The sequence below is a fragment of the Amycolatopsis camponoti genome (genome assembly GCF_902497555.1).
Taxonomy (GTDB): domain Bacteria; phylum Actinomycetota; class Actinomycetes; order Mycobacteriales; family Pseudonocardiaceae; genus Amycolatopsis; species Amycolatopsis camponoti.
Genome location: NZ_CABVGP010000001.1, coordinates 3,006,385 through 3,458,534, shown reverse-complemented (window position 1 = coordinate 3,458,534; position 452,150 = coordinate 3,006,385). Strand labels below are relative to the sequence as shown.

Annotated in this window: 423 protein-coding genes, 1 other RNA gene and 8 pseudogenes (1 of these 432 running past the window's edge); 199 read left to right on the top strand and 233 right to left on the bottom strand. The window is 71.9% G+C overall.

Translation table 11 applies throughout. The features are described from left to right. Positions 1-106: 106 nt before the first annotated feature. A complete protein-coding gene (locus tag AA23TX_RS16380; protein WP_155543370.1) occupies positions 107-1,099 on the bottom strand; it encodes an IS481 family transposase in 993 nt (330 codons plus the stop codon). Positions 1,100-1,182: 83 nt separating this feature from the next. Here AA23TX_RS16380 and AA23TX_RS16375 point away from each other — a divergent pair, with 83 nt between their 5' ends. Both AA23TX_RS16375 and AA23TX_RS16370 read left to right on the top strand, forming a co-directional pair. Continuing rightward, positions 1,183-1,425: a hypothetical protein gene (locus AA23TX_RS16375; protein WP_155543369.1), complete on the top strand. Its 243-nt coding sequence runs from the start codon at positions 1,183-1,185 to the stop codon at positions 1,423-1,425. A 212-nt stretch (positions 1,426-1,637) separates the two neighbouring features. Continuing rightward, positions 1,638-3,110 (top strand): recombinase family protein, encoded by a 1,473-nt coding sequence (locus tag AA23TX_RS16370; RefSeq protein ID WP_230862522.1) that lies wholly within the window; start codon positions 1,638-1,640, stop codon positions 3,108-3,110. 240 nt (positions 3,111-3,350) lie between these two features. Here AA23TX_RS16370 and AA23TX_RS16365 read toward each other — a convergent pair whose 3' ends face one another. From AA23TX_RS16365 to AA23TX_RS16345, 5 genes and pseudogenes are all read right to left on the bottom strand, one after another. Continuing rightward, positions 3,351-4,046, bottom strand: a complete 696-nt coding sequence (locus tag AA23TX_RS16365) for an LbetaH domain-containing protein (RefSeq protein WP_155543368.1) — start codon at positions 4,044-4,046, stop codon at positions 3,351-3,353. Between the two features lie 17 nt (positions 4,047-4,063). Then, the gene (locus tag AA23TX_RS16360; protein WP_155543367.1) at positions 4,064-5,335 is read right to left on the bottom strand and encodes a hypothetical protein; all 1,272 of its coding nucleotides are present in this window, start codon (positions 5,333-5,335) and stop codon (positions 4,064-4,066) included. Positions 5,336-5,439: 104 nt separating this feature from the next. Then, positions 5,440-5,778 (bottom strand): annotated as a pseudogene (locus AA23TX_RS16355) (transposase); the annotation flags it as partial. Between the two features lie 11 nt (positions 5,779-5,789). After that, positions 5,790-6,592, bottom strand: a protein-coding gene (locus AA23TX_RS16350) for an IS5 family transposase (protein ID WP_155544481.1) whose coding sequence is annotated in 2 segments (ribosomal slippage) — positions 5,790-6,256 and positions 6,256-6,592 — 804 coding nt in all. Because the reading frame shifts where the segments join, the coding sequence is not laid out codon by codon here. Between the two features lie 54 nt (positions 6,593-6,646). Beyond that, positions 6,647-7,564 (bottom strand): annotated as a pseudogene (locus AA23TX_RS16345) (IS256 family transposase); the annotation flags it as partial. A 100-nt stretch (positions 7,565-7,664) separates the two neighbouring features. Here AA23TX_RS16345 and AA23TX_RS16340 point away from each other — a divergent pair. Both AA23TX_RS16340 and AA23TX_RS16335 read left to right on the top strand, forming a co-directional pair. After that, the gene (locus AA23TX_RS16340) at positions 7,665-8,213 is read left to right on the top strand and encodes a hypothetical protein (protein ID WP_155543366.1); all 549 of its coding nucleotides are present in this window, start codon (positions 7,665-7,667) and stop codon (positions 8,211-8,213) included. Positions 8,214-9,621: 1,408 nt separating this feature from the next. Further along, positions 9,622-9,897, top strand: a complete 276-nt coding sequence (locus AA23TX_RS16335; protein WP_155543365.1) for a hypothetical protein — start codon at positions 9,622-9,624, stop codon at positions 9,895-9,897. A 65-nt stretch (positions 9,898-9,962) separates the two neighbouring features. Here AA23TX_RS16335 and AA23TX_RS16330 read toward each other — a convergent pair whose 3' ends face one another. Together AA23TX_RS16330 and AA23TX_RS16325 are read right to left on the bottom strand one after the other, a co-directional pair. Then, positions 9,963-13,475 carry an SIR2 family protein gene (locus tag AA23TX_RS16330; RefSeq protein WP_155543364.1) on the bottom strand — a complete coding sequence of 1,171 codons (3,513 nt, stop codon included), beginning with the start codon at positions 13,473-13,475 and terminating at the stop codon, positions 9,963-9,965. Positions 13,476-14,366: 891 nt separating this feature from the next. Beyond that, positions 14,367-17,906: a DUF4365 domain-containing protein gene (locus tag AA23TX_RS16325; protein ID WP_155543363.1), complete on the bottom strand. Its 3,540-nt coding sequence runs from the start codon at positions 17,904-17,906 to the stop codon at positions 14,367-14,369. Positions 17,907-18,381: 475 nt separating this feature from the next. Here AA23TX_RS16325 and rnpB point away from each other — a divergent pair. From rnpB to AA23TX_RS51280, 5 genes and pseudogenes are all read left to right on the top strand, one after another. Continuing rightward, positions 18,382-18,781, top strand: an RNA gene (gene rnpB, locus AA23TX_RS16320) — RNase P RNA component class A. A gap of 65 nt (positions 18,782-18,846) precedes the next feature. Next, positions 18,847-19,233 (top strand): annotated as a pseudogene (locus tag AA23TX_RS16315) (SCO6745 family protein); the annotation flags it as partial. Between the two features lie 151 nt (positions 19,234-19,384). Beyond that, on the top strand, positions 19,385-19,642 hold the full coding sequence (locus AA23TX_RS16310) for a hypothetical protein (RefSeq protein WP_155543362.1): 258 nt from the start codon (positions 19,385-19,387) through the stop codon (positions 19,640-19,642). 273 nt (positions 19,643-19,915) lie between these two features. After that, positions 19,916-20,698, top strand: a pseudogene (locus tag AA23TX_RS16305) (ATP-binding protein); the annotation flags it as partial. Further along, a complete protein-coding gene (locus tag AA23TX_RS51280) occupies positions 20,605-21,420 on the top strand; it encodes a hypothetical protein (RefSeq protein ID WP_500676493.1) in 816 nt (271 codons plus the stop codon). The pseudogene AA23TX_RS16305 and the gene AA23TX_RS51280, both read left to right, overlap by 94 nt. Here the strand turns inward: AA23TX_RS51280 and AA23TX_RS16300 are convergent. Beyond that, positions 21,331-22,653 (bottom strand): hypothetical protein, encoded by a 1,323-nt coding sequence (locus tag AA23TX_RS16300; protein WP_155543361.1) that lies wholly within the window; start codon positions 22,651-22,653, stop codon positions 21,331-21,333. The two genes, AA23TX_RS51280 and AA23TX_RS16300, sit on opposite strands and share 90 nt — an antisense overlap. A 591-nt stretch (positions 22,654-23,244) precedes the next feature. Next, entirely contained in the window at positions 23,245-25,701 is a 2,457-nt protein-coding gene (locus tag AA23TX_RS16295) for a hypothetical protein (protein WP_155543360.1), read from the bottom strand. A gap of 278 nt (positions 25,702-25,979) precedes the next feature. Here AA23TX_RS16295 and AA23TX_RS49600 point away from each other — a divergent pair, with 278 nt between their 5' ends. The 3 genes from AA23TX_RS49600 to AA23TX_RS16280 all read left to right on the top strand — a co-directional run bounded on the left by AA23TX_RS49600 (position 25,980) and on the right by AA23TX_RS16280 (position 29,268). After that, a complete protein-coding gene (locus AA23TX_RS49600) occupies positions 25,980-26,849 on the top strand; it encodes an alpha/beta fold hydrolase (protein ID WP_230862521.1) in 870 nt (289 codons plus the stop codon). A 793-nt stretch (positions 26,850-27,642) separates the two neighbouring features. Further along, positions 27,643-27,843 carry a helix-turn-helix transcriptional regulator gene (locus AA23TX_RS16285; RefSeq protein ID WP_155543359.1) on the top strand — a complete coding sequence of 67 codons (201 nt, stop codon included), beginning with the start codon at positions 27,643-27,645 and terminating at the stop codon, positions 27,841-27,843. A 114-nt stretch (positions 27,844-27,957) separates the two neighbouring features. Continuing rightward, positions 27,958-29,268 carry a tyrosine-type recombinase/integrase gene (locus AA23TX_RS16280; RefSeq protein WP_230862520.1) on the top strand — a complete coding sequence of 437 codons (1,311 nt, stop codon included), beginning with the start codon at positions 27,958-27,960 and terminating at the stop codon, positions 29,266-29,268. 54 nt (positions 29,269-29,322) lie between these two features. Here AA23TX_RS16280 and AA23TX_RS16275 read toward each other — a convergent pair whose 3' ends face one another. Next, positions 29,323-29,901, bottom strand: coding sequence for a hypothetical protein (locus tag AA23TX_RS16275; RefSeq protein WP_196425451.1), 579 nt, complete (start codon positions 29,899-29,901; stop codon positions 29,323-29,325). A 242-nt stretch (positions 29,902-30,143) separates the two neighbouring features. Between AA23TX_RS16275 and AA23TX_RS16270 the strand changes: the two genes are divergently transcribed. From AA23TX_RS16270 to AA23TX_RS16260, 3 genes are all read left to right on the top strand, one after another. Continuing rightward, positions 30,144-30,719: a dihydrofolate reductase family protein gene (locus tag AA23TX_RS16270; protein ID WP_155543357.1), complete on the top strand. Its 576-nt coding sequence runs from the start codon at positions 30,144-30,146 to the stop codon at positions 30,717-30,719. 34 nt (positions 30,720-30,753) lie between these two features. Further along, positions 30,754-31,380: an alpha-ketoglutarate-dependent dioxygenase AlkB gene (locus AA23TX_RS16265; protein ID WP_155543356.1), complete on the top strand. Its 627-nt coding sequence runs from the start codon at positions 30,754-30,756 to the stop codon at positions 31,378-31,380. Between the two features lie 258 nt (positions 31,381-31,638). Beyond that, on the top strand, positions 31,639-32,595 hold the full coding sequence (locus AA23TX_RS16260; RefSeq protein ID WP_155543355.1) for a DUF1152 domain-containing protein: 957 nt from the start codon (positions 31,639-31,641) through the stop codon (positions 32,593-32,595). Between the two features lie 4 nt (positions 32,596-32,599). Here AA23TX_RS16260 and AA23TX_RS16255 read toward each other — a convergent pair whose 3' ends face one another. Together AA23TX_RS16255 and AA23TX_RS16250 are read right to left on the bottom strand one after the other, a co-directional pair. Then, complete coding sequence (locus AA23TX_RS16255) at positions 32,600-33,877, bottom strand: cytochrome P450 (protein ID WP_196425345.1); 1,278 nt, start codon at positions 33,875-33,877, stop codon at positions 32,600-32,602. Between the two features lie 53 nt (positions 33,878-33,930). Beyond that, positions 33,931-35,592 carry a peptide-N4-asparagine amidase gene (locus tag AA23TX_RS16250; protein ID WP_155543354.1) on the bottom strand — a complete coding sequence of 554 codons (1,662 nt, stop codon included), beginning with the start codon at positions 35,590-35,592 and terminating at the stop codon, positions 33,931-33,933. 111 nt (positions 35,593-35,703) lie between these two features. Here AA23TX_RS16250 and AA23TX_RS16245 point away from each other — a divergent pair, with 111 nt between their 5' ends. Continuing rightward, a complete protein-coding gene (locus AA23TX_RS16245; RefSeq protein ID WP_155543353.1) occupies positions 35,704-38,763 on the top strand; it encodes an ATP-binding protein in 3,060 nt (1,019 codons plus the stop codon). Between the two features lie 105 nt (positions 38,764-38,868). Beyond that, entirely contained in the window at positions 38,869-39,522 is a 654-nt protein-coding gene (locus AA23TX_RS16240; protein ID WP_338422504.1) for an 8-oxoguanine DNA glycosylase OGG fold protein, read from the top strand. Here the strand turns inward: AA23TX_RS16240 and AA23TX_RS16235 are convergent. From AA23TX_RS16235 to AA23TX_RS16225, 3 genes are read right to left on the bottom strand one after another with little or no spacing between them, the layout of a single operon-like run. Next, the gene (locus tag AA23TX_RS16235) at positions 39,507-40,352 is read right to left on the bottom strand and encodes an ABC transporter permease (protein ID WP_155543351.1); all 846 of its coding nucleotides are present in this window, start codon (positions 40,350-40,352) and stop codon (positions 39,507-39,509) included. The two genes, AA23TX_RS16240 and AA23TX_RS16235, sit on opposite strands and share 16 nt — an antisense overlap. Then, positions 40,349-41,326 (bottom strand): ATP-binding cassette domain-containing protein, encoded by a 978-nt coding sequence (locus AA23TX_RS16230; RefSeq protein WP_155543350.1) that lies wholly within the window; start codon positions 41,324-41,326, stop codon positions 40,349-40,351. The genes AA23TX_RS16235 and AA23TX_RS16230 overlap by 4 nt, the downstream gene beginning before the upstream one ends. An 11-nt stretch (positions 41,327-41,337) precedes the next feature. Continuing rightward, complete coding sequence (locus AA23TX_RS16225) at positions 41,338-41,877, bottom strand: NADPH-dependent FMN reductase (RefSeq protein WP_155543349.1); 540 nt, start codon at positions 41,875-41,877, stop codon at positions 41,338-41,340. 113 nt (positions 41,878-41,990) lie between these two features. Here AA23TX_RS16225 and AA23TX_RS16220 point away from each other — a divergent pair, with 113 nt between their 5' ends. Next, positions 41,991-42,986, top strand: a complete 996-nt coding sequence (locus AA23TX_RS16220) for a LacI family DNA-binding transcriptional regulator (protein ID WP_155543348.1) — start codon at positions 41,991-41,993, stop codon at positions 42,984-42,986. Between the two features lie 10 nt (positions 42,987-42,996). Here the strand turns inward: AA23TX_RS16220 and AA23TX_RS16215 are convergent, their stop codons facing one another. After that, positions 42,997-43,614, bottom strand: coding sequence for a hypothetical protein (locus AA23TX_RS16215; protein ID WP_155543347.1), 618 nt, complete (start codon positions 43,612-43,614; stop codon positions 42,997-42,999). 181 nt (positions 43,615-43,795) lie between these two features. On the opposite strand from AA23TX_RS16215, the gene AA23TX_RS16210 reads away from it, so the two are divergent. Next, positions 43,796-45,007, top strand: a complete 1,212-nt coding sequence (locus AA23TX_RS16210) for an MFS transporter (RefSeq protein WP_155543346.1) — start codon at positions 43,796-43,798, stop codon at positions 45,005-45,007. On the opposite strand, the gene AA23TX_RS16205 is transcribed toward AA23TX_RS16210, so the two are convergent. The 5 genes from AA23TX_RS16205 to AA23TX_RS16185 all read right to left on the bottom strand — a co-directional run bounded on the left by AA23TX_RS16205 (position 45,004) and on the right by AA23TX_RS16185 (position 51,066). Next, positions 45,004-45,414: a hypothetical protein gene (locus AA23TX_RS16205; RefSeq protein ID WP_155543345.1), complete on the bottom strand. Its 411-nt coding sequence runs from the start codon at positions 45,412-45,414 to the stop codon at positions 45,004-45,006. The two genes, AA23TX_RS16210 and AA23TX_RS16205, sit on opposite strands and share 4 nt — an antisense overlap. Continuing rightward, complete coding sequence (locus AA23TX_RS16200; RefSeq protein ID WP_155543344.1) at positions 45,411-45,644, bottom strand: hypothetical protein; 234 nt, start codon at positions 45,642-45,644, stop codon at positions 45,411-45,413. The genes AA23TX_RS16205 and AA23TX_RS16200 overlap by 4 nt, the downstream gene beginning before the upstream one ends. 240 nt (positions 45,645-45,884) lie before the next feature. Continuing rightward, positions 45,885-46,775, bottom strand: a complete 891-nt coding sequence (locus tag AA23TX_RS16195; protein ID WP_155543343.1) for an ROK family protein — start codon at positions 46,773-46,775, stop codon at positions 45,885-45,887. Continuing rightward, complete coding sequence (locus AA23TX_RS16190) at positions 46,772-49,639, bottom strand: glycoside hydrolase family 2 protein (protein ID WP_230862519.1); 2,868 nt, start codon at positions 49,637-49,639, stop codon at positions 46,772-46,774. The genes AA23TX_RS16195 and AA23TX_RS16190 overlap by 4 nt, the downstream gene beginning before the upstream one ends. Beyond that, positions 49,636-51,066 (bottom strand): APC family permease, encoded by a 1,431-nt coding sequence (locus AA23TX_RS16185; RefSeq protein ID WP_155543342.1) that lies wholly within the window; start codon positions 51,064-51,066, stop codon positions 49,636-49,638. Before AA23TX_RS16185 ends, AA23TX_RS16190 begins: the two co-directional genes overlap by 4 nt. Before the next feature lie 147 nt (positions 51,067-51,213). Here AA23TX_RS16185 and AA23TX_RS16180 point away from each other — a divergent pair, with 147 nt between their 5' ends. Then, a complete protein-coding gene (locus AA23TX_RS16180) occupies positions 51,214-52,386 on the top strand; it encodes an ROK family transcriptional regulator (RefSeq protein WP_196425449.1) in 1,173 nt (390 codons plus the stop codon). A 186-nt stretch (positions 52,387-52,572) separates the two neighbouring features. On the opposite strand, the gene AA23TX_RS16175 is transcribed toward AA23TX_RS16180, so the two are convergent. Continuing rightward, positions 52,573-52,803 (bottom strand): hypothetical protein, encoded by a 231-nt coding sequence (locus AA23TX_RS16175; RefSeq protein ID WP_155543340.1) that lies wholly within the window; start codon positions 52,801-52,803, stop codon positions 52,573-52,575. Between the two features lie 227 nt (positions 52,804-53,030). Between AA23TX_RS16175 and AA23TX_RS16170 the strand changes: the two genes are divergently transcribed. From AA23TX_RS16170 to AA23TX_RS16150, 5 genes are all read left to right on the top strand, one after another. Then, positions 53,031-53,312, top strand: coding sequence for a hypothetical protein (locus AA23TX_RS16170; RefSeq protein ID WP_155543339.1), 282 nt, complete (start codon positions 53,031-53,033; stop codon positions 53,310-53,312). A gap of 71 nt (positions 53,313-53,383) precedes the next feature. After that, complete coding sequence (locus AA23TX_RS16165; RefSeq protein ID WP_155543338.1) at positions 53,384-54,880, top strand: MFS transporter; 1,497 nt, start codon at positions 53,384-53,386, stop codon at positions 54,878-54,880. Between the two features lie 2 nt (positions 54,881-54,882). Beyond that, positions 54,883-55,464, top strand: coding sequence for a TetR/AcrR family transcriptional regulator (locus AA23TX_RS16160; protein ID WP_155543337.1), 582 nt, complete (start codon positions 54,883-54,885; stop codon positions 55,462-55,464). Between the two features lie 123 nt (positions 55,465-55,587). Continuing rightward, entirely contained in the window at positions 55,588-56,154 is a 567-nt protein-coding gene (locus AA23TX_RS16155; protein ID WP_155543336.1) for a snapalysin family zinc-dependent metalloprotease, read from the top strand. A gap of 69 nt (positions 56,155-56,223) precedes the next feature. Further along, positions 56,224-56,712, top strand: coding sequence for a DUF3592 domain-containing protein (locus tag AA23TX_RS16150; protein ID WP_155543335.1), 489 nt, complete (start codon positions 56,224-56,226; stop codon positions 56,710-56,712). Between the two features lie 209 nt (positions 56,713-56,921). Here the strand turns inward: AA23TX_RS16150 and AA23TX_RS16145 are convergent, their stop codons facing one another. The 3 genes from AA23TX_RS16145 to AA23TX_RS16135 are packed head-to-tail and all read right to left on the bottom strand — an operon-like array spanning position 56,922 to position 58,781. After that, positions 56,922-57,380 carry a dihydrofolate reductase gene (locus AA23TX_RS16145; RefSeq protein ID WP_155543334.1) on the bottom strand — a complete coding sequence of 153 codons (459 nt, stop codon included), beginning with the start codon at positions 57,378-57,380 and terminating at the stop codon, positions 56,922-56,924. Beyond that, positions 57,377-58,174 (bottom strand): thymidylate synthase, encoded by a 798-nt coding sequence (locus AA23TX_RS16140; protein ID WP_155543333.1) that lies wholly within the window; start codon positions 58,172-58,174, stop codon positions 57,377-57,379. The genes AA23TX_RS16145 and AA23TX_RS16140 overlap by 4 nt, the downstream gene beginning before the upstream one ends. A gap of 10 nt (positions 58,175-58,184) precedes the next feature. Continuing rightward, positions 58,185-58,781, bottom strand: coding sequence for a TetR/AcrR family transcriptional regulator (locus AA23TX_RS16135; protein ID WP_155543332.1), 597 nt, complete (start codon positions 58,779-58,781; stop codon positions 58,185-58,187). A 55-nt stretch (positions 58,782-58,836) separates the two neighbouring features. Between AA23TX_RS16135 and AA23TX_RS16130 the strand changes: the two genes are divergently transcribed. From AA23TX_RS16130 to AA23TX_RS16090, 10 genes are all read left to right on the top strand, one after another. Continuing rightward, positions 58,837-59,508, top strand: a complete 672-nt coding sequence (locus tag AA23TX_RS16130; RefSeq protein ID WP_155543331.1) for a class II aldolase/adducin family protein — start codon at positions 58,837-58,839, stop codon at positions 59,506-59,508. Further along, a complete protein-coding gene (locus AA23TX_RS16125) occupies positions 59,505-60,446 on the top strand; it encodes a carbohydrate kinase family protein (RefSeq protein ID WP_155543330.1) in 942 nt (313 codons plus the stop codon). Before AA23TX_RS16130 ends, AA23TX_RS16125 begins: the two co-directional genes overlap by 4 nt. A gap of 92 nt (positions 60,447-60,538) precedes the next feature. Further along, the gene (locus AA23TX_RS16120) at positions 60,539-61,546 is read left to right on the top strand and encodes an Lrp/AsnC family transcriptional regulator (protein ID WP_155543329.1); all 1,008 of its coding nucleotides are present in this window, start codon (positions 60,539-60,541) and stop codon (positions 61,544-61,546) included. Then, positions 61,543-62,430, top strand: a complete 888-nt coding sequence (locus tag AA23TX_RS16115) for a polysaccharide deacetylase family protein (protein ID WP_155543328.1) — start codon at positions 61,543-61,545, stop codon at positions 62,428-62,430. Before AA23TX_RS16120 ends, AA23TX_RS16115 begins: the two co-directional genes overlap by 4 nt. Beyond that, entirely contained in the window at positions 62,427-63,710 is a 1,284-nt protein-coding gene (locus AA23TX_RS16110) for an MFS transporter (protein WP_155543327.1), read from the top strand. Before AA23TX_RS16115 ends, AA23TX_RS16110 begins: the two co-directional genes overlap by 4 nt. Then, positions 63,710-64,489 (top strand): SDR family NAD(P)-dependent oxidoreductase, encoded by a 780-nt coding sequence (locus AA23TX_RS16105; protein WP_155543326.1) that lies wholly within the window; start codon positions 63,710-63,712, stop codon positions 64,487-64,489. The genes AA23TX_RS16110 and AA23TX_RS16105 overlap by 1 nt, the downstream gene beginning before the upstream one ends. Continuing rightward, positions 64,482-65,468 (top strand): ketopantoate reductase family protein, encoded by a 987-nt coding sequence (locus tag AA23TX_RS49595; protein WP_196425344.1) that lies wholly within the window; start codon positions 64,482-64,484, stop codon positions 65,466-65,468. Before AA23TX_RS16105 ends, AA23TX_RS49595 begins: the two co-directional genes overlap by 8 nt. After that, the gene (locus AA23TX_RS49590; protein WP_196425343.1) at positions 65,465-66,604 is read left to right on the top strand and encodes a M20 family metallopeptidase; all 1,140 of its coding nucleotides are present in this window, start codon (positions 65,465-65,467) and stop codon (positions 66,602-66,604) included. The genes AA23TX_RS49595 and AA23TX_RS49590 overlap by 4 nt, the downstream gene beginning before the upstream one ends. A gap of 82 nt (positions 66,605-66,686) precedes the next feature. Then, positions 66,687-67,118 carry a winged helix-turn-helix transcriptional regulator gene (locus tag AA23TX_RS16095; protein ID WP_155543325.1) on the top strand — a complete coding sequence of 144 codons (432 nt, stop codon included), beginning with the start codon at positions 66,687-66,689 and terminating at the stop codon, positions 67,116-67,118. Positions 67,119-67,120: 2 nt separating this feature from the next. Continuing rightward, positions 67,121-67,648, top strand: coding sequence for a pyridoxamine 5'-phosphate oxidase family protein (locus AA23TX_RS16090; protein ID WP_155543324.1), 528 nt, complete (start codon positions 67,121-67,123; stop codon positions 67,646-67,648). A gap of 20 nt (positions 67,649-67,668) precedes the next feature. Here the strand turns inward: AA23TX_RS16090 and AA23TX_RS16085 are convergent, their stop codons facing one another. Continuing rightward, positions 67,669-69,120, bottom strand: a complete 1,452-nt coding sequence (locus AA23TX_RS16085; protein WP_155543323.1) for an FAD-dependent oxidoreductase — start codon at positions 69,118-69,120, stop codon at positions 67,669-67,671. 1 nt (position 69,121) lies between these two features. Beyond that, the gene (locus tag AA23TX_RS16080; RefSeq protein ID WP_155543322.1) at positions 69,122-70,039 is read right to left on the bottom strand and encodes an AurF N-oxygenase family protein; all 918 of its coding nucleotides are present in this window, start codon (positions 70,037-70,039) and stop codon (positions 69,122-69,124) included. Between the two features lie 214 nt (positions 70,040-70,253). On the opposite strand from AA23TX_RS16080, the gene AA23TX_RS16075 reads away from it, so the two are divergent. Next, positions 70,254-71,873 carry an adenylate/guanylate cyclase domain-containing protein gene (locus tag AA23TX_RS16075; RefSeq protein ID WP_230862518.1) on the top strand — a complete coding sequence of 540 codons (1,620 nt, stop codon included), beginning with the start codon at positions 70,254-70,256 and terminating at the stop codon, positions 71,871-71,873. Between the two features lie 15 nt (positions 71,874-71,888). Here AA23TX_RS16075 and AA23TX_RS16070 read toward each other — a convergent pair whose 3' ends face one another. Continuing rightward, positions 71,889-72,926: a zinc-dependent alcohol dehydrogenase gene (locus tag AA23TX_RS16070; RefSeq protein WP_155543321.1), complete on the bottom strand. Its 1,038-nt coding sequence runs from the start codon at positions 72,924-72,926 to the stop codon at positions 71,889-71,891. Between the two features lie 92 nt (positions 72,927-73,018). On the opposite strand from AA23TX_RS16070, the gene AA23TX_RS16065 reads away from it, so the two are divergent. The 3 genes from AA23TX_RS16065 to AA23TX_RS16055 all read left to right on the top strand — a co-directional run bounded on the left by AA23TX_RS16065 (position 73,019) and on the right by AA23TX_RS16055 (position 77,327). After that, the gene (locus tag AA23TX_RS16065) at positions 73,019-73,618 is read left to right on the top strand and encodes a TetR/AcrR family transcriptional regulator (protein WP_155543320.1); all 600 of its coding nucleotides are present in this window, start codon (positions 73,019-73,021) and stop codon (positions 73,616-73,618) included. Next, complete coding sequence (locus AA23TX_RS16060) at positions 73,615-75,231, top strand: CocE/NonD family hydrolase (protein WP_155543319.1); 1,617 nt, start codon at positions 73,615-73,617, stop codon at positions 75,229-75,231. The genes AA23TX_RS16065 and AA23TX_RS16060 overlap by 4 nt, the downstream gene beginning before the upstream one ends. Before the next feature lie 158 nt (positions 75,232-75,389). Continuing rightward, entirely contained in the window at positions 75,390-77,327 is a 1,938-nt protein-coding gene (locus AA23TX_RS16055; RefSeq protein WP_230862517.1) for a DNA/RNA non-specific endonuclease, read from the top strand. Here AA23TX_RS16055 and AA23TX_RS16050 read toward each other — a convergent pair. The 3 genes from AA23TX_RS16050 to AA23TX_RS16040 form a co-directional block, all read right to left on the bottom strand. Next, the gene (locus tag AA23TX_RS16050) at positions 77,322-78,140 is read right to left on the bottom strand and encodes a DUF427 domain-containing protein (protein WP_230862516.1); all 819 of its coding nucleotides are present in this window, start codon (positions 78,138-78,140) and stop codon (positions 77,322-77,324) included. The genes AA23TX_RS16055 and AA23TX_RS16050 overlap by 6 nt on opposite strands. A 64-nt stretch (positions 78,141-78,204) precedes the next feature. After that, on the bottom strand, positions 78,205-78,438 hold the full coding sequence (locus AA23TX_RS16045) for an aromatic-ring hydroxylase C-terminal domain-containing protein (protein ID WP_338422497.1): 234 nt from the start codon (positions 78,436-78,438) through the stop codon (positions 78,205-78,207). 122 nt (positions 78,439-78,560) lie between these two features. Next, on the bottom strand, positions 78,561-79,214 hold the full coding sequence (locus tag AA23TX_RS16040) for a GntR family transcriptional regulator (RefSeq protein WP_155543316.1): 654 nt from the start codon (positions 79,212-79,214) through the stop codon (positions 78,561-78,563). A 22-nt stretch (positions 79,215-79,236) separates the two neighbouring features. Here AA23TX_RS16040 and AA23TX_RS16035 point away from each other — a divergent pair, with 22 nt between their 5' ends. After that, entirely contained in the window at positions 79,237-79,653 is a 417-nt protein-coding gene (locus AA23TX_RS16035; RefSeq protein ID WP_155543315.1) for a VOC family protein, read from the top strand. On the opposite strand, the gene AA23TX_RS16030 is transcribed toward AA23TX_RS16035, so the two are convergent. Then, positions 79,633-80,622, bottom strand: a complete 990-nt coding sequence (locus AA23TX_RS16030) for a TerC family protein (protein WP_155543314.1) — start codon at positions 80,620-80,622, stop codon at positions 79,633-79,635. The two genes, AA23TX_RS16035 and AA23TX_RS16030, sit on opposite strands and share 21 nt — an antisense overlap. Positions 80,623-80,700: 78 nt before the next feature. Then, positions 80,701-81,381, bottom strand: coding sequence for a TetR/AcrR family transcriptional regulator (locus AA23TX_RS16025; protein WP_155543313.1), 681 nt, complete (start codon positions 81,379-81,381; stop codon positions 80,701-80,703). Positions 81,382-81,476: 95 nt separating this feature from the next. Between AA23TX_RS16025 and AA23TX_RS16020 the strand changes: the two genes are divergently transcribed. From AA23TX_RS16020 to AA23TX_RS16010, 3 genes are all read left to right on the top strand, one after another. After that, positions 81,477-82,220: a sigma-70 family RNA polymerase sigma factor gene (locus AA23TX_RS16020; protein ID WP_155543312.1), complete on the top strand. Its 744-nt coding sequence runs from the start codon at positions 81,477-81,479 to the stop codon at positions 82,218-82,220. A gap of 163 nt (positions 82,221-82,383) precedes the next feature. Continuing rightward, positions 82,384-83,556, top strand: coding sequence for a GAF domain-containing protein (locus AA23TX_RS16015; protein WP_230862515.1), 1,173 nt, complete (start codon positions 82,384-82,386; stop codon positions 83,554-83,556). Positions 83,557-83,643: 87 nt separating this feature from the next. Continuing rightward, the gene (locus AA23TX_RS16010; RefSeq protein ID WP_155543311.1) at positions 83,644-85,458 is read left to right on the top strand and encodes a flavin-containing monooxygenase; all 1,815 of its coding nucleotides are present in this window, start codon (positions 83,644-83,646) and stop codon (positions 85,456-85,458) included. Here AA23TX_RS16010 and AA23TX_RS16005 read toward each other — a convergent pair. From AA23TX_RS16005 to AA23TX_RS15985, 5 genes are read right to left on the bottom strand one after another with little or no spacing between them, the layout of a single operon-like run. Further along, positions 85,455-86,492, bottom strand: coding sequence for an acyl-CoA dehydrogenase family protein (locus tag AA23TX_RS16005; protein ID WP_196425341.1), 1,038 nt, complete (start codon positions 86,490-86,492; stop codon positions 85,455-85,457). The two genes, AA23TX_RS16010 and AA23TX_RS16005, sit on opposite strands and share 4 nt — an antisense overlap. Continuing rightward, on the bottom strand, positions 86,489-87,424 hold the full coding sequence (locus AA23TX_RS16000) for an acyl-CoA dehydrogenase family protein (RefSeq protein WP_155543310.1): 936 nt from the start codon (positions 87,422-87,424) through the stop codon (positions 86,489-86,491). The genes AA23TX_RS16005 and AA23TX_RS16000 overlap by 4 nt, the downstream gene beginning before the upstream one ends. Next, positions 87,421-88,551, bottom strand: coding sequence for an acyl-CoA dehydrogenase family protein (locus tag AA23TX_RS15995; protein ID WP_155543309.1), 1,131 nt, complete (start codon positions 88,549-88,551; stop codon positions 87,421-87,423). The genes AA23TX_RS16000 and AA23TX_RS15995 overlap by 4 nt, the downstream gene beginning before the upstream one ends. Further along, positions 88,551-89,396, bottom strand: a complete 846-nt coding sequence (locus AA23TX_RS15990) for an enoyl-CoA hydratase (RefSeq protein WP_155543308.1) — start codon at positions 89,394-89,396, stop codon at positions 88,551-88,553. The genes AA23TX_RS15995 and AA23TX_RS15990 overlap by 1 nt, the downstream gene beginning before the upstream one ends. Further along, positions 89,393-90,925 (bottom strand): FadD3 family acyl-CoA ligase, encoded by a 1,533-nt coding sequence (locus tag AA23TX_RS15985; RefSeq protein ID WP_155543307.1) that lies wholly within the window; start codon positions 90,923-90,925, stop codon positions 89,393-89,395. Before AA23TX_RS15985 ends, AA23TX_RS15990 begins: the two co-directional genes overlap by 4 nt. Positions 90,926-91,007: 82 nt before the next feature. On the opposite strand from AA23TX_RS15985, the gene AA23TX_RS15980 reads away from it, so the two are divergent. Genes AA23TX_RS15980 through AA23TX_RS15970 form a run of 3 tightly spaced genes read left to right on the top strand, consistent with a single transcriptional unit; the run spans position 91,008 to position 94,083 of the window. Beyond that, a complete protein-coding gene (locus AA23TX_RS15980; protein ID WP_155543306.1) occupies positions 91,008-92,153 on the top strand; it encodes an acyl-CoA dehydrogenase family protein in 1,146 nt (381 codons plus the stop codon). Then, entirely contained in the window at positions 92,150-92,920 is a 771-nt protein-coding gene (locus AA23TX_RS15975) for an SDR family oxidoreductase (protein ID WP_155543305.1), read from the top strand. Before AA23TX_RS15980 ends, AA23TX_RS15975 begins: the two co-directional genes overlap by 4 nt. A gap of 8 nt (positions 92,921-92,928) precedes the next feature. Then, positions 92,929-94,083, top strand: a complete 1,155-nt coding sequence (locus AA23TX_RS15970) for an acetyl-CoA C-acetyltransferase (RefSeq protein WP_155543304.1) — start codon at positions 92,929-92,931, stop codon at positions 94,081-94,083. 54 nt (positions 94,084-94,137) lie between these two features. Here the strand turns inward: AA23TX_RS15970 and fgd are convergent, their stop codons facing one another. The 8 genes from fgd to AA23TX_RS15930 form a co-directional block, all read right to left on the bottom strand. After that, positions 94,138-95,142, bottom strand: coding sequence for a glucose-6-phosphate dehydrogenase (coenzyme-F420) (fgd, locus tag AA23TX_RS15965; RefSeq protein ID WP_155544474.1), 1,005 nt, complete (start codon positions 95,140-95,142; stop codon positions 94,138-94,140). Positions 95,143-95,148: 6 nt separating this feature from the next. Beyond that, positions 95,149-96,204 (bottom strand): NAD(P)H-dependent flavin oxidoreductase, encoded by a 1,056-nt coding sequence (locus tag AA23TX_RS15960; RefSeq protein ID WP_155543303.1) that lies wholly within the window; start codon positions 96,202-96,204, stop codon positions 95,149-95,151. Next, on the bottom strand, positions 96,201-96,932 hold the full coding sequence (locus AA23TX_RS15955; RefSeq protein WP_155543302.1) for a CoA-transferase subunit beta: 732 nt from the start codon (positions 96,930-96,932) through the stop codon (positions 96,201-96,203). The genes AA23TX_RS15960 and AA23TX_RS15955 overlap by 4 nt, the downstream gene beginning before the upstream one ends. Next, entirely contained in the window at positions 96,929-97,792 is an 864-nt protein-coding gene (locus AA23TX_RS15950) for a CoA transferase subunit A (protein ID WP_155543301.1), read from the bottom strand. Before AA23TX_RS15950 ends, AA23TX_RS15955 begins: the two co-directional genes overlap by 4 nt. Further along, positions 97,782-98,522, bottom strand: coding sequence for an enoyl-CoA hydratase family protein (locus AA23TX_RS15945; protein ID WP_155543300.1), 741 nt, complete (start codon positions 98,520-98,522; stop codon positions 97,782-97,784). The genes AA23TX_RS15950 and AA23TX_RS15945 overlap by 11 nt, the downstream gene beginning before the upstream one ends. Continuing rightward, positions 98,522-99,400, bottom strand: coding sequence for an SDR family oxidoreductase (locus tag AA23TX_RS15940; protein WP_155543299.1), 879 nt, complete (start codon positions 99,398-99,400; stop codon positions 98,522-98,524). Before AA23TX_RS15940 ends, AA23TX_RS15945 begins: the two co-directional genes overlap by 1 nt. Continuing rightward, the gene (locus AA23TX_RS15935) at positions 99,397-100,164 is read right to left on the bottom strand and encodes an SDR family oxidoreductase (RefSeq protein ID WP_155543298.1); all 768 of its coding nucleotides are present in this window, start codon (positions 100,162-100,164) and stop codon (positions 99,397-99,399) included. Before AA23TX_RS15935 ends, AA23TX_RS15940 begins: the two co-directional genes overlap by 4 nt. 245 nt (positions 100,165-100,409) lie before the next feature. Next, positions 100,410-100,814 carry a winged helix-turn-helix transcriptional regulator gene (locus AA23TX_RS15930; RefSeq protein WP_155543297.1) on the bottom strand — a complete coding sequence of 135 codons (405 nt, stop codon included), beginning with the start codon at positions 100,812-100,814 and terminating at the stop codon, positions 100,410-100,412. 118 nt (positions 100,815-100,932) lie between these two features. On the opposite strand from AA23TX_RS15930, the gene AA23TX_RS15925 reads away from it, so the two are divergent. Next, complete coding sequence (locus AA23TX_RS15925; protein WP_155543296.1) at positions 100,933-101,787, top strand: SDR family oxidoreductase; 855 nt, start codon at positions 100,933-100,935, stop codon at positions 101,785-101,787. 49 nt (positions 101,788-101,836) lie between these two features. Further along, the gene (locus tag AA23TX_RS15920) at positions 101,837-102,895 is read left to right on the top strand and encodes a hypothetical protein (protein ID WP_155543295.1); all 1,059 of its coding nucleotides are present in this window, start codon (positions 101,837-101,839) and stop codon (positions 102,893-102,895) included. 3 nt (positions 102,896-102,898) lie between these two features. Here AA23TX_RS15920 and AA23TX_RS15915 read toward each other — a convergent pair whose 3' ends face one another. Further along, entirely contained in the window at positions 102,899-104,032 is a 1,134-nt protein-coding gene (locus tag AA23TX_RS15915; RefSeq protein ID WP_230862514.1) for a PucR family transcriptional regulator, read from the bottom strand. A 103-nt stretch (positions 104,033-104,135) separates the two neighbouring features. On the opposite strand from AA23TX_RS15915, the gene AA23TX_RS15910 reads away from it, so the two are divergent. Beyond that, the gene (locus tag AA23TX_RS15910; RefSeq protein WP_155543294.1) at positions 104,136-104,801 is read left to right on the top strand and encodes a TetR/AcrR family transcriptional regulator; all 666 of its coding nucleotides are present in this window, start codon (positions 104,136-104,138) and stop codon (positions 104,799-104,801) included. Between the two features lie 136 nt (positions 104,802-104,937). Further along, positions 104,938-105,582: a cutinase family protein gene (locus AA23TX_RS15905; protein WP_155543293.1), complete on the top strand. Its 645-nt coding sequence runs from the start codon at positions 104,938-104,940 to the stop codon at positions 105,580-105,582. A gap of 59 nt (positions 105,583-105,641) precedes the next feature. Here AA23TX_RS15905 and AA23TX_RS15900 read toward each other — a convergent pair whose 3' ends face one another. The 7 genes from AA23TX_RS15900 to AA23TX_RS15870 all read right to left on the bottom strand — a co-directional run bounded on the left by AA23TX_RS15900 (position 105,642) and on the right by AA23TX_RS15870 (position 120,950). Beyond that, positions 105,642-106,856, bottom strand: a complete 1,215-nt coding sequence (locus tag AA23TX_RS15900) for a lipase family protein (protein WP_230862513.1) — start codon at positions 106,854-106,856, stop codon at positions 105,642-105,644. Between the two features lie 44 nt (positions 106,857-106,900). Continuing rightward, positions 106,901-107,869, bottom strand: coding sequence for an alpha/beta hydrolase (locus tag AA23TX_RS15895; protein ID WP_155543292.1), 969 nt, complete (start codon positions 107,867-107,869; stop codon positions 106,901-106,903). Between the two features lie 11 nt (positions 107,870-107,880). Then, positions 107,881-109,458 (bottom strand): acyl-CoA carboxylase subunit beta, encoded by a 1,578-nt coding sequence (locus AA23TX_RS15890; protein WP_155543291.1) that lies wholly within the window; start codon positions 109,456-109,458, stop codon positions 107,881-107,883. Continuing rightward, positions 109,458-115,745, bottom strand: coding sequence for a type I polyketide synthase (locus tag AA23TX_RS15885; protein WP_155543290.1), 6,288 nt, complete (start codon positions 115,743-115,745; stop codon positions 109,458-109,460). The genes AA23TX_RS15890 and AA23TX_RS15885 overlap by 1 nt, the downstream gene beginning before the upstream one ends. Further along, complete coding sequence (locus AA23TX_RS15880) at positions 115,742-117,469, bottom strand: fatty acyl-AMP ligase (RefSeq protein ID WP_155543289.1); 1,728 nt, start codon at positions 117,467-117,469, stop codon at positions 115,742-115,744. Before AA23TX_RS15880 ends, AA23TX_RS15885 begins: the two co-directional genes overlap by 4 nt. Before the next feature lie 92 nt (positions 117,470-117,561). Then, entirely contained in the window at positions 117,562-118,959 is a 1,398-nt protein-coding gene (locus AA23TX_RS15875; RefSeq protein WP_155543288.1) for an MFS transporter, read from the bottom strand. Beyond that, positions 118,956-120,950, bottom strand: coding sequence for an MMPL family transporter (locus AA23TX_RS15870; RefSeq protein ID WP_155543287.1), 1,995 nt, complete (start codon positions 120,948-120,950; stop codon positions 118,956-118,958). Before AA23TX_RS15870 ends, AA23TX_RS15875 begins: the two co-directional genes overlap by 4 nt. Before the next feature lie 258 nt (positions 120,951-121,208). Here AA23TX_RS15870 and AA23TX_RS15865 point away from each other — a divergent pair, with 258 nt between their 5' ends. The 6 genes from AA23TX_RS15865 (at position 121,209) to AA23TX_RS15840 (ending at position 128,370) form a co-directional block, all read left to right on the top strand. Continuing rightward, positions 121,209-122,444, top strand: a complete 1,236-nt coding sequence (locus tag AA23TX_RS15865) for a PucR family transcriptional regulator (protein ID WP_155543286.1) — start codon at positions 121,209-121,211, stop codon at positions 122,442-122,444. A gap of 65 nt (positions 122,445-122,509) precedes the next feature. Beyond that, a complete protein-coding gene (locus AA23TX_RS15860) occupies positions 122,510-123,544 on the top strand; it encodes an aldose epimerase family protein (RefSeq protein WP_155543285.1) in 1,035 nt (344 codons plus the stop codon). Between the two features lie 49 nt (positions 123,545-123,593). After that, positions 123,594-124,304, top strand: a complete 711-nt coding sequence (locus AA23TX_RS15855; RefSeq protein WP_155543284.1) for a transporter substrate-binding domain-containing protein — start codon at positions 123,594-123,596, stop codon at positions 124,302-124,304. Positions 124,305-124,453: 149 nt separating this feature from the next. Then, positions 124,454-126,037 (top strand): AMP-binding protein, encoded by a 1,584-nt coding sequence (locus AA23TX_RS15850; RefSeq protein WP_155543283.1) that lies wholly within the window; start codon positions 124,454-124,456, stop codon positions 126,035-126,037. 412 nt (positions 126,038-126,449) lie between these two features. Continuing rightward, positions 126,450-127,544 (top strand): J domain-containing protein, encoded by a 1,095-nt coding sequence (locus AA23TX_RS15845; RefSeq protein WP_155543282.1) that lies wholly within the window; start codon positions 126,450-126,452, stop codon positions 127,542-127,544. Positions 127,545-127,722: 178 nt separating this feature from the next. Further along, positions 127,723-128,370, top strand: a complete 648-nt coding sequence (locus AA23TX_RS15840; protein ID WP_155543281.1) for a LysE family translocator — start codon at positions 127,723-127,725, stop codon at positions 128,368-128,370. A 48-nt stretch (positions 128,371-128,418) separates the two neighbouring features. On the opposite strand, the gene AA23TX_RS15835 is transcribed toward AA23TX_RS15840, so the two are convergent. Next, positions 128,419-130,878 (bottom strand): M14 family zinc carboxypeptidase, encoded by a 2,460-nt coding sequence (locus AA23TX_RS15835; protein WP_155543280.1) that lies wholly within the window; start codon positions 130,876-130,878, stop codon positions 128,419-128,421. A 209-nt stretch (positions 130,879-131,087) separates the two neighbouring features. On the opposite strand from AA23TX_RS15835, the gene AA23TX_RS15830 reads away from it, so the two are divergent. Further along, positions 131,088-131,738 carry a DUF998 domain-containing protein gene (locus tag AA23TX_RS15830; RefSeq protein WP_155543279.1) on the top strand — a complete coding sequence of 217 codons (651 nt, stop codon included), beginning with the start codon at positions 131,088-131,090 and terminating at the stop codon, positions 131,736-131,738. On the opposite strand, the gene AA23TX_RS15825 is transcribed toward AA23TX_RS15830, so the two are convergent. After that, positions 131,726-132,589, bottom strand: coding sequence for a LysR family transcriptional regulator (locus AA23TX_RS15825; protein ID WP_155543278.1), 864 nt, complete (start codon positions 132,587-132,589; stop codon positions 131,726-131,728). The two genes, AA23TX_RS15830 and AA23TX_RS15825, sit on opposite strands and share 13 nt — an antisense overlap. A gap of 68 nt (positions 132,590-132,657) precedes the next feature. Between AA23TX_RS15825 and AA23TX_RS15820 the strand changes: the two genes are divergently transcribed. Then, positions 132,658-133,503, top strand: a complete 846-nt coding sequence (locus tag AA23TX_RS15820; protein WP_230862512.1) for an EamA family transporter — start codon at positions 132,658-132,660, stop codon at positions 133,501-133,503. Positions 133,504-133,570: 67 nt separating this feature from the next. Further along, positions 133,571-134,569 (top strand): hypothetical protein, encoded by a 999-nt coding sequence (locus AA23TX_RS15815; RefSeq protein ID WP_155543277.1) that lies wholly within the window; start codon positions 133,571-133,573, stop codon positions 134,567-134,569. Between the two features lie 4 nt (positions 134,570-134,573). Here the strand turns inward: AA23TX_RS15815 and AA23TX_RS15810 are convergent, their stop codons facing one another. After that, positions 134,574-135,137: an ester cyclase gene (locus AA23TX_RS15810; RefSeq protein ID WP_155543276.1), complete on the bottom strand. Its 564-nt coding sequence runs from the start codon at positions 135,135-135,137 to the stop codon at positions 134,574-134,576. A gap of 59 nt (positions 135,138-135,196) precedes the next feature. Here AA23TX_RS15810 and AA23TX_RS15805 point away from each other — a divergent pair, with 59 nt between their 5' ends. Both AA23TX_RS15805 and AA23TX_RS15800 read left to right on the top strand, forming a co-directional pair. Continuing rightward, positions 135,197-136,516, top strand: coding sequence for a cytochrome P450 (locus AA23TX_RS15805; protein WP_196425337.1), 1,320 nt, complete (start codon positions 135,197-135,199; stop codon positions 136,514-136,516). Further along, entirely contained in the window at positions 136,513-137,154 is a 642-nt protein-coding gene (locus AA23TX_RS15800; RefSeq protein ID WP_230862511.1) for a TetR/AcrR family transcriptional regulator C-terminal domain-containing protein, read from the top strand. Before AA23TX_RS15805 ends, AA23TX_RS15800 begins: the two co-directional genes overlap by 4 nt. 1 nt (position 137,155) lies before the next feature. Here the strand turns inward: AA23TX_RS15800 and AA23TX_RS15795 are convergent, their stop codons facing one another. The 9 genes from AA23TX_RS15795 to AA23TX_RS15755 all read right to left on the bottom strand — a co-directional run bounded on the left by AA23TX_RS15795 (position 137,156) and on the right by AA23TX_RS15755 (position 145,883). Further along, entirely contained in the window at positions 137,156-137,803 is a 648-nt protein-coding gene (locus tag AA23TX_RS15795; RefSeq protein ID WP_155543274.1) for a GTP pyrophosphokinase, read from the bottom strand. A gap of 368 nt (positions 137,804-138,171) precedes the next feature. Continuing rightward, positions 138,172-139,479 (bottom strand): hypothetical protein, encoded by a 1,308-nt coding sequence (locus AA23TX_RS50165; RefSeq protein ID WP_230862510.1) that lies wholly within the window; start codon positions 139,477-139,479, stop codon positions 138,172-138,174. Between the two features lie 141 nt (positions 139,480-139,620). After that, on the bottom strand, positions 139,621-140,496 hold the full coding sequence (locus tag AA23TX_RS15785) for an LLM class F420-dependent oxidoreductase (protein ID WP_155543273.1): 876 nt from the start codon (positions 140,494-140,496) through the stop codon (positions 139,621-139,623). A gap of 62 nt (positions 140,497-140,558) precedes the next feature. Next, positions 140,559-141,683: an adenosylhomocysteinase gene (locus tag AA23TX_RS15780; protein ID WP_155543272.1), complete on the bottom strand. Its 1,125-nt coding sequence runs from the start codon at positions 141,681-141,683 to the stop codon at positions 140,559-140,561. Positions 141,684-141,817: 134 nt separating this feature from the next. Then, positions 141,818-142,186 (bottom strand): immunity 8 family protein, encoded by a 369-nt coding sequence (locus AA23TX_RS15775; RefSeq protein ID WP_155543271.1) that lies wholly within the window; start codon positions 142,184-142,186, stop codon positions 141,818-141,820. Then, complete coding sequence (locus tag AA23TX_RS15770; RefSeq protein WP_155543270.1) at positions 142,183-143,451, bottom strand: alpha/beta hydrolase; 1,269 nt, start codon at positions 143,449-143,451, stop codon at positions 142,183-142,185. The genes AA23TX_RS15775 and AA23TX_RS15770 overlap by 4 nt, the downstream gene beginning before the upstream one ends. 40 nt (positions 143,452-143,491) lie before the next feature. Further along, the gene (locus AA23TX_RS15765) at positions 143,492-143,848 is read right to left on the bottom strand and encodes a YciI family protein (RefSeq protein ID WP_230862509.1); all 357 of its coding nucleotides are present in this window, start codon (positions 143,846-143,848) and stop codon (positions 143,492-143,494) included. A 71-nt stretch (positions 143,849-143,919) separates the two neighbouring features. Continuing rightward, complete coding sequence (locus AA23TX_RS15760; RefSeq protein ID WP_155543269.1) at positions 143,920-144,696, bottom strand: hypothetical protein; 777 nt, start codon at positions 144,694-144,696, stop codon at positions 143,920-143,922. Positions 144,697-144,887: 191 nt separating this feature from the next. After that, complete coding sequence (locus AA23TX_RS15755) at positions 144,888-145,883, bottom strand: glycoside hydrolase family 113 protein (protein ID WP_155543268.1); 996 nt, start codon at positions 145,881-145,883, stop codon at positions 144,888-144,890. Positions 145,884-145,944: 61 nt separating this feature from the next. Between AA23TX_RS15755 and AA23TX_RS15750 the strand changes: the two genes are divergently transcribed. Continuing rightward, positions 145,945-146,523: a TetR/AcrR family transcriptional regulator gene (locus tag AA23TX_RS15750; RefSeq protein WP_155543267.1), complete on the top strand. Its 579-nt coding sequence runs from the start codon at positions 145,945-145,947 to the stop codon at positions 146,521-146,523. Here the strand turns inward: AA23TX_RS15750 and AA23TX_RS15745 are convergent. Next, positions 146,499-147,278, bottom strand: coding sequence for a helix-turn-helix transcriptional regulator (locus AA23TX_RS15745; protein ID WP_155543266.1), 780 nt, complete (start codon positions 147,276-147,278; stop codon positions 146,499-146,501). The genes AA23TX_RS15750 and AA23TX_RS15745 overlap by 25 nt on opposite strands. Before the next feature lie 79 nt (positions 147,279-147,357). Here AA23TX_RS15745 and AA23TX_RS15740 point away from each other — a divergent pair, with 79 nt between their 5' ends. Both AA23TX_RS15740 and AA23TX_RS15735 read left to right on the top strand, forming a co-directional pair. Then, positions 147,358-148,428 (top strand): alcohol dehydrogenase catalytic domain-containing protein, encoded by a 1,071-nt coding sequence (locus AA23TX_RS15740; RefSeq protein WP_155543265.1) that lies wholly within the window; start codon positions 147,358-147,360, stop codon positions 148,426-148,428. Between the two features lie 13 nt (positions 148,429-148,441). After that, positions 148,442-149,374, top strand: coding sequence for a protein kinase family protein (locus AA23TX_RS15735; protein ID WP_155543264.1), 933 nt, complete (start codon positions 148,442-148,444; stop codon positions 149,372-149,374). Here AA23TX_RS15735 and AA23TX_RS15730 read toward each other — a convergent pair. Both AA23TX_RS15730 and AA23TX_RS15725 read right to left on the bottom strand, forming a co-directional pair. Further along, on the bottom strand, positions 149,326-150,492 hold the full coding sequence (locus AA23TX_RS15730; protein WP_155543263.1) for a lipase family protein: 1,167 nt from the start codon (positions 150,490-150,492) through the stop codon (positions 149,326-149,328). The genes AA23TX_RS15735 and AA23TX_RS15730 overlap by 49 nt on opposite strands. 27 nt (positions 150,493-150,519) lie before the next feature. After that, positions 150,520-152,070: a GMC oxidoreductase gene (locus AA23TX_RS15725; protein ID WP_155543262.1), complete on the bottom strand. Its 1,551-nt coding sequence runs from the start codon at positions 152,068-152,070 to the stop codon at positions 150,520-150,522. Positions 152,071-152,185: 115 nt separating this feature from the next. On the opposite strand from AA23TX_RS15725, the gene AA23TX_RS15720 reads away from it, so the two are divergent. After that, complete coding sequence (locus tag AA23TX_RS15720) at positions 152,186-152,803, top strand: TetR family transcriptional regulator (RefSeq protein ID WP_155543261.1); 618 nt, start codon at positions 152,186-152,188, stop codon at positions 152,801-152,803. A gap of 321 nt (positions 152,804-153,124) precedes the next feature. Here the strand turns inward: AA23TX_RS15720 and AA23TX_RS15715 are convergent, their stop codons facing one another. Next, the gene (locus AA23TX_RS15715; RefSeq protein WP_155543260.1) at positions 153,125-154,003 is read right to left on the bottom strand and encodes a LysR family transcriptional regulator; all 879 of its coding nucleotides are present in this window, start codon (positions 154,001-154,003) and stop codon (positions 153,125-153,127) included. Between the two features lie 127 nt (positions 154,004-154,130). On the opposite strand from AA23TX_RS15715, the gene AA23TX_RS15710 reads away from it, so the two are divergent. Continuing rightward, positions 154,131-155,009, top strand: a complete 879-nt coding sequence (locus tag AA23TX_RS15710) for a TIGR03620 family F420-dependent LLM class oxidoreductase (RefSeq protein WP_155543259.1) — start codon at positions 154,131-154,133, stop codon at positions 155,007-155,009. 123 nt (positions 155,010-155,132) lie between these two features. Next, complete coding sequence (locus tag AA23TX_RS15705) at positions 155,133-158,288, top strand: family 43 glycosylhydrolase (RefSeq protein ID WP_155543258.1); 3,156 nt, start codon at positions 155,133-155,135, stop codon at positions 158,286-158,288. Here AA23TX_RS15705 and AA23TX_RS15700 read toward each other — a convergent pair. Further along, the gene (locus AA23TX_RS15700; RefSeq protein WP_155543257.1) at positions 158,279-158,764 is read right to left on the bottom strand and encodes a pyridoxamine 5'-phosphate oxidase family protein; all 486 of its coding nucleotides are present in this window, start codon (positions 158,762-158,764) and stop codon (positions 158,279-158,281) included. The genes AA23TX_RS15705 and AA23TX_RS15700 overlap by 10 nt on opposite strands. Positions 158,765-158,890: 126 nt before the next feature. Between AA23TX_RS15700 and AA23TX_RS15695 the strand changes: the two genes are divergently transcribed. Then, positions 158,891-159,217, top strand: coding sequence for a hypothetical protein (locus tag AA23TX_RS15695; protein WP_155543256.1), 327 nt, complete (start codon positions 158,891-158,893; stop codon positions 159,215-159,217). Here the strand turns inward: AA23TX_RS15695 and AA23TX_RS15690 are convergent. The 5 genes from AA23TX_RS15690 to AA23TX_RS15670 all read right to left on the bottom strand — a co-directional run bounded on the left by AA23TX_RS15690 (position 159,183) and on the right by AA23TX_RS15670 (position 164,920). Then, entirely contained in the window at positions 159,183-160,340 is a 1,158-nt protein-coding gene (locus tag AA23TX_RS15690; RefSeq protein WP_230862508.1) for a hypothetical protein, read from the bottom strand. The two genes, AA23TX_RS15695 and AA23TX_RS15690, sit on opposite strands and share 35 nt — an antisense overlap. After that, entirely contained in the window at positions 160,327-162,498 is a 2,172-nt protein-coding gene (locus AA23TX_RS15685) for a xanthine dehydrogenase family protein molybdopterin-binding subunit (RefSeq protein WP_155543255.1), read from the bottom strand. The genes AA23TX_RS15690 and AA23TX_RS15685 overlap by 14 nt, the downstream gene beginning before the upstream one ends. Continuing rightward, positions 162,495-163,493, bottom strand: a complete 999-nt coding sequence (locus AA23TX_RS15680) for an FAD binding domain-containing protein (protein WP_155543254.1) — start codon at positions 163,491-163,493, stop codon at positions 162,495-162,497. Before AA23TX_RS15680 ends, AA23TX_RS15685 begins: the two co-directional genes overlap by 4 nt. Continuing rightward, the gene (locus tag AA23TX_RS15675; RefSeq protein WP_155543253.1) at positions 163,493-163,975 is read right to left on the bottom strand and encodes a (2Fe-2S)-binding protein; all 483 of its coding nucleotides are present in this window, start codon (positions 163,973-163,975) and stop codon (positions 163,493-163,495) included. Before AA23TX_RS15675 ends, AA23TX_RS15680 begins: the two co-directional genes overlap by 1 nt. A gap of 63 nt (positions 163,976-164,038) precedes the next feature. Continuing rightward, positions 164,039-164,920, bottom strand: a complete 882-nt coding sequence (locus AA23TX_RS15670) for an AraC family transcriptional regulator (protein WP_155543252.1) — start codon at positions 164,918-164,920, stop codon at positions 164,039-164,041. A gap of 91 nt (positions 164,921-165,011) precedes the next feature. Between AA23TX_RS15670 and AA23TX_RS15665 the strand changes: the two genes are divergently transcribed. Next, a complete protein-coding gene (locus AA23TX_RS15665; protein WP_155543251.1) occupies positions 165,012-165,485 on the top strand; it encodes a MarR family winged helix-turn-helix transcriptional regulator in 474 nt (157 codons plus the stop codon). 61 nt (positions 165,486-165,546) lie between these two features. Here the strand turns inward: AA23TX_RS15665 and AA23TX_RS15660 are convergent, their stop codons facing one another. Continuing rightward, complete coding sequence (locus AA23TX_RS15660) at positions 165,547-166,704, bottom strand: FAD-dependent monooxygenase (RefSeq protein WP_155543250.1); 1,158 nt, start codon at positions 166,702-166,704, stop codon at positions 165,547-165,549. Between the two features lie 81 nt (positions 166,705-166,785). On the opposite strand from AA23TX_RS15660, the gene AA23TX_RS15655 reads away from it, so the two are divergent. Both AA23TX_RS15655 and AA23TX_RS15650 read left to right on the top strand, forming a co-directional pair. Continuing rightward, positions 166,786-167,643, top strand: coding sequence for a helix-turn-helix domain-containing protein (locus AA23TX_RS15655; RefSeq protein ID WP_155543249.1), 858 nt, complete (start codon positions 166,786-166,788; stop codon positions 167,641-167,643). Next, the gene (locus AA23TX_RS15650; RefSeq protein WP_155543248.1) at positions 167,640-168,428 is read left to right on the top strand and encodes an SDR family NAD(P)-dependent oxidoreductase; all 789 of its coding nucleotides are present in this window, start codon (positions 167,640-167,642) and stop codon (positions 168,426-168,428) included. Before AA23TX_RS15655 ends, AA23TX_RS15650 begins: the two co-directional genes overlap by 4 nt. Here AA23TX_RS15650 and AA23TX_RS15645 read toward each other — a convergent pair. From AA23TX_RS15645 to AA23TX_RS15635, 3 genes are read right to left on the bottom strand one after another with little or no spacing between them, the layout of a single operon-like run. Beyond that, entirely contained in the window at positions 168,416-168,814 is a 399-nt protein-coding gene (locus tag AA23TX_RS15645) for a hypothetical protein (protein ID WP_155543247.1), read from the bottom strand. The genes AA23TX_RS15650 and AA23TX_RS15645 overlap by 13 nt on opposite strands. 57 nt (positions 168,815-168,871) lie before the next feature. Next, positions 168,872-169,351: a universal stress protein gene (locus AA23TX_RS15640; protein ID WP_155543246.1), complete on the bottom strand. Its 480-nt coding sequence runs from the start codon at positions 169,349-169,351 to the stop codon at positions 168,872-168,874. 11 nt (positions 169,352-169,362) lie between these two features. Next, complete coding sequence (locus AA23TX_RS15635; protein ID WP_155543245.1) at positions 169,363-170,922, bottom strand: MDR family MFS transporter; 1,560 nt, start codon at positions 170,920-170,922, stop codon at positions 169,363-169,365. 90 nt (positions 170,923-171,012) lie between these two features. On the opposite strand from AA23TX_RS15635, the gene AA23TX_RS15630 reads away from it, so the two are divergent. Next, complete coding sequence (locus AA23TX_RS15630; RefSeq protein ID WP_155543244.1) at positions 171,013-171,594, top strand: TetR/AcrR family transcriptional regulator; 582 nt, start codon at positions 171,013-171,015, stop codon at positions 171,592-171,594. A gap of 387 nt (positions 171,595-171,981) precedes the next feature. Here the strand turns inward: AA23TX_RS15630 and AA23TX_RS15625 are convergent, their stop codons facing one another. The 3 genes from AA23TX_RS15625 to AA23TX_RS15615 all read right to left on the bottom strand — a co-directional run bounded on the left by AA23TX_RS15625 (position 171,982) and on the right by AA23TX_RS15615 (position 175,396). Continuing rightward, on the bottom strand, positions 171,982-172,899 hold the full coding sequence (locus AA23TX_RS15625; protein WP_196425336.1) for an ABC transporter substrate-binding protein: 918 nt from the start codon (positions 172,897-172,899) through the stop codon (positions 171,982-171,984). Between the two features lie 74 nt (positions 172,900-172,973). Further along, a complete protein-coding gene (locus AA23TX_RS15620) occupies positions 172,974-174,263 on the bottom strand; it encodes an LLM class flavin-dependent oxidoreductase (protein WP_155543243.1) in 1,290 nt (429 codons plus the stop codon). Next, positions 174,260-175,396: an LLM class flavin-dependent oxidoreductase gene (locus AA23TX_RS15615; RefSeq protein WP_155543242.1), complete on the bottom strand. Its 1,137-nt coding sequence runs from the start codon at positions 175,394-175,396 to the stop codon at positions 174,260-174,262. The genes AA23TX_RS15620 and AA23TX_RS15615 overlap by 4 nt, the downstream gene beginning before the upstream one ends. 228 nt (positions 175,397-175,624) lie before the next feature. Between AA23TX_RS15615 and AA23TX_RS15610 the strand changes: the two genes are divergently transcribed. Both AA23TX_RS15610 and AA23TX_RS15605 read left to right on the top strand, forming a co-directional pair. Further along, positions 175,625-176,215: an RNA polymerase sigma factor gene (locus tag AA23TX_RS15610; protein WP_155543241.1), complete on the top strand. Its 591-nt coding sequence runs from the start codon at positions 175,625-175,627 to the stop codon at positions 176,213-176,215. Continuing rightward, complete coding sequence (locus AA23TX_RS15605) at positions 176,208-177,086, top strand: CU044_5270 family protein (RefSeq protein WP_155543240.1); 879 nt, start codon at positions 176,208-176,210, stop codon at positions 177,084-177,086. Before AA23TX_RS15610 ends, AA23TX_RS15605 begins: the two co-directional genes overlap by 8 nt. A 2-nt stretch (positions 177,087-177,088) precedes the next feature. On the opposite strand, the gene AA23TX_RS15600 is transcribed toward AA23TX_RS15605, so the two are convergent. Together AA23TX_RS15600 and AA23TX_RS15595 are read right to left on the bottom strand one after the other, a co-directional pair. Beyond that, the gene (locus tag AA23TX_RS15600; RefSeq protein ID WP_155543239.1) at positions 177,089-177,787 is read right to left on the bottom strand and encodes a nitroreductase; all 699 of its coding nucleotides are present in this window, start codon (positions 177,785-177,787) and stop codon (positions 177,089-177,091) included. Continuing rightward, the gene (locus AA23TX_RS15595; protein WP_155543238.1) at positions 177,784-178,293 is read right to left on the bottom strand and encodes a DUF4863 family protein; all 510 of its coding nucleotides are present in this window, start codon (positions 178,291-178,293) and stop codon (positions 177,784-177,786) included. Before AA23TX_RS15595 ends, AA23TX_RS15600 begins: the two co-directional genes overlap by 4 nt. Before the next feature lie 108 nt (positions 178,294-178,401). Here AA23TX_RS15595 and AA23TX_RS15590 point away from each other — a divergent pair, with 108 nt between their 5' ends. Both AA23TX_RS15590 and AA23TX_RS15585 read left to right on the top strand, forming a co-directional pair. Then, complete coding sequence (locus AA23TX_RS15590; RefSeq protein WP_155543237.1) at positions 178,402-179,028, top strand: TetR/AcrR family transcriptional regulator; 627 nt, start codon at positions 178,402-178,404, stop codon at positions 179,026-179,028. Between the two features lie 45 nt (positions 179,029-179,073). After that, positions 179,074-179,952, top strand: a complete 879-nt coding sequence (locus tag AA23TX_RS15585) for a S1 family peptidase (protein WP_230862507.1) — start codon at positions 179,074-179,076, stop codon at positions 179,950-179,952. A gap of 9 nt (positions 179,953-179,961) precedes the next feature. Here the strand turns inward: AA23TX_RS15585 and AA23TX_RS15580 are convergent, their stop codons facing one another. Next, complete coding sequence (locus AA23TX_RS15580) at positions 179,962-180,342, bottom strand: ATP-binding protein (RefSeq protein ID WP_155543236.1); 381 nt, start codon at positions 180,340-180,342, stop codon at positions 179,962-179,964. Between the two features lie 216 nt (positions 180,343-180,558). Here AA23TX_RS15580 and AA23TX_RS15575 point away from each other — a divergent pair, with 216 nt between their 5' ends. Continuing rightward, on the top strand, positions 180,559-180,798 hold the full coding sequence (locus tag AA23TX_RS15575) for a hypothetical protein (RefSeq protein ID WP_230862506.1): 240 nt from the start codon (positions 180,559-180,561) through the stop codon (positions 180,796-180,798). A 72-nt stretch (positions 180,799-180,870) separates the two neighbouring features. Further along, the gene (locus tag AA23TX_RS15570; protein WP_155543235.1) at positions 180,871-182,016 is read left to right on the top strand and encodes an NAD(P)/FAD-dependent oxidoreductase; all 1,146 of its coding nucleotides are present in this window, start codon (positions 180,871-180,873) and stop codon (positions 182,014-182,016) included. Positions 182,017-182,047: 31 nt separating this feature from the next. Here the strand turns inward: AA23TX_RS15570 and AA23TX_RS15565 are convergent, their stop codons facing one another. The 3 genes from AA23TX_RS15565 to AA23TX_RS15555 form a co-directional block, all read right to left on the bottom strand. Then, complete coding sequence (locus AA23TX_RS15565; RefSeq protein WP_155543234.1) at positions 182,048-185,716, bottom strand: CARDB domain-containing protein; 3,669 nt, start codon at positions 185,714-185,716, stop codon at positions 182,048-182,050. A 119-nt stretch (positions 185,717-185,835) separates the two neighbouring features. Further along, entirely contained in the window at positions 185,836-186,708 is an 873-nt protein-coding gene (locus tag AA23TX_RS15560; protein WP_155543233.1) for a TIGR03619 family F420-dependent LLM class oxidoreductase, read from the bottom strand. 42 nt (positions 186,709-186,750) lie between these two features. Continuing rightward, positions 186,751-187,620 (bottom strand): FkbM family methyltransferase, encoded by an 870-nt coding sequence (locus AA23TX_RS15555; protein ID WP_230862505.1) that lies wholly within the window; start codon positions 187,618-187,620, stop codon positions 186,751-186,753. A 9-nt stretch (positions 187,621-187,629) separates the two neighbouring features. On the opposite strand from AA23TX_RS15555, the gene AA23TX_RS15550 reads away from it, so the two are divergent. After that, entirely contained in the window at positions 187,630-188,076 is a 447-nt protein-coding gene (locus AA23TX_RS15550; protein WP_155543232.1) for a hypothetical protein, read from the top strand. Here the strand turns inward: AA23TX_RS15550 and AA23TX_RS15545 are convergent. Continuing rightward, positions 187,973-188,554: a hypothetical protein gene (locus AA23TX_RS15545; RefSeq protein ID WP_155543231.1), complete on the bottom strand. Its 582-nt coding sequence runs from the start codon at positions 188,552-188,554 to the stop codon at positions 187,973-187,975. The two genes, AA23TX_RS15550 and AA23TX_RS15545, sit on opposite strands and share 104 nt — an antisense overlap. A gap of 195 nt (positions 188,555-188,749) precedes the next feature. On the opposite strand from AA23TX_RS15545, the gene AA23TX_RS15540 reads away from it, so the two are divergent. Further along, the gene (locus tag AA23TX_RS15540) at positions 188,750-189,979 is read left to right on the top strand and encodes a sialidase family protein (RefSeq protein ID WP_155543230.1); all 1,230 of its coding nucleotides are present in this window, start codon (positions 188,750-188,752) and stop codon (positions 189,977-189,979) included. A gap of 5 nt (positions 189,980-189,984) precedes the next feature. Continuing rightward, positions 189,985-190,875, top strand: a complete 891-nt coding sequence (locus tag AA23TX_RS15535) for an isocitrate lyase/PEP mutase family protein (protein WP_155543229.1) — start codon at positions 189,985-189,987, stop codon at positions 190,873-190,875. 108 nt (positions 190,876-190,983) lie between these two features. Here the strand turns inward: AA23TX_RS15535 and AA23TX_RS15530 are convergent, their stop codons facing one another. Next, positions 190,984-192,255, bottom strand: coding sequence for an HNH endonuclease signature motif containing protein (locus tag AA23TX_RS15530; RefSeq protein WP_155543228.1), 1,272 nt, complete (start codon positions 192,253-192,255; stop codon positions 190,984-190,986). 174 nt (positions 192,256-192,429) lie between these two features. Between AA23TX_RS15530 and ligA the strand changes: the two genes are divergently transcribed. Both ligA and AA23TX_RS15520 read left to right on the top strand, forming a co-directional pair. Next, positions 192,430-194,421, top strand: a complete 1,992-nt coding sequence (gene ligA / locus AA23TX_RS15525) for an NAD-dependent DNA ligase LigA (RefSeq protein ID WP_155543227.1) — start codon at positions 192,430-192,432, stop codon at positions 194,419-194,421. A gap of 57 nt (positions 194,422-194,478) precedes the next feature. Further along, positions 194,479-194,871, top strand: coding sequence for a CesT family type III secretion system chaperone (locus AA23TX_RS15520; protein WP_155543226.1), 393 nt, complete (start codon positions 194,479-194,481; stop codon positions 194,869-194,871). A 3-nt stretch (positions 194,872-194,874) separates the two neighbouring features. Here the strand turns inward: AA23TX_RS15520 and AA23TX_RS49585 are convergent, their stop codons facing one another. Together AA23TX_RS49585 and AA23TX_RS15515 are read right to left on the bottom strand one after the other, a co-directional pair. Next, complete coding sequence (locus AA23TX_RS49585; RefSeq protein ID WP_196425335.1) at positions 194,875-195,015, bottom strand: hypothetical protein; 141 nt, start codon at positions 195,013-195,015, stop codon at positions 194,875-194,877. A gap of 41 nt (positions 195,016-195,056) precedes the next feature. Continuing rightward, positions 195,057-195,896: a phytanoyl-CoA dioxygenase family protein gene (locus AA23TX_RS15515; protein ID WP_155543225.1), complete on the bottom strand. Its 840-nt coding sequence runs from the start codon at positions 195,894-195,896 to the stop codon at positions 195,057-195,059. An 83-nt stretch (positions 195,897-195,979) separates the two neighbouring features. On the opposite strand from AA23TX_RS15515, the gene AA23TX_RS15510 reads away from it, so the two are divergent. Next, positions 195,980-196,951, top strand: coding sequence for a LacI family DNA-binding transcriptional regulator (locus tag AA23TX_RS15510; RefSeq protein WP_155543224.1), 972 nt, complete (start codon positions 195,980-195,982; stop codon positions 196,949-196,951). Here AA23TX_RS15510 and AA23TX_RS15505 read toward each other — a convergent pair. Further along, the gene (locus tag AA23TX_RS15505) at positions 196,901-197,398 is read right to left on the bottom strand and encodes a hypothetical protein (protein WP_155543223.1); all 498 of its coding nucleotides are present in this window, start codon (positions 197,396-197,398) and stop codon (positions 196,901-196,903) included. The genes AA23TX_RS15510 and AA23TX_RS15505 overlap by 51 nt on opposite strands. 132 nt (positions 197,399-197,530) lie before the next feature. On the opposite strand from AA23TX_RS15505, the gene AA23TX_RS15500 reads away from it, so the two are divergent. Both AA23TX_RS15500 and AA23TX_RS15495 read left to right on the top strand, forming a co-directional pair. Beyond that, entirely contained in the window at positions 197,531-198,712 is a 1,182-nt protein-coding gene (locus AA23TX_RS15500) for a sensor histidine kinase (RefSeq protein ID WP_155543222.1), read from the top strand. A 17-nt stretch (positions 198,713-198,729) separates the two neighbouring features. Next, positions 198,730-199,380: a response regulator gene (locus tag AA23TX_RS15495; RefSeq protein ID WP_196425334.1), complete on the top strand. Its 651-nt coding sequence runs from the start codon at positions 198,730-198,732 to the stop codon at positions 199,378-199,380. On the opposite strand, the gene AA23TX_RS15490 is transcribed toward AA23TX_RS15495, so the two are convergent. Then, entirely contained in the window at positions 199,261-199,821 is a 561-nt protein-coding gene (locus AA23TX_RS15490; RefSeq protein WP_196425333.1) for an RDD family protein, read from the bottom strand. The two genes, AA23TX_RS15495 and AA23TX_RS15490, sit on opposite strands and share 120 nt — an antisense overlap. A gap of 157 nt (positions 199,822-199,978) precedes the next feature. Between AA23TX_RS15490 and AA23TX_RS15485 the strand changes: the two genes are divergently transcribed. The 3 genes from AA23TX_RS15485 (at position 199,979) to AA23TX_RS15475 (ending at position 205,822) form a co-directional block, all read left to right on the top strand. After that, on the top strand, positions 199,979-201,649 hold the full coding sequence (locus AA23TX_RS15485; protein ID WP_155543220.1) for an alpha/beta fold hydrolase: 1,671 nt from the start codon (positions 199,979-199,981) through the stop codon (positions 201,647-201,649). 93 nt (positions 201,650-201,742) lie between these two features. After that, a complete protein-coding gene (locus AA23TX_RS15480) occupies positions 201,743-202,939 on the top strand; it encodes a metal-dependent hydrolase family protein (protein WP_155543219.1) in 1,197 nt (398 codons plus the stop codon). Positions 202,940-203,086: 147 nt separating this feature from the next. After that, a complete protein-coding gene (locus tag AA23TX_RS15475) occupies positions 203,087-205,822 on the top strand; it encodes a helix-turn-helix transcriptional regulator (RefSeq protein WP_196425332.1) in 2,736 nt (911 codons plus the stop codon). On the opposite strand, the gene AA23TX_RS15470 is transcribed toward AA23TX_RS15475, so the two are convergent. Further along, positions 205,805-206,620 carry an alpha/beta hydrolase gene (locus tag AA23TX_RS15470; protein ID WP_230862504.1) on the bottom strand — a complete coding sequence of 272 codons (816 nt, stop codon included), beginning with the start codon at positions 206,618-206,620 and terminating at the stop codon, positions 205,805-205,807. The two genes, AA23TX_RS15475 and AA23TX_RS15470, sit on opposite strands and share 18 nt — an antisense overlap. Before the next feature lie 50 nt (positions 206,621-206,670). Between AA23TX_RS15470 and AA23TX_RS15465 the strand changes: the two genes are divergently transcribed. Both AA23TX_RS15465 and AA23TX_RS15460 read left to right on the top strand, forming a co-directional pair. Further along, on the top strand, positions 206,671-207,276 hold the full coding sequence (locus tag AA23TX_RS15465; RefSeq protein WP_155543217.1) for an SGNH/GDSL hydrolase family protein: 606 nt from the start codon (positions 206,671-206,673) through the stop codon (positions 207,274-207,276). Between the two features lie 10 nt (positions 207,277-207,286). Further along, on the top strand, positions 207,287-207,709 hold the full coding sequence (locus tag AA23TX_RS15460) for a DUF6924 domain-containing protein (protein WP_155543216.1): 423 nt from the start codon (positions 207,287-207,289) through the stop codon (positions 207,707-207,709). Here the strand turns inward: AA23TX_RS15460 and AA23TX_RS15455 are convergent. The 3 genes from AA23TX_RS15455 to AA23TX_RS15445 form a co-directional block, all read right to left on the bottom strand. Further along, positions 207,703-208,839, bottom strand: coding sequence for an iron-containing alcohol dehydrogenase family protein (locus AA23TX_RS15455; RefSeq protein ID WP_155543215.1), 1,137 nt, complete (start codon positions 208,837-208,839; stop codon positions 207,703-207,705). The genes AA23TX_RS15460 and AA23TX_RS15455 overlap by 7 nt on opposite strands. Positions 208,840-208,903: 64 nt before the next feature. After that, the gene (locus AA23TX_RS15450; RefSeq protein ID WP_155543214.1) at positions 208,904-210,013 is read right to left on the bottom strand and encodes a mandelate racemase/muconate lactonizing enzyme family protein; all 1,110 of its coding nucleotides are present in this window, start codon (positions 210,011-210,013) and stop codon (positions 208,904-208,906) included. A gap of 187 nt (positions 210,014-210,200) precedes the next feature. Then, on the bottom strand, positions 210,201-210,338 hold the full coding sequence (locus tag AA23TX_RS15445; protein ID WP_196425330.1) for a hypothetical protein: 138 nt from the start codon (positions 210,336-210,338) through the stop codon (positions 210,201-210,203). Positions 210,339-210,531: 193 nt separating this feature from the next. On the opposite strand from AA23TX_RS15445, the gene AA23TX_RS15440 reads away from it, so the two are divergent. Next, positions 210,532-210,693: a hypothetical protein gene (locus AA23TX_RS15440; protein WP_155543212.1), complete on the top strand. Its 162-nt coding sequence runs from the start codon at positions 210,532-210,534 to the stop codon at positions 210,691-210,693. 69 nt (positions 210,694-210,762) lie between these two features. Further along, entirely contained in the window at positions 210,763-211,266 is a 504-nt protein-coding gene (locus AA23TX_RS15435; RefSeq protein ID WP_155543211.1) for a hypothetical protein, read from the top strand. Positions 211,267-211,274: 8 nt separating this feature from the next. Here the strand turns inward: AA23TX_RS15435 and AA23TX_RS15430 are convergent, their stop codons facing one another. The 3 genes from AA23TX_RS15430 to AA23TX_RS15420 form a co-directional block, all read right to left on the bottom strand. Next, a complete protein-coding gene (locus AA23TX_RS15430) occupies positions 211,275-211,568 on the bottom strand; it encodes a hypothetical protein (protein ID WP_155543210.1) in 294 nt (97 codons plus the stop codon). A gap of 84 nt (positions 211,569-211,652) precedes the next feature. After that, positions 211,653-212,129 carry a DinB family protein gene (locus tag AA23TX_RS15425; protein ID WP_196425329.1) on the bottom strand — a complete coding sequence of 159 codons (477 nt, stop codon included), beginning with the start codon at positions 212,127-212,129 and terminating at the stop codon, positions 211,653-211,655. Positions 212,130-212,149: 20 nt separating this feature from the next. Next, complete coding sequence (locus tag AA23TX_RS15420) at positions 212,150-212,752, bottom strand: SAM-dependent methyltransferase (RefSeq protein WP_155543208.1); 603 nt, start codon at positions 212,750-212,752, stop codon at positions 212,150-212,152. Positions 212,753-212,817: 65 nt separating this feature from the next. Here AA23TX_RS15420 and AA23TX_RS15415 point away from each other — a divergent pair, with 65 nt between their 5' ends. From AA23TX_RS15415 to AA23TX_RS15380, 8 genes and pseudogenes are all read left to right on the top strand, one after another. Then, on the top strand, positions 212,818-213,402 hold the full coding sequence (locus AA23TX_RS15415; protein ID WP_155543207.1) for a helix-turn-helix domain-containing protein: 585 nt from the start codon (positions 212,818-212,820) through the stop codon (positions 213,400-213,402). A gap of 89 nt (positions 213,403-213,491) precedes the next feature. After that, positions 213,492-214,325 carry a DUF4097 family beta strand repeat-containing protein gene (locus AA23TX_RS15410; protein WP_155543206.1) on the top strand — a complete coding sequence of 278 codons (834 nt, stop codon included), beginning with the start codon at positions 213,492-213,494 and terminating at the stop codon, positions 214,323-214,325. 118 nt (positions 214,326-214,443) lie between these two features. Next, positions 214,444-215,349, top strand: coding sequence for an ABC transporter ATP-binding protein (locus AA23TX_RS15405; protein ID WP_155543205.1), 906 nt, complete (start codon positions 214,444-214,446; stop codon positions 215,347-215,349). Continuing rightward, entirely contained in the window at positions 215,346-216,107 is a 762-nt protein-coding gene (locus tag AA23TX_RS15400) for an ABC transporter permease (RefSeq protein WP_155543204.1), read from the top strand. Before AA23TX_RS15405 ends, AA23TX_RS15400 begins: the two co-directional genes overlap by 4 nt. After that, complete coding sequence (locus AA23TX_RS15395; protein ID WP_155543203.1) at positions 216,107-217,153, top strand: hypothetical protein; 1,047 nt, start codon at positions 216,107-216,109, stop codon at positions 217,151-217,153. Before AA23TX_RS15400 ends, AA23TX_RS15395 begins: the two co-directional genes overlap by 1 nt. Continuing rightward, a complete protein-coding gene (locus tag AA23TX_RS15390) occupies positions 217,150-217,833 on the top strand; it encodes a response regulator transcription factor (RefSeq protein ID WP_155544462.1) in 684 nt (227 codons plus the stop codon). Before AA23TX_RS15395 ends, AA23TX_RS15390 begins: the two co-directional genes overlap by 4 nt. Further along, positions 217,830-219,266: a sensor histidine kinase gene (locus AA23TX_RS15385; protein ID WP_155543202.1), complete on the top strand. Its 1,437-nt coding sequence runs from the start codon at positions 217,830-217,832 to the stop codon at positions 219,264-219,266. Before AA23TX_RS15390 ends, AA23TX_RS15385 begins: the two co-directional genes overlap by 4 nt. A 125-nt stretch (positions 219,267-219,391) precedes the next feature. Beyond that, positions 219,392-220,392, top strand: a pseudogene (locus AA23TX_RS15380) (IS481 family transposase). Here the strand turns inward: AA23TX_RS15380 and AA23TX_RS15375 are convergent. Both AA23TX_RS15375 and AA23TX_RS15370 read right to left on the bottom strand, forming a co-directional pair. Then, entirely contained in the window at positions 220,389-222,296 is a 1,908-nt protein-coding gene (locus AA23TX_RS15375; protein ID WP_196425327.1) for a potassium transporter Kup, read from the bottom strand. The pseudogene AA23TX_RS15380 and the gene AA23TX_RS15375 overlap by 4 nt on opposite strands. A gap of 95 nt (positions 222,297-222,391) precedes the next feature. Next, positions 222,392-222,700, bottom strand: a complete 309-nt coding sequence (locus AA23TX_RS15370; RefSeq protein WP_155543200.1) for a helix-turn-helix transcriptional regulator — start codon at positions 222,698-222,700, stop codon at positions 222,392-222,394. A 186-nt stretch (positions 222,701-222,886) separates the two neighbouring features. Between AA23TX_RS15370 and AA23TX_RS15365 the strand changes: the two genes are divergently transcribed. Both AA23TX_RS15365 and AA23TX_RS15360 read left to right on the top strand, forming a co-directional pair. After that, positions 222,887-223,819: a TerC family protein gene (locus AA23TX_RS15365; RefSeq protein ID WP_155543199.1), complete on the top strand. Its 933-nt coding sequence runs from the start codon at positions 222,887-222,889 to the stop codon at positions 223,817-223,819. Further along, on the top strand, positions 223,816-224,193 hold the full coding sequence (locus AA23TX_RS15360) for a bacteriophage spanin2 family protein (RefSeq protein WP_155543198.1): 378 nt from the start codon (positions 223,816-223,818) through the stop codon (positions 224,191-224,193). The genes AA23TX_RS15365 and AA23TX_RS15360 overlap by 4 nt, the downstream gene beginning before the upstream one ends. A gap of 65 nt (positions 224,194-224,258) precedes the next feature. Here AA23TX_RS15360 and AA23TX_RS15355 read toward each other — a convergent pair whose 3' ends face one another. Beyond that, positions 224,259-225,701, bottom strand: a complete 1,443-nt coding sequence (locus AA23TX_RS15355; RefSeq protein ID WP_155543197.1) for an aromatic amino acid ammonia-lyase — start codon at positions 225,699-225,701, stop codon at positions 224,259-224,261. 90 nt (positions 225,702-225,791) lie between these two features. On the opposite strand from AA23TX_RS15355, the gene AA23TX_RS15350 reads away from it, so the two are divergent. Together AA23TX_RS15350 and AA23TX_RS15345 are read left to right on the top strand one after the other, a co-directional pair. Further along, the gene (locus AA23TX_RS15350; RefSeq protein ID WP_155543196.1) at positions 225,792-226,616 is read left to right on the top strand and encodes a MurR/RpiR family transcriptional regulator; all 825 of its coding nucleotides are present in this window, start codon (positions 225,792-225,794) and stop codon (positions 226,614-226,616) included. Continuing rightward, entirely contained in the window at positions 226,582-227,916 is a 1,335-nt protein-coding gene (locus AA23TX_RS15345; protein WP_155543195.1) for an MFS transporter, read from the top strand. Before AA23TX_RS15350 ends, AA23TX_RS15345 begins: the two co-directional genes overlap by 35 nt. Before the next feature lie 38 nt (positions 227,917-227,954). On the opposite strand, the gene AA23TX_RS15340 is transcribed toward AA23TX_RS15345, so the two are convergent. Then, positions 227,955-229,172 (bottom strand): oxygenase MpaB family protein, encoded by a 1,218-nt coding sequence (locus tag AA23TX_RS15340; RefSeq protein WP_155543194.1) that lies wholly within the window; start codon positions 229,170-229,172, stop codon positions 227,955-227,957. 136 nt (positions 229,173-229,308) lie between these two features. On the opposite strand from AA23TX_RS15340, the gene AA23TX_RS15335 reads away from it, so the two are divergent. Continuing rightward, the gene (locus AA23TX_RS15335) at positions 229,309-229,965 is read left to right on the top strand and encodes a TetR/AcrR family transcriptional regulator (RefSeq protein WP_230862503.1); all 657 of its coding nucleotides are present in this window, start codon (positions 229,309-229,311) and stop codon (positions 229,963-229,965) included. 28 nt (positions 229,966-229,993) lie between these two features. Further along, positions 229,994-231,100: an acyl-CoA dehydrogenase family protein gene (locus tag AA23TX_RS15330; RefSeq protein WP_155543193.1), complete on the top strand. Its 1,107-nt coding sequence runs from the start codon at positions 229,994-229,996 to the stop codon at positions 231,098-231,100. On the opposite strand, the gene AA23TX_RS15325 is transcribed toward AA23TX_RS15330, so the two are convergent. Then, positions 231,097-231,561, bottom strand: a complete 465-nt coding sequence (locus AA23TX_RS15325) for a MarR family winged helix-turn-helix transcriptional regulator (RefSeq protein WP_155543192.1) — start codon at positions 231,559-231,561, stop codon at positions 231,097-231,099. The two genes, AA23TX_RS15330 and AA23TX_RS15325, sit on opposite strands and share 4 nt — an antisense overlap. A gap of 67 nt (positions 231,562-231,628) precedes the next feature. On the opposite strand from AA23TX_RS15325, the gene AA23TX_RS15320 reads away from it, so the two are divergent. The 3 genes from AA23TX_RS15320 to AA23TX_RS15310 are packed head-to-tail and all read left to right on the top strand — an operon-like array spanning position 231,629 to position 234,358. After that, positions 231,629-232,666: an LLM class flavin-dependent oxidoreductase gene (locus tag AA23TX_RS15320; RefSeq protein ID WP_155543191.1), complete on the top strand. Its 1,038-nt coding sequence runs from the start codon at positions 231,629-231,631 to the stop codon at positions 232,664-232,666. Beyond that, positions 232,659-233,696: an LLM class flavin-dependent oxidoreductase gene (locus AA23TX_RS15315; RefSeq protein WP_155543190.1), complete on the top strand. Its 1,038-nt coding sequence runs from the start codon at positions 232,659-232,661 to the stop codon at positions 233,694-233,696. Before AA23TX_RS15320 ends, AA23TX_RS15315 begins: the two co-directional genes overlap by 8 nt. Then, positions 233,693-234,358 (top strand): NADPH-dependent F420 reductase, encoded by a 666-nt coding sequence (locus tag AA23TX_RS15310; protein ID WP_155543189.1) that lies wholly within the window; start codon positions 233,693-233,695, stop codon positions 234,356-234,358. Before AA23TX_RS15315 ends, AA23TX_RS15310 begins: the two co-directional genes overlap by 4 nt. Here the strand turns inward: AA23TX_RS15310 and AA23TX_RS15305 are convergent. Continuing rightward, entirely contained in the window at positions 234,341-235,753 is a 1,413-nt protein-coding gene (locus AA23TX_RS15305; RefSeq protein WP_155543188.1) for an MFS transporter, read from the bottom strand. The two genes, AA23TX_RS15310 and AA23TX_RS15305, sit on opposite strands and share 18 nt — an antisense overlap. Positions 235,754-235,846: 93 nt before the next feature. Here AA23TX_RS15305 and AA23TX_RS15300 point away from each other — a divergent pair, with 93 nt between their 5' ends. The 3 genes from AA23TX_RS15300 to AA23TX_RS15290 all read left to right on the top strand — a co-directional run bounded on the left by AA23TX_RS15300 (position 235,847) and on the right by AA23TX_RS15290 (position 237,736). Further along, positions 235,847-236,365, top strand: coding sequence for a winged helix-turn-helix transcriptional regulator (locus AA23TX_RS15300; protein ID WP_155543187.1), 519 nt, complete (start codon positions 235,847-235,849; stop codon positions 236,363-236,365). A gap of 67 nt (positions 236,366-236,432) precedes the next feature. Then, a complete protein-coding gene (locus AA23TX_RS15295) occupies positions 236,433-236,990 on the top strand; it encodes a TetR/AcrR family transcriptional regulator (protein ID WP_155543186.1) in 558 nt (185 codons plus the stop codon). Positions 236,991-237,001: 11 nt separating this feature from the next. Further along, positions 237,002-237,736: a cupin domain-containing protein gene (locus tag AA23TX_RS15290; protein WP_155543185.1), complete on the top strand. Its 735-nt coding sequence runs from the start codon at positions 237,002-237,004 to the stop codon at positions 237,734-237,736. A gap of 6 nt (positions 237,737-237,742) precedes the next feature. Here AA23TX_RS15290 and AA23TX_RS15285 read toward each other — a convergent pair whose 3' ends face one another. Together AA23TX_RS15285 and AA23TX_RS15280 are read right to left on the bottom strand one after the other, a co-directional pair. Continuing rightward, positions 237,743-238,219 (bottom strand): hypothetical protein, encoded by a 477-nt coding sequence (locus AA23TX_RS15285; protein ID WP_196425326.1) that lies wholly within the window; start codon positions 238,217-238,219, stop codon positions 237,743-237,745. A gap of 45 nt (positions 238,220-238,264) precedes the next feature. Next, positions 238,265-239,146 (bottom strand): SDR family oxidoreductase, encoded by an 882-nt coding sequence (locus AA23TX_RS15280; RefSeq protein ID WP_155543184.1) that lies wholly within the window; start codon positions 239,144-239,146, stop codon positions 238,265-238,267. A gap of 110 nt (positions 239,147-239,256) precedes the next feature. On the opposite strand from AA23TX_RS15280, the gene AA23TX_RS15275 reads away from it, so the two are divergent. Together AA23TX_RS15275 and AA23TX_RS15270 are read left to right on the top strand one after the other, a co-directional pair. Continuing rightward, positions 239,257-239,826: a TetR/AcrR family transcriptional regulator gene (locus tag AA23TX_RS15275; protein ID WP_155543183.1), complete on the top strand. Its 570-nt coding sequence runs from the start codon at positions 239,257-239,259 to the stop codon at positions 239,824-239,826. Next, entirely contained in the window at positions 239,823-240,590 is a 768-nt protein-coding gene (locus AA23TX_RS15270) for an SDR family NAD(P)-dependent oxidoreductase (RefSeq protein ID WP_155543182.1), read from the top strand. Before AA23TX_RS15275 ends, AA23TX_RS15270 begins: the two co-directional genes overlap by 4 nt. 104 nt (positions 240,591-240,694) lie before the next feature. Here AA23TX_RS15270 and AA23TX_RS15265 read toward each other — a convergent pair whose 3' ends face one another. Both AA23TX_RS15265 and AA23TX_RS15260 read right to left on the bottom strand, forming a co-directional pair. After that, positions 240,695-241,381 carry a QcrA and Rieske domain-containing protein gene (locus AA23TX_RS15265; protein WP_155543181.1) on the bottom strand — a complete coding sequence of 229 codons (687 nt, stop codon included), beginning with the start codon at positions 241,379-241,381 and terminating at the stop codon, positions 240,695-240,697. Continuing rightward, positions 241,378-241,959, bottom strand: coding sequence for an RNA polymerase sigma factor (locus tag AA23TX_RS15260; RefSeq protein ID WP_155543180.1), 582 nt, complete (start codon positions 241,957-241,959; stop codon positions 241,378-241,380). The genes AA23TX_RS15265 and AA23TX_RS15260 overlap by 4 nt, the downstream gene beginning before the upstream one ends. Positions 241,960-242,073: 114 nt before the next feature. Here AA23TX_RS15260 and AA23TX_RS15255 point away from each other — a divergent pair, with 114 nt between their 5' ends. Further along, a complete protein-coding gene (locus AA23TX_RS15255) occupies positions 242,074-243,342 on the top strand; it encodes a phosphatase PAP2 family protein (protein WP_155543179.1) in 1,269 nt (422 codons plus the stop codon). A 37-nt stretch (positions 243,343-243,379) separates the two neighbouring features. On the opposite strand, the gene AA23TX_RS15250 is transcribed toward AA23TX_RS15255, so the two are convergent. Then, positions 243,380-243,883 (bottom strand): MarR family winged helix-turn-helix transcriptional regulator, encoded by a 504-nt coding sequence (locus AA23TX_RS15250; RefSeq protein WP_155543178.1) that lies wholly within the window; start codon positions 243,881-243,883, stop codon positions 243,380-243,382. 62 nt (positions 243,884-243,945) lie between these two features. Here AA23TX_RS15250 and AA23TX_RS15245 point away from each other — a divergent pair, with 62 nt between their 5' ends. Both AA23TX_RS15245 and AA23TX_RS15240 read left to right on the top strand, forming a co-directional pair. Further along, entirely contained in the window at positions 243,946-244,371 is a 426-nt protein-coding gene (locus AA23TX_RS15245; protein WP_155543177.1) for a DUF6069 family protein, read from the top strand. A 10-nt stretch (positions 244,372-244,381) separates the two neighbouring features. Further along, a complete protein-coding gene (locus AA23TX_RS15240) occupies positions 244,382-244,984 on the top strand; it encodes a hypothetical protein (RefSeq protein ID WP_155543176.1) in 603 nt (200 codons plus the stop codon). 141 nt (positions 244,985-245,125) lie between these two features. Here AA23TX_RS15240 and AA23TX_RS15235 read toward each other — a convergent pair whose 3' ends face one another. After that, on the bottom strand, positions 245,126-246,238 hold the full coding sequence (locus AA23TX_RS15235; RefSeq protein ID WP_155543175.1) for an FAD-dependent oxidoreductase: 1,113 nt from the start codon (positions 246,236-246,238) through the stop codon (positions 245,126-245,128). Between the two features lie 63 nt (positions 246,239-246,301). Between AA23TX_RS15235 and AA23TX_RS15230 the strand changes: the two genes are divergently transcribed. Together AA23TX_RS15230 and AA23TX_RS15225 are read left to right on the top strand one after the other, a co-directional pair. After that, on the top strand, positions 246,302-246,979 hold the full coding sequence (locus AA23TX_RS15230) for a TetR/AcrR family transcriptional regulator (protein ID WP_155543174.1): 678 nt from the start codon (positions 246,302-246,304) through the stop codon (positions 246,977-246,979). A gap of 88 nt (positions 246,980-247,067) precedes the next feature. Continuing rightward, positions 247,068-248,717 (top strand): CotH kinase family protein, encoded by a 1,650-nt coding sequence (locus AA23TX_RS15225; protein ID WP_155543173.1) that lies wholly within the window; start codon positions 247,068-247,070, stop codon positions 248,715-248,717. A gap of 1 nt (position 248,718) precedes the next feature. Here the strand turns inward: AA23TX_RS15225 and AA23TX_RS15220 are convergent, their stop codons facing one another. Both AA23TX_RS15220 and AA23TX_RS15215 read right to left on the bottom strand, forming a co-directional pair. Continuing rightward, positions 248,719-249,591, bottom strand: coding sequence for a hypothetical protein (locus AA23TX_RS15220; RefSeq protein WP_155543172.1), 873 nt, complete (start codon positions 249,589-249,591; stop codon positions 248,719-248,721). A gap of 52 nt (positions 249,592-249,643) precedes the next feature. Further along, complete coding sequence (locus tag AA23TX_RS15215; protein WP_155543171.1) at positions 249,644-250,363, bottom strand: TetR family transcriptional regulator; 720 nt, start codon at positions 250,361-250,363, stop codon at positions 249,644-249,646. A gap of 93 nt (positions 250,364-250,456) precedes the next feature. Between AA23TX_RS15215 and AA23TX_RS15210 the strand changes: the two genes are divergently transcribed. From AA23TX_RS15210 to AA23TX_RS15200, 3 genes are all read left to right on the top strand, one after another. Next, positions 250,457-250,924, top strand: coding sequence for a glycogen operon protein GlgX (locus AA23TX_RS15210; protein ID WP_155543170.1), 468 nt, complete (start codon positions 250,457-250,459; stop codon positions 250,922-250,924). A gap of 81 nt (positions 250,925-251,005) precedes the next feature. Further along, positions 251,006-251,953, top strand: coding sequence for a GNAT family N-acetyltransferase (locus AA23TX_RS15205; protein WP_155543169.1), 948 nt, complete (start codon positions 251,006-251,008; stop codon positions 251,951-251,953). A gap of 209 nt (positions 251,954-252,162) precedes the next feature. Further along, a complete protein-coding gene (locus AA23TX_RS15200; RefSeq protein ID WP_196425325.1) occupies positions 252,163-252,855 on the top strand; it encodes a signal peptidase II in 693 nt (230 codons plus the stop codon). A gap of 10 nt (positions 252,856-252,865) precedes the next feature. Here the strand turns inward: AA23TX_RS15200 and AA23TX_RS15195 are convergent, their stop codons facing one another. Beyond that, positions 252,866-253,819: a sensor histidine kinase gene (locus AA23TX_RS15195; RefSeq protein WP_155543167.1), complete on the bottom strand. Its 954-nt coding sequence runs from the start codon at positions 253,817-253,819 to the stop codon at positions 252,866-252,868. A gap of 174 nt (positions 253,820-253,993) precedes the next feature. Further along, complete coding sequence (locus AA23TX_RS15190) at positions 253,994-254,578, bottom strand: TetR/AcrR family transcriptional regulator (protein ID WP_155543166.1); 585 nt, start codon at positions 254,576-254,578, stop codon at positions 253,994-253,996. A gap of 110 nt (positions 254,579-254,688) precedes the next feature. Between AA23TX_RS15190 and AA23TX_RS15185 the strand changes: the two genes are divergently transcribed. Continuing rightward, the gene (locus tag AA23TX_RS15185) at positions 254,689-255,957 is read left to right on the top strand and encodes an alpha/beta fold hydrolase (RefSeq protein WP_155543165.1); all 1,269 of its coding nucleotides are present in this window, start codon (positions 254,689-254,691) and stop codon (positions 255,955-255,957) included. Positions 255,958-255,968: 11 nt separating this feature from the next. Beyond that, positions 255,969-257,345, top strand: a complete 1,377-nt coding sequence (locus AA23TX_RS15180) for an MDR family MFS transporter (protein ID WP_155543164.1) — start codon at positions 255,969-255,971, stop codon at positions 257,343-257,345. A gap of 103 nt (positions 257,346-257,448) precedes the next feature. Here AA23TX_RS15180 and AA23TX_RS15175 read toward each other — a convergent pair whose 3' ends face one another. Then, a complete protein-coding gene (locus AA23TX_RS15175; RefSeq protein WP_196425324.1) occupies positions 257,449-257,904 on the bottom strand; it encodes a mycothiol transferase in 456 nt (151 codons plus the stop codon). 151 nt (positions 257,905-258,055) lie between these two features. On the opposite strand from AA23TX_RS15175, the gene AA23TX_RS15170 reads away from it, so the two are divergent. Together AA23TX_RS15170 and AA23TX_RS15165 are read left to right on the top strand one after the other, a co-directional pair. After that, on the top strand, positions 258,056-259,357 hold the full coding sequence (locus tag AA23TX_RS15170; protein WP_155543163.1) for a DUF1800 domain-containing protein: 1,302 nt from the start codon (positions 258,056-258,058) through the stop codon (positions 259,355-259,357). Further along, positions 259,354-260,562 carry a DUF1501 domain-containing protein gene (locus tag AA23TX_RS15165; RefSeq protein WP_155543162.1) on the top strand — a complete coding sequence of 403 codons (1,209 nt, stop codon included), beginning with the start codon at positions 259,354-259,356 and terminating at the stop codon, positions 260,560-260,562. Before AA23TX_RS15170 ends, AA23TX_RS15165 begins: the two co-directional genes overlap by 4 nt. A gap of 24 nt (positions 260,563-260,586) precedes the next feature. Here AA23TX_RS15165 and AA23TX_RS15160 read toward each other — a convergent pair whose 3' ends face one another. Genes AA23TX_RS15160 through AA23TX_RS15140 form a run of 5 tightly spaced genes read right to left on the bottom strand, consistent with a single transcriptional unit; the run spans position 260,587 to position 264,678 of the window. Beyond that, positions 260,587-261,918 carry a sensor histidine kinase gene (locus AA23TX_RS15160; protein WP_155543161.1) on the bottom strand — a complete coding sequence of 444 codons (1,332 nt, stop codon included), beginning with the start codon at positions 261,916-261,918 and terminating at the stop codon, positions 260,587-260,589. Further along, on the bottom strand, positions 261,915-262,595 hold the full coding sequence (locus tag AA23TX_RS15155) for a response regulator transcription factor (RefSeq protein WP_155543160.1): 681 nt from the start codon (positions 262,593-262,595) through the stop codon (positions 261,915-261,917). Before AA23TX_RS15155 ends, AA23TX_RS15160 begins: the two co-directional genes overlap by 4 nt. 9 nt (positions 262,596-262,604) lie before the next feature. Next, positions 262,605-263,225 (bottom strand): DUF5947 family protein, encoded by a 621-nt coding sequence (locus tag AA23TX_RS15150; RefSeq protein WP_155543159.1) that lies wholly within the window; start codon positions 263,223-263,225, stop codon positions 262,605-262,607. After that, on the bottom strand, positions 263,222-263,680 hold the full coding sequence (locus tag AA23TX_RS15145) for a NifU family protein (RefSeq protein ID WP_155543158.1): 459 nt from the start codon (positions 263,678-263,680) through the stop codon (positions 263,222-263,224). Before AA23TX_RS15145 ends, AA23TX_RS15150 begins: the two co-directional genes overlap by 4 nt. Continuing rightward, positions 263,677-264,678: an NADH-quinone oxidoreductase subunit B family protein gene (locus AA23TX_RS15140; protein ID WP_155543157.1), complete on the bottom strand. Its 1,002-nt coding sequence runs from the start codon at positions 264,676-264,678 to the stop codon at positions 263,677-263,679. Before AA23TX_RS15140 ends, AA23TX_RS15145 begins: the two co-directional genes overlap by 4 nt. 169 nt (positions 264,679-264,847) lie before the next feature. On the opposite strand from AA23TX_RS15140, the gene AA23TX_RS15135 reads away from it, so the two are divergent. Next, entirely contained in the window at positions 264,848-265,366 is a 519-nt protein-coding gene (locus AA23TX_RS15135; protein ID WP_230862502.1) for a helix-turn-helix domain-containing protein, read from the top strand. Here the strand turns inward: AA23TX_RS15135 and AA23TX_RS15130 are convergent. The 6 genes from AA23TX_RS15130 to AA23TX_RS15105 all read right to left on the bottom strand — a co-directional run bounded on the left by AA23TX_RS15130 (position 265,363) and on the right by AA23TX_RS15105 (position 270,290). Further along, a complete protein-coding gene (locus AA23TX_RS15130; protein ID WP_230862501.1) occupies positions 265,363-266,328 on the bottom strand; it encodes an MEDS domain-containing protein in 966 nt (321 codons plus the stop codon). The two genes, AA23TX_RS15135 and AA23TX_RS15130, sit on opposite strands and share 4 nt — an antisense overlap. 359 nt (positions 266,329-266,687) lie before the next feature. Continuing rightward, on the bottom strand, positions 266,688-267,149 hold the full coding sequence (locus AA23TX_RS15125; RefSeq protein WP_155543155.1) for a DUF6292 family protein: 462 nt from the start codon (positions 267,147-267,149) through the stop codon (positions 266,688-266,690). A 319-nt stretch (positions 267,150-267,468) separates the two neighbouring features. Further along, positions 267,469-268,137, bottom strand: coding sequence for a hypothetical protein (locus tag AA23TX_RS15120; protein WP_155543154.1), 669 nt, complete (start codon positions 268,135-268,137; stop codon positions 267,469-267,471). Positions 268,138-268,157: 20 nt separating this feature from the next. Beyond that, entirely contained in the window at positions 268,158-268,523 is a 366-nt protein-coding gene (locus tag AA23TX_RS15115) for a hypothetical protein (RefSeq protein ID WP_196425446.1), read from the bottom strand. Between the two features lie 31 nt (positions 268,524-268,554). After that, entirely contained in the window at positions 268,555-268,923 is a 369-nt protein-coding gene (locus tag AA23TX_RS15110; protein ID WP_155543153.1) for a roadblock/LC7 domain-containing protein, read from the bottom strand. 386 nt (positions 268,924-269,309) lie between these two features. After that, positions 269,310-270,290 (bottom strand): sigma-70 family RNA polymerase sigma factor, encoded by a 981-nt coding sequence (locus tag AA23TX_RS15105; protein ID WP_155543152.1) that lies wholly within the window; start codon positions 270,288-270,290, stop codon positions 269,310-269,312. A gap of 94 nt (positions 270,291-270,384) precedes the next feature. Here AA23TX_RS15105 and AA23TX_RS15100 point away from each other — a divergent pair, with 94 nt between their 5' ends. Then, positions 270,385-270,948 carry a dihydrofolate reductase family protein gene (locus AA23TX_RS15100; protein WP_155543151.1) on the top strand — a complete coding sequence of 188 codons (564 nt, stop codon included), beginning with the start codon at positions 270,385-270,387 and terminating at the stop codon, positions 270,946-270,948. A gap of 111 nt (positions 270,949-271,059) precedes the next feature. Next, positions 271,060-271,512, top strand: a complete 453-nt coding sequence (locus AA23TX_RS15095; protein ID WP_155543150.1) for a hypothetical protein — start codon at positions 271,060-271,062, stop codon at positions 271,510-271,512. Here the strand turns inward: AA23TX_RS15095 and AA23TX_RS15090 are convergent. From AA23TX_RS15090 to AA23TX_RS15080, 3 genes are read right to left on the bottom strand one after another with little or no spacing between them, the layout of a single operon-like run. Further along, on the bottom strand, positions 271,501-272,523 hold the full coding sequence (locus AA23TX_RS15090) for an alpha/beta hydrolase (protein WP_155543149.1): 1,023 nt from the start codon (positions 272,521-272,523) through the stop codon (positions 271,501-271,503). The two genes, AA23TX_RS15095 and AA23TX_RS15090, sit on opposite strands and share 12 nt — an antisense overlap. A gap of 14 nt (positions 272,524-272,537) precedes the next feature. After that, entirely contained in the window at positions 272,538-273,326 is a 789-nt protein-coding gene (locus AA23TX_RS15085; RefSeq protein WP_155543148.1) for an SDR family oxidoreductase, read from the bottom strand. Between the two features lie 27 nt (positions 273,327-273,353). Then, the gene (locus AA23TX_RS15080; RefSeq protein WP_155543147.1) at positions 273,354-273,716 is read right to left on the bottom strand and encodes a nuclear transport factor 2 family protein; all 363 of its coding nucleotides are present in this window, start codon (positions 273,714-273,716) and stop codon (positions 273,354-273,356) included. A 78-nt stretch (positions 273,717-273,794) separates the two neighbouring features. Between AA23TX_RS15080 and AA23TX_RS15075 the strand changes: the two genes are divergently transcribed. Then, positions 273,795-274,589 (top strand): MerR family transcriptional regulator, encoded by a 795-nt coding sequence (locus AA23TX_RS15075; protein WP_155543146.1) that lies wholly within the window; start codon positions 273,795-273,797, stop codon positions 274,587-274,589. 54 nt (positions 274,590-274,643) lie between these two features. Here AA23TX_RS15075 and AA23TX_RS15070 read toward each other — a convergent pair whose 3' ends face one another. The 4 genes from AA23TX_RS15070 to AA23TX_RS50725 form a co-directional block, all read right to left on the bottom strand. Next, a complete protein-coding gene (locus tag AA23TX_RS15070) occupies positions 274,644-275,120 on the bottom strand; it encodes a (2Fe-2S)-binding protein (protein WP_155543145.1) in 477 nt (158 codons plus the stop codon). 10 nt (positions 275,121-275,130) lie between these two features. Next, positions 275,131-277,410: a molybdopterin cofactor-binding domain-containing protein gene (locus AA23TX_RS15065; RefSeq protein WP_230862500.1), complete on the bottom strand. Its 2,280-nt coding sequence runs from the start codon at positions 277,408-277,410 to the stop codon at positions 275,131-275,133. A 203-nt stretch (positions 277,411-277,613) separates the two neighbouring features. Further along, positions 277,614-278,825: a PucR family transcriptional regulator gene (locus AA23TX_RS15060; RefSeq protein WP_155543143.1), complete on the bottom strand. Its 1,212-nt coding sequence runs from the start codon at positions 278,823-278,825 to the stop codon at positions 277,614-277,616. A gap of 62 nt (positions 278,826-278,887) precedes the next feature. Then, positions 278,888-282,871 (bottom strand): rhamnogalacturonan lyase family protein, encoded by a 3,984-nt coding sequence (locus AA23TX_RS50725; protein ID WP_155543142.1) that lies wholly within the window; start codon positions 282,869-282,871, stop codon positions 278,888-278,890. 255 nt (positions 282,872-283,126) lie between these two features. On the opposite strand from AA23TX_RS50725, the gene AA23TX_RS15050 reads away from it, so the two are divergent. Together AA23TX_RS15050 and AA23TX_RS15045 are read left to right on the top strand one after the other, a co-directional pair. Continuing rightward, on the top strand, positions 283,127-284,119 hold the full coding sequence (locus AA23TX_RS15050) for an SdiA-regulated/phytase-like domain-containing protein (protein ID WP_338422496.1): 993 nt from the start codon (positions 283,127-283,129) through the stop codon (positions 284,117-284,119). A gap of 146 nt (positions 284,120-284,265) precedes the next feature. Continuing rightward, positions 284,266-285,078, top strand: coding sequence for a SigB/SigF/SigG family RNA polymerase sigma factor (locus AA23TX_RS15045; protein WP_155543141.1), 813 nt, complete (start codon positions 284,266-284,268; stop codon positions 285,076-285,078). Here AA23TX_RS15045 and AA23TX_RS50720 read toward each other — a convergent pair. Then, a complete protein-coding gene (locus AA23TX_RS50720; protein ID WP_155543140.1) occupies positions 285,057-291,413 on the bottom strand; it encodes a type I polyketide synthase in 6,357 nt (2,118 codons plus the stop codon). The genes AA23TX_RS15045 and AA23TX_RS50720 overlap by 22 nt on opposite strands. Before the next feature lie 119 nt (positions 291,414-291,532). Here AA23TX_RS50720 and AA23TX_RS15035 point away from each other — a divergent pair, with 119 nt between their 5' ends. Both AA23TX_RS15035 and AA23TX_RS15030 read left to right on the top strand, forming a co-directional pair. Further along, the gene (locus AA23TX_RS15035; protein WP_230862499.1) at positions 291,533-295,117 is read left to right on the top strand and encodes a hypothetical protein; all 3,585 of its coding nucleotides are present in this window, start codon (positions 291,533-291,535) and stop codon (positions 295,115-295,117) included. Then, positions 295,117-295,857, top strand: coding sequence for a hypothetical protein (locus AA23TX_RS15030; protein WP_155543139.1), 741 nt, complete (start codon positions 295,117-295,119; stop codon positions 295,855-295,857). The genes AA23TX_RS15035 and AA23TX_RS15030 overlap by 1 nt, the downstream gene beginning before the upstream one ends. 11 nt (positions 295,858-295,868) lie before the next feature. Here AA23TX_RS15030 and AA23TX_RS15025 read toward each other — a convergent pair whose 3' ends face one another. From AA23TX_RS15025 to AA23TX_RS14925, 21 genes are read right to left on the bottom strand one after another with little or no spacing between them, the layout of a single operon-like run. Next, a complete protein-coding gene (locus AA23TX_RS15025) occupies positions 295,869-296,165 on the bottom strand; it encodes a hypothetical protein (protein ID WP_155543138.1) in 297 nt (98 codons plus the stop codon). After that, positions 296,158-298,227, bottom strand: coding sequence for an ATP-binding protein (locus AA23TX_RS15020; protein WP_155543137.1), 2,070 nt, complete (start codon positions 298,225-298,227; stop codon positions 296,158-296,160). Before AA23TX_RS15020 ends, AA23TX_RS15025 begins: the two co-directional genes overlap by 8 nt. Before the next feature lies 1 nt (position 298,228). Next, the gene (locus AA23TX_RS15015) at positions 298,229-299,893 is read right to left on the bottom strand and encodes a hypothetical protein (protein WP_155543136.1); all 1,665 of its coding nucleotides are present in this window, start codon (positions 299,891-299,893) and stop codon (positions 298,229-298,231) included. Further along, the gene (locus AA23TX_RS15010) at positions 299,890-300,399 is read right to left on the bottom strand and encodes a hypothetical protein (RefSeq protein WP_155543135.1); all 510 of its coding nucleotides are present in this window, start codon (positions 300,397-300,399) and stop codon (positions 299,890-299,892) included. The genes AA23TX_RS15015 and AA23TX_RS15010 overlap by 4 nt, the downstream gene beginning before the upstream one ends. Position 300,400: 1 nt before the next feature. Next, positions 300,401-301,528, bottom strand: coding sequence for a hypothetical protein (locus AA23TX_RS15005; protein WP_155543134.1), 1,128 nt, complete (start codon positions 301,526-301,528; stop codon positions 300,401-300,403). Continuing rightward, complete coding sequence (locus AA23TX_RS15000; RefSeq protein ID WP_155543133.1) at positions 301,525-303,525, bottom strand: hypothetical protein; 2,001 nt, start codon at positions 303,523-303,525, stop codon at positions 301,525-301,527. Before AA23TX_RS15000 ends, AA23TX_RS15005 begins: the two co-directional genes overlap by 4 nt. Then, entirely contained in the window at positions 303,522-304,754 is a 1,233-nt protein-coding gene (locus AA23TX_RS14995) for a hypothetical protein (protein ID WP_155543132.1), read from the bottom strand. Before AA23TX_RS14995 ends, AA23TX_RS15000 begins: the two co-directional genes overlap by 4 nt. 15 nt (positions 304,755-304,769) lie before the next feature. Further along, complete coding sequence (locus AA23TX_RS14990; RefSeq protein ID WP_155543131.1) at positions 304,770-306,689, bottom strand: phage tail protein; 1,920 nt, start codon at positions 306,687-306,689, stop codon at positions 304,770-304,772. Next, entirely contained in the window at positions 306,686-308,722 is a 2,037-nt protein-coding gene (locus tag AA23TX_RS14985; protein ID WP_155543130.1) for a putative baseplate assembly protein, read from the bottom strand. The genes AA23TX_RS14990 and AA23TX_RS14985 overlap by 4 nt, the downstream gene beginning before the upstream one ends. After that, positions 308,719-310,605: a putative baseplate assembly protein gene (locus tag AA23TX_RS14980; RefSeq protein WP_155543129.1), complete on the bottom strand. Its 1,887-nt coding sequence runs from the start codon at positions 310,603-310,605 to the stop codon at positions 308,719-308,721. Before AA23TX_RS14980 ends, AA23TX_RS14985 begins: the two co-directional genes overlap by 4 nt. Then, positions 310,602-311,015 (bottom strand): GPW/gp25 family protein, encoded by a 414-nt coding sequence (locus AA23TX_RS14975; RefSeq protein WP_155543128.1) that lies wholly within the window; start codon positions 311,013-311,015, stop codon positions 310,602-310,604. Before AA23TX_RS14975 ends, AA23TX_RS14980 begins: the two co-directional genes overlap by 4 nt. After that, positions 311,012-311,644, bottom strand: a complete 633-nt coding sequence (locus tag AA23TX_RS14970; protein ID WP_155543127.1) for a phage baseplate assembly protein V — start codon at positions 311,642-311,644, stop codon at positions 311,012-311,014. The genes AA23TX_RS14975 and AA23TX_RS14970 overlap by 4 nt, the downstream gene beginning before the upstream one ends. Continuing rightward, the gene (locus tag AA23TX_RS14965; protein ID WP_155543126.1) at positions 311,641-312,834 is read right to left on the bottom strand and encodes a phage late control D family protein; all 1,194 of its coding nucleotides are present in this window, start codon (positions 312,832-312,834) and stop codon (positions 311,641-311,643) included. Before AA23TX_RS14965 ends, AA23TX_RS14970 begins: the two co-directional genes overlap by 4 nt. A gap of 13 nt (positions 312,835-312,847) precedes the next feature. Further along, complete coding sequence (locus AA23TX_RS14960) at positions 312,848-313,516, bottom strand: CIS tube protein (protein WP_155543125.1); 669 nt, start codon at positions 313,514-313,516, stop codon at positions 312,848-312,850. After that, the gene (locus tag AA23TX_RS14955) at positions 313,513-313,695 is read right to left on the bottom strand and encodes a putative phage tail protein (RefSeq protein ID WP_155543124.1); all 183 of its coding nucleotides are present in this window, start codon (positions 313,693-313,695) and stop codon (positions 313,513-313,515) included. The genes AA23TX_RS14960 and AA23TX_RS14955 overlap by 4 nt, the downstream gene beginning before the upstream one ends. Positions 313,696-313,706: 11 nt before the next feature. After that, complete coding sequence (locus AA23TX_RS14950) at positions 313,707-314,207, bottom strand: phage tail protein (protein ID WP_196425323.1); 501 nt, start codon at positions 314,205-314,207, stop codon at positions 313,707-313,709. Next, positions 314,204-315,679 (bottom strand): phage tail sheath subtilisin-like domain-containing protein, encoded by a 1,476-nt coding sequence (locus AA23TX_RS14945; protein WP_155543123.1) that lies wholly within the window; start codon positions 315,677-315,679, stop codon positions 314,204-314,206. Before AA23TX_RS14945 ends, AA23TX_RS14950 begins: the two co-directional genes overlap by 4 nt. A gap of 10 nt (positions 315,680-315,689) precedes the next feature. Then, entirely contained in the window at positions 315,690-316,148 is a 459-nt protein-coding gene (locus AA23TX_RS14940; protein WP_155543122.1) for a phage tail protein, read from the bottom strand. 19 nt (positions 316,149-316,167) lie between these two features. Further along, complete coding sequence (locus AA23TX_RS14935) at positions 316,168-318,432, bottom strand: phage tail sheath C-terminal domain-containing protein (protein WP_155543121.1); 2,265 nt, start codon at positions 318,430-318,432, stop codon at positions 316,168-316,170. A 15-nt stretch (positions 318,433-318,447) separates the two neighbouring features. After that, on the bottom strand, positions 318,448-319,176 hold the full coding sequence (locus AA23TX_RS14930) for a carboxypeptidase regulatory-like domain-containing protein (RefSeq protein ID WP_155543120.1): 729 nt from the start codon (positions 319,174-319,176) through the stop codon (positions 318,448-318,450). Further along, positions 319,173-319,745, bottom strand: coding sequence for a Pvc16 family protein (locus AA23TX_RS14925; RefSeq protein ID WP_155543119.1), 573 nt, complete (start codon positions 319,743-319,745; stop codon positions 319,173-319,175). Before AA23TX_RS14925 ends, AA23TX_RS14930 begins: the two co-directional genes overlap by 4 nt. A 178-nt stretch (positions 319,746-319,923) precedes the next feature. Here AA23TX_RS14925 and AA23TX_RS14920 point away from each other — a divergent pair, with 178 nt between their 5' ends. Further along, positions 319,924-320,130: a hypothetical protein gene (locus AA23TX_RS14920; protein WP_155543118.1), complete on the top strand. Its 207-nt coding sequence runs from the start codon at positions 319,924-319,926 to the stop codon at positions 320,128-320,130. Positions 320,131-320,242: 112 nt separating this feature from the next. Next, on the top strand, positions 320,243-320,968 hold the full coding sequence (locus AA23TX_RS14915) for an AfsR/SARP family transcriptional regulator (RefSeq protein WP_196425322.1): 726 nt from the start codon (positions 320,243-320,245) through the stop codon (positions 320,966-320,968). A 142-nt stretch (positions 320,969-321,110) separates the two neighbouring features. Here AA23TX_RS14915 and fahA read toward each other — a convergent pair whose 3' ends face one another. The 5 genes from fahA to AA23TX_RS14890 all read right to left on the bottom strand — a co-directional run bounded on the left by fahA (position 321,111) and on the right by AA23TX_RS14890 (position 325,905). Then, complete coding sequence (fahA, locus tag AA23TX_RS14910) at positions 321,111-322,277, bottom strand: fumarylacetoacetase (RefSeq protein WP_155543117.1); 1,167 nt, start codon at positions 322,275-322,277, stop codon at positions 321,111-321,113. Continuing rightward, positions 322,274-323,074 (bottom strand): hypothetical protein, encoded by an 801-nt coding sequence (locus AA23TX_RS14905; protein ID WP_155543116.1) that lies wholly within the window; start codon positions 323,072-323,074, stop codon positions 322,274-322,276. The genes fahA and AA23TX_RS14905 overlap by 4 nt, the downstream gene beginning before the upstream one ends. Beyond that, positions 323,071-324,270 carry a homogentisate 1,2-dioxygenase gene (locus AA23TX_RS14900; protein WP_155543115.1) on the bottom strand — a complete coding sequence of 400 codons (1,200 nt, stop codon included), beginning with the start codon at positions 324,268-324,270 and terminating at the stop codon, positions 323,071-323,073. Before AA23TX_RS14900 ends, AA23TX_RS14905 begins: the two co-directional genes overlap by 4 nt. A gap of 99 nt (positions 324,271-324,369) precedes the next feature. After that, positions 324,370-324,891: a MarR family winged helix-turn-helix transcriptional regulator gene (locus AA23TX_RS14895; RefSeq protein ID WP_155543114.1), complete on the bottom strand. Its 522-nt coding sequence runs from the start codon at positions 324,889-324,891 to the stop codon at positions 324,370-324,372. A 261-nt stretch (positions 324,892-325,152) separates the two neighbouring features. Beyond that, positions 325,153-325,905 (bottom strand): IclR family transcriptional regulator, encoded by a 753-nt coding sequence (locus AA23TX_RS14890; RefSeq protein ID WP_155543113.1) that lies wholly within the window; start codon positions 325,903-325,905, stop codon positions 325,153-325,155. Positions 325,906-326,010: 105 nt separating this feature from the next. Here AA23TX_RS14890 and AA23TX_RS14885 point away from each other — a divergent pair, with 105 nt between their 5' ends. The 5 genes from AA23TX_RS14885 to AA23TX_RS14865 all read left to right on the top strand — a co-directional run bounded on the left by AA23TX_RS14885 (position 326,011) and on the right by AA23TX_RS14865 (position 332,426). Beyond that, the gene (locus AA23TX_RS14885) at positions 326,011-326,781 is read left to right on the top strand and encodes a CoA transferase subunit A (protein ID WP_155544453.1); all 771 of its coding nucleotides are present in this window, start codon (positions 326,011-326,013) and stop codon (positions 326,779-326,781) included. 1 nt (position 326,782) lies between these two features. Next, positions 326,783-327,415, top strand: a complete 633-nt coding sequence (locus tag AA23TX_RS14880) for a CoA transferase subunit B (RefSeq protein ID WP_155543112.1) — start codon at positions 326,783-326,785, stop codon at positions 327,413-327,415. A gap of 168 nt (positions 327,416-327,583) precedes the next feature. Further along, on the top strand, positions 327,584-330,394 hold the full coding sequence (locus AA23TX_RS14875) for an AbfB domain-containing protein (RefSeq protein ID WP_155543111.1): 2,811 nt from the start codon (positions 327,584-327,586) through the stop codon (positions 330,392-330,394). 89 nt (positions 330,395-330,483) lie between these two features. Further along, entirely contained in the window at positions 330,484-331,752 is a 1,269-nt protein-coding gene (locus AA23TX_RS14870; protein ID WP_196425321.1) for a hypothetical protein, read from the top strand. Further along, a complete protein-coding gene (locus tag AA23TX_RS14865) occupies positions 331,749-332,426 on the top strand; it encodes a hypothetical protein (protein WP_155543109.1) in 678 nt (225 codons plus the stop codon). The genes AA23TX_RS14870 and AA23TX_RS14865 overlap by 4 nt, the downstream gene beginning before the upstream one ends. 16 nt (positions 332,427-332,442) lie before the next feature. Here AA23TX_RS14865 and AA23TX_RS14860 read toward each other — a convergent pair whose 3' ends face one another. Further along, a complete protein-coding gene (locus AA23TX_RS14860; RefSeq protein WP_155543108.1) occupies positions 332,443-333,390 on the bottom strand; it encodes an NAD(+)/NADH kinase in 948 nt (315 codons plus the stop codon). A 122-nt stretch (positions 333,391-333,512) separates the two neighbouring features. Between AA23TX_RS14860 and AA23TX_RS14855 the strand changes: the two genes are divergently transcribed. Then, the gene (locus AA23TX_RS14855) at positions 333,513-333,920 is read left to right on the top strand and encodes a YdgH/BhsA/McbA family protein (protein WP_155543107.1); all 408 of its coding nucleotides are present in this window, start codon (positions 333,513-333,515) and stop codon (positions 333,918-333,920) included. Positions 333,921-333,928: 8 nt separating this feature from the next. On the opposite strand, the gene AA23TX_RS14850 is transcribed toward AA23TX_RS14855, so the two are convergent. The 4 genes from AA23TX_RS14850 to AA23TX_RS14840 form a co-directional block, all read right to left on the bottom strand. Beyond that, complete coding sequence (locus tag AA23TX_RS14850; RefSeq protein ID WP_230862498.1) at positions 333,929-334,846, bottom strand: ferredoxin family protein; 918 nt, start codon at positions 334,844-334,846, stop codon at positions 333,929-333,931. A gap of 159 nt (positions 334,847-335,005) precedes the next feature. Beyond that, on the bottom strand, positions 335,006-336,193 hold the full coding sequence (locus AA23TX_RS14845; protein ID WP_155543105.1) for a cupin domain-containing protein: 1,188 nt from the start codon (positions 336,191-336,193) through the stop codon (positions 335,006-335,008). 15 nt (positions 336,194-336,208) lie between these two features. Continuing rightward, complete coding sequence (locus tag AA23TX_RS50715) at positions 336,209-336,337, bottom strand: hypothetical protein (protein ID WP_277875388.1); 129 nt, start codon at positions 336,335-336,337, stop codon at positions 336,209-336,211. Positions 336,338-336,380: 43 nt separating this feature from the next. Then, positions 336,381-337,883, bottom strand: coding sequence for an FAD-dependent oxidoreductase (locus tag AA23TX_RS14840; RefSeq protein WP_155543104.1), 1,503 nt, complete (start codon positions 337,881-337,883; stop codon positions 336,381-336,383). An 85-nt stretch (positions 337,884-337,968) separates the two neighbouring features. Between AA23TX_RS14840 and AA23TX_RS14835 the strand changes: the two genes are divergently transcribed. The 4 genes from AA23TX_RS14835 (at position 337,969) to AA23TX_RS14820 (ending at position 341,448) form a co-directional block, all read left to right on the top strand. Further along, a complete protein-coding gene (locus AA23TX_RS14835) occupies positions 337,969-338,589 on the top strand; it encodes a TetR/AcrR family transcriptional regulator (protein ID WP_230862497.1) in 621 nt (206 codons plus the stop codon). Positions 338,590-338,619: 30 nt separating this feature from the next. Beyond that, a complete protein-coding gene (locus AA23TX_RS14830; protein WP_155543102.1) occupies positions 338,620-340,293 on the top strand; it encodes a phospholipid carrier-dependent glycosyltransferase in 1,674 nt (557 codons plus the stop codon). Positions 340,294-340,570: 277 nt separating this feature from the next. Next, on the top strand, positions 340,571-340,939 hold the full coding sequence (locus AA23TX_RS14825; protein ID WP_155543101.1) for a hypothetical protein: 369 nt from the start codon (positions 340,571-340,573) through the stop codon (positions 340,937-340,939). Beyond that, positions 340,936-341,448, top strand: a complete 513-nt coding sequence (locus AA23TX_RS14820; protein WP_230862496.1) for a roadblock/LC7 domain-containing protein — start codon at positions 340,936-340,938, stop codon at positions 341,446-341,448. The genes AA23TX_RS14825 and AA23TX_RS14820 overlap by 4 nt, the downstream gene beginning before the upstream one ends. A 61-nt stretch (positions 341,449-341,509) precedes the next feature. Here the strand turns inward: AA23TX_RS14820 and AA23TX_RS14815 are convergent. Beyond that, a pseudogene (locus tag AA23TX_RS14815) lies at positions 341,510-342,162 on the bottom strand (phosphatidylglycerol lysyltransferase domain-containing protein); the annotation flags it as partial. 14 nt (positions 342,163-342,176) lie between these two features. Here AA23TX_RS14815 and AA23TX_RS14810 point away from each other — a divergent pair. Next, positions 342,177-342,506 carry a hypothetical protein gene (locus AA23TX_RS14810; protein ID WP_155543100.1) on the top strand — a complete coding sequence of 110 codons (330 nt, stop codon included), beginning with the start codon at positions 342,177-342,179 and terminating at the stop codon, positions 342,504-342,506. On the opposite strand, the gene AA23TX_RS14805 is transcribed toward AA23TX_RS14810, so the two are convergent. Continuing rightward, on the bottom strand, positions 342,459-343,397 hold the full coding sequence (locus tag AA23TX_RS14805) for an SAM-dependent methyltransferase (protein ID WP_155543099.1): 939 nt from the start codon (positions 343,395-343,397) through the stop codon (positions 342,459-342,461). The two genes, AA23TX_RS14810 and AA23TX_RS14805, sit on opposite strands and share 48 nt — an antisense overlap. 48 nt (positions 343,398-343,445) lie before the next feature. Here AA23TX_RS14805 and AA23TX_RS14800 point away from each other — a divergent pair, with 48 nt between their 5' ends. Continuing rightward, entirely contained in the window at positions 343,446-343,991 is a 546-nt protein-coding gene (locus AA23TX_RS14800) for a TetR/AcrR family transcriptional regulator (RefSeq protein WP_155543098.1), read from the top strand. Positions 343,992-343,994: 3 nt separating this feature from the next. On the opposite strand, the gene AA23TX_RS14795 is transcribed toward AA23TX_RS14800, so the two are convergent. Then, on the bottom strand, positions 343,995-344,555 hold the full coding sequence (locus AA23TX_RS14795; RefSeq protein ID WP_155543097.1) for a TetR/AcrR family transcriptional regulator: 561 nt from the start codon (positions 344,553-344,555) through the stop codon (positions 343,995-343,997). A 37-nt stretch (positions 344,556-344,592) separates the two neighbouring features. Here AA23TX_RS14795 and AA23TX_RS14790 point away from each other — a divergent pair, with 37 nt between their 5' ends. Beyond that, positions 344,593-345,720, top strand: a complete 1,128-nt coding sequence (locus AA23TX_RS14790) for an epoxide hydrolase family protein (protein ID WP_155543096.1) — start codon at positions 344,593-344,595, stop codon at positions 345,718-345,720. 94 nt (positions 345,721-345,814) lie between these two features. Next, on the top strand, positions 345,815-346,750 hold the full coding sequence (locus AA23TX_RS14785) for an acyl-ACP desaturase (RefSeq protein ID WP_155543095.1): 936 nt from the start codon (positions 345,815-345,817) through the stop codon (positions 346,748-346,750). 7 nt (positions 346,751-346,757) lie between these two features. On the opposite strand, the gene AA23TX_RS14780 is transcribed toward AA23TX_RS14785, so the two are convergent. Then, a complete protein-coding gene (locus AA23TX_RS14780; protein WP_230862495.1) occupies positions 346,758-347,198 on the bottom strand; it encodes a MarR family winged helix-turn-helix transcriptional regulator in 441 nt (146 codons plus the stop codon). Positions 347,199-347,261: 63 nt separating this feature from the next. On the opposite strand from AA23TX_RS14780, the gene AA23TX_RS14775 reads away from it, so the two are divergent. The 6 genes from AA23TX_RS14775 to AA23TX_RS14750 all read left to right on the top strand — a co-directional run bounded on the left by AA23TX_RS14775 (position 347,262) and on the right by AA23TX_RS14750 (position 355,372). Beyond that, positions 347,262-347,990: an SDR family NAD(P)-dependent oxidoreductase gene (locus AA23TX_RS14775; RefSeq protein ID WP_155543094.1), complete on the top strand. Its 729-nt coding sequence runs from the start codon at positions 347,262-347,264 to the stop codon at positions 347,988-347,990. 134 nt (positions 347,991-348,124) lie between these two features. After that, positions 348,125-352,819, top strand: coding sequence for a DUF6531 domain-containing protein (locus AA23TX_RS14770; protein WP_155543093.1), 4,695 nt, complete (start codon positions 348,125-348,127; stop codon positions 352,817-352,819). Positions 352,820-352,883: 64 nt separating this feature from the next. Then, positions 352,884-353,054, top strand: coding sequence for a hypothetical protein (locus AA23TX_RS14765; protein WP_155543092.1), 171 nt, complete (start codon positions 352,884-352,886; stop codon positions 353,052-353,054). Between the two features lie 165 nt (positions 353,055-353,219). Further along, positions 353,220-353,969, top strand: coding sequence for an ATP-binding protein (locus AA23TX_RS14760; protein WP_155543091.1), 750 nt, complete (start codon positions 353,220-353,222; stop codon positions 353,967-353,969). Between the two features lie 159 nt (positions 353,970-354,128). Further along, complete coding sequence (locus AA23TX_RS14755) at positions 354,129-354,542, top strand: STAS domain-containing protein (RefSeq protein WP_230862494.1); 414 nt, start codon at positions 354,129-354,131, stop codon at positions 354,540-354,542. A 119-nt stretch (positions 354,543-354,661) separates the two neighbouring features. Further along, positions 354,662-355,372 carry a zf-HC2 domain-containing protein gene (locus AA23TX_RS14750; protein ID WP_230862493.1) on the top strand — a complete coding sequence of 237 codons (711 nt, stop codon included), beginning with the start codon at positions 354,662-354,664 and terminating at the stop codon, positions 355,370-355,372. A gap of 54 nt (positions 355,373-355,426) precedes the next feature. Here the strand turns inward: AA23TX_RS14750 and AA23TX_RS50135 are convergent. Further along, positions 355,427-355,561, bottom strand: a pseudogene (locus AA23TX_RS50135) (DUF5134 domain-containing protein); the annotation flags it as partial. A 25-nt stretch (positions 355,562-355,586) separates the two neighbouring features. Between AA23TX_RS50135 and AA23TX_RS14740 the strand changes: the two are divergent. Beyond that, positions 355,587-356,138, top strand: coding sequence for a winged helix-turn-helix domain-containing protein (locus AA23TX_RS14740; RefSeq protein ID WP_230862492.1), 552 nt, complete (start codon positions 355,587-355,589; stop codon positions 356,136-356,138). Positions 356,139-356,163: 25 nt separating this feature from the next. Here the strand turns inward: AA23TX_RS14740 and AA23TX_RS14735 are convergent, their stop codons facing one another. Continuing rightward, positions 356,164-356,334 carry a hypothetical protein gene (locus tag AA23TX_RS14735; protein ID WP_155543088.1) on the bottom strand — a complete coding sequence of 57 codons (171 nt, stop codon included), beginning with the start codon at positions 356,332-356,334 and terminating at the stop codon, positions 356,164-356,166. 62 nt (positions 356,335-356,396) lie between these two features. After that, positions 356,397-356,738 (bottom strand): VOC family protein, encoded by a 342-nt coding sequence (locus tag AA23TX_RS14730; protein ID WP_155543087.1) that lies wholly within the window; start codon positions 356,736-356,738, stop codon positions 356,397-356,399. 143 nt (positions 356,739-356,881) lie between these two features. Between AA23TX_RS14730 and rox the strand changes: the two genes are divergently transcribed. Next, positions 356,882-358,309, top strand: a complete 1,428-nt coding sequence (gene rox, locus AA23TX_RS14725; RefSeq protein WP_155543086.1) for a rifampin monooxygenase — start codon at positions 356,882-356,884, stop codon at positions 358,307-358,309. A 301-nt stretch (positions 358,310-358,610) separates the two neighbouring features. Here rox and AA23TX_RS14720 read toward each other — a convergent pair whose 3' ends face one another. From AA23TX_RS14720 to AA23TX_RS14710, 3 genes are read right to left on the bottom strand one after another with little or no spacing between them, the layout of a single operon-like run. Continuing rightward, the gene (locus tag AA23TX_RS14720) at positions 358,611-358,964 is read right to left on the bottom strand and encodes a DUF3253 domain-containing protein (RefSeq protein WP_155543085.1); all 354 of its coding nucleotides are present in this window, start codon (positions 358,962-358,964) and stop codon (positions 358,611-358,613) included. Between the two features lie 26 nt (positions 358,965-358,990). Further along, complete coding sequence (locus AA23TX_RS14715; protein ID WP_155543084.1) at positions 358,991-359,785, bottom strand: SDR family NAD(P)-dependent oxidoreductase; 795 nt, start codon at positions 359,783-359,785, stop codon at positions 358,991-358,993. 4 nt (positions 359,786-359,789) lie between these two features. Next, positions 359,790-360,590 (bottom strand): alpha/beta hydrolase, encoded by an 801-nt coding sequence (locus tag AA23TX_RS14710; protein WP_155543083.1) that lies wholly within the window; start codon positions 360,588-360,590, stop codon positions 359,790-359,792. 142 nt (positions 360,591-360,732) lie between these two features. On the opposite strand from AA23TX_RS14710, the gene AA23TX_RS14705 reads away from it, so the two are divergent. Both AA23TX_RS14705 and AA23TX_RS14700 read left to right on the top strand, forming a co-directional pair. Continuing rightward, positions 360,733-361,692, top strand: coding sequence for a LysR family transcriptional regulator (locus tag AA23TX_RS14705; RefSeq protein WP_155543082.1), 960 nt, complete (start codon positions 360,733-360,735; stop codon positions 361,690-361,692). Between the two features lie 100 nt (positions 361,693-361,792). Next, on the top strand, positions 361,793-363,847 hold the full coding sequence (locus AA23TX_RS14700) for a HelD family protein (protein WP_230862491.1): 2,055 nt from the start codon (positions 361,793-361,795) through the stop codon (positions 363,845-363,847). On the opposite strand, the gene AA23TX_RS14695 is transcribed toward AA23TX_RS14700, so the two are convergent. From AA23TX_RS14695 to AA23TX_RS14675, 5 genes are all read right to left on the bottom strand, one after another. After that, positions 363,801-364,718: a trypsin-like serine peptidase gene (locus AA23TX_RS14695; RefSeq protein ID WP_230862490.1), complete on the bottom strand. Its 918-nt coding sequence runs from the start codon at positions 364,716-364,718 to the stop codon at positions 363,801-363,803. The genes AA23TX_RS14700 and AA23TX_RS14695 overlap by 47 nt on opposite strands. Positions 364,719-364,749: 31 nt before the next feature. Further along, the gene (locus tag AA23TX_RS14690; protein WP_155543080.1) at positions 364,750-365,325 is read right to left on the bottom strand and encodes a LutC/YkgG family protein; all 576 of its coding nucleotides are present in this window, start codon (positions 365,323-365,325) and stop codon (positions 364,750-364,752) included. Further along, a complete protein-coding gene (locus tag AA23TX_RS14685) occupies positions 365,322-366,638 on the bottom strand; it encodes a lactate utilization protein B (protein WP_439328757.1) in 1,317 nt (438 codons plus the stop codon). The genes AA23TX_RS14690 and AA23TX_RS14685 overlap by 4 nt, the downstream gene beginning before the upstream one ends. Before the next feature lie 130 nt (positions 366,639-366,768). Further along, a complete protein-coding gene (locus tag AA23TX_RS14680) occupies positions 366,769-367,494 on the bottom strand; it encodes a (Fe-S)-binding protein (protein WP_155543079.1) in 726 nt (241 codons plus the stop codon). 83 nt (positions 367,495-367,577) lie between these two features. Then, the gene (locus AA23TX_RS14675; protein WP_155543078.1) at positions 367,578-368,102 is read right to left on the bottom strand and encodes a DUF6630 family protein; all 525 of its coding nucleotides are present in this window, start codon (positions 368,100-368,102) and stop codon (positions 367,578-367,580) included. A 214-nt stretch (positions 368,103-368,316) separates the two neighbouring features. Here AA23TX_RS14675 and AA23TX_RS14670 point away from each other — a divergent pair, with 214 nt between their 5' ends. Continuing rightward, positions 368,317-369,357 (top strand): glycoside hydrolase family 43 protein, encoded by a 1,041-nt coding sequence (locus AA23TX_RS14670; protein WP_155543077.1) that lies wholly within the window; start codon positions 368,317-368,319, stop codon positions 369,355-369,357. 271 nt (positions 369,358-369,628) lie between these two features. On the opposite strand, the gene AA23TX_RS14660 is transcribed toward AA23TX_RS14670, so the two are convergent. The 5 genes from AA23TX_RS14660 to AA23TX_RS14640 form a co-directional block, all read right to left on the bottom strand. After that, the gene (locus AA23TX_RS14660) at positions 369,629-370,828 is read right to left on the bottom strand and encodes an MFS transporter (protein ID WP_155543076.1); all 1,200 of its coding nucleotides are present in this window, start codon (positions 370,826-370,828) and stop codon (positions 369,629-369,631) included. A gap of 98 nt (positions 370,829-370,926) precedes the next feature. Continuing rightward, on the bottom strand, positions 370,927-371,325 hold the full coding sequence (locus AA23TX_RS14655; protein ID WP_155543075.1) for a DUF6294 family protein: 399 nt from the start codon (positions 371,323-371,325) through the stop codon (positions 370,927-370,929). 68 nt (positions 371,326-371,393) lie between these two features. Beyond that, on the bottom strand, positions 371,394-373,211 hold the full coding sequence (locus AA23TX_RS14650) for a RiPP maturation radical SAM C-methyltransferase (protein ID WP_155543074.1): 1,818 nt from the start codon (positions 373,209-373,211) through the stop codon (positions 371,394-371,396). A gap of 4 nt (positions 373,212-373,215) precedes the next feature. After that, positions 373,216-373,485 carry a hypothetical protein gene (locus tag AA23TX_RS14645; protein ID WP_155543073.1) on the bottom strand — a complete coding sequence of 90 codons (270 nt, stop codon included), beginning with the start codon at positions 373,483-373,485 and terminating at the stop codon, positions 373,216-373,218. After that, positions 373,460-376,288: an AfsR/SARP family transcriptional regulator gene (locus tag AA23TX_RS14640; protein ID WP_155543072.1), complete on the bottom strand. Its 2,829-nt coding sequence runs from the start codon at positions 376,286-376,288 to the stop codon at positions 373,460-373,462. The genes AA23TX_RS14645 and AA23TX_RS14640 overlap by 26 nt, the downstream gene beginning before the upstream one ends. 135 nt (positions 376,289-376,423) lie before the next feature. Between AA23TX_RS14640 and AA23TX_RS14635 the strand changes: the two genes are divergently transcribed. After that, positions 376,424-377,026: an RNA polymerase sigma factor gene (locus tag AA23TX_RS14635; RefSeq protein WP_155543071.1), complete on the top strand. Its 603-nt coding sequence runs from the start codon at positions 376,424-376,426 to the stop codon at positions 377,024-377,026. Between the two features lie 3 nt (positions 377,027-377,029). Here the strand turns inward: AA23TX_RS14635 and AA23TX_RS14630 are convergent, their stop codons facing one another. From AA23TX_RS14630 to AA23TX_RS14620, 3 genes are all read right to left on the bottom strand, one after another. Continuing rightward, positions 377,030-377,914, bottom strand: a complete 885-nt coding sequence (locus AA23TX_RS14630; protein ID WP_155543070.1) for a hypothetical protein — start codon at positions 377,912-377,914, stop codon at positions 377,030-377,032. A gap of 5 nt (positions 377,915-377,919) precedes the next feature. Further along, positions 377,920-378,525: a hypothetical protein gene (locus AA23TX_RS14625; protein ID WP_155543069.1), complete on the bottom strand. Its 606-nt coding sequence runs from the start codon at positions 378,523-378,525 to the stop codon at positions 377,920-377,922. A 64-nt stretch (positions 378,526-378,589) separates the two neighbouring features. Beyond that, entirely contained in the window at positions 378,590-379,762 is a 1,173-nt protein-coding gene (locus AA23TX_RS14620; protein ID WP_155543068.1) for an MFS transporter, read from the bottom strand. An 82-nt stretch (positions 379,763-379,844) separates the two neighbouring features. Between AA23TX_RS14620 and AA23TX_RS14615 the strand changes: the two genes are divergently transcribed. Then, on the top strand, positions 379,845-380,264 hold the full coding sequence (locus AA23TX_RS14615; protein ID WP_155543067.1) for a winged helix-turn-helix transcriptional regulator: 420 nt from the start codon (positions 379,845-379,847) through the stop codon (positions 380,262-380,264). On the opposite strand, the gene AA23TX_RS14610 is transcribed toward AA23TX_RS14615, so the two are convergent. The 7 genes from AA23TX_RS14610 to AA23TX_RS14580 all read right to left on the bottom strand — a co-directional run bounded on the left by AA23TX_RS14610 (position 380,226) and on the right by AA23TX_RS14580 (position 387,008). Next, positions 380,226-381,473, bottom strand: a complete 1,248-nt coding sequence (locus AA23TX_RS14610) for an alpha/beta fold hydrolase (protein WP_155543066.1) — start codon at positions 381,471-381,473, stop codon at positions 380,226-380,228. The genes AA23TX_RS14615 and AA23TX_RS14610 overlap by 39 nt on opposite strands. Next, entirely contained in the window at positions 381,470-381,718 is a 249-nt protein-coding gene (locus AA23TX_RS14605; RefSeq protein ID WP_155543065.1) for a hypothetical protein, read from the bottom strand. Before AA23TX_RS14605 ends, AA23TX_RS14610 begins: the two co-directional genes overlap by 4 nt. After that, on the bottom strand, positions 381,715-382,344 hold the full coding sequence (locus AA23TX_RS14600; protein ID WP_155543064.1) for a VOC family protein: 630 nt from the start codon (positions 382,342-382,344) through the stop codon (positions 381,715-381,717). The genes AA23TX_RS14605 and AA23TX_RS14600 overlap by 4 nt, the downstream gene beginning before the upstream one ends. 86 nt (positions 382,345-382,430) lie before the next feature. Next, positions 382,431-383,144, bottom strand: coding sequence for a TetR/AcrR family transcriptional regulator (locus AA23TX_RS14595; protein ID WP_155543063.1), 714 nt, complete (start codon positions 383,142-383,144; stop codon positions 382,431-382,433). Further along, entirely contained in the window at positions 383,141-383,893 is a 753-nt protein-coding gene (locus tag AA23TX_RS14590; protein WP_155543062.1) for a maleate cis-trans isomerase family protein, read from the bottom strand. The genes AA23TX_RS14595 and AA23TX_RS14590 overlap by 4 nt, the downstream gene beginning before the upstream one ends. Continuing rightward, complete coding sequence (locus AA23TX_RS14585; RefSeq protein ID WP_155543061.1) at positions 383,890-385,536, bottom strand: (2,3-dihydroxybenzoyl)adenylate synthase; 1,647 nt, start codon at positions 385,534-385,536, stop codon at positions 383,890-383,892. The genes AA23TX_RS14590 and AA23TX_RS14585 overlap by 4 nt, the downstream gene beginning before the upstream one ends. Further along, entirely contained in the window at positions 385,533-387,008 is a 1,476-nt protein-coding gene (locus tag AA23TX_RS14580; protein ID WP_155543060.1) for an FAD-dependent monooxygenase, read from the bottom strand. Before AA23TX_RS14580 ends, AA23TX_RS14585 begins: the two co-directional genes overlap by 4 nt. 139 nt (positions 387,009-387,147) lie before the next feature. Between AA23TX_RS14580 and AA23TX_RS14575 the strand changes: the two genes are divergently transcribed. Together AA23TX_RS14575 and AA23TX_RS14570 are read left to right on the top strand one after the other, a co-directional pair. After that, on the top strand, positions 387,148-389,244 hold the full coding sequence (locus tag AA23TX_RS14575) for a hydantoinase/oxoprolinase family protein (RefSeq protein WP_155543059.1): 2,097 nt from the start codon (positions 387,148-387,150) through the stop codon (positions 389,242-389,244). Beyond that, positions 389,241-391,547, top strand: coding sequence for a hydantoinase B/oxoprolinase family protein (locus AA23TX_RS14570; RefSeq protein WP_155543058.1), 2,307 nt, complete (start codon positions 389,241-389,243; stop codon positions 391,545-391,547). Before AA23TX_RS14575 ends, AA23TX_RS14570 begins: the two co-directional genes overlap by 4 nt. Before the next feature lie 24 nt (positions 391,548-391,571). Here AA23TX_RS14570 and AA23TX_RS14565 read toward each other — a convergent pair whose 3' ends face one another. Next, positions 391,572-392,252 (bottom strand): TetR/AcrR family transcriptional regulator, encoded by a 681-nt coding sequence (locus tag AA23TX_RS14565; protein WP_155543057.1) that lies wholly within the window; start codon positions 392,250-392,252, stop codon positions 391,572-391,574. A 96-nt stretch (positions 392,253-392,348) separates the two neighbouring features. Between AA23TX_RS14565 and AA23TX_RS14560 the strand changes: the two genes are divergently transcribed. Beyond that, complete coding sequence (locus tag AA23TX_RS14560; protein WP_155543056.1) at positions 392,349-393,263, top strand: SDR family oxidoreductase; 915 nt, start codon at positions 392,349-392,351, stop codon at positions 393,261-393,263. 4 nt (positions 393,264-393,267) lie between these two features. On the opposite strand, the gene AA23TX_RS14555 is transcribed toward AA23TX_RS14560, so the two are convergent. The 6 genes from AA23TX_RS14555 to AA23TX_RS14530 all read right to left on the bottom strand — a co-directional run bounded on the left by AA23TX_RS14555 (position 393,268) and on the right by AA23TX_RS14530 (position 398,263). Further along, positions 393,268-393,867 carry a TetR/AcrR family transcriptional regulator gene (locus AA23TX_RS14555; RefSeq protein WP_155543055.1) on the bottom strand — a complete coding sequence of 200 codons (600 nt, stop codon included), beginning with the start codon at positions 393,865-393,867 and terminating at the stop codon, positions 393,268-393,270. Between the two features lie 28 nt (positions 393,868-393,895). Further along, on the bottom strand, positions 393,896-394,930 hold the full coding sequence (locus AA23TX_RS14550) for a hypothetical protein (protein ID WP_155543054.1): 1,035 nt from the start codon (positions 394,928-394,930) through the stop codon (positions 393,896-393,898). Next, positions 394,927-396,366 (bottom strand): FAD-dependent oxidoreductase, encoded by a 1,440-nt coding sequence (locus tag AA23TX_RS14545; protein WP_155543053.1) that lies wholly within the window; start codon positions 396,364-396,366, stop codon positions 394,927-394,929. The genes AA23TX_RS14550 and AA23TX_RS14545 overlap by 4 nt, the downstream gene beginning before the upstream one ends. A gap of 93 nt (positions 396,367-396,459) precedes the next feature. Next, a complete protein-coding gene (locus tag AA23TX_RS49580) occupies positions 396,460-397,392 on the bottom strand; it encodes a GNAT family N-acetyltransferase (protein WP_196425320.1) in 933 nt (310 codons plus the stop codon). A gap of 5 nt (positions 397,393-397,397) precedes the next feature. Beyond that, positions 397,398-397,907 (bottom strand): hypothetical protein, encoded by a 510-nt coding sequence (locus AA23TX_RS14535; protein ID WP_155543052.1) that lies wholly within the window; start codon positions 397,905-397,907, stop codon positions 397,398-397,400. A gap of 140 nt (positions 397,908-398,047) precedes the next feature. Further along, on the bottom strand, positions 398,048-398,263 hold the full coding sequence (locus AA23TX_RS14530) for a hypothetical protein (protein WP_155543051.1): 216 nt from the start codon (positions 398,261-398,263) through the stop codon (positions 398,048-398,050). A gap of 384 nt (positions 398,264-398,647) precedes the next feature. Between AA23TX_RS14530 and AA23TX_RS14525 the strand changes: the two genes are divergently transcribed. The 4 genes from AA23TX_RS14525 to AA23TX_RS14510 all read left to right on the top strand — a co-directional run bounded on the left by AA23TX_RS14525 (position 398,648) and on the right by AA23TX_RS14510 (position 402,088). Next, a complete protein-coding gene (locus AA23TX_RS14525) occupies positions 398,648-399,064 on the top strand; it encodes a hypothetical protein (RefSeq protein ID WP_155543050.1) in 417 nt (138 codons plus the stop codon). Then, positions 399,057-400,181: a hypothetical protein gene (locus tag AA23TX_RS14520; RefSeq protein WP_155543049.1), complete on the top strand. Its 1,125-nt coding sequence runs from the start codon at positions 399,057-399,059 to the stop codon at positions 400,179-400,181. Before AA23TX_RS14525 ends, AA23TX_RS14520 begins: the two co-directional genes overlap by 8 nt. 61 nt (positions 400,182-400,242) lie before the next feature. Continuing rightward, positions 400,243-400,965 carry an SDR family NAD(P)-dependent oxidoreductase gene (locus AA23TX_RS14515; protein WP_155543048.1) on the top strand — a complete coding sequence of 241 codons (723 nt, stop codon included), beginning with the start codon at positions 400,243-400,245 and terminating at the stop codon, positions 400,963-400,965. A 136-nt stretch (positions 400,966-401,101) separates the two neighbouring features. Then, positions 401,102-402,088 (top strand): LuxR C-terminal-related transcriptional regulator, encoded by a 987-nt coding sequence (locus AA23TX_RS14510; protein ID WP_230862488.1) that lies wholly within the window; start codon positions 401,102-401,104, stop codon positions 402,086-402,088. 31 nt (positions 402,089-402,119) lie between these two features. Here AA23TX_RS14510 and AA23TX_RS14505 read toward each other — a convergent pair whose 3' ends face one another. The 3 genes from AA23TX_RS14505 to AA23TX_RS14495 all read right to left on the bottom strand — a co-directional run bounded on the left by AA23TX_RS14505 (position 402,120) and on the right by AA23TX_RS14495 (position 404,332). Further along, on the bottom strand, positions 402,120-402,917 hold the full coding sequence (locus AA23TX_RS14505) for an alpha/beta fold hydrolase (RefSeq protein WP_155543046.1): 798 nt from the start codon (positions 402,915-402,917) through the stop codon (positions 402,120-402,122). A 64-nt stretch (positions 402,918-402,981) separates the two neighbouring features. After that, positions 402,982-403,467 (bottom strand): hypothetical protein, encoded by a 486-nt coding sequence (locus AA23TX_RS14500; RefSeq protein ID WP_230862487.1) that lies wholly within the window; start codon positions 403,465-403,467, stop codon positions 402,982-402,984. Between the two features lie 124 nt (positions 403,468-403,591). Then, positions 403,592-404,332, bottom strand: coding sequence for an SDR family oxidoreductase (locus AA23TX_RS14495; RefSeq protein WP_155543045.1), 741 nt, complete (start codon positions 404,330-404,332; stop codon positions 403,592-403,594). Positions 404,333-404,672: 340 nt separating this feature from the next. Here AA23TX_RS14495 and AA23TX_RS14490 point away from each other — a divergent pair, with 340 nt between their 5' ends. Then, complete coding sequence (locus tag AA23TX_RS14490; RefSeq protein WP_155543044.1) at positions 404,673-405,410, top strand: hypothetical protein; 738 nt, start codon at positions 404,673-404,675, stop codon at positions 405,408-405,410. A 1-nt stretch (position 405,411) separates the two neighbouring features. Here the strand turns inward: AA23TX_RS14490 and AA23TX_RS14485 are convergent, their stop codons facing one another. From AA23TX_RS14485 to AA23TX_RS14470, 4 genes are all read right to left on the bottom strand, one after another. After that, positions 405,412-405,846, bottom strand: a complete 435-nt coding sequence (locus AA23TX_RS14485) for a nuclear transport factor 2 family protein (protein WP_155543043.1) — start codon at positions 405,844-405,846, stop codon at positions 405,412-405,414. Continuing rightward, the gene (locus tag AA23TX_RS14480) at positions 405,843-406,292 is read right to left on the bottom strand and encodes a cupin domain-containing protein (RefSeq protein WP_155543042.1); all 450 of its coding nucleotides are present in this window, start codon (positions 406,290-406,292) and stop codon (positions 405,843-405,845) included. Before AA23TX_RS14480 ends, AA23TX_RS14485 begins: the two co-directional genes overlap by 4 nt. Positions 406,293-406,306: 14 nt before the next feature. After that, positions 406,307-407,797, bottom strand: a complete 1,491-nt coding sequence (locus AA23TX_RS14475) for a flavin-containing monooxygenase (protein WP_155543041.1) — start codon at positions 407,795-407,797, stop codon at positions 406,307-406,309. A gap of 101 nt (positions 407,798-407,898) precedes the next feature. Next, positions 407,899-408,723, bottom strand: coding sequence for an IclR family transcriptional regulator (locus AA23TX_RS14470; protein WP_155543040.1), 825 nt, complete (start codon positions 408,721-408,723; stop codon positions 407,899-407,901). 21 nt (positions 408,724-408,744) lie between these two features. Here AA23TX_RS14470 and AA23TX_RS14465 point away from each other — a divergent pair, with 21 nt between their 5' ends. The 5 genes from AA23TX_RS14465 to AA23TX_RS14445 all read left to right on the top strand — a co-directional run bounded on the left by AA23TX_RS14465 (position 408,745) and on the right by AA23TX_RS14445 (position 412,786). Continuing rightward, positions 408,745-409,536 carry an SDR family oxidoreductase gene (locus AA23TX_RS14465; RefSeq protein WP_155543039.1) on the top strand — a complete coding sequence of 264 codons (792 nt, stop codon included), beginning with the start codon at positions 408,745-408,747 and terminating at the stop codon, positions 409,534-409,536. 14 nt (positions 409,537-409,550) lie between these two features. Further along, the gene (locus AA23TX_RS14460) at positions 409,551-410,057 is read left to right on the top strand and encodes a cupin domain-containing protein (RefSeq protein ID WP_155543038.1); all 507 of its coding nucleotides are present in this window, start codon (positions 409,551-409,553) and stop codon (positions 410,055-410,057) included. Next, positions 410,054-410,947, top strand: coding sequence for an alpha/beta fold hydrolase (locus tag AA23TX_RS14455; RefSeq protein ID WP_155543037.1), 894 nt, complete (start codon positions 410,054-410,056; stop codon positions 410,945-410,947). Before AA23TX_RS14460 ends, AA23TX_RS14455 begins: the two co-directional genes overlap by 4 nt. Continuing rightward, complete coding sequence (locus tag AA23TX_RS14450; RefSeq protein ID WP_155543036.1) at positions 410,947-411,876, top strand: DODA-type extradiol aromatic ring-opening family dioxygenase; 930 nt, start codon at positions 410,947-410,949, stop codon at positions 411,874-411,876. Before AA23TX_RS14455 ends, AA23TX_RS14450 begins: the two co-directional genes overlap by 1 nt. Before the next feature lie 127 nt (positions 411,877-412,003). Beyond that, on the top strand, positions 412,004-412,786 hold the full coding sequence (locus tag AA23TX_RS14445) for a glycoside hydrolase family protein (protein ID WP_155544448.1): 783 nt from the start codon (positions 412,004-412,006) through the stop codon (positions 412,784-412,786). On the opposite strand, the gene AA23TX_RS14440 is transcribed toward AA23TX_RS14445, so the two are convergent. Genes AA23TX_RS14440 through AA23TX_RS14430 form a run of 3 tightly spaced genes read right to left on the bottom strand, consistent with a single transcriptional unit; the run spans position 412,771 to position 414,773 of the window. Next, positions 412,771-413,199 (bottom strand): VOC family protein, encoded by a 429-nt coding sequence (locus AA23TX_RS14440; protein ID WP_155543035.1) that lies wholly within the window; start codon positions 413,197-413,199, stop codon positions 412,771-412,773. The two genes, AA23TX_RS14445 and AA23TX_RS14440, sit on opposite strands and share 16 nt — an antisense overlap. Next, positions 413,192-413,902, bottom strand: a complete 711-nt coding sequence (locus tag AA23TX_RS14435; protein WP_155543034.1) for an SDR family oxidoreductase — start codon at positions 413,900-413,902, stop codon at positions 413,192-413,194. Before AA23TX_RS14435 ends, AA23TX_RS14440 begins: the two co-directional genes overlap by 8 nt. A gap of 1 nt (position 413,903) precedes the next feature. Further along, the gene (locus tag AA23TX_RS14430) at positions 413,904-414,773 is read right to left on the bottom strand and encodes a DUF427 domain-containing protein (RefSeq protein WP_155543033.1); all 870 of its coding nucleotides are present in this window, start codon (positions 414,771-414,773) and stop codon (positions 413,904-413,906) included. Between the two features lie 93 nt (positions 414,774-414,866). On the opposite strand from AA23TX_RS14430, the gene AA23TX_RS14425 reads away from it, so the two are divergent. Both AA23TX_RS14425 and AA23TX_RS14420 read left to right on the top strand, forming a co-directional pair. Then, on the top strand, positions 414,867-415,367 hold the full coding sequence (locus tag AA23TX_RS14425; protein ID WP_155543032.1) for a CGNR zinc finger domain-containing protein: 501 nt from the start codon (positions 414,867-414,869) through the stop codon (positions 415,365-415,367). A gap of 14 nt (positions 415,368-415,381) precedes the next feature. Continuing rightward, a complete protein-coding gene (locus AA23TX_RS14420) occupies positions 415,382-417,058 on the top strand; it encodes an MOSC and FAD-binding oxidoreductase domain-containing protein (RefSeq protein ID WP_155543031.1) in 1,677 nt (558 codons plus the stop codon). Here the strand turns inward: AA23TX_RS14420 and AA23TX_RS14415 are convergent, their stop codons facing one another. Further along, a complete protein-coding gene (locus tag AA23TX_RS14415) occupies positions 417,059-417,628 on the bottom strand; it encodes a GNAT family N-acetyltransferase (protein ID WP_155543030.1) in 570 nt (189 codons plus the stop codon). It abuts the gene before it with no gap. Positions 417,629-417,683: 55 nt separating this feature from the next. Here AA23TX_RS14415 and AA23TX_RS14410 point away from each other — a divergent pair, with 55 nt between their 5' ends. Continuing rightward, a complete protein-coding gene (locus AA23TX_RS14410) occupies positions 417,684-418,073 on the top strand; it encodes a helix-turn-helix transcriptional regulator (protein ID WP_155543029.1) in 390 nt (129 codons plus the stop codon). A 50-nt stretch (positions 418,074-418,123) separates the two neighbouring features. Here AA23TX_RS14410 and AA23TX_RS14405 read toward each other — a convergent pair whose 3' ends face one another. Then, a complete protein-coding gene (locus tag AA23TX_RS14405; RefSeq protein ID WP_155544447.1) occupies positions 418,124-418,789 on the bottom strand; it encodes a nitroreductase in 666 nt (221 codons plus the stop codon). Between the two features lie 633 nt (positions 418,790-419,422). Between AA23TX_RS14405 and AA23TX_RS50130 the strand changes: the two genes are divergently transcribed. Next, positions 419,423-419,638 (top strand): hypothetical protein, encoded by a 216-nt coding sequence (locus AA23TX_RS50130; protein WP_230862486.1) that lies wholly within the window; start codon positions 419,423-419,425, stop codon positions 419,636-419,638. 3 nt (positions 419,639-419,641) lie between these two features. Here the strand turns inward: AA23TX_RS50130 and AA23TX_RS14395 are convergent, their stop codons facing one another. Then, positions 419,642-419,998 carry a DUF8817 family protein gene (locus AA23TX_RS14395; RefSeq protein WP_155543028.1) on the bottom strand — a complete coding sequence of 119 codons (357 nt, stop codon included), beginning with the start codon at positions 419,996-419,998 and terminating at the stop codon, positions 419,642-419,644. 63 nt (positions 419,999-420,061) lie between these two features. Between AA23TX_RS14395 and AA23TX_RS14390 the strand changes: the two are divergent. From AA23TX_RS14390 to AA23TX_RS14375, 4 genes and pseudogenes are all read left to right on the top strand, one after another. Beyond that, positions 420,062-421,335: pseudogene (locus AA23TX_RS14390) on the top strand (IS1634 family transposase). A 494-nt stretch (positions 421,336-421,829) separates the two neighbouring features. Then, positions 421,830-422,267 carry a helix-turn-helix domain-containing protein gene (locus AA23TX_RS14385; protein ID WP_155543027.1) on the top strand — a complete coding sequence of 146 codons (438 nt, stop codon included), beginning with the start codon at positions 421,830-421,832 and terminating at the stop codon, positions 422,265-422,267. Next, on the top strand, positions 422,264-422,770 hold the full coding sequence (locus AA23TX_RS14380) for a hypothetical protein (protein WP_155543026.1): 507 nt from the start codon (positions 422,264-422,266) through the stop codon (positions 422,768-422,770). The genes AA23TX_RS14385 and AA23TX_RS14380 overlap by 4 nt, the downstream gene beginning before the upstream one ends. A 113-nt stretch (positions 422,771-422,883) precedes the next feature. Further along, on the top strand, positions 422,884-423,933 hold the full coding sequence (locus AA23TX_RS14375; protein WP_155543025.1) for an MAB_1171c family putative transporter: 1,050 nt from the start codon (positions 422,884-422,886) through the stop codon (positions 423,931-423,933). On the opposite strand, the gene AA23TX_RS14370 is transcribed toward AA23TX_RS14375, so the two are convergent. From AA23TX_RS14370 to AA23TX_RS14355, 4 genes are all read right to left on the bottom strand, one after another. Further along, positions 423,934-424,890: a catechol 2,3-dioxygenase gene (locus AA23TX_RS14370; RefSeq protein WP_155543024.1), complete on the bottom strand. Its 957-nt coding sequence runs from the start codon at positions 424,888-424,890 to the stop codon at positions 423,934-423,936. Between the two features lie 10 nt (positions 424,891-424,900). Beyond that, a complete protein-coding gene (locus AA23TX_RS14365; protein ID WP_155543023.1) occupies positions 424,901-425,947 on the bottom strand; it encodes a 4-oxalomesaconate tautomerase in 1,047 nt (348 codons plus the stop codon). Further along, entirely contained in the window at positions 425,944-426,648 is a 705-nt protein-coding gene (locus AA23TX_RS14360; RefSeq protein WP_155543022.1) for a 4-carboxy-4-hydroxy-2-oxoadipate aldolase/oxaloacetate decarboxylase, read from the bottom strand. The genes AA23TX_RS14365 and AA23TX_RS14360 overlap by 4 nt, the downstream gene beginning before the upstream one ends. Before the next feature lie 347 nt (positions 426,649-426,995). Then, positions 426,996-427,673: a GntR family transcriptional regulator gene (locus AA23TX_RS14355; RefSeq protein ID WP_155543021.1), complete on the bottom strand. Its 678-nt coding sequence runs from the start codon at positions 427,671-427,673 to the stop codon at positions 426,996-426,998. Between the two features lie 93 nt (positions 427,674-427,766). Here AA23TX_RS14355 and AA23TX_RS14350 point away from each other — a divergent pair, with 93 nt between their 5' ends. Both AA23TX_RS14350 and AA23TX_RS14345 read left to right on the top strand, forming a co-directional pair. After that, on the top strand, positions 427,767-428,552 hold the full coding sequence (locus AA23TX_RS14350) for an NAD(P)-dependent oxidoreductase (protein ID WP_155543020.1): 786 nt from the start codon (positions 427,767-427,769) through the stop codon (positions 428,550-428,552). Between the two features lie 74 nt (positions 428,553-428,626). After that, a complete protein-coding gene (locus AA23TX_RS14345; RefSeq protein WP_155543019.1) occupies positions 428,627-429,940 on the top strand; it encodes an MFS transporter in 1,314 nt (437 codons plus the stop codon). A 6-nt stretch (positions 429,941-429,946) separates the two neighbouring features. Here AA23TX_RS14345 and AA23TX_RS14340 read toward each other — a convergent pair whose 3' ends face one another. Then, entirely contained in the window at positions 429,947-430,723 is a 777-nt protein-coding gene (locus AA23TX_RS14340) for a hypothetical protein (RefSeq protein WP_155543018.1), read from the bottom strand. A gap of 246 nt (positions 430,724-430,969) precedes the next feature. Between AA23TX_RS14340 and AA23TX_RS14335 the strand changes: the two genes are divergently transcribed. The 3 genes from AA23TX_RS14335 to AA23TX_RS14325 are packed head-to-tail and all read left to right on the top strand — an operon-like array spanning position 430,970 to position 434,284. Then, entirely contained in the window at positions 430,970-431,995 is a 1,026-nt protein-coding gene (locus tag AA23TX_RS14335) for an amidohydrolase family protein (RefSeq protein WP_155543017.1), read from the top strand. Then, positions 431,992-432,906, top strand: coding sequence for an amidohydrolase family protein (locus tag AA23TX_RS14330; protein WP_155543016.1), 915 nt, complete (start codon positions 431,992-431,994; stop codon positions 432,904-432,906). The genes AA23TX_RS14335 and AA23TX_RS14330 overlap by 4 nt, the downstream gene beginning before the upstream one ends. 19 nt (positions 432,907-432,925) lie before the next feature. Next, entirely contained in the window at positions 432,926-434,284 is a 1,359-nt protein-coding gene (locus tag AA23TX_RS14325) for an MFS transporter (protein WP_155543015.1), read from the top strand. Between the two features lie 6 nt (positions 434,285-434,290). On the opposite strand, the gene AA23TX_RS14320 is transcribed toward AA23TX_RS14325, so the two are convergent. The 4 genes from AA23TX_RS14320 to AA23TX_RS14305 are packed head-to-tail and all read right to left on the bottom strand — an operon-like array spanning position 434,291 to position 437,507. After that, entirely contained in the window at positions 434,291-435,079 is a 789-nt protein-coding gene (locus AA23TX_RS14320; protein ID WP_155543014.1) for an HTD2 family dehydratase, read from the bottom strand. A gap of 1 nt (position 435,080) precedes the next feature. Further along, complete coding sequence (locus AA23TX_RS14315; RefSeq protein WP_155543013.1) at positions 435,081-435,911, bottom strand: carboxymuconolactone decarboxylase family protein; 831 nt, start codon at positions 435,909-435,911, stop codon at positions 435,081-435,083. Continuing rightward, the gene (locus AA23TX_RS14310; RefSeq protein WP_155543012.1) at positions 435,911-437,143 is read right to left on the bottom strand and encodes an RNA polymerase sigma factor; all 1,233 of its coding nucleotides are present in this window, start codon (positions 437,141-437,143) and stop codon (positions 435,911-435,913) included. Before AA23TX_RS14310 ends, AA23TX_RS14315 begins: the two co-directional genes overlap by 1 nt. Then, positions 437,136-437,507 carry a YciI family protein gene (locus tag AA23TX_RS14305; protein ID WP_155543011.1) on the bottom strand — a complete coding sequence of 124 codons (372 nt, stop codon included), beginning with the start codon at positions 437,505-437,507 and terminating at the stop codon, positions 437,136-437,138. Before AA23TX_RS14305 ends, AA23TX_RS14310 begins: the two co-directional genes overlap by 8 nt. A 226-nt stretch (positions 437,508-437,733) precedes the next feature. Here AA23TX_RS14305 and AA23TX_RS14300 point away from each other — a divergent pair, with 226 nt between their 5' ends. The 9 genes from AA23TX_RS14300 (at position 437,734) to AA23TX_RS14260 (ending at position 448,560) form a co-directional block, all read left to right on the top strand. Then, positions 437,734-438,906 carry a carbohydrate-binding protein gene (locus tag AA23TX_RS14300; RefSeq protein ID WP_155543010.1) on the top strand — a complete coding sequence of 391 codons (1,173 nt, stop codon included), beginning with the start codon at positions 437,734-437,736 and terminating at the stop codon, positions 438,904-438,906. Positions 438,907-439,067: 161 nt separating this feature from the next. Continuing rightward, entirely contained in the window at positions 439,068-440,348 is a 1,281-nt protein-coding gene (locus tag AA23TX_RS14295) for an extracellular solute-binding protein (RefSeq protein ID WP_196425318.1), read from the top strand. A gap of 71 nt (positions 440,349-440,419) precedes the next feature. Continuing rightward, positions 440,420-441,361 (top strand): carbohydrate ABC transporter permease, encoded by a 942-nt coding sequence (locus AA23TX_RS14290; RefSeq protein WP_230862485.1) that lies wholly within the window; start codon positions 440,420-440,422, stop codon positions 441,359-441,361. Further along, entirely contained in the window at positions 441,358-442,176 is an 819-nt protein-coding gene (locus tag AA23TX_RS14285; protein WP_155543009.1) for a carbohydrate ABC transporter permease, read from the top strand. The genes AA23TX_RS14290 and AA23TX_RS14285 overlap by 4 nt, the downstream gene beginning before the upstream one ends. Continuing rightward, entirely contained in the window at positions 442,176-443,699 is a 1,524-nt protein-coding gene (locus AA23TX_RS14280) for a beta-N-acetylhexosaminidase (RefSeq protein ID WP_155543008.1), read from the top strand. Before AA23TX_RS14285 ends, AA23TX_RS14280 begins: the two co-directional genes overlap by 1 nt. Before the next feature lie 95 nt (positions 443,700-443,794). Then, the gene (locus AA23TX_RS14275) at positions 443,795-444,493 is read left to right on the top strand and encodes a GntR family transcriptional regulator (protein ID WP_155543007.1); all 699 of its coding nucleotides are present in this window, start codon (positions 443,795-443,797) and stop codon (positions 444,491-444,493) included. A 3-nt stretch (positions 444,494-444,496) separates the two neighbouring features. Further along, the gene (locus AA23TX_RS14270; protein WP_155543006.1) at positions 444,497-445,408 is read left to right on the top strand and encodes an aminoglycoside phosphotransferase family protein; all 912 of its coding nucleotides are present in this window, start codon (positions 444,497-444,499) and stop codon (positions 445,406-445,408) included. 274 nt (positions 445,409-445,682) lie between these two features. Then, positions 445,683-448,073 (top strand): DUF7617 domain-containing protein, encoded by a 2,391-nt coding sequence (locus AA23TX_RS14265; RefSeq protein ID WP_155543005.1) that lies wholly within the window; start codon positions 445,683-445,685, stop codon positions 448,071-448,073. A gap of 100 nt (positions 448,074-448,173) precedes the next feature. Further along, positions 448,174-448,560, top strand: coding sequence for an ester cyclase (locus AA23TX_RS14260; protein ID WP_155543004.1), 387 nt, complete (start codon positions 448,174-448,176; stop codon positions 448,558-448,560). Here AA23TX_RS14260 and AA23TX_RS14255 read toward each other — a convergent pair. The 4 genes in view from AA23TX_RS14255 to AA23TX_RS14240 are tightly spaced (at most 13 nt apart) and all read right to left on the bottom strand, a layout consistent with a single transcriptional unit that may run on beyond the window. Continuing rightward, complete coding sequence (locus AA23TX_RS14255) at positions 448,550-449,338, bottom strand: MHYT domain-containing protein (protein ID WP_155543003.1); 789 nt, start codon at positions 449,336-449,338, stop codon at positions 448,550-448,552. The genes AA23TX_RS14260 and AA23TX_RS14255 overlap by 11 nt on opposite strands. A gap of 13 nt (positions 449,339-449,351) precedes the next feature. Then, positions 449,352-449,744: a DUF742 domain-containing protein gene (locus AA23TX_RS14250; protein ID WP_155543002.1), complete on the bottom strand. Its 393-nt coding sequence runs from the start codon at positions 449,742-449,744 to the stop codon at positions 449,352-449,354. Further along, positions 449,741-450,250 carry a roadblock/LC7 domain-containing protein gene (locus tag AA23TX_RS14245; RefSeq protein ID WP_155543001.1) on the bottom strand — a complete coding sequence of 170 codons (510 nt, stop codon included), beginning with the start codon at positions 450,248-450,250 and terminating at the stop codon, positions 449,741-449,743. The genes AA23TX_RS14250 and AA23TX_RS14245 overlap by 4 nt, the downstream gene beginning before the upstream one ends. Continuing rightward, on the bottom strand, positions 450,247-452,150 hold the 3' portion of the coding sequence (locus AA23TX_RS14240) for an ATP-binding protein (RefSeq protein ID WP_230862484.1). 1,252 nt of this gene lie beyond the right edge of the window; 1,904 of the gene's 3,156 nt are visible here — the last part of the coding sequence; its start codon lies beyond the right edge, outside the window; it ends in the stop codon at positions 450,247-450,249. The genes AA23TX_RS14245 and AA23TX_RS14240 overlap by 4 nt, the downstream gene beginning before the upstream one ends.

Here is a 452,150-nt window from a genome sequence, read left to right as displayed (position 1 = left end):
GGGCGCGCAGGAGCCCACCGCCCTGGACGAGCTCGAGGCGTACGTCAACAGCCCGGCCGGTTTCAGCGACCTGCTCGATGGTGTCGGTCTCACCCGCGATCCCGACCTAGCTGTACTGACCCGTGAGGTTGGGGACGCGGGTGGCGGGTGGTTTGCCGCCGAGTGCGGTGTGGCCGCGGTGGTGATTGTAGGTGTGCAACCACCCCGGATAAGCGCCCCGTCGTTCACGTTCTGAGCGGTAGGGGCGTGCGTAGGCCCACTCCTCGAGCAAGGTGCGGTTGAACCGCTCGACCTTTCCGTTGGTCTGCGGCCGATAAGGACGGGTGCGTTTGTGGACGACGCCCGCCTCGCGCAGCGTGTCGCGCCAGAGATGAGACTTGTAGCAAAACCCGTTGTCTGTCAGCACCTTGGTGACAATGATACCGACGGACGTGAAGAACTTCTGTGCTCGTGTCCAGAACTCGGTCGCGGTTTCTTTGGTCTCGTCGGCCAGGATTTCGCTGTAGGCCAGCCGCGAATGGTCGTCCACGGCGTTGTGCAGGTAGCTGGATCCGACGTGGCTGTTGCCGTTGCGGTCGCGTCTTTTGCCTTCGGTGAGGGTGCGGTGGCGTTGCCCGGCTTGCCGCCCCACCGCCCGGTGGCCGCCTCCGTCGGGGATGTTGCCGAGTTTCTTGATGTCGACGTGGATCAGGTCACCGGGTGCGTCGTGCTCGTAGCGGCGTACCACCCGCCCGGTGGCGCGATCCAGATAAGTCAGGCGGGCCAGCCGGTAGCGAGACAGGACCCGGTGCACGGTGGCGGGGTTGAGACCGAGCAAGAACGCGATCCGGGCCGGCCCCCATCGGCGCAGTACCCGGACCTTGATGATTCGTCGTTCGGTGCGAGCGGAGGTTCGCGATGGGCTGTGGTGCGGACGTGAGGACCGGTCGGTCATGCCGGCAGCACCATCGGCGCGGTAGCGGTCGGCCCAGCGTTTCGCAGTGGTGACCGCGACCTGGAATCGCTCGGCGGCACGCCGCAGCGGCCATCCGTCGTCCACGACACATCGGGCCAGCCGCAATCTCCCGGCGGGGGTCAGGGGTGCGTTAGCGTGGGTCACGAGGGTCTCCTGGTAGCCGGGGTAGATGTCGCAATCCACACCGAACCCGGAGGCCCTCCCTTTTTACAAGATCATCCGATCACGTGTCACCTCGTACCCAACCTCCGTGGTCAGTACACCTAGCGCGCGCCTACGCCTCGATCGTCGCGCTCGTCGACGACCAGAAAGTCAGCCGGGTTGACCTGCAGGCGGCCGCCGACATGGACGGCTCCGCCACAAATGTCGTTGAGCGGCTGATGGCGCTGCAGGTGTTCGACACACACAGCGATGGCCTGTACAGCGTTGAGCTGCGCCTGCTGTCTGCCTGGCAGGCGTCGCTGACCTGACCGGTGACGCCTTCGGCCGATTCGGACACCCAGCAGCCCCGACCGTCTCGGTTGGGGCTGCTGGCTTCGCAACGTCAGGTGCGGAAATTCGGTGACTTGCCGGTAGAAAGTCCGCGATCTGAGTTAATCGCGGTCACCTTCAGGACCCTCCAGCTTGCTCGGCCATGTGCCGATAACATCCGCCTCGTCGCATACGTCGTTATACGGCCGACGTGCGCCCGATCCGCTGCGCCGAACGGGCGGACGAACTCGACCACGCCGTCATAAGACGTCAGCTTCGCCATCGGTCCAACGTGCATCCGCATCAACCACACCCGGCTCAGTTTCCTCCAGCGGACAACGCCGCGGACTTACTTGCGCAGTGGATGAGCCGAAAGAACCAGATCGGGACTACATCCACAGACGTCCAGGTGAACGGCATACGGTTCGCGTTCTACGGCCGCACGTCGACCACCCGCCATCAAGACCGCGTGTCGTCACAGGGCTGGCAACGCGACATGGCCGACGAGTTAGTCGCGGGCCACGGCCAGGTCGTCGCCGTCTACTTCGACGCCGGCACCTCACGCCGCGTCCTATGGCGCCAGCGACCGCAGGCTGCGCGGCTCATGACCGAGACCTCCAGCCCGGAGTCCGCGATCGATGCGATCGTGGTCGGCGAATACGAACGCGCCTCCACCGGCACCCAGTTCGCCACCCTCTACACCTGGTGCAACCGCCACGGTATTCAGCTCTGGCTCCCCGAGACAGGCGGGCCGGTCGATTTGAGCAACCGCGATCACCGGGCGCTGGTGTCGCTGCTGGCCACCCAGTCTCAGCGCGAAGTGCTCCGTGCTCGACATCGGGTACTGGCGGCGATGCATAACCAGGTCACCCAGCAAGGCCGCTACCTCGGCGGCCGACCACCCTACGGCTACCAGCTCGTCGACGCCGGTCCCCACCCCAACCCCGCCGACGCCCGCTGGGGCCGACGCCTCCAACGCCTCGCACCCGACCCCCGAACCGCACCCCACGTCGCCTGGATATTTCGGCAGCGTCTCGCCGGACACAGCGTCACCAGCATCGCCCGCGGCCTGAACGAACGGAGCGTGCCTTGCCCGTCGAGCGCCGACCGGGACCGCAATCGCCACCGAACCTGCGAGGCCTGGACCCTACGCACCGTCGCCGTCATCCTGGCGAACCCGCGATACACCGGCCGGCAGACCTGGAACCGCCGCGCCACCGACACCAGTGGCCCAGCGTCCCTACCTGCACTGTCTGCGAAGGCCGCACATCCTGCACTCGTCACCGAACAGAACTTCCTCGCCGCGCAGCAGATCCGAGCGGCGCGACCAACCCACGACGGCCGGACCCGTCGGTTCGCACTCGCCGGTTTGATTCACTGCGGCGTGTGCGGTCGGCGACTGGACTCGCACTGGAACCACGGGCGACCGACCTATCGCTGCCGCCACGGCCACACCAGCACCCAACGCGCGAACCAGCCGCGACCGAAGACGCTCTACATCCGTGAAGACCACCTCGTCGACGAGCTCAACATCCAACTTGGACATGAAGGCAACGACGGCCACGCCACGCGGGAGTTTGACCGACCACGACACAGACGTGTGGCGGCGGCGCTGCGCGACTCAGGAAAGATCATTGTCTACGACGGCACCGAATGGCGCCTGCAGAACATCGATTCGAGCTAAGCTAGGATCGTCCCAGCTTCAAGATCGCGTTTCGCGATCCGTGGGGTAATACTGTGTCCGAGACTTGAACCCCCATACGTGGGATATCTCCCGTGTTCGGGGAGATCATGCCAACACCATAGCTCAACGTGACACATCTCGTCCATTGCGCAGGTCTCGCTCGCTGATCTGCAGCAGCGTGCGACGTCGCCCGCTGGCACGAGTTCCGTGGCGGCACTGTCGGACGCGGATCTGCAACACTCAACGCCACTTCGCTGTCTCGACGTGCTGCCGCAATTTGAGGATCTCGCCGGGACCGTGGTAGCCGCGGACACTCGTATTGGGATAGACCCGGGCTCCGCGGCCAAGCAGTGTGCCAGGATTCAGCACGACATTGCATCCGGTTTGGACGTCATCGCCGAGGATGGCTCCCAACTTCGTCAGGCCGGTGTCGTAGACTACGCCGTCGATCTGCACTGTGAGCGTCTTCTGGTGCCTCAGAGCGGTGATGGACAGGTTACTCAACTTGGTACCGGCCCCGAGATTGACTCGGCTGCCCAGGATGCTGTCACCCAGGTAGGCGAAGTGCGGCGCCTTGGCTCCCGGCAGCATGACCGAATTCTTCATTTCCGACGCGTGGCCGAGGACGGCGCCGTCCAGCAAGATGCAGTTCTGCCGGACGTAGGCGCCGTGACGGATCACGGCACCCGGCCCGACATACGCCGGCCCGCAGAGGTAGGCACCAGGTTCGATCCGGGCTCCCGCGGCGACGAACACGGGTTCGGGACCGATCACCGCGCCCGCCATGACCTCACCCTCGATCACCTGCCGGCCGTCCAACCACGACGCCACGACATCGGGCAGACGCGGCAACAGCTCCCACGCGCGGTCGATGCCGCCGAACAGCCGGCCGGCAGTCAGGTGATCGAGAGCGAAGAAGGTACTCGGCTGCACCATCGGATCACCTTTCGGCTTCAGTGATCGACATTCGCGACCCAACACCGGAGGGCCCGCTCGACGGCACGTCCGACCAGGTCGACCATGGGCTCCTCGGGGTCACCATTCGACAGGTAGTGGACGAGTGCCGCGTTGAATGCGTTGTTCTTGCCCGGCACATCGCGCGACGGTGGCAATCCCGGTTCGACCGTCACAGGAGCAAGCAGGCAGCTGTCGACGACGACGAGGGAAGTGACGGATTGGGCGGTCACCTCGCCGCGCACCACCGTCACCCGCGGGAGCAGATTCGGCCGTTGCGCATAGGTCTTCAGCTTCTCCGCCGTCGATAGGCTCTCGTCCACCTCCTCGCCGGCCAGGGCCATCAACCGGTCCAGCTCAGGCGGTGTCGAGATGTAAACGTCGATCAGTTGCATGCTGAAGGCTTCCAGCAGGGCTTGGGCCGGCATGAGATGATCTTCAGGAAGGAACCGGCCGTGGTCGATGCAGACGATGAGATTCGGCGAAAGTCGTTGGAGGGAATCACAAAGTTCGTGATGCAGGCCGGTCCTGAAATAGCCCGAAATGTGCAGCACACCGCCTCGCCCGGCTTTCTTCTCCAGCTTGCTCAGCACCGGGCTCCAGTTGAACTCTTCGAGCGCACCCTTGTGTGTGAAAGTCGTGCGGAAGGTGGCGTCTTTTTGTTTGAGGTGCACCGAAATCCCTGATTGCTGCCCCGGATCACCGCTGCCGTAGTGGCCACGCTTGATCCACGGTTCCTGGCGCAACAGCCTCTTCAACTCGTGACTGAGGACGCCGAGTCCCCCGATCTTCGAGTACAGGTAGCTCTTCGTGCCGAAGTTCTCGTAGAGGTAGTGGCCGACATAACAGGCCGACCCACCCCACGAACAATGCACCCGATCGAGGTTGCTGTACTCCTTGTCTTCGAGCTTCGTCACCCCGACAGGCCGCACGAGCAGATCGAGATAGACCCCACCGAGGATGAAGTAGCCCCGCCGCCGGCGCAGCAACCGCCGGACAGTCTCGAACCGCCATTCGAGCCCCACCTGCCGGTGCCGCATGCCGGTCTTGACCCGCCAACTCGGGTAGAGACGATCAGCCTGCCGGCCCACCGCCCGTTCGAGCCAGTCCGGCCCGCTCTTGATCACCACCCTTCCGTACCGGAGAAGCGGTCCACGAAATAATCTCGCCAAGAGACCGACCACCACGACAGCCAAAGCCTTCGTGGTCAGTTCGATATAGAAGCTCTGCGAGGCCAGAGCATCGGCTATCACGTGCATCGGCTGCGCCACCCTTCAGCGGAACGTAGCGAACTGGAGGTAAGACCAAGAGTCGGACCGGGGAAAGATACTGTTACCGAGGCTCGGACGATCGTTACCATCGCGTACTTGCAGGACCAACGAGGGCTCGTGATGGTCCGGCGTTTGCGGGCGGTTCCGGTCGGGTCGAGGCTCAAGATCGCCAGGTAGACGCACTTGAGCGCGGCCTGCTCATTCGGGAAGTGCCCACGGGCCTTCACCGCGCGGCGGATGCGGGCGTTGACGCTCTCGATCGCATTGGTCGAGCAGATCACCCGCCCGATCTCCGGATCGAACGCCAGGAACGGCACAAACTCCGCCCACGCGTTGTCCCACAACCGCACGATCGCCGGATAGCGGGCGCCCCACTCCTGGGCGAACTCGGCGAACCGCTCCCGCGCGGTGGCCTCGGTCGCTGCGGTGTAGACCGGCTTGAGCGCCTTAGAGGTCAGTTCAGAATGAGTTTGCGGAGGCAGATGATCGAGCAGGCGAGGCTGAGGATGGCTTGATGCACGTCGGCTCGTCGTTCAGTGCGGATGCGCAGACGGCGGAAGTTTTTGAGCCAGGCGAAGGTGCGTTCCACAGGCCACCGGACTTTGCCCAGGCCTGAGCCGTGTTCGACGCCGCGGCGGGCGATGACCGGGGTGATCCCGCGGGCGCGGACCAGGCGGCGGTACTTGTCGTGGTCGTAGCCGCGATCGGCGTAGAGCCGGCGCGGCCGACGGCGTGGCTTGCCGACCAGGCCGCGGATCGGTGGGATGGCGTCGAGCAGCGGGATCAGCTGGGTGACGTCATTGCGGTGGCCGCCGGTGAGCGTGACCGCAAGTGGGGTGCCGTGGGCGTCGGTGATCAGGTGGTGTTTCGAGCCAAGCTTGCGGCGGTCGACCGGGCTGGGGCCAGTGTGGTCCCCCCTTTGAGGGCCCGCAGGTGCGTGGAGTCCACCAGCGCGGCCGAGAGGTCCAGTAGCCCGGCGGCACGTAGCTCGGCGAGCAGGCGTTCGTGCAGCTGCTGCCAGACGCCGGCCTCGTGCCATTCGGTCAGCCGCCGCCAGCAGGTGGCCCCGGAGGCGCCGAACAGCGCCGTCGGCAGGCGGTTCCAGCCGATACCGGTGCGGATCACGTACAGGATGCCTTCCAGTGCAGCGCGGTCGTCGGCGCGCTTGCGCCCCGGGTAGCGGAACCGCCGTGGATGTACCGGAAGCAGCGGCTCCAGCCGCTCCCACAGCTGGTCGGTCAGAACCTCCTCACGCATACCAACATCATCGAAAGCCCCGCATGCCAGGCAAAGACGACACGCCGACTCATTCTGAACTGACCTCTTAGCGATGGCATCCCAGTGCTGGCGCCCCGCGCAGCGGAAGCTGTCGCGCAGCAAGTGCACGACGCAGGTCTGGGTCATCGTCTGCTCCGAGACGGCGGTGATCGCGTCGGGCAGCCCGGTCAGCCCGCCGCAGACGACCATGAGCACGTCGGCCACGCCGCGGTTCTTCAACTCGGTGAGCACGTGCAGCCAGTACTTGGCGCCTTCGACGCCGTCGCCGGCCCATAGCCCGAGGATGTCGCGGCGGCCCTCGCAGGTCACGGCGAGGGCGACGTAGATGGGGCGGTTGGCGACCTGCCCGTCGCGGATCTTGACGTGGATTGCGTCGATGAAGATCACCGGATAGACCGGGTCCAGGGGCCGGTCCTGCCACTCGACCATGCCCTCCACCACCTTGTCGGTGATCGTGGAGATCGTCTGGCGGGACACCTCGGCGCCATAGACCTCGGCCAGGTGCGCGGAGATTTCCCCGGTCGTGAGGCCTCTCGCGGCCAGGGAGATCACCATCTCGTCCACGCCGCCCAGGCGTTTCTGCCGTTTGGCCACGATCTTCGGCTCGAAGCTGGCATCCCGGTCCCGCGGCACGTCGATCTCGACCGGGCCCACGTCGGTGAGCACGGTCTTGGCGCGGGTACCGTTGCGCGAGTTTCCGGTTCCGCGACCGGCCGGGTCGTGCTTGACGTAGCCGAGATGGTCGGTGATCTAGCCCTCGAGTGCCCACTCCAGCAGTCGTTTGGTCAGCTGCGCCAGCACCCCGCCCTCGCCGGTCAGCGCCAGCCCGCCGGCCTTCGCCCGGCTCACCAGCTGCGCGACGAGCTGCTCGTCTAGGTCGTCCAGGCCGTCGACGCCGGTCTCGGGCTTCGAGTCCTCAGCGTTCTCCACGCCGGACATCATGTCGGTCATCAGGTGCACTTCCATGATCGGGAGTTACACCGCTCGTTTTACAGTCCCGGATGATCTATCACACGTCACCCGAGTGCCGTTGCAGTACTAGGTTAGCCTGATGCCATCAGGTCAGGTTTCGATTTGGATCCCGCTGGGCGTAGCCGTACTGGGCATTGTCGGCGTGGTGATCGGCAACGTCGTGAACAACCGAAGTCAGAACAAACGTCTGCTGATCCAGGCGCTGGACGACGAGCGGAAAACTCTTCACGCCGACAAGATGCGGATCTTCGCCAGCTTCATCGAGGTGTTCCACGAGTGGGCCGAGGTACTTCACCACGCAGTCGACAAGTTGATCAGCGAGGATGAGCCGCCTTCATCGGACGTTGCCACCCAGCTCAAAGACCTGGGCGAACGCATCAGGCCGCGAGCGGCGCAACTTTACCTCGTCGCCTCGCGTGACCTGCGAGACAAATGCGACGGCATCATGTGGCTCTACCGCGACACAATCACCGATCTCTGCGCTGATGCGCCCTCGGTGACGTCGGTTGGCAAGGTGACCGCGGAGGATGTTCCACTCGACGCGTACTACGAGCTGCTCAACCATATGCGAGCCGAACTGTCGATCGATCCAAAGAACGCTGCGGCGCAGTGGGACAACTACGGCTGAGATCAGCCCAGCACGATCATCTGCCAGGACTTGGCAGGCTGCTGTCCACGTAGCAGCCAGCCGGAGACGGCCATCACCGCGATCGGGAGCGCATCAGGCTGCTGGGGTCGGCTACGATGGACGTTGGCGTGACGCCCTTGAGCACGGGTAGGGACAACAGCTCAGGTCCGCTCCTGGTCCTCGTCGACGCAAAATCAGCGGACCGTTGCGGCTCCCGTCGGCGGTGGTGTGCCGGGCCGGCCATGAAGGGGTCAGCCGTCGTGACTGCCCCGACCACTGCCGCGTTATTAGAGCCCACGGGCTCACTTATCCCATTCTCCGCGAGACGTCATGGCGCCAGTGGCTCCACCTGCTAGTCCACACAGTCCCACCTACTGGCCCCAACCCTTCCAGTAACTCGCCGCGACTGAACGCGCCATCGGCCACCGACAACGCCCGCGCAGTCCTCATCACTCAGCAACACGAACTCCGCCACCGAACCCCCAGGCTGTGGGCAACCGGGCCGCCCGCGCGCGACACGCACTCTGGGGCTGGCTCGGCCGCTACGGCTATCGAGCCAACCGCCTCGTCACCGCCCTCGGCGTCGTACTCGTTCTCGCCGCAGGCCTCGGCCTGCTCGCCAGCCACGTCACCACACACGTTCCGGCCACCACGCCGCCGAACGCGTCCCACCCGCCACCGCGAGCCCCTGCTCACCCGTCGAACTCATCGGCCTCAGCATCGACCGAGGTCTTTCCTCGGCGCGACTGGCCTACGCGCCCGCCTCGACATCGACACCGCCACCGGCAGGGGCCAGTCCTTCACCGTCATCCTTTGGACACTCCAAGCCCTCCTCTGGGCCCTGGCCACACTCACCATCGCCGCCTACACCGGCATCGTCCGCAAACCAACTTGACAGGCTCACCTGAGAAGCTCAGCAGCACGATCGCGAGTCGCCCATTGGGATAGCGGCGCCGCCAGCAGGAAGTTCGGCCGAAGCCGATCCAGGTCACTCAAACCCCCTCGTCAGGCAGCAACCGGATCGAAGCAAACGGAAGGCGGAGATCCTCGCGTGCAGCTTCCACAAACTGCTCAAAGGCCGCTGCGGCTGGTCGCCGTACCTCACTCCAATCGCTCACAGTCAGTCGACTGCTCTGCACCTCGTGAAAGATTCTTGTCACCTCGCGGTCCAGCGACAACGAGTTTTTGACGACACCCGTCGATCCATGTAGCCAAACAGCCGCGAGCGCATTGTCCCAGGTCTTATCCTGGCGGGCATTCTCCGTGGCCTCCGCAAGACGACTAGTGCCTGCGAAGGCGAGCTCGACCCCACGTCGACCCTCCAGCACGCGGGCGTGCGCGAGGACGACGTGCTCGTGCTGATCAACCGCAAGTCACTGGCCGACGGCTGATGGCCCTGCACCCCCGAATGCTGACCGATCTGCTCGACCTCGAGGTCGAGCACGCGCGGGCACGGCAGCGCTCTCGCGCCGGAGACCTCCACTGTTACCGTTTCAGCCTACTGATGACGCTGCGGCCAGCCTGGCATGCGCCACAACCTCGAGCTCATCAGCTCGAGCCCGCCGCCAGCAGCCTGTACCTCGAGGTGGCCGCCGCCGTCACGACGTTCATCCAGGCCGGCCGCTACTTCGATACGCGCTCCAAGCGCTACGCCGACTCCGGCGCCGCCCTACGTGCGAGTTGACTTGACGGGAGGACAGCGCCCGTTCAGGTAGTCCCGACTCCGCACTCGAAGCCAAGATCTCGGTATCACCACTCACCCGCAGACATGCAACCGAGTCTTAAGGCGGCGGCGATGACCGCGTTGATGTCTGACTCCTTCACTCTGCCCCGAAGGCGCCTCACGATCCGAGCCAGTGGTCTACATTCCCAGAAGGGCGGCTCAGTGTGCTTCATCAGGTGCGCAAGGAAGGCGCCAAGTTCATCGGGTGCCGAATCGAGGACATCACTGTCTAGTTTGCGAAGAATATGCGAATGGGCCTGGAGACCCGCCGGACTCGCAGTTGCCAGCCTGACAGCTTCCGGGACGAATCGGCCGAGGTACAACGTCCACACAGCTAGCGCTGACGCCTCCTTAACCGATAGCCGACGCGGAATGCTGACAATGCGCCCGCGCCAATATTGCTCTATCCAGCGTCCCCACTGGCTTTCCGCCGCATCGGCCGGAAGAACGGCGAGTTGCCAGGATACCTGGTCCATCCACTCGACGCTGAGCGCGACGTCGCCATTCGCGGTAAACCGGCGCGCAAATTCCAAGGCATCCGCTTCACTGAACAGGGAGATCGCTGCTGCGTGCACGCAAAGCTGGCGGGTAAGCTCGACACGCAAGAAGGAGGCGTTCGACGCCGTATTAAGGTATAGCTGCCGGAGCCCGGCATCGAGAAGCTGGTCGTTCCAGCGCCCCCATATAAGGAAGCCGTCCCAAACGCGCCGCGCTCGCGCCGGAGTCGACCAATCGAAAAGCTGCAACAGGTGCTGCTCACACCACACCCGGTCCGCATTGAAGAAGAAAAATAGTTGGCTACCCAACACGGTTTCGGCCATCGCTGAGCGAGAGTCATCGCCTGAGATCATGAGTTCCAGCTGTCGCTGTGTATCGGCATCTAGGCCGGACCAGCTGTCGCCCGCATCCCGCCACTCAGTCGAGATCGTTCTCGTCCAGAAGAGAGCGACGCGGCCCGCGTCGTTGTTGATTGCTTCAATCAACCAGTCCTCAACATCGACGTCGGCCGGTCGCGTCTCGATCGCCAACCAGAGCCTTTGGGCAAGACCCTTCGCAGCCGGGTATCGATGCCATTCGGTTGAGCTCGTCTCGCCCTGGCCACTATCGGAAAGCATGCGCGAGACGCTTTCGCTCACGCTCGCCAGATCTAATCCCGTCAGCAGTTGCAGGATCTTGTTCGCGTCATCGTCGGACACGAGAGCCGCCGACCAACCTGTGATCACAGCTCCGACGACCGATATTTCGGAGTCAGGGATACCACGCAAGATCGCGAAGCCATCCCCGGGAAACTCGCGAACAGTGTCCCTGATCAGAGCGAGCGCAGACTCCCATGTTGGGCCCTCGAAACGGAATCCGCCGTCATCAAGTCGTCTCAATTCTTCGATCACACTGGCAACGTCCACACCGATCTGAACATGAAGCTCCTCCGTTGTCATCGGCGGCACCGGGCGCACCCAGCCAGTGGTCATGCTCGAAACTAGGTCGGGGTGCTCGCGCACCTCGAAATCCGGGTACTGTTCCCGGATTGCACCCAAGGCTTCGACGGCCGCCTCCAGATCTGGGCGGTGCCGGTTAACCCAAGTCAGTATGTTAAACTGAGCGTAAGTGCGACTGCGGAGAGCCTCCGCGCCGTCGCCATCTCCCTCAGGCCCGGCCATGATGTCGTCGACAAGACCGTTCGCTTGCGCCTGTTCAGCGTCAGGCAGAGCAAGTGCAAGTAAACTAAACACCTCATGACGAAGATGGTGTACATAAACCCAGCTCTTTCCTCGAAGCCACTTGATCTTCTCAGTGCTGTCGAGGTCAGGTCTGTGGATAAACCCGTGCAAAGCAAGTCGATTGAGCAAGGGGGCGTCGGCATCTGCCCAGTCGACTAGGGTTGCGGCGCCAAGAGGATGACCAGCCTGAAGCAGCGACAAGAGGCTATCTCGCGCCGCATCAATAAGGCTGTCAATGGGTTCTCGACGCGCGTCCTGCGAGTGTGGCTCGATGGCTGACCTACCGAAAGATACAGGATCGAAGGAGTTGCTGGCTGACTCCGCTGTCGCCAATAACTGCCAGGCCCGGCGAAGGTGCCTCCCTACGATCGTCAAAGTTGCCGCGGCAAGACGGGACAGATTAGGTTGAAAGAGTTCGCTCCACGCTTGGTCGAGCCCGTGCGTCGATCCGCGCAATTCGATCGTGAAACGCATCTTTCCAGGTAGCCCGAACGACACTTGAGGCCGCGCGTAAGGTTCGGTCAACTGATCGAACAGCAGCAGTATGATGGTCTCGTCCTGTGGCCACCGCGACTTCGTCAGTGCGTATTCGAGCCAGTCAGGGCTTTCTGCCGACGCGTTCTCGATCAGTTGCACGAGCCACGGGGTGAGCCACGCAGGCCGCGGCGCTGGGGCCATGTGCAGGGCGTGCCCGATAGCCTCGCACAGAGTTGGCCCGAGCCGTCCATGTGACTCGCGCAGTACCGCGAATGCCGCCGTCGTAAGGCCCTCCTCGACGACGAAGTTCTGCGCGAACCAATAGGCCAACGAACGGCTGGTGTCGGTCGGCGGAACTGCTTCGTCGAATAGCTTCCGGAACTCCGGCTGGCGAGCTGTCCACTCCAGCCACTCCCGGCCTCGCGCCAGTTCGGTGAAGAGGCCAACCAGGTGAGTGTCGGCGACGACGGACTCGAGGTAGGACTCTTCCTCGGGGATCTGCGTAGGCGCCGCCGAAGTGAGTTCGGCGATTCGCCGACGGTGATCGAGCAGCCCCATCGACGCGCGCGTCGCCCATCCACCGATCGCCTCCGCCAGCGCGGCATGAGAGCCGTCGACAACGGGATACCCGACCGGACGAAGACCCAGCAAGCGCCAGTTCGGGGCATCTGGGTCATCTGTGAGGATGTAGCGCGCGGCGCCGGGCCCCAACGCACGCGCCAAGTACCGCATGACGACGTCGCTGTGGCTGTAGCCGACAAACAGCACCGTGTACGCGCCGAACATCCGCTCCAGGAACCGTGCCGCCCAGGCGTCTCGGAGGTACGCCCTTCCGAAGTCGACGTCTGTGACGACGAGTCGCCGAGGCTCCTGCCTCAGGTCTCCGTGCAGATACACGAGGCCGACGAAGTCATTACCCAAAGGCAGAGCCGGTCCCGAGTACTCATCGAAGACTGCCTCTCGACCGCGGAGCGCCGATGAAATATGCAGATCATAGTTGGTAGTCACGATGCGAATCTGCTGCGACGCGATCGCCAGCTCAGCGAGTGCCTCATGCAAGCGATTCGGTGACGATCCTAGCTTGTCGATGTGGGCGACGACCCGCTGATGGACATCAATATTCTGGTCTGATAGACGCCCCAAGAAGCCGTCCAGCTGCCGCCGGTCGTCCCCATCCGGCGCCGGTACCTCTGCTTCGGCGGCGATGACATTAGTAAGGCTTAGGAAATCTGGAAGACCTGACGGTTCGTCGAGCGAAGCGCCGGCGCCCACGAAGATCACCAACTCGCCCGACCTATGAGCGGTGATGAGTTCACTGGGGAAGTCGACGTCGCGGATCCACACGCCGACATTCTATCGTCGATCAAACCGGCCTCGGGAAAGCACTAGTCGCGGAAGGCCAACCCGTTGCAGGTCTATCGATACCGGTGGCGACCAGCTCGGTCGTCCCATCGAACAGCGCCGTTCGATGGCGGCGTGCGCCAAGCCTGAAAGCCCGTGAGCTGACTTGCCAGCCCACCGGGGACGCCGGACCAGACACGATCGGTTTAGCCGCCGGCCGGTGCACTCTTTGAGCGCACGTCCGCACGACGCGTGGAAATATACTACAACAACGCGCACCCGCCGAGAACGACAACGCACCTTGCGACCACCGCCAGCGGCCGACCGACGCGTGCCCGTGCGTTCCTGAACCTGGTCTATAAACATCGACGAGACGACCCCGACCATGCTGCCGACCGAGTTGATCAGCGATGCCCGGTGCGCCCAGCGCGCCGACCACTCCCGCTCAGCCGTCATTGTGGGCGTGGTGTCCCAGGTCGGGAACCAACTTTCCGTCGGGGCATCGCTACTGAACAGCGGCCAGAGCGAGGCGTCCCAGCCAGCGTCGCCCGCGGGGCGCTCGCCGTCGATGCAGTCGAGACGGCGTGGAGGAGGTGTCCGGCGTCTTCGGTGACGCCGAGGAAGCGGGAGTCGCCGCGAGTCGGTGCTCGCAATGCCCGGCACGACCGTTACCGTCGCCACCCATCCGCACGGCCGCTGATGAGGTCGCCATGCACGTGGTTAACCAGGATCCCGGGATGGCAGCCGGCCCAGCACGCCAGGCCTGCGAACGCATCTGGAAAACCTCGCCCACGAGCACATCGGTGACCGGTACACCTTGCCGCGACCGCAGCCCATCCTGGACAGCGCCCTGGCGGGCAAGGGGCTAGTGTCGCAGGTAGGGTCGGTCACCTACTATTGATGACGCTCGTTACGCTGCCGTCGAATAGTTTCGGCTGTAGCGCGGACGGCGTCGTGCAATATGTCTCGACTTGCCGCTTCGATGGCTAGGTGGTCGGCGATCGTGTCGGTGAGCAGGCGAAGGGCGTTGTTCAAGGCAGTGTCCGCCACATGGTCTGCGACGCCCATGCAGACGCTCACCAGCCACGCGACCAGCAGGTCGGGTTCGTGTGCGTGGACCTTCTCGAAAATGGGCAGGCAGTCGGTGAGTGCGCTGTCGTACTGGGACCAGAAGCCGCCGCGCTGCACGTAGGTAGCCGCTGCGCCGAGCGACCAGTTGTCGTCGCGGGCGATAGCGAAAAGTTCATCGGCGGTCAGGGTCAGGTCGACGACATGGGCACGGGCCAACGTCTGCACATCGGCGCGTAGGGTGTCCTCGATTAGTTCATCCTCGATCAGCACATGCACCAAGGCAAGAGTGCTGAATGCAGGTATGCCTTGCCCTGCGGCCAGTTCCCGGACCACAACATCGTCGCTCCACAGCGCCTTGCCTGTCTGCGCGGCCATTTCCAGCGGACTAACCCAGACCTCTCGATCGCCCAACCCGCCTCGGTCTGGGAAGACCTCGCGAGCCGGGGTGTCCACAGCGACGAGATCTCGGGCGGCTGCCTCGATGTCGTTGATCCGGCTGATGAAGTCGCTGGCCTGGTCTTGGGAAGCCTCGGTCAGCGTCAGTACGCCCTGGTCTGAGTCGAATCCCACCCAGGCCAGGCTGTCGGGATCGCGGCGCAGTTCGGCGCCGGTGACTTGGATGTCCTGTAGGACGTTGCGGGGGGCCACGACTTCGGCGAACGCGGCCCGCAAAGCGGGCCATCGGGCAGGAAGCAAAGTGGCTATGACCAGTGCGCTGGTCTCGACCACGACCGACTGGTTAAGCGCGGTCCTAGCGGCGGCAATCTCCCGGTCGAATTGACCAGAGTCCAAGGTCATCGCCACAATCGGCCCGCAGGCACGCTGGATCAGCGCTTGCGCGTACGGCCGGCTGCGGGATGCGGTCAGCAGCCCCAGGGGCAGCCGCCCCTGCCTGACCAGGCTAACCAGCAGCCGATCCTGCTCAGCGCGCGGCGCCAACTGGGCACGCATCATCTCGGCGAAGTTCAGCCCGTCAATGTTGATCGCACGGATCGGACCGTCGGGATACCGAGTGAGGTAGTCCTGAAGAGCGTCCTGGAATCTCTGCACACCGGCCTCGTCGAGATCGGGCAGAACCGGATGGCCATCCGGCGTGCGTCGACCACCCGCGTGCATCAATGTCGTTAGGATCTGCGCACCGATGTCCCCATCGTCGGGCCAACGGGTCAGGCTGTCCAAGGCGGTGCCGATGTCGGCTTCGGTGAACCCGAACGTTCCGTGCAGCCCCATCCACACGCCCAGCGCGCCGCCGTGGATGATCGGTGGATTGAGCTGCTGGAACCGTGCCCAGGCATCGTCGAGGCGACCTTGGTTGACGGTGGCGCCGATCAGCGCCCACTGGAGGTCGGCCTGCCCCGGGTGCTCTCCCAGTGCCGCTCGGCTATGCGTTTCGACGTTCACCCAGTCCGCGCGCATCGTGTAGAACCCGATCAACCCGCGACGCAGGGCCAGCCGCCGCTCGGCCGGAAGATCAGCACGAGACAAGAGTTGGGCAGCGAAGTCCGCAGCGGCGTGGTGTTGATCGCTGCGCAACAGCAGGTTCAGCCGCAACGCGTCCAACACGACCTCACCGAATCGGGCGATTCCCCGCGCGCACTCCTCCAGCGCTTGCTCATACTGGCCGTCGTTCTCCAACACCTCGACCAGCAACTCCACCGCGCCAGCTGACGTCGCAACATGTCGACGCAGCCGCGCCACCGCGGCGGGCACGTTGCCCCGGGCAGCCTCGCTGCGGCCTGCCAAGAGGTCCGCTGTGACCGGATCGATAACCCCTGACTCGCGCGCCTCGTCGAGCTCGGGAAACGGCCACGCCCCCAGCGCCGCAAGGCGGTAGAGACCGCGCAAGCGCAAGTCATGATGATCGACGACCGGCAGCGCGTCCCGCCACAGTCGAATCTGATCATCGCGCGGAAGATCGGGATCGGCGATCAGCGCGCGCAAGCCGGCGGCAATCGGCGTCTCATCGACCCTGCCGACGAACTCCGTCGCCTTGTCGCGTTGTCCCAGGGCGAGGGCCGCGATGGCACCGAGATATGCGACCCTGCCATCACTCGCCTCCTGCTCGCTGGCTAGTCCGTGCGGCGATGGCGTGGCAAGGTTGATCATGATCGAGTTCGCGCCGGTGAGCAGATGCTTGCGCAACAGCGCCGTCAACGCGTCTGCGCTGGAGCCAGACCAGCGGCGGCGTTGCTGCCAGGCAGTAGTCGCCAGGTCCTCGGCGCGGCGCAGGTCCTCCGCCGGTACAGCTGCCGAGCCGTCCGTCACGCGCCACAACAGCGCCTCAGCCATCCGTAGTTGCAGGCCGCTGTTGTCCGGGCCAGCCGCCAGGGCCTGCTCCGAGTAAGCAACGACTCCGCTGACGTCGCGGCGGTTGCGTGCGTCCTCGCAGAGGATCAGCAGGCACATCAGCTCGCTGGACAGCTCGTCCGGCAAGGCCGCTTGGAGGGCATCTGGAGCTGGGACCGAGCCAGCCTCGTCCAGCTGCCGCAGATGCCAGCGGACGGCCGCCAGGAGCACGGGCGGCCCCCCGGCAGCCTCGGCATGTTCCACCAGCTCGGCCGCCTTCGGCAGGTCTCCGGCTCCAGAGGTGAACACGGCGGCCAAGGCGTACAGTCGCCCTGCACCCGCATCGACCTGCTCAGCAGCCAGCGTGAAGGCCCGAGCCGCCAGGTCGGGGTGGCCGTGCTCCACCGAGTACCCACCCAGGATCGCTTCGAACTGGCCACCCCCGCGTTCCAACCAGCTCGGCCGGCTGGCCAGGATCGTCTCGACGGCCAACCGCGGTTCACTACGTCCGCGCGCCAACGCGACGGCCAGCCGCAAAGCTCCACGTGGCTCACTGGTTGCGACGTGACAGATGGCGTCCGCCGCCGACGGCGGTAGAAACGGCATTGTCTCGTCGAGCGGGTCTTCGGTTGCGCCCGCCGCCGCGTAGGCGATGGCGGTGATCGCGTCTTTGGCGTCGGGAGTGATCGTCTGATGGCGCGGAATGACGATCGTCCAGTCGTTCGGGGTGTAGTTGATCCGCTCCGCGGTCACGTGCTGCCAGTACAAGGTCTCCGTCTCCGGATCACAAAAGATGATCAAGACGGGGAGGGAGTGCCCCAGCCAGTAGTGCAGGTGCCGCTCGTTGCCCTTCGCGCGATACCGCCACCCCTCCGCGGCGGGCTCGAAGTAGGACTGCCCAGTCTTGATCTGAAGAGCCACCAGGCGCCCCGACGCCACGCCGCCGGTCTTCGGCTCCACGTGCGCGTCGATGCCGTAGTCGCGGATGGGTTGACCACGAAATACCCATCCCCACTTGGTGAACGCGATGCTTGTCAGGTCAACGCCCAACTGTTCGGTGTCCGAGCTGTCGGTCATGTCAACACCGCCGTCCGCCTTCCGCGCCTCCCATCAGGGAAGGCTATGCGAAACCCTCGACCTTTCCGCAGCACTGACCGTCCCGACAGGCCGATCAGTTTCAGACCCGGTCGGCCTGGAGTTCGCCGACTGGCGGGCGATCGACGTCGCATGCGTGGTGGTCGCAGTTGGCAGCGTGCCGGCGGTGTCGTGGCTGCGGGAGCGAAGCTGCTGCTGGACGATGGCGTCGTCTGCAGACCGACGTGCCACGGGCTGGGCTGGGCTGGGCTGGGCTGGGCTGGGCTGGGCTGGGCTGGGCTGGGCACGATCGTCGCGGCGGGCGCCGTCGCCCGCTGGCCCGACCTGCGTTACGACGCGACGCCCCGGCGCGACGGGCAATGGCTCAACGCGGTGGAGATGAGCCGCGGGCGGCGGAGAACCTGCTGACCGGCCCAGCCGGAGCGCCGGCGTACACACCGGCGCCGCGGTATTGGTCGGAGCTGTGCGGGGTCCGTATCCAGGTCGCAGACCGGCGAGAGTCCGGATTCCTCAGGGCAGGGTGGTTGCTAACGGCAACCCGGGGTGACCCGCGGGAAAGTGCCACAGAAAACAGACCGCCACGGCCCGCGTGCTTCACGAGGGCCGGGGTAAGGGTGAAACGGTGGTGTAAGAGACCACCAGCGTCCCGGGTGACCGGGGCGGCTGGGTAAACCCCACCCGGAGCAAGGCCAAGAGGGAGCGCGAGCTCCTGCGCAGGCGTTCGAGGACGGCCCGTCCGAGCCTGCGGGTAGGCCGCTGGAGCCTGCCGGCGACGGCAGGCCGAGATGGATGGCCGCCGCCCGGCGAGCCGCGAGGCGACCCGGGAACAGGATCCGGCTTACACGCCAGCTCGTCCGCCCACGCGCTGAAGGCACCCTCCAGCTTCCTTCTGGTGCCGTTACTCGTTAGTAGGGTCCCCGGCATGGCGGGTGACGAGAAGCGGTTCAAGTCGGCCTTCGATTCCCTTCACGCTCTGGCGTACTTCGCGCCCGAGGTGGACCAGGCGCTCACCGGCGTCGGGCTGCGGCCGGGTCGGATGCCGTACTTCGCGGGCCGCAGCGCCGCGATGGGCGCGGTCGGGCCCGAGGTCGTCGCCGCCACCTTCTACAACTTCAACCCCGAGGTCGTCGCCCGCGTGATCCCGCGCGCCTGGACCCTCGCGTCGCCCGAGCAGGTCCTCGAAGCCCGGCTCGACGGCGTCGACGGGGCGCTGACCCGGCTCCTCGGCGAAGGCAAGCTCAAGAGCGACCAGGTCGTCGAGGCCACCGAGCTCGCCCGGGAAGCCACCGCGGGGTGCACCACCGAAGGACCCTACAGCACACTTGGGAGACGAACCTGGATACGCCGCAGACGACACAACGCGAAGCTTCAAGCCTCATACAAACGGGGCGCCGCCTGTTCCAGCAGGCGACGCCCCACACGACAAATCCGCACGCCACTAACGAGCAGGAGAGTGCCGCATGTCCAAGACTAACGGCAGCAGACGACGCTGCCCAGACCGGGAGCCCCGCCACACCCTATGGTGGGCGCTAGTCAAGGTCCTGACCAGGGGAAAGCTCTACCGGCGCCTGATCTGGATCCTCCTGCTGGGTAGCGGCCTGGTAGGGGTTCTGGCCGCTTTAGCCACGGTCGTGCTCCTCGCGAGAGGAACCGACGTTGTCGCGATTGTCCACGACCTCGCCGCCGTCATGATCGGCTTGATGATCAACACCAAGTAGGTCCCGTCGGGCGCCTCCGAGGCTAGTACAGCCGTCGGAGGCGCCCGACACCGCTCCTGTGGCTGGGCGGCCGCAAGGGCGACAACGCCGGCGTCATGCGCCGGCTCGCCGGCGTGGTCATCGCGCTCGCCATCATCGGTCTCGCGGTCAGCGGCGCGGGCGTGAACGTGGGCCAGTGGATCGCCGGCCTGTTCACCGGCTGAGGGGCGGGCCCGCGTGCGCATCAGGACCCGATGACGAGGTTTACCGGGTCGACGCCGTGTGGCTCATCCCGCCGACCGGTTGCCGGCGGCGGTCGAGGTGTCGGCGCGGATCTACGTCCGGCGGCCCGAGGAGGTCGCCAGCGAGCTGCAGCGCCAGATGAACAAGGTGCGCTCGCAGGTCAAGCACTACACCGACGAGCACGAGCTGGAGCCGCCGCAGTCGCTGTCGCGCCAGGCCGGGCGCGTGCTGGAGATCGACGACGAGATGACGTCGGGCTTCACCGCGCTCGCCACCCGCGTCCGCTCGTGGTGGCGGCTGGCGGTGTCCGGCCCGACCGAGCGCGACGCGCTGCGCCTGGCCCAGCAGCTGCTCGACCTCTACAAGCCGAAGATCGCCATCGAGCACCCCGAGGCCCAGTACGCGATGGCCCGGGAGTTCATCCCGGGCGAGCCGCTGGCCTCGGCGGCGTACATGCGCCGCGGGTCGGTGGTCTGGGCGTCCTCGGCGGTCCCGACGGCGACCGCGGAGGTCGGCGACCGCCGCGGCATCCTGCTCGGCGAGACGTGCACCGCCACGCGGCGCCCGGTGGCCTGGGACCCGTGGATGGCCCAGGAGATCCGCGACGGCTCCGGCCTGACCGCGATGGTCGCCGGCCTGGGTGGTGGTAAGTCGTTCCTCGGCGGCGGCATCGTCTACAAGACGCTGCGCGCCGGCGCGAACTGGACGATCCTCGACCCGTCCGGCCCGCTGTCGCGGCTGTGCGACCTGCCGGAGCTGCGCCCGTACGCGCGGCCGATCAACCTGCTCAACGCCCAGCCCGGCATCCTGAACCCGTACCGGGTGGTCGCCGAACAGAAGGACGGCGTCCCGCGCGAGTACTGGACGGACGCGGAGTCCCTCGGCGTCGAGAGACTCAACCTGCTGGCCCGGCTGCCCCAGCGGTCGGCGCACGAGAAGCCGAAGGAAAGCAGTTCACCTTCGGCGACGGCGACGGCGCCGGCGGTGTGGAGCGCACCCGCGTCAATCCAGCGACTCGACAACAATTCAGCTGTGGCCCGCCCAACCGCCGCACGGCCAGGTGCCGTCAACGGAGGTTCAGTGGGCTGGCTTCCTGCCAGCGCACGTCCCGGTTCCCCGCGTACGGCCACACGTGGACCGAGACGGCCCACGGGGACCTCAAGGCAATCCTCCGCTACAGCACGGGACCGCCGGTCTCCCGCGACATCATCGGTGACCGGGCTTCGTGCGTTTTCGACGCACCGCTAACGAAGCCCGACTCGCACCTGGCGAAGATCTTCGGCTGGTACAACAACGAAGGGGGGCTACGCCGCCCGCACGGTCGAGCTCGTGGAGCTGATCGTTCGCTCCCCTACAAACCGAGTGGCCAGGCAAGATACCCCGACCTCAGGCACCCTCTGGTGAACATGTCCTGGTGGGCGCCCATCTCAGGTCCTTACGTAGCCAGTCGACCGGGCGTATTGGGTTCAGACCTTGCCGCCCCGGTAGAGATGGCTTCTGAGGTTGTCTGGGTTCGCCAGGACGTCGAGGAGGTACAGGTATCCGAGCAGACCTAGGTCATGCGGGATGGTGCCATCGTGGTGCGCGAGCAGCGCGTTCGTGCGGTCGACCCGGCCGGACCGGTTGCTGCCGTGCCCGTGGGTCGCGTCCCGCAGGACTTTTATGTAGTCAGCTGCCGCTACAGCGGCGTCGAGCCGTGCGACGGTGTTGTCCGTATGCGTCAGGGTGACCTCACCACTGCCGGGTTGATGCCCCATGAAGAATCCGTCTTGGACTTGCTTCAAGGCTGCTACTGCTCGGTCGGCGGCCGGCAGAAGCACTTCCGCTGCGTCGGCCGGCATTCCGGCGCGGAGGGTGTCAAGGGTCTTCTGCGCGAAGGGCAAGGAGCAGAGCTTCGACAGGTCTCGGCCAGTAACTCGCTCCAGCGTGTCCAGCACCGTGAACAGCAGCACGCGACGCGCGTTGATGTCCCGCCGCGCGATCTGGCTCGAGTTCACCCGGCGGAACAACTGCTCGACAGTCATCCGACAGTGCAGATGCTTGATCGGGCGGTATTCCCCGTTCTGGTCAGTGAACACGGCGGGGTCAGTGAGGACGCCGAACAGCTCGTTGAGACGGCTGCCCCACCAGTCGATCGCGGCGGTTCCGGCGTTCGCGGACAGCATCGGAACCGTAAACGGGTTCGGATCACCCTGCAACGAGAGGATGTGCAGGAGTTCGGCGGCGTTGCCGCGGGTTCCTGCCAGCGGCAGTCCGAGCGTGTAGGTAATCACACCGAGCTCCCTGTGCGCCGTGAACGCCCAGATCGAGGGAGCAAGCGCGGCCAACAGTGACCCCGCGTAGGCGTCGAGCAGAAAGATTCCGTCGGACAAACCACTTGAGCTGGCAAAGGCTGTCTTTCCTGCAGCATTGGCCGCCTGGACGTACTTTAGATTGCCGGCACGCAGCTGGGGGTCGTATTCCACGCGTAGCAACACAGTTGCCAATTGCGAACGATGCAGCAAGTCTCGTCCGCGACGCAGGACATGTACCCGTGCATCGGAGCTGATTTGACGCTGAAGCTCTCTGTGAACCCCGGCCACCAGATCCCCGAGGTCTGCTGCTGGGCAAACCTGGGTCTGTAGCTGCGACAGCCACAGGATGTCGACCGGGTCTTTGGTTTGCTCGGCTCGGTCGATCCGACGTTGCAGCTCGGTCGGTTCCAGCACGTGAGGTGCGCGGTCACTCGAACTCGCGGCGAGTCGTGCGATCAGCGTGCGGGTCTGGCCAGCATTGAGCGCGTGATCCATGATCATCAAGCTCGGTCGACGCTGCGTATGGCGTTCGGTTGTACGCACCCGCCACTCGTCGGAGGCTCCTATACGCGTGGCGTGCAATTCCGCATCTAACAGGAATTGCTTCAAATTGCTACCGCCTAGCCAGGCAGGAAGTGTCATCCGGGCCTCGGTAGGAACGTTCGCAGAGCCGACCATTCGACGAGTTTAGGCGGCTGCCCCTTGCTCATGCACGCGGATTACCCCGGAGGACACCACCTGCGAACTCGGGGGACGTCGCCTCCCGATCAGCCCGCAAGCTCGGCGCAGGCATCCGGACTTCGGACACACAAAATTCCTCCGTTCGGGATCGACTTCGAAGGACCTTTCCAGCGGGGACCCTCGGTCCCAGAAACCGTTGGTGGCACGGGAACAGACCAAGCCATCAGCGAGAGAACGGAGGTTCCGATGTCCATCAAGCCGCAAGAGAACACCGGCCAGGTCCCCACCCCAGCGCTCCACCGAGCCGGCCCAGGTCCCCGATTTCGTCGACGGTCTCGGCGAGGATCGCCAGCGGGGCGGGGCGGCATCAACTCCTGGACCTGGCTGTTCTACCTTGGCCGTCGGTTACTTTCCGCCTTCCTCATGGACTACGGCGTGGCTCCGCCCCAGGCCCGAGATAAACCTGACTTCTGGTGAACCCAACGCGCCCCAACCATCGAAGTCACGCACAATATCGCCGACCGAGACGATGGTGGCTGGAGTCCATGCCTCGGCGCTGGTGGCGAACAGGAGCCGGTCGGCGCGCAGCCACGCCGCCACACGACACTTTTTCTCCACCTCCAATCTGGCCCTTCGGCCGGTCAGGTCGCTACCGCTCTTGCACTCGGCCACGGTAAGGACATCTTCGGCGTACGCCACCAGGTCCACCTCGACCTGTGGTTTGTCCCCGTCGAGGAACGTGACTTCCTCGACGTCGACGAACGTTGAGCGCTGGTCCTTCCGCGTCGCCCGCAGATATGCCGATAGCAGGGCAGACACCTCACCGTGCTCGGCCAGAACGTGCCGACCCACCGGATGCAGGTCGTAGAACCACGTCGGTTCGTTCATGGGAAGCTTCCACGCGGACCGGTCAAGGTCGTTCAACGCGTCACAGCGGACGCACCGCCAGCGCTGGCCGAGTCGATCGATGGTCTGAAACTGCTTCTGCTGGCACGTCGAACACAGAACCACCATCCCGCGGCGCAGCACCCCGGAACGAAGAACGGCATCCACCCGGTCCCGCACCTCGGCCTCCTCGCAGCCGGCGACGCGCGTGCACATTCCGGCGAAGGTCAACACACCCTCCCTTGACGACAGTGACACGCCGTCCCCGTCCGGATACGCCACCTTGCTTGTCGAGCTGGTCGCCAACATGCCGCGGAGCGCCGGCAACAGAACACCACCGAACACGTCGACGTACTGCTCGCGCCCTCCGAGCATGTCCACTAGCAGTCCCGTGCGCAGACCAGCTTCACTCGGCCGCGCTACGAGATCACGTTCAGCCGCCTTTGCTGTGATCCACGTGACAAGGCTCGACTCGCGAAGTGCGACTCGGGCAAGGGTGTTTTCCGGCCGAGTCCCGCGCGTGACGAAGTCATTCCGCCGTGACTGGTAGGTCATGCCGTGGCGGCTGCTTCTTGCCCATGTGGACATAAAAGCCGGGCGGTTACCGAACAGCTCGTTGCTGTCCAAACCGCGTCGACGCACAGCGCGGCTGTCCTCCCAGTGCACGTCGACGTGCCACTGCAGATCCTCTTGAGCCGCCAAATCGGCACTCACGAGCACCGGAGCAGGAAGCGGTGCAGCCATTCGACGAGTACCGTCCTCCGCGACGGATACCGGCACGGTCACCTGGCTGTCCCACTGGTCTTCCACGGCCAGACTCACGGTCGGCTGCTGCCGCCACGGCAACTTTGGACTGAGGATCACATCGAGCCCCGGATCCTGCTGTCCAGGGATCTTGATCTGATTCGCCGCAACGACACGGTCGCGCGTGATCTCGAGTTCCTTTTCCGATCGCGAGATCGACGTGATCGCCAGGCGGTTGGAGTTTCGAGCGAGATCACGTGCGATCCGTGCAATGCGATGCCCGACGCGCCACGGTACGGCGCCGTCATCATCCAGCAGCGGAGACGGCACCCAGAACCCGGTGCCGAAGGTCAACTGCCAGAGGCGGGCTAGCGCCAAGTCCTCGGCGCTGTCGCCGACGACCAAAAGTCCGGTGCGGTGAATGTCAAAGCCGGTATGAATTTCGACGATGTGCGTCTTGGAGCGGGTGTGCGCGGTGGGCGTCGTCTTGGCGTCCATGCCGACCGCCACGCCGGGATGCCACATCAACTCGTCGGGCGCCGAGCAACTCGGGTCGTCGAGCAGCCAACCCGCCAACTGCTCGCGAACGTCATCGTCGAGCACCGGTTCTTCAGCATTGTGCTCTGGTGGCGCGGCCACACCAGCGTGATTTGCTACGGCAGCACCCAGCACACCTCCCCAGTTCGCGGGACAGGCAAGGACGGATGCATGCCACGTCTCCGACATGTCCACGACGTTCGGAAAATGGCCGGTCGGCTCGTTGCCCAAGTACTCGACGCTCTCGTGCCACGCACCTCCCCGGCGAGATGCATAGGGGGAGCACACGGAAGCGATCTGTTCACGTGCTGCGTGGTCGGCGGAGCTCGGCGCAGCTTCGTCCAGCGCCATACGGAGCATCCGCTCTCGTTCTTCCCCTGAGAGAGGTTCGTCGTCATCTCCAGTGATCGTGAACCAGCCTGGACGAAGATTTTCGATGTCGTTCACAGTTGGGCTGTAGGTCACGACGAAATCTGGGTCATATGCCTCGCATGCGCGCAGCAGTACGGCGTCGACCTGACCACCACGGTGCGGTACGACTGCGAAGCCAGCACCGCCCCAGGCCCTGTCCGCACGATACAGAGCGCGGCGCACCCAGTAGCTCCAATGCTGGCCGCCGTCGACGACGATAACGACTCGCGGAGGACGCAAGGTCGTACTTACCGAGGTGTACGACAGGATTTCGGTCGATGCCACTGCACGATTGAACCATGCGGCACCTGGTTCGAGCCGCTACCCAATCGGTGCGTCGTACTCTCCAAGTTGGACCACCCCGTTCGAAGCGTCACGGACCGCCATGCACCTTCGTCATTGCCGGATCGAACACCCGCGATGTCGGCGCGCACGAACATCTCGTCCTCGCCACACGTAGTCGTCCCAGCGCGTAACGGACCGCGGGTCCGCAGCCGTCCGTGCTGCGGACTCGACCGGACCAATGCGTTGCTCCGCGACACAGCTGCACTGACAATGCAGGCATGACCTACATCGCACTGCCGGACGGCCGGACTTTGCACATCGAGATCACTGGGCCACCTTCTGGGCTGCCGGTGATCTTCCACCACGGCACACCCGGATCCGTACGCCGGTTCACCGGTTTCCAGCATGCAGTGCACGAGCACGGCCTCCGCCTAGTGCGGTATTCGCGTGCCGGTTACGGCCAGTCCAGCAGATTGCCCGGCCGAGCGATCGCCGATGTCGCGCCGGACATCTCCGCAATCCTCGATCACATCGACGCACCACGTTGCCTCGTCGCGGGCCGATCCGGAGGCGGCCCGCACTGCCTGGCCACGGCCGCACTGTTGCCCGAGCGAGTTGCCGGCGCACTCGTGATTGCCGGGCTCGCCCCGTATGGCGGAGCCGATCTGGAATTTCTCGACGGAATGGGTGAACTGAACATTGAACTGTTCGGCCGAGCCTTACACGGCGAGCCCAAACTTCGCCCGGCGCTGGAATCCCATGCCCGCGGCCTTGGCGCCAACGACAGTGCAGCGATCATGCAGGAATGGCGCACCCTGCTCCCAGACGTTGACCGCGCAGTCCTAACCGGCGAGTACGCCGAGGACCTGGCCGCTAACTACGCCGAAGCGCTGCACCCAGGCGTCGATGGCTGGGTGGACGACGACCTTGCCTTCGTAAGCCCGTGGGGATTTTCCGTGACCGACATCGACGTACCCACCTTCATCTGGCACGGCACCGAAGACCTATTCGTCCCCTTCCAACACGGCGAATGGCTGGCCCGTCACATCCCGGGTGCCACAGCCCACCTTCTCGACGGCGAGGGCCACCTGTCTCTCGCCATCGGCGCCCTCGACATGATGCTGACCGAACTGGCCGAGGCCGAGTAATCAGGACAACGCGGTACCCTGTCGAACTCGCAACTTCAAGCTTAGGTGCGCCCGGCCGAACCGGACGTGCTCCTGACCGACGCGTACAGCAGCCAGAGCAGATCGACTTCACGTTCGTGTGTTTCGGCATTTCTCGGCGACGGCGACCCGTACAAGAGTGCCGGAGACGTCGGCCGATCACGAGCATGCGTTATACAGCGATCGCCGGATTGCCTGGCGATCGCCCGGCGACGGCAAGCTGAAGCAACGGCGTGGAGCCCGCCCCTCCGGAGTGGAACCGAAGCCCGCAACCTGCGGTAGCTCGCGTTTCACCAGGTCAAGAAAGGCATTGCACTTCCCTGACACAGAAGAGGTAACCGACATCGATAGCTCAGCACATCGCCTGAGCACGTAGGTCAGTGGCCCAGGCCATCGCCGCCGAGCGATGACCCCATGGTTGGTCGGGTAGCGATGAAACGGCGATGATTCCGGACCGAGGGGGTGACCGGCGTTGGACGGCGACGACTTCGAACCAGAGGCCGTACAACTTGGTGTCGTGGTGTCTCCCCACAGCGCCTAGCACGGAGTTGGTGGTCAAGACGCGCCGTCGAAGTCGACCTGGACGGGTACTTCCGCTCTGGCCGCTACGACGGTGTCGTGGACGATCCATGCATACCGACCAGGCCTTGGGGCGGACATGACGACTCCTTCGAACACCTCGCCACAATCAGACGAAACACACAGCCGTCCACGACCACCGACACTCCAGGACGTCGCCGGAAGTGGGCCTCGATCTGGTCGGCGGCGCACAGCGATGCCTGCGCGAATCCGCGTAGTGGAGCTGGAAGGGCTCTGGGGGCCGGAGGAACTGGGAGCGTTCCTCGGGATCCCGGAGAAGACGCTCAAGCACTGGCGGCTCACCGGGTACGGCCCGCCGTGGGCACGGCTTGGCAAGCACGTCCGCTACGACCCGGCAGGCGTCCGGGCCTGGCTGGCAAGCCTTGAAGCGGCCTGACAACCACAGGACATGAACAGCCTGGCTCCCCGGCAAAAGCCGTCCACGGGGGACACCAGGGCTATTTCCTGCCGCACCGAAGTGGTTCGGCTTGACGGTAGAAAGGAAAGCCGCGTGAAAGGACACGTGGAGGACCGATGGTGGCGCAAGAAGAAGGTGGACGGGAAGCTCGTCTACACCGACACTGGCCGACCGGTTCGAGAGAAGACGGATCTGTTCGGCAAGGGCGACCGCTACAAGGTCCGCTACTACGACCCTGATGGCAAGGAGAAGTCCAAGTCTTTTCCTGACAAGGAACTGACCCGCGCGAAAGCGTTCCTCACCAAGATGCAACACGACGTGCTCTCGAACGAGTACGTCGACCCGAAGGCCGGCGAGTTGCCGTTCCGCGCCTACACCCACGAGTGGCGCAAAGGCCAGTCGACGGACGCCTCGACTCGTCAGACGGTAACCAGCCACCTCGACAACGGCATCTTCCCGTTTCTCGGCGACAAGTCGCTACGAGCCGTCGAGAAGACGGAAACAATCCGTGACTGGCTCGACTGGATGGAGCGCCCGAGGAGTGAGGGTGGACGGGGGTTGGCCGCATCCTATCGAGCCGTCCTGTTCGACATGGTCTCGGCGATCCTGGAAGCCGCCTGGGTGGACCAGAGGATCCGCAGCAACCCGTGTAAGACGAAGAGCATCAAACGCCCCAAGCCGGAGCAGCGGAAGATAGTTCCTTGGAGGGAGTCTCAGGTATATCAGGTGAAGCTCGCCCTGCCCGCTCCGCAACAGGTGGTTGTGCCACTCGTGGCCGGCCTGGGACTGCGGCAGATGGAGATCTTCGGGTTCAGCCCGGACGACGTCGATCGGGGGGAGATGGTGGCGAACATCCAGCGCCAGATTCGCTGGATCGGCAACACGCCCGTGTTCGCTCCCCCGAAGGGCGGGAAGACCCGGCTGGTGCCGATCGGGGCCGGAGTCCTGGAAGAAATCGACGCGCACCTGGCCTCCTTCGAGCCTGTCACAGTCACCCTGCCCTGGCTCGAACCCGGAGGGCGTCCGGTTACCGCCCGGCTGCTGATCCGCAAGCCCGAAGGTCTTCAACGCCTCGGCGCTCGTGCTGCCAGCGGCATGATCAGCGGCCCCGAATACAACCTCGCCGTCTGGAAACCGGCCTTCGCTGCAGCCGGGCTCAACTACATCCCGCGACGAGACGGCATGCACGGCATGCGGCACTTCTACGCCTCGGTCGCCCTAGCCTCCGGAGTGTCGGTCAAGGAGCTGGCCGAGTACCTCGGTCACCACGACCCGGGCTACACGCTCCGGATCTATACGCACCTGGTCCCCTCGAGTCATCGCCGGGCGCGAGAGGCAGCCGACGAGATTTTCAAACCGCGCCGCACCGGGGCGGCGCGGCCTGAAAATCCCAAGACAGCCTAGTGACGGCCTGACGCCCTCAAAACCCACAAAACCGCAGGTCAGGCCCTATTTCGCCTACTTGTGCCAGAACTTGATCCCGCTCCACTCCACCGTGATCGGGCCCTTGCCGCTCGCCGTGCGGTAGCTGCCGAACTTGTCGTAGTAACTACCGCTGGGACTCGAGACCGAGTCCTTCTGCGAGCCGTTGATGTACACCTTGTGCGTGCTGCCGACCTGGTTGATCGTGTTCACCCGGACGCTCGTGCCCACGGTCGCGCCGGTGGCGATCGTCTCCCCGCCGTGGACGGCGTAGAGGCGGCCGCCTTTCTCCACCGCCAGCAGGAAGAACGGGCCGGCGCTGGAACCGTCCCGGAACGTCTGCTTCAGGCTGATCCGGGAGCCGCTCATGCTGGTGATCTTGAAGGAACCCTCGAACTGGTGGGTACCCCCGGTGTAGGTGGTGTAGCGGCGTTCCGCGCGCTGGTCACCGCTGCCGGTGGAGCAGGTCAGCTTGAAGGTGAGCCCGGAGATGTCGCCGCACCCCCGCTCCTGCTCCGAGTAGCCCGGCGAGTCCGAGATCCACGGGCCGGTCCCGACCTGGGCGTCGGCGACCGGGGTGAACACCGCGAGTCCCGTCACGACCGCCGCGAGCACTCCCGCTCCGCGAAGTCTGTGCACCGTCCAACCTCCTGTATCACTCGAGGCGGCGGTAGCCGGACACAGGTTCAGACCTCTTGTCCGGCGTGGGAGTGACTGTACGAGTCCGGACGGCCACGGACAAGACCCACCTCGATGCCGGGTGGTGCGTCGGAAGTTTTCCGCGTGGCGCTGTCGAATCCGGGTTCCGCCGTTCGACACACTGGTGAAAGCACGCAAGATCGACCTAGGAGCACCTCATGCGCACCCTGATCTCCACCTCGTTCGTCTCGCTCGACGGCGTCGTCGAAGCGCCCGGCGGAGAGCCGGGCTACCGCAACTCCGGCTGGACGTTCAAGGACATCGAGTTCGACCCCGCCGCCTACGCCATCAAGGGCAGCGAGCAGGAAGAGGCGACGGCCATGCTCATGGGCCGGGTCAGCTACGAGGTGTTCTCGCCGGTGTGGCCGGGCATGACGGCCGAGTTCCCGGGCTACAACGCGATGCCGAAGTACGTCGTGTCGACCACGTTGCAGGAGTCCGATCTGGTCACGAACTGGGGCGAGACGACCATCCTCCGCTCGCTGGACGACGTCGCCGCACTGAAGGAGACCGAGGGCGGGCCGATCATCGTCCACGGCAGTGCCGCGCTGAACCGCGCGCTCGCCGACGCCGGCCTGGTCGACCGCTACCACCTGCTGGTGTTCCCGGTCCTGCTCGGCGCGGGCAAGCGGCTGTTCGGCGAGACCGACAAGGACAAGCAGGCCCTGAAGCTCGTCGAGAGCGAGTCCTACGGCAACGGGATCCAGAAGCTCGTCTACGACGTCATTCACTAGAACAGGTGTTCGATCTTGGTGTAGACTGGGGACCATGAACCCGGGTCTCCAGTCTTCGCTGTTCGCCACCCAGGGCTCGATTTCGCTGCGCCCACTCGCGCCCGAGCGGACCGATCTCGGCTCGGGTGCGTGGGTCGACATCCAGCCGGGCTGGCTGGAGGGCGCCGACGAGCTGTTCGCGGCATTGGTCGAGGGTGTGCCGTGGCAGGTGGAGAAGCGGAAGATGTACGACCGCGTAGTCGCCGTGCCGCGGCTGCTGAGCTACTACCGCGAGAACGTGCCGCTCCCCCACCCCGCGCTGGTCGCGGCGCGGGACGCGCTGAGCAAGCACTACCTGCGGGAGCTGCGCGAGCCGTTCCGCACGGCGGGGTTGTGCTACTACCGCGACGGACGCGACAGCGTGGCGTGGCACGGCGACCGGATCGGCCGCGGAGCCCGCGAGGACACGATGATCGCGATCCTGTCGGTCGGCGCGGCGCGCACCCTGGCGTTGCGTCCGCGCGGAGGCGGCGGCAAGACGCTGGCTCGGCCGCTGGGGCACGGTGATCTGCTCGTGATGGGCGGGAGTTGCCAGCGGACTTGGGAGCATTCGGTTCCGAAGACGGCCAAGCCGGTCGGACCGCGGATCAGCGTGCAGTTCCGGCCGCGCGGGGTGAACTGAGCCGGCCGGGGGCCGGGGGCCGGGGGCCGGGGGCCGGGGGCCGGGGGCCGGGGGAGGTTAACTCCGGATGTGGCGTGATTGTGCGCGGAACTCACGTGATCACAGGCGGAACTCGCCGGGTTGGTGAGTTCCGGCCCCAGTCACGCGAGTTCCGGGCCTGGTCACGCCAGTTCCGGAGGTCACACCAGTCCCGATTCCGGTGATCGAACGGCGCGATCGGTCCATAAAGGACTTTCCGAACCCCCGTACCATGGCCGGGTGCACACCCTCGCCGAACCGCCGCTCTTCACCCGGCTTCAGTCCGCCCGCCGGGTCCTCGTCGCCGGTGCGGGCGGCGGCTTCGATGTCTACGCCGGACTCCCTCTCGCCGTGGCGCTCAAAGCTCAGGGCAAAGAAGTCCACCTGGCCAACCTCGCCTTCAGTGACCTGAACCGGCTCGACCTCGACGACTGGCTCTCCCCCGACGTCGCCACCGTGCGCCCCGGCAGCGCCGGCGATGATGCCTACTTCCCCGAACGGACTCTCGCTCGGTGGCTCGAAACCCAAGGCTGGCCGCCCGTGGTCCACGCCTTCCCCCGCACCGGGGCCCGACCGCTGCGCGCCGCCTACGAATACCTCGTGGCGCACCTGGCCGTCGACGCCGTCGTGCTCGTCGATGGTGGCACCGACATCCTCCTGCGCGGCGATGAAGCCGGGCTCGGTACGCCCGAAGAAGACATGGCCAGTCTCGCCGCCGTTGCCGCACTCCCCGACGTCGACCGGCTTGTCGTCAGTCTCGGCTTCGGCATCGATGCCTTCCACGGCGTCTGTCACGCCCACGTCCTCGAGAACCTCGCCGCTCTCGAGCGGGAAGGCGGTTACCTCGGTGCTCTGTCGATCCCGTCGGCCTCCGCCGAAGCACGGGCCTACCTGGACGCCGTCGCCCACGCGCAGCTCGCCACCCCGGATCGGCCGAGCATCGTGCAGGGCCAGATCGCCGCCGCGCTGCGGGGCGAGTTCGGGAACGCCCAGTTCACCGCGCGCACCGCCGGCAGCGAACTGTTCGTGAACCCGCTGATGGGCGTCTACTTCAGCGCCGACTTGGCCATCCTGGCCGCGAACGTCGGCTACCTCGCCGAACTGGCCGATACGGACACCGCCGTCGACGTCGCCCTCGCCATCGAAGCCCACCGCGACCGCGTCGAACGACGGCCGCGGCGGGTCATCCCGCACTGAAACCTCAGTCCACCAGGACCGGCAGCTCGTCCAGACCGTACACAATGGACACCTTGCGGAACGAAAGCTCCTCCGCCGGCACCGCGAGCCGCAGGTTCGGGAACCGGCGGACCAGCGCCGGGTACGCCGTGCGCAGCTCCATCCGGGCCAGCTCCGCGCCGATGCAGCGGTGGATCCCGTAGCTGAACGCCAGGTGCGACGTCGGCTCGCGGGTGGCGTCGAACTTCTCCATGTCCGCGCCCAGCTTCGCGTCGCGGTCCGCGGCAGACAGGGACACCAGCACGATGTCGCCCTCGGAGATCCGCTCGCCGCCGATCTCCATGTCCTCCTTGGCGAACCGCGGGAACGCCATCTGCACCACCGTCAGGTAGCGCAGCAGCTCCTCGACGAACCGGTGCACGGACTCGTCGTCGCCGCGGACCGCTTCGAACGCCTTCTCGTCGCGCAGCAGCACCAGCGCCCCGAGCGCGAGCATGCTGGCCGTCGTCTCCAGGCCGCCGGTCAGCACGCCGTCGGCGAGGCCGGCCAGCTCACGGTCGGAGATCTCGTCGCCGTGCTCCTTGATCAGCATGCCGAGCAGGCCGTCGCCGGGCTCTTCGCGCTGCTTCTTGACGATGTCGAGCAGGTAGGTCAGCGACTCCGACATCGCACCGAGCGACGCGCTCGCCCCGCCGAACAGGTCGAACCGCGCGGTGCCCAGCCGCTGGAAGTCCTCGCGGTCCTCGTAGGACACGCCGAGCAGCTCGCAGATGGTCAGCGACGGGATCGGCAGTGCGAACGCCCGCCACAGGTCGACCGGGCCCTCGGTCTTGGCCATCGCGTCGAGCTGCTCGGTGACGATCTCGTCGATCCGCGGGGTCAGCCGGTTGAGCCGGCGCATCGTGAACTCCGGCGTGAGCAGCTTGCGCAGCCGGGTGTGCACCGGCGGGTCCGCGAAGCCGAGCCCGCCCGGGTTCTGGTCCTCGGTGACCCCGGCGTTGCCCACCAGGTTGGTGAAGTCGGTCGAGAACTCCGTCACCTTGCCGAGCACGGCCTTCGCTTCGTCGTAACCCGTGACCAGCCAGGCGTTCATCCCGAACGGCAGGTCGAGCTTGCTGATCGGCGCCTCGGCCCGGATGGCGCCGATCTCGGCGACCGGGTCGAGGCCGTCGCGCCGGAGCGGCAGCAGCGCCGCGTCGGGCAGGAAGGACGACATCTTCTCGAGGTCGAAGCCCTTTTTCGACTGACGCGCGAGATACCGTCGCCCGACCCAGCCCAGGACCCGTGAGCGGAGACTCCCCATGGATCCGACAGTACCGCACTAGCCCGATCGGGTGAGGCACCGCGAGAGCTGTCTCACCTCCGCGGCGGGAGCTCCCGGTTCTCGGTGATCAGCCCGTGCTCGCTCGCGACGTAGTGGAAGTACGGCCGGCCGAGGTCGTCGGAACCGGCGAACGACGTGCGCGAACGGCCGTCGGCCTCGGTGTTGACGCCGTTGGTGCGGGCCAGCACGCCGGACGAGCTCAGCCACTCGCTCGACGCCCGGACCGGGCGCCAGCCCCGGCCGTCGCCGGTGAGGTCGGCCAGGGTCTGCGTCATCTCGGCCGCGCCGGCGATCCGCAGGTTCTGGTCGTCGGTGATGTTCGCGGTCGCGTCGGTCGTCAGCGGGTAGGACCACGTGTGCCGGGCGGCCGAGCGGACCCGTCCGTCCACAGTGGACGTCGACGTCTGCTGCCCCGCATCGCCCTGCACGACGTGCTGGGTGAAACCGCCGCCGGTGACGTCGTCGCTGTTGCGGTAGTCGCGGGTGCGCTCGACGCGGGTGTACACGCGGCCCGCGGACGTGTCGACGTAGCCCGCGGTGACGTCGTGGCGTTTCGCCGTGACCGTCACGTTCACGCCGTCCTGGATGTCCTTCACCGTTTCCTGCCGAGCCGGGGCCGCGGCGACGTCGTGCCGGGTGAGGGCGCCGGACGTGCGCGCGGCGTTTTTGTCGGTGTAGAGCAGTAGCGTCGGGACGACGGTGAATTCGCCGCCGATGTCCGGGAAGGAGAAGGAGAGGTCGTGCGTCCCGCCATCCACGAGCCTGCCCGCGAACGGCGTGATGTCGTAGGTCTCGGCCTGCAGGCTGAAGGTGTCGATCGCGACGATCGGCCGCCACAGCTGCGGCACGATCCCGCCGGAGTAGATGTGCGGGAAGGTGAACGCGCTGCCGGCGGGCGTCCCGTCGAGCGCGAAGTTCGCTTCGCGGTACGGGCCCTTGCCGCAGAGCCCGGCCGCCGGGTACTTCGCCGAGACGGCGTCCGGGACGTCGTCGAACCACTGCTCGTCACACGCGTGGCCTTCGAGCGTCACCTCGAGGTAGGCGCGGGTGATGTTGCGCGGCAGGTCCTTCGCGGTGAAGTGCACGGTGGGCGCCGAAGGCGTCGCGTCGACGTGGCCGAAACCGGCGACGTGGTCGGCGACGTCGGGCGCGGGATGCTTCCGGTCGGCCTGGTAGTAGGTGAGCGTCACGGTCTGGGCGTAGACGCCGGTGTAGATCGGCGAGTTGTAGTTCTCGATGCCGCCGTGGAACGGCTGCGGCGTGCGCAGCAGCGCGGCGTACGGCGTCAGGTTCTTGTCGAAGTGGTAGGTGATCGGCCGGTTGCCCTCACCGCTGGGCTCCTCCGTGGTCCCCCACCAGACCTCGGTCGCGCCGATCCGCAGGTCGCCGATGCGGTCGTACTGGCGGCCGCCGACGGTGACCGTCTGGTCCATCACGACCTTCGCCCACGGCCCGGCGCACGCCTTCGGCGGCGTGAGCGTGCCCTCGTAGAACTGCGGGGTGCCGTCGGCGGCGTTGGAGCGGAAGGCCTCGGCCAGCGTGACCGTGCAGTGCGGGGTATCGGGCCTCGTCACCGCGGGCGCCGCCGTCACGGGATTGTCGGTGTCGTGTTCGAGCACCGGATCGGCCGAGGCGACCGCCCCGGAAAGCACCCACGTCAGCACTACGGACAGGACGATCGTGAAGATCCGCACCCGGACTCCTCCCTGCGGCAGGCACACCGCTGCGGAGCCTAGTGCGGTAATCGTGCGACGAACGGTGGGAAAGCGTGAGAGGCTCGGCACCGGAATCGGGAGGAACCGGACATGACAGCCGCGCTCATCGGGCGGGCGCACCCCGCCGCCGCGCTGCGGGCCGAGCTCGACCGGGCCGTGGCGAGCCACGGCGGCCTGGTCCTGGTCACCGGCGAGGCCGGGATCGGGAAGACCACCCTCGTCACCGGGCTGGCCGACGACGCCCGCCGCCGCGGCGCCATGGTGCTCGCCGGCGCCTGCTGGGACTCCGACAGCGCGCCCGGGTACTGGCCGTGGGTCCAGGTGGTGCGCGCGCTGCGCCGTGAGCTGCCGGAAGAGGAGTGGGCGCGGCTGGACACGGCGACGCTGTCGGCGCTGCTCGGCGAAGCGGCGGGCTCGGACGGCTTCCGGCTGCACGACGCGGTCACGACGGCGCTGGCCGCGGCGGCGCACGACCGTCCGGTCGTCGTGGTGCTCGACGACCTGCACTGGGCCGACGCGGCGTCGCTGCGGCTGCTGGAGTTCGCCGCGCGGCACACGTGGTTCGAGCGGCTGCTGCTCGTCGGCGCGTACCGCGACGTCGAGGTCGAGGCACCCGGCCACCCGCTGCGCGAGCTCGTCCTGCCGCTGGTGGCGAAGGCGACCACGGTGACGCTGACCGGGCTCGCGCCGGACGAGGTGGCCGAGCTGATGAGCCGCACCGCCGGCACCGAGCCGGACCCCGCGTTGGCCGCCGAGGTGCACCTGCGGACGGGCGGAAACCCGTTCTTCGTCGAGCAGACCGCGCGCCTGTGGCACAGCGGCAGCCCGGTGTCGGCCGTCGCGCCCGGGGTCCGGGATGCCTTGCAGCGGCGGCTTTCCCTGCTGCCGGCGCCGGTCACGCGGTTGCTGACCGACGCCGCGGTGCTGGGCCGGGAGTTCCACCGCGGGATCCTCGCGGCGCTGACCGGGGTGCCGGTGCCGGAGATCGACCAGCTGCTGGCGCGTGCGGCCGCGGCGCGGCTGGTGACCGCCGTCGGCGACGGCCGGTTCGCCTTCGCCCACGACCTCGTGCGGGAGTCGCGGTACGCCGAGCTGGAGCCGGCCGAGGTCCGGCGAAGACACGCCGCGGTCGTCCGCGCGCTCGACGCGGCACCCGACCTGGTGCCGCTGGTGTTCGCGGCCGACCGCGCCCGCCACGCCTACCTCGCCGGCGACGAGGTCGAGGCCGAGCGCGCGGCCGAGCTGCTGGTGGCGGCGGCGCGGGACGCGAGTGCGCGGCTGGCGAACGACGAGTGCGCCGGCCACTACCGGCGGGCGCTCGAAAGGGCGGCCGAGCCGCGGCGGCGGGTCGTGATCGCGCTCGACCTCGGCATCACGCTGTGCCGCCGCGGCGAAGACGAAGAGGCGTGGCGCGTCTTCGAAGAGGCGGTCGCGCTGGTGCGTGAGCTCGACGACGACGCGCTGCTCGCGCGGGCCGCGCTCACGCTGTCCCGCGCCGCACCGACCGGGTCGCGCCTGGCCTTGACGTCGGACTTGCTGGTGGCGGCGCACGAACGGCTGGCGGGGAAGCCGGCGGAGCCGCTGTCGCTCGACCGCGTCACGCTCGAGCTGACCGCGCGAGCGGCGGTGCTGGCTCGCGACGGCGAAGACGACCAGGAGCTGTCGTTCACGCTCTGGGCGCGTCACGACCTGATCTGGGGCCCGGGCAGCGCGCGGGAGCGGGAGCGGCTGACCGACGAGCTGGCCGTGCTGGCGCGGCGGACGGGCGATCGCGAGAACGAGTTCTTCGCGGCGTCGCTGAAGTGGGTCGCGTTGCTGGAGCAGGGCGACCCGCGCTACCTCGACCAGTACCGGGTGCTCCGGGGGCTGACGGCCGGCAGCGGCCTTCCCGGCGCCGAGTTCGCGGCGCTGCTCGACGGCAGCATCGTCGGCGCGCTGCGCGGCCGCTTCGCCGAGGCGCACGCGGACCTGGACCGCGTCGAGGAGCTGTACGGCCGCGAGTTCGGGTACATGGTGGACCACGTGCGGTGGAGCTACCTGCTGCTGCAGGGCCGGTTCGACGACCTGGCCGCGCACACCGCGCGGGTGGCCGCCGGCGACCACCCGCACCCGGACCTGCTGGCGGCGCTGGCGGCGGTCCAGCGAGGGGACGCGACCCGCGAGGTGACCGGGCCGTTCTCCCGCGAGTTCGCCCCGATGTGGCTGCGCTACCAGGCCCAGGCGGCCGCGCTGACCGGCGACCGTGAGGCGTGCGAACGGCTCCTGGGCGAGCTGACGCCGTACTCCGGCGAGTGGCTGGTGGCGCTGTACGGCTGCGAGATCAGCGGGCCGGTGGACCTCTGGGCCGGCCTCCTCGAAGCCGCCCTCGGCCGGCACGATGCAGCCGTCTCGCGTTTGACGGCCGCGGCGGCCTCGGCGGACCGGATGCGCCTGCGCCCGTGGGCGGCGGAGGCTCGCGCCCGCCTCGCGTCCGCACTGGCGGCCCGGGGCGCCCCCGGCGACGCGCAACGGTCGGCCGCGGTGACGGCGGCGGTCCGAGCGGTGGCATCGGAGCTGGGCATGGCCCACCTGGCCGCCCCGCCGTCTGCTCCGGCGCCGGTCCCGTCCGACGAGTTCCGCCGGACCGACGAGGTGTGGACGCTGCGGTTCGCCGGACGCGAGGTCCGGGTGCCGGACGCGAAAGGCTTGCGGGACCTGCACATCCTGCTCGGCTCCCCCGGCGCCGAGATCCCCGCGGTCCGCCTGCTCGCACCGGAAGGCGGAGAGACCGTGGTCGCCGCGCGGCGCTTGGGCGGCGACCCGGTGCTCGACGAGGTGGCGAAGTCGGCCTACCGCCGCCGCCTCGACCACCTCGACGCGGAGATCGACGAAGCGACGACCCTCGGCAAAGACCGCCTGGCGGCGGACCTGGACCGCGAACGCGAGGCACTGCTGGCCGAGTTGCGCACGGCCGCCGGCCTGGGCGGCCGGACCCGCCGCCTCGGTGACGAGGCGGAGCGAGCCCGCAAGGCGGTGACGGCCCGCATCCGCGACACGCTGCGCAAGCTCGCGGAGTCGCACCCGGAGCTGGCCGGCCACCTCAACGCGACGGTGACGACCGGTTCGTCGTGCCGCTACGCCCCGGAACGGGAGGTCCGCTGGCGCCTGTGATCTCCCCGGCCACCCGCCGCGAGCTGAGACCGCGTGCGCCGTTCGGCTCGCGCTGGAGGCCGGCCGTAACGCCCACGCCCGGCGAGCGACCCCCTTGCCGTGACGATGACCGACCTGACTCCCCTGGCCCTCCCGGCGTGGGCGGTTCCCACGGCTCCCCGCCGGCAGGCGGTCGAGGAGCACTGCGTCTCCATCCGCGCCGCGTGGTGGCGTGAGGAGCTCGACCGGCGAGAGCTGCCGGGCGAGCGTCCGGCCGGGCCGTCCCTGACGCGCGCCGAGGTGTGGGCGCCGGCCGACGACGTGTTCACGCTGCTGTGGCGCACCCTGGCCTGGGGCTGTGGCTCCCACTTGCGGCAGAGCGCCCGCCGGCTGGACAGCATCGCCGAGGACGTCGATGCCGCCAGGGCGCTCCTGACCGAGGCCGCGACGGCCTCGCGGGTCGACCCGGCGCGCGCCTTCGCCCTGATGCGCCCCGGACGGCTGAACACGTTCCGGTTCTTCGGTCCGTCGTTCTTCACGAAGTTCCTGTACTTCGCCGGGGGCGGCGAGCCGGACCACCCGTGCCTCATCCTCGACCGGGTGGTCGCGACCGCGCTGCGCGAGCACTGCGGGTGGGAATCGCTCCACCGCATCGGGCCCTGGCCGGCGGTGACCTACGAGCGGTACTGCAGCCTGCTCGCCCGCTGGGCGCGCACCGGCGGCCACGCCGCCGACGAAATCGAGGTCACCCTCTTCACCCGCGGTCACTTGCGGTTGTAGAGCCGCATCGTCAACGTCCCGAACACCGCCACCAGCAACACCGACGCGCTCAACGTGATCAGCACGGCGGGCACGTCCCACACGCCCGCCATCATCGACCGCACGCCCGTCACCAGGTGCGAGATCGGGTTGATGTCCACGAACACCCGCAGCCACCCCGGCATCGTCTCCGGGCTCACGTAGATGTTCGACAGGAACGTCAGCGGGAAGATCACCATCATGCTGACCCCCATCACCGACTTCTCGCTGCGCAGCAGCAGCCCGAACATCGTCCACACCCACGAGAACGCGAACGAGAACACCAGCAGCAGCGCCACCCCCGCCGCGACGCCCGGGAAGCCGCCGCCCGGGCGGAAGCCCAGCACCAGGCCCACCAGCATGATCACCACCGACGCGATCAAGTACCGCAGCACGTCCCCCAGCAGGTAGCCGACCATCGCCGACGGGCGCCAGATCGGCAACGTCCGGAAGCGGTCGAACACGCCCTTCTCGATATCCGTGTTGACCGCGATCCCCGTGTACATCGTGATCATCACGACGCTGCTAGCGAGGATGCCCGGCAGGAAGAACTGCAGGTACTCCCCCGGCGAACCGGCCAGCGCGCCGCCGAAGAGGTACGTGAACATCAGCGTCATCATGATCGGGAACGCGGTCACGTCGAACAACTGCTCGGGCACGTGCTTGATCTTCAGCACGGCCCGCCAGCCGAAGGTGAACGACGTCGACAGCGCCCCCGGCCGCGGGGGCCGCCGGGCCGCGACGAGCACCGCCGCCAGGTCTTCGGCCTTGGGCGCGGCGAGTTCGGTTTCCTTGACCGCGGTGGCGCTCACGCTGCTTCCTCTCCGCTCGCGGTGTGGTCGGTCAGGGCCAGGAACACCTCGTCGAGGCTGGGCTGGCCGAGTGAGAACGTGTCGACGGTGATCCCCGCGGCCGCCAGCTCGGCCAGCGCGCGGGCGGACTGTTCCGCGGCCGCCGTGTCGCCGGCCGCGGCGGTGAGCCGCGCGGTCAGCGCCACCGGGTCGGGTTCACGCTGGACGGCGGCGTCGACCACCCGGGACAGCACGCCCTCGGCGGCCTCGCGCTGCGCCGCGTCGCGCAGCCGCAGGTGGATCGCGCCGGCGCCGACCGACGCCTTCAGCTCCCCCTGCGTGCCTTCGGCGATCACGCGGCCGTGGTCGATCACCGCGATCCGCGACGCCAGCTGGTCGGCTTCGTCGAGGTACTGCGTGGTCAGCAGCACGGTCGTTCCCTGCGCGACGATCGCGCGCACGATGTCCCAGACCTGGTTGCGGCTGCGGGGATCCAGCCCGGTCGTGGGCTCGTCGAGGAACAGCAGGTCCGGTGTGTTGAGGATGCTCGCGGTGATGTCGAGCCGCCGCCGCATGCCGCCGGAGTACTGCTTGACCTGCTTGCCGGCGGCTTCGGTGAGGCCGAACGCCGCCAGCAGCTGCGCGGCCCGGTCACGCGCCGCCGGGCGGCTGTGGCCGAGCAACCGGCCCAGCAGCACCAGGTTTTCGGCGCCGGTCAGGTCTTCGTCCACCGACGCGTACTGGCCGGTGAGGCTGACCCGGCCGCGGACGGCGTCGGCCTCGCGGACGACGTCGCGGCCGAACACGCGGGCCTCGCCGCCGTCCGGGCGGAGCAGGGTGGCGAGCATCCGGACGGTGGTGGTCTTGCCGGCACCGTTGGGGCCGAGTACGCCGTAGACGGTCCCGGCGGGCACCACGAGGTCGACGCCGTCGACGGCCCGGGTGTCACCGAAAACCTTGACGAGCCCGGAGGTTTCGATCGCGGGTGAGGTCATCTGCGGTCCTTTCACGCGCAGTAGGGGCGGGTCCGGCGGGCGTCGCGCAGCGCGAGCCCCCACCAGGTGAGTTCGTCGAGCAGGGCCGGCACGCGCTCGTCGTCGAACGACGGCGCGAGCAGGTCGAGGGCGACCGCGTCGCGCATCGTCACGGTGTGCAGCTCCAGGAAGACGTCCCGAAGCTGCGCGACGGCGTGACGGCCGCCGGCCCGGTACCCGTAGGAGACGAAGCCGACCGGCTTCGCGTGCCACTCGTCGTAGGCGAAGTCGATCGCCTGCTTGAGCGGCCCGGGAAAGCTGCGGTTGTACTCGGGCGTGACGACGACGTACGCCTCCGCCCGGCCGATGCGCTCCCGGAACCGGGTCAGCCCCGGCGTCGGCTCCGCCGGGTAGGCCGCCGGGAGGTCCGCCTCGGCGAGGTCGACGGGGTCGAGGTCGAGCCCCGTCCGCCGGCCCGCCGCGGCCGTGAACCACCGGCCGACACGCGCGCCGGCGCGGCCTTCGCGGGTGCTGCCGATCAGCACCACCACCCGCAGCGGTCCACCGTCCATTCCGGCCTCCTCACGCCTGCCGACCGGAAGGCGCGAGACGCGATGCCAGATCAGATCTGACTGAAACGTTTCATACGCGTGGTAGGCTCGCGCTTTCTCTGCGAGGGGGTGCTTTGGTCGGCATCAAGGACGTCGCCAAGCGGGCCGGCGTCTCGATCGGCACGGTGTCCAATGTGGTCAACCGGCCGCACGTGGTCGCGGTGGCCACCCGGAACCGCGTCCTGTCGGTGATCGAAGAGCTCGGCTACGTCCGCGACGAGTCGGCGCGGCAGCTGCGCGCCGGCCGCAGCCGGATCATGGGGCTGCTCGTGCTCGACCTCGGCAACCCGTTCTTCGTCGACGTCGCCCGCGGCGCCGAGCAGGCCGCTCACGCCGAGGGCCTCAACATCATCACCTGCAACAGCGGCCAGCGGTCCGACCTCGAAGCGTCCTACCTGGCGATGTTCGCCGAGCAGCGGGTCCGCGGCGTGCTGCTGAGCCCGGTCGGGACGTCCGGCGAGGCCCTGCGCGCGTTCCGCCGCAGCGGCACGCCGTACGTGTTCGTCGACCGCAAGGCGCCGACGTCGGAGGCGAGCTCGGTCGCGGTGGACGACATCGCGGGCGGCGCGCTCGCGGCCCGCCACCTCCTGGAGACCGGCCACCGGCGCATCGCGTTCGTCAACGGCCCCGCGATCCTCGCCCAGTGCCGCGACCGCGAGCAGGGCGTCCGCACGGCGCTGACGGATTCGGGAGCGGAGCTGACGGTCCTGGAGGCGATCGGCCTCGACGTCTCTTCCGGCCGCGACGCGGGTGCCCGCCTGCTGGGCACGAGCCCCCGGCCGACGGCGGTGTTCTGCGCGAACGACCTGCTGGCGCTGGGAGTCCTGCAGGCCATGGTCGGCGCGGGCGTCCGCATCCCGGAGGAGATGGCGATCGTGGGCTACGACGACATCGAGTTCGCGGGCGCGGCGGCGGTCCCGCTGACCTCGGTCCGCCAGCCGGCCCAGCGGCTCGGCCGCACGGCGGCCGAGCTCCTGCTGAACGAGACGGCGGACACGACGGCCGAGCACCAGGCGGTCGTGTTCACCCCGGAGCTGGTCGTCCGCGAGTCGACCCGCGTGCGTCGCTGACCCCGGCGGGTCAGGTCGTGGCGAACAGCCGGTAGTTCAGGACGATGTAGCCGGTGTGGTCGCTGGACGACTTGACGTCGTTGCAGCTGACCCAGCCCACTTTGCCCGCCGAGGTCCGCACGCAGAACTCGCTCCCGGCCGACAGCACGACCGGCCCGCCCGGAGCGGGCTTGTCGTTGGCCACCGCCTTGGGACACGCGACGACCGCAGTGTTCTCGCCGCCGTTGTAGTAGTACATCGCCGATCGGCTGACCATGAGTCCCGGGTCGGAGAAGTACAGGTCGAAGTCCCCGTTCGGGCCGCTCGTTTCCACGGCGCGCGCGTCCGGCGCGTCGATGTCGACCCCGGTGCCGGATTCGAGCCGCACCTGAGTGGACACTTCACTCGCCTGCGCCGCGCCGGTCGACGTGGGCGGCGGCGCGGTCCCGGGCTTCGTGGCCGTGACGGTCACCGTCCGGGGCGGCGCGTCGGCCACTCCCTGGTCGTTGCCGACCTTGTAGGCCGCGAAAAGGCCCCCGATCAACGCGGCGATGACCGTGGCCATGGCGGTGATCAGCGTGCCACGACGGGTGATGCGCGCTGCCTGGACCGTCGGATCGACCCGCTCGGTTTCACTTCGCCTGCGCAACTTGTTCCCTTCGGATCCGGACCGGCCGCGCCTGGCGACCGGGAAGCTCACCGGTGTGAGTCTCGGATTCGCGGCCCGGCGTTACGACGCCGCGAGCCGGCGACATCGGTCACCCCGGGGCGGTAAATCGTTTGGCTTGCTCACGACTTTTCGGCACACTGCCGATCATGGGGCGGCACGCGTGACGAACAGGTGGGTGCGGCTGCAGGCCGTCGCGGTGTCCGGTTCCTCCGCCGAAGGGCTGATGCTCGCCGCGCTCCCCTTGCTCGCCGTTTCCCTCACCACCGATCCGCGGGAGATCTCGCTCGTCGGCATCGCCGGGCAGGCGCCGTGGCTGCTGCTTTCCCTCTTCGCCGGCGTGCTGATCGACCGCGTGCGGCGCACCGCCGTGCTCGCCTGGGCCTACGCCGTCCAGGTCGGGGCCGCGCTGGTGCTCGCCGTCGTCGCGTCGGCCGGGCTGCTCAGCCTGCCCGTGCTGCTGATCGTCGCCTTCGTCGTCACCTCCGCGCAGGTGCTCGGGGACGGCGCCAGCGGGGCGCTCGTGCCCGAGCTCGTCGAGCCGGACCGGCTCGCCCACGCCAACGCGCGCCTCACCGTGATCGACCGGGGTGTCGTCCAGTTCGTCGTGCCGCCGCTGACCGGGTTCCTGATCGCCGTCGGCGCCGGGGCGCCCGCGTGGCTGGCCGCCGGCTGCGCGCTGGCCGCCCTCCTCATGGCGCGGCGCATCCCGTCCGAGTCGAGGACCATCGCGCGGACCCACCCGCTGCGCGACCTCTCAGCCGGGCTCACGCACCTGGTCCGGACGCCGCTGCTGCGGTCGATCACGATCAACGTCGCGCTCGGCTCGTTCGCCGCCAGCGCCGGCAACTCCATGTTCGTGCTGTACGCGACGCAGGTGCTGCACGTCGGTTCGGTCGGCTACGGCCTGCTGCTCGCCTGCCTGGCGGTCGGCTGGGTGGCGTCGTCGTTCGTGGTGCAGAAGATCGTCGACCGGTTCGGGTACTCGTGGTCGATGCGGGGAGCGCAGAGCCTCGGCGCGGTGGCGCCGCTCCTGCTGGCGGTGTTGCCGCCGTGGCCGCCGCTGATCGGCGTGGTGCTGGTCTTCCTGACGTCGACGGTGCTGGTCTGGAACGTCTGCTCGCAGTCCAGCCGCCAGCGCTTCACGCCGTCCCCGCTGCTGGGGCGAGTGCTGACCAGCCATCGGGCGCTGGCCTGGGGGTTGACGCCGCTGGGTGCGCTGACCGGCGGTTTGGTCGCGGCGCACTGGAGCCTGCGGGGCGTTTGGCTGGTGGTGGCGGCGATCCAGGCGGTGAGCGCGGTCCTGGTGTGGTTCCAGCTCTCCCCGGCGGCCTTCCGCCGCACCGAACTGGCGACGGCCGAGGCCGCGCGTTAGCGGATCGAGCTGTGTTTGGTTTTGACTCGCGCCACCTCGGCATTCGCTACGGTGCGATCGATTTCCTCGATCATCTTGTCGAGTTCCTGCTTGTAGCTGGCCGTGGTGTTGGGGTCCTCCTTCTGCTTCACCAACGTTTTCCTGGCCGCCTTGATCCGTGACTTCTCGGTCATGCGCTCGGCCCTGAACTTCAGCTCGAAGAAGACGGCCCCGGCGATCACCGACACCGTCGGCGCGGCGTACAAGATGATTTGGCCGTGGACGGTGTGCGTGCCGAAGGCCTGCGCGATCGTGACCATGATCGTTCCACCGCCCGCTCCGCCGATACCGGCTTGCAGGGGCTTGCCGGTCGGACCCACGAACGGCTCGGCGGGCTGCTTGCCCTGCCGACGAGATGGCTGCGTCACTCGCCACCTCCGGATTCCTTCTTGCCGTGGCGAGAGAGGTATTCAGCGGCGTAGATCCTTGCTTGCTCGGGTTCGTCCAGGTCGATTTCCGCGGGTTCACCGTCCCGGGATATCTTGATCTTCTTCCGCTTCCTTCGCCTTTGCCATTCGAGCCCTATCGAGGCCACCGCCTTGACGAGGCCGGACGCCGCAGCCGCGGTAACGAGCGAGATGATCAGATCCGCATCCACGACGACTCCCATTCCTTTTCACAACGCTCCTGGGAATCGCCATCTTGTGGTCGGTCGCAACCGCCGTATCGATCCTGTTAGCCGGTCGAGACCGCACAGTTATCCATTGACGAGGGACACCTGCCTGCCCATCTGCATCGGTCGACGCGGAGAAGGCCGGAGAGCGCGAACGCCCTCCGGCCTCCCGGACTGAAACCGGGTGGCGAACCGGGTCGGGGCACCGGCTCGCCACCCGGACGCCTAACCGCCCAGGGCCAGCGCCACCGCGCCCAGCAACGCCGCATCCTGGTCGAAGCGTGCCGACACCAGCTCCGGCGGGAACGGCACCGCGTGCGCCAACCGGTCCGCCAAAGCCGGCAACAGCACGTCCGCCGAGCGCACCAACCCCCCACCGACCGCGATGCGTTGCGGGTCCAGGGAAATCGCCAGGTTCGCCACGTGCATCGACAGCTCGTCGAGCGCCGCCGTCACCAGTTCCTTCGCCTCGACGTTCTCCTTGGCCAGCGCGAACAGCTCGCCCGCGGTGACCGGGCGGCCGAGCAACTCGCTCGCCCGGCCGCCCAGCCCACGCCCACCGACGGCTTCCTCAAGCGGCGCCGCTCCGCTTGCGAAACCCTCGGTGTCCTGCGGCGAGAGCAGGTTGTACCCGATCTCGCCCGCAGCTCCGTTGGCGCCGGTCAGCAACCGGCCGCCGACCAGCACCGCCGCCGCGATGCCGGTGCCCAGGGACAGGAACACCGCCGGGTCGGCCCCGGCCAGCGCTCCCCAGCGCCACTCCGCCAGGGCCGCCGCCTTCGCGTCCGTCCCGACCGAGATCGGCACGGCCGGGAACTCGGCGGCCACCAGCTCGGCCAGGTGCAGCTCTTCCCAGCCCGGCACGTTCGGTGCCAGCAGGATCCGGTCCGGCAGCACGATTCCCGGGCTGACGACACCGATCGCGGCCGGTGCTGCGCCCGACTCGGCCAGGAGCGCACGCGCCCCGGCGAGTGCCCGCACCACCACCTGCTCGGCCCCCGCCTGCGCGTCGGTGTCCAGCCGGCGGGTGGCCAGCAGGTTCCCGTCGTGGTCGGCGAGCCCCAGCGCCACCTTCGTGCCGCCGAAGTCGATCCCGAGAATCCGTTCCTCAGTCACTCCCTGAACCCCTCGATCTGCGGCGCGACGGCCGCGTCCCCGTGGTGGCCGTACCCGCCGGCCGCCCGCACCACGATCCGGCCGGTGTTGAAGCCGTCGACGCTGATCACCGGCACCGCGCCACGCAGGTCGGCCGCCTTGTAGGTGACGGTCAGCGTCTGCGACTGGCCCGGCCACAGCGTGATGTCGTTGTCGTCCCAGGTCGCGTTCGCGAGCTGGTTGTCACCCGGTCCCTCGTGCCCGTCCGGCGTGCCGCGGCGGACGTCGGCCCGCAGGAAGAACGCCGCCCCCGGTGTCTTCGACGTGTTGGTCACCGTCACCGTGGAGACGAGGTCGCCGCCGTTCGCGCGGGTCGAGGCGACGGCGCCGACCTGCGACTTGGGCAGGTTCTGCAGAGCCTGCAGGTTGCTGTACTGCGACAGCGTCGCCTGCGGGTTGCCCAGCGTCTTGCCCCAGTCGACGACGTCCTTCTGCGTCGAGAGCCAGTAGACGTTCCGGTCGACGACCTTCCCGCCCTGCTTCACCTGCAGCTCGACGAAGTAGACCTGCGCGGCCGCCGGCGCCTTCGTCTCGGCGGGCACCTTCGGCTTCAGGACGCCGGTCTTGACACCCTGCGAAGCGAGCGAGAGCCCGGAAGCCGTCTGGTCGTCGAGGACCTTGCCCGCGGTGTCGAGGACGCGAGCCTGCACCGAAAGCCCCGCCTGCGTCGTCGCCCCGAGGTTGTCCAGGGTCACGGAACCGTTGTCGTAGCCGTAGATCGCGTGCAGCGGCTTGTTCGCCTTCTCGGCGCCGAAGAACGCGCCCGCCTGGTCGCCGTCGTCGTTGTAGAGCGACCACAGCAGCGTCGGCCAGCCCTTGTTCAGCTGCCAGTAGACGACACCGGTCGACGGGTTGTTCTTGTCCGTCGAGTGGTGCAGGAACGCCTCGAACTGCGAGCGGGTGTTCTCGTAGTTCGCGATGTTCGCCAGGTCCACATAGGACTTCAGCGAGTTCCACTTCCCGTACCGCTGGGTGATCGACTGGTCCAGCGTGTACAGCGTGCCGAACGCGTAGCCGCCGTGGTCCGGCTCGAAGTTCGCGTGGTACTGGTTGTACGCCGGGTCCTGCCACAGCTTCGCCTGCTCGGTCGGCGAGAGGAACCGCTTGATCGAGTCGAGCGTCGGCACGGTGTGCCCGGCGCTCTGCTCGCTCGCGAAGCCCCAGGAGCCACCGGCGTTGGTGCGGCTGTCATCGGTAGCGTCGAAGTGCGAAGTGTCGTACCAGTAGGACGGCGGGACCCAGTCGTACGGGCCTTCCTTCTCCCCCGACTGCCCAAGCGTCGGCGTGCTCTTGTACTCCGCCGAGGCGATCACCGGGACCTGGAAGTCCTCCTGCTTGAACGCGGTCAGGACGGCGTTCTCCTGGTTGGCGAACGGCTCGTTGTCGCTCCAGCCGTAGTTGAACACGCTGGGGTGGTTGCGTTCGCGCTGCGCGATGCTGACCGACGAGTCGTGGATGATCCGCAGGTCCCGCTCGCCGAGCTGCTCGGCGGTGTCAGGCTGCCAGGCGTCACAGCACAGGAACCCGCCGATGACGAGCAGCCCGGCGCGGTCGGCCTGGTCGTAGAAGTCCTGCGGCATGTCGTGGCCTTCGAGGCGGACGCCGGACAGGCCCATGTTCTTGATCAGCGCGATCTGGTGGGCGGTGTCGGCCGAGTCGTAGCGCAGGAACAGGTCCGGCGCGAATCCGCCGCCGCGGAAGACGAAGTCCTTGCCGTTGATCGTGAACTGGCGCGCGCCCTCGGGCAGCGGCGCGGACTTCCCGACCAGGCGCGAGGTCACCGTGCGAATGCCGAAGGTGCTCTTGGACGACGTCGACAGCACGCCGTCCTGCGACACCGCGGTGGTCAGCGTGTACAGCGGCTGGTCACCCATCGAGTACGGCCACCAGACCTGCGGGTGGTTGATCTTCACGGGCGCGAACGTCACCGTCCGCTTGGTGTTCGCCGGGATCGTCACCCGCTGGTGGACGACGACCGGCGCGCCCGACGGCGCGGTGACCGTCGCGGCGACATCGCCGGTCTGCGGGTTCGCCGCGTCGTTGGTGACGTCGACCTTCACCGTCAGCTTCGAGCTGGACAGGTCGGGCGCGTTGTCCTGCACGACGTGCGCGTTGTCGCCGGTGAGCGCGTCGCCGACCTGCAGCGTCGGCGGGAACTGGATGCCGGTGTCGTTGTCCGGCGGGATCTGGCCCCAGTCGACCTGGTCGAGCGTGTACATCTTCAGCGGGTTGTTCGGGTAGACCTTGATCGCCAGGGTGTTCTTGCCCGGCTTCACCAGCTTCGAGACGTCGAAGGTGTGCCCGGCGAACGCGCCGCTCACGACGTCCTTCGACGCGACGAGCTTGCCGTTCACCCAGACGTCGCCCTCGCCGACGATGCCCGGGATGGTCAGCTTCGCGTGCTGGCCGTTCTTGAAGTCCGGGGTGAAGTCGGCGCGGTACCACCACGGGTCGGAGAACGGCTTCGTGACGACGGGGCCGAGCTTGTCGACGTACCCGAAGCATTTGCGCATGTTGTCGGAGTAGAAGACGTCGGGGCACTTGCCGTTCTGCACCAGGGCGTTGATCTCGGTGCCCGGCGCGCCCGCGTCGTCCGGCTTGACCGGCAACCAGCCGCGGGTGGCGTACCCGGGCGTGGAGACCTTGTCGCCGCCGTCCTTGACGTCGGCGGTGGTGAGCACCTGCCAGCCCTGCAGGCCGATCGTGCTGAGGCCGTGCGGTTTCGCCGCTTCGGCGTGGACGTCCTGCGCCGAGGCCGGCGGGGCCACGCTGAGCACCCCCGGCACCAGGAGCAGCGCGGCCAGCGCCGCGAGCTTCTTCGTCATGCCTGAGCCCCTTCGGTTTCGGTGGAGGCGAAGGCCTCCTTGATCTCCTTGGGTCCGAACGGCCACGTCTTCTCGGTCTTGGCGTAGACGAGGTAAGCGAGCGCGCCGACGGCGATCCAGCCCAGCGACAGCCCGATCGAGAGCCAGGTCGCGGAGACGTAGATGTAGACCCAGCCGACCAGCGCGACGATCGTCGGCACCGGGTAGAGCCACTGCCGGTAGGGCCGCCTGAGGTTCGGCTGGCGGCGGCGCAGCGTCACGATGGCCGCGACCTGGGCCAGCGACTGGATGATGACGAGGGTGGCGACGGCCGCGTTGATGACGTCGGTCAGCGTGAACAGCGAGCCGATGATGGTGATCGCGCCCATGGTGAGCACGCCGGCCGTCGGCAGGTTCAGCTTCGGGTGCAGCTTGCCGAACATCGACAGGAACACCTTGTCCCGCGCGGCTTCGAAGGGCACACGCGAGCCGCCGAGCAGGCCGGCGAACACCGAGCCGATGGCCGCGACGATGATGAAGACGGTGACGATCTTCGCCGTCACGGTGCCCCACGCCTGCTCCAGCACGGTCGAGGCGACCGAGGTGGCGGTCTTCAGCTCCTCCAGCGGAACCGAGCCGAGCACGCCGACCTGGAGCAGGAAGTAGAGACTCATGATGCCGACGATCGAGAAGAGGATCGACCGCGGGATCGTCCGGCCGGGCGAGCGGACCTCGCCGCCGAGGTAGGCCGTCGTGTTGTAGCCGAGGTAGTCGTAGATGGCGATGATCAGGCCGGCCCCGAGGCCGCCCCAGAACGTGCCTTCGCCGGCCGAGCTGAACGCGCCCGGCGTGAACGCGAACGCCTGCGCGCCGCTGAAGTGGGAGAACGCCGCGACGATCGTGGTGAGCACGGCGATGAGCATGACCACGAACAGGACCGTCGTGAGCTTGCCGATCTGGCCGATCTTGCGGAACAGCGCGGCGACGATGACGAGCGTGATGCCGACGCCGATGATCTTGCCCAGGGCCGTCGTGCCCGCGTCGTCGGTGACGCCGGGGATCAGGTAGCCGAGGTACTGGACGAGGCCGATGATGCCGGTGGACATGATCAGCGGGATGAACAGCACCGCGCTCCAGACGAACAGGAACGGCATCAGGCGTCCGGTGCGGTACTGGAAGGCTTCGCGCAGGTACAGGTAGGTGCCGCCGGCACCCGGCATCGCGGCGCCGAGCTCGGCCCAGATGAGCCCGTCGGCCAGCGCGACGATCGCCCCGATGATCCAGCCGAACATCGCCTGCGGGCCGCCCATGGTGGCGACCATCGCGGGAATCGTGACGAACGGGCCGATACCGCACATCTGGGTCATGTTGATCGCGGTGGCCTGCAGCGGACCGATCTTGCGCTCAAGGGCGGGTTGCGGCTCCCCTGAGCGAGTGGGTGAACTCACGGCGTGCCTCCGTCTAGTAGTTAGTAAAGTTTCTTAACATAGAACGTGCGGAGTCGAAAGAGTTCCGTGGATAAACTTGCGGCAACGCGGATCGGAGATGGGGACGTCGTGGGGCGAATCGGGCCGCAGGTGGGAACCCCGGCGACCATGCGGGCGCTGAACCAGCGCGTGGTGCTGGAGCGGCTGCGCGGACAGGGCGAAGCGACACGACCGCAGATCGCGGCCGCGACGGGGCTGTCGAAACCGACCGTGGGACAGGCGCTCCTCGATCTCGAGCAGCACGGACTGGTCCGGACCACTGGCCACAGCCTGGCCGGCCCGGGCCGCGCGGCGGTCGTCTACCGGGCCGCGCCGGACGCGGGGCACGTCGTCGGCGTCGACATCGGGCGGCGCGCGATCCGGATCGCCGTGGCCGACCTGGAGGGCAGCATCGTCGCGCGGCTCGACGAGCCCAACCGGTGCCGCTCCGCGAGCGCTTTGGTGCGCACCGTCAGCGAATCCGTCGAACGGGCGGTGACTTCGGCCGGGCTCACCCCCGGCGACGTCGTCTCGACGGTGGTCGGCACACCCGGCGTCCCCGACCCGGCGACCGGCACGGTCCACCGCGCGCCGAACCTGCCGGGCTGGGAGCGACGCGGGCTGCTGCACGAGCTGGTCGCGGCGTTGGCGACGGCGGGTTCGGACGTCGTGGTGGAGAACGACGCGAACCTGTGCGCGGTGGGCGAGCACGCCCTCGGGGCGGCGCTGGGCGTGGACGTGCTGGTGTGCCTGACGGTCGGCACGGGGATCGGCATGGGGCTGCTGGTGGAAGGCCGTCTGTTCCGCGGAGCCCACGGCGCGGCGGGCGAGATCGCGGACTTGCCGTTCGGGCCCGTCCCGCCGTCGGAGGCGGGCACGCGACGGCCGGGCCCGATGGAGACGGCGGCCGCGGGCCAGGCCGTGGTCGAGGCGGCTCGGTCGTCGGGCTTGCCGGCGCGGTCGGCGAAGGACGTGTTCCGGTTGGCCCGGAGCGGAGATTCGCGGGCGCTTCGGGTGGTTGCGGAGGAAGCGGAGAAGCTGGCTTACGTGGTCGCGGCGGTCACCGCGGTGCTCGACCCGCGGTTGATCGTGCTGGGCGGCGGGATCGGGGGCAACGCGGACTTGCTGGTGCCCCCGATGCGGCGGGCGTTGGCGGCGACGGTCCCGGTGGTACCGGAGATCGTCGCCGGGCAGCTGGGTGAGGACGCGGTACTGGCGGGGGCGATCGCCACGGCGCTGGGGACGGCTCGGGAGCTGGTGTTCGACCGCCGCGGCCTGCGGCGGGCCGCGGGTGGGGCTTAGGAGCGGTCACTCCGGAACCCTGCGCATCCCGCCCGCACAGCGAGCAAACGACCGGTCGCCCCGGCCGCTGATGGACTTGGATCCGCCGCGCGGTCGAGTCAGCACCAGGAGAACGACCGGTCGCCCCGATCGGTCCCCGCCGCCTCCAAGAGCCAGCCGCGACACCCGGCAAAGCCGACCCGCGAGCTAGTCCGACGGCCCCCGCAGCGTGAGCACCACCCGCAGCACGTGCTCGACCGCCGCCGGGAACAGTGCCGCCCTCAACTCCCCTCGCTCCGCCAAGTTCGCCGAAGCGAACTCCAGCACCCGCTCGGGCCCGCCCCGCCGCACCACGAGCGCCGCCAGGTCCTCGAGGTCCAGGTCCGGGTGGTCGAGGCGCGTCAAGGCGAACTCGATCATCAGCTCTTCCGACGTCATGTCCACCTCCTCCCTCCATCCTAAGCACCTCGGGCTAACACTTGATCGAACAGACTTCGAGCCCCGATGTGGTGATCTCCACGCCGGCCCGGGCCACCCACAGCAGGCGCCGATTGCGCCGTTCGACGGAGATTTCGGGCGATCGTGTACGGAACGCGAATACCCGGTAACCCGGACGAGCCGGTCAGTCATGATGCAGGACCACCCGGCGGCGGATCGGAGGCGACATGGCCCTGCACCGGCAACCCACGCGAGCCGGACTCCGGCGCCCGCGGCACGCCCACCCCGCCCGCTGGTGGCCGCCCGTTCTCGTGGCCGCCACCGTCGCCGCCGTGATCCCCGGGGACACCGTCGGGGGCCTGCTCGCGGGCACCGGCATCCTCGTGGCCCTGACCGCGGTCGCCGCGGCCCGGCGCGTGCTGGGCCACGCCTCCGTGCACGTCAACCTCATCCTCGCCGAGGAACTGGCGCTGTCCGGACGCGGGCCGGTCGTCCAGCCGGACAGCTGAGGCCACCCCTCTCCGTGCGATGACTCACTCCGGCCCACTTACTGTACCGTCCAGACGGTACAGTAAGTCGCATGACCACAAGTCAGCCGACCCGGGAAACGGCCGGGCCCCTCAGCCACCGCCACCGGTGGGCCGCGTTGAGCGTGCTGGTCGGCGCCGTGCTCCTGCTCGCGGTCGACGGCACGGTGCTCTACCTCGCCGTCCCCTCGCTCACCCGTGAGCTCGCGCCGACCGCGATCGAAATCCTCTGGATCGGCGACATCTACTCCCTCGCCCTGGCCGGCCTGCTCGTCACGGCCGGGAACCTCGCCGACCGCTTCGGCCGCAAGCGAGTACTGCTCATCGGCACCGCGGCGTTCGGGCTGGCGTCCGCGCTGGCCGCGTTCTCCCCCACCGCCGGAGTGCTCGTCCTCGCCCGGCTGCTGCTCGGGATCGCCGGCGCGACGATCATGCCGTCCACGCTGTCACTCATCCGCACCCTCTTCCCCGACCCGCGCGAGCGCACCCGCGCCATCGCGGTCTGGTCGGCCGGGTCCGGCGGCGGCATCGCGCTGGGCCCGCTCGTCGGCGGCGCGCTCCTCGAGCACTACTGGTGGGGCTCGGTGTTCCTGATCAACGTGCCGATCGTCGTCGTCTTCCTCGTCGCGGGCGCGTTCCTGCTGCCGGAGTCCCGCGACCCGGACCCGGGCCGCTTCGACGTGCTCTCGGCCGGCCTGTCGATGGCCGCGATCGTCCCGCTCGTCTACGCGGTCAAGCACGCCGTCGGTTCGGGGATCGACGCGCAGGTGGCCGTCGCGGCCGCCGTCGGCGTCGTCTCGGGTGTCCTGTTCGTCCGCCGCCAGCGACGGACGGCCGATCCGCTGATCGACGTCACCCTGTTCCGCAACGGCGCGTTCACCGGCGCGGTCCTGGCGAGCTTCATCGCGGTCTTCGCGTTGATGGGCCTGCTGTTCTTCTTCTCGCAGTACCTGCAGCTCGTCCGCGGCTTCTCACCGTTGCGGGCCGGGTTCGCGGAAATGCCGGCGACGCTCGCGTCGATCGTCGTCGTGGCCGCCGTCGGCGTGGTCGTCCGGCGGCTCGGCCAGGGACGCGCGGTCGCCGCCGCCCTCGCCGTCGCCGCGCTGGGTCTGGCCCTGGTCGCCGTCGCCGAGCCGCTCCCGCAGTACTGGTGGCTGGGCCTGACGCTCGTCCCGGTCGGGCTCGGGGTGGGACTCGCGCTGACGCTGACCGTCGACTCGGTGTTGTCGGCCGTCCCGCCGGACAAGGCCGGTTCGGCGTCGGCGATCTCCGAGACGGCGTACGAACTCGGTGCGGCGCTGGGCATCGCGATCCTGGGCTCCCTGGTCACCCTGGCCTACCGCGGTTTCCTGCCCGCCGGCCCGATCCCGGCCGAGGCGCGCGACTCCCTGGCGTCCGCGGCGAGGGTGCTCGCCCCGGAGTCGGAGCTCGCGCACACCGCCCGGGAGGCCTTCACCGGCGCGATGCAGGTGACGTCGCTCGCGGCCGCGGGCGTCACCGCCGTCGCCGCGGTGATCGCCTGGCGTACGATTCCGTCCGGAAAGGACTGAGCATGCCCCGAAAAGCCGGACGCAGCCCGGAAGAGACGCGCCGGGCGCTGCTCGACGCGGCCGGGACGGTCATCCGCACGCGGGGTGTCTCGGCGTCGCTCGACGACATCGCCAAGGCGGCCGGGGTGTCGAAAGGCGGGCTCCTGTACCACTTCCCCGCGAAGGACGCCCTGGTGCGCGCACTCGCCCAGGACATCCTGGACACCTTCCGCGCCGAGGTGCTGGCGGCGCTCGACCCGGAAGACACCCGCGCGGGCCGGCTGACCCGCGCCTACATCCGGGCATCGCTGGACACGTCGTACGACGAGGTCGCCGTGCGCGAAAACATCGCGTTGATCGCCCAGTTGATTTCGATCCCCGAAATCGCGGCACTCGCCCGCGCGGACGCCGAACGCTGGGACCGCGACCTCCACGACGACGGCCTCCCCGACCACGTGGTCACCCTGGTGGTCGCGGCGGCGGACGGGGCGAGCACGGCCCCGCTCTGGGGGGTCGGCCTCGCGGTGCCGGCCGCCCGCCGGCTCGAACAGCAGCTGCTCGACCTGACGTCCGACACCACGGACGGCCTGTCAACCCGTAAATAGTGTTGGGAAATCACCACTCGCACCGCCCTACGGAAGTCGGCTCCCGTGGACGCTAACACCAGGTAAATTTTCGACAGCGCGCGCAAATCCGGCAAATCCCCGTCCCCTACGAGGAGTCTTCCGATGTCGAGGAAGTTCGCCCTGGCCGGCGCTGTCGCGCTGGCCCTGGCCGTGACGCCGATCGCCGCGGGCACCGCGTCCGCCGCTCCGGCCGGCACCCAGCAGGAAGCGGCCGTCACCACGGTCTACTACAGCACCGCCAGCGCACCGTCGTTCCGCTCGGTGATCAACGCCGGTGCCGCCAACTGGAACCGCAGCGTGACCAACGTCAGACTGGTCGAGCGCAACTCCGGCGCGAGCCTGCGCTACACCGAGGGCAACGACCCCCGCGGGTCCTACGCCTCGACCAACGGGCACGGCAGCGGCACCATCTTCATCGACTACACCCAGGCCCGCCAGTACAACCCGACCCGCATCGCGGCACACGAGACCGGGCACGCCCTCGGGCTGCCCGACCACTACTCGGGCCCGTGCTCGGAACTGATGTCCGGCGGCGGCCCCGGCCCGTCCTGCACCAACGCGGTGCCGAACTCCGCCGAGCGCAGCCGGGTCAACTCGCTGTGGGCCAACGGCCTCGCGGCGACGAACCAGGCCGGCCAGCAGATCTACGAGACGATCTACGGCTACTGATCCGAAGCTGGGTGCGGCCCCGGGGACGAACTTTCCCCGGGGCCGCATCGCGTCGCCCATAATGGGAGCGTGAACGAGCCGGTGCGGGTCGCCTGGGTCCGGAAACCGCGCAGACGCCGGCCGCGCGAGCGCGGACTGCGCGGGCGGGCCGGGCTCTGGGTCACCGCCGCCGGGCTCGTGCTGGCGCTGGCCGTCGGGTGCGGGGCCTTCGCCGTGCAGCGCTACCAGGCCCACATGCGTGCTTCCGGGGTGGAGACGGTCGCGACCGTCAAGGAGGTCCTGGCGATCCGCGGCGGCTACAACCTGAGCGTCGGCTTCACCACCGCAACCGGCCGCGAGGTCAGCACCGAACTCGACGACTTCCCCCGGGATCCGCAGCCGGCGATCGGCGACCGGCTCGCCATCCGCTACGACCCCGACCGGCCGGACGTCACGCTGTGGGACGTCCGCGACCCGCCGGAGTTCGCCGGGGCCACGATCTTCCTGATCTGCCTGTCGGCGGTACTGGCGGCCGCGTCCGCGGTCTTCTTCGCCCTGACGCGGCGACGCCGACCCTGACCGGGACGAAATCGGGCGAGGGCTACGTGACGGTGGCCGTCGACCACACGCACGAACCGGCCGCGGTGGAGTTCCCCGGCGGGCGCTGCGAAGGAGTTCCACGACGCCCAGCCCATGACGGCTGGGTGATCGGCGGCGCTCGCGGTCCCGGTTCCCAGTTGACCTCCGGCGCCTTCCGCGTCAACCGGCGGATGGCGGAAAGCCGCGAACTAGCCCCAAGTCAGGAACCGGTAGTGCAGTCCGGTCGACGACTCCTGCCACTCCCCCGCGGAGTCCGGCGCCCGCCCGACCTCCGGCGCCCGGGTGTCGCCCTCGAAGGTCTCCCGGATCTCCGTCACCACGATCCGGTCCGCGAACGGCAGCGCCGCCCGGTACACCGCCGCCCCGCCGATCACCCAGCCGTCGCCGGACGCCGCGGCCAGCGCCGGTGCCAGGTCGGCGAACGTCTCGGCACCCTCCTGCGGCGCCGACGACAGCACGAGGTTGCGCCGGCCCGGCAGCGGGCGGAACCGCGGCGGCAGCGACTCCCACGTGCGGCGTCCCATGAGGACGGTCGCGCCCGACGTCAGCGTGCGGAAGTGTTTCAGGTCCTCCGGGAGGTGCCACGGCAGCGCGCCGTCGCGGCCGATGACGCCGTTCGCCGACTGCGCCCAGACCAGCCCGATCACACCGCCACCGGCGCTTTGATGCCGGGGTGCGGGTCGTAGCCGTCGAGCGCGATGTCGTCGTAGGTGTAGTCGAAGAGGCTGTCCGCCTGCTTGAGGCTCAGCGTGGGGAACGGCCGCGCGTCCCGGGCGAGCTGCTTGCGGACCTGCTCCTCGTGGTTGTCGTAGATGTGACAGTCGCCGCCGGTCCACACGAAGTCGCCGGGGCGCAGGCCGACCTGCTCGGCGATCATGTGCGTCAGCAGCGCGTAACTCGCGATGTTGAACGGCACGCCGAGGAACAGGTCCGCGCTGCGCTGGTACAGCTGACAGGACAGCTCGCCGTCGGCGACGTAGAACTGGAAGAACGCGTGGCACGGCGGCAGCGCCATCCGCGGGATGTCGGCGACGTTCCACGCCGAGACGATGATCCGCCGGGAGTCCGGGTTCTCGCGCAGCGTGCGCAGCACCTCGGCGATCTGGTCGACGTGCCCGCCGTCCGGGGTCGGCCACGACCGCCACTGGACGCCGTAGACCGGGCCGAGGTCGCCGTCCGGTGCCGCCCACTCGTCCCAGATCGTGACGCCGTTCTCCTGGAGCCACTCGACGTTGCCGTCGCCGCGCAGGAACCACAACAGCTCGTACGCGACCGAGCGGAAGTGCACCTTCTTGGTCGTGACCAGCGGGAACCCGTCGGCCAGGCGGTAGCGCAGCTGGTGCCCGAAGATCGACCGCGTGCCCGTGCCGGTCCGGTCCGCCTTGCGGGCGCCGGAGTCGAGAACATGACGGAGGAGGTCTTCGTACTGCGTGTCGGGCATGCCCGGGAGCCTAGACGAGCCGCTCCAGGTAGGCCCGGAGCATCGCCTTGAGCTGGTCGAGAAGTCCGGCGGCGCCCTCGGGGTCGGCGCGGAACGCCTCCTGGATGACGGCGTCGGCGGCGAGGAAGGCGGTGCGGCACGCCGTCGCGGCTTCCTCGTCGTCGCGGAGGACGCCCTGGGCGACGAGCACGCGGTGCACTCCGGTGGCCATCACGCGCTTGTGGGCGACGTCGGCTTCCCGCGTCGCCTCGGTGAGCCCGCGGCCCAGCCAGAGGGCCCGGAACCCGGGCTCGGCGCGGTAGAGCGCGGCGAACGCGTCGACGAGCAGGCCGACGGGATCGTCCCAGGTCTCCTTCGCCGCCTGATCCGCGAACGCCGTCATGAGGTCTTCCAGCCGGGCGAGGTAGCCGTCGGCCAGTGCCTCGGTGATGGCGTCGCGGTCCGGCAGGTACTGGTACAGCGTCCCGACGGAGACGCCGGCCGCGGCGGCGACCCGGGTCGTCGTCAGGGCCTCGACGCCCTCTTCGGCGAGCAGCCGGTCGGCGGCCTCGAGCACCCGCGCCAGCTTTTCGCGGGCCCGGGCCTGACGCGGTACGCGCCGCAGCATCGTTCGCTCCAAACCTGAACGTGACTTTGTTTCGCATTTATTCTAGCCTCGGGCGATGGCAGTGGGAAGTTCCGAACTCGACGACGCGCGGCGGGCGGTCGCCCGCGCCAGCAACGGCCTGGCCGGCGAGGGCCTGCTGATCGGCACGGCGGGCAACGTCAGCGTCCGGGCCGGCGAGCACGTGGCGGTGACCGCGACGGGGATCGTGCTGGGTGCGGCCACGCCGGACGACGTGACGGTCGTCGACCTCGACGGCACGGTCGTCGCCGGAGAGCTCACGCCGACGTCGGAACTCGAGCTGCACCTGGGGATCTACCGGCGCTACGACGTGGGCGCGGTCGTGCACACGCACTCGCCGCAGGCCACGGCGGTGTCGCTGGTGCTCGACGAGCTGCCCTGCGTGCACTACCAGCAGCTCGCGCTGGGCGGCTCGGTCCGGGTCGCGCCGTTCGCCGTGTTCGGGTCCGCGGAGCTGGCCGCCGGGACGCTCGCGGCGCTCGAGGGCAAGGCGGCGGCGCTGCTGGCCAACCACGGCGCGATCGCCCACGGGCCGACGCTCGACGCGGCGATGGACAACGCACTGCTGCTGGAGTGGGCGTGTGGCCTGTACGTCCGGGCGGCGGCGCTCGGCGCGCCGCGGGCACTGGACGAGTGGCAACAGGAAGCCGTCGTGACCGCGGCCGTGCGAACCGGGTACGGCCGGCCCCGGCGGATCGAGGACCGATGACGCAGACCGTCGTGACGCTGGGCGCGCATGTGTTCGACGTGCAGGTCCGGCCGGTCGAGACCATCCCGGAGGGCCAGGGCGCGGCGCTGGTGGAGCAGATCCGGTTCGGCCCGGCGGGGACGGCCGCGGGCACGGCGGTGACGCTGGCGAAGCTCGGTGCCTGGGTCCGGTCGGCCGGCGCGGTCGGCGACGATCCCATCGGTGACCTGCTGCTTTCGATGCTGGCGCAGTACGGCATCGACACGTCGCTGGTGCTTCGCCGATCGGGCGTGCAGACGTCGGCGTCGGTGCTCCCGATCCGCGCCGACGGCAGCCGGCCCGCGTTCCACGTGCCGGGCGCGAACCTGGGGTACGAGCCGTCGGAGGCTCCCGTCGCCGAAATCGCCCGCGCGACGCACCTGCACCTGGGCGGGCCGGAGCTGATGGGCGGTGCCGCGGCCGCGGCGATCCTGGTGCCGGCGCGGCTGTCCGGAGTCGTGACGTCGGCCGACCTGCTGGCACCCGGGGACCCGGGGGTGCTCGCCTGGCTCGATCCCGCTCTGTCCTCTTTGGACTACCTGCTGCCGAACGAAGAGCAGCTGCTGGGGTTGACGAGCGCGGTCTCGCCGGAGGACGGCGCCCGCGCGCTGCTGGAGCGCGGGGTCGGGTGCGTCGCGGTCACGCGGGGCGCGCGCGGGGCGTTGGTCGTCACCGCGGAGGAGACGATCGCGGTGCCGGCCTTCGCGGTCCCGGTCGTCGACACGACGGGCTGCGGCGACGCGTTTTCGGCGGGGTTCCTGCGAGGTGTCGGCCTGGGCCGCTCGCTGCGCGAGGCGGCCGTGCTGGGTTGCGCGGCGGCGGGCCTGGTCGCCCAGGGGCTGGGCAGCGACCACGGCGACTTCGACCTGGCGGCGGCCGACGCCTTCGCGGCTTCGACGCCGGTCCTCCCGACGCCCTGACCCCGCGCCCAGGGCGCGGCGATCCAGCGAGTGCAGTTTTCGTGCATCGCCACCCCTTGACTTGACGTTTTCCCGCATTCAAGATGCCTCTTGTGCAGAACGAAGGCAAAGCGGCCGAGCTGGACCGGCGGATCGTCGCCGCCCTCCAGCTCAACGGCCGGGCGTCCTGGGGCGCCGTCGCGCGCCACGTCGGCGCCAGCGAGTCCACCGTCCTCCGGCGCGCCGAAAAGCTCACCGAAAGCGGCCGGCTCCGGGTCATCGGTGTCGTCGACGTGCTCCGGTGCGGTCTCGGCGTGCCCGTCATCGCCCGCCTGAAGTGCCGCCCCGGCGCGGCCGGCACCGTCGCCGAAGCCCTCGCCGCCCGGCCCGACGTCCGGTACGCCACCGTGCTCGCCGGCAGCGCCGACTGCTCCGCCGAATTCGTCCTCCCCTCCTACGCCGACATCGCCGGCCTGCAGGAAAACGGCTTCCCCGCCGCCGAGGCCATCCGGGACGCCGAGACCTTCGCCGTCATGCGGACCTTCACCTCCAACCACGACTGGAACTCCGGCGAGCTGAGCCCCGAGGCCGCGAAAGAGCTGCGCGGCGGCGACGTCCGGCCGTTCGAGGAGCAGCACTGGGAGCGTCCGCCCGAACAGCTCGACGAACTCGACCTCGCGATCTGCGCCGCACTCGGCGAAGACGGGCGCCTGCCCTTCAAGGAAGTGTCCAAGCAGGTCGCCACCAGCGAGTCCACCGTGGCCCGCCGCGTCGACTCGCTCGTGCGCCGGGGCTGCCTGCGGTTCCGGACGCTCGCCGAGCCCGCGATGTTCGGCTATGCGCTGGAGTTCATGCTCTGGCTCTCGGTCGTCCCCGGCGAGCTGGACCGCGCGGGACAGCAGCTCGCCGCCCACCCCGGCACGAAGTACCTGAGCGCCACCACCGGCCGCTTCAACCTCGTCGGCCAGATCGTGCTGCGCCACTACGGGGAGCTCTACCGCCACACCACCGACGTCGTCGGCGCGCTGCCCGGGCTCCGGGAGGCCGACGTGACCCTGCAGGTTTCGACGCTCAAGCGCGCGTGGGCCCCGACGCCCGCCGCCAGCTTGGAGGACGCATGACGGAACAACCGTGGCAGTGGGACGAACAGACGTGGCGAGGGCACGTCGAGCACGTCCGCGCCGGACGCGCGCTGCGCCCGGCGTCGTGGCCCGGCGGTGCGAAGGTCGCCGTGGCCCTGTCCTTCGACTCCGACCACGAGACGCCCGCTCTGCGCGACGGCGACGTCCTGCCCGGCAAGATGGCGCAGGGCGAGTACGGCGCCCGCGTCGGCGTGCCGCGCATCCTGAAGCTGCTGCGCCAGCACAACGCTCCGGCGTCCTTCTTCATGCCCGCCGTGTCGGCCCTGCTGCACGACGGTGAAGTCAAGTCCTATGTGGACGCGGGACACGAAGTGGCCCTGCACGGCTGGATCCACGAACGCAACACCGCGCTCACCGAGACCGAGGAGCGCGACCTCGCCTTCCGTGCCGCCGACGTCCTGGAACGTCTGGCAGGCACCCGGCCGGTCGGGATCCGGACGCCGTCCTGGGACTTCTCCGCGCACACCCTCGCCATCACGCGCGAGCTGGGCCTGAAGTACGACTCGTCGCTGATGGCGGACGACGACTGCTACGAGATCCTCGAGCACGGCGAACCCACCGGCGTCGTCGAGCTGCCGGTCGAGTGGATCCGCGACGACGCGCCGTACTTCATGATGGACCGGTTCGCCTCGCTGCGGCCTTACACCCCGCCGCGCGGTGTGCTTTCGATCTGGCGCGACGAGTTCGACGCCGCCTACGCCGACGGCGGGATCTTCCAGCTCACCATGCACCCGCACATCATCGGCCACCGCTCGCGGATCGCGATCCTGGCCGAGCTCCTCGACCACATCTCCGGCCACGACGGCGTCTGGTTCGCCACGCACGCCCAGATCGTCGACCACGTCCTGCGGGAGCAACCATGACCACTGTGGACACCGTCGTCAGCCACCGCCTGACGGCCCGGCAACGCAAAGCGATCATCGCCGGCGCCGTCGGCAACACCGTCGAATGGGTCGACTGGGCCGTCTACGCCACGTTCGCCCCGGTCTTCGCCGGCCAGTTCTTCGCCGGTGGCAACCAAACCACGGCACTGCTGTCCACTTTGGCCGTCTTCGCCGTCGGGTTCGTCATGCGCCCGATCGGCGGCGCGGTGCTCGGTGCGTACGCCGACCGCAAGGGCCGCAAGAAGGGCCTCACGCTCACCATCTCGCTGATGGCCGGGGCGTCGATCGTCATCGCGCTGTGCCCGACGTACGCGGCGATCGGCGTGCTGGCCCCGATCGTGCTGCTGCTGGCCCGGCTCGTCCAGGGCTTCTCCGCGGGCGGCGAGTTCGGTTCGTCGTCGGCGTTCCTGATCGAATCGGCCGCGCCCGCACGGCGTGCGTTCGCCGGTTCCTGGCAGCAGGTTTCGGTCGGCCTGGGCTCGCTGCTGGCCGCGCTGATGGGCACGATCCTCAACTCGACGCTCTCCGACGCCGACCTGCGCGGCTGGGGCTGGCGGCTCGCGTTCGGCCTCGCCGGGCTGCTCGGCCTGGTCGGCCTGTGGCTGCGGGTCTCGGTGCAGGAGACCGAAGCGTTCACCAAGATCGCCGGGAAGCCGCGGCGCAACCCGGTGGTCGCGATGCTGCGCGACCACCCGAAAGCCGCGCTCCGCGTGGCGGGCGTGACCATCGCCGGGACGCTGATCTACTACGTGTGGGTCTCCTACATGCCGGCTTACGCGCACCTGTCCACCGGCATCCCGCTCAAGACGGCGCTGCTGGCGAACACCCTCGCCATGGTCGTGTTCATCGCGCTGCTCCCGTTCGGCGGGCTGCTGTCCGACCGGATCGGGCGCAAGGTGACGATGACGGCGTTCGCCGCCGGGTTCGTGGTGTTCGCCTGGCCCGCGTTCCACTTCCTGGGCAACAGCTTCTGGAGCGTGTTCGTCATCGAGCTGATCGGGCTGGTCCTGATCGTCGGGTATTCGGCGAACTGCGCGGTGATCATGGCCGAGCAGTTCCCGCCGGAGGTCCGCACCACCGGCATCGGCTTGCCGTACGCGCTCTCCGTGGCGATCTTCGGCGGTACCGCGCCGTACGTCACGACATGGCTGAACGCGAACCACCTCGGCAACCTCGTGTGGATATACGTCGCGGCGGCCGCGCTCATCGGCGTCGCGGTCTACCTCACCATGCCGGAGACCAAGGGCAAGGAGCTGTAGTGCGGACCGTGCTCGTCACCGGAGCCGGCGGCGGCATCGGCGCCGCGATCGCGCGGCGGTTCGCCGCCGCGGGCGACCGGCTGGTCCTGTCCGACCTCCGCGCGGCGGAACTGTCCACGGTGGCCGGTCAGCTGCCCACCGAGGTCGTCGAGCTGCCCGGGGACCTCGCCGACGCGGAGTACGCCGAAGGGCTGGTCGAGCGGGCCGGTCCGGTCGACGTCCTGGTCAACGCCGCCGGGATCTACCCCGCCACTCCCCTGCTCGACCTGACCGCGGCGATCTGGGACCGCGTGCAGGACGTCAACGTGCGGGCCGCGCTGCTCACGACGGTCGCCTTCGGACGCGCGCACGCCGAAGCCGGGACCGCCGGGGCGGTCGTCAACATCTCCTCGGGCGCGGCCACCCGGGCACGTCCCGGCGCCGCGCACTACGCGACGTCGAAGGCCGCACTGGAGATGGTCACCAAGGCCTGCGCGGTCGAGCTGGGCCCGCACGGCATCCGCGTGAACGCCGTGAGCCCGGGCTTCGTCACCGTCGACAGCGATGCGAACCCGGTCACCGAGGCCTACGCGGCGGCGGTGTCGGTGAACCCGCTCGGCCGGCGCGGTGAACCGCGCGAGATCGCCGACGCGGTGTTCTGGCTCGCCGGCCCCGAGGCCGGCTGGATCACCGGCGCCGTCCTGCGCGTCGACGGCGGGTCGACCGCGGGCGCGGCCGGGTTGCCGCTGCACTGGGCCGGGCGAACACCCGTGCAAGAAGGAGAGGAAACACATGTCTGACCTGCGCTCGTACACCGTGGTCGGGGGCGGCGCGATCGGCGGGACACTGGCGTTCCACCTCGCGCGGGCCGGGCACCCGGTGTCCATCGTGGACGCCGACCCGGCGCACGTGGCCGCGATCGCGGACCGCGGCCTCACGCTGCGCCGCCCCGACGGCGACGAAACCGTCGAGCTGCCCGCCTTCACCCCCGAAGCGGCCCCGCCGGTGTTCGGCCGGGTGCTGCTGGCCGTCAAGGCGCAGGCCACCGAGACGGTGCTGCCGTGGCTGACCCCGCGGCTCGCGCCGGACGGTTTCGTCGTCTCGCTGCAGAACGGGCTCAACGAAGCACTGATCGCGTCGCACGTCGGTCCGGAAAGGACGGTGGGAGCGTTCGTGAACCTGTTCGCCGACGTCGTCGAGCCCGGGGTCGTGCGCGACGGCGGGCTCGGCGCGCTGGTCGTCGGCGAGCCCGACGGACGGATCAGCGACCGCGTCGAGGAGGTCGTCGCGGACCTGCAGGCGTGGGGTCCGGCGAAGGCGACCGCCAACGTCGAAGGCTACCTGTGGGCGAAGCTCGGCTTCGGCGCGATGCTGACGACGACCGCGCTGGCCGACGCGCCCATGGCCGACCTGATCGACCGGCACCGGCCGCTGATGCACGCGCTCACCGCGGAGGTGTTCGCCGCGGCCGGCGACCGCGTCCTGGAGCCGTTCGACCGGTTCGACCCGGCGGCCTACCTGCCGGGCGCGCCCGGGCGCGAGGCGGCCACCGACCGCCTGGTCGCGTGGCTGCGGACCCAGCCCAAGGACCGCAGCGGCATCTGGCGCGACATCGCCGTCCGGCACCGCCCGGTCGAGGTCCACCACCACTACGCGCCCGTGCTCGCGGCGGCGGAGGTGCCCTTGCTGCGGGCGATGCTGACCCGGCTGCGCGATGTCGAGACCGGCGCCGCTCCGATGTCCGAAGACCACCTGACCGAACTGGAGCGAGCGCTGTGATCCGCGAACTGCACGAGTGGGTGCGCACGCACCGCGACGACCTCCTGGACGACGTCGCGACCTACGTCGGCATCGAGACACCCAGTGACGACAAGTCCGCCTTGGACCACGGACTGTCCTGGGTGGACGGCTGGCTGCGCGAACGCCTGGGTTCGCCGGGCACCGTCCGCGACGTCGACGGCGGGCCGTACGGCGACATCAAGGTCTACGACTTCCCCGGTGCCGGCGAGCCGGTGCTCCTGCTGTGCCACTACGACACGGTGTGGCCGCTCGGGACGCTCGCCGAGTGGCCGTTCACCGTGGACGGTGACCGCGCGACCGGGCCCGGGATCTTCGACATGAAGTCCGGCCTGGTGCACGCGGTGTGGGCGCTGCGCGCGCTCGACGCGGCCGGGCTGGCGCGCCCGGCCGTGCGGCTGGTCCTCAACGGCGACGAAGAGATCGGCAGCCCGGCGTCCCGCCCGGTGATCGAGGAAGCCGCCGCGGGCACTCGCGCGACGCTCGTGTTCGAGGCGAGCGCCGACGGCGCGGTCAAGACCGCGCGCAAGGGCGTCGGCCTGTTCCGGGTGCGCACGACGGGCGTCGAGGCGCACGCCGGGCTCGACCCGGCCAAGGGCGCGAGCGCGGTCGACGAGCTGGCGCGGGCGGTGCTCGCCCTGCACGGCCTGTCCGATCCGGACGCCGGCACCACGGTGAACGTCGGCGTGATCTCCGGCGGCACCCGGCAGAACGTGATCGCGGGCGCGGCGTCCGGCGAGATCGACGTCCGCGTGTCCAGCGCGGCCGAGGCGGCCCGCATCGACGCGGGCCTCGCCGCTTTGACGGCGCACGACTCCCGCGCGACGGTCGAGGTGACCGGCGGCTGGAACCGGCCGGTGATGGAGCGGTCGGACGCGATCGCGCGGCTCTACGAACTGGCCCGGGAGGAAGCGGCGGAACTGGGCGTCACGCTGCGGGAGTGTTCGGTCGGCGGCGCCAGCGACGGCAACTTCGTGGCGGCACTGGGCCACCCGGTCCTGGACGGCTTCGGCGCGGTCGGCGACGGCGCGCACGCCCGCCACGAGCACATCAGCGTCGAGGGGATGCTCGAACGGACGGCGCTGGCCGCCGCCGTCCTGCACCGGCTCGCCGGGTGACGGGTTTACCGCCGGTCGCCGCCGGGTAGTACTGCTCTCGTAACGCAACCAGTTGTTCAATGAGCGCAGTGAGGTGGGAGCAGTGCGGGACGCGCGGTCGGGGTGCCCGATCAACCTGTCGCTGGAAATCTTCGGCGACCGGTGGACGCTGCTCGTGCTGCGGGACGTCGTCTTCGGCGGGGCGCGGCACTTCCGCGAGCTGCTCGGCGGCGAAGAGCGGATTTCGTCGAACGTGCTCGCCGACCGGCTGGCGGTGCTCGTCGAGCACGGCCTGCTGACCCGGGCCGGCGATCCGTCGCACAAGCAGAAGGTCACCTACAGCCTGACCGAGCGCGCGATCGACCTGGTCCCGGTGCTCGTCCAGCTCAGCGCGTGGGGCGTCCGGCACCTGCCCGTGACCGACGAGTACGCCGCGCGCGCCGAGGTGCTCACCGCGGGCGGTCCCCCGCTGTGGGAAGCCTTCATGGACGAACTGCGCGAAACCCACCTCGGCACCGGCCGACGAACGGAGTGACCATGGAAACCCGGCTCGACGAACGGTTCAGCGACCCCGGCACGGAGGCCACCGGCTGGGCCGAGACGGTGAAAGCCCTGGAAGCGGCCCAGATCAGCTGGCTCACGACGGTGCGCGTCGACGGACGGCCGCACGTGACCCCGCTGGTCGCGATCTGGCTCGACGGCGCCCTGCACTTCGCGACCGGCGAAACCGAGCAGAAGTACCTCAACCTGACCGCGAACCCGAACGTCGTGCTGACCACGGGCCGCGACTCCTGGGACGACGCCCTGGACGTGACGGTCGAAGGCGTCGCCCGGCGCGTCACCGACCGGGCGAAGCTGGAGCGGCTCGCCGAAGCCTGGCTGGCCAAGTGGGACGGCAGCTGGGTCTACGAGGCGACGGACGAGGGTTTCCGGCAGGGCGGGCACGACGCGCTGGTCTTCGCGGTCGAGCCGGCGAAGGTGCTGGCTTTCGGCCGTCGCCGCTCGGCCACGGACACCTCCATGCTGTCCACTGTGGAGTTCACCCACACCAGCCACCGGCCCTGACCGAAGCGGATCAGGTCGGATCAGGCGCGGCGGAGCAGCCCGCGCCGCCGGGTCCGCAGCCGGCCGGCGACCGCGTCCTCCAGCAGGGCGCCGACCGTCTCGCGGGCGCACGCCTTGTTCGCGCCGATGCCGCCCGACGGGCCGCGCTTGATCCAGCCGGCCACGTAGGTGCCCGGCTCGACGCGGCCGGCCGTGTTCGGAACCGTCCCGGTGTCCTCGTCGAACGGCAGGCCCGACACCGGGACGCCGCGGAACCCGGCCGCCCGCACCACGCGGCCGGCAGTGATCTCGACGTCGCCGGTCACGCGGACGCCGCGGACCTCCGTGTCGCCGGTGAACGCGAGCGGGGCCGAGTGGAAGCGCAGGACGATCCGGCGCGCGCCGTCCGGCGGCGCCGTCGACCAGTCCACTTCTTCGCGCGGAACCCCGTGCAGCAGCGCGGCTTTCTCCCCCGGGACCGCGGCGTCGATCTCCGCCGCGACGCGCGGATCGTGCGCGTCGACGACGAGGTCGCCGCGCGCGGCGAGGGCCAGCAGCTCCGGCCGCGTGTAGGCGGCGTCCGCGGGGCCGCGGCGGGCCAGCAGCACGACCTCGCGCACCTTGCTCGACCGCAGCCGGGCGAGCGCGGCCGGCGCGATGGACGTGCCTTTCAGCGAATCCGGCGCGGCGGTGAGGATGCGGGCGATGTCCAGGGCGACGTTGCCGGTCCCCACCACGACCACCCGCTCGGCGGAGAGGTCGACGGCGTCCGGCCGCACGTCGGGGTGGCCGTTGTACCAGTTCACGACCGTGGCCGCGGCCAGGCTGCCGGGCAGGTCCTCACCGGGGACGTCCAGGCGGCGGGCCTCGGTGGCGCCGACCGCGTAGATGACCGCGTCGTGCCGTCCGGCCAGTTCGGGGCCGGCCTCGGTGCCCAGCCGCAACCGCAGGCGCGGGTGGTCGTGGAAGCGGGCGAACGTCTCGGCGATCTTCTTCGTCGACGGGTGGTCGGGCGCGACGCCGTAGCGGATCAGGCCGCCGGGCGTCGCCAGCCGGTCGATCAGCGTGACCCGGGAATTCGTGTGCAGCAACAGGTCTTCGACCGCGTACATGCCCGCCGGGCCGGTGCCGACGACCGCGACGTCCAAGGGCGCGAAGTCGCTCGGCAGGACGCGGCCGAACTCCGGTGGGGACCAGCGGTGGAAGTTCGGGGCGACGGTCGCTTCGGCAAGCACGTCGCGGCCTGCGTAGAACTCCGCGTTGATCTCCTCGTAGACCTTCAGCGGCCCGGTCAGGTCACCGGCCGGGAAGATCGCGTCGACCGGGCAGGCGTCGGCGCACGCGCCACAGTCGATGCAGGTCGCCGGGTCGACGTAGAGCATGTCGGTCGTCCCGAAATCCGGCTCGTCCGGCGTCGGGTGGATGCAGTTGACCGGGCACACCGTCACGCAGGACGCGTCGGCGCAGCAGGTCTGGGTGATCGCGAACGCCATGTCAGATCAGGTTGGCGCGCTTGTAGAACCACAGCGCCGGCTTGGTGAGCAGCCCGGCGGAGTGCAGGAACTCCATCAGCCCGGAGCAGCTCGAGCGCAGCATCGACTTGTGGTGCTCGTTGGCCTTCGCCTCGCGCCGGCCGCGCTTGCCGTCGAGCCCGGCGTTCTCGTAGACCTTGCCGTTGACCATGCTGCCGACGATGACGTAGGACGCGATCGCGACGACCAGCGCGTTGACCTGCCGCCGCACCCAGCCGGCGCCCTCGAGCCGCTGGCGGGTCTCCTCGCGCGCGAACTTCATGTGGCGCGACTCTTCGACGACGTGGATGTTGTTGATGGTGCGCACGAACGGGACGACGCGCTCGTCGCGCATCCAGTCGCGCTGCATCACGTCGAGGACCTCTTCGGCCACGAGGATCGCCGCGTAGGCCGCTTCACCGGTCGCGGTCGCCTTGAAGATCCGGCCGGCCTCGACGACGAACCGGCGTGGCCGGTACGCGGGCGCGCGCAGCTTCGCGGCGCCGCGGGCGAACATGATCGAGTGCCGGCATTCGTCGGCGATCTCCGTCAGCGCCCACTGGAAGGCGGGGTCGGTCGGGTCCTTCGCGTAGAAGTCCCGCAGGATCATCTGCTGCAGGATCATCTCGAACCAGATGCCGGTGCTGGCCACCGACGCCGCCTCCTGGCGGGTCAGCTCACGCTGCTGCTCCGGGGTCATCTCGGCCCAGTAGGACGTGCCGTAGAGCGTGCTCCACTCGGGGCTCGCGCCGTGGAAGCCCGTGTCCAGCGGCGTCTCCCAGTCGACCTCCTTGACGGGGTCGTAGGAGAGCTGCTCCGCCGAGTCCAGCAGCCGGCGCGCGGTGGTCTCGCGGTCCGAAAGCCCCGCAGTTCCCGCTTCGCGTTCGCTGATGCTGGTCATCGCCGACCTCCTCGACAGGTGTTACCCGAGTTCACTGTTACCAACCGTAACACATACTCGTTCCAGTGCACACCCGTCGGCTCGACGACCAGGATCAGGGCCGGGGACTCGTCACCGTCCCGCTTTGAACCACCCGCCTGCGTGAACCGGCTCGCCCACCGTCCGAGGTTCGGTGTACATTCGTTCACTCAATCGCGTCGAACGGCGGGAACCGGTGCATTCACGAAGCGACATCCCCACCCGGTCCGGGCCGTTCGGCTCCGGGCTGCTCGGGCCCCTCGACCAGGACGTCACCGTACTGCGGCGGCGCGTCCAGCGCCTGCTGACCGCCACCCTGATCAGCACGAACGTCATCGGCGCGCTGGTGGTCGTCGGGCTCGCGGCGCTGCTCATGCCCGCCCCGGGCATGTCCGGCGCCCTCGTGCGGGTCATGGCGGTCGCGGTGCCCGCCTACGTCGCGGCGGCGGTCGTCGTCGGCACCCTCTGGGGTACCCGCGGGGCGCTGCGGACCCTGCGCTGGGCCGCCGAAGGGCGCCACCCGACCGACGCCGAACGCGTCGCCAGCCTGCGCGTCCCCCTGCGTCTCACGCTCATGCAAGCGGTTCTGTGGGGCGTGGCGACGGTGGTGTTCGCCGCGCTGGCCGTGGTCGAGCAGCCCGCCGTCGCGCTGACCGTGTTCCTCGTCGTCGCGTTCGCGAGCGTCGTGGTGTGCGCGATCGCTTACCTCTTCGGCGAGTTCGCCCTGCGCCCGTATGCGGCCCGCGCCCTGGACGGGACCGCGCCCCCGCGCCCGCTCAGCGGCGGCGTCAACCTGCGGATGCTGTTGTTCTGGTGCCTGGGCACCGGGGTGCCGGTGGCCGGCCTGGTCGTCACGGCGGTGCTGGCCTGGGTGCGCGGCGACGTTTCGACGACGAAGCTCGCGGTGTCGGTGATCGCGCTCGGCCTGGTCGTGCTGTGTTTCGGCCTGCTGGTCACCGTGTTCACCGCCCGCGCGGTCGTCAACCCGATCACGTCGGTCCGCGACGCGCTGGGCCGCGTCCGGGCCGGCGACTTCGACGTGGCCATCCCGGTCTACGACGGCACCGAGCTGGGCCTGCTGCAGGCCGGGTTCAACGACATGACGGCCGGGCTGGCCGAGCGGGAACGGATGCGCGACCTGTTCGGCAGGCACGTCGGGCACGAGGTCGCCGTCGAGGCCATGCGCATGTCCGGGGACAGCACCGAGCTCGGCGGCACGGTGCGCACGGTGTCGGTGCTCTTCGTCGACCTGGTCGGCTCGACGGCGCTGGCCGCGAGCCGCCCGCCCGAGGAGGTGGTCGGCCTGCTCAACCGGTTCTTCGCGGTGGTGGTCGACGAGGTCGACCGGCACCACGGGCTGGTCAACAAGTTCGTCGGCGACGCCGCGCTGGCCGTCTTCGGGGCACCGGTGGCGCTCGCCGGCCACGCGACGTGCGCGCTGGCCGCCGGCCGCGCGATCGCCCGCCGGCTGGCGCTCGAGGTACCGGACGGCCCGGCCGGCATCGGCGTCGCGACCGGCGACGCGGTCGCGGGCAACGTCGGCGACCCGCGCCGGTTCGAGTACACGGTGATCGGCGACCCGGTCAACGAAGCCGCCCGGCTGACCGAGCTGGCGAAGAACGCCCCGGGCCGCCTGCTGGCGTCGTGGACGGCGGTCGAGGCCGCGGCGGCGGCGGAAGCGGACCGGTGGCGCGCGACCGAGGACGTCACCCTGCGCGGCCGCAGCCGCCCGACGACTCTGGCATCGCCCCGGCAGGAGGTCCGGGATGAGCCGGCTCCCGAGTCCCAGACGGTCGTGAGTGAGAAACAGGGTTAGAACCCTGTTTCTCACTCACGACCACGCCCAGCCAGCCGGCTGACGCCGCGGGTCCACGTGAACTTTCGGGCCCGGCCCCGGCACCCGCACCCCCGCCAGCACCGCACCCACCTCGTCGAGCCCGACCGTGGCGGCGACCAGCGGCCGTGGGTCGACCGCTGCGCCGGCGTACGCCGCGATCGTGTCGGCCAGGCCCGGAGACGCCGACAGGACTCCGACCGCCGTCACGTCCTTCAGCACCAGCGCGCGGGTGTCGAGCGTGCTCGGGCGGCCGGACAGTCCGATGTAGACGACCCGGCCGGCCGGTTCGACGAGGTCCACGGCCAGCGCGGGCAGGTCCGCGGCGCCGGTCGCGTCCACGACCGCGTCGAACGGCAGGTCCGGCAGGGTGGCGCGGGTCCAGACGTGCTCGAAGCCGAGGCCGCGCGCGAAGTCGCCTTCGCCCACACCCATGATGTGTACCTCGGCGCCCGCGGCCCGCAGGAACATCGCCGTCAGCAGCCCGATCGTGCCCGGGCCGAGCACGAGCGCCCGGTCGCCCGCACCCGCGCCGGCCGCTCGCGCCGCGCGCAACGCGTTGCCCCCTGGTTCGACGAGCGCGCCGAGCACGGCGTCGACCTCGTCGGGCAAGACGTGCAGCGACCACGCTGGGACGGCGAGCCGTTCGGCCAGCGCGCCGGGCCGTCCGCCGCGGATCCCGACTTCCTGGCGGTTCTCGCAGGTGTGCTGGTGGCCCCGCCGGCAGCGGCGGCAGGTCCGGTCGCCGAGCATCGTGTCGCCCATGACGCGCCGCCCGAGCCAGGCCGCGTCGACGCCGTCCCCCACGGCGGAAACCGTGCCCGCCCACTCGTGGCCCAGCCGCATCGGGTAGGCGGAGTGCCCCTGGTGCAGGTAGGCCATCTCGCCGGTGAAGAACTCGACGTCGGTGCCGCAGACCCCGGCCCGTTCGACGTCGACGACGACTTCGCCCGGTTCGGCGCGCGGGGCGGGGACCTCCTGGACGGCCCCTCGCCGGGGGCCGGTGAGCACGAAGGCCCGCATCGTCGAAGACATGGCTGCATGCTCGCACTCCCGCCGCGACCGAGCCGCCGGAGGCCGTTACCGAACACTTGCTATTTTCTTGACATCTGTCCATTATTGAGGGCATGCGGGCCGACTGGACGACCGAAGCCCCCGTCAAGGACCGGCGGGTGCGCCGATCGCGGGCCGCGTTGATGCGGGCCGCCGTCGACCTCGTGTCCGAACGGGACTCCGCCGGCGTCGCGGTCTCGGAGATCGCCGAGGCGGCCGACGTCAGCCGGCAGGTGCTCTACCAGCAGTTCGGCGACCGCGACTCGCTCCTGCTGGAAGCCGCGCTCGACCTCGTCCGCCGGGAGCTGATCGACGACCTCCCGGCCCCCGACGACGAACGGGCGTCGCTCCTCGCGCTGGCGCGGCACTTCGCCGCGCACCGGCGCTTCTACCGGGCCTTGCTGACCGGGGCCGCCGCGTTCGCGTTCACCGAGGCGATGACCGGCGTGTTCCTCCCGCTCAACCGGCGGCACCTCGGCCGCGCGTTCGGCGACGTCCTCGACCCGCGCGGGATCGAAGACCTGGCCACGTTCCTGACCGGCGGGGCCGGCGCCGTCGTCAACGCCTGGGTCGTCGACGGGCCGGATCCCCTCGACGCGAACGACTTCGCCGACCGGCTGATGCGGATCCGCTCGGTCATCACCTCGATGATCACGAAGGAGGCCGGCCGGTGATCAGCCGTCTCTTCGAGCGTCTGCTGAAGCTGCCCGCCCCGGCGACCCGGCGCCTGGTCGTCCAGCGCGACCTGCGGGTCCCGATGCCCGATGGCGCCGAGCTGCTCGCCGACCGGTGGGCGCCGCGTACGGGCGGGGACGGCCTGCCCACCGCGCTGCTGCGCAGTCCCTACGGCCGCAAGGGCGCGTTCGGCGCGCTCTTCGCCCGCCCGCTGGCGGAACGCGGCTTCCAGGTGCTGATCCAGAGCACCCGCGGCGGCTACGGTTCCGGCGGCGTCTTCGACCCGCTGCGGCAGGAGCGCGAAGACGGCCTCGCGACGCTCGACTGGGTCGTGCGGCAGCCGTGGTTCGGCGACGCGATGGTGCTCCTCGGCCCCAGCTACCTCGGCTTCGTCCAGTGGGCGGTCGCCGATCGCCTGCCACCGCAGGTCAAGGCGATGATCCCGCACGTCACCGAGTCCGGTCTGACGCTGGAGTTCCTGCGAGAGGACGGCTTTTCCCTCGAGACGCCGTTCGGCTGGGGCGTCCAGGTCGCCGTCCAGGAGCGCCGGTTCGGGCTGCTCCGGCAACGCGGCCAGGCGAGGAAGCTGGAGCGGGCACTGACCACGCTTCCGCTCGCCCAGGCCGACGTCGTCGCCATCGGCCACCGCTCGGACTACATCCAGGACATCCTGGCGCACACCGAAAACCACCCTCGCTGGGCGGCGATCGACCACCGGCCGCGCGTCGCCGACGTCACCGTGCCCGTGAGCTCGATCGGCGGCTGGTACGACATCTTCCTGCCCGGTCAGCTGCGCGACTTCCGGACGCTGCAGGACGCCGGACGGCATCCCCGGCTGACCGTCGGGCCGTGGACCCACGCCGGCCGGCCCGACCTGCTCGCCGGCGCGGGCCTCACCATCCGGGAGGCCGTCGAGTTCGGGCTCGCGCATTCCCGGGGCGAGGAGCCGCCGGAGCGCGCACCCGTCCGGCTGTTCGTCATGGGCGAGGAAGCCTGGCGCGACTTCGCGTCCTGGCCGCCGGAAGGCTATGCGCCCCAACGGTTCCACCTCCAGCCCGGCGGCGCGCTGGCGACCGAAGCGCCCACCGAGTCGGAGCCCGGCCGCTACCGCTACGACCCGGCGGACCCGACGCCCGCGGCCGGCGGCGTGCGGATGGCCCCGGACGCCGGCCGGGTCGACAACGCGGCCCTGGAAGCCCGCGCCGACGTCCTCACCCACACCACGGCCGTGCTCGACGACGACGTCGAAGTCATCGGCGACGTGACCGCGGAGATCTGGTTCCGCAGCAGCCTGCCGTTCGCCGACGTGTTCGTCCGGCTCTGCGACGTCGATCCCGCCGGTCGGTCGGTCAACATCTGCGACGGCCTCACCAGCCTGACCGGCGCCGACGAACTGGCCGCGGTGACCGTGCGGATGTGGCCGACGGCGCACCGGTTCCGGCGCGGGCACCGCATCCGCGTCCAGGTGTCGAGCGGCGCGTTCCCCCGCTTCGCCCGCAATCCCGGCACCGGCGAGTCCCACGCCACCGCGACGACGCTGCGCGCCGCGGACCAGGAGGTCCACCACGACCCGGCCCACGCGTCGGCGATCGTGCTCCCGGTGCGCTCCTGAGCCACGGGCGGTTATTTTCCCGATTTCCCGCTACACAGCGAAAACAACGCACGATGGCCTGAAAAACAATTTCCGGCGACACCCCGCGAATCCTGTAACGCGTTCCGGGAAAACCCGACTTACGCGATGTTTCCGGCCGCCGGGGAGGCATTGTGGACGTGCAGACGGACCGACAGTCCGAACAGGAGCGAGCCGCGGCCGCGCGCGCCGCCGAGCGGACCGGGGCCCGGCGGGCGAAGATCGCCTTGCTGCGCAAGCCCGGCGGCATCGCCGAGGCCGACGAGCCCAGCCGCGTCGCCACCCGGATCGACCGGCTCGGCCGCTACTACCCCGACGTGCGGCCGGTGAACCCGGCGGCCATCGCGGCCGGTGACCCGAAGGCGATGGCGGACGCCGGGGCGATCCTCGAACGGATCGTGCTCACCGACGACCTCCTCGGCGTGGGCTACCTCGAAGGCGGTGTCACGGCGTCGGCCGCGATCGGGCGGGTCAACATCCGCGACGGCCGCGGCCGGCTCACCGGCTACGGCACCGGGTCGATGATCTCCCCGGACCTGCTGCTCACCAACCACCACGTGCTGCCGGACGCCGCGACGGCCGGGTCGAGCGTCATCGAGTTCGACTACCAGGACGGCGTCGACGGCCTGCCCCGGCCGGTGCGCGCGTTCGGGCTCGACCCGGACCGCTTCTTCGTCGCCGACGAGACTCTCGACTTCGCGCTCGTCGCCGTGAAAGCGTCCGCGGACGAGCTGCGGCCGTTCGGGTTCAACCGGCTGATCGGCAGCGAGGGCAAGGCGATCGTCGGCGACTTCGTCACCATCATCCAGCACCCGCGCGGCGGCAAGAAGCAGGTGGCGCTGCGGGAAAACCGGATCGTCGACGTCCTGGAAAAGTTCCTGCACTACGAAACCGACACCGAACCGGGGTCCTCGGGCTCGCCGGTGTTCAACGACCAGTGGGAGGTCGTCGCGCTGCACCACGCCAGCGTCCCGGCCGAAGGACACGCGGAGTACGGCGGTTACCTCAACGAGGGGATCCGTGTCAGCCGGCTGCTGGAGTTCCTGCGCGGGCAGCGGTTCACCCCGGACCGGCAGGCCCTGCTCGACCGGCTCGCCACCCGGCCCGAGCGCGGCACACCAGCCCGGCCGGTCCCCGACGGCACCGCGCAGCCGCTCACTTTGACGCTGCCGGTCGACATCCGGCTGCGCGCCGAACCGCCCGCGGCGCCGGAGTCCATCCGGATCGACCCCGACTACTCGAACCGCGAGGGCTACGACCCCGACTTCCTGCCCGGGCACACCGTGCCGCTGCCCGGCCTGTCCGACGCGCTCGCCGCGCTGGCCGCGACCAACCGGCAGGCGGCGGCCGAACCGCGGTACGTCCTGCCCTACCACCACTTCAGCGTCGTCCTGAACAAGGTGCGGCGCCTGGCCTTCTTCACCGCCGTCAACATCGACGGCCGCACCAGCCAGCCGTTGCGGCGCGAGGCGGACCGGTGGTCGCTCGACCCGCGCGTCGACCCCGGCGAGCAGGTCGGCGAGGAGATCTACCGGGCCAACCCGCTCGACCGCGGGCACCTGGTCCGCCGCCTGGACCCGGCGTGGGGCGCGACGGCCGCGATCGCGCAGCTCGGCAACGACGACACGTTCCACTTCACGAACTGCTCACCGCAGCACGAGGACTTCAACCAGAACAAGACCACGTGGGCCGGGCTCGAGGACTACGTGCTGAACAACGCGGACAACCACGACCTGAAGGTGAGCGTGGTGACCGGCCCGGTGCTCGCCGAGGACGACGACCGGTACCGCGGCGTCCAGCTGCCGCGGCAGTTCTGGAAGGTCGTCGCGATGGTCAAGGCCGACGGCACGCTCTCGGCGACGGCGTACCTGCTGAGCCAGGAGGAGCTCATCCACGGCTTGGAGGTCGCGGGCGAGTTCGACTACGGCGCCTACCGCACGTACCAGGTCCCGGTGCGCCGGATCGCCGACCTCACCGGCCTGTCGTTCGGCGCGCTCACCGACGCCGATCCGTTGGAGCGCCTGGAATCGACCGGCGCGGTGCGGGAGATCGGGGACGTCGACGACCTGCTGCTATGACCACGGCGTCACCGGACGCGGCAGGCGCTCGCCGTCCAGGACGACGTCCACGCGTTCGGTGAGGAAGGCGATGTACCCGGCGACGTCCCGCGCGTCGGACAACGGCTCGTCGTAGGTCCAGGCGAGATCGCGGTGCGCGCCCACCGACCAGTAGCTCGCGTGGCCCTTGTAGGCGCAGGTGGTGCGCGTGTCCGACGGCGTGAGCAGGTCCATCCGGACGTCTTCGCGCGGCAGGTAGTAGCGGGTGGTGATGCCGGTTTCGAACAGCAGGCGGGGCGCGGCCGAGTCGGCCACGACGACGCCGTCCACCTCGATCCGCACCCGGCTGTCACTGCGCCGGACGTCGATGCGCGCGAACGGGTCCCGCGGGTGGCCGACGATCGGTTCGGCCTCCTCGAGCCACTCGTCGAAGGCCGCGAAGTCGAGGACGGCGTGCTGCGCCAGGTCGTCGTCGGCGGGCCGGAAGCCCGCGCCCGGCAGCGTCACGCCGTCGCTGTCGAGGGTCAGCGGCTCGCCCGGGCAGGTGTGCACGGCGAAGGCGGTCCGCGGGTCGAGGACCGGCGGGCCGCCTTCGGCGAGCTGGACCGGGTGTTCCGGTGCCGACGCGTCGTCCGACGGGGTCAGCGTCGCGCGGAGGTCCGGCAGGGGGAAGGCGTAGGACGGGACGACCCTCTTCGGTTCCCAGACCAGCACGGCCCGCCGCGAGTCGGCGAACGTCCGTCCACCCGCGACGGCGCGGACGCGCTTGGCCACCGGTTCGTACCGCAGTTCGGCCAGGTCACCGGTGAACCGCGCGCCCATGCGTGTCGCCATGGATCCCACGATCCGCGCCGGCGGGCGGTGCCGTCAACACCCGCCCGGGCCACCCGCGGTGGTCTTACCCGGCCGGGCCGAGCCAGGTCGTCATCGCCTCGCGAAGGTCGTTCTCGTCCAGCTCGCCGACCGAAGCCCACGCCAGATACCCGTCCGGCCGCACCAGCGCCGCCAGCCGCTGGTCCGGGAACGCCAGCGGCCGCGCCGTCTCCACACGGACGCGGCTCCCCCACTCCGCGGCCACCGTCGCCGCACCGCGCCCCGGGCCGCGAGCGGCGGCCGCTGGGCCGGGCCGCACCACCTCCGGCTGCGCTGGGCTGGCCGGGCTGGGCCGCACCACCGCCGGACCGGGCGGCGCCGGATCGCGAACAGCGCCGCGGCTCGCCGGTCGGGCCGGAGCCGCGCGGGGTTGGCCATCCGTCACCCCGGATTCCGCCCGGTGAGGATGTCGAACGCGTGCTGCCGGTGGGTAGCGAAGAGTTCCAGGGCCGCGTCCCGGTCGCCGGCCCGCAGGGCGTCGGCGAGCTGCCGGTGTTCGGCCGGGATGCCCGCCAGGTAGCCGTCCGTGTCGACGCCGATCCGGGTCAGCAGGAACAGGTGGACCTGCGAGCGGATCGCCTCCCACGCCTCGCCCAGGCGCCGGTGTCCCGCGGCCGCGTAGATCGCGTCGTGGAACGCGAGGTCGCAGCGCACCATCTCGTGCTCGTCCGCCGCCCGTTCCATGCTCGCCACGGCGGCGTCGACCGCGTCGAGGCCCGGTGCGCGGTCGATCACCAGCCCGACGGCGAGCTGCTCCAGCGCGGCCCGCAGGCTGTCCAGCTCGGCGACGTCCACTTCGGACAGTGACGTCACCGTGGTGCCCCGGTGCCATTCGCCGCGCACGAGCCCCTCGCGCTCCAGCTTGAGCAGCGCCTCCCGCACCGGCCCGCGGCTGACGCCCAGCGCTTCCGCCAGCTCCACCTCGCGCAGCTGGCTTCCCGGCGCGTACGTCCCGTCGAAGATCGCGTCGCGGATGCGGTCGGCCACCTCGTCGGCGAGCCCGCGCCGGCGTGCGGGAGCCACTTGAGCACTCATGTCCTAATGTTAACATTCAGACATGATCATCCCCCGCTTCCACCTCGCCATGCCGGTCGACGACCTGGCCGCTGCCCGCCGCTTCTACGGCGAAGTCCTCGGCCTCGCCCAGGGCCGCAGCGCCGGCACCTGGGTCGACTGGAACTTCCACGGCCACCAGTTCGTGACGCACCTGGCGCCCGGACGGCCCCAGCGCGTCCACAACCCCGTCGACGGCCACGACGTGCCGGTTCCGCACTTCGGCCTGATCCTCGAGGTCGACGAGTTCAAGGCGCTCGCCGAGCGGTTGCGGGCGGCCGGGACCGAGTTCGTGATCGAGCCGTACGTCCGCTTCGAGGGTCAGCCCGGCGAGCAGTGGACGATGTTCCTGCTCGACCCCGCCGGCAACGCGCTGGAGTTCAAGGCCTTCGCCGACGACTCACAGGTCTTCGCGGTCTGACGATCCCCGCAACGATCCCGGGTGCGCCTTCGCGGCCGGGTCGCGCCGGGTCTTGACCAGGCTGGCGACCGTCACGACGGCCAGGACGCCGATGATCACCGCGAGGCTCACCGGTGTGGCGATCTCCGGGACGCGGGCATCGATGTCGACGTGCGCCCAGTGCAGGATCAGCTTCACCCCGATGAACGCGAGGATGACCGCGAGCCCGGCGGAGAGGTACACGAGCCGGTCGAGCAGGCCCTTCACCAGGAAGTACAGGGCCCGCAGGCCGAGCAGCGCGAACGCGTTCGCGGCGAACACGACGTACGGCTCGTCGGTGACGCCGAAGACCGCCGGGATCGAGTCCAGGGCGAACAGCAGGTCGACGCCGCCGATCGCGACCAGGACCACCACCAGCGGCGTCACCATCCGGCGGCCGGAGACCCGGGTGAGCAGCCGGCCGCCGTCGTAGGCGTCGGACACCGGCAGCAGGCGGCGGGCCGTCCGGACCACGACGTTGTGCTCGATGTCGGGGTCGGCGTCGCGGTGCCGGAACAGCTGCACGCCGGTGTAGATCAGCAGCAGCCCGAAGAGCAGGAACATGAACGAGAACAGCGAGAGGAGCGTCGCGCCCACCAGGATGAAGATCGCCCGCATCACGAGCGCGAGGATGATCCCGAACGTGAGCACCTTGTGCTGGTGCTCCTCGGGAACGGCGAACGTCGTCATGATGATCACGAACACGAACAGGTTGTCGACCGACAGGCTCTTCTCGACGATGTAGCCGGCGAAGTACTCGGTGCCGAGCTCACCGCCGTGGGCCAGCGTCAGCCAGACGCCGAAGGCGACCGCGACCAGGATGTAGCCCACCGACCAGGCGACCGCCTCGCCGAACCCGACCCGGTGCGGCCGGAGCGCGGCGACGACGAGGTCGACCGCGAGCAGCGCCAGCACGACGCCGATGGTGACCACCCAGGTGCCGACGCCCATCCGCTCCCCCGCTCCCGTGCCTGCCGCGATCGTAGGGCGCGGGCCGCGAACGCGCACCAGGAGTCCACAGTGGACGGATCAGCCGAGGTGCGCCGCCGCCAGCTCGGTGTGCGGGTCGAGCTCGAGGCCGCCGGCGCGCAGGGTGTCGTCGACGATCCGCCAGACCCAGTGCGCCAGCAGCGCGGCCAGCTCGGCGCGGTCGACGCCGCGCGGATTCTCCAGCCAGCGCGAGGTGCTCGACTCCACCAGGCCGACCAGCCCGTAGGCGACCGCTTCGCAGACGCGGGTGTCCACTCCGAACAGTCCGAGGTAGTGCTCGAACACCACGGTCAGCTGCCGCGCGATCGCGGACTTGCCGTCGGCGAAGACGTCGCGGGTGCCCGACAGCGCGTGCTTGGTCAGGTAGCGGTAGAGAGCTCCGTGCTCGGCCAGCCAGCGGGTGTGCGCGCCGATCGCCGCGCGGATCAGCTCCATCGGCGTGCCGCTCGGGTTCCACAGCGGCGCGAACTCCGCGGTGACCAGCTCCGCGACCCGGACGGCGATCGCGTGCTGCAGGTCGGCGGCGCCGTCGAAGTGGCGGTACAGCCGCGTGCGGGCGACACCGGCTTCGTCGGCGATCTGCTCGGTGGACACCTCGGGTCCGTGCCGCGCGATCGCGCGCAGGCCCGCTTCGACGAACTCGCTGCGACGGCGGTCGCGCTGGCCGGCCCACCGCGCGGCCCGGCCGTCGGGCGGTCGCGGCGTGTCCGTCGATGTCATCGGCGGGATTCTAGTGGTGGAGTGTCGCGGCGGGCCGTGTGGCATACACTGCCGTACCGCTAACTTTGGGTGCCACCTGGCCACGGAGAGTGTCGATGAGCAACGCCGACGAGGAGCCGCCGGACGCGGTGCTGCTCGCCGCCCTCCGCGCCGGTGACCTCGACGCCGGCGGCGCACTGTTCCGCCGGCACGCCGAACCGCTGCGCCGCACCGCGGCGGCGTGGGCGAAGCAGCCCGCGGAGCGCGACGACCTGGTGGCCGAGACGTTCGTGCGGGTGCTCGCCGTCGTCCACGCCGGTGGCGGCCCGGCCGGCGACCTGCGGCCCTACCTCGTCGTGACGCTGCGGAACCTGGTGTCGCGGTGGAGCCGGCAGCGCAGCCGGGTCGACCTGTGCGAAACGGTCCCCGAGACGCCGTCGAGCGGCGCCGACGAGCTGGCCCTGCACCGGTCGAACGAGAAGCTCGTGTGGTCGGCGTACTGCACGCTGCCGGGCCGGTGGCGGACGGTGCTCTGGCGGACCGAGGCCGAGGGCGACACGCCGACGGAGGCCGCGCCGCTGCTGGGCTTGACGCCGAACAGCGTGTCGGCGCTGGCGATGCGGGCGCGGGAGGGGCTGCGCCAGGCGTACCTGCAGGTCCAGGTGCCCGATGCGGAGGAGCCGGTCTGCCGCGAACCACGCCGTCGCATGGGCGCGTGGGTCCGGGGAGCGCTGTCCCCGCGCCGCGCGAGCGTGGTGGCGGACCACATCGCGGGCTGCGGCTCGTGCCGGAGGGTGGCCACGGGCCTGGACGAGGCGAACCGCGAGCTACCGGGCTCCGCGGCCCGCCTCACCGGCTGACCCGCAGGCGGGATCGGCCGCCGTGTCGTCCGCCTGGGCACGCGTGTCGTCCGCCCAGGCACGCGAGTCGTCCGCCCGGGTACGCAGGTCCTCCCGAGGTTGCGTGAAGGTTGCCCTGCCCCCACTCCCCCGGGTTACCGTGAAGCCGGCCCAGGAGGTGGCGGTGGACGACGATGTCTGCGCGGTCCGGCCCGGCACCGATGTCGCCGGGCACGCCCGGCTGCTCGCCGGTATCCACGATGCCGTCCTGGCCGGGCGGGCACCCCGGACCGCTCCGCGGCGGCTGGTCGAACGCTCGTGGCGGCGGGTCGCCGCGCAGGGTGTCGATCCCGATCGCCCGCCCGCGCCCGATCCGGTCGGCGCCGCCGAGGTCGAACGGCGGCGGACCGGCTCCCGGCTCCGCGAAGTCCTCCCCGAACTCCGGGGCGCGCTGACGTCGGTGGCCGAAGACGCGCACCACCTGATGGTCGTCACCGACGCCGACGGCGTCGTCCTCTGGCGCGAAGGCGCGCGCGGGGTGCGCCACCGCGCCGACTCGCTCGGCTTCACCGAGGGTGCCACCTGGTCGGAGCCCGCCATCGGCAGCAACGCGATCGGGACGGCGCTGGCCGAGGCCGCCCCGGTGCAGATGTTCGCCGCCGAGCACTTCGTGCGCTCCCACCACTCGTGGGCCTGCACCGCCTACCCGGTGCACGACCCGCGGACCGGCGAGCTGCTGGGGATCGTCGACGTCAGCGGCCCGGCCGAGACCGTCCACCCGATGACCGTCGCCCTGGTCGGGACGTCGGTACGGCTGGCCGAGGCCGTCCTGCGCCAGCGGCACGAGATCCGGCTCGAGGCGTTGCGCCGGCTGTCCGGCCCCCTGTTGAGCACCACCGGCCTCGTCGTCGACGACCACGGCTGGGTCGCCGCCCAGCGCGGCGTCTCCGGGATCGACCGCGTCGCCGCACCCCGGCACGGCGTCCCCGTCGCGGTCCGCGGGGTCGGCGCGTGCGAGCCCGAGCCGGTGCCCGGCGGGTGGCTGCTGCGGCCGAGCCGCCGCGAAACCCTGCGGCTCACCCTCGAACTCGACCCGCCGCGCGCCACCGTCGAAGGCTCGGCCCGGTGGACGCACCCGCTGGGCCGGCGGCAGGCGGACCTGCTGCGGCTGATCGCGACCGCCGGCCCGGCCGGGGTGTCGGCGGCGCAGCTGTCGGAGACGCTCTACGGCGACCGCACGCACCTGGTGACCGTCCGCGCGGAGCTGTCGCGGCTGCGCAAGCTGGTCGGCGGCCTGCTGCTCGCCCGGCCGTACCGGATCGCACCCGGCGTCGAAGTCGTGCTGATGCAACCCTAGGGCAACCCTTTCGCGGACCCGGCCCGCCGGGGTTGGCTGCTCTGAACGCGCCGCCGACGAAGACGGTGCCCGACGGGAGGTCCGCTCATGACCCAGACCCTCGAACCGGCCGCGGCCGTCGGTGCCCGGCAGCGCGTCGAAGACTGGCTCGCCGGCTTCGAGGCCGCGCTCGCGGCCCGGGACGCCGACCGGGCCGCGGCCCTGTTCGCCACGACGTCGTTCTGGCGCGACCTCATCGCCTTCACCTGGAACCTCAAGACCGTCGAAAACCGTGACGGCGTCAAGGATCTCCTCCTGGGCACCATGGACACCGCCGATGCCCACGGCTTCCACGCCAGCGAGGAGCCGACCGAAGCGAACGGGATCGTCGAGGCGTGGATCGGGTTCGAGACGGCGGCCGGCCGCGGCCGCGGACACCTGCGGCTCAACGACGAAGGCGCGTTCACGTTCCTCACGACGCTCTACGAGCTGAAGGGCCACGAGGAGCCGCTCGGCACGACCCGGCCGAAGGGCGCGGAGCACGGCGTCAACCGCGAACGCGTCACGTGGTCCGAAGCACGGCAGGCGGAAGCGGACGAACTGGGCACGACGCGGCAGCCGTACGTCGTCGTCATCGGCGGCGGGCAGGGCGGGATCGCGCTCGGGGCCCGGCTGCGCCAGCTCGGCGTGGACCACGTCGTCGTCGACCGGTACGCGCGGCCCGGCGACCAGTGGCGCGGCCGGTACAAGTCGCTGTGCCTGCACGACCCCGTCTGGTACGACCACCTGCCCTACCTCGACTTCCCGCGCACCTGGCCGGTGTTCGCGCCGAAGGACAAGATCGCCGACTGGCTCGAGATGTACACGAAGGTCATGGAGGTGAACTACTGGTCGTCGACGACCTGCAAGAGCGCCTCCTACGACGATGAAGCGAAGGAATGGACGGTCGTCCTGGACCGCGACGGCGAAGAAGTCGTCCTCAAGCCGAAGCAGCTGGTATTGGCGACCGGCATGTCGGGCAAGCCGAACGTTCCTTCGTTGCCGGGACAGGATCTCTTTCGCGGCGAGCAGCACCACAGCTCGCAGCACCCCGGCCCGGACGCCTACCGCGGCAAGAAAGCCGTGATCGTCGGCTCCAACAACTCGGCGTTCGACATCTGCGGCGCGCTGTGGGAAGCCGGCGCCGACGTCACCATGATCCAGCGCAGCTCGACGCACATCGTCAGGTCGGACTCCCTGATGGACCTCGGGCTCGGCGACCTCTACTCGGAACGCGCGCTGGCCGCCGGGATGACGACGCAGAAGGCGGACCTGACGTTCGCGTCGCTCCCCTACCGGATCATGCACACCTTCCAGCAGCCGGTGTACGCGGCGATCAAGGAGCGCGACCAGGAGTTCTACGACCGGCTCGAAGGCGCGGGCTTCCGGCACGACTGGGGTGACGACGACTCCGGCCTCTTCATGAAGTACCTGCGCCGCGGCTCGGGCTACTACATCGACGTCGGCGCGGCGGACCTGGTGGCGAACGGCGACGTCAAGCTCGCCCACGGTCAGGTCACCGAGCTGACCGAGACGTCCGTGCGGCTCGACGACGGCACCGAGCTGGAGGCCGACCTCGTCGTCTACGCGACCGGGTACGGCTCGATGAACGGCTGGGCGGCGGACCTGATCAGCCAGGAGGTCGCGGACAAGGTCGGCAAGGTGTGGGGCCTGGGCTCGGACACGACGAAGGACCCCGGCCCGTGGGAGGGCGAGCAGCGGAACATGTGGAAGCCCACCCAGCAGGACGGGCTCTGGTTCCACGGCGGCAACCTGCACCAGTCACGGCACTACTCGCTCTACCTGGCCCTGCAGCTGAAGGCTCGCGCGGAGGGCATCCCGACGCCGGTCTACGGGCTGCAGGAGCGGCATCACCTGGTCTAGGACGACAGCGCGCTCGCGGGGTCGCCGAACAGGAGGGCGGTCCCGTGGGCGCGCTTGAAGTACAGGTGGGCGTCGTGCTCCCAGGTGATCGCGATGCCGCCGTGCAGCTGGATCATCTCCGCCGCCGCATGGGAAAACGCTTCGCCGCAAACGACTTTCGCGGTCGTCACGGCTTCGGCGTCGCCGTCCACTAGGGCCGCGTACAGCGCCGAGCGGGCCGCTTCGACGTGGACGTGCACGTCGGCCATCCGGTGCTTCAGCGCCTGGAACGACCCGATCGGCCGGCCGAACTGCTTGCGTTGCTTCGTGTACTCCACCGTCAGCTCCAGCGCGCGGGCCGCCGCGCCGACCTGTTCGGCGGCGACGGCGACCACCGCCGTGTCGCGCAGTTTCCGCAGGTCGAAGCCGGTGACGTCGAGGCGCCGCGCCGGGGTCGACGCGCACTCCACCACCGCCAGCCGGCGGGTCGGGTCCAGTGTGGTGACGCGCTCGCGGCGGACGCCGTCCAGCGGGACTTCGAACAAGCCGAGGCCGTCGTCCGTCCTGGCCACGGCCAGGAGGACGTCGGCGAGGTCGCCGTCGAGGACGTAGTGGGCCCGGCCGTCGAGGCCGGTGTCCGACGCGGTCAAGCCCGGTGACCAGGCTTCGTCGGACCAGGCCAGCGCCGCGAGGGTCGTGCCCGCGGCGATGCCCGGCAGCAGCCGTTCGCAGGCCTCGTCGTTTCCGCCGCGCAGCAACGCTTCTCCGCACAGCACAGCGGAGCCGAGCATCGGGGCGGGCGTGAGCGCGGCGCCGAGCTCCGCCAGGACCACGCACGCCTCGGCCAAGCCGGCGCCCGCGCCGCCGTAGTGCTCGGGGATCGTGAGGGCGGCGACGCCGATCTGCTCACACAGCGTCGACCAGAGCTTGTCGTCGTACCCGAGCGGCGACTCCATCGCCGCCCGCACCGCCTCCGGCCCCGACCGGCGGGTCAGCAGCGAGCGCACGGCGTCCCGCAGCGCCTGGGCTTCCTCGGTCTCCAGCGGATCGGTCATCGCAGACCGGCCAGGACGCGCTCACGGTGGAACGCCCCGGTTCCCCAGGCGCCGGCCAGGGCCCGCACCTTCGTCAGCCGCAGGCCGAGGTCGTGTTCGGCGGTGTAGCCGATGGCGCCGTGCACCTGCAGGGCCGTGCGCGCGGCGAGGTACGCGGCGTCGCCGGCCATGACCTTCGCCGCCGAGACGTCCCGGGTGAACGTCTCGCCGGCGACGGCCGCGCCGTAGAGCAGCGGCCGGGCGAGTTCGAGCTGCGTCACGACGTCGGCCAGCAGGTGCTTGACCGCCTGGTACTCGCCGATGGCGCGGCCGTACTGGCTGCGCTGCTTGGCGTAGGCGACCGAGGCGTCGAGGAGCCACTGGCCCGCCCCGAGCAGCTGGGCGGAGACGGCCAGGACACCCAGGTCGAACGCCGCCGGATCGGCCGCCGTGGTCCGGGTGGTCCCGGTGATCCGGAACAGCCGCCGGGCCGGGTCGACCGACCGCACGAGGTCGATCCCGACGTCGGAGACCTCCCCTTCGTCGAGGTCGAGCACCACCCCGGCGACGTCCGCGTCCAGGGCGAGCGGCACTTCGGGCGGCGCGACGACCGTGGCCAGGAGGTCGCCGCCGGCGAGCGCGGCCAGCCGGTCGCCGGTCAGCACCGCGGGGGCCACGGCGGCCGTCTCGACCAGCGGGCCGGGCACCGCGTGGTAGCCGAGTGCTTCGAAGGCGACGACCAGGTCGACCCTGGTGCCGCCGAGCCCGCCGTGGCCTTCGCCGACGAGCAACGCGGGGACACCGAGGTCGGCGAGGGCGCGCAGCAGTTTCAGGCCGCGCTCGGGCGAACCCGCGGCCCACGCCCGGGCGACCGCGGCGGTGTCCGCGCCGCCCAGCAGGTCGTGCAACGACGCGGAGAACTGGCGCTGCTCCGGCGACAGCTGGAACTTCATCGGCGCGGCTCCCTCGGCAGTTTCAGCAGCCGTTCGGCGATCGTGTTGCGCTGGATCTGGTCGGTACCGCCGTAGATCGGCCCGGCGAGGGAGAACAGGTAGCCGTCCACCCAGTCCCGGTTCGTCTCGGCGGCCGGGCCGAGCACGTCCAGGGCCGTCTCGTGGAGGTCGACGTCCAGGTGCGACCAGAACAGCTTGTTCACGCTGGACTCCGGGCCCAGCTCACCGCCGTCGGCGAGGCGGCTCACCGTGCCGTAGGTGTAGAGCTGGTAGGCGCGGGCACCGATCCAGGCTTCGGCGACCCGGTCCCGGGTGGACAGTGGCGAGTCCTGCGAACGCCACAGGTCCACGAGGCGGGCGGCCGCGGCGAGGAACCGGCCGGGGCTGCGCAGAGACAGTCCACGTTCGTTGTTGGCGGTCGTCATCGCGACGCGCCAGCCCTGCCCGACCTCGCCGATCACGTCTTCGTCGGGCACGAAGACGTCGTCGAAGAAGATCTCCGCGAAGCCGGGTTCGCCGTCCAGCTGCGGGATCGGCCGGACCGTCACGCCCTCGGCGCGCAGGTCGGCCATGAAGTACGTCAGCCCGTGGTGGCGTTGCGCTTCCGGGTCGGTCCGGAACAGCCCGAACGCGCGGTCGGCGAAGGACGCCCGCGAACTCCACGTCTTCTGCCCGGACAGCAGCCAGCCGCCGTCGGTCCGCGCCGCCGTGCTGCGCAACGCCGCGATGTCGCTGCCCGCCTCGGGTTCCGACCACGCCTGCGCCCACACCTGCTCGCCCGTCGCCATCGCGGGCAAGACCCGGTCACGCTGCTCCTGCGTGCCGTGGGCGAACAGCGTCGGCCCGAGCATGAAGATGCCGTTCTGGCTCACCCGGCCAGGCGCACCGGAGGCGTAGTACTCCTCCTCGAACAGCAGCCACTGCAGCATCGACGCGTCCCGGCCGTGGTACTCGCGTGGCCACGAAACGACCGACCACCGCGCTTCCGCGAGTTCGGCCTCCCACTCACGGTGCGCCTCGAACCCTTCGGCGGTGTCCATCGACGGCAGCGTCCGCACATGCGAAGCCAGCCATTCGCGCGCCTCGGCCCGGAAGGTCTCCGACACCTCGTCGATGTCGAGGTCCATCAGGACCCCTTGTTCGCGTCGCGCATGGACCGCGCGGACTGCCCGCCGAGCGAGTCTTCGGACGTCTCCGCGTTGTGGGCGTGCGCCAGGTGGTGGAGCCCGAACACGGAGTCCATTCCGGACCGCAGGCCCATCAGGTCTTCGGCCTGGTTGACGGCTTTCTTCGCCAGGGCAAGGCCGAACTGGGGCATCTCGCCGATCTTCTCCGCGAGTTCGAGGGTGTGCTGTTCCAGCTCCGCACGCGGGACGATCCGGGTGATCATCCCCCATTCCTTGGCCTGCTGGACGGTGAAGCGCTCGCCGGTGAACAGGACTTCCTTCGCCGCGCGAGGCCCGAGCACCCACGGGTGCGCGAAGTACTCGACGCCCGGAATGCCCATGCGTACCACCGGGTCGGCGAAGAACGCGTCGTCGGAGGCCACGATCAGGTCGCAGACCCACGCGAGCATCAGCCCGCCCGCGATGCAGGCACCCTGGACGCTCGCGATCATCGGCTTGGGGATCTCCCGCCACCGCCGGCACATGCCCAGGTAGACCTCGGACTCGCGGGCGAACCGCTGGTCGCCGCCGGCCCGGTCGGTGTGGTCCCACCACAGCACCGAACGCCGGTCGAACGTCTGGTCCACGTCCCGGCCGGGGGTGCCGATGTCGTGCCCGGCGGAGAAGTGCTTGCCCGCCCCCGCCAGCACGATCACCTTGACTTCGGCGTCGTTCACGGCGCGCGCGAAAGCGTCGTCGAGGGCGTAGGTCATCGCCGAGTTCTGGGCGTTGCGGTACTCGGGCCGGTTCATCGTGACCACGGCGACCGGCCCGCGGCGCTCGTAGCGGACGACGTCCTCGCTCATTTCGTCTCCTCACTGAGCAGCCGCTTCAGCACCTTGCCGGAAGCGTTGCGGGGCAGCGCGTCGAGGAACACGACGGACCGCGGGGTCTTGTAGTTGGCGAGCCGTTCGCGGCAGAAGGCGAGCACGTCGGCTTCGGTGAGGCCGGCGCCGACGACGAAGGCCCGGCCGACCTCGCCGAGCCGCTCGTCCGGGACGCCGGTCACGGCGACGTCGCGGACGCCGTCCAGTTCGGTGAGCGCGTGCTCGACCTCGGCCGGGTAGACGTTGAAGCCACCGCAGATGTACATGTCCTTGAGCCGGCCGGTGAGGGTGAGGTTCCCCGCGTCGTCCAGCTCGCCGACGTCGCCGGTGTGCAGCCAGCCGTCCTCGTCGACGGCTTTCGCGGTCGCTTCGGGGTCGTCGAGGTAACCGAGCATCACGTTCGGTCCCCGCAGGACCACTTCGCCCGGCGAGCCGTGGATCCCGACCTCGAACCCGGCGGTCGCGCGGCCGGACGTCTTCGCGACCAGCTCGGCGTCGTCGCCCGGGCGGCACATCGTCACGACCACGGCTTCGGTGAGACCGTACGCGGTGAGGACGACGTCGAAGCCCAGCTCGGAGCGCATGCGCCGGACCAGCGACGCCGGCACGTCGGCGGCGCCGGTGACCGCGAGCCGCAGGGAGGACAGGTCGCCGCGTCCGGACTCGTGCAGCAGGGACTGGAAGATCGTCGGCGCGCCCGGCAGCACCGAGATCCGCTCCTTCTCGATCAGGTCCAGCGCGGCACGCACGTCGAACACGGCCTGCGGCACGAGGGTCGCGCCGGTCAGCAGGCCGACGACGATCCCGGCCTTGTAGCCGAAGCTGTGGAAGAACGGGTTGATCACCAGGTACCGGTCGCCGGCGGTGACCCGGCCGCACTCCGCCCAGGCCGCGGCGACGCCGACGACCTGCCGGTGGGCCGACAGCACGCCCTTCGAGCGGCCGGTCGTGCCGGAGGTGAACAGGATGTCGCTCACGTCGTCCGGCTCGACCGCGTCCGCGCGCGCCTCGGCTTCCGCGAGGGGCACGCGCTCGGCGAGATCCAGGAACTCGTCCCAGCCGAGCGCGTCTCCGACCGGCCGGTGGGGCTGTTCCAGGGCGACCCGGACGACCGTGCCGAGGCCGGGCAGGTCCGCGCCGGTCGCGACGATCGCCGCGTGGCGGTCGGTGCCGAGGAAGTCGGCCGCGACGACCAGGGCTTTCGCCCGGCTGCGGACCAGCAGGTCCACGGTCTCGGCGGCGGTGAACCGGGTGTTGACCGGCACCAGGGTCGCGCCCGCGTAGAGCGCGCCCAGCGCCGTGAGCACCCAGTGGTGGGTGTTCGGGAGGATGATCGCGACGCGGTCGCCGGGCCGGAGACCGCGGGCGAGGAAGGCCCGCGCGACCGACTGAACACGTTCCAGAAGGTCGTCGAAACCGAGCCGGAGCGCCCCGTCGACCAGTGCCTCGGACGACCCGAACTTCGCGGCGGCATCGCGGACGACGGCCGGGATCGTGGTCTGACCCACCACACCCTCCTCTGGACCGGCAAACTAGAACGTGTTCTCATTAGCCTAGGTGCCGGACCGGCCCGGCAGCAAGGAGGCGTGCGTGGAACCGACGCGATTCCGCCGCGAGGTCGCGGGCTGGCTCGCGGACAACCTGACCGGCGAGTTCGCCGCGGTGCGCGGTCTCGGCGGGCCGGGACGCGAGCACGAGGCGTTCGACCTGCGCCTGGCCTGGGAACGCCACCTGGCCGCCGCGGGCTGGACGTGCGTCGGCTGGCCGGTCGAGCACGGCGGGCGCGGCTTGTCCCTCGACGAGCAGGTCGCCTTCCACGAGGAGTACGCGGCGTCCGGCGCGCCCGCGCGCGTCAACCACATCGGCGAGCAGCTGCTCGGCCCGACCCTCATCGCCTTCGGCTCGCCCGAACAGCGGAAACGGTTCCTGCCGAAGATCGTCGCCGTCGAGGAGCTGTGGTGCCAGGGCTACTCCGAGCCCGGCGCCGGCTCCGACCTCGCCGCCGTCTCGACGTCGGCTGTCCGGCGCGACGGCGACTGGGTGATCAACGGCCAGAAGATCTGGACGTCCCTGGCCCACGTAGCCGACTGGTGCTTTGTCGTGGCCCGCACCGAACCGGGGTCGCAGCGCCACCACGGCCTCTCCTACCTCCTGGTGCCGCTGCGCCAGGACGGCGTCACCGTGCGGCCGATCCAGCAGCTGACCGGCACGTCTGAGTTCAACGAAGTCTTCTTCGACGACGCCCGCACGTCGGCCGAGCTGGTCGTCGGCGAGCCCGGCGAGGGCTGGCGGATCGCGATGGCCACCCTCGGCTTCGAACGCGGCGTCTCGACGCTCGGCCAGCAGATCGGCTTCCGCCGCGAACTCGACGACATCGTCGCCGAAGCGAAGCGGCTCGGCACCTACGACGACCCGCTGCTGCGCACCGACCTCACCCGCGCCCGGATCGGCCTGCGGGTCCTGCGCGCGCACGCGCTGCGGACGCTCGGCCGCCCGGCCGGGCCGGAGGTCGCCGTCGGGAAGCTGCTGTGGGCGCAGTGGCACCGCGGGCTCGGTGAGCTGGCGATGCGCGCCCGCGGCGCCCGGTCCCTGACCGCGGACGGCGCCGAGCTGGACGACGCCCAGCGGCTCTACCTGTTCACCCGCGCCGACACCATCTACGGCGGGTCGGACGAGATCGAGCGGAACATCATCGCCGAGCGCGTGCTCGGCCTGCCGAGGGAGGCACGCCCGTGATCCCCCAGTACCCGACCGGCCACGACCTGCTGTCCGGGAAGGTCGTCGTGGTCACCGCCGCGGCCGGCACCGGTATCGGCTCGGCCGTGGCTCGCCGCTGCCTGGAAGAGGGCGCGAGCGTCGTCATCTCGGATTGGCACGAACGACGGCTCGGTGAGAAGGCGGCCGAGCTGGCCGAACTCGGCAAGGTGCACGCGATTCCCTGCGACGTCACGAAGGAAGAGCAGGTCCAGGCCCTCATCGACAGCGCGGTCGGCCACTTCGGACGCCTCGACGTCATGGTGAACAACGCCGGGCTGGGCGGCACGAAGTCCGTGCTGGACATGGCCGACGACGAGTGGTCCCGCGTTCTGGACATCACGCTCACCGGGACTTTCCGGTGCACGCGCGCGGCGCTGCGGCAGTTCGTCGCCCAGGGCGGCGGCGGGGCGATCGTCAACAACGCGTCGGTCATCGGCTGGCGCGCCCAAGCCGGGCAGGCGCACTACGCCGCCGCCAAGGCCGGCGTCATGGCGCTGACCCGGTGTTCGGCGCTGGACGCGGCCGGCCACGGCGTCCGGATCAACGCCGTCGCCCCGAGCCTGGCCATGCATCCCTTCCTGGCCAAGGTGACCAGCGACGAACTCCTCGAAGACCTCACCCGACGCGAGGCGTTCGGCCGCGCCGCCGAGCCGTGGGAGGTGGCCAACGTCATGGTCTTCCTCGCCAGCGACTACGCGAGCTACCTCACCGGCGAAGTCGTCTCCGTCTCCAGCCAGCACCCCTAGGAGCTCCCGTGCCCGAAGCCTTCCTCCTCGACGCGGTCCGCACCCCGGTCGGCCGGCGCGGCGGCGCGCTGTCCGGGTGGCACTCCGCCGACCTCGGCGCGCACGTCATCCGCGCGGTCGTCGAGCGCGCGGGCGTCGACCCGGACCTCGTCGACGACGTCATCCTCGGCTGCACGGACACCCTGGGCCCGCAGTCGGGCAACATCGCGCGGACGGCGTGGCTGGCCGCCGGGTTCCCGGACCACGTGCCCGGGGTGACGATCGACCGGCAGTGCGGGTCGAGCCAGCAGGCTGTCCACTTCGCCGCGCAGGCGGTCATGTCGGGGACGCAGGACCTGGTGCTGGCCGGCGGTGTGCAGAACATGAGCCGCATCCCGATCAGCGCGGCGATGCTCGCCGGGCGCGAGTACGGCTTCGACGATCCGTTTTCCGGCTCGAAGGGCTGGCAGGAGCGCTACGGCAGTGTCGATGTGTCGCAGTTCCGCAGCGCCGACATGATCGCTTCGCACTGGGACATCAGCCGGGAAGCGATGGAGGAGTACGCGTTCCGCAGCCACCAGCGGGCCCTCTCCGCCATCGACTCCGGGAGGTTCGACGCGGAAATCGCGCCGGTCGACGGCTTCGAGCAGGACGAAGGGCCACGCCGGGACACGTCGTTGGAGCGGATGCGCGGCCTGAAGCCGCTCGCCCCGGAGTCCCGTCTGACGGCGGCGGTGGCCAGCCAGATCTCCGACGGCGCGAGTGCGGCGCTGGTGGCGTCGGAGGCGTTCGTGAAGGAGCACAACCTGACGCCACGGGCCCGCATCCACCACTTGTCGGTCCGCGCGGCGGACCCGGTGTGGATGCTGACCGGCCCGATCCCGGCGACGTCCCACGCGCTCCGGAAGACCGGGCTCGCGATCGAGGACATCGACCTGTTCGAGGTCAACGAGGCGTTCGCGAGCGTGGTGCTGGCGTGGCTGGACGAAACGGGCGCGGACCCCTCGCGGGTGAACGTCAACGGCGGAGGCATCGCCCTCGGCCACCCCATCGGGGCGACCGGGACGAAGCTCCTCGCGACGCTCCTGCACGAGCTGGAGCGCCGCGAGGGGCGTTACGGGTTGCAGACGATGTGCGAAGGCGGCGGCACCGCCAACGTCACCATCATCGAACGCCTGTCGTGAGTGAGAAACAGTGTTCTAACGCTGTTTCTCACTCACGACCACTTGCGCCGATGCTCAGCCGAGGGCGCGCAGCTTCGGCAGCACGTCCTCGGAGAACTGGCTCAGGAAGCGCTCCTGGTCGTGGCCCGGGCCGTGGAAGACCAGGTGGTTCAACCCCGCGTCCAGGTACGGCTTGATCTGCGCCACGGCCTCGTCCGGGTCCGACGCCACGATCCAGCGCTTGGCGACCTGCTCGATCGGCAGCTCGTCGGCCAGCCGTTCCATCTCCTCGGCCGAGGTCACGCTGTGCTTCTGCTCCGCCGACAGCGACAGCGGCGCCCAGAACCGCGTGTTCTCCAGCGCCTTCTCGTGGTCGCGGTCGTACGACAGCTTGATCTCGATCGTCCGGTCGACGTCCTCGAGCGACTTCCCGGCCGCCTCGGCGCCTTCCTGGACCGCGGGCATCAGCTTCTCGGTGTAGAGGTCCATGCCCTTGCCGGACGTGCAGATGAACCCGTCGCCCGCGCGGCCCGCGTACTTGGCCACCACCGGGCCGCCCGCGGCGATGTACACCGGCACCGGCTGCTCCGGGCGGTCGTAGATCTTCGCGTCGACCAGCTCGTAGTAGTCGCCCTTGAAGTTCACGTTGTCGCTGGTCCACAGCTCGCGGATCAGCTTGATCGACTCACGCAGCCGCGCGAAGCGCTCCTTGAACTCCGGCCACTCGCGCCCCGAAACGGCGATCTCGTTCAGCGCCTCGCCCGACCCCACGCCGAGGATCACGCGGCCGTTCGACAGCAGCGACATCGTCGCGAACGCCTGCGCGATCACGGCCGGGTTGTACCGGAACGTCGGGGTCAGCACGCTCGTGCCGATCTGCACCCGCTTCGTCCGCTCGGCCACCGCCGGCATCCAGGCCAGCGCCCACGGCGCGTGGCCACCCTCGTGCCGCCACGGCAGGAAGTGGTCCGACACCCAGACCGAGTCGAGGCCGACCTCTTCGGCACGCACCGCGTACTCGACCAGGTCCCGCGGCCCGAACTGCTCCGCCGACGCCTTATAACCGACCTTGAGCGCCACGCTCACTCATCCTCCCGTTTGCCGGCCAAGACGGTGGAGAATCTCACCTGCCTCGGCCACTGTGCCCTCGACGATCCCGGCCACCGTGGGCAAGTCGTGGATCATGCCCACCACCTGTCCCGACGCTAGCACTCCGGCGTCCGTCCGGCCTTCGACCAGCCCCGCCCGCAACAGCATCGGGGTGTTGGCCGCCATGACCAGCTGACTCCAGGTCAGATCGTTGCCGTGCTTCATCGCAAGGCCTTCTTTGACCATGGCAACCGGGGACAGTCCGGTGATATTCCGGAAGCGCAGGGCGTTCCGCGCGGCCTGCGCGAGGCCGCGCAGGCGCCCGGTGCGTTCGAGCTTCTCGACGAGATCGGTGCGCAGGACCCGGTGCGGCATCCCGTCGACGCGCCGGGTGACGACCGTCCCGGTGAGACCCTGCTCGAGGTACACGCGCTTGACGTCGTCGGGGACCGTGCTCTCCTTGCTCAGCAGGAACCGGGTGCCCATCGCCACCCCGGCCGCGCCGTAGGCCAGCGCCGCCGCCAGGCCGCGGCCGTCGAAGAACCCGCCGGCGGCGACGACCGGGATGTCGACGACGTCCAGCACCGACGGCAGCAGCAGCGTGGTGGCCACTCCCCCGGTGTGCCCGCCGCCCTCACCGCCCTGGACGATGACGGCGTCGGCGCCCCACGCGGCGACCTTCTCGGCGTGCCGCGCGGCGCCGATCGACGGGATGACGACGATCCCGTGGTCCCGCAGCTTGGCGATCATCTCCTTGCGCGGCGCGAGCGCGAACGACGCCACCTTGACGCCCTCGCGGATCAGCAGGTCGACGCGGTCACCGGCGTCGGCCGCGTCGGCGCGGAGGTTGACCCCGAACGGCTTCTCCGTGCGCTTCTTGACTTCGGCGATCGCCGCTTCCAGCTCGCCGAAGGTCATCGTGGCCGACGCGAGGATGCCGAGCGCGCCCGCCTCGGCGGTCGCCGAGACGAGCCGCGGGCCGGCGACCCAGCCCATCCCGGTCTGCACGACCGGGTGCTCGACGCCGACGAGCCGGGTCAGCGCCGTCTTCACGCCGGGACTTCCTTGTCGCGCAAGCTCTTCGGGTCCACGACCTCGCGGATGAGCCGCAGCTCGTCGTCGGTCGGCTCGCGGCTGGTCCCGGCGCCGCCGAAGTCGATCTCGAACGTGGTCGCCGCCGCGACCTCGTCGGCGGTGACGCCGGGGTGCAGCGACACCGCCCGCATCGCGTGCTCGGGACCACCGAAGTCGAAGACGCCGAGGTTCGTGACCACGCGGTACACGTCGTGGAACTTCTCCGCCGACGGGCCCGCCTTGGCCGCGTTGTCGTAGCCCACGCCCGAAACGACGTCCACGGTGTCCACGAAAACTCGGGCGCTGTGCCGCGGCACCCAGTAGCTGGTGCGGTGGTTGACGGTGTTGCCCGGCGCGCCCCGCACGCCCAGGAGCTGCTTCTTCGGCCGCGCGTGGTCGCCGATGGCGGAGATGTTCTGGTTGCCGTACCGGTCGATCTGGTTGGCGCCCATGACGACGTGCCGGCGGCCGTGCGGCACGATCGTGTCGAGCATCTTCCGGAACGGCTGCCATCCCTCGACGACGCCGTCCGTGGTGACCAGGTAGGCCTCGCCGTCGGACATCAGCAGATCGGGTTCGAACGTCAGCCGCGCGAGCTTCGCGCCGAGCTGTGGCAGCAGGCCCATCGGGCTGACGACGATCTCGCCGTCGCCGCGGAACACCTCGGCCATCGCCACCACCGCGATCTCGGCCCGGGTCGCGCTCATGCCGCCTCCGCCTCGAACTTGTCCACTTCGGACAGATAGGTGCGTTCGTCGCCGGAGAGGAACCGGTCCACGAATCCCGGCCACGCGCCGGGATCCTTGGCACAGGCGGCGTAGTGACGCTGGAAGCGCTCGTCCCGGCCGTAGTCCGGCACGGCCGTGGTGAAGTGCGCGCCGCGCGGCGCCTCGACGACGCCGTCGACCGCGCCCCGGTTGAGCAGCAGCGACTGCACCGGCCCGCCCGCCATCAGCTCGGGCGTGTCGACGACCTTCTCCACCGACACGAACCGCTTTTCCGCGGCCAGGCAGAACAGGTCGTCGAAGTAGGGGTCCGGGCCGAGGTACTGGGCGTTGCCGCGGGCGTCGGCGCGGTTGAGGTGCACGAGCGCGACGTCGAGGTGCCGCGCCGGCACCGCGACCAGCTCCTCGCCGTCGGCGTACGGCGAGCGCACGGTGCGCAGGTCCGGGTTCGCGCGCATCACCTCCGAGCCGAGCCCCGCGCGCATCGGGAGGAACGGAAGCCGTTGCGCCGCGGCCGAAAGCGCCGCGCCGAACATGCCCTCGTCGTACTCGGTGACGGCGATCGCGCCGGTCTCGCGGGCGCGGCCGAACCACGGGTCGAACGGGATCGAGTCGAGCGTGACGAACCCGAACACGACGCGTTTCACCTTGCCGGCCGCGCAGAGCAGGCCGACGTCGGGGCCACCGTAGGAGACCACGGTCAGGTCCTTGACGGACGTGCGGAGGATCGCGCGGACCAGCGCCATCGGCTTGCGCCGGGAGCCCCAGCCGCCGATGCCGATCGTCATGCCGTCCCGCAGCTCCGCCGCGACCTCGTCGGCGGTCGTGCGCTTATCGGCCATTCAAGAACTCCTCGCGGGCTTCGTCGGACGCGCCGAGCAGGTTGAGCTCGAAGGTGAAGCCCTGCTCGAACCGGTAGCTGCGGTGCACCTGCTGGGTGTCGATGCCGTTCAGGGCCTCTTTCGCGGCCCGGATCACCCGCGGGTCCTTCTTCGCGATGTCGCGGGCGATGGCCAGCGCGGCGTCGTCCAGCTCCGCGCGCGGCACGACCTGGTAGACCGAGCCGTGGGTGTGCAGCTCGGCGGCAGTGATGGTGCGCGCTGTGAAGTAGAGGGTGCGCATGAGGTGCTGCGGAACCAGCCGGGCCAGGTGGGTCGCCGCACCGAGGGCGCCGCGTTCGACCTCCGGGACGCCGAAGGTGGCGTCGTCGGAGGCGATGACGACGTCGGCGTTGCCGGCCAGCCCGATGCCGCCGCCGAGGCAGAAGCCGTGCACCGCCGCGACGACCGGCACCGCGCAGTCGTAGACCGCGCCGAACGCCGCGTAACAGCCTTTGTTCGCCCCGACGAGCGCGTCGTACCCGGCGCTGCGCTGGATCTCCTTGATGTCGACGCCGGCGTTGAAGCCCCGGCCTTCCGCGCGGAGCACGACGACGTGGACGTCCGGGTCTTCGCCGGCCTTCTTCAGCGCGTCCGCGAGGTCGAACCAGCCGCGCACGGGCAGCGCGTTGACCGGCGGGAAGTCGACCGTGACGACCTCGACGTGGCCGTCGCGCTTGGTGAGGATGCCCATCAGCTCGCTCCGTAGACCGGTTCGGGCTCGGGCGCGCGCTCGAGCAGGTCCTTCACCACCGGGCCGAGTTCGGCCGGGTCCCAGCGGCCGCCCTTGTCCACGACCGGGCCGTGGCGCCACGCCTGGGCGAGCGACACCTTGCCGCCCTCGACTTCGAAGACGCGGCCGGTGACGTGCGCGGACTCCTCGCTGCCCAGCCAGACCACCAGCGGCGAGACGTTCTCCGGCGCCATCGCGTCGAACCCGTCGTCCGGACGCGCCATCGACGCGAACACCGCCTCCGTCATCCGGGTCCGCGCGGCCGGCGCGATCGCGTTCACCGTCACCCCGTAGCGCGCCAGCTCGGCCGCCGCCACGACGGTCAGTCCGGCGATACCCGCCTTCGCGGCCGAGTAGTTGCCCTGGCCGACACTGCCCAGCAACCCGGCGCCCGAACTGGTGTTGATCACCCGCGCGCTCGGGGTGTGCCCGGCTTTCGCCTCGGCCCGCCAGTGCTCGGCGGCGTGCCTCAGCGGGGCGAAGTGGCCTTTGAGGTGCACGCGGACGACCGCGTCCCACTCGTCCTCGCCGAGGTTGACCAGCATCCGGTCGCGGACGAATCCCGCGTTGTTGACCAGCACGTCCAAGCGGCCGAAGTGCGCCAGCGCGGTATCGATGAGGGTCTTCGCCCCCGCCCAGTCGGCGACGTCGGAGGTGTTCGCCACCGCTTGCCCGCCCAGCGCCTCGATCTCGGCGACGACCGCGGCGGTGGCGTCCGCGTCGACGTCGTTCACCACCACCGGCGCGCCCTCGGCGGCGAAGGCGAGCGCGTGGGCGCGCCCGATGCCGCGGCCGGCGCCGGTCACCACGACCACCCGGTCCTGGCACAACCTGCTCACGAATCCTCCTGGTGGTTGACGTCGGCCGCGGCGAGGAACGCCGGGACCTCACCCCCGCCGTGGACGCGCAGGGTGGCGCCGGAGACGTAGGAAGCGAGGCCGGAGGCGAGGAAAGCGGCGCAGGCGCCGACCTCCCTGGGCTCGGCGAGCCGCCCGAGCGGCACGGTCTTGCCGACGGCTTCGATGGCGGCCTCGCTGCCGTAGTGCAGGTGGGCCTGCTCGGTGCGCACCATGCCGACGTCCAGGGCGTTGACCCGCACCTTGGGCGCCCACTCGACGGCGAGGCTGGCGGTGAGGTTGTCGAGCCCGGCCTTGGCGGCCCCGTAGGCGGCGGTCCCGGGCGACGCGCGGGTGCCGCTGACACTGGAGATCATCACGATGGAGCCGCCGGTGTCCTGGCGCTGCATCACGGCGTTGGCGTGCTGCGAGACCAGCAGTGGCGCGAGCAGGTTCAGCTGGACGATCTTGTCGTGCAGCCGGGGCGAGGCGGTGGCGGCCGGAGAGTGGGGGGCACCGCCGGCGTTGTTGACGACGACGTCGAGGCGGCCGTGGTCGGCGACGATCCGCTGGACCAAGGTTTCGACCTGCGTCTCGTCCCGGACATCACAGACGTGGAACTCGGCGTCCGTCGGTGCTTCGTGGCGCGCGCAGACCACGACGTGGGCGCCCTGGGCGAGGAAGACGTCGGCGATGCCGCGGCCCACGCCGCGAACGCCGCCGGTCACCAGCACCACGGTGCCCGTCAGGCCGAGATCGGTCGTCACGTGTCCAAAACTAGAACACGTTCCAACTTTGGGCAAGGCGCGCCCGGCCGGGATCGATGAGCCCCGGACCGACCAGGGCCTGTATCGAAGTCGGTCAGAACCGTTCGGCAACCGCGGCCCGGCTCTCGAGTCCCCGACGGTCGTGAGTGAGAAACAGGGTTAGAACACTGTTTCTCACTCACGACCACGCCCCAGCAGTCCAAGCCGGACATCGACGCCGACTTCGATACACACCCTGGAACGCATTACGAATCGCGCTTCGCGGCGTCGTACTCCGCGTTGGCCGCCATCACCTCGGGCATCTGCCCCTCGACGTCCTCGATCAGTGCCAGCAGCAGTGCCGCCGTGCGGCGGCCGCGCGGGGTCAAGCTGTACTCCACCTTCGGCGGGATCGTCGGCTGGGCCTCGCGGTGCACGAAGCCGTCGCGCTCGAGGGCCTGCAGGGTCTGGGCGAGCATCTTCTCGCTCACGCCCGACACCCTGCGGCGCAACGCGTTGAAGCGGAGCGTGCCGTCGTGGAGGGCGGCCATCGCCAGGATCCCCCACCGGCCGGTGATGTGCTCGAGCGTCGCCCGGGACGTGCACGCCTGGGCGAACACGTCGAACAGCACCTGCCCGTGCTCGTCCAGCCATTCCGGCGCCTCGCTCATGCCCTCAACGGTACCTCGCCGGCGACGAAGACCCAGGTGAGGAAGCTCACCAAGAGTTTGCACTTTCGAAAAGTTAGTACAGTCTGAGGGTAAGCACATCGAGAGCGAGGAGCAGCAGATGATCGTGGTCACCGGTGCCACCGGCCAGCTCGGCCGCCTGGTCGTGGAAGGCCTCCTGGAGAAGGTCGCGCCCGCCGAGATCGTCGCGGCCGTGCGCGATCCGGCGAAGGCCGCCGAGTTCGCCACGCGTGGCGTGCAGGTTCGCCGCGCCGACTACGACGACCCGGCGAGCCTCGCCGCTGCGTTCGCGGGCGCCGACAAGGTGCTGCTGATCTCCAGCAGCACGCCGGGGCAGCGGCTGGCCCAGCACGAAGCCGTCATCGCGGCCGCGCGCGAGGCCGGGGCCGGCCACCTCGCCTACACGAGCGTCCTGGCCGCCGACACGACGAAGCTGTTCGTCGCCCCGGACCACAAGGCCACCGAGGAAGCCATCCGCGCCTCGGGCCTGCCGTTCACCTTCCTGCGCAACGGCTGGTACACCGAGAACTACGCGCAGACGATCGCCCAGGCGCTCGCGTCCGGGTCCTTCGCGGGCAGCGCCGGCGACGGCAAGCTGGGCGCGGTCCCGCGGGCCGACTTCGCGGCGGCCGCTGTCGAGGTCCTGACCGGCGAAGGCCACGAGGGCCGCGTGTACGAGCTGGCCGGCGACGAGCCGTTCGGCTACGCCGACCTCGCCGCGACCATCACGGCCGTGTCGGGCACCCCGGTCACCTACCAGGACCTGCCGGCCGAGCAGCACCGGCAGCTCCTCGTCGGCGCGGGCCTGCCCGAACCGGTCGCGGCCATGCTGGTCGACGCCGACCGCGGCATCGCCGAAGGCGAGCTGGCCTCGACGTCCGGCGACCTGAGCCGCCTCATCGGCCGCCCGACGACGTCGCTGACCGAAGCCGTCACCGCGCTGGTCAAGGGCTGAGCTGACGGCTCCGGGGACAACGTCCGCCGGGGTCCTTAGGCTGTGCCGGGTGGAGCCGCTGACCGCGATCACGATGATCGCCGCGAAGTACGGAATTTCCGGCCTGATCGGCGCCCTCACCGGCAACCAGGAGCTCGGCAGCCTGTCCGCCGAGCTGGTCGGCGCGCTCTCGGCGAGCGAGGACCGGCTCGCCGAGAAGCTCACCGGGATCGAGAGCCGCCTCGACGAGGTGTTGGAGCAGCGGTATGCGGCCGCGATCGGCGCCGGGCAGCGCACCCTGCTCGACGCCGGCGCGACCGTCGACCCGCGCGTGCGGGCCGACGAGCTGGTCCGCGCGCGCGACCTGTTCCGGGACGCGAGCGCCTCGGCCCGGTCCCCGCTGCAGATCGCGGTGGCCGAGCGGTACCTGGTGCTGTGCGCCATCGCCTTGGGCCGGACGGAGACGGGGCTGATCGCGTGGCGGCTGCTCGGCAGATCCGCGCTCGAAGCGCTGCTCGCCACGATGCCGCTGGTCGGCCCCGGGGTCTACGAGCGCGCCCGGGAGCGGCTCGCGAAGTCCGGCCGGGCGGGCTTCCGGTCGCGGCGCGAGGAGCGGGTCGACGAGCTGGCGGACGAGCTGCTCGACGCGGCGTCGGAGGTGTCGGACCTCGCTCTCGGGCTGCTCGCCGAAGCCCGCGACCTCGGCGAGGCCCTCGGCGCCGGCCGCGTCCCGGAGCCCGCCCTGGACTTCCTCGAACCCGAAGAGGCCGACTCCGGCGATCGCCTGGTCACCACCGGCCGGCTGGAGATCCGCCCGCCCGGGCCCGGACCGACGAGATTCGGGCCGCTGTCGGTGTCGTGGGACGCCGTGCCGTCCGCCCGGCCGGGCGTCCAGGACGTGACCGTGACGGTCCACACCGAACCGGCCTTGTCCGTGCCCCTCCACCTGACCCTGCTCGCGCCCGGCACACCGGACCCGGTCGACCCGGCCGGGTGGGGCACGCCGGACAGCCACACCCTGGGGGCCGGAGCGCCGGGAATCCGGCTCACGCGCCCGGTGGCCACCGGCGGACCGGCGGCCGCGTGCACGTTGAGCGTGAACGGCTTGCTGCTCTTCCGCTCGACCTGACGGTCACGCGCCCCGGGAGCGCAGGGCCGAAGCGCGCAACGCCGCCTGCATGGCGAAGCGCGCCTCCGGATCCTCCAGTCGTTCCCCGAACGCCTGCTTCAGCTGACGCACGCGGTACCGCACGGTCTGCGGGTGCACCGAAAGGTCCACCGCGATCTTCTCCGAGTTGCCGCCGTTCTCCAGCCACGACAGCAAAGTCTCGCCGAGCCGCCGGCGCGTGCGGTCCGGGAACCGCGTCAGCGGGGCCAGCTCCTGCCGGGCCACCTGGTCGGTGAGGGGCGAGTCGCAGAGCAGCCACAACGTCGTCAGGTGCGCCGCGCACCACGTCACCGGCGCGTCCGGCAGCGCACCGTCGCCCACCAGCCGCACCGTCGTCCGCGCCCAGCGCAGGGAATGCGCCGCGGCCGTAGGGGAAACCGGCGGGCCCACCGCGACCCGGACGCCGAGCGCGGCGAGGAACCTCGCGTCCACCGGGGCCGGCACGACCAGGTAAGGCTGCGACGACTCGAGGTCGGCCAGCACCTCGGGACCCCACGACGGCTCCACCGCCGACTCGAGCACGACGGCCGCCACCTCGCCGGGTACCGGCCAGCCGGCCGCCGCCGCGAGTTCGGCGAGGACCGCGTCCGTCACCGCCACCGGGCCGGTCACCAGCCGCACCAGGCGCCGCCGCAGGGCCTCGCGCGTGCCGTCGAGCTCCCCCTGTGCCTCGCGGTGCCCGCGGATCGACATCCGCGCCAGCTCGTCCGCGTACCCGAACAGCATTTCCGCCAGGCGCGCCATCACCGCCGACGACAGCCGGTGCCGGCGACCCAGGCGCATGATCCAGCGCCAGCCCGCACGCGTGCCGACCCGGTACGCCACCTGGAGGTCGTCCAGGCTGCGGCCTTCGTACGCCTCGCCCGCGCCGAGGCGGCGGCAGGTCTCGTACAGCCGGTCCCGGGGAGCCAGCGGATCCGCGACCAGATCGACGAAGAGGACCACCGCGCACTCGACGCCGTGGCGGGTCACGTTGCCGTGCCGGGCGTACACCGGGACCTCGCGCCACACCTCCCGCACGATCCAGTCCACCAGCGCCGGTATCGCCGGCCGCATGAGCGCGGCCAGTTCCGTGCGCCCGAACACCTCTTGCGTCACCGGGATTCGCTGCCGAGCACCGTCGCCGGACACCAGGTTCCCTCCACGGGGGCGGGTGAGCTTTACCGAGCGGTAAAGCAGCGAGACCGTACAGTACACCGCTATGAGCCGGCCGAGTTCCCCTGATCGATCCAGCACCCGCCGGAGCCCGGCCGCCCGGCCCACCGACGGCGAACTGCTCGACGCCGCCCGCGCGGTGTTCGCCGAACGCGGTTACGCGCAGGCGACCATGGGCCTGATCGCGGAACGCGCCGACTCCACGAAGCCGACGCTGTACGCGCATTTCGGCGACAAAGCGGCGCTTTTCCGCGCCACCGTGACGCGGGAGGTCGCCGCGGTGCGGAACTGGGTGCTCACCGCCTACGAAACGGCGGACACGAGCCCGCTCGAAGAACGCGTCCGGCTGGCCGTGATGGCCATGTTCAGCTACGCGAGCGCCCACCCGGCCGGCTTCCGGATGCTGTTCGACTCGGCCGTCGACGAGATGTCGAACGAGCGCCGCGCCCTCGCCGACACCGTCACCACGCACGTCGTCGACCGGATCCGGGAGCACCTGCGCGCTCACGGCCGCACGCCGGGGCCCGGCGCGGACCTGCTCGCCGCGATGATGGTCGGCCTGGTCGGCCGGGCCGCGATGCACGTCTCCCACTCCCCCGGCGTCGACCCGATCGCGGCGGGCGAGCTGGCCACCGGGTTCGTCATGGCCGCCCTGCGCGGTCTCGACCCCGCGCTGCTGGACCGGGTCGGCGCCGGGCCGTGCGCCACCTGAGTGTCCACATCGGACTGATTGTCACCGGCCGGACAATTCCGCTTCCCTGAACAAATCTCTTCTTGCCTTTGCCCGCTTTTCGGGAAAGCGTTTGCGGACATTCCGGTTTTCTCCGCACCCAGAGGTGAGATCAGCCATGAGCCGTCTGCTTTCCGCCGCCGTTACGGTCGGCCTCGCCGCCGTCGGATTCGCCGTCGCCACCGCACCGGCGGCGTCGGCCGCGCCCTGCACCGACATCGACGTGCCGGTCGCCCGCGGCACGTTCGAGCCCGGCACCCTCGGCCTCATCGTCGGCGACCCCGTCTACCAGGCGGTGCAGAACCAGCTGCGGCCGCGGTCGCTCAGCGGCTACCGCGTCGACTACCCGGCCGACCTCGGCGAGCCCGCGTCGGTGCAGAAGGGCAACACCGACCTGGTGAACCACGTGCGGGCGCAGGCCGCGGCCTGTCCGCAGCAGCGGTTCGTGCTGGTCGGCTACTCCCAGGGCGCCAACGTCGTCGACAACTCGCTCGGCGTCAGCAGCGACGGCGCGGTCGTCGGCGGCCCGATCGTCGCGACCATCCCGGCCGAGCTGGCCCCGCGGATCGCGGCGGTGCTGCTGTTCGGCAACCCGATCCGCGCGATCGGCCGGCAGGTGACCGGCCCGTACCAGAGCCGCACCAAGGACTACTGCGCCGACGGCGACCCGGTCTGCCAGCCCGGCGGCGCGAACTTCCTGGCCCACCTGAGCTACGGCGGGAACGCCGCCGACGCGGCCGCGTTCGCCGCGAGCAAGGTCTGACCCCGATCCGTGAACGGCACAACGAGGGACTTCCCCCGATGTGCCGTTCACGGGCTTCCTCAGCAGTTGGACGGCGCCTGCGCCCCGCTGAAGCGCTTGACGATCCACTGGTGCGCGTCCGCGTTCCCGGCCAGGATTCCCGTGGCGTGGTCGGAGATGTAGGTCTGCCACTGTTCGCGGACGCCGGCCGCGCAGTACGTCCGGTGCAGGGTCTCGGCCTGCGGGGTGTTGACGATCTCGTCGGTGCTCGCGTGGTACTGGAACACCGGCACCCGCGGCGGGTTCGCGCCCAGCTTGTTCTGCGCCAGCCGCGCCTGCCACTGCGGCGTGCTCAACGGGTTCGACGTCGTGTAGTCGCTGATCTTCTTGAAGGAGTAGTTCAGCAGGAGTTCCGCGACGCAGGCGTTCTTCTTCGCGTCACCGAGCTGCTGCCGTCCGGTGTCGTTGAGGAACGAATCCAGCTTCAGGTCCGGGTACGCGGCGTCGAGCCCGACCGCGGCGAACGCGAGGAACCCGAACCCGATGTACCCGTCGAGTCCCTTGGCGACCTCGGTCAGGTCGGCCGGCACGCCACCCGCGACGACGCCGACGACGTTCAGCTCGGGTGCGTACGAGGGCTGCTTCTCCCCCGCCCACATCGATCCGCCGCCGCCCTGCGAGTACCCCTGGAAGATCACCTTCGCCGACTTGGCCAGCCGCGCGGACGGCAGGTTCTGCGCCGCCCGCACCGAGTCGATGACGGCGGGACCCATGGACTGCCCGGTGATGTAGGTCGGCACGGTCGCCGGCGAGTAGCCCTCGTAGTCGGTCACCGCGACCGCGTACCCGCTGGACAGCGAGTCGTTGATGGCGGGCTGGTCGTAGAGCGTGCCCCGCTCCATCGCCTTGGACGCCGTGCACTTGAACGCCGGGCCCTGGGTGCCGACGGCGTACCCCACGATCGGAGCGGTGGCCGGGTCCTTGCCCTTCGGCACCAGGACGGTCCCGGTGACCGCGTCCGGCCGGCCCTGGGCGTTGGTCGAGAGGTACATGACCTGCCAGGCGTCGGCGTTGGCGGCGTTCAGCAGCGGCACCGCCGGCCGCCAGCGCAGGACGTCACCGGGCTTCCCGGCCGGCAGCGGCGACGGCGCCGTGTAGAACGAGTCGTCGAACGGGCCGGGCAGGATCGGCGCCGCCACCGCGCCGGCGGGCGGGCTCGCCGCCACGACGCCCAGCGCCGCCAGGCAGACGCCCAGGAGTGCGGACAGCACTCGTCGCAAGAGGACAGACTTCACCACAACCTCCATCGGGGGAAAAGCTCTATCATTCAAAGGAAGGCTCAGGCGGGGAGGCCGAGCGCGCCGGCCAGCACCGGCCACGAGTTGTGCAGGGCCCGCTGCCAGTACGGCCAGCTGTGCGTGCCCGGCCCGTAGTAGTCGACGGTCGCCGGGATGCCCGCCTGCTGCAGCTTGTCGGTGAAGCTGCGGGACGAGAGCAACGCCGACGGTTCCAGGATGTCGGACTGCCCGGGCGGGTCGAGCGGCCCGGTCTGCCCGTTGCCGCAGGAGAGGTAGAGCGCCATCCCGCGCAGGTCCTGGACGTGGTCGTACGGGTTGTGCGACGACCAGATCGGCTGCATCCCGAAGGAGTCGCCCCAGAGGTTCAGGTAGTTGAAGATCCCGGCGCGGGCCAGGATGCCGATGATCCAGACCGGGATCCCCGGGTAGAGCGTGTTCGGCACGCCGCTGTAGGACGCGGCCGCGGCGAACATCCCCTTGTGCTGGAAGGCGTACGCGAACGCGCCGTAGCCCCCGATCGACAGCCCGGCGATCGCCCGGCGCGTCCCGCCGTGGTACCCGCGTTCGACGATCTGGCGGACCTCCGCGGTGTGGAACGTGTCCCAGTCGGGCTTGCTCGACAGCCCGAAGTTCCACCACTTCGTGTACATCCCGGCCGGGCCGTCCGTCGGCATCACGACGAGCGCGTCCTTGTTCGCGGTGAACGCCTTCACGTCGGTGAACTGGTCCCACGACCGGTAGTCGACCGGCTCGCAGCAGCCGTGCAGCAGGAACAGCACCGGCCACGTCCGCGTCGGCTGCGACGCCCAGCCGGACGGCACGATCAGCCGGACCATCCCGGTGGTGCCCAGCGCCGGGGAGTCGATCTTCAGGTCGACGGTCCGGGCGTCGAGCCAGGTCTCCTGGACGACTTTGGCGCCGTCGTCGGCCACGACCGGGCTCGCCTGGGCGGCGGTCACGCCACTGGCCAGCAGGACCACGACGGCCAGCATCAGCAGGGTGGCTCTCATCGGAGTCTCCTTCACAGGGGGATGTTTCCGTGCTTCTTGGCCGGCAGGGTCTGGCGCTTGGTCCGCAGCGTCCGCAGGGCGCGCGCGACCTGCAGCCGGGTCTGCGACGGCGTCACGACCTCGTCGACGTAGCCGCGTTCGGCGGCCAGGTACGGGCCGGTGTGGCGCTTGCGGTACTCCTCGGTGAGCCGCCGGCGCGCCGCGGCCCGCCGCTCCGGCGGCAGCTCGGCCAGCTCACGCCGGTAGAGCACCTGCACCGCGCCCTCCGCGCCCATCACCGCGATCTCCGCGGTCGGCCAGGCCAGGCACACGTCGGCGCCGAGGTGCTTGGAGCCCATCACCGCGTAGCCACCGCCGTAGGCCTTGCGGACGACCACGGTCACCTTCGGCACGGTGGCCTCGGAGTAGGCGTAGATCAGCTTGGCGCCGCGGCGGATGATGCCGCCGCGCTCCTGGTCGCTGCCCGGCAGGTAGCCGGGGACGTCGGCCAGGGTCACCAGCGGGATCGAGAAGGCGTCGCAGAAGCGCACGAACCGCGCGGCCTTCTCCGACGCGTCGATGTCGAGGACGCCGGCCTGGTGGCGCGGCTGGTTGGCCACGATGCCGACCGTGCGGCCCTGCACTCGCCCGAACGCGCAGATCATGTTGGCGGCGAACGCGCTGTGCACCTCGGTGAAGTCGCCGTCGTCGACGAGCCGGAAGATCAGCTCGGCCATGTCGTAGGTCTGGTTCGGCGAGTCGGGCACGAGCCGGTCGAGCTCCAGATCGGCCGGGGTGACGACGGGGCTGGTGTCGTCGGCGTACTCCGGGGCGGGGTCGAGGTTGTTCGAGGGCAGGTACGCGAGCAGCGTCTGCACCCACTCGATGGCGTCCTGCTCGTCGGCGGCCCGGTGGTGGGCGTTGCCGGCGACCTCGCTCTGCACGGCCGCGCCGCCGAGTTCCTGCGCGGTGACCCGCTCGCCGGTGACGGCGTGCACGACGTCCGGGCCGGTGACGAACATGTGCGAGGTTTCGTCGACCATCACGGTGAAGTCGGTGATCGCCGGCGCGTAGACGGCGCCGCCGGCGCACGGGCCCATGATCATCGAGATCTGCGGGATCACCCCGGACGCGTGGGCGTTGCGCCGGCCGAGTTCGGCGTAGTAGGCCAGCGAGACGACGCCCTCCTGGATGCGCGCGCCGCCGGAGTCGTTGATCCCGACGACCGGGCAGCCGAGCGACATGGCCAGGTCCATCACCTTGAGGACCTTCTCGCCGGAGACCTCGCCCATGCTGCCGCCGAAGACGGTGAAGTCCTGCGAGAAGACGCAGATCTGCCGTCCGTCGACGGTCCCGTGCCCGGTGACGACGCCGTCGCCGTAGGGCCGGTTGGCGTCCATCCCGAACTCGCCGCACCGGTGCCGCGCGAGCTGGTCGAGCTCGACGAACGAACCGGGGTCGAGCAGCAGCCCGATCCGTTCCCGGGCGGTGAGCTTGCCCTTGGCGTGCTGCCGGTCGACGGCCCGCTTCTCGGCGATCCGGACGGCTTCGTCCTGGCGCGCCTCGAGGTCGGCGATCCGGAACGCCGTCGTCGGCGTGAGGTCGTCCATCACCGCACCCCCACTCCCAGTCGAGCCGCCAGCTCGGCGGCCAGCGCGGTCACGTGCGGCGGGTCGATCATCGAGACGTGGTCGCCCGGGACGCGGGCGACTTCGAGGCCGGGGCAGTACTCGTCCCAGCCCAGGGTGTCGTCCGTGCGCAGGTAGCGGGGGTCCAATGTGGTCGTCAGGGGGTGCGGATCCCGGGCGCGCAGCAGCAGCACTCGCCCGTCGTACCGCTCCGGGGCGTACCGCTCGGCCACCCGGGCGTCCACATAGGACTCGTACTGGTGCCGCAGGACGCCGGCGCCGAGGTCGGGGACCGTCTCGGCGAGACTGTCCATCACCCACCGGATCTGCGCGTGCTCGTCGAGCCCGGCCAGCGTGTCGCGCGGGATCGCGAACGGGACGCCGTACGTCCGCGACACGTGCTCGGCGAACCGGTCGAAGCGGTCCAGCAGCAGGTCGGCCGGCTTCCCGGGCGCCGGCAGCGGCAGGATCGTGTCGATCAGGAACACGAGGTCGACCGGCCCGTCCAACCGCCGCGCCGTCTCGTACGCCAGGCAGCCGCCGAACGACCAGCCGCCCAGGCGGTACGGCCCCTGCGGCTGGATCTCGCGGATCAGCTCGACGTAGCAGGCGGCCTTGGCCTCGACCGTGTCCTCGTCGTCGATCCGCTCGAACCCGTACACCGGCTGGCCTTCCGGCAGCAGCCGGACCAGCTCGCGGTACACGCTCGTCGGGCCGCCGGCCGGGTGGAACAGGAACACCGGCTCGCCGACGCCGTCGCGCAGCAGCCGCACCGGGCCACCGCCGTGACCTTCCAGTTCCGCGCGCAGCAGATCGGCGATCGCGGCGACGGTCGGTGTCGCGAACAGCCGTTCCACGGCGGGCACGGCACCCAGCTGCTCCGCGAACACCGCTCGCAGCCGCCTCGCGTGCCCGGGGTCGCCGCCCACGGCGAAGAAGTCGTCGTGGACGCCGGGTTCCGGGCCGCCCAGCTCGGCCCGCCAGTGCCGGGCGACCCACCGTTCGGCCGGATCGCGCGGCCCGGCCGTCACCGCTTCGGCTTTCGCCGTCCAGAAGCCGGCCTGCTCGGCGAGGTGGCCCGCCAGCTCGGCGAGGCTGGCGCCGCGCAGGAGCAGCGGGATCGGCAGGGGCAGGCCGAAGTCGCGTTCCACCGCGCCCCGCGCGCGCATCGCCGACAGCGAGTCGAGGCCGAGCCGGGTGAGCGGCACGTCCCGTTCGACCTCGGCGTAGCCCAGCAGTCCCGCGATGATCCCGGCCAGGTGGTCGGCTATCGCTTTTCTCGCGATCTCGGGTGATCGGGTCCGCACCGTGTCCAGTCCGTCCCAGGTGGACGGTCCGGTCCGCGGCGTGAACAGTCCGAAGAACGGCCGGTCGGCCAGCCGCGGGAACAGCTCCAGCACCGTTTCGGCGTCGACGCGGGCGACTCCGGTGGCCGCCCGGTCGCGCGCGAGGACGACGTCCAGGGCCGACAGCGCTTCCCCGGTGCCGAGCGGTTCGAGCACCGGGTTGCGCGACCCGGCCGCGGCGCCCACCTCGCCCCAGACGCCCCACCCGATCGTCGCCGCCGGGAGACCCTGGGCCCGGCGCCACGCGACGAGGGCGTCGGCCCACGCGTTCGCCGTGGCGTAGGCGGCCTGGCCGGGCGAGCCGAACAGCGCGGCCGCCGACGAGTACACGAGCCACCAGTCGAGGTCGTTCCCGGCGGTCGCCTCGTGCAGCCGCCAGGCGCCCTGCGCCTTCGGCCGCCAGACGGTGTCGAGCGCGCCGGTGTCCAGGCTGATCGCGGCGCCGTCGGCCAGGACTCCGGCGGCGTGCAGCACCCCGCGAAGCGGCACACCCCCGTCGACGGCCGCCGCGACCAGCGCCTCGGCCGTGCCGGGCCCGGCGATGTCGCCGGGCACGACGCGGACGTCGATCCCCAGGTCCGGCGCGGGGGCGGCGCGGCGGCTGTTCAGCACCACGCGCGTCGCACCGCGGTCGGCCAGCCACTTCGCCGCGACCAGGCCGAGGCCGCCGAGCCCGCCGGTGATGACGTAGGCGCCGTCACGGACCGGCTCGCGCACCGCGTCAGCCGGCTCGGGCCGGCCCAGCCGCCGCACGTGCCGGACGCCTTCGCGCCAGGCCACCTCGTCGTCCGGCCCGTCCGCGCGGACCTCGTCGCGCAGCTGGCCGACCCACAGGCGGGCCGGGTCCGGGCCGGCGTCGAAGTCGAGGACGCTCACCCGCAGTTCGGGGTGCTCGAAGGCCAGGACGCGGACGAGCCCGCGCAGCGCGGCCAGGTCGGGGTCGCCGCGCTCGCCGGGTTCGACGCTCTGCGCCCCGGCGGTGACCAGCCACAACCTCGGCGGCGCCGGCAGTTCGGCCAGCTCGGCGACGACCTCCGAAAGGGTGCCGACGCGGGCCGCGGCCCGCCCCGGATCCGGCGTGTCCTCGCCGCCGAGCAGGACGACGACCGCCGTCACGTCGCCTTCGCGGAGAAGGCCGGTGAGCGCGGCCCGGTCACCGAGCCGGGCGGTGCCGAGGTCGTCGTCCACTTCGGACAGCACGATCCAGTGCTCCGCTCGTTCCGGCGAGCCGGGCAGGTCCACCGGCTGCCAGGTGGCCTCGAACAGCAGCCGGTCCAGGGCCGCGTCGCGGAACCGGCGGCAGTAGACGTCGCGGAACTCCACCAGGACGACGTCGTCGGCGTCGACCAGCTGGACGCTGCCGAGCAGGCCGTCACCGGAGGGGTCCTTCGACGTGAGCGCGGCGTCCACGCGCACGCCGCGCCGCGGTTCGCCGGCGAGCACCACCTCGCCGATCGTGAGCGGCAGGTAGAGGGCGTCCGCGTCGCCGACGGCCGCGGCGAGCGCGTGCAGGCAGGCGTCGGCGAGGGCGGGGTGCAGCAGGTAGGCGGGGTGATCGGCGTCGGGCAGGGCGATCGACGCTGAGGCCCGCCCGCCGGCGGCGGTGACGCGACGCAGGCCGCGGAAGGCCGGGCCGTAGTCCTGGCCCAGGTCGGCCAGGACGCGGTACAGGTCGAGCGGTTCGCCGGTGACCTCGCCCAGAGGGGTCACCGGAGTGCCGTCGCTGTCGATCCTCGCGGTCGCGTGGCGGACCCACTCGCCGTTCGCGGATTTCGCGTGGACGCCGAACTCGGTGCCGGTGAGGCTGGTCGTCACCTCGGTGTGCTCGCCGAGGGTCAGGACTTCGCGGAGCTCGAGGTCGCGGATCCGCCCGGTGCGCGCGGCGGCCAGCGCCAGTTCGAGGAAGCCGGTGGCGGGGAACACCGGAGTCCCCCGCACGGTGTGGTCGGCGAGCCAGGGCAGTGCCTCGGTGCCGACGTCGCCGCGCCAGAGGTGGCCGTCCGGGTGTTCGATGTGGACACCCAGCAGCGGGTGCCCGCCGTGGGCGTGGGTCCGGCGCTTCGGCCAGAACCGCTCGTGGCGCCAGACGGGACCCGGCAGGTCGACCGGCGCGGTGCGGGGCCGGGCGTCCAGGGCACCGCGGTGGCCGCGGACGTGCAGCCGGGCGAGGCTGGTGAGGAACGCGGCCCGTTCGTCGATCCGGCGGCTCGCGGAGGGCAGGGCGTGTTCGCCGGTGGTCTGTTCGACGGCGGCGAGGGCGACGGGATGCGGGGACACTTCGACGAAGACGGTGTGCCCGTCGTCCGCGGCGGCGGTCAGCGCTTGGCTGAACCGCACCGGACGGCGCAGGTTCGCGGCCCAGTAGCCGACGTCGAAGGCCGGAGTCTCCCGGGGATCGTCGAGAACCGTGGTGTAGCAGGGTATTTCCGGCTTCCCGGGCCGGATGGTCCCGATCTCGCCGCGGAAGCGGTCGAGCACGGCGTCGACGGCGGCGGAGTGCCCGGCTCCGCCGACGGCGAGCCGCCGGGCGAGCCGTCCTTCGCGTTCGGCGTGCTCGACGAGGGCATCGACCTGGTCCGCGGCGCCGCTCACGGTGCACTGGGTGGGCGACGCGTAGACGGCGACGGTGACTTCGGGGAAGTCCGCCAGCTCGGCGGGCGACAGTTCGACGACGGCCATGGCGCCTTCACCGCTGCGGTCGAGTTCGGCGAGCAGCCGCGCCCGGGTGGCCATGACGCGCAGGCCATCGCGGACGTCGAGCGCCCCGGCGACGACGGCCGCGGCGACCTCGCCCATGGAGTGGCCGAGGACCGCGGCCGGCGTGACGCCGTGGGCGCGCCAGAGCGCGGCCAAGGCGAGCTGCATGCCGAAGAGGGCGAGCTGGGTGGTGGCGAGGTCGCCGGGTTCGCGCTCGAGAAGGTCCCGGAGGGAGGCGCCGGTTTCGGCGCGGAAGGCGGGATCGAGCGCCTCGACCTCGGCGCGGAAGGCGGGTTCGGAGCCCAGGAACCGACGTCCCATGCCGGACCACTGGGAGCCGTAGCCGGAGAAGACGAAGACCACCTCGGGCTCTCCCGTGGCCGGTCGTGAGTGAGAAACAGGGTTAGAACACTGTTTCTCACTCACGACAAGCCGCGGCAGACCACCCACCGACCCCTGCCCATACAGACCGCCGCCCGCGGCCAGCTCCCGCAACCCCGCCACCACCTCCTCACGGCTCTCCCCCACCACCGCGCCACGGACCGGCAGGTGCTCGCGCCGATGGGCGAGCGTCGACGCCACCGCCGCCAGCGGCACCGACGACCTCTCGACCCACTCCGCCAGCTCAGCCGCCCGCGCCCGCACCACCTCCGCCGACCGGGCCGACAGGGCGAACACCGATGGCCCTTCGACCCCGTCCACCCGCACCGGGAACGACGCCGCCGGCCACTCCTCGACCACGACGTGCGCGTTGGTCCCGCCGAAGCCGAACGCCGACACCCCGGCGCGCGCCGTCCCCGAGTAGCGGGGCCAATCCGTGCCCGACGTCACCACCCGCAGCCCGGTGAAGTCGATGTGCGGATTCGGTTCCCGGAAGTGCAGGCTCGGCGGCAGCCGCCGGTGCGTCATCGCCAGCACCACCTTGAGCAGCCCCGCGATGCCCGCCGCTCCTTCGAGGTGGCCCAGGTTGCTCTTCACCGACCCCAGCAGCAGCGGACGACCGGCCTCGCGCCCGAGCACCGCCGACAAGGCTCCCGCCTCCAGCGGATCACCCAGCGGCGTACCCGTCCCGTGCGCCTCGACGTAGTCCACAGAGGACGGATCGACGCCGGCCGCCGCGTAGGCCGAACGCAGCAGATCGGCCTGCGCCAGCGGGTTGGGTGCCGTCATGCCGTTGGACCGGCCGTCCGAGTTCACCGCGCTGCCGCGCAGGACCGCCAGCACCCGGTCACCCGCCCGGCGCGCCGCCCGCAGCGGCTTCAGCACGACCACCCCGCAGCCCTCGCCGCGCGCGATGCCGTCGGCGCCCGCGTCGAACGGCTTGCAGTGCCCGTCCGCGGCCAGCACCCCGGCGCGGTGGAAGCCCGCGGTGATGCCGGGCGACAGCAACACGTTCACCCCGGCGGCCAGCGCCAGCTCGCTCTCCCCGGACCGCAAGCTCTGCACCGCCTGGTGCACCGCGACCAGCGACGACGAGCACGCCGTGTCGAGCGTGAGACTCGGTCCGCGCAGGTCCAGCAGGTACGACAGCCGGTTGGCGGCGATGCTCGCGGCGGCGCCCGTGCCCGACCAGACGTCGACGCCGCCGACGTCGGTCATCGTCAGCGAGCTGTACTCGGTGGCCGACAGCCCGACGAAGACACCGGTCCGGCTGCCGCGCAACCCGGACGGCGGGATCCCGGCGTGCTCCAGTGCCGCCCACGCGACCTCCAGCAGGAGCCGCTGCTGCGGGTCCATCGCCGAGGCCTCGCGCGGGGTGATGCCGAAGAACTCCGCGTCGAACCCGGCGACGTCGTCGAGGAACCCGCCCCGCAGCGGCAACCCGGCGAGGTCCGACGCCGGCGCGAACGTCTCCCAGCGACCTTCGGGGACGTCGCCGATGCCGTCACCCCCGGCCTCGAGGAACCGCCAGAACGCCTCCGGCGAGTCGATCCCGCCCGGCAGCCGGCAGCCGAGGCCGACGACCGCGATCGGCTCGTCGACGGCGTCCGGGAGCAGCGCGACCGGCGATGATTCCCCTGTGGACAGATGGGCGGCCAGCGCGGAGATCGTCGGGTACTGCCAGACGAGCGTCACGTCCAGGGGCCGGCCGACGAACTGCCCGAGGTCGGCCGCGAGGGCCGTCGCGTCCCGTGAGGACAGTCCCGTCTCGTTCAGCGGCCGGTCGGGGTCGACCGGGCCGAGCCGGGCGAGCAGCCACGCGCGCACCGCGTCCGTCGTGGTCATCCGAGCCGCCGCCCGGCCAGCGCACCGTCCAGGTAGGACGCCCGGCTGTGCGCCCGGCTGATCTTGCCACTGGACGTCCGGGGCACCTCCCCGGGCGCCAGGACGACGACGTCGTGCAGGCGCAGGCCGTGCCCGGCCGACACCGCCGACCGCACCGCGGCCGTCACCTCGGCGACGTCGGCGTCGGAGTTCTTGGCGCGTTCCAGCGCGACGACCGCGGCTTCCCCGCCGTCGGTGCCGATCGCGAAGACGGCGGCCGAGTGCGGCCGGACGGCCGGGTGCTCCTCCACCGTCTGCTCGACGTCCTGCGGGTAGTGGTTGCGGCCGTCGACGACGACCAGGTCCTTCAGCCGGCCGGTGACGAACAGCTCGCCCTCGAACACCACGCCGAGGTCCCCGGTCGCCAGCCAGCCCTCGCCGGTCTCCGGGTCGAGCGGCGGCAGGCCGAAGGTCGCCGACGAGTCCCGGCCCCAGTAGCCGCGACCGACGTTCGGGCCGCTGACCCGGATCTCGCCGACCTCGCCGGGCTCGAGAGCTTCGCCGGTGCCGGGATCGGCGATCCGCACGCGCTGCCCGGCCGGGCGGCCGCACGAAACGAGGGTCGACCCGGACGCGGCCGGCACCGCGGTCCCGGCGGCGAGCCGGTCGCGGTCGAACGTGACCTGCCGGGCCGGTTTTCCGGCGTCGGACACGGAAACGAGCACGGTGGCCTCGGCCAGGCCGTAGGACGACCGGTGGACCTCCGGCCGCAGCCCGCATTCGGCGAAGGCGGCCTCGAACTTCGCGATCGTGGCCGGCAGCACCGGTTCGCTGCCGTTGATCAGCGAGACGACCCGGCTCAGGTCCAGGTAGCTCTTCTCGGCGTCGGACACCCGCGATGCGCAGTAGGCGTAGGCGAAGTTGGGCGCCGCGCTGATCGCACCCGGGCTGGCCGACAGCGCGCGCAGCCACCGCGACGGCCGCTCGAGGAACGCCAGCGGATCCATCAGCACCGACGCCATGCCGCCGACCATCGGCGCGCCGATGCCGAGGATCAGGCCCATGTCGTGGAAGAGCGGAAGCCAGCTGACCGTCGAGGTCGTCCGGCTCTCCACACCGTAGGCGGTGCACGCCTGGCGGGCGTTGGCCAGGACGTTGCGGTGGGTCAGCACGACCCCGGCGGGCGAGCGCGTGGAACCCGACGTGTACTGCAGGTACGCCACCGCGTCCGGATCCGGCGAAAGCCAGTCCCGCGGTTCGGCCGGCGTCAGCGCGTCGACGGCGACCACGGCCGGTGCGGCCGCACCGGCGAGAAAGGCGTGCACCGCGTCGAGGTCGCCGGTCGTCGTGAGCACGACGCGGGGGGCGCAGTCGGCGAGCGTCGCGACCAGCCGGCCCGCGTGCCCGGGCAGGCCGGGAGCGAACAGCGGCACGGCGACCAGCCCCGCGCGGATCGCGCCGAGGAACGCGACGACGTAGTCCACGGACTGCCCGGCGAGCACCGCCGCCCGGTCCCCCGCGACCGCGATCCCGCTCAGCCGCGCGGCGACCGCGCTGACCCGCTCGTCGAGCTCGCGCCAGGTGAGCGTGACCGCCCGGCCGTCCCCGCCGGCGCGGTGGTCCAGGTGGGTCACGGCGGCCTCGTCGCCGAGCACCCGGGCCCACCGGCCCAGGAGGGTCGCGAAGGACGCACGGTCGTCGATGGTTTCCCCGGTGACGGGAACCGGCTGGGAAATGGTTTCCATGGCTCCTCGCAGATAGCGTTTACCGGCGCAGTGAATAGCTGCTCCGGGACGGTTGTCAATCAAGGGAATTCCGATACTCACCGGCACACGGATTACGGCACCGCGCGTTTGTCACGCGGCGACGAGGTCGCGGCGGACGGGCCGCCCACCACGCGCACGGCCAGCAGCGCGCCGGCGAGCGTCAACCCGGCCGCGGTGAGGAGGCCGGCGGTGTACCCCGTGGCCAGCGCCACTCCCGCCGGCGCGCCCGCGTCGAGCCGGATCGCCCGGACCGCCGTCAGGACCGCGCCGATCAGCGCCACCCCCAGTGCGCTCGACAGCTCGCGCGACGCCGTGAGCAGCCCGGACGCCGTGCCGGACCGCCGTTCGGCCACGACGTCCAGCGCGTGCGACGTCAACGGCGTCGTGAACGCCGAACCGGCCCCGATCAGCACCAGCCCGGGCACCCGCGGGCCGATCGCCGGGAGGTGGTTCACGGCGGCGAGCGCGAGCAGGCCGCCGGCGACCACGGCGAGCCCGGCGCCGACCGTCCGATGTGGACCGAACCGGGCGACCGCCCACGGCACGGGCGGCGTCGCGGCCACCACGGCGACCGCGACCAGGGCCAGCGGCAACCCCGCCCGGACCGGGTCGAGACCGAGGAACTCCTGGTGCAGCAACGGCGTGAAGAAGACGATGCCCGAGATCCCCAGGCCCCACAGCACCTGCACGGCGAGCGAGCCGGCGAACACCCGGTTGCCGGTCAGGTCCGCCGGCACCAGCCGGTCACGCGCCCGGCGCTCCCGGAGCACGAACCCGGCGCCGAGCGCGAGGCCCGCGGCGAGCAGCGCGACCCCGGCCCGAGGGTTCTCACCGAGTTCGACGAGCGCCGCGGTGAGCAGGACCAGGCTGGCCGTCACGACGGTCATCGCCCCGATCGCCGGACGCGGTCCAGGCGGTTCGCGGCCGGCCGGCACCGTCCCCGGCAGCAGCACGAGCATCGCCGCCACGAACGGGAGGTTGACGAAGAAGATCCAGGCCCAGCCGAGGTATTCGCTCAGCAGCCCGCCGAGCGCCGGGCCCAGCGCCAGCGCGGCGGCCAGGCACGCGGTCCACACGGCGGCGCCGAGCGTCCGGCCCCGCGCGTCGAGGTTCGACCGCAGCAGGCTGAGCAGGCCGGGCACCAGGAACGCGGCCGCCGCGCCCTGCAGCACCCGGGCGGCGACGAGCAGGCTCGTCGCCCCGGCGAGCCCGCCGGCGGCCGCGCCGATCCCGAACGCGAGCAGCCCGGCCAGCAGCGCCGGGCGCCGGCCCCAGCGGTCGATCAGGGTGCCCGCCACCAGGAGCAGGCCGGCGAACGGGAGCATGTAGCCGAGGGCGACCCACTGCAGCGTCCCGAGGTCGAGCCCGAGATCGCGGGCGATCGAGGGCGCGCCGGCCGCGACGATGGTGTTGTCCAGGGTCGTGACGAAGGCGCCGAGCGCGATCAGCACCAGGGTCCGCCGGGTCATCGCGCGCTCCCCACCAGTTCGCGGGCGGCCGGGGCGCGCGAGCGCCGCGGGAACCACCAGTTGGCCTCGCCGAACCACGCCATCACCGCCGGGACCAGCACGCACCGGACGACCACCGCGTCGAAGAGCACCGCGACGGTCAGCCCGGTCCCGGCCTCCCGCACGACACGCGCGTCCACGAAGGCGAACGCCACGAACACCAGCGCCATGATCAGCGCGGCCGCGGTGATGGTCCGGCCGGTCGCCGCGACGCCCTCGACGACCGCGGCCCGCGTGTCACCGCGGCGGCGCCACGCCTCCTGGATGCGCGCGATGAGGAAGACCTCGTAGTCCATCGACAGGCCGAACAGGCCGGCGAACAGGAACACCGGCAGGTACGGCTCGATCGGCCCGCCGAAGGCGAACACGACCGCGCCGGTCGTCGCGGCCGCGGTCAGCAGGTTCATCACCGCCGCCGTCAGCGGGATCACCACGCTCCGGAACACCCAGGCCAGCAGCAGCACCGAGATGCCGACGACGCTGAAGAGGAACAGCGGGAGCCGCGCGGTGATGGCCGCGGAGAAGTCGGCTCGGGCCGCGACGAGCCCGCCGACGTGCGTGTCCGGGCCGCCGATCGTCGTGACCATCGCCCTCGTCCAGGTCAGCAGCTCGCCGGTGGCCGGGTCGCCGGGCGCGGTGCGCGGGGTGACGGTGAGGAGCCAGCCGCCGTGGGGCAGCGTCGCGGGCGGGCCGACGTCGGCGCGGGCGAGGAGCGCCTCGCGCAGCGTCCCCAGCGACGGGTCGCCGGTGCCCACCACCAGCAGCGGAGCGTCTGCGCCCGGGCCGAACCCGTCCCGGAGCAGTTCGGCGGCCGTCCGCGTGACGCTGCCGGGCGGGTCGAGCGCGGCGTCCGGCACGCCGAACCGCAGGCCGGTCATCGGCAGCGCGAGCACGGCCACGACCAGCACCGCGGCGAGCGTGTACGGACCCGGCCGCCCGGTCACCGACCGCGCGAGCCCGGCCCAGCGGCGGCCGCTCCCCTCCGCCGGGATCCGCATCCGCGCCGCCACCGGCCGCAGCAACGCGGGCAGCAGGGTCAGCGCGGCGGTCGCGGTGAGCAGCACGGAAACCGCGGCGGCGACGGCGATCCCGTCGAGGAACGGCAGACCGACGGTCAGCATCCCGGCCAGCGAGACGCAGACGGTGACCCCGGCGAAGACCACGCTGCGACCCGACGTCGCCGCCGCGACGGCCAGTGCCGCCGCGGTTTCCGCGCCTTCGCGGCGGCCCTGCCGGAAGCGGGTGAGCACGAACAGCGCGTAGTCGACGCCGACCCCGAGGCCCAGCAGCGCGGCGATCTCGGTGCTGATCTTCGGGACGGTCATGACGTGCGACAACAGCGTGACCGCGGCCAGCGCGCAGCCGACGGACACCGACGCCGTGACGACCGGGAGCAGGACGCACGCCGCCGAGCGAAACGTCACCAGCAGCACCAGGGCCGCGGCGAGCAGGCCGATCGCGGCGTTGCCCAGGTCGGGCGCGGCCGCCGTCATCGCGGCCAGCTCTCCGGTCGCGCCGGCGGTGAGGTCGCCGGCACCGCGGACGACGTCGGCGAAGGCGTCCGCGGTGCCCTGGCCGAGGTCGGCGGCCGGCGCGTCGAACCGGACGGGCAGGACCGCGGTCCGGTGGTCGGCCGACACCTGGCCCGGCGGCGGGCCCACGGCCACGACGTGCGGAATCGTCGCCAGCCGGGCGGCGAACGCGGCGAGCCGGGCGCGGCCGGTGCCGGTGTCGACCGGGCCGTCCGGCACGTGGACGACCACGCGTTCTTCGGCGCCGGTGCGGTGCAGCAGACGGGCCGCGGCGGTGCTGTCGGCGGCGGGCAGGTCCACCGTGTCGCGGAAGTCCGCGCCGGTGTGCAGGACGGCGGCGACGAGCCCCGCCAGCGCCGTCAGCCACAGTGCCGCGACCAGGCCGGACCAGCGGAAGCACCACGAAACGACGGCCGTCATCCCGTTCTCCTTCCGCACACCCCTGTTGATCACGCTAACAACGGAATGGGCCGCGAAGATACGGGCCGGGATCACAAATCGAATTCCGGAAACCCTTGCGGCCGTGAGTGTTCCGCCGCTTGTCGGACGCGTGACAAAGATGTGTGCGACCCTTGGCCCCGGCATGACAGAACCGGGTCCGGACGCAGGCCCGGCGGTTGCCAATCTCGTTTCCGTGTGAGTACATGACCCTTCGCGCCGAAGCGGAAAGGGGTGGCCATGACCCGGACGATCACCGTCCCGCACCCCCGCGGCACCGGCCGGGCGCAGCAGCTGTGGTGCTCGCTGCCCACCGAGCTCGCGCGGCGGTTCCGGGCGCACGCGGACCCCATCGCCCGGCGGATCCTCGAAGAGATCCAGCGGGCCGTGCCCGAGTACGCCAAGCCCCTCGAGGGCGAGTTCGGGAAGATGATCGTGCTGGCGATCGAGCAGGCCGTGCTCAGCTGCATAGACAGCATCGACACCGTACCGTCCACAGAGGACAACTGGCCGAAGCTGTTCCGGGAGGTGGGAAAGCGCGTTCACCACGACGGCGGCAGCCTGAACTCGCTCCAGGCCGCGTACCGCGCGGGCGGCCGCGCGGCGTGGCGATACGTCGCGGAGCTGGGCCAGGCGCACCGCTTCCCCGCTGCCGTGCTGTGCGTCGGCGCGGAGGCGATTTTCGCTTACGTGGAAGAGATTTCGTCGTACTCCGTCGAGGGGTACACCCTGGCGCAGGCGATGGCGACCGGCACGCTCGAACGCCGTCGCCGCCGGCTGCTCGAACTCCTCCTGGCCAGCCCGCCGTCGTCCCCGGCGACGATCGCGACGATGGCCGAGGCCGCGAAGTGGGCCATGCCGAAGTGGGTCACGGTCGTCGCGCTCGACCCGCGCAGCGACCAGCACCTGACCCCGGCTCCCCAGGTCGCCGACGACGTCCTGCTCGACCTCGAAGGCACCGAGCCCTGCCTGCTGACCCCGAACCCGGACCGCGACCTGCGCGGTCTCGAAGGTCGGCTGCCGGGGTGGCGCGCGGCCGTCGGCCCCCGGGTCCGGCCGGCCGACGCGGCGACGTCGGCACGGTGGGCGCGCCGCACGCTCGACCTGGTCCGCCGCGGCCTGGTCGGCGACGGCGCGGTGACGCACACGGCCGACCACCTGGCGACGCACTGGCTGCTGCTGGACCGGTTCCTGCTCGACGAGCTGTCGGCGAAGACCCTCGCACCGTTCGCGGGCCTGACGGTGAAGCAGCAGGTCCGGTTGGCGGACACGTTGCTGAGCTGGCTGGAGCACAACGGGAACACGCCGGACATCGCGCAGGCACTGGGCGTCCACCCGCAGACGGTGCGCTACCGCGTGAGCCAGCTGAGCGACCTCTTCGGCGACCGGCTGACGGATCCGGCGCAGCGCCTGGAGATCCAGATGACCCTCCGGGCGCACCAGTTGCTGGGCACGCCGCCGCCGGGCGAGCAGTGACCCTTGACCGCGCGGTGCGGCGTCCTCCATGCTGTTAGCGCTAACAGTGCTGGGGAGGCCCGTCGATGACGCTTACCGAACTCACGCGGGAGTTCTTCGGCCGCGCCGGCGACACCGACGTCCACCGGTACACGCTGTCCCGGCCCGACGGGCCCACGGTCCGCGTGCTCGACTACGGCGGCGTCATCCAGTCCGTGGAAGCCCCGGACCTGTCCGGGCGGCGGGCCGACGTCGTCCTGGGTCATCCGGACCTCGACGGGTACTTCGCGAACAACCAGCCGGGCGCCGCGCGGGTGTTCCTGGGCGCGGTGATCGGCCGGTTCGCCAACCGGATCGCCGGCGGCGCGTTCGCCCTCGACGGTGTCCTGCACCGGGTTCCGGTGAACGACGGGAAGAACAGCCTGCACGGCGGCCCGGCCGGGTTCGACACGCGGGTGTGGTCCGCGAGGCCGGTCCCCGGCGGCCTGCGGCTGACGCTGGTCAGCCCGGACGGCGACCAGGGCTACCCCGGCCGGCTCGCGGTCGAGGTGACGTACCGCCTCGACCCGCGGCTGCGCATCACCTACCGCGCGACCACGGACGCGCCGACGGTCGTCAACCTGACCAACCACACGTACTGGAACCTGGCCGGCGGCGGTGACGTGTACGACCACTCGCTGGCGATCGCCGCCGGCTCGTTCTGCCCCACCGACGAGAACCTGATCCCGGTGGGCGATCCGACGCCGGTCGAGGGCACGCCGTTCGACTTCCGCCGGGCGACGACGATCGGCGCCCGCCTCGGCGACCCGGACCCCCAGCTGGCGATCGGGCGCGGTTACGACCACAACTGGGTCCTCGACGACGGCGCGCCGTTCGCCGCCCGGGCCTGGGAGCCGACGTCCGGCCGGTTGCTCACGATGTGGACGACCGAACCGGGCCTGCAGTTCTATTCGGGCAACCACCTCGGCCGTCCCGGCGCGGGGTTCGCGCTGGAGGCCCAGCACTTCCCGGATTCGCCGAACCGGCCGGACTTCCCGAGCACGGTGCTCCGGCCGGGCGAGGTCTACCACCAGGAGACGGTCTTCGAGCTGACGACGGCGGACCGGCCGCCGGTGGCGTGAACGACATTCCCGCCTTTTCCGGCCGCTCTCGCCATTACCCTCGCCGGTCATGGGAGATCTTTCCGCCGACCTCGCGCCCACCGGTGTGCTGCGCGCCGCCGTCAACCTCGGGAACCCGGTGCTCGCCCACGGGACGCCCGACGCGCCCGGCGGTGTCACCGTCGACCTCGCGCGCGAGGTCGCGGCGCGGCTGGACGTGCCGGTGGAATTCGTCTGCTTCGACGCGGCCCGGAAGTCGTTCGAGGCGCTGACCTCGGACGCGGCGGACCTCTGCTTCCTGGCGATCGAGCCGGCGCGCGCGGCTTCGGTGGCCTTCACGGCGCCGTACGTCGTCATCGAGGGCGTGTACGTGGTCCCAGCGGATTCGCCGTTCCACGCTCCCGAGGACGTCGACCGGCCGGGCGTCCGGATCGGCGTCAAGGAGGGGTCGGCGTACGACCTCTACCTGACCCGGACGCTTTCCCGGGCGACGATCGTGCGCGGCTCGGACGGGGTGGCGGCGTTCGAGGCGCAGGGGCTGGAGGTGGCGGCCGGGATCCGGCAGCCGATGACCTCCTACGTCTCCTCGCACCCCGGGACACGGGTGATTTCCGAGCGGTTCATGCAGATCCAGCAGGCCGTCGGGACCACGCCGGCCCGGCGTCCCGAGACGGTCGCCTTCCTGCGCGAGCTGGTCGAGGAGCTGAAGGCGAACGGGTTCGTCGCCGACGCCCTGCGCCGCGCGAACCAGCCGGACGCCACGGTGGCGCCGCCCGCGTAGACCGTGGCGGCCGTCACTCTGCGCTTCCCCCGGTCGACGGAGTGATATCGCTTTCTCGTTGCCGCCGTCATCGGTGCGACATAGCGTCTTCTCGACGGTCGCAACGAGTGCTACGTTTCTCGTGGTCCAGGTCGATCCGAGGAGCTGCGATGAGGCTTACTCCCAGCGCTCACACCGACTCGTTCTGCCGCGACCGGCTGCCGCCCGCCGAGCAGTGGCCGCGGCTCGTCTTCGACCTGCCCGAGCTGGCCTACCCCGACCGCCTCAACGCCGCCACCGCCCTGCTCGACGGTGCCGTGGAGCGCTTCGGCGCCGATCGGCCCTGCCTGCGGTCCCTCGAGGACAGCTGGACCTACGGCGAGGTGCTCGCGCGGGCCAACCGGATCGCCCACGTCCTCACCGGCGAACTCGGCGTGGTGCCCGGAAATCGCGTGCTGCTGCGCGGCACCAACACGCCCTGGCTGGCGGCCTGCTGGCTGGGCGTGCTCAAGGCCGGCGCCGTCGCCGTCTCGACCATGCCGATGCTGCGCCGTCACGAGCTCGACAAGATCGCCGACCGGGCGCGGCCGGCCGTCGCCTTGTGCGACGAGCACCTGCTCGACGAGCTGCCACCCGGCCTGCCCGTCGTCTCCTACGGCGCCGAGCTCGCCGCACGCTGCGCCCGGCACCCGGCGACCTTCGACGACGTGCCGACCGCCGCCGACGACGTCGCGCTGCTCGCCTTCACCTCCGGCACCACCGGGACACCCAAGGCGACGATGCACTTCCACCGCGACCTGCTCGCCATCGCCGACACGTTCTCGAGGCACGTGCTGCGACCCACCGCGGACGACCTCTTCTGCGGCACCCCTCCCCTCGCGTTCACCTTCGGCCTCGGCGGCCTCCTCGTCTTCCCGCTGCACGCCGGCGCGTCCGTGCTCCTGCTGGAACGCGCCACCCCCCAGGAACTGGCCTCGATCGTCGCCGAGCGGTCGGTGACGGTGCTGTTCACGGCGCCGACCGCCTACCGCGCGATCCTCGGCTCCGGCGACGGCCCGCTGCTCAAGGGGGTGCGCCGCGCCGTCTCCGCCGGCGAAGCCCTGCCCGCCGCCGTGGCCGAGCAGTACCGCGACCTCGTCGGCCGCCCGCTCATCGACGGCATCGGCAGCACGGAGATGCTGCACGTCTTCATCTCCGCGGCCGACGACGCCGCCCGCCCCGGCACGACCGGCACCGTCGTCCCCGGCTTCCGCGCCGCCGTCCTGGACGTCGACGGCACGCCCGTGCGCGACGGCACGCCCGGGCTGCTTGCCGTGCAGGGCCCCACCGGCTGCCGTTACCTCGAAGATCCGCGGCAGGCCGACTACGTGCGCGACGGCTGGAACATCACCGGTGACACCTACGTCCGCGAACCCGACGACTATTTCCGGTTCGTGGCGCGCAGCGACGACATGATCGTCTCCTCCGGCTACAACATCGCGGCTCCCGAAGTCGAAGAAGTGCTGCTGAGCCACCCGGACGTCGACGAGTGCGCGGTGGTCGGCACGCCCGACCCGGACCGGGGCGCGGTCGTGACGGCCTTCGTCGTGCCGCGACCGGGAGCCACCCCGGGCCCAGCCCTCGCGCAGGCCTTGCAAGAGCACGCCAAAGCCGTTGCGGCGCCGTACAAGTACCCGCGCCGGGTGCGGTTCCTCGACGCATTGCCGCGCAACGCGAGCGGGAAGCTCCAGCGCTTCCTGCTGCGCGAGCGGTGACGGGGGTGACGGGCCCGCTGCCGAGGTGGGGTGGCGGTGGGCCCGTCACGTCTGGGGGATGCCGGGGACATGGCTCCATCCTAGCCACGGATTCGAACACGTGTTCGCGTCTCTTCGAGTGATTCCCGGCTACGAAAAGTCACCATCGCCCGGCTGATTCGCGCCGTGGCAACACTTCCGGGTGACACGAAGTCCTCAATGGACACTTGCGGACCACAGCAAACGCCCCGGAAACCCCCGTCCGGGGTCTCGTCACGCGCCGGCGGACCGGGCGCCGCCGTCGGCAGAAGTCCTGACCCCGCACTGACCTGCGCCGGAGGAGCATCACCCCGACGCGCCGCGGAGCCGGTGCGCGACCCGGAATCCCGGTCCCATAAAGTCTTCGCGCAGCCATCCGGAGGTGAACGCCCGCGTGCCCGAGGTCGACTACTACGAGGTGCTCGGCATCCGCCGGAACGCCACGGCGGCCGACGTCAAGACGGCCTACCGCCGGCTGGCGAAGACCATGCACCCCGACGGCGGCGGGACGGTCGGCACGTTCCGGCTGCTCCGCGAAGCGTACGAGGTCCTCGGCGACCCCGTCGCCCGCGCGCGGTACGACTCCGGCGGCGCGACGGTGGTCCCCGTCCCGGTCCGGCCGCGGCCCCGGCGGCGCTTCGGGGACGAGCCCGGGTTCGTCCCCGACCTGCCCGACCTGGACGCCGAAGACCTCGACTGGTGGCACTTCGCCGGGCAGGACACCCGGATGCGCCACGGCCGCCGTCGCGGACCCGGGCACACGCCGGTCGTCGCCGCGGTGGGCGGGATGGTGCTGGTGCTGCTGCCGCTGGTCACCGGGGTGGGGTTCAGCACGCCGGTGCTCATCGTCTGGCTGCTGCTGACCGCGAGCACCGCGCTGCTCGTCCAGCGCCTCGCGCGCGGCTACCTGCGGGCGAACAAGGCCCGCGAGGCGTACGCGGAGGAGTTCGGCGGCCGCACAGTGTTCGGCGCCCCCGGCACCGAGCGCGACGAACTCGCCGAACGCCTCACTGCCGACCTGCTCGAGACCTACCTGACCCGGCTGCCCGGCGCCCGCATCTTCCACGGGCTCGCGTGGCCGGGCTCGGTGTTCGCCGACGTCGACCACGCGGTGCTGTGCGGCAAGCGGCTGGTGCTGATCGAGTCGAAGCTGTGGCTGCCCGGCCACTACGAGACGGCCGAGGACGGCAGGCTGCTGCGCAACGGCCGCCCGTTCCGCGGCGGCGGCAGCAGGCTGGCGGAGAGCCTGGCCGCGTACCGTGATCTGCTGCCGGGCGTGGCGCTGCGCGGAGCGATGATCGTGTACCCGAGCCGCAGCGGCGACCTGACCACGGCCGACCCGGGCGACCTGCCGACGGCGCCGATGACGCCGGAGGAGTTCCTGCACGAGATCGGCGAGTGGCTCGCGGCCGATCCGTCCACAGTGGATCATTCAGCGCTGCGGACCATGCGGGACCAGGTCGTCGGCGGGGGCGGCCGGGCGGCTTGAGCCGCGTCGGCGGGCGGCGCAAGACGGGCCGCGCGTGCTGCCGCCCGAGGGGCCGGGTTGCGCGGTGGGAGGTCCGGCGCCGCATCGGGTGCGGTGCATGCCGCTCGCCGGGCCGGTCCGCGTCGCGGGAGCTGGTGCCGTCGGCCCGGGGGCAGGCCGGCGTGTCAGGCTGGGTCGTGTGAATCCTGCCGCCACGCTGGGTACCGTGCTGCTGGCCTACCTCCCGGCGGCCGTCTCGCCCGGTCCGAACTTCGTGCTCATCGCGCACACTGCCGCGGCCGGTACGCGGCGGGCCGCGGTGGCCGTCGCGCTCGGGGTGGTCGCCGCCGGTGGGGTGCTCGCCGCCGTTGCCGTGTTCGGGCTCGGCGGTGTCCTCGCCCGCGCGCCGTGGCTGGCCGCCGCCCTACGCGTCGTCTGCGGTGGCTATCTCGCCTGGCTCGGTGTGCGACTGTGGTGGCAGGCCCGCCGATCGAAGAGACCAGACCGAGGTGAGGAGTCCCCCTCCACCCGGGCCGCGGCGCTCGACGGCGATGCCGCACCGGGCCACTTCCGCCGAGGCGTGGTCAGCAACCTGACCAACCCGAAAGCCGCCGCGTTCTTCGGCAGCGTCCTCACCGCGACGCTCCCGCCGACCGAACCCACCGCCGTCAAAGCCGCGGCCGTCGCGCTGATCCTCGTGATCTCGACGGCCTGGCACCTGAGCGTCGCCCTGCTGTTCTCCGCTCCCGCGACCCAGCGCTGGTACGCCCACGCGAAACCCACCCTGAACCGCGTGGTCGGCTCGATCCTCGTCGTTCTGGGCGTCATCCTCGCCGTGACGCCGTGAAGGCCTCCCCGCCGCAGCGAGAAGGCCTCCACGAACGAACAGACGAACCTACCGGACCCCACCCGAAGCACGCTGCTTCTGCGCGTGCGCGGAGCGGGTGCAGACCTCACCGACGTCGACCGTCTGGCCGCGGTCGGCGTACACGTCCGCCACGCCGACGAGCTGGCCCTTCGGCGACGTGCAGGTCAGCTGGTAGGCCTCCTTCGGCCCGTACGTCGGCGGGATCGGCGACGCGAACGACACGTCCCCGCTCCAGTCGTCGACCGTGGCCGGGTCGGCCTGGTCGTAGTTGACCACCACGGCCTTGTAGTCGCCGGCCGGCGGGTCGAACAGCACGGCGTGCTCGGACGTCGTGCCGCCGTTCGCCGACGAGCTGACCAGGTTGCCCGCCGCGTCGTAGATGAACAGGTCCCAGTCGGTGGCGGTGCTGGCCCAGTTGATGTTCACGCTGAACTTCCCGTTGTCGACCTGGGGCAGGCCGTTCACGTGGAAGGTGAACGAGTCACCCGCCGGGTCGGCCGGGTAGTTCTGGTTGATCGGCGGCACCCCGGCCGGGTTGGTCACCGCGAAGCCCTGCTGCGCCGGGCCCTGCGGGTCGCGCCCGTAGCGGCCGGCCACGTACGGCCGGGTCGACGGGTTGACCGACCAGGCGAACCGCCCGCCGGTGGTCGTGAACTTCGAGTTCAGGTCGTCGGTGACGTAGATCGGCGGCTTGGTGGAGCCGTCGGCCTGGATCACCGGCGACGTCGGCGTCTGGAACGTCTTGTGCAGCTTGAGCTGGTAGCCCTTCGGCGCCGAACCGATCAGCGTCGAGTGCTGCTGCGGGTCGGCCGCGCTGCCCAGCTGGTCCAGGAACGCCTGCCGGTTGCCGCCCTTGCCCGCGCCGGCGGCCGGCGCGAGGCCTTCGTACTCCGCGACGACGCTGTCGGCGTAGGGGCCGTGGAAGCCGTTGCCGCCGACCTCGATGGTGAAGCCCCAGCCGCCGGTGGCCCAGTACGACCAGTCCTCGGTGGTGCCCGTGGTGTCGTACAGCGCCCAGCTCGGCTCACTGGTGTAGCCGTTGCGCGAGGCCATCTTGTCGCCGAGGGCCTTGTAGGCCGGCTCCTCCAGCGGCGGGCGGACGTCCGCCACGCCCGGCGGGCGCAGCACCAGCGCGGCGACGGTGTGCATCGTCATCAGGTTGGTCACCTGGCGCGAGGACACGATCGAACGCACGTTGCGCACTTCGGGCTCACTGAACGGCGCGGACCCGCGGAAGGTGTCGCCGCTCCAGGCGATCTCGGCGCCGTTGCCGCCCCAGAACCCGGCGTAGTTGCGGTTCGGGTCGGTGCCGCGCAGGCGGCCGGCCGGGTTGGCCTTGCAGACTCCGGTGGAGTACTGCGCCGGCGAGTCGTTGACGTTGCAGTTCTTGCGCTTCATCTCGTAGTCGAACCGGGTGAAGTCACCCTTCGGCTCGGCCTCGCGGGAGATCTCGAAGCCGTCCGGGTTGATGATCGGCACGACGATGTTGCGGGTCTTGCCGACGAGGCTGCGGATCGCCGGATCGTGCGCGTACCCGTTGATCAGCTCGTACGCCCACTCCATGACGTGCTCGCCCGCCGGCCACTCCCGGGCGTGGTGCACGCCCATGGTGAAGTTGACCGGCTTGCCGTCGGTGACGTTCTTGACGTCGGTCGCGATCTCGACCCCGACGACGTCGCGGCCTTCCCACGTCGACTCGGGCATGGTGAACGCCGAGACCAGGCCCGGGTTCTTGCGGGCCAGCTCCTTCAGCTCGTAGTTGTAGTCGTAGAGGTGCCGGTAGCTCGTGCGCCCGGACGGCAGCGCCGAAGCGGCCGTGGTCGCGGCGTACTGGCGGTCCGTCTTCGCGTCCTGCACGGACTTGGCCGAGAGGTCGGCTTCGATGACCTTCGACTTGAAGCCGTTGTTCTTGAGCGTCTGGCGGTCCGCGTCGTCGGCGAGGACGACCTCGACCCCGGTCGCGTCACCCTTCTCCGTGACGTCGAGGCCCAGGGCGGTCAGCTTGTTCTTGTCGGTGCGCGTCGGCGTCTCGACGCGGACCAGCTGCGCCTTCTGCACGGTCGTCGGCGTGCCCTGCGGGGTCAGCGCGAGGAAGTCGACGCCGAGCTGGGCCCGGTCCGCCGACCCGCCGTAGCGGCAGCCCTGGACGATGAGCTCCTGGTCCTTCTTCACGAAGCTTTCGGCGAGTTCGCGAGTGCGCAACGCGGCCGAAGCGGCGACCACGGCACCGGTCGCCTTGTCGAACACGGCGACGTCCCAGTCGCCTTCGGTGCCCGAGGCCGGCTTGAGCCGAGCCTGGACCAATCCGTCCACAGTGGACTTGAGCTCGCGGCGATCGGTGCCCGGCGTGCCCTTGGGCAGCGCCTTTGCGAAGCACGAGCGTGGTACCGACTTGTCGGCACGCAGGATGTTCTGGGCCGCGCCGGCGGTACCGGCCGGTAACGTGACGAACGCCGCCGCCAGCGCCACGACCGAAGCCGCCAGCACCAGTCTTCTTGGTGAATTCCCCACAGGCAAAGACCTCCTTGACCGAGGCCGGCACAGCACGGACGTACCGGTAGCGAGTGACCGTAATGGACGAAAACCGGCTACGGTAACCGCCGTAAGTCGTACAGCCCCCGCCCCGTTTTCACGCGAAGGTTCGCCCGAAAGAACCTTTACCGGGAGTTCAACGGCCGGTCGGCTACTGTCGGTTCATGGTCACGGTCCCTGCGCGACGAACGTCGCTCGCCGTCTCGCTGGGCGGCATCGCCGCCCTCGTGCTCGGTGCCGCGCTGGTGCTGCTGCTGCAGGTCATCCCGCCGACCGACGAGATCAGCGCGACCCGCCGCACGATCAGCGAGTACGGCCTGTCGGACCACAAGTGGGTGTTCGACCTCGCGGTGGTCCTGGTGGCGCTGGGCTCGGCGGCCGGGCTCGGCGTCCTGCACAGCCAGCGGCGGCTGCCCGTGCCCGCGGCCGTCCTGGGTGCACTGTGGACGGTCGGACTGCTGGTCATCGTCGCTTTCCCGAAGCCGGACTGGGCGACGGTCTCGCGCTCGGACTTCGGCGGCACGCTGCACCGGATCGCGAGCGTCGTGGCCTTCGTGGCCCTCCCCCTGGCGGTGCTGGTCGCGGCGCGCACGGCGTTCCCGGGCTCCCCCGGCCGCCGGTGGCTCGCCCGCGTGCTCGCGGTCGCGTCGCTGGCCTGGTTCGCGGTGATCCTGGGAGCCGTGGTGGTCGCCGCGGCCGACGGCGGCCGCTGGTGGACACTCATCCCGCTCGGCCTGGTCGAACGCGGGATGGCGCTGACCGAGCTGATCGCGCTGGCTGTGCTGCTCGCTCCGGCGCGAAGTCAGGCTCGGTAGAGCTCGGTCAGCAGGGCGGCGGCCAGGTGCGTCGCCGGGTGCGCGTCGCGGTGGCGCCAGATGAGCCGGACCGGGATGCGGCCGGCGTCGCGCAGCGGCCGGTAGCGGATGCCGTCGCGCCGGTACTGCGCAGCGGTCGCCTCGGGCGTGACGCCGACGCAGCGCCCGGTCGCGATGGCCGCCAGCCAGTCGTCGATGTCGTGGGTGTACTCCACCGCCGGTCGCGCGCCTTCGGGCCACAGGTCCGGGGACGTGGTGCCGGTGCGCCGGTCGACGACGAGCGTGCGGCCGCCCAGCTCGGCGAACGGGATCACGCGGCGCCGCGCCCACGGGTCGTCCGAGGCGAGGGCGACGCACCGGCGTTCGTGGCCGACGACCGTGTGGGCGTAGCGGCGGGTGTCGACGGCGGTGCGGACGACGGCCAGGTCGCAGCGCCCCTCGGCCAGGCCGCCGGTCGCCGTGTTGGTCCGCACCAGCTGGAGTTCGACGTCGGGGTGCCGGTCGTGCCAGCGCCGCTGGAACTCCGCGGTGTGCCGGCCCACCGCCGACCACGCGTGCCCGAGCCGGAGCCGGGTGTGGCCGGTCGTGACCTCGTGGACGAGCGTCCCGGCGTCGGCCAGCAGGACCCGCGCCCGGGCGAGGACGGTGACGCCGGCCGTGGTCGGCTCGACGGTCCGGCTCGTGCGGTGCAGCAGCCGGACGCCGAGGATCCGCTCGAGCGCGAGCAGCGTCCGTGACACCGTCGCCTGGGAGACACCGAGCTCGAGCGCGGCGTCGGTGAAGCTCCCGGCGTCCACCACCGCGACGAAGTGCCGCAGGTGGCGCAGCTCCAGAGCGGACTCGGCATCCATGCGCTCAGCGTATAGGTGGCGTGTCGGATGCATTTTGCGTATGCGTCAGCGCCCGTGATAGTCGGGGCATGACGAGCACGGGCGCGGGGCGCTGGCGCGGAGCGGCGCTGATGACGGGCAGCGGGCTGTCCAACCAGGTCGGGGCGTCGGTCGCGGCCCTGGCCTTCCCGCAGCTCGGGCCGGCCGGGGTCGTGGCCGTCCGCCAGTGGGTCGCGGCCGTGGTGCTGCTCGCGACCGCGCGGCCGCGGCTGCGCGGGTTCACCGCCGCCCAGTGGCGGCTGGTCCTGGCCCTGGCGCTGGTGTTCGGGACGATGAACCTCTCGCTCTACAGCGCCGTCGACCGCGTTGGCCTCGGACTGGCCGTCACGCTGGAGTTCCTCGGCCCGCTGGCCGTCGCCCTCGCCGGGTCACGACGGCGGGGCGACCTGCTGTGCGCGCTGGTCGCGGCGGCGGCCGTCGTGGTCCTGGTCCGGCCGCGGCCGAGCACCGACTACCTCGGCATCGGCCTGGCGCTGCTGGCCGCCGGGTGCTGGGCGGCCTACATCCTGCTCAACCGCGCGGTGGGCGCCCGCATCCCCGGCATCGCGGGCTCGGCGGCGGCCGCGGGCGCGTCCGGGCTGGCGTACGTGCCGGTCGGCGTCTGGGCGATGATCGCGCACCGGCCCGAGCCAGGCGCCGTCCTGGCCGCGGTGACCGCCGGTGTCCTGTCGTCGGCCGTGCCGATGCTGGCCGACCTGCTGACGCTGCGGCGGGTCCCGGCGTCGGTGTTCGGGACGGTGATGAGCGTGAACCCGGTCCTGGCGGCGCTGGTCGGCTGGGTGGTGCTCGGCCAGCGTCTCGACGTGCTTTCGTGGGTGGCGATCGGGGTGATCGTCGCGGTCAACGTCGCGGCGGTGACTGGGCCGAACGGGTAACGCGGCTCAACCCGCGGGCGTGGTGGGGCGTGAAGCCTGCGCTGACCGATTCCGAGGGGGAATTCGCATGTTCCGACGTGCTGCCGCGCTCACGTTCGCGGCACTCGCACTGGGCACCGCCGTCACCGCACCGGCCGCGACCGCGGCCGACGCGTGCACCTGGACGGCGCACAGCATCGCGGCGCCCGACGGCTACCTCGCCGCCGACGTCGACATCAGGGGGACCGACAGCCACGGCGGCTACTCCGGCACGGTCTCCGACCGGAGCGTCAACATGAGCCGGGTGGTGCTCTGGACCGGCGGCGAGCCCCGCATCCCGGACGCGCTCGCGAAGTTCGTCTACCCGAGTGTCGCCGACGAGAACTCCGCGGGAACGGTGCTGCTGGACGGTGGCTCGCCGTCCGCCGAATGGGGCGTCTACCTGTTCAGCGGCGGTCACCTGGGCCCGGGCACGCTCACGCGCCTGCCCGACCCGCCCGGCTACCGGCTCGAATCGGCCGTCGGGCTCAACGACCGGGGCGACGTCCTCGCGTCCGCCACCGATCTCAAGGACGGGCACCGGGTGAGCGTCCTCTGGTCGGTCCTGGCCGCGGGACCGCGCATCATCGACATCCCCGACCGGTTCGGGCTGGACCTCGACGACGACGGCACGGTGCTGCTCCGCGCCCCGGACAACCAGCTCGGCGGGCTCTGGCGGGCCGGCGTCGTCACCCCGCTGACCGGCGAAGACCGTCCCGTGCTGATCCGCCAGATCCGGAACGGCGTCGTGGTCGGCACGGCGATCGACTCGTGGCCGGCTTCGCGCGCCTTGGCGTGGCACGGCCCCGCCGACCCGCGTCCCCTCGAGCAGGGCGGGACGGCGGAAGCGACCAACAAGCACGGGCTGATCGCGGGCAGCCTGACCAACCTGATCGGACCGGCCGCGGTCTGGCAGGACACCCGGCTGCTGGGCCGGCTCCCGTTCCCCGACGGCGGCGACGCGGACGTGTTCGTCATCGGCGACGACGGCGTGATCTTCGGCAACACCAGCAACGCGCCGGCCGCCCTGCGGTGGACCTGCGACTGACGCGTCAGACGGGACGGAGGTCGGGCTCCGCGGTGTGCACCAGCCGCGGGTCCGGCTCCTCCCCCGCCATCGCGAAGAAGCCGCGTGCCACCCGCAGCAGCAGCGGCCAGTTCTTCGGGTTCTTCTTGTCCACCCCGCCGATCAGCTGCTTGAGCATCGAGAGCGTGTCGAAGTAGATGCGCTCGCACACCAGCTTCTCGTCGGCGTCAAACACGAAGTACGCCGCCATGCGGACGCGGAAGCGGGACCCGGTCGCCGGGATCGCGCCGAGCGGGCCGAGGTGCGTGCCCAGCAGCCAGAACTCGACGACGACCGCGTCGGCGCTGTGCCGCAGCGCGATCAGCTCGTGGTGCTGGTCGGGGAACGCGGTGCGGGTGTCCTGGTAGTAGCCGCGGACCGCACCGTCGCCGTCGTGGACGGTCATCGTCGCGATCACCTCGTAGTGCGGGTGCGGGAACGTCGAGAGCGTGGCGTCCCAGTCCTGAGCGACCTCGTCGCGGAAGTGGTCGAGCACCAGCTTCTGCCGCGCCGCCAGGACTTCCGGACCGGGGATGTCGAACTCGCTCATCGCGCTCCTTGAATCCACGACGTAGGTAATCGACGATAACCTACACTGTAGGCACGCCGATGGAAGGGGACGCCGTGCTCGAAGGAACCCTCGCCCGCGCCAAGCCGGTGATCAGGTGGGGGCTCGGCCACGCGCTCCCCCGGACCGTGCTGCGCCGCGAAGCCCGGCGCGGCGACCTCCAGGGGCGGATGGTCGTCGCCGCGGCCGGCGGGCGCGACCTGACCGGGCTGTTCGAGGAGATCCGCGCCGCCGGCCCGCTCGCCCGCACCCGCTTCGGCTGGATGACCACGACGCACGCCGCGGTCCGGGAGGTGCTCTCCAGCGACGACTTCCGCGTCGGCGTCATCGGCTCCGACGGCTCGCCGCTCGGGCGGCTGGTCGAGTGGTCGGCCGGCGAGCACCTGCACCCGGTGCGGCCGCCGTCGCTGCTCGCGGTCAACCCACCCGAGCACACGCGCTACCGCAAGCTGGTCACCGGCGTGTTCACCGCGCGCGCCGTCGAGCAGCTGCGCGGGCGGGTCCAGGAGATCGCCGACGGCCTGCTCGACGGCCTCGACCCCGGCCGGCCGCTCGACCTCGTCGAGTCCTATTGCGGCCTGCTTCCGGTGACCGTCATCAGCGAGATCCTCGGCGTGCCGCCGTCCGATCTCGGCAAGGTGCTGTCGCTGGGCGCGGCGGCCGCCCCCAGCCTCGACCTCGGCCTGGGCTGGCGCACGTTCCGCGACGTCGAGACGGCGCTGGGCGAGTTCGACGCCTGGCTCGGCGAGCACCTCGACCACCTGCGCCGGAACCCCGGCAAGGACCTGTTCAGCAAGCTCGTCGCGGCCCGGGACGACGGCGTCGGCCTCACCGAGACGGAGCTGAAGTCCACCGCGGGCCTGGTGCTGGCGGCCGGCTTCGAGACGACGGTCAACCTGCTCGGCAGCGGGATCGCCCTGCTCGCGGACGACCCCGGGCAGCTCGCCGTGCTGCGCGAGCGGCCGCAGCTGTGGGGCAACGCCGTCGAGGAGGTCCTGCGGTACGACCCGCCGGTGCTGCTGACCGGCCGGGTGGCGACGCGGGCCACCGAGGTCGCCGGGGTGCCCGTGCCGCGCGGGGCGCTGGTGACGACGGTGCTGGCCGGCGCGAACCGCGACCCGGCGGTGTTCGCCGATCCGGGCACCTTCGACGTCACGCGGGAGGGCGCGCGCGACCACGTGGCGTTCGGCGCGGGACGTCACCACTGCCTGGGCGCGTCGCTGGCGCGCATGGAGGGCGAGATCGGGTTGCGCACGATCTTCGACCGGTTCCCCGGCCTGCGCGTGCTGCCCGGGGGCCGGCGCCGGGAGACGCGCATCCTGCGCGGCTACGAAAGCCTGCCGGCGGTGCTCGCCCCGTGACGACCCGGCGGGGCCGTCCCCCCAGGGACGCGGACGTCTTGTCGCGCGCGCGGATCCTTCGCGAGGCGCTCGTGCTCATCGACGAAGAGGGCTTGGCCGCGGTCAGCATGCGGAAGCTCGCGCACCGGCTCGGCGTCGACCCGATGAGCCTGTACAACCACGTCGACGGCAAGGACGCCCTGCTCGACGGGGTCGCCGAGGTGCTGCTGGCCACGATCCCCTCGCCGGTCGCGGGAGCGGGCCTGCGGGAGACGATGTCCGCGCTGGCGCACGGGTTCCGGGCCGCGATGCTCGGCCATCCGCGCGCGGCGCCGCTCGTGCTGACCCGCCGGCTGGCGTCGATGACGGCGCTCGCCCCGGTGGAGGCCGTGCTCGGCCCGCTGCTCGCGGCGGGCTACCCGCCGGACCGCGCGGTGCACGGGCTGCGGGCGGTGCTGGCGTTCTTGATCGGGACGCTGATGCGGGAGGTCGACGTGGCGCCGACGTTCAGTGGTGCCGGCGACGAAGGCCGGCTCGCGGACCTCTCGGCGTCCGGACTGCCCGCCGTGGTCGCGGCGGCGCCGTACCTCGCGGTGTGCGACCACGAAGCGGAGTTCGAGTTCGGGCTGGGGATCCTGCTCGACGCGCTCGCGCCGTGACTCAGCGGATCCGCTCGTGCAGGGCGGCCATCCGGGCGTCGAGGTCGGCCGCCGTCCTGGCCGCGGCGGCCAGCTCGCCCGCGAAGTCGTCCGGGACGCTGTCGGCGTACTTGTACGAGAGCTTGTGCTCGACCGCGGCCCAGAAGTCCATGGCGATGGTGCGCAGCTGGACCTCGACCTTGACCTTCTCGACCCGGTCGGACAGGAACACCGGGATCCGGACGATCAGGTGCAGGCTGCGGTAGCCATTGGCCTTCGGCTTGGCGATGTAATCCTTGGTGCGCAACAGCTCGACGTCGTCCTGCGCGGTGAGCATGCGGGCAACCTGGTGGACGTCGGAGACGAACGGGCAGACGACCCGGATGCCGGCGATGTCGTCGAGGACGTGCGCGGCGGCGATCCAGTCGTCGCCGAGGCCGCGGCGGCGGACCTTCTCCTTGATCGCCTCCGGCCGCTTCACCCGGCTCGTGATGTGCTCGATCGGGTCGTGGCGGTGGACGAAGTCGAACTCCTCGCTGAGGATCCGCAGTTTCGTCATCAGCTCTTCGATGGCGAACTTGTACATCAGCAGGAAACGCGGGAGCTGCCCGGCGACGGCGAGCTCGTCGGCCGCCTCCCGCAGGTCCTCGGCCGCCGGATCGGTGGTCACTGAAGCCTCAAGCTGTCGTCGGACGTTTTCGAGCACCAGGTTACTGCGCTCCACCCGATCAACGACCACCGGCGGGCCGGAGTTCCCGCCGGTCACCGGATCGGGTCACCCGATCGGGCGGCAGGTCGACGAGGTCCCGGGGTTTCGGTGAGGCCGGACAGCTTGGCTCGGGCGCCGTCTGCGGTGGGGTCGCGGACCGGCCGGTTGCCGGGGGATGGGTGTGGCGGAGATGCCGCGGTCATCGAGGAGCCGTGGTCGCCGACGTGGGTCTCGCCGGAGCGGGGCTGGGTGCGGCACGGGATCCGGGTGGCGGGGACCCCTGGCGGAGGGTGTGCACCGGCCCGCCGCCGGTGCACACCCTCCTGGTCTTACTTGCCTTCCGTGGCGGACTCGGTGACGGATTCGGTGCTGGTTTCGGTGGTGCTGTCGGCGGTCGCGGTGCCGGTGCCGGCTGCCGCTGCTGCCTGATCGGCGACGCACTTCTCCGCCACCGCCGCCGCGGCTGCCTGCTCCGCTGCCTTGCCGGCGTTCTTGTTCTTGCCCTTGGCCTTCTGCTGGTCGTTGCCGTTCTGCTCGGCGGCCATGCCCTGCTGGTCCGCGGCGGCGCCGGCGGTGGCTTGGGTCACGCAGTCGAGGATGGCGGTGCAGTCCTGTGCGGAAACTTCGTTCTGCGCCGCGGCTTCACCCTGCGCCGCCATGCCCTGCTGGTCGGCCATGCCGTTCTCGTCGGCCATGCCGTTCTGCTTGGCTGCGCCATTTTGCTTGGCCATGCCGTTGCCGTTCGCCATACCGTTCTGGTCGGCCATGCCGTTGCCGTTCGCCATACCGTTCTGGTCGGCCATACCGTTCTCGTTGGCCATACCGTTCCCGTTGGCCATACCGTTCTGCTTGGCCTTGCCGTTGCCGTTCTCGTCGGCCGCGCCGTTCTCGGCGGCCATTCCGTTGGCGTCGGCGGCTCCGGCGGCCTGGGCCACGCACTGCTCGACCACGCCGCAGGCCTGAACAGCCGCGGCGTCCTGAGCGGCCGCGGCGTTCTCGTCGGCCGCGCCGTTCTTGGCGGCCTTGCCCTTCTGCTTGGCCTTGCCGTTGGCGGCCGCGCCCTGGTCGGCGGCTTCCTGCTGGTCGGCCATCCCGTTCCCGGCGGCCATCCCGTTCTCGTCGGCCGCGCCCTGCTGGTCGGCCATGCCGTTGCCGCTCGCCATGCCGTTCTCGCCGGCCGCGCCCTGCTGGGCGGCCATGCCGTTCTCGTCGGCCGCCGCCTTGCCGTTCTTGGCCTTGCCGTGGCCCTTGGCCATGCCGTTCTCGCCGGCCTGGGCGTCCTCTCCGGCCGCCGCGGCCTCTCCGGCGATCGCCGCGCACTGGGCCGCTACCTCGTTCGCCGCCACCGCTCCGCCGCAGCCGGCCGCCGCGCGGCGCTGCTGGATCTGGTCGACCACCGCCTGGCGGTTGGCTATCCGGGCCGCCGACTGGGCGTCCGGGGCCGCCTGCTGGCCCGCGATGAACGTGAGGTTGTTCTGCAGCGCCGTGTCCAGGCCGCCGCAGCTTTCCGTCGCCGCGTTGCTCGCCGGGCTGCTGAGGGCGATCGCCGTCGCCGTCGCCCCCGCGACTCCCAGCAGCGCCGCCAGCCCGATCGTGGCCTGTTTGCGGTGTCGTCCGGTACTGCGTCCGTGGGGCATCAGCCCCTCCTCTCGGGTCGCCACCTCACCCAGGCACACGGGGCGCCGCCGTGAATGGTTCACCGATCACCGGAAGGAAGTCACCGGAACGTCCACTGTGGACACACGATCGGGCTTCGACCAGCTGTCGAGCCGAAATTTTCAGCCGAGGTCGGCCAGCTGCGGTACGGCGGGAGCCATCCCTTCGATCCACGCGGCCGGCGAGCCCGTGGTCGGGGTGATGATCGCCGCCTGGATGCCGAGCTTCGCGTAGTCGGCCATGGCGCGCACGAAGTCGTCGCGGGTCTCCGGCGTCGGACGCGGGTTGTTGGCCAGGACCGTCTTGCGGATCGCGTCGTAGTCGCGGCCGACGTCGTCGCAGTGGCCGCGCAGCACGTCCAGCTTGTGCGCCACGTCTTCAGGCGACGACGCGAACAGGTTGCACGCGTCGCCGTACTGCGCGACGAGCCGCAGCGTCTTGCGCTCCCCGCCGCCGCCGATGAGCACCTTCGGCCGGCTGATCGGCTGGGGCGAGCAGAGCGTCTCGGCGAGCTGGTAGTGCTTGCCCTCGAACGGGCCGTTGTTCTCGGGGTCCCACATCTGCCCGCAGATGCGCAGCGTCTCCTCCAGCCGCTCGAACCGCTCGGCGATCGGCGGGAACGGCACGCCCATCCCCCGGTGCTCGCGCTCGTACCAGGCCGCGCCGATGCCGAGCGCGGCCCGGCCGCCCGAGACGACGTCGAGGGTGGTGACGATCTTCGCGAGCAGGCCGGGGTGCCGGTAGGTCACGCCGGTGACGAGCAGGCCGAGCTCGATCGTGGACGTGTGCGCGGCGAGGAAGCCGAGGGTGGTGTAGCCCTCCAGCATGTTCGACTCGGCGGGCAGGCCGGTCGGCTCGATCTGGAAGTAGTGGTCCATGAAGGACAGCCAGGTCGCCCCGGCCGCCTCCGCGGCGCTGCCCACCCGGGCGAGCTCACCGGCGATGGCGGTGGTCCCGCCGTCGATGTCGAAGATGGGGAGGTGGAAACCGAGCTCCATGAAAAGTTCTCCTGACGTGCGGTCGGCGTGCCCTCACGCTAGAGCCTGGAGCGCGCTCCAGGTCAAGTCAGCTCGGCCACCAGGTCCGTGGCGATCCGGTGCTCCACCGGCGCCGGGACCGGCTGGACCTCGGCCGCCAGCCCGCCCGCGGCCACCGCCGCCAGGCTGCGGACCTGCAGGGTCAGCCCCAGGTCCATGGCCTGGATCGAGTTGCCGTTCGCCGCGGTCAGGTTGAGCATCCGGCCTCGGTCGAGGACGACGATCTCCCGGCCGTCGGCCAGCACGTGCCCGACCCGGCGACCCGGCGCGCCGTACTCGACCGTGCGGACCGTCGCCGCCCGGAGCGCCGCCGCGTCGATCTCCCACGCGAAGTGCCCGACCCCGGCGATCACCGCGCCGTCGGGCAACGCCGCCAGCTCCGGTGCGCCGACGACGCCGGGAGCGCCGGTCGCCGTGAAGACCGACTGGGCGTCGGACAGGACGTCCGGGGCGGAACCGACGCGGTGACCGTCCAAAATGGCCTGGAGGGCGCGCATCGGGTCGGTGTCGCAGACGGCGACCCGGGCGCCGAGGCGCGAAAGCGTGTCCGCGACGCCTTTGCCGCACGGCCCGTAGCCGAGCACCGCCGCACGCATCCCCGGCACCATCAGGTTGGTGGCGTTGAGGAATCCCTGCACGACGCTCTGGCCGACGCCGAACTCGTTCTCCACCAGCAGCTTCAGCCGCGAGTCGTTGATCACGACGACCGGGTGGCGCACGGACGCCTCCCGCAGCCGCAGGCCGCCGGTGGTGGTCTCTTCGGTGCCGCCGAGGTAGCCCGCGGGCGTGCCGGAGGCCAGCAGTGAGAGCGTGAGGTCGGCGCCGTTGTCGAGCGTGAGGTCCGGCTCGCACTCGAGGACCGCGGCGACGTTCCGGGCGTGCTCGGCGTCGTCGTCGGCGCGCCGGGTGTGCACGACCACGCCGATGTCCCGCAGCGCGTCGGCGACGTCGTCGTGGGTGGTGCCGGGCGACCCGGTCAGCGTGACCTCGACGCCGGCGCCGGCCAGCAGGGTGACCAGGGCCGCGGTCTTGGGTTCGACGTGCAGGCACATCGCCAGCCGCCGCCCGGCGAGCACGGGCGCGACCTCCTCGACGGCGGCCGCGGTCAGCGGCATGTGCTTGAGCGCCCAGTGGGTACTGGCAGACATGACTATCCTTGCGGTTGACGAGAAAAGGGACCCGGAGCGGGGTTCGTCAACCGTAGAAGTCGCAGCGGTAGGAGTGGTCGCCGAAGATCGGCGCCACGAGTCCCCGACCGCTCATGCTGCCAAGCTACCGCACGTCAGGCGTGGTAGTCCTCGAACTCCCAGTGTCCGTACCGGCTCAGCTTCGTGGCGACCTCCGACCAGTCCCGGCCGGTGCACCTCGCGACGAGATCGTCGAAGTAGGCGACGAGCGCGGGCCAGTCGAAGCGGTCGACGATCACGAGGTGACGGCCCGGGAACGGCCCGTTCCGCGCCTGCTCCCGCAGCCAACCCGGGCTGCAGACCTCGAACTGGAACGACTCTTCGCCCTTCTCGCCCGCGGGCCCGGCGATCATCTCGACCAGGAACATGAACCGCTCCGGGTCTTCCGGGACGTACGACTCCGGTTCGATGTCCGGGGTCAGCAGCCAGCGGATCTCCGCGCGGGCCGGGCCGTTCGTCGTCATGCCCCCAGTGTGACGGCCAGGAAGTCCGCCACCTCGGCCGGCTCGCCGGCGCCGGTCGTCACCCGGACGCCCGCCGCGCGCAGGTGGTCCACGAGTTCGCCCGACTTGCGGCCGCCTTCGATCAGGAACGGCGGCGCGCCCGTGCCGGCGTACGTCAGGGGGCTCGCCTCGCGCAGCGTTGCCGGGTTCCGGCCCAACGCCAGCAGGATCGATGCCCTGGTCAGCGGGTCCAGGCCCGCGAAAGCGAACTCGGCGGGGGCGTCCAGGGCGGCCACCGCCTTGACCCCCGGCACCGCGGTCACCCCGAGCAGCGACGCCAGCGTGCCACCCGTTCCCGTGCCCACCGCCGTGACGCGCGCCGGGTCGACGTTCAGTGCCGCCGCGTTGGTCTCGAGGAAACGGACCGCGCACTTCGCATCCGCCAGCGGTGCCGGCCAGCGCGCCGCCGGTGCCAGGCGGTAGTCGATCGAGGCGACCGCGAACCCCCGCGCCGTCAAGGCGTTACGCAGGGGGACCAGCCGCGATCCGGCGAGCAGCGCGCCCGGGCCGGCCGGCTTGCGGTTGCCGAAGACGAGCCCGCCGCCGTGCAGGAAGAGTGCCACCGGGGCGGCGCGGGCGTCCGGGCGCGGGCGGGTGATGTCCATGACCAGGGGGATCCCGTCCGGACGGCAGTACTCGACCGTGCTGCCGTCGAGCAGCGTCGACGTCGTCTTGCCGGTGACGTTGTCGCCCGCCGCGACCGTTCCCGCCGCGCCGGTCGCGAGCACCAGCAGCAGCACGGGGAACAGCACGATCCACGCCGACACGCGCCGCGCGGTCGACGGCCGCGGGTGCGCCCGTCGTCGCGCGACGACCAGGAAGCCGAAGACGGCGATGACCTGCAGCGCGGCCGCGGCGTAGTCGGTGAAGCCGACGACGGTGTCCGCCGGCTGCCAGGGGTCGAGCCGCGTCAGCAGACCCAGCGGCCGGCTCGCCACCCACAACGCGAGGCTCGCGGCCGCGACGAACGCCCCGGCCCGGGCGGTCTTGCGGGTCGGCCAGCCGAGCACCGCGACGAAAGCCACGAACTCGACGGCGGCGAACAGGCCGAACAGCATCGCGTAGAACTGCCAGACCCGCCAGAGCGCGGCCAGCGACGCGGCCGGGATCAGGGCACCGCCGAGGGCGGCGAAAGCGGCCGTGACCAGTACCGGACCGCGTCGCAACGGCGGCGGAAAGGTCGCCGGCGGGCGGTACGCGCTGCGCTGCCCGTCGACGACCTTCATACCGCCAGTGTCACCCCGGCGCCGGGTCCGCCGCCACGGATCAGGCGAACCCGGCGAGCGGGCGCACCTCGATCGGGGCATGGATCGCGGCGGTGACCCGCCCGGCCCACCCGAGCGCGGCGTCGAGATCGGCGGCTTCGATCAAGTAGAAGCCGCCGAGGTGCTCCTTCCCCTCGGAGAAGGGCCCGTCGGTGGTCAGCAGCCCGTCGACGGCCTCGCGGACCACCCGCGCGGCGGCGGGCTCGTCCAGCCGGGCGCTGAAGACCCAGGACCCGGTCGCCTTGAGGTCCCGCTCGACGTCGCCGAGCCGCCGCTGCGTCTCCCGCATGGCCGCCTCGGACGGCGGTTCGCGGACCTCACCCTCGACGCCGTGCACCGACAGCAGGTAGTGCGCCATGACGCTCCTCCTCGCGGGGCGGGCGGGTCCCGCCGCTCGACCCTTGTACGAACGAGCCCGCCCCGGATCGACTACTTGCGCGCGGCCGTGTAGTTCCGGAACAGCAGGTAGGTGTCCAGGATGTCGGACGAAGCGCTCTGGACCGAGCGGTAGATCCCCCACTTGGGGCGCACGTAGTCGCCTTGGTCGGGGATGTTCACGCTCGACATGCTGCCCTGCGCGGCGACGGGCGCGCCCGAGCCGGTGCCGTTGCGGATGACACACGACGCCTTGCCCTTCGAGCCCGGCGTGAACGTCCACTCGATCGTGATCCACTTGTTCCGCAGCGGCGACAGGTCGGTGGCCGCGATGCTCGGCGAACCCGAGTTGGCGTACGCGCGGGCGTTGAGCATTTCCTTGCTGCCGCTGCGGGTCAGGTCGAGCGTCACCCAGGGGCCGCCGTTGGTGGACGGGGTCTTGGTCTGGAAGATGTGGGTGAACTTGCTGGTGCCGTGCAGGGTGCCCGGGATGTACATCTCGTAGGAGAGCGTCCAGGTCTCGCCGTCGTGCATCTTCAGCGTGGAACCACCCTGGACCATGCCCTTGGACTCGGTGCGCTGGCGGTCGCCGCCGCCGGTGGTGTCGCGGTCGTCCTTCCAGATGTTGAAGCGGTAGTGGTCGCCTTCGACCACCACGTACTTGCGGTCGGGGTGGTGGTTGCCGCGGTCGGCCTCGATGCCCTCGAAGGCCTTGAGGCCGTCGGTGGCGGGGTCGGGGTGCCACAGCGGAGCCGCTTGGGCGGGCAGCGCGGTGCACAGCATGATCGGGACGACCAGGGCGAGGGCCATCCTGCGGGAGAATTCCGGCATCGTCGGTGTGTCCTTCCTGACAACGTACGACAGGGGTGCACATCGGCCGGCGGAGGAGCCCCGAACGAGGCTTGGACATCCGATGTCTAGCGTCACGAAGTTAGAAGGACAGCGGCGTCTTTGTCAACGCCTGGCGAGTTGTCGGCACGCTTGGTCGACGATTCATCTGATGGATAAGCGGCCGACATGCCTCAGGCGTAGCACTCCGCCAGCGCGGTGAAAGCCGCCTTCGGTTCCCAGGGCACGCCTTCGTACGTCTCCCCCAAGCCCTCCTCCAGCACCTTCACCACACCCCAGCTCGCCATGTCCAGGTCCGCCCGCGGATCGGCGCGGTGGACCAGCCCGTAACACACGAACGTGCAAGCGAAAGCCGCGTCGACGCCCTCGGTCGTGAAGATCTCCAGCAGCTCGCGGAAGTACCGCGCCTGCTCCTCCTCGTCACGCACGTACGAACCGTCGAGCCGGACCGGGACCGCGCCCTCGTACTCCAGGATTTCGCCGCAGCGGGCGCCGAGGTCGGCCGCGCCGCGGTACGGCGTCACGCCGAACTCCGTGATCGCCACCGGCTTGCCCGACGCCACCAGCGTGCGGACGCCCTCGCGGTACCCGGGGGCGACTTCCTTCGAGCGGTGCGCGTCCACCGAGATGATGTCGAACGGCGCCCAGTCGACCCGCTCCAGCGGGATCGCCGCGTACGTCACGCGGCCGCCGAACCGCTCGCGCACCGCCGCCACCGCGCGGGCCAGGAACTCGTTCACCCGGTCCGGCAGCCCGGCGATGAGCTCACGGGACGCCAGCAACCCGGCCAGCCGTTCCTCGATGCCCTCCCCCGGCAGGAAACCGTGGTTGAACAGGCTCAGCTCGGCGCCGGTGACGACCACGATCTCCGCACCCGCCAGCCGCAATCGTTCGGCTCGCGACGCTCCGTCGGCCAGCATCGCGAGGATCTCCTCCGGGGTGCGGTCCCAGGGGAACGGCGAGAACCACACCTCCAGCCCGAGCGCGGCGGCCTCGCGGGCGGCGTGCTCGATCCGGTCCAGGTCGGTGCCGATCAGCCGGACCGCCGTGCAGTGCAGGTCGTCGCGGATGATCGTCAGTTCGCGGCGGACGAGGTCCGGGTCGAAGGGCCGGTTGAACCCCTCGCCACGCTCGATGCCGGTGTCGTAGCCGATGCCCTTGGCGCGCACGTTTCCTCCGGAAGTTTAGGGTACGGTCCGTACCGTACCCTAAAGTAGTAGACTGCGGCGCATGGACGGGAAGACCCGGCGCCGCGGCGCCGAGCTGGAGGACGCGATCCTGCGCGCCGCCGCGGACGAGCTGGCCGAGACCGGCTACCCCGGCCTGACCATGGAACGGGTCGCGCAGCGGGCCGGCACCAACAAGAACGCGATCTACCGCCGCTGGCCGAACCGTGCCGCGCTCGGTGTCGCCGCCTACCGCCACTTGGCCGAGGACACGCTCAAGCCACCCGACACCGGCGGCCTCCGCGAAGACGCGCTGACCCTGCTGCGGGCGATCAACTGCGGCCAGTCCTCCCCCGCCGCCCGGATCCTCCGCGGTCTCCTGACCGGCGTCGGCGACGAGCCGGAACTCCGGGAACAGCTCCACGAGCAGGCCGCCGAAGGCGCCGCGAAAACCTGGCTCACGATCGTCGATCGGGCCGTCGCACGCGGTGAAGCGCGTCCCGAAGCCCGAAATCCGCGCGTGGCCACCGTGGCGCTTGTGCTGCTCCGCAACGAAATTCTCACGCGCGGACTTACCACAGTGGACGACGACGTGCTCGTCGAGATCGTCGACGAGGTCTACTTGCCGCTGGTCGGCGCGTAGATCGTCAGCCGCAGCGCGGGGTCCTCGTTCGCCTGGAAGGTCGCGTAGTCGAACTCCTCCGGCGCGGGCCGGTACAACGTCTTCCGCCCGGGTCCGATCCGGCCGACGTCGTGGCGGTCCCACCACGGCGCGAAGTCCGGGCAGCCCTCGCGCAGCCGGGCCGCCAGCCCGGTGAACGCCGGGTCGCCGGCCCACAGGTCGTGCGCGGCGCGGAACTGCGCCACCGCGTGCTCGGCCTGCGCGGCCCAGCCGCCGCCGAACAGGCTCCGCGCCCGCTCGTCGAGCAGCAGGTACACCAGTACGTTCCGGTCCGCTTCGGCCAGCACGCCGAAGTCGGTGAACAGGGCGGCCGCCGCGGGGTTCCAGGCCAGCACGTCCCAGCGGCGGCCGGTGACGTAGGCGGGCTGGGCCAGGCCCTCGACGAGCCGCCGGGTGGCCTCGGGCACCCGCTCGCGGTGGAACGCCGTGCGGGCCGGGTTCCGCGCCAGGGCCCGCAGGTGCGCGCGTTCGGCGTCGTCGAGCCGCAGCGCGCTCGCGAGCGCTTCGACCGTCGCGGACGACGGGCTGACCGTGCGGCCCTGTTCGAGCCGGATGTACCAGTCGACGCCGATGCCGGCCAGCTCGGCGACCTCTTCGCGGCGCAGGCCCGGGGTGCGGCGGCGGCGCCGGTCGGGCAGCCCCAGCGCCACCGGGCTCAGCCGCTCGCGCCGGGACCGCAGGAACTCCCCCAGCCCGGCCCGGGTCGCGTCCGGCATGACGGCCTCCGTGGCACTCGGCAGTCCCAGGACAATACCAGGTCTGGCTACCCGTCCCGGTTTCTCCGACGATCACCGCATGAGAGCCGCAGTACTCGAAGAATTCGGCAAGCCGCTGTCCGTGCGCGAACTGCCCGACCCGGTGCTGGGCACCGGGGAAATCCTGGTCGACGTCGTCGCCGCGCCCGTGCTGCCCTACGCGGCGGAGGTGTTCCGCGGCGAGCGCGACTACTTGCTGACGCTGCCGGTCGTGCCCGGCGCCGGCGCGGTCGGGCGGGTGCGCGCGACCGGCCCGGACGCGACCCGCCTGGCCCCCGGCGACTGGGTGCTGTGCGACCCGGTCATCCGCTCCCGCGACGACGCGCTGACCCCGGACATCACCCTCCAGGGCCTGAGCGCCCGCGGTGAAGGCGGGCTCTTCCTGCAGCGCCACTTCGGCCACGGCGCCTACGCCGAGCAGGTCCTCCTCCCGACCGAGAACGCGATCCCGCTCGGGGCGATCGACCCGGGTGACGCGGGCCGCTGGACCGCGCTCGCCCTGTGCCTGGTGCCGTACGGCGGTCTGCTCGCCGCCGACCTGCGTCCCGGCGAGACCGTGCTGGTCAGCGGCGCCACCGGGAACTTCGGCAGCGCGGGTGTCGCGGTCGCGCTCGCCATGGGCGCGGCGTGCGTGGTGGCTCCGGGCCGCGACGAGGCGGCTTTGGCCGACCTGGAACGCCGGTTCGGCGCCCGCGTCCGGACCGTGCGGCTCACCGGCGACGACACCGCCCGCCTGCGCGCGGCGGCGCCCGGGCCGATCGACGTCGTCCTCGACCTGCTGCCGCCGTCGGCGAGCACCGGGCCCGTGCGCGCCGCGGCGATGGCGGTCCGCGAGCGCGGCCGGGTCGTGCTGATGGGCGGCGTCGGCATGCTCGGCGGCGACGACCTCGCCCTGCCCTACCCGTGGCTCATGCGCAACAGCGTCACGGTGCGCGGCCAGTGGCTGCATCCGCGGTCGGCGAACGCGAGCCTGATCGCGCTGGCCCGGGCCGGGTTGCTGGACCTCGGCGGGTTCGCCGTCACGGAGTTCGGTCTCGCCGACATCGCGGGCGCCCTCGACCACGCGGCGAGCGGCCGGACGCGGTTCGCCCTCACGGTGGTCCGTCCTTGAGTAGCTTCGAAGGATGACCCGGCTCGCCCGCCACGACAAGCTCACCGCCGCGCTGGCCGAGGCACCCGACGACGTCCTGGCCGGCGCGCGCCCGCTCGGCACCGGGATCGGCGGGTCGACCTGGCTGCTGACCGTGGCGGGCGAGCCGGTCTTCGTCAAACGGGTCGCGCTGACCGACGTCGAGCTGCGCCACGACGGCTCGACGGCCGACCTCTACGGGCTGCCGCCGTGGTCGCACTACGGGGTCGGCTCGGCGGGCGGCGGAGCCTGGCGCGAACTGGAAGCCCACCGGACGGCGACCGAATGGGTGCGCACCGGCGCGTGCGAGCACTTCCCGCTCCTGCACCACTGGCGGATCCTGCCCGGTCTGCCACGTCCCCGCACCGACATCGAGCGGGACGTCGCGTTCTGGCACGGCGATCCGGGCGTCCGGCGACGGCTCGAAGCCCTCGCCGGCGCCACCACCGACCTCGTGCTGTTCCTCGAACACCTGCCGCACGACCTCGCGCACTGGCTCACCGCCAATCCCGGCGGCCTGGCCCTCGCCCACCGCGACCTGCGCCACATCACGGATTTCCTGGCCGGCCGGGGCGTCCAGCACTTCGACGCGCACTTCGCGAACATCCTCACCGACGGCGACCGGCTCTACCTCACCGACTTCGGGCTGGCCGCGATGCCGGGCTTCGCGCTGTCGGCGGCCGAAGCGGAGTTCCTCGCCGACCACTCCGAGCACGACCGGGCTTACGTGCTGACCCGCCTGCTGAACTGGGCCGTCCGGCACCAGCTCGACGACACCGGCCTTCGCGGCTACACCTCCCTCGCGAAGGTCGTCAACGACTTCTACTTCGCCCTCCACACCGAGAGCCGCCTGACCCCGTACCCGAAGGACGAAATCGCTCAGCAGTCGGAACGCGCCGGCTTGCCCGCGAACCGGTCGCCCAGGTAGGTCACGACGTCGCCGGCGGAGAACGCCAGCGTCGTCACGTGCTCGCCGACGTAGGTGCCCCACGTGACGTCGACCCCGGCCGCGCAGTATTCGCGACGCAGCGTCTCGGCCTGCGACAGCGGGATGATCTCGTCGAGGCTGCCGTGGAACAGGAAGATCGGCGCCCGCGGCGGGCGGGTACCCAGCTCGTTCTCGGCCAGCCGAGCCTGCCACTTCGGGGTCGTCAGCGGGTTCGCCGTCGTGTAGTCGGCGATGTGCCCGAAGGCGTAGCCGAACACGGCCTCGACGCACGCGTCCTGCTGTGTCTCGTACAGCGTGCGCCCGCGGTCGTTGAGGTACGCGGGCAGGTCCAGCTCCGGATAGGCGGCGTCCAGGCCCAGGGCCGAGAGCAGCAGGAAGCCGAACCCGATCCCGCCGTCGAGGCTCTTCGCGACGACGTTCAGGTCCGCGGGCGTCCCCCCGGCCGTGATGCCCGCGACGTGCAGCTCCGGCGCGTACGACGGCGCCAGCTCGCCCGCCCACGCCGCTCCCCCGCCGCCTTGGGAGTAGCCGGAGAACGCGACCGGTCCGCCGGCGGCCAGGCCCGCGGCCGGCAGCCGGGTGGCCGCGCGGGCCGCGTCGATCACCGTGTGGCCCTCGGACCGGCCGACGACGTAGGTGTGCAGGCCGGGCGTGCCGAGGCCCTCGTAGTCGGTGATCGCGACGGCCCAGCCGCGGCTCAGCATCGCGTCGACGAACAGCGGCTTCTCGTAGTCCGGCTGGAACTTCGACGGCGCGCAGCGGTCGCCGATGCCGCGGGTGCCGCTGGCCACCGAGACGATCGGGCGCGGGCCGGCGCCGGTCCACGGCTTCGCCGGCACCAGGACGCGGCCCGACACCGCGATCGGTGTGTCCGTCGCGGACCGCGACCGGTACAGCACCAGGTAGCCCTGGGCACTGCCGGAATCCGGCAGTGGCCGCCACCAGACGACGTCGCCGTCGGCGCCGGCCGGCAGCGGGGTCGGCGGCGTGTAGAAGGCGTCGCCGTCCGGGCCGCGCGGTGGCTCGGCCGCGTTCGCCGGGCCGGCCGTCGTCAATACCAGGAGGATGGCCGGCAGGACCGTCCACAAGCGACGCATGAGAACTCCTCGTCGAGTCCGGCAGGGTCAGAAGGGGTCTTCGGCGATCAGGTGGTCCAAGGCCCGCTCGGCGATCGCGGCGATGGTCATCGACGGGTTGCAAGCGGCGGTCGTGCCGGGCATCAGGGCGCCGTCGAGCACGTAGAGGCCGCGGTGGCCGAGGACGCGGCCTTCGAGGTCGCAGACCGAGCCCATCGCGGCGCCGCCGAGCGGGTGCCAGGTGCTGGGCGCGACGGCCGTCGTGTCGAGCAGGATGCCGAGCGGGCCGGCGATGCGAGAGATGCGTTCGTGGATGCGCGCGCTCAGCTTCGCGTCGGCGTTCGACGGCCAGTGCAGGACGGCGTCGTCCTTCGCCGCGTCGTAGACGAAGCGGCCGCGGCCGGCGCTGATGCCGTACCCGACGAGCATCGTGGTCCGCAGGTCCGGCAGCGGCGGCAGCGACGCCTGGATGACGGTGTTCGCGATCGCCGGGTCGTCCCATTCCTTGCTGCCGTAGACGACCGGGCCGCCCTGGGGTGCGCCGAAGTCGTCGGCGAGGTTCGTCCAGGTGTAGATGCGGTCGCCGTTGGTGCCCCAGCCGGCGCCGAGCGCGTCGGGCAGGTCGGGGATGTCGCCCTTCGCTCCGGCGCGCATCAGCAGCCGGGTCGTGTTCGCCGTGCCGGCCGCCATGACGAGCGCCTTCGCCGTGAGGACCTTCTTCTCCAGCACGGTTCCGGTGGTGTCGATGCGGTCGACGCGGATCTCCCAGCGGCCGTCGGACGCGAGCGCGACGTCGGTGACGTGGTGCAGCGAGGCCACGGTGCAGCAGCCGGTGGCTTCGGCGGCCGCGAGGTAGGTGACGTCGACCGAGTGCTTGCCGCCGTTGTTCACCCCGAGCGCGCAGTCGCCGTTGGTGTAGGACGGTTTCATCTCGCCGTCGAGCTCGCGCAGGGCGTAGTCCCAGTCGATCGGCATCGGGATCTTCTCGACGGCGTAGCCCGCATTGCGCGCGTTGCGGGCGAAGACCCGGGACGCTTGGTACGTCCTGCTTTCGACGAGGGCGTCCGGCGCGGTCTCGATGCCGAGCATGGCGGCGACGCGCGGGTAGTACTCCGCGTCCAGCCGCGCGTAGTCGAGCTGCTCGGGGAAGCAGGCGTGGAAGAGCTCGGCCGTCGGCTGCAGCGTCATGCCCTGGTAGACCAGCGAGCCGCCGCCGACGCCGGCCGCGCACATCATGCTCATGCCCTGGCCGGTGACCTGTTCCAGCAGTCCGGTGTACCGCTCGAACGGCGGCAGCGACGGCAGGCCGGGCAGGGCCGGCGCGGAGCCGAGCCAGAAGATCCGCTTGTCGGGCGCGGTCGGGTGCGGGAACGTCTCGGCGTCCGGCCCGGTCGGCCAGCGACGGCCGCGTTCGAGGACCAGCACCGGCACGCCGGTCTGGGCGAGCCGCAACGCCGTGACCCCACCGCCGAACCCGGAGCCGATGACCACGACCCGGTGCTCCTCCCGCGTGGTCGGGACCCGGCCCGCACCGAGCGCGGCGACGCCGGCGACGGCGGCCGCGCCCCGCAGGACGGTACGGCGGTTCAGGCTGCGCATGGGCGGCTCCTTCGGCATCTTCTACGTCGACGGTGACTGTCGGTGAAGGTAGGACTGCGAACCGAGAGATGGAACGGATTGCCGGTCTCACTACTCGCGAGTAATATCCGCCACCATGCGTGCTGTCCGACCGTCCGCGGCAGTGCCCCGGCGCGTCGACGCCCGCCGCAACCGCGAGGCGATCCTGCGCGCGGCCGACGAAGCCTTCAGCGAAGACGCCGACGTGGCGCTGGACGACGTGGCCCGCCGGGCCGGCCTCGGCCGGGCGACGGTCTACCGGCACTTCCCCGACCGCACGGCGCTGGCCCTCGGCGTCGCGGCCCACCACCTGGCGGCGCTCAAGCTCCAGGTGCGCGGCCGGGAGCCGTTCCGCGAGCTGCTGCGGGTGGTGCTGGCGATGCAGGCCCGGCGACGCCCTCTCGTCCGGCTGTTCCGCGAACTGCCGGAGCGCAGCCAGCGCCAGTACAGCCACGCCCTGGTTTCCTTGCTGCGCCCGGCTTTCGAGGAGGCGCAACGGGAAGGCAGCGTGCGCGCGGACCTGGAGCCCGTGGACCTGGTGCTGCTCTTCGAGATGCACGAAGCGGCGCTGGTTTCGGGACTGACCGCGCGGGAACCGGCGGAACAGGCCGAGCGCCTGGTGCGGGTGTTCCTCGACGGCCTCGCTTGCTCCGAACGTGTGAACACGCTTTCCCGGAACGAAGATCCGCAGGTCGAACCACAGAAAAGTGATTGACCGCCGGAAAGCGTGGGTACTTCCGGGACACGGCACCGGAGCCCGGATCCCAGGTCTCCCCGCACCGGGCCGCACCCTCCGCCCGTGACCGGGTCCGCCCCCGGCACGGCACCGTCACGCACATTTCTCGTCCACCGGAGAACACCATGACCAACGACTCAGGAGCATGGCACGCCAAACTGCAGCGCGAACAGGAAGCCATCGAGCGGAAGCGGGCGCGACAGGCCTCGCGAACGCCGACCGGGGCAGCCGCCGCGCCCCGCTGATCCCACCGTCCACAAAGGATGCCGCGGTGCCCCGGTCGAGGCGCCGCGGCATTCGTCATTCCGGTGGGGTCAGCAGACCTTCCGCGTACTTGCGGAACGCCGCCACGAGCCGGTTGCGCTCGCCCGCGCGCGTCGCCACCGCCACCTGGCTCGGCTCGACACCGGTCAGCGGCACGGTCGTCAGGTCCGGGCGGAAGCCGGTGACGTTCCCCGGTGCCGCCGGGATGATCGCGACCGCCTGACCGCTCGCCACCAGCTCGATCTTGTCCTCGATCGCGTCGATGAGCGGGCCGCCGGGGGCCGGGCGGCCGTCCGGACGCGGGTCGACGCGCCAGAACGCGTCCCACTCCGGGTCGAGGGCGCGCGGCAGCGGCTCGTCGGCGATGTCGTCGAGCGTCACGGATTCCTTGCCCGCCAACCGGTGGTCGGCGGGTAGCAGGACCACGCGGGGCTCGTCGTAGAGGATGGTGACGTGCAGCCCCGCCGCTCGCAGCGGGAGCCGGACGACCGCCGCGTCGACGCGGTGCTCCAGCAGCGCCGCGCGGGCGTCGTCCCAGGCGAGGTGCTGGGCGCGGACGTCGGCGCCGGGGTGGTGGCGGCGCAGCTCGCGCAGCGCCGGCGTGACGATCAGGTTCCCGGTGTAGCCGACGGTGATCCGGCTGGGCCGCGCGACCGACCGCGCGTGGGCCACCGCGTGCGCCGCCGCCCGCAGCAGGTCCGCGGCGAGCGGGAGGAACGCCTCGCCGGCCTCGGTGAGCCGCGTGCCCTGCGGCGTGCGGTCCAGCAGGCGGGCACCGACCTGCTGCTCCAGCCGCACGATCTGCCGGCTCAGCGACGACTGCGTGAGATGCAGCTCAGCGGCGGCGCGGCCGAAGTGCCGGTGCTCGGCGACGACGGCGAAGCCGCGCACCAGGTGCAGATCGAGGTCGGCCATGGTCCCAGCGTAGCGCCATGAGCTGTGGTGATGCACAAACCGCGTCACGTCGTGCGAAACGTTCATTGGACCTGGCGCCCTCGGCGGCCGCACGGTGGAAGGACCACACCGTCTGAGAAGGAGTTCCATGGCGACCTTGGGGCCCGTCGGCGTCTACCTGCCGATTTCGTTCACCCGCACCCCGCCGGCCGAGGACCAGCGCGAGGCCGTGCGACGGCTGGAGCGCGCCGGGTACCGGACCGTCTGGACGAACGAGGTCGTCGGCGGCAAGGACGCCCTCGTCCAGCTGGCCGTGCTGCTGGCGGCGACCGAGCGGCTGACGTTCGGCACCGGCATCGCGAACATCTGGGCCCGCGAGCCGCAGACCCTGCACGCCGCGGCGGCCTTCCTCGCCGACGCGTACCCGGACCGGCTCGTGCTCGGCGTGGGTGTCGGTTACCCGCAGCAGGCCGAGGGCACCGGCCGGGACTTCGGGAGTCCTCTCGCGACGATGCGCGACTACGTGGCACGGATGGACGCGGAGACCTGGCCGCCGGCGCCGGTCGCCGGGTACCCGCGGATCCTCGGCGCGAACGGGCCGAAGATGCTCGCACTGGCGGGGGACATCGCCGACGGCGCGCTGCCGGCCAACCTGCCCCCGGCGTTCACCGCCGAGGCCCGGTCGGTGCTCGGCCCGGACAAGCTGCTCGTCGTCGGCCTGGCGGTGGTCCCCGACGCCGACGCCGATCGCGCGAAGGCGGCGGCGATCGAGAAGATCTCGGGGACGCTGAACCTCCCGCCGTTCTCGAAAGCCCTGCGCCGCTTGGGTTTCGCGCTGGACGACGTGGCCGGGATCGCCGACGCCGTCGTGGCCCACGGCGGGCACGACGCCATCGCGGCCAAGGTCCGCGAGCACCTCGCCGCGGGCGCGGACCACGTCCTGCTGATGCCCCCGACGACCGACGACTTCACCGCCGACGTCGCGGTGCTGGAGGGGCTCGCGCCGGCGTTCGACGGCCTCGGCTGACAGGCGCCGGCCCTCGGCCGGGCTCTTGACCAGTGGGCACGCGGACTTTACAGTCAGCGTGCCCCGCCTGATGTTAACGTTAACATCGCCTGGTCCCCGACGCGCTCCGAAGGATCGACAACGATGAAGTTGTTCTCCCCGCGCCGTTTCGGCGTCGTGCTGGCCGTCGTGGCCGCACTCGTCCCCTTCGGCACCGCCGGTGCCGGTGCCACTCCCCCGGCCAGTACCTCGCCTTCCGTACGAGATGCCGCGAGCACGCTGTCGGTGCCCGGCATCGACGACGTCCGCGGCAACCTGACCCTGCCGACGAGCGGCGCGGGCGGCGCGAGCGTCGCGTGGACGTCGTCCGCTCCGGCCGTCATCACCCCGACCGGCGAGGTCACCCGGCCGCCCACGGGCGCCCGGCCCGCGAAGGTCGTCCTGACCGCGAAGCTCAGCCTCGGCCACGAGAGCACCACGCGGAAGTTCACCGCCACGGTCGTCCCGAAGCCGGCCCCGCAACCCATGGCGGGCTACAGCTTCTTCTACTTCACCGGCGAAGGCACCTCCGACGGCGAGCAGATCTACTCGGCACTGAGCAAGGGCAACGACCCGCTGAACTGGACCGAGCTGAACAACGGCCGTCCGGTGCTCAAGTCCAGCCTCGGCGAGCTGGGCGTGCGCGACCCGTTCATCCTGCGCTCGCCCGACGGCGACAAGTTCTACCTGCTCGCCACCGACCTGCGGATCTACGCCGGCCGCGGCTGGGACGCCGCCCAGCGCTCCGGCAGCCGGTCGATCATGGTCTGGGAGTCCACCGACCTCGCGCACTGGTCGCGCCAGCGCAGCGTCCAGGTCTCACCTCCGACCGCGGGCAACACGTGGGCACCGGAAGCGTCCTGGGACGCCGAGCGCGGGACCTACGTCGTGTACTGGGCCTCGAAGCTGTACGCCGACAACGATCCGAACCACACCGGCGACAGCTACAACCGGATGATGTACGCGACCACGCGCGACTTCGTCACCTTCAGCCCGCCGCAGGTGTGGAACGACCCGGGCTACTCGGTGATCGACTCGACGGTCATCAAGGACCAGGACACCTACTACCGCTTCACCAAGGACGAGCGCAACAACACGTCCTCGACGCCGTGCAGCAAGTTCATCACCGAGGAGAAGTCCGCCGACCTGCTCGACCCGCACTACGGCTTCGTCGCCGACTGCATCGGCAAGGCGACGGCCACCAGCCCCGGGCTCTCCGCCGGCGAAGGGCCCACCGGGTTCAAGTCCAACACCGAGAACAAGTGGTACCTGTTCATCGACGAGTTCGGCGGCCGCGGTTACGTCCCCTTCGAGTCCACCGACCTGAACTCGGGCCGGTGGACGATGTCGGCGGGCGCACACCTGCCCGCGTCGCCGCGGCACGGCACCGTCCTGCCGGTCACGCAGGCGGAGATGGCCCGGCTGAGCGCTCCCCCGGCGCCGGTGCGGGCGGACGCGAACGGCCTCGTCGCGCACTGGCCGCTGGACGCGAAGTCGGGACAGGTCGCGACCGACACCACCGGCCACGGCTACGACGGCGCCCTCGCCGGTGACGTCTCCTGGGCCGACGGCTCGCTGACGTTCGGCGGCGGAGGTGGGCACGTCCAGCTGCCGAACAACCTGCTGACCGGGGCCGCCGCGGCGACCGTGTCCGCCGACGTCCTGGTCGACCCGGCGCAGCAGACGCCGTACTTCCTGTGGGGCCTGGGCAACACCGCGAAGGACGGGGCCGGCGACGGCTACCTGTTCACCACCGGCGGCACCGCGAGCGGCGGCCTGCGCGGCGCGATCGCGACCGGGAACTGGACGACCGAGCAGCAGGTGGCCTCGAGCGGCGGGCTGCCGCGCGGGGTCTGGAAGAACCTGACGCTGACCGTCGGCGACGGAGTGGCGGTGCTGTACCTCGACGGCGTCGAGGTGGGCCGCAACGCCAGCGCCACGATCAAGCCGTCGGACCTCGGCGGCGGCGTCACGGCGGCGAACTACCTCGGCCGCTCGATGTACGCGGGTGACAAGTACTTCCGCGGCAAGATGAAGGACGTGCGGCTCTTCGACCGGGCCCTCACGGGGCTCCAGGTGGCGGCGCTGCCGTCGAACAGCACGACGATCCGGTCGGTGGAGCTGGCTTCGCTGAAGACACCGGCCGTCATCGACACCGGCGCGTCGACCGTCGTGCTGCCGGTGAAGCCGGGAACCGACCTGCGGCGGCTGTCCCCGAAGTTCGGGCTGGCGCCGGGCGCCACGATCAAGCCGGACCCGCGGACGGTGGACCTGAGCCGGCCGCGGCCGTTCACGGTGACCGGCGCCGGCGGTGACCGTCGCGTGTGGACGGTCGAGGCGCACGAGACGCGCAGCCCGGTGCTGCCGGGCTACAACGCCGACCCGAACATCGTCGCGTTCGGCGACACGTACTACCTCTACCCGACGACCGACGGCTTCGACGGCTGGAGCGGCACGAAGTTCTCCGCGTGGTCGTCGAAGAACCTGGTGGACTGGACGAACGACGGCGTCATCCTCGACCTGGGCCCGGACGTGAGCTGGGCGGACAGGAACGCCTGGGCACCGACGATCGCGCAGCGCAACGGGAAGTACTACTTCTACTTCTGCGCCGAGGCCAAGATCGGCGTGGCGGTGAGCGACTCGCCGACCGGCCCGTTCGCCGACTCGGGCAAGCCGCTGATCGCGGCGAACCCGGACGGCGGCCAGGCGATCGACCCGGCGGTGTTCGTCGACTCCTCCGGGCAGCCGTACCTGTACTGGGGCAACGGCAACGCGTACGTGGTGCCGCTGAACGAGGACATGGTCTCGTTCGACCCGGCGAAGATCACTCGTTTGACCGGGCTGGACGATTTCCGCGAAGGCCTGTTCATGGCCGAGCGGAACGGCACGTACTACCTGAGCTGGTCGATCGACGACACCCGCAGCGAGGACTACCGCGTCGGTTACGCGACGGCGCCGTCGCCGACCGGGCCGTTCACCAACCACGGCCTGATCCTCGGCAAGGACGCCCACCTGGGCATCCTCGGCACCGGCCACAGCTCGATGCTGCAGGTGCCGGGCACGGACGACTGGTACCTGGCCTACCACCGCTTCGGCATCCCGGGCGGCGACGGCACCCACCGCGAGACGACCATCGACAAGCTGACCTTCCGGCGCGACGGCACGATCGTCCCGGTGACGCCGACATTGGAAAGCGTGCGGCCGGAGCGGATCCCACGGGTTTGGGTGAAAGAGTGCCGGGGGAAGGTCCGCTACAGCTGAACGCGGTGGTCCCGGGCTTCGCCGTGGCGGTCGCACGGCTGCCCGGGATCCCGCGGGCACAGGACCCACCGCTCCGCCGCGACCACCGAGTACATCCGGTAGGGCGACGCCCCGGTCACGTCTTCGAGGGTCAGTTCCGAAGCTCCGTCGCCGTCGCCGCGGGGATAGCTCGCCAAGGCGCGGTCCAGTGCCTCGCCCGACAGCTCCCGCGCCTCGCCCACCGCGTAGACGGCCCGCCCGTGGTACGGCGCGACCGTGGAGTCGAAGACGACCAGGCTGACCCGCGGGCGCTCGGCGAGGTTGCGCGAGTGGCGGGCACCGGTCTCGGAGACCCACACGAACGTGTGATCATCGGCCGCGGCGAAGTAGACCGGGCACGTCCAGGGACTGCCGTCGTCGTCGGTCGTGCCCAAGGTGAGGTAGGCGTTTTCAGAGATCAGGGCGCGGGCGTGGGCCACGAGGTCGTCGTCTGTCATCAGGCTCACAATTCTGCCACCCGGTCGACGAGATGGAGATCACCAGCGCGCGCGTTTGGCATGGATGAGGCGGGGTAACCGACCGCCGTCCAGGATCTTCAGCTTCTTCCGTGCAGGAGTCGTTTGATGACCAGCGTTCTCGAGAACGCCCGCCCCGTCCCCGCACCGCGCCGCCGACCGGTCGCGCCGGATGCGCTCGCCGAGCTGACCCGGCTGGCCGCGCTCGCGGAGCTCGCCCGGACCTCGTCGCCGTCGCTGATGCACCACGCGATCCTCGCCGGCACCGGCCCCGCGACGGTGGCCGCCGCGGCGAACGTCGACGTCGCCGAGGCCCACGTCCGGTGGCACGCGTGGGCGGAGACCGCGGTGGGCCTCGACGAGTACCTCCGCGTGCACGCCGCCTTCGCCGAAGCCCTCATCACCCGTCACGAAGCCTTCGAGGACGCCCAGTGAAGACCCAGGCCGTGGAGACCCCGGAGACGACTCTCGCCGACCTCGAAGCGCTCGGCGACGCCGCTGCCGAGCTGCTGCAGAAGATCACCGAGGAGCTCGCGACCGCCGCGTCACGGCTCTGAGCCAGCGCGGGCCGCCACCGCCGCCAGACCGCCACGTGCAGGATCACCGCGAGGCTGAGCGCGTTCAACGTCGTGTGGGTGGTCCACCCCGCGACCAGTGACTCCGGCACCCCGGCCCAGCGCGCGAGCAGCGGCAATCCGGCCGCCAGCACCGCGGTCAGCACCGCCACCAGCACCAGCACCAGGCTGCGGCCCGGCAGCGGGGTCAGCCGGATCGCCGGCCACGCCTCGAACAGCATCGCGACGACGAGCACCGACGCGATGGCCGCCCCCGAGACCGGCGCGAGCCGATCCGGCGGCGCCGGCGCGTACGTGATGGCAGCGCAGGCGAGGACCGCACTGTGCGCCATCGCCAGCCGGACCGCGCGGCGCCGGATCCGGGCGAACGGCCAGCCGCGCAACGCCACGTACCAGACCATCTGCCAGGCACCGAGCACCGCGAACCACGCGCCGTAGTCCTCGCCCGGCACCAGGCCGGTCCGGACGAGGCCGAGGTACACCGCCAGTCCCGCGACCCAGCACACCGCCAGGGCCGCGACGCCGGGCCAGTGCGTGCCGCGTCCCCGCAGTGGCCAACCCTCCCCGACCAGCGTCAGCTGGAGCATCAGCGTGAAGATGCCCGCGGCCAGGGGCACCGCCGCCGTCCCGGTGACGGCCCGGCCGAGCAGCGTCAGCGCCGCTCCCCCGGCCACGACGAGCGCCGTGTCGGACAGGCCGGACCAGCCGCCGCGCAGCAGGCTGCCCGGCCAGTCCTCCCACCAGAACGCGATCATCGCGACGATCGGCAGCGCGAACGTCACCGGCGGCCCGAGCACCTCCAGCGAGCGGGCCGGGCCGCCCGCGCCCACCGCGAGCAGCGCGGCCACCGGCAGGACGAACGCCAGCCCGACGAGCGCCCGGCGAGGCTGGTTGCGCCGGGCATCGGCCAAGGCCTCGGGCGTGAGCGCGTCCGGCTTGCCGACCGCCGGGCGATCGTCCGCGAGCTGCCTAGAGGACGTCATCGAGGCGGATCGGCAGCCGGTGGTGACGCTTCCCGGTCGCGTGGTGGACGGCGTTCGCCACGGCCGCCGCGACGCCGACCATCGCGACCTCGCCGAGCCCCTTCACCCCGACCGGGTTGAACAGCAGGTCCGGCTCGTCCACGAACCCGACGTCGATGCGGTGGACGTCGGCGTTGACCATGATCGGGTACTCCTCGAGCGTCGCGTTGAGGAAGCCGCCGAACCGGTCGTCGGCCAGGCTTTCCTCGCGCAGCGCGCCGCCGATGCCCCACACCACGCCGCCGCGCACCTGGCTCGCCGCGGTCACCGGGCTGGCCACCCGGCCGCAGTCGACGACGCTGACCACGCGCGGCACGCGGATCCGGCACGTCGTCGGCTCCACGCGGACCTCGACGAAGTGGGCGACCCAGCTGAACGTGCTGAACTCGGGGAACACCGGGCCGGAGATGGCCAGGTGCCCGGATTTCGCCTGGTCGAGCGCCTCGGGCGGCTGGCCGGGGCCGAGCGCGCCGGCCTCGGCCTCGACCGGGCGCCCGGCGCGCTCGACGGCCGCGGCGACGTCGACGTCACCGGTGCCGGCGGCGTTCAGGTGCTTGCGCAGCTCCCGCAGCCCGGAGTGGACGGCCGGCAGGGCGGACGCCGTCCCCCATGACCCCGCGGTGAGGTGCTGCGCCGCGAACCGGGTGTCGCCGACGCGCACTTCGACGTCGCGCACCGGGATACCGAGGTCCCTGGACACGAGCAGCGCGACCGCCGAACGGATGCCCTGGCCCATTTCGTGGCCGTCGACGCCGACGGTCACGCGCCCGTCCGCGCCGGCGGTCAGGTGCGCGACGGCGGGCACGATGCTGCCCGGGTAGGTGCCCGCGGCCACACCCCAGCCGATCAGCGACCCGTCGTCGGCGCGCATCGAGCGAGGCTCCGGGTTCCGGTCCGCCCAGCCGAACTCTTCGGCGCCGCGGCGGAGGCATTCGGCGAGGAACCGGGTGGAGAACGGCCGCCCGGTGACCGGGTCGGTCATCGTGTCGTTGGCCAGCCGCAGCGCGACCGGGTCCCGGCCGGTGGCGTACGCCAGCTCGTCGACGGCCGACTCGAAAGCGAAGGCCGCCGAGCTTTCGAACGGCGCCCGCATGTACCCCGGCGTCTGGACGTCGGTCTGCACGAGCCGGTGCCGGCCGCGGAACGCCGGGAAGCCGTAGAGCCGCGACGTGATCTCGGTGTGCATCGCCGGGAACAGGTCGTGCCGGGACGTCTGCTGGTCGACCTCGTGGACGGCGGCGAGGATCTTGCCGGACGCGTCCGCGCCGAGGCGGACGCGGTGGCGGGTGGCCGGGCGGAAGCTCCCGTTGTGGAACGTCTGGGTCCGGGCCAGCACGAGCTTGACCGGCCGGCCGAGCCGCCGCGCCACCAGGGCGAGCGGGCCGAGGTGGGGCTGCAGCGAGTTCTTCTGGCCGAAGCCGCCACCGACGTACGGCGAGCGCACCTCGATGTCCGCCGCGTCGATGCCCAGCTGTTCGGCGAGCCCGTGCCGGAGGGCGGCCGCGTTCTGGGTGCCTTCGTGCACGACGAGCGTGTCGCCCCGCCACTCGACGACGGCGCCGTTCAGCTCCATCGGCACGGCGTGCTGCGCCGCGTACTCGTAGGTGCTGTCGATCCGGACCGGGCTCGCGTCGACCGCCGCGTCGGCGTCGCCGACCTTGATGTCGGCCAGGAACGGCAGCGGAATCGCTTCTTCTTGGACGAGGGTGGTCGCGCCCTCCGCGTCGAGGTGGACCGCGAACGCCTCGGTGTCGTACTCGGCCGTGACGAGCTCGGCCGCCTCGGTCGCGGCGACCAGCGTCTCCGCGACGACGAGGGCGATCGGCTGGCCGCGGTAGGCGATGTGGTCGTCCAGCAGCGGCTGCAGGCTCTGGAAGGAGAACCCGCCGCCCATGATGAACCCGGCGCCGCGCAGCTCGTCGGCGTCGAAACGGGTGACGGCGAGCAGGACGCCCGGCACGGCCTCCGCCGCCGTGGTGTCCACATGGGACACCCGGCCGCGGCCGATGCGGGCCACGGCGAGGGTCGCGTAGGCGACGCCCTCGGGAACGCGGTCGGTCCCGTAGGCGGCTTTGCCGGTCACCTTTTCGTAGGCGTCCACACGGCGCGTGTCGGTCATCGTGCGGCCCTCTCCCCGGCCATGAGCACGGCGTCGGCGACGGTGCGGATGCCCAGCTCGACCCGGAATCCGTTGTGGGTGCCCGGCCGCGCGCCGGCGAACGCGACTTCCCCGGCGTGGCGGGCGGCTTCGGGCGTCAACGGTGCTCCCCGCAGGGTCCGTTCGGCGTCTTCGGCCCGCCACGGCCGGGTGGCGACGCCGCCGAGCGCGATCCGGCAGTCCCCGACCACGCCGTCCTCGACGGTCACCGCGACCGCGGCCGAGGCGAGCGCGAAGGCGTAGGACTCGCGGTCGCGGATCTTCAGGTAGGTGGAGCCGCGACCGGCGGGCGTCACGGGGACGCGGATGCGCAGGATCAGCTCACCGGGGTCGAGGGTGTGCTCGCGCGTCGGGTCGTCCCCCGGTTCGACGTGCAGCTCCGCCAGGGAAACCGTGCGCTCCCCGCGGGGCCCGACGACGTCGACGACCGCGTCGAAGGCGAGCAGCGCGATCGCCCAGTCGCCGGGGTAGGTCGCGATGCACGCGTCGCTCGTGCCGAGCAGCGCGTGGGTGCGGTCGTGGCCTTCTCTCGCGGCGCAGCCACTGCCGGGTTCGCGCTTGTTGCAGGGGAACTCCGGGCCGCCGCGGAAGTAGCCGCAGCGGGTGCGCTGCAACAGGTTCCCGCCGACGCTGGCCATGTTGCGCAGCTGCTGGGACGCGGCCCGCCAGAGCGACTCGGACAGGGCCGGGTACTCGTCGCGGACGACCGGATGGTCGGCGACGTCGGCCATCCGGGCGCCGGCGCCGAAGACCAGCTCGTCCGGGCGGGTCTCGATGGTGGCCAGCTCGGGCAGCCGGTGCACGTCGACGACGGCGGGCGGGGTCTCGATGCCGAGCTTCATGAGGTCGTAGAGCGTCGTGCCGCCGGCGAGGACCTTGGTGCCGGGCGCGGCGTCGCGGAGGGCGTCGACGGCGTCGGCGAGGGTGCCGGGCGCGACGTAGGCGAAGGAACGCATCAGCCCTCCTTTGCTTCGGCGGCCTGCCGGACGGCGGCGACGATGCCGGCGTAGGCGCCGCAGCGGCAGAGGTTGCCGCTCAGGTATTCGCGGATCTGGTCGTCGTCGGCCGTGTGGCCCTCGGCGATGCAGGCGAGACCGGACATGATCTGGCCGGGCGTGCAGTAGCCGCACTGCAGCGCGTCGTGGTCGACGAAGGCCTGCTGCAGCGGGTGCAGCGCGCCGCCGGGGCCGGCGACGCCCTCGATGGTGGTGACAGTCAGCCCGGCGGCCTGCACGGCGGGGGTCAGGCAGGAGACCACGCGCCGCCCATTGAGGTGCACGGTGCAGGCGCCGCAGTGGCCCTGGTCGCAGCCCTTCTTGGTGCCGGTGAGGCCGAGCCGTTCCCGCAGCACGTCGAGCAGCGACTCCCGCGGATCCAGCTCGAGCCGGACGGCCTCGCCGTTCACGGTCGCTTCGACGGTGGTTTCTGGAGTGGACACGCGGCGACGCTAACCCCGCGCGGGGTGGTGCCGCTTTCCCGTGGTTGCTGCCGGGGCCGTCGTTTATTGCTGGTGCCGCACCGTGGCCCGGTAGCCGGAAGGCGAGAGCCCGATCTGCGCCCGGAACGCCGAAGCGAACCGGGACGGCGTCGCGAATCCGCACGTCTGCGCGATTTCCGTGACCGAGAGTTCGCCGCGTTCCAGGTGCCGGCAGGCGCGTTCGACCCGCACGCGCGTCAGGAACCGGTACGGCGTCTGGCCGGTCGCCGTCTTGAAGACGCGCAGGAAGTGGAACGGGCTCAGCTCGGCCGCGGCCGCCATGTCCCCGAGGGTCAGCGGGAGGTGGTGGTTCTCCCGGATGAACTGCACCGCCCGCCGCGTCCGCAGCTCGTCGCGTCCGAGCGCTCGCGGTCTCGGCGCCTCGGCGTGGCGGGTCAGCAGGTGGACTGCCAGGAACGCGGCCGCCGACTCGGCGTAGAGCTCGTCGGCCCCGGCGAGGGCGGCGGCCTTGAGCGCGGTCAGGACGGAGGCGAGCACGGGGTCTTCGACGGCGAGCGCGTCCGGCAGGCCGAGCCGGGTGGCGTCGCGCCCCCAGAGGTCGAGGGCGGTGCGGTCGACCAGAGCACCGGGAAGGTGCACGTGCGTCGTCTGCAGTCGATCCGTTCCGCACCAGCGGATCCGCGTCGGATTCCCGGGCGCGGTCAGGCCGATCGAGCCGGGCCGGTAGTCCGCGCGCCGCCAGTGCGCGCCGTGCCGCGACTCGATCGTCGTGCTCCCCTGGCTGACCAAGACGATCGTCTGGTCGTCGACGGGCGGCAGGTCGAGCTCGGCTTCCTCGGCGTTGTCCAGCAGCCGCACGAGCACGGCGGACCAGCCGTTGTCCCGGCGGCTGCACAGCCGCAAGCGGGCAGCGGCCCCGGGATCGAAGGTCAACGCCTCGGACACGCGACTCCCCGGTGGACTCCGGCCGGATACCGACGTGTCGACACTAACAGGCGCTCTTCGGAGGGTTCGAATTTGAACTAAGCTGGGGACCATGGGCCGGTTGAGCACCGAGGAGCAGCGGGCGTGGACGGCGCTGCGCACGACGTACGCCCTGCTGCACCAGCGCATGGACCACCGGCTCAAGCGCGACGCGGGAGTGTCCCACCTGCAGTACGAGATCCTGGCGCGGCTGGCGGCGGCCCCGGAGCGGGAGCTGCGGATGACCGAGCTGGCCTGCGCGGTCGTCGGGTCCAAGAGCGGGGTGACGTACCAGATCGGCCAGCTGGAGCAGGCGGGCCTGGTCCGGCGGCGGACGTGCCCGAGCGACGTGCGGGCGGTGTACGCGGTCCTCACGGAGGAGGGCTCGGCCCGGCTGGACCGGGCGGCGCCGGGGCAGGTCGATCTGGTGCGGGAGTTGCTGGTGGATGTGTTGACGCCGGAGCAGTTGCGGGCGGTGGCCGACGGGCTGGGTGAGGCCAACCGCCGGATGCGGGATTCCGGGGACCACGGTGGCTCGCCCGGGTGATCCGCGGTGAGCAGCCCCCGTTTTCCACGCTACCGGAGAGCACCGACAGTCCCGGGCCGGTTCACGGCCGGAGAGCGTCGTAGCCGTAGATCCAGCCGTTGTCCCGCAACGGATCCCCCGCCGCGAACGCCGCGTCGCGCGACTCCTGCTCCGGGCCGTCCGGCAGGTGGTTCACGTGCGCGCGGGCGTGGCTCGCTTCCTGCAAGCGCGTCGTGCGGGGCTTTCGCAGCTTCTCGTAGCGCTGCAACGCCTCCTCGGGTCCGGTGGACGCCAAGCACCGGGCCAGTACCGCCGCGTCCTCCACCGACTGCGCCGCGCCCTGGCCGAAGAACGGGAACATCGGGTGCGCCGCGTCGCCGAGGAGCGTCACCGGGCCGTGGCTCCAGCGCTCGAGCGGGGCGCGGTCCAGCAGCGCCCAGCGTCCCGGCGTCCCGCCCGCGCGGATCAGGTCGAGCAGCCGCGCGTCCCACCCTTCGAACTCCGCCAGGAACTCCTCGACGGTCGCCGTCGCCGTCCAGGACTCGACCGAGAAGCCGCCCGCGGGCGCGAAAGCCACCAGGTTGACCAGCTTCCCGCCGGAGACCGGGTAGTGCACCAGGTGGTGGCCCGGCCCGATCCACAACGTCTGCGCGCGCCGCCGGGCTGCCGACGGCGCGAGAGCGGCCGGGACCAGCGACCGGAACGCGCAGATCCCCGAGTACACCGGCGCCGCCGACTCGACGAACGCCGCGCGCACCACCGAATGCACGCCGTCCGCACCGATGACGACGTCGGCTTCGGCGCGGGAGCCGTCGTCGAAACGCAGGGCCACGCGCGAGCCGACCTCGATCGACACGCAGCGCTTGCCGAGGCGGACCGTCCCGGCCGGCACCGCCGAGGCGAGCGCGGCGAGCAGGTCGGCCCGGTGGACGGTGTACGTGCGCTCGCCGTACAACGCCTGGCACGACTCGCGGAGGTCCTCGCTCGAAAGCACGGTCCCGTCCTGCCACCGGCGGAACTCCCAGCCGATGTCGAGAGGCACCGCTTCGGCGGGCAAGGCGTCCAGCTCACGCAGCAGCCGCGCCAGGTTCGGCGCGGCCACCAGCCCGGCACCCACCTCTCCGAGCTCCCGCGCCTGTTCGTACACAGTGGACCCGAGCCCGGCCCGGCCCAGGAAGGCGGCGGTGGCGAGACCGCCGATCCCGCCTCCGAGCACGGCGATTTCGGGTGCGCTGCGCATCCCGCGAGGATACGGCGGCCCTCGCGCTCCTGGGAGTGACAGGACCAGGCGCCGGCGACCGGCGCGACCTACAGTCGAGGCATGACCGACGAGCCGAACCTCCTGGGCGACCACCTGCGCGCCCGCCGTGAGCTGCTCACCCCCGCCCAAGCGGGCCTCCCGGTCGCCGGCGTGCGGCGGGTGCCGGGCCTGCGCCGGGAAGAGGTCGCGATGCTGGCCGGCATCAGCGCCGACTACTACCTGCGCCTCGAACAGGGCCGCGACCGCAACCCGTCGCGTTCGGTCCTCGAATCCCTGGCCCGCGTGCTGCAGCTCGACGACGACACCACGGCGTACCTCATCGGCCTCGCCGACCCGAAGCCCCGCCGCCCGCGCCGGCGTCGCAAGGAGACGGTCCCGCCGGGCATCGTCAAGTTCCTGGCGGCGCTGTCGCTGCCCGCGTTCGTCGAGGGCCGCTACCTCGACGTGCTCGCGGCCAACCCGCTCGCCGCGGCGATCTCGCCCCGGCTCGTGGCCGGCGCCAACCGGCTGCGGGACGTCTTCCTCGACCCGGCCGAGCAGGCGCTCTTCCCGGACTGGGAGCTCGCCACGCGCGGCCTGGTCGCCGGCTTCCGCCAGTCCGTGGGCACCGAGACCACCGACCCCCGGTTCATCGAGCTGGTCGGCGAGCTTTCGCTGGCCAGCCCCCGGTTCCGGGAGCTGTGGGCCCGCCACGACGTCGCGAACCGGCGGGGCGCGACCGTGCGGTTCGACCACCCGGTGGTCGGCGAACTGGTGCTGAACCGGGAAAAGCTCCTCGTCAGCGAGGCTCCGGGGCTCGTGCTCGCCGTCTACCACCCCGACCCCGGCACGGACGCCGCGGACAAGCTGGCTCTCCTGGGCTCCGCCGCGCTGCCTCCGGCCACCCGCACCACGACCGAACAGGACAACCACGCATGAGCAAGCTCGCCCTCGTCACCGGCGCCACGTCCGGTATCGGGCAGGCGTTCGCCGAACGCCTCGCCGCCGACGGCCACGACCTGGTGATCGTCGGCCGGCGCCAGGAGCGCCTCGACGAGTTCGCCGCCGCCCACACCGAAGTCAAGGTCCGCGTCGTGGCGGCCGACCTCTCCAGCGACGAAGGCATCGACGCCGTCGCGGAGATCGCCGCCACCGAGCCCCTCGACCTGCTGGTGAACAACGCGGGCGTCGCGCACTACATGCCGCTGGCCGACCTGCCCGCCGCCCAGGCCCGCGAACTGGTCAAGGTCAAGGTCCTCGCCCCGACGATGCTCGCCCGCGCGGCTGTCCCGGGCATGCGGGAACGCGGCCGGGGCACGATCGTCAACGTGGCCGGCATGATCGCGTTCAGTGGACCCGCGCCCCACGCCCAGATGCCGCGGCGCGCGGTCTACGCGGGCTCGCTCGCCCACCTGGTCACGCTGTCGCAGACGCTGAGCGCCGAGCTGGAAGGCACCGGCGTCCGCGTCCAGGTGGTGTGCCCCGGCGTGGTCGCGACGGAGTTCCACGAGCGCCAAGGCATGGACCTCAGCGCGATCCCGCGGATGAGCGCGGCCGACGTCGTGTCCGCTTCCCTGCGCGGCCTGGAGCTGGGCGAGGTCGTCTGCGCTCCCGGCGTCGAGGACACGGGTCTGCTGGACGCGGTGTTCCGGGCCGAGCTGGCCGCTTTCGGTGGCCAGAGCCCGGAACTCGCCGCGCGCTACCGGGGCGGTCAGATCTCGTAGGTGACCTCGGCGAGCCCGATGTTGTAGCTCTTGACCCGGATCTCCAGGAGCGACAACGTGTTCGCGGGCCAGTCCACCCGCCCGGTGGCCCCCTTGCCACAGCCCAGCGACTGCCACGGACGTTGCTGGTGCACGCTGGCCATCCGGCCGTCCACGCAGCCGCGCTGCTGCGTGCCCGCCTCCACGAACCAGGTGACCTCGAGGTACCCGCGCCACTGCGGCGGGCTGGTGAAGCTGCACGATTTCGACACCGCGCCCCACTTCCCCGGGAACCCCACCGCGTTGCCGCGGCAGAAGACGTCCGAGCGGGTCGACGCGGCGGCCGGGACCACCGCCGACACCAGCGCCAGCAGGACGGCGGCCAGCACTCCCCAAGATCGTTTCATGGTTCGAGGCTAGCGCCGGGGCGCGGTTTTCCCTGTCACTCGAACGGTTCTTTCTGCTCAGGGAACCACGAGCACCGGCCAGTGACCCGCCCTGATGAGCTTCGTCGCCACGGAGCCCGCGAAGCGGTGACCCGCCTTCTGGGACGCGCCCACCACGACCGTGTCCGCCTGGCAGCGGTCGGCCGTGTCGCGCAAGGCCGTGTACGGGTCGCCGTAGGTCTTGACCAGCGCCACCGGCACCCGCAGTTCCTCGGCCGCCTCCCGCATCTGGTCACGCAGCTCGGCGTACAGGTGCGTCGCCGTGTCATGTTCCAGGACCGTGGCCACCGCCGGCCGGAGCGGGGCCAGCGGTGCCGGGCAGGCCACGAAGACGACGATGAGCCGGCTGCTCTGGCGCCGGGCCATGCCGAACGCGAACGCCGCCGCCCGCATGGCCGTGTCCGTGCCGTCGATCCCGGCGAGGATGGCCTGCCCGGGGACTTCCCGGCGCGGGCCGAACCGCTCCACAGTGGACTCGTAGGCACCGGGGCCGCCCATCGTCGTCTCCCCTATCCCACGACCGCGGGCTCGTCCGCCTGCTCCACCACGTCGATGGTGGTGCGCAGGGTGATCGGCTTCAGGAACAGCGCCGCGATCACCCCGACGACGGCCACCGCCGCGGAGATCAGGAAGATGTGCGCGGTCGCGTCGCCGTAGACCGTGTGCACGACCGCTTGGACCTGCGGCGGGAGCGCCTTGAGGTTCAGCGCGCTGACCCCGCCGGTCGACGCCTGTCCCGCCGGGACGTGCAGCGCCGCGGCCAGGTCGGCCGAGACGCGGTTGGCGAGCACCGCCCCGAGCACCGAGACGCCGATCGTGCCGCCGAGCGACCGGAAGAACGTCACCGACGCGCTCGCCGAGCCGAGGTCGCGCAGCGGGACGTCGTTCTGCACCGCGAGCACGAGGTTCTGCATCGTCATGCCGACGCCGATGCCGACGACGGCCATCGCGACGCCGACGATCCACAGCGGTGTGGCGTGGTCGACCATGCCGAGCCCGAGGAAGCCGAGCACCAGGATCACGGCCCCGGAAACGATGTACGGCTTGATCTTCCCGGTGCGGCTGATCAGGCGGCCGGACACCGTCGAGGACACGAGCACGCCCGCCATCATCGGCATGGTCAGCAGGCCGGCTTCGGTCGGCGTGTAGCCGCGGCCGATCTGGAAGTACTGGCCGAGGAACACCGCGCCGCCGAACATCGCCATGCCCACCGCGAGGCTCGCGATGATGGCCAGCGCGGGCGTGCGCTGGACGACGATGTGCAGCGGCACCACGGGTTCGCGGACCTTCTTCTCCACCACCACCGCGACGGCGAGCAGCAAGATCCCGGCCGCGACCATGACGGCGGTCTGCCATGACAGCCAGTCGAACGTGTTGCCCACGAACGACACCCAGATCAGCAGGACGCTCACGCCGGCGGCGATGAGGCCGGCGCCGACGTAGTCGACGCGGACGTTCTCCCGGCGCACGGTCTCCAGCTTCAGCGTGCGCTGCAGCACGACGAACGCGAGGACCGCGATCGGCACGCCGACGAAGAAGCACCAGCGCCAGCCCAGCCACGGGACGTCGACGATCAGGCCACCCAGCAGCGGTCCGCCGACGGTCGCCACGGCCATGACGGCGCCGAGGTAGCCGTTGTACCGGCCGCGTTCCCGCGGCGGGATGATCGCGGCGATCACGACCTGGACGAGTGCCTGCAGGCCGCCGACGCCGATGCCCTGGAACGCCCGCGCGGCGATCAGCTGGCCGGTGTCCTGGCTGAAGCCGCTGATCATCGACCCGGCCACGAAGATCACGATCGCGACCTGGACCAGCGTCTTCTTGTTGAACAGGTCGGCGAGCTTGCCCCAGATCGGGGTGGTGGCCGTGGCGGCCAGCAGCGTCGCCGTGACGACCCAGGTGTACTGCGTCTGCGAGCCGTTCAGCGAGCCGATGATCAGCGGCAGCGACGTCGAGACGACGGTCGAGCTGATCATGGCCACGAACAGCGCGAGCAGCAGCCCGGACAGCGACTCGAGCACCTCGCGGTGCCGCATCGACCCGGACGAGCCGGTTGTTTCGGACTTCATGGGATCCCTTCGCACGTTCCGGACCATCATTGCTCACTGGGCAAACTTGCACAATGGGCAATTTACGCTCCGGTCGCTACGCTGGGTCGCATGGACACCCTCGACACGCTCCGCACCCGCAAGAAGGCGGCGACGCGGCAGTCGTTGCACGAGGCCGCGCTGCGCCTGGCGATGGAGCGCGGGCTGGACGGCGTGACGGTCGAGGACATCGCCGACGCGGTGGGCGTGTCCCGCCGGACGTTCTCGAACTACTTCACGAACAAGGAAGACGCGATCCTGCACGCCGACCGCGAACGGACGGGCGTGCTGGTGTCCCTGGTCTCCGGCCGGCCGGCCGGCGAGAGGCCGTGGCAGGCACTGCGGACGGCGAGCCGCGAGCTGTACCACGGCCGGGCGGTCCCGGACCGCGAGTGGGTGGCGCAGCTGCGGTTGCTGCGGCGGCACCCGTCCCTGCTGGCACAGCAGGCCGGCGACCAGATCACGTTGGAGCGCGACCTGGCCGCGGTGCTGGTCGCCCGCGGCCACGACCTCGACGAGCCGTTGGCCCGCCTCATGACGGCGACGTTCCTGGCGGCGGTGCGGACCGCGAGCGTGCTGTGGCTGGAGGATTCGGCGGAGCGGCCGCTGCCCGACCTCATCGACGAGTTGCTGGGCCGCGTCGACTTCCGCTGACCCGCCGGAGGCCGCGTAGGCGACGCCCGACCAGGAACGGCTCCCGCGCGCGGTCGCACTCAACGCCGCGCAGCCGACCTGCCTACGAGCGGATCGCCTTCGACGCCTCCGCAACCCGGGCCCCCGGACAGCTTTCGATCAACGGGCTCGCGCGCAACGGCCGGCGCACGAGCGCGGCGTTCATGTCCACGGCGCTCGCGCCCGGCTTGGCGATGGAGAACTGGACGATCCGGGACCGAGGAGGCGGGCGCGGTGCTCGTTCGCCCAGCTCATGCCAGGCACCGCGCAGCCGATCCTTCTTCGCCTAGTCCATCTGGGAGGCGCCAGGTATCCGGCTGGCGGCGTCGCGGCGGGGACGAGCCGGAACCCGCACCCGCCGCGACGGAATCACGCCAGGCCCTGCTGCGACAGCCAGTCCTTCGCCACGTCCGCGGCCTTCTCACCGTCCGAGTCGACCTTCTTGTTCAGGTCGCGCATCCCCTCCGTCGTGAGCTTCGCGCTCACCGCGTTGACCGCGGCCGCGAAGTCCGCACCGCGCTCGTCGAGCACCTTCTTCGTCACCGCCGGGACCACGTTCTCGGTCGGCACCATCGACAGGTCGTCCTTCAGCGCGACGTACTTCGGGTCACCGGCCAGCGGGCTCACCGAGTCGACCGGGATGACCGTGACCGCGCCGGAGTCGAGCTGCTGCACCCGCGGCCCGAGCTCCTGGACCGTCTGGAACGTCGCGTTCGTCAGCTTGTAGACGTCCGTGAATCCCTTGAAGCACGTCAGCCGCTTCTCGCACTCCGGGCCGCCGGCCAGGACGACCTTGTCGAGCTTCTTCAGGTCGCCGATGGTCGCGAGGCCCTTCGACTGCGCCAGGTCGGCCTTCACGATGTAGGTGTTCTTGTCTTCGGCCGCGGCGTAGTCCAGCAGCGAGACGCCGCTGGGCTCGAGCAGCTTCGCCAGCTGCTCGTGCTCGCCCTTGGCGTCCTTCACCGGGTCCGCGCCGAACCCGGCGGCGATCGCCGAGCCCTGGTACTCCGGGATGAACTGCAGCTCACCGGACTTCAGCGACGGGTAGATCAGCTCCCGCGAGCCCAGGTTCAGCTTGCGCGTCACCGGGTAGCCCTTCGCTTCCAGCGCCTGGGCGTAGATCTCGGCCAGGATCTGGCTGTCGGTGAAGTTGAAGGACGCGACGACGATCGGCGCCCCGCCCTTGCCCGCCGCGGCGGGCTTGTCGTCCCCGCCGCCGCACGCTGTCAGGCCCAGAGCGGCCACCGCCACCAGCGCGGCCACTCGGATGTTCCGGGTCCAGCCCACGTCCCACACTCCTCAGTCAAGATCGGACGAGCAGGACCCTAACCAGCCCCACCGACAAAAACCACATGCTGGGATCACGACGCGAGGTGCTCACGCAGCGTCGAGCCCGCGTATTCGGTGCGGTACCGGCCCTTGCGCTGCAGGATCGGCACCACGTGCTCGACGAACGCGGCCAGCTCGTAGGGCAGCGTCGATCCCATGATGGTGAACCCGTCGACCGCGCCGGCGTCCTGCCAGGTGAGCACGTGGTCGGCGAGCTGCTCGGGCGTGCCCACGAAGTGCACCTGCCCCGCTCCCCCGGTGATCCGGCCCGCGATCTCGCGCAACGGGGCGTCCGGACGCTCCCGCGCCGCCGCGGCGAGCTGCTGCAGCCGGGAAGACCCGCCCCCGGCCCGCAGCTCGGCGGGCAGCGGGGCGTCCGGGTCGAACGCGTCCGGGTCGAGACCGGCCGTGTACAGCGCGTTCTGCCAGCGGAACTCCGGGCTGGCCAGGTCTTCGAGCCGCTGTGCCCGTGCCTTTGCCTCGGCCTCGGTGCCGCCGAGGGTCACCATCAGCGCGGGCAGGACCCGCACCCGCGAGGGATCCCGGCCGGCCGCGACGACCTGGGCGTCCAGCTCGGCGCGGAACTTCACGGCGGCTTCGAGCGACGGCGGCCCGGAGAACACCAGCTCGGCGTACCGGGCGGCGAGCCCGATCCCGGCGGCCGACTGTCCCGCCTGGACGAGCACCGGGTGCCCCTGCGGCGACCGCGGGAACGGCAGCACGCCTTCGACGTCGTAGAACCTGCCGTGGAAGCGCGGCGCGTGCAGCTTGGCGCGGTCGGCCCAGACGCCGTTCTCACGGTCGCCGACGATCGCGTCGTCGTCCCAGCTGTCCCACGCCCGGGTGACGACATCGACGAACTCGTGGGCGCGCTCGTACCGGTCGGCGTGGTCGGGGTGGGCCTTGTCGCCGAAGTTGGCCGCGGCCAGCGGGGTGATGGTGGTGACGATGTTCCAGCCGGCCCGCCCGCCGCTGAGGTGGTCCAGCGTGGCGAACCGGCGGGCCAGCTCCCACGGCTTGTTGTAGGTCGTCGACCCCGTCCCGATCAGGCCGATCTTCTCGGTGACCGCGGCCAGCGCCGACAGCACCGAGATCGGGTCGAACTGGGTCTGCGGGAGGTGCGTCACGCGGTATTCGGCGATGGCGATGTTGTCGGCCAGGAAGATCGAGTCCATCAGGCCGCGCTCGGCGGTCCGCGCGATGTTCGCGTAGTACGGCAGCCCGAGCACCCCGCGGACGTCGTCGTCGACCACCCGCCACGCCGACTCGTGGTAGCCGTTCGGCCAGATGAAAGCGTTGAAGTGCAGGGAATCTGCGGTCACAGCGCGGCTCCTTCGATGGTGCCCGCCGCATCGGCGACGGTGCGCCCGTGGACGGCGGGACGGCCGCCGTACGGGTCCTGGTCGGTCCACAGCGTCGTCGGCGCGGCCGCGCGCACCACGGGCACGACCTCGGCGGCGAAGCGTTCGAGCATGGCGAGCTGCTGTTCGTGCGGGATCATCGTGGGCAGGCTGAAGGACTGCAGGTCGTGCCCGAACGCCTCGTGCCACCACAGGATCTTCTCGGCGATCTGCTGCGGGCTGCCGACCAGCACCGGCCCGCGCGCGATCGCGTCGTCGATGGTCGGGAACTCCATCGCGTTGCCCGGTGTGTGGTTGCCGGGCCGGTTGAAGAACTCGACGATCTTCTCGTACGTCGGCCCGAAGGCCTCCCGCGCCTCCTGCGTCGTGTCGGCCAGGTAGAGGAACCCCGCCCCGGCGCCGACGAAGGCGAAGCGCGGGTCGTGGCCGTGCTCCGCGTACTGCTTGCGGTAGTGCTCGATCAGCACGGTGTAGTTGTCGCGGGGCTGGATCGCGTTGGCCGAAAAGAGCGGATCGCCCCACCTGGCCGCCAGCTCGGCCGAGGTCAGCGTGGTCGCCGAGCCGTGCCAGACGCGGGGCGCGCCGGCGAACGGGCGCGGCAGGCTGGTCGCCTCGGCCAGCGGGCCGCGGAAGCGTCCCTCCCAGGTGACGTCCTCCTCGCGCCAGAGCCGCCGCAGCAGCTCGTACTTCTCGGCGAGCGCGTCCCACTGGTCGCCGTTCGCGATGCCGAACATCGGCAGCTGGCGCAGCTCGTTGCCCTTGCCGATCACCAGCTCCAGCCGGCCGCGCGAGAGCTGGTCGACCGTGGCGTAGTCCTCCGCCACCCGCAGCGGGTCGTGGACCGACAGGACCGCGACGCCGGTCTGGATCCGGACCCGGCTCGTCGTCGCGGCGATGGCGCCCAGCAGCACGGTCACGCCGCTGCTCAGGAAGTGGCCCGCGTGGCGTTCCCCGAGCGCGACGGCGTCGAACCCGAACTCCTCGGCGTAGCGCGCCGAGGTCAGGGCCTGCGCGAAGCGCTCATCGGTGCGGACCCGGCGACCCGTCACCGGGTTGGTCAGGTGGGGCAGGATGTCCAGGACCTGGAATCTCATCGGGTGGCTCCGTCCGGGCTCGCGAGGGTCCGTCCCTGGTCAACCGGATCATCGCGGAGCTATTCCCGGACATGGCGGCGTTCCACATGGTGAGCGCGGCGGCCGTCGGCTCACGTTCTCGAGAAACAGCGACCATCGTGACCTGGCTCACTTTCACCGCCCTCCCCGGAACCCGTTCCCGCAACGGTGAGAACAGCAGATGACACTCTGCGCAGCGAGAGGCGGGCGATGACCCCGGAAGACACCGAAGCCGACGGCGACGCGAGCGTGATCGCGCGGTCACGGCAGGAGCCGAGCCTGTTCGCGGTCATCTTCGACCGCCACGCCCGGCACATCCACCGCTATCTGGTCCGGCGGCTGGGCCCGACCGCGGCGGACGACGTCCTCGCGGACACCTTCCTCATCGCGTTCGGCAAGCGCGCGAAGTTCGACCTCACGCGGCCGGACGCCCGGCCCTGGCTCTACGGCATCGCCACCAACCTCGTCTCGCGCCGGTGGCGGGCCGAAGTGCGGGAGCTGAAGCTCCGCCTGGCCGTCGGGCCGCCCGCCGTGGACGACGGCCACGCCGACCGGGTCGCCGACCGGGTCAGTGCCCAGGCGCTGGGCGCGGACCTCGACCGGGCGCTGGCCGCCTTGCGTCCGCGCGAGCGGGACGTCCTGCTGCTCGTCGCCGCGGAAGGGCTGGGCTACCAGGAGGTCGCCGAAGCGCTGGGCATCCCCGTCGGCACCGTGAAATCGCGGCTCAACCGCGCCCGCACCCGCGTCCGCGCCGAGCTCGGCGCCCTCGACCTCGTGAAGGAGACCTTCAGCCATGGATGAGCTCGACCTGATCCGCGACCGCGCGGACACCATCGGCTTCGCGCCGGCGGAGCACCTCACCCCGGCCCGGGAGCGACTGCTGGCCGCGGCCCGCGGCGAACGGCCGCACCGGTCCCGGCGCCTGTTCTGGGCCGCCGGCGCCTCGATCGGCCTGGCCGCGGCGATCACCGCGGTCGTCGCGCTCGCGCCGGCCGATCGGGTGGGCATCGGCGCCGGCGTCGCGCACGCCGACCCGGTCAAGGTGCTGACCGAAGCGGCGAGCAGCGCCCTGAAGGAGCCGGCCAAGCCGCCGCGCCCGGATCAGTTCCTGTACGTGAAGACCGAATACGCCATTCCCCCTAACCGCGAGGTCTGGCTCTCGGTCGACGGCACCCGGGACAGCCTGATCGGCAACTCCAAGGAAGGTGGCTGCCGCAACGGCAAGGCGCCGATGTACGGCACGAACGACCCGCGCGCGGAAGGGACGCTCGAGGACTGCGTACCCGAGTCGGTCTACCGGACGGACCTGCCGACGACGGCCGACGCGATGCTGGCCTACCTCTACGGAAAGGAGGCCGATCGCGACGGCCGGGCCACCTACATCGGCAAGGCCGTCTACACCCTCGCCTACGAGCAGGTCCTCCAGCCGGCGTCCTACGCGGCGCTGTTCGAGGCGGCGGCGAAGGTGCCGGGCCTGACGGCCCTGGACCACGTCACCGACGGCGCCGGCCGCCCGGGCGTCGGGATCAGGTTTCCGGTGCCCCCGGGCTCCTCGCCGAAGGCGCAGCCGATCGTGCTGGTTTTCGACGCCACGACGTACCAGTTCCTGGGTACCGAGGACAGCGCCGTGATGGTGAAGACCTACGTCGACGAGGTGGGGCGGCGCCCCTGACGTCAGCCCGGGTCGTCGAGGGCACCGTGGAAGGTCGCGAACGCCGACACCGGCTCGCGGGTCGTGCGGTGACCGGCGATCGGGTGGCTTTCGTCGGCGTACCCGAGCGCGATCCCGCAGACGATCACGTGATCGGCCGGCACACCGAGGTGCCGGCGCAGGATCGGGTGGTAGTCGAGCAGCGACGCCTGCGCGCACGTGTGCAGGCCGGCTCCGCGCGCCGCCAGCATCAGCGCCTGCAGGAACAGGCCCGCGTCGACCAGCGCGCCCTGCAGGGGCAGCCGGCTGACCGTCACGACCATGCCGACCGGGGCGCCGAAGAAGTCGTAGTTGCGCCGGTGGTGCCCGGCGCGGCCGGCGGCGTCGCCGGGCTCGATGCCGAGCGCGTCGCGGTAGAGCCCTTCGCCGAACCGGCGGCGGCGCGAGCGGAACGGTTCGCGCCACTGGTCCGCGCCGGGCTGGTAGGCGAACTCCCCGGCCGAGCGGCGGCCCTCGTCGTGCGCGCCCAGCAGGTCCGCGCTCAGCGCCGCCTTCGCCGCGCCGGTGAGCACGTGCACCCGCCACGGCTGGCTGTTGGAGTTGCTGGCCGACCGCGCCGCCAGGTCCAGCAGCCGCTCCACCTCCGCGCGCGGCACCGGGTCCGGCCGGAACGCGCGGCAGCTGCGGCGGGTCAGCAGCGCCTCCTCGACGGTGGTGCTCACTCGGCCGGCGGCGTGATGTCGTAGGAGATGCGGCCCGCCGGCAGGAAGAAGAGGGCGATCAGGGCGCCGCCCTTGACCTCCGGGTAGTGGTGGCTCCCCGGACCCGGGGCGGTCCAGCCCGGGCCGCTCCAGCCGCGCGGGCCCCGCAGCTTCGCGCTCGCGTCGAGCGGCACCACCAGGTTGAGCTCGCCGTACGGGTGCTGGTGGTACTGCCCGCGGTAGGGCTCGACGCTGTCCATGTAGACGGCGGTGACACTGAACCAGTTCAGGACGTCCAGGGGGTCGGCGATCCGGCTGCGCCGGTACTTCGGGCCGTCCACCTCGATGTTCGCCGCCCAGCCGGCCCGGACGCCGTCGGTGATCATGCGCGCCAGGTCGTCGTAGAGCGGGCTGCCGGGTCCGTGGTGGTCGTTGAGCCAGGTTTCCAGCTCCCCGCCCGCGGTCCGGTTCTTGACGGCGTCGAGGAACGGGACGCTGCGGTCGATCAGCTGCTGGGCGGTGGTCATCGTGGGCTCCTCCCGATCGGGTGCCCCGAAGGTAAGCCGTCGTTTCGTTACAGTCAAGTATCGTAACTTAACAGACAGGGATCGTAACGAATCCGCTAGGCTCCTCCCATGGCTCGAGCAGGCGAAGAAGCGACGGCCCGGCCCGGGGGCCGTCCCCGCGACGCCGCTCTCGACGAGGCGATCATCCAGGCCACCCGGGAACGCCTCGTCCGCGACGGCTATTCGCTCATGACCATCGGTGACATCGCCTCGGACGCGAAGGTCAGCCGCCCGACGCTCTACCGGCGGTGGAGCACGAAGTTCGAGCTGGTCGTCGACGCGCTGGACTACGGCTTCCGCAAGCAGCGGGACATGTACGCCGTCGACCTGAGCAGCATGGCGCCGCGGGAGGCGCTCGTCGAAGCCGTCCGCCGGCTGGACCCGGCCTACTTCAACCCGGACGCCATGGTCCTCATGGGCAACTTCGCCGGCGAGGCGAACCGCACGCCGGAGCTGCTCGGGATCCTGCGCGAGCACGCGGTCGAACCGCGGGTCGCGCTGGTCGAGAACGTGCTGACCCGGCTGCAGGAAACCGGCGCGGTGCGGGACGGCGTCGACAAGCACACCATCGCGACGATGTGCTTCGGCAGCTACTTCGCCGCCTTCTACCGCGGCGAGAGCCGGGACGACATTCCCGAATCGGTCGTTTCGGTGCTGTGGCCCGCGATCGCGACGGCGTCGCGCAAGCGCGAGTAGGTCCCTCGCACAACCATTTCGGCCTCTCATCCGTGCATTAGGAGTGTGAGGACGATTTCGGATCGACGGCGCCGCTTCCGCGCGCGGGCCGTGGCCGTCGCGGTGCTGGTGGGGGCCGGTATCGCGTTCGCCAACGCCGCCATCGGCGCGCCTGCCGGGCCGGCGCTGGCCGCGGCGCTCGGCGGGCACAGCCTGCCCGACACCACCGCACTGGGCCGTGACCCGGCGCCACCGCCGCCGGCCCCGACGACGCCCAAGCCCGACCCGATCCTGCCCTTCAACGCGAAACTCACGTCGGCGGACATCCCGGTCCCGGGCGGCGGCGTGCGCGACGGCGCCTGCAGCGGCTCGCTGGTGGCGCCGCAGTGGGTCGTCACGGCCGGGCACTGCTTCCACGACCTCAAGGACGCCCGCATCGGCGGCCGGCCGCCGTACACGATGACTGTGACGGTCGGGCGGCTCAAGGACACCGACCCCGGCGGGCAGACGGCGGTGGTCGTCGACGTCCGCCAGTCGCCGGTCAACGACCTCGCGGTGGCGAAGCTCAGCGAGCCGGTGGAGGGCATCACCCCGGTGGAGCTGGCCTCGAAGCGCCCGTCGGTCGGCGAAGAGCTGCAGTTCGCCGGCTGGGGCTCGCACTCGGCGACCGTGCTCGGCCCGTCCGACCACCTCAAGCGCGGGCGGTTCCGGGTCTCGGGCATCGCCTCCTCGACCCTGGAGGCGCTGCCGATCGGCACGCGCACCGTGGACAACGGCCCCTGCCCGGAAGACTCGGGCGGCCCGTTCTTCGTCTCGGACGACAACGACCGCACCGGGCGCCTGGTGGCGATCGTCAACACCGGGCCGCCGTGCCCCCAGCCGGGCGCGGAGACGATCGCCCGGGTCGACGTGGTGGCGGACTGGATCCGCGAGCAGACCGGCTGACCGGCCGGTTCAGGAAGCGAGCGGGATCTCGGCCCACACGGTCTTGCCGCCGTCCCGGCGGTGGAAGAGGCCGCGCCGGTCGGAGCACGCGGCGACCAGGGTGAGCCCGGTCCCCGCCGGCGCGGCTTCGGGCAGCACCGGGTCGAACCAGGCGGACCCGCCGGCGTCCTCGACGCCGACCCACACCGAGGCGTCGGCCCGGATCAGCAGGGCCCGCAGGGGCCCGGCGGCGTGCCGGACGGCGTTCGTCGCCAGCTCCCCCGTGATCAGCACGACGTCCGCGGCCACCTCGGCCGGCACGTCGCCCGCGGCCAGCCGCTCCCGCACCCACGACCGCACCAGCCTGATCTGCGCCGGCTCCGCTTCGAACTCGAAACTTTCCCGTGTCATGTCTTCGGCACCCCCAGAACGGTTCCCCCGGGTCTGGGTGACCGGACCGGAGCACTCTCACACGTGGATTAGCACGAACGGACGCATCCGCTCGTCGTTCACCTGCCATTGACCGGGCGATTCCTGCCGTTCACCGCACCCGGGGGCGCTGGGCTGTTACAGATCACGGCCGGTGCGCGACACCACCGTCGAGCATCACAGGGAGAGCGGGGGTCGATGACGGGCGAACGACAGGTGCGGCTGCAGCTGGGCACCCGCGCGGTCTCGGTCCCCGCCGGGCACGGCCGCGAAGTACTGGAATACGCCGGGGTGACCGTCCTGCGCGTCGAAGACGGCGAAGCCGTCGAACAGGCGTGGGTCCCGGTCGGGACCTGCCCGAGCTTCGCCGACGACGAGGCGCTCATCGCCGCCTGGCACTCGGCCCTGCAGTGGACCCGGTCGCCGACCGGCGCGTGAGCTGAACCACAGCTGTCACAGCGCGCGGCCCCGCGGTGTCTCCATGCCGAACCCGGCATCGAAGGAGACACCATGACCGAGCCCACCGAAGTGGTCGTGATCGGCGGCGGATACGCCGGCGTCATGGCCGCCAACCGCCTGACCCGGCGCGACGACGTCGCCGTCACCCTGGTCAACCCGCGGCCGCGGTTCGTCGAGCGGATCCGCCTGCACCAGCTCGCCGCCGGTTCCGGCGACGCGGTCGTGGCCTACGGCGACGTCCTCGCCGAGCGCGTCCGGCTGGTCGTGGACAGCGTGACCGCGATCGACGCGACCGCGCGCGCCGTGACCCTGGCCGGCGGCCGCACGCTGGCCTACGACTACCTGATCTACGCCGTGGGCAGCACCGGCGCGACGGTGCCCGAATTCGCCTACCCCGTCACGACTTTCGAGGAGGCCCGGCAGCTGCGGCCGGTCCTCGACGCCGCGTCCGCGGTGACGGTCGTCGGAGCCGGTCCGGCCGGGATCGAGACCGCGGCCGAACTGGCGGAAGCGGGCCGCGCCGTGACGCTGGTCTGCGGCGGGGAGCTCGGGCCGTCCCTGCACCCGAGCGGCCGGCACGCGGTGGCCGCGCGGCTGGCGAAGCTGGGTGTGACCGTGCTCGTCGACGCGGTGGTGAGCGCGGTGACGCGCGATGCCGTGCGGCTCGCCGACGGCCGCGAGCTGCCGAGCCCGGTGACCGTCTGGACCGCCGGTTTCGGTGTGCCGGACCTGGCCGCGCGCAGCGGGTTGAGCACCGACGCCCTGGGCCGCCTGCGCACGGACGAGACGCTGACCAGCGTGGACGACGACCGCATCGTCGCGGCCGGTGACGCGGCGGCGCCGTCCGACCTGCCGTACCGGATGGGCTGCCAGTCGGCGATCCAGCTCGGCCCGCAGGCGGCCGAGACCGTGCTCAGCCGGCTCGCGGGCACGCGTCCCGCCCCGGCCGACGTCGGGTTCGCCGGACTGTGCCTGAGCCTCGGGCGCCGCGCCGGCATCTTCCAGTTCTCCCGCCGCGACGACACCGCGATCCGGCTCCGCATCAGCGGCCGGCCCGGGGCGAAGGTCAAGGAGCTCATCTGTGCGAGCATCGTCAGGCAGCTGGCGTACGAGGCCCGCAAGCCCGGGGCCCGGAAGTGGTGGGTCAAGGACCGCCGGCGCCAGGAATCACTGCGGAAGCACCTGGTCGACGCGTGAGGAAGGGGGGTGCCGCGGCACCCCCCTTCCGTCACTTCCCGCTACGCCGTCCCGACGCGACCACGGCCGGGATCGGGGCACCGTTGATCACGAACTGCGAGCCCGGTTCGATGACGACGTCACCCTTCGCCGAACCGGAGATCGTCACGTTCGTCAGCGTCGCACTGCCCCGGGCGCCGCTCATGGCGAGGATGCCCGCACCGTTGTCCGACCGGTCGATCTTGACGTTCGAGACCGCCGCGGTCACGACTCCGCCCCCGGTCTTGAACTGGATCCCGTCGTAGGTCGAGTCGTGGATCTCGGTGTCCCGCAGCGTCACCCCCGGGATGTCCTTGCCCTGCGCGAAGAACGTGATCGCGCCGAACTGCTGCTGCTCGCCCCAGAACACGCCGCCGCAACGGTAGAGGGCGTTGTTGGCGATCGTCGTCTGCCCGGAGAACGGCAGCGGGTCGTGGTCGGTCGCCAGCATGATGCCCGGGTAGTTCATCGTGTCGTAGACGAGGTTGTTCTCGATCCGGTTGCCGTACCCGCCGTAGACCGCGATCCCGTTGGCGCGCCAGGGAAGCTGGATCGTGTTGTTGGTGAACACGTTGTCGTGCCCGATGTCGGTGGAAGGGTCCTTCACGTACTGGTTGGCCCACACCGCGAGCGAGTCGTCCCCGGTGGTGCGGAAGGACGAGTTGAACACCCGCGAGTTGCGCGTGCCGTTGGTGAAGTTGATGCCGTCGGCGTAGGTGTCGCGGATCCGCATGCCGCTGAACTCCAGGCCGTCGGCCGGGCCCCACAGCTCGGGCTTGTTGCTGTAGTCGCGGCCGACCCACACGCCGACGTTCGCGTGCTCGATCCAGACGTTGGAGATCTTCGTTCCGGTGCCGAAGCGGCCGTTGAGCCCGACGCCGCCCTCGGCGTTGCCGTCGCCGCCGCGGATCCGGCCGGAGCCGAAGATCGCGAGGTCCGAGATCTGCGTGTTCTTGTCGATGTCGAACCCGAAGTTGCCTTCGTGCGGGTGGTTGATGGTGCCCGCGTCCTGTGGCTGGATCAGCGAGTACAGCTGCGAGCGCCACATCCCGGCGCCCTTGATCGTCACGTTGGAGATGCCGATCTGGTTGTACTGGCCGCCGCCGTTGGGCACGGTCGGGTCGTCGGTGAGGATCTTCGCCTCCTGCCGCCACTGGCCCTCGGGGACCCAGACGCAGGCGATCTTGCCGTTCTGGTCGTCGGTGACCGCGCGCTGGATCGCCGGTGCGTCGTCGACGCCGTCGTTCGGCACCGCACCGTACTCGGTGATCGACGTGCACTCGGCCGGCTTCGGCAGCGCGGGCGCCACCTGTTCCAGGTCGACCAGGTCGATGACGTAGTACGCCGCGTTGTCGCCGTTGTCCCGCTGCAGCTTGAACTTCGTGCCCGGCGGGTAGGACTGCGCCAGCAGGGCGTGCGACTCGTCGAACAGCCGCCGCGCGTCTCCGCCGGGCCGGTTGGTCAGGCCCTCGGGGTCGTCGGTGGTGCCGTAGAGCCAGCTGTGCGTCGAGGACAGCGTCAGCTTCTGCGCGAAGGTTCCGTTGACGTACAGGCTGAGCGTGTAGTCCTGCCCGCCGCCCGCGGCCGCGTCGGGCACCGAGTTGCGCACCACGATCGAGTTCGCCTGGTTGGTGGACGTGACCTCCACGTACTGGCCCTGGTTCGCCAGCCGGACGGACTGGCGGCCCGAGGACTCGGTCGCGAAGTTCGTGTGCCCGAACGTGCGCAGCGGGTCGGTCTGGAGCAGTTGTCCTTGGTACTGCGCCGATTCCGCCTCGTATTCGGTGTACGGCACCGCCGCGCCGCGGCCCACGACGATCGCCCGGGAGAGGTCGTTGTTGGACTCGTTGGTCTCGGCGACGGTGTTCGTCGAGTCCGCGGTCGCGGTGAGGGTCGCGCCGCCGGTGGTGGCGGTCCACGTGCCGGAGATCGCGGCGTTCGCCGTCGCTCCGGCGGCGATCGCGCCCGTGGCGCCGGTCAGCGTGGTGGCGCCGGCGGTCAGCCGGGTCACCGAGGCGCCCGCGCCGCTCGTGCCGCGGTTGTGCACCGCGACGGTGAACGACACCGCCGCGCCGGCCGCCGGGTTCGACGTGATACCGGTGACCTCGAGGTCCGGGCCCGGCGCCTGGGCGATCACGAGCGGGGTCGGTGCGGTGAACGTGTTGTTGGTGTCGTCCTGCTCGACGATCGTGTTCGCCGGGTCGACGGTGGCCGAGACGCTGTAGGTGCCCTGCGGCCGGGTGCCCGCGTTCACGGTCACCGTCGTGGACGCGCCGGCGGCGAGGGCGCCGACAGCCGCGTTGCCGACGACGGTGCCGCCCAGGCTGACGGTGGCGGTCGTCGCGCCCGCGGCCGCGGTGCCCGCGTTCTTGACCGTCGCCGAGACCGTGACCTGGCTCGTCTCCGTCGGGTTCGCCGGCGTCCACGTCGTGCCGGTGACGACGAGGTCCGGGTTCGGCGCCGGGGCCCCGAACACCTGGAACTCCGCGACCTGCCCGCCGGGCGCGCCGGAGTTGGCGGAGAACTGCAGCCGGACGTCGGCCGTGCGGCCGCCGACCGGGATGGTCACCGTGTTCTGGTTGCCCGCCGGGTCGAACCGGTAGTCGGCGCGGGCCTTGAGGGAGGTGAACGCCGTGGCGCCCTGGTCGCGGCCGAGGACCTCGAAGGTCTGCGTCCGCGCGCCCCAGGCCGTGTCGGGGTCGAGCTTGACGACGACCTGGTCGAGGTCGGCGTTCGCGCCGAGCTTGACGGTCAGCGTGCTCGACTGGCCCGAAGCTTCCCAGTACGTGCCGGTGTTGTTGTCGTTCGCGTTGGCGGCGACGAAGGAGAAGACGCTCGACGACGCCTCGATCGGCTTGCCCGCGGCGAGGTTCTGCCCGGCCTGCGTGCCTTGGCGCACGACGTGGCCGCTGTCGGCGGACTCGTGCCCGGCGGCGTCCCTGGCCCGGACGAAGTACTCGACGCGCGTACCGGCCGGCCGGGTCTCGGTGAAGGTGGTGGCGGTGACCGTGGTGACGGCCGTGCCGTCGCGGTAGACGGTGTAGCCGGTGACGCCGACGTCGTCGGTCGAGGCCGACCACGTCAGCTTGACCTGGCCGGCGGCGGGTTCGGTCAGCGCGAGGTTCGCCGGCGCGGTCGGCGGCTGCGTGTCCCCGGTGTCGAGCCCGTAGAGCTCGAACTCCGAGAGCTGCGCGGCGGGCCACTGCGAGTTGGCGGTGACGTTCAGGCGGACGTACCGGGTCGAGGCCGTCACCGGGATGGTGACGGTGTTGGCGTTCGGGGTGAAGACGTACCCGGCCGCCGCGACGAGGTCGGTGAACGTCGCGCCGTCGCTGCTGCCGCGCACGGCGAGGGTCTGGGTGCGGGCCTCCCAGCCGGTCGGCAGCTTCAGCACGATCCGCGAGAGGGACTTCGCCGAGCCGAGGTCGGCCTGGATCCACTGCGGGAAGGCGTTGTTCGCGGATTCCCAGTACGTGGCCTGGTTCCCGTCGACGGCGTTGGCGACGGGATAGCCGGGCAGCGCGCTGCTCGCCGACACCGTCCGGGTCAGGGGCACTTCCGCGGCTGCCGCCGCGGATGAAGCGGGTGGGCCGCTCGCGGCGGACGCGAGGGAGAGCCCGGCGACGGACAGCCCCACGGCGAGGAAACCGGCGACGAGCCGGGACAGGCGCGTACGAGTCATGGCGTCTTCTCTTCTTCGAGACGGCGGGGACGGGAGCCTGAGCCACCCGAGCATGCAACAAGTGAGCGCCGTCACGCAAGAACTTGACACCGATCAGAAAATTTACGACTCCTTCGCCGTCACTCGACTGGCCCAACCGGACGAACCAGGGCGAACCGCTCGGCGAACGCCGCCATCTCCTCTCGCCGACCGTCCGGGTCGGCGCTCGTGGGGCTCACGACGACGCGGGTGACGCCTTGCCCGGCGAGCGTCTCGGCGTCCTCTTCGGACATTCCGATCGACCCCCATCGCGTGTGCTGCAACGAGTCCGGGTCCCGGCCGGCTTCACCCGCGGCCGTCCGGGCGAGCGCGAACTGGCGGCGGCGCTCGTCCGGGGTGAGCAGGCCGCCGGGGAAGAAACCGTCCCCGCGCCGCCCGGCCCGCCGCGCCGCGGCCGCGCTCGACCCCCCGACGTGGATCGGCAGGACGCCGCCGACCGGCTTCGGGAAGCTGCAGACGGCGTCGAGGGTGAAGAACTCCCCCGAGTGGCTGACGCCGTCCGCGCCGCCGGCCCAGAGCAGCCGCAGGACGTCGATCGCCTCGTCGGCCCGGCGGCCGCGAGTGGCGAAGTCGACCCCGGTGGCCGCGGCCTCGCCGGGCAGCGCGCCGACACCGATGGTGAGCAGCCGCAGGCGGCCGCCGGAGAGCAGGTCCAGCGTCGCCAGCCGCTTGGCGAGCACGACCGGGTGGTGGTAGGGCAAAAGCAGGACGCCGGTGCCGAGCAGGATGCGCCGCGTGCGGGCGGCGGCGAAGGTCAGGCATTCGAGCGGATCACCGTAGGGCAGTGACGGGTCCAGCTCCATCGGCCCGATCTTCGCGCCGGGATGGAGTGCGACGTGCTCCGGCACGTACAGCGATTCGAAGCCGAGGTCCTCGGCGTCCTGCGCGAACCGCGTGAGCGTGTCCGGGTCGACACCGAAGTGGGGCGTGCTGTAGCTGATTCCGAATTTCACAACGGGCGACGGTAAACCGTGACGTCCGCGTCAAGGCAAGGGTCAGCGGCGCGCGAACACCATCCCGATGTCGGCCGCCTGCTGGACCGGGTCCTGCTCCGCCTCGACCGTGAACCCGCGCGTCGCGAAGACTTCGCGGACGCGGTCGCGGTTTTCGCTCCACCGTTCCACCTCGACGACCGCCTGCCGGACCAGGGGCCAATGCCGCTCTTCGATCCCGCGCAGCACCTCCAGCTCGGCGCCCTCGACGTCGACCTTGAGCAGGTCGATGCGGTCGATCCCCTCCTCGTCGAGCACCGGCGACAACGGCCGGACGCGGACGCGGTGCGTTTCGAGGGTGTTCAGCACCTTCAGCTGGCGGCTGACCAGCCCGCGCAGGATCGGCGCAGGCACGCGGCGGGCGGCCGGGCCCATGCCGCCCTGGCGGATCATCGCGACGATGCTGGCGGTGACCCGCTTCCGCTCGGCCTCGACGTTGCCCTCGTCCCGCCACGACGACGAGAAGATCGTCGCGCCCGGGAAGTAGGTGAAGTCGAGCTCGTCCTCGGCGGCCGCGAGCCCGAAGGGCAGCGCTTTCAGCCGTCCCGCGAAGAAGTCCCGGCCGTTGCTTTCCAGCTTCTCGTAGAGCGGGGGCAGCGGCTCGAAAGCGTAGATCCGCACGTCACCGCCGAGGCGCTCGTAGACCGTTGCGGAGAAGACGCCGACGTTGGCCCCGACGTCGAGGACGGTCGCGCCGGGGGCGAGCTCGACGCCGTGGGCGAAGTAGCCGCCGACCTCCTCGCGGAGGAACGACACTTCCCACGGGTTGATGCTGTGCAGGTCCATCGTCACGCGCAGAGGCTTATCAGGCTCGGCGCCGGTGATCCAGCCCCATTGGTAGGTCACCCGATCGTGGACGACGGCGTGGGCCACACTGGGAGCATGACCGCGACGCTGCTCATCACCCGCCAGCTCGAGGTGCACGACCACGTGCTGGCCCGCGGCTGGCGGCTCGACGGGGACACCGGCCCCGCCGACGTCAAGTTCCTCGACGACGCCACGGCGGGCTGGTCGTACCCGGCCAGCTTCGGCGGCGAGCGGACCAACACGGTCTCCGACGCCACCCCGGTCGTCCTGCAGTGCTACTTCACCTTCGGCGACGAGGGCGAGGTCGTGTTCGCGGTCGTCCCGGCGGGCAACCTGCGCGGCAGCGGGTGCCCGGACCACGACACGCGCGAGCGGCAGTTCCCGCTGACCGGCGACGGCCGCGTCGATCTCGTGACGCTCACGGCGATGCTCGACGAACTGGAGCCGCGGGCGCGGGCGCACGACGTCCACGCGCTGGTCGAGTGCCTGTACTTCGGGCCGTGCGCTGCCAACCGACCTTGAGCCGGCACTCCGTGCCCAGCGTGAAGGTCATGACGTACCGATGGCGGGACAGGAGGTCCGCGGCCGTCGCCTGCGGTCGCGGTCCACTCGCCCGTTCGAACAGCGCACCGCCGGACGGCCATTCGCCGAACCGTCCCGACAGATCGGCCGACCGCTCCACCCAGGATTCGCCGAGGTAGCCCGGTGAATTGCAGCCGGTCGTGCCGGGCGCCGGCCCGGGCACGAGATAGCTCACCCCGGGCACGGTCCCGGCGTCGACCTTGCCCGCCTCGGCCTCGGTGATCCGGTAGTACTCGACCGAGCTCCGGAGCACGCTGCCACCCTCGAGCCAGCCCAGGGCCCGGGCGGCGGCGTCGGCTTCGTCGATGCGCGTCAAGAAATCGCCATCGAAGCCCGCCAGCCGGCTGCAGATCATCCGGCAGGTGATCGTGCCGGGGTCCCGGGCCCCGAATTCGGTGACGTAATCGACTTCGCACACTTCACGCGTCCGCGGTTCGGCCCACTCGGCCCAGCGCAGCCGCGACGACGCGTCCGTCAGGGGCTTCGCCGCCCAGCGGTCGTTGATCTCCCGGTTCGCCCGGGCGGCCGCGTGCCCGGCCGGGCACCCAGCGTGGTCCTTGACGAACCCGCACCGGCCTCCTTAGGTTGTCAGACATAGGACGTCGGACATCCCATGTCCTACCTCAACGAGGAGGTCGAACCGGTGACGCGCAGGTTCAGCACGATCCTTCTGGCGGCGGCCACGACCGCGCTGTCGTTCGCCCCCGCGGCCACGGCCGGTCCGGCGCACGGGTGCGCGTCGTCGGTGGCCTTCACCTCCGGCACCGAGGGCTACGACACCTTCCGCATCCCCGCGGTCGTCCGGGCCGCGAACGGCGCGCTGGTCGCGTTCGCCGAAGGACGGCGTGACTCGGCCGGGGACTCCGGGGCCATCCAGACGGTGTCGCGCACGTCCCGCGACGGCGGCTGCACCTGGGGACCGCTGTCGGTGGTGGACACCAACGGCGACGCGACCGCCGGCAACCCGACGCCGGTGCTCGCGCGGGACGGCGAGCTCGTGCTGCTGACCGGCCACAACGGACTGGTGTCGGAGAAGCAGATCATGTCCGGGCAGGCGTCCGCGCAGGACACCCGCCGCGTCTTCGTGCTGCGCAGCCGCGACAACGGCCGCACCTGGTCCCCCGCCCGGGACATCACCGCCGACGCGAAGCTGCCGGGCTGGCGGTGGTACGCCACCGGCCCCGGGCACGCCACGCTGCTGCGGCACGGCCCGCACGCGGGCCGGATCGTGGTGCCCGCCAACCACTCCAGCTCCCCGCCGGCCGGCTCCCCCGACGTGGGCACCGAGGCGAAGTACTACGGCGGTCACGACCTCTACAGCGACGACGACGGCCGCACCTGGCACATCGGCTTCACCGACGACCGCACCGACGGCGTCGTCGCCGCGAACGAGACGTCGGCGACCGAGCTGCCCGACGGCACCCTCTACTTCTCCAGCCGCAACCAGGGGTCCGCCGCCGAGCACCGCGTCGACGGCTACAGCGTGGACGGCGGGAAGACGCTGGTCCGGCCGTACCGGGTGCAGCCGTCGCTGTCCGGGACGAAGGTCGAGGGCAGCGTGCTGCAGACGACGATCCCGTGGCTGATGCTGTACTCGGGCCCGGCCGACCCCGCCACGCGCACGGTGATGCAGCTGCGGCTGAGCACCGACCGCGGGCACACCTGGCACGCGGGCCGCACGCTGACCAGTGGGCCGGCGGCCTACTCCGACCTGGTGCAGGCCGACCCGGCCACGGTCGGGATCCTGTACGAGAGGGGCACGGCCGGCCCGTACGAGAAGATCGTGTTCGAGCGGGTGGGTTTGGCTCCGGGACAGCTCGGGAACGTCCCCGCGAGGAGGTGATCGACGTGGCCGATCTGCTGGGTCCGCGCGTCCCGGGGCCGGCGCGGCTGCGTGCGCTGCTGGCCGAAGGCATGGTCATCGCCCCGGGAGCGTACGACGCGCTGAGCGCCCGGCTGGTCGAGGCGGCCGGATTCCCAGCGGTGTACATGACCGGTTTCGGCACGACGGCGTCGCTGCTGGGCCGTCCCGACGTCGGCCTGCTGACGATGACGGAGATGGTCCAGGCGGCGAGCCGCATCCGGTCGGCGGTGGAGGTCCCGGTGATCGCCGACGCGGACACCGGCTACGGCAACGCGCTCAACGTGATCCGCACGGTCAAGGAGTACGAAGCGGCCGGCGTCGCGGCGATCCACCTGGAGGACCAGGTGGCCCCGAAGCGCTGTGGTCACCTCGAGGGCAAGCGCGTGGTCCCGGCCGCGACGATGGTCGACCGGGTCCGCGCCGCGGTCGCAGCCCGGTCCGACCCGGACTTCCTGCTGATCGCGCGCACGGACGCCCGCGCGGTGGAGGGTATCGACGCGGCGATCGACCGGGCGCGCCGCTACCGGGACGCTGGGGCGGACATGGTGTTCGTCGAGGCGTTGCAGTCCGAAGCCGAGATCGAGCGGGTGGCGTCGACGTTCGCCGACACGCCGTTGCTGTTCAACTGGGCCGAGGGCGGCAAGACCCCGCCGCTGGGGCGCGAGCGGTTGCGCGAGCTGGGGTTCCGGTTGGTGATCTGTCCGATCTCGACCCTGCTGGCGGCGACCGAGGCGATGCGGACGGTGCTGGGCCGGATCGCGCGCGACGGGACACCGGTCGAGGCCGTTCGCGAGCTGCCGGGGTTGACGGACTTCGCGGGGCTGGTCGGGTTGCCGGAGATCGAGGAGATCGGCGAGCAGTTCGGCGACGGGTGAGGTTGTTTGTCGGTGGGGTTTTGGCGGGTGCCGGGGGCACCGCTCGGCCGCTTCAGGGCGTGGGTGTAGGCCCGCAGCCGGTGGCTGCGGGCCTTTCCCATGTCGTGTTCAGGCTGCGAACGGTAAGGGTTGATGAAGGTTGTTGCGCCTGGGTTTTCGGCGTTTGTCCAGGAACACCGGTGGCAAGAACTCGGGTAGGCCGTCGGTGGCGATGCGGACCTGCCAACCGGAACGGTGCAGCAGCCGGTGGTGGTGGGCGCACATCAGGACCAGGTTGCCCAGCTCGGTCGGGCCACCATCAGCCCAATGCCGGATGTGGTGACCTTGGCAGTGCCGAGGTGGACGGTGACAACCCGGGAACGCGCAGCCGCGGTCGCGCATGTAGAGCGCGCGGCGGATTCCCGGCGGGACCAGGCGGCGCTGGCGGCCGAGGTCGAGAGGTTCGCTCTTCGCTCCCAGGACGGCGGGGATGAGCAGGCAGTCGCAGGCGTGGATCCGGGCCTCGGCCGCGGAGATCGTGCCAAGATCGCCGAGGGTGGCTCGACCGGTGCGAGCCTGGGGTCGGGTTCCGGTGTCGCCGAGGATCGCTTGGCCGAGGTTGGACTTCAAGTCCTCCAACGACACCGTGACCATCACGTGCGCTCGCTCCCCGGCCTGCATCGGCAACTCCGGACAGCTCAACGCCAAGTCGATCGCGTCGGAGAAGGCGTCGCCGTAACGTTCCTGCGGCGAACGCAAGTCCGCGCCTTCCTCACCGCTACGACGTTGCGCGAGAGAATCCAGCAAGGCACTGGCCCGGCTGCCGGTCTCGTCGTCGAAACGGCCCTGAAGCTCCCACGTCCCGGTTCTTTTGCGGCGCAAAGAAAGTTCGCGGCTCGGCATGGCCGGTTCCGTGGTGTCAGGTTCGGCGCCGTCGGGGTCGAGGTGGGCCAGGATCCGCGCACCCAACGCGGCGACCTGCTTGTGCCCAGCATCGGAGGCGAAGGACAGCAGATGCTGCTCAGCGTCGGCGCGGTGTTCGAGTGGGACTTGCGTCATCACCCCGACGATCGTGTCGATCATCGGGGTGCTCAACCGGCCAGCCAAAGCAGCAACCCCGGTGGCGGGAGCGACAGCGGGAACGCCGTCGAGAGTGCGACCGGAGGTGAGAGCCCGAGCACGCTTCACCACAGCCTCGGCCGCAGCCTTGGGCACATCGGCCAGATGCTCGAAAAGCCGCGCCACAGAACGATATCCGAACAGCTCCACAACCCCGCGCGACTCGATCTCCGCCAGCAGCGAACCGATCTCCGCCTCAGCGGACCGCACAACAGTGAGCAGAGCGGAGATACGGTCGGCCAAAGCCACCGCATCCGCACGCCACACCGCTTCGCTGTCCACAAACCAAGATTACCGACGGTCGCACACCTGTTCATCACTCGATCAGGTGGAACCCGCAGTCGGCAGGACCCGAGCGGCAGGCAACCGCCCCAGCCGAGCCGCCTCGGGGAAACCGCCCCGACGAGCGACCCCGACGCACCGAAACTGTCGGACCCGCCCGGTAATCTCCTCCCCGTGGAAGCTCGGGAGCGCATACAGGAACTGGCCGACCGCATCGTGGTCCTCCGCGACGCGTACTACCGGGGTTCGCCGTTGGTGGCGGACGCCGAGTACGACGCTGTCGAAGACGAACTACGGGCGCTCATCGAAGCCCACCCGGACTTGACCCCGGACCCGAACCCCCTCGACCAGGTGGGCGCTCCGGCGGTGCTGCACGCCCCGATCCGGCACTCGCGGCCCATGCTCTCTCTCGAGAAAGCCACGAAACCCGAGCAGGTCGAGGCCTTCTTCGCGCGCTTCCCGGGCCAGCCGGTCGTCGTCATGCCCAAACTGGACGGTCTGTCGCTCGCCGTCGTCTACGAAGACGGTCGGCTGCGGAGAGCCGTCACCCGGGGCGATGGAACCACCGGTGACGATGTCACCAGGCTGGTGAAAGCCCTCACCGACGGCATCCCGGACCGGGTGAACGCCCCCGGCCGGGTCGAGGTGCGGGGTGAGGCCGTCATGCTGCGCTCGACCTTCGCCGCCTACAACGCCGCGCACCCCGACAAGCCGCTGATCAACCCGCGCAACGCCGCCGCCGGCACGCTGCGGGCCAAGGATCCGGCCACCGTCGCCGAACGGCGGCTGCGGTTCTTCGCCTTCGACCTCGACACCGATCCCGACAACGCCGAAACCGACCTCGGCAGCGCCCTGAACACGCTCGGTTTCACCGCCGCCGACATGCGGCGGTGCGGCGACGCGGCGAAAGCGCAAGAAGTGATCGGCGAGATCGAACGGCAGCGCAACGACCTGGACTACGACCTCGACGGCGCCGTCCTGCGGCTCGCCGACCGCACCGCCTACGCCGCCGCCGGGACCCGGTCGAGCTCGCCGCGCGGGGCGCTCGCCTTCAAGTTCGCCGCCGAGGAGAAGACCACCGTCCTGGCCGACGTCGTCTGGGACGTCGGCAAGACCGGCAAGATCGCCCCCGTCGCCTGGCTGGAACCCGTGTTCGTCGGCGGCACCACCGTCACCCGCGCCACGCTGGCCAACCAGGAGGTGATCAAGGCCCGCGGCATCAAGATCGGCGACACCGTCCTGGTCCGCCGGGCCGGGGACGTCATCCCGTTCGTGGCCGGCGTGCTCGACGCGTCGAAACGCACCGGCGACGAGCGGGAGATCGTCCCGCCGAGCGAGTGCCCGTCGTGCGGGCAGCCGCTGACCGAGCAGGGCAACAGCCGGGAACTGTTCTGCACCAACGTCGCCTGTCCCGCCCAAACCGTGCGGCGGCTGATCCACTGGGCGTCGCGGGCCGCGGCGGACGTCGACGCCATCGGCGGCGTCTGGATCGAACGGCTGGCCGAATCCGGCGACCTCGAGCACCCCTCGGACTTCTACGCGCTGACCAAGGAACGGCTGCTGGAGTTCGACCGCATCGGCGAGGTCTCGGCCACGCGGATGATCGAGTCGATCGACGGGAGCCGGTCGGTCGGGCTGCGCCGGGCGCTGATCGGGCTCGCCATCCCGATGGCGTCCGAAGGCACCGCCGCCCGCCTGTGCCGGGCGGGCTTCGGCTCACTGGAAGACGTCGTCGCGGCGGGCGTCGACGGGCTCGTCGCCGTCGAGGACATCGGGCCGAAGGTCGCCGCGTCGCTGATCGAGCACCTCACGCGGCTGCGGCCCGAGCTGGAACGGCTGCGGGAGCGGGGCGTGTCCTTGGACGTCCGCGAGGAGGATCTCCCGCCGGTCGTCGCGGCCGGCGCTCCGCTGGCCGGCAAGACGGTCGTGGTCACCGGCTCGATCAGCGACCCGCGCTCGGGCGAGAAGGTCCCCCGGCCGACGTTCCAGCGGCTCTGCGAGAAGGCCGGCGCGACCATCGCGTCCTCGGTCTCGGCGAGCACGGACCTGCTCATCACCGGCGCCGACGTCGGCGCCGCCAAGCTCACCAAGGCGGAGAAGCACGGCGTGACCGTCGCCGACCAGAGTGAAATCTGGCCGCAGCTGATCGAAGCCGGAATCATCTGACGCGGGGGCTCGTGAGATGCTGCGACGCGCAGCAGGCCCGAGGGAGAGGCGGAGCGGGTGACCACCTGGACCGATGTGATCAACTTTGTCCGGACGCGGTACGAGGTCCTGGAGGACACCGACGGCTGGCTCCGGTTCCGCCTGGAGGGTCCGGACGGCCGGACGCAGCAGGTGACCGTGCACCACGTGGAGGAACTGCACGACGGCGCGTGGATCGAGATCTCGTCACCGGTCGGCTGGGCCGACAAGATCGACCTGCGGAGCCTGCTCGAGCTGGCCGGCTCGTCGGCTGTCGGCGGCGCGGCCGTGGTGGACGGCGTGGCGCTGCTGAAGCACACCGTGCCGCTGGAGGACCTCAGCATCGAGCACGAGTTCGAGCGCCCGCTCAAGGCGGTCGTCGCGCGGGCCGACTCGCTCGAGCACCAGCTGACCCAGTCGGACGAGTTCTAGCTCCTAAACGTGCATCGCGAGCCACAACGCCATCCAGGCGAGGCACGCGAGCGCGCCGCCGACCCCGAACGCCAGCAGCACTCGCCGCAGTCCCGCGACGACCCCGGCCCGGCCCGACATTTCGGTGATCCCTGCGTCAGTCATGCCGAAGTGTTGCCGCGCACCGGCCACGGCAAACATCGGGTTCAGGATTCACCCATCACCAGCCCCTCGATGGTGTGCTTCTGGGTGATCGGCTCCAGCGCGTCGACGATCGGGCAGTGCAGGTGGGCGCGCACGGACTCCGGCAGGGACGCCCAGAAGTCGTGCGTCACCGCGGTGTCGTGGCGTTCGTCGTTGCCCGCCCCCGGCGCGTCGAGGCCCAGCACCAGCACCGGCCGGGACTTCGCCGAGTGGTTCGCGGTACCGCGGTGGACGGTCAGCGCCGAGCGGATCGAGATGTCCCCCATCCGCGGGAACTTGCGCGCCGCCAGCGAGCGGTAGCGCGGGTAGGCCGAACGCGGCGGGAACATGCCGTGCTCGAACGCACTGCCGTCGTCCCAGTGGGTGCCGGGCGCGATCTCGAACGGGCCCATGTCCGGCTCGGTGTCGACGGCGGTGACGTTAACGGCGAGCGAGTTCAGCCTGCGGTGGCGGGCCGTCTCCTCGGGCATCGGGAAGTCGCGGTGCCACGGCTGGTCGACCGCGCCGGCGAGCGGGACGTCGAACCCGACCTCGACGATCCGGTACTCCGGCCCCAGCACGGCCTCGGCCACCGCGGTGATCCACGGGTGCCCGGCCAGGTCGGCGAACCCGCGCAGCTGCTCCGGGTGGATCTCGACGTAGTAGCGGTTCGGGCCGCGGCCGACGGCGCCGCCGGGCCGGGCGCGGGCCTCGGCGAACGCCGCGTCGATGTCTTCGCCGAGCCGGTGCACCCAGTCGCGCGGGAACGCGCCGGGCAGGCCGATGATGCCGTCCTCGTGCAGCCGGCCGGTCAGGGACTCGACTTCGGCGGCGGGCAGCGGTGTGGTCAGGTCAGTGGTCATTGGGCACCTCCGAGGGGTCACGACGGCGTGGCGACTTCAGTTTGCAACGTGGCATGCCACGTTGCAAGAGGTAGGCTGCCGACGTGAACCCGAAGTTGCGGGACGTGGCCGACCACGCCGGGGTGTCGGTGCGGACGGTGTCCAACGTGGTCAACGGCTTCCGCTACGTGGCCCCGGCGACCCGGGAACGGGTGCAGGCGAGCATCGACGCGCTGGGCTACCGGCCGAACATGGCCGCCCGGACGCTGCGGCGCGGCCGGACCGGGCTGGTGGCCCTGGTCGTCCCGGAGATCGACTCGCCGTACTTCGCCGAGCTCGCCGCGCGGACGGTCCGGATCGCCGGACGCCGCGGCCTGACCGTGCTCATCGACCAGACCGACGGCGACGCCGAACGGGAGAAGGAGCTGCTGCACGGCCGGCGCAGCCAGCTCGTCGACGGCGTCCTGTTCAGCCCGTGGGCCGTGGCCCCCGCGGAGCTGGCCGCCCGTACGGACACCGTCCCGCTGGTGCTGCTCGGCGAGCACGACGGCACGACCGGGGTCGACCACGTCGCGATCGACAACGTCGCCGCCGCGCGCGAGGCCACCGCGCACCTGCTGGCCACCGGCCGCCGCCGCGTCGCCGCGCTGGGCATCCAGCCGGAGTCCCTGAACGCGACCGCCCGCCAGCGCCTCGCCGGGTACCGCGAAGCGCTGGGAGACCTGCCCCGGCTGGAGGTCCCCGTCCAGCGCCTGCACCGGGCCGACGGCCACCGGGCGATGCTCGGGCTGCTCGACCGGGCCGAGCCACCCGACGCCGTCTTCTGCTTCACCGACGAACTCGCGCTGGGTGCCTTGCGCGCGGCCGCCGACCGCGGCCTGACCGTGCCGGACGAACTGGCACTGGTCGGGTTCGACGACATCGAAGACGGCCGGTTCAGCGTCCCGGCCTTGACGACGGTGTCGCCGGACAAGGACCGCATCGCCGAACTCGCCCTGGACTGCCTGGCCGCCGAACCGGGGCCCTCACGCTCGATCGTCGCCCCGCACCGGCTGGTGGTCCGGGGAACCAGCTGAGGCGTCGCGGTTCACCACGCGCAGGATGAGCCACTGGTCGAACCACGCGCCGGCCGTGGTCACAACCAGCATGACGAGGCCGAGGATCAGGTGCGTGTAGCTGTGCAGCGGCGCCGCGCTGTCGGTCAGCTTCGTCAGCCCGATCTGCAGTCCCAGCCGCAGCGCGAAGAGCACGGCGACGAGGACCAGGGCCTGCTTGCTGCGCCACACCGCGCGCAGGTACTTGCGCCGCCGGGACAGCAGCGTGAACCACAGCGTCAGGTGCACGGCCACGAGGACGAGCGGCAGGTACACGACCCACGAGTACCGGTCGCCGAACTGCAGGCTGAAGTCGTTGCTGGCCACCAGCAACCCGATGAGCACGAAGTACCAGCCCGGCAGGCCTTCGATCTTCCCGGTCCGGGTTCCGTTCTCCACTTCGGCCTCTCGCATCAGGAATCGGTTCATGCTCCGAGCCTTCCGGGAACCGCGGCGACGGCGATCAACCGGCGGTACGAGATTCCGCCGCCGTCTCGTACCCAGGTACGAACTCTCGCCGCGAGTGGAGCGTGGAGCCGCCGGGTGGGGCACCATCGGCAGATGACCTTCGCCAGCCACCCGGGCATTCCGTGGACCGGCCGCCGCGGCCCGCTGGTGGCCGAAGCGGTCGTCCTCGGCCTGCTGACGGTGCTCGACATGGTCTTCGCGTCCCGGGCCCTGCCCGGTCAGAGCGAGCTCACCACGGTCGTCGTCGAGTTCGCGCCGGGCCTCGGCCCGGTCGTCGCGCTGCTGGCCGTGCTGCGCCGCCGGTTCCCCGACCACATCGCGGGCCTGGCCACCGCCGTCTCCGGGCTTTCGCTGCTGGGCTCGGCGGTCGCGGCCGTGCTCGCGACGGCCGGAACGCGGCTCCCGCCGCAGCCCGGCGCGGCCGAAGCCCTCGCGATCGCGCTGGTGGTCGGGGCCTGCTGCCACCGGCTCCCGCCCCGCGCCGCCACGATCCAGGCGGTGCTCGGCGGCTGCGCGGCCACCCTCGCCCCGATCCTGCGCTACGGCACCGGCTCCCCCGCCGCGCTCTACGCCGCCGGGGCCGCGGTGGTCTGGGGCGGCGCGCTGGCCGGCGGGCTGGTCCTGCGCGACGCCGAGGTCCGCCACCGCGTGGACGTCCTCGAACTCCGGTCCGCCGAACGGCTCCGGCTCGCTCGCGAGCTGCACGACCTCGTCGCCCACCAGATCACCGGCATCGTCGTGCGCGTCCAGGCCGCGCACCGCGTCGCCGAGCGTTCCGGAGGCGACACCGCGACCTTCGCCGAGCTCGAAACCGCCGGTGCGACAGCGCTTTCCGCGATGCGCCGGCTCGTCGGCGCGCTGCGGACCGGCGACGAAGACCTCTTCGTGCCTCCCGCCGATCTGGCGACGGCCGTGGACCGGGCGGTCCCCGACGACGACCGGATCCAGCTCGACGTCAGCCCGGACCTCGCGACGCTGGCCGTCGCGCCGGAGGTCGTGACCACCGCGCACCGGCTGCTCACCGAGTCGCTCACGAACGTCCGCCGGCACGCGCCGGACGCCGTCGAGGTCCGGGTGCTCGTCCACCACGAACCCCGCGGCGAGTTGCGGGTCGAGGTGGTCAACGACGGTGCCGCCCGGCCCGCCCGGCGGGGTGGCTACGGCCTGCTCGGGATGGCGGAACGGGTCGCGGCGGTGGGCGGTACGGTGCACGCGGGACCGGCGGAGGGCCGGCGCTGGCGCGTCGTCGCGCGGCTGCCGCTCGAACCCGGCTGAGGCGAGGGGAGACCGGGGTGCCGACGCGAGTGCTGATCGCCGACGACCAGGCGATGGTCCGCGCGGGGTTCCGGCTGATCCTCGAAGGCGAGCCGGACATCGAGGTCGTCGGCGAGGCCGCCGACGGCGACCAGGCGGTGCGGCTGGCCCGCGAACTGCGCCCGGACGTCACGCTGATGGACATCCGGATGCCCGGCGTGGACGGGCTGCGCGCCACCGAACTGCTGGCCGGCGCGGGAGTCGCGGACCCACTGCACGTCGTGATGGTCACGACGTTCGGGCTGGACGAGAACGTGCACGCGGCCCTGCGCGCCGGCGCCTGCGGGTTCCTGCTCAAGGACGCCGGGCCGAACCTGCTGATCGAAGCCGTGCACGCGGCCGCCCACGGCGAGGCTCTCGTCTCCCCCGCGATCACCACGCGGCTCCTGGAGCACTACGCGCGCCGTGATTCCCGGACCGCGCCCGAGCCCGCGAGCCCGCTCACCCCCCGGGAAACGGACGTCGTGAAGGCCGTCGCCCGGGGTGAGACGAACGACGAGATCTGCCGCTCACTGGTGGTTTCGCTGCCGACGGTCAAGACCCACATCGGCGCGGTCAAGCGCAAGCTGAACGCCCGCAACCGCACCGAGATCGCCATCTGGGCCTGGGAAAGCGGCCTGATCCGCTGATCGCGGTACGCGCACGACGACCGTGCGCGCCACGACGTCGCCGAACCGCTGGCGGCGCCGCGTCACCAGCATCACGACGATGCCGACCAGTCCCCACACGAACCCGTCGACCAGCATCAGCAGCTGCCGGACCACGAACACCGACAGCGGCGGGTGCGCGCCGTCGAGCGTGACGACCCGCAGGCGCAACCAGCGCATCGCCGGCGTCTGCCCGCCGTGCCGGTAGGGCCACCACACGGTCACGAACAGCAGGCCGAGGAAGTCCAGCGCCAGCATCGTGTAGAGGACGACCTCCAGGAACGTCAGCAGCCCCGGGCCGTGCGGGTGGAACAGCCAGACCACCGCGATCGCCAGCAGCAGCATGGGCACGAAGACGAGCAGTTCGTCCAGCAGGAACTGCGCCACGCGGCGCCCGACGACACCGAGTCCCGGACGGGTCATGAGCCCATGATCCCGATCCCGGCGGCCGGGCGCGCGCTGAGCCGTCTCATACCCGGGGCCGAGCCGCGGGCGGCGACTTCGTCCTCCGGGCTGATCACCGGCGACCGCGGCCGGGCCAGGCTCGGGCGCACCCCACCTCGCGACGGAAGGACACCCGGTGCGCATCTCCCGGACAGGACTGGCGGCCGCGACGGCGGCCCTCTTCGCGGCCTCGGTGCCCGCCGCGGCCGCGGACCCGCTCACGCCGTACACGACGCAACAGCTCCAGTGGGGCGACTGCCCGTTCAAGCCGGCCGCCGACGACGCGCCCACGCAGTGCGCCCTCGTCACCGTCCCGCGCGACTGGGCCGATCCGGCCTCGGGCACCGACCTGCGGGTGTCGATCAGCCGCGCCGCCGCGACCGGCGAGCGACGCGGCGCGATCCTGCTCAACCCGGGCGGGCCGGGCGGCCAAGGCACGCCGCTGGCCGGGGCGTTCGCCACGCTCGAGCCGTCGGTGCACCAGCTCTACGACTTCGTGGGCATGGACCCGCGCGGCACCGGCCACGCGGGCACCGACGACCACGGCTTCCAGTGCCAGGTCCCGACCGGGCGCCTGCCGCAGGGCACCCTCGACGCCCGCGACCGCTCGGCGGCGAGCATCGCCGCGCACCAGCAGCTCCCGCGGGCCACCGCCGAGGCGTGCCAGAGCGACGCGGTCGCGCCCTTCGTCACCACCTGGCAGACGGCGCACGACATGGACCTGATCCGCACGCTGCTGGGCGACGAGAAGCTGAACTACCTCGGCTACTCCTACGGGACGTGGCTCGGCGCGAAGTACGCGTCGCTGTTCCCGGAGCACACCGGCAAGACCGTCCTCGACTCCAGCGTGAACTTCCAAGGCCGGCTGCAGGCCGACTTCGAGGCGTTCCCGGTGATCGACCAGCGGCAGTTCGACGACGTCTACGTGCCGTGGCTGGCCCGGAACTTCGCGGACCAACTGGGCGGCACGGCCGCGGAGGTCCAGGCGAAGTGGGAGCGCGTCCGCGCCTACTACGGCGGCCACGGCCTCTCCCCCGACACGTTCGACAGCATCTTCGTCGGCAACGGCAGCGAGATCCAGTGGCTGCTCGGCGCGCTGGTCTTCCTCCAGGGCGCGGCGGCGCTCGACGGGACGTCCGCCGCTCCCCCGGCCAAGCTGGCGGACGCGATGGACGCGGTGTCGCGCAAAGCGTTCGGCGTCCAGGCGGCGGCGCTGACGCCGGAGCGGGTGGCCGCCGCGACGCCCGACTACACGCCGCGTCCCGGCACCCGGTTCGCCGTCGCGTGCGGAGACCAGCCGACGCGGTCGGCGGCCTGGTACCGGGGGCTCAGCGACCGTCAGGGGCCGCGGTACCCGCTCTTCGGCTGGGCGTACGGACTCGGTGAGACCTGCGGCTTCTGGTCGGACGAGCCGCGGCACGAGCTGCCGGACCTCCCGGCGTCGGTGGCGGCGGACATCCTGGTGGTGCAGGGAGAATTCGACCCGCAGACGGGGTACGAGCAGGCGTCCGCGGCCGTGCGGTCGGCCGGGGTCCCGCTGGTGTCGGTGGACGACTCGCCGTTCCACGGCCAGTACGCGCTGGCGGGCAACCCGTGCGTCGACGGTCTCGTGAACGTGTTCCTCACCAAGAACTCCCGGCCCGGCAACACGACCTGCCCGGGCGTCCCGCTGATCGGCGAGGACGAGGTGTACCCGGTCGCCGGGCCGGTGCGGAGCGTGTCCCCGTCCGTCCGGACGCGACTGTCCGACGACGCGACGGCGTCGCGCGGCCGGATCCGCGACGAGGTCAGCGCGATGAACCGCTGACGCCACGCCCGGCCGGCTCGGCACCGATCTCCGTACCGCGCCTCCGTACTTGCCCCGACGTGCGGACCGCGGAACCGGGTGATCGTGGTCCGCATGACGAAACACCTTGTGGTGACCGAGCGGCGCAGGCTCACCGCCATCCGGGCGGCTCGGTTGTTCGACGGCGTGGGCTCGGCGTTCGTCGCCGACCCGCTGGTGGTGCTCGACGGCGCCACGATCCTGGGCGTCGAGTCCGGGGGAACCGCACCCGTCGGGGCCGAGGTCGTGGACCTCGCCGGGACGACGTTGCTGCCCGGCCTGGTCGACACGCACGTCCACCTCGCCTTCGACGCCAGTACCGATCCGGTCGCCCGGCTCGCCGCGCGGGACGACGAGCAGGCGGTCGCCGCGATGGCCGAAGCCGGGCGGGCGTCGCTGCGGGCCGGGGTCACGACGGTGCGGGACCTCGGGGACCGCGGCTACCTCTCCCTCGCCCTCAAGGACCGCGCGGACCAGCCGACGCTCGTCGCCGCCGGGCCGCCGATCACCAGTCCCGGCGGGCACTGCCACTTCCTCGGCGGGGTCGCGGACGCGAGCGAGGCCGGGGTGCGGGCGGCGGTGCGCGAGCACGTCGAGCGCGGGGCCGACGTCGTCAAGATCATGGCCAGCGGCGGGACGATGACGCCGGGCACGCGACAGGAATGCGCGCAGTTCGACCGGGACGTCCTGCGCGCCGCCGTCGACGAAGCACACCGGCACGGGCTGCCGGTCACCGCGCACGCCCACGGCACCTCGGCCATCGCCGACGCCCTCGCCGCCGGCGTGGACGGCATGGAACACGTGACGTTCTGGTCCGCCACCGGCGTCGACCACTCCGAGGAGCTGCTGCGCGCCGTCGTGGACCAGGGCGTCGCCGTCGGCGCCACGCTCGGCATGGTGCCGGTCGAGGGGCTGGTGCCACCCGAGGAGATCGTCCGGCGCATGCCCGGGGTCGTCGCGAACTACCGGCGCCTGCACGAGCTCGGCGCGCGGGTCGTCGCCGGCACCGACGCCGGGATCGCGCCCGTGAAGCCGCACGGCGTGCTGGCGTGGGCGCCGCCGATGCTGCGTCAGGTCGGCCTGTCGCCGGCCGACACGCTGCGGGCGATCACCTCGGTCGCGGCGGGTGTGTGCGGGCTGGCGCACCGCAAGGGCCGCGTGGCGCCGGGGTTCGACGCCGACCTGCTGGCCGTCGACGGCGATCCGCTGGCCGACCCGGGGGCGCTGCTCCGGGTCCGTGCGGTGTGCGCGCGAGGGCGGTGGATCGCGTGAAGAAGTTCCTGAAAGCCCTGGTCGCGGGCCTGGCGCGGGCCGCGTGGTTCCCGGCGCCGCTGTGGCCGGCCGGGCCGAAGTCCCGGTGGCCCGGCGAGCCGCGGTGAACCGGGCTCGATGAGCGCGAGCGCCGTATCGTTACCGCTCATGGAGCGGGGCTTCGTCGGCCGGACCGGCGAGCTGGACCTGCTGCGCGCCGGCCTCGAGGAAGCGCGGGCCGGGCGCGGCGGGCTGGTGCTCGTCGTCGGCGAGCCGGGCATCGGCAAGACCAGCCTGGCCCGCGAGCTGGCCCGCGACGCCGAGCGGGCGGGCGTCCCGGTCGGCTGGGGACGCGCGAGCGACGACGAGGGCAGCCCGCCCTACTGGGTCTTCCGGCAGCTCGTCCGCTCGTTGGACCGGCCGTTCCCGACCGGGGGCGCGGACGGCTCGGCCGAGGCGCGGTTCGCCGCCTTCGAAGCCTTCGCCGACGCGCTGCGCGAAGCGGCCGCACCACACGGCCTGCTCGCGGTGCTCGACGACCTGCAGTGGGCCGACGCGGCGTCGCTCGCCCTGCTCGTCCACCTGGCCCGTGACCTCGACCGGGCGCCGGTGCTGTTCGTGGTGACCTACCGCGACACCGAAGCGACCGGCCGGGCGGCCCTCACCGCGGCGCTGGCGGCGCTGGCCCGCGAGCCGGTCCTGACCCGGATCCGGCTGGCCGGGCTGACCGAGGCCGAGGTCGTCGAGCAGCTCGGCCTCGGGGGTGTCTCCTCCGAGGTCGCGACGCTCGTCAGCCGCCGGTCCGGGGGCAACCCGTTCTTCGTGAGCGAGCTGGCCCGGCTGGCCGGCACCGCCGGGGACGCGCTGCCGGACGGCGTCGTGGACACGGTCCGGGCGCGGCTGGCCAAGCTGGGCGAGCCGTGCCGCGCGCTCGTCGCGACCGCGGCCGTGCTCGGCCGCGACGTCGACCCCGCCGCGCTCGCCGACGTCCTGGACCGGGCGGCGGCCGACGTCCTGACCGACCTCGACGAGGCCGCGGAAGCCGGCATCGTGACCGCGCGGGGCTTCCGGCACGACCTGATCCGGGAGTCCGCGGCAGCCGGGTTGCCGACGGCGGCGCGGCTCACCGCGCACGCCCGGATGGCGGCGTGGCTCGAGCGGCGGGACCCGTCCCGGACGTCGAAGATCGCCCACCACTGGCTGGAGTCCCTGCCGGTCGGTGACTCCGCGCGCGCCGCGCTGTGGGCCGAGCGGGCCGCCGACCAGGCCTTGGCGCAGCTCGCCTGGGAACGGGCGGCCGAGCTCTACCGGCGCGCGCTCGACGCGGCGCCCGCTTCCGCCGACGACCGGGCGCGGCTGCGCCTGCGGGAGGGGATCGCCCACCTGCGCGGCGGCGAGATCGAGCGCGGCTCCCGCGTGCTGGAAGCCGCCGCCGACGCGGCTCGCGAAGCCGGGGACCCCGCCGTGCTCGGCGGGACGGCGCTGGCCATGGAAGGACTGTCGGACCCGTGGGGCAGCTTCAACGGCGCCAAGGTCGCGCGGGAGGCCCTGGCCGGGCTCCCGCCCGGGGACGATCCGCTGCGCGCCCGGCTGCTCGCCCTGCAGGCGGGCGAAGCCGGGTTCCTCGGCGGCGGCGAGGCCGAAACGGCGTCCGCCGAGGCACTGGCGATCGCCGAACGGCTCGGCGACCCGGACGTCCTCCGCTCGGCGTTGCGCGCCCGGCAGATGGTGCGCTCCTCGCCCGAGGGCGTGCACGAGCGGCTCTCCCTCGCCCACCGCATGATCGCCCTCGGTGAGGAGAGCGACGACGCGGATGTCCAGCTGTGGGGCCGGTTGTGGCGGGTCGACGCGCTGCTCATGCTCGGCGGGCTCGGGGAAGCCGAGCAGGAGCTCGGCGCCCTGCGCGTACTCGCCGAACGTCTCCGCCGCCCGCTCGCGCGGTGGCACCACCTGCGCAGCTCCGCCACGCTCGCCATCGCACGCGGGCAGTTCGACGACGCCGTCGAGACGGTTCGGCAGACCTTCGCGCTCGTCGCCGACCGGGCGCACATGTCGCTGCAGGGCGTGCCGATCACCGTGCTGGCGTCGATCGCCGGGCTCACCGGGCGGAGCGGCCTGGTGACGCCGGAGATGGAGCGCATCTTCGCCGAGAACGCCCCGCCGTTCGTCACGCTGCTGCACGCCGCGTGGCTGCTGCACGCCGGCGACCGGGACCGGGCGGGCGAGCTCTACCGCCGGGCTCGCGTGCCCGAGCCGGTGCCGGTGCCCGCGACGCTGCCCGTGGCCGCCGCCGCCGTGGAGCTGGGCGCGGAGTTCGGGCCGCCGGACGCCGTCGAGCGGGCGGCGGCGATCCTGCGGCCGCACGCCGGGCTGTTCGTGACCGGCGGCGCGGGCTCGATCCTCGTCACCGGTTCGGTCCGCCGCTACCTCGGGCTCGCGGCCGCGGCCGCCGGCCGGCTCGACGAAGCGGTCCGGGAGTTCAAGCTCGCCGTCGCGGCCAACGACGACGCCGGCACGCCGCCCTACGCCGCGCTGGCTCGCTTCGGGCTGGCCAAGGTGCTGGCGCGGCGCGCTCGTCCAGGGGACGTCGACGAAGCTCTCGCCCTCCTCGCCTCGGTTTCGGCCACGGCCGACCGGCTCGGGATGGCCCCGCTGCACCAGGAGGCCGGCGCCCTCGCCGTCGCACTGCGCGGGGACACCCCGGGCCCGCTGACCCGCCGCGAACGGGAAGTCGCCGCGCACGTCGCCGACGGCCTGACGAACAAGCAGATCGCCGCCCTGCTGCACATTTCCGAGCGGACGGCGGAAAGCCACGTGCAGCACATCCTCACCAAGCTCGGCTTCACCAACCGCGCCCAGGTCGCGACCTGGGTGACGGCCGCCGGGTCAGCTCGGCACCAGTGACAGCACGGCGTCGACGAGTGCGCGCCCTTCGAGCAGCACCGGGTCGTTGTGGTCGGCGCCGGGGACCTCGACCAGCCGCGCCGACGCCGCGGCGGCCACTTCTCGGCTCTGGGCCGGCGGGACGATGGAGTCGCGGCCGCCCAGGACCACCACCGTGGGGACGCGCAGGCGCGCGACCTCGTCCCGGACCGGGAACCGGTCGCGCAGCAGCAGCCGCACCGGCAGGAAGGGGTAGATTCCGGCGCCGACGGCGGCGAGGTCCGTGAACGGCGAGCGCAGGAGCAGCCCGGCCGGCGGGTGGTCGAGGGCCAGTTCGGCGACCACGGCGCAGCCGAGGCTTTCGCCGTGGAAAAGGAGCCGCTCCGGCGGCACGCGCCGGTCTTCGACGAGGTAGCGGTAGGCCGCGCGGACGTCGAGGGCCAGCCCGTCTTCGTCGGGGTCGCCCGCGTTACCGCCGTAGCCCCGGTAGTCGAACATCAGCACCGCGAGGCCGGCTTGCGCGAGCTTCGCGGCCAGTGGCGCGCGACCGGCCCGGTTGCCGCCGTTGCCGTTGGCCACGAGCACGGTCGCCTTCGGGGCCGATCCCGCGGGTCCGACGAACCACGCGCCCAGCTCCAGGCCGTCGGCGGTGCGCAATCGGACGTCCTCGGCGCCGGGCAGCACGGTGCCGGCGGCGGGCACCGGGGTGGTGTCCGGCTGGTAGATCAGGCGGCGCTGGAAGAGCCAGACGAGCGCGAGCACCAGCACGACGACCAGCACCAGCCCGAGCAGCACCCGCACGACCACGGTCCTAGTCAAGCGCACCCACCCCGGGAAACAACGGCGCCGCCCGGACGTTGTAGCTGTCGATGAGCATTCTCCGATTCTGCGTCCTCGGCGACTCCCTGGCGGCCGGCGTCGGCAGCACGCGCGCCGAAGACACCTTGGGGCAGCGCCTCACCCGGCAGCTGCGCGCGGCGGGCCACGCCGTGGACCTGCACGGCTACGGCGTGCCCGGCGCCCGGTCCGACGACCTCGAACGCCAGGTCGGCGTCGCCCTCCGCGACGGCGTGGACCTGGCGTTGATCGTGATCGGCGCGAACGACCTCGCGCGGCTGGTCCCCCCGGCGGTCGCCGCCGGGCAGCTGCACGACGCGGTGGCCCGGCTGGTCCGCGCCGGCGCGCGCGTCATCGTGGTCCCGGCGCCGGACCTGGGGATCGTCTCGCGGATACCGGGGGCGTACCGGGGCCTGGTTTCGGCGGCGAGTGGTCAGTACGCGCAGGCGCAGGCCGAGGCGACCATCCGGGCGGGCGGCGCGGTCGCGGCTCCCGGACCCCAGCTCTCCGCCCGCTTCGCCGCGGATCCCGCGCTGTTCTCGGCCGACCGGTTCCACCCGTCGTCCGCCGGGTACGGGGTGATCGCGGACGCGCTGGCACCCCACGTGCTGGCCGTGGCGGCCGATCTCGCCGCGTAACCTCGGGCGCATGACCGCGCTCCCGGCCAGTCCGGTTCTCGTCCGCACCTGGTTCGGCGACGACGGCGCCTGGGCCGCCCTGGCCGAGGAGGTCCGGACGCCGAGCGAAGACGGCTTCCTGGCCGACGTCACCCTGCTGGACGACCCGGCGTTCGCCGGCCTGGACGCGGAAGCGTTGCGGGAGAAGCAAACCGCCGGGCCGATCGTCTCCTTCCTCGCCGACGAGACGACCCTCACCGGCCCCGAGCACCCCGTGCTCGCCGTCCGGGTGCTCCCCCGCCGAGACGGCGACCAGCGCGACTTCGCGCCGTTCCGGGTGGTGCCCGCCGAGCTGTGGAGCGTGGAGAACAACCTCAACCTGGCGAACCTGGACTGGGCGGACTTCACCCGCTCGGCCGGCGTGGACGGCGTCTTCCGCGGCTTCGGTCAGTAGACCTCCCGCAGCAGCTCCACCACCTCGGCCTCCGACGGCAGCCGCGGCGCGTTCTTGGTGACGGCGTCCGCGACCGCGTCCGCCGCCAGCGCCGGGAGGTCGTCGCGGGTCACGCCGAGGTCGCGCAGCGGGCGCTTGATCTCGATCGCCCCGGAAATCTCCCGGACCGCCTCGATCGCCGCGCCCGGCCAGTCCGGCGAAAGCGGCAGGTTCAGGGCGCGGGCCGTCGCTTCGTACGCCGAAGCCACGGCCGGGGCGCTGAACGCCATCACCTCTTCCAGCACCGCCGCCAGCGCGACGCCGTGCGGGGTGCCCGTGTGCGCGGTCAGCGCGTGCCCGATCCCGTGGACCAGCCCGAGCCCGGACAACGTCAGCGCGTGCCCGGCCAGGTGCGCGCCGAGCATCAGCCCGGACCGCGCTTCCAGGTCCCCGCCGTCGCGGTAGGCCACCGGGAGCCAGCGCCCGACCAGGCTCACCGCCTGCGTCGCGTACGCCTCGGAAAACGGCGTCGACCCGCGCGAGGCCAGCGACTCGATGCCGTGGACCAGTGCGTCCAGACCGGTCGCGGCGGTGACGCGCGCGGGCAGGCCGAGGGTGAGCTCCGGGTCCAGGACGGCGATCCGCGGCTTCACCGACGAGTGTCCGATGTAGACCTTCCGGCGGGCGCACCGGTCCTCCGTGACGCCGAACCCGTTGGTCTCGGCGCCGGTGCCGGCGGTGGTGGGCACCGCGATCAGGGGCAGGCCGTCACCCGCGTCCCACAGCCGGTCCGCGTCCGCGGCGGCCGCGCCCGGGTTGCCGGCGAGCAGCGAGATGCCCTTCGCCGCGTCCAGGGCCGACCCGCCGCCGAGCGCCAGCACGGCCGCGACGCCGAACTCGCGCAGGCGGGCGGCCCCGCGGTCGAGCTCCGCCGTCGACGGGTTCGGGCCGACGTCCTCGTGGACGGCGTGCTCGATCCCGGCCGCGGCCAGGATCTTCTCGACGCGCCCGACGATCCCGGTGGCCCGCAGGCCGCGGTCGGTGACCACGAAGACCCGGGTGTGCCCCAGGGATGCGACGAATCCCGGCAGCTCGGCCAGGACGCCGGGACCGTATTCGGCGCGGCCGGTCGGTTCCACGGTCAGGCGCATGCGGTCTCCTTCGGACGGCCGGGACGGCGGCGAGACGACCGTACGCGGCCTCCGCCCCGGTGGGTCAGATCCGCCACCGGTCCACCGCCTCCTCGTCCAGTTCGATGCCCAGGCCGGGCCGCCGCGGGACCGCCAGCTCGCCGGCCGGGGTGATCATCACGGGTTCGGCGAGCATGAAGTCGCGGCGTTCGGGCGTCCAGCCCGGCGGGTCCCACGGGAACTCGAAGTACGGGCCGCCGCCGACGCCGGCCGCGACGTGCAGGTTGGCCAGCACGCCGATGCCGTTGGTCCAGCTGTGCGGGGTGAACGAGCGGTGCTTGAGCTGCGCGAGCTCGGCCAGCGTCCGGGCGCGGTGCATGCCGACCGCGAGCACGACGTCCATCTGGTAGACGTCGAGGACGTCGTCTTCGAGGTACCGCAGCAGTTCCGGCACCGAGTGGTGCATCTCCCCCGCCGCGATCCGCGTGCCGGGGTTCTCCGCCCGGAGCGTCTGGAAGCCGGCGAGATCGTGGTAGGGCAAGGGCTCCTCGACCCAGAAGACGTCCAGCTCGGCCAGCCGGCGCACCAGCTTCCGGGTCTTGGCCAGGTCGGACGCGGGGCTCGTGTCGCCCGCCATCCGCCAGGACTGGTTGAGGTCCACCATGATCTCGAAGCCGGGGCCGAGAGCGTCGCGGACGGCGGCCACCGCGGCGACGCCGTCCTCCACGCGGTCGCGGTCGATGCGGATCTTCATGGCACGGAAGCCGGCTTCGCGGGCCCGCAAGGCGGTCTCGACGCGCTCTTCGGGCGGCTTCAGCTCGGCCGAGGAGGCGTAGGCGGGCAGCTCGCGGACGGCGTTGCCGAACAGCGTCGCCACCGGCAGGCCGGCGACCTGGCCGATGATGTCCCACAGGGCGACCTCGAGGGGCCAGAAGCGGCCGCCGTGGAAGTTGGCCGTCTCGATGGCCTTGACGTGCCGGACGATGGCGAGGGGGTCCTCGCCGAGGAACAGGTGCTCGACCGCTTCGAAGCCGGCCATGGTGTCGCCGGAGCCGATGCCGGTGACGCCGTCGTCGGTGTGGACGCGCACGATGGTGGCATCGAAGTGGCGGCGCGGGTCCGGGTCCCAGGCCGCGCGCAGCGGCGGGTCCAGCGCGAGCCGCAGCCGGTCGAGGGTGATGGCGGTGATCTTCATCGGGCCACCACCGGCGTGCCGAGGGGCCCGATGAGCGCGGGGGACGCGAAGGTCATGGATGCTCCCGGTCGGTGGGTGGTGCGGGCGGGATCGACATTAGGAGCGCACGGAAACGGCGGGCAAGGGACGGCGCGACATTGCTCCGGCGCCCACCGCCCAGCTCCCCTGAACATTCCACGGTGGACGGTCAGCAGGTCGTGTGGGCTCCGCCGTCGACGTGCAGCGTCTGGTCGGTGAGCTTCCCGCGGAAGAACTCGGTCTCGGCGATGCAGCCCGGCGAGATCAGGGTGGCGGTGAGCCCCTTCGGGCCGACTTCCGAAGACACGACGCTCACCGGCCCGCTCGCGAAGCTGGAGGTGACCCTCCGCGCGCGCACGTCCCCCCGGCGGCGGGGACGGCTGCTACCCCGGCGGGAGGTTCCGTCGCTCCCCCGTGGACAGACTCCCCGCCGTGGCGGGCAGGTGTAGCCGCCGGGGTGACCGGGTACCTCTCCGCGCACACCCTCGGAGGGAGCTGACATGGGTATTCTCGTCGGACTGCTGGTGATCTGGGCCGTCCTCGCCGTCCTCGGCATCGTCATCAAGGGGCTCTTCTGGCTGATCATCGTCGGCGCGGTGCTGTTCGTCGCGACCGCCGTGATCGGCTTCGTCAAGCGAGAGTCCCTCGGCCGCGGGAAGTGACATCACGGTTGAACGCCGGAAACAGCCGTTCGATCTGCGGACGACCCGAAAGCGTGCTATTCGATCACTATGACCGAATCACCGAACTACCCGAACTATCCCGAATCCGCCGGTGCCGGCCAGCCGGCCGCCGTGACCGCTCGGCCCAGCACCGTCGAAGGCGCTTTCTGGGCGTTCATCGCCTCGACCGTCATCGGGCTCATCGGCGGATTGCTGATCTTCGGAAATCGTGACGCGATCACCGATGCGCTGCGCAATTCGAACAGACAAAACGGCGGCGGCCTCACCGAGACGCAGATCGACCAGGCCGTGAACATCGCGATGATCACCGCCGTCGTGATCGCCGTGGTCATCGCCGCGCTCTATCTGCTGTTCGCGTTCAAGCTGCGCGCCGGCCGGAACTGGGCGCGCATCGTGCTGACCGTGCTGACCGCCCTGCAGCTGATCTCCCTGCTGGTCGGGCAGAGCACGATCGTCGCGTACGTCGGCGTGCTCGCCGCCGCCGTCGGGGTGGTGCTTTCGTTCATGGCGCCGTCGAACGCGTACTTCGCGTCCACCAAGGCGATCCGCTAGGAACCGGATCAGCGGCCGTCCCACGGGCGGCCGGCCAGGAGGTTGGTCACCCACCGCAGCGCGGTCTCGCAGAGAGCACCCTCGGGGCCGCGCCGGTGGGCGACCACGTCGTCGTCGCACCAGAGCATCAACGCCGTCGCGCCGCCGGCGGTCGGGGTCAGCCCGACCACCCAGCGCCGGCCGCCGAGGGCGAGGACGCGCTCCGCGGTGTTCCACCGCCCGCGCGAGCCGGTCACCGTCCACGCCGGCATCCGGGCCAGCTCCGCGACCGTCCTGGCCCCCTCCTCGTTCCGGCCGTTCATCTCGCCACTGTCGCACGCCCGGACCGCCGGAGCCGGGACGTCGTGGCCGCGACCCGCTGGGAGAGCGCCGCACCCGGGCGTTCCCTACCGGCCCGTGGTGCCGTCGATCAGCTCGCGCAGGATGTCGGCGTGGCCGGCGTGGCGGCCGGTCTCCTCGATCATGTGCACCAGCGCCCAGCGCATCGACGGCGGCGAGCCGCCGGGGCGGGACACCGGCTCGGTCAGGTCGGTGCACGCGTCGATGACCGCGTTGGCCTCCTCGACCGCCGCGCGGTAGCCGGCCAGCAGCTCGGCGACCGTCTCCTCGGGACGCGGGCGGAACGTGCCGGGCCAGTCGGCCGTGCGCTCGCCGAGGAACGTGAAGCGCTCGACGTGGGTCAGGTGCCGCACCAGCCCCAGCAGTGACGTGCCCGACGGCACGCCCGCCGTCCGGACCTGCGGCTCGGGCACGCCCTCGGCCTTGGCGGCCACCGCGGCGCGCACCTGGTCGAGGAACGCGCGCAGCACGTCCTTCTCCCCCGGGCCGGTCCGCGGGGGCGGGGTGTCGCGTCTACGGGACATGGCGAGTCCTCCTCGGACGGTCATCGGCGGCGGATCAGCAGCAGGTGGTCGACGACGTCGGCGACCTGCCCGCCGGGTCCGGTGGCACGACGGGACAGGGCATCGGCGCGCTCGACCGTCCATCCGCCGGCGTCGAGTTCCAGCGACAGAGCCACTTCCCGCGCGGACGGGAACCGCGCGTCCTGGTCCCACGACCACGGCGCGACGGACCCGTGGTCGACGACCAGCAGCCGGCCGCCCGGGGACAGCGCTTCCGCGGCTTGACGCAGCACGCGGGCGCGCGGCAGGGCGAAGGGCGTGTGCAGGTAGTGCGCCGAGACGAGGTCGAAGCGGCCCGCGGGGAAAGTCGCACCCAGGTCGTGCCGCTCGGCGGTGACCCGGTCGCCGAGCCCCAGCTCCCGGGCCCGGGCGGCCAGGCGGCCGATCGCGACGCCGGAGATGTCGGCCGCGGTCACGTGCCAGCCGCGGCGGGCGAGCCACAGCGCGTCGCCGCCGGCGCCGCTCCCCAGGTCGAGCGCCGTGCCGGGGTCGAGATCGGTCACGACCTCGGTGAGCCTGACGTTCGCGCGGGGGTCGGCCGTCGGTGTCGCGTGGTGGGCGTCCCAGAACTCGGTGGTGGTCATGGGCCCACCGTGCCCCGGGCGTGCCGAGGTGGCACGGTTTCTTGCGGTTTCGGCAAGATGGCCGGGTGACCGACGACATCGAGGACGTCCTGCAGGCCGTCGGCCCCCGGCTGCGGACCCTGCGCCGCAACCGCGGGCTCACGCTGGCCGAGGTGGCCGGCACCACCGGGATCTCGGAGAGCACGCTGTCCCGGCTGGAAAGCGGGCAGCGGCGGGCCGGCCTGGAGCTGCTGCTGCCGCTGGCGCGCGCCTACCGCGTCCCGCTCGACGACCTCGTCGGCGCGCCCCGCACCGGCGACCCGCGCGTCCACCTCACCCCGCTCCACCGCCACGGCATGACGTTCGTGCCGCTGTCGCGCCGGCCGGGTGGCATGCAGGCGTACAAGATGATCATCCCGGGCAGCGACCGGCCGCTCGAGCCGGACCACCAGACCCACGACGGTCACGAGTGGCTCTACGTGCTCCACGGGCGCCTGCGGCTGGTCCTCGGCGAGCACGACCTGGTGCTGCCCGCCGGGGAGGCCGCGGAGTTCGACACGACGCTGCCGCACTGGCTCGGGAGCGCCGACGGGCAGGCCGTCGAGCTGCTGATCCTGTTCGGGCAGCACGGCGAACGCGCGCACCTGCGCGCCCGCGCCGCTCGTGGCTGAACGGGTGTCATCACGGTGTCAGCCCGGTGTCAGGTCACCCGGCGAAGGTGATCACCACACACCGCAGGACACACTCAAGGGGAACCCCGATGACCACCTTCACCACGCCGGAACCGATCACCGCCACGCTGACCACCGCCGGCGCCCGCGTGCGCATCGCCGCCGGCGACCGCCCGGACACCGTCGTGCGGGTCGAACCCGTCGACAGCGCGAACAAGTCGGACGTGAAGGTGGCCGAGCAGACCGAAGTCGCCTTCGCCGCCGGAGAACTGTCGATCAAGACGAACAAGCCCGGCGCCAAGAGCGGTTCGGTGGCCATCACGATCGAGCTGCCCGCCGGATCGGCGCTGGTGCTGGAGACGGCCTGGACGGACGTGCACGCCGACGGCCCGCTCGGCGCCTGCGAGCTGGACGTGGCGTCGGGGCGGGTGAACCTCGGCCACGTCGCCGCGCTGCGGGGCCGCCTGTCGGCCGGCAGCGAGGTCGCGATCGGACACGTCGCCGGGGCCGCCGAGCTCGACGGCGGCGCGGCCGGCGTCCGGATCGGCGAGGCCGGCGGTCCGCTGCGGTACCTGGGTTCGACCGGGCAGGTGTGGATCGGCCACGCCCGTTCCGACGTCGACCTCACCGGCTCCGGCGGCAGCTTCACCGTCGACCGCGCCGACGGCGGTGTCTTCGCCAAGGCCGCGAACTGCCCGATCCGGATCGGGCGCATGACCCGCGGCCGGGCGGACCTGGCCAACGCCGCCGGCGGCATCGAGGTCGGCATCGCCGAAGGCACCGCCGCGTCGGTGGACGCGGACAGCACGAAGGGCACGGTGCGCAACTCCCTGCCGGACAACGCGGGCGAGTCCACGGACCGGGTCACGGTCCACGCCCGCACGCGCCTCGGCGACATCGTCGTCCACCCCGCGGACGCCTGAGCCACGGGATCGATTTCCGGAGAGCGACGCGGCCGGAGCCACGTCCGGCGGCGGATTTCCCAGGGTTCTCCCAGAACCTCCCAGGAACCGGCCAGGCGGGCGGGCCAGGCTCGCCGCCATGACCACCATCGAAATCCGCGGCCTGACCAAGCGGTACGGCCCCGACACCGTCGTGGACGACCTGTCGTTCACCGTCGCACCCGGGCAGGTGACCGGGTTCCTCGGGCCGAACGGGGCCGGCAAGTCCACGACCATGAAGATGATCCTCGGCCTCGCCGCCCCGACCCGCGGGTCCGTCACGGTCGGCGGCCGCCGCTACCGCGACCTTCCCGTGCCGCTCACCGAGGTCGGCGCCCTGCTCGACGCGGGGGCCGTCCACGGTGGCCGGAAAGCCTACGATCACCTGCTGGCGCTCGCGGTGAGCAACGGGCTCCCGCGGCGCCGGGTCGGCGAGGTGCTCGCCCGGACCGGGCTGGAGGGCGTGGCCGGCAAGCGGGCGGGCGGGTTCTCCCTCGGCATGCGGCAGCGCCTCGGCATCGCGGCGGCGCTGCTCGGCGACCCGCGCGTGCTGATCTTCGACGAGCCGGTGAACGGGCTCGACCCCGAAGGCATCCGGTGGATCCGCGACTTCATGCGCTCCCTCGCCCGCGAAGGCCGGGCCGTGCTGGTGTCCAGCCACCTGATGAGCGAGATGGCGCAGACCGCCGACCACCTGGTCGTCATCGGGCGCGGGCGGCTCGTCGCCGACACCGCCGTGAGCGAGCTCGTGCGCGGCGAAGGCACCGTGCTCGTCCGCACGCCGGACGCCGGCTTCGCCCGGCTGCTCGTCACCGCCGGCGCCACCGTGCGCGAAGGCGTCGAGGCCTCGCTCGTCGTCTCCGGCCTGACGAGCGGGGAGATCGGCAAGCTCGCCGCCTACCACGGCGTCGCGCTCGCCGAGCTCACCCCGCAGCGCGTCTCGCTCGAAGACGCCTTCATGGAGCTGACCAAGGACAGCGTCGAGTACGAGGGAGCCTCCGCGTGACTTTCGCACACTCGGTCCACGCGGAGTGGATCAAGCTCCGCAGCCTGCGCTCGACCTGGTACACCCTGGTGTGCCTCTTCGGGGTCGGGCTCGGCATCACCGCCCTGGCCATGAACTCCGCCGCGAAGACGTACGCCGAGGACCCGCAAGCCTGGGACCCCACCAACCGCAGCCTGACGTCGTACATCGTGGCGCAGCTGATCATCGGCGTGCTGGGCATCCTGGTCGTCACGTCCGAGCACGCCACGGGGCTCATGCAGACGTCCCTGATCGCCACGCCCCGGCGGCACCGGCTGCTGGCGGCGAAGGTCGTGGTGGCCGTCGGAGTCGCCGTGGTGGCGGGTCAGGCCCTGATGTTCGGCGCCTTCTTCCTCGGCCAGACCGTGTTGGCGGCGCAGGACCTGCCGCACGCGCGGTTCGGCGATCCGGGTGTGCTTTCCGCCGTGACGGGCGGCGGGCTCTACCTCGCGGCGATCGCGCTGCTCGCGGCCGGGCTCGGCACGCTCATGCGGGCCACCGCGGGGGCGCTCGCCACGCTCGTCGGGATCGTCTTCCTGGTGCCCGCCCTCGCGGGTCTCTTCCCGTCGTGGCTGCGCGAGCTGTTCTTCTACTGGCCGACGCTCGGCGCGTCGGCGATCCTCAAGACGGTCCCCGACCCGGACTTCCCGCACCCCTGGCTGAACCTGGCCGGGATGTGCGCGGGCGTCGCGGTCGTGCTGGCCGTCGCGTTCGCGGTGTTCCGGCGCCGGGACGTCTGATGCGGGAGGTGGTCCGGGGCCTGGCCGCCGCCGTCGCCGCGCTGCTCGCGATGGCGGGGGTCGCGGCGGCCGGCCTGGCGCTGCTCGGTGCCGTCCGGTTCACCCCGGCGGTCGTGGCGCTCGCCGTGGGCGGGCCGGTGGACGTCGAAGCGGTTCCGTCCGGCGGGTTTCCGGTCGCCGTCCGGGGCGATCTGCACGCGATCCCGCTCGGGGTTTCCCTTGCGGGCGCGGTGGTTCTGGGGTGGCTGCTGCGCCGGCGTGACGGCGAGCTGCTCGTCCGCGGCGCGGTGGCCGTGCCGGCTTTCGCGGCCGGGGTGGCCGGGATCGCCGCACTGGCGAACGGAAAGCTGCCCGAAGCCACCACCGGCGGGCTGCGAGGCTGCGTCTCCGCCGGGCCGGGAATCCCGGTGCCCGGCCGGGTGGACGCCGGGTTCTCGGTCGCGGTCGGCCCCGCGGCCCTGGGTGCGGCGATCCTGGCCCTCGCCGTCGTCGGCGCGTGCTGGCTGGCGACGCGATTTCTTTCCGTGGCAACGGGTTTTCGGGTGCTGCGGTGGCCGCTGGCCGTACTCGTCGTCGGAGGTACAGCCGCCGCGGGGGCGTTCGGTGGCGCCGCGGCCGCCGGCGGGGTCCTGCTCGTCCTCCCCCAGCTGGTGACCGGGGCCGTGCTGCTGGGACTCGGGGTGCCGTGGACGGTGGCCCCCGCGCTCCCCTGTGTGCCGGATTTCGGGCACTTCACGCCCGGCCCCTGGGTGTCGGGCGCGCTCCTGCTGGTCTCCGTGCTCGTCCTCGTCGTCCGCCGCGGTGACCCGCTGCGCCGGGCGGCGGTCGTCGGCGCGGTGGCGGGTGGCGTGGCGGTCGTCATGACGCTGCTCTCGCGCGTTTCGGCCGACGTCTCGGTGGCCGCGTTCGGCTTCTCGGTGCCGGTCCTGGACGTGCGGCTCACCGCGAACCCGCTGCTCGCGCTCGCGGCCGGCGCGCTCGCCGGGTTCGCGGGCAGCCTGCTCGCCGGCGCGATCTCCGTATCCTCGCGGGCATGGAAGCGATGAGCGCCGAACGGCTGCTGGTGGTCGACGACGAAGCCACCGTCCGCGAGCTGCTGTCGGCCGCGCTCCGGTTCGCCGGGTTCCGGGTGACGTCCGCGGCGACGGCGGGAGAAGCCGTCGCCGCGGCCACCGAGGAGCCGCCCGACCTGGTGCTGCTGGACGTCATGCTGCCGGACATGGACGGCTTCGAGGTGGTCCGGCGGCTGCGCGAGCAGCACCGCCCGGTGCCCGTCCTGTTCCTCACCGCGCGGGACGGGCAGGCCGACAAGGTCACCGGCCTGTCCCTCGGCGCCGACGACTACGTCACGAAGCCGTTCGACCTGGCGGAGCTGATCGCGCGGATCCGCGCGATCCTCCGCCGGACCTCGGGGCACCCGGCCGACGTGCTGGCGGTGGGCACCCTCGCCCTCGACGCCGAAGGCCACCAGGTGACGCGGGCGGGGCGGCCCGTGCGCGTGTCCGCCACCGAGTTCCGGCTGCTGCGCTACCTGCTGGAGAACGCCGGCCGCGTGGTGTCGAAGGCGCAGATCCTCGACCGCGTGTGGCGCGACGACTTCGGCGGGGACGCCAGCATCGTCGACACCTACATCTCTTACCTGCGCCGGAAAGTGGACACCGAGGAGCCGAAGCTGATCCACACCGTGCACGGCGTCGGCTACGTGCTGCGGGAGCCCCGGCGGTGAGGCGGCTGTCGCTGCGCGCCCGGCTGCTCCTGCTCACCGCGGGTCTCCTGCTGGCCGGCTTGACCCTCGTCAGCACGCTGGTTTCCGGTCGGCTGGAGCGCTTCCAGCTCGACCGGCTCGACGGCCAGCTGCGGTCGATGACCGAGCTCATCTCGCGCGCCGCGGGCCCGCCGCCCGCCGAGAACCCCACGGTGCGGCCGGACCTCCTCGACCCCGCGCTCGGCCTGTTCGGCACGCCGTACGTCGTCTACCTCGACACCGGCGGCGCGGTGGTGGGCGGCCTGCACTCCTCGCGGGTGCCCGGCGCGGCACTGCCGCCGTCCGACGCGCTGCGCACGGTCCCCGCCGACGGGACGGCCGTCGACCTGGACGCCGCCGACGGGTCACAGCGCTGGCGTGCCGTCGCGCTCCGGGCCGTCCGCTGGGGCGGGACGGTGGTTTCGGCCGCGCCGCTCGCCGAAGCCGACGCCACGATCACCCAGCTGCGGGTGAGCAGCCTGGTCACCGGCGCCGGCCTGCTCGTCGTGCTGACCGCCGCCGGCTGGTTCGCGCTCGGCCGGGGCTTGCGGCCGCTGCGCCGGATCGAGCACACGGCGGCCGCCATCGCCGGCGGCGACCTCACCCGGCGCGTCCCCGGTCTCGCCTCGCCCGGCACGGAGATCGGGCACCTCGCGGCGTCGCTCAACACCATGCTCGGCCAGCTGGAGGAGGCGTTCGCCGACCGGGCGGCGTCCGAGGTGCGGATGCGCACGTTCGTGGCGGACGTCAGCCACGAGCTGCGGACGCCACTGTTCGGGATCAAGGGGTCGACGGAGCTCTACCGGATGGGGGCGCTGACCGGAGCGTCCGATGTGGACGACGCGATGCGCCGCATCGACCGCGAAGCCACCCGGCTCACCGCGCTCACCGAGGACCTGCTGCTGCTCGCCCAGCTCGACGACGCACCCGAGGACCAGCTCGACCGGGCCCCGATGGACCTGCGCACCCTCGCCGGCGACGCGCGCCACGACCTCCGGGCGCTGGATCCTTCCCGCGAGATTTCCCTGACCGGGCCGGGCGGAGCCGGACCACCGGGCCCGGCCCCGGTCGACGCGGACGAAGCCCGGCTGCGCCAGGTGGTCACGAACCTGGTGGGAAACGCGGCGGCGCACACCCCGCCGGGCACCCCCGTCCGCATCGGTGTGGGCACGGCCGACGGCCGCGCGGTGCTCGAGGTGGTGGACGACGGTCCGGGGATGACGGCCGAGCAGGCGGAGAAGGTGTTCAACCGCTTCTACCGCGCCGACCGGTCCCGGACCCGAACGGGCGGCGCGGACGCGGGCTTGGGGTTGTCGATCGCCCGGTCTTTGGCCCGGGCGCACGGCGGCGACGTCGAACTGGAGACTGCCCTCGGCGAAGGCGCCTGCTTCCGGCTGGCTTTGCCGCTGCTCTAGATGTGATGTCCAGGGACGTTGTCCCGAGTTGAGGTGACCAGCGGCGGCCTGTCGTGCTGACAGGTGAAGGCCTCCGGTTGTGAAGTGGAGCTGTCTAGGAACCGCTTCACCGACCGGAGGCCTTCGTGTCCCACCCTAACGCCACCCTGACCCCACGCACCCGGCTGCGCCTGGCCCGCCTGATCGTCGAGCAAGGCTGGACCTGCACCTCAGCAGCGAAGATGTTCATGGTCGCCGCCAAAACCGCCGCGAAATGGGCCGCCCGCTACCGAGCCGAAGGCGTGGCCGGCATGGCTGATCGCAGCTGCCGTCCCCGCCGCAGCCCGACCCGCACACCCGAGCACCTGGTGCGGGCGATCGTGCGGTTGCGGTGGCGCAAGCGGCTGGGCCCGGTCCAGATCGCCGGCCGGCTCGGCCTGCCCGCATCCACGGTGCACGCGGTGCTGGTGCGATGCCGGATCAACCGGCTCTCCCGCATCGACCGGGTCACCGGCGAGCCGCTGCGCCGCTGCGCCGCTGCGAACACGACCATCCCGGGTCGCTGATCCATGTCGATGTCACCAAGTTCGGCAACATCCCCGACGGCGGCGGCTGGCGCTACGTCGGACGCGCTCAAGGTGACCGCAACCGGGCCGCGACGCCGGGCAAGCCCCGCAACGCCTACCGCAACCCCAAGATCGGGACCGGGTTCGTGCACACGGTGCTCGACGACCATTCCCGCGTCGCCTACGCCGAGATCCACGCCGACGAAACCGCTGTTACCGCCACCGCAGTGCTGCGCCGGGCCGTGGCCTGGTTCGCTGCCCGCGGCGTCGCCGTCGAGCGGGTGCTCTCGGACAACGGGTCGGCCTACCGGTCTCATGCCTGGCGCGATACCTGCCTCGAGCTGGGGATCACTCCGAAACGGACTCGGCCTTACCGGCCGCAGACCAACGGCAAGATCGAACGGTTTCACCGCACGTTGGCCGAGGGCTGGGCCTATGCCCGTTTCTATCCGTCGGAAACCCTGCGGCGGGCCGCGTTACCGGGGTGGCTGCACTTCTACAATCATCATCGACCCCACAGCTCAACCGGCGGCAAGCCGCCGGTCACCCGGCTGACCAACCTCCCCGGACATCACATCTAGACGTCGACGTGGGAGCCCATGATCACCGTGCGGTCCCGGGGCAGGCCGAAGTACTCCGCCGCGTCCGCCGTGATGTACGACGTCGCGATGAACAGGCGCTTGCGCCAGGCCGCCATCGTCGGCTCGGGGCCGCGCTGGAGCTCGATCTTGGACAGGAAGTACGACGCCTCGTCCAGCCGCAGGCGGCCTTCGGTCTGCGCCGGGTCGAGCAGGGCCAGCGCGCCCGGGACGTCCGGGGTCTCCATGTAGCCGTACCGCGCGGTGACGAACACGATCCCGTCGTGGGCGTGCCCGAGGTCCGCGACGCTCACCCGCTCGTCGGCCGGCACCCGCGGTACCGGCTCGGTCTCCAGCGACAGGATCACGACCTGCTCGTGCCGGACGTGGTTGTGCTCGGCGTTCGCGCGCAGGGCCAGCGGGGCGGTCCGGCCGCCGCGGTTGAGGAACACCGCCGTGCCCGGGACCCGCTGCACCGGTGTTTCGTGCAGTCCCTCGATGAACTCCGGCAGCGGGCCCTCACGACGTTCGCGCTCGGCCGTGACGATCCGGCGGCCGCGCTGCCACGTCGTCATGATCGTGAACGCCGTGAGACCGATCAGCAGCGGCAGCCACGCGCCGTGCACGAGCTTGGTCAGGTTGGCCGCGACGAACAGCAGGTCCACGGTCAGCAGGACGGCCGCGCCGGCACCGAGCAGCCAGCCCGGCGTCCCCCACCGCGTCCGGGCGACGTAGAAGAACAGCAGCGTCGTGATGGTGATCGTGCCGGTCACCGCCATGCCGAACGCGAACGCCAGCGCCGTCGAGCTGCGGAACGCGAAGACCAGCGTCAGCACCGAAACCAGGAGCAGCCAGTTGATCCACGGAACGTAGATCTGGCCCCGCTCGGTCTCCGACGTGTGCGCGATCCGCAGCCGGGGCAGGTACCCGAGCTGGGCGGCCTGCGCGGCGACCGAGTACGCGCCGGTGATGACCGCCTGCGACGCGATCACCGTCGCCGCCGTCGCCAGCACCACCATCGGCAGCCGTCCCCAGCTCGGCACGAGCAGGAAGAACGGGCTGCTGACGTTCGCCGGGTCCTCGAGGATCAGGGCGCCCTGCCCGAGGTAGCTGAGCACGCAGGCGGGCAGGACCAGGAACAACCAGCCCCGGGTGATCGCGCGCCGGCCGAAGTGGCCCATGTCGGCGTACAGCGCTTCGGCGCCGGTGACCGACAGCACGATCGCCGCCAGCGCGAAGAACGCGATGCCGAAGTGCCCGGCCATGAACCCGATCGCGTACGTCGGCGAGAGCGCCTTCAGGATCTCCGGGTGCCCGGCGATCCCGGCGATCCCGCACGCGCCGACCACCCCGAACCACGCGATCATGACGGGCCCGAACGCCCGCCCGACCGCCGCGGTGCCGCGCCGCTGCACCAGGAACAGCCCGATGATGATCACGGCGGTGATCGGCACGATCCAGGCGTCGAGGTCGTCCGAGACGAGCTTGAGGCCCTCGACCGCGGACAGCACCGAGATCGCCGGGGTGATCATGCTGTCGCCGAAGAACAGGGCGGCGCCGAAGATGCCGAGCCCGGCCAGCACCAGCGCGGTCCGGCGCCCGCTCGGCTCGCGCACGCGCCGCAGCTGGGTGATGAGGGCCATGATGCCGCCCTCGCCGTCGTTGTCGGCGCGCATGGCCAGCAGCACGTAGGTGACGGTCACGATGATCATCACCGACCAGAAGATCAGCGACACCACGCCGAACACGTTGTCCGCGCTCACCGGGACCGGATGCGGGTCACTGGGGCTGAACACCGTCTGCAGCGTGTAGATCGGGCTGGTGCCGATGTCCCCGAACACGACGCCGAGCGCGCCGATCACCAGGCCCAGGCGGACGGTGTCCGTCGTGGTGGTCTTCCCGTTCACGTGCTCCTCCTCGGCGCCGGGCACGCCGGACCCTACTGGCCCGCTCCGGCCGGACGCCGGTTTTCGCGCCGGGGCGCGGAGGAGTCCACGCGAATTTACGGAATCTTTGCGCCGCTTCGCACGCAGGGACGCTCCGGGCCCAAAGCCTCCACCAGCTCCGCCACCCGGTGGTGCGCCTCCAGCGGGTGACGCAACCGGCTCTCCGGGTGGATCGTGTAGTGGTTGCGCCGCCCGACGCGCTCGCGTTCGACGTAGCCGTCCGCGATCAGGTCCGCGAGGATCAGCTGGACGCCACGCTCAGTGATGCCGACGCGCTCGGCGATGTCGTGCAGCTTGTGGTCCGGGTTCTCCGCCACGCACAGCAGAACGTGCGCGTGATTGCTCAGGAACGTCCACGTGGCCATCGTCGCAGCATAGCCGTCCACACTTGACAGACGAAGCACAGTTCGTCATTCTGGAGGAGACGGAGGGGAGTACCCGCTCGGTCCGGCATCGTCAATACGGCTGTCTCTGCGCAGACCCGGTGCCGGCGCCACCTTCTGGGTGGCCGGGAAGACCTCCGGTTCGCCATCGAACCGGAGGAGTGTGCCGTGACCGTCCCCATCTGGGCCTGGGCCGCCGTGCTGGGCGTCATCCTGCTGATGCTCGCGGTCGACCTGTTCGCCCACCGCAAGGCGCACGTCGTCGGCGTCCGCGAAGCGCTCACGTGGTCCGCTGTGTGGGTCGCGCTGGGCGTCGCGTTCGGCGCCGTGGTCTGGTGGGTCTGGGGCGCGGAGCTCGCCGGTCAGTACTTCGCCGGCTACGTGATCGAGAAATCCCTGGCCGTCGACAACGTCTTCGTGTTCGCGATCATCTTCGGCTACTTCGCCGTGCCTCGCGAACACCAGCACCGCATCCTGTTCTACGGCGTCATCGGCGCCCTGGTCTTCCGGGCGGTGTTCATCGCCGCCGGCTCGGCGCTGCTCGCGAGCTTCGCCTGGATCCTCTACGTGTTCGGCGCTTTCCTCGTCCTCACCGGCATCCGGATGGCGCTGCACCGCTCGGAGACGGTGGACTACGACCGGAACGTCGTCCTGCGCGTCTTCCGCAGGCTTGTCCCGTCGACGGATGTCCACCACGGCAAGAAGTTCCTCGTCCGCGAAGCGGGCCGCTGGGTGGCGACGCCGCTGCTGGCCGTGCTGGTGCTGATCGAGGTCACCGACGTCGTCTTCGCGGTCGACTCGATCCCCGCGATCTTCGCCGTGACCCAGGAACCGTTCCTGGTGTTCACGTCGAACGCGTTCGCCATCCTCGGCCTGCGCGCCCTGTACTTCCTGCTCGCCGACCTCATGCACCGGTTCGTCTACCTCAAGCTCGGCCTGGCGCTGGTCCTCGTCTGGGTCGGCGTGAAGATGCTGCTGCTGGAGATCTGGAAGATCCCCACGGCGCTTTCGCTGGGCGTGGTCGGCCTCATCCTCGCGACGGCGGTCGCCGCGAGCCTCCTCAAGACGCGCAACGTTCCGGTTGAAGGGAAAACCCGATGAAACGACTCGCGACAGCGGCCATCGCCGGCGGTCTCCTGCTGGCTCTCACGGGCTGCGGCGCGGCCTCCGAAACCGCCGGCCGCGTCGGCAATGCCGCCACGACGGTCAGCGTCTGCACCGACGCGGTCCGGATCGCCACCGCCACTCCCGATCTCGCCGACCCGCGAGCCGCGGCGGACCGCGCGCACGAGGCCGGCCGTGAGCTGACGGCCCTCGCGGAACGCGCCGCCGGCACGACCGCCGGCGAGGCGATCGGCTCCCTGGCGACCACGCTGCGCGAGACCACGGTCGACGACCTGGTCACCGGCCCGGCGGACTGGGTGCGGCGCAAGTCCGAGCAGGTCACCGCGCTGACCAAGGCGTGCGGCCTCTGAGCGAACCCGTGTCCGGAACGGCATCACGCGTGATCCGGCGGGCAGCACGCGTGACTGCCGGGGCATCAGAGCACGGCCAGCCGGTCCAGGAGCCGCTCGGCCTGTTTGATCTCCGCGCTGAGCGGGTGGTCCTCCGGGATGTGCGGAAGGCCGCCGTCGGCGAGGCGGAACGCTTCCCGCAGCGGCGTGTCCGGTAGCCGGACGCCGGACAACCGGAGCGCGCGGACCGCGGCGAGCAGCTCGCACGCCAGCACCGTCCGGTACGCCGCGGTGGCGGCGACCGTGCTGCGGACGGCGTGCGTCGAGAAGCTCGCGTGGTCCTCCAGCCCGCGGGAGATCACCGCGGTCCCGAGCGTGACCGGTGAGGCCGCGTGCCGCAGCGTGCCCAGCGCGTCGTGGGCGACGTACTCCAGGATCATGATCCCCGAGCTGCCCGCCGGCCCCTCGGCGAGGAACGGTGGCAGCCCGCTCAGGTCCGGCTCCACCAGGTCGCCCAGCCGCGCGGTGGACAGCTCCGCGACGTGGTGCAGCGCCGCGCGCAGCTGGTCGAACGCCAGCGCCACGTGCGCGGTCGAGAACTGGCCGTGGTGGTAGGCCTGCTCGGTCTCGACGTCGATCAGCGGGTTCTCCGCGGCGGCGTTGATGTCGATGGCCAGCACGCTTTCGACGGCCGCCACGGCGTCCAGTGCCGGGGCCTGGACCTGCGGGAACGCCCGTAGCCCGAACGGATCCTGCAGCCGCCGCCCTTCGGCGGCACCGGTCAGCAGGCGACGCATCTCGGCGGCGCAGTGGACGGCGCCCGGGTGCGGCCGCGCGGCGTGGACGCGCTCCGAGTACGCCTCGGCCGAGCCGCCGAGCGCGCAGAACGTCAGCGCCGTGACGACGTGGCTCGCCGCGAGCAGCCGGCTGAGGTCGTGCCAGGCCAGGACGGCCTCGCCCAGGGTGGCGGCGTTGCTGGAAATGAACGCGAGCGCGTCGCCCGGGCTGATCGCGACCGGGTCGAGGTCGCCCGCCGCCCACGGCAGCTCCCCCGCCAGGGTCAGGGCGATCTCGGCGAGCTGGGCGAGGTCGCCGGTGCCGATCGCGCCGCGCGAGTGGACGTGCGGGAGCGCGCCGACGCGCAACGCCGTCTGCAGCACCTCCAGCAGCCGCGGGTGCACGCCGCTCCCGCCGGCGGCCAGCTGGTTGAGGCGGATGGCCATCACCGCGCGCACGGCGTCGTCCGGCAGCGGGTCGCCGGTCCCGCCCGCGTGGCTGCGCAGCAGGCGCAGGCCGTGGTGGTCGGCCGACTCCGGGTCGACGACGGTGTGCCGGTTCGCGCCGACCCCGGTCGTGCGGCCGTAGACCGCGCGCTTGGCGCCCAGCTCGACGGCCAGCTGATAGCTCGACTCCGCCTTCTTCAGCGCGTCGGCCCCGAGCTCCGTCGACGCACTGCGCCGGGCCACGCGCACCACGTCGGCGCAGCGGAGGCCGGCCCCGCTGATCTCGATGCGGTTGGTGTCGGTCATCGCCACCTTCCCTAACAAGCGCTCTTGACAAGTTTTCATTCATTCCTAAGGTGACATGAAACTACTCATTCACACAAGGACGGAGACCCGGTGTCCCGGTCGCTGCACGAGCTGCTCACCGCCCACCGGCTGACCCCGGCGCAGCGGCGCATCGCCAGCTACCTCGCCGACCACGCGGCCGAGGCCGTGGCGCTCACCAGCGCCGAGCTCGCCGAGTACGCGCAGGTCAGCCAGCCGTCGGTCACCCGGTTCGTCGCGTTGCTCGGGTTCGACGGCTACGCCGGGTTCCGCCGCTACCTGCGGGAAGCGGCGGCCGAGCCCGAGCCGGAGTGCGGCGGCAACAAGTTCCAGGACGCGATCGACGCCGACGTCCGGAACCTCGGCGCCCTGCGGGCGCAGTTGGCCGACGACACCCGCCTGCGGACGCTCGCGGCGGGGCTCATGGAATCCGTCCCGCTCGTCGTGGCGGGCTACCGCGTCTCCGCGGCCCAAGCGGCCGCTTTCGCTTACCTGGCCACGAAGATCCACCCGGACGTCCGGCTGCTGACCGACTCCGGCAGCGTCTTCGGCGACTCCCTGCGCCACGCCCACCGGTGCGGCGCGCGGACGCTGGTCCTGGTCGCGCTCCCCCGTTACCCGCGGGAAAGCGCCGCCGCGCTCGAGCAGGCCCGCGCGCTGGGCCTGCGCACCCTCCTGATCACGGACCGGCCCGTCACGGCGCTGACCCCTCTCGCCGACGACGTGCTCAGCGCGGGCGTCGCGTCGGAGTTCGTGTTCGACTCCCACGCCGCGGTCGTCTCGCTGACCGTGGCGCTGGTCGAGGCGATGGCCGACGCGGCCGGCGCCACGGCCCGGCAACGACTGGAAGGCTTCGAAGACTATGCCGCAGAGCAAGACCTCTTCCTCCCCGAGTGAGGCGGTCACCGCTTTCGACGACGTCCCCCTCAACCGGTTCCACCTGCGCATCACGGCGCTGACGTTCTGCGCCAACTACTCCGACGGCTACGAGCTGGGCATCATCAGCATCGCCCTGCCGGTGATCGCGTCCTCGCTCGGGTTCGGCGCGGTGTGGGAGGGCCTGCTCGGCGCGTCGGCGCTGATCGGGATCTTCCTCGGCAGCGTGCTGGTCGGCTGGGCGGCGGACAAGATCGGCCGCCAGCGACTGTACACTGTGGACTTCCTGCTGATCGCCGTCGCGTCGGCCGCGGAGTTCTTCGTGCAGGATCCCGTGCAGCTGTTCATCCTGCGGCTCTTGATCGGGATCGGCATCGGCGCCGACTACGCACTGGGGCCGACCCTCGTCGCGGAGTTCGTCCCGCGCAAGTACCGCGGTGGGCTGCTGGCGTCGCTGACGGTGCTGTGGACCGTGGGCTACGTCGCGGCGTTCTTCCTCGGCAACTACCTGATCTCCCTGGGCGGCGATTCGTGGCGCTGGCTGCTGGCGACGAGCTGTCTCCCGGCGATCGCCGTGGTGCTGCTGCGCATCGGCGTCCCGGAGTCCCCGCGCTGGCTGCTGACGCAGGGCCGCCTCGACCAGGCCCGCGCGGTGGTGCGCCGGCTGCGCGGCGACGAAGCGTCGTTCGAGCAGCTGGTGGCCACCCACCGCCCGGAGCGGCGGGCGCGCTACCGCGAGCTGTTCGGCAAGCAGTACCGCCGCGCCACGGCGTTCGGCGCGATCTTCTACAACGCGCAGGTCATCCCGTACTTCGCAATCTACACGTTCCTGCCGCTGGTGCTGCTCAAGATCGGCATCGGCGAGGAGGACACGACCAGCGACGGCATCCTGAACCTGTTCCTGCTGCTGGGCAGCTTCGGCGGCCTGTGGCTGGTCGCGAAGATGACCCGCCGCGGCCTGACGATCTGGTCGTTCGTGGTGCTGATCGTGACGATGGCCCCGATGGCGGTCTGGCCGGACGCCCCGACGGCGCTGCTGTTCCCGCTGTTCCTGGTCTTCACGTTCACCATGTCGGCGGCGGTCAACCTCGACCAGGTGTACCCGCCGGAGCTGTTCCCGACGGACCTGCGCAGTTCGGGAGTGGGCCTGCTGAACGGGTTGAGCCGCGTGGGCTCGGCGATCGGCACGTTCCTGCTCCCGCTGGCCCTGGACGGGATCGGCTTCTCCCCGACGATGCTGATCCTGACACTGGTTCTGGTGGTGGGGCTGGTGGTGTCGGTGAAGTGGGCCCCGGAGACGAAGAACTCCATGCTGGACTGACGAACCCGGGGCCGCCCGGCCACGGCGGCCCCGGGCGGTCAGGACGGGCGGTTCGCGTCGGGGATCTCGATGCTGATCGGGTTCCCCTCGGACAGGAACAGCAGCGTCGCCTGGCGGATGATCTCGTCGAACGTCCAGTACGCCGCCGGGGCCAGCGGGAACGGGAGCAGGCCCTCGCGGACCGCGATGAACGGGCCCCAGGCCACGTCGAGCAGCGGGTCCCAGACCGGCTCGCGGGGGATGCGCAGCCAGTTCGCGATCCGGTCACCGAGCATGAACCGCGTGAGCGCGCCGAGGACGTGCGTGCTCAGCACGCCACCGTCCACAGAGGACCCCAGGTTGAGCAGGATCTCGGCCAGGGCGATGCCCTCGTCGGTCGGGGCGAGCACCGGGGTCAGGATCTGCTCGGCCTGGGCGTTCGCTTCGGTCCAGGACGCCGGGATGTACTCGTCCATGATGCCGAGCATGTGCGCGGTCAGCTGCCAGGAGTGCAGGAACCCGTCGGACTCCGCGCGCGGGATCGGCACCTCCCACGAGGTCAGCTTCCCCATCACGGTCGTCGGCAGGCTGTGCCACGTGACGAGCATGTCCCGCTGGCTGATCGGCGCCGTCTGGTCGGCGGTGCCCGTCCACCCCGGCGACCGTGGCAGGAGATGGCGCACCGCGGCGTGCACGAGCCGGGTCTTCACGCACGTCACGATCATCTCGCCGTCGGCGGCGAAGGCGTTGCGCGTCATGATGTCGTAGCCGAGCTTGGCGGTCTTGGTGATGCGGTCCTTCATGGCCGCGCCGCCCTTGGAGTAGTACACCGCGCGCGCCTCGTGCGGGATGACCGTGCTGATCATCCCGCTCGCCAGGCCGTACAGGATCCCGAGGTAGAGGCCGCGCTTCTCGGTGAACGCGAACGACTTGGCGAGCTTGCCCTGGTCGGTCCAGGACGGCAGCTGCCGCGCCCGCTCGACGAAGTCCCGCACGTCGGCGGGCAGGCCGTCGGGGAGGGCCTGGCCGTTCTTCTTCCACGTCCGCAGCAGCGCGTTCACCGCCGGCACGTCGCCGCGGTCGATGACCGACGCGAGCAGCGCGTCGGCCTCGGGATCCCACACCCACCGGGGATCCGCGCCGGCTCCGGTCCGGGCGACCGACGCCTCGGCCGGCCACGTCCACAGCGCCGGCGACGCCACGGTCGCCGCGCCCAGCACTCCCAGCGCCCCGCCGCGCTTCAACGCGAGCCGCCGGCTGACTTCGTCCTTGGCCATCGCTTCTCCTCCGGAGCCGAGATCGACAGTGATGCTCGAACATTCAGGTACAGTGATACGCGACTTGCCTCTCTGTATCAGAGCATGATGTGCTGACCCCCCACAAGCCCCCGAGTGGAAGGATCAGGAGGTGGTCGTGGAACAGCCGTTCATCGGTGCCCCGGGCGCGGAGTCGCTGCTGGAGCGCGCCTACATCGACGCCGTCGAACAGGTCGACGACGCCGACGACATCCGCGTCCGCGTGCTCGACGCGGCCTACGAGCAGTTCTGCCGGATGGGCATCCAGCGGTCCACGATGGAGGACGTCGCCAAGCGCGCGGGGCTCTCGCGCATCACGGTCTACCGGCGGTTCGCGACGAAGGACACGCTGGTCGAGCACGTCGTCCGCCGCGAGTACCGCCGCTACTTCGACCGGTTCCTGGTCGAGATCAAGCAAGCCGAGACGGTCGCCGACCGGGTCGTGCTCGGCTTCGTGAGCTCGCTGCGCGCCATCCGGGGCAACCCGCTGATCGGTGGGCTGATGGCCGCGGAACCGGGCTTGCTCGCGTCGTCCATGATCACCGACGACGGACGCACGCTGGCCACCGTGCGGGAGTTCGTCGCCGGCCAGCTCCGGCAGGAGCAGCACGCGGGGAACGTGCGCACCGAGCTGGACGCCGACGTCGTGGCCGAGCTGATGGTCCGGGTCTCCGGCTCGTTCCTGGCCATCCCCAGTCACGTCATCGACCTCGACGACGAGGAGCAGCTGGCCGCGCTGGCCCGGCGCTACCTCGTCCCCCTGCTCGAAGCCTGAGCTCGTACGCCTACCGCCGGGAGCACTCGTGAGCCTTTCCACCGAGCAACGCGACTTCGTCGCCGCCGTCGACGACTTCTGCCGCCGGGAGGTGGGCGACCGGACCACCCCGCACGACGACGCGCTGTACCGGAAGATGGCCGGCCTCGGCTGGCTCGGCCTCGCCGTCCCGCAGGAGTACGGCGGGGCGGGGCAGGGGATGCTGGACCTGGTGCTGTTCCTGGAGACGACGGCCTACCACCAGGCGCCCATCGGCGGGTTCGCCACGTCGGTGATCACCGCGGCGTCGTACGAGAAGTTCGCTTCGGAAGACCGCAAGCGCGAAGTGCTGGGCGACTTCCTCCGCGGTGAGGTGCTGGCCGTCTCGATGTCCGAGCCCGGCGCCGGCTCCGACGTCGGAGCGCTGACGTGCAAGGCGGTCCGCCACGACGACGGCTGGGTGATCGACGGGCAGAAGACGTGGTGCTCCAACGCGCACCTCGCCCGGCACATCCTGCTGGTCGCGCGCACGTCCGCCGACGGCGGCAAGCACGACGGCCTGACGATGTTCTCGGTGCCCGCCGGCCTCGACGGCTTGGCCGTGCACGGCATCGACACGATGGGCGGGCGCGAGGTGAACGACCTCTACTTCACCGGCTGCAGGCTGCCCGCGGACGCGGTGGTCGGCGAGGCCGGGCAGGGCTGGCGGCAGCTGATGGCGGGCCTGAACCTCGAGCGGATGATCCTGGCGGCGATCATGCTGGGCACCGCCCGTCGCGCGTTCGACGACACGGTGGCCTACGTCCGCGAGCGCCGGCAGTTCGGCCGACCGGTCGGGTCGTTCCAGGCCCTGCGGCACCGGATCGCCGACCACGCGACCGAGCTGGAGTGCACCCGCCTGCTGGTGCACGACGTCGCCGGGAAGATCGACGCCTCGGACGGGAAACCGTTGCCGCGCGAGGCATCCATGGCCAAGCTGAAGGCGACGGAGTTCGCGAAGGCCATGGCGCTGGACGGAATGCAGATGATGGGCGGCTACGGCTACGCGACCGAGTACGGCATGGAACGCCTCCTGCGGTCGACCGTCGTGTCCACGGTGTACGGAGGCACGAGCGAGATCCAGCGCGACATCATCGGCAAGACGTACGGCCTCTAGCCGAGCTTGGCCCGGAGCGCCGCCGCGACCTCGCCGGCCGCGGTGAGCTGCTCCGGGGTCAGCGCGTCCACGAACAGCTCGCGGACCGCTGTCAGGTGCGGGACCGTCGCGCCCCGGAAGGCCGCCGAACCTTCGGTGGTCAGCACCACCTCGGCTCCCCGGTTGTCCGTCCGGCACTCCTCCCGGCGGAGCAGTCCGCGCTTCTCCATGCGGCCGAGATGATGGGACAGGCGGCTGCGCTCCCAGCCGATGTCGTCGGCGAGCTGCGACGACCGCAGCCGCCGGCCGTCCGCCTCGCTGAGCGCGAGCAGCACCGCGTAGTCCCCCGGCGAGAGCGCGCACTCCGCCTGCAGCCGCGCGCCGAGCTCGGCGCGCAGAGCTTCGGCCGTCTCGATGAAGCCGCGCCAGACGCGCAGCTCCTCGGTGGTCGGCAGCACACGCCGCCGTGTCGTCCGGGTCACGCTACCTCCTAGTTGACACGTCAATCATATCGAGCGGATGATTGACGTGTCAATCAAAGGAGCCACGATGATCGAGCTGGGACTGAACTCGTTCGGCGAGGTCGCCACGGACGACGGCCGCGCGCTGAGCGACGCGGAGACCGTCCGGTTGCTGGTCGAGGAGGCACGGCTGGCCGAATCGGCGGGGCTGGACGTCTTCAGCGTCGGCGAGCACTACCGCGAGGGCCACAACGACAGCGCCACGCCCGTGCTGCTGGCGGCGATCGCGACGGCGACCGAGCACCTCAAGCTCGGCACCTCGGTGACCGTCCTGAGCACCCAGGACCCGGTGCGCCTCTACCACGAGTTCTCCACCCTGGACGCCGTCTCGGACGGCCGCGCCCAGCTGGTACTGGGCCGGGCCTCGGCGACGGAGTCGTTCCCGCTGTTCGGCTACGACCTCGCCGACTACGAGCGGCTCTTCGAGGAGAAGCTCGACCTGTTCATGCGGCTGCAGCGCGAGGAGAGCGTCACCTGGTCCGGCGGGACACGCGCGCCGCTGACCGGACAGACGCTGCACCCCCGGATGCGTCCGGGCGGGATCCCCACCTGGATCGGCGTCGGCGGCAGCCCGGATTCGGTGGTGCGGGCGGCCCGCTACGGGCTCCCGCTCATGCTGGCGATCATCGGCGGCCGCCCGCAGCGGTTCGCCGGCCACGTCGAGCTGTACCGGCGAGCGCTCGAGCAGTTCGGGCAGTCACCGCAGCCCGTCGGCCAGCACTCCCTCGGCCTGATCGCGGACACCGACGAGGAAGCCGTCGAGACCTGGTGGCGGTACTGGCACCCGGTCGTGACGCGGATCGCCGCCGAACGCGGCTTCTACGAACCGGATCGCCGCCGCTATCTGTCCGAAGTGGACACCGGAGCCCTGTTCGTCGGCTCCCCGGACACGGTCGCCCGCAAGATCGCGACCGTGGCGCGCGACCTGCACCTGAGCCGCTTCGACCTCAAGTACGACATCATGCACCTGCCGCGGGCCGCTCGGGCCCGGACGATCGAGCTGCTCGGCAGCGAGGTCGCGCCACGGGTGCGCGAACTGCTCGCGAAGGAGCCTTCCCGTGTCTGACGTGCAATTCGGCCTCGACACCTTCGGCGACGTCCCCGAGGACGACGCCGGCCGGCCGCTCTCCCACGCCGCCGCCATCCGGCAGGTGGTCGACGAAGCCGTCCTCGCCGACGAGATCGGGGTGGACGTGATCGCCCTCGGCGAGCACCACCGTCCCGAGTACTCCATCTCGACGCCCGAAACCGTGCTGGCCGGCATCGCCACCCGGACGTCGCGGATCCGGCTGTCCTCCGGCGTCACGGTGCTGAGCTCCGACGATCCCGTCCGCGTGTTCCAGCGCTTCGCGACGGTCGACGCCCTCTCCGGCGGCCGCGCCGAGGTCATCCTCGGCCGGGGCTCGTTCACCGAGTCGTTCCCGCTGTTCGGCTACGACCTGAGCGACTACGACGCGCTGTTCGAGGAGAAGCTCGACCTGTTCGTGCGGCTGCTCGACGAGAAACCCGTGAGCTGGCAGGGAAGACTGCGGCCGTCGCTGGAGGAAGCCGACGTCTACCCGAAGACCGAGTCCGGCCGGCTGACGACGTGGGTCGGCGTCGGCGGGTCACCCCAGTCGGTCATCCGGACCGCCCACCACGGCCTCCCGCTCATGCTGGCGATCATCGGCGGGCCGCCGCAGCGCTTCGCGCCCTACCTGGACCTGTACCGCAAGGCGGCCGCGCAGTTCGGCACCACCGCCCACCCGGTCGGCATGCACTCCCCCGGGTTCGTCGCCGACACCGACGAGGAGGCGCGCGAGGTGTTCTGGCCGCGCTACCGCGTGATCCGCGACCGGATCGGCGCGTTGCGCGGCTGGGCGCCGATCCGGCGCGAAGAGTACGACCGCGAGATCGAGCACGGTTCGCTCTACATCGGGTCCCCCGAGACCGTCGGCCGCAAGATCGCCGGCGCGGTCGCGGAGCTGGGCGTCGGCCGGTTCGACCTCATCTACAGTTCGGGATCGCAGCCGGCGAGCGCGCGCCTGCGCGCCGTCGAGCTGTACGGCACCAAGGTGATCCCGCTGGTGCGCGACATCCTTTCGGAGGCGAAATGATCATCGGCATCCTCGGCGCGGGCAAGGTCGGCACGGTCCTGGCCCGGCTCGCCCTCGCCGCCGGGCACGAGGTGCTCGTGGCCGGCTCGGGCGCGGCGGACAAGATCGCACTGACGGTCGACGTCCTCACGCCCGGCGCGATCGCGACGACCGCGCCGGACGCGGCGACGAAGGCGGACGTCGTGCTCCTCGCGCTGCCGCTGGGCAAGTACCGCACCGTCCCGGTGGAAGCGCTGGCCGGGAAGCTCGTCGTCGACGCGATGAACTACTGGTGGGAGGTCGACGGCGTCCGCGACGACCTGCTCGTGTCGACCAGCGAGACCGTTCAGTCCTTTTTGGACGGGTCACGCGTCGTGAAGGCGTTCAACCACATGGGCTACCACGACCTCGAAGACGAGGCCCGCCCCGCGGGGACACCGGGCCGCAAGGCGATCGCGGTCGCCGGCGACGACCCGGCCGACGTGGCGCGCGTGGCCGAGCTGGTCGACGCACTGGGCTTCGACCCGCTCCTCGCCGGTTCCCTGGCCGAGGGCGTCCGACTCGAACCGGGCGCCGAAGCCTTCGGCGCGAACGTCACCGCCGGCGAGCTGCGCGTCATGCTCGACCGGTTCCCCGAGTCGGAGCGAGGCCGGCTCGTCGCCCGGTCAGGAGCCGTTTCCTAGCGGGCGGATGTGCTCGACAGCGGCCCGGGTGACCGCCGCCGTGGCGCGCTTCGCCCGGACGGTCAATGCCGCGATCGCCGCCGCGCCCAGCAGCGATACCGCGATGCCGACGAGGACCGCGGTGTTCCAGCCCGCCGTCAGCGTCGCCGGCGTCGGCGTGCCGTGGACCGCCAGCACGCTGACCACGGTGACGCCGAGCGCCGCGCCGACGTAGCGGCTCGTGTTGTTGATGCCGCTGCCCATGCCGGCCCGGTGCGGAGGCACGCTCGCCACCGCTTCCCGCCCGAGCGACGCGTTCACCACGCCCGTCCCGAAGCCCGCGACCACCAGGCCCGGCAGCAGGGCCGCCGGCGCCGAGGCCGGGGTGACGAACGCGAGCGGGACCAGCCCCGCGGCCACCACGACGAAGCCGGCGCTCAGCCGCGCACCACCGGAGAGCGTGGCCGGGAGCCGGCGCGTCAGCAGTGCCGAAACCACGCTCGTCGCCGACCAGCCCAGCACCACGAGCGCCGCCGTCAGGGGGCTGACCGCGAGGCCGTTCTCGAGCATCGTGCCGAGGAACGCCATCAGCGCGGTCACCCCGGCACCCGCCACGAACGCACCCGCCGTCGCCGACACCAGCGCCGGGCGGCGGAAGAGTGCCAGGTCGAGCATCCCGCCGCCGGCGGAGTTCTGGTGGGCGAAGAACGCGGCGAGCAGCACGACCGCCGCCGCGACGAGGGTCAGTTCGAGGGGGCTCGTCCAGCCCTGCCTGCCTTCGGTCAGCGCGGCCAGCAGCGCCGCGAGTCCGCCGCCCAGCAGCAGCGCGCCGGGCAGGTCGACCGTCCGCGCCCGCGCCGAAACGGACTCCTCCAGCAGGACCCACCCGAGCACGGCCACCCCGAGCGACAGCACCGTGATCACGACGTAGAGCACGCGCCAGTCGTGGTTCAGGGCCGCGCCGGCCAACGGGCCGATCGCGATGCCCGCGCCGAGGCAGGCGCCCCACAGCCCGGTGGCGCGGGCGCGACCGGCGGCGTCCGGGAACGCGGGTCCGAGCACCGCGAGCCCGCACGCGATCAGCGCGGCGGAGCCGAGGCCTTCGACGACCCGGCCGCCGATGAACGTCAGCGGGCCGGGCGCGACCGCGCACAGCACGGACCCCACGGCCGTCACGAGGGCGCCGGCGACGAAGACGCGCCGACGGCCGAAGTCGTCGCCGACCGCGCCGGCCGGCAGGAGCGCGACGGCCAGGCCGAGGCTCATCGAGCTGAGGATCCACGACGTCGCGACCGCGCCGGCCCCGAGGCCGCCGGCCACGGCCGGGACGATCGAGAGCGGCGCGGTGAAGACGAAGAGAGCGAGCAGGGTCGCGCCGCCGGAAGCGACGAGTACGGCTCCGGTGCGGCTGGCCATGCGGACTCCATTGATTCGGTGACCGAACTCTTCCGCCGGAAGGCTAGCACGATTGGTTCGATGAACGAACTCTTTTGTGGCAGACTGGAACTCATGGCACTCCCCCGCGAATACACCAACCAGGCCTGCTCGATGGTCCGCGCCCTGGAGATCGTCGGAGAGCGCTGGACGCTGCTGATCGTCCGCGACGCCGTCTTCGGCGTCCGCCGCTTCAGCGACTTCGTCGAGCACCTCGGCATCCCGCGCGCGGTCCTGACCGAACGGCTGGAGTTCCTGATCGGCGAAGGCGTACTGGAACGCGTCCCGGGCCCCGGCAAGCGCAGCGAGTACGAGCTGACGACGAAGGGCCGCGGGCTCTGGCCGGTCATCCGGGCCCTGTCGGCCTGGGGCGACGAGCACTACGCGCCGGGCGGGCGGCGCCGCGTGTTCGTCCACGCGGGGTGCGAGGGCGAAGTCGCGCAGTCGGGCACCTGCCGGCACTGCGGCGAGGAGGTGACGCTCGCCGAGACAGTGATGACGCCCGGCCCGGGACTGACGCCGCCGTCCCCGGAAGACGGCCAGGTCAGCGCGGTCCTCGCGCGGCCGCGCCCCCTCCTCCAGCCCGTGCACTGAGTTCTCCCGCCGGGTTTCGAGGGCACGACCCTGGTTTCTGTACCTACTGGTATGTACAGTACTCGGCGTGAACACCAGGGACCAGCTCGTCGACAGCACCCGTGAGCTGTTGTGGGAACGCGGCTACGTGGGCACCAGCCCCAAGGCCATCCAGCAGCACGCCGGCGCCGGGCAAGGCAGCATGTACCACCACTTCTCCGGCAAGCGGGAGCTGGCCCTGGAGGCCGTGCGGCGCAGCGCGGACGAGCTGCTGGCCGCCGCCGAGGCCCAGCTGCGCACGCCCGGGACCGCCGTCGAGCGGATCACCGCGTACCTGCGTCGTGAGCGCGAAGTGCTCAAGGGCTGCCCCATCGGCCGGCTCACGCAGGACCCCGACATCGTCGCCGACCTGGAGCTGCGCGCGCCGGTCGACGAAACCTTGACGCGCCTGCGAGCCCGGCTGGCCGAGGTCCTGGACGAGGGCCGGGCCGCGGGTGAGCTGCCGGCCGGGCTGGACACCGCGGCGCTGGCGGCCACCGTCGTCGCCGTCCTGCAGGGCGGCTATGTGCTCGCTCGCGCCGCCGCCGCACCCGAACCGTTCGACCAGGCCGTTTCCGGCGTTCTCTCCCTGCTCACCGCTCTCTGAGGAGTCCTTTCGTGCACGTCCGTCCCGCTCCGCCGACCAGCACCGCCGCACCCGCTTCGGCGATCACCGGCAGCGCCTGGGTCACGTCGCTGGCCGTCCCCGACGGGCCGTCACGGACCCAGGTCGACCGCGTGCAGTTCGCGCCCGGCGCCCGTACGCGCTGGCACCGGCACCCGCTCGGCCAGGTCCTCGTCGTCACCGACGGAACCGGGTACGTGCAACGCCGCGGCGGCCCGGCCCAGCTGGTCCGGCCCGGCGACACGGTCCGCGTCGCCGCCGGCGAATGGCACTGGCACGGCGCGACCGACACGTCGCCGATGACGCACCTGGCCATCGAAGAGATCCCCGCCGACGGCACGCCCACGGAGATCGGCGACCCGGTGGCGGGCGCCGAACCCGCACCCGCCACCCCCGCGCCGGTGACCCGGACCCTGGTGCTGGAGCAACGGCTCCCGGCGCCCCGCCTGGTCGACCTGGTCGAGATCCGCCGCATCACGATCGCCCCCGGCCACGGCTCCGGCCTGCACGTCCACAATGGACCGGTGTTCGGCAGCGTCGAGGCCGGTTCGGCGGTGTACGAGATCGAGGGCGAACCGGCGTCGGTACTGCGGCCGGGCGACGTGTTCTACGAGCCGGAGGCGGCACGCATCGCCCGTTTCGACGCGCAGGACGACGGCGTCACGTTCATCGCCCACTTTCCCGTGGGACCGGGGGAAACCCCGCGCTTGGACCTGCTCGACAGCTAGGGCCGGTCATTCCACCGGGACGTGGTCACCGCCGGCCCGGGCGGCGGCGAGTGCGGGATGCGTGGACGCACGGGTCATGAAGCGCCCCCGCACGACCCGGACGTAGGCACCGTCGAGGGGAAAGACGAGCACGAACTCCGGCCCGTCGTTTCCGCGCAGGACGGCTCCCTTTCTCAGGTTGTCGAGGAACTCGATGATGTCGTGCTCGATCTCGTCGGCGAATTCCCGCTGCTCGTCCCGCGAGATGTCGTACAGGTCGGTGTCGATGGCGTAGGTGGCGCGCCTGCCGCCCACCGGATCCCGCGCCTCGAACTCCAACCCGAGCCACCGCCGCGGCTCGACGACCACGGTCGCCTGCCACGTCCTTCCGCCGAGCCGCCACGTCGACCCGGCGCCGGCCTCCTCGGCGACGACCGTCCACGTGGTGCTCGCCTCGAGTTCTCGGAGGAAGTCGAGGAGCCGCCGGCCCACTCCGGATGTCATGTACCCACCACTTCTCGCGGCAGCGCCGACGGAATCAGGCGAAGTCTAGGCGGGGGCCGCGAAGTAGTCGCCGTTCGCCAGGTCTTCCAGCAAGCCCGGGTGACCGGGCGTCCAGCCGAGCAGCTGCCGCGTCCCGGCACTCGAGACCGGCCCGTCGAAGCCGTGGACCCGGGCCATGAACGGGCTCGCGAAATGCGACGCGGCCTCCTCCGGCGTCAGGGAAACGGCGGGCAGGCCGAGCTTCCGGGCGACCGTCTCCGCGATGTCCTTGAACGTCACATTCTCGGCCACGCCGTGCAGCACGCTCCCGGCCGGAGCTTGCTCCAAGGCCAGCCGGAACAGGACTGCCGCGTCCCGGCGGTGGACCGCGGGCCAGCGGTTGCCGCCGTCACCGACGTACGCCGAGACGCCGGTCTTGCGCGCCGTGGCGATGAGCATCGGGATGAAGCCGTGGTCCCGCGGGCCGTGGACGGTCGGCGCCAGCCGGACCACCGTGCCGCCGGCGTCCAGGCACGCCCGCTCGCCCGGGATGCGGAAGCCGGCGATGCCGTGCGCGTCGGGCTCATCCCGTTCGGTGCTCTCCCGGCCGCCGGGCAGGACCAGCGTCCCCGACGTGCTGACGAACGGCTTGCCCGCCGCCCGGCCGAGCGCCTCGATCGCCGCCGTGTCGCGCCGCGTCAGGTCGTCCGGATCGGCGAAGTCGCCGCCGAACGCCATGTGCAGGACGCCGTCGGCCGCCTCGGCCCCGCGGCGCAGAACATCGAAGTCCTCCAGCGAACCGCGGAGTACGGCGGCTCCCCACGATTCCAGCCGCGCGGCCGCGGCCTCCGAGCGTGCGAGGCCGGTGACGGCGTGGCCGGCCGCGAGAAGCTCGGCGACGACGGTGGGACCGGTCTGGCCGGAACCCCCGGTGACGAAGACATGCATGCGAAGACTCCCGTCGAGACGACTTAGTGCCAGTCGCTGACACTACGCGTAGCGCCAGTTACTGGCGCAACGTGACGCCAGTCACTGGCGGAATGCGGTAGCCTCGGCTCGTGCCACGAAGCGGAGCAGAAGCGCGCCGCCGCCTCCAGCAGGCGGCCCTCGAGCTGTACGGGGAACGCGGGTTCGACCGGACCACCACCGCGGAGATCGCCGCGCGCGCCGGCCTCAACGAGCGCACCTACTTCCGGCACTTCGCGGACAAGCGCGAAGTGCTCTTCGACGGCGAAGCCGACCTGCGCGACACGATGACCGAGGCGGTGGCCGAAGCCCCCGACGGCCTGACGCCGTACGAGATCCTGCTGCGCGCGTTCCGGAAGGCCGCGCGGATCCTCGAAGCCAACCGCCCGTTCTCCGAGCCGCGGCTGGCGATCATCGCCGCGACCCCGGCGCTGCGCGAACGCGAACTGGCCAAGCACGCCTCGCTCACCGACGCGCTGGCGGAAGCGCTGCGGGAGCGGGGCATCCGAAGCGGGCCGGCGGGCCTGGCCGCGCAGACCGGCTGGGCGACCTTCCACCACGCGGCCCAGGCCTGGATCGACGACCCGGCGCAGAGCCTGGACATCCATCTCTCGCAAGCTTTCGACGAACTGCGGGCCCTGTCGACGGGAGGCGAGCGATGACCGGGCAAAGAGGCGTACTGGTCACGGGCGGCTCCCGCGGCATCGGCCGGGCCACTGCCGTCGCCTTCGCGGCGCGCGGCTACCGCGTGGCGGTCCACTACGCGACCCGGCGCGACGACGCCGAGACGACGCTGCGCGAGCTGGCGGGCTCCGGACACACCTGCGTCGCCGGCGACCTAGGCGACCCGGCCGCGGCACGCCAGGTCGTCGACGAAGCGATCGCGACGCTCGGCCGCGTCGACGTCCTGGTCAACAACGCCGCCCAGGCCCCGACGGAACAGACCCGCCACGCCGTGGCCGAGGTCGGCTACGACCAGTGGGTGGCGGTGTGGCGGCGCACGGTCGACGTCAACCTCCTCGGCGCCGCCAACGTCACGTGGGCGGTGGCCCGCCACCTGATCGAGGACGGCCGCCCGGGCAGCGTCGTCAACGTCGGCTCGCGCGGCGCGTTCCGCGGCGAACCCGAGCACCCGGCCTACGGCGCGAGCAAGGCCGCGCTGCACGCCTTCGGCCAGTCGATGGCGATCGCCCTGGCCCCGCACCGGATTTCCGTGACGTCGGTGGCGCCCGGGTTCGTCGCCACCGAACGCCAGGAAGCCAAGCTCGCCGGCCCGGGCGGCGAAGCGCTGCGGGACCAGAGCCCGTTCGGCCGGGTGGGCACCGCCGAGGACGTCGCCGCGGCGATCGTCCACCTGGCCTCACCGGAAGCGGCGTGGAGCTCCGGCGCGATCCTCGACGTCAACGGCGCCTCGCACCTGCGCTGAGCGGCGCGACCCGGTACCCGCCGAGGTACAGCTCCGGGTGGAGGTAGCCGCGCATCCGGCCGGTGCCGGTGACGGTGGTGCCCTGCCGGGAATGCGCGCGGGGGTCACGCTCCGGCCGGCGGGACCAGCACCTCGACCACTCCCCCGGCTTCGCGCACCACCAGGTGCGGCAGCGGCGGCGGCGTCACCGGCAGCTGGTGCGTCAGGACCACGCCGTCGACCGCGAACGCCGTCCGGTGGCACGGGCAGTTCAGCCGCCGCGCCGGGGCGTCCAGGTTCAGCCGGCAGCCCAGGTGCGTGCAGGTCGCCGAGACCGCGCTGACCTGCCCGCCCGAACGCCGGACGAACCCCGCCACGGCGCCGAAGTCGAACGGCAGCACCCCACCTTCGGGCAGGTCCTGGGCCGCCACGACGGCCCGCCACCGGCCGTTCTCGGGCCGCAGCGTCTCCTCCGGCGTGGGTGGTGGCGCGGCCGCCGTCTCACCTCCCGACGTCACCAGGTACTCGACGCCGGCGCCCGCCGCGGCCGCCACCGCCGCGGCCGAGGACACCTGGATGAACCGGCGGCGGGTGCCGCCGCGCCCGGGCGCCGGTTCCCCGAGCTCCTGGGCGAGCCGCCGGTGCAGCCCGGTGACGAACTCCTCGCTCGCCGCTCCGGCTCCCGGCCGGGCGGCACGCAGCAGCACCGCGGTCCGCAGCTCGGCTTCGTCACCGGGGCCGGCCTCGAACGGGCGCGGCCGGCGCCGGCGCAGGAGGTCCTTGACGTACCGGCGGACGCCTCGAGTGGTCACGTCTCCGTCCCTTCCGCGAGCTGGGCCGCCTGTCGCAACGCGCGGTGCTGCAGCACCTTCGCGTTGCCGACGGTGATGCCGAGCTCCGCCGCCGCTTCCTTGAGCGAGCACGCCTGCAGGAACCGCAGCCGCAGGATGCGGCCGTACCGTTCGGGCAGCTGACGGAGGATCGCCTCGGCGTGGGCCGGGGTCCGCGGGTCGATCGCGCCGGTTTCGAAGGCCGCGATGTCGCGCTCCTCGTCCAGGGCGGTGATCTCCCGGCCGAGCGTGCGCCGCCAGTGCCCGGCCAGCACCGTCCGTGCGGTGGCCAGCAGGTACGCCCGGACCTCGCCCACGCTCGCCGAGATGCGCAGCGGCCGCAGCGCCGTCAGGAAGACCTCCGTGGTGAGGTCCTCCGCGTCGGGCCGGTTGCCGACCTTCGAGAACATCAGCCGGTAGACGCGGTCGACGTTGTCGCGGTAGACCGCCTCCCAGTCCGGGTAGACGTCCGCGCCGACCGCGTGCAGCCGCGCGCGGGGCGCTTCGCCCGCGTCGTCCCCTTCGGCGCGTCTGCGCCGGAACCGCTGTGCCACCGGCACCGCCCGCCTTCTCCCCCGCCGATTCTTCTCGCCACCTGAGGGATACGCGACGGGGTTACGCCGTAACCGGCGGGCGTATCGGCAAGCGGAGCATCCAGTGACCCGGGGAGAGAAATGACCACATCGATGTCGCGCCGGCACCTGTTCATCACCGGCGGGACGGCCGCCGCCGTGCTCGCCACCACCGGCGTGCGGTCGCCGGCCACCGCGGCCCCGGTCCGGCGCGGCGGCGCGGACGTCGTCGTCGCCTGGAGCCGCGAGCTGCTGGCCACCGTGCGCACGGCCGGCCTCCAGCCCGCGACCGTGCACCCGACCCGCGCCTTCGCCCTGCTGCACGCGGCGATCCACGACGCGGTCGTCGCGACGGCCGGGACCGGGCGGCCCTACCTGTTCACCGTCGACGTCCCGGGTGCGGCGGCCCCGGAAGCCGCCGCCGCTCAGGCCGCGCACGACGTCCTGGCCGCGCTGTACCCCAGCCGGGCCGGCGAGTTCGGGAGCCTGCTGGCGGGACAGCTCGCCGCGGTGGATCCGGCGCGGCGCGAGGACGGGGTGCGGGCCGGGCGCCTGGTCGCCCGGCTGCTGCTGGGCCTGCGCGCCGACGACGGTTCGGCCGCGGTCCCGCCGGTGCTGCCGCCGGGGACGGCACCCGGGCAGTACCGGCCGTCCCCGCCCGCGTTCGCGCCCGCCGCGTTCACCCACTGGGCCGCGGTGACGCCGTTCGTGCTCGACCGGGCGAACCGGTTCCGGCCGGCGCCCTACCCCGCGCTGGGCGGCGCCCGCTACGCGAAGGCGTTGCGCGAAGTCGCGGCGGCCGGGCGCGACACCAGCACCACCCGCACCGCCGACGAGACTCAGCGGGCGCGGTTCTGGGCCGCGCCGATCTGGAACTACTGGAACGAGATCGCCCAGTCGGTCGTCGGCGGTTCCCGGAGCGGCCTGCTGGTCGCGGCGCGGGTGTTCGCGCGGCTGAACCTGGCGTTCGCGGACGCGGTGATCGCGTTCTACGAGGCGAAGTACCACTACCGGATCTGGCGGCCGATCACCGCGATCCGCCTGGCCGGCGAGGACGGGAACCCGGCGACGGACGGCGTCCCGGACTGGTCGAGCCTGGCGACCACCCCGGCGGACCCGGCGTACCCGGGCGCGCACAGCGTCGTCTCGCAGGCGGGTGCCCTGGTGCTGCGGCAGGAGTACGGGCCCCGGTGGGCCCTGGACGTGACGTCCGAAGCGCTGCCGGGCGTGGTCCGGCGGTTCGCGACGTTCCAGGACGTCGCCGACGAGGCGGGCCTGAGCCGCATCGTCGCGGGCGTCCACACCCGGCTCGACCACGAAGCCGGGCGGCAGCTGGGCACCGACGTCGCCGAGTTCGTCCTCCGGTCGTGACGCTGCGCTGACGGGGCCTGGCCGGCGCGGTCGCCGGTCAGGCTTTCGGCCGTTTGAGGACTTCGGTGGGCAGCCCGAGGTTCTCGACGATCCGCTCGACGGCGTCCCCGAGCCGCAGGAAGTCGTCGCCGAGCGGGTCGACCACCAGGCGCCGCACGTTCGCCACGTGCGCGGGCGACGCGTCCGCGAGGTGCGCGCGGCCGGCGTCGGTCAGGGTCGCGGTCGTGAACCGGCGGCCCTGGCCGGTGCACACCTTCCGCGTCACCCACCCGCGATCCTCCATCCGGGCCACCGCGTGCGAAATCCGCGGCAGCGACCCGTTGGCCATCTCCGCGATCTCGCTCATCCGCAGGCTTTCCCCCGGCACGACCGAAAGCCGCGCCAGGATCATGTAGCCCAGCAGCGTCAGGTCGGCGTCCCGCAGCAGCTGGCTCTCCAGCGCTCCCGGCAGCGTGAGCAGGACCTTCGCCAGGTTGATCCACACACGCCGCTCTTCTTTGCCGAGCCGGTCGAACGGCTCCTCGGTTTCCTGCTCGCCCACGCTTGACTTTAACACGCAACTCGACCTACCTTTGGGTTTAACACGCAACCCAAGGAGGAGCGATGACCACCACCGCCACCCGGACGCCCGCCACGGCCCTTCGCCTGGGGGTCGCCGTCGTGGCGGCCGCCGCCGTCAACACCGCCATCGCGCTGACGGCGTCCTCGCTCGACGACGGCGGGATCGGCATGGGCCTCAACGCCGCCTCCTACCTGCCGGCGACCGTGCTCGGACTGCTCCTCGGCACCGCCGGCTGGATCCTGATCGCCCGCCGGGCCCCGAAGGCGCTGCGCGTCGTCGTCCCCGCGGTCCTCGTCCTGACCTGGGTGCCGGACCTGCTGATCCTGAACGCCGGGGCCACCGCCGCGAACGTCGTCGGGCTGATGCTCATGCACCTGGTGGTCACGACGGCGGTCGTCCTCGCGCTGCGCCCGACCCTGCGGGAGGCGAACGCGGTGCCGGCGGCTCCGGGGCAGGTCGCCCGGTAACGTCTCCGGGATGGACTGGGAACCGACTCGGCGATCACTGCACGGCGTCGCGGAACTGCTGCTGGCCGGCCCGCAGCACCGCGCGACCGAGCGCATCGAGCTCCAGGTGGCCGAGGGTGGTTTCGCGACCGTCGCCGGACCCGCGCTGCGCGTCGAAGGCGCCGAGCTCGTGACGGACTCGGCCCGGGTGCCGCTGGCCGGGCGCACTTACGCCGACGTCGCGGCGGAGGCCGGGCTCGAGGCGGGCGAGCCCGCGGGCGTCTACTCCGGCGGTCCCGGAGTCCGCCCCGAGGAGACGATCACCTTCGCCGCGGACGCGCTGGAGAGCCTCCTCTCGGCCTTCGCCACCGGGGACCGGGCGCTGCGCGAGTTCGCCCCGGGCAGCACGCCGGTGCTGTGGCCGGAGCACTTCGACGTCGCGATCGTCCTCGACGAGGTCAACTACGGCGTCTCCCCCGGCGACGGCTACCTGGGCGAGCCCTACGCCTACGTCGGCCCGTTCGAGGCACGCGAGGGCGAGTTCTGGAACGCGCCGTTCGGGGCCGCCCGCCCGCTGCGCGACCTCGACGGCGAGGTGACGGCGTTCTTCCGCGCCGGCCGCGAACTACTCTGAGCCCGGACCGGCGAGCCGCAGGAAGAGGCGGGCGCCGGTGGTGAGCTCCCGCCAGGTGGTCCCGGTCAGTTGGACGGTCGCGTCAGTGCTCTCCGCGGCCGCGGAGAGCGACTACGCAGGAGTGCCAGCGTTCGCGCGGGTTCACTGACCCTCCGGGGCGAACATAGCGAGCAGGCCCCGGGGTGAGTCGTCGCCGAAGAGGAGTTCGTGCAGCTCGTTGCCGTCGGCGGCCGACTCGGCGCTCCGGGGGAACATCGCCCGCTCGAACTCGGCCAGGGCGGTCTCCACGTCGTCGTGTGCGGCCAGGGCCTTGCCCAGCTCGGCGCCGTCGAGCATGGCGAGGTTCGCGCCTTCGCCGTTCGGGGTGGCTAGGTGGGCGGCGTCGCCCACGAGCGTCACGCCCGGGACGCGGTCCCACCGGTGCTCGACCGGCAGGGTGTGGAGCGGGCGCAGCACCGGCGCGGTGTCGCCGTCGGTGATCAGCGCGGTCAGCTCGGGAGCCCAGCCCTCGAACTCGCGCGCGGTCCGTTCGACGGCGGCGGCCGCGTCGGTGAAGTCGCCGAACCACTCCACCGGCTCGGTCAGCGCGACGTAGGTGTGCAGCGTGCCGCCCTTCTCGCGGTGGGCCTGGATCCCCTTGCCCGGGGCCGGCGCGAGCAGGGCCCCGCCGCCGACGGCTTTCGCGGCGGCCGGGTACCGGGTGTCGCTGTCGTACAGGAAGGTCTCGACGTACGAGCGCCCGATGTACTCGGGCTCGGCGTCGGACAGCAGCGGCCGGACCTTCGACCAGGCGCCGTCCGCGCCGACCAGCAGGGTCGTGGTGACGGTCGCGCCGCCGGCGAAGGTCACCTCGTGCCGGCCGCCGCCCAGCGCGCGAACGCCGGTGACCTTGTGTCCCCAGTGGACGGTGCCATCCGGCAGCGAGTCGAGCAGCAGCTGCCGCAGCTCGCCGCGCGGCACTTCGGGGCGGCCTCCGGTGCCGTCGTCGGGCTCGTCGTAGAGGACCGAGCCGTCGCGGTCGAGGATCCGGGTGGCCTCGTGCCCTTCCAGGATCAGCCCGCGGAACCCGTCGGTCAGGCCGGCCGCTTCGAGGGCGACCTGACCGGTGTTTTCGTGGATGTCGAGCAGGCCGCCCTGCTTGCGGGCGGCCGGGGACGCTTCGGCCTCGTAGACGGTGGCCGCGATGCCGTGGACGTGCAGGACGCGGGCGAGGACGAGCCCGCCGAGACCGGCTCCGATGATCGTGACGTTCATGATGCCTCCTTCTGGAATGTCATTCCATATTGGAACAGCGTTCCAGACATGTCAAGATGAGGTATGACACCACGCACCCGCCGGCGCACCGAAGCACTCAGCCGGGATCGGATCGTCGAGGCGGCGGTCGAGCTGCTCGACGCGGGCGGCGAGGCCGGGCTGACGTTCCGGACGCTGACCGAACGCCTCGAGACCGGGGCGGGAGCGATTTACTGGCACGTGGCGAACAAGGACGAGCTCCTGGCCGCGGCCACCGACGGCGTCGTCGCCGCGGCGCTGGCGGTCGGCTCTCCCGGCTCGCCGCCCGACGAGATCCGCGCGGTCGCGCTCGGGTTGTTCGAGGCGATCGAGCAGCACCCGTGGCTGGCGACGCAGCTCGCGTTGCAGTTCTCCCGCAGCCCGTCGGGCTCGGTGACGCCCCGGATCTTCGAGGCGATCGGCCGGCGGGTCCGGTCGCTGGGCGTGCCCGCGGGACACCGGTTCACCACGACGTCGGCCTTGGTCAGCTACATCCTCGGTGCCGCGGGCCAGAACGCGGCGAACGCGCAGAGCGCGGCGCACGCGAACCGGGCCGAGTTCCTCGACGCGGTGTCGGACGCCTGGGAAGAGCTGGACGCGCGGGAGTACCCGTTCATGCGGGAGATCGCGGCCGAGCAGCGCGGGCACGACGACCGCGAGCAGTTCCTCGCCGGGGTGGACCTCGTGCTCGCCGGCATCACCGCCGTCCACCGAGCCGGGTGAAACAGCCACCGGAAACAGCGCGACCGTAAAATTCATTGCTGAATTTTACGGGCGCCCGATCACGGAAACCGGGTCGTACACTGGCGGCATGGGCGACCAGGAACAACAAGCACTCGATTCCCTCTACGAGATCGAAAATGTGCTGACGATCGACATCACGATGCCCGCGGCCGACTGGGAAGCGGTGCGCACCGAACAGCCGGCCGGCGGCACGTGCAACTTCGACTGGGCCGGCGGCAGCCGTTACACCTGGCGGAAAGCCACGTCGGTCGCGATATCCGGGATGCGGTTCCCCGCCCGCACGTCATTTTCCGACGTGGGGATCAAGAAGAAGTCCTTCTGCGGCTCGATCAACAGTGACAAACCTTGCCTGCACATCGACTTCGGGAAGTTCCTCGACGCCAACAAGGCGCCGGTCCAGAACCTGATCGGTTCGCGGTACCTGACGCTCAACAACTCGGTCCAGGACCTGTCGTTCGTCCGGCAGCTGCTCGGCTACAAACTGTTCGAGCTCGCCGGTCTCCCCCATTCCCGCGGCAACTTCGCCCGGGTGCTCGTGAACGGCACCCCGATCGGCCAGGGCGTCGCCGGCGTCACCGCCCCCGGGGTCTTCGTGAACGTCGAGCCGATCATGCCGCGGTACATCGAGCGCAATTTCAAGCACCGGAAAGGCAATCTGTACGAGCTCGAACACCAGGACGACTTCGTCGGCAAGCGGTTCGATCTCATCGGCGTGGAACCGCTGTCGGAGTTCGAGGACAAGGCCGACCTGCGCCTGGCCATCGACCACATCGCCGCGCACGGGCTGGCGGGCGCGAGCGAGGTGTTCGACCTCGACCAGTTCGTCAAGGTCTACGCGATGGAGTTCTTCCTCAAGCACTGGGACGGCTACTCCCGCAACACCAACAACACCTACGTGTACAACGACGTGGACGCCGTCGCCGCACCCGGCCTGGGCGACGTCCGCTTCAAGCTGATCCCGTGGGGCCTCGACCAGACCCTGCAGCCCGCCCGGCACTTCCGGCTCGACACCGCCGGGCTGCTCGCCAAGCTGGTGCGCGACGACCCGGGCCGCCGGGCCCAGCTGATCGGCCAGATCCGCGCCTACCGCGAAAGCGTGTTCGGCTACCGGACCCAGGAAAAGGTCCTCAAGCCGCTGCTCGAACGGATGGCGGGGCTGCTCACGGGGCTGGGGGTGCCTGACGTGCCCACCCAGGTCACGACGGTGCGCAAGCAGCTCCGGCTCGCCACCTCAGCCGGCTACCTGTGCGGCGGCCTGCCGGGGGCCGACGGCGCCTACGTCCGCGAGGACGTCACCAACGAGTGCATGCACGCCGATCCCGCGGAAGCCGTGCCGGCGGATCCGGGGAGCTTCGAAGTCGTCCACCGGCCTCGGCCGGCCGGGCTCGAAGACGCGGATCTGTGGTGCTTCGACGTTCTCGGCACCGGGAAGTCGCTCGCCGCCAAGGGAACCGGGCGGTTCCTGCACGCGAGCACGACGACGTCGAGCCAGGGCCACGAACTGCTCGGCACGCGCGCGGCGGACAATTCCGAGCACGCCGAAGAATTCTCCGTCACGCCGGTCGCCCCGCCGGACGACCCCTTCACCTTCAGCGGCTATTTCACGCTGGCGAGCGTCCGGACCGGGGCGAGCGTGGCTTTCGGAACCGATCCCACGGCGAGCGGGCGGCCCCGGGTCGTCCAGGACGCCACGGCGTCGCAACTGTATTTCTCCTGATTCACAGGACCGCGTAGCCGCCGCCGTCGTCGACGATGAGGATCTTCCACTCGTCGCCGAGGGAGAACGTCGTGACGCCTTCCGGCTTCGCGGTCCGGTGGAAGGTGATGTCGAGCAGCCGGACGCTGTCGTCTCCGCGGCGCCAGGTGCCGAGCCGGAACGGCGCGTCGCCGTGGCTGGCCGACCGGCCGAGCAGCAGCAGGAGGCCGCCGGTTCGCTCGTCGCCCGAGATGTCGCGGATACCCTGCGGCGCCGCCGATCGGGGGACGCCGACGGACAGCAGCGTCGGCGTCCCCAGCGACCCGGTCGTCCACGGCCCGCCCGGGTCCACCGGGAGGCGGACCACGGCGACGCGGCCGGGGACGGCCGGCCCCCGCAGGCCGAACAGCAACGCGCCCGCGTCCCACGCGACGCCCTCGACGTTCAGCCCGCCCGCGTCCGGCTCCAGCCGTCCGGCGGCGGCGAGGACCGGCACGTGCGCGAGCAGCCACTCGCGGAACCCGTCCATCGACTCGGTGGGCAGGTCCCCGTCGGGGCGGTACCGGACGCGCACCAGTCCGTCGTCGACCCGCCGCCCGGCCTTCGCGACCGCCAGCGAGGAAGCCACGATGAGGAACGTCTCGCCGTCCCGGTCGACCCGGGTGAGACCTTCGGGGTCACCCAGGCCACCCGCGCCGATCAGCCGGCGCCGATGGATCCGTTCCACGGTCTTCACGGGAGCGTCGAACGTCATGTCGAACAACGCGGTGGGGTCTTTGTTGTCGACGAAGGTGAACCGCCGGGTGCCCGTCCGCACCACGCCCGAGGCGTTGAACGGAACTCCGCCGTTCTCTTCCGGGAACGGCGCCGGCTTGACGTTCTTCCGCTTCGCCACCGATCGAGTGTAAACCGCTTTCCGCCACCGTGGCACTCAGTGCCATAAGCGGTCAGCCGCGCAGGACTTCGCCGACCCGGGCGACGACCTCGTGCAGGGGCGTCGCCGTCGTCAGGACCGCGACGACGGTGGCCTCGTCGCCGCCGGGAGCCCGGAACGCGTCGATGACCAGCGCGAACGCCTCGGCGGCGGTGGCCTTGATGTCGCCGGTGCCGCCGGTGCGCAGCCAGTGCCGGAGGACGTGGTTGTTGGCGGCCGCGATCGCCGCCGCGGCCACGGCCGCGCGCAGGCTCGCTGTCTCGTCGCCCTGCTCCTCGTAGCGCGCCCGCAGGTAGCGGGCGAGCACGCGCTGGTAGCGGTCGACGGTCGCGACCTCCTTGTCCCGCAACGAGGGAACCGTGCGGGTCAGGGCGAACCGCTTGAGCGAGACGTCGAGGTCGGTGGCGTAGGAGTCGAGCACCAGGCCGACCGCGGCGCACGCCACCTCGACCGGGTCGCGGCCCGGATCGGCCGCGGCGAAAGCCTCTTCCATCTCCGCCACGATCTCGTCGTGGTTGGCGAACAGGACGTCGTCCTTGGCGTCGAAGTACCGGAAGAACGTGCGGCGCCCGACCCCGGCGGCGGCCGCGATGTCGTCCACGGTGGTGGCCTCGTAACCGTTGGCCGCGAACAGGTCCACGGCCGCGGAGGCGAGGGCGCGGCGCAGCTGCCGCCGGCCCGCGGGGGTCGCCCCGACCCGGGTGGCCGGCGCGCGGCGCGGCGAATCCGTCATGGCCGGACGGTAGCAGCCGCCCTTGCTAGCGGCACTGAGTGCCGTTAGGCTGGCGGTCGCTGCCCCACCCCACCCCGCGGAAAGGCGTCGACGATGTCGCTCGACCAGCAGGTGCCGACGAGCACCACCGTGACCGGCGACCCGGCGGGCGACCGGGTCGACGCCTTCTACGGCCGCCTGTTCGGCTGGCCGGTGAAGTGGCGCGGCGTCCACCCGTTCCTGGCGCTGGAGAACGGGATCTGCGCGGTGACGCTGCCCAAGCTCAGCGCCGGCCCGGTCCTGGCCCGGCTGGCGGCGACGGGCTGCCAGGGTCCGGCCATGCACCTCCCCACCCAGCAGGGGCCGCGGGTCGCCCTGCTCGCGGAGACCGACGGCCTGATCCCTTCGCGTGCGGAGTTGCCCCGCACCGTCGAGGTGCTGGCCTGGGGCACGCTGCTCCCCCTGCCGGTCGGCACCCGCCGGGTGGACGCGGCGACGGAGTGGCTGTCGGCGCCTGACCCGCAGCAGCGCTGGCTGCCGAGCTTGGGCGCCGTCCTCGCGGGCATCCCCGAACGCCGGTAGCCCGGTCCACCCGGTAGCCCGGTCCACGCTGCCCGGAAATCGGTTCGACGGCTTCCCCGTGTGCTGACACAGTGGCTGACCATGGTGACCGCCGAACCGCTGACCGCCGACGACGTCGAGCTCATGCAGGGTCTGGCGCAGCGGATCACCGCCACCCGGCCGGAGCTGGTGAACAGTGACGCGTCGTACGGCGAGCTGGCCTGGAACTGGGGCCGGGGGCACGCCGCCGACGGTGCTGGCTGGCGGCGACGGCTGTGGTTCTCCGACGGCGAGCTGGTGGCGTGGGGCTGGGCCCAGCTCCCGCACCGGGTGCGGCGCACCGACGGGTCCGTCAAAGACGTCACCGGCGCGTACCTCGCCCACCAGGTCCACCCGGCGCACGCCGGACTGGTGGACGACGTGATCACCTGGTTCGACGCCACGGCGGAGAACCTTGAGCGCACCGTGCTGCCGTGTGCCGGCGACGAGTTCGCGCTGAAGCGCTGGGCGGCGCACGGCTACGAGACCGACCCGGCCGCCCTCGGCGACACCGGGTCGTGGACCCAGCTCACCGAGCGGGACCTCGTCGACATCGAAGAACCGGTGCTGCCGCGGGGATTCCGCTTCCGCACCGCGGACGAGGCCGGGCCGGCGGCCGCGGTCGAAGCCCACGCGCACGCGTGGACTCCGACGTCGTACACGGCCGAAGCCTACGAAGGCGTCCGCCGGACCCCGGCGTACCGCGGCGACCTGCACATCCTCGTCGAAGCGCCGGACGGGACGATGGCGGCGTCGGCGATCCTGTGGCTCGACGAGGTGAACGAGACCGTCGAGTTCGAGCCGGTCGGGACGCACCCGGGCTACCGGCGCCTCGGGCTGGGCCGGGCGATGATGCTGCACGGCCTGCACCGGGCGCGGGCGGCGGGCGCGCGGCACGCGACCGTCGCGTGCCTCGGTGCGCCCGGGCACCCCCGGGCCCGCGGGCTCTACTACGGCGTCGGCTTCCGGGAGATCTCCCGGGACGCGCCGTTGCTCAAGACCGCCGGCTGAGGATCACGGCGGCCGCTCGGACCGCGCCGCCGTGGCTCACCGGCCCCGGGCAGCACCCCTCACGTCCACAATGGACACTTCGATTCCCGAACGCGATGTTTGACGGCGCCGCCGGTGGGGTATTCCCCAACCCCGCGAATCCACGCAGCCCCGTCGCCGCCCGTCCGGGCCACGGCCCGTGGTCGCCGAGCCCGGGCTGTGAGGAAACCATGAGCTCCGACGGCACCGCCGGGACCACCCGGCTCGAAGCGGCAGTTCCCGGCGCGCGGGTCTCGCGGCCGCCGTGGACCGCGTTCGCCCTCATCCTGGTCGTCGTCGCGGACCAGGTGACCAAAGCGTGGGCCTGGCGCGAAGTGCCACGGGCGCACATCAACTTCGGCGGCAACCCGCTGGTCGGGCCGGTCGTCGGGGCCTGGTACGCCGGTCCGGTGACGGGGGCGGTGCTCGACCTCGCCGGCAGCGCGCTGCTGACCGCCGCCGTGCTGCTCCTCCTGCGCCGTCGGCACCCGGCGTTCCTGCGGGCGCCGGCGGCGCTGGCGATCGGCGGCTGGATCAGCAACCTGCTCGACCGCCTCGGGCTGCACCACCTCACCGCGCCGGGCAGCGTCCGCGGCGCCATCGACTTCGTCCCGGTCGGCCGGTACACCTTCAACGTCGCCGACTTCTTCATCATCGGTGCCACCCTGGCGTTTTCGCTGGCCCACGGCTACCGGTGGGCCACGGCGAACCTGTCCCACACCTCCGCCGACATCCCCCGCCCCCGGCGGCGGCTGCGCACCCCGGCACGCATCGTGACGGCGAGCGGTGCCGCCGTGCTCGTCGCCGCCGTGACGCTCGGGGCCACCCACTACGGCGGGACGACGCATCCCCCGCGCGTCCACCGGACTTCCGTGAGCCGGTAGGCGAGCCGGCTCAGCGGCGCCAGGGGTTGCCCGCGGTGAGCCGGGCGGTGAAGCCGGTCTCGTCGCGGTGCAGCGTCACCTGGCTGCAGACCTGGTGCGCGATCCACAGCCCGCGGCCGCCGATGTGGCGGGCGGCGGGCAGCAGGCCGGCGAACGGGTCGGCGGGGCCTTCGCCGGTGTCGTGCACGGTCACCACGACGTGGCCGGCGTCGGCCCAGATCCGCATCGTGATCGGCGGACGGCCGTAGCGCACCGCGTTGTCGACGATCTCGCTGACCGCCAGGACGAGGTCGTCGATCTCACCGGCGGGCAGGTCGGTCCCGGCGATGCCGAGCACGGCGTGGCGGGCGGTCGGCGGGTCCGGGTCGGCGAGCTCGACGAGCGGAGCGGAGTGCTGGATCGGGTGCGGCGTCATCGGCCGCGGGTCCGCCAGGAAGGCCGGCGGGTCGATGTAGCCGGCGTTGCGGCGCTGCCCGCCGGGAATGGCGACGAACGGGTGCGTGCGGGCGACGTCGTCGAGCACGTGCCGCGGGGTGGTGCGCGTGTCGTAGGCGCAGACGCTGCGCAGCGGGAACTCGTCGTAGGCGTGGTTGACCGCGGCTTCGTACCGGGCCCACCAGTCCCACGACGTGTCGATGGCGGCGCGTGGGATCTCGCCGAAGATGCGGATGCCCCCGGCCCCGTCGGCGACGAGCCCGGCCATCAGGTCGCGGTAGGACCTGATCGCGGCGGCGGGCCGGGCGTAGAAGTCGTCCGTGGACAGGTACTGCGTCTTCGCCGCCGGGGAGAGCGCCCGGCGGACCAGCTCGGCCCGCTCCGGCTCCAGTGACACGAGCGTGGGCTCGCCCGCGGCCAGCCCGCTTTCGAGGAAGGGCACGGCGACGGCGAGCAGGTCGGCATCGGAGCGGTAGCGGACGGCGGCGTGGTCGTAACCTCGGCGGGCGGTCTTCGGATCGGCGGTCACGACACGCGCTCCGCGCGGGCCGCACCCCGGCAGCGGGCCGGCGAAACCGGCTCACTGTCGCCCTGTGTCGGCATCTGCACGCTCCGAGAATACGCCGCCGTCCCCAGGCCGGGCGCACCACGACGAGACGGCGGTCACAGCGGGCCGAAAGCGGCGAGCCGGCGGTCGCCGGCCTCAGCTCTCGAGGGCGGCCCGCGTGAGCACGCTCGCCGTGTGGACGATGCTGTCCACCGCCTCCCCCGCCGGCAGTCCGTGCAGGTCGGTGAGCCCGAACAGCGCCTCCGCGCTCATGACGACCGCGAGATCGCGCTTCAGCTGAGCCAGCTCCGGCGCGGCCATCCCGCCCAGCTCGGCCGGCGGGGCCAGCGCCGCCTCGATGAGGCCGAAGCGCAACCCCGGCCGGGCGACCGTGTCCGCGGGGCGGGTGATCGTCGCCGCGATCATGGCGCGGACCGCGCCCTCGTGGGTCAGGACGTGGCGCAGCAGGTGTTCCGTCGCCGCGGCGACGCGGGCGACGGGATCCACGCGGTCCGCGAGGGGCGCGAGCGCCTCGGCCGGGTCGAACAGCGTCCCCGCGACGGCTTCCCGCAGCAGGCTCGCCAGGTCCGGGAAGTACCGGTACGCGGTCGCCTCGGACACCTCCGCCGCCTTGGCGACCTCGGGCATCGTCACCGTCCGGCCGGCGCGGACCAGCTCGGTCGCGGCGGCCAGGATCGCGTTGCGCGTCCGCCGCTTCTGGTTGACCCGTCCGCCGTCCATCGTCGCCGCCTTCCGTGACCTGAGCCGGCTCTCATCATAAGAGTCCACTTGCACGAACGCTAGATGAGGGTCTACCTTCCTCGTGATAGTTCACTCTCACAAGGAGCAGCATGACGCGCATCGCGATCGTCGGGCCCGAAGACGGCGAGATCACCATGACCGGCCCGATCCGGTTGCGGATCCTGGAGGACGGCAGCACCACCGGCCACCGGCTGGGCCTGGGCGAGATCGTCGTCGCCCCGCACACGCCCGGCCCGCCGCAGCACCGGCACGCCCAGCACGACGAGGGTTTCTACGTCGTGCGCGGCACGGTCCGCTTCACGGTCGGCGAAGAGAGCCACGACGCTCCCGCCGGAAGCCTCGTCATGGTTCCGCCGGGCGCGCCGCACACCTTCGCGAACCCGGGCGACGAACCCGCGGTCATCCTCAACACCTTCACCCCGGACCTGTACGTCCAGTACTTCCGCGACCTGCGCGCGTTCGCCGAAGAGGCCGGCCGGCCCGCGCAGGGCGACGAAATCACCGAGATCATGGCCCGCTACCACACGGAACCGGCGACGACCTACGCGAGCGAGACGCCGGTGACCACCGACGTCCGGCTCGACGACGACCTGGCCGTCCGGGTCGAAGAGCGTGGTGCCGGCCGGCCGGTCCTGCTGCTGCATGGCGGCGCGGGCCCGGCTTCGGTCGCCGGTCTGGCCGCGCTCCTCGCAGCGCGCGGCGCGCGGGTGCTCACGCCGGTCATCCCCGGCTTCGACGGCACCCCGGCCGCCGGTGGCGTCACCGATGTTCCCGGGCTGGCCCGCACGTTCCGGCGGCTGCTCGGCGAACTCGGCCTGACCGGCGTCCTCGTCGCCGGCAACTCGGTCGGCGGCTGGATCGCGGCGCAGATGGGCGTCGACGAGCAGGCGGCCCGCGACGCCGGGGAGACGTCCCGCGTCGACCGGCTCGTGCTGCTGGACGCCGTCGGCATCACCGTCGACGGGCACCCGATCACCGACCTGTCGGCGATCCCGCCGGACAAGCTCGCCGATTACGTCTTCCACTCCCCCGACCGGTTCCGCACGGACCCGTCCCTGCTGCCGCCCGAGCGCCTCGCCGCCGTGCAGGGCAACGCCGCGGCCCTGACCGGCTACGCGGGCGACCCGTACATGCACGACCCCGCGCTGCGGGCCCGGCTCGAATCGGTGCGGCTGCCGGTGCGGGTCGTCTGGGGTGAGAGCGACGGGATCGCCGACCTCTCCTACGGACGTGCCTTTGCGGCGGCTTTCGCCGGCGAGAACGACGAAGGCGCCGAGTTCACGGTCGTGCGCGAAGCGGGCCACCAGCCGCAGCTCGAACAGCCGGACCACGTCGCCGACCTCGTCCTCGGCGTCTGAGGGGAACCGTCATGGTCGTCTCCCCACCACCCCTCGACGTGCCCGCGCCGCCGATGAGCCCGGGACGGCTGCGCGCGGCGTTCGCCGTCCTGCTGCTCGGCATGCTGCTCGCGATGCTCGACACCACCGTCGTCGGCACGGCGATGCCGACGATCGTCGGGCAGCTCGGCGGCCTCGACCGGCTTTCGTGGGTCGTCACCGCCTACACCCTGACGACGGCCGCTTCGACGCCGATCTGGGGCAAGCTCGGCGATCTCCACGGGCGCAAACGCGTGCACCTGAGCGCGATCGCGCTCTTCACGGTCGCCTCGGTGGCGTGCGGGTTCGCCCAGGACATGACGCAGCTGATCGCGTTCCGCGCGGTCCAGGGCCTCGGCGGCGGCGGGCTGGCCGTCGGCGCGCTGTCCCTGATCGGGGTGCTGGTCCCGCCCCGCGAACGCGGCCGCTACCAAGGCCTGACGGCGAGCGTGATGGCCGCGGGGCAGATCGGCGGCCCGCTCTTCGGCGGTCTGGTGACGAGCTTCCTGGGCTGGCGCTGGAACTTCTACCTCAACCTCCCGCTCGGGCTGGCGGTGTTCGCGGCCACCGCGGTCGTCCTGGTGGTGCCGTCCGCGCCCCGGCGCCGGGTGCACCTGGACGTCGCGGGCGCGCTGCTGCTCACGACCGCCGTGACCGGCCTGCTGCTGCTCACCACCGGCACGGGCCCGGTGGCGGTGCTCCTGCCGATCGCCGTCGCGGCCTTCGCGGCTTTCGTCGCGGTGGAACGGCGCAGCAGCGAACCGGTCCTGCCGCTGAGCCTGTTCGCGCGGCGCAACATCCGGCTGACGACCGCGGTGGTCTTCGTCGTCGGCGTGGTCAGCTTCGGCACGATCACGTTCGTGCCGCTGTTCCAGCAGACCGTGCAGGGCGTCTCGGCGTCCGGCTCCGGAACGCTGCTGCTGCCGATGACCCTGGCCGTCGTCATCGCGTCGCAGGTGGCCGGGCGGGTGAGCAGCCGGACCGGCCGGTACCGGATCTTCCCGATCATCGGGGCTTCGGCGATGGCGGCGGGGTGCGCCGTGCTCGCCACCGGCCACGCCGGCACCCCGATCTGGCTCACCAGCGGCGCGCTCGTGCTCGTCGGTGCCGGGCTCGGCCTGAGCACGCAGCTGATGACGGTGATCGCCCAGAACACCGTGCCGGCCGGAGAGATCGGCGTGGCGACGGCGAACACGACGATGTTCCGCACGATCGGCGGCGCGGTCGGCACGTCGGCGTTCGGCGCGCTGCTGGCCGGCAGCCCGCTGGTGACGGGGATGTCGCGCATCTTCGCCGTCGCCGCACTCGCCGCCGCGCTCGCGGTCGTCGCGGCGTGGCGGATCCGGGAGGTCCCGCTCCGGTCTCGGTAGTGCGCCGTTTTCGGGCTGCGTTGGCGAAATGGGGAGATCCGGGGCCGCCGTCGCGATTGTCATGACACTGGCCGGCATGGCCGGGGATGCTCGCCGATCGGCTCTAGCGGAGGAGGTCGCGGGTCAGCTCGAGCTGGCCGTGGTGTTGCGCCAGCTCTTCGTACACGTGCTGCAGCGCACCACCTTGCGACCGGCCCGCCGGGGTCCCGGCGTACTTGACGGGTACCGGAGCGCGCGGCGGCGCGGCGGACTCGGCCACCGACAGATCGGCACGCAGCCGGTCCTTGGCGGCGGCGACCCGCGCGATCAGCGCGTCCACCGGGCCGGACGCGGTGAATTCGGCCTCCCGGTCACGCTCCACCGCGCGGCCGGCGACCAGCGAGCCGACCCAGAACTCGAGGACGCCGAGGCAGTGCGTGACGATCACGTAGGGCGAGTTGGCCCCGGGCAGCGGCGGCCGCCGGTTGGCCCGGTCGTCCCCCAGCTCGGCGAGGATCGCCGCCATGCCGTCGAGGGCCCGACCGGCGAACCACAGGTAGTCCTCGTCACTGATGTCCATGCGCTCCCCTGGTCGGATCGGCCGTCGAAGCCGGCGCCGACCTTACCGGCACGACGGCGAGCGAGCTCGGGGCCGCCAGCAGCTGTGGATCGCCTTAAGAAACGCCCTCGCCGGTCGCCGTGACCAGGTCCCGCGCCGCAGGATCGGGGGCATGGTGGTTCTCTCCGAACGCGCGGCGGTCCGGCGGCTGCACGATCGCCTCGGCTTCGGGCCCCGGCCCGGGGATCTCGACCGGGGCTTCGCCGAGACCCGCGATCGGCTGCTCGGCGCCGGTCCGGACGCCGGGGCGGCCACGACGCCGATGCCCGATCTCGGCCCGCCGCCGGACAAGCCCGGCAAGAAGGCCGACCAGGCCGCGAAACAGCAGGCGAAGAAGCAGGTGCAGGCCCAAGCCACGCAAGCCGTGGGCTGGTGGCTCGATCGGATGGCCGCCGCCGATGTCGCGTCGGTCGAACGGCTCACCTGGTTCTGGCACGGGCACTTCGCCACCAGTGAACAGAAGGTCCGCAGCCCGCGGCTGATGCTCGCGCAGAACCGGACCCAGCGCGACCACGCCCTCGGCAGCTTCACCGACCTGGCCCGCGCGATGGTCGTCGACCCGGCGATGCTCCTCTGGCTCGACGGCAACAGCAACAAAACGGGCAAGCCCAACGAGAACCTCGCCCGCGAGTTCATGGAGCTGTTCACCCTGGGCGTCGGGCACTACACCGAGGACGACGTCCGCGAGGCGGCGCGGGCGCTCACCGGCTGGTCCGCCCAGCGCGACGCCGACGGTGCGCGGCTGGTCGCCAAGCGGCACGACGACGGCGTCAAGCAGATCTTGGGCGCGAGCGGCGACTTCGACGCGGAGTCCTTCACCGACCTCGTGCTGGGCCGGCCCGAGTCGGCGGCGTTCGTCGCCGGACGCGTGTGGTTCCGGCTCGTGTCCTCGGCCCCACCGCCCGCCGATGTCCTCAACCGGCTGGTCGCCGCCTACGGGAGCCGCCGCGACATCCGGGCGCTGCTGCGCGCGGTCACCGACGAGCCGGCGTTCCACGACAGCGCGACGTCGCTGGTCAAGCAGCCGGTCGAGTGGCTGGCCGGCCTGCTGCGGGCGCTCGGCGTCCGGCCGGGGAAGCTCGACGACAAGACCCGCGCGCAGCTGCTGACCGGGCTGCGCGGGATGGGCCAGGTGCCGTTCCAGCCACCCAGCGTCGGCGGCTGGGCGGCGGGCGGAGCCTGGCTGACGACGTCCGCGGGCCTCGCGCGGCTGCACCTCGCGCAGCAGGTCACCGAACACGCCGACCTCGGCGCGGTGACGAAGGCGCGAGACAAGGTCGCCGCGATCGGGGACCTGCTCGGCGTCGACGCCTGGTCCGACCGGACCCGGGCCGCGCTGGCCGGCGTCGCCGGGAATGTCCGTCAACTGTCCACAGTGGCCGCTTGTGCCCCCGAATACGCAGTGAGCGGGTGACGATCGTGCAGCAGGTGAACCGACGCCGGTTCCTCACCGCGACCGGCGTGACGGCCGCGGCGGCGCTCGCCGCCGGGGCCACCCAGGTCGACTGGGGTCACCTCATGACGGCCGCCGGGGAGAACCCGCTCGACCCGGGCGCGGGGGTGCTCGTCGTCGTCACGCTTTACGGCGGCAACGACGGGCTCAACACGGTCGTCCCGGCGAGCGACTCCGCCTACCTCAACGCCCGGTCCGAGCTGGCGTACAAGCCCGAAGAGGTCCTCGACCTCGGCGAAGGCCTCGGGCTCAACCCGGGCATGAAGGGCTTCAAGAGCCTCTGGGACGGCGGGCAGCTCGCCGTGCTGCGCGGCGTGGGCTACCCCAAGCCGGACCACAGCCACTTCCGGTCGATGGCGATCTGGCAGACGGCGTCGCCGGAGACGTCGGTGCCGACCGGCTGGCTCGGCCGCTGGCTCGACGCGACGGGCGACGACCCGCTGCGCGCGGTGTCCGTCGACCCGGTGCTGCCGCCGATGCTGGCCGGCGAGCGGACGGCCGCGGCCTCCCTGCCCGTCGGCGGGCTGAAGCTGCCGGAAGGCGCGCTGGGCAAGGCGTTCGAGGGCCTGGGCGCCGGCCAGGCCGGGGAAGGGTTCTGGCAGGCGCGCGCGGCGCGGTCGGTGAACGACCTGCACCGGGCCGTGCGGACCGTCGGTTCGTCCACAAAGGATGGTCACAAAGCCAAGGGAGAGCTGGCCGCGCAGCTGGACGTCGTGGCCGGGCTGATCGAAGCGGGCGTCCCGTCGCGGGTGTACTCGGTGTCGCTGGGCGGTTTCGACACGCACGCCGACGAACGCGGTACCCAGCAGCGCCTGCTCACCGAACTGGACGGCGCGCTGACGCCGTTCGCGCAGCGGCTGGCGAAGTCCGACCGCGGCAAGCAGGCGACGGTGCTGGTGTACTCGGAGTTCGGCCGCCGGGTCACGGCCAACGCGAGCCAGGGCACCGACCACGGCACCGCGGGCCCGGTGTTCGTCCTCGGTTCGAAGGTGAAGGGCGGTTTCCACGGCGCGGAGCCGAGCCTGACCGACCTCGACGACGGCGACCTCAAGCTGACCACGGACTTCCGCGACGTCTACGCGAGCCTGGTCGAGGACGTGCTGGGCACGGACGCGGGCAAGGTGCTCCCGGGCCACAGCGGACGAATGGACGGCCTCTTCACCTGACGGTCGTGAGTGGGAAACCGTGTTCTAACCCTGTTTCTCACTCACGACCTCCAGGGGCGGCAGACCGGCCAGCCGGAAGCGCGCACCCCCGCCCGGTGCCGCTTCGCACCACAGGTCGCCGCCGTGCGCACGGGCGAACCCGCGGGCGATCGGCAATCCCAGGCCCGAGCCACCTTCACCACCGCGAGCCGCGTCGAGGCGGACCAGGCGGTCGAAGATGCGCTCGCGGTCCGGGCCCGGCACGCCCGGACCCGTGTCGGACACGACGACGCCGTCCCCGGTGACCTCGACGGTCAGCGTCCCGCGGCCGTCCATCGCGCGCACCGCGTTGCCGGTCAGGTTCGCCACGATCTGGGTGAGCCGCGCGCGGTCGCCGAGCACCCGCGTGTCCGGCCCGGAAACCTCGACCACGACGTCGGGCGCGGTCAGCCGCACCTGCTCGGCCTGCGTCCGCACGAGATCGAGCAAGGCGACCGGCGCGCGCTCGAGCTGCGCGCCCGCGTCGAGCCGTGCGAGGTCCAGCAGGTCGGCCACCAGCTTCCCGGCCCGCCGCGACTCGCGGACCACCAGCAGCTGCAACCGTTCCCGCTGCTCCGCGGGCGCGTCGGGCGGCTGCTGGAGCAGCGCCTCGGCCGCCGCCTGGACCCCGGCCAGCGGAGTCCGCAGCTCGTGGGCCGCGTCGGCGACGAACTGGCGTGTGCGTTCTTCCGACGCCTGTGCCGCCCGCTCCGCGCCTTCGAGGGCGTCGAGCGCCGAGTCGAACGCGGCGGCCGCGCGGCCCAGCTCGGTGCCGGTGCGCTCCGGCGCGAGCCGGCCGCCGCGCCCGCCGGAGACGATCGTGCGGGCCAGCCGGGTCATCGCGTCGAGCGGTGCCAAAGCGAACCGGACGGCCAGCAGCAACGCGATCGCGGCGACGAGCAGGGCCCCGAGACCGGTGCCGAGCAGCACCCACCGCAGGCTCTGCTCGGCCGTCGCGATCAGCGACTCGTCGGCGGTGAGCGTCAGCTTCGCGCCGTCGATGCGCGCCGGCCCGGACAGCGTGGCGCGCACCTGGCGGATCCGGTCGTCGGGCGGCAGGTCGGCCGCGCCGAGGAACGTCCCGTCGGGCAGCGCCAGCGACGCCCGCACCCCGCGCGTTTCCAGGCGCCGCAGCAGGTTCTGCGGTGCCACGTTCTGCTTCGCCAGCTGCTGGGCCAGCTGGACCCGTGCGGTGAGCACGGCGTTGACGTCCCGCTCGGCCTGCGCCCGGAACACCGTGTCGACGACGAGCCCGACGGCGACCAGCACCACGGCCAGGACCACCAGCACGGTGACGGTGACCCGGCGCCGCAGCGACGTCGTCCGCAGGCCGGTCACGGGTCCCCGCGCAGGACGTACCCCTGGCCCCGGACCGTGTGCACCACGCGCGGGCCGTGCGCCTCGAGCTTGCGGCGCAACGTGCTCACGTTGACCTCGACGAGGTTCGCCGCGTAGTCGCCGTAGCCCCACACCGCGGTGAGGACCTGGGTCTTCGTGACGACCCGGTCCCGGTGCTCGGCGAGGTGCACGAGCAGCTTCCACTCGGTGGAGGTCAGCTCGACGTCGGCGGCGCCGTAGCGGACCCGGCCGCCCTCGACGTCGACCACCAATTCCCCGACCTCGATGGTGGGCCGGGTGCGGCCGGTCCGGCGCAGCACCGCCGTCACCCGCGCGACCAGCTCGGCCAGCACGAACGGCTTCACGACGTAGTCGTCCGCGCCTTCGGCCAGGCCTCGCAGCCGGTCTTCGACGCCGTCGCGGGCGGTCAGCATCACCACCCCGGCGGCCGAGTGCCGCCGGATGACGCGCAGCAGCTCGAAGCCGTCCCGGCCGGGCAGCATCACGTCCAGCACCACGAGGTCCGGCCGGGCGCGGGTCAGCTCGCCCTCGAGCCCGGCGCCGTCGGCGCACGCCCGCACCGAGAACCCGGCGGTGGTCAGCGCCGCCTCGACCGGCACGCGGATCGCTTCGGCGTCCTCGATCAGGAGGATGCGCGGGGCGGTCGGCTCGTCCACCCGTTCAGCCTAGTCGTCGCCCCCGCACAGCGGCCGTGCTCGCCACGCGATCTCCGCGAACAGCTCGCCGACGCGGGCCCGCATCTCGGGCCCGCCGTCGCGGCCGGTCCAGAACCGGCGGACCGCGCCGACGAGCCGGTAGCACGCGTCGATCGGGACGAGGAAGCACTCGGTGATCCGCTCGGTCCCCCGGAACACGATCGCCTCGACCTCGGGTTCCGCCGCCGCGAGCAGGGGGTGGCCCGCGGTGAGGTCCGCCCAGAGCCCGAGCGGCAGCACGGTCTCGGTGGCGCCGGCCGGGCCGGGCTGGAACGCCGTGACGCGCGTGCCGCGGCGCAGCACGAACGCGAACCCCGCCGGGACGTCGAGCCGGCGCCAGTCGAGGCAGGCGACCGGGTGCCCGGGGTCCCACAGGTAGCGTTCCGGCACGGCGCGGTAGCGGGGGTCGCCGCTCGCGCACCGGGTGAACAGCAGGAAGCACGCCCGGCAGGAGCACAGCAGCCCGCGACGGCCGGTGTCGACGACGTGGCCGTGGCGGCCGGCCACCGGCGTCCCGCACAGCTCACAGCGTTCGGGCCGCACCGCGCGCCGCTCCCGCACGGCGGGGAAGGATCCACTGTGGACACTCATGAGGCCCGTCCCGCGGGCGGTCCCACGCCGATCTGGTAGAACGCCGTGACGAACTCGACGCCGGTGACTTCCGGGGCGGCGTCCCGGACCGCGGCTTCCACCACTGACTGGGGCACACCCGAACACCCGCCGCCGAGCCACACACGCGCCACGCCGCCGTCGAGGCCCAGGTACCCGGCGTCGCCGCCCACCCGCTCCAGCGCGAGCCGGACCCGCTCGGCCACGCCGAACGGGTGCAGGTCGTGCAGCACCAGCAGGTCCGTGACGACGTCGTCGGCGGCGATCGCGTCGAGCAGGTCCGGCGCGTGCTCGCGCAGCGCGGCGACGACCCGGGTCAGGCCGTCGCCGTAGAGGTCGGTCAGCTGCCGGACGAGCTCCTCCGCGGGCCGCCGGTGCTCCCCGGCGAGCAGGGTGGCCAGCAGCGTCCCGAGGCGGGCCCCGGCGGCGGGTGTCACCGGTCCCCCGCCGTCCGGATCTCGCGCAGGATGCGGATCGCCGACCCGGCCACGCTGCTCGTCGCCGTCGGCACTCCGGCGTCGGCCGGGTCCTCCATGAACGGCATGAACTTGTCGGGGAACCCGGGCATGGTGCAGCCGATGCAGATGCCGCCGACGTTCGGGCAGCCGCCGACGCCGTTGATCCAGCCGCGCTTGGGCACGTTGCACCGGACCACCTGGCCCCAGCACCCCAGCTTCACCAGGCAGCGCGGAGAGTCGTGGCGGTCGGCGAACTCGTCCTGCTCGTAGTAGCCGGCCCGGTCGCAGCCTTCGTGGACGGTGTTGCCGAACAGCCACTTCGGCCGCAGCGCTTCGTCGACGTCGATCTCCGGCGCGCTCCCGGACGCCTGGAAGAGCAGGTGCAGGATGGTCTCGGACATGTTGTCCGGCTGGACCGGGCAACCCGGCACGCACACGATCGGCAGCCCGGCCCGCGACCGCCAGTCCCGGCCGAGGTACTCGGGCACCCCCATCGCGCCGGTCGGGTTGCCCGCCATGGCGTGCACTCCGCCGTAGCTGGCGCAGGTGCCGACCGCCAGGATCGCCATCGCCCGGGGAGCCAGCCGGTCGAGCCATTCGCTCGCCGTCACGGGCTGGCCGGTCTCGGGGTCGGTGCCGAAGCCGCTCCAGAAGCCTTCGGTCTTGGTGGTCTCGTCGGCGATCGACCCCTCGACGATCAGGATGAACGGGTCGAGCTCCCCGCGGGCCGCGCGGTGCCACCATTCGATGAAACTGTCCCGGCCGCCGTCGGGCCCGCTCTGGAAATCGAGGAACGGCCAGTGCATGGCGATCTCCGGGAGGCCGGGAAGCCCGCCGAGAACGATCTCTTCGATACTGGGCTGGGTGGCCGCGGTGAGCGCCACCGATTCGCCGTCGCAGCTCAGTCCGCCATTCATCCACAGGATATGAACGGTCGGTGGTGTATTTCCGGAGCCCGCCTCCGTGGCGCTGACCATCGTTGACCCCTTCGCCGCGCACGCGAGAAGACGCCACCGTAGTCCCGTCGGACAGGTGCGGCAAGAGCGCCGGACACTCCTGATCGCCCGGGCGGGACAAAACCGGACGTTCGCGCCGCGCGTTTCCGCGACTACACTGGACACGTCGTCGGAAGGGACATTGATCGAAATGGAATCGGCCGGCCGGTCGCAGGGGAAGTCGATCGAAGTCGTGGCGGTCGAAATCGTCACGAAGATCTTTCCGGCTCGCCCGTCCGCGGTTCCCCGGATCCGGGAATTCGTCCAGCACTGCCTCGGGGACGCGCCGCTCGCCGACGCGGAAGACCGCGAAATCGGCAACACGATCCTCCGTGCCCTGCTGACCGCCGCCGGACCTTCCGGGGTGCTGGAGGTCTCCTGCCGGAAATACCCCGGACGCGTCGAGTTCGACGTGCTCCCTTCCCACGTCCGGCCGGACGCCCCCGCGGCCGCGCGACCGGAACCGGCCGCCAGTTTCGCCGACTGGCTGGCCGAGGCGCTGCGCAGCCGGGGGATCTCCAAGGAGACCGCGGCCGAGCAGCTGGACGTGTCCGCCAAGACGCTGACCCGCTGGCTCGGCGGCCAGACCGAGCCCCGCCTGCGCGACCTGCGCCGGATCGAGGACCGCTTCGGCGACGTCCGGCTGCGGCGCGGGACAGAAGTGTCCTAGGCGCCGTCCTGGCTCCCGGCGGTCATCGCCAGCTCGATGGTGCAGCCCGCGGCGTCGGAGCTGACATCGAGCCATTCGCAGATGCGGTCGCTCATCCACAACCCGGTGCCGGCGGGGCGGAGGCCGTAGAACGCCGGGCCGTCGACCGGCCGGTCGCTGTGCAGCGTGCACACCACCCGGCCGGCCGCCGGCCGCACCCAGACGGCCGCCCGGTCGATGCCGTGCTCGAGCAGGTACGCGATCGCCTCGCCGACGGCGACACCGAACAGCGTCACCGTGTTCTCGGATCGGAGCAGGGCGCTCGCCCGCTCGAGCACGTGCCGCCGGACGGCGACCAGATCGCCCTCGAAGCGGAAGAGGTCGGCCGCGGAGCCCGGCGGTGCGGGCTCGCCGGATCCGCCGGCTTCCCCGGGTGCGGTGAACTCGCCGGACGGCCGGATCTCCCCGTCCACGACGCATTCCGGGTGGGCACGCCGGGCGTGCTCGACCGCGCCGGCGTCGAGGGTCCGGGTGTCGTACGGGCAGATCATCCAGATGTGGGTGCCCGCCAGGGACACGTTGAACTCCGCTTCGGCGCGCTGCCACGCCGCTTCCTCGCCGGGGCTGCCCGCCCGGGCGGGCTCGGCGAGAACGCGGACGGCACCGGTCGGCGCGGTGGCGCGGTGCCGGTTCCAGTAGCGGTGCAGGGCGTCGGCCAGCTTCGCCGGCCGGCGGCCGATGTAGGCCGATTCGGCGAACGCGATCCGGTCGGTGTCGGCGCCCACCGCGGCCTGCAGCAGCCCGAGGTTGGCCGCGGTCGTGGTGACCAGCACCGGCTCACCCCGGCGCAACCCCTCCTGCGCGAACGGGACGGCCATCGCGAGGAACTCGGCGTCGCTGCCGTAGAGGCACCCCTGGTGCCGGAAGCCGGCCTCCGGCGCACCTTCCGGCGCGGATCCGGCGGCCGGAGTCGTCCTGTGCACGAAGCCTCCTGAAGCCGTCGTCGATCGCTCGTCGCGATGATCGTGTTTTTCCCCGGAATTCCCGCAGAACGCCGGTAGCGTACTCGACCGCGCCCGATCCGGCTATTACTCACCGAATTGATTGCACCCGTTCGGAGTAATTGACGCACTCCGCTCGCGGCACCCGCCCGGCACCGCCGGATCGACGGCTCCGGAGCGCGAAACCGCCGTGACACAGCAGGTTGACGGCCAGATGTGTCTCACCGGGACCGGGCCAGGACACTACTGTCCGCGGGTTACCCGGAAACGGATCGGAAACCATTGTGTCCACGTGTTCGAAGAACAATTCCCGCCGCCCCGGTGGCCAGGACGGAATTGTTTCACCAGGCGTGGGGCCGGAACGGGACCGTCGCCGCCCACCGGACGCGACGATGGCGGCCGAGCAGGGCGAGCAGATCCCCGCGGTCTCCGCTCAGGTCCGGCGGAACGGGCTCGCCGGACGCGCCGCCCGCGGACCGGACCGCCGTCACGAAAGCGCGGACGCGGGACGGCGCGGGCACGAGCTCGTCGCCCAGGTAGGAGAGCACCAGCAGGTCCTCGCCGGAATGCGTCTCCATCGCGAACGCCCAGCCGTGGCGCTCGTCCCACACCAGCGCCATGTCGCGGCCGGGATGCCGGCGCAACCGCACATCGAGGGCGACGTACGCCGAAGCGGGGTCGCCGGGATCCACGGTGCAGGACTCTTCCCCCACGTCGACCGCGGCACCCACCGCCGCCAGGTAGCCGATCAGGCCGTTCCGCAGGTGGTGGTCACGGTCGATACCGGTCAGCAGCGGGATCATCCTCCATCGTGTCGGCACGCACGGCGGCCGCGGCGGGAGGTGGCACGCCGGGACCGGAGCCGGTCACCGCGTGGTGGCACATCGGGACGAACACGGTCCCCGGGGGCCGCGTCGCGCCGGGACGGGCACCGGCCACCTCCGGCCGGGTCGCATCGGGACTCGACGGTACGGATCCGCGGCCGGCACCGGAAGGCGCCTTTCGGCCCTATCGGCCGGGACCTCCGGCCCGCGCGGCGGACGCGGCGCGGGCCGAAGGTCCCCACTCGCCGAAGGTCTGCGCCTCGACAGCACCGCTCTCGGGACGGGCGCACCGGCGGGGTCAGGACGAGACTTCCATCTCCAGCCCCATGATCCGGACGGTGCGCCGGCGGCGGAGCCAGCCGCGGGCGGGCGCGCCGTCCGGGAGCTCGTCGAGGATCGCCTTGCGCTGCGCCGAGGTCGTCGACCGCCAGCGCATCGCGAGCACCGGGCGGACCGGCGCGATGAACGGGCGCACCCGTTCGTGCGCCCCGGACAGCCGGACCTCGTAGTCGCGGTCCGGCCGGTACGCGAGGTCCAGGTCGATCAGCGGCTCGGCGCCGCCGGCCCGGTGGTGGGAGCGCGAAAGCACGCGGGCGAGCTCGTCCAGCGCGACCTTCAGCGTGCAGGGCATCTGGTCCTGCCAGCGCCCGAGGCGCGGGGCGTTCACCGCCGCCGCCGTGACGTCGGCCGCGAGCACGACCACGGCCCGGACCGGCGTCCCGGCGAGCTCGACGCGGATCCGCCTGCCGTCCGCGTCGACGGAGAAGCGCAGCACACGGTCGGCCACGACGGCACCCGACCGCAGCCGCACCCACTCCTCGACGGCATCGGGCGAAGGGCAGGACGACACGAAGGTGAACGCGAGTTCGTCGCCGGCGAGGTTCATCGCCACCGGGAACAACGAGCCGAGGTCGTGCATCAACGTCGTGCCGATGACGAGTGCGGCGCGGGAGCCGCCTCCGGTCATCGCCCTCTCCTCCTCCGGGGTTACACCTGCAGGTCGGCTTCGATGCGTTTGAGGTAGTGCCGGGCCAGCGCGAGGTTCGCCCGCTCCCGGTCCAGCACCAGGTACAGGAACAGCGAGTTGCGCGAGGTGTTGATCAACCGGATCAGGTGGTACTGGCGGTGCAGCGTGATCAGGATGTCCTCGATGCTGTCGTTCAGCGCGAGCGACGACATCACCCGCAGCTTCGCCCGCACGACCTCGGTGTTGCCGGCGGCGGCGACCTCCAGGTCGAGCCACTCGCCACCACCGCTGGTGCCGAGCGACATCCCGCTTTCGTAGTCGACCAGCGCGACGCCGACGGCGCCGGCGATCGACATGGCTTCCTTGAGCGCGGTGTCGATGTTCATCATCATGCCGTTCCTTCCGTTGAACTTGCTGCTACGCGGCCAGAATCGTGCCGATCCGCTCGATGACGGGCCGGGACTCGAAGAGCAGGCGCCCGACGTTCAGGCCCTTGTCCCCCAGGACGACCATCAGCGCCAGCCGCCCCACGGCGTAGACGGCCATGTAGCCGTCGCTGCCGAACACGACGGTCTGGCTGAGCGTGCCCTTGCCCGTCATTTCGGCGGCCTGGCGCGCGATCCCGAGATCGGCGGCGGCGAGCGCGGAGATCTTCGCCGGATCGAGGTAGTCGTCCGCGTCGGCGATGATCGGTATCCCGTCGACCGCGGCGAGCACCGTGCCGGTCACCCCCGCTACGCTTTCCCGGAGATTTCGCAGCTCAGCGGCCAGTGCGTCGAAGTCCAATTCTCTTCTTTCCTTCGGAATCACCGATCGACCCGGGACGGGCGCGGTAACTCCGGTCGAAGTCATGAGCAAACCGGCGGCGGTAAAGACGATCAGCCGTTCGGGCTGCCCTGCCGCGAGGGACCCTACAGCCATCATCACTTAACGCAGGACGGTCACCCTCGCCTTTACACGATCGGGTGAAGCAAGCCGGTTGGTGTAACCAAAAATAATTCACCACGGAAACCGTCGTCCATTGATCACAACGGAGACGGCGTCAGTGTTCCCGATTTTCGGCAGCCCCGCCTGAAATGCGCTTATGCCGTCAAGAGCCCCCGATCACGGTTGTATCTCTGCGTGATCGGCAGGTCACTTTCACCCATTCGCCGCGGCACCGGCGTCCGCGGTCATTCCGGCAGCGAGCGCGGCAGGCCGAACGCCGGGAGCACGCTGTTCTCGAAGCGCGTCATCGCCCGGATCCGGTCGCCGGCCAGCTCGAGGACGTACAACCCGGTGCCGTGCCGGATCCCCGAAGCGCCGCACAGGTAGGCGCCGAACGCCGGCTGGCCGTTGGCGCGCGTCGGGACGAGGGTGAAGCGGCGGCCCGCGCCGAACAGGCCGGCGCAGAAGCGGGCCGTGACGTCCCGGCCCTCGTATTCGAGCGGCAGCGGCGGCATCGCCATGAAGACGTCGTCGGTCAGCAGGGCCACCAGCGCGTCGATGTCGGCGCTCTCCCACGCGCGCACGAAGTTCGCCACGATCGCGTTCTCCTCGGGGGACCCCGGCGCGGGCGGCGGTGCGCCCGGCTCCCGGCGCCGCAGGCCGGCGCGAGCCCGCTTGAGGGCGCTCTTGACCGAGTCGGCCGTCGTGTCCAGCATCCCGGCGACCTCGCTCGCGGGAAACCCGAGGACGTCGCGCAGGACGAGCACGGCCAGCTGCCGGGGTGGCAGGGTCTGCAGGGCCGTCACGAACGCCAGCGAGACGGACTCGCTCCGCTCGTAACGCGCCTCCGGGCCGGCCGCCTCGGGAAGGAGCGCGTCGGGAAACGGCTCGAGCCAGACGACCTCGCCGAGCCGGGTCGGCTCGGGCGGTTCGACGCCGGGGATGTCCCACGCTTTCGCCGGGCGCCGGGCGGCCGAGCGCAACGCGCTGAGGCACCGGTTGGTGGCGATCCGGTACAGCCAGGTGCGGATCGAGGCGCGTCCGTCGAAGCCGTCGAGCCCGCGCCACGCGGACAGCAGCGTGTCCTGCAGCGCGTCTTCGGCGTCCTGGAACGAGCCGAGCATCCGGTAGCAGTGCACCTGCAGCTCACGGCGGTGCGGCTCGGTCAGCGCCCGGAACGCCTCGCCGTCACCGGCCCGCGCCCGGCCGATCAGTTCCGTTCCCATCCGCGTCCCTTCCCGTCGTGATTCTGTACGGACGCCGTCGGGGACGTGAAGGGGGCGCCGCCCCTTTTCCGGGTGCCGCGGCGTCGGAACCGGCATGGGAAAAATCATCATCAGCGAGAACGTCACGCTCGACGGAGTCGTCCAGGACCCGACCGGCGACGAGGGCACCGGCCGCGGCAGCTGGTTCACCTGGATCGGCGACCAGGACCGCGTGGCGTGGGCCGAGGTCGAATACGAGGAAGCGCTGGGGGCCGAAGCCCTCCTGATGGGACGGCGGACCTACGAGTACTTCATCAGGCGCGGCTGGGTGTCGCGCACCGGCGAATGGGCGGACCGGCTGCGGGATCTGCCGAAGTACGTCGTCTCCTCCGGCGCTGTCGGCGACGACTGGGGCACGACGAAAGTGCTGGGGATCGAGGAGGTCGCGAAGCTGAAGGAAGAGGTGAGCGGGGAGATCGTCGTCTACGGCAGCGGGCGGCTCGTGCACGACCTGATCGAGCGCGACCTCGCCGACGAGCTGCGGCTGATGACCTACCCGGTCGTGGCCGGCGCGGGCGGGCGGCTCTTCCCCGGGACGAGCGGCGTCAAGCCCCTGCGCCTGGTCGGCACCCGCGCGGTCGGCGGCTCCCTCGCCCTGCTGACGTACGCGACAGCGTGACCCCCGCCCCCGGACCTCGTCCTTTCGGCCGAGGTCCGGGGTACCTTCGGCCGAGGTGGCCACCTGCCCCGCTCCCCTAGCTTGATCGTCAAGCGGGAGCGAGGAGACGCCATGAGGGTGCGCAGCAGACGAGCCGGGGTCATCGCCGTCGCGGCCGGGGCGGCGGTGGTGGCGATCGGGGCCACGGTCATGGCCACCGCCGCCGACCCCGTCGCGCCGGAGGTCACCAGCGCGACGCCGGCCGAAGCCGGGCACGAGAACGAAGGCAAGTACACCGCCGCGGACTACGTGCTGAACGTGCACGAGCTGAACGACGACGGCGAAGGCATGAGCACCACCATCGGCCCGCACACCGTGTACTACTCGAAGACTTTGCACGGCACCGGAACCTGGACGCCGGCGGTCGTCAAGTTCTCCGTCGGCCGCGACAGCGACGCACCGACGGTCTTCGCCTACCCGGTGCCCGAAGCGGGCAAGGGCGTCGACTGCGTCGCGTCCGGCACCGAGGCCGCGCCGCTCGTCCGGTGCGAGACCAAGGTCGGCCGGCCGGCCTCACCGGCGTAACACGCCCAGCTGACGGCGCAGCCATGCCGCTCGAGCGGCGATGGCGTCCTGCGAGAGCACGGCGTGCGGAACCACGACGTCGAACCCGTGGAACCCGCCGGGCCAGACGTGCAGCTCGACGTGGCCGCCCGCCTGCCACATGCGGCTCGCGTAGGCGACGTCCTCGTCCCGGAACGTTTCGGCCGACCCGACGTCGACGAACGTGGACGGCAGGCCGGAGAGGTCCGCGGCGCGGGAAGGCGCAGCGTACGGAGACACGTCCGGTCCTCCGCGAACGCCGTCGCCGAGGAGCGCGTTCCAGCCGGTCTCGTTCGAGGAGCTGTCCCAGATACCGACGCCGCGCATCTGGCGAGCAGAGGGCGAGTCGTTGCGGTCGTCCAGCATCGGCGACAGGAGCAGCTGGGCCAGGATGGCCGGGCCGTCGCGGTCGCGTGCCAGCAAGGAGACACCTGCCGCGAGGCCGCCGCCGGCGCTCGCACCGCCGAGGACGATGCGCTCGGGGTCGATGTCGAGCTCGTGGGCGTGATCCGCGACCCACACCAGGCCCGCGTAGCTATCCTCGACGGGACCCGGGTGGGGTGTCTCGGGTGCGAGCCGGTACTCGACCGAGACCACGGCCATGCCCAACGGTTCGGCCAGGTCCACCATCTCGGCCAGGCCGAACCGGTTGTCTCCGACGATCATGCCGCCGCCGTGGATGTGGTAGATCGCCGGGGCCGGGGTCGCCGCGTGCTTCGGGAGACAGATCAGCAGCGAGATATCCGGTTCCCCGGCCGGCCCGGGCACCGCCCGCTCCGCCACGCTGTAGGCGCCACCGCGCGAGAGGATCTCGTCGGTCGGGGTCTCCACACCGGGGACGGGCTTGCGCATTTCGACGATGGTGTCCGGACGGTACGCGTCGGGCGGGCGCAGGCTGGTCAGCATCTCCACGACGGGAGCGAGCTCGGGATCGAAGGGTGGTGGTGGTCCGACCGCCGGGGCGGAGGACCGGTCCGTGACTTGCGTGGTCATAAGTGGCTCCCGGTTCAGACGGTCGGAACGGTTCCGCCGTCGATCACGTACTCGGCGCCCACGATCGCCGAGGCGCGGTCCGAGACCAGAAATCCGACGAGGTCCGCGATTTCCCCGGTGTTCGCGAACCGTCCGAGGGGTACTCCTCCGAGGGAGTCGTAGATGGTCTGCTTGGCTGCTTCCCGGGTGAGTCCGTTGCCCTCGGCGATCCGGTCCACGAACCTTTCGTAGGCTTCGGTCTCGATCCCACCGGGGCTGATCGCGTTGACCCGTACGCCGCGCGGCGCGAGCTCGTTGGCCAGTCCCTTGCTGTACGTGCGCAGAGCGGCCTTCGCTGCCGCGTACGCCAGGGACGCGTCGTACTGGGGTAGTTCGCGCTGGATCGAGGTGAAGTGCAGCACCACGCCCGCCCCGGACTCGATCATCGCCGGGAGCAGAGCTCGATCGAGCCGCACCGCTCCCAGGAAGTTGAGGTTCAGCTCAGCGAGCCACTGGTCATCGGTGATGACCGCGAACCCACCGGCCGGCGTCGACGCGCCTCCGACGACGTGCACCAGGATGTCGAGTGCGCCGCCGGCCTCGGCGATGCGAGCGGCCACCGCGTCGGTGCCTTCGATCGTCGTCGTGTCCGCTTCGATGAACCGGTCGGGGTGCTCGTACCCCTCGGGCATCGTTCGCGCCGTCACGTACACGTCGGCACCCAGCTCTCGCAGCCTCTCCACGACGGCCTTGCCCGAGCCCTTCGAACCGCCCGTGACCAGCGCCCGGCGACCGTCGAGACGATCACGATGTGAACCAGACATTTCTCTCTCCACTGAAATCGACGTAGGTCAGGCTGCGTGGTTGGCGATGACGAGTTCGGCGACGAGGTCATCCCGCAACGCGAACCGGTAGTCGAGCTCGGCGACACCACCCGGGAAAGTGCCCTCGAGCCGCACGGTCACCACCCAGCGGGCGTCATCGACGCGGCGAGCGCCGATCTGCTCGGTCGTGTACTCGAACTCGGACCCGGCGTCCCGCAGGAACGCGTGGGCCTCCTCTTTGCCGCGGAAGGTCTCGCCCTGGTCGACGAGCACCGCATCCTCGGTGAGGAACGACGAGGCGGTGTCGGCGTCGCGGACGACGTGGGCGGCGAAGAACTCGCGAACGGTGGCCGGGAGCGGATCGGACGGGAGATCGGTGTGCTGTGTCATGAGCCCATCGTGTGAGCTCGCGGCGTGGGAGGGTCAAGCCGTGGACTCTCTCCCGGGGGGAGAGTCCAGAATGGAGAGGTGCTGAGCATCGGCGAGTTCTCGCGGCTGACCCACTTGAGCGTGCGGACCCTGCGTCGGTATCACGAGGCGGCCCTGCTGGAGCCCGCCGTGGTGGACGAGACCACCGGTTACCGCTACTACGGCATCGACCAGATCCCGGCCGCGCAGGTCATCCACCGGCTCCGCGAGCTCGACGTCCCCCTGAGCGACGTGCAGCGAATCCTGCGGACCCCCGACCCCGGTGTCCGAGCGGCCCTGGTCGCGGACCACCTGCAACGCCTCGAGGACGTGCTCGACCGCACCCGGGCCGCGGTCGTGTCGCTGCGGCGCCTGCTCCGGCCAGACCCCGCGCCGATCGACGTCGAACTGCGGGCGGAGCCCGCCCGGACGGTCGCGGCGGTGGAGGCCGTAGTCGGGCACAGCGACGTCGAGACCTGGTACGCGGGCGCGATGGCCGAACTGGAGGCGGCCGTCGGCGCCGCCGTGACCGGACCGCCGGGCGGCTGCTACGACAACGCCCTTTTCGAACAGGAACGCGGTCGCATGCTCGTCTACCTGCCGACCGCCGCGCCACCTCGCACCGGACGCGTGCACCCCGCAGTTCTCCCGGCCGCGGAACTGGCCGTCACCACCCACGTCGGCGAGCACGACGGCATCGAGGTCACGTACGGCGAACTCGGGACCTGGGTGGTGGAGAACGCGATGTCGGTGGCCGGGCCGGTGCGGGAGGTCTACGTGGCCGGCCCTCGTGACGCGAGCGATCCCGCTGCGTGGCGCACCGAGATCGGCTGGCCGGTCTTCCGCGTCACCTGAAGCTCGTCGAGGACGCCTTCAGCGCGGCGAAGGCGTCCTCGACGATCACCGGGGTCACATGTTCTTCGCGCCCGCCTTCACCGCTTCGCGGATGCGGGCGTACGTGCCGCAGCGGCAGATGTTGCGGATCTCGTCCAGGTCCGCGTCCGTGATGTCGCGGCCCGCCGCCTGTGCCTGGCGGACCTTCGCCACCGCCGCCATGATCTGGCCCGGCTGGCAGTAGCCGCACTGGGCCACGTCGCGGTCGAGCCACGCCTGCTGCATCGGGTGGAGGTCCTTGCCGACCGTCGCGGGCAGGCCCTCGATCGTCGTGATCTCGTCGGTCTCCTTGATGTCGGCCACCCGCACCGAGCACGGGTTGAACGCCTTGCCGTTGATGTGGCTGGTGCACGCCTTGCAGACGTCGAGCCCGCAGCCGTACTTCGGGCCGGTGATGCCCAGCAGGTCGCGCAGGACCCACAGCAGCCGGAGGTCGTCGTCGGCGTCGACGGTGACCACGCGGCCGTTGACCTTGAACGTTTGGTTCGGCACAGCGGGGCTCCTAGTAGGCGTGGTCGAGGCCGTCGGTCGGCGACGGCGGCGTGGACGGCTGCAGCGGCAACGGCTCGAAGCTCAGCGTGCCGTGGTTGATCGGGAACGACGTCGGCATCTTCCCGACGGCGCGGGCGTAGGCGCAGGCGACCGCGGCGAACGACGGCGCCACCGCCAGCTCCCCCGCGCCACTCGGGCTCGACGACGTGTTCGGCATGACGACGACCTGCGTCTCGGGCGGGGTGTTCCACTCCCGGGTGTAGAAGTAGTTGTCCCAGCTGCCTTCCAGCGGGAGCCCGTCCTTGATGTGGATGCTGGAGGTCAGGCACATCGCGATGCCGTCGTTGAGGCCGCCGATCATCTGCGCTTCGAGGCCGCGCGGGTTGATCGCGAAGCCCGGGTCGACGACGACGAGCGCCTTCGTCACCCGCGGACCCGTGACGCCGTCGCGGATCGGGCGGTTGACCGTCGCCGGGCGGCAGTCGATCTCCACGAGCACCGCGACCGCGCCGCGGTACTCCGCGTGCAACGCGATCCCCTGCGCCACCCCGGCCGGCAGCGCACGGCCCCAGTTGCCGACCTGGACGGCCTTGTCGAGCACCGCGCGCAGCCGGTCGTCCTTGAGGAACTCGCGGCGGAACGCCACCGGGTCCTTGCCGAACTTCTTCGCCAGCTGGTCGACGACGAGCTCTTCGGCGGTGACCACGTTGGGCGAGTAGATGTTGCGCATGCTGCCGGTGTTGAACTTCAGCGGGATCTCGTTGAGCAGCTGGGTCGTGACGCCGAAGTTGTACGGCGAGGACTGGCTCAGCAGGAAGATCGACTCGGCGAAGCTGAGGTTGCCGGCGATCGGGAGCTTCGCGGCGGTCGCGGTGATCATTTCGCCCAGCCCGTGGCTGAACTCCGTCTGCACGCTCGTGTGCCGCTGCTCGAAGCTGACGACGTTGCCGAGCAGGTAGGTCGCCCGCACGCGCGACACGCACATCGGGTGGATGCGGCCCTGGCGGAAGTCGTCGGTGCGCGACCACATCAGCTTGACCGGCTTGCCCATCTTCTGCGACGCCTCCGCCGCTTCGGCGGCCGCGTCGTGGAACAGGTGGCGGCCGAACGAGCCGCCGCCCTGGGTGACGTGCACCGTGACCGCGTCCTGCGGCAGCCCCAGCAGCTTGGCGATCTCCTCCTGGGCGACGATCGGCACCTTCAGGCACGACCAGATCTCCGCGCGGTCCGGGCGGACGTCGGCGATCGCGGCGCCGGTCTCCAGCGGGCTGTTGCTGGCGGCGGCGAAGGTGAACTCCGCGTCGATGTACTGGTCGAGCAGGCCGGGCACGGCCATCGGCAGCTGCGCGGCCTTGAGCTTCTTGAGCACGGTCGCGTCGGACTCGCCGTCGACCGTGCCCGCGCCCCAGGTCACCTTCAACGCCCGGATCGCGTCGATGCACTGGCCGAACGTGCGGCCGCGCACCGCGACGCCGTGGGAGATCGCGACGACGTCGGTGATCCCGGACATCGCCTCGACCTCGGCCGCGTTGAGGATCGCGCGCGGGGTGCCGTTGATCGTGGGCGGCCGGGCGACCATGGTCGGCAGCGCGTTCGGCACGTCCAGATCGAGGGTGAACTGCTTGGTGCCGGTGACCGCGGCGTGGGCGTCGAGGCGGTTCTGCGGCGTGCCGAGCACCGTGAACTGCGACTGCGGCTTCAGCGTCGCCGCCACGCTGATCGTCGTGGCGGAGGCGGCGGCCTTCGCGAGCGAGCCGTAGCTCGCGGTGCGGCCGCCGGAGCCGCGCACGACCCCGCCGGACGTCGTCAGCTGCGACGCCGGCACGCCCCACTTCGCGGCGGCCGCGGCGATCAGCCGCTGCCGGGCGATCGCCGAGGCGGTCCGGACCGGCGTGTAGATGCTGCGCATCGAGTTGGAGCCGCCGGTCAGCTGGTTCATCAGCAGCTCGGGCCGGGCGTCGGCCAGCGTGACGTCGATCTTGTCCAGCGGGAGGTCGAGCTCCTCGGCGATCATCATCGCGACGGCGGTGGTCATCCCCTGGCCGACCTCCGCGCGCGGCACGGCGAACGCGGCCCGGCCGTCGGCGCCGATCTGCACGCTGATCAGGCCGGACGTCGGCAGCGCGGCGAGGTTCTGCAGGTCGCCGAGGTCGAAGATGTCCTCGGGCTGGGGCAGCGACGGGATCGCGGCGTCGGCCTTGCTCGGCGCCAGCTCCGCGCCCCCGACCTGCGCGGCGACGGCGAGCGTCGGCGCGGCGAGCACGAAACCGAGGAAGCGGCGGCGGGCCATGGAGCGTGGCTCGGACCCGGGTAGTGGGACGGAAGGGTCGTGTTCGGGCATGAGCGGCTGGGACCTCTCGAACGACGGTGTGGGAGAAGCGCGGGCCTGAGCACCGCCGGCCGGAGTGTTACACACATCACGCCACCGAATGAAGGATCTGAGTGCCTACATTTGGCCTAGTGTCGTTGTGCACTGTGCACAGCGGGTACCGGTCACGGCACGCGCGGTGGCGGGAGGAAGGGCAGCGCGCGGACGACCAGGGCCAGCTCCAGCGCCAGGTCACCGCCGGTCAGCGACCGGCCGGTCAGCTCTTCGATCCGGTGGATCCGGTTGAGCACGGTGTTGCGGTGGCAGTGCAGCGCGTGCGCCGAGCGGGTCGCCGAACCACCCGTGCGGACCCACGTCGCGAGGGTCTCCAGCAGCGGGCCGCGCTCCGCGGTCCGCAGGTCCAGCAGGCCGCCCAGCCAGTTCTGCTGCAGCGACGCGGTCAGTTCGGGCGAGCTGAGCAGCAGGGCTTCGGGCAGCCGCTCGGCCAGGCACACGACGTCGACGCGGCCCGGCGGCACCGTCCGCATCGCCAGCACCGCCTGCCGGTAGGCCGTGTGCACGGCGGCCAGCCCGTCGACGACCAGGGACACGCCGGCCGGCACGGTCAGCACGGACCCGATCGCGGCGACGGCGTCGGCGACCTCGCGGCCCGGCAGCGAAACCAGGCCGACGAGCACGTCCGCGCGCGACTGCCAGGCCGACGCCGACCCGAGGTCCTCGAGGGCGGAGCCGAGCGGCTCGGCGAAGGCGGCGTCACCGGGACCGGCGGCCGCGACGACGACGTAGGGTCCCGAAATCGGCAGGCGCAGCGCGCGGCCGGCCTCGTAGGCGAACCCGGCGTCGGCCGCCCGTCCCTGCAGCAAGCCCTCCCAGAGCGACGCGCGCCGCTGCTCGTCGGCGCGGACGAAACTCCGCTCGGCCACGTGGTAGGCCAGCGCCACCTGGGCCGAAGTGGCGTCGACGACCTCCCAGACGCGGGTCGCGAGGTCGAGCATGGCCTCGTTGTTGACGTACCCGGTCGCCCGGGCCTTCTCGGTCAGGGCCTGCCAGACCAGCCGGCCGCCGATCCGGAACGAGCGCAGCACGTCGTCGAGGGGCAGCTGCTGCTCGGCCCGGCGCCGTCCGGTCGCCTTGGCCGCGTCGTAGAGGTCCTCGGTGGTTTCGGGGCCCCGGCCGATCAGCTGCAGGACCCGGCGGAGGTTGTCGTGGCAGGAGCGCCACAGGTCGTCGTCGGGCACGACGTCGATCACGCGGTAGCCGGGGTTCTGCTCGACGATGACGGCGACCAGGGCGCCGGTGAGCTCGTCGAGCTCGTCCAGCACCCTGGCCGCGAGCGACCACGCGGTCTCCCGGGCCGCCGCCCGTGCCTCGCCCATCCGCACCACCACCGTCGCGCTCTCGCCGGCGGATCAGCCTACGTCGCGGCCGGGCTTCCCGCTCACCTCGCCAGCGCGAAACTCGGGTGCGGCGGCTGGTTGTAGGCGGTGTTCTGCCACGCCACGGCTTCCCGGTACTGCCGGTCCTGCATCAGCGAGACGTGCGCGATGCTCGTCGGGTCGGTCGTCGAGTAGATCCGCAGCGCGCGGTTGTCCGACGTCGGCCAGACGACCTCCTCGCGCCAGTCGCCGAAGAGATCCGCCTGCAACGACGGCGTGTTCTTGGTGCCGTTGTTCGCGTGCACACCGGACGCGGTCAGCAGCCGGGTGTCGGCGCTCGTGCCGTACTTGTCGATGTGGGTGCCGTCCAGCAGCTCGCGCTGGGCGTCGCCGTCCCACCAGATGACAAAGTTCGCCGAGGACGGTTTCCGGCCGATGTTCTGCCCGCTCGTGTTCAGCAGCCCCGACACCGCGGACGACCACGACTCGGCGCCGGGGCTGCCCGCGTAGATGTCGTCCGACACGCCACGTCCGTTGTCGCAGGAGCACGACGCGTTCTGCCAGATGATCTGCCCGGTCTTCGCGTCGGCCATCCAGGCGGCCGGCTTCGAGGTGTCTTCGTCCACTTTGAACTCTTCCAGGCCGGCGCGGCCCGGGATGAGGTCGCCGACGTGCATGGCGTCGCCGTGGCCGAGCCGGGTGTTCCACAGTGGACTCCCGTTGTCGTCGACGGCCATGGCCCCGAAGACGATCTCGTCGCGGCCGTCGCCGTCCGCGTCGGCGATGGCCAGCTGGTGGTCACCCTGGCCGGTGTACTGCGACCCGGCCGAGTTGGAGTCGAACTTCCACCGCTCGGTCAGCGTGCCGCCCCGGAAGTCCCAGGCCGCGATCACGGTCCGGGTGTAGTAGCCGCGGGACATGATCAGGCTCGGGTGCGAGCCGTCCAGGTACGCGGTGCCGGCCAGGAAGCGGTCCACCCGGTTGCCGTAGCTGTCGCCCCACGAGGACACGGTGCCGCGCGGCGGGTCGTAGTTCACCGTGGACATCGCGGCGCCGGTCTGGCCGTTGAACATCGTCAGATATTCGGGTCCGGACAGGACGTACCCGCTCGAGTTGCGGTAGTCCGCGCTCGCATTGCCGATGACCTGCCCGGTGCCCGACCGCGTGCCGTCGGCAGTCTTCATGGCGACCTCGGCCCGGCCGTCGCCGTCGTAGTCGAAGACCTGGAACTGCGTGTAGTGCGCGCCGGCGCGGATGTTGCGGCCCAGGTCGATCCGCCAGAGGCGGGTGCCGTCCAGCCGGTAGGCGTCGACGTAGACGTCCCCGGTGTAGCCGGACTGCGAGTTGTCCTTGGCGTTGCTCGGATCCCACTTCAGGACGATTTCGTACTGGCCGTCGCCGTCCAGGTCGCCGACGCTCGCGTCGTTCGCGGCGTAGGTGTAGCTCTCCCCGGACGGCGTGGTGCCGCCGGGCGGGATCTGGATCGGCACGTCCCGGGTGCTCGCCGCGGCTGTGCTGTCCAGGGTCAGCGACTTCTCCGCGGCGAAGGCCGACATGCGTTCGACACCGCCGACGACGGCGCGGACGGTGTAGTTCGCCCCGGCGGGAGCGCCCGCGTCGAGGAAGCCGGTCGGCCCACCGGCGGGCGTCCGCGTCACCCTCGTGCCGTCGCGGTAGACGGCGAACGCCACGCCCGCGGGGTCGTCGGCCAGCAGCCGCCAGCCGACCTGGTTCCCCGCCGCGGTGTGGACGCTGACCACCCCGCGGTTCAGCTTGTCGAACGTCGGCGCGGTCGTGCAAGGGCTTCCGTTGAGGGTGAACGAAGCCGGTGCCGGATTGGCCCCGGTGACCGTGCCGTTGAAGCCGATGCCGGTCGACGCGTTCGGGGCCAGCGTGCCGTTCCAGGACAGGTTGGTGGCGGTGACCGCGCCGCCGTTCTGCGTGAAGGTCGCGCCCCAGCCGGGCAGGGTCACGCGCTGGCCGTCGGCGTAGGTGAAGGCCAGCGTCCAGCCGGTGAGCGTGCCCGTGCCCGTGTTGGTGATGGTCACGGAGGCGGTGAACCCGGTGCCCCCGCCCCAGGCCGGCGCGGAATAGCCGATCCTGCACGTCCCGGTGCCGCCCGCGGCGGTCGTCACGGTCGCCGCCGAGGAGTTCGCCGAAACGTTCCCCGCCGCGTCACGGGCCCGCACCTGGTACCGGTAGGTCGTCGAGGCGGTCAGGCCGGTGTCGGTGAACGTGGTCGTCCCCGTCGTGCCGACCTGGCTGAACGTGCCGCTGCCGGTCGCCCGGAGGACGTCGTAGCCGGTGACGCCCACGTTGTCGGTCGAGGCACTCCAGCTCAGCGTGGCGCCGGTCGACGTCACCGCCGACGCGGACGGCGTGCCCGGCGTCGTCGGGGCCACGGTGTCCGCGGTGCCGCCGCCGTAGATCGTGGCTTCCTTCGACGTCTGGCGGACACCGTTCGTGCCGTTCAGAAAGCGCTCTCCCCACGCCGTCAAACTGGCGGCGTTGAAGTTGTTCACCAGGTCGAGGTAGGCGACGTCGCTGCTGTTACCGCTCCACGACCAGCCGAGGTAACCGAGGCCGCGGGCCTGCGCCTGGGCCATGATCGTGTCCTCGTCGGGGTTGCCGTCGGTGTGCATGTTCCCGAACTCCCCCACCACCAGCGGCAGGCCGGCGGTGCGGAAGGCGTCGAAGTACCCGGTGATCTCGGCCGCGGTGTCGTAGACGCCGTACATGTGGAGGGAGAACACGGTGTTGTGCCGCGGATCGGCGTTCTCCACCGAGGCGGCGTTGTCGCGCATGATGTTCTGCCAGTCCTGGCCCCACATCGGCGCGTCGGCCATCAGCAGGTGCTCCAGGCCGGCGCCGCGAAGCCGCGTGATCGCGTTGCTCGTCGCGCTCGCCCAGGTCGCGCTCACCTGCTGGTTGTTTCCGAACGGCTCGTTGCCGAGGTTGATCACGACGTAGTTCTCCTGGCCCTTCAGCGCACTGGCGACGCTGATCCAGTAGCTCGCGGCCTGGTCCAGGCTCGCGGCCGCGCCCTCCTCGCCGTATCCGGTGGTGTCGTGCGCTTCCAGCGCACAAATGAGCCGGGACTGCTTGCACAGCGAGACGACGTTCGCGACCTCGGCCGCCGACGTCGGGCCCCACCGCTGGCCGCTGCCGAGCACGACGCGCACGGTGTTGGCCCCGAAGGACTTGATGTCCGCGAAGGCGCCGGTCTGGCTCGGGTACCAGGCGTACGGGTGGTTGACGCCGCGCATGACGAACGCCGCGCCGTTCGCTTCGGCGACCTGGGTGCCGCTGACGTGCAGGCCCGCCACCGCCGTGCTGGTGGGCAGCGCCGCGACCAGGGCCGGGTACCAGCGGCTTTCCATCTTCTGGATGCCGGTGGTGCTGTTCGGGTGCACGCCGTCGGTGGTGTCGGCCGCGGTGTCGAAGCCGGTCCACTGGTCGGCGACGGTGATCGGCGAAGCCGCGGTGCTGTGCGCCTGGGCCCAGGCGGGAATCGCGCTGTTCAGGTCGACGACCCGCTGGGCACAGGCGGCACAGTTGGCGGGGTTCATCGGGATGATCTTCGCGACGACGAGCTTCGTCGCCGGGTTGCTCGCCCGCATCTGGCCGAGCAGGGTCGTGTAGGCGTCGAGGATCGTGCTCGCCGCGATGCCGTTCCAGACGTCGTTGGTGCCGAGGTGCATCAGGACGATGTCCGGCCGGGTGGCGGAAAGCCAGCCTGGGAGCTGGTTGTCCCGGACGATGCCGGTGGCGAGGAACCCGCCGTGGCCCTCGTTCTCGCCGTCGTAGGTGAAGCCACAGCCCTGGGCGGGAAGCGTCCCGACGAAGTCGACGTCGGTGTGGCCGGTGGCCTGCAGGTGCTGCCAGAGCAGCGCGCGCCAGCACCCGGGCGAGCCGGTGATGGAGTCGCCGAGCGCCATGATCCGCGTGGGTGCCGCGGTGGTTCCGGCGGTGGCCGGGGAGGGAGCGACGACGCAGGCGGCGAAGAGCAAGCCGACCACGAGCGCCCGGGAGAAACGCCGGGTCATACCGACCTCCTGGAGAAATACGACAGGGACAGTCGACCTGGGAGCGCTCCCAGCACGGGAGTGTAACGGCTCCGCCACCCGAGCGAAAGTATCGGCGGATTCGACCACGTCGTCGAACTCGCCTCGTCGTCCACAGTGGACACGACCCGAATGGCCCAGTCCGTTCGGCGGATGCGCCCACCACCCGCGGTGGGTACAGTCCCCTTCGTCAAGATCATCTCCCGACGCCGCCGCCCCGCCCCTCAGGAGCACGACGTGCGTATCTCCCTCCGGCTCATCGCCCCCGCGATCCTTCTTCCGGCCCTCCTCACCGCCTCCCCCGGCAGTGCGCGGGCCGCGACCGCGAAGTGGCCCGGCGATCCGGCCGTCACCGTGGCCGACGCCGCCGGCGTCTTCGGCGAGAACCTCAGCGGGCTGTCGTTCCAGGGCCCCGACGTGCTGTGGGCGGTCAAGAACGGCCCCGGCACCCTGTACCGGCTCGTCCACCAGGGCAGCACGTGGACGCCGGACAGCGGCTGGCCGGGCGGCAAGAAGCTGCACTACCGGAGTGGCAGCGGCGACCCGGACGCCGAAGGCGTGGTGGCCACGCCCGACGGTGTGTTCGCGGCGACCGAGCGTGACAACGACGAAGACGGCAGCCTGCTGAAGGTGCTGCGGTTCGACACCGCGTCGTCGTCGAAGTCGCTGAACGCGGTCGCGGAGTGGGACCTCACCGATGACCTGCCCTCGGTCGACGACAACGGCGGTTTCGAGGGCATCACCTGGGTCCCGGACGCGTTCCTGACCGCCGGCGGCTTCCGCGACGACCGCACGAAGGCGGCCTACGACCCGGCGGCTTACGCCGGCCACGGCACCGGCCTCTACTTCGTCGGTCTCGAGGACGAAGGCAAGATCTACGCCTACGCGCTCGACCAGGCGGGCGGCGGGTTCACCCGCGTGGCGACCATCGCGTCCGGGTTTCCGAAGGTCATGGAGCTGGAGTTCGACCCGGAAACGGGAAGCCTCTGGTCGGTCTGCGACGACACGTGCGGCGGGAAGTCCGCGACGCTGAAGCTCGCCGGCGGCCAGTTCACGGTGTCGGCGACGTACGCGCGGCCGTCGAAGATGCCGGACTACAACAACGAGGGGTTCGCGATCGCCCCGCCCTCGACGTGCGCCGCCGGGCGCAAGGCGGTGGTGTGGGCGGACGACGCGAACGACGGCGGCCACGCCCTGCGCGCCGGAGCGCTGCCCTGCGGCGGGAACTGACCGACGCCCGGCGAGGTTTCACCGCCGGAAAAGTGGGTAACCAGGCGAGTTTTCGCCGCGCACACCGGTTACTCCGAGTGCACCAATACCCGTCGTCGCCCTCACCGCTTCGTGTGATTCCGGACGGCTTTGGGTATGTGGGCACCATGGTTGTCAGAGCACCGGAGCGACCCCCCGCGACGCTCGTCGCGTCCACGCCGCGGCGGTCGAACCAGTTCGCCCATTGCGTTCCGCTGTTCCACGAGCACAGCCGGCTGCCGGCCGAGGACCCGCGCCGGACCGGGCTGCGCGACCGGCTGATCACCGAGCACCTCGAGCTCGCCGAGAACATCGCCAAGCGCTTCGGCGGCCGCGGCGAGTCCTACGACGACCTCGTGCAGGTCGCCCGGACCGGCCTGATCCACGCCGTCGACCGCTACGACCCCGGCAAGGGCCGCGACTTCCTGTCCTTCGCCGTCCCGACGATCATGGGCGAGGTCCGCCGGCACTTCCGCGACAGCGCCTGGTCGATGCGCGTGCCCCGCGGGCTCAAGGAACTGCAGCAGACCCTGGCCCGGGCGACCGGCGAGCTGGCCCACGACCTCGGCCGCTCCCCCACCCCGAGCGAGCTCGCGGCCCACCTCGACATCGACGTCGAGACGGTCCGGGAAGGACTCCTCGCGGCGGAGGCCTACAAGCCGGCGTCCCTCGACGCCCCCGCCCGCGGCGGCACCGACGTCACGGTCGCCGACCAGCTCGCCGACCACGAGTCCCCGTACACCAAATCCGACGACCACCTGACGTTGCAGGCCGCGATGGCGGGCCTCCCGCCCCGTGAACGCGCGATCATCGAGATGCGGTTCGTCGAGGAGCTCACGCAGAGCCAGATCGCCGAGCGCGTCGGCGTCTCGCAGATGCAGGTGTCGCGGCTGCTGACGAAGACGCTGGAACAACTGCGTCACCGGATCGTCGCCGACTGACCGCCCCGCTCCCGGAGGAAGCGGGCGAGCTGGGCCACGGTCGGCTGGTCGAAGACGACCGTGGCCGGCAGGTCGGTTCCCGACAACCCGGTCAGGCGCGTGCGCAGCTCGATCACCGTCAGGGAGTCGAAACCGAGTTCGAGGAACGACCGGTCGTCGGCGATCACCGCCGCGTCCGGGTGGCCCAGTACCGCCGCCACCTCCGCGCGCACAAGCTCGCGCAGCTCGGGCTCGGCCGGGTCCCGCGGCCAGCTCGGGCGCGGGGCGACGGCGCGTGACCCGCCGGTCAGCGGGGCCAGCGCGGCCGACGGGTCGAACCGGACCGGGACCAGTACCGGCTCGGGCGAGCCGAGCGCCGCGTCGAACAACGCCAGGCCTTGCTCCTCGGTGAGCCCTTCGACGCCGGACGCTTGCATCCGCCGCTTGGCCGTGGCCGAGATGCGGTCGCCGAGGCCGGTGCCCAGCTCCCACAGCCCCCACGCCAGTGACAACGCGGGGAGCCCGGCCGCCCGGCGGCGGGACGCCAGCGCGTCCAGGACCCGGTTGGCGGCCGCGTAGTTGGCCTGACCCGCCTTGCCGAACACTCCGGCGATCGACGAGAACAGGACGAACGCCGTCAGCGGCCGGTGCCGGGTCACCTCGTCGAGCACCACCGCCGCGTCCACCTTCGGGCGCAGCACCGTGTCCAGGCGCTCCGGCGTCTGCGCGGCCAGGACCCCGTCGTCCACCACCGCCGCGCTGTGCACCACCGCCGTCAGCGGCGGGTCGCAGCTCTCGACCAATCGCTCGACGGTGGCGCGGTCCGTGACGTCGGCAGCGACGATCCGCACTGCCGCACCCAGCTCCGCCCGCAGCTCTTCGGCGCCGGGGGCGGCCGGCCCGCGCCGGCTCACCAGCAGCAGGTGCCGGACGCCGTGCGCGGTGACCAGGTGCCGGGCCAGCGCCCGGCCGAGCGCGCCCGTCCCGCCGGTGATCAGCACCGTCCCGTCCGGACCGAACGGCCGGCCGTCGGACGGCGCCGTCCGCGCTATCCGCAGCACCTGCGGCGTCCCGGCGCGGATGGCGATCTGCGGCTCCGCGCTACCGCCGACAACGTCGGCCACCCGCTCCACCGGGAAGCCGGGTTCCAGGTCGACCAGGCTGATCCGGCCCGGGTACTCCGCCGCCGCGGCGCACCCGAGACCCCAGACCGCCGCGGCGCCGAGGTCCGGATCCGGCCCGGTCGCGTTCCTGGTCACGAGGATCAGCCGGTCGCCGCGGTCCTGCCAGTCGTGGAGCACGGTGAGCGCCCGGCCGGCCGCCGCCCGGACGTCGCCGGGCTCGATCTCCACCACCCGGACCGGTTCCCCGGCCGCGACCGGCGCCAGCGGAATCCACTGTGGACGGTAGAGCATCGTGTCCCGCGCCGCCATCGGCCGCGTCGTCAGGGATGCGACGCGGGCCACCGGATTCCCGTCGTCGTCGAACAGCGTGACGCGGACGGCGCCGGCGCCTAGGCGGACGCCGTGCACCCGGGCCCGCCGCGCGCCGGGCGCGTGGACCTCGACGCCGCTCCAGAGGAACGGCACCCTCGGCTCGGCGCCCGGTCCCTCGGCGAGCGCCGTCGCGTGCACGGCGGCGTCCAGCAGGGCGGGGTGCAGTGAGAACCGTCCGCCGACGTCCGGCGCCAGTTCCACTTCGGCGAAGAACTCCTCGTCCCGCGTCCACAACCGGTGCACGGCTCGGAAAGCGGGCCCGTAAGAGTGCGCGCGGTAGGCCTCGGCGACGTCGGCTTCCGCCGCGTCCGGCGGCGGCCACTCCCCGGTCCACCCGGCCGGGCGGGGCCCACGCGCGCGCAGCCGGCCGCCCGCGTGCTTCCGCCACCGCTCGTCCGCCGGACGCCGGGCGTAGACGTCGACGTGCGGCCCGTCCACGACGACCTGGACGTGCACGTCCTCGCCCGCGTCGAGCCGCAGCGGCGCCTCGATCGTGAGCTCCTCGACGGCCGTCCCGCCGGCGTGCAGGGCCAGCTCGACGAACGCCGTGCCGGGCGCGAGGACCGCTCCCCCGACGACGTGGTCGGCGAGCCACCGGTGCCGGCGAAGGCCGAGCGAGCCGCCGTGCACGATCCGCGGCGAGTCGGGCGCGACCAGGGCCGGGCCGAGGACCGCGTGGTCGCCGCCCGCCGGCTCCGGCGGCGACGGCGGGTCGAGCCAGTACCGGGTGCGCTCGAACGGGTACGTGGGCAGCGCCGTGATCCGGGCGCCGCTGCCGGCGAACACCGCGCGCCAGTCGACGGGGACCCCCGCGGTGTGCACCGCGCCGGCCGCGGCCAGCACCCCGCTGCCCGTCATGGTCGCCGGCGAGGTGCCGGCCGCGATGCGGCTGAGCACGGGCGCCGGGCCGATCTCCAAGCCGATGACCGGGCCGGGTGCGGCGATCGTGGCGAGGGCGTCGGCGAACCGCACGGCCGAGCGGGCGTGGCGGCGCCAGTGGCCGGGCTCGAGCTCGTCGACGAGCTGCCCGGTCAGGCACGAGACCAGCGGCAGGGACGGCCGGTGGTGCTTCAGCCCGGTGGCGACGTCGTGGAACTCGTCGAGCATCGGGGCCAGCAGCGGCGAATGGAACGCGTGGCTGACGCGCAGCCGCGTCCCGCCGCCGAAGCGGGCGGCCAGGGCCGTTGTCGCGGCGTCCTCACCGGAGAGGACGAGCGAGCGCGGGCCGTTGACCGCGGCGATCGAGACGCCGTCAACCACCAGCGGCGCCACCTCGGCTTCGGTGGCCTCGACGGCGATCATCACCCCGCCGCCCGGGAGCCCGGCCATGAGCCGGCCGCGCGCGGCGACCAGCGTCGCCGCATCCTGAAGGGACAGCACGCCGGCGACGTGCGCGGCGGCGATCTCGCCGACCGAGTGCCCGGCCAGCACGTCCGGGCGCAGTCCCCAGGACTCGAAGAGCCGGTACTGGGCGACTTCGAAGGCGAACAACGCGGCCTGCGCGTGGTCGGTGCGGTCCAGCGCCTCGCCGCCGGCGAACGCGATGTCGCGCACCGGGCCGCCGATCGCGTCGCAGGCTTTCTCGAAGGCGCCGGCGAACACCGGGAACAGCTCGGAAAGCTCCCGTCCCATCCCGGCGCGCTGGGCGCCCTGCCCGCTGAACAGCACCGCCAGCCGGGTCCCGCCGCGCACGGTCCGGCCGGGTAGGCGGCCTTCGGCGACATCCCGGACGGCGTCCGGGGTAACCAGCACGCGGTGCTTGAGCGGCGTCCGGCGGGCGAGGGTGTAGGCGACGTCGGCGGTGCCGCCGACCTCGGCCAAGCCGGCCGCGACGCGCCGCAGCCCTGCGTCGTCGGCCGCGCTGAGCAGCAGCGGTGCCGCCGGAAATGCTTGCGGCGCCGGGACTTCCGGCGCCGGTGCCTCTTCGACGAGCACGTGCGCGTTGGTACCGCCGATCCCGAAGGCGGACACGCCGGCCCGGCGGACCCGGCTCGTGCGCGGCCAGGGCCGCGCCGTGTCGAGCAGGGCCACCCCGCTGCCCGCCCAGTCGACGTGCGGGCTCGGCTCGTCCGCGTACAGCGACGGCGGAAGCTGCTCGTGCTGCAACGCCGTCACCATCTTGATCACGCCGGCGACCCCGGCGGCGGCTTGGGTGTGGCCGAGGTTCGACTTCACCGAACCGAGCCGCAGCGGGTCGCCGTCCCGGTCGCGCCCGTAGGCCGCGATCACCGCCTCCGCCTCGATCGGGTCCCCCAGGGACGTGCCCGTGCCGTGGCCCTCGACGGCGTCGACGTCGGCCGCGGTCAGCCCGGCGTCGGCGAGGGCCGCCGCGATCAGGGCCTGCTGCGCGCGCCCGTTCGGGGCGGTCAGGCCGTTCGACGCGCCGTCGGCGTTCACCGCCGTGCCGCGCAGGAGCGCCAGGACCGGGTGCCCGTGGCGGCGGGCGTCGGACAGCCGCTCCAGCAGGAGGACGCCGGCGCCCTCGGACCACGCCGTGCCGTCCGCCCCGGCGGCGTACGACCGGCAGCGCCCGTCCGGGGACAGGCCGCGCTGGCGGCTGAAGGCCAGGAAGGTCCGCGGGGTCGCCATCACCGTCGCCCCGCCGGCGACCGCGAGCGAACATTCGCCCGCGCGCAGCGCTTTCGCCGCGAGGTGCAGGGCGACCAGCGACGACGAGCAAGCCGTGTCGACGGTGAGCGCCGGGCCGGTCAGCCCGAAGGTGTAGGAGATCCGGCCCGAGGCCACCGCGTGCGAAGACCCGATGCCCAGCCACGCTTCGAGCTCGTGAGGGGTGGTGAACCGGCTCGCGTAGTCCTCGTTCATCACCCCGACGAACACGCCGGTGTCGCTGCCGCGCAGCGTCGCGACGTCGATGCCGGCCCGCTCGAACGCTTCCCACGACGTCTCCAGCAGCAGCCGCTGCTGCGGGTCGGTCGCGAGCGCCTCCCGGGGCGAGATGCCGAACACGCCCGCGTCGAAGTCCCCCGCGCCGTCGAGGAAACCGCCGCGGCGCGTCACCGACCGGCCGAGCGCGTCGGGATCCGGGTCGTACAGCTCGTCGGGGTCCCAGCCGCGGTCGGCCGGGAACTCGCTCGTCGCGTCGACCTGGTCAGCGACGAGCCGCCAGAGGTCTTCCGGTGAGCGCACGCCGCCGGGGAACCGGCAGGCCATCGCCACGACGGCGATCGGCTCGTCGGCGGGCACCGGCCGCGCCGGCGCCCGCGTCGCCCAGCTGCCCGAGGCCAGGCGGGCCAGCTCGGCGATGACCTCGCCGGGCGTCGGGAAGTCGTAGATCAGCGAGTGCGGGACGGGCACGCCGGTGAGCGCGGTGATCCGGTGCCGGAACTGCACGCCGGCCAGGGATGACAGCCCGAGCTCGGTGAAGGGCCGGTCGCGCCAGCCGTCGCCGCCGTCGTGGCCGCACAGCGCGACCAGCTCGGCCCGCACGACCGCGGCCAGGTCCGGCGGTTCCGGCGCGCTCGCCAGGACGTTCCGCCGCGGCTTGCCCGAGGGCGTGCGCGGGATTTCGCCGACCTCGAGGTAGGCGACCGGGACCTTGTACAGCGAGAGCCGGCTCAGGCACAGCCGCCGCAGCTCCTCGGCGTCGAACCCGTCCGGCCCGGGGACCACGAAGGCGATCGGGACCGCGCCGACGACGTCGTCGGGCCGGGCGGCGACGAGGACGTCCCGCACCGACGGCGACTCCTCGAGCACCGCCTCGATCTCGGCCGGGTGGACGTTCTGGCCGCCGCAGACGATGACGTCGTCGACCCGCCCGTCGAGGACGAGCCTGCCGTCTTCGAGGCGGCCCGCGTCTCCGGTGGGGTACCAGCCGTCGCGCAACGGCGAGGCCTGCCGGTGGTAGCCGAGCATCAGCCCCGGACCGCGGACGAGCACCTCGCCGGCGTCGATCCGGACCTCCATGCCGGGCAGCGGCCTCAGCCCGGGCGCGCCCGGCGCCTCCACGGCGATCTTGCCGCCGGTCTCGGTGCTGCCGTAGCCGTCGAGCAGCTCGGTGCCGAACAGGTCGCGGACCGCGGCCCGCGTCGCCGGCGTGCACGGCGCACCACCCGTCAGGCACAGCCGCGGTGCTCCCAGCGGGCCGTCGTGCTCCTGGCGCAGGCGCAGGTAGGTGGCCGGAACGCCGGCCAGCACGCAGCCGGGGTGGGCGGCGAACAGGTCCGGGGAAACACTTTCGGCGAACCGGGTGTGGCAGCCCACCGCGACGGTCGCGGCGAAGGCCAGCGACAAGGCGTAGGCGTGGTGCGTCGGCAGCGGCCACAGGAGGGTGTCGTCCGCGGTCAGCCCGAACCTCGGGACGTACCCCGCGGCGGCCGACCACAGCATCGCGCGCTGGGAAAGCCGGACCCCCTTGGGACGGCCCGTGGTGCCGGAGGTGTAGAGCAGCCAGGCGGGTTCGTCGAGGCCGAGATCGTCTCTCGGCCGGGACTCCGTGCGACTCGGCGGATCCTCCACGACCAGAACCCGCAGGTTCCGGTTTTCGCCGAGCCGGTGCGCCATTTCCGCGTGCCTCGCCTCGGTGACGAGCAGCGTCGCCCCGGAGTCGTCGGCGATGTGCGCCAGCTCGGCTTCGGTCGCCCGCGTGCTGACCGGGACCCCGACGGCCGAGGCGCGCAGGACGGCCATCAGGTACTCGGCGAACTCGACCCGGCTGCCGACGTGGACGAGCACCCGATCGCCCCGCGCGACGCCGAGCGCGGCGGCGTACATCGCGCTGCGGTCGGCGAGCTGCCCGTACGTGATGGTCCGCGTGCCGTCCGAGTAGGCCGGTCGATCACCGGGATGGGCGGACAACGCGGCGGCGAGCGGCCGGACGAGCCCGGCCCGGATTTCTTCCACCGCTCCGGGTATACCGCAGTTTTCCCCTCCCCGGCCACGCGGGGACGTTTCCGCGACGCCCCGGTGACGGCCGGCTGCGACGCTGTCCGGGGTTCCCGCAGCGGGAGGAGTGCTGCCCCATGCCGCCGCCACCGAAGGTTCGCGCGAAGCTCCCCGCGCTGACGGTGGACGCGGCGACGGCCACCGCTGCGGCGGCCGTGCGGGACCGTCCACCGCCGCGGACGCCGGATCGGTTGCCACCGTCGAACGCCGCGGCGCTGGCGGCGTTGCGGGCGGGTGACCGGAAGCCGCTCGCCGACCCGTCGCGGAAGGACTCGCAGGACAAGGTCGGCAACGGCGCGGTGGCGGCGGGCCTGGCCAGGAGCCCGGGCGCGGACCCGAAGTTCGCGGTGCTGAAGAAGGACGTCGCGCGGAAGAAGCACACGGTCGCGAAGTCCCATCCGCCGGCGAACCAGGAAGCGACGTCGGCGCAGAAGGCCTCGGTGCCGCCCAAGGACGACGAGGTGGCGCAGGGCAAGACGGCCAACGCCGAGAAGATGAACGAGGCGGAGCCGAAGGACTTCGACAAGGCAGCCTTCATCGAGGCCGTCGAGAAGGCCATCGCCGAGAAGGCGCCGAAGAACCTCGAACAGGCCGACGACTTCGCCGGGTCCGGCAAGCCGGCCGAGATCAAGGCGGAGGTCCAGGGCAAGGTCGGCGAGGGCAAGACGGACTCGGCCCGGCAGATCGCCGACACCACCGCGGCGCCGCCGGACACCTCGGTCGCCGAGGTCAAGCCGGTCGTGCCCATGACGGCCGACCGCCCACCGGGCACCCCGGCCACGCCCGACCCGGCGAACGCGGCGCCGGACAAGCTGCCGCCGTCGGCCACCGACCTCTCCGCGGGCCCGGCGAGTGTCGACAAGGAGATGGCCGACAACCAGGTCACCGAAAAGCAGATGGCGACGGACCCGGGGTTCAGCCCGGCGCTGAAGGACAAGAAGGTCGCCGAGCAGCATTCGGAGGCGACGCCACCCGAGCTCCGCCAGAACGAGACCCGGCAGCTGCGTCAGACCACCGCGCGGGCCAAGCACTTCGGCGCCGCCGCCATGGGCGCGATCACCGCCCGGCGGGCGGGCACCGGCCGGCTGGTCGACGGCGGGAAGGAGACCGCGAAGACCGGCGACCAGGACAAGCGCGCCGAGGTGACGGCCCTGCTGCAGAAGGTCTTCGACACCATGAAGACCGACGTCGAAGGCATTCTCACGGGCCTCGACAAGCTCGTCGACGACCAGTTCACGAAGGGCGAGAAGGAAGCGCGCGACGCGTTCACCGCCGAGCACCGGCGCAAGATGGACGAGTACAAGGACCGGCGCTACAGCGGCGGGTGGGGCCTGGTCAAGTGGGGCCACGACAAGCTGTTCGGGCTGCCCGAGGAAGCGAACCGGATCTTCGTCGAGGCGCGCGACCACTACGTCAAGCGGATGCGCGGCGTCATCTCGGCCGTCGCGGACACGATCGGCCGCGAGCTGACCCGGGCGAAGCAGCGCATCGCGACGGGCCGCGCGGAACTGCGGAAGGCGGTCGAGAGCCTGCCGAAGGACCTGAAGGCGCTGGGCACGGAGGCGGCCGCCGGCTTCGCCGACAAGTTCGACGAGCTGACCCGGTCGGTCGACGACAAGAGCACCGAGCTGGTCGACACGCTGGCCACGAAGTACACCGACGCCGTCAAGTCGGTCGACGCCGAGATCGCCGCGGAGAAGGAGAAGAACCGGGGCCTCGTCGACAAGGCCCTGGACGCGGTCAAGGGCGTCATCAAGACGATCCTCGAGCTGAAGGACCTGCTGCTGGGGGTGCTCGCGAAGGCCGCACAGGCGGTGCTGGGCATCCTCAAGGACCCGATCGGCTTCCTGGGCAACCTGGTGTCCGCGGTCGGGGGCGGGCTCAAGCAGTTCAAGAACAACGCTCTCGCGCACCTGCAACAGGGAGTGTTGTCGTGGCTGCTGGGGACGGCGGCCACCGCCGGGATCGAGCTGCCGACGAGCTTCGACGTCGTGAGCATCCTGGTGTTGCTGGCCAGTCTGCTGGGGCTGTCCGGGGCCAACCTCCTGACCCGGATCAAGCGGAAGGCCCCCCGCCAGGCCATGGCGGCCATCGAGGCCGGTCAGGCGGCGCTGCCGATCATCGCCGAGGTGCGGAAACACGGCGTGCGCGCGCTGTGGGACGACCTCAAATCCCGGGTCGGCGACCTGAAGAAGACCCTGATCGACAACCTGGTGTCGTACCTGTTGCCGACCATCCTCCTGGCGGGCATCACGTGGATCATCTCGCTGTTCAACCCGGCGTCGGCGTTCATCCGCGCCTGCAAGATGATCATCGACATCATCAGGTTCATCGTCACCAACGGCAAGCAGATCATCGAGTTCGTCAACACGGTCCTGGACGCGGTGATCGCGATCGCCAAGGGCGGGACCGGTGGCGTGGCCGGCCTGGTGGAAAAGGCGCTCGCGCGGTCGATTCCGGTGCTGATCGGTGCGCTGGCCGCGCTGCTGGGCCTGGGCGGCATCGCGGGCAAGGTCAAGGAGATCTTCCAGAAGCTCGCCCGTCCGGTGAACAAGGCGATCGACTGGGTCGTCGACAAGATCGTGGGCCTGGTCAAGAAGCTGTGGGCCAAGCTCAAGCCGAAGAAGCGCCCCGCCGCGCGCCGGCCCGGGGACAAGCGCGAGGAGAAGCGCCCCGAGCGGGACAAGGGCGCGCTCGACGCCGCGCTCCGCGAAGCGCACGAGCTGGTCCGCACCGGCATGCCGGTCGACGAGATCGAAAAGCGCCTCCCGCCGATCCGGCGCCGGCACCGGCTGACCGCCTTGAAGCTCGTGGTCGACCGGCGCGAGGGCGACCACCACGTCATCCACTTCGCCGCGACCATCAACCCGGCGAAGGAAAGCCGGCCGGAGAACTCGCCGCTGAGCCGGAAGAAGGCGCAGGCGGACTACGGGATCCTCGTCAAGAACGGCCGGAAGTTCCAGCAGTTCGCCGACGCGAACGACCTGATCATCGAAGTCCGGCCGACCAACCCGGAATCGATCCGCCACCTCATGCGCGGCGCCTGGTACAAACCGGTGGACATCAAGGCGAAGACGATCCAGCGATCCGACACGTTCCTCGGCATCGAGCCGGAGAAGCGGGGCCTGGTCGGGTTCTTCGTCAACGCCGTGCCGCAACCGAAACGCCGGGGTCTGGAACGGGCCGACGTCGAAGCGGGCCGGAAGCGCCACCGCATGCGGGTCGAGGAACGTCAGGAGTACGGTGCCAAGATGAAGAAGCTGGCCCGGAAACCCTTGGGCCCCGGCCGGTTCGAGGTGCTGGGCTACGTCGTGCACGGCTACGACGAGAACCAGGCCCGCCACCCCATCGCCGGTGACCACGACCTGTACGACATCCGCCGTCCGGACGGCACCGAAATCCCGATCGACGAGTACGAGCTGCTCATCGACGACATGCGGGAGCGCGAATTCGGCGTGATGCACGGCGCGGTCGTGCGCTGGAACCCCCGGGACCCGCACGAGCGGGAAATGCGCGACAAGCTCGTGCGGCAACACCAGCGCGGCGGCGGCGAAGGCCTCGTGCGGTTCGCGCCGGGCCAGCCGATGCGGTTCGTCGTGGCGGAGACCCCGCAGTGGACGGACCGGCGGCCGTGGCACCCGCCCGCGGGGAGGCCGGACTAGTGGACGTTCCCGCCGAACGGGCCCGGCTGCTGGCCGAAGGCGACCGGCTGGCCGGGCAGAAGTCACCGGACCCCCACCGCGTCCAGGACGTCAACCGCAGATACCGGGCCCTCCTGCCGGACATCACGGTCGCGCGGTCCCCGGAAACCGGCGAACCGGTGCGCTGGCCGATCGACGTGTTCGGCCTCGACGGCCGGTTCTGGGACTACGAAAAGCCGATCCGCCGCCCGTCGTCGGCACGACCGCCCGAGTGGCTGGCCATGACCGGCGCGATGCGCCTGGCCGATCCGGTGGAGCACCCGCGGTTCCCGGTGGTGCCGGGCCCGGACGTGCCGTTCGTCGTCCCGCGGATCCTGGACGCCCCGGACGTGCGGGCGGTGCTCGCCGAAGTGCCGGTCGGCGCGCACACCGGGTGGACGATCAGCTATTTCGGGCCGTTGCCGGACAAGACCCGGCTGGTGAACCTGTGGGGCACGAACAAGTACCTGATCTACCAGGGGGGTGGTCCGGGCGGCTGGGACTGGGCGATCCCCCGGGTCGCCGACTACGACTTCGAGCTCGAACCGTGGCTCCGCTCCGGCAAGCTGCTGTGGCTGGCGCCGGGCGACGAGTCGGCCGCGTTGCGGGAGGGACCGTCCGGGTGCCCGTTCGTGGACCTGCCCGGCGAGCGCCGGATCACGGTCATCAGGAACGGCCTGGTCCAGCACCTGGCTTCGTTCGCCGGCCACGGCGCGGGGTGACCACCCCGGCGTCAGCAGCTCGGGCAGGCGTCCTTCGCCGGCACCGCCATCGGCACCACCCGCATCGCCGCTCCCGCGATCGCGGCGTTGCCCACCCGGTCCTGCCCCGCGGCCAACGTCGAAGCCAGATGCGAAGGCACCGTCTTCGCACTGCCGTCCGTAGCCGTCTTCGCCGCTTGGGCGTTGCCGACCACCGCGGGCACCAGGACGAGCTTCTCCTTGCCCCGATCCGAAGCCGCGGCGGTCCGGAGTTCACGTGCGGTCACCGGTACCGCGGGCTTGGTCTGCGGGGGCATCAGTTCAGGCATGCGCACTCCCGTTGTCGGTCAGGAGTCCAGCGTACCGGCCCAGCTCGGCCGGGCGGAACAACCGCGCCTCGCGCTGGAACTGACGGGAAACTCCTCGCACGACGTGACGCATGCCGATCGACGAAGAGACGCTGTCGGCCGCGGACAACGCCGCCGTGCGGGCCGCCGAGGCGATGCCCGCGCCCGTCATGTCCAAGCGGCACAACACTTCCACGTCGACCTCCGGGTCCAGCGGCGCCTCCGGCGGGAACGCCAGTTCCCACAGGCGGCGGCGCTCGGCGAGACCGGGCCGCGGGAAGTGGACCACGAAGTGGAACCGCCGGGTGAACGCCGGGTCGATGTTCTCCTTGAGGTTGCTCGTCAAGATGATCAGCCCGTCGCTCGCTTCGAGGCGCTGCAACAGGTAGCCGACCTCCAGGTTGGCGTACCGGTCGGTCCCCTGCTTGACCTCGCCGCGCTTGCCGAACAGCGCGTCCGCTTCGTCGAACAGCAGCACCGCGTGGCTCTCCTCGGCCTGCCGGAACACCTCCTCCATGTTCTTCTCCGTCTCGCCCACCCACTTCGACACCACCTGCGCCAGATCCACTTTCAGCAGCTCCAGGCCCAGCATCCCGGTGACGACCTCCGCCGACATCGTCTTGCCCGTGCCCGGCTCGCCGGTGAACAGCGCCTTGACCCCGCCGGTCGTCGACTTGCAGGCGAAGCCCCAGGACTCCGCGATGCGGGGCCACGCGCGGAACGCCGACGCGATCTCGGCGATCTGGGACATCTGGGCCTCCGGCAGCACCAGGTCCTCCGCGGTGCGGCGCGGGATGATCGACTGCACCACCCCGCTGGTGCGGCCGCGGGTCACCGTGGCGATCGCTGGCTCCACGTGCTCGGCGACCGGGCCGCCGGTGCCGGACAGGCGCGCACCGGCGTCGGCGACGGCGGCCACCGCGCGGAGGTCGCCGCCGCTCATGCGGTAGCGGGCGGCCAGGTCCTCGAGCACGTCCGGATCCAGCACCGGGAACGCGGACGACCACATCTCCCGGCGTTCCGGGAAGTCCGGCGCCGGGATCGTCAGCTCCGCGTAGGTGCGGGCGGCCAGCAGCCCGGGCGGGCGCCACGGGTTCACGCCGGTCAGGCACAGCGGCACGCCGGATCTCACCAGCGCCTCGTCGAAGTCGCGGTCCGCCGGGACCCACAGGATCGCGTTCAGGGCGGCGGCGGTCCGCAGGTCCTGCGCCACGTCCGCGGTCACGCGCCGCAGGGGCCGGCCGGCCGCGGTCGCCAGCGCCCGCGCCGCGTCGGGCTGGCTGTCGGCGGAACACCCCCACAGGCCGACGACGTCGACGTCGCCCGCGGCCAGCGCGCGGCCGAGGGCGATCAGCCGGTCCGACCGGAGGTACGGGGACGCCACCGGCCGCTCCGGGTGCGTCACCTCGCCGGGGTCGTGGCCGAGGATCCCGACGTCGCCGCCCCAGCCCATCAGGTACTCGAACACCCCGCCGCCGAGGGCCAGTTCCCGGGCCGGCTCATTCGGCGCCTCCCCGTACGCCCGCAGCAGGCCGTAGCGGCGCAACCGGCCCGAGGAGCCCAGCAGCCGGCGGACGGCCAGACGGTCCGCCGGGGCCTCCGCGACCACGGTGACCAGCAGCTCCACGCACGGCGCCCGCCGGTTCAGGTTGTCCACCACGTACGCGTAGACGCGCTCGTAGCCCGGGTCCAGCTCCGGCGCGGCCACCAGCAGCAGCGCGTCCTGCTCGACGCGGGACAGGCCGTAGCGGGTCGCGAGGGCGTCCAGCGGCAACGTCACCCCGCGCGCCGCGGCCAGGCGCCGCAGGTGCTGCTCGGACTCCGGGTCCGGGCGCGGCGCGGACGGCGGCTCGGTCATCGCCTCGGTGAAGGCGTCCACGCGATCGAGCAACGTGTCGACCTGTTCGTCCGTCACGCAGAACGGCGTCAGGTCCGGGCGGGTCAGCACCGCCGCGGCCGCCGACTGGTGCGCGACGGCGACCCGCAGCGCCTGGTGCAGCTCCGCCAGGCGGACCCGGAGGTGCTCGACCGCCAGTCCGCTCATCTCAGCCACCGGAGAAGGTCAGGGTCCGGCCGCCCAGCCAGACCACGTCCGGCACGTCGGCGAGGGCCCCGCCCCGGTCCAGGTCCGCGTGCCGGCGGCCCAGCGGGATCTTGACGCGCACCGCGTCCCGGGTGAACCGCACCGTCGCCTCCAGGCCGGCGAACCGCGTCAGGGCGAGGACCGGCGTTTCCCCGCCCCACAGCCTCCCCGAGATCATGCCCAGCGACAGCGACGCCGCGAGCGCGGCGGTGCGGTCCAAAGCGTGGTCTTCGGCCCGGGGCACCGCTCGGTGGCCGCCGAACAGGGTCCGGGCGAGGTCGTCCAGCGGCCCGGCGGGAAGTTCGGCCGCCAGCCGGGGTTCCACGCCACCGGTCGTCCACAGTGGAGTCCTCGACGACAGCCGGGACACGGGGTCGTCGCGCACCGGCCGCGCGTCCGTCAGGAACCGGACGCCCGCCGCCGCCAGCTCCCGCAGGCACGCCGGCGGCAGCGGGCTGTCCCGGACGAGGACCGGGGGCCGGCCACACCCTTCCCAGTGCGGCAGCAGACCCGCCACTGTGGACGACCAGGCGATCGGGAAGAGGCCGGTCGCGTCGACCAGCAGCAGGCCGTCGTCGACGCCCGTGACCAGCAGCGGGTCGCCGGGATCGTGGCCGCGGCTCAGGGACAGCGCGAGCACGCCGTCGAGGACCGGCAGCGCGGGACCGGCCTGCCGGGCGAAGGCGGTGAGGTCCGGCACCGACTCCAGGCCCGCGAAGGTCGCGGCGGCGATCTCGTCCTCGGGCGTGCGCCGCCAGCCCCGGTGCGGCTCACCGAGGACCTGGTACGCGAGGGCGGCGGCGAACAGCGGGGCGTCGCCGAGCAGGTCCACTCCGGACAGTGCCGGGCCGATGGCGTCCAGGTAGCCGGTCCGCGCCAAGGGGCCCATCAGGAGGAACGGCAGCACCGAGCCGACCCTCGTCTCCCCCGCCCGGCGCGGGACGGCGGCCACGTCACCGGACGCTTTCCCGTCGACGGGCGTGGCCGCTTGCTCGAGAGAGTCTCGGTGGTGCGTTTCCAGCAGCCCGAGGAGTTCCGCACGGGTCGTGGGCGGCTCCGGGAGAGCCAGCCGCCGGGCCAGCTCCGCCGCCAGTTCGGCGACCGGCCCCGGAGAGAACGCCCGTGCGCTGTCGATCTCGGCGAGCAGCGCGGCCAGGTACGTCCGCACCGCCTCCTCGGGGAGCAGCGCGAGCAACGCGGCCAGCTCGTCCCGGGCGGCGAGTTCCTCGAACAGCACGGCCACCGCCGAGGCCGGCACGTCCCCGACGACGGACACATCGGCAGCAACGTCCATAGTGGACTGAGCAGGCGGCGGGGTGGGCACCGGCGCCGCCAGGGGAACCGGGTCCGCGCCCGCCACGCGTTCCAGGACGAGACCCGCCGGCTCCAGCCCACCGGTGCCGCGCGTGGCCAGCCGGACGGACAGCCGTACCGGCTCGGTGATCTCCAGGTCCGGGCCGTCGCCGGTGAGGTGCTCGCCGAACTCCGCGGCCAGCAGGTCCGGCAGCGCGTCGAGCACCCGCTGGAGGAGTCCCCGCGGGTCGGGTCCCCAGCTCCACCCCCCGCGCCGGACCACGCGCACCGCGCAGCGGTGCACGGTGATCCCGCCCGCGGTGGACGCGGTCACTGCTTCTCGACCTCGTCCAGCCGGCCCGCCCAGCCCGCCACCAGCAGCAGCACGGCGTGCGGGCCCGCGCTCACCGTGACCGGCAGCGACACGTGGTCGGTGTCCTTCGCGATGGTCCCGGTGACCAGCAGCGTCCCCGGCCCCTCGGAGACCAGCGCGAACACCGTGGTGTCCTGGGCCGGGTTCCCCGGCAGCGCGACGAGCAGCCCGGTGCCGTCGAACGCCGGAGGGTCGGGCAGCTCGGCCAGTTTCGCCAGTGCGGGCTTGGGCGGCTGGTCCGGCAGCCGCGTGACCCCGTAGGCCAGCGGGTCGGCGAACACCTCCGGCTGGTCGTCCGCCTCGTGCACGGCCAGCTCCCGCGCCGGCAGCGACATAGTGGCCGCGCCCGAGCGCACCGGCAGCGCGGCGCCGACCAGCGCGTCCACCGCCGGCACCGGGACGTCGATCGCCTTGACCGCACCCACCACGACCCCGGTACTCGTTTCGTACACCGCGAAAACGCTCACCTCAGCCACCTCCGCTCGTCGCCGCGACCGTCGCCAGGACCAGGAAGTCGACCGCGCCCGGCCGTTCGGTGACCGCCGGCCCCGCGCCGGGGTCGTAGGACCGCAGCCGGCACCGGACCCGCCGGTCACCGTCCACAGTGGCCTCGGCCGGGACGGTGAGCCCGGACTCCGACGGCGGTATCCGCGGGGTCACGTACACGTGCAGCGACACCCGTCCGTCGGCGACCTCCTCCGGCGTCACCCCGGCGGGCAGCGGCAGCACCATGCCGTCCGTCGCGCTGCCGGACGTCGCCAGCACGCTGCCCGCGGAGATCCGGCCGGAGAAGCTGCCGGCGATGGTCAGGTTCCCGTTGGGCTCCACGGTCATCAGCGGCTCGACGTCGCCGGTTCCCTTGTACAGCCCGTAGACCAGCTTCGGGGTGTCCGAGCCGGACAGCACCAGCGCCGGCTCGCCCTCGCCAGGCAGGGGCCGGGTCCGCAGGGACAGCGAGCCGGACCGGGCCGACACGGTGTCCGCGCGCACCCCGGCGAACCGCACGCCGACGTTCCGGGCTTCCGGGACCGCCGCGGTGAAGTGGCCGCCGGTCCACTGGACGAAGCCCAGCAGCACCAGCCACGGGACGGGCGGGGCGGCCGGGGCGGCGTTCACCGCGGGCGGCTGCTGGTCGGCCACCAGCCGCTCGTCGCCGAGCCGTCTGAAGAGGATCTGGAAGGACTCCTCCACGCGGGCCGGCCCGGCGGATCCGGCGCACGACGCGGGTCCGCTCGCCGCCTGGGCCCGGTCCGCGGCGGTGAGGAACACCGGGTACGGCTCGGACGTCGGCCCGTCGGCCCCGTTGACGGCCTCGAAGTCCGCCTCCGACAGCACGACCGGCGCGGGCACCACGATCTCCCGGCCGGTACCGTCGACCGCCAGCCCGGCCTGCACGCTGACCTCGACGAAGCGCGCGCCGGACGCCGGGTCGGTCCGGTTCTCGGTCGTCAGGGCGAGCCCGTCGGCGATGCCCCACTCGTGCGCCAGGCGCGCGTGCCGGACGGCCGCCGCGCGGGCGTAGGCGACGGTCGCCGCCAGGTCCGCGGCGGCGAGCACCTGACCCTCGTGGAACTCCGGGCGCAGCGGACCGGTCACGACGTCTCACCCGACCGCGGCTTGCGGGCGGACCCGCCGCTCCGGCTCGACGACGACCGGGGCCGCCGGACCGGTGCCTTCTGCTCGGGTTCGGGCTCCGGCTCGGGTTCCGGTTCCGCGGCGGGGGCGCTCTCCAGCTCCGAAAGCCGGTCGGACAGCCGGTCCGGCACGTCCTCCCGGACCCGCGCGACCTGCTCGCGCGCGGTGTCCAGCTGGCCCCGCAGCGCCTCCACGGTGGCGATCAGGTCGCTGACCTGACCCCGCAGCGCGTTCATCTCCTGCAGGCTGTCGGTCACCTCGGCCGGCACCGTGTACACCTGCTCGCGCACGGGCTTGGGCACGGTCTCCCCCGGCGCCGGGGTCACCAGGAGGTCCCACATGCGGTCCAGCGGGCCTTGCCGCCGCCACGGTTCGAGCAGCCCCGGGACGTACGGGCGCGGGATCGGGCCCGACTCCGGCACGCCCGGCGGCCGGTACACCGGCGTCGGCTGACAGCACACCTGCTCGGCGAGGTGCCGCAGCTGGTAGAGCTTCGGCAGCCATTCGCCGTAGGCCGAGCCGCCCGGCAGCACCTGCTCCCGCGTCGCCGAGCACACGCGGACGACGTCGCAGCCGTCCAGTTCCAGGTGCGCCAGCAGCACGTCGTCGTCGGCGCAGTCCACGCACGGCGGGTTCAGCGTCGAGCAGGCCGCGTCGGTGACGAACCGGCGCACGCACGTGGTCAGCTTCCCGGCCGCGTCCGCGAGCAGCCCGAGATCGGCGACGGACAAGCGGTGCGCCGGGTCCGGCTCCGGGATGGGCAGCGGCCGCGGGACGGCGACCTTGCGCACGTCGGCGTGCAGGACGCAGTCCGCGACGCCGGGCACCCGGTCCAGCCGGCCGAGCAGCCACTCGCGGATCCGCACGAGATCGGCCCGGAACTCCGCCTCCAGCACGTTGTCCAGCGGGGTGCCCTGGGCCAGCAGGCGGACCTCGATCGGCGCGTCCGGATCGGCGGTCGCCACCCGGTTCTTCGCCTCGGCCACGACGGCCAGCGCGACCGCCCGGTGCGCCGGCTCCGGCCACACCTGCTCGGGGTCCGCCGCGGCCAGCCGGTCGCACGCCGCGCCGAGCACCTGCCGGGCGGCGTCGATCTCCCCGAGGTCGTGCTTGGCTCGCAGGTCCTGCTGCCCGGCGTCGTCGTAGGTGTCGTACCGGGCGATGGCACTCGCCAGCGCCCGCACGTACTCGGTCTGCTGCCGGGCCGCGGGCGGCTGCGGGACTCCCTCGCCGCTCTCCCGCAGCAGCCGGAGGTTGTCGGCGTACCGGACGGCGTCGGCGTCCTCGAACTTGATCGTCCGGGTCGAGAACGCGCCCGCGACCGACATCGGGTCGAGGTAGTGGTCGAGCCGCAGGCTCAGCAGCCGGATCCGCTCGTAGGCGTCCTTGTCCCCGATCTGCGCCAGGAGCTTGGTGGCCGGGTTGTACCGGTGGTCGTCGGCGGTGTCGCACTTGACGACGAACCGGAAGCCCTCCTGGACCCGCGAGGGCACGCAGCCCGGCGCCGGGCACGGCTCCTCGGTCGCGAACGGCGAGACCGGGTCGGCCATCGTCTCCTCGTAGCGCACGAAGAGCCCGTAGTGGCGCTGGTCGTCGTCGCACGGGTCGCCGCACGCGACCCCCGGCGAGGACACGCGCAGCTCCCGCACGAGCGCCTGCACGTCGACCTTTTCCTTGCAGGACAGGACGATGTCGTTGCCGCAGCAGTCGAGGGCGTGCCCGGGGTGGACGGACACCGTCCCGCCGTCGCACGAGTCGCAGGTGACCTCCAGCCCGCACACGACCCCGGGGCCGGACAGCATCCGGTTGTGCAGCCGGTCCTTGCCGGCCACGTAGTCGGTCAGCAGGCCGAGGTCGTCCTCGGTGAGCAGCTGGCCCGCGAAGAACCGTGGCCGGGCGAACGCGGCCGGGAAGGCGGGTGCGCCACCGCACCCGCACCCGCAGTCGGGCTTGCTCATGAACGCTCCTCGGTGACGAAGAACCAGCTCTCGAAGACGTCCCCGCCGGCGCCGGTGCCGGACGTCCACGGCCCGATGCCCGACGGCGGCACGAGGCAGCCGGTCGGGTCGGGCTCCGGCTTGGGGTCGTGGCCGTGACCGGTCTCCGTCTCGGCGTCGGTGTCCGCCTTGGCCTGGCCGATGTAGGGCACCCGGCCGCCGACGTTGGTGCCGTCGACCGGGCGGCAGCAGTGGTCGAGGATGAACGCCGCGCGGATGGTGATCAGCACGCGGTCGCCCTCCTGCAGCGTCTCGCGGGTCGTCTGCCGGTAGCGGAAGTGGTCGGTGAACTCGCCGTCCTTGCCGGTGGGCTCTTTGAACTCGCCGCCCATGTACCAGGTGTCGGCGTTGCGGCCGGCGCCGCCCTCGATCACCTGGATCTCCACCACGCCGCGGCGGAGGCTGTCGACGCGGACGCCGTCGGAGAACTCGACGACCAGGCCGCCCGAGTCCTTCTGCGTGCCGAGCAGCTCCTTGGCCTCGTTCACGGTGTAGGTGTGGCCGTGGCGCCAGTTGATGCCGGTGATCACCGTCGGCACGCGGCGGCCGAAGAAGCGGCGGACGTCCAGGTGGATCTGGTCTTCGCGGACCGGCTTGCCGAAGTCGACGTCGTCGATCCTGGCCAGCCACAGGACCTTGTGCTCGCACGGGGTGCAGCAGGTCTCGCAGCGATCGTCCTTCGGCGGCGTCTTGGTGGTGACCCGGACGCAGTAGCTCTCCTCGGTGTAGCCGAAGTCGCAGTCCGAGGTGTCCGCGCAGGCGGAGTTGAACACCGTCCTCGTCGGCTCGACCGCGCGTTCGGTGTACTCGACGCCGACCCACACCGTCCCGCCGGTGCGCTCGTCCTCGTGCAGCGCGTCCCACAGGTCGATCGAGCAGCTGCCCGGCACGACCACCTCGTTGCCGTCGCAGTCGACGCCGAGCCCGCTGGTGATGCGCACCTTCGCCTGGTGTTCGTGCTTCTCCTTATCGGAAGCTGCCTTATCGGAAGCCGCCTTGTCGTCCGCGGGCGGCGCGGGTTCCACGAAGAGCCCGCACACCACGCCGTAGCCGAGCAGGCAGCGCATCCGCAGCTTCAGCTTCTCGCGGAAGTACTCCTGTTCGCGCTGGAAGTCGCGGGCGGTGAGCAGCTGCCCGTGGAAGTACCGCAACCGGCGGAAGGGCTGTTCCTGTGTCGTTGCCTCGGTCATCTCTCTTCTGTCCTCTCAAGACACTCGCGTGTGGACCCCGACCGCGGACACCACGCCGACGGTCACGCCTTGCCGTGCGCCGCGCGGCCCGGGTCTCAGTACTCCGTCGTGGTTCAGGCGCGCGGTCCCCACCACGGGCGGCGGCAGCGGGACGAACGCCGTGTCGACCCCGACCGCCGACCGCGTGCCGACCACGAACCCCGCCCCGCCGGCGCGCACCGAACCCCTCGTGTGCGCGGGCGCCTGCCGGGCCACCAGGCGCCGCACCGCGTCCTCGTCCACCGAGCCGGACGCCAGCAGGACCCGGAACCGGTGGGCGTGCTCGGTGAGGGGATCGGTGTCCGGGTCGCCGAACGCCCGCAGCGGCGTCGCGCCCAGCGTCGAGGTGCCGAGCCGCAGCCGCGACGACGAGCGGCCGAACAGCCGCACCGAGCCGAGACCGCGCGCGGTCGCCGGCGAGGTCACGGTCGCGCGGACCTGCGCCCAGTGGCGGTCGCCGGCCAGTTCGTCGATCACCGGCGTGACGCCGAAGACGAGGCGGATCGCCTCCTTCAGCGCGCCCGGCGTGCCGCGCCGCCGGTAGAGGCCCGGCGCGGCGGCGATCAGCTTCCGGCGGGTGTCCGCGTCCCAGCCGGCCTCGAACGACAGGCCGAGCAGGCCGGCCAGCCACGGCAACGCGGCGTCCGGCACGCCGGCCGGGTCGAGCAGCGCCGGGTACCGCTCGACGACCCGGTCGATCTCGGCGACGCTCGCGTCGAACAGCGCCAGGAACCGCTCGGTGAAGTCGTCGGCCGCCGGGTCCTGCCGGAACGCGGCGGGCAGCAGGTCGGCGCTGGTCGAGCGCGGGAAGTCGAGCCGGATCCGGTGCAGGACCGGGGTCGCGGCGGAGTCGCCGGACAGGCGGGCGCGCAGGGTCAGGTGCCGGCCGGGCGGCTGGTCGACGAGGAAGTCGGTGACGCCGGCGGGCGCGGTCTGCCAGTCGCTTTCGGCGAACCGGTCGTCCTCGGACACCACGACCGACACGGAGATCGCGGTGCCGGTCGGCACGTCCGCCTCGATCCGCACCCGGTGCCAGCGGCAGCGCGAGATGCCGCTGTCGATCAGGTGCGTGGTGAACTCTCCGTGCGTCACGTACCGGCCGGACTCCGGTGCCGGTTCCTCCCGCGGCCGTCCCCGCCAGTCGTAACAGGAGGTCACGTCGCCGTCCGGCCCCTTCTCCCGCAGGCAGAAGCCGTCCTCGTCCGCGGCGGTCAGGCCGCTCGGCGGCAGCGCCGCCGCCAGTTCGTCCACAGTGGACTCACAGTGGTCGCGGTAGATCCGGAAGCGGCCGCGGTCTTCGGTGAGCAGCCAGATCGTGCGGCCGGGTCCGGTGCGGATCCCGATGATCTCGCCGGCGACGCGGGTCCGGACGACGTCGCACAGCCGCCCGTCGGCGCCGTACCGCCGGACCCGGTCGCTGCCGGCCCGGGCCACGAGCACCTGCTCGTCCTGCGCGAGCGCGACGACGGTGGCGTCGCGATGGCGGATCACCGCGGCGAGGTGGTCGCCTTCGTTGCGCCACAGGAAGACCCGGCCGGAGTCGACGACCGCGATCCGGTGCCCGCGGGCGGCCACCGCGGCCGGTTCGCGCAGCAGGCGGGGGTCGCAGCCGGGCGCCCAGACGGGCCGCCAGCCGCCGGCGCGGGTGTCGCGCCGCAGCAGCCGGCGGCCGGACAGCAGGTACCAGCCGCACGGCCCGCAGCCGGGCGCGAGACGCGGGTCGGGGAACCACGGCAGCAGCTGGGTCCGCGTCGGGCCTTCCGGGGAAGCGCCTTCGTAGGCCAGCCGCACGCCGGCCTCGTCGGTGAACCCGGCGACGCCGGTCACCGCGGCCTCGTCCCACCCGACGACGTCGTCGAGGAGCCGGAAGGTGACGGCGGTGGGCGCGCAGGTCATGACTCCTCCACCGGGATCAGCACCGGGCGGTCCGGCCAGACGAGGTCGTTCGGCGGGATCGCGTGGTCCGTGCACGGCGGCAGCCGCAGCCCGTCGGCCGTCAGCGAGAGCCCGGACACGGCGAGGACGCCGTCCACGGCCAGGAGCCGGCGCACGAGCGGGGTGTGGCGCACCGCGCCGCCGAAGGGCCAGCCGCCCCCGTGCTCACCGCCGCGTACCGGGTCCAAGTAGGTCGTCACGGCCTCGGCCGCGCGCGCGAGAACCGCGGCCCGGTCCTGGTCGGCGTCGAGCACCACCCGGGCTTCGACGGCGATCCGCCGGAACGCGACCGGGCCGGTGACCACCGTGCTTCCGGCGGGTGCCACCTCGCGGCTCAGGAAGTCCGCCACCGCGCGCAGGGTCGCGGCGGTGGGCACCGGCGGCTCGGTGCCACCCTCCTCGATCGGCGGCACCACGAGAACGCCGACGACACCGGGGATGGGCGTGCCCGGGAAGTCCGGGTGCAGGCCCGGCACCCCGTTCGCCCGCGCGATCGACGCGCCCGGCGCGCGCAGGGCCAGCAGGCCGTAGTCGGCGGGCGCGACCGCGCGGCCGCGGGAGCGCAGCTCCCCCACCCCGCGCCGCACGACGTCCGCGTCCGGCTCGGCGTCGGTGCCCCCGGTGGCGGGGAACGGGTTGGTCACGCCGGTCACGAACGGCCGCGCGGTGACGACGCCGCCGACCGCGCCGGCCGCCACGGCACCGGCCGTGCCGCCGCCGACCCGGTACCGCACGGCACGGACGTTGCGGAAGCCCGGCGGCACGGGCGCGCCGTTGACGCCGTCGCCGAAGGTGACCACGCCGGAGTCGTAGTCGACGACGAAGACCCGGTCGTCCGGACCGTGGGCCGAGAGGCTCGGCACCTCCTGCCAGCGTGACGCGTTTTCTTCGGTGGTGCCGAAGAGGTCCGTCCCGGGGTCGTCGTCGACCTCGATCACGACGCTGCCGGCGAGGATCGGGACCTGGCTCAGCCGCAGCCGCCGCCGCTCGGCCGGGGCCGCGGGGTCCTGGATCGGTTCCAGGGGCTCGTCGAAGATCGTGTGGGCGGCGGTGGCGGCGACGGTGTTCAGCCGCAGTCCCGCCACGAGCGGCGGCGCGGTCATGAAGACGCCGTTCGTCACCTGCAGCCGCAGCCACCGCAGGGCAGGCCCGGGCCGGGCGGCCGGCGGCCGGCCGGGCGCCCAGGTGCGCGGCAGCCGCAGCTCGATCGTGCCGCTCGCGCGCAGTCCCGCGGTTTCGTCGCGGACGACGTCGGCGGGGACGAAGCGGCCGCCGTCCAGCACGTCCCAGCGCAGCAACGGCCGCGGCTCGAGCGGCAGTGGCGTCAGCCCGCCGGCGGCCGCGGGCGACGGCGGCGCGGCCGCGACCACGAACCCCAGCGACAGCGAGGGGAACGGGCTCGCGGTGCCGTCGAGACCCAGCCACAGCGCGTTGCCCGGCTGCGGGTCCACGCCGAACGGCGCGAACGGCCGGCCGGGCCCGTTCAGCCCGAGCGGGACCGGCTCGAGCGCGCCGCCACGCTGGACCGCGATCACGCCCAGGGTGGCGGGGGTGGCGTAGAGGTCTTGGTCGGTCTCGAAGACGACGTCACCGCCGGTGCCGGAAGCGGCGGCCTGGAAACCGGCGGGGACGAGCACCGACGCGCCGTCCGGCGGGTGCACGGTGAACTCCAGCAACGCGGCGGCCGCGGTGGCCGGCCGGCGGCGCACGCCCGCGGTGGTCAGGTGCTCGGCGAGGATCTTCTCGGGCAGCCGGTTGACCCGGGCCAGCACCGGCTCGGCCTGGGTGCCGAAGAGGCGCACGAGCGCGACGCCGGCGTCCTGCCGGTCGGGGTTGGTCCAGTCCGGGGTGTAGCCGGGGACCCGGTCGCGCACGGCGGCGCGGACCGCTTCCCTGGTGGCGTCGACCAGCTCGGGCTGCTCGCCGGACGGTCCGGGGCCGGGGACGATGTGGCTTTCTTCGGTGGACCCGTGCGCCCACCAGACGTCGGTCACGACAACCCCTCCCCCGGTTCGACGGCGGCGACCACGCGCGTGCGGACTTCGCGCACCGCCGGCAGGTCGCCGGCCCGGAGGGGCACGTCGTCGCAGGTCTCCGCCGGTTCGCCGCCGTCGATGCCGATCGCGACGGCGGTGACGTCCGCCAGGTCGCCGAGAGCCTGCTGCGCGGCCCGCAGCAGCGCCGACGGCCGCAGCGCTTCCCCGAACGGCCAGCCCGTCCCGTCGTCCCCGCCCACCAGGGGGTCGAGGAACCGGCGCAGCGCGTCACCGGCCACAGTGGACACTTTGGCCCGGTCGGCCGGGGCGCCGGACAGGTCGGCGCGCAGCCGGACGTCCCGGTAGGCCGGGGCCCGCACGAACACCTCGGCCGTCAGCAGCCGCGCCTGCGCCAGCCGGTCCGCGACCGCGCACAGCAGCCCCGGATCCGGCTCGGGCGCGACGGCCCGCGGCACCGACGGGACGACGTGGACGGTCACCGCGCCGGGCACCCGCGCGCAGGGGAAGCCCGGGTGCGCGCCGACCGCGGCGTAGGCCCGGCCGACCGCCACCCCGGGCGTCGTCACGGCCAAGGTGACGAAGTCCTCGGCGGTGACCGCCCGGGTCACCTCGCCGAGCGAGCCCGCGGCCCGGTCCCGCGCCTGCGCCACCGTCTCCGGGTCCGTTCCGCCGTCGGCCTGGACGAGGTTCGCGGCGCGGACCGGGGACGGATCCGTGACCGGCAGCCAGTTGTCCGTGACGCCGCCGTTGCCGTCCCGCCCGCCACCGATCGTGTACTCGACGACCGCATCCGCGGCCGGCGGGATCCGGCCGGTGAGCCCGTCGCCGAAGACGAGCGCGCCGTCGTGGCGGTCCAGCAGGAAGATCCGGTCGCGGGAAGCGCCGAAGGCGAAGTCCACCGCCGGTTTCCACTCCTCGCCGGCCAGCGTCAGGCAGGCGGTGAGCAGGCGGCCGGCGGCGTCGGGGAGGACGAGCCGCTGGCCGGGCAGCTTCAGCCAGCCGCCGGTCTGGTCCGCGAAGTCGGTCGCCGTGCGGCGCTCGCGATGACGGGCGGCCGACACGTTGACCGCCAGCCGCAGCAGCCGCGGCGAGGACGCGTAGGTCGCGGCCGGCGTCGACACCAGCAGCCCACTGTCCATCGTGGACCACTCAGCCGGCGGTCGCAGGCGCACCACCCCGGACCGCCGCAGGCCACCGGTGCCGTCCTGGACCTCCTCGAACGTCCCGGAAGCGTCGCCGCTGGGCCGGAACCACGACCAGGTCAGGTCGGCGGGCGGCCGCACACCGGACACGGCGAGCGGCGACCAGGACGGCGGCACCGGCGAGTCGAGCTCGACCAGCAACGACAGCCAGCCGGACGCCGGGTCCCCGCCGGTGAGCGGCAGGGTGAACCGAGCCGACGCGGCGGACCCGTCGCTGCCCAGCAGCGGAACCCCGCGGCGGGCGAGCAGGTCGGCGGTGCGGTCGCGGTCGGTGAACACCGTCACGTCACCCGACACCGGGAACGCCGTCACCTCGTCGTCGAGGGTGAACCGGATGGCCGCGGCGGGATCGCGGGCGAACACCGTCCCGGCGGGGACCACGGCCGGGACGTCGGCGTCGGGGGTCAGCGCCAGCACCGTCGTCGCCGCGGTCGCGGGCCGCGGCGGCGCCAGGCCCAGTAGCTTCAGGATCGCGACGACGAGCTCGTCCGGGGCCTGGTCCAGCCAGTAGAGCCGCTGTTCCAGCAGGTACGCGAACAGCTCCAGCAGCGTGATCCCGGGGTCGACGGGCGCGTGCAGCGTCCACGTGCCGTCCGACTCGGCCGGGATGCGGCGGGTGGCGGCCGACATCAGGTCGGCCCAGGTCAGGTCGTCGAGCTTCGGCGCGGGCAGCGTCATGGCGTCAACCCCGTCAGTCCCGTCAGTCCGAGGTAGAACGGGAACACCAGGTTGGTCTTGGTGTTGGTGCGCCGGACCCGGTATTCGATCGACACCGTCACGCGGGACTCGTCGGCCGGGTCGGTCTCGGCGAGGACGTCGGAGAGCTCCACCCTCGGTTCGAAGTCGCGGACCGCGTCGGCGATCGACCGTTCCAGGTCGCGCAGGTTCTGCACGCTACCGGGTGCGAACACCGACTCGCTGGCCTTGGTGCCGAGGTCCGGTCGCATCACGCGTTCGCCGGTCGCGGTGAGCAGCAGCGCGCGCAGGCAGTGTTCGATGCTCGTCTCGCCGACGGCGTAGGCGAGCCGGCCGGCCTCGTCGGGCAGGATCGGGAACCGCCAGCCGGTGCCGAGGAAGGGTTCGGTCACGTCGCCTTCACCTTCTTCGCGAGCACGGACGGCGGCAGGGGCGTCGCGGGCCCGGTGGCGCCGCCCGGCGCCGGGTGGGTGTGCTGGACGAAGGCCTGCAGGAGCGCGTTGCCGAGCACGACGGGTTCGGTCGAACCCCCGCCGAGGTCGACGGCGTCCGACTTGACGGTCACCCGCGCAGCTTCGAGGGTGATCTCCCCGCTGTCCTTCAGCACCACCGTGGCGCCCGAAGCGGTGCTGATGGTGATCTCCTTCTCCTGGTCGTCGAAGAGGATCCGGTGCCCGGCCTTGGTGCGGATGATCTTCTGGTCGCGGCCGTCTTTGTGCGCGGTAGGCGGTTTCTTCTTGCCGTTGTAGAGGCCGCCGAGCACGTAGGGCTGGCGCATGTCGCCCTGGAAGAACGCGACCAGCACCTCGTCGCCCACCTCGGGCACGAACACCGAGCCGTAGCCGGCGCCCGCGTACAGCTGGCTGACGCGGATCCAGGGACTGATCGACGAGCCGCCGTCCAGCCAGTAGTACTTGACCTTGACCCGGCCCTCGTCGTCCCCGTCGTTCTGCACGACCTCCGCGGGCGCGACGCCGTAGAAGCGCTGGTCGCTCGCCATGGCGCGTGGCATCGCCGTCATTTCTTGTCCCCCTGGAAGATCTTCCGGCCGGTGAACGTGGTGAAGAAGCCGCTCGAGTTGAGGGCGTGCTCGACCCGCTTGACGAAGTAGGTGCCGGAGAACCGCCTGCCGAGGCCGAAGATCTCCAGGTTGTCCCCCGGCCGCAGCTCCGGCAGCCCGGCCACCCGGCCGGTCGCGGTGATGAACTCGTAGGCCCGCTCCCGCAGCAGCGCGATCGCCAGCTCCTTGGCCTCCTCCTGGCTGAGGACCGGTGCGTCGACGACCACCTCCTGCCGGCCGCCCGCCCCGCTCTCGGCCGCCTCCGGCCCGCTCTGCCCGTCGGCCGAGGTCTGCCCGCCGGGCAGGTCCTTCGCGGTCGCGACGTACTCGATCGGCTCGGCCTTGACCGGGTCCCAGCCGTGCACGGTGAGCTTGCTGACCTGGTTGGAGACGGTCATGGTCGGCGTGAAGTCGATGAGGTTGGGCACCAGCCCGGCCGGCTGCCCGGCGGGCCCGGTCGCCAGGCCGGGGCTGTAGGCGAGGCGGAACAGCCGGATCGGGCGGCTGTCGCGGCCGTCGGTGGGCTTGACGAAGTAGAGCTTCTGCACGCCCGTCGCCGGGTCCGGCAGGATGTAGCAGTCGAAGTCGATCCGCTTCGCCCGTTCCATCAGGAACTGCGCGTCGGACTGGTTCTTCTGCACCACCAGGTCGTGCCGCGGGCCCTCGTGGGTCGTCTCGAAGGCCAGCTTGTTGCGGCGCGCGATCTGCTCGGCGATCTCCCAGTCGGTCTTGCCGACGAAGTTCTTGTCCTCTTCCTTGGTGGGCTTGCGGTCCTTGAGCGCGAGCATCCCGTCCACGCAGGTGAGCGACACGGTCGGCGACGCGCCGTCCGGGAACTTCGGCGCGAGCGAGCTGATCGTCCCGGTGCCGACGGTCAGCAGCTTGTCCGCGTAGCCGAGCCGGACGGAGACGCGGGTGCCGATCTGCAGCTTCTCCGAGTCGCTGTGCTTGAACGTCCACGTGACGTCGTCCCAGTTGTTCAGCTCCAGGTCGAAGCCGGACATCTCGTCGAGGTCGCGGTGCACCTTGATGTCGAGGATGTCGTTCTTGGTCGTCGGGTCGGCCACCAGCCCGTCGACGACCACCTCGAACTCCGGGGCGTAGCGGTCCGGGTCGGCGATCTCGGGCGGGGTGCCCGCGGGCGCGGTCATCGCGCACCCCCTCTCACGGCAGCCGGGGCACGGTCAGCACCAGCCCCGGCCGCAGGTCACGGGGATCGCTGATCCCGTTGGCACGCGCCAGTTCCCGCCACGCGTCCGGGCGCCGGTACACCGCGACCGAGATGCGGTCCCACGTGTCGCCGCGGCGCACCACGTAGCTCTTCTCCACCGTCGGCGACGATCGCGGCGGGTCGTTGGCCTGCTCCTTCGCCGGCCGGTACTCCTTGAGCGTGAGATCGAGCTGGGCCCGCAGCGGCACGCCGTTCTTGGCGAACAGCACGTAGTTCACGTCCAGCTTCTCCAGCACACCCCGGAACACCGTCTTGTCCCAGACGAACTTGACGATCGGCGGCGCGTGCAGGGTCTCCTGGGGCCGCATCAGCTTGCGGATGTTGTCCACATAGGACTTCCGGACGTCGTCGAGCGTGTCGGAGGTGTCCACCAGCGCCTGCACCGACAGCGACTCGCTGCCGCCCCGGACGTACTGGATCGGCGGCGTTTCGAGGCCGGGGATGGTGATCTCGGCGAAGGTGTTGCTCTTGCTCAGCTTGTACTCGGTCGGGTTGAACTTCAGCGGGATCCGCTGCGGCACGTTCTGCGGGTTCGCCGGCTGCTCGATCTCCAGGTGCGCGTCGGCGCCCTGGCTCACCAGCGAGAACGGGGTGACGCTCATCGGCCGCCTCCCCCGAGCTTGCGGTCGTTGTCGCTGCGCTCGGCCCGGGCGCACTCTTCTTCGTACAGCCGCGCCCACGCCTGGATGTGCTTGTTGAACAGGCGCGCGAACAACGCCCCGTCGTCGCCTTCCACCTGGAAGCGCACCTCGAGGTTGTGGATGATCAGGTTCTTGGGCACGGTCTGCTCTCCTAGAGGACGGCCGTCAGGCCCTCGTGGGCGATTTCCAGTGACTCGATCGCGACCGCGTTCTGCTCGGCGTGCAGGTCCGGGCCGGTCCACTTGGCGGCCAGCCCGCCGTGGAAGATCCACGACTTCGCGGGCAGGCCCGCCTCGTCGAGCATGATCACGGCGCCGTCGCGGCGGGCGCCGAGCGAGTCGTGCAGGCCGGTGTCGTACCAGGACCACAGGAGCCGGTCGCGGACCACGCCTCGCTTGAGGGTGATCGGGTTCCACGAGTGGCGCAGCGGCAGCCGGTGCACGGAGTCGTTGCGGCCGCCTTCGGCGTAGGTCACCACCTCCAGCTGCGCCCCCATCCCCGTCACCTCCTGGAAGGCACCCGCCGCCACCACCGGCAGCAGCAGTGCCTGCGCCGGCGGCAAGTACACGTCCGCCGGCGCGAGCGTCACCAGGAAGCGGAACTTGGTCAGCGGCTCGTTCAGCGCGAGCAGCCGGTCGGCCGGGGTCGTCACTGCTCGATCACCTCCAGGCCGCGGTCCTGGCCGAGCACGAGCCGCAGCTCGATGAACTCCATGGGCACGGCCGGCGCGACGCCGATCTCGCACACGACCTGGCCGGGGTCCTGCTCCGGCGGGTTGTTCGTCTCGTCGCAGACCACGCGGAACGCGTCCTCCGGCCGGCTGCCGGCGAGCGCACCGGTGCGGAACGCCTCCAGCAGCACCGAGGTGGTCGCGCGGACCAGCGAAAGCCGCAGCTCCGGCGAGTTCACCTCGAACACCAGCGGCGCGGCGGCCCGCCGGATGGCCCGCACCAGCAGGTGCAGCAGCCGGCGGTGGGCGACGTACCGCCGCCGCGGGTCGCCGGACAGCGTCCGCCCGCCCCACACCACGAGTCCCCGGCCGCGCACGCACCGCACCAGGTCGACGTTCACCTCGAAGAGCCGGACCTGTTGCGCCTCCGGGTAGTCGACGTCGAGGTCGACGGCGTCCAGCAGCGTGGCGTTCGCCGGGGTTTCGGCGGCACCCCGCTCGCCGTCGAGCCGGGCGACCAGCCCGGCGACGTGCCCGGACGCCGGCACGGTCCGCAGGCCGGTCCCGCCGTCGAGCGACGGCGCCCGCAGCGGCGGGTGGTACACCGCCGCCGCGGCGAGCAGCGCCTCGTCGCCGAAGTCCGCCAGCGCGCCGGCCCAGGCCACCACAGCGTCCACTGTGGACACCGACGGGGGCACGTCCAGCAGCACCAGCCGGTCCAGCAGCGGCGCCACGGTCCCCAGCAGGTCCAGCACCAGGGTCGTGTGGTCGGCGTCGCCCAGGTCGGCCCCGAGGTCGGGCAGGGCCACCAGCGCCGGCTCCGGCAGCTCGGCCTGCGTCACCACCGCGGACGCGTACTCGTCGCGCCCCGGCGGGGCGTCCGTGCCGCCGGTGAGCGTCAGGTCCCAGGACAGCGAGATCGGCCCGTCCGGGGGGATCGGGTCCGCCGCTCCGCCCGGCACCACCCGGACGAGGTGCGACGCGCCGAGGCGGTCGACGACCTCGCCGGGTGCCATGCCGGCGAAGGTCTCCGCCGGCTCGCCGGGCACGAGCACCCGGACGGTGACCGCCGGCGGGCCCGCGACGCTGCTCGCCCGGTACCGCACGGTGACGCGGCCGCCGTTCGCCCACGCGCCGGGACTCGCGGCCACCACGCGGAAGCCGTCCGTCCACGGCGCGCTCGCGGGCTCGGCGGGCCCGGACACCCGCAGTACCCACGCCGCGGAGCCCTGGTTCTCGAAGAACCCGCGCAGCGCGTACGGCGTCGCCGACGTGCCGTCCGGTGGTCCGAACACGCCGACGACGTCGTTCCAGCTCTCGACGCGGACGGGCCGGCCGACGGGACCGCGCCGGGTGCGGCCGAGGAACACGGCCACGTCCGTGCGCAGCGGCTCGTCGCCGGTGGCCGCTCGATCGAAGGTCAGGGATACGCCGGGAAGCGCCGCGCTGGTCATGTCCGCCCGCTCACGCGTCGATCACGAAGCTCTCGACGGCCAGCACGAGCGTCTCCATGGCGATCTCGTTCTTGGTCGCGTTGAACGAAGGTCCGGTGTACTTCGTCGGCCAGGCGCGGTCGAAGTTCCAGCGCATGACCTCCTGGCGGTTCTCGTCGAGCATCACGATCGAACCGGCCGTGCGCCGGACGCGGCCGTCCAGCGCTTCCTTGACCCAGTTCCAGAAACCGACGTGGCCGGTGACCCCGCGCTTGAACGTCAGTGCGCTCGGGGCCTTCTTGAGCCCCACGAGCTTGCGGACCGTGATGTCCTCGCTGCCGGTGCGGTACTCGATCACCGGCAGTTCCACGTCGAGCCCGCTGGCCTCGGTGAACGACCCGCTCACCGCGACTCCGTCATCGCTGACGTTGGTCACGATGACCAGGAAGTTGTACGCGGCGTACGGGTCGTCCCGCGTCACAGGTGGCATGTCCCTTGCCTTTCAGTGGTCAGACGAGCTGGGGCTCGCGGGTCTTCTGCTGGATCCGGAAGATCACGAACTCCGCCGGGAACACGGGCGCCACCCCGATCACGCAGATGAGCCGTCCGTTGGCGATGTCGTCGTCGGTCATCGTGGAGCGGTCGCACTGGACGAAGAACGCCTCGTCCGCGGTCGTGCCGGCGAGCGCGCCCGTGCGCCACACGGTGGTGAGGAAGTTCGCGACCGTCTGCCGCATCAGCGCCCACAGCGGCTCGTCGTTCGGCTCGAACACGACCCACTGCGTGCCTTCGTCGATCGACTCCTCCAGGAACAGGAAGAGGCGGCGCACGTTGACGTACTTCCACGAGGTGTCCGACGACAGCGTGCGCGCGCCCCAGACCCGCTGGCCGAGGCCGGGGAAGAACCGCAAGGCGTTGATCCCCCGGGGGTTCAGCAGGTCCTGGTGCCGCTTGGTGACGTCCTGCGCGATGCCGTCGGTCAGCCGGATGCCGCGGATGACCGCGTTGGCCGGTGCCTTGTGCACGCCGCGCTCGGTGTCGGTGCGGGCGTAGATGCCGATGACGTGCCCGGACGGCGGCGCCTCGACGAACTGGCCGGTCGAGGGGTCGTTGACGACCAGCCACGGGTAGTACAGCGCCGCGTACTTGGTGTCGAACGGCTCGCGGAACGCCTGGATGCCCTCGATGTCGAGGCCGTCCTGCGGGTCGAGGACGGCGAAGCGGTCCTTGAGCTGCTCGCAGTGGGTGACGAGCGCCGATTCGACGGTGCCGGCCCACACGCCGGGCACCGCGCAGATCGCGACCTCGTCGATGTCTTCGAGGGCGACGATGCCGGTGCGCTTGCCGCTCCCGCCGTCCGCGCCGACGAAGTCCGCGACCGTGAGCCCGTCGAACGCGTCCGAGCCTTCGTCGGCGAGCGTCAGCCACGAGCCGGTCCCGGGCGTGGGGAACTCGGTGGGATCGGTGCTGATGCCGTCGAGCGTGGTGGCCCGCACCAGCCGCGACTGGCTCGCCAGGGTGCCGGCGACGGTGCCGGGCGCGTCGCCGGTCAGGCGCAGGTTCCGGAAGGTCTCGGTGACCGAGCCGCCGCCGGGGTCGGTGAACCGTGTGTCCACAGTGGACTCGACCAGCCGGACCCTGGCGGTCTCGAAGACCAGCTCGGGGGTGTCGGCGTCGAAGGTGACGACGTCGTCCGGCCCGATCGACACGACGTTCAGGGTGGTCAGCTTGTCACCGGTGTCGAGCTGGGTGACCGCGCCCTCGTAGAGCCGGCCGGACCCGCTGATCCGCAGCTGCGGGCCGGCGCCGGCGTTCGCCCGGCGCACCCGGCGCACGGTGAGGCCGGGCGCCCACGGCGCGTGCGTGGTTCCCTCCGGGAACGTGAGCGTCACCTCGCCGTCCGCCGGCTGCGCGACGGTGACCTTGAACCGCCGCTCGTCGACCAGGATCCAGACGTCGCCGGGCAGCTCGTCGGGGTCGAGCCCGGGCACCGCGGTGACCTGGATCGACGCGGCGTCGCGGTCGGCGGCGGCGGTGAGCGCGGTGATGACCAGCGGGCCCTCGTCCGGGTCGGGCAGCGCCGGCAGCGCGGCGGACACCGACGGCTGGATCCGCACCTGCACCCCCTTGCCCCAGGACCCCGGGCTCGAGGCGGAGAACCGCAGGCTCGGCGTGGCGTCGCGCGGGGCCGTCTGCACGTAGTCGCCGCGGGCCGCCTTGACCCCGGCCGTCAGCGGGGTCCCGAGCGTGACCCGCCCGGTGCTGCTGTACGCGGTGATCGTCGTCGTGCCGATCTCGACGTTGTCGCTGCCGCGGAAGACGGTGATCTCGTCGGCGCCGGTGAAGCCGATCAGGTGGCCGAGCTGCAAGGTCTTGGCCCCGGCCGCGGCGTCCTGGGTGACGGCGCTGACCAGGCCGGTGCCGAGGGTGCCGGTCGCGGCCCCGGCGGCGCCGCTGACGACCCTCTTGACGTAGAGGCGCTGGCCGCCGTTGTCGAAGAAGCCCTTGACCGCCAGCGGGAACAGCCACCAGCGGCCGCCCTCGGCGGGGTTGTTCGCCCAGGCGTCGCGGATCGCCGGATCCGGCTCGGGCAGGAACCCGCCGAAGGTGGTCTGGTACTCGAGGAAGTTCGTGACCAGCTTCGGTTTCCCGGTGGTCGGGCCGCGCTGGGTGACCCCGACCATGCCCGCCGTGCTGGTGCTCACCCCCGCGATCGGCCGCGGCCCCGCGTCGACTTCCTCGACGTAGACGCCGGGGCTCAGGTACTCGGGCATGGCTTGGCTCCTTCTCTACTGCTCGGCGATTTCGATGACGTGCCGCCGGTCCCGTTCGGTCGGCAGCCGGACGTCCAGCGCCCCGGTCCGCCCCGGCCGCTCGGTGGCCGTGAGGTGGAAGACCCGCACGGGCGGCGGGCCGGTGACCGGCTCGCCCTCCCAGCGCAGGGCGAGCCGGAAGGCGCCCTCGGCGCCGGTGAGGGTCCGCTCCTGCCACGGGACGCCGTCGCGGATCGTGGTCCCGCGCGCCTCGACCAGAGCGTTCACGATCGGCGCCCGGGTGACGGCGTCGACGACGACGCCGTACACGGTGCGGGTCCCGGGGCTGTACATGAAGGCGACGCCCGGCAGCAACCGGACCAGCCGCGGCTCGCCGGCGGCGGCGGGCGGGTGCCCGTCGTCGTACGGGTTCGCGGTGAACTCGACCCCGGTGCGGGTCGCGTCGAAGTCCTCGCCGTCGGCCGGGTACAGCGGCGCGAACCCGATGGCGGCGAAGCGGACGCGGAACCGTTCCGGCTCGGCACCCGGCCCCCGGCGGCGGCCGAGCTCCGGGTAGGCGATCGCGGCGCTCGGCGTGCGGATCGCGGGCGTGTCCTGCGGTACCCACACGTTCTCGTCCGGGTCGAAGCGGTCCAGCTCCGTGGCGACGTCGGCGGACCGCACGCGCTGGGCGAACTCGTCGAACGGCACGAACCAGGCCGGGCTGTGCAGGACCGACGTCTCGACGGGCAGGAAGCGGGTCATGGCCGCGACGCCCCGCTGATCGTCCGGCTGCGCACGAGCCGGAGCTCGGCGACGTCGAGGGAGTCGAGGTTGACGACCCGGACCTCGTAGTTGAGGGACAGCCGGTACGGCTTCTGGATCGCGTACCAGATCCACGACTTCTGGTCGAGCGTCAGCGGGGTCAGCGTGAACTGCAGTGCTTCGGTGGTGCCGGCCAGGCTGCCCGTCAGCTCTTCGCCGGACCAGATCGCGTCGTCGTAGAAGACCTGGAGGGCGCGGCCGATCATCTGGTGCTGGGTTTCCTGGTTGCCGCCCCACGGGGTGATCAGGTAGCGCAGCAGCAGCGCCATCGGCGGCTTGCGGCTCGTGGGCGGTGCCGGCGGGAGCGAGCGGACCGGCGGCCGGTTGCGCGAGGTCGGGTCTTCGGCGATCTCGTAGAGGAAGACCGTGAGCGTGGCCTGGCTCGGCCGGTCCTCGAGGTCGCTCAGCTGCGCCCTCGGCGGGTCGTTCGGATCGAGGCTGCGCAGCGCCTCGGTGAGCCGGTTCACGATGATCGTCGAAACGTCGGCGACGACGCCGAAATCGCCCATGCCTGTCCTCCCCTGTGGCAAGCCGGGCGGTGGCTCCGGCCTGCCGGGGCGCAGCATCGCAGGGGTGGCGTGGCGCGGCCGCGATCAGCGCGTCGCGCGAACGTCACGGCGGCGTTCCCGCCGCGCGCGTTGACGTGCCCGCGACGCGGCGGTGACACACCGGGCGCATGCTGCTCTGGTGGAGCCCCCCGAAGAGCGTTCCGGCAGCATGGTCATCCGTGCGTGGCTGGAAGGCGGCGAGCCCGACGCCCTCCGCGTCCGCATCCTCTCCACGATCGGCACGACCGAGGCCAAGCCGCTCGCGGTGACCTCTCCGGAAGCGGTGCTCGCGGCCGTCCGGAACTGGCTGGACGAGGTCGGATCAGGCCCGATGACGTTTTCGTGACGCCCCGTTGACGCCACGCACGCGATAATTCCGGTAACGTTTCGCACCGGGGTCTCGAATTGCTCAAGGGTGGGGTCGATCCGATCGGTGCCGGGCAGAGGTTGGGGAGCCGATGCGCACTGGAGAAACGCAGATAGTGACACTGCGGCTGCTGAAGGGATTCACGCTGCTCGTGGACGACGACCGGGTGGCGCTGTCGTCGAGCGCGCAGCGGCTGCTCGCCTTCCTCGCGCTGCAGGACCGGCCCCGCACCAGAACGTACGTGGCGAGAACGCTGTGGCCGGAGGCGACCACGCCCCGCGCCAACGCGAACCTGCGCTCGTCGCTGTGGCGCGCGTCGCGCACCGGGCACCGGGTCATCGACGCGTCCGTGCAGGAGATGGCGCTGGCGGGCAACATCACCGTCGACATCCACGACGCGGTCGCCCGCGCCCACCGCCTGCTCGACCGGACCTGCGGCTGCGACGACATCCTGGACCGGCGCACTCGCGACGACCTGTCCGCCGACCTGCTGCCCGAGTGGTCGGACAACGAGTGGGTGCTGCTCGAGCAGGAGCAGTACCACCAGCTGCGGCTGTATGCGTTGGAGGCCATGGCGAAGCGGCTCACGACGGCCGGCCGGCACGGCGAGGCGGTGGCGGCCGGGCTGGCCGCGGTGCGCGCCGAACCGTTGCGGGAGAGCGCGCACCGCGTCCTCATCGACGCGCACCTCGCCGCCGGCAACCGGGCCTCGGCCCAGCACCAGTACGAGCAGTGCCGTCACACGTTGATGGAAGAACTGGGGCTCGAACCGTCCGACGCGCTCCGCCGGCTCCTGCCGCACATGCACGCGCACTAGCCGCGGAATTCGCCACCGAATTGCGGACTGTGATCGTTACCGGAATTGCGGTGGGCCGGTGGACCATTTATTCGCGCGGCCGGTGGCCGTTTCGCGGCGGATTCGCCGCGAAACGGGTCGGCGGTGACGAGATCCGCGTGGCTCAGCCGGCCGGGAGGACGCGACCGCGGACTTCCCCGAAGCCGATGCGTTCGCCGTTCGCGCCCGGCGCCGTGCCGGTGATCACGACCTCGTCGCCGTCGAGGAGGAAGCTGCGCTCCTCGCCCTTGACCGTCAGCGGTTCCTGGCCGCCCCAGCTCAGCTCCAGGAACGCGCCGCGCTGGTGCTTCTCCGGGCCCGAGATCGTGCCGGAGCCGTACAGGTCGCCGGTGCGCGACGACGCGCCGTTGATCGTCAGGTGGGCCAGCATCTGCGCCGGCGACCAGTACATCTCGCGGTACGGCGGGCGGCTGACCTCCTCGCCGTTCCACTCGACGACCAGGTCGACGTCGAGCCCCCACGGCCGGCTTTCGCGCAGGTACGGCAGCGGTTCCGGGTCCTGGCCGGGCAGCGGGATCCGCGCCGCCTCCAGCGCGAGGATCGGGACGACCCACGCCGAGACCGACGTCGCGAAGCTCTTGCCCAGGTTCGGGCCCAGCGGCACGTACTCCCAGGCCTGGATGTCGCGCGCGGACCAGTCGTTGAGCAGCACCGCGCCGAACACGTGCCGGGCGAAGTCGTCCGGGGCGATCGGGGTGTTCAGCGGTGTGCCCGTGCCGACGACGAAGCCCAGCTCCGCCTCGATGTCCAGGCGCGTGCTCGGGCCGAACACCGGCGCCGGGTCACCCTTGCGCTGGCCGCTCGGGCGGACGATGTCCGTGCCCGAGACCAGGATCGTCCCGGCCCGGCCGTGGTAGCCGACCGGCAGGTGCTTCCAGTTGGGCAGCAGCGGTTCCGCGTCCGGCCGGAACAGCCGTCCGACGTTGGACGCGTGGTGCTCGGAAGCGTAGAAGTCGACGTAGTCCGCGACCTCGAACGGCAGGTGCAGCGTGACGTCGCCGACCGCGTGCACGGCGTCGTCCGGCACCTCCCCGGCCACGAGCGAGGTCACCTGCGACCGGACCGCCACCCAGCGGTCGTACCCCTGCGCCATGAACGGGTTCAGCGACGACGCGGCGAAGACGTCGTCGCCGAGCGCGCGAGCCAGGTCCAGCACGGAGTCCCCGACGCGGACGCCGACCCGCGGGGCGTCGCCGCCGACGGAGAACACACCGTAGGGCAGATTCGCGGTGCCGAACGGGGAGCCGGCGGGGATGTCGATCGTGGTCATGCCTCTCCTCGGGGCAGCAGGCCGAGGGCGGCCAGCTCGGACAGGGGGTCGGTGATGCTGCAGGTGCCGAACGACGTGAACCGCGTGCGGACGCCGTCTTCGAGGTCACGGACGAACCCGGCGACGACCGCGCCGTCCCGCTCGGCGAGGTGCGCTTCGGCGTGGTCGGGGTCGCCGGCCGCGAGCAGCAGGTTGAGGAACCCGTGCTGCTCGAACCCGGTTTCCGGGTCGGTGTTGCGCAGCGCGTGGTGCAGCCCGGCGGTCGCCTTGAACGGGACCCCGGCGTCGACCGCGGCCTGGATCGACGCGGCCAGCTCGGCCTCGGACGGGTAGAGGTCGGCGCGGACGCCCCCGGTGCGGAACTTCGCGCGGTGGCCCGTCCCGGCGAGCGCCCGCAGCAGCGGCCCACCGCGGTCGTCGCGCGGGATCTCCACGTAGACCGGCGCGGTCGCGGCCGACACCGCGTCGAGCAGCTCGGCCGGTCCCAGGCCGGCCGGCACGGCGATTTCGAGAGCCCGTAGCTCCACCGGCAACGTCTTGGCGGCGTCGAGCACGGCGGGCAGGCCCGCGGGGCCGCCGGGCAGCGTCACCGCGACCGGCAACGGCTTCTCCCGCGGCCCGAGCAGATCGCCCAGCGCGTCGAGCGCCGGGGCGGCGAGCACCAGCGGCCCGACGAGGTCGGCGTACCAGGCCTTCCGGTACCCGTCGTGCGCGGCGACCGCGTCCGGCAGGGAGGCCAGGCCGGGCGGGAACACGGCGGCGTCGTCGCACAGGCCGGTGAAGAGCGCGGGAATCATCCGACCGGCCCCCGTCCCGCCCAGGTCCACGCGTAGCCGGGGTCTTCACTGGCCAGACCGCCCTCGCCGAGTTCGAGCGGCCGGAACGTGTCGACCATGACGGCCAGCTCGTCGAAGAACTCCGCGCCGAGCGACCGCTCGACCGCGCCGGGCTGCGGGCCGTGGCTGTGGCCGCCCGGGTGCAGGCTGATCGAGCCCTGGGCGATGCCGGAACCCTTGCGGGCCTCGTAGTTCCCGCCGCAGTAGAACATCACCTCGTCGGAGTCCACATTGGAGTGGTAGTACGGCACCGGCACGGCCAGGGGGTGGTAGTCGACCTTGCGCGGCACGAAGTTGCAGATGACGAAGTTGTGGCCCTCGAACACCTGGTGCACGGGCGGCGGCTGGTGCACGCGGCCGGTGATGGGCTCGAAGTCGGCGATGTTGAAGGTGTAGGGGTAGAGGAACCCGTCCCAGCCGACGACGTCGAACGGGTGCGTCGGGTAGACGTACCGGGTGCCGGTGATGCCCCGCGAGCCGCGGTGCTTGACGAGCACCTCGACGTCCTCGCCCTCGGCCAGGAACGGCTCGTCGGGCCCGTGCAGGTCGCGCTCGCAGTAGGGCGCGTGCTCCAGCAACTGCCCGAACTTCGAGAGGTACCGCTTCGGCGGCGTGATGTGCGAGTTGGCCTCGACGACGTAGGCGCGCAGCGGCTCGTCGCCGACCGGCACCCAGCGGTGCGTGGTGGCGCGCGGCAGGATCACGTAGTCGCCCTGACGAGCGTCCAGCACGCCGAACACGGTCTCGACCCGCGCTTCGCCGGACTCGACGTACACGCACTCGTCGCCGACGGCGTTGCGGTAGAGCGGCGAGGTCTCCCCCGCCGCGACGTAGGAGATCCGGACGTCCCCGTTGCCCAGCACCAGCCGCCGGCCGGTGACGACGTCGGCGCTCTTCCAGTCGTTGCCCGCGAACAGCTCGTGGAGCTTCAGGTGGCGAGGCACGAGCGGGCGGTTCTCGGTGAGCGTCTGGTCGGGCAGATCCCACGGCGTCGCGCCGACGATCGCCGAAGGCACCCCGCGGTGGTAGAGCAGCGACGAGTCCGAGGAGAAGCCCTCCTCGCCCATCAGCTCTTCGGAGTACAGCCCGCCCTCGGGTGTGCGGTGCTGGGTGTGCCGCTTCGGCGGGATGGTCCCCGCTCGGCGGTAGTACGCCATAGGTTCGCCTCCTGGCCGGTATAGTTCAGACTTTAACTAACTTTGGCGGCGGCGCAAGTGCTCGTGAGTGAGAAACTGTGTTCTAACCCTGTTTCTCACTCACGACCGGCTGCGGGTGTCGGCCCCCGCCCGGCCGGTGATCAGCTTGCCCAGCAGCATCACGAGGATCCGTTGTTCTTCCTCGGTGAGGGCGGCGGTCCAGCCGAACTCGCGCTCGTTGTGCTCGCGGAACACCGAGACCATCTCGTCGTGCCCGGCCCGTGTCAGCGACAGCTGGACCGACCGGCCATCCCGGGCGTCCGGAACGCGGTCGAGCAGCCCGTCCGCGACGAGCGGCTTCATCAGGTTCGACACAGCAGCCCGGCTCATCCCGGTGAGCCGAGCGGCGCTCTTGGGTTCCAGGGGCCCGGCCAGCCAGACCACGAAAAGCAGCCGAAAGGCCGACCAAGACCGCCCGCGCGGCCGGTGCACAGCGGCCTCGAGGTCATAGGTGACCAGGTCCGAGGCCCGGTTGAGGGTGAGCAGCACCTCGGTGGCCAACTGGTGACGGAAGCCGTATTCCGTGGCGAGCCGCCGGTTGGCCAGCTCGACGAACGACCAGAAGTCCAACGGCTCTTCCATCAGAGCACCTTAACAAATAGTCAAAATCACAACCAGTTGCGCACGCGGAGCTGAGCGCCCCACCACCCACCGAAGCCCGCACCCACCACCCACCGAAGCCCAGACCCCCCGCAACCCCGATCCGAAGCCAGAACACGGCCGGCAGTGCCGGGTCAAGGCATCTTTCCCGCCTTGACGCGGTGCTGCCGGCCGTAGTCACAATCAGGGCGTCGGGGTTGCGAAGAAAATCACCCCAGCGAAGAACTCACCCCCGGAACAACCTCAACCCCGAGCCAAAATCTCCGAAAGCCCATGAGCCTCCCGCAACAACAAAGCCCCCAACTGCGGAACCCGCTCACTCCCGAACCGATGCGCAACCCCAGTCAAGCTCAAAGCCCACCGCGGAGAACCACCCGAATCGAAAACGGCAGCAGCCAACCCCCAGCTACCCTCGACGACAAGCCCAGGATTCACCGAATACCCCCGAATCCGAGTAGCCGCAATGTGCCGCCGAATCTCACCGACGTCGTGCTGAGGCCCGTAAGCAGCAAGATCCACCCGCCCCAGGTAGTCGTCAACCTCCCGATCAGGAAGATGAGCCAGAACCACCATCCCCGCCGAAACCACCCCCAACGGAAACCGAGCTCCCTCGAACAAAACATGACTCCGAATGGGAAACGCCCCATCCTCCCGGATCAAGCAGATCGTCTCCTCCCCCCGCCGCGCGGAAAAGAACGCACTCTCCCCCGTAGCAAGGGCAAGCCGCCGGACAACAGGCAAAGCGGCCTCGGTGACGTCATAACGCCGAGCAGCAGCCACTCCGAGGAAGTAAAGCTCCGGCCCCAGCACCCACCGGTCACCATCCCGCTCCACCATCCCGACACCCTGCAACGACATCAGCAGCCGATGCACGGTAGGCCGGGGCAACCCCGCCTCCCGGGCCAAAGCCGTCGTCGTGGCACCCCCGGGCTCATGAACCGCGACAGCCCGCAAAGCCCGATGGGTCCGGCCGACGAGATCTCCAGGAGCGTCCACTCAGTGAACACTACCCCACCCGAATCGACCACGAGACGAACAACCCGCAGGTAGACCGCGTTCACTGGTTGACCGCAAACCCACCCCAAAGGTCTGATGACGGCCATGGACAAGGTGATCGTGTCGGCCGCGCAGGCCGTCGCCGACATCCCCGACGGCGCCACCCTCGCGGTCGGCGGCTTCGGGATGTGCGGTGTGCCCGCCGTTCTCGTCCACGCGCTGTTCGAGGCGGGGACGACGAACCTCGAGGTGGTCTCGAACAACGCCGGAGTCGACGGCTGGGGGCTGGGCATCCTCCTCGGCGCCGGCCGCCTGCGCCGCGTCGTCGCCTCGTACGTCGGGGAGAACAAGGAGTTCGCGCGCCAGTACCTCGGCGGCGAGCTGGAGGTCGAGCTGACCCCGCAGGGCACGCTCGCCGAGCGGCTGCGCGCCGGCGGGTCCGGGATCCCCGCGTTCTTCACCGCCACCGGCGCGGGCACCCAGGTCGCCGACGGCGGCCTGCCGTGGAAGTACGACACCGCCGGCAACGTCGAGAAGGCGAGCCCGCCGAAGCAGAAGCAGAGCTTCGACGGCCAGGAGTTCGTCCTCGAACGCGCGATCGTCGCCGACTACGGCCTGGTCCGCGCCTGGCGCGGCGACCGGCACGGCAACCTCGTCTTCAAGGACGCGGCCCGCAACTTCAACCCGCTGGCCGCCATGTCCGGCCGCGTCACGATCGCCGAGGTCGAGCAGCTCGTCGAACCGGGCGAGCTCGACCCCAACGACGTCCACCTGCCGGGCGCGTACGTGCACCGCGTGGTAGCGCTGACGCCGGAGCAGGCCGCGGACAAGCCGATCGAGAAGCGCACAGTGCGCACCGGAACGGAGGCTCGCTGACATGGCGTGGAACCGCAACGAGATGGCCGCCCGCGCCGCCGGCGAACTGCGCGACGGCGACTACGTGAACCTCGGGATCGGCCTGCCGACGCTGGTGCCCAACTACGTGCCCGACGACGTCGAGCTCGTCCTGCAGTCGGAGAACGGCATCCTGGGCGTGGGGCCGTACCCGGAGGAAGACGCCGTCGACCCGGACCTGATCAACGCGGGCAAGGAAACCGTCACGGTCCGCAAGGGCGCGTCGTTCTTCGACTCGGCGTTGTCCTTCGGCATGATCCGCGGCGGCAAGATCGACGCCGCGATCCTCGGCGCGATGCAGGTTTCCGCGGCGGGCGACCTCGCGAACTGGATGATCCCCGGCAAGATGGTCAAGGGCATGGGCGGCGCGATGGACCTGGTCCACGGCGCGAAGAAGGTGATCGTGCTGATGGAGCACGTCGCCCGCGACGGCTCGCCCAAGATCGTCGACGAGTGCACGCTCCCCTACACCGGCCGCGGCGTCGTCCAGCGGATCATCACCGACCTGTGCGTCCTCGACGTGACTCCGGACGGGCTCTCGCTCGTGGAGCTGGCTCCGGGCGTCGACTTCGAACAGGTGCGGAAGCAGACGGAACCGCGGATCCGCGTTTCCTGACCCAGGGCGGTCCGAGACTCAACCCCGAGCGGACCTCGCGCGTGTGAACGGCAGCAACCACCACCGCAGTGTTGATTGTGTGGTGGTTTCTGAGTTATTCCGTTTGTCCGTGTTCCGTGTTATGTTCGATTTTCGAGCCCACGGTTGTGCTTCCGCCCGAGGAGTCCGATGCGCCGTCTCGCCGTCCTGGTTCTCGCCCTTCTCGGCACGATCCCGGTGGCGCCCGCGGCGAACGCCGCCGTCGCGCCCAAGCCGCCGCCGCTGTCCACGCCGTGGACCTCGCAGGTGAGCACCACCGACCCGCTGCCCGAGTACCCGCGGCCGCAGATGACGCGGCCCGACTGGCAGTCCCTCAACGGCGAGTGGGAGTTCCTCAACCCCGCCACCGGCGCGGGCGGCAGCGTCGACCGCTACGCCGCGCCGCCGCTCGGGCAGACGCTGCCCGAGCGGATCCTCGTGCCCTACCCGGTCGAGTCGGCGCTGTCGGGCATCATGCGCAACGACAACCGCGACCTGATGTTCTACCGCCGCACCTTCACCGTGCCGCAGGCGTGGGCCGGCCGGAACGTGCAGCTGCACTTCGGCGCCGTCGACTACGAAGCCACCGTGTGGGTCAACGGCGCCCAGGTCGCCACGCACAAGGGCGGGTACGACCGGTTCGAAGCCGACATCACCGCGCGGCTGAACGGGGGCACCAACGAGATCGTCGTCCGCGTCTACGACCCGACCGACGGCCGCGGCGAGAAGCAGCCCGTCGGCAAGCAGGCCAACTCCCAGTCCAGCATCTTCTACACACCGTCTTCAGGAATCTGGCAGACCGTCTGGCTCGAGCCGACCGCGCCGACGTCGATCTACTCCGTCGACATCTACCCCAACCTGGCGAACAACACCGCGCGCGTGCGGGTGTTCGGCCGCGGTGACGTCGGCGGGTACTCCGTGCTCGCCGAGTCGATGACCGGCGGCGCCGTCGTCGGCAGCGCCACCGGCGGCTTCACCGAGTTCTCCGTACCGGTGCCGGCCGCGCGGCGGTGGTCGCCCGACGACCCGTTCCTCTACGACCTCAGGGTTTCGCTGCGCAACTCCGCCGGCGCGACGGTCGACCAGGTCGTCAGCTACTTCGGCATGCGCGAGGTCGGCACGAAGAACGTGAACGGCACGCTGCGGCCGACGCTCAACGGCGAGTTCGTGTTCCAGATCGGCACCCTGGACCAGGGCTTCTGGCCGGACGGGCTGTACACCGCGCCGACCGACGCGGCGCTGGCGTCCGACCTGCAGAAGCACAAGGAACTCGGTTTTAACATGGTCCGCAAGCACATCAAGGTGGAACCGGCCCGCTGGTACTACTGGGCCGACCAGCTGGGATTGCTGGTGTGGCAGGACATCCCGTCGACGCCGACGGCCGACTCGAACCGCACGCCGGCGCAGATCGCCGAGTTCGAGACCGAGGCGCGCGAGATCGTCGACGAACATCGCTTCTCCCCCGCCGTCGTGACCTACGTGCCGTTCAACGAGGGCTGGGGCGAGTGGAACCTCGACGAGACCAAGCGCGTCACGACGAACATCAAGAACCAGGACCCGACCCGGCTGGTCAACGCGCACAGCGGGTTCAACTGCTGTGTCTCCAAGGGTGACCCGGGCACCGGCGACATCATCGACTGGCACGTGTACACCGGCCCGGACGCGCCCCGGCCGTCCGGGACCCGCGTGTCGGTGCTCGGCGAGTTCGGCGGTCTCGGCCTGCGCAACCCCGGCCACGAGTACAGCCCCACCGGCGGATTCTTCGCCTACGAGCAGATGGCGAGCGCGGCGCAGCTGAACGACCGCTACACCGGCATGGTCCGGGACGCGAAACAGCTGATGACCGCCAAGGGCCTGTCGGCGTCGGTCTACACCGAGATCACCGACGTCGAAGGCGAGTACAACGGCCTGCTCACCTACGACCGGCGGGTGCAGAAGGTCGACACGGCCCGCGTCCGCGCGGCGCACGCCGACCTGATCGCCGCGTCGAAGAACCTGAACGCGGCCGTGCCGCTGACGCTCGGGCACGTCCGGTCGTTCCGGGTGACCACGCCCGGGTTCACCGACCGGTACCTGCGCCACGCCGATTCCTTCGCCCGCACCGACGTCCTGACCACGGGCAGCGCCGACGGACCGCGGCAGGACGCCTCGTTCCGGACGGTCGCCGGACTGGCGGACCCGCGCTGCTTCTCGTTCGAGTCCGTCAACTTTCCCGGGAAGTTCCTGCGCCACGCCGACAACCGCGTCCGGATCGACAGCGACACCGGCGGCACGTTCACCGCGGACGCCACCTGGTGCGACCGGCCGGGGCTCGCCGCCGGCGGGACGTCGTTCGAGTCGCTGAACCTGCCCGGCCGGTACCTGCGGCACTACAACGAAACCGTGTACCTGGCCCAAAGCGGTGGTCCGAACCCGTGGGACACCGCGACGAGCTTCGCCGCCGACGCGACGTGGAACGTCTCGGCACCGGCGCTGTGGCGCAGTTCGGTCGCCCTCGCCGTCAACGCTCGGCAGTCGCTGCGGGTGACGACGTGGGGCTACACGGACCGGTACCTGCGGCACGCCGGCGGCCTGGCCTACACCGAGGTGGTGACCAGCGGCAGCAGCGCGTTGCTCAAGCAGGACGCCACCTACACCGTGCGGCGTGGGCTCGCCGAGTCCTCGTGCTACTCCTTCGAGTCGGTGAACTACCCCGGGCAGTTCCTGCGCCACCAGGACGGGCGCGTCCGCAACTCGCCGGACGACGGCTCGACCCTGATGCGCGGGGACGCGACGTTCTGCACCCGGCCGGGCCTCGGCGGCACCGGCGTGACGTTCGAGTCGCTCAACATCCCCGGCGCGTTCCTGCGGCACTTCGACTCCGCGGTCTACATCGCCTCGGGCGGCGGCACGGGCTCCGACCGGCCCCAGACGGTGACCGCCGACAGCAGCTGGACCGTCTCGGCGCCCTGGGCTCCGTAAAGCCGCGAAGGCCCTGACCGGTCCGGGAAAGCCGGTGTATTTCCGGACCGGCCCGCGGCTCCGTCCCCGGTGAGGGAAGGGGAGAAACCGTGGGCGTCGTGCTGCTCGTTCTCGTCCTGGTGCTGCTGGTCGTGCTGCTCACGCGCCGGCGCCGCCGCAAACGCACCGCGGCGGTACTGGCCGGGCCGCCCGGCGGGGTCCCGGCGTTCCGGATCGTGACGCTGGGCCTGCAGGGCTCGGGCAAGACCCTGCTGCTGACCGGGATCTACCGCCGCCTGCAGACCCCGGGCGACCGCGGCTTCTACCTGCGCGTGCCGCACGAGCAGCTGATCGAGCTGAACCGGTGGTACCGCAAGGCCGCCGACGTCCAGGAGGAGTGGCCGCGCGGCACGACCCGCGGCGAGCTGCGCGAGTTCGAGTTCAGCGTGATGGCCGACGTCGGGGGCGCCACCGAACCCGTGGTCAAGCTGGGCTACCTCGAGTACCCGGGCGAGCTGCTGACCGACCCGGACGCGCCGGGGTCGACCGCCCAGGCGACGCTGCTGCAGGCGATCGCCGGCGCGGACGCGCTCGTCGGCATCATCGACGGCTTCCGGCTGCTGCAGGCCGACCAGGGCGACCAGCGCGGCACGCTGATGCTCGAAGCGTCCCTCGACGCGATGATCAACGCGATGCTGCCGGTCCGCAGCCCGATCGTCTTCGTGATCACCAAGTGGGACCTGCTCGACCACCTGCACCCGGACGAGAACGAGCGGCTGCGGATCGTGCGCGACCGGCTGATGGCGACGCCGGGGTTCGCCGACCTCGTCAAGGTGCACAGCGCTCGGCGGATCGTCCGCCTGATCCCGGTGACCGCGGTCGGGCACGACTTCGCCGTCTACGCCGACGGCGTGGTCCGCAAGAAGCCCGAGGGGCGGTTCCGGCCGGGCAACGTCGAGGCCGCGTTGTCGGTGGTGGTGCCGGACATCCTGCGCCAGACCGAACTTTCGCTCGACCGCGCCACCCGCGCCGAGCTGCTCGCGGCCGCGCAACGGCGGATGCGGATGGGCCCGGCCGAGGCGCTGCGGACGCTCGGCGCCCACTTCACGGCGCACGCGGCGCGGGTACTGGCGTCCGCCCTCGGCGCGGGCCTGGTCGCCGAGTCCGGCCTGATGCTGCTGCTCGACACGCTGGGCCCGCGCGACGACCCGGCCGAGCGCACCGACCGGATGGCGAGGCTCGGCGAGGCCGACCGGATGGCGGAGCACTACGTCCAGGCGCGGCGGCGGGTGGTCGGCGAGCTGCAGCGGCAGGTCGCGGTGCTCGAGGCGAAACTGCCGGTGTCCCGCCTGGGCGGCGACCGCTGGGGCGACTGGTGACGGGCCGCGCCTGGCCGTTCCTGATCGCCCGCGGCCGGCGGCGCGGCTATTCCGCGCTGCTGGTCCCGGGTTTCCTGCGGGAGCACGGGTTCCTGGAGGCGACGGCGACCCCGCTGGACGAGGTCCCGTCGCGCGCGGCGGCGACTCCGCACGGCGTGCTGGTCTGGGCCGAGCACGCGGTGACGACAGCGGAGGCCGGCGGCGAGCCCCGCGACGAGTACGGCCGTCCGCTCGTGCTGCTGCACGGTTTTCTGTGCCCCGAAGGCGATCCGGTGGCGGCACCGGCCGCGCTGACCCGGACGAGCGCCCTCGCTTTGTCGGTGTACCAACGGTTCCTCGCCGATGAGGAAGGCTTCCGGGCGGAGCGTTCGGAGCCGTTCGCGATCGAGGTGGCCGAGGTGGCTCGTCCTCGGTTCCCGTCGCGAGTCTCGCCACCGGCCGAGCCCGCGCGCCCGGACCGCGGCCTGGTGTGGGCGGGAGCCGGGGTGCTGGCCGCGGTGGGCGTGGTGATCGCGGTGGTCGGCTTCGCCTCGGCCGGCAGCGACGAGGTCCCTCCGCCACCGCGGTGCACCCGCGACGTCGTGGCGTTGACGACCACGCCGACCACCGGGGCGGCGACGTGCGTCCGCGACGGGACGACCGTGCGGTATTCGCTCCCGCCGTCGGATCGTTGAGAACCCCGGCGGGTCTTCAGCCCTCCGGCAGCTGACGGCGTTCGCGCAGGCGAGCCAAGTCCTCGCGCACCTCCGTCGGCAGCAGTTCCGCCATCTGCTCGGGACGCAGCGGCAGGTCGAGCAGGCTGAGCTTGACCCGGCTGCGCCGCGCGTGCCGGCCGGGATCGAGGCGCACCACCTGGGCCGCGTCCGGGCGCAGGGTCGCCGTCAGCGGTGTCGCCGGGTCGAGGGGCCGCCACGCGTTGCCGTCGACGCGCAGCATCGGCGGCGCGCTCCGGGCCGCGCTGCGCAGCGTGACGACGTCGCGTGCCGGCAACACGATCGAGCGGCTGACCCCCGACATCGACGCGACCGGCGTCACCGCCAGCACCTCCGCCGCCGGCGAGATCACCGGGCCGCCGGCGGCGTAGTTGTAGGCGGTGGAGCCGGTCGGGGTGCTCAGGATCAGCGCGTCGCAGCGGTAGTACCCGAACTGCGCCCCGTCGACCAGCAGGTCGACCTCCACCGTCGCGCCGGGCTCGGCGCCGCCGACGACGACGTCGTTGAACGCGACCACCGCCGCGTCGCCTTCCTCCAGCGCGACACAGCTGTGCGGCTCGATCTCGAAATCCCCGCTGTGCAGCCGTTCGAGCGCCCCGGCGAGCTCGGCCGGCGCGATCTCGACCAGGAAGCCGACGTTGCCGTAGTTCACCCCGAGCACCGGCACCGGCCGGTCGACGGCCAGCCGCATCGCGCCCAGCATCGTGCCGTCACCGCCGAGGCTCACGACGGCGTCCACCCCGGCCGCGAACTCGGCGTCGGAAACCACCGGCACGCCCGCCTCGACCTGCGCCGCGTCGGTGCCCCGGACCACCAGCTCGACCCCGTGACGCGAGGCGTACGCGACGAGCACGTCGACCGAATCGTGCACCGGCTTCCGCGGGTGCGCCACCACCCCGACGCGCGTGATCTCGGAACCTGCCATGAGATCCATTGTGGCCGTCCGGTGATCGGCACGCCCGGCCGAGCACGCCCACGGCCGCCCGGGCCGCGGTTCCACCCGACCAGAGCTCTCCGGACCCCTTCCGGCCGCACTAAAGTCGGGCCATGAGGCTTCTGCCCGCACTCGCCGCCACCGTCCTGCTCGCCGGGTGCTCGGCCGGGGTCGGCGGCAGACCGTCGCCCGCCCCGGTGATCCCGGTTCCCCCGACGTCCGGCGCTCCCGCGGCCCCGCCGCACAAGCTGGAGATCAAGATCGAGGGGACGGCCGTCCTGACCAAGCTGACCTACACCATCGACGGCGAAACCACGGAAGAGAACAACGTCAAGCTCCCGTGGAGCCACACGTTCGACTTCGCGCCCCACTCCGGCAAGCACGTCTACAACATCGTCATGCGCTCCGGCGGCGGCGACGTGGACGCGACGGCCACAGTGGACGGACAGCCCTGGGGCCGGAGCAGCGGCAGCGGAGACGGCGAATCGACCCAGTCGCTCAACGGCGACTTCAGCGACTGACCCGCACGTCAGAGCTCGCGGACCGACTCCGTCTCGAACGCGGCCAGCACGACTCGCGCGGAGCAGCGGCTGTGCCCGGCCGCGGTCGACGGCTTCCGCCGCACGACGACCTCGTACCGCCGGGCTCCCCCGGTCACCAGCACCTTCCGGACATCGCCGCCGGGTTCCTCTTCGGTCGCCAGTACCGCGTCGAGCCCGCGCAGGCCGGTGCGGCCGCGGATCTCGATCTCGGCGAACTGCGACCACGGGCTCTCCGCGGAGGTCCGGCCGCGCAGGTTTTCCAGGCGGACGTTGCCGCTGAGCGCTTCCTTGGCGACGAGCTCGGCCTCGGTCACCGCGAGGCTGCCGTGGAGGTAGCCGTCGGGGACCGTCAGCAGGTTGCCGGCCCAGCGGTCGCCGCCGACGTGGCTGACCTCCCAGACCTGGCCGGGGTGGTTCTGCGCCAGCCCGGTCACCACCGGACGCCCGAAGACCGCGCAGCACATGTCCTTGCTGCCGTGCGTGCAGACGAGGAACAGCGGCCCGGACACCGGCTCACCGTGCCCGCCGCGGCCCGCGGCGACGGCTTCGAAATCGAGGCCGGCCAGGTCGGCGGCGTCGAGCCGTTCGAGCCAGCGGTGCCCCGGCCGGCCGCTGGCGACGTAGACCGTGCGCGGGGCGCCCGGGACCAGCGCGTGGCGGCCGGGCTTGCGGATGAGCAGGGGCCGGAGGCCGGCGTCCCGGGCGGCCTCGAGCCGTCCGGCGGGCAGCGCCTCGGCCAGCACGTCTTCGAGAGCGTCCGGGCCCCAGGAACCCGGCTGCTCGATGAGCAGCCACGACGTCATGCGCGCGGCGGTCCCGGCGGGCTCGCCACCGAGCTCGCGCGTCAGCGCGGCGCACGCGGGCGCCGCGGTCGGGCCGGGAGAGCAAAGTCCCGCCTCAGCCATGAACCCTGACTTAGGCATGCCTAAGCGTACCCGAATTCTCGCGCGTCAATCCCCCTGATGTGACCGGCTCGCCGACCAGGCACCCGATCGTGCGCCGAACGGTCACCGACCGGTCACCGACCGGGCCGGGGTGACGTCGCTGCGTCACCCCGGCGGTCGTCACGCTCTCGCCACGAGCCCCTGGGTGACCAGCTCGCCCAGCAGCGCCCGCACGGTGGCCCGGTCCACGCCCGGCGCGGCGTCGGCCAGCACCTTGAACGGCTGCGGCGTGCCGCCCAGCAGCGCTGCCAGCACCGGCCGCGCGGGCGCCGCGAACACCAGGCGCTTCCCCGCGGCGACCAGGGCGACCGTGCCTTCCCCGTCCACCAGCGCCGCCCGCGGCGCGAGCAGCCGGACCTCGAAGTCGTCGTCCGGTGGCAGCAGCTCCGCCGTCGCCGCCCACGGCAGGCCGACGCGGGTCTGCGCGGGCGCCTGGGCGTCACGGTCGGCGAGGAAGCGGTCGACGAGGTCCCCGGCGGTCAGCTCGGCGAGCCGGCGGCGCACCGCCTCGGCCCGCTCGGCCCGCACCTCGGGCCCGGCGAACCGGGGCAGGTCGGCCCGGAACAGCTCGTCGGCCCGCAGCTGGTCGGCCAGCCACGCCACCAGGTCCACGCCGGTGGCGGCGTTGAACCCGATCGTCAGGTGCAACGACTCCTCGCCGACGGCGGACACGTCGTGCCAGTGCCCGCGCGGCAGGTAGAGGACGTCGCCGTCTTCCAGCAGGAAGTCTTCGTACGGCTCCCCCTCCGGACGTTCCGGCAGCTCGACGTCCCGCTGCAGCGGCGAACGCCGGGTGACGCCGTGCAGGCGCCAGCGCTTGCGCCCGGAGAGCTGGATGATGAACGCGTCGTGGTCGTCCCAGTGCACGTCGAAGCCGTGCGTGGTGCCCCAGCCCGCGTACAGGTTGACCTGGATCCGCTCGCGCAGGTCGTGCTCGAGCCGGCTCGCCAGCTCCCCGACGCCGTCGACCAGCTCGTTGACCGAGTCGACGACGAGCGTCGCCCCGGACCGCAGGTGTTCGGCGAAGGGCGCCGACAGGACGCGCGGCACGAGGCCGTTGCGCCGGGTCGACACCATCTCGGTGTAGGTGTGGGCGGGCACGACCTCGCCGTCGAGGGCGAGGCGCAGCCGCGGGAACTCCAGGCGGTGCTGGCGCAGCACCCGGTCCAGCTCCGGCCACGGGAGGAGGCCGGCGAACCGGCCCTTCTCCCCCGGGAACCGCCGGGGCGCCTTCCCCAGGACTTCTTCGAAGAACCGGCCGGCCTCGAGCGGTGCCACGAGGCCGGCCAGTCCGGGAATCTCCGTCATGGAGCGGGACGACCGCTAGTCGTTGCCGTCGTTGTCGGCGACCGCGCCATTGGCCTTGCCCCGGTCCACCGCGGCCGTCAGCGTCTCCACGCCGAGCAGCAGACCACTGGCGGGCATCTCGGTGGGGGTTGTGGCGTTTTCCATCCGGACCCTCGCAAACGTCGACGACAGGGATTCCCACGCTACGTCAAGATCCGGCGATCGGGCATAGGTCATTTAGGTAGTCCGAAACCGCCGGCCCGTCACCGGCGTCGGAGATCACCGCGACGCAGCCGTCGGGCCGGATCAGCACGAGCGTGGTGCCGGACGCGCCGTAGGCGGCGGCGAGGTGGCCTCCGGTATCGGCGATCTCGCCCGGACCGTCCGGCCGTCCGACGACGCGGAAAGTCCTGAGTCCGGGTGGAAACGTCGCCGGCCCGCCCCCGAAGTCCAGGAGTGTGAAGCCGCCTCCGCGCGTCAGGTCGAACAGCCGGCGTTCGCCGTCCACCGTCGTCAGCCCGGACGCGTCGGGAGCACGGTCGCCCGCGCGCAGCGACGCGGTGTCGTCGCGGTCGTCGCGGGCCAGCGCCGACCCGCGATAGCCGATGCCGAGCTGCGTCGTGGCCGCGTCGCGGCGGAGCGGGATGCCCTTTCGCTCCAGCGCTTCCGCGAGGCGCGCGTCCGAGAGCGCGAGCACCCCCTCCGCGACCGGGCGCCGCTCGGCCTCGTAGCTGTCGAGCAGAGCCGGCGAGGCGCCCTTCGCGACCGCCGCGAGCTTCCAGCCGAGGTTGTGCGCGTCCTGGATGCCGGTGTTCATCCCCTGGCCGCCGGCGGGCGAGTGGATGTGCGCGGCGTCGCCGGCGAGGAACACGCGGCCCTCGCGGTAGCGGTCGGCGAGCCGGACGTTGGCGCGCCACAGCGACGCCCACTCCGGCTCGTGGAGCCGGATGTCGGCGCGGCCGCTGCGCCGCTCGAGGATCGCCCGCAGGTTCGCGAGCGCGAGCCCGGGGTCCTGCCCCGGCGCGATGCTCGCCTGGAACTGGAAGGCGCCGGTCGAGGGCAGCGGGCAGAGGCTGACGAAGCCTTCCTCGTGCCGCCACAGGTGCCAGGCATCGCGATCGAGGCCGCCGGCGTCGACGTCGGCGACGATCATCCGCACCTCCTCCCGGGTCTCGCCCTCGAACGCGATCCCGGCCCGCCCGCGGACGGTGCTGTGGCCGCCGTCGCAGCCCACCAGCCAGGACGCCGTGACCGTCTCCGCCACACCGTCCGCGACGAGCACGGCCGACACGCCTTCGTGCGACTGGTCGAAGCCGTCGAGCGCGGTGCCGAACTCGACCGCGCCGCCCAGCTCCGCCAGCCGCAGCCGCAGCGCTTCCTCGACGCGCCATTCGGGCGTGATCAGGCTCGCCGGGTACGGGATGTCCGGGCGGTCCCCGAGTGTCTCGGTGCCCCCGAGCGTCACGCGGCCGTCGGGAGCGGCCGACCGGATCGGCATCGCCGTCCGGCCGTGGGCGAGGACGCGATCGACGACGCCGAGATCGTCGAACACCTCGAGGGTCCGCGGCTGGACGCCCTTGCCGCGCGAGCCGGGCCGCGGCCCGGGGGCGGCCTCGACCAGGCGGAACGGGACGCCGTCGCGGGCGAGCTCGCAGGCCAGCGTGAGACCGGTCGGGCCGGCGCCGGCGATCAGCACCTGGGTCGTGGTCATGGTCAGCCCCCGTCAAGAAAGGAATCACTTTCTAACCAGGTTAGGCGGACTTGCCGAGAAAGGAAACCCTTTCTATCGTGACGGGGTGACCTCCGAGCCCGTCCGCCGCCGCCGGCACGGCAAGCAGCTGGAGTCCGAGCTGCTCACCGCCGGCTGGGACGAGCTGGTCGAGACCGGGTACGGCCGCCTGACGATGGAGTCCATCGCCGTGCGCGCCCGCACCAGCGAGGCCGTGCTCTACCGCCGCTGGGCCAACAAGGACCAGCTGGTGCTGGCCGCGATGGAGCACTACCGGAACGCCCACCCGGTCGCGGACCCCGACACGGGCACCCTGCGCGGCGACCTGCTCGCCCAGCTGGCCGCGGTGAGCGAAACCCGTGCCCCGTTCTTCGCCATCGCCGCTGCGACCGCGTTCTCGGGACTGCTGGCCGGCACCGGCCTGACCCCCGCGCAGGTCCGCGCCGAGGTCATGGGCGAGGAGGTGCTCCCCCACGCCCGGGCCGTCTACCGGCGCGCCCACGACCGCGGCGAGCTCGACCTCGGCCGCGTTCCCGCCACGGTGCTCGACCTGCCGTACGACCTGGTGCGCCACGACCTCCTCATGGAGCTCCGCCCGCCGGAGCCGGCCCGCATCCGGGAGATCGTCGACGAGCTCTTCCTGCCCCTCCTGCGGAACCACCGGGCGGGCCGGACGTCCTGGGAGTGATCCCGTTCTTTCGCACGAAAGGACCCGCGGATGTCCCTCTTGACGAGCCGGGTGCCGAGCGCGGACGAAGCGATCCCCGAGGAGGCGCCCGGTAAGCCGCCACGGCGGTGGCCGCTCGTGCTCGTCGTGGCCGCCCTGCTCGCCGGGATGGCGATCGCGATGATCACGACGGCCGTCGAGCAGTCCCCGACGATCGACGAGCCGGTCTACGTCGGCACGGCCGTGGTCTACCTCGACCAGCACAGCCTGCGGTACAACCCGGAGCACCCGCCGCTGGGCAAGCTGATCATCGCGACCGGCCTCGCCTTCACCGGCGCGCACCTCGACCCCGGGTTCACCGGCGACCAGACGCAGCTCGGCCGGCACGTGCTGTACGAGTCGGGCGAAGACCCGGGAGGGCTGATGCTGGCGGCACGGCTGCCGGTGATCGTGCTGACGCTCCTGTTCGGACTGGTCGTCTTCGCGTTCGCCCGCGAGCTGACCGGCCCGGCCGGCGGGGTGACGGCACTGGCCCTGTACGCGTTCTCACCCGACGTCATCGCGCACGGATCGCTGGCCACGCTCGACGTGCCGGTCGCCGGGTTCCTGCTGACGTCGGCCTGGCTGCTGTGGCGGGCCCGGCGGCGTCCCGGTCTTCATGTTCCCCTCTCGGGGCTCGCCTTCGGCGCGGCCGTGGCCACGAAGATGAGCGCGCTGGCGGCGGTTCCGGTCGTGCCGCTCCTGGTCGTGCTGTCGGTCTGGCACGCCCGCCGCGGCATCGGTCCACAAAGGACGCTCCGGGTACTCGGACTCGGCGTGGCCGCGGCGGTCTCCGTGACCCTGCTCGCGGTCGCCGTGGTGTGGGCCTCCTACCTCGTCGTGGATCCGCGGCTGCACTGGACGCCGCCGCCGGACCTGCCGGCCGACCACGGCTTGCGCGCGCTCGTCGACCGGCTGCCGCTGCCCCGGCCGTACCTCGACGGGATGCGCGTCCAGTTCGCCTTCGAAGACCGGACGTGGAGCACCTTCCTGCTGGGCCGGTACCACGCCGGCTCACTGTGGTACTACCTGCCGGTCGCGCTGCTGGTGAAGACGCCGCTGGCCACGCTGGCCCTCGGGCTGGCCGGCGCGGTCGCGCTGCCGGCGGTCCCGCGGCTGCGCCCGGCGGCGCCGTACGTCCTCGTCCCCGCGGCGGTGCTGCTGGCCGCGGCGATGACCAGCACCCGCGACCTCGGGGTCCGGTACGCGATCTTCGTGCCGATGTTCCTGGCGGTCGCCGCGGCGGGCTTGGTCGCGGTCCGATGGCGGTGGGCACACGTCGCGGCGGGGGTGCTGGTCGTCTTCGCCGCGGTCAGCTCGCTGCGGACGTTCCCCTACTACCTGCCGTATTCGAACGAGGCGTTCGGCGGCCCGGCGCAGACCCACCTGAGCCTGCACGACTCGAACGTCGACTGGGGCCAGGACCTGGGCCGGCTCGCGGACCGCCTGCGCCAGGACCACCCGGGCGAGCGGGTCTGGCTGGTCTACAAGGGCAGCGGCGTGCCGTCCGCGTACGGCATCGACGCGGCCGACCCGCTCGCCGTGCCCCCGGACGACGTGCACGGCCTGCTCGCCGTGTCGGACTCCGCCATCGCCAAGGCGGACGACCGCTTGACGGCGCTGATCTCCGGCAGCGCCCCGATCGACGAGGTCGGGCACTCGATCACGCTCTACCGCCGCCCGTGACCCGCCGCCGAGTGCTGCCATTTGCCGTCTGCAAATTGCAGTTTTGTCAGGGCGCTCAAGTGAGCGCCATTGCAGAAAATGAATACCGGGACGCATTTCGGACCCCGCGAACAAGTCACGAGCTGAAATGAAAAGTTGCTCCGAACGGTCGTATTTGAAACTGGCGCGGACACATAACGTCACAGGCCTGCGCGAGCGACCGCCGGATGGCCGAACACAAGTCCCCGGCCGGTCGATTGTGGACATAGCACGTGATCGCACTGGAGGACGGCTTTTCATGACGATCGATCTGGCCTTGAAAGAAGCGATGAGCATTCCCGGCGCCGTCGGCGCGACCCTCGTCGACTACGACAGCGGGATGTCCCTCGGTTCGCTGGGCGGTGGCGACTGGCTCGACCTGGATATCGCGGCGGCCGGCAACACCGAGGTCGTCCGCGCGAAACTGCGCGTCATGTCCTCTCTCGGGTTGGACGACAGCATCGAGGACATCCTCATCACCCTCCACCGCCAGTACCACCTGATCCGGCCGCTGTCGGCCCGCGGCAACTCCACCCTGTTCCTCTACCTGGTCCTGGACCGCGAACGAGCGAACCTCGCGCTCGCCCGCCACAGCCTCAAGCGCATCGAGACCAGCCTGTCCGTATGACGAGTGCCGACACCCACAGCCAGCCCTCCCGCGCCCCGCTGCCGGTCCGCAAGCCGGCGCCGGAAAGCACCGGTCCCCCGCCGGACCGGGCGGCCCGGCGCCCGCCACTCGACCCCGAACGGATGCTCGAGGCGTTGCGCGAGGTCGCGGACCAGGTCGACCAGGTGGCCGGGCTGCTCGTGGCCACCCACGACGGCCTGGTCCTGGCCGACGACACCGAGGCCGTCGAGGCCGACAGCGTCGCCGCCATGTCGGCGGCGGCCATCGGGCTCGCCGCGCAGTTCACCGCGCAGGCCCGGATCGGCGAATCCCGCAGTGCGCTGTTCGAAGGCAGCTCCGGCTACGTCTGCGTCTTCCCCGTCGAAGGGTCGCTCCTGCTCGTCGTGTTCGGCCAGCCGGACATCACCATGGGCCTGTTCACCCTCGCCGCCAAGCAGGCGCTGACGCTGCTCCGCAACCGCCTCCCGGCGCCGGGAGGGTCCCACCGGACGCCGCCACCGCCGGAGTGACGCCCGGCCTCCTCCCCCGGTCTCGGATGACTCGTTCAGGACCTCACGAGCCCTGAACGGGTCATTCACGACGCCGGGTGGCGGTCGCCGGCTTCACCAAGGTGCGCAGGTTCGCGTCCGGCGGGTACGCGCGGGGGAGCGCCACGCCGATCCGGGGCAGGTCGCCTTCGTCGCGGTAGGCGAGGTACATCGGTTCGAAGCGCGGGCTGAACTTCAGCTTGAACGCGTGCAGCGAGCGGAAGCCGTACACCGGTTCCAGCTCTCGGCTGAGCATGTCCAGCAGCCGTTCGACCGCGGCCGGCTCGGCCGTCGCCGCCGCCGACCGGGCCAGCGGTGCGCCCGACAGGGACACGAACCGCATCCCGTCCGCCTGGAACGCCAGGATGGCGGACCCGATCAGGAACTCCACGGCGGGCCGGAAACCGTCGCCGCGGCGGCGCATGAGGTCCAGGGTCCAGCCGTGGACCTCGCCGTCCGGCCCGTGCACCGGCAGCCACGACGTGACGCCGTGCACGCTGCCGTCGGCGTCGACGGCCAGGCCGACCCGGGTGGCCGGGTCCAGCGCCTCCTCCACGCCGCCGAGCGTGAACCCCATCTCCGGCATTCCCTTGTCACCACCCATTCCTCGCAGATGGCGCGGACCTGGCTGCGGACGCCCCACGGCTCCTCGGCCAGCACGACCTGGCGGTACGCGACGCCTTCCTTCGCGGCGCGGCGCCGTCCTCGGGGTGACCGTGGCGCTTTGGCACCTGCCGCTGGTCACCTCGGGCATGCTCGCGCCGTTCGGGCTCCCGGTCACCTTCGCGATCACGCTGGTCTACGTCTGGCTGGTCAACCGCGCCGGCGGCAGCGCCCTCGTGGCGGTGGTCTTCCACGTGACGCAGAGAGCGATCGGTGCCGCCGCGCTCGGCTTCACCGGCGCCGACGCCGATCGGCTGGGCCGGCTCACCGGCGTGCTGTGGTGCCTGATCGCCGTCGGCGTGGTGACGTTCGACCGCCCGGCTCGGCGATCACCCGGCCAGGCGCGCATCCGCCGTTCCGTCGACGTCCCGGCGTGACGCCTCGCCGAGAGTGCCGCTGATGTAGCGCAGTTCGCCCATGCGCAGGTCGTCGTCCGTCAACGGCGGCAGGTCGTGGGCGGCGAGGAGGTCGCGCGTGGTGACCGCGTTCAGCGTCCACCCTCGGGCGGCCAGGTAGGGACCCGCTTCGTTGCGCTCGCCGAAGAACCGCAGGCGCGCCATGTCGGTGTCGAACCCGTGCTCGCGCCAGAGTGCGGAGATGCCGTCCAGGCGTTCCTTCGTCTGGTCCTCGGCACCCGGTCGTGGGTTGGGCCTGCTTTCGGTGGCCACCCGGCTGCCCGGCGCGCTGAGGGCGGTGACGGTGTCCAGCAAGCGATCCTGCGCCTCGGGCGGCAGGTAGCCGAGCAGTCCCTCGGCGCTCCACGCGCTCGGCCGCGCCGGGTCGAACCCGGCGGCGCGCAGGGCGGCGGGCCACTCGTCGCGCAGGTCGGCCGCCACCACCCTCCGGTCGGCGGTGGGCTCGGCGCCCAGCTCGGCCAGCGCGCGGGTCTTGAACGCGACGACCAGCGGCTGGTCCAGCTCGTAGACGACGGTCCCGGCCGGCCAGGGCAGCCGGTACGCGCGGGAATCCAGCCCCGAAGCCAGGATCACGACCTGGGCGATGCCCGCGTTCGCCGCGTCGAGGAAGAACTCGTCGTAGAACCGGGTGCGCACCTTGGCCCCGTCGATCGCCACCTGGCCGACCAGCTCCCCGGGCGGCAGCTCACCGGTCGCGAGCCGGGTGAGGAGATCGATGCCGACCGCCCGGACGAGCGGCTCGGCGAAGGGGTCGTCGATGAGCGGATCGGTGCGGGTCGCGATCGCCCTGGCCATCGCGGCCATGGTCGCGGTCGCGCCGACACCGGCCGCCAGGTACCCGTCGGAAGTCATCAGCGGACCGTAACGGCCGCTCCGCGCGGCCTGGCTAAAGTGAGAGCCGTGACCGCTCGTTTGCCTCGCCACCGGCGTCCCGCGGCCCGGATCCTCGACGCGGCGCGCGCGGTGTTCGTCACCGAAGGCCTGGACGTGCCGGTCCGGGAGATCGCCCGGCGCGCCGGGGTGGGACCCGCGACCGTCTACCGGCACTTCCCGGCCAAGGAGGCACTGGTCGCCGCGGCGTTCACCGAGCAGGTGCGCGCCTGGCGGTCCACAATGGACGAAGGGCTGGCCGATCCCGATCCCTGGCGCGGGTTCCGCGTCACGGTCCGGAAGCTCTGCGAGCTGCAAGCACGCGACCACGGATTCACCACCGCCTTCAAGTCCACGTTCCCGCGCACGCTGGACTTGACCGCGATGCGCGCGGCTTCGCTGACCTCCGCGGCCGCACTGATCCGCCGCGCCCGGGAAACCGGCCACCTGCGCCCCGACGTCGGCCTGGCCGACCTGAACCTCGTGCTCATGGCGAACACCGGCATCCCCGCGAGCACCCCGGCGGCCCGCGGGCGGTTCGCCGACCTCATGGTCCGGGGATTCCGGGCCCGCTGAACCTCAGCCGTCGGCGAGGCGCTGGATCACCGTGCTCAGCCAGTCCTGGAGTTCCGCGGGGTCGCCGAGTTCGGATCGCAGCACGCGGCGGCGGGTCGAGACACCGAGCACGAACGCGTCGATCGCGGCGGCGCGACGACGGGCTTCCGCGTCGTCCAGGCCGCTGTCGCGCAGGTAGCGGTGCAACGGCTCCAGCGAGTGCGTGTCGAGGAACGCGGCCAGGGCCTCCGCCGCCTCCGGGCGTTCGCCCGACGCGCGTTGCAGCACCAGCAGCGGGTCGTCCCCCGACTCGCCGGACCAGCGCCGGACGATGCTCACCGAGAGCCGCGCACCCAGCTCGGCGCGGTCGCCGCCGAAGGAGTCCTCGACCGGGATCTCCACCCGGGTCGCCGCCAGGAAAAGGCCCTCCTTGCCGCCGAAGTAGCGCGTGATGAGGTTGGGTGACACGCCGGCGGCGTCGGCCACGCCCTTGACCGTGATCGCCGTGTAGCCGTGCCGGGCGAACTGGCGTCGCGCCTGTTCGAGGATCCGCAGCCGGGTGGCCGCCGCGTCGCGCGAAGTCATGTGTACGAGCATACACATCATGTGTATCGTCGTACACATGATGGACGAACTGCGGGAAAGACTCCGGCGGACCCGGCGGGTCACGCTCCCCTGGAGTGCCGACGAGACGCGCGGCGTCACCGGCACCCGGCTCGACGAGCTGCTCGCCCGCTGGGCCGACGGGTACGACTGGGACGTGCACGAGCGCCGCATTCGCGCGCTCCCCTGGGTCACGGTGGGCGGCCTGCGGGTGATCCACCAGCGGTCCGCGGATCCCGGCGCCCCGGTCGTCGTGCTGCTGCACGGCTGGCCGGACTCGGTGCTGCGCTTCGAACGCGTCCTGCCGTTGCTGGCGGACGCGCACGTGGTGGTCCCCGCGCTGCCGGGCTTCCCGTTCGCGGCGCCGCTCACCGCGCCCGGCATGTCGGCCGGCCGCATGGCCGAGGTCGTCGCGGGCGCTCTCGCGGAACTCGGTTACCCGCGCTACACGGTGTCGGGCGGCGACGTGGGCGGCACCGTCGCGGAGGTCCTGGCGGGCAACCACCCGGACCGGGTGGCGGCACTGCACCTCACGAACGTGGCCCCGCAGCGCGCGCTCACGGCGGACCCGGCGGCGCTCGACCCCGACGCGGCCGCTTACCTCGCCCGGGCGGCGCGCTGGTTCCGCGCCGAGGGCGGCTACATCGCCGAGCAGTCCACGCGGCCGAACACCTTGGCGGTCGCCCTCGGCGACTCCCCCGCCGGGCTCGCGGCGTGGATCGCGGAGAAGCTCGAATCCTGGTCCGGCGCATCGGCCTTCACCGTCGACGAGCTGCTCACGTGGATCACCGCCTACTGGGTCACCGGCACGATCGGCACGTCGTTCACGACCTACACCGAACCGGTCCCCCTCCCCGGCCGCCTCGAGACGCCGACCGTGCTGTCGGTGTTCCCGCACGACATCAAGCCGGAGCCGCGGAGCTACGCCGAGGCGTTCTTGAACATCCGCGAGTACGTGGAACACCCGGCCGGCGGCCATTTCGCCGCATGGGAGGCGCCGGAGGCTTACGCCCGCGACGTGCGCCGGGCGACCGAGCTGGGCGGTCAGGCGGCGGGAAAGCAGGCCGAAACCGACCGGCCTGCCGCGCCCCTGACCGGCCTCGCGGAGATCAACCACCGGCCGTGGCGAGCCGGTCGGATTTCGTGACCGCCACCACGACGGGAACCTCCCGGGCCCCAGGTCCGTTTACCCTACCTACGGCACCGTAAGTTACGGTCGCGTAGGTACGGAAGGACGCCCCATGCCGGTTCCGGAAAGCACGCGCCTGTTGTACGAGCTGGAAGGGACGGTCGAGGAGAACCTCAACCGGCACCTCGCCGCCGCCCAGGAGTGGATGCCGCACGAGTACGTCCCCTGGAGCCAGGGGCGCGACTTCGCCGAGCTGGGCGGCGAGGCGTGGGACCCCGAGCAGTCCCGGGTCAGCCCGATCGCGCGGACGGCGCTGGAGGTCAACCTCCTCACCGAGGACAACCTGCCGAGCTACCACCGCGAGATCGAGCGCGCGTTCGGCCGCGACGGCGCGTGGGGCACCTGGGTGCACCGCTGGACGGCCGAAGAGGGCCGCCACGGCATCTGCATCCGCGACTACCTGCTGGTCACCCGCGCCGTCGACCCGGTCGAGCTGGAGCGCATGCGGATGGAGACGATGCAGGCCGGCTACGACACCGGCGACAAGCCGTTGCTGCAGGTCTGCGCGTATGTCTCGTTCCAGGAGCTGGCCACCCGGATCTCGCACCGCAACACCGGCCGCTACACGCAGGACCCGCTGGCCGAGCGGCTGCTGGCCCGGGTGTCCACGGACGAGAACCTGCACATGGTCTTCTACCGCAACCTGGTCAAGGCCTCGCTGGAGATCTCCCCCGACGCCATGATGCGCGCGATCACCGACGAGGTCGTGTCGTTCGCGATGCCGGGCGCGGTGATCCCGAGCTTCGCCAGGAAGGCGGCCCTGATCGCCAAGGCGGGCATCTACGACCTGCGTATCCACCACGACGACGTCGTCCTGCCGCTGCTGCGCTACTGGAAGGTGTTCGACCTGACCAACCTCGGCCCGGTGGGCGAAGCCGCCCGGGACGAGCTGGCCACCTTCCTCAAGGCGCTCGACGCCCAGGCGGCCCGCTTCGAAGAACGCCGTGACGCCGCCGAGGCCCGCCGCAACAAGATCAAGAACGGCTGACCCCGGTTCAGGCGGACGGCTCTCCGAGAGCCTTGAGCAGCAGGCGGTGCAGGGTCTCCTGTTCGCCGGGGCTCAGCTCGGAGAGCAGTTCGCCGGTGACCGCGGCCGAGACGTCCTCGACCTTCGCGACCGCGGCCCGGCCGGCTTCGGTCAGGGTGAGCACGTGCCGGCGCCGGTCCTCGGTGTCCCGCTCCCGGAGCACCTGACCCGCCGCCTCGAGGCGGTCGAGCACCTTCACCAGGTCACTGCGGTCCAGACCGAGGCGGTCGGCGACGCGCTGCTGGGCCAGCGGGCCGAACTCGCCGACGCAGACCAGGACGTAGAAGTCGCGCAAGGCCAGCCCGGACCCGGCCAGCGCCGCGTCGATCCGGCCGACCCCGCTGCGGTGCAGCCGCCCCATGAGGTAAGTGGGCCAGCGCAGCAGGGCACGGGGACGAGGGTCGGTCACCCGCTGATCCTATGCCGAAAAAGCGGGTTGGCACAATTGTAGGAACTCCCTACAGTAAGTCTCATGAACGAAACCCCCGTCGCCCTCGTCACCGGCGCGAGCCGTCCCCATGGACTCGGCTTCGCCGTCGCCCGTGAGCTCGCCACCCGCGGCTACCACGCCGTCCTCGCCGGCCGGGACCTCGACCGGACGCGCGCACTGGCCGAGAAGCTCGTCGCGGAAGGCCTCACCGCGTCCGCGGTGCGCCTCGACGTCACGGACCCGGCGGATGCCTTGGCCTGCGCCGAGGCCGTCCGCTCGATCGCCGGCCGGCTCGACGCGCTGGTCAACAACGCCGCCGCCATGCCCGACTTCACGACGCTGTCCGTGCTCGACGCGGACCTGACCGAGGCCCGCACCGCCTACTCCGTCGACGTCCTCGGCGCCTGGGCCGTCGTCCAGGCCTTCCTGCCGCTGCTGCGCGCCGCCCCGGCCGCCCGGATCGTCAACGTCTCCAGCGCCGCCGTCACGCAGATCGCCGCCGGGACCACCGGCGTCCGGTCGCCCGGCTATTCACTGGCCAAGTACGCGCTCAACGCGCTGACCGGGTCGCTGGCCGCCGAACTGCGCGACACGGGGATCTTGGTCAACGCGGTCGACCCCGGCTCGGTCGCCACCCACCCCGAGCGCGGTGACGACGCCGACGACCGGTCGCCCGCGGAGGCCGCGCTCGGCGTCGTCTGGGCGGCGACCCTCCCCGCCGGCGGCCCGACCGGCGGGTTCTTCCTCGACGGCCGACCCGTCGCGGGCTGACGTTGCCCGCCCGGGACAGCAATCGCCGGATTTTCGGGCAGCCGGCCCCCAGCGCGATCCGTCGCTGCTACTTTTCGGCCAGGCTTCCTTGAAAGTTTGACGAGAGTTTGCCGGGGCGTCGGAAAGGTCGCGAAGTGGGCAACCCGCTGGTCGCGGAGACCAAGGACTCCACCAAGGCGTACTCGGGGATTTCGCTGCTGGAGTCCGCGAACGATCTGAAGTCGGCCATCGAGAGCGGCGACTGGGCGTCGGTCGCGATGGGCGCCGTCGGCACCGCGCTGGACGCCCTCTCCATGGCGATGGATCCCTTCGGCGCGATCCTCGCCGCCGGGGTCGGCTGGCTGATCGAGCACGTCGGCCCGCTCAAGGAAGCCCTCAACGGCCTGACCGGCAACGCCGACGAGATCGCCGCCCAGTCGGAGACGTGGAAGAACGTCGCCACCGAGCTGGGCAGCATCGGCCAGGACCTGACCGGCATGGTCAAGACCGACATCTCGTCCTGGACCGGCACCGCCGCCGACACCTACCGCCAGCGCGCCCAAGACACCGTCACGCTGCTCGAAACCGCGCAAAAGGGCTGCGAAGGCGCCTCCAGCGGTGTGAAGACCGCCGGTGAAGTCGTCGCCGCGGTCCGGGCGCTGGTGCGCGACATCATCGCCGAGCTGATCGGGCACCTGATCAGCTGGGCGCTGCAGGTGATCTTCACCCTCGGCATCGGCATGACCTGGGTCGTCCCGCAGGTCATCGGCGCCGTCGCGAAGACCGCGTCGAAGATCGCCGACCTGGTCAAGCGGCTGGTCACGGCGTTGAAGGCGCTGGTCCCGCTGCTCAAGCGGGCCGGTGACCTCTTCGGTGACGCGGCCAAGGCGTTGAAGAACATCAAGCCGGGCAAGGCCGCGCCGCCCCCGAAGAGCATCGACATCAAGGGCAACCCCAAGGACCTCGGCGGCCCCAAGGGCAAAGGCGATCCCGACGCGCCGCCGCCCAAGACCGACCCGCCACCGAAGAACGGCGACGACAGCACCACCGCGTCGGGCGCCAAAGGCGACCCGCCCCCGAAGTCCGACCCGCCGCCCAAGACCGATCCCCCGCCGAAGAGCGACCCACCCGCCGACGGCCCGCCGAAGGCCGACCCGCCCGGGGGAACGCCGAAGGGCGGCCCCGATGGCGGCGGCAAGCCGAAGGGCGACCCCAAGGGCGACGGGCCGCGCGACCGCGCGGTGCCGGACGACAAGAAGGTCTGCGTCTCCGACCCGGTGGACGTCGCCTCCGGCGAGGTCGTGCTCACCCAGGTCGACCTGACCCTGCCGGGCGACGCGGGCGACCTGGTGCTGTCCCGCACGCATTTGTCGTCCTACCGCGCGGGCCGGTGGTTCGGCCGCTCGTGGGCGTCCACTTTGGACCAGAGGCTGGCGTTCGGCCGCGACGAAGTCCGGTTCTACGCCGAGGACGGCATGGTCCTCGTCTACCCGCTGCCCGCCGGCGACCAGCCGGTGCTGCCGCTCGAAGGGCCGCGCCACCCGCTGCGCCGGACCACCGGGGGCTACCGGTTGTCGGCAGGCCCCCGCGACCTGGTGTTCGCGGACGGGCGCGGCCGGGAGCTGCCGCTGACGCTGATCGAGCAGGGCGGTTCCCGCACCACGATCCAGCACGACGCGAGCGGCGCCCCGCGGCTGCTGCGCCGGGACGACGGCACCGAGATCGGCATCGAATCGGGCGCGGGCCGGATCACCGCGCTCGGCGTGCCCGGCGGCGCGCCGGTCGTCCGGTACGGCTACAACCGGCTCGGCCAGCTGACGCAGGTCGCCGGCTTCACCGGGCGCCCGGTGAACCTCGACTACGACGTCGACGACCGGATCGTCGGCTGGCAGGACCGCGCCGGCACCTGGTACCGCTACGTCTACGACGCCGAGGGCCGCTGCGTCCGCAGCGTCGGCGCCGAGCGCTACCTCAACGGCACTTTCGCCTACGACACCGAGGCTCGCACGACGCGGCACACCGACGCGCTCGGGCACACCTGGACGTACCGGATGAACGAGGCCGGCCAGCTCGTCGAGCGGACCGACCCGCTCGGGCACACGCGCCGGTACTCGTGGACGCGGTACGACGACCTGCTGTCGCAGTCCGACGAGCTGGGGCGGATCACGTTCTACGGCTACGAAAACGGCACCCTGGCGACGGTGACGCGCCCGGACGGTTCCGTGGTGCGGCTGACGCCCACCGCGACCGGCGAGGTGGAGCTGCGATCCGGCGACACCCGCGCCGTGACCGCGGAGTCCGATCCCTACGCCGCTCTCCCCGGCGTCTCCACCCGGCTGCGCGTCGACGGCCCGGCCGACGCCCTCGGCGACGAACCGGTGATCACCGCGGCGGCGCGGCCGGGCGACCGCGACCCGTTCGGCAGGCCCCGGCTGGTGCACACCGCGTCCGGCGGCGCGGCCCGGCTGGGCTGGACCGCCGAAGGACAGCGCTCGTGGCGGATCGGCCCCCACGGCGAGCGGGAAAGCTGGCGCCACGACGGCGAAGGACGCGTCGTCGAGTACCGCGACGCCGCCGGACGGGCGACCCGGCGCACGTACGGCCCGTTCGGCCTGCCGATCGAGGAGTTCGACGCCACCGGCGCGCGCACGGCGTACCGCTACGACGCCGAGCTGCGCCTGGTCGCGGTGACCGACCCGCGCAGCCTGACCTGGAGCTACACCTACGACCCCGCCGGCCGGCTGGTCGAGGAGACCGACTTCGACGGACGCCGGCTCATCTACGACTACGACGAGGCCGGGCAGCTGCGCCGGATGACCAACGGGCTCGGCGAAGTCACCGAGTACTCCTACGATCCGCTCGGCAACGTCGTCGAGCGCCGCACCGCCACCGGGGTCACCGGGTACGCCTACGACGCGCTGGGACAGCTGAAGTACGCGATCGACAACGACTCGGTCCTCGAGATCGTGCGCGACGAGCGGGGACGCGTGCGCGAGGAAACGCTCAACGGGGTCGGCGTGCGCTGGACCTACGACACCGCGGGCGTCCACCGCACCACGGTGTCCGGTTTGGACAGTGAGTGGCGGTACGACGGCGACCTCGCGACGTCGCTTCGCGTCGCGGGCCACGAAATCGCGTTCGAGTACGACGACGCCGGCCGCGAGACGCGTCGCGTGCTCGACGGCACGGAGGTCCTGCGACAGGTCTTCGACGCCGAAGACCGGCTCGCCGAGCAGGTGATCGCCGGCCTGGGCCGGCGCGGCTACACGTACACGCCGGACGGGCGGCTCGCCGCGCTCGACGACGCGCTGCCGATCCGGTTCGGGTTCGACCAGGCCGGCCGGGTCACGGAGGCGCACGCGCCCGAAGGCGTCGAACGCTTCGGCTACGACGCGGCCGGCCGGCTCCTGCCGCCGGCCGGGACGTGGTACGGCCACGACCCGCAGGGCCGGGTGACCAGCCGGGTGCGTGCCACTCCCGCCGGGCCGGAGGAATGGCGTCTCGTCTGGGACGAGCTGGACCGGCTGATCGCCGTCATCGCCCCGGACGAGTCGTTCTGGACCTACCTCTACGACCCGCTCGGCCGGCGGTTCGCCAAGCGGCGCTGGGCACTCGGCGACGACGGCGCGCCGCGCCAGACGGCCGAAACCTGGTTCGTCTGGAGCGGCGCCGAGCTCGTCGAGGAGATCGAGCTGACCGACGACGGAAAGTCGCGCGTGCTCACGTGGGAGCGTCACCCCGACGACGGCAGGCCGGTCGTCCAGGTCGAGCAGCGGGGTTCCGAAGTGCGGTTCCACACGGTGGTCACGTCGCCCGCCGGCACGCCGACCGAGCTTCTCGGCGCGAGCGGAACGGTCGACTGGCAGGCGCGCACGAGCTTCTGGGGCGAACTGCTGCCGTCGACGACGGGCACCGCGCCGATGCCGCTGGCCTTCCCCGGCCAGTACCGCGACGCCGAGACCGGGTTGCACTACAACGTCTACCGCTACTACGACCCGCGGACGGGGCGGTACCTGAGCCAGGACCCGCTCGGCCTGGCCGCGGCGCCCGACCCGGCGGGCTACGTCGAGCAGCCGCACCTGCGGAGCGACCCGCTCGGCCTGGTGCAGAGCCCGTGCGGCAAGACGGGCGGCCCGAAGGCGCCGGACAACCCGGCGGGCGGCGGCGACGCGGCGAAGCTCCCGCCGGGGGCCAAGAAGCCGGACGGCTTCGGCGAGTTCCGCGACCCGGACGGCAAGATCCGGCCCCACAACATGACCGACGAGCAGTACGCCAAGTTCTCGAAGAAGTGGGACGAGATGATGGCGCCGGGCAAGGACAAGTCGTGGTTCTGGTCGGGCGGCCACATCAAGGACTCGGAGTTTTCCAGCACCCCCGTGTGGGGCAAGAACGCCGACCCGTCGAAGCCGAACTCGCACCTCTACGACCCGGCCACCGGCAAGAACATCACGGAGTCGCAGTACCACGGCTCGATCGAGAACCCGGCCATCGACATGGCGAAGAAGAACGGCGGCAACACCCTCGAAGGCATCCTGAAGGACAACGGCGTCGAGATGCCCAAGTTCGCCGACAACCACCCGAACGGCGAGAAGGTCTGGAAGGACGCGTCGAAGGCACTGGCGCACAACGCGGAGGGCGACGTCCACATCGCGTTGCCGAACACGCCGGGCAAGTCGAGCGGCTGGCCCCACCAGGGCGACGAGCTGGGCTCACGGCGTCCCAACAACGTCTTCGACATGGACGAGTTCCCGATCCTGCGGCAGAACCCGAAGGTCGGCAAGGTCATCGCCCACGACACGGACTACCCGGACGCGCCGCCGGTGGTGATCTGGGACCGGGCCACGCGCTGAACTCAACCGATCCGGGGGCCGGGGCGTGAGAGGGGCGTCCGCACTGCCCGCCGGAGAGGAAACCATGGACCAGAACAGTCTTCCGGAAGACCCGATCGGCCCACCGGTGCTCGGCCAGGCCGCACCCCGGGGTGCCGTCCGCGCCCAGGCGCTGACCGGCCACCACGCCCGGAACGACGGCTTCGGCACGCTCAGCACGTTTACCACCATCAGCGCGCGCCTCGAAGACAGCTGACCGCCCGCCGCCGCACCCCGGTCGGGGGAGCACGGAAAGGGACAGAAGGGACGTGCTTTTGTCACTTTGAGATGAGCCAGGAGTGAGCGACCTACCGGATTCGGCGCCGTGGACCTAGCGTGGACCTAGCCGAGACGGCAACCGAGGCTCGCCTGAGGAGAGACGATGCTGGGCACGCTCGACCTCGAGGTGGCGGCGGAGCCGCTCTACACGCTGGTCACCGTGACCGGCGGGCTGCACCTGGGCAGCTACCGGCGCCTGCGCGACGGGTTGCTGGAGATCGCGGCGGACGAGCCGGAAGCCGTGATCGCCGGGGTCGACGGTCTCGATCTCGACGCCGTCGCGCCGGTCGGGGTGTTCGGGCTGGTCGCCCGGCGGCTCGGGACGTGGCCGGGGATCCCGTTCGCGCTGGCCGGCGCCGCGAGCCGGACCGGCGCGCTACGGGAGCACGGGATCCACCGCCAGGTCGCGATCGGCGAAGACGTCGGCAGTGCGGAGCGCGCGCTGTGCAAGCCGTCCCGGCAGCGGACCGAGCTGGTCCTCCCCCGCGGGCTCGAAGCGTCGGCCGTGGCGCGGGCGGCCGTGCGCGAGGCTTGCGCGCGGTGGGAAGTACCCCAGTTCGTCTACGACGGCATCCTCGTCGCCGGCGAGCTCGCGACCAACGCGGTCCAGCACACCACCTCCACCGCCACCCTGCGCCTGGACCTGCGCCGCGGCCGCCTGACGATCGCAGTCCTCGACGACGATCCCCGCCCGGCCGTGCTGCTCCCCCGTCCCTGGCCGGGCGCCGCCGGGCTGGGCCTGCACATCGTGGCGCGGTCGGCGGAGGCCTGGGGCTGCAGCCCCCGGTGGTCCGGTGGCAAGGTCGTCTGGGCGCTGCTCACCAGCGAGCGGCACACCGGCGAGCCCGACTGAGCCGGGTCAGCACGGCGAGCCATACGCCGGCGAGCCAGAACAGTGTGCTCCGGCCGTGCGGGGGCCGGCCTGGGGGTTGACCGGCCGCGCCGCGGGGTAGCCGACTTCGGAACGGCTCCGCGCCGGAGCCGTCAGAAGGCTGAGCGGAGCGTGGTGGCCGTGGCCGATTCCTTCCAGCCGGAACGCCTTCTGGTGGTCCGGACGCACAGTGCGCCCGGGGTCGTCGTCCTCGCTCTCTCCGGTGAGCTCGACGCGGGCACGACCCCCAAGCTCGCGCAGGCGACCGCGCGGGTCCTGGCCGCCGAACCCCGGCCGGAGGTCCTGATCCTGGACCTCTCCGAGCTGAGGTTCCTCTCCGTCGCCGGGGTCCGGCAGGTGCGCGCCGCCCACGACAGCACCGGCGCCGACCGGCTGCGCGTGGTGACCGGCGAACGTCCCGTCGTACGGGACTTCCTGCGCGCGACCGGGTTCGACGCGGTGCTGGACTGCTACCGCACCCGGGTCGGGGCGATCGCCGCGGGCAGCCGCGCCGACTTCGTGAACCGCGCGGAAGCCGTCTGGAACGCCGGCTGACGCGCACTGAATGGCGAAAAGTGCCACCCGGGCCGGTCAGGGAGACGCGGGTATCCCCGGCGCGGCGCCGTCGTCTGATCCGCTGGAACCGGGCCGGGCACATGAGCGACTATCTACTCGTGGACTGCGCACTTTTCCGGGAATCGCTTTCGGCCGCGATGGACGGCGAGACCGGCCCGTTGCCCGAAGCCGAAGTGGAACGCCACCTGCGGGGCTGTGGGGCGTGCCAGGCCTGGCAGGACCAGGCCCGGCGACTGCGGCGCTCGATGCTGCGCCAGGCACCCGCGGTGCCCGACCTCACGGCCGCGATCCTCGAGCGGGCGCCACTGCCGTCCCGGGAGAAGTGGGCGGCGCGGGTCGCGCTGGGGCTCGTCGGGCTCGTCCAGTCCGGGCTCGGGTTCGCCGAGTTCCTGGTGCCGGGAGACACGCACGCCGGCGCGATCCACCTGAGCAACGAGAGCGCGGCGTGGAACCTCGCGCTGGGCATCGGGCTGCTGTGGGCGGCGTTGCGGCCCCGGACCGCCGGGGCGCAGCTGCCGCTGGTGGCCGGCTTCGCGCTGGTACTGGGGGTGGCGTCGGTGATCGACGTGTCCGACGGCCAGGTCGGCGCCGGGCGCCTGCTGACCCACAGCCTGCTGGTCGTGGGACTGGTGCTGATGTTCGTGGTCCACCGCGAGCAGCGGCGCCGGCCCGCGCCCGCACCGTTGAACGCCGACGCGCTCGGAACGGACGACGAGGTGCGGCTTCCGGAGCACGACGCCCCGGCGCCGCTCGCGCCGGTGCGCGGCCGGTTCCCGCGCAGGCCGGCCAGCCGGCACCGCGCGGCTTGACGGGCGGCCGCCTCGCTCACACCATCGCCCGGGCATGACGAACACCATCCGCGCCATCGCGGCCGTCATCACCGCGTGGTAGGCCGGGTGCCACCGGCCGTCGTGCGCGCCGCCACGGGCGGTCGCCACCGCGAACCACGCCGCGGCGCACCCGAACAGCAGCAGCTGCGGCAGCCGGGCGAAGCTCATCGTGGCCGGCCACACCATCGCGACCATGCCCCGGCGAGTCAAGCCGTTCCAGCCGGCGGGCGCGCTTCGCTTCTTCGCGCGCGGCACCGACAATCGCGCCATGACGATCCAGCCGGAACGCCCCGGGGTGCTCGACGTGACCATCCGGATCGACCTCACGGGCCCGGCCCGCGACGCCGCCCTCGTCGCCACCCGGCTGGCGGCCGCGCTCGACGGACTGGCGAGCGTCGACGTCACCCCGGCCCGGCGCCCCGCGGCGTCACACCTGCGGCTCGTGCCGGACCCCGTCCTGCACATCGAAACCGGCTCCCGGCGGGCGATCCTGCTGGGTAGGCACCTCGAGCTGACGCGGCTGGAGTTCGACCTGCTGCGGTTCCTCCGCGCGCACCCCGACCGCGTCTTCACCCGCACCGCGCTGAAGACCGCGCTGTGGCCGCGGCAGGACGGCAACGACCGGACCGTCGACGTCCACGTGCGCAAGCTCCGGGCCAAGCTGGCGCCGCACCTGGACCCGATCACGACCGTCCGCGGGATCGGCTACCGCTTCGAAGGCACGGCGCCGGTCGCGCTGACCTGAACCACGTCAGTCCTTTGTGGACTTCTCAGCCGACGATCCGCCGGAACTCTTCCCGTTCCCGCGGCGACAACGGCACGCTCGGAACGTCGGTCACCGGGCGCGGGACCGGCACGGACACGCCAGGTCCGAACGGCGGCGCCGGCACCCACCCGAATCCGGTGAAAGCCCGGGCGAGAGCGTGGACCATCCACTTCATCGTGCACCCCTTCCGCCGTCAGGACATTCTCGGTGCCGCGGGACCACGGCCCGCCGCGAAAGCTACTTCTCGTGCAGCTCGATCGCGTTCCCCGCGGGGTCGGCGAGGAACGACTGGCGCGCGGTGCCGACGGGCTTCGGATCGCTCACCTCGAAGCCGTCGGCGCGCAGCCGGCGGACCTCCGCGTCGAGGTCGGCCACCAGCACCGCGAAGTGCTGCCCCCGCGCCGGTCCCGGCGCTCCTTCGATGAGGTGGAGCTGCTGGTCGCCGACGTCCAGCCAGGCGCCGGGCCCGAGGGTGCCGGGGCGGTCGGCCGAGAGCCGGAAGCCCAGCACGCGCGTGTAGAAGCCGACGGCCCGCTCGAGGTCGTCGACGACGACCGCCACGTGGTGGATCGCTGGCATAGCTGGGTTTCCGTTCTGCCCGGCCGGTCCCCTCCGCCCTCAGCATATATCGCTTGCGACGCCTCCCGGGGTCCCGCAGACTGGCGGCCGCCGCCCGCCTGACGACGGGGACGCACGGCGACAGTCGGGCGAATGGGTGGTTGATGTTCGATGTGATCATTGCCGGGTGCGGGCCGACCGGCGCGATGCTGGCCGCCGAGCTGCGGCTGCACGACGTCCGGGTGCTCGTCCTGGAGCAGGAGACCGAGCCCGCGTCGTTCGTCCGCATTGTCAGCCTGCACGTCCGCAGCCTCGAGCTCATGGCGATGCGCGGACTGCTCGACCGCTTGCTCGAACGCGGGAGGCAGCGCCCGGTCGGCGGAATCTTCGCCGCCATCCCCTCCCCCGCGCCGGCGGACCTGGATTCCGCGTACGCCTACCTGCTGGGCATCCCGCAGCCGGTCGTCGATCGGCTGCTCGCGGACCACGCCGCCGGGCTGGGCGCGAAAATCCGGCGCGGGCGCGCGGTGGCCGGGTTCGAGCAGGACGACGAGGGGGTGACCGTCGAGCTGGCCGACGGCGAGCGGCTGCGATCGCGGTACCTCGTCGGCTGCGACGGCGCGCGCAGCACGGTGCGCAAGCTGCTCGGCGTCGGCTTCCCCGGCGAGCCTTCGCGGAACGACACGCTGATGGGTGAGCTGGAACTGACGGCGCCGCCGGAGGAGATCGCCGCCAAGGTGGCCGAAATCCGCGAGACCGCCCGGGCGTTCAGCCTCGTGCCCTTCGGCGAAGGGGTCTATCGCGCCGTGGTCCCGGTCGCGGGAGCGGCCGAAGACCGCGCGGAACCGCCCACCCTCGAAGACTTCAAAGTGCAGCTGCGTGCCCTCACCGGCACGGACTTCGGCGCGCATTCCCCGCGCTGGCTGTCCCGCTTCGGCGACGCGACCCGGCTGGCCGAGCGGTTCCGGGTCGGGCGGGTCCTGCTGGCCGGCGACGCGGCGCACATCCACCCGCCCGCCGGCGGCCAGGGCCTGAACCTGGGTGTGCAGGACGCGGTCAACCTCGGCTGGAAGCTGGCCGGCCGGGTCCGCGGCTGGGCGCCGGAACCCTTGCTGGACACCTACCACGCCGAACGCCACCCGGTCGCCGAGGACGTCCTGGTCAACACCCGCGCCCAGGTCGAGCTGAGCTCCGCCGAACCGGGACCGCGGGCCGTGCGCCGGCTGTTCACCGAGCTGATGGGCTTCGACGAGGTGAACCGGTACCTGATCGAGAAGATCACCGCGCTCGGCGTCCGCTACGACTTCGGCACCGGCCCCGACCTGCTCGGCCGCCGGGTGCGCGACATCGAGCTGGGCCAGGGCCGCCTCTACGAGCGGCTGCGCCGGGGCCGCGGCCTGCTGCTCGACCGCACCGGAGGACTGACCGTCGAGGGTTGGCCGGACCGGGTCGACCTGATCGCGGATCCCGCCGCCGCGTTGGAGGTCCCGGCGATCCTGGTCCGCCCCGACGGCTACATCGCCTGGGCCGGCGAGCACCAGCGGGACTTGGACGACCACCTGGCCCGCTGGTTCGGCGAGCCTATCCGCTGAGGCCGCCCCGAGCTGGGGCTCGCCGCCGGAGACCCAACCGACCAGGTCGACGGGCGCCGCGTCCGCGCGGCTACTGGTCGCGGAGGCCGTCCGAGCCAGGCGCGCCGCCGCGAACCCCAGCCGACCCAGTCGACACGCGCAGCCTCGACGCGGGCATCGCGCGGCACCCGCCCCGAGCCGGACTCACCACCACCGCAAGCCCCGGCCGTCCAGGCCGATGCGCCGCGCGGGTTTCGCGCGGCGACTGGCCGCCGGGGCAGCCCGAGCCAGGCGCGCCGCGTCGATCTCGTCCCGGGCGACCTCACTCCGATGCGGACCGAGGCAGCCGGATCCTGATCGGACCCCGCCACTCACCGTCCGGGTCGAGGGTGTGACCTCGCTGGGTCAGCTCCACCCGGCCGGTCCGGGCGAGCGAGCGCGCCAGTTCCCGGGCCTGCGGCAGCAACGGCCGCCACTCTGCGGACACCGCCCTCGCCGCGTCCGACGGGCACGTGCTGCTGTTCACACCTCGCCCGGTGGCCAACGCGAGGATGGCCGCGCGCAGCCGGTCCTCGGCGGTGCCGGCCGTCAGCGCGACGCGGCCCTGGTCCGCGCCCGGGCCGCCGCCGTCGCGGATGCGCTCCAGTTCGCGCCGCGGCGCGGACCGATCGGTCATGCCGTCAGGGTCGCACGGCTCGGCCGTCAGTGCGTTTCGGTGGAGTAGCCGCCGTCGATCGCGAAGGCGGCGCCGGTGATGTTGCCGGCCACCCGGTCGCTGGCCAGGAAGGCCGCGAGGTTCGCGACCTCGGCGGGCTGGGTGAAGCGGCCGGTCACCGCGTGGGCGGCGGCTTCCTCGGCGACCGACTCGGGGTTCGCGCCGGTGGTGGCGGCGATGGTTTCGGCGACGCCGCCGCTGCCGAGCCACAACCGCGTCGCGACCGGGCCCGGGTTGATCGCGTTGGCGCGGATGCCGTGCGGGCCGAACTCCTTCGACACCGACTTGGTGAAGTTGATCAAAGCGGCCTTCGCCGCGCTGTAGTCGATGACGCCCGGGTCGGGCAGGCTCGCGTTGATCGACGCGATCGTGACGATGCTCCCGCGACCGGCGGTCACCATCGCCGGCAGCACGGCTCGCGTGGCGCGGATCGCGCTGAGGAGGTTCAAGGTCAGCGAACGGCTCCACTCGTCGTCGGTGACCAGCAGGAAGCCGTTCGGCCTCGGCGTGACGGCACCGACGTTGTTGACCAGGACGTCGATCCGCCCGAACTCGGTCAGCGCCAGCTCCGCGAGCCGGCCCGGCCCCTCGGCGGTGCCGAGGTCCACGGCCAGGGTGTGCGCCTTCCCCGCCTGGGCGAGGGCGTCCAGGTCCGGCCCGGGCTCGCGGGCGCCGGCCACGACGTGGGCCCCCTCGGCGGCGAGGGTCTGGGCGACGGCCAGGCCGATCCCCCGGCTGGCGCCGGTGACGACGGCGACCGCGCCGCCCAATCCGAGGTCCACGCGCCTAGATCCCGTGCTCGCGCAGCCAGCCGAGCACGGAGTCGGCGACCTCGCGCCAGCCGCTGTCGACGGTGAGCGAGTGGCCCCGGCCCTCGAACTGCTTCAGCTCGGTGACGGCGGTGGAGTCCCGGTACTGCTTGAGCGTCGAACGGGTGACGACGTCCGGGACGGTGTGGTCCGCGGTGCCGGAGATCAGCAGGAGCGGGCCGCGGTCCTCGCGGTGCGTGTCGACCTTGGCCTGGGAGTGCATCACGAAGTTGGCGGCCGCGGCCTGGAACAGCGGCCGGGCCGGCGACGGGATGGTCCAGCGCCGGTAGAGCTCCGAGGACTCCTCGTCGGTCAGCGCGTTCCCGAAGCCGAACCGGAACTCCTTCTCGGTCAGCGAAACGGCCCGGTGCAGGTTGGCGGGGTTGCCCAGCGCCGGCAGGCCGGCCCGCAGCTGCGCCAGCGGCAGGGGCAGGACGCCCTTGATCTGCGCGGGGTCGATGGCAACACCGGCGAGGCCGATGCCCTGGCCCAGCAGCTTCTCGGTGATCAAGCCGCCGAAGGAGTGGCCGATGATCACCGGGGGCCGTTCGAGGCCCTCGATGATCGACGCGTAGTGGCCGGTGGCGTCGTCGATCGAGATGTCGGCGACGGCGTCCGGGTTCGCCCGGGCCTGTTCGACGGTTTCGGGCTCGTGCGGCCAGCCCGGGGCGATCGGCGCGTACCCCGCCGCCCGGAAGTGGTCGATCCAGGGGGTCCACGAGGTGGCGTGCAGCCACAGCCCGTGGATGAACACGACAGGGGTGCCCGGGTCGGCCATCGGATCCTCCAGTTGGTGCGAGCTTTCCCCGAAGCCAACACGACCCGCGGCCCCGCCGTCCAAGACCTGTTGTGTACGAATCGATAGCCGCGGTGGCATCGTTGGCGCACTGCCTCACTCCCCTTCGCGCCGGAAGGCCCGCATGGACCTCGACCTCAGGCTGGTGCGGTACTTCGTCACCGTCGCCGACGAACTGCACTTCGGGCGGGCCGCCACCGAGCTCTTCATCAGCCAGCCGACGCTGTCCAAGCAGATCCGCAGGCTCGAAGCCGAAGTCGGCGCGCCCCTGCTGGCGCGCGACAGCCGCCACGTCGCGCTGACCCCGCGCGGCGAGCGGTTCCTGCAGCTCGCCCGGCAGCTGCTGGCCACCGCCGACCAGATGCTGCGCGAACCCACGCCGGGCCACCTGCGGATCGCCCACATCTTCGAGCTGGACACCAGCCGGGTCGTCGCCGACGCCTTCCTCACCGCCCACCCCGGGGTGCGGCTCGTCCAGAGCCAGATGGACAGCGCCCGCCAGCTCACCGCGCTGCTCGAGGACCACCTCGACATCGCGGTCCTGCGCGTCACCTCCGGTCTCAAGGCCGAATACCCCGCCGGGTGGCGGCACGCCCTGCTCCGGCTCGAGCCGTTCTGGCTGGTCGGCAGGCCGGGCGACCCGAGCCGACCGGCGGCGTCGGTGCACGAGCGGCCCCTCGAGGTCTTCGCGGACGCTCCCGGCACGGCGTTGTACAACGTGCACGGCCGGTACCTGAGCTCGTGGGAACAGCACACCGGCGTCGCCCTGCACTGGCTGGGCAACCCGGGCACGTTCGACAGCTGCCACGCCGCCATCAGCCGGGCGCGCGACAGCGCGTACGTCCTCGAATTCGACAGCTACGCCCGCCGTTACGCCGACCGCGGCGTGCCGGTCCACCGGCCCCGCGAGCTGCAGCCGGTCTACCCGTGGTCGCTGGCGTGGCGGGAGGGCGACCAACCGGAGTCGGTCCGGGCGTACCTGCGGATCGCACGGGAAACCGCCGAGCAGCGCGGCTGGCTCCACCCCGAACGCGCGGACGCCGCACCGCTGTGGGTCCCGCCCGAGGATCTCACGACCGCCTAGGTATCGCGCGTCCTGCCGCCGCGGAAGAACAAGACTGTTCTTCGGCGATTTCCCCGGGCACCCTCGACGGCACCGATCGCCGAGCTTGGGGAGAACGGCTGTGACCGGCGGAGACCGTGAGCTCGAAACCGAACGCGAATACGTACGAAGCCTCTACGCCCGCGTGGACGCCCTGCGCGAGACCGCGGCCGCGCGCTCGGCGGCCCGGCAGGCCGACGGAGACCGGGAAGCCGAGGCCGTCTGGCGGGCGGAAGCGGCCCGGCTGGACTCGGTGGAGCAGGGGCTGTGCTTCGGCCGGCTGGACCTCGACGACGGCCGGCGCGTGTACGTCGGCAGGCTCGGGCTGTTCCGCGAAGACGACGACGAGCCGTTGCTGGTGGACTGGCGCGTCCCGGCGGCCCGGCCGTTCTACACGGCGACCGCGGCCGCGCCCCACGGGGTGCGGCGACGGCGGCGCATCACCACCCGCGGCCGCACGGTCGTCGCGCTGGACGACGAACTGCTGGCCGCGGGCGAGGCCGGCGATGAGGCCCTGGTCGGGGACGCCGCGCTGCTGGCGGCGGTGACCGCGGAGCGCACCGGCCGGATGCACGACGTCGTCACCACCCTGCGCGCCGAACAGGACCGGATCATCCGGCACGAGGCGAGCGGCGTGCTGGTCGTCGAGGGCGGTCCCGGCACGGGCAAGACCGCCGTCGCCCTGCACCGGGTCGCCTACCTGCTCTACACCCGTCCGCACCTGCGCACCCGGGGTGTCCTGGTCGTGGGACCCAGCCAGGTTTTCCTCGACTACATCGGCCAGGTCCTGCCCGGCCTCGGCGAGCACAGCGTCGTCACGGCCACCCTCGCCGATCTCCGGCCGGGCGTCGAAGTCTCCCGGGTGGACCCGCCCGGGACCGCGGCGGACAAGGGCCGGGCGGTCATGGCCGGCCGGCTGGCCGAAGCGGTGCGGGCGCGGGTGCGGACCCCGGACGACCCCGTCGGCATCGAGTTCGACCAGCAGACGCTCCGACTCGACCCGGCCACCTGCGCCCGCGCCGCGGCCGAGGCCCGGCGGACCCGGCTCCCGCACAACCAGGCCCGGCTCGTCTTCCAGCGCCAGGTCGTCGACGTACTCGTGCGCGAGCTGGTCGAGGACCTGGAGGCGGTCGTGCTCACCGAGACCGGCGAGGCGATCGACGGCGGCAGCCCGGACGGCCGGCTCGGCGAGGCCGACCTGCGCGCGCTGGCCGCGGCGGGGGTCGTGCTCGGCGACGACAGCGACGACGGGCCCCGGTCCATGCTGGACGAGACGGCCCGGGCCGGGCTGAAGCAGTCGCTGCTCGCCGACCCGGCCGTCCAGGCGGCCCTCGACGCGCTGTGGCCGCCGCTGACGCCGGAGCAGGTGGTGGCGGACCTCCTCGGCGAGCCGGCCGGCGGCTGGAGCGCCGCCGACGTCCCGCTGCTGGACGAAGCCGCCGCCCTGCTCGGCCACGGCCCCGCCCCCGCGGTCTTCGGGCACGTGGTCGTCGACGAGGCCCAGGAACTGTCCGAAATGGACTGGCGGATGCTGGTGCGCCGGTGCCCGACCCGGTCGATGACCGTCGTCGGGGACCTCGCTCAGACCGGGAACCCGGCCGGCGCCACCTCGTGGGACGACGTGCTGCGGCCGCACGTGCGAGACCGCTGGCACCACGAGCGGCTCAGCGTCAACTACCGCACGCCCGCCGAGATCATGGCCGCCACCGCCGACCTGCACCCCGGCACGACCCCACCCCGGTCGGTCCGGTCGACCGGCGAGCCGCCCTGGCGCGTCGGCACCACGCGCGCCCGCCTGCCCGGGGTCGTCGCCGACCTGGCCGCGGCGCACACCACCGGCCGGCTGGCGATCATCACCCCGGGGCCCCTGAGCGAGGCCCTTTCACCGACGCCGCACCCGGACCTGACCGCCCGGGTCGTCGTCCTCACCCCCGAGCAGGCGAAGGGCCTGGAGTTCGACGCGGTCCTCATCGCGGACCCGGCCGCGATCCTCGCGGCACCACTCGGCCACCACGACCTCTACGTCGCGATGACCAGGGCCACCCGCCACCTCGGGATCGTGCACCCCGGCCCGGCCCCGGCCGAGCTGCTCAGAGTTCCCACGCGAGCTCGTACAGCGCCCGCACGGGATCGGTGAACGCGGCCCCGCTCAGGTCCGTCGTCACGCCGTCCTCGGTCATCGTGCCCCGGCTCGTGACGCTGAAGATCGTCCCGCGGCCGGTGGCGGGATCGAAGCCGCGCAGCCACGGGCCGCCGCTGGAGCCGCCGGCGAGGTCGCAGTCCGTGTTCCACGTCGTGGTGACCGAGTTGGCCTCGAGGGTGGCGGGCCGGACGCAGGAGAACAACGCCTCACCGCCCGCCGCTTGGGAGACCGGGTAGCCGAGCACGGCGGTGTCCACAGGGGACGGTGGCCGGTCGAACGAGACGTCCTGGGTGCCCGCGACGTCGGCGACATGCCGGCCGTCGACCGGGTCGAGGGCGATCACCGCGTCGTCGTCCGTGCCGCTCGTGGGGCCGGAATAGGTGCTCGGCCAGGCGAAGGCCCGGACCGGGAACACCCCGTGCGGCGCCTTCCCGTGGTCGTAGCCCGGCACGAACACGACGTTGACGATCCGGATCGGGTTGTCGAAGCGGTCCAGCCCGCCGTTGACGCAGTGCCCGGCGGTGAGCGCGACGTCGTGAGTGGCGCTGGGGACCACGGTCGCGGTGCAGGACTCGTCGACGCCGGGTTCGGCGGTGAAGAACAGCCGGCCGACGCCCGCCGGTACCGGCCCGGGCCATTCCTGCCCGATCTTCTCGGCCGGGGGCAGGGAGTCGTCGCCCACCCACTGGCGCATCCGCTCCGGCGTCCAGTGGGCCAGCGCGGCGGCGCGGCCGGCCGCGCTCACCCGGGTCACCACCCGGTCGTCGGCCGCGCTCGCCGGAGCGGACACGAGCACCAGCGCGGAGGCGGCCACGGCGAACGAGGCGAAGATCCGGGCCGGGGTGTGCCGTTTCGCGGTGATCATGACCAGGGGACGTCCGGGCCGCCGGTGAGGTTCACTCCGCGACGACGATGACGTGCAGGGTCCGCGGCCCGTGCACGCCCTCCACCCGGGTCAGCTCGATGTCGCTGGTCGCGCTCGGACCGCTGATCCACGTCTGCGGCCGCGCCGGGTCCAGCGCGGCCACGGCTTCCGGCACACCGGCCACGATCCGGTCTTCCCGCAGCACGCAGACGTGCACGTCCGGGACCAGGCTCAGCGCGCGCCGCCCCTGGCCGGGGCCGTGGTCGAGCACGATGGTCCCGGTCGTCGCGATGCCCAGCGCGGCCGTGGTGACGACCGCGTCGGCCCCGGTGAGCCCGGCCGGCGACGCGGGCACGCCGACGTCGAACGGAAAGCCCTCCGGCACCAGCACTTCCCGCGCCGGCCCCAACGCCGAGCGGATGGCGTCCGGCACCTCGGCGACGGTGCAGCGGGTGAGCGCCGCCCGGTAGTCGGCCACGCGCTCGGCGAAGAGCTCGACGTCCGCGGCGGCGGCGGACCGGTAGCCGCGCGGGACTTCCGCTTCCGTCCGGTCGGCGTCCCGCAGTGCGCCGCGGACCGCCGCCAGGATGTCCTCGCGTGCCGTCATCGCCGCCGCCACCAGGCGCGGAACGACTCACGCGGGGGCGCCGGGAGGTCGCGCGCGCTCGTCCACAGCGAACCGGGCCAGGGCAGGCGGGACAGTCCGCGCCGGCCGCCCGGCAGCACCCGGCGGCCGAACCGGTGGGCGAGGCCGAGGCCGCGTTCGGCCAGCCCCAGCCGGCGCGCGTCCGAGAGCACCCAGGACGCCGACTTCATCGCCACCGCCTCGGGTTTCGGCGGCCCGCCGCGATGCGCGTCGACCACCTGGGACCGCAGGTGCACCAGTACTTCGGGGATGTCGATGCGCACCGGGCAGGCGTCGAAGCAGGCGCCGCACAAGCTCGACGCGTACGGGAGGGAGTCGGTCTGCTCGTCGACGCCGACGCCCTTGAGCAGAGGGTTGAGGATCGCGCCGATCGGCCCGGGGTAGACCGAACCGTAGGCGTGGCCGCCGGTCCGCTCGTAGACCGGGCAGACGTTCAGGCACGCCGAGCAGCGGATGCAGCGCAGCGCCTGCCGGCCGACCTCGTCGGCGAGCGCGCGGGTGCGGCCGTTGTCCAGCAGCACCACGTGCATCTCCTGCGGGCCGTCGCCGGCGGTGACGCCCGACCACGTCGAGGTGTACGGGTTCATCCGCTCCCCCGTGCTGGAGCGCGGCAGCAGCTGGAGGAACACGTCCAGATCGGACCACGTCGGCACGACCTTTTCGATGCCCACCAACGAAACGAGCACTTCGGGCAGCGTCAGGCACATGCGGCCGTTGCCCTCGGACTCGACGACCACGAGGGTACCGCTCTCGGCGACGGCGAAGTTCGCGCCCGAGACGGCCATCTTCGCGCGCAGGAACTTCTCCCGCAGGTGCAGCCGGGCCGCGCCGGCGAGCTCGGCCGGGTCGTCGGTGAGCCCGTCGGGCGCCGGACGGCCCGCCGCGGCCATCTCGCGGCGGAAGATCTCCCGGATCTCCGCGCGGTTGCGGTGGATCGCCGGCACCAGGATGTGGCTGGGCAGGTCGTCACCGAGCTGCACGATGAGCTCGGCGAGGTCGGTTTCCCAAGCGGTGACACCGTGTTCGGCGAGCGCCTCGTTGAGGCCGATCTCCTGCGTCGCCATGGACTTGACCTTGACGACCTCGTCGACGCCGTGATCCAGCGCGATGCGGGCGACGATCGCGCAGGCCTCCTGGGCGTCGCGGGCCCAGTGGACGGTCGCTCCCCCGGCCTCCAGGGCGGCTTCGAGCGTCAGCAGGTGCTCGTCGAGGCGACGCAGGGTGTTGTCCTTGATCGCCGCTCCCGCGAGACGCAGTTCCTCCCACTCGGCCACCTCGCCGACGACGGCCGCGCGCTTGGCGCGGATCGTGCCGGTGGCGTGGGCGAGGTTGCGGCGCAGCTGGGTGTCGGCAAGCGCTTCCCGGGCCGCGGCGGGGAATTCCGCATGCCGACGAACGTGGCGCTCACGCGTCCCCCTCGGTCGAAGCCAGCACGTCGGCCAGGTGCAGCACGCGGACCCCGGACCGCTGCCGCGACAGCAGGCCGCCGATGTGCAGCAGGCACGAGTTGTCGCCGGCGACGAGCACCTCGGCGCCGGTGTCGCGGACGTGCCGGGCCTTGTCCGAGCCCATCGCGGTGGACGTCTCGGCGTTCTTGAGCGCGAAGGTGCCGCCGAAACCGCAGCACTCCTCGGCGGCGGGCAGGTCGACGAGGTCGAGCCCGCGCACTTTCCGCAGCAGCCGCAGGGGTTTGTCGGCGACGCCGAGCATGCGCAGCGAATGGCAGGTCGGGTGGTAGGTGACGCGGTGCGGGAAGTAGGCGTCCACGTCGGTCACGCCGAGGACGTCGACGAGGAACTCGCTCAGCTCGTGGACCTTCGGCCCGCTCTCGGCCAGGCGGGGATCGCCGGCCCGGCGTGCGACCAGGCCGTGCTGGTGGCGCGCCGAGCCCGCGCAGGAACCGGACGGCGTGACGATGTAGTCGTAGCCCGCGAACGCCCGCGCGAAGGCGCGCACTACGGGCACGGCCTCGTCGAGGTAGCCGGTGTTGACCATCGGCTGGCCGCAGCAGGTCTGGGTCTCGGGGAAGTCCGCGTCCACGCCGAGGCGGCGCAGCAGCCGGAACACCGCCTTGCCCGTCTCCGGGAAGAGCGAGTCGTTGATGCAGGTGACGAGCACGGCGACCTTCATGCGCGCCCTCCTGATCGAAACGTTTCAACTGTGCGTTCGGGGACGCTACTACGAGCCTGCTGAACAAGTCAACGCGGTCGTTTCTACGTTTCAACGGCTCCGGAACGCCCGAGCGCGGCGGCCGCGAACCCGGCCGCCGCGGCGAGCGCCACGAGGTCGTCGGCCCGAGCGGACGGCACGAGAACCAGCGGGTAACAGTCGGACTCGATGTCGAGGACCGCGAGCGCGGTGCCGGTCCCGGCCAGCCGGTCCCCCGCCGCCTCGAGGAACTCGTACGTCGGCAGGTCGCTCTCCCCCAGCGACGTCCACAGCTCGTCCGTCCGCGGCGCGGAACGCAGCTCCCGCAGCCGGGCGGCGATCTCGCCGGAGGCTTCCTTCCAGTCGACTTCGGCCAGCAGGCCGTGGTCGGCCAGCGCGTCCACCAGCGCGATCCACGGCAGGCCGGGGAAAGGCTCGTCGATGCCGCGGTCGTCGAGCCGGTCCGCGTGCTCCAGCAAGTAGGCGGCGGGGTCGTCGTGGGCGGCCGCCGCGCGGGCGGCCACCTGCGGGACGTCCGGTGCCAGCAGGGTGGCCACCGCCACGAGCGCGTCGCGAGCCGGTGCAGTCATCGATGTCCTCCGCGGGGCCAGGTGGTCGACCGGGGCATGATCGCACCTCGCCGCGGCGGGACGGCGCCGAGCCTCCGGATCCGCTGACCGGGACCTCACCGGTTCAGACCAATTTCGGCCGATCTGGATCGAGCAAGATCCCGCGGCTCTACCGGACGCGCCCGGTCACGGGTGATCCTGGCCGACGGTCCCGGATCGACCGAGGGATGTGGTCATGAAACTCTCTTGTCTCGCCGTCGTTTTCGCCCTCTTCGCCGCGCTGATCGCGCCGGCCGCGCAAGCCGGTCAGACCGCGTTGCGGGCGGCCGATCCCAGCGTCCTCCGGGTCGGTTCCACCTACGTCGCCGTGCAGTCGTCCGGCGGCGGGATCGTCGCGCGGCAGGCCACCTCCCCCGACGGCCTGGCGAGCGCGCCCGCCCGGCGGATCTGGTCGGACAGCCGCGGCCGCGGCGAGGTGTGGGCCCCGGAGATCGTCCTCGACGGCGGCCGGTTCTACGTCTACTTCTCCGCCGGAACCGGTGCGGCGCACCGGATGTACGTGATCAGCTCCGCCGTCGCCGACAGCGGCTACACCGCCGAGACCCAGCTGGCGCTGCCCGACGGCAAGTGGGCCATCGACGGCACGCTGTTCACCTTCGGCGGGCAGCGGTGGTTCGTCTGGTCGGGCTGGGCCGGGGACACCAACGTCGAGCAGAACCTCTACCTCGCGCGGATGAGCGGCCCGACGACGCCGACCGGGGCGCGGTACGTCATCTCCCAGCCGCGCGAGAGCTGGGAACGCGTGGTGGGCAACCCCTTCATCAACGAGGCGCCCGTGCCGATCAAGGACCCCGGCGGGCAGTTGCACATCGCCTACTCGACCAACGGCAGCTGGAGCGACCAGTACTGCCTCGCCGAGATCCGCCTGCGCGCCGGCGGCGACCCGACGTACGTCTGGGACTGGTACAAGTCGAACGGCTGCCTCTTCGGCTCCCACCGCGAGACGATGATGGCCGGCTGGGACCCGACGCTCTACGTCGACGGCCCGGGCAGCCACAGCTTCGTCCTGCTGAACGGCGACATCGCGACGAGCCCGCCCGCCGGGCCGAAGTTCCCGCTGATGTTCCACGCCGTCCCCAAGGGCACGCCGTACTCGTGGGCCAACCGCTACTGGTACACGGGCTCGTTCTGCTGGTGGGGTTCGACGACGTACCGCCGCGCCAACGTCCCGGGCGCGACCACCGACACCGGCTGGAGCCTCAAGTTCTTCGAGTGAGCGGGCTCACCGGCGCGCGCTCAGGCCGTCGAGGATGAGGGCCAGCATCGACGCCGACCGGTCTTCCGGCCCCGAAGCGGCGCGCCAGAGTGCGCCGGTGAGCCCCGATCGTCGACACCATCGCCGAGACCGCGGAGAGCCTGCTCGCCCTGAGTCCGACCGGCCGCCCGGCTCTCGAGTCCCAGACGGTCGTGAGTGAGAAACAGGGTTAGAACACTGTTTCTCACTCACGACCACGCCCAGCAGTCCAAGCCGGACATCGACGCACACCCTAGGAGGGGGCCGCGTGGTGTGGTCTCGGGATCCATCTCCACAGCGCCGCGGCCGCCGCGAACCCGACCACGCCGCTCGCCACGATCCCGGCGCCGAGGCCGGCCAGCGCCGTCACCGCGGACAGGATCAGCGGGCCCACCCCGGTGCCGATGTCCGCCAGCTCGTTCCAGATCCCGATGTGCGTCGGCCGCCCCACCGACGGCGACACGTCGGCGCCGAGCGTCATCACGATGCCCGACCCGATGCCGTTGCCGAAGCCCATCACCATGGCCGCCACCGTCAGCAGCCCGGCGCCGGCGGCGAGCGGCATCAAGAGGAAGGACACGCCCAGCACGAGCGTCGCGGGCACGGCCACCCAGCGCCGTCCGTAGCGGTCCATCACCTTGCCGGCCGGGTAGAACGTCAGCGCGTCGACGGCTCCGGCGACGCCGTAGATGATCGAACTGGTCGTCGGCGACAGGCCGATGTGCGCCGCCCACAACGGCACCACCGTCTGGCGGGTCTGGCGGATCGCCGACAGCAACAGGACTCCGGCACCGAGCGTGGCGTACACCCGCCACCGCTGCTTGAGCATTCCCCGCGTCGTCACCGCGGACGCGGCCGCCCGCTCGTCCGCGGTGACCTCCAGGTCGGGAACCCGCAGCACCAGCGCGCCCGCCGCGAAGATCGCGGCCAGGCTCACGTAGTACGCGCCGGGCAGCCCGGCGAACTGCATCGCCGCGGCCCCGGCGAACGGCCCGAGGAAGACGCCGATCCGCATGCTCCCGCCCAGCGTCGACAGCGCCCGGGCGCGCATGTGCAGGGGGACGATCTCGGTCAGGTAGGTCTGGCGGGCCAGGCCGTAGACCGCGGCGGCCGCCCCGATCAGCACGACCCCGCAGCCGTAGAGCAGCAGCGACCACGGCCCGTGACCCAGGTCGACCAGGCAGACCAGCAGGCCCGCGACCATGACGGCCGCCGCCACGAGCATCGACCGGCGTTCCCCGATCCGGGTCGCGAGCATCCCGGCCGGGATGTTCGCGGCGAGCGACCCGACCCCGAGCAACGCGGCGATCAGCGCGGCCGTCGAGGTGCTCGCCCCGCGGTCGATCGCGCTCAGCGCGATGACCGGCAGCACGGCTCCCTCGGACAGCCCGAACAGGGCGGCCGGCCCGTACGCCGCCGCGGCGACCGAGCGCAAGCGGAACTCTTCGACCATGTCCGACCATCATGCGCGACCGGAGCGGGCGGTCCGGCACGCGAGTGATCTTTCTCGCTCGAACCCGCTCCGCACCGGGGCGTTTCGGACGCACCGCGTCAGCAGCTCCAGTGCATCCGCAAGGACGCGATGGCGTCCCACAGGCCGGCGTCGAAGTTCGCCCAGGCGCGGAACCGGTGGTGGTCCGCGCCGCCCGGCATCGTCTGGACGAACTTGCGCCAGTCCCCCTCGACCGGGTGCTCGGTGGCCAGCGAGCCCAGGACGCTCCCCCGCGCGTCGAGGAGGTCGACGTGCCAGATCACCCAGGCGCGGCCGGGTTCGGCGGCCACGGTGCCGTCGAAGGCGGCGGTCCCGTCGGGGAAGAGCGTCCACCGGGCGCCCGCGAAGATCGTGCAGTGCCCCCGTTCGAGCCTCCCCCACGTGAAGGCCCACGGCGTCCAGCCGGCGAGGCGCTCCGCCGCGGCGTTCGCCGTCGCCACGATGACCGACGGATCCATGTCACGCGCCTCTCGTCGAACTCGGCACCGGCGAAGGACAGAGACGCGGGCGGCGGCTCTGATACGCGTCAGCGGCCGGGCGTCGCGGGCAGCGCGAGCGACAGGGCGAGCGTGCCGTCGAGGAACATCAGCCCGCGGTCGCCGAACCCGCGGAAAACCTTTTCCACGGCCGAAACCGGCACCGTGAGACCGAGTTCGCGGTGCACGGCCGCGGCGGTCCGCGGGCGGTCCACACAGGCCAGGTAGACGTCGGCGAGCGTGTCGCGGAAGGTGTAGGTGCCGTGGGTCTCGGGGTGGCGTCCGTCGTAGATCTGCAGGAAGCCGGGGGCACAGCGGTACACCAGCACCGGCGGCTGCTTCGCCTCCCAGGCGGCCGTCCACGCCGCCACCGCGTCCTTCAAGGGGGTGTAGACCTCGGGTGGCAGCTCGTCTTCCGGTGCGTAGTCGAAGAAGTAGGCGACCCGGTCGATGTCCACCGTGGACGGATAGACGTGGCGGTAGCTGGATTCGGGCTCGCGCGCCCGCTGCGGGAACCGGCCGGGCTGGGTGAAGAGCGGGCTGAACCGCTCCAGCCACAGCCGGTTCGCCCCGGCCGGCGGCTGGAGGTGGACGAGGTGCGGGACGGCGGCCGCCTGCGCGGCGTACTCGTCGGCCGGCTCGCCCGGGAACCCCCACAGGATGTTCCACCCGACGCCGATGCCGTAGTAGCGGGCCCACCGCAGGAGGTTGACGTTCTGGGCGGCGCGGACGCCCTTGTCCATCAGCCGGAGGACGGCGGAGCTCAGCGACTCCAGGCCCGGTTGCAGCTGCGTGACCCCGGCCCGGGCGAGGAGTTTCAGCTGCGCGCGGGTCAGGTTCGCCTTGACCTCGTAGAAGATCTGGTACTCGCGGTCCGCCTCGGTGAGGGCCGGCAGCAGGTCCTTGAGGTAGCCCGGTTCGAGGATGTTGTCGACGGCGTCGAACCGGAAGGTGCGGTAGCGGCGCGCCTGCTCGTCCAGCTCGCCGAGCACCCGGTCCGCCGACTTGGCGCGGAAACGCATCGTGGTCCCGTTGAGCCCGCAGAACGTGCAGTGGTGCTTGGCGCCCCACCAGCACCCCCGCGCCGACTCGAACGGGAGCGCGACGTGCTCGGTCGGCAGGCCGAGCCGCGCCGCGCGTTCGAAGTACTCGTCGTAGTCCGGCACGGGCAGCTCGTCGAGCCGCTCGTGCGGCGGCTCGGCGGGGGTGGCGACGACGTCGTCGCCGACCCGCCGGGCGACGCCGGGGATCACGCCCGGGTCGGTGCCGTTCGCGAGGGCGCCGAGCAGCCGGGGGAAGGCGACGTCGCCCTCGCCGAGCACGGCGAGGTCGACGCAGCCGACGGACCGCACCAGCTCCAGGCCCATCTCGCCTTCGAAGTTGGCCCCGCCGAACACGGTGACGACGCCCGGATCGCGTTCCTTCAGCCGCCGGGCGAGCGCGAACGACGCCGCGTTCTGCTGGAACGTCGAGCTGAAGCAGACGACCGGAACGCCGGCGAGCTCCTCGGCGATGGCGTCGAGGTAGGCGGGAACATCCTGGTCGCGCACGGCGAGCAGCCGCTCCGGACCGTCCAAGTAGGACAGTTCGGCGCCGAGCTCGTCGAGCAGCTTCCCGTCGGGGTCCGGCGCGGCGTCGCCGAACGCCTCGACGGAGAACAGCCAGTCGCCGATCTGCCGCCCGCGGTGGTCGGCGAGCCGCCGGTAGTGGTCGAGCCCGACCCGCACGGCGAAGTCGAGGTTGGCGTGCAGGGTCCGCACGGGAAACCCGTGCTGCCCCGCGATCACCTTGAGCAGGCCGAGTTGGATGGACGGCCGATCGGCTTCGAGGAACGGCATGGAAACGAGCACCACCGGCGGCGCGGTCACGGGATCAGTGGGTGTGCCGGATGATGCGCGGGACGGCGATGGCCGATCCAGCGCCGGCCGCGGTGTGGTAAGAGACGAGCGTGGCGGTCTGGTGAAGGCTGAAGCAGCCGGAGAAGCCGGCTTCCAGAGACTCCTCGTGTTCGGTGGCGATCCACGCGAGCTTCAGGATCGCCTCCAGCAGGTTGAGCTGGTCCGCGGTCAATGTGGTCTTGAACTGGTTCAGCTTCTCGTGGAAATCATCGAGCTCTTCAGGGGACAATTCGGGTTCGGACATGGGGTTCCTCCTCGTTGTTCGGCTGTCGGCTATCGGCTTCCCTGAGTCTCTCCCGCACCGCATCGGCTTCGGGGTGGGCGAGTCCTGCGAGGATGTCGTGGGCCTCCTGCCACCGGGACCGCGCGGAAGTCAGGTCGCCGAGATCGCGGTGCAGGTTCGCGAGTTCGAGGATCAGGCGAGCCTCGGTGACCAGGTATCCGGTGCCGTGCAGCAGGTCCACTGCCGTCCCGTAGCAAGTGATCGCCTTGGCGTGGTCACCAAGCTGCTTGTGGGCGTAGCCGAGGCTGTGCCAGCTCTGGGCCGCGCCCATGTGGTCGCCGAGCTGCGTCTGCAGGTCGATCGCCTGCCGGCAATAGTCGATGGCCGCCGAGTGTTCGCCGAGCAGCGCGCGGAACCAGCCGACCGCGTTCAGCGAGGCCGCCTGCCCGGTCTGGTGTTCCGCCGCACGGAACAGGTCCAGTGCTTGCTCGGCGTGGGCCAGCGCCTCCGCGATGATCCCCTGCCGATCGAGCATCCACGCGAACTGCCGATGCACGTAGGCTTGCCCGACCACGTCATCGATCGCCGTGTAAAGCTTCAACGCGGCCCGGAAGTCGGCTCCTGCCTCGACGTGGCGGCCGAACCAGACGTGCGTCCCGCCGAGGTGCAGGTGCGCGAAGGCCTGCTTCCGTTCATCCCCCAGCCGCCGCGCCGCACTCAACGCCGCGCTCAGCACGTCGCTCTCGTCGTGCCAATGGCCGCGCATCGTCAAGAACCTGCGCAGCGCCCAGGCCAGCTCCCAGACCCGCGCGTCGAACTCGGCGTCGACGGCGACCGCCCGCAGCAGCACCCGGTGCTCGGTCTCGAACCACGTCAACGCCCGCCGTCGGTCGACGATCCGCTCGGCCTCCGCCCCTTCGGGCAACGGGGTCAACGCGGGCGGCACCTCGAGGCGCGGATCGAGGAACCCGTCCGCGTGATAAGCCGTGTGGGCGTAGTGGCCGAGCAGCCGGTGGACCGCCGAGTCCCGCTCGGGCGCGGTGTCCGACTCGTGCACCAGCTCATCGGCGTACGCGCGCAGCAGGTCGTGCATGGTGTAACGACCGGGTGCGTGCTCCGCCACCAGGTGCGCGTTCGCCAGCTCCGACAGCAGCACCCGCGCCCGGCCGGCGGGCAGGCCCGCGAGGCTCGCCGCCGCGCGGGTGCCGATGTCCGGCCCGTGGTGCAGCCCCAGGAGGCGGAACAGCCGCGCGGCCACGGGATCCAGCCGCAGGTACGACCAGGAGAACACCGCGCGCGGGTCGGTCGCGGGGTCGGCTCCGGCGAACTCGTCCAGGCCGCCGCGCGCGTCCCGCAGCTGGCCCGCCAGCGCGGCCAGGCCGAACGCGGGGTACGTCGCCGCGCGCGCCGCCACCACCGCCAGGGCCAGCGGGAGGTGTGCGCACAGCCCGATGATCTCGGCGGCCGCCGCGGGATCGGCCGCCAGCCGCTCCTGGCCGATCCGGCGACGCAGCACCGCGTGCGCCTCGGCGTCGTCGAGCAGGTCGACGACCAGCGGGTGCGCTCCCTCCGTGACCAGGCCGGCGAGCTGGTCGCGGCTGGTCACGACGACCACGCAGGCCCGCGCGCCGGGCAGCAGCGGACGCACCTGCCCGGCGTCGCGGGCGTTGTCCAGCACGATCAGGACCCGCCGGTTCGCCAGCAGCGTCCGGTACAGGCCGACCTGCGCGTCCAAGGTGGTCGGGATCCGCTCCCCCGGGACGTCGAGCGCCTCGAGGAACCCGCGCACCGCGCCCGCCGGCGTCGTCGGTGATCCGGTCGGGTCGAAGCCCCGCAGGTTGACGTACAGCTGCCCGTCGGGGAAGTCGCGGGCGACCGAGTGTGCCCAGTGGACGGCCAGCGTGGTCTTGCCGACCCCGGCGGTGCCCGAGAGCACGACAGTCCGCGCGGCCGGCGCCGGCCCGCCGGTCACCTCGCCGAGCCGCCGCAGCGCGCTCTCGCGGCCCGCGAACCCCGGGGTGTCCGGCGGCAGCTGCGCCGGCGACGACGACGGTGCCGCGGCCGCCGGAGCCGCGGACGGCAGCTCGCCCCGCAGGATCGCCTCGTGCAGCGCACGCAGTTCGGGGCCGGGGTCGGTGCCGAGCGCGTCGGCGAGCCGCTGCCGCACGACGGCGTAGCGGTCGACGGCTTCGGCGTCGCGCCCGGCCGCGTGCAAGGCCCGCATGAGCAAGGCTTCGAGCGGCTCCGCGAGCGGGTACTCCGCGGCCAGGTCGGACATCGCGGCGAGCACGGCGTCGGGCCGGCCGAGCCGCAGTTCGAGCTCACCCCAGTGCACGGCCGCGTCGAGCCGTCGCCGGTGCCAGGCCGCGCGGACCCCTTCGGCCCAGTCACCCTGGAGGCCGGCCAGCGGCGGGCCCCGCCAGACGACCAACGCCTCGCGCAGCGCGGCGGCCCGGTCTTCGTCGGTTTCCCGGACGTCATTCCCGCGCTCGACCAAACGTGCGAACCGGTTCAGGTCAACCGCGCCGGGATCGATTTCCAGCACGTATCCCGCGCTGCGCCGGGTGACGCCGGTCTTTGTGCCGGTCAGCTCGGTGACCTCGGTGAGCACCTGCCGAATTCGGCTCAGGTGGGAATACACCACATTGCGCGCTTCACCCGGCGGATCGTCACCCCAGACGCGGTCGATGAGCGTCTCGATCGGCACCGGGCGTCCGGCGTCGGCCGCGAGCGCCGCGAGGACCGCTTGCTGCCGCGGCGTCCCGACATCCAGCGGCTGTCCCGCGACGCGTAGCTGCACCTCCCCGAACAGCAGGAACTCCATGCGGCGGACTCCCCGTGATCGACCCGTCCCGACCGGCCCCGTCGATGCTGCTCGCCCCGCAAGGTCTCTGCAAGGTCGGCGAGCAGGGCGTGGCGAAATCGTGAACCCGGGAACATCCCAGTCCGAGGAGGGGCCATGCACGACTCGCCGGTGCCATTGCTGGAAAATGCCGCCCGAGGTGCCGAATGGGCTTGGCGGGATATCGTCGACCGATATTCTTCGCTGGTCTTGTCGGTGTGCGCGCAGTATCGGATCGCCAATGCCGACGCGCAGGACATCAGTGGGGCGGTGTGGCTCCGGCTGGTCGTGAACCTGCCGCGGCTGCGCGAACCGGAGGCGCTGCCCGGCTGGCTGCGCACCACCACCCGGCACGAATGCCTGCGGCTGCTGCGGCACCGGAACCGGCAGGTCCCGACCGACGACCCGCTGCTCGGCGAGCTGTCCGAGCCGCAGTTCGACGCCGGGCTGATCGGGGCCGAACGCCGCGCCGCCGCCCGCAGCGCGTTCGCCCGGCTGCCCGTGCGCGACCGGGAGCTGCTGGCGCTGCTGTTCTGCGACCCGCCCAAGTCCTACCGGGAGATCAGCGAAACGCTCGGCATCCCGGTCGGCTCGATCGGCCCGTCGCGGGCGCGGTGCCTGGCCCGGGTGCGGCGCATGCCGGCGATCGCGGCGCTGCTCGCCGACGAACCGTACGACTGCGGTGGTCATGCTCTCCGGAGCGAGCGGGGGGCCGCTTGATACTCACGGGTGCTGGTTCTGGAACAGGAACTGGACGCGCACCGAGCCGTCGAGCGGCACGACGACCGTGGCGCCGCTCGCCGACCACCGGTCGGCCACCAGGAACATCCGGTCCTTGCCGTGGATCAGCAGGCGCAGGTTCCGGTAGCGGTAGTGGAAGGTCTGCCCGTCGACGGACGGCAGCTTGGTCTCCTGGATGCCGGGGCTCCGGAGGAAGAGGCTTTCCTTGGTGTCGAGGATGACGCTGGGCAGCTTGTCCAGGCGGCTCGCCTCGTACATCGCGAGCCCGCGGCCGGACCACTGCGCGACAGTCGCGGTCGTCCAGAACGCGCTGACGGCGATCGCGACGTAGACGAGCGCGGCCGACACCCGGCGAAGCGGCGGCGACGCGGCGTCGTCCGGCGGCCGGCCCAGCCGCCGGACGAACGAGCCGTACCGGAACAGCGTGCCGCCGACGGCGATCAGCACCGGGGTCACGAGCCCGTACAGCCGCCAGTCGCGCACGAAGGCGTACCCCGACAGCAGCAGGAGCCCGGCGGCGAGCGCGACCAGGCCGGCCGCCTGGCCGCCGCGGCCCAGCCGGGTCGCCGGCCGGGCGGAGGCCGCGTCCCCGATCCGCCGCCGGACGGCCGCGTGCACCGCGACCGCGCCGGCACCGACCGCGGCGAACACCAGCAGCGGCGTGAGCAGCGGCTGCGGGCTGCGCATGATGTAGTCCTGCGTGCCCAGCCCGATCGTGTCGACATCGACGCCGAAGTACTCGTACTGCGACCGCGCGGAGACGTATCCGAAGTAGAACAACAGCGCGCTGAGCAGGGTCAGCGGCGGGATGACGGCCTTGCCCGCGTCGACGAAGCGCTCGAACCGGCCGGGACCCGCCTCGGGCACCGAAGTCACCCGGTCGCCGTGGTTTCGGGCGTCGGGGAGTCCGTCTGGTCGGGCCCCGTCTCGTCAGTCGCCGGCTCGCCGGGCCCCGACGGCTGGGTCAGGGGGACCGAGCCCGGCTGGACCTTGCCGCGGATGTCCCGGCACGAGCAGAGGTCCTTGCCCGAGAGGGTCAGCCGGGTGGCACCGCCGGTCCCGAGCGCCCTCACGGCGACCGAGCACTGGTCGCCGTTCGCGTGGAACGTGAACCCCACGCAGGCGGCTTCCTCACCGCAGCCGCCGCCGGCGCTGAAGACACCCCGCTTGTCGAAGCCGACTCCGGTGACCTTCACGCCCGAAGCGAGCGAGACGTCGGACAACCAGCCGACGGTGACGCACTGCTCCTGGGCGCCCTCGGGTCGCGCTCCCCCGCCGATCGGCAGCTGCGGGAGCGAAATCGCGACACCGTCGTCGCCGGATCTCGGCGTCTCCGGGCCGGTGGGCTCGGTGCTCGGCGCCGACATCGTCGTCGGCTCCCCGGTGGTCGAGCCCCCGGTATCGGGACCGGCGGGGTCCGAGCACCCGGCGGCGAGCACGGCGATCAGGACGAGACTGCTGGTGCGGAACGGGTTCATCGCGGCACCTCCTCGCCGTGCAGAGCCGCGGGAGAGCGCCGTGATACGCCCGGCGCCGGGCGTATCACGCGTTGACCACCACCTCTTCGGGAACGCGGGTTCGCGTCGTGAACCAGACGACCAGGGCGCAGAAAGCCAGCGCCGCGCCCAAGATCGACGAGCCCGGCCACCCCGCCGTGGCGAACAGCTTCGTGGTCGCCGCCGCTCCGAAGGCCGAACCCAGCGAGTAGAACACCATGTACGCGCCGATCGTGGTGCTGGGGCGGCCGGCGAACGCCGCCGTCAGGATGTGCTGGTTGCCGACGTGCACGACCTGTACCGCGAAGTCCAGCACCACCACGCCGGCGACCGGCACCACCAGCGACCAGCCCAGCTGCCCGAGCGCCGCCCACGAGCCGAGCAGCAGGGCCAGCGCGATGCCCGTGACCCGCCCCGCGTGGCCGGCGTCGCCCCAGCGGCCGGATCGGGCCGCTCCCCACGCCCCCGCGAGCCCGGCGAGGCCGAACAACCCGATCTGCGTTTCGCTCAGGTGCCACGGCTCGCCGGCCAACGGGAGGGCCAACCCGCTCCAGAGCGTGCCGAAGGACGCGAACAGGAAGAACGCGATCAGCCCACGGCTGAGGAACAGCGGCTGGGCGAACAACCCGAAGAACGATCGGATGATCCGGCCGTAGGGCTCGGCGACGGTCCGGACGTCCGCCGGCAGCGCGACGAGGCACAGCACGCCGAGGAGCACCGCGAGACCGGCCAAGGCGAAGTAGCTGCCGCGCCACCCCCACAGGTCCGCCAACGTCCCCGTGACGACCCGCGCGCCGAGGATGCCGGCCACCACCCCGGACGTCACGATGCCGAGGTCGCGTCCTCGCTCGGCCGGTGGCGAGAGCGACGCTGTGTACGCGACCGTCGTCTGTACCACCACCGCGAACATCCCCGCGATCGCGAGGCCGCCGAACGCCGGCCAGGCGACCGGCGCCGTCGCGGTGATCGCCGAGCCCACCGCCACCAGACCCAGGTGCCCGGCGATCAGGCGACGGCGGTCGAGGCGGTCGCCCAGGGGCACCAGCAGGACCAGCCCGGCCAGGTAGCCCAGCTGACCCACCGCCACGAACCAGCCGGCCGAGCCGCGCGGAACGCCCAGCGCGTCCCCCATCGGACCCAGGACCGGTTGCCCGGCGTAGACGCCGGCGACCGCGACGCCGCACACCACCGCCAGCAGCAGTCTCGTCCCGCGACCCACTACGCCTCCCGATTGGTTGCGATTTGCAACTCTTCGGAGAGTAGGTCAGAATGGTTTCATTACGCAACTCAGTGGAGCGGTGATGTGGACGGACCCGACCTGCCCGGTCGCGCGGACGGTGGACCTGATCGGCGATCGGTGGAGCCTGCTGATCGTCCGGGACGCGATGGACGGCGCGCGCTCGTTCACCGACTTCCAGCAGCGCACCGGCATCGCCCGCAACATCCTCGCCGACCGGCTCCGCAAGCTGACCGCGAACGGCTTGCTGACCCAGGTCGAAGCCCCGTCGGGCAAACGCCAGCAGTACGCGCTCACCGCCGCCGGCCAGGACCTCTTCGCCGTGATCGTCACGCTGCGCCAGTGGGGTGAGCGGCACGCTTTCGAGGCGGGCGAAGCGCATTCGGTCCTGGTCGACGAGCACGGCGCCGTCGTCCCGCCCGTCATCCCCACGGGCCCGGACGGGTCACCCCTGACCAGCGGCACGACCTCGGTGCGGAAGTGAGCCGAAGCGCTTGCCGAGCCACTCGGTGATCTCGGCGGCGGCCAGCTCGTTGCCCGTCGGCTCGCCGTCCGCGATGGCGCCGCCGAAGTGGAGGCCGCGGACCGTCGCCGTCGTCAGGTCGGAAGCGCCGAGGGATTCGATCATGCGCCGGGAGTCCGCCGGGAAGGCCGCCTGGTCGCCGGTCAGCTCGACGAACAGCGTCGGAACCGTGACGCCCGGGGCGCAGCGGACGAAGTCGGCGCGGGAGCTCAGACCGGACCACGTCGACAGCCACGCTTCGGGCGTGGAGAGGCGGCCGAAGCCGACCAGGCCGTAGTCGATGAGGTCGGGACGCTTGCCGAACAACGAGCCGTACGGGCGCTCGCTCGGATCCAGCGAGAGGTCGACCGTGCGCGGGTCGGCGTCGGTGCGGAACACCGTGATGACGCGGGGAGCCAGCGAACGGCGGCGATCTTCGGCCCGGCCGCCCGCCTTGAACGCCTTCCGCGCGGCCGCGGTACCGGCCAGGCAAGCGCGGGCGACCGCGTCGATGCGGGCGACGCGGTCGCGCTGCGCCGCGCGGTAGCGGCCGAGGAATTGCTCGGTGTAGGAGGAACTTCCGGGCGGCTCGGCGAAGCCGTTGGCCGGGGAGTAGGGGTCGAGTTCCGGGACCACCGACATCGGGTCCGTCTCGTCGGCCACCGACGGGTCGATGCAGGCCAGCAGGAGCCGGCCTTGACCGGGGTGCGGCGCCAGGAAGACGACACCGTCCGGCACCGGCATCTCCGCCTCGGCCAGCCGGGTCGGCCGTCCGCCGGGCGTGGTTTCGACGCGGTCCGGGCGGGCGGCCTGCTCGCAGTAGTACGCGAAGAGCGTGCCACCGCCCGAGTGACCCAGCAGCACCCGGGAGTCGAAACCCCGCCGCCGCAGGAAGACCTGCCCGGCGGCGACGTCGTGCAACGCCTGTTCGTGGACCAGGTTCAGGTCGTTGTTGACCGAGCGCGTGTGCTGCGTCCACACCGCGACCCCGGCCCGCAGCAGCAGCGGGACGAGCGGGTGGTGCGTCAGGTCCTGGCGCGGGTGCATCAGGGTCACGACGGTGGTGGCACCGGCCACAGTGGACAGTATGCCCCGCACGGTCGCGCCGTCGGCGGTGGTCAGCTCGTGCGGGGTGGAGGCCGGCCGCTCCCCCGCGACGACGTACCGGCCGGCGCCCAGCCGCTCGCTCACACCGGCTCCACGCGCAGCGCGTCCTTGTCGTGCTGGGTGATCCGGCTGCCGCGGGCGACGCCGGCGATGCACGAGTACCAGACGGCGTGGCGGCAGCCGGTCGCGCGCCGGTCGACCACGATCGGCCCCGGCGCACTGATCTCGAAGTACGGCCCGATCCGGCCGACCGTGACGGCGGGGTCTTCGGCGGCGATCTTGGCGATCGCGGTGTTCTCCGGGACGTCGAGGACGTACCACGTCGTCATCGCGCGGGCTCCCAGTCCGCCGCGTGCTCGACGATCAGCTCCGCCTTGCGCGCCAACAGCTTCCCGAACGTCGGCGCCGGTTCGGCGACGACGTCGAGCAGCGCGTCGATGGTCAGGTTCGCGTCCAGGTCCTCCTGGGGCGTCACCGGCCGCATCGCGCGGGTGATCTCGAACATGTAGCCGTTCGGGTCGTGGGTGTAGATCGACTCGATGGTCTCGTGCTGGATCTGCATCTCGACCGGCCAGTCGCTCGCGTCGAGCCGTCGCCGGTACTCCAGCAGGTCCGCTTCGTCGTTCACGTGGATCGCCAGGTGCCGCGACCGCACGAAGTACTCCGGGACGTCCTCGGCGAACCGCGCGTAGACGTCGCCCTTGGCGCCGGGCGCGCCGCCGACGCCGGGCTCGGCACCGAAGTAGTAGAAGAACGCGATCCGGTCGTCGTTGCCGATGTCGAAGAAGAAGTGGATGAAGTCGGGGTGGTTCTCCGGGCCCCAGCCGGCCGCGCAGATCGAGTGCACGACCGGGAACCCCAGCACGTCCCGGTAGAAGCGCACCGTGCCGGCGGGGTCGAAGGTGGGGAAGGCGACGTGGTCGACGCCCCGCACCCGGTGGTCCAGCTCGGTCATGACATACCTCCCGCGTTGTCGTGAGCTTCACGCTACGCGGGTGTCAACGCTTGAGTCAATATTCTGACGTCTGTGCCGAATACCACTCAGACGTCGAGGATGCGCTCCAGGTGGTCGAGGTCCTGACGCAGCATCTTCAACGCCGCCGCCGGCCCTTCGCCGTCGAGAACGTGCTGGTCGGCGCGCTGCAACGCCCCGACGGCCATGTCCGCGAGCTGCTCGACGACCACTTCGGCGGTGTCGCGGCCGCCGGGGTGGTACCACCACGCCACCCAGTTGCACATGCCGAGCACGCCCAGCGCCGCGACGCGGGCGTCGACCGGCCGGAACCGGCCCACGCGCACGCCGTCCTCGATGACTCCGGCGATCGTCTTGAGCACGGCGCGGCGGCCCTCGTCGTAGGCCTCGGTGAGCGCCGCGGGCAGCTCGGCCTCCGACCGGATGAGGAGCCGGAAGCGCTCGGGCTGCCGGACGCGGCGCCCGACGATGATCTCCACGATGCCGCGCAGCTTCGCCACCGGGTCGAGGTCGCGCGCCACCAGCTCGGTCAGCTCTTCCAGGGGCCCGTTGGTGACCTCGGTGACGAGCTTGGCGAGCAGCTCTTCCTTGCTCTTGACGTAGTAGTAGAGCGCGGGCCGCGTGATGCCCAGAGCGTCGGCGATGTCCTGCAGGCTCGTGCCGGCGAAGCCGCGCTCGGCGAAGAGCCGGGTGGCGTGCTCGTAGAGCTCGTTCTCCACCAGTTCCCGCCGCGCGGTGGTCGCCTTTTCGCGGGACCCGCCCCGCGGTGTGCTGCCGCTCATCCTCGTGATGGTAGAGGTCCCGCGAGCAGCCGCCCGGCTCCCGGCAGCCGCGGCGCGAGGTTCAAGCTCCGCAAGAGCGCGTACGCGCCGGCCGTGGCGGCCGACAGCACCGGCAGCCCGAACTCGGTCTCGGCGGGCTCGACCAGGTCCAGCGAGGGCATCTGGACGCAGGCGGAGATCACCAGGGCGTCCGCCTGGGCGAGGTCCAGGCCACGGGCGGCGGCCAGGACGCGCGCGCCGGGGATGCACCCGACCTCCGCGTTGTCCCCGACCTCCAAAGCGGCCCAATCCACGACGTCGAAGCCCTCGGCCCGCAGGTAGGCGACCACTTCCTCGGCCAGCGGACGCAGGTACGGCGTCACGAGGGCGATCCGCCGGGCACCGAGCGCACGCAGTCCCTCGACGAGCGCCCCCGCGCTGGACAGGACGGCCGGGTGCGCGTCGCGAGCCGCCAGCTGCTCGGTGACGGCCTTCTCCGTGCGCTCGTGCTCCCCCGCGCCCTGCGCCATCACCGCGACGAGACACGCGTAGAGCAGCGCGTCGACCCCCGCGTCGGCCAGCTCGTCGACGCAGCGTTCGCGTTGCGCGTTCATCGCGCGCAGCTCCTCCGGCGACACCTGGTGCATGCGCATCCGGCTGCTGTGGAAGGAAAACACCGCGGAAGGGTGGCGGGCGAGCAGCGCCGGGATCTCCGTCTCGACGGTGACGTTCGAGCTGGGGACGACGAGGCCGATCCGGTGCGGGGTCACGGGGCTTCTCCTTGTTCGATGGCGAGCTTCGCGGCGATCTCCGCCTGCAGCCGCTTCTTGTCCAGTTTTCCGACGAGGGTGCGGGGGATTTCGGGGACGATTTCGACGCGCTCCGGCCACTTGAACTTCGCCACGCCCAGCTCGGCGAAGTGCCGCTGGACCTCGGGCAGGTCCAGCGGCCCGCCGGCCACGAACGCGCACGTGCGCTCCCCCAGCCGCGGGTCGGGCATGGCCACGACGGCGGCCGCGGTCACGAGCGGGTGGCGCAGCAGGAGCAGCTCGACCTCTTCGGCGTTGATCTTCTCGCCGCCGCGGTTGATGACGTCCTTGATGCGGCCTTCGATCGAGACGTACCGCACGCCGTCGAGCACGCGCACCGCGGCGAGGTCGCCGGTGCGGTAGAAGCCGTCGGTGGTGAACGCGCGCGCGTTGTGCTCGGCGGCGTCGAAGTAGCCGCGCAGCGTGTACGGGCCGCGGCAGCACAGTTCGCCGATCTCGCCGTCCGGGACCTCGTCTTCGGTGCCCGGTTCGAGGACGCGGACTTCGTCCAGTTCGGACAGTGGGGTGCCGACGGTCGTGGCCCGCGCGGTCCGGGGCGCGCCGGGCCGGGTGGTGAGGAACAGGCCCTCCCCCATGCCGAACAGCTGCGCCGACCACAGGCCGCGCCGCTCGAGGTCGTCGAACAGCGCGGGCGGGACCTTGGTGCCGGACAGGACGATCTGGGTCAGCGCGGCCGCCGCGGCGGGGAACGCCGGGTGCCCGACGGCCCGGAAGTGCCCGTGTCCCAGCAGGAGGTGCGTCGCGGCTTCGCGCGCCAGCAACGGGAGCGACACGTCCAGGTCGGCGGTGCCGAGGATCAGCGCCGCGCCGACGCTGTGCGGCCCGTGCAGCGCGCAGACGATCCCGGCGTTGTGCACGATCGGGATCAGGTGGGCGACGCGGGTTTCCGGCGTCCAGCCCCACGACTGCGCGTAGGCCAGGGCGTTGTACCAGTACTCGGCGTGCAGCCGCGGGATCACCTTGGGCACGCCGGTGGTGCCGCCGGAGAGCTGGAACACCGCGACGTCGTCCGGGCCGATGCGCGCCTGGATCTCCTCGACGGTCTTGCGTGCGGCCCCCGCGTCGAGGTCCCGGCCGAGACCGTCGACGGCGATGCCGCGCGGGTCGTCGCCGAGCACCAGGACGTGCCGCAGGGTCGGGTGCCCGGCCCCCTGCTCGACGGCGAAACCGACGAGGTCGAACCCGCCGGTCTCGACGAGGTGCGCGACCGCGCCCACCCGGCGGCTGATCTCGCCGATCTCGTGCCCGCGGTGGGCCGCCAGAGTGCAGACGGGCACCAGACCCGCCTTGAGCACGCCGTACCAGGCGAGAACCGTGGGGAGCCGGTTGCCCGCCTGGAAGAGCACGGGGTCGCCCGGTTCGAGGCCGAGCCCGGCGAGACCGGCGGCCAGCAGGTCGGTGCGCTCGTCCAGCTCGCGGAAGGTGACCCGGCCGTCGAACGCGACGACGGCGTCGCGGTCCGGGTGCGCCAGCGCGATCCGGTGCAGCCGGTCGGCGATCGTGCGGGTGCCCCACAGGCCGCCGTCGCGGTAGGTGCGCACGGCCGCTTCCGGGTAGGCGACGACCTTGTCACCCCAGCTCACGCGGTCTCCTCGATCAGGTCGGTGCGGGCGCTGACCAGGCCCGCGGCCAGGTCGTCCCGCAGCGCCGCGGGTCCTTCCACCAGCACGATCCCACCGGCTTCGAGCCGGACGCGCTCGGCGAGGTCCAGCCGGGTGAGCAGGGCGCCGCGATCACCCGGGCCGGTGAACCGGAACCCGGCGGCCCCGCGCTCCCGCGCCGCACGAGCGCGAGCCACCACCGCGTCGCCAGCTTCGTCCCAAGGATCCTCCAGCACGTCATCGATGGTGACCAGGTCCGCGGGCGGCCGGTGCGCTCGATCCAGGACCCAGTCGACGAGCCCGTCCGCGGGCGGGGCCGTCCCGGCGTACTGGGTGAGCGCGGTCGCGACGAGGTCCGGACTGGTGGCCGCGAAGCGTTCCAGGGGAACGTTCCCGGCGCGGGTCATGTAGGCGACCATCAGCCGCTCGACCGGCAGGTGCAGCCGCGACGGGAACGACTCCCACCACAACCGGCTGCGCCGGGCGAGTTCCTGCAGCCGCTCGACGGCCGGGCGCCGGGCCGTTTCGTAGGCGGCGAACGCGCTCGGGAGGTCGCCGGCGATCCGGAGGGCCTCGACCAGGCCGATCGCGTCCTCCATGGCGAGCTTCGTGCCGGAGCCGATGGAGAAGTGCGCGGTGTGCGCGGCGTCGCCCAGCAGGACGGTGTTCCCGGCCGACCACCGTGCACAGTGGACGGTCCGGAACCGCAGCCAGCGCGTGCGGTTGCCGATCAGCCGGTGCCCGCGCAGAGGTTCGGCGAACGCGTCCTGCAGGTACCGCAGGGACACTTCGTCCGACGAGGTGTCCTCGACCTCGTGGTCGAAACCCGCCCGGCGCCAGGTGGCTTCGTCGGTCTCGATGAGGAACGTGCTGTGCCCGGTGCCGTACGGGTAGGCGTGCGTGACGAACACGCCGTGCTCGGTCCGCACCGGCTCGAACAGGGCGTCGTCCAGCGCGAAGCCGGCCCCGCACCACAGGTACAGGCCCCGCCCGGTGCCGATCCGGGCCCCGAACGGGCCCTGCTCGCGGGTCGCGCTGCCGACGCCGTCGGCGGCGACCACCAGATCGGCGTCGAGGTCGGCGACCGACCGGCGGCTCCCGAAGTTCAGCTCCACCCCGGCCTTCTCCGCGTGGCGCTGCAGGATCGCCAGCAACTCGGTGCGGGCGACCCCGACCAGGCGGTCGTTGCGGACCCGGGCGACCTCGCCGCCGACCCGCAGGGTCATGTCGTGCCGGCAGCCCGCGGCGACCAGGTCGCGCAGGGTGTCGGGGTCGGCGGCGGCCAGCTTGCGCTGGGTGCCCGCGGCCAGCCCGACGCCGAACCCGAAGGTGGTGTCCGGCTCCCCCTGCTCGTGCACGGCGACTTCGCAGGACGGAAACGCGAGCTTGAGCAGTCGCGCGGCGTAGAGCCCTCCGGGCCCTCCGCCCAGCACCGCGACCCGACGTGGCTGCATCCCGACCTCCTTGTTTGACAAGTTCGTCGACTATTTGACGTTATCGACGAGCGACCGTCAAGAGGGTTGACTCTTGTCACATGCGTTGAATAGTCTACGCCATAGTTAGTAGCTCAACCTGCGCAAAGGAGCGTGAGTCATGGCCTATGTCATCGGCGTGGACGTGGGCGGCACGTTCACGGACGCCGTTCTCGACGACGACGCCGGGACCGTGCTCGCCGCGAAGTCTCCCTCGACCCCGCCCGACTACTCCCGGGGCGTGCTCGACGTGCTCGGACTGCTGGCCGAGCAGCTCGGCAGGACCCTGCCGGAGATGCTGGCCGAGACCCACCACATCGCCCACGGGACGACGTCTTCGCTCAACGCGCTGGTGACGGGCAACGTGCCGCCGGTCGGGTTCCTCACCACCAAGGGCCATCGCGACTCGATCTTCATCATGAACGTCGAGGGCCGCTACCTCGGGCGCTCGCCGCACGAGCTGCAGAACGTGCTGGCACAGAAGAAAGACCACGGGCTCCTGCCGAAACGGCTCGCCCTCGAGGTGACCGAGCGGGTCGACCGCGACGGCGCCGTCGTCGTCCGGCTCGACGAGGACGAAACCCGCGCCACGATCCGCGCGCTGCTCGCCGACGGGGTCCGCGCGATCGCCGTCTCGCTGCTGTGGTCGTTCCGCAACCCGGTGCACGAACAGCGGATCCGTGAACTGATCCTCGAAGAGGACCCGGACGTCTTCGTCGCGCTGTCGTCGGAGGTGAGCCCGCGCATCCGCGAGTTCGCCCGCAACGCCACCACGATCATGAGCACGCAGATCGGCCCCGGCCTGCGCGACTACCTGACCACGCTGGAAGACACCCTGCGCGAGAACCGGCTTTCCGGGCCGCTGCTGGTGATGCAGAGCAACGGCGGCGCGGTCGCGGCCCGGGAGGCGCCGGCCGCGGCGATCAGCACCGTCGGGTCCGTGCTCACCGGCGGCGTGATCGGCTCGGTCGCGCTCGGCCGGCAGCTCGGGCACAAGGACATCATCTCCACCGACGTCGGCGGCACCACGTTCCTGGCCGGCCTGGTCGTCGACGGCGAACCGGTCCGCGACACCACGACCGTCATCAACCACCACCCGATCAATGTCCCCACCCTGCGGGTCGACGCGATCGGCTCCGGCGGCGGCGCGATCGCCTGGCTCGACGCCGGCGGCAACCTGCGCATCGGCCCGCACAGCGCCCAGGCGGTTCCCGGCCCGGCGTGCTACGGCAACGGCGGCACCGAGCCGACCAACACCGACGCCAACCTGGTGCTCGGCATCCTGCCGGAACGCGGGCTGCTCGGCGGCCGCAGGCCACTGTCGCTGGAGCTGGCCCGCGAAGCGATCGACACGCACATCGCGAAGCCGCTCGGCCTCACCGTCGAGGAAGCCGCGGCCGCGATCTACACCGTGCAGAACGCCCAGACCGGCGACCTGCTGCGCAAGACCGTCGTCGAAGCCGGGCACGACCCGCGCGGGTTCGTGCTCTACGCGTTCGGCGGCGCCGGCCCGGCGCACTGCGCGGGCTACGCGGCCGAAGTCGGGTGCACCGAGGTCGTCGTCCCGCTCGGGCCGGTCGCGTCGGCGTTCTCGGCGTTCGGGCTCGCGTCGTCGGACATCGTCCTCGCCGCCGAGCTGTCCGACCCGGTGAACGTCCCCTTCGACCCGCACCGCGCCGAGCGCAACTTCGACCGGCTGGAAGAGCGCGTCCGCGAAGGGCTGGACCGCCAGGGCCTGAAGTTCGAGAAGGTCGAGCTGTACCGAGAAATCGACATGCGGTACTCGATGCAGCTCGCCGAAGTCACGACGCCGGTCGTCGAGGGACCTCTTGACATGGCGGCGATCGAGGAAGCCGCGACCGGCTTCGAAGAGCGTTACGCGGCGCTGTACGGCAAGGACGCCGGGTTCCGCGAAGCCGGGATCCAGGCCATCACGTTCCGGGTCCGCGGCGTCGGCGTCCTGCCGTTCAGCCCGCGGCTGCCCGAAGTGCCGGCCGCGGACTCACCCGCAGCACCGGCCGGCACGAGGCTCGTGTGCCTCGACGCCGCTCTCGGGTACGTAGACACCGCCGTCTACGACTACGGCGAGCTCCGCAACGGCCACGTGCTGACCGGCCCCGCCATCGTCGAGGTCCCGACCACCACCGTCGTGGTCCCCGCCGGCTCCACCGGCACCGTCGACCACCTCGGCAACCTCACGATCAGGAGCGCCGCATGAGCATGCCCATTCCGGGTTCGGAGCAGTTCTCGAGCCGGCCCGTCGACCTCGGTGAGCTGCGGCGCTCGCTACCGTCCACTTTGGACGTCCACAGTGTCACGCAGGACCAGGTCGACGCCCTCGACCCGCTGACCTACGAGGTCATCCGGCACCGGCTGTGGTCGGTCACCGACGAGATGGGCGAGGCGCTCAAGCGCATGTCCGGCTCGCCGATCGTCACCGACGCCAACGACTTCGACTTCGCCATCTCCGACGAGCTCGGCCAGGAGGTGCAGGTCGGGCTCTACAACACGATGCTCGTCGGCGCGGTCGACCTCGCGATCTACTGGACGCTGCGCAACCGCGCGGCCAACCCGGGCATCGAGGCCGGCGACATGTTCCTCTGCAACGACCCGTGGGTCGGCGGCGGGCTGCACCAGAACGACGTGATCGTCTACCAGCCGGTGTTCCACGAGGGCAAGCTCTTCGCGTGGACCAGTGCCATCGCCCACCAGCCGGACCTCGGCGGCGTCGGGCTCGGCTCCTTCTCCCCCGCCGCCGAAGACGTCTTCTCCGAGTCGCTCCCGACCCCGCCGGTGAAGGTGGTCCGCGACGGGCGGCTGCAGCGCGACGTCGCCGACCTCTGGGTCCGCCGCTCGCGCGTGCCGATGCTCGTCGGGCTCGACCTGCGCGCGAAGATCGGCGCGAACAACGTCGGCGCCGAACGCCTGCACGCGCTGATCGAGCAGTACGGCCCCGACACCGTCAAGGCCGTCATGAAGCGGATGATGTCCGACGCCGAAAGCCGCCTGCGGGACAAGCTTTCCGCACTGCCGGACGGCTCCTGGTCGGCGACCGGCTACCAGGACCAGTCCCACGAAGGCGACCGCGGCCTGCACAAGATCACCGTCACCACCACCAAGACGGGTGACCACCTCACGTTCGACTTCACCGGCACCGACCCCCAGGCCGGCGTCATCAACTGCACGTACGCCGGCATGCGCGGCGGCGTGATGCTCGCGCTGCTGCCGATCCTGGCCGGGGACATCCCGTGGTCGGCGGGCGGGCTGATGCGCTGCTTCGACCTCGTCACCGAGGAGGGGACGCTCAACAACGCGACGTTCCCGGCGGCGGTCGGCCGCGGCCCGATCGGCCCGGCCTGGCTCACCGGCAACCTCATCGCCGAATGCCTCGCGCAGATGCTCGACCGGGACGTTTCGCTGGGCAAGAGCGTCCAGGCGACGTGCTGCGGGACGTGGGACACCGCGGTGATCGCCGGGCTGGACGAACGCGGCGAGGCGCCGGCGCCGTTCCTCAGCATCATCATGGAGCCGATGGCCGGCGGCTACGGCGCGCGCCCGGACGCGGACGGCATCGACACCGGCGGCCTGTTCTGCATCCCGATGGGCCGCGTCCCCGACGTCGAGATGACGGAGTTCCTCTACCCGGTGCTGACGTTGTGGCGGCGTGAGGTCCCCGACTCCGGCGGCCCCGGGCGGCACCGCGGCGGGCTCGGCGCGTCGATCGCGATGACCCCGCACGGCACGAGCGTCCCGATGGGGCTCGTGCTCGCGTCGGCGGGCAAGGCGATCGCGCAGAACGGCGGACTGGCGGGCGGTCACCCGGGCAACAGCGGCCTGGACGTCGTGGCCCGGCAGAGCCCGGTGGCCTCGCTGCTGGCGTCCGGGCGGATGCCATCCACAATGGACGAGCTGGGCTCGTCTCTGGAGCCCGGGCAGAACTACGCGTCGAGCTACCTCGCGCCCGGCGAGGTGTTCGCGATGACGTGGCAGGGTGGGGGCGGCTACGGCGACCCCCTCACTCGGGATCCGGCCGCCGTTCTCCGGGACCTGCGGGAGGCCAAGATCAGCCCCGCGGCGGCTGTCGACGTCTACGGCGTCGTCGTCCGCGAAGGGGTCGTGGACACGGCCGCGACGACGGCCGAGCGGTCCCGGCAGCGTGCAGTACGGCGCTCACGCTCGGCGGTGCCGGAGAAGCCACTGGGCAAGACGAGCCTGGCCGGCGCCCGCCGTCTCGACGACAACCTGGTCGAGCCCGCGGACGGCGGCCTGGCCTGCGGCCACTGCGGCGAGCACCTCCGCACGGCGGACGGCGAACCGGCGGTGGCGGTGCACGAGGGCCCACCCACGGAGGCCGGCCCCCAGATCATCGCGACGGCGGCCGACTACGTGGACGCCCCGGTGGTGTTCCGCCAGTACTGCTGCCCCTCCTGCTGGACGGCGGTGTACTCGGGCGTCGTCCCGGCGGACCACCCGAACTCCCTGCGGGCTCTCGGGCATCGCACCACGGCGGCGGCCGTCTGAGCGGTCGGCCGGCCCGCCGAGCCCTTATCGGGGCATGGCGGGCCGGTCGTGTTCGCGGGCCAGCAACCCCGAAATCGTCACCGCCAGCGTCCGCCCGACCAGCTCGGTGAAATCGACCCGCATGGCCGCCACCGCCGGGTCGCGCTCGTAGGCCGCCTTCATCGCCTCCGATGGCCGGCTGTGCGGCCACGCCGCCGCCGTCACGAGGGTGGCCGTGGCCACCAGGTCGTACGCCTCGCGCTCGCCGAACTCGGGCAGGTGGCGGCGGATCACCGCGATCAGCGACTCCATGGCGCCGAAGAGCGCGTGCTTGTGCTCGATCGCCGTCTCGGTGGAGACGTTGTGCTCCAGGACCGTCGCCTGGGAGCTGATCAGGTCGCACAGCACCGGCCGCCGGGCCAGTGACTCGGCCAGCTCGGCCGCCAGAGCGTCGCCGCGCTCGCGGGGGGTGCCTTCGGCCGGCGCCGAACCGGACAGCTCGGCGATCCAGTCGCGCAGGTGCCCGTCCAGCAGCTCCAGCAGGACCGCCTCCCGCGACTCGACGTACCGGACGATGTTCGCCTTGGCCAGGCAGACCCGGCGGCTCAGCTCGTTGAAACTCAGCTTGGCGACCGGCATCTCGGTCAGCATCTCGTCGGCCGTGGCCAGGATCGCGCGCCGCCGCTCGGCGCGCTGCTCGTCGGTGCGGGCGCGCTTGAAGTTCACCTCCCCATCTTACGTACCCCCGGTACGTTGTCAACGAACCGCCAGTACGTTATCGTGGGTGTCGTAACGTACCAGCGGTACTTAGAGAGGTGTGCGATGTACCAGGTTCCTGACCAGCACGGAAAGCTCGCCGTCGTGACCGGCGCCAACAGCGGGACCGGCAAGGAAACCGCCCGGCGCCTGGCCGCGGCCGGCGCCGACGTGATCCTCGCCGTGCGCACCCCCGAGAAAGGCGACCGGGCCCGCCGCGACATCCTCGCCGAGCACCCCGGCGCCCGGGTCGAGGTCCGGCGGATCGACCTGGCCGACCTGGCGTCGGTCCGCGAGTTCGCCGACGGGCTGGTCGACGGCGGCCGCCCCCTGGACCTGCTCGTCAACAACGCCGGCGTGATGACCCCGCCCCGCCGGCTGGAGACCGTCGACGGGTTCGAGCTGCAGATGGGCAGCAACTACCTGGGCCCGTTCGCGCTGACCGTGCGCCTGCTTCCGCTGCTGCTGGCCGCGCCGTCCTCCCGGGTGGCGACGATGAGCAGCGGCGTGGCCACCACCGGCCGGATCGATTTCGACGACCTGCAGTGGGAACGCGGCTACCGCCCGAACGGCGCCTACGCCCAGTCGAAGCTGGCCGACCTGATGCTGACGCTCCGGCTCTCGGACATCGCGGCCGAGCGCGGCTGGCCGCTCCTCTCGACCGGCGCCCACCCCGGCTACACCCGCACCAACCTGCAGACCGCCGGCCCGGGCCTGGACGGCCGCGGCCCCGGCCCGCTCACCTCGCTGGCGTTCAAGCTCGTGCCGTCGCAAGGGGTCGAGCGCGGCGCGGAGCCCCTGCTGTACGCGGCGACCAGCCCGGACGCGACGCCGGGCGGCTACTACGGACCCCGCTGGGGACTCGTCGGCCCGGTCAAGACCGCCAAGCCGACGCGACGCGCGCTCGACAAGGCGGTCGCCGAGCGGCTGTGGACGGAATCCGAACGCCTCACCGGCGTCTCGCTGCCCGCCCACGCCTGACCGGTCACCCGCGCAGCGCCGGTCCGATCCAGCGGCGGACGAGCACGCGGATCCCGTCGTCGGTCAGCGCCGGCGTCGAGGGGTACTGCAGGTACGACAGGAACAGGCGCATGAGGACTTCCGCCAGCCCCTCGAAGTCCTCATCGGTGCGGACACCGACGGCGGTCCAGTCCACCGGGACGTTCCGGAGAATCCTTGCGCCGTAGGAGAAAGCCAGCGGCGAGATCACCCCGACAGTGAAGAAATCGGCTTCGCCCGCCTGCAGGAGCAGACCCAGGTGGGGCTCGCCGGGCAGCGTCCGGACCGCGAACACCACGGACTCCACGGCGACCTCGACCGGGCTGCCGAACGACGCCAGGTGGCGCTCCATCCGCCCGGCGAACTCCTCGACGCCGGCCAGGGCGACCGCGCGCAGGATGTCGTTGAGGCTCGGGAAGTAGCGGTAGACGGTCTGCCGCGTCACCCCGGCCTCGGCGGCGACGTCGGAGAGGCTGGTCTTGGCGAGGCCGGCGCGGTCGAGGCACGCCGTCGCCGCGTCGACGATCCGGCGGCGTGCCTCGTCTTCGGTGCCGGGTGGGTTGCCCCGCCAGCCGTGGTGCCCCATGCGCCTCATCTTCCCCGACCGGACGGCGTCAGCCGGGAGCAGGGGCCCGCTCGTTCCGGTACAGCGCGACCAGCACGAGCCCGGCCGCGGCGAAGCACGCGAGCACGTAGGGAACGCTCCCGGCCGGGCCGTCGCCGTCCGCGATCAGCCAGAACACCGCCAGCACACCCAGGTAGGCGGCCGGGTAGACCCGCGCGAAGGCGGACGGCGGCGGGCGGTCCGCCCGGCCGGTGGCGATGATCCAGGCACCCGCGATCCAGACCAGGGCCAGCTCGACGCCGAGGATCCAGGCCTGCACGGCGGTGTCGCCGTCGAAAAGGCTCGACGGGATGCCCGCGATCGCCATCGTCGGCGGGGTCAGCACCCCGGCCACCACCGTGCGCCAGGCCAGCGACCAGCCGCGGTGGGGGCCGCCGGCCAGCCGCGAGACCAGGTAGGTCAGGGCACCGAACGAGACGGACGCGAACAGCAGCATGCTCGTCATCGGCACCGACGCCAGCGCCGGGTGGTTGACGATCCGGTTGCCCGGGTTCCACGCCCACCACTTCAGCCGCGGGCCGAGCTGGTCGAAGACCTCGTAGAACACCTGACAGACGAAGGCGACGGCCACCGAGCCGGCGAGCGGGCCCCTTCCCCGGAAGATCCCGAGCGCCCGCACGACCTCGTAGGCGAGCTGGCTGAACGCCGGGTAGAACGCCACGATGTAGAGCGGCAGCCGATCCGCCATGAACTGCACGGTGAACTCGTTGTGGGCGAAGATGAAGCCGTACAGCTTGTCGAGCCCGAACCACTCCGGGAAGTAGAGCGGCGGCTCGGTGACGAAGAGGTAGACCAGCGAAGCCCACCACAGCGCCAGGTTGACCGGATCGCCCGCGCGGTACCGGCGGACGGCGTGGACCAGCGCGAAGACGGCCGCGCCGACGATGAGCAGTTCGAGCAGCGGCATCGTCCAGTGCGCGGGCGCCCAGGGCCAGCGGACCGAGACGACCGGGGCGACGTCGTGGCAGTCGAAGCCGAGCCCGCGGGTGAGGGCGTCGGCCTCCGGCCCGCACGCCGCGGTCATCGCGCGGTCGCCGTCGAATAGTCCGTGGCGGGCGGTTCGGCCTGGGCGTCGAAGTCGAACGGGACCCGGTGCCGTCCCAGTGCCGCGAGGAAGCGGTAGCGCACGAGCCCGGCGAGCACGCGGGGGTTGCGCAGCATGTCCCCCAGCGACTCGTCGAGGTTGAACACCTTGGCGAAGTGCTCGTCGACGACGTCGTCCTCCCGGGCGGCGCCGACGATGAGGCTGAACGCGGGCGCGGAGACGGCCGCGAGGATCCGCCGCTTCCACTCGCGTGGCTTCTCGGTGCCCTCCGCGCACTCGTAACCCTGGTCCCGCGCCATCGCCAAGCTCCACGGCACGGCGAGCAGCTTCCGTTGGGCGGCAAGGAACTTCGCGGAGAACCGCGCGTCGAGTCCTCGTGCGCGGTCGAGGTGTTCGCGCAGCAGCAGCGCCGAACCCGCCGCAGAGCTGATGCCCTGGGCGTAGAACGGGTTGAACGCGCAGATCGCGTCGCCGACGAAGACGAGCCCTTCCGGCGGGGTGCGCAGGCGGTCGTAGCGCCGCCACTTGTTGCCCGTCGAGCGGGTCAGGTGAACTTCCGAGGTGGGTTCGCACCGGTCCATCGCGGCCGCGAACATCGGCGTCCGGACGCGCCGGGCCGTCTCGACGAACGCGTCGGTCGTGCGCGGCATCTCCAGGCCCCACGACCCCATGCAGGCGATGACCCGATTGCCTTCGACCGGGAAGAAGTTGACCAGGTACTCGTGTTCGGCGGGGTGCTCGCCCTTGTCCGGCGTCGGCATGATCACCAGGTGGCGCCACCACCAGGTCGCGGGCCGCGGCGCCGGCAGCTCGTACCAGCGCGAGGTGTAGGTGACCTTGGCGTCGAGCGTGCGGACCTCGGGCTCCGGCCAGCCCGCGGCCACCAGCCAGGCGCTCACGGAGGAGCCGCGGCCCATCGCGTCCACGACGAGGTCGGCCTCGAAATGGCCGCCGTCGGTGTCGACGCCGGTGATCCGGCCGTCCCGCGTGGTCAGGCCGGTGACCGCGGCGCCTTCGCGGATCACGACGTTGGCCAGCTCGCGCACCTTGTCGCGCAGCACGCGTTCGATGAGGATCCGCGAGCTGTAGACCATGGTCATGGCACTGCGTTTGCGGGCCGACCAGCCTTCGCCGTCGAGGTAGGCGGCGTCCATGGACGGCATCAGGTGCAGCCCACCGGCGGCGATGAGGTCGTCCTCGAAGCCGTCGAACAGCGCCCCGATCGCGCGCCGGCCCGAATTGAGGAGGAAGTGCGGGTGCTTGCTCTGCGGCACTCCGCGGCGGTGCTCGGCTCCGGCGGGCAGCTCGTCGCGTTCGAGCACGACGACCTGGTCGAAGTACGGCGCGAGCGCACCGGCGGAACACAGACCGGCGGCGCTGCCGCCGAGGACGACGGCGGTCTTGCCGAGCCGCATGCGGATCAACTCCCCACGTCGAATCATACAAAGTGACGACGAATGTATGAATGAGGGAGCGTGAGTGTCAAGGCTCCGATCGGAGGCGCGAAGCTAGGGCGCCGGCGGCGAACTCACCCGGAGGACGGTGCCGTCCGGGTCGAGCAGGCGCATCTCGTACATCCCCCACGGCCGCACGAACGGCGGCTCGGCGATGTCCGCACCCCGTCCGCGCCACTCCCGGAACAGCGCGTCGACCTGCCCGGCCGTGTGGACGTCCAGGTGCAGGCGAGTGGTGTGCGCGCCGGCGGCCTGGGTCAGCATGATCTGGACGCCGTCCCGTTCGACCATCGCCGTTCCCGGCTCGTGCGGCTCGCCTTCGCTCAGGAACCGGGCCCGCGGATCGGACCACCGCCAGCCGATCCGGAAGCCCAGCAGGCCGCTGTAGAAGTCGAGGCTGGTGCCGAGGTCACTGACCAGGAGGTTGGGCCGGCAGGCGAAGATCGCCGGCCCGGCGGCGTGCCGGTTCTCCGCCAGGAGGCCGAACAGGAGGTCGTCGGTCCACTCGCCTTTGAGCCAGGTGTGCCGGCGTCGTACGCCTTCCCGGGTGAATCCGAGGCGCTCCAGCAACCGCGCCGACGCCGTGTTCCGCGCGTCGCACTCCGCCGACACCCGGCGCACGCCGGTGGCGAACACCCGGTCCAGCACGCACTGCACCGCTTCGGACGCGTAGCCGTTCCCCTGGTGGGCCCGGGCGATCGTGAAGCCCACCTCGGCCTGCTTCCGGTTGCCCGCCAAGCGGATCCCGACGTCCCCGATCAGGACACCGTCCCGCTCCACGGCGTACTGGAACCAGCCGGGCTTGCCCTCCACGGCGGTGGCGAACTCGTGCACGAGCCGCCGGGCGGCCGCCTCCGGCACCGGTGCGTCCCACCCCTGGTAGCGGGCCACCTCGGGATCCGACCGGTACGCGGTGAACGCGGCTACGTCACCGGCGGCGAAGCGCCGCACGACCAGCCGCTCGGTCCGGGCCGGCAGGTCGCCCACGGCGGTCAGCGCGCGGAACCGTGCGAACCGCGGATGCGCAGCCCGTCCGACTCGATGATCAGCTCCGTCGGGCAGTCGTTCACGCCGACGCCGGCGAACCGGAACGGCTCGCGGCCGGCACCCACCAGAGTCGTCGTGCCGTTCTTCTCCTCGAGCCGCACCGTCCGGGGACCCGATCGGGTGTCGAAGACGTGCAGGCTGCCGAAGGAAGCCTCGAGATCCGGCCACGAACGGGGACCGCCCAGGACGACGGACGGCAGCGGCTGGGGCTCCCCGTCGAGGAGGACCTCCATCCGCCCGGACTCGCCGGTGTCGATCCGCAGGCCCGTCTGCTCCTCACTGTCGAGCGTGAGTTCGACGTACCCGCCGCGGGGGGCGGTTTCGCGGATTTCGAGCTCGCCGCCCGGCCGGACCAGGAACTCCGCCGGGTAGCGGGCCACGAGAGCCAGGAGCGGGTGGCGCAGGCCGTTGACGATGCGGATCGACTTCACCCGCTGCGCTGTCGATTCGGTCAACGGACAAACCCTTCGGAGTGGCTGGGGAACCGGCCGATCCTACCTCCGCCGCCCGGCTCTTCCGCGCAACCCTAGGGGTATCCGTAGGGGGATCGTGACGCTGGTGCGGAGTACGCAACGACCGGCGCCGGCGGGCCGGGTCAGCGGCGTCCGCGGCCCCGCGTGCCGGGCGCTCGCCGCGGGCGCGGAGCGAGTTCGGGCGCGTCGTCGTCGAAGTCATGGTCATCGTCGTCGGAAGGCGGCGAGGTGTACGCCGGCTGCCGGAACAGGCTGCCGTACCGGTCGGCCTGGGGCGCGGTGCGCGCTCCGGGGCGGGATTCTTCGGTGACGGGGTGGCTGAACAGCGAACTGTCCATTGTGGAAGAAGTGATCGGGGATCCTTTCGTGGAAACCGGCGAAGACGGCGTGATCGACCGTCGGAGCCGGTGGATGGAGGCCGAGGAAGGCGCAGGATTCGACACACTCGCGCACGAAGTACTCTCGGACACCACTGAGCGTACACCACGCCTTCGCGGAGCGTGCCGGGACCGGTCCTGATCCACAGTGGACGCCGACGGAACCGTCCGGCTCTTCGCGGGGTGGGCAGGCTCCCCTGCGAGCCGCATCACTTCCCCGTCGTTTCGCCTGACGCCGAAACCATGAGCGCCGCGGAACGCCCACCGCCACCGGATTGTCGGATCTCGTAGCCTGGCCGAAGATCTTGTGGAGGGAGTCCCGTGGTGGCAGGAGAATGGCGAGTGGTGTCCGAACCCACGCCCGGGGTGACCCCGCCGCCGCCGTCCCCCGGCGACCACGGCTCGCAGCCCGAACCCACGCCGTCGCCCTCCCCCGGGCCGCCGCCGAAGCGCGTGCCGCCCTGGGGAGAGCCGGACATCGGGGTGACGCCCTCCTGGCTGCGGCAACGCGCCGACGCCTGTGACGAGACCGCCGTCGCCGTGAACGCCTTGCGCGGTGCGGCCGACGACACCTTCGATCCGCTCCGGCGTGCCGCGCCGGGGTGGGCGTTCGCCGGCAGTGTCGACGACATGCGGTCGCGGTGGGACGGGCTCAACGACCTCCTGCACCGCCGGCTCGCCGAGGGCGCGGAGAACTTCCGGCTGAGCGCCGACGCCTACACCGAAACCGACGCGGCGGGCGGGGAGCGGATCCGTGGTTGATTTCCGGCAGCTGACCGAACTCGACGTCGCCGGGCTGGAGACGTTCGCCGAGCAGTGGGCGCTCGTCCACCAGAAGCTCCACCGGATGCGCGACGCCTACGAGTCCGCGGTCGTGACACCGCTCGAGGACGGTGAGTGGGCCGGCAAGGGCGGTGAGGCGGCGACCAAGTACTGCGCCCGGATCCGCTGGGACTTCGACGCGGTCGACGCCGAGGTGAAGGCGCTGCGCAAGTACATCGACGTCGAAGCCGACGGCAGTGCGGGCACCGCGGGCGTCAAGGGCCTCGAAGGTCACCAGCGAGCCGTGCTCGACCTGCAGCGGCAGGCGCGCGAACAGGGCATGACGGTCACCCCCGCGGGCCAGGTCACCTGGGACGACACACCGGGCGTGTCGCCGGGGTACTTCGACGCGCTCGGCGAGCAGGCCGACATCGCCGACGGCCTGGAGAAGCAGATCCAGGCGCATCTCCGGCAGGCCACCGAAATCGACGAAGAGCTGGCCCGCAACCTCAAGGTCGTCTTCGGCACGCAGGACAACTTCGAGACCGAGGACCGCCGCTACGGCGTCCTCCCGCCGACCGAGCACGACCGCCGGGTCTGGAACCAGCTGCACAACGTCGTCCTGCTGGGGCTGGTCAAGCAGGGCAACGACCACGCGGCCTGGCTCCTGCAGCACTACCTCGACGGCGACGGCAAGACGGTCGAGGCGCCGGTGCAGGACATGCTCGACGACATGCCGTCGTTCCGGGAGCAGGTCGCCAAGTCCGTGGCGGAGGTGGGCAAGGGCCCGGACGGCCCGTTCACGACCGGCTGGACGACGACCGCGCCGGACCTGCGGCGGGACGGGAAGGGCGGCCAGGACTGGTACTACTCGTTCAACCACTTCCAGTACCGCCTGGTCGGCGAGAAGCACGGCGACCAGGTCGACTACCACGTCGAGATCCGGAAACGGTACGACTGGGGCATCCCGAGCGAGCACCGGCGAGACCTCGAGAAGGACTCACCGGTGCTGGACGTCGACTTCGAGCAGGCCGACATCGCCCACCTCAACACAACGGGCAAGGCACGCGACTTCGACGTCATCGGCAGCTCGGGCCCGAAGACGGCGACCGTCTGAGCCCTTCAGGTGTATCACCAGGTCACCGCCGCGGTGTCCAGCGGGCGTAGCGTCGGGGACCATGGCACGGATCTTCGTCACCGGCTGCACCCAGGGCCTCGGCCGGCTCACCGCCGAAGCCCTCCTCGACGACGGCCACCACGTCGTCGCCCACGCCCGGGACGCCGACCGGGTCGACGATCTGGCCGCGCGCGGTGCCGACGTCGTGACCGGTGACCTCGCCGACCCCGGCCGGACGCGGGACGTCGCCGCGCAGGTGAACCGGCTCGGGCGGATGGACGCCGTGATCCACAACGCCGGGGTCATGACCGGCCCGTCCGTGCTCCCGGTCAACGTGGTCGCGCCCTACCTGCTGACCGCGCTGGTCGACACGCCCGCGCGCCTGATCTACCTCAGCAGCGGCATGCACCGCGGCGGCCGCGCCGAACTCGCCGGCCTCGACTGGTCCGGCGCCCGGCCGACCGCTTCCTACTCCGACAGCAAGCTGCTGCTCACGACGCTCGCGGCCGCCGTCGCCCGGCGGTGGCCGCGGGTGCGCACCCACGCCGTCGACCCCGGCTGGGTCCCCACCCGCATGGGCGGCGCCGGCGCCCCCGACGACCTGCGCCTGGGCGTCTCGACCCAGACCTGGCTCGCGACGAGTGACGAGCCGGAAGTCCTTACGACGGACGGCTATTGGTATCACCGGCGCCGCGCCGCCCGGCACCCGTCCGCGGGCGACCGCGACTTCCAGGAGCGGCTTCTCGACGCCCTCGCCGACCACACCGGGACTCCGCTCGGCTGAGGCTTCAGGAATGGGTCTCCATCGGGACTCCTCCGTTTCTCCCCGCTCGTCGACCCGTCCACGGTCGCAGCACGACGCCCGGCTTTTCCATCGCTCGCGGAGTGACGGAATCGCGCCGGGGCCTCATCATGGGACGGTGCCCGACGACCCGGAACGACCGCCCCGGCTCCGCGTCGACGCCGAGACGACGTTGATCCTGCGCGAGGCGTTCCACAAGATCGACGCGAACTACCGCAACGACCACTACGGCCTCTACGACTACGCCCGCGCCGTGATGAGCAAGATCGTTCCCCTGGACCACTTCTACATCGGGTTCTTCCACGGCGCGAACCGCGTCCGCTACCCGTACGGCTACGACGGCGGGATGTACACCGATCCGGCGTCGCACATCTACGGGCCGCACGGCCAGGCCGCCTGGCTCCTGAAACACCGCCAGACCTACCGGATGCAGTACGACAACGGTGCCGCGCTCAACGCCGGCGTCGCTTCCGGGGACACGAGCCGCGCTTCCGCCGACGCCGTCACCACCCCGCTGTTCCGCCGCGGCCGCGACGGCGAACCGGTGTTCGGCATGATGTCCATGCAGAGCTACCGGCCGGACACCTTCGACGACAACGCCGTGCGCGCCTTCGAATGGCTGGCCGACCTGGTGGCCCGCGTGCTGACCACCGAAGCCGAGGACGTGGACGCGCTCCGCCGCCTGCCGGCCGACGTCGAGGACGCGGCCCCGGTGGTCACCGCGGACCACATCGTCGAGCTGCTTTCGTCCCGCGTGGCGGACGTCCGGCAGCGGGCCCAGGACGCGCTCGGGCTTCCTGATGCGGATTCGCTGCGCGAAGCCCTGCAACGCATTGTCACCGACTGCCAGCAGCTCCAGTCGGACCTGGTCGAGCTCACGCTCGACATCGACAACGGGCCCGAAGAACGCTTTCGGTCGCTCACCGCCGCCGAACAGGGCGTCGCGGTTCTCCTCACCAGCGACATGCACAACGAACAGATCGCCCGCGAGCTGGGAATCAGCCTCCACACGGTCAAGACCCACGTCCGCAACATCCTGGCCAAGTACCGGATGAGCGGACGCGCGGGCGTGGCGGAGGACGTCCGCAAGCACCTCGCCCGCTGACCGACCAGACCGGTCAGGCCGATCAAGCCGGTCAGGCCGCCGCGCTCACCCGGGTGACGACTTCCCGCACGGTGGCGAGGGTTTCGTCGGGGTGGTCGAGGTGCACGCCGTGCGTCGCGCCCGGCCAGCAGACGACCTCGCCGCCGAACGCGTCCGCGAGCCGCACGTGGCCCCGGCGCATCGCGGCGCCCGGCTTGCGGTCCGCGGTCACCACGACCGACGGCACGCGGGGCAGGTCGGCTTCCCGCAGGCCGCGGGACAGCTCGGTGATGCCGCGGACGGCACGGGCCAGCACCGGGATGTCGAGGTCCGCCATCCGCAGCTGCGCGGCCTCGCAGTCCGGCCGCAGCCGCTGCCGTCGCGTGGACCGGACGACAGCGGCGCGCAGGACCCGCGGAAGCAGCGAGCGCAGTCCGGGCAACGCCGCGGCGCTCCCGAGCACCCGCGTCATGCGTTCCAGGGCCGCGCAGGTGCGGGGGTCGTTGATCACCGTCGGGTCGAGCAGGACGAGACCCGCGACCTGCTCGGGGTGGGCGCGGGCCAGCAGCACGCCCACCGCGCCGCCGAGGCTCTGCCCGACGACCACCACCGGACCGCACCCGAGCCGGTCGATCAGGGCGCTCAGGTGGTCCGCGGCGCCGGCGAGCGTCCCCTCGGCGGCGGCGGTGCCCGTGCCGGGCCGGTCGTGCACGATCACCCGGCACCCCGGGTCGGCGACGAGGCCTTCGACGAGGCCCGGGAAGAAGCCGTCACACGCTTCCGCGCCGCCGGGCAACAACAGCACCGGCTGCCCCGACGCGCCGTGGACCCGGACCCCGTCGATCGCCATGCGCTCTCCTCGTCACCTACGGAACCTCTTCGGATTGTGTCACAATCTGAAGAGGTTCCGTAGGTCAATGGCTCAAGCGCAGCCGACGGAATCTGCGTCGAGCACCGGGCGGCCGCTGAACGGGACCGTGTCGTGGACGCTCAAGGCGCCGTCGCGAAGGGTGTAGACGGTGCGGGTGCCCGAGTAGGTGAGCTGGTCGACCGGGTGGCCGACGTCGTCGCTCTCGGCGGCGACCGTCGCGAAGGCGCGGCCCCCGTCCAGCGGCGCGCACCGGTAGCCCAGATGAGCGGCGCGCCTGGATCCCGAACCGGCTGTCCGCCGGCAGGTGGATCGAGGCGTACGTCCCGTCGACCGTGGCCGAGATCAGCTGATCGTCCTCTCCGGCGAGCTGGGCGTTGACGGTCTCGATCTCCCCGTCGCCGTCCAGGTCGGCGACGGTGGTGACCGGGTCCGCGCCCGGCGCGGCCATCGCCGGCACGGCGGCGGCCAGGCCCAGCGCCGCGGCCAGACCGGTGATGGCGGCGGTACGGACGACTCCGATGCGGTTCATGAGATCTCCCTCCCGTTCGGTGATCTTTTCACCGAACGTGCTCCCATGAAGAAAGACGGCCACCTTCCGTGCTCGTGCAGCGGGAGTGCGATGTACCACCCGAACGCAACCCGCGGAGATCGCGTCAGCCTTGCCGGGACGGCCGGATGGTCAGATCCCCGATCTCGACGTCGTCGGGCTGGTCGATCGCGAAGGCGATCGCCCGGGCCACCGCCTCGGGCTCGATGCCGAGGTCGGCCATGGCCCGCCGGGCCTGCTCGCGCACCGCCGGGTCGTCGACGGCGTGGTCGATGAACTCGGTGCGGACGTAGCCGGGCGAGATCGACGTCGTCCGCGGCACGCCGTCGGTGCTCTCCTGCCGCAAGCCCTCCAGGAGGGTGCGGACCGCGTTCTTCGTCCCGGCGTACACCGCCTGAGTGGGGACGATCTTCAGGCCGGAGGTCGAGACGACCGTGACCAGGTGGCCGCTGCCCTGCCCGCGAAACACCGGCAGGGCCGCCGCGATCCCGTGCAGGACGCCCTTGACGTTCACGTCGACCATCGACGACCAGCCTTCGACGTCCAGGTCGGCGACGGTGCTGATCCGGCTGACCCCGGCGTTGCCCACCAGGACGTCCAGCCGGCCGAACCGCTCGACGGCCGCGGCGACGAGCGCGTGGAGATCGCCGGGATCGGTGACGTCCACGCGCAAGGCGGTCGCCTTGCCGCCGCCGGCCTCGATTTCGGCGACCAGCCGGTCCAGCCGGTCGGTGCGCCGCGCCCCGAGGACGACGGGCGCGCCGAGCGAGGCGAGGTGACGAGCGGTCGCCTCGCCGATGCCGCTGCTGGCGCCGGTGATGGCGACGACCTTGCCGTGAATGGTCATGAAGATTCCCCGATCGAAGTGGACATCTGTCCGTTTAGCTTAGTGGACAGCTGTCCGCTTATGTCAAGCCGGCCTTGCCGAAGACGGCCGGCCAGATCACGCGGACGTCTTTCGGAGCAGCGGCGGCAGGACCGAATGCGGTCACGCTCTGCGCCATCCGTCGCTGCGAGGTCTCATTCTCGTTACCGAGGGTGAGAAACTGGAGCTTTGAGTTCGCTCTGACGGAGTACGGGCGATCGATCTCGATCTGTCACACAGCAGGGCGTAACAGATCACCCATCCGGTCGATATCCCGATCGTGTCCGGATGACCCGGACCTTCACGAGGGGACCTTCTCACCATGTCTCGTCTCCACCTGGGAGCGCTCATCGCCGCCGGGGCGGTCGCCGCCCTGATCTCCGCCGGTTGCTCGAGCACCGCCGGCACGCCGTCGCCGGCCGCCGCGTCGTCCACCGGCGCCCCGACGTCCGCGAGTGTCGAAGCCGCCTCGCTCGCCGGGTCGGAGGCCGGCTCCGCCGTCGCCGCGGCCGCGAAGCAGGCCAAGGCCGTGCACATCCGCGGCACGGTCGCCGAGGGCGGGAACATCAACCTCGACCTGCAGCTCAACCCGGACAGCGCGAGCGGCACCGTGGTGCAGGACGGTCTCGAGATCCCGGTCCTGCGCACCGGCGACAAGTACTTCTTCCGGTTCAGCCAGTCGCTGATCGACAAGGCCGGCATCCCGGCGTCGGTGGGCAAGCTCCTCAAGGACAAGTGGGTGCCCTCGACGTCCCAGGTCGGCGCGGGGATCGGCGAGGCGTTCAAGCAGTTCCTCGACTACAAGACCTTCACCGACAACACGGTCGGCCAGCTGGCGTCCACGTCGTTCAAGGAGGGCGGGCAGACCACGGCCGGCGGCGTCCCGGCCTTGACGTTCACCAGCACCGACGGCACCGCGACGGTCGCGGCCACCGAACCGCACTACCTGCTGCGCATGCAGGCCCCCAAGAACGGCACGCTGGAGTTCTCCGACTGGGACAAGCCGACGACGGTCACCGCCCCCAAGGCGGCGGAGATCTACTCGGGCCCCGGCGCCTGAGCTACCGGCGTTCCGCCCCGGAGCCGACCGGTTCCGGGGCGGACGGCACATCCCCGGATCGCCCGGCCACGACCGGAGCGAGGGCCGGCGTGATGTCCATGTGGACGCGGTAGTCGGTCACCCGGTCCCCCGCCAGCCGGATGACCGTCACGCACGGCAGGGCCAGCGGCGTGCCGTCGGGGGCCGCCGTCTCGATCGTGAAGCGGCAGAACAGCTGGTCCTCGCCCACTTCCGCGACCTGCTCGACGGTGTGGCGGACCCAGGGCAGCGCGCCCGCCGCGCCGGCCGTCGCCGCGGTGATCGCGGCGCGGCCGGTCAGCGGCTCGTCGTTGGCGAACGCGTACGTCGCGTCGTCGGCGAACCACGACGCGAACGACTCGGCGTCGCCCGCGTCGACCGCCGCGCACATCGCGTGGACCATCCGGGCGCGGTTCACCTCCGCAGCTCCAAGCCGTAGCGGGTCATCACTTCCGCGACGAGCTTCATGTCCCGGCCGGGCGGCAGCTGCGACAGCTCGCGGTAGTAGTTCTCCAGGCCGGGCGGCGAAACCACCGCGATGACGCGGGTCTCCTCGTCGAACGGGTTGCGGAACACGTGCGGCACCCCGCGCGGCATCAGCAGGGAATCGCCCTGGCCGAGGACGTGCCGCTCGCCGTCGAGCTCCACCTCGACGCGGCCCTGGACGCAGGTGAACAGCTCGTCCTCGCGGGTGTGGACGTGGGTCGGCGGCCCGCCGAGGCCCGGCGGCACGACGTACTCGAACAGGGAGTACGCGCCGTTCGTGTCGGCGCCGGTCAGGCGGGCGTGGATCCCCAGCCCGATCGCGCCCAGGTTGGTGCCGTCACCGGGGTGGATGACGTGGTGGCCGGTCGCGGTGCTCATCGGGAACTCCTTCGCTACAGCGGGGTTTTCGCGGGTTCGGGGGTGTCCTTCAGCCGGGTCAGCACGGCCGGCGTGAGCGACCGGTAGGCCGCGGGGACGACCGGGTTCAGCCAGTGCGTGAAGCGGGTGAACCGGCCGATCTGGACGCCGAGGTCGCCGAGCACCTCGTCCACGTTGTGGATCGAGAACGGGATGATCTTGGTGCCGCGGCAGTGGTGCGCGCCGGTCGCGACGTCCAGGAAGGCCAGCTGCGCGACGACGTCGGCGCGCCGGGTCGCCTCGTCCGGCAGAGTGAGCGCGCCCGCGAGGTCGGCCGCGATCCAGACCGCCGCCAGCTCGGCGTTGAGCGGGCTGAAGAACGACGAGTTGTAGCCGTTGAAGTAGAGGCCCGGCGCGGCCAGCGGCTGGATCTGCCGGTACAGCAGGAAGTTCCCGCGCTCGTCGAAGAGCCGTTCCTGGACGGCGGCGGGCAGGAACGGGACGCCCTGGGTGAACCCGGTCGCGCAGACGACCAGGTCGGCGGGCAGCACCGTGCCGTCGGCCAGTTCCGCGCACGGGCGGCCTCCGGACGAGCACAGCCGCCGGATCACCTGGTCGCGGTGGACGCGGATCGAGCCGTCGGCGACGCCTTCGAAGAACCCTTCGGTGGCCAGGCCGATCGCGTTCTTGACGATGTCCTCCATCCGTCCGCGCGGCACCAGGTCGTGCTTCGCGAGCCCGAACTGCCGCACCGACACGGAGCCGATCGAGTTGAGCATCGCGCGGCGCAGCCGGTTTCCGGGGCCGTGCAAGAACTTCTCGAACCCGCGCAGCCACCGGTAGCGGAACAGCGCCTCGCCGAGCCGGGTCAGCAGCAGCATCTTGAAGTTGAGCACGCCGGCGATCTTGCGCGGCACCTTCCACAGCAGCTGCCGGGCGATGACGTCGGTCGTCTCGGCCACTTCGCTGATCGCCACGGTCACGTCACACGCCGACTTGCCGTACCCGACGACGAGCACGTGCTTGCCGCGCGCGTCGGCGACGTCGTGGAAGTCCGGCCCGGCCAGCAGCCGCCCGCCCGCCGCCTCGAACTCCGCGCGGCCCGGGTAGTCCGGCAGTGCCGGCTCGCAGAAGACTCCGTTGGCGACGACGACGCGGTCGACCACCGAGGCCCCCTGCGCCCCGGTGGTCACCACCCACCGCGCGCCGTCCGGGACCACCGACTCGACGGTGGTCCCGAGCCGCAGGTGGGGCGTGACGCCGAACTCGTCGGCGTAGTCCGCGAGGTACTCCTGGATCTGCGCGCCGGTCGGCCACTCCGGGAAGTCCCCCGGCATCGGGAAGTCCGAAAAGGAGTACTGGGCTTTGGGGCTCTGGGTGGTCAGGCCCGGGTAGCGCCGGGTCCGGCTCCACACCCCGCCGACGTCCGGGGCCTTGTCGAAGACCTCGACGTCGTGGCCGGCCTGCAGCAGCACCTTGGCCGTGGTCAGCCCGGCCAGTCCGGCCCCGATGATCGCGACGCGCATGCCTGGTCCTCCTCGTCCGGCACGTCCGGGCCGGGTGGCCCGGCTCGGCGTGCGCCACAGCGTGGATCAGGCGGGGGCGCACACCCAACCGCGAGTCCTGGTCACTGGGACGGCAACTCCGGGCGGGCCACCGCCCACCGCCGGGCGGAGTAGGCGCGGCTGGCCGCCGCGGCCGCCATCCGCACGGCCGGGCCGATCCGGTCGGGCTGCACCGCGGCGCTGGGCCCGGTGACCGACAGCGCGGCGGTCACGGTGCCGGTGAAGTCGAAGATCGGGGCCGCGACGCAGCTGATGCCGGCGTTGCCCTCTTCCCGGTCGTAGGCCCAGCCCTGCTCGTGGACGACGGCCAGTTCGCGCTCCAGCGCGTCGGCACCGGTGATCGTGCGCGGGGTCCGCCGGGTGAGCCCGGCCGCCACCACCGACGCGACGACGTCGGCGCCGGACCAGGCCAGGATCGCCCGGCCGAGCCCGGAACAGTGCGCCGGGATGAACCCGCCGACCTGGTCGAGCATCGGCAGCGGCCGGTGCCCGCCGATCTTCTCGACGACGAGCACCCGGGTGCCTTCGAGCACGCCGAGCTGCACGGTCGTCTTGGCCGCCGCGTAGAGGTCCTGCAGGTAGGGCAGCACGGCCTCGCGCAGTTCGTGGCGCACCGGCACCAGGCCGGACAGCTCGAACAGGCGGTTCCCGATCCGGTACTTCTCGCCGGGCTTGTCCAGCCAGCCGAGCTCGATCATCCGGGCCGCGGTGCGGTGCACGGTCGAGCGTGGCAGCCCCGAGCGCTCGACGAGCCGGGACAGCGTCAGTTCGCGGTGGGTCGCGTCGAAGGCGTCCAGGAGCGCGGCGGCGCGTTCGAGCGCCCCGGAAGCGGTGACGTCTTCGGAGTCCCGGGCAGTGGGACCCGTCCTTGGCCGGCCGGCGGTCATGGCCCGAATGTAGGTCACATCATGGAGAGCAACCAGTCTCATCCGAAACGCCGCCGGGTGGCGCTCGTCGGCGGCGGTGCCGGCGGCATCGGCTCGGCCTGCGCGGCCGCTCTGCTGGCGAGTGGCCACCGCGTGGTCCTCGCCGGCCGCACGGAGGCGACCCTGACGGAAACCGCCTCGACGCTCGGCGACGATGTCGGGCACGTCGTCTGCGACCTCGCCGATCCGGCCGCGGCGGCCGACGCCGTGGCCCGGGTACGGGACCGGCACGGCACGCTCGACGTCGTCGTGGCCAACGCGGGCGGGCCGGCGCCCGGCCGTGTCTTCGACGTCCCCGCCGGGCAGTGGCACCACGACCTCGACCTGCTGGTCCTCGGCCCGCTGTCCCTCATGCGTGCCGCGTTGCCCGCGATGGCCGAACGCGGGTTCGGCCGCGTCGTCGTCATCAGCTCGACGGCCGTGCGGCAGCCGCAGCCGGAGCTGGCCGCCTCGACGGTGCTGCGCTCGGCGACGACGTCGGCGGCGAAGCTGGCCGCCCTCGAGTACGCCGACCGCGGCGTCACGGTCAACTGCGTCGCGGTCGGCGCCACGCTCACCCCGCGGCGCCTGGAGATCGTGCGCAGCCGGGCCGGCGCGGCGGGCATCGACGTCGCGACCGCGATGGCCGAGGACCTCGCCGCCATCCCCGCCGGACGCGCTGCCGCGCCGCGGGAGGTCGCGGCCGCGGTGGCGTTCCTGGCCTCGCCCGAAGCAGGCTATGTCACCGGATCCGTGCTGACCGTCGACGGCGGCCGCACGGAATGCCCCGCCTGAACGGAAGGTGCGCCATGACCACGACCGGCCCCGGCTTCGCCATGACCGACTTCCTCGCGAGCATCGCCCACACCGTGCGCCCCGGCGGCGAACGACCGCTGGTGGTGCACGACGAAGACCTCGAGGAGATACCGCCGGGCAGCGTCCCGAACCCGACGTCGCTGCGGATCGCCGGCACGCTGCCGACCGCGACGTTCGAGCTGTTCCGGCAGGTCATCCCGGCCGGCGAGAGCTCGGACCTACAGCGCCACCACCACGAGACCGTCCACTTCGTCCTGACCGGCGACGGCCACAGCGAGATCGAGGACGAGACCGTGAGCTGGACGACCGGCTCGTTCGTCTACACGCCGCCGTGGACCTGGCACCGGCACCACAACGACTCGGCCGGGCACCCGGTCGAGTTCCTGACCATCGAGAATTCGCGGCTGCTCGGCCTGTTCGGCCTGAACCGCCGGCAAAGTGCGGGATCGGCGACCCTCGCCGAAGCCCGTACCCGCTTCGACCACCGGGAGGACCAGTGACCAAGCCGATCCCCGAGCACGTCGGCATCTGGGGCGAGCTGGGCGAGCTCGAGCACACCCTGCGCTACGTCGACGTGCCACTGGACGGACGTCCGGTGCGGACGCGGGTCCTGCAAGCGGGCACCGGGCCCGACCTGGTCCTGCTGCACGGAACCGGCGGGCACCTGGAGGCCTACGCCCGCGACCTGGCCGGCCTGGCCCGCGACTTCCGCGTCACGGCCTACGACATGGTCGGCCACGGCTGGTCGGACCTGCCCGACCGGCCCTACACGATCGACGTCCTGTCCGCGCACCTCGTGTCCCTTTTGGACGCTCTCGGCATCGGGCGCGCCCACCTGTCCGGCGAGTCGCTCGGCGGCTGGGTGGTCGCGTGGACCGCCGCGCACCACCCCGACCGCGTCGACAAGCTCGTGCTCAACACGCCGGGCAACATCGCGAACAAGCCCGAGGTGATGGCCCGGATGCGCGACAGCACGATGGCCGCGGTGCTCGACCCGAGCGACGAGACCGTGCGCCGGCGGGTCGAGTTCCTGTTCCACCACAAGGAGATGGTGACCGACGAGCTGGTCGACCTGCGCCGCCGGGTGTACTCGCGGCCCGGGTTCGTCCGGGCGATCGGCAACACGCTCGTGCTGCAGGACCCCGAGGTGCGCAAGGACTTCGCGTGGGACCCGTCCTGGGTGTCGAAGGTGAAGGCGCCGACGCTGCTGCTGTGGACCAGCCACGACCCCACCGGCGGGCTCGACGAGGCCGAGCTGCTGCTCGGCTGGCTGCCCGACGCGCTGCTGCACGTCATCGACGACGCCGGGCACTGGCCGCAGTGGGAAAAGGTCGACGAGTTCCTCGACGTCCACCGCGCCTGGCTGCTGACCGGAGAGGACCCGTCCTGATGGCCGGGATCGCCGGGTTCGCGGGCATGTCCCACAGCCCGTTCGCGACGTTGCTGCCGCCACCGGCCGAGGGCGGCCCGGGCGCGCGGTTCCTCGCCGACGCCGCGCTGGCGCGCCGGGCGGTGGAAGCGCTGGCGCCGGACGCGATCGTCGTGATCGGGCCCGACCACTTCCACGGCAACTTCTACGACGTGATGCCGCCGTTCGTGCTGGGCGTCGAGCACGCGGTGGGGTTCGGTGACTTCGGCAGCACCGAAGGACCGCTGCCGGTCGCCGGGGAGCTGGCATGGTCCGTCCACAACGGACTGACCGGCGCGGGGTTCGACGTGTCGCTGTCGTATTCGCTGACGGTCGACCACGGCATCGTGCAGACCTACGAGATGCTGACCGGCGGTACCACCCTGCCGATGGTGCCGATCGTCGTCAACACGGCCGCGCCGCCGCTGCCGACCTTGCGGCGGTGCGTCGCCTTGGGCCGGGCGCTGGGCGCGGCCCTGCGCTCGGCGGACTTTCCCGGCCGGGTGCTGGTGGCGGCGAGCGGCGGGCTGTCGCACTGGCTGCCGTCGAACGACCCCCGGCTCGTCGCCGGTGAACGCCGCGCATCGCTGATCCACGGACGCGCGGACGTCCGCGCGTTCGCCGCGGCCCGCGAACCCCGCGTCCGCGCCATGGGCGGCGACCCCGGCGCGCGCGTGAACACCGAATGGGACCGGTGGTTCCTCGACCGCCTGGCCACCGACGACGCCGAGGCGATCGCCGACCTCGGGCACGAGACGCTCGAAACCATGGCGGGCAGCGGCGGCCACGAGGTGCGCTGCTGGCTGATCGGCCAGGTCGCGGCGGCGGCACCGCTCGTCTGGACCAGCTACGAGCCGGTTCCGGAGTGGATCACCGGCATGGGCATCGGCACGACGTTCCCGGTCGCCTGATCGCGCGGGCAAGGACGGTTCCTGTTCGTGCCCTCGGCGTCACCGCGATCTTGCCGCGCGCCTCGGCGGTGCGTTACGCCGGTAGCGGACCAGCGTGACATTCACCGAGGAGCGGCTCGTGAAGAAAATGCTCGCCGTCGTGGCCGTCGTTCTTCTCGCTCTCGGCGGTTTCGCCGCGCCCGCCGCCGGGGCGAGCGGCAAGAAGGGGGTCAGCGCCAACCCGTACTCCGGCGCCGCCACCGCGTTGAAGGACGTGGGGGCGAAGTGGTTCTACACGTGGGCGCCCGATCCCCAGGGCATCGCCGTGCCCGCCGGGACCGAGTTCGTGCCCATGATCTGGGGCAAGGACTCCGTCACGCAGGACCAGCTCGACCGGGCCAAGGCGAACGGCCGCACCCTGCTGGGCTTCAACGAACCGGACCTGGCGGGCCAGGCGAGCATGCCCGTCGAGACGGCGCTGGACCTGTGGCCGCGGCTGCAGTCCACCGGGCTGCGGCTCGGCGCGCCGGCGGTGGCCTACGGCGGCGACGTCGCGGGCGGGTGGCTCGACCGGTTCATGAGCGGCGCCGCGGCGCGCGGGTATCGCGTCGACTTCATCCCGCTGCACTGGTACGGCGGCGACTTTTCGAGCGCGGCTTCCGGGCAGCTGCAGTCGTACCTGCAGAAGGTCCACGACCGCTACCACCTGCCGATCTGGCTGACGGAGTACGCCCTCATCGACTTTTCGGGGTCCACGCCGCGTTATCCGTCGTCGGCCCAGCAGGTCGATTTCGTCCAGCGATCCACCGCGATGCTCGAAGGGCAGTCGTACGTCGAGCGGTACGCGTGGTTCTCGCTGTCGACGTCGACGACCGGCCTCTACTCCGGCACGACCCCGAACGCGAGCGGCGTCGCCTACCGCGCCGTGTAGCCGCGTTCCTGGACGATCCACGTGTTGCCGTCCGGGTCGGCGAAGCCGAAGAAGCTCGCGTAGTCACGCCGGTCCGGGTCGGCACCCGGCGCGTAGTCCCCTTGCCAGTCCGCGGACTTCTTGTGGCGCAGCGCGCTGACCGGCACGTCGCGCCCGGCCAGTTCCCCGTGTGCCGCCTCGATGTCGGGCACCACCAGGTAGTGGTCCCGGGCCGACCCCGGGGCCGCACCGGTCAGGCCGACCCCGAGCTGGATGGACGCCGCCGACCCGGGCGGCGTCAGCTGGACGACCCGGAAACCGTCGTTCGGCGCGTAGTCGACGTCGAGAACGAAACCGAGGGAGCGGTAGAACCGGACCGCCCGGTCGACGTCGGCGACCGGCAGCGTGAGGACCTCGATGCTGAACTCAGACAAGGGGTTCACCACCGTCGACGTTGAGGGAGACACCGGTCAGGAAGGTGCTGCCCAGCGCGAAGACGACGGCTTCGGCGATCTCTTCGGGAAGGCCGACGCGACGCGCCGGGCTGGTGGCCGCGCGGGCGGCGAACAGCGCGGCCTTCTTCTCTTCGCCGAGCGCGTCGTAGGCCCCGGTGTCGATGGTGCCGGGCGAGATCGCGTTCACCCGGATCGGCGCCAGCTCCACCGCGAGCCCCCGGGTCAGCGCGTCCACCGCGGCGTTCGTCGCGCCGACGGCGAGCATGCCGGCGGCGGGCTTGCGCGCCGACGATCCCGAGAAGAAGACGAACGAGCCGTCTTCGGGCATGCGGGGCGCGAAGTGCTTCGCCAGCAGCAGCGGACCGAGCACCTTGACGTCGAACGACCGGAGCACGACGTCGTGGGCCAGCTCGCCCAGCGTCCCCCGCGCCCGGGCCGACGCCGTCGACACGACGTGGTCGACCTGGCCGAGCCGTTCGGCCAACGCGGCGACGGAGGCTTCGTCGGTGAGGTCGACCGATGCGGTGGTGACGTCCGGATCGTCGTAGACGAGGGACTCTTCGTCGCGTCCGGCGACCACGATCGTGGCCCCGGCCGCGCGGGCGGCGAGCGTCACCGCACGGGCGATGCCGCTGCCGCGGCCGATCACGAGGACCGTGCGGTCCTTCAAAGCATGAGTCATCTCAGTTTCCCTTCGGAGCAAGGAGTTCGTCGGGGTCCAGGCCCCGGTCGATGCCGTGCGGGGTGACGCTCTGACCCGGTTCGAGGGCGAGCTTGCGGCCGTCGAGGGTGACGTCGACGACGTCCGGCTCGAACGACACGAACCCGGACACCCGCTCGACCTCGGGCCACGCCTCCGGGTACGACCACGCGGCGCGCTTGCCGGACCCGATGTCGAAGTAGCCGGCCAGCCCCTTGTACGGGCAGAAGGTCTCGCCCTCGACCGGCGTGAGCGCGCTCAGGTCGATGTCCTCGCGCGGCACGTACCAGCGCGGCGCGAAGCCCGACTCGTAGAGCACGACCGGCCGCCGGGTCTCGGCGACGACGCGGTCGCCGTCGCGCACAACCAGGTGGCGTGCGGTCTGCCGGATGTCGATGCGGTGGTACGGGTCGGCCGCGTGGCCGACGATCCGCTCCTCCTCCTCGTAGAACGCGTCCATCGCCCGCCAGGCGAAGGCGACGCGGTCACCCAGGACGTCCGCGTGGCCCGGGAGGCCGGTGTAGCGCCAGGCCGCGCGCGGGGCGTGCTTGTCGGCCGTCCAGACGGCGTACCACTCGGTCGGCCCGAGGTCGCGGTGCGTCGTCGTCCGGTTCTCGGCGACGAGCACGTCTTCACGGACGTCGGCGAGCGGGAAGTACGCCACCGGGTACCGACCGGGTTCGTGCAGCAGGACGACGTCCTCGCTGTCGGCCACCCACTCCCCGCCGAACCGCACGCGCATCCGGCGCCGCAGCGGCTCGGCGAACAGCATCCGCTCGGGCAGCGGCTGCTCGACCAGGAAGTGCCCCACCGCCCGCGTCGCCAGTGGTCCTTGCTGCCAGGCCAGTCCCATGACTTCCTCCTAACCTTTTTAGCTTTGTTTGATGGTTAGACATGGAAGCACCGGTAGGGTAACCTGTCAACAGTGAGTTTGGAGGTTAGGCCGATGACCGACGAGACACTGCTCCTCGATCTGCTCAACACGACGCCGGTCCGCGACGGCGCCCCCGCGGACGACCTCGCCGACGAGCGAGCGGCCCGGCAGTGGCTCGCCGACCACGGGCAACCGGCCGGCGGCGACGAGCACCGCGCACTGCTGGAGGCTCGGTCGGCGCTGCAAGGGATCGTCCGCGGTCAGGCCGAGCCCCGCGCCGCCGCGCGGTTCGTCGACGACGTCACCTACCGGGCAGCCTTCGGCGACGACGGCGTCGAGTGGGTGCTCGACGTCCCCGCCGGCCGGTCCGCCGCCGCGCGGGCCGTGCTCGCCTGGGACGCGCTCGCCAAGTCGAGCCCCGGCCGGCTGCGCCCGTGCGCCAACCCCGAGTGCCGGCTCTTCCTGATCGACCACAGCAAGCCCAACAGCGCCCGCTGGTGCTCGATGGCCGTGTGCGGCAACCGCATGAAGGCCCGGCGCCACTACCAGCGCTCCCGTACCGCCGCGGACTAAAGGAGACGACCACGATGGCCCGCTTGGTGTCACTGAACGTCGGGATGCCGAAGGACGTGCCTTGGCAGGGGCGCACCGTCCACACGGGAATCTTCAAGTACCCCGTCGAAGGCCGCTTGCTGGTCCGCCGGCTCAACGTCGACGGCGACGGCCAAGGCGACCTGGGCGGCCACGGCGGCGAGAACCGCGCGGTGCTCGTGTACCAGCGCCAGTCCTACGAGCACTGGCGGCGGTTCCTCGGCCGCGACGACCTCGGAGACGGCCAGTTCGGCGAGAACTTCACCGTGGACGGCCTGCCCGACGACGAAGTGCACATCGGCGACCGCTACCGGATCGGCGAGGCCGAGTTCGAAGTCACCCAGCCGCGCGTCACGTGCTTCCGCGTCGGGATGCGCCTGGGCGAGCCGCGGATGCCGTCGCTGCTGGTCGCGCACCACCGGCCCGGCTTCTACCTGCGCGTTGTCACCGAAGGCCACGTCGAGGCCGGCGACGAGATCGTCCGCACCCGGACCGGCCGCCACGAGATGAGCGTCGCGGACATCGACGCGCTCCTGTACCTGCCGGGCCGCGACACCGAGGCGCTCCGCAAGGCCGTCGACATCCCGGCGCTCAGCCCCGGCTGGCAGGGGTCCTTCCGCGACCTGCTCGCGGCGAAGCCCGCGCCCGCGCCGAGCGGGTGGCGCGGCTTCCGGCCGTTGCGCGTCGCCCGGGTGGTGCCCGAAAGCCCGGCCGTGTCCTCGATCCACCTGGCCGCCGACGACGGCGAGCCACTCCCCCGTCCCGAGCCCGGCCAGTACCTCACGCTGCGCGTCCCCGGCGCCGGCGACCCCGCACCGGTCCGCAGCTACTCGCTGTCCGCGGCGCCGTCGGATGCCGAGTACCGCATCAGCGTCAAGCGCGACGGCGTGGTCAGCAGCTACCTCCTCGGCCGGCTCGCCCCCGGCGCGCTGGTGGACGTCGCGGCACCCCGCGGCGACTTCGTCCTGGCGGGCGACGACCGTCCCGTGGTGCTGGTGTCCGCGGGCATCGGCGTGACGCCGGTCCTGGCGATGCTCCACGCACTGGCCGCTCGCCGGGCTTCGCAGCCGGTCTGGTGGCTGCACACCACCCGGACCGCGGCCGAGCAGGCGTTCGCGGCCGAGGCGCACCGGCTGCTGGCGAGCCTGCCCGACGGCCGCGAGTACGTCCACTACACAAGGGAAAGCGGCCGGCTCACCCGCTCGGTATTGTCCACTTTGGATCTTCCACGGGACGCGACCGCGTACCTCTGCGGCCCGGACGCGTTCATGACGGCGATGCGGGAGTGCCTGGTGTCACTGGGTTTCGACGCCTCTCGCGTCCACAGTGAACTGTTCGGCGGAGTGTCCGCGATCAACCCGGGACTTACCGGCGTCGTCCGGAAGACCCCGCACGCCCCGGCGGGCGCGGCGGGAACCGGCCCGGCGGTGACGTTCGCGCGCAGCGGGCTCACGGTGCCGTGGAACGAGGAGTACCCCAGCCTGCTGGAGTTCGCGGAGGCGTGCGACGTCCCGACGCGCTGGTCGTGCCGGACCGGGGTCTGCCACACGTGCGTGACGCCGGTGCTCTCGGGCCGGGTGGAGTACGACCCGGAGCCCCTGGAGCCGCCGGCGGCGGGCGAGGCGCTCGTCTGCTGCGCGCGGCCGCGGGAGGACGTCGTCTTAGACCTCTGATCAGCGGAGATCGAGCCGCATCAGCCAGCGGACCCGGCGGTCCGCCCGCGCTTCGGTCGCCCGGACCCGTTCGAACCCCGCCGCTTCGAACAGCGACGTCGTGCCGACGTGGGCCGCGCTCGAGCTGATGCGCGCGCCCTCCGGGTCGACCGGGTAGCCCTCGACCGCCAGGGCGCCGGACGCACGCGCGTAGTCGACCGCCCCGGCGAGCAACGCCGCCGACACGCCTTGACGCCGGTGCGACGAACGCACCACGAAGCACACCACGCTCCACACCGGCAGGTCGTCGAGCGGAGGCATCGTCCGCGAGCGTTTCAACCGCTCCATGCGCGACCGCGGCGAGACGCCACACCACCCGACCGGCGTGTCCCCGTCGTAGGCGAGCACGCCCGGCGCGGGCTCGTCCGCGCAAAGTCCCCGGACGCGCTCCGCCCGCGCTTCGCCGCGCAGCGCACTGTATTCGGCCGAGGTGACGCGGTAAGCGAGGCACCAGCAGGCGCGCTCGTTCCCGCTGGGGTTGAGGATCGAAGCGACGTCTTCGAAGTGCGAAGCGGGCCGGACCAGGATCATGGAATCACCGTAGAATCCGATTCCCGACAGGAACATGTCGGCTAGGGGGACGCGCGTGGATCGGCTCGTCGGCTCCGGCCGCTACCCGGGGATGACCCAGCTGCACCAGGCCGTGCCGCTGGTCGAGCGCCAGCACGCCCTGATCGAGGAGATGCGCGCGCGGGCGCCCCGGTTCGTCACCGGCCGGGTGCTGGCCGAGCGCACCGGGACGACCGTGCGGACCGTCGAGCGCGACGTCACGCGCCTGCGCGAGGCGGGTGTCCCGGTCGAGGTGAAGCGCGGCGCCGGCGGCGGCTACCGGCTCTCGATGCCGGCCGTCGTGCCGCCGGTGACGTTCAGCCCGGGCGAGGTCGCGGCGCTGGTCGCGTCCCTCGTGGCTCTCGGCCCCTACACCTCCGCCACGGCCCGCACCGCACTGGACAAGCTCCTGACGGCCTTCGGTTAGCCGATTTGTCGACTCCGGTCAGCCGGGCGGGCTCCGGCCGGACGGACGCGTCAGGCGTCGATGAACGTGACCGTGGCGCCGAGCGGCGCCCGGCCGATGCGGGACCGGTCCGCCGCGAGGTCCTCGAAGCCGATCGACAGGCCGCAGAAGAGCAGCAGCCCGGGCGGCGGCGCCACGATCTCCGAGACGGTCCGGTGGAACTTCGCCCACGCCATCTGCGGGCAGCTGTGCAGTCCCTCCGCACGCAGGAGCAGCATGACGGTCTGCAGGTACATGCCGGCGTCGGACCACTGGGGCCGGCCCAGCTCGCGGTCGAGGTAGCAGAACAACGCGGCGGGAGCGCCGAAGCAATCCCAGTTCGCGGAAGCGGCCCGCTGCCGCGCTTCGCCGTCTTCGCGCGGGATGCCGAGCGCGCCGTAGCGGTGCTCGCCGAACGCGGATCGGCGTTCGCGGTACGGGGATTTCAGCGCGGACGGGTACATCTCGTACTCCGGCTCATCCCAGGGATCGCCCGCGGCCAGGCGCTCGCCGGCGCGTTTCTTCAGCTCGGCCAGCGGAGCGCCGGTCAGCACGTAGGCGTGCCACGGCTGGAGGTTCGACCCGGACGGCGCCCAGGCCGCCGCGGACAGCACCCGCTCCAGTACCTCTTTCGGGACCGGCCGGTCGTCGAAGGCGCGCACCGCCCGCCGGCTCGTGACCGCTTCGTAGACGTCGATCATCGGGATCACCTCGCAGACTTCGTTACGAACGAGAACGTATCATTCGATACGTTTGCTCGACCAGACGAATGTCGGCGAGGTCTCACCGAGGGGACCGGCTAGCGGCTGACCCCGGCGCACTGGGCGTCCGCCGGCCCGGGGTGCCGGACGGCGACCTGACTTGGCTCAAGATCGCTGATCTTGGGTAGGGTGCTGGCTGTTGAGCTGCGGTTTCGTCGTGTGAGCGGCGAAAATCTGCGCACCAAGCGGCCGGTTCCAGGGGTCTGCCCATCGCTTCCCGGTTACGGCTTCAGCGACAAGCCGGCCGCGCCGGGGTGGGGGATCGAGCGGATATCCGACGCGTGGTGCGAGCTGATGGCCCGGCTCGGCTACCGGCGGTTCGGCGCCCAGGCAGCGACTGGGGCACCAGCATCGCCACGAGCATCGGTCAACGGCAACCCGATCGGGTCGCCGGCATCCATCTCATGCCGCCGCTCGCACCGCCCGATCCGGCCACGTTGGACGACCTCACCGGTGCCGAGCGGTTATTACCCGGGATGAGCTGCTCGACAACCTGATGCTCTACTGGCTGCCCGGCACCGGTGCCTCATCCGCCCGGCTGTACTGGGAAAGCCTCCGGCAGGTCAACGAATGGATCTCCGGGTCGGCCGGCGCGCCGGTGACCGTACCCACCGGCTCTTCGGTCTTCCCCAAGGAGCTGCAGCGCTCGTCTCGGCGGTGGGCGGAGCCCGGTTCCCGAGCATCCGGTACTGGAACGAGCCCGGCAAGGGCGGCCACTTCGCGGCGTTCGAGCAGCCGGCGTTGTTCGTCGACGAGGTCCGGTCATTCTTCCGACTGGTCCGCTGATGGTCACCCGTACTCGGTAAGCGGCTGGCTGAAGATCAACAAGTGCCCATCGGGTGTCCGTACGTTGAAGTCGCGCATCCCGTAGGGCCGGTCAGCCGGTGGCTCGACGATGTCGGCGCCGCGGGCGCGCAGCTCGTCGTGGCAGGAATCGACGTCGTCGACGACAACCGTCACCCTGGCCGGGCCGACGCTGCTTTCGGCGTACAGGTGGAACTCGGCGGTGTCGCGGATCACGGCCGCGTAGCTAGGTGGGGTCTCCCAGGTGAATATGGTGTCGAATCCGAGCGCGTCCGTGAAGTACGACCGCGCTGACTGCACATCTCGGCACGGCAGCACGGGAATCGCCACCCGCATGACCATTCCGTCACCTTACCTGACTTTGGCTCAAGATCGCTGATCTTGGGTAGGGTGCTGGCTGTTGAGCTGCGGTTTCGTCGTGTGAACGGCGAAAATCTGCGCCCTAAGCTGCAGATCGTGCACTCCTCGCGTCGCGGGTCGCGGGACATCGAGCACATCGGCTCGGCGCATGACGATGCGGCGTTGGAGACGCTCAAGGCGGTGGCGAGGCAGCGTCTGGCTGTGGGGCAGCCCGAGCTCGACTTCGGCCCGGACTTCGCGGCGTTGCAGGCCGGCAGTGGTGCTGGTGGTGGGCCGCTCGCGATCACGTCGTCGCGGATGGGGTACCTGTGGGACGCGCTCGGCCACGCCTACCAGCTGTTGGGGTTCGAGGAGGCCGCTGGTGGTGACGAGGTGTTCCGATTACTGGTGCTGGCACGGATCGTCGAGCCGACCAGCAAGCTGGACAGTCTGCGGGTGGTCGAGGAGGCAGGTTTCGACCCGCCGGTGTACGCGACTCTCAAGCGGCGTCTGCCCGCGTTCGCGAAAGAGTCCTGGCGGCAGAAGTTGGCCGCGGCGTGCGCCCGCACCGCTGATCCGGGGCCGGCGTCACTGGTTCTCTACGATGTGTCCACCTTGTACTTCGAGACCGATGCCGGGGACGGGTTCCGTGAGCCCGGGTTCTCCAAAGAACGCCGCCTGGAGCCGCAGATCACGATCGGGCTGCTCACCGACGCAAGCGGGTTTCCGTTGATGGTCAACGCGTTCGAGGGCAACCGGGGCGAGACCACTACGATGCTGCCGACCAGATCATCTACTACCAGTACCGGGCGGACCGGGCTCGGCGCACCCTGCACGGCATCGACGAACAGGTCGCCAAGGCCGAGCAGGCCGTCGCCGGCAAGACCGCGGTCAAACGCAACCGGTTCATCCAGCTCACCGGCGCCACCAAGACTGTCAACCGGACCCTGGAAGCCAAAGCACGCGCCCTTGCCGGCCTCAAAGGCCACGTCACCAACCTCCCGGACGTCACCGCCGAGTTCGTGATCGACGCCTACCACCGACTGTTCCACATCGAGAAGTCGTTCCGAATGTCCAAACACGACCTACGTGCGCGGCCGATCTACCACCACGAGCGCGAGTCGATCGACGCGCACCTGACGGTCGTGTTCGCCGCCCTGGCCGTCAGCAGGTGGATCGAGCAGACCACCGGCTGGTCGATCAAGAAGTTCGTGCGCACCACCCGCCGCTACCGCACCATCAACATCCAGGCCGGCGAGCACACCCTCACCGCCGTCGACCCGCTACCCGACGACCTCCGCGATGCCCTCACCCGCATCCACGACCGCGGTGCGCACTGATTTGAGCCAAGTCAGGTCTCACCGAGGGGGACCGGCTAGCGGCCAACCCCGGCGCACTGGGCGTCCGCCGGCCCGAGGTGCCGGACGGCGACGATGCGCGTCAACGCCACCGGAACCGGCGGGCCGGATCCGGAAAGCACCGTCGTATAGACCGTTATACGAGTCAGGTGGACGAGTGGTGTCGTCTCACAGCTCGACGCCGCGACGAGCGCGACGGCGGGAGAAGCGTCTTCGCTTCAGGTTCGCTGCCCCGCAGGGCAGCCGGCGCCTCCGATGCAGTGGGCGTAGAGCAGTGCGGCGGCGCCCACTACGCCCAGCCGTCCCGCGATCGTTCTCGCGCTCTTGCGGAAAATGTGAACCGCCCCCTCGCCCATTCACATCAGTTGGTGAATCCCGGTCCGATCGTAAACTGAGGTGACCGACACGGTCAACTGAGGTGGACCGGTGGCCGCGAACCCGCCTCACCGCAGCTGGCGGCGCGGTAGACTCCGGACATGCCGGAGGAGATCGCGGCGGGGACCCTCTCCGCGAAGCTGAACCACCTGTTCGGCGTCGTGCGTCCCGCCGACGGCGACGAATACACCTTCGACGAGGTCGCCGAGTCGATCCGGGCCCAGGGCGGCCCGACCATCTCCGCGACCTACCTGTGGCAGCTGCGCAAGGGCCTGCGCGACAACCCGACCAAACGGCACCTCGAAGCGCTCGCGGGGTTCTTCGGCGTGCCCCCGGCGTACTTCTTCGACGACGCGGAAGCCGAGCGCATCGACGCCGAGCTGACGCTGCTCAGCGCGTTCCGCGACGCACCGGTCCGCCAGATCGCCCTTCGCGCGCGCGGGTTGTCGGCGAAGAGCCTCGAAGCGATCAGTGACATGGTCGACCGGGTCCGCGAGCTCGAGGGCCTGCCCGAACCGGCGAGCGACGCCGAACGATGAGCTCGCGCGGGCGACGGCAGCTGCGTCACCGCTTCGCCGCGGTGCTGCGGGACCTGGACCTGCCGGCCGCTTTCGACGTACCGGCGTTGTGCGCGGCGCTGGGTTCCCGCCGCGGACGCCCGATCCGGCTGCTGCCGCTGCCGGGGCTGTCCGAGGTGTGCGGGCTGTGGATCGCCACGGACACGACCGACCTGATCGCGTACGAGCGCCACACGAGCGCGCCGCACCAGGACCACATCGTGCTGCACGAGATCGGCCACATGCTGTGCGACCACTACCCGGCCACGCTCACCCCGGCCGAGCAGATGCGGCTGCTGCTGCCGAGCCTGGACCCGGCGATGGTCCGGCGCGTGCTGGGGCGCGCGGGGTACTCGAGCGTGGAGGAGCGGGAGGCGGAGTTCTTCGCGTCCATGCTGGGCCAGCACACGGGCCTGGCCCATCGGGGTGATTCGGTCGCGGACCGGCTGCGCTCAGCGCTGGACGACGGCGGCGACCGTGGGTGACGTGAGCAGCGGCAGGCCTCCGACCGCGCTCGTGCCCGCCCGCCACCTCAACCCGGCCTCGTCGCCGGGCAACGGCGGCGGCCTCCCCACTCCCCCGGCGAACGGCGGCGACCGTGGGTGACGTGATCCGCCGCTACGGCCCCGCGATACTCGCCTGGATCCTCTTCGTGTTCCTCCGCCCCGGCCCCGCCCCCGGCCGCCGGCTCGTGCGGTTCTGCGTGCTGGGCCTCGCCGTCTCCCAGACCGCGCTGATCCCCGCCGTCCGCGACCTCACCCGCGCGCTCGGGGTGCCCAGCATCGAACTGCTCATCGCCCACCTCGCCATGGTCGGTGCGGTCTGGGCCGGGGCCCAGGTCCTCCTGCGCCTGCACGGACTTCCGGGCGCCGCCCGCCGCTACACCGCCTGGGCACTCGCCGGCGGCGCCGCGATGGTCGTCACCTTCGCACTGGCCCCCAACGTCATGCCGCAGTCGCCGTTCGTCATGGAGTACTGCGTCGCCTACGCCGTGGCGCTCCTGCCCGAGTTCGCGGTCATCGGGCGGCTGTGCCTGCAGGACGCGCGCAAGGCGCCGGACCGGATCCTGCGCACCGGCCTCGGTCTGGTCGTCGCCGGGATCGTCGCCGCGGCCGCGTACATGGTGATCCGGACCGTCATCGCGATCTCGGCCCGCGCCCCGTTCGACTTCGACTTCGACTACGGTAAGGGCTTCCTGCTGAGCAAGGCACTCCCGACGACCGCGCACCTGCTCGTGCTGGTCGGCGTCGGCGTGCCCGCGGTGGCCGGCCTGCTGCGCCGTCGCCGGCAGTACCGCCGGCTCGGCCCGCTCTGGCTGGCCCTCTACCGCGCCGAGCCCGCGATCGCGCTGGAACCGCCGCGCACCACCGTGTTCCCGACGCGGCTGCAACTCTACCGGCGGGTCATCGAGATCCGCGACGGCCTGCTCGTGATCCGCCCGTACCGCACCGGGTCCGCCACCGGCGAGCGGCAGGAGGCCGCCGAGATCCTGGCCGCCCTGCACGCCCGCGAGGACGGCCTGCCGCCGCTTTCGCCCGAGACGACCGTCCAAGGTGGACAGGACTTCGGCAGCGACACCGAGTACCTCTGCCGCGTCGCCGACGCCTTCCGGGAGATCAGCCGGCGGCCCGCCGCGACCGTGCCCTGATCACGCCACCGGCGGGGTGCCGTGCGTGTGGAACGACTCGATCGTCCGCAACCCCCACGCCTGCCCCTTGGCCCGCTCGGCCTCGGTCCAGGTGACCGGCTCCCAGTCCGGCGCGAAGATCAACCGGCCGGTGGGGTTGCACAGCTCGATGCGGTTGCCGCCGGGCTCGTACAAGTAGAGGAAGAACGTCTGCTGGATCGCGTGCTTGTGCGGCCCGGTCTCGATGTGCACGTCGTTGTCGAGCGCGATGTCGGCCGCTCGCAGGATGTCCTCGCGCGTGTCGGTCGCGAACGCGATGTGGTGCAGGCGCCCGTTCGACTTCGTCCAGTCGGTCGTGTACACGATGTCGTAGGACTTCTGCGCGAAGTGCGTCCACTGCCCCGAAATCACGCCGCTGTCGAGCCGGATCTGCTCGGTGACCCGGCCGCCCAGCGCGTCGCAGATGAACCGGCCGTTGACCTCGGCCTCCCGCGCCAGGTAGTTGACGTGGTCGAGGCGCCGGACGCCGACCCCGCGCCCCGGATAGGCCTGCGCCTGATTCTTCAGCGCGGGCCGCAGGTGCTCGGGCGGCCGGTAGCGCTCGGTCTCCCAGTAGACCTCGAGCTCGTGGCCGTCCGGGTCGCGGAACAGGTACGTGGGGCCGATCCCGGTGTCGCCGTCGACCCACCCGACGCCGAGCCCGCGTTCCTCGAGCGCGACCACGCGCCGCTTGAGGGCCTCTTCGCTGGACGCCCGCACCGCCGTCCGCCCGACCCCGGACGTCTTCGCCGCGGTGAGCTTGAGGCTGTGATGCTCGTAGTCGTCCCAGGTGCGCAGGTAGACGGAGTCGCCATCGGTGCCGTTCTCGGTCAGCCCGAGCACGCGGACGAAGAAGTCCAGGCTCTTCTCCGGCTCCGGGGTGAACAGCTCGACGTGGCCGAGGTGCGCGATCTCGTGGCGGGGCGAGGGCTGGGGCATCGGGGTCTCCTCAGGGGCGGGGGAAGACGGTGCCGTCGAACAGCTTCCGCGCGGTGCGGATCACCGTCGACCGGCGGACGCGCGATCCTTCGAACTCGATCGCCACCGCGAGCTGGCCGCTCGGGTGCTCGATCCGGACGGGTCCACGGTCGATTTCGAGCAGCTCGCTCCCGACGGCGCCGTCGAGCAGCAACGCCGTGACGACGCTGACGCCGCCGAGGACGCCGATCGAGGGGTGCGGCTTGACCGGGATGAACGTCCGGGTGCAGATCGCGCCGCCGTCGCGCGGGGCGGCGACGAGCGTGGTCTTGGGGACCGAGCTGCCGCGGACGTCGCCGAGGCCCATCAGCTTCCCGGCTTCGACGCGCAGGGCGTCGATCCGCTCGGCGAGGCCGGTGTCGGCGCTCAGTTCCTCGGCGGACTCGTAGCCGGTGATGCCCAGGTCACCGGCGCGAGCGACGACGACCGGCATGCCGTTGTCCACACAGGACACTTCGATGCCGCCGACGTTGTCGCGGACGGCGCCGGTGGGCAGCAGGCTGCCGCAGACGGACCCTTCGGTCTCGGTGAAGTCGAGCTCGACCGGGGCGGCCGTGCCGGGCACGCCGGAGATGGCCGTGTCGCCGCGGTAGTCGACCTCGCCGCCGGGGGTGGCGAAGGTCGAGACGGCGACGGTGCCGGTGTTGACCAGCCGCACCCGCACGGTGGTGCGGGCTTCCCCGGCGGGCACAAGGCCGCGCTCGACGGCGAACTGCCCGACGCCGGCCAGGAGGTTGCCGCAGGTCTGCCGGTCGGAGACGGTGGGTTCTTCGACGCCGAGCTGCAGGAAGAGGTAGTCGATGTCGTGGCCGGGGTCGCTCGCCGCCGAGACGATGGCGACCTTGCTGGTGACGGGCTGGGCTCCGCCGACGCCGTCGATCTGGCGCGGGTCGGGGGTGCCCATGATCCGCATCAGGAGGTCGTCGCGGGTCGGCGGGTCGGCGGGGAGGTCTTCGGCGAGGAAGTAGGCGCCCTTGGAGGTGCCCCCGCGCAGGAGCATGCAGCGCACGCCGGTCATGCCTGCTCCTTTTCGTAGTCCTCGGCCGTCAGGTAGCGGACGCCGAGAGCTTCGAGCTTCTCCCGCAGCCCGTAGCGGTCGAGGCCGAGCTGCCCCTGGGCGAACGCTTCCCTTGCGGCGGCCTCTTTTTCCAGCCGGGCCTGCGAAGCTTCGAGTCCGGTTTGGACATCCTCGCGGCGGACGCGCATGACGCCGTCGTCGTCGGCGAGGATGGCGTCGCCCGGGCGGATCACCTGCCCGCCGATGACGATCGGCACGTTGACCGCGCCGGCGGTCGCCTTGACGGTGCCTTGCGCGCTGACGTCGGCCGACCAGACGGGGAAGCCGAGCGCGCGCAGGTCGGTGACGTCGCGGACGCCGGTGGTGGTGACCAGGCCTTTCACGCCCCGGTAGCGCAGAGCGGTGGCGAAGAGCTCGCCGAAGAGCCCGTCCCGGCACGGCGAGGTGGTGGTGACGACGAGGACATCGCCTTCGCGGCACTGCTCGACGGCCGCGTGGATCATGAGGTTGTCCCCGGGCCAGCAGAGCGCGGTGACGGCGGTACCGCCCACGCGCGCGCCGTCCTGGATCGGGCGCAGGTCCGGACCGAGCAGGCCCGAGCGCCCGAGAGCCTCATGAACGGTGGCGACGCCGTAGTCGGCCAACCGGGCGACTTGGTCCAGGTCGGCACGCGGCGGATCGGTGACGATGACGGGCTTCATACGGTTTACGGTACGGTTCGGTTGACGAAATTGTCAACAATCTTGGTGAGCAGATGGGTTCACGAGTGATGGGGCTGGCGCCGACAGATGACCGGGCGAAGTGACGCCGGCGCGGGGCATGGGCGAGGCTGCCGCGTTGACCGGCGGAGCATCCCGCTCAGGACGAGGACCTCCCGGCGACCGAGCACCCTCACTCAGCGGCGCAGGCGCGGAGCCCAACACGGCTCACCCGAGGGCAACACAAAACCGCGCGGCCACGTCGACACATCTCGCTCAGCAGCGCAAGCGCGAAGCAACCCCCGCCACCACTCGCGAGCCGCGAAACCCCAGCTGCTTCAAGACCCCGCTCACGGACGCAGGTGCGAGACCTCCGCCGCGTCAGCGGCCTTCAGAGCCTCGATCACGCTCCCCAAATGCGCCCGCGCCGCCTCCGCCGCCCTCTCCGAGTCGTGTGCGCAGATCGCGTCGATGATCGCCAAGTGCTCCGGAAGCGACACCTGCGGCCTCCCCGGCCGCATCGCCAGCCGGAACTGGTGGCGCACGCTCTGGCCGCGCAGCCTCTCCAGCACCTGCGCCGCCGTGCGCTGGCCGCTGATCTCGCGGACCCTGCGGTGCAGGCGCTGGTTGAGGCCCGAATACCCGACCACGTCCCCGCCGGCCACCGCCTGGTGCATCAGCTCGCCCAGTTCCTTCAGCTCGCCCACCTCAGCGTCGGAAACGCGCTCCGCCGCCTTCGCCGCGCACAGCGACTCCAGCATCATGCGGACCTCGGAAATCTCGACGGCCTCTTCCAGCGACACCGCGCGCACCCGGGCGCCCCGGTTCTGCACGCGCTCGACGAGCCCCTCGTTCGTCAGCTCGATCAGGGCCGCGCGGACCGTCGCGCGGCTGGCGGCGAACTGGCCGGACAGGTCCGCCTCCACCAGCCTCTGGTTGGGCACGAACTCGCCCCGGACGATCGCGTCGCGGATGGCCGCCACCACGGAACGCTCCCCCGGCTGCCCGTCCGCAGCACTCTCGGTCATACCCCGGCTCCATCTTTCGAACAGACGCAGTTTGTTGACAATTTTGTCGAGAACATCGTGTACTCGATCGTAGCTTGTCGAGAGGATTCTGCTATGTCCGGAACCATCGCGGTACTGGGACTCGGCGAAGCGGGCAGCACGCTCGCCCGCGACCTGGTCGCCGCCGGGGCCGTCGTCCGCGGCTACGACCCGGCCGTTCCCGCCATCGAGGGCGTCGTCGCGACCGGCTCCGAAGCCGAAGCCGCCGACGGCGCCGATCTGGTGCTCAGCGTGAACAGCGCGTCGGCGGCCGTCGACGCGCTCCAAGCCGGCTTGGCCGGCCTGAAGACCGGCGCGGCCTTTGCCGACCTGAACACCGCCTCCCCCGGCACCAAGCGCAAGCTGGCCGGCATCGCCGCGGAGCACGACGTGCCGTTCGCGGACATCGCGATCATGGCGCCGGTGCCGGGCCGCGGCCTGCGCGTCCCGATGCTCGCCACCGGCGTCGCGGCCGGAACCGTCGCCGGAAACCTGAACTCGTTCGGCGCCGCGGTCGAGGTCATGGACGGCGACGCCGGGCTCGCCGCCGAGCGCAAGTTGCTGCGCAGCGTGTTCTTCAAGGGCATGTCGGCCGCGGTGGTCGAAGCCTTGACGGCCGCGCGCGCGGCGGGCTGCGAGGACTGGCTGCGGAAGATCATCGTCGACGAGCTCACCGCGGCGAACGCGTCGACCGTCGACCGGCTCGTCGACGGCTCGGTCAAGCACGCCGTCCGCCGGACGTCCGAGATGGCGGCGGCCGCGGAGATGCTCGGTGAGCTGGCCGTGCGCGCCGACGTCGCGGCCGCGGCCCGTGACCAGCTTGCCCACATAGCTGATTCACAGGATTGTGAACAATCTTGACGTAACTCTTGTGGCCAATATCTCATCAGATGTAGCTTCGGACTTCTTCGCCACCCCGGACGAAAGGGACGAGGATGTCCGCACGAGAACTCGGCGGCACGACCGCCGCCACGGTCCGGCTCTCCCTCCGGGTCACCGCGTTGTGCTGGGTCCTCGTCTTGCTGGACGGGCTGGACCTGTTCGTCTACGGGGCGACGCTGCCGGGCGTGCTGGCCGACAAAGGCTTCGGCCTGACGCCGGTCAGCGGCGGGACGATCGGGAGCCTGACGACCTTCGGGATGATGCTCGGCGCGCTCGGCGCGGGCATCCTGACCGACCGCGTCGGCCGCCGGAAGATCATCATCACCGGCGTCGTCGTCTTCTCCTTGGCCGCTGCCGCCTGCGCCGCCGCACCGACCGTCGGGTTCTTCGGCGCGGCGCGGTTCATCGCCGGGATCGGGCTCGGCGGGCTGCTGCCGTCGGCGATCGCGATGGTCATGGAGTACGCGCCGGCGTGGCGGAGGAACCTCGCCGTCACCACCGTGATGACCGCCCATCAGGCCGGCGGGGCGCTGGCCGGCGCGCTGGGGATGACGCTCGTCCAGTCGATGGGGTGGCGCTCGGTGTACTGGATCGGCGCGCTGCTGCTCGTGGTGGTGCTGCCGGCGGTCGTCTTCCTGCTGCCGGAGTCGATGACGTTCCTGCTGGCCAAGGGCAAGACCGAGCGGGCGCGGGCGATCGCGGACCGGTTCGCGGTCTCACTCGGCACGTTCGCGCCGGAACCGTCCGAAGACCGCCGCGGCGGCTTGCGCGGCCTCTTCACGCCGTCGGTGCGGACGACGACGGTGCTGTTCTGGATCGCCTCGTTCGCCGGGCTGCTGCTGGTGTACGGCGTGAACACGTGGCTGCCGACGATGATGCGCGGCAGCGGCTACGACCTGGGCTCCGCGATCAGCTTCCTGCTGGTGATCAACCTGGGCGGGATCGCGGGCATGCTCGTCGCCGGGCGGCTCGCGGACCGGTTCGGCGCCCGGCCGGTCGCGGTCGTCTGGTTCGCGCTGACCGCGTGCGGCGTCGGCCTGCTGGCGGTGCACCTGCCCCTGGTGGTGACGTACGTGGTCGTGTTCCTCACCGGCGCCTGGCTGTTCAGCGCGCAGACGCTCATCTACGCGGCGGTCGGCACCTACTACCCCGCCGGCAGCCGGGCCACGGCGCTCGGCTGGGTGTCCGGCGTCGGCCGGACGGGCGCGGTGTTCGGGCCGTGGCTGGGCGGCATCCTGGTCGCGGGCGGGCTTTCGTCGTTCGGCTTCGTGGTCTTCGCGATCGCCGGCCTGCTCGGCGCGGTGATGGTGGCCCTCGTCCGGCGCGACGGCGCCCTCACGACGACGTCCGCCGCGCCGGTCAGCTGACCGGGCTCAGAACGGTGGTTGCCCGGCGTCGGGACGGCCGCACCAGACGGCGGTCGGCTTCACGATCGCGAGGACGAGCGTCGCCACGGCCGGGACGAGGACGAGCGCCAGGCCGAAGAACGAGCTGGCGGCGACCAGCCCGCCGCCGTAGTACCCGAACCCGACCACTTCCAGCACGACGGTCGCGATGGCCATGAAGATGGCGAACCCGCTGCCGACGATCGTGAGCAGGCGGCCCGCCGGCTTGCGCAGGAACAGCAGGATGCCGCCGGGGATCAGCGTGCCCACGAGGACCACTTCCTGGACCAGGGCGACGATGAACAGCCAGTGGATGAACCCGAGGTTCCCGATCGCGACGACGCTGCCGATCAGGCCGAGGAGCGAGAACAGCCCGCCGAGCACGGCGAGCACCCCGGCGATGATGGCGGTGGCCCCGTTCGGCTTCGGCGGCTGCATCCCGTAGCCGGGGTAGGGCGCGGGCGGGTACGCGAACCCACCGGGGTACGACGGCTGGCCGGGGTACGGCGCGGGAACACCACCCGGCGGGGACGGGTAGGCCGGCTGCCCCGGGTACGGCTGCTGCCCCGGGTACGGCTGCGCGGGGAAACCACCCGACGGCGCCGCGAACGGCTGCTGCGCCGGATCCTGCTGCGCCGCAAACCCACCCGACGGCGCCGCGAACGGCTGTTGCACCGGATCCTGCTGCGCCGGGAAACCACCGGAAGGTGCGGGGTACGGCTGCTGTCCCGGGCCCTGCGGTCCGGGGTACTGCGGATTGGTCATGACGTCCTCGGTCTCGGCTGACCGCCCCCAACGGTGCACGGACTCCGGCTCCGGCGGCTCACGAGAAGTCTCTCACGCGGACCTGCGCGAATGCCCGCAGACCGGACGTCGAGCAGCCACGATCTCGTGGTCACGGGCCGTCCCCGAAGCGCACCTCAAAGTCACAAACTCGTCGCACATATTGTCAACAATTTCATCGACGATTAGTGTGCGAGTATCAAGCATGCGGAGCGACGAGGAACCACCTTGATCATCGACTGCCACGGCCACTACACGACCGCCCCGCCCGCCCTCGCGGCGTGGCGCGACCAGCAGGTCGCGTCGCTGACCGAGCCCGGCAAGAAGCCCGCCCGGGCCGACCTGCGCATCAGCGACGACGAGCTGCGCGAGACCATCGAGCCGAACCAGCTGCGGCTCATGGACGAACGCGGCATCGACCTCACGATCTTCTCTCCGCGCGCCTCGTTCATGGCCCACCACGTCGGCGGCTTCGAAACCTCGGCCGAGTGGGCCTCGATCTGCAACGAGCTCTGCCACCGGGTCAGCACGCTCTACCCGGAGCGGTTCGCCCCGGCCGCGATGCTCCCGCAGTCCCCCGGCGTCGACCCGGCCACCTGCGTCCCGGAGCTGACCCGCTGCGTCGAGGAGTACGGCGCCGTCGCGCTGAACCTCAACCCCGACCCCAGCGGCGGCCACTGGACGGCCCCGCCGCTCACCGACCGGTCGTGGTACCCGATCTACGAAAAGATGGTCGAGTACGACATCCCGGCGATGGTCCACGTCAGCACGAGCGTCAACCCGGCGTTCCACACCACCGGCGCGCACTACCTGAACGCCGACACGACCGCGTTCATGCAGCTCGTCCAGGGCGACCTCTTCACCGACTTCCCCACCCTGCGGCTGGTCATCCCGCACGGCGGCGGCGCGGTCCCCTACCACTGGGGCCGGTTCCGCGGCCTCGCGATGGCCATGGGCAAGCCGGAGCTCGAGGAGCACGTGCTGAACAACGTCTTCTTCGACACCTGCGTCTACCACCAGCCGGGTTCGGACCTCCTCTTCGACGTCATCCCCGCGCGCAACATCCTGTTCGCCTCCGAGATGATCGGCGCCGTCCGCAGCGTCGACCCGCGGACCGGCCACCACTTCGACGACACGCGCCGGTACGCCGAAGCCGCGAAACTGTCCGAAGAGGACTGGGCGGCGATCCGGGAGCACAACGTCCGCGCCGTCTACCCGCGCCTCGACGCCCTCCTGAAGGGACAAGGCCGGTGACGGAACCCAAGACCCCCGGCTGGCTCGACTGGTACGCCGGTCCGTCCACACCGGACTTCGAGCTGCCGCACGGCACCGTCGACGCGCACTGCCACGTCTTCGGCCCGCAAAAGGACTTTCCCTTCGCGCCCGAGCGCAAGTACACGCCGTGCGACGCGAGCAAGGAGCAGCTCTTCGCGCTGCGCGACCACCTCGGGGTCGCGCGCACCGTCATCGTGCAGGCGACCTGCCACGGGGCGGACAACTCCGCCATGCTCGACGCCGTCCGGGCGGCGGAGGGCCGGGCGCGCGGCATCGCGACCGTCCGCCCGGACATCGGCGAAGGAGAGCTGCGCGAACTCGACGCGGCGGGCGTGCGCGGGGTCCGGTTCAACTTCGTGAAACGGCTCGTCGACGCCTCGCCCAAGGAGGACCTGAGCACCATCGCGAAGAAGATCGCGCCGCTCGGCTGGCACGTCGTGCTCTACTTCGAAGCCGCCGACCTGCCCGAGCTCGAGGACTTCTTCGGCGAGCTGCCCGCGCCCCTGGTGATCGACCACATGGGACGCCCGGACGTCACGAAACCCGTGGACGGCCCCGAGTTCGAACGGTTCCTGACGTTCGTCGACCGCAACGACGTCCACGTGAAGGTGAGCTGTCCCGAGCGCCTCACCGTCAGCGGCCCACCGGCCCTCGACGGCGAGCGTCACGCGTACACCGACGTCGTGCCCTTCGCCCGGCGTGTGGTGACGGAGTTCCCGGACCGGGTGCTTTGGGGCACCGACTGGCCGCACCCGAACCTGAAGCACCACATGCCCGACGACGGCCTGCTCGTCGACTACGTCCCGCACATCGCGGAAACGGACGAGCTGCGGCGGAAGCTGCTCGTCGACAACCCGATGCGCCTCTACTGGCCCGGCGAAACCGCCTGAAACCCCCGAAGGGCATGCAATGCAGCACGCCAACGCACTCAACCGGCTGAACCGCCTGCCGATCTCGCGGTTCCACAAGGTCACCCTGCTCGCCGTCTCGTTCGCCTACTTCTTCGAGTTCGCGGACATCAACAGCTTCGCCACCACCGCACCCAAGCTGATCAAGCTGTGGGGCGTGACCGTCAACCAGGTCGCCTACGTGACCTCGCTGTCCTTCGTGGGCATGTTCTTCGGGTCGATCATCGCGAGCAAGCTCGCCGACCGCTGGGGCCGCAAGAACGCTCTCATGTGGACGACCGTGTGGTTCGGCGTCTTCTCCTTCGCCGCGGTGTTCTCCTGGGACATCGTGTCCCTCGGCGTGTTCCGCATCCTGACGTCGGCCGGGCTGTCGGCGATGACCGTCGTCGCGGTCATCTACGTCAGCGAGCTGTACCCGGCCGCGAGCCGCGGCAAGTACCAGGCCTACGCGATCGTGATCGGCATCTGCGGCACGCCGGTGACCAACCTGATCGCGAGCGCGGTGGTGCCGATCAACTCCTGGTCGTGGCGGCTGGTGTACTTGTGGGGCGCGCTCGGCGTGCTGCTGGTGTTCTTCACCCGGCAGCTGAAGGAGTCGCCGCGCTGGTACGAAAGCCGCGGTGAGCACGCCAAGGCGGACGCGGTGCTGCGGGAGATCGAGGAGCGCGTCGCGGCGGAGAAGGGTCCGCTGCCGGAGCCGGCGCCGCCGATCGAGGAGGCCGCGGTCGGCAAGGCGCCGCTGCGGTTGCTGCTGCAGAAGAAGTACCTGATGCCCACGTTGCTGCTGACGGTCCTGTGGGTGACGCAGACGATCGGCTTCTTCGGCTACTCGAGCTGGGCACCGACCCTGCTGGCCAAGGAAGGTTTCAGCGTCGAGAAGTCGGTGTTCTACGTGGCGCTGACGACGGTCGGCGCACCGCTGGGGTCCTACCTCGCGGCACTGGTGACCGACCGCTTCGAGCGCAAGTGGTGCCTGGTCGCGTTCGGCACGGTCATCGCGCTGTGCGGTCTCTTCTACGGACTCACCTTCAACCCGGTCCTCATCGTGGTGTTCGGCTTCCTGGTGAACCTGTTCGAGCGTGGTTACACGGCCCTCGGCTACGCGTACTCGCCGGAGCTGTTCGACACCCGCGGCCGATCGCTGGGCACGGGCGTGTCGTACGGGCTCGGGCGGTTGTCGAACGCGGCGGGACCGTTGATCGTGGCCGGGTTGTACAACGGGAGCGGCTACCGGAGCGTGTTCTTCTTCATCGCGGGGACGTGGCTGGTCGGCGCGCTGGTGCTGGCGGCGTTCGGCCCCCGGACCCGGGCGGCGCGGCTCGCGCAGACGGCCCCGGAGGTCAAGCCGGCCGGGGTCTGAGCCGCGTCACGCCAGGCGGCGCAGGGTTCCCTTCGCCGTCTGGCGGCCGTGGCGGTCGCGCACCGACGTCGTCGTCTCCTCCCCCGGTACGGCGGCGGCGATCAGCCCCTGGTGGTCGAACAACGGCGCCACCAGGCGGTATTCGAACTCGAGCGCGCCCGAAACCCCGCGGGCCCGGGCGGCTTCCGCCATCGCGACCGCCTGCAGCGGGCCGTGCGTGAGCAGCCCCGGGTAGCCCTCCACCTCGCGGCTGTAGTCACGGTCGTAGTGGATGCGATGGGCGTTGTAGGTCAACGCGGAGAAGCGGAACAGCAGCGTCGGGGTCACCTCGACCGACCACTCGCCGGACGCGGGCGGGATCTCGGGGCCGTCGTCCGGAGGTGCGTCGAGGGCGGACCCCGCGCGGTGGACGATGTCCTGCTCCTCGTCGACCACCAGCCGGCCCGCCTGGGTGATCCGGTGCGCCACCGTGACGAACGTGAGCGGCCCCGACCGACCCTCCTTCTCTCGCACCACCAGGACTTCCGACCGGCGGGTCGCGGTCTCGCCCACGCGCAACTCGCCGGGTGTGCGGACGCGGCCGCCGGCCCACATGCGGCGGCGGCCCGGGCCCGGCGCGGCCAGGACCGTGCCGCGGACCGGGTGGCCGTCTGGGCCGAGGTCGGCCTGGGCCGGGCGGTCGAGCAGGTAGAGCCAGTGCCACAGCAGCGGCAGGACTCCGTCGGGCTCCGGGACGTCGAGCAGGGACGCCAGCGCCTGGGCCGGCCCGGGCAGGATCGGTTCGGTGACCTCCACGTCAGAGCCCCTTCCTCGCGGCGTCGAAGCTGTGCAGTGCGGCGCCGACCGCGGCCGCCACGGTGACCTCGAAGACCTCGTTCTCGGAATGCCCCGCCGCCAGCAGCCGCCGGACGTCGTCGTCGGTGATGCGGTGGGACGCGTCGCGCACCAGCGCGGCGTAGTCACGCCACGGCTCCGCCAGGCCGTCACCCGTCCCGGCCGCCCGCCGCAGTTCGGGGCTGGTCCGCGCCGGCTGCTCGAAGACGCTCTCGCGGAGGTCGGCCGGGCCGTCGGCGAGCAGGAAGCCCGGGAACCGGTAACCCGCGCGGTGCAACGCTTTCGTGCCGACCTTCAGCTGCCCGTCGAGCAGCTCGAACCCGAACGCGTTCGCGAGCCGGTTGACGATGTTCCACACCAGGTTGACGTCCAACGCCTCCCGCACGGCGTGCGCGGGCAAGTCGCGCGGTGGTGACAGCGTGCCGTTTCGGGAGACGTCTTCGAGGAACCGTTGCACCACCAGCAGTTCCGGGCGCGCGTCCGCCGGGCGGTCCGGGTCGATCTCGCCGTGGCCGGCGATCCGGGTCAGCTCGGCGTGCGTGACCACGCAGAACGGGCACTCGTGCACCCGGGCCGTGCTCATCGCGAGGTACTCGCGTTCGCCCGCGGTCCAGTAGGACTCGCCGCGCATCGCGGGCGCGGTCAGCTCCAGCAGCGGCCGGGTCAGGAAGCCCGGCCGGTACAGCAGCAGCTTGACGATGTCCGGGCTGGGGACGCCGGACAGTTTCCCGGTGACGCCCATGAAGAGGCGGGCGCGGCGCCGGTGGCCGTCGTCCAGGACGGACAGTCGCATCAGGACTCCAGTTCGTGCAGGCGGGCGGTGAGGAAGCGGTGGTCGGCCGGGGCTTCGGCGAGGTCGCGGGCCCGCCGGTACGCCGTGACGGCGTCCTCGGAGCGGCCGAGGCGGCGCAGGAGGTCCGCGCGGGCGGCGTGCCAGAGGTGGTAGCGGTCGAGCCCGTCGATCGCCTCGACCAGGGCGAGCCCGGTCCCGGGACCGTCGGCCATCGCGACGGCCACGGCGTGGTTGAGCGCGACGACGGGCGACGGCGCGAGCGTCCGCAGCCGGGCGTAGAGGGCGGCGATCCGCGCCCAGTCGGTGTCGGCGGCCGTGCGGGCCTGCGCGTGCTGCGCCGCGATCGCCGCCTGCAGCTGGTACTGCCCGACGACCCCGTGGCGCAGCGCCCGGCCGAGTACGCCGAAGGCTTCCTCGATCTCGTCCCGGTCCCAGCGGGCGCGGTCCTGGTCTTCGAGCAGGACGACGTCGCCGCCGGGCGTGGCGCGGGCGGCCGAGCGCGAATCCTGCAGCAGGAGCAGCGCGACCAGGCCGAGCGCCTCCGGTTCGTCCGGCATCAGCGCGGCGAGTAGCTTCGCGAGCCGGATCGCCTCCCGGCGCAGCTCGGCGGGCTCGTCGCGGCCCGACGGCGACGCGTAGCCGCGGGTGAAGACGAGGTAGATCACCGCGAGGACGCCGGAGAGACGGTCGGGCAGCAGGTGATCGGGCGGGACGCTCAGCGAGATGCCCGCGTCGCGGATCTTCCGCTTCGCGCGCACCAGCCGCTGCGCCAGCGCCGGCTCGGCGACCAGGAACAGGCGGGCGATCTGGGCGGCGGTCAGGCCGGCGACGGCCTGCAGCGTCAGCGCCACCCGGGCGTCTTCGGCCAGCGCCGGGTGGCAGCAGGTGAAGAGCAGGCTCAGCCGGTCGTCGCCGACCTCGGTGAGCCGGTCGTCCGGCAGGCTCGACATCCACACCCCGCTCTCGCCGGCCGCGAGCCGGGCGAGCTTGGCCTGCCCGACGCGGACGCGGCGGATCCGGTCGACGGCGCGGTTGCGCGCCGTGGTCAGCAACCAGGCCGCGGGGTCGTCCGGAACGCCCGAATCCCACGTCCGCAGCGCCTGCGCGACCGCGTCCTGCAGGGCGTCCTCGGCGAGCTCGAAGTCGCCGAGGACCCGGACGAGCGCGGCGAGCAGCCGGGCGCGGTCCTCGCGGTAGACGCGCTCGACGACGCCGGCCGCGCGATCACCCACGGGCGGCCCGGTGGTCCAGCCCGGGCACCCCGGCGACCGGGCGGACCTCGATCGAGCCCTGGGCGGCCATCGGGCACAGCGCGGCCAGCTCCAGGGCCTCGTCGAGGTCGCGGCAGTCGAAGACGTACACCCCGCCGAGGTGCTCGTGGGTCTCGGCGAAGGGCCCGTCGGTGATGAGTGTGCGGCCCTCCTGCACGGTCACCGTGGTGGCGGTGTGCTCACCCTGCAGCGGGTGGCCGGAGACGAACACCCCGCGTCGCCGGCACTCGTCGGCGAAGGCGTTGACGGCGGTCAGTGCCTCCTCGAACCCGGGGTCGCCCGGCTCGGGCCGTTCGCAGTTGTAGATCAACAGCATGTAGAGCACGTGCGCTCCTTCATCCGGTGTCGGTCTCAGTGGATGACGAACGGGACGACGGTAACTCGACAGGCTCGGCCGGACTCGGCGAAACCGGGGGCACGGAAATTACCAAAGGTAAGTTCTGTGCCAGCCTTGACATTACCAATGGTCAGGAGGAAAGTCCTCGCCACCTGATTCGTCTAGACCAATCAGGGAGCTCTCCCGGCGGACGGCCATCCTCAGGAGGAGACCCATGTCCCGCAGAATCCGGACCACCACAGCAGCACTGACGAGCGTCGCGACCGTGGCGGCGACGGCCCTGATCCTTTCCGGTGGGGCCGCCGCCAGCCCGTCGGCCGCGGCGGCCGCCGACTGCGGTGTGCTGTTCGACGACTTCCACTACAACTCCCCCACCGACTCCGCGTTCGGCGGCGCCGGCTGGACCACCCGCAACGACGTCGGCAGCCCCGGCGTGGCCGGCGCGCGCTGGCTCACCAGCAACGTCACCTTCCCGACGGTGAACGGCGAGCGCGTCGCCCAGCTCGCCGCCAGCACCGACGGCAGTGCGGCGGGCACGACGCACTCCGAGATGTACCAGAACCAGCTGCGGTTCAAGGACGGCACGTACGCGAGCCGGGTCCGCTTCACCGACGCGCCGGACAGCGGCACCGACGGCGACCACGTCAACGAAACGTACTTCACGATCTCGCCGCTGCGGTACGACCGGGACCCGCTCTACAGCGAGCTGGACTTCTCGGAGTACCTGCCCAACGGCGGCTGGGGCGGCTCGACCGCGAACTACCAGACCAGCTGGTACACCTACTGGAACAACCCGACGTGGGACGGTCTGCGCACATCCACCGCGCAGAACCGCAGTTTCGCCGGCTGGCACGACATCGTGACGCAGGTGTCGGGCGGGCACGTGAAGTACTACCTCGACGGCGTGCTCACCGCGGACCACACGACCGACGCCCAGGGCGACCCGGTGTACCCGCGGACGCCGATGTCGATCAACTACAACATGTGGTTCATCGACACGGCCGGGCACACGAGCGGGACCAGCGTCTACTCCGAGCAGGTCGACTGGACGTACTACGCGGGCAACCAGGTGGTGTCGCCCGCGGACGCCGTGGCCCGCGCGGGTTCGTACCGGACGGCCGGAACGTCCCATGTGGACACGGTGAACGGGTGCACGACCACCCCGCCCACGACGCCGACCACTCCGACGACGCCCACGACCCCGACGACGCCCACCACGCCTTCGCAGCCCGCGAACTGCTCGACGGCGGCGGAGTGGGACTGGGGCACGGTGTACCTCGGCGGCCAGCGGGTCAAGCACAACGCCCACCTCTGGCAGGCGAACTGGTGGACCCAGGGCTCCGAGCCCGGCCTCACCGCCCAGTGGGCCGACCTCGGCCACTGCTGACGCCGCATCGTCAGACCTGGCCGCGGCCCGGGTTCCAGGGACCAGCCCGGGCCGCGGTCACCCTTTCCGTCCAGGACACCTCGTGAGTGGGAAACAGTGTTCTAACCCTGTTTCCCACTCACGACCCCACTGCTTCCGCCGCCCCACTCCAGGAGTTTCCCGTGCGCAGACGCACCTTCGCCGCCGCCCTGGCCGTCGCCGCCGTGACCGCCACCGCCGCCTGCGGTACCGACACCCCCGCCCCCGCCGCTCAGGGCGGTGGGCAGCTGACCGTCTGGCTGATGAACGGCGACCTCTCCGACAAGGCCACCGCGGCGATCAACGCCGCGTTCGAGAAGGCCACCGGCGCGAAGGTCACCGTGCAGATCCAGGAGTGGGACAACATCAACACCAAGATCAGCACCGCACTGGCACAGGACAACACGCCGGACGTCATCGAGATCGGCAACACGAACGTCCCGCTCTTCGCCGCCAACGGCGCGCTCACCGACCTCACCCCGCACCGCGACGAGCTGGCCGGGAAGACCACCTGGCTGCCCGGCCTGGCCGGACCGGCCACTGTGGACGGAAACCTCTACGGCGCCCCGCTGTTCGCCGGCAACCGCGCGGTGATCTACGACAAGCAGGTCTGGGCCGACGCCGGGATCACCGCGCCGCCGAAGACGTTCACGGAACTCACCCAGGACCTCGACAAGATCAAGGCCAAGCACCCCGCCGCCGACTACTCCGCCTTCCACTTCCCCGGCAAGTACTGGTACGGCGCGCTGCAGTTCGTCTGGGACGCCGGCGGCCAGCTCGCCACGCAGAAGGACGGGAAGTGGGCCGGTGCCCTCGAAAGCCCCGAGGCGCGAAAGGGCTTGCAGGCCTGGAAGGACTTCCAGAACACCTACTCCTCGGCCGCGTCCCGCAACGTCGACACCAAGGCGCCCGACCAGGCCGCGATCTTCTCCGCCGGCGGCGCCGGGGCGATCCTCGACACGAGCGTCAACACCGTCGTCAAGAACAAGCCGGAGCTGAAGGACCACCTCGGCACCTTCCCGTTCCCCAGCACCGTCGCCGGGAAGACGCAGCCGGTGTTCCTCGGCGGGTCCGACCTCGTCGTCGCGGCCAAGAGCCGCAACCAGGACCTCGCGCTGGCCTACCTCAAGGCCGCGACGAGCCCCGACGTGCAGCGCCAGGCGATCGTCGGCATCGACGGCTGGACGCCCATCTCGACCGAGCTGATCGACGAGATCACGCCCAGCCTGCCGCCGGTCAACGCCGCCTTCGCCACCGCGGCCAAGACCAGCGTCGCGACCCCGGCCGCGCCCGGCTGGGCGACCATCGAAAGTGACAAGTCGATCAACACCTTCTTCGCCGACATCGCCACCGGACGCCGGCCGATCGCCGACGCCGCCAAGGACTTCGACGCGCACCTGACCGAGGCGCTGAACGCCCGCTGACCGGCGGGGTGGCCCGGCCGACTGCCGTCCCCAACCGGGCCGCCCCGCCCCTTTTCCGCGAAGGAGTCCTCGTGTTGCTGGTGAAAGCGCCGCCCGAAGCCCCGCCGAGACCGGCCACGCCACGCCGGCGCCGGTCGCTGCTGCCCTACGGCCTGCTCCTGCCCGCGACCGTCCTATTGGGACTCGTCCTGGGCTACCCGCTGGTGCGCCTGGTCGTCATCTCGACGCAGAAGTACGGCCTGCGGTCCCTGTTCACCGGCACCACGACCTTCGCGGGCTGGGACAACTACGCCGCCGTCCTCGGCGACGACCAGCTCCTCCCGGTCCTCGCCCGCAGCGTCGGGTTCTGCGCCGCGCTGGTCCTCGGCACCCTGGTCACCGGCTTCGGCGTCGCGCTGTTGCTCCAGCGGCTGGGCAAGGGGATGCGCACGGCCGTCACGCTCTGCCTGATCGCGGCGTGGGCACTGCCGAACGTGGCGTCCACCCTGGTCTGGCAGTGGCTCTTCCAACCCGGCTACGGCGTCGTCAACTGGCTGCTCACCCAGGCCGGCTTCGGCGACCTCACCCAGCACGACTGGACGACGTCACCTGCGTCGGCGTTCACGCTCGTCTGGCTGCTGGTCGTGTGGCAGTCCGTGCCGTTCGTCGCGCTCACGCTCTACGCGGGCCTGTCGCAGATCCCGCGCTCCTACTACGAAGCCGCCGCTCTCGACGGCGCCCGGCCGTGGCGGGTGCACCGCACCATCACCTTCCCGTTCCTGCAGCCGATCCTCGGGCTGGTCACCATCCTCTCGGTGATCTGGGACTTCACCGTGTTCAACCAGATCTGGATCCTCACCCAGGGCGGCCCGAACGGCGGCACGACGACGCTCGGCATCTGGACGTTCACGAGGGCCTTCAGCGGCAACAACTTCGGCCAGGGCGCGGCGATCGCCGTCGTCTCGGTTCTGCTGCTCGTCGGCATGACAGCCGTGTACGTGCGCCGGCTCGTCCGGTCCGGGGAGGACCTGTGATGCGCCGGATCGGCCGCAACACCATCGCCACGGTCTTCTGTCTCGTGTGGATCTTCCCGGTCTACTGGATGGTGCTCACGGCGTTCAAGCCCGCGGGCAAGATCCTCCAGCCCACGCCCCAGTTCCTGCCGATCGACGTCACGCTCGACAACTTCGCCGACGCGCTCGCCAAGCCCGGGTTCGTGCAGGACCTCGTCAACAGCGTCGTGGTCGTCGTCGCGGTCGTCGCGCTGTCGATCGTGGTCGCCTTCCTGGCCGCGACCGCGTTGACGCGCTTCCGGTTCTTCGGCCGCCGCAGCTTCCTCATCGGCGTGCTGGTGCTGCAGATGGTGCCGGTGCCCGCCCTGGTCATCCCGCTGTTCCTCGGCCTGAAGAGCGCGCACCTGCTCGACACGCTGTTCGGGCTGGTCCTGACGTACGTGGCGCTGGTGCTGCCGTTCACGATCTGGACGTTGCGCGGCTTCCTGCACGGGATCCCGGTCGAACTCGAGGAGGCGGCGATGGTCGACGGAGCGACCCGCGGGCGCGTCATGCGCTCGGTCCTGCTGCCGCTGGTGCTGCCCGGGCTGATCGCGACCAGCGTGTTCGCGTTCATCACGGCGTGGAACGACTTCCTGTTCGCGTACGTGATCATGAAGGACAGCTCCGGCTACACGCTGCCGGTGTGGCTGGTGTCGTTCAGCACGAGCACCGGCACCGACTACGGCGGCCTGATCGCCGCGTCGACGCTGTTCGCGCTCCCGGTCGTCGTCTTCTTCGCGCTCGTGCAGCGCCACCTGGTCGAAGGCATGACCGCGGGCGCGGTGAAGGGCTGATGATCATCCCCCGCCCCGCGCGGCTGACCCGCCGCGCCGGTACCTTCGCGCCCGCCGGCGGCCTGCGCGTCCTGGCCGGCCGCGGCGCCGAGCGCCCGGCGCGCCTGCTCGCCGGGTACCTGCCCCGGCCGGTGATCCACCATGGGCCCGCCATCCGCCTCGACCTCGTGCCGGACGCCCACCACGGGCTGGAGGGCTACGAGCTCGACGTCACCCCGGCGGACGCGCTCCTCACGGCGTCGACCGAGGCGGGCCTGCGCAACGGCGTCCAGACCCTCCGGCAGCTGGTCCCGCTGCACGGCCCGCCGCGGCTGCCGTGCCTGCACATCCGCGACACGCCCCGGCTGCCCTGGCGCGGCGTGCTGCTCGACGTCGCCCGGCACTTCATGCCACTGGAGTTCCTCCGCGAGTTCGTCGACCTCCTGGCGCTGCACAAGTACAACGTGCTGCACCTGCACCTCACCGACGACCAGGGCTGGCGGATCGAGATCGACGGCAGGCCGCGGCTCACCGAGATCGGCGCGTGGCGCACCGAGTCGATGGTCGGCGCGGCCGGCAGCGGCGTCTACGACGGCGTCCCGCACGGCGGCTTCTACACCCAGCGCGAGCTGCGCGACCTCGTCGGCTTCGCGGCCGAGCGCGGCGTGCGGATCGTGCCGGAGATCGACCTGCCCGGGCACGTGCGCTCGGCGCTGGCCGCCTACCCCGACCTGGGCAACCGGCCGGACGTCACGCTGCCGGTGTGGACGGCGTGGGGCATCAGCCCGGACATCCTCGGCGTCCACGACGGCGCGTTCGCCTTCTGCCGCGAAGTGCTCACGCAGGTCGCGGACGTCTTCCCGGCGCGGCACCTGCACGTCGGCGGCGACGAGTGCCCGACCACGCAGTGGGCGTCGAGCCCGGCAGCGCGGGAAAAGGCGGCGAGCCTCGGGTTGCGCGACACCGCCGAACTGCATCCCTGGTTCCTGACCGAACTGCACACTCTGCTGGCGGACCTCGGCCGGCAGGCCGTCTGCTGGGACGAGACCGGCCACGCCGCGGGACGGCTGCCACCGGACATGGTCGTCACGGCCTGGCGCGACGCCGCGCACGGTGCGCTCGCCGTGGCCCGCGGCCACCAGGTCGTCATGGCGCCGCACACGTCGACGTACTTCGACTACCGGCAGAGCGAAGAGCCCGGCGAGCCACCGCGTCAGGACGTCACGACACTCCAGGACGTCTACCGCTTCGACCCGCTGGAGGGCGGGCTGCCGGTCAGCGACGGGACCCGGCCCGGGGTGCTCGGCACGCAGGCCCAGCTGTGGACCGAGCACGCGCCGACGCCCGACCACGTGCGGCACCTCGCGTTCCCGCGGCTGTGCGCGCTGGCCGAACGCGCGTGGTCGCCGCCGGAGCGCCGTTATGCTGATTTCCAGGAGCGCCTGACCGGTCACCTCGCCCGGCTGCGTGCCCTGGACGCCCTGCCCAAGGACCGCGTCCGGTTCGCCGGCGCGGTCCCCGTATCCGGGAAGACGGTGCCTTGACCGCTGTGTCATCGGGGGCTTCGCCCGAGGCCGGAGCCTCCGCCACCCGGAGCCCCCGAAAAGAGGGTGGCGAGCCGGCGGACCGCCCGCCCACGGTGAAGCGCGACCGCGTCCGGCGGCACCTGCTGAAGGTGATCGAGAACGCCGGTCCCGGCACCGGGCTGGCCTCCGAACGCGACCTCGCCGCGGAGCTGGGCGTGTCCCGCCCGACCGTCCGGGCGGCCATCGACGAGCTGACCCGCACCGGGCTGCTGGTGCGCCAGCGCGGGCGCGGGACGTTCACGAGCCCGCAGAAGGTGACCCAGGAACTGGCGACCGGCCTCGCGGTGCCGCCCGCGGAAGGGCACTGGACGAGCCGGGTGGTCGCGTTCGGGATCTCCCCCGCCCCGCGGTCGCTGGCGGCCGACCTCGAACGCGAGCCGGGGACGCCCGTCCTGCGCGTGACGCGGGTCCGGCACGTCGACGACGAGCCGATCGCGATCGAACAGCTGGCGCTGCCCGCTTTCCTGGTCCCGGGCCTTTCCGCCGCGGACCTGGAGTCGGGCAACTTCTACCGGCTGCTGCGGGAGCGGTTCGGGATCGCGGTGCAGGACGCGGTGCAGACGATCGAGCCGGCGGTGACCAACCCGGCGCAGGCCGAGCTGCTCGAGATCGCCGTGTACGCACCGATCCTGCACATCGAGCGGCTGACCCGCGACACCACCGGGCAGGTCGTCGAACTGACCCGCTCGGTGTACCGCGGCGACCGGTACCGCATCACGTCGAAACTCCGCTTCGACGCCGAATCGGGCTGAGTCTTGAACGGCATCCCGGATCTCGGTCCCTTGCCCCGGCGCGTCACGGTCGACGCCGACCAGGTGCGCCGGCTGGTCGGCGAGCAGTTCCCGCGGTGGGCCGGTCTCCCGGTGCGGCCCGTTTCCGAGAGCGGTTGGGACAATTTCACCTTCCACCTCGGCGACACGATGGTGGCCCGGCTGCCCAGCGCGGCCGAATACGCCTTGGCGGTCGAAAAGGAACAACGGTGGTTGCCGGCGCTCGCTCCCCGGCTGCCGGTGCCCGTTCCCGTTCCGCTGGCGAAAGGGAGTCCTGGCGCGGGCTACCCGTTTCCGTGGTCGATTTACGCGTGGCTCGACGGCACGCCCGCCCGCGAGGACCGGATCGCCGATTCCGTCCGGTTTTCGCTCGATCTGGCCGGGTTCTTGGCCGCGCTGCGGAGCCTCGACGTCGACGGCGGCCCGCAGCCGGGAAAGCACAACTGGTTCCGGGGCGCCACGCTCCGCACCTACGACGCCCAGGCCCGGCGTGCGCTGGCCGCGTTGGACGGCCACCTCGACGTCGGCCCGGCCCGCGAGATCTGGGAAACCGCGCTGGACGCGCACTGGGACGGCGTGGACACGTGGTTCCACGGTGACCTCGCACCCGGGAACCTCCTCCTCGACCGCGGGGAGCTGGCCGCGGTCATCGACTTCGGGACCTGTGGTGTCGGCGACCCGTCGTGCGACCTGGCCATCGCCTGGACGCTGCTGACCGCCGACGGAAGGCGGGTGTTCCGCGAGCGCCTGTCGATCGACGAGGCGGCCTGGGCGCGCGGGCGCGGGTGGGCGCTGTGGAAAACGCTCGTCACCTGCGCCCGGACCGCGGAAAGGGCCGACGGCGACGCGCGTCGCGTCCTCGGCGGGATCCTCACCGAATACGCATCCGGAAAATAATTCTTCACGCGCACCGGAAACCGGGATTTCTTAGCCTCCACTCGTTACCCGAAAGAGTGACGCCGTGACGGCATCCGGGTGACGACCGACCATGACACTCGTCGTCCGAGCAGCTGCAAATCATTTCGCGTCGGTAACGAACTGAGCTGTTGGCTTCGCCTTTCCAGCACCCGGGTGAGGACGCTTCAACACACTCCCGGTGCGGCATAGGATTTTCCTTCGGCCAGAAAACCGTTTCTGGAACCAACCGTTGCGAAAGAATCGAGGACCATTCATGCGAAGACGCATGCTGGGAGCAGTGCTGCCCCTGGTGCTCGTCGCGGCCACCTCCGCCGCGCTGCCCACGACCGCCGAAGCGGCCGCCGTCTCGGGGCTCACGAAGTCCGTGCAGGGCACCGGTTCCCCCGCCGACCACGGGGCCACCGCGAACTGGGTCATCGGCTACGACGACCAGGCCACCGGGTCCGGCGCCGCCACCATCACCGACGCCGTCGGCGCGGGCCAGGCCTTCCAGACCGGTTCGCTGCACGCGCCGCCGGGGTGGACGCCGTCGTGGTCCACCGACGGCAGCACCTTCACCGGCACCGAACCCGCGTCCGGCGTCACCGCCGTGCGGGCGAGCAACCCGGATGCCGGGCCCGACGCGACGTCGTTGTCCGCCGCGCTCACCCCGCCCGTGCAGGCGGTGACGACCGCGACCGGCGGCGACGGCTTCTCACCCGTCCTCTACCGCACCCCGGGCGGCGTCCTGCAGGCCTGGAACATCTACCACCACCTCGGCGCGACGTCGCCGAAGGTCGTCTGCACCGACCTCGCCACCGGGCAGCGCTGCCCGGGCGGCCCGTGGCCGAAGGTGCTCAACACCGCGAGCGGACCGCTCGGCACCCTGGGGGCCGGGGACATCGCCAGCACGATGGTCGAGCAGTACGTGCACGACCCGGTTTCGCCCGCGAAGGTCTACTACCCCGCCGTCACGGCCGCGTCGGTCGGCGTCGGCTGCCTCGACATGGCCGCTTCGGCCAACTGCGGGTACTGGGCGCTGTCCCCCACCGGCGGGTCGCCGGCGGTGAGCAGCATCGGCGGCTTCGTGGCGACCGGCGGCAACCTGTACGGCATCGTCAGCTCCGGCGCCGTGGTGTGCTGGACGATGGCCACGCAGAGCGCCTGCGGCGGCCAGCCGTACGCGCCGATCGTGCCGGCGGCCAACCAGCCGTACGTCTACGGCGCGGTGACCGTGGTGGGCGGCAAGGTGTTCGCGTCGACGTCGAGCCCGGGCACCTCGCAACAGCCGTCGCTGGGCTGCTTCGACCCGGCGACGGCCGCGGCGTGCGCGAACTGGGCGTCCTCGCGCCCGACCGGACCGGCGGGCAACTACAACTACAACGACTACACCGCGTTCGACACGAGTGGTGCCCCGGCGGGCGCGTGCGCGTCGACGACCGGCGGCACGAACGTCACGACGTGCTACGCGCTCGACGGTTCGGCACTGACGGCACCCCCGGGCGCGGCCGCGCTGCCGGGTGGGGTCTACATGTTCCCCGCGGAGGTCGTCACCGATCCGAGCGGGCACGTGCGCAGCTACCTCCCGATCTGGAACGGCGGCTACGCGGGCGCGGCGCTGTGCCACGACTGGACGACGGGGGCGGCGTGCGCGGGCCTGCCTGCGCTGATCACGCACCCGACGGTGAACGGCGGGGCCACCCGGGACTACGGGTACACCTACGACCCGCCGTCGGGCTGCCTGATCGGCCTCGGCGACGCGGGCGTGCTGTTCTCGATGGACCCGGCGACGGGGGCGACGCCGTGCGTCCGGTCCGGTGGCCAGGTCACGCTGAAGCCGGGCGACTTCTACTGCGACGGCGGCTCGCACGTCCAGGGTTACACGGCAGCGCGGCTGACGGGCGTCGACCCGGCGAACGTCGACTTCGCCGCGTCCCGGGTGACGGTGGTGGACCAGGGCGGCGCGACGGTGCCGACCCCGGGCTTCGCCCCGGACGGCTCGGTCGACCTGACGGGCGTCCCGGTGGCGGCGCACCCGTCGATCACGGTGACGACGACCCTGGTGCTGCACAACGGAACCGGCTTCAGCGGCCGCCTGGTGGTCGACTACGCGGGCGACGCGCCGCAGCTGTGCTTCCGCACGACGATCGCGGCGGACTGCGCGGTCGCGTCGGTGGCGAACACCGCGACGGGCACCGACTCCACGGGGTCGTTCACGTCGAACACGGTGACGCTGCCGGTGGCGCCGGGCGCGTCGTGCACGCCGAAGGTCAAGGTGGAGAAGGAGATCTGCACGTCCGCTTCGGCCACGAAGTGCGGTCCGGGCGGGACCGGACCGTGGGCGAAGCAGGCGGGGGTGGGTCTCCTGGGCCTGCTCAACGCGACGGCGTACTGGCGGATCACGGTGACGAACGAGGGTCCGGTCGGGATCACGTCGGCGCAGGTGGTGGACAGCGTGGAGCCGTCGTGCCAGACGGGCCCGTTCACGCTGGCGGCGGGGACGTCGAAGCAGGTGTACTGCTCGACCTACGCGCTGCTGAGCCTGTTCCCGATCACGAACCAGGCCAAGGTGAGTTACGTGCCGGCGAACGTTCCCCCGGGGACGCCGCCGTCGCACACGGGATGGTCGTCGGCGAAGGCGTGTTCGCTGCTGTGCATCCTGTAGGGAGGTGAGGTGAGCGGCCCGCGGGGTGGTTCCCCGCGGGCCGTTTGCCACACTGGTCCCCGGCGGCAGTTCATGACCGGGAAAGTTCGGAGTGGAACCCATGGCGGATCTCGAGCAGCGGTACCGCGCGTACCTCACCTGCCTGAACGAACGACGCTTCGCCGACCTCTCGGACCACGCGCACGACCCCGTCGTCCACAACGGCCGGACCCTGACCATCGTCGACTTCCAGGCACTGCTGAAGCGCGACGCGCACGAGATCCCCGACCTGCACTACGCGATCGAAACGCTCGTCGTCCAAGGCGATCGGGTCGGGTGCCGCATCCGCTTCGACTGCACCCCCGCCGAGGACTTCCGGGGGCTGCCGACCGCTGGCCGGACCGTTTCCTTCGTCGAGCACGTCTTCTACCGCTACGAAGACGGCAAGATCGCCGAAATCCAGTCCGTCGTCGACACCGACGCCATCCGCGACCAGCTCACACCGTGACGGTTTCTTCCTTCTCCGAGAGCGAAGCAGAAGCCGCGGAAGCCGCAGTGGCCGAGGGCGTGATCGCCGGTGCCATCAGCACCGCGCACAGCGGCACCGCCATCGCGATCGCCGCCAGCACGAACACCGGGAACAGGAACGAGAACACCTCCACGCCCGCCGGGTCCGCCGCGTTCATGTCCATGTTCATCCGGACCGCAGCCATGCCCGTGTAGTGCATGCCCGTCACCGCCGCGCCCATCACGAACCCCGCCAGCAGGCGCAGGGACAGCCGGTCCAGGAACACCGCGAACCACAGGGCCGCCGTCGCCGCCACCACCGCGATCACCACCGACAGCGCGACCAGGCCGCCTTCGTAGGTGAAGTCGCCCTTCACGCGCAGGGCCGACATTCCCGTGTAGTGCATGACGTTCACCGCCAGGCCCGTGATCACGCCGCCGAGGGCGAGGCGCCACCAGCCGAACTTCGCGCGGCCGCCCACCACCACGAGGCCGGCGAACACCGCCGACACCGACAGGATCGCCGACAGCACCGTGCGGAAGACGTCGTAGCGGACCGGCATGCCCGGGGTGCTGAACCCGAGCATCGCCACGAAGTGCATCAGCCAGATGCCGACGCCGCCGATCGAGATCGCCGCCAGCACCAGCCACCGCATGCGGTGCCGGGGATTCGCGGCGTGGCGGGCCTGGACCGCGCACGCCAGCCCGAGGGCGCAGCCCACCACCGACGTCAGGTACGCGAGCACCAGCAGCCAGTGCCCGAGCGCGAAATGCTCCATCGCAAGGTCCTCTCTAGAGGTCGCGCAGCCCGTGCAGCACGCGTTCCATCAGGTCGTGGCGCTCGTCCCAGGTGGACGTGTCCGACAGCGTGTCGCGGACGATCACCAGGTTGTCCTGCATCAGGTCCGACACGAGCACGCGGACCACGCCGAGCGGCAGCGACAGCAGCGCGGCGATCTCCATCAGCGACCGCGGCCGGGCGCAGATCTCGGTGACTTCGGCCAGCGCGCTCGACGTCAGGTACGCCGCTTCGGCCCGGCCCGCCGCCGTGGTCTCGACCAGCGCTTCGACGGCGATCTCGACCGTCGGCGCCGTCCGGCCTTCCGTCCAGGCGTACGGGCGGGCCAGCGACGCGCTGCGCCGCGGCTCCTCCCCGTACGGCCCGGGCGGCGGCTCGTCGATCACCGGCGGTCCTGGGCCACCGGTATCTCGCGCGCGGGCACGTCGACTTTCTGCCCCACTCGCTCGACCAGCATCGTCATCTCGTAGCCGACCAGCCCGATGTCGCAGCCGGTCGAGGCGAGCACGACGAGGTTGGACCCGTCGCCCACGCTCATCAGCAGCAGGAACCCCTGCTCCATCTCGATCACCGACTGCACCACCCGGCCGGCGGTGAACAGTTCGGCGGTGCCCAGCGACAGGCTGGACAGCCCGGCCGCGATCGCGGCCAGCTGGTCGGCGCGCTCGCGGGGCAGGGCTTCGTCGGCGGCCACGAGCAGGCCGTCGGCGGAGACCAGCACGGCGTGCGCGACCCCGGAGACGTCCTGGACGAACCCGTTGACCAGCCAGTTCAGCGTCGCCGTCCGTTCGGGCGGCGCGGCGGGACCCGGGAAGCCCAGAGTTCCGCTGAGGGACCGGGCGGCCGGGTCGGCGCCGGAGCGCCGGGGCTGCACGTCGGGAAGTTCCGTCATCGCGGATCCACTTCGTCCTTTCCGGATTCTTCGGCGCGGGCCGCGGACTCCTGCCGGGCCGCGCGCATCCCCTGGTAGTGCCGGGAGAGACTGCTGCGAACGGCGGCGGCGTCGCGGAACGACCCGCCGCTCTGCTCACGCACGCGCGGGGCGACCGCGCCGGGGGCGAGCTGGGCGCCGGGCCGCCTCGTCGGCAGGCCGGCATCGGTGAGCCGCTGCGCGACCGCGGGCTTGAGAGCGCTTTCGGCGGCTTGGCGCGTGCGGTCGGCCGGGGTCTCCCACTCCCCCACCGGCGCGGCGGCCGGTTCAGGGCGGGCCACGGGCTTTCCGGCCGAGGCGGGCCAGTCCGGCCCCGGTGCCGCACCATCGGCCGCTTCGGCCTGCCGCGCGGCGGGTTCGGCCCGGTGCGCCGCCGTGGTTCCGTTCCGGCCCGCCGGGTCGAGGTGATCCGCCGCGAACTCCGGACGACCGGCCGGATCACCCGACGAAGTCCCGTTGCGCCCCGAATCGACCTGATCCGCCGCACCTTCCGGACGACCGGCCGGATCACCCGACGAAGTCCCGTTCCAGCCCGCCGAGTCGACCTGATCCGCCGCACCTTCCGAACGACCGGCCGGACCTCCCGAGGAAATCCTGTTCCGCCCCGCCGGATCGAGGCGATCCGCCGCACCTTCCGGACGACCGGCCGGATCACCCGACGAAGTCCCGTTCCAGCCCGCCGAGTCGACCCGATCCGCCGCACCTTCCGGATGACCGGCCGCATCCGCCGAGGAGGCCAGGTGTGCCGCGGAAGTCCCGTTCCGGCTCGGCGACTCCGAAGCCGCCTCATCGCGCCCGGCCTGAGCAGTCCGGTCCCCGCCGAACCCGGGCCGGCTCCCCCGCACTCCCGGACCAGCCCCGTTGCGACCATCCGCGTCCGATCCCGGCCAGGTCCCCCGGCCGGCCGGGGGCGGCCACTCCACCGGCGAGCCTTCCGCCGGGTCGGCCTGGAGCGCCGCCGGATCCGCCGGCGCCCCAGGCCTGGCAGCCCGGCCGTTCGGCGCCGCGGGCGGCCACGCCGCCGCGGTGCCGTCCGCCTGGGCCGGCCACTCCACCGGCGCGTCCCGCCTGGACAGCGGCTTCGCGGCCGGCTCGACGAACCAGCTCGTCACGACCTGCTCGAAGATCGGCGTCGACGCCTGCGCCGGCACCACCGGCGGCCGGGGGTGGCCGTTGCGGCCGCCCGTCCCGGCGCCGGCCGTCGTGAGCCGGCCGGCCCCGATCGGGCGGGCCAGGTCGGCGATCACCAGCGCCCCCGGGACGTGCACGCTCGCCGTCACCCCCGCGTGCCGCGCACCCGTTCCGGTCGCGCGCAGCCGTACCGTCACGCCGTGCAGCGCCGCGAGCCTGCCGACCACGAACAACCCCATCCGGCGGGTCGTCTCCGGGCCGACGGTCCCTGCCGCCGCGAGCCGTTCGTTCACCGTCGTGAGCTCCGCCGGCGTCATCCCGAGACCCTGGTCGACGACCTCGATGAGCAGCCCGCCGTCGGCACCGCGGTCGGCCGTCAGCGCGACCTTGTGCTCCGGCGGGGAGAAGCGCGTCGCGTTCTCCAGCAGCTCGGCGAGGATGTGCACGACGTCCGCGGCCGCTTCGGGTTGCACCGAGCTGCGCGGCGCGTTGCCCATCGCCACCCGCCGGTAGTCCTTGACCTCCGACGTCGCGGCGCGCAGCAGCTCGCGCGTCGGCACCGGTTCGCGGCCGTGGCGGACGGGCCGCCCGCCCGCCAGGACGTGCAGGTTCTCGCCGTTGCGGCGCAGCCGGGTCGCGATGTGGTCGATGCGGAACAGCTCGTCGAGCCGGCGCGGGTTCTGCTCCCCCGACTCGAGGTCTTCGATGATCGACAGCTGCTGCTCGACCA

Bases quoted from the DNA above. Each gene is read 5' to 3' on its own strand.
- AA23TX_RS16365 (WP_155543368.1), bottom strand. From the start codon at position 4,046: ATGGTGCAGCCGAGTACCTTCTTCGCTCTCGATCACCTGACTGCCGGC.
- AA23TX_RS16340 (WP_155543366.1), top strand. From the start codon at position 7,665: ATGCCATCAGGTCAGGTTTCGATTTGGATCCCGCTGGGCGTAGCCGTA.
- AA23TX_RS16335 (WP_155543365.1), top strand. From the start codon at position 9,622: ATGCTGACCGATCTGCTCGACCTCGAGGTCGAGCACGCGCGGGCACGG.
- AA23TX_RS16325 (WP_155543363.1), bottom strand. From the start codon at position 17,906: ATGACCGACAGCTCGGACACCGAACAGTTGGGCGTTGACCTGACAAGC.
- AA23TX_RS16310 (WP_155543362.1), top strand. From the start codon at position 19,385: ATGTCCAAGACTAACGGCAGCAGACGACGCTGCCCAGACCGGGAGCCC.
- AA23TX_RS16300 (WP_155543361.1), bottom strand. From the start codon at position 22,653: ATGGATCACGCGCTCAATGCTGGCCAGACCCGCACGCTGATCGCACGA.
- AA23TX_RS49600 (WP_230862521.1), top strand. From the start codon at position 25,980: ATGACCTACATCGCACTGCCGGACGGCCGGACTTTGCACATCGAGATC.
- AA23TX_RS16285 (WP_155543359.1), top strand. From the start codon at position 27,643: ATGCCTGCGCGAATCCGCGTAGTGGAGCTGGAAGGGCTCTGGGGGCCG.
- AA23TX_RS16270 (WP_155543357.1), top strand. From the start codon at position 30,144: ATGCGCACCCTGATCTCCACCTCGTTCGTCTCGCTCGACGGCGTCGTC.
- AA23TX_RS16265 (WP_155543356.1), top strand. From the start codon at position 30,754: ATGAACCCGGGTCTCCAGTCTTCGCTGTTCGCCACCCAGGGCTCGATT.
- AA23TX_RS16255 (WP_196425345.1), bottom strand. From the start codon at position 33,877: ATGGGGAGTCTCCGCTCACGGGTCCTGGGCTGGGTCGGGCGACGGTAT.
- AA23TX_RS16245 (WP_155543353.1), top strand. From the start codon at position 35,704: ATGACAGCCGCGCTCATCGGGCGGGCGCACCCCGCCGCCGCGCTGCGG.
- AA23TX_RS16240 (WP_338422504.1), top strand. From the start codon at position 38,869: ATGACCGACCTGACTCCCCTGGCCCTCCCGGCGTGGGCGGTTCCCACG.
- AA23TX_RS16230 (WP_155543350.1), bottom strand. From the start codon at position 41,326: ATGACCTCACCCGCGATCGAAACCTCCGGGCTCGTCAAGGTTTTCGGT.
- AA23TX_RS16225 (WP_155543349.1), bottom strand. From the start codon at position 41,877: ATGGACGGTGGACCGCTGCGGGTGGTGGTGCTGATCGGCAGCACCCGC.
- AA23TX_RS16190 (WP_230862519.1), bottom strand. From the start codon at position 49,639: ATGACGAAGAAGCTCGCGGCGCTGGCCGCGCTGCTCCTGGTGCCGGGG.
- AA23TX_RS16180 (WP_196425449.1), top strand. From the start codon at position 51,214: ATGCGGGCGCTGAACCAGCGCGTGGTGCTGGAGCGGCTGCGCGGACAG.
- AA23TX_RS16175 (WP_155543340.1), bottom strand. From the start codon at position 52,803: ATGACGTCGGAAGAGCTGATGATCGAGTTCGCCTTGACGCGCCTCGAC.
- AA23TX_RS16170 (WP_155543339.1), top strand. From the start codon at position 53,031: ATGGCCCTGCACCGGCAACCCACGCGAGCCGGACTCCGGCGCCCGCGG.
- AA23TX_RS16165 (WP_155543338.1), top strand. From the start codon at position 53,384: ATGACCACAAGTCAGCCGACCCGGGAAACGGCCGGGCCCCTCAGCCAC.
- AA23TX_RS16160 (WP_155543337.1), top strand. From the start codon at position 54,883: ATGCCCCGAAAAGCCGGACGCAGCCCGGAAGAGACGCGCCGGGCGCTG.
- AA23TX_RS16155 (WP_155543336.1), top strand. From the start codon at position 55,588: ATGTCGAGGAAGTTCGCCCTGGCCGGCGCTGTCGCGCTGGCCCTGGCC.
- AA23TX_RS16140 (WP_155543333.1), bottom strand. From the start codon at position 58,174: ATGCCCGACACGCAGTACGAAGACCTCCTCCGTCATGTTCTCGACTCC.
- AA23TX_RS16135 (WP_155543332.1), bottom strand. From the start codon at position 58,781: ATGCTGCGGCGCGTACCGCGTCAGGCCCGGGCCCGCGAAAAGCTGGCG.
- AA23TX_RS16130 (WP_155543331.1), top strand. From the start codon at position 58,837: ATGGCAGTGGGAAGTTCCGAACTCGACGACGCGCGGCGGGCGGTCGCC.
- AA23TX_RS16125 (WP_155543330.1), top strand. From the start codon at position 59,505: ATGACGCAGACCGTCGTGACGCTGGGCGCGCATGTGTTCGACGTGCAG.
- AA23TX_RS16115 (WP_155543328.1), top strand. From the start codon at position 61,543: ATGACGGAACAACCGTGGCAGTGGGACGAACAGACGTGGCGAGGGCAC.
- AA23TX_RS16110 (WP_155543327.1), top strand. From the start codon at position 62,427: ATGACCACTGTGGACACCGTCGTCAGCCACCGCCTGACGGCCCGGCAA.
- AA23TX_RS49595 (WP_196425344.1), top strand. From the start codon at position 64,482: ATGTCTGACCTGCGCTCGTACACCGTGGTCGGGGGCGGCGCGATCGGC.
- AA23TX_RS16090 (WP_155543324.1), top strand. From the start codon at position 67,121: ATGGAAACCCGGCTCGACGAACGGTTCAGCGACCCCGGCACGGAGGCC.
- AA23TX_RS16085 (WP_155543323.1), bottom strand. From the start codon at position 69,120: ATGGCGTTCGCGATCACCCAGACCTGCTGCGCCGACGCGTCCTGCGTG.
- AA23TX_RS16080 (WP_155543322.1), bottom strand. From the start codon at position 70,039: ATGACCAGCATCAGCGAACGCGAAGCGGGAACTGCGGGGCTTTCGGAC.
- AA23TX_RS16070 (WP_155543321.1), bottom strand. From the start codon at position 72,926: ATGTCTTCGACGATGCGGGCCTTCGTGCTCACCGGCCCCCGGCGAGGG.
- AA23TX_RS16065 (WP_155543320.1), top strand. From the start codon at position 73,019: ATGCGGGCCGACTGGACGACCGAAGCCCCCGTCAAGGACCGGCGGGTG.
- AA23TX_RS16050 (WP_230862516.1), bottom strand. From the start codon at position 78,140: ATGGCGACACGCATGGGCGCGCGGTTCACCGGTGACCTGGCCGAACTG.
- AA23TX_RS16040 (WP_155543316.1), bottom strand. From the start codon at position 79,214: ATGAGTGCTCAAGTGGCTCCCGCACGCCGGCGCGGGCTCGCCGACGAG.
- AA23TX_RS16035 (WP_155543315.1), top strand. From the start codon at position 79,237: ATGATCATCCCCCGCTTCCACCTCGCCATGCCGGTCGACGACCTGGCC.
- AA23TX_RS16030 (WP_155543314.1), bottom strand. From the start codon at position 80,622: ATGGGCGTCGGCACCTGGGTGGTCACCATCGGCGTCGTGCTGGCGCTG.
- AA23TX_RS16025 (WP_155543313.1), bottom strand. From the start codon at position 81,381: ATGACATCGACGGACACGCCGCGACCGCCCGACGGCCGGGCCGCGCGG.
- AA23TX_RS16020 (WP_155543312.1), top strand. From the start codon at position 81,477: ATGAGCAACGCCGACGAGGAGCCGCCGGACGCGGTGCTGCTCGCCGCC.
- AA23TX_RS16010 (WP_155543311.1), top strand. From the start codon at position 83,644: ATGACCCAGACCCTCGAACCGGCCGCGGCCGTCGGTGCCCGGCAGCGC.
- AA23TX_RS16005 (WP_196425341.1), bottom strand. From the start codon at position 86,492: ATGACCGATCCGCTGGAGACCGAGGAAGCCCAGGCGCTGCGGGACGCC.
- AA23TX_RS16000 (WP_155543310.1), bottom strand. From the start codon at position 87,424: ATGAAGTTCCAGCTGTCGCCGGAGCAGCGCCAGTTCTCCGCGTCGTTG.
- AA23TX_RS15995 (WP_155543309.1), bottom strand. From the start codon at position 88,551: ATGGACCTCGACATCGACGAGGTGTCGGAGACCTTCCGGGCCGAGGCG.
- AA23TX_RS15990 (WP_155543308.1), bottom strand. From the start codon at position 89,396: ATGAGCGAGGACGTCGTCCGCTACGAGCGCCGCGGGCCGGTCGCCGTG.
- AA23TX_RS15955 (WP_155543302.1), bottom strand. From the start codon at position 96,932: ATGAGCGCGACCCGGGCCGAGATCGCGGTGGTGGCGATGGCCGAGGTG.
- AA23TX_RS15950 (WP_155543301.1), bottom strand. From the start codon at position 97,792: ATGGCCGATAAGCGCACGACCGCCGACGAGGTCGCGGCGGAGCTGCGG.
- AA23TX_RS15945 (WP_155543300.1), bottom strand. From the start codon at position 98,522: ATGGGCATCCTCACCAAGCGCGACGGCCACGTCGAGGTCGTCACGGTC.
- AA23TX_RS15930 (WP_155543297.1), bottom strand. From the start codon at position 100,814: ATGAGCGAGGCGCCGGAATGGCTGGACGAGCACGGGCAGGTGCTGTTC.
- AA23TX_RS15925 (WP_155543296.1), top strand. From the start codon at position 100,933: ATGATCGTGGTCACCGGTGCCACCGGCCAGCTCGGCCGCCTGGTCGTG.
- AA23TX_RS15910 (WP_155543294.1), top strand. From the start codon at position 104,136: ATGAGCCGGCCGAGTTCCCCTGATCGATCCAGCACCCGCCGGAGCCCG.
- AA23TX_RS15905 (WP_155543293.1), top strand. From the start codon at position 104,938: ATGAGCCGTCTGCTTTCCGCCGCCGTTACGGTCGGCCTCGCCGCCGTC.
- AA23TX_RS15895 (WP_155543292.1), bottom strand. From the start codon at position 107,869: ATGAGAGCCACCCTGCTGATGCTGGCCGTCGTGGTCCTGCTGGCCAGT.
- AA23TX_RS15890 (WP_155543291.1), bottom strand. From the start codon at position 109,458: ATGGACGACCTCACGCCGACGACGGCGTTCCGGATCGCCGACCTCGAG.
- AA23TX_RS15885 (WP_155543290.1), bottom strand. From the start codon at position 115,745: ATGACCACGACGGACGCGGTGCGCGCGTGGCTGCTCGCCCGGCTCGGC.
- AA23TX_RS15880 (WP_155543289.1), bottom strand. From the start codon at position 117,469: ATGGAAACCATTTCCCAGCCGGTTCCCGTCACCGGGGAAACCATCGAC.
- AA23TX_RS15875 (WP_155543288.1), bottom strand. From the start codon at position 118,959: ATGACCCGGCGGACCCTGGTGCTGATCGCGCTCGGCGCCTTCGTCACG.
- AA23TX_RS15870 (WP_155543287.1), bottom strand. From the start codon at position 120,950: ATGACGGCCGTCGTTTCGTGGTGCTTCCGCTGGTCCGGCCTGGTCGCG.
- AA23TX_RS15865 (WP_155543286.1), top strand. From the start codon at position 121,209: ATGACCCGGACGATCACCGTCCCGCACCCCCGCGGCACCGGCCGGGCG.
- AA23TX_RS15860 (WP_155543285.1), top strand. From the start codon at position 122,510: ATGACGCTTACCGAACTCACGCGGGAGTTCTTCGGCCGCGCCGGCGAC.
- AA23TX_RS15855 (WP_155543284.1), top strand. From the start codon at position 123,594: ATGGGAGATCTTTCCGCCGACCTCGCGCCCACCGGTGTGCTGCGCGCC.
- AA23TX_RS15850 (WP_155543283.1), top strand. From the start codon at position 124,454: ATGAGGCTTACTCCCAGCGCTCACACCGACTCGTTCTGCCGCGACCGG.
- AA23TX_RS15830 (WP_155543279.1), top strand. From the start codon at position 131,088: ATGGTCACGGTCCCTGCGCGACGAACGTCGCTCGCCGTCTCGCTGGGC.
- AA23TX_RS15825 (WP_155543278.1), bottom strand. From the start codon at position 132,589: ATGGATGCCGAGTCCGCTCTGGAGCTGCGCCACCTGCGGCACTTCGTC.
- AA23TX_RS15820 (WP_230862512.1), top strand. From the start codon at position 132,658: ATGACGAGCACGGGCGCGGGGCGCTGGCGCGGAGCGGCGCTGATGACG.
- AA23TX_RS15815 (WP_155543277.1), top strand. From the start codon at position 133,571: ATGTTCCGACGTGCTGCCGCGCTCACGTTCGCGGCACTCGCACTGGGC.
- AA23TX_RS15810 (WP_155543276.1), bottom strand. From the start codon at position 135,137: ATGAGCGAGTTCGACATCCCCGGTCCGGAAGTCCTGGCGGCGCGGCAG.
- AA23TX_RS15805 (WP_196425337.1), top strand. From the start codon at position 135,197: ATGGAAGGGGACGCCGTGCTCGAAGGAACCCTCGCCCGCGCCAAGCCG.
- AA23TX_RS50165 (WP_230862510.1), bottom strand. From the start codon at position 139,479: ATGCCCCACGGACGCAGTACCGGACGACACCGCAAACAGGCCACGATC.
- AA23TX_RS15785 (WP_155543273.1), bottom strand. From the start codon at position 140,496: ATGGAGCTCGGTTTCCACCTCCCCATCTTCGACATCGACGGCGGGACC.
- AA23TX_RS15780 (WP_155543272.1), bottom strand. From the start codon at position 141,683: ATGTCTGCCAGTACCCACTGGGCGCTCAAGCACATGCCGCTGACCGCG.
- AA23TX_RS15775 (WP_155543271.1), bottom strand. From the start codon at position 142,186: ATGACGACGAACGGCCCGGCCCGCGCGGAGATCCGCTGGCTGCTGACC.
- AA23TX_RS15770 (WP_155543270.1), bottom strand. From the start codon at position 143,451: ATGAAGGTCGTCGACGGGCAGCGCAGCGCGTACCGCCCGCCGGCGACC.
- AA23TX_RS15765 (WP_230862509.1), bottom strand. From the start codon at position 143,848: ATGGCGCACTACCTGCTGTCGGTGCACGGCGTCGAGGGTGAGGTCCGC.
- AA23TX_RS15760 (WP_155543269.1), bottom strand. From the start codon at position 144,696: ATGCCGGAATTCTCCCGCAGGATGGCCCTCGCCCTGGTCGTCCCGATC.
- AA23TX_RS15750 (WP_155543267.1), top strand. From the start codon at position 145,945: ATGGACGGGAAGACCCGGCGCCGCGGCGCCGAGCTGGAGGACGCGATC.
- AA23TX_RS15745 (WP_155543266.1), bottom strand. From the start codon at position 147,278: ATGCCGGACGCGACCCGGGCCGGGCTGGGGGAGTTCCTGCGGTCCCGG.
- AA23TX_RS15740 (WP_155543265.1), top strand. From the start codon at position 147,358: ATGAGAGCCGCAGTACTCGAAGAATTCGGCAAGCCGCTGTCCGTGCGC.
- AA23TX_RS15735 (WP_155543264.1), top strand. From the start codon at position 148,442: ATGACCCGGCTCGCCCGCCACGACAAGCTCACCGCCGCGCTGGCCGAG.
- AA23TX_RS15730 (WP_155543263.1), bottom strand. From the start codon at position 150,492: ATGCGTCGCTTGTGGACGGTCCTGCCGGCCATCCTCCTGGTATTGACG.
- AA23TX_RS15725 (WP_155543262.1), bottom strand. From the start codon at position 152,070: ATGCGCAGCCTGAACCGCCGTACCGTCCTGCGGGGCGCGGCCGCCGTC.
- AA23TX_RS15720 (WP_155543261.1), top strand. From the start codon at position 152,186: ATGCGTGCTGTCCGACCGTCCGCGGCAGTGCCCCGGCGCGTCGACGCC.
- AA23TX_RS15715 (WP_155543260.1), bottom strand. From the start codon at position 154,003: ATGGCCGACCTCGATCTGCACCTGGTGCGCGGCTTCGCCGTCGTCGCC.
- AA23TX_RS15710 (WP_155543259.1), top strand. From the start codon at position 154,131: ATGGCGACCTTGGGGCCCGTCGGCGTCTACCTGCCGATTTCGTTCACC.
- AA23TX_RS15705 (WP_155543258.1), top strand. From the start codon at position 155,133: ATGAAGTTGTTCTCCCCGCGCCGTTTCGGCGTCGTGCTGGCCGTCGTG.
- AA23TX_RS15700 (WP_155543257.1), bottom strand. From the start codon at position 158,764: ATGACAGACGACGACCTCGTGGCCCACGCCCGCGCCCTGATCTCTGAA.
- AA23TX_RS15695 (WP_155543256.1), top strand. From the start codon at position 158,891: ATGACCAGCGTTCTCGAGAACGCCCGCCCCGTCCCCGCACCGCGCCGC.
- AA23TX_RS15690 (WP_230862508.1), bottom strand. From the start codon at position 160,340: ATGACGTCCTCTAGGCAGCTCGCGGACGATCGCCCGGCGGTCGGCAAG.
- AA23TX_RS15685 (WP_155543255.1), bottom strand. From the start codon at position 162,498: ATGACCGACACGCGCCGTGTGGACGCCTACGAAAAGGTGACCGGCAAA.
- AA23TX_RS15680 (WP_155543254.1), bottom strand. From the start codon at position 163,493: ATGCGTTCCTTCGCCTACGTCGCGCCCGGCACCCTCGCCGACGCCGTC.
- AA23TX_RS15665 (WP_155543251.1), top strand. From the start codon at position 165,012: ATGGGCCGGTTGAGCACCGAGGAGCAGCGGGCGTGGACGGCGCTGCGC.
- AA23TX_RS15660 (WP_155543250.1), bottom strand. From the start codon at position 166,704: ATGCGCAGCGCACCCGAAATCGCCGTGCTCGGAGGCGGGATCGGCGGT.
- AA23TX_RS15655 (WP_155543249.1), top strand. From the start codon at position 166,786: ATGACCGACGAGCCGAACCTCCTGGGCGACCACCTGCGCGCCCGCCGT.
- AA23TX_RS15650 (WP_155543248.1), top strand. From the start codon at position 167,640: ATGAGCAAGCTCGCCCTCGTCACCGGCGCCACGTCCGGTATCGGGCAG.
- AA23TX_RS15645 (WP_155543247.1), bottom strand. From the start codon at position 168,814: ATGAAACGATCTTGGGGAGTGCTGGCCGCCGTCCTGCTGGCGCTGGTG.
- AA23TX_RS15640 (WP_155543246.1), bottom strand. From the start codon at position 169,351: ATGGGCGGCCCCGGTGCCTACGAGTCCACTGTGGAGCGGTTCGGCCCG.
- AA23TX_RS15635 (WP_155543245.1), bottom strand. From the start codon at position 170,922: ATGAAGTCCGAAACAACCGGCTCGTCCGGGTCGATGCGGCACCGCGAG.
- AA23TX_RS15630 (WP_155543244.1), top strand. From the start codon at position 171,013: ATGGACACCCTCGACACGCTCCGCACCCGCAAGAAGGCGGCGACGCGG.
- AA23TX_RS15615 (WP_155543242.1), bottom strand. From the start codon at position 175,396: ATGAGATTCCAGGTCCTGGACATCCTGCCCCACCTGACCAACCCGGTG.
- AA23TX_RS15610 (WP_155543241.1), top strand. From the start codon at position 175,625: ATGACCCCGGAAGACACCGAAGCCGACGGCGACGCGAGCGTGATCGCG.
- AA23TX_RS15605 (WP_155543240.1), top strand. From the start codon at position 176,208: ATGGATGAGCTCGACCTGATCCGCGACCGCGCGGACACCATCGGCTTC.
- AA23TX_RS15595 (WP_155543238.1), bottom strand. From the start codon at position 178,293: ATGACCACCGCCCAGCAGCTGATCGACCGCAGCGTCCCGTTCCTCGAC.
- AA23TX_RS15590 (WP_155543237.1), top strand. From the start codon at position 178,402: ATGGCTCGAGCAGGCGAAGAAGCGACGGCCCGGCCCGGGGGCCGTCCC.
- AA23TX_RS15580 (WP_155543236.1), bottom strand. From the start codon at position 180,342: ATGACACGGGAAAGTTTCGAGTTCGAAGCGGAGCCGGCGCAGATCAGG.
- AA23TX_RS15575 (WP_230862506.1), top strand. From the start codon at position 180,559: ATGACGGGCGAACGACAGGTGCGGCTGCAGCTGGGCACCCGCGCGGTC.
- AA23TX_RS15570 (WP_155543235.1), top strand. From the start codon at position 180,871: ATGACCGAGCCCACCGAAGTGGTCGTGATCGGCGGCGGATACGCCGGC.
- AA23TX_RS15565 (WP_155543234.1), bottom strand. From the start codon at position 185,716: ATGACTCGTACGCGCCTGTCCCGGCTCGTCGCCGGTTTCCTCGCCGTG.
- AA23TX_RS15550 (WP_155543232.1), top strand. From the start codon at position 187,630: ATGACCGCGACGCTGCTCATCACCCGCCAGCTCGAGGTGCACGACCAC.
- AA23TX_RS15540 (WP_155543230.1), top strand. From the start codon at position 188,750: ATGTCCTACCTCAACGAGGAGGTCGAACCGGTGACGCGCAGGTTCAGC.
- AA23TX_RS49585 (WP_196425335.1), bottom strand. From the start codon at position 195,015: ATGACTGACGCAGGGATCACCGAAATGTCGGGCCGGGCCGGGGTCGTC.
- AA23TX_RS15515 (WP_155543225.1), bottom strand. From the start codon at position 195,896: ATGACCACTGACCTGACCACACCGCTGCCCGCCGCCGAAGTCGAGTCC.
- AA23TX_RS15505 (WP_155543223.1), bottom strand. From the start codon at position 197,398: ATGAACCGATTCCTGATGCGAGAGGCCGAAGTGGAGAACGGAACCCGG.
- AA23TX_RS15500 (WP_155543222.1), top strand. From the start codon at position 197,531: ATGACCTTCGCCAGCCACCCGGGCATTCCGTGGACCGGCCGCCGCGGC.
- AA23TX_RS15490 (WP_196425333.1), bottom strand. From the start codon at position 199,821: ATGACCCGTCCGGGACTCGGTGTCGTCGGGCGCCGCGTGGCGCAGTTC.
- AA23TX_RS15480 (WP_155543219.1), top strand. From the start codon at position 201,743: ATGACGAAACACCTTGTGGTGACCGAGCGGCGCAGGCTCACCGCCATC.
- AA23TX_RS15475 (WP_196425332.1), top strand. From the start codon at position 203,087: ATGGAGCGGGGCTTCGTCGGCCGGACCGGCGAGCTGGACCTGCTGCGC.
- AA23TX_RS15465 (WP_155543217.1), top strand. From the start codon at position 206,671: ATGAGCATTCTCCGATTCTGCGTCCTCGGCGACTCCCTGGCGGCCGGC.
- AA23TX_RS15460 (WP_155543216.1), top strand. From the start codon at position 207,287: ATGACCGCGCTCCCGGCCAGTCCGGTTCTCGTCCGCACCTGGTTCGGC.
- AA23TX_RS15455 (WP_155543215.1), bottom strand. From the start codon at position 208,839: ATGCGCCTGACCGTGGAACCGACCGGCCGCGCCGAATACGGTCCCGGC.
- AA23TX_RS15450 (WP_155543214.1), bottom strand. From the start codon at position 210,013: ATGAAGATCACCGCCATCACCCTCGACCGGCTGCGGCTCGCGCTGGAC.
- AA23TX_RS15440 (WP_155543212.1), top strand. From the start codon at position 210,532: ATGGGTATTCTCGTCGGACTGCTGGTGATCTGGGCCGTCCTCGCCGTC.
- AA23TX_RS15435 (WP_155543211.1), top strand. From the start codon at position 210,763: ATGACCGAATCACCGAACTACCCGAACTATCCCGAATCCGCCGGTGCC.
- AA23TX_RS15430 (WP_155543210.1), bottom strand. From the start codon at position 211,568: ATGAACGGCCGGAACGAGGAGGGGGCCAGGACGGTCGCGGAGCTGGCC.
- AA23TX_RS15425 (WP_196425329.1), bottom strand. From the start codon at position 212,129: ATGTCCCGTAGACGCGACACCCCGCCCCCGCGGACCGGCCCGGGGGAG.
- AA23TX_RS15420 (WP_155543208.1), bottom strand. From the start codon at position 212,752: ATGACCACCACCGAGTTCTGGGACGCCCACCACGCGACACCGACGGCC.
- AA23TX_RS15410 (WP_155543206.1), top strand. From the start codon at position 213,492: ATGACCACCTTCACCACGCCGGAACCGATCACCGCCACGCTGACCACC.
- AA23TX_RS15405 (WP_155543205.1), top strand. From the start codon at position 214,444: ATGACCACCATCGAAATCCGCGGCCTGACCAAGCGGTACGGCCCCGAC.
- AA23TX_RS15395 (WP_155543203.1), top strand. From the start codon at position 216,107: ATGCGGGAGGTGGTCCGGGGCCTGGCCGCCGCCGTCGCCGCGCTGCTC.
- AA23TX_RS15390 (WP_155544462.1), top strand. From the start codon at position 217,150: ATGAGCGCCGAACGGCTGCTGGTGGTCGACGACGAAGCCACCGTCCGC.
- AA23TX_RS15370 (WP_155543200.1), bottom strand. From the start codon at position 222,700: ATGGCCACGTGGACGTTCCTGAGCAATCACGCGCACGTTCTGCTGTGC.
- AA23TX_RS15360 (WP_155543198.1), top strand. From the start codon at position 223,816: ATGAAACGACTCGCGACAGCGGCCATCGCCGGCGGTCTCCTGCTGGCT.
- AA23TX_RS15355 (WP_155543197.1), bottom strand. From the start codon at position 225,701: ATGACCGACACCAACCGCATCGAGATCAGCGGGGCCGGCCTCCGCTGC.
- AA23TX_RS15345 (WP_155543195.1), top strand. From the start codon at position 226,582: ATGCCGCAGAGCAAGACCTCTTCCTCCCCGAGTGAGGCGGTCACCGCT.
- AA23TX_RS15340 (WP_155543194.1), bottom strand. From the start codon at position 229,172: ATGGCCAAGGACGAAGTCAGCCGGCGGCTCGCGTTGAAGCGCGGCGGG.
- AA23TX_RS15320 (WP_155543191.1), top strand. From the start codon at position 231,629: ATGATCGAGCTGGGACTGAACTCGTTCGGCGAGGTCGCCACGGACGAC.
- AA23TX_RS15310 (WP_155543189.1), top strand. From the start codon at position 233,693: ATGATCATCGGCATCCTCGGCGCGGGCAAGGTCGGCACGGTCCTGGCC.
- AA23TX_RS15305 (WP_155543188.1), bottom strand. From the start codon at position 235,753: ATGGCCAGCCGCACCGGAGCCGTACTCGTCGCTTCCGGCGGCGCGACC.
- AA23TX_RS15300 (WP_155543187.1), top strand. From the start codon at position 235,847: ATGGCACTCCCCCGCGAATACACCAACCAGGCCTGCTCGATGGTCCGC.
- AA23TX_RS15285 (WP_196425326.1), bottom strand. From the start codon at position 238,219: ATGACATCCGGAGTGGGCCGGCGGCTCCTCGACTTCCTCCGAGAACTC.
- AA23TX_RS15280 (WP_155543184.1), bottom strand. From the start codon at position 239,146: ATGCATGTCTTCGTCACCGGGGGTTCCGGCCAGACCGGTCCCACCGTC.
- AA23TX_RS15270 (WP_155543182.1), top strand. From the start codon at position 239,823: ATGACCGGGCAAAGAGGCGTACTGGTCACGGGCGGCTCCCGCGGCATC.
- AA23TX_RS15255 (WP_155543179.1), top strand. From the start codon at position 242,074: ATGACCACATCGATGTCGCGCCGGCACCTGTTCATCACCGGCGGGACG.
- AA23TX_RS15245 (WP_155543177.1), top strand. From the start codon at position 243,946: ATGACCACCACCGCCACCCGGACGCCCGCCACGGCCCTTCGCCTGGGG.
- AA23TX_RS15240 (WP_155543176.1), top strand. From the start codon at position 244,382: ATGGACTGGGAACCGACTCGGCGATCACTGCACGGCGTCGCGGAACTG.
- AA23TX_RS15235 (WP_155543175.1), bottom strand. From the start codon at position 246,238: ATGAACGTCACGATCATCGGAGCCGGTCTCGGCGGGCTCGTCCTCGCC.
- AA23TX_RS15230 (WP_155543174.1), top strand. From the start codon at position 246,302: ATGACACCACGCACCCGCCGGCGCACCGAAGCACTCAGCCGGGATCGG.
- AA23TX_RS15225 (WP_155543173.1), top strand. From the start codon at position 247,068: ATGGGCGACCAGGAACAACAAGCACTCGATTCCCTCTACGAGATCGAA.
- AA23TX_RS15215 (WP_155543171.1), bottom strand. From the start codon at position 250,363: ATGACGGATTCGCCGCGCCGCGCGCCGGCCACCCGGGTCGGGGCGACC.
- AA23TX_RS15210 (WP_155543170.1), top strand. From the start codon at position 250,457: ATGTCGCTCGACCAGCAGGTGCCGACGAGCACCACCGTGACCGGCGAC.
- AA23TX_RS15205 (WP_155543169.1), top strand. From the start codon at position 251,006: ATGGTGACCGCCGAACCGCTGACCGCCGACGACGTCGAGCTCATGCAG.
- AA23TX_RS15200 (WP_196425325.1), top strand. From the start codon at position 252,163: ATGAGCTCCGACGGCACCGCCGGGACCACCCGGCTCGAAGCGGCAGTT.
- AA23TX_RS15190 (WP_155543166.1), bottom strand. From the start codon at position 254,578: ATGGACGGCGGACGGGTCAACCAGAAGCGGCGGACGCGCAACGCGATC.
- AA23TX_RS15185 (WP_155543165.1), top strand. From the start codon at position 254,689: ATGACGCGCATCGCGATCGTCGGGCCCGAAGACGGCGAGATCACCATG.
- AA23TX_RS15180 (WP_155543164.1), top strand. From the start codon at position 255,969: ATGGTCGTCTCCCCACCACCCCTCGACGTGCCCGCGCCGCCGATGAGC.
- AA23TX_RS15175 (WP_196425324.1), bottom strand. From the start codon at position 257,904: ATGGACATCAGTGACGAGGACTACCTGTGGTTCGCCGGTCGGGCCCTC.
- AA23TX_RS15170 (WP_155543163.1), top strand. From the start codon at position 258,056: ATGGTGGTTCTCTCCGAACGCGCGGCGGTCCGGCGGCTGCACGATCGC.
- AA23TX_RS15150 (WP_155543159.1), bottom strand. From the start codon at position 263,225: ATGAGTGTCCACAGTGGATCCTTCCCCGCCGTGCGGGAGCGGCGCGCG.
- AA23TX_RS15140 (WP_155543157.1), bottom strand. From the start codon at position 264,678: ATGGTCAGCGCCACGGAGGCGGGCTCCGGAAATACACCACCGACCGTT.
- AA23TX_RS15135 (WP_230862502.1), top strand. From the start codon at position 264,848: ATGGAATCGGCCGGCCGGTCGCAGGGGAAGTCGATCGAAGTCGTGGCG.
- AA23TX_RS15125 (WP_155543155.1), bottom strand. From the start codon at position 267,149: ATGATCCCGCTGCTGACCGGTATCGACCGTGACCACCACCTGCGGAAC.
- AA23TX_RS15120 (WP_155543154.1), bottom strand. From the start codon at position 268,137: ATGACCGGAGGCGGCTCCCGCGCCGCACTCGTCATCGGCACGACGTTG.
- AA23TX_RS15115 (WP_196425446.1), bottom strand. From the start codon at position 268,523: ATGAACATCGACACCGCGCTCAAGGAAGCCATGTCGATCGCCGGCGCC.
- AA23TX_RS15105 (WP_155543152.1), bottom strand. From the start codon at position 270,290: ATGGGAACGGAACTGATCGGCCGGGCGCGGGCCGGTGACGGCGAGGCG.
- AA23TX_RS15100 (WP_155543151.1), top strand. From the start codon at position 270,385: ATGGGAAAAATCATCATCAGCGAGAACGTCACGCTCGACGGAGTCGTC.
- AA23TX_RS15095 (WP_155543150.1), top strand. From the start codon at position 271,060: ATGAGGGTGCGCAGCAGACGAGCCGGGGTCATCGCCGTCGCGGCCGGG.
- AA23TX_RS15090 (WP_155543149.1), bottom strand. From the start codon at position 272,523: ATGACCACGCAAGTCACGGACCGGTCCTCCGCCCCGGCGGTCGGACCA.
- AA23TX_RS15085 (WP_155543148.1), bottom strand. From the start codon at position 273,326: ATGTCTGGTTCACATCGTGATCGTCTCGACGGTCGCCGGGCGCTGGTC.
- AA23TX_RS15080 (WP_155543147.1), bottom strand. From the start codon at position 273,716: ATGACACAGCACACCGATCTCCCGTCCGATCCGCTCCCGGCCACCGTT.
- AA23TX_RS15065 (WP_230862500.1), bottom strand. From the start codon at position 277,410: ATGGCCCGCCGCCGCTTCCTCGGTTTCGTGCTCGCCGCGCCGACGCTC.
- AA23TX_RS15060 (WP_155543143.1), bottom strand. From the start codon at position 278,825: ATGGGCGAGGCACGGGCGGCGGCCCGGGAGACCGCGTGGTCGCTCGCG.
- AA23TX_RS50725 (WP_155543142.1), bottom strand. From the start codon at position 282,871: ATGACCCGGCGTTTCTCCCGGGCGCTCGTGGTCGGCTTGCTCTTCGCC.
- AA23TX_RS15045 (WP_155543141.1), top strand. From the start codon at position 284,266: ATGGTTGTCAGAGCACCGGAGCGACCCCCCGCGACGCTCGTCGCGTCC.
- AA23TX_RS15035 (WP_230862499.1), top strand. From the start codon at position 291,533: ATGCCGCCGCCACCGAAGGTTCGCGCGAAGCTCCCCGCGCTGACGGTG.
- AA23TX_RS15025 (WP_155543138.1), bottom strand. From the start codon at position 296,165: ATGCCTGAACTGATGCCCCCGCAGACCAAGCCCGCGGTACCGGTGACC.
- AA23TX_RS15020 (WP_155543137.1), bottom strand. From the start codon at position 298,227: ATGAGCGGACTGGCGGTCGAGCACCTCCGGGTCCGCCTGGCGGAGCTG.
- AA23TX_RS15000 (WP_155543133.1), bottom strand. From the start codon at position 303,525: ATGAGCAAGCCCGACTGCGGGTGCGGGTGCGGTGGCGCACCCGCCTTC.
- AA23TX_RS14995 (WP_155543132.1), bottom strand. From the start codon at position 304,754: ATGACCGAGGCAACGACACAGGAACAGCCCTTCCGCCGGTTGCGGTAC.
- AA23TX_RS14990 (WP_155543131.1), bottom strand. From the start codon at position 306,689: ATGACCTGCGCGCCCACCGCCGTCACCTTCCGGCTCCTCGACGACGTC.
- AA23TX_RS14980 (WP_155543129.1), bottom strand. From the start codon at position 310,605: ATGACGCTGCCCGCGCCGAAGCTCGACGACCTGACCTGGGCCGACCTG.
- AA23TX_RS14970 (WP_155543127.1), bottom strand. From the start codon at position 311,644: ATGACGGCGATGCCACGCGCCATGGCGAGCGACCAGCGCTTCTACGGC.
- AA23TX_RS14965 (WP_155543126.1), bottom strand. From the start codon at position 312,834: ATGACCGCGCCCGCGGGCACCCCGCCCGAGATCGCCGACCCGGACCGC.
- AA23TX_RS14960 (WP_155543125.1), bottom strand. From the start codon at position 313,516: ATGAGCGTCACCCCGTTCTCGCTGGTGAGCCAGGGCGCCGACGCGCAC.
- AA23TX_RS14945 (WP_155543123.1), bottom strand. From the start codon at position 315,679: ATGACCAGCGCGGCGCTTCCCGGCGTATCCCTGACCTTCGATCGAGCG.
- AA23TX_RS14940 (WP_155543122.1), bottom strand. From the start codon at position 316,148: ATGCCACCTGTGACGCGGGACGACCCGTACGCCGCGTACAACTTCCTG.
- AA23TX_RS14935 (WP_155543121.1), bottom strand. From the start codon at position 318,432: ATGCCCGAGTACCTGAGCCCCGGCGTCTACGTCGAGGAAGTCGACGCG.
- AA23TX_RS14930 (WP_155543120.1), bottom strand. From the start codon at position 319,176: ATGACCCGCTTCCTGCCCGTCGAGACGTCGGTCCTGCACAGCCCGGCC.
- AA23TX_RS14925 (WP_155543119.1), bottom strand. From the start codon at position 319,745: ATGGGCGATTTCGGCGTCGTCGCCGACGTTTCGACGATCATCGTGAAC.
- AA23TX_RS14915 (WP_196425322.1), top strand. From the start codon at position 320,243: ATGCGCACTGGAGAAACGCAGATAGTGACACTGCGGCTGCTGAAGGGA.
- fahA (WP_155543117.1), bottom strand. From the start codon at position 322,277: ATGACCACGATCGACATCCCCGCCGGCTCCCCGTTCGGCACCGCGAAT.
- AA23TX_RS14905 (WP_155543116.1), bottom strand. From the start codon at position 323,074: ATGATTCCCGCGCTCTTCACCGGCCTGTGCGACGACGCCGCCGTGTTC.
- AA23TX_RS14900 (WP_155543115.1), bottom strand. From the start codon at position 324,270: ATGGCGTACTACCGCCGAGCGGGGACCATCCCGCCGAAGCGGCACACC.
- AA23TX_RS14895 (WP_155543114.1), bottom strand. From the start codon at position 324,891: ATGGAAGAGCCGTTGGACTTCTGGTCGTTCGTCGAGCTGGCCAACCGG.
- AA23TX_RS14885 (WP_155544453.1), top strand. From the start codon at position 326,011: ATGGACAAGGTGATCGTGTCGGCCGCGCAGGCCGTCGCCGACATCCCC.
- AA23TX_RS14880 (WP_155543112.1), top strand. From the start codon at position 326,783: ATGGCGTGGAACCGCAACGAGATGGCCGCCCGCGCCGCCGGCGAACTG.
- AA23TX_RS14875 (WP_155543111.1), top strand. From the start codon at position 327,584: ATGCGCCGTCTCGCCGTCCTGGTTCTCGCCCTTCTCGGCACGATCCCG.
- AA23TX_RS14860 (WP_155543108.1), bottom strand. From the start codon at position 333,390: ATGGCAGGTTCCGAGATCACGCGCGTCGGGGTGGTGGCGCACCCGCGG.
- AA23TX_RS14855 (WP_155543107.1), top strand. From the start codon at position 333,513: ATGAGGCTTCTGCCCGCACTCGCCGCCACCGTCCTGCTCGCCGGGTGC.
- AA23TX_RS14850 (WP_230862498.1), bottom strand. From the start codon at position 334,846: ATGGCTGAGGCGGGACTTTGCTCTCCCGGCCCGACCGCGGCGCCCGCG.
- AA23TX_RS14845 (WP_155543105.1), bottom strand. From the start codon at position 336,193: ATGACGGAGATTCCCGGACTGGCCGGCCTCGTGGCACCGCTCGAGGCC.
- AA23TX_RS50715 (WP_277875388.1), bottom strand. From the start codon at position 336,337: ATGGAAAACGCCACAACCCCCACCGAGATGCCCGCCAGTGGTCTGCTG.
- AA23TX_RS14840 (WP_155543104.1), bottom strand. From the start codon at position 337,883: ATGACCACGACCCAGGTGCTGATCGCCGGCGCCGGCCCGACCGGTCTC.
- AA23TX_RS14830 (WP_155543102.1), top strand. From the start codon at position 338,620: ATGTCCCTCTTGACGAGCCGGGTGCCGAGCGCGGACGAAGCGATCCCC.
- AA23TX_RS14825 (WP_155543101.1), top strand. From the start codon at position 340,571: ATGACGATCGATCTGGCCTTGAAAGAAGCGATGAGCATTCCCGGCGCC.
- AA23TX_RS14820 (WP_230862496.1), top strand. From the start codon at position 340,936: ATGACGAGTGCCGACACCCACAGCCAGCCCTCCCGCGCCCCGCTGCCG.
- AA23TX_RS14805 (WP_155543099.1), bottom strand. From the start codon at position 343,397: ATGACTTCCGACGGGTACCTGGCGGCCGGTGTCGGCGCGACCGCGACC.
- AA23TX_RS14795 (WP_155543097.1), bottom strand. From the start codon at position 344,555: ATGACTTCGCGCGACGCGGCGGCCACCCGGCTGCGGATCCTCGAACAG.
- AA23TX_RS14790 (WP_155543096.1), top strand. From the start codon at position 344,593: ATGATGGACGAACTGCGGGAAAGACTCCGGCGGACCCGGCGGGTCACG.
- AA23TX_RS14785 (WP_155543095.1), top strand. From the start codon at position 345,815: ATGCCGGTTCCGGAAAGCACGCGCCTGTTGTACGAGCTGGAAGGGACG.
- AA23TX_RS14775 (WP_155543094.1), top strand. From the start codon at position 347,262: ATGAACGAAACCCCCGTCGCCCTCGTCACCGGCGCGAGCCGTCCCCAT.
- AA23TX_RS14765 (WP_155543092.1), top strand. From the start codon at position 352,884: ATGGACCAGAACAGTCTTCCGGAAGACCCGATCGGCCCACCGGTGCTC.
- AA23TX_RS14760 (WP_155543091.1), top strand. From the start codon at position 353,220: ATGCTGGGCACGCTCGACCTCGAGGTGGCGGCGGAGCCGCTCTACACG.
- AA23TX_RS14740 (WP_230862492.1), top strand. From the start codon at position 355,587: ATGCCCCGGCGAGTCAAGCCGTTCCAGCCGGCGGGCGCGCTTCGCTTC.
- AA23TX_RS14735 (WP_155543088.1), bottom strand. From the start codon at position 356,334: ATGAAGTGGATGGTCCACGCTCTCGCCCGGGCTTTCACCGGATTCGGG.
- AA23TX_RS14730 (WP_155543087.1), bottom strand. From the start codon at position 356,738: ATGCCAGCGATCCACCACGTGGCGGTCGTCGTCGACGACCTCGAGCGG.
- rox (WP_155543086.1), top strand. From the start codon at position 356,882: ATGTTCGATGTGATCATTGCCGGGTGCGGGCCGACCGGCGCGATGCTG.
- AA23TX_RS14720 (WP_155543085.1), bottom strand. From the start codon at position 358,964: ATGACCGATCGGTCCGCGCCGCGGCGCGAACTGGAGCGCATCCGCGAC.
- AA23TX_RS14710 (WP_155543083.1), bottom strand. From the start codon at position 360,590: ATGGCCGACCCGGGCACCCCTGTCGTGTTCATCCACGGGCTGTGGCTG.
- AA23TX_RS14705 (WP_155543082.1), top strand. From the start codon at position 360,733: ATGGACCTCGACCTCAGGCTGGTGCGGTACTTCGTCACCGTCGCCGAC.
- AA23TX_RS14695 (WP_230862490.1), bottom strand. From the start codon at position 364,718: ATGATCACCGCGAAACGGCACACCCCGGCCCGGATCTTCGCCTCGTTC.
- AA23TX_RS14690 (WP_155543080.1), bottom strand. From the start codon at position 365,325: ATGACGGCACGCGAGGACATCCTGGCGGCGGTCCGCGGCGCACTGCGG.
- AA23TX_RS14680 (WP_155543079.1), bottom strand. From the start codon at position 367,494: ATGAAGGTCGCCGTGCTCGTCACCTGCATCAACGACTCGCTCTTCCCG.
- AA23TX_RS14675 (WP_155543078.1), bottom strand. From the start codon at position 368,102: ATGACTGCACCGGCTCGCGACGCGCTCGTGGCGGTGGCCACCCTGCTG.
- AA23TX_RS14670 (WP_155543077.1), top strand. From the start codon at position 368,317: ATGAAACTCTCTTGTCTCGCCGTCGTTTTCGCCCTCTTCGCCGCGCTG.
- AA23TX_RS14660 (WP_155543076.1), bottom strand. From the start codon at position 370,828: ATGGTCGAAGAGTTCCGCTTGCGCTCGGTCGCCGCGGCGGCGTACGGG.
- AA23TX_RS14655 (WP_155543075.1), bottom strand. From the start codon at position 371,325: ATGGATCCGTCGGTCATCGTGGCGACGGCGAACGCCGCGGCGGAGCGC.
- AA23TX_RS14645 (WP_155543073.1), bottom strand. From the start codon at position 373,485: ATGTCCGAACCCGAATTGTCCCCTGAAGAGCTCGATGATTTCCACGAG.
- AA23TX_RS14640 (WP_155543072.1), bottom strand. From the start codon at position 376,288: ATGGAGTTCCTGCTGTTCGGGGAGGTGCAGCTACGCGTCGCGGGACAG.
- AA23TX_RS14635 (WP_155543071.1), top strand. From the start codon at position 376,424: ATGCACGACTCGCCGGTGCCATTGCTGGAAAATGCCGCCCGAGGTGCC.
- AA23TX_RS14625 (WP_155543069.1), bottom strand. From the start codon at position 378,525: ATGAACCCGTTCCGCACCAGCAGTCTCGTCCTGATCGCCGTGCTCGCC.
- AA23TX_RS14615 (WP_155543067.1), top strand. From the start codon at position 379,845: ATGTGGACGGACCCGACCTGCCCGGTCGCGCGGACGGTGGACCTGATC.
- AA23TX_RS14605 (WP_155543065.1), bottom strand. From the start codon at position 381,718: ATGACGACGTGGTACGTCCTCGACGTCCCGGAGAACACCGCGATCGCC.
- AA23TX_RS14600 (WP_155543064.1), bottom strand. From the start codon at position 382,344: ATGACCGAGCTGGACCACCGGGTGCGGGGCGTCGACCACGTCGCCTTC.
- AA23TX_RS14595 (WP_155543063.1), bottom strand. From the start codon at position 383,144: ATGAGCGGCAGCACACCGCGGGGCGGGTCCCGCGAAAAGGCGACCACC.
- AA23TX_RS14580 (WP_155543060.1), bottom strand. From the start codon at position 387,008: ATGCAGCCACGTCGGGTCGCGGTGCTGGGCGGAGGGCCCGGAGGGCTC.
- AA23TX_RS14575 (WP_155543059.1), top strand. From the start codon at position 387,148: ATGGCCTATGTCATCGGCGTGGACGTGGGCGGCACGTTCACGGACGCC.
- AA23TX_RS14570 (WP_155543058.1), top strand. From the start codon at position 389,241: ATGAGCATGCCCATTCCGGGTTCGGAGCAGTTCTCGAGCCGGCCCGTC.
- AA23TX_RS14560 (WP_155543056.1), top strand. From the start codon at position 392,349: ATGTACCAGGTTCCTGACCAGCACGGAAAGCTCGCCGTCGTGACCGGC.
- AA23TX_RS14555 (WP_155543055.1), bottom strand. From the start codon at position 393,867: ATGGGGCACCACGGCTGGCGGGGCAACCCACCCGGCACCGAAGACGAG.
- AA23TX_RS14550 (WP_155543054.1), bottom strand. From the start codon at position 394,930: ATGACCGCGGCGTGCGGGCCGGAGGCCGACGCCCTCACCCGCGGGCTC.
- AA23TX_RS14545 (WP_155543053.1), bottom strand. From the start codon at position 396,366: ATGCGGCTCGGCAAGACCGCCGTCGTCCTCGGCGGCAGCGCCGCCGGT.
- AA23TX_RS14530 (WP_155543051.1), bottom strand. From the start codon at position 398,263: ATGGACAGTTCGCTGTTCAGCCACCCCGTCACCGAAGAATCCCGCCCC.
- AA23TX_RS14515 (WP_155543048.1), top strand. From the start codon at position 400,243: ATGGCACGGATCTTCGTCACCGGCTGCACCCAGGGCCTCGGCCGGCTC.
- AA23TX_RS14505 (WP_155543046.1), bottom strand. From the start codon at position 402,917: ATGGCGATCGACGGGGTCCGGGTCCACGGCGCGTCGGGGCAGCCGGTG.
- AA23TX_RS14500 (WP_230862487.1), bottom strand. From the start codon at position 403,467: ATGAACCGCATCGGAGTCGTCCGTACCGCCGCCATCACCGGTCTGGCC.
- AA23TX_RS14495 (WP_155543045.1), bottom strand. From the start codon at position 404,332: ATGACCATTCACGGCAAGGTCGTCGCCATCACCGGCGCCAGCAGCGGC.
- AA23TX_RS14490 (WP_155543044.1), top strand. From the start codon at position 404,673: ATGTCTCGTCTCCACCTGGGAGCGCTCATCGCCGCCGGGGCGGTCGCC.
- AA23TX_RS14480 (WP_155543042.1), bottom strand. From the start codon at position 406,292: ATGAGCACCGCGACCGGCCACCACGTCATCCACCCCGGTGACGGCACC.
- AA23TX_RS14475 (WP_155543041.1), bottom strand. From the start codon at position 407,797: ATGCGCGTCGCGATCATCGGGGCCGGACTGGCCGGGCTGACCACGGCC.
- AA23TX_RS14470 (WP_155543040.1), bottom strand. From the start codon at position 408,723: ATGACCGCCGGCCGGCCAAGGACGGGTCCCACTGCCCGGGACTCCGAA.
- AA23TX_RS14465 (WP_155543039.1), top strand. From the start codon at position 408,745: ATGGAGAGCAACCAGTCTCATCCGAAACGCCGCCGGGTGGCGCTCGTC.
- AA23TX_RS14460 (WP_155543038.1), top strand. From the start codon at position 409,551: ATGACCACGACCGGCCCCGGCTTCGCCATGACCGACTTCCTCGCGAGC.
- AA23TX_RS14450 (WP_155543036.1), top strand. From the start codon at position 410,947: ATGGCCGGGATCGCCGGGTTCGCGGGCATGTCCCACAGCCCGTTCGCG.
- AA23TX_RS14445 (WP_155544448.1), top strand. From the start codon at position 412,004: ATGCTCGCCGTCGTGGCCGTCGTTCTTCTCGCTCTCGGCGGTTTCGCC.
- AA23TX_RS14435 (WP_155543034.1), bottom strand. From the start codon at position 413,902: ATGACTCATGCTTTGAAGGACCGCACGGTCCTCGTGATCGGCCGCGGC.
- AA23TX_RS14430 (WP_155543033.1), bottom strand. From the start codon at position 414,773: ATGGGACTGGCCTGGCAGCAAGGACCACTGGCGACGCGGGCGGTGGGG.
- AA23TX_RS14425 (WP_155543032.1), top strand. From the start codon at position 414,867: ATGACCGACGAGACACTGCTCCTCGATCTGCTCAACACGACGCCGGTC.
- AA23TX_RS14420 (WP_155543031.1), top strand. From the start codon at position 415,382: ATGGCCCGCTTGGTGTCACTGAACGTCGGGATGCCGAAGGACGTGCCT.
- AA23TX_RS14415 (WP_155543030.1), bottom strand. From the start codon at position 417,628: ATGATCCTGGTCCGGCCCGCTTCGCACTTCGAAGACGTCGCTTCGATC.
- AA23TX_RS50130 (WP_230862486.1), top strand. From the start codon at position 419,423: ATGGATCTCCGGGTCGGCCGGCGCGCCGGTGACCGTACCCACCGGCTC.
- AA23TX_RS14395 (WP_155543028.1), bottom strand. From the start codon at position 419,998: ATGGTCATGCGGGTGGCGATTCCCGTGCTGCCGTGCCGAGATGTGCAG.
- AA23TX_RS14385 (WP_155543027.1), top strand. From the start codon at position 421,830: ATGCCGGAGGAGATCGCGGCGGGGACCCTCTCCGCGAAGCTGAACCAC.
- AA23TX_RS14380 (WP_155543026.1), top strand. From the start codon at position 422,264: ATGAGCTCGCGCGGGCGACGGCAGCTGCGTCACCGCTTCGCCGCGGTG.
- AA23TX_RS14370 (WP_155543024.1), bottom strand. From the start codon at position 424,890: ATGCCCCAGCCCTCGCCCCGCCACGAGATCGCGCACCTCGGCCACGTC.
- AA23TX_RS14365 (WP_155543023.1), bottom strand. From the start codon at position 425,947: ATGACCGGCGTGCGCTGCATGCTCCTGCGCGGGGGCACCTCCAAGGGC.
- AA23TX_RS14360 (WP_155543022.1), bottom strand. From the start codon at position 426,648: ATGAAGCCCGTCATCGTCACCGATCCGCCGCGTGCCGACCTGGACCAA.
- AA23TX_RS14355 (WP_155543021.1), bottom strand. From the start codon at position 427,673: ATGACCGAGAGTGCTGCGGACGGGCAGCCGGGGGAGCGTTCCGTGGTG.
- AA23TX_RS14350 (WP_155543020.1), top strand. From the start codon at position 427,767: ATGTCCGGAACCATCGCGGTACTGGGACTCGGCGAAGCGGGCAGCACG.
- AA23TX_RS14345 (WP_155543019.1), top strand. From the start codon at position 428,627: ATGTCCGCACGAGAACTCGGCGGCACGACCGCCGCCACGGTCCGGCTC.
- AA23TX_RS14340 (WP_155543018.1), bottom strand. From the start codon at position 430,723: ATGACCAATCCGCAGTACCCCGGACCGCAGGGCCCGGGACAGCAGCCG.
- AA23TX_RS14325 (WP_155543015.1), top strand. From the start codon at position 432,926: ATGCAGCACGCCAACGCACTCAACCGGCTGAACCGCCTGCCGATCTCG.
- AA23TX_RS14315 (WP_155543013.1), bottom strand. From the start codon at position 435,911: ATGCGACTGTCCGTCCTGGACGACGGCCACCGGCGCCGCGCCCGCCTC.
- AA23TX_RS14300 (WP_155543010.1), top strand. From the start codon at position 437,734: ATGTCCCGCAGAATCCGGACCACCACAGCAGCACTGACGAGCGTCGCG.
- AA23TX_RS14280 (WP_155543008.1), top strand. From the start codon at position 442,176: ATGATCATCCCCCGCCCCGCGCGGCTGACCCGCCGCGCCGGTACCTTC.
- AA23TX_RS14265 (WP_155543005.1), top strand. From the start codon at position 445,683: ATGCGAAGACGCATGCTGGGAGCAGTGCTGCCCCTGGTGCTCGTCGCG.
- AA23TX_RS14260 (WP_155543004.1), top strand. From the start codon at position 448,174: ATGGCGGATCTCGAGCAGCGGTACCGCGCGTACCTCACCTGCCTGAAC.
- AA23TX_RS14255 (WP_155543003.1), bottom strand. From the start codon at position 449,338: ATGGAGCATTTCGCGCTCGGGCACTGGCTGCTGGTGCTCGCGTACCTG.
- AA23TX_RS14245 (WP_155543001.1), bottom strand. From the start codon at position 450,250: ATGACGGAACTTCCCGACGTGCAGCCCCGGCGCTCCGGCGCCGACCCG.